The 451,171-nt window shown below is 64.8% G+C and carries 439 protein-coding genes, 10 tRNA genes and 3 pseudogenes (2 of these 452 running past the window's edge); 207 read left to right on the top strand and 245 right to left on the bottom strand.

Annotated elements, in window-relative coordinates; all coding sequences use genetic code 11:
• From nuoL to msrB, 14 genes are all read left to right on the top strand, one after another.
• Positions 1 to 1,397 carry the 3' portion of an NADH-quinone oxidoreductase subunit L gene (gene nuoL / locus GGR13_RS07420; RefSeq protein ID WP_183212844.1) on the top strand. The gene continues 703 nt to the left of window position 1, outside the view, so the window shows 1,397 of its 2,100 coding nt (coding positions 704-2,100); its start codon lies off the left edge, out of view; the stop codon is at positions 1,395 to 1,397.
• Between the two features lie 2 nt (positions 1,398 to 1,399).
• On the top strand, positions 1,400 to 2,884 hold the full coding sequence (locus GGR13_RS07415) for an NADH-quinone oxidoreductase subunit M (protein ID WP_183212843.1): 1,485 nt from the start codon (positions 1,400 to 1,402) through the stop codon (positions 2,882 to 2,884).
• A 7-nt stretch (positions 2,885 to 2,891) separates the two neighbouring features.
• Positions 2,892 to 4,337: an NADH-quinone oxidoreductase subunit NuoN gene (nuoN, locus tag GGR13_RS07410; protein WP_183212842.1), complete on the top strand. Its 1,446-nt coding sequence runs from the start codon at positions 2,892 to 2,894 to the stop codon at positions 4,335 to 4,337.
• A gap of 3 nt (positions 4,338 to 4,340) precedes the next feature.
• Positions 4,341 to 5,090, top strand: coding sequence for a biotin--[acetyl-CoA-carboxylase] ligase (locus GGR13_RS07405; protein ID WP_183212841.1), 750 nt, complete (start codon positions 4,341 to 4,343; stop codon positions 5,088 to 5,090).
• Complete coding sequence (locus GGR13_RS07400; protein ID WP_183212840.1) at positions 5,087 to 5,869, top strand: type III pantothenate kinase; 783 nt, start codon at positions 5,087 to 5,089, stop codon at positions 5,867 to 5,869. Before GGR13_RS07405 ends, GGR13_RS07400 begins: the two co-directional genes overlap by 4 nt.
• Entirely contained in the window at positions 5,866 to 7,542 is a 1,677-nt protein-coding gene (locus GGR13_RS07395) for a ribonuclease J (RefSeq protein ID WP_183212839.1), read from the top strand. Before GGR13_RS07400 ends, GGR13_RS07395 begins: the two co-directional genes overlap by 4 nt.
• Positions 7,543 to 7,566: 24 nt before the next feature.
• A complete protein-coding gene (locus tag GGR13_RS07390) occupies positions 7,567 to 8,487 on the top strand; it encodes a hypothetical protein (RefSeq protein ID WP_343060309.1) in 921 nt (306 codons plus the stop codon).
• Positions 8,488 to 8,493: 6 nt separating this feature from the next.
• Positions 8,494 to 8,916, top strand: coding sequence for a methylmalonyl-CoA epimerase (gene mce / locus GGR13_RS07385; RefSeq protein ID WP_183212837.1), 423 nt, complete (start codon positions 8,494 to 8,496; stop codon positions 8,914 to 8,916).
• Positions 8,916 to 9,167 (top strand): DUF1467 family protein, encoded by a 252-nt coding sequence (locus tag GGR13_RS07380; protein WP_183212836.1) that lies wholly within the window; start codon positions 8,916 to 8,918, stop codon positions 9,165 to 9,167. Before mce ends, GGR13_RS07380 begins: the two co-directional genes overlap by 1 nt.
• Before the next feature lie 64 nt (positions 9,168 to 9,231).
• Positions 9,232 to 10,545: a proline--tRNA ligase gene (gene proS, locus GGR13_RS07375; protein ID WP_183212835.1), complete on the top strand. Its 1,314-nt coding sequence runs from the start codon at positions 9,232 to 9,234 to the stop codon at positions 10,543 to 10,545.
• Positions 10,542 to 11,831, top strand: coding sequence for a lipoprotein-releasing ABC transporter permease subunit (locus GGR13_RS07370; protein WP_183212834.1), 1,290 nt, complete (start codon positions 10,542 to 10,544; stop codon positions 11,829 to 11,831). The genes proS and GGR13_RS07370 overlap by 4 nt, the downstream gene beginning before the upstream one ends.
• The gene (locus tag GGR13_RS07365; protein ID WP_183212833.1) at positions 11,824 to 12,540 is read left to right on the top strand and encodes an ABC transporter ATP-binding protein; all 717 of its coding nucleotides are present in this window, start codon (positions 11,824 to 11,826) and stop codon (positions 12,538 to 12,540) included. Before GGR13_RS07370 ends, GGR13_RS07365 begins: the two co-directional genes overlap by 8 nt.
• Positions 12,541 to 12,573: 33 nt before the next feature.
• Positions 12,574 to 13,512, top strand: coding sequence for an N-acetyl-gamma-glutamyl-phosphate reductase (gene argC / locus GGR13_RS07360; RefSeq protein ID WP_183212832.1), 939 nt, complete (start codon positions 12,574 to 12,576; stop codon positions 13,510 to 13,512).
• 46 nt (positions 13,513 to 13,558) lie between these two features.
• The gene (gene msrB / locus GGR13_RS07355) at positions 13,559 to 14,056 is read left to right on the top strand and encodes a peptide-methionine (R)-S-oxide reductase MsrB (protein ID WP_183212831.1); all 498 of its coding nucleotides are present in this window, start codon (positions 13,559 to 13,561) and stop codon (positions 14,054 to 14,056) included.
• Here the strand turns inward: msrB and GGR13_RS07350 are convergent.
• Both GGR13_RS07350 and phaC read right to left on the bottom strand, forming a co-directional pair.
• Positions 14,043 to 14,426, bottom strand: coding sequence for a hypothetical protein (locus GGR13_RS07350; protein WP_183212830.1), 384 nt, complete (start codon positions 14,424 to 14,426; stop codon positions 14,043 to 14,045). The genes msrB and GGR13_RS07350 overlap by 14 nt on opposite strands.
• Entirely contained in the window at positions 14,423 to 16,420 is a 1,998-nt protein-coding gene (gene phaC, locus GGR13_RS07345; protein ID WP_183212829.1) for a class I poly(R)-hydroxyalkanoic acid synthase, read from the bottom strand. The genes GGR13_RS07350 and phaC overlap by 4 nt, the downstream gene beginning before the upstream one ends.
• Before the next feature lie 89 nt (positions 16,421 to 16,509).
• On the opposite strand from phaC, the gene GGR13_RS07340 reads away from it, so the two are divergent.
• The 9 genes from GGR13_RS07340 (at position 16,510) to GGR13_RS07300 (ending at position 22,041) form a co-directional block, all read left to right on the top strand.
• The gene (locus GGR13_RS07340) at positions 16,510 to 16,944 is read left to right on the top strand and encodes a hypothetical protein (RefSeq protein WP_183212828.1); all 435 of its coding nucleotides are present in this window, start codon (positions 16,510 to 16,512) and stop codon (positions 16,942 to 16,944) included.
• Positions 16,945 to 17,012: 68 nt separating this feature from the next.
• Positions 17,013 to 17,969 (top strand): class II fructose-bisphosphatase, encoded by a 957-nt coding sequence (gene glpX / locus GGR13_RS07335; RefSeq protein ID WP_183212827.1) that lies wholly within the window; start codon positions 17,013 to 17,015, stop codon positions 17,967 to 17,969.
• A gap of 13 nt (positions 17,970 to 17,982) precedes the next feature.
• On the top strand, positions 17,983 to 19,788 hold the full coding sequence (gene recJ, locus GGR13_RS07330; RefSeq protein WP_183212826.1) for a single-stranded-DNA-specific exonuclease RecJ: 1,806 nt from the start codon (positions 17,983 to 17,985) through the stop codon (positions 19,786 to 19,788).
• A gap of 60 nt (positions 19,789 to 19,848) precedes the next feature.
• Positions 19,849 to 19,923 (top strand) — tRNA-Glu (locus tag GGR13_RS07325).
• Between the two features lie 254 nt (positions 19,924 to 20,177).
• Positions 20,178 to 20,753, top strand: coding sequence for a cold shock domain-containing protein (locus GGR13_RS07320; protein WP_183212825.1), 576 nt, complete (start codon positions 20,178 to 20,180; stop codon positions 20,751 to 20,753).
• Positions 20,754 to 20,783: 30 nt separating this feature from the next.
• Entirely contained in the window at positions 20,784 to 21,290 is a 507-nt protein-coding gene (locus GGR13_RS07315) for a DUF192 domain-containing protein (RefSeq protein ID WP_183212824.1), read from the top strand.
• Positions 21,291 to 21,338: 48 nt separating this feature from the next.
• A tRNA-Pro gene (locus GGR13_RS07310) sits at positions 21,339 to 21,415 on the top strand.
• Between the two features lie 114 nt (positions 21,416 to 21,529).
• Positions 21,530 to 21,835: an ETC complex I subunit gene (locus tag GGR13_RS07305; protein WP_183212823.1), complete on the top strand. Its 306-nt coding sequence runs from the start codon at positions 21,530 to 21,532 to the stop codon at positions 21,833 to 21,835.
• A 129-nt stretch (positions 21,836 to 21,964) separates the two neighbouring features.
• A tRNA-Arg gene (locus GGR13_RS07300) sits at positions 21,965 to 22,041 on the top strand.
• Here the strand turns inward: GGR13_RS07300 and metC are convergent.
• Complete coding sequence (gene metC / locus GGR13_RS07295) at positions 22,000 to 23,193, bottom strand: cystathionine beta-lyase (RefSeq protein WP_183213131.1); 1,194 nt, start codon at positions 23,191 to 23,193, stop codon at positions 22,000 to 22,002. The genes GGR13_RS07300 and metC overlap by 42 nt on opposite strands.
• A 77-nt stretch (positions 23,194 to 23,270) precedes the next feature.
• On the opposite strand from metC, the gene GGR13_RS07290 reads away from it, so the two are divergent.
• From GGR13_RS07290 to GGR13_RS07280, 3 genes are all read left to right on the top strand, one after another.
• On the top strand, positions 23,271 to 24,377 hold the full coding sequence (locus GGR13_RS07290) for an amino acid ABC transporter substrate-binding protein (RefSeq protein ID WP_183212822.1): 1,107 nt from the start codon (positions 23,271 to 23,273) through the stop codon (positions 24,375 to 24,377).
• 42 nt (positions 24,378 to 24,419) lie between these two features.
• Positions 24,420 to 25,745: a dicarboxylate/amino acid:cation symporter gene (locus tag GGR13_RS07285; RefSeq protein WP_183212821.1), complete on the top strand. Its 1,326-nt coding sequence runs from the start codon at positions 24,420 to 24,422 to the stop codon at positions 25,743 to 25,745.
• 71 nt (positions 25,746 to 25,816) lie between these two features.
• The gene (locus GGR13_RS07280) at positions 25,817 to 26,317 is read left to right on the top strand and encodes a CC0125/CC1285 family lipoprotein (protein ID WP_183212820.1); all 501 of its coding nucleotides are present in this window, start codon (positions 25,817 to 25,819) and stop codon (positions 26,315 to 26,317) included.
• An 8-nt stretch (positions 26,318 to 26,325) separates the two neighbouring features.
• Here the strand turns inward: GGR13_RS07280 and GGR13_RS07275 are convergent, their stop codons facing one another.
• The gene (locus GGR13_RS07275; RefSeq protein ID WP_183212819.1) at positions 26,326 to 26,766 is read right to left on the bottom strand and encodes a DUF2214 family protein; all 441 of its coding nucleotides are present in this window, start codon (positions 26,764 to 26,766) and stop codon (positions 26,326 to 26,328) included.
• A 49-nt stretch (positions 26,767 to 26,815) separates the two neighbouring features.
• On the opposite strand from GGR13_RS07275, the gene crcB reads away from it, so the two are divergent.
• Genes crcB through GGR13_RS07255 form a run of 4 tightly spaced genes read left to right on the top strand, consistent with a single transcriptional unit; the run spans position 26,816 to position 29,704 of the window.
• A complete protein-coding gene (gene crcB / locus GGR13_RS07270; protein WP_183212818.1) occupies positions 26,816 to 27,211 on the top strand; it encodes a fluoride efflux transporter CrcB in 396 nt (131 codons plus the stop codon).
• The gene (locus GGR13_RS07265) at positions 27,208 to 28,236 is read left to right on the top strand and encodes an RluA family pseudouridine synthase (protein ID WP_183212817.1); all 1,029 of its coding nucleotides are present in this window, start codon (positions 27,208 to 27,210) and stop codon (positions 28,234 to 28,236) included. The genes crcB and GGR13_RS07265 overlap by 4 nt, the downstream gene beginning before the upstream one ends.
• Positions 28,233 to 28,916: an HAD-IA family hydrolase gene (locus GGR13_RS07260; RefSeq protein ID WP_183212816.1), complete on the top strand. Its 684-nt coding sequence runs from the start codon at positions 28,233 to 28,235 to the stop codon at positions 28,914 to 28,916. The genes GGR13_RS07265 and GGR13_RS07260 overlap by 4 nt, the downstream gene beginning before the upstream one ends.
• Entirely contained in the window at positions 28,913 to 29,704 is a 792-nt protein-coding gene (locus GGR13_RS07255) for an ATP12 family chaperone protein (protein ID WP_183212815.1), read from the top strand. Before GGR13_RS07260 ends, GGR13_RS07255 begins: the two co-directional genes overlap by 4 nt.
• On the opposite strand, the gene GGR13_RS07250 is transcribed toward GGR13_RS07255, so the two are convergent.
• Positions 29,705 to 31,489 carry an acyl-CoA dehydrogenase gene (locus tag GGR13_RS07250; RefSeq protein ID WP_183212814.1) on the bottom strand — a complete coding sequence of 595 codons (1,785 nt, stop codon included), beginning with the start codon at positions 31,487 to 31,489 and terminating at the stop codon, positions 29,705 to 29,707.
• Positions 31,490 to 31,627: 138 nt separating this feature from the next.
• Here GGR13_RS07250 and GGR13_RS07245 point away from each other — a divergent pair, with 138 nt between their 5' ends.
• Genes GGR13_RS07245 through GGR13_RS07235 form a run of 3 tightly spaced genes read left to right on the top strand, consistent with a single transcriptional unit; the run spans position 31,628 to position 33,673 of the window.
• Positions 31,628 to 32,185: a cytochrome b gene (locus tag GGR13_RS07245; RefSeq protein WP_183212813.1), complete on the top strand. Its 558-nt coding sequence runs from the start codon at positions 31,628 to 31,630 to the stop codon at positions 32,183 to 32,185.
• A 1-nt stretch (position 32,186) separates the two neighbouring features.
• Complete coding sequence (locus GGR13_RS07240; RefSeq protein WP_183212812.1) at positions 32,187 to 32,759, top strand: YceI family protein; 573 nt, start codon at positions 32,187 to 32,189, stop codon at positions 32,757 to 32,759.
• Entirely contained in the window at positions 32,756 to 33,673 is a 918-nt protein-coding gene (locus GGR13_RS07235) for an L-threonylcarbamoyladenylate synthase (protein ID WP_183212811.1), read from the top strand. Before GGR13_RS07240 ends, GGR13_RS07235 begins: the two co-directional genes overlap by 4 nt.
• Before the next feature lie 13 nt (positions 33,674 to 33,686).
• Here GGR13_RS07235 and GGR13_RS07230 read toward each other — a convergent pair whose 3' ends face one another.
• The 5 genes from GGR13_RS07230 to GGR13_RS07210 form a co-directional block, all read right to left on the bottom strand.
• Entirely contained in the window at positions 33,687 to 34,787 is a 1,101-nt protein-coding gene (locus GGR13_RS07230; protein WP_183212810.1) for a patatin-like phospholipase family protein, read from the bottom strand.
• Between the two features lie 18 nt (positions 34,788 to 34,805).
• A complete protein-coding gene (locus GGR13_RS07225) occupies positions 34,806 to 35,651 on the bottom strand; it encodes a 3-hydroxybutyrate dehydrogenase (protein ID WP_246347733.1) in 846 nt (281 codons plus the stop codon).
• A gap of 80 nt (positions 35,652 to 35,731) precedes the next feature.
• Positions 35,732 to 36,496, bottom strand: coding sequence for a peroxide stress protein YaaA (yaaA, locus tag GGR13_RS07220; RefSeq protein WP_183212809.1), 765 nt, complete (start codon positions 36,494 to 36,496; stop codon positions 35,732 to 35,734).
• Between the two features lie 78 nt (positions 36,497 to 36,574).
• Positions 36,575 to 37,060 (bottom strand): YybH family protein, encoded by a 486-nt coding sequence (locus tag GGR13_RS07215; protein WP_183212808.1) that lies wholly within the window; start codon positions 37,058 to 37,060, stop codon positions 36,575 to 36,577.
• Positions 37,057 to 38,463, bottom strand: a complete 1,407-nt coding sequence (locus tag GGR13_RS07210) for an FAD-linked oxidase C-terminal domain-containing protein (RefSeq protein WP_183212807.1) — start codon at positions 38,461 to 38,463, stop codon at positions 37,057 to 37,059. The genes GGR13_RS07215 and GGR13_RS07210 overlap by 4 nt, the downstream gene beginning before the upstream one ends.
• Positions 38,464 to 38,649: 186 nt before the next feature.
• Here GGR13_RS07210 and GGR13_RS07205 point away from each other — a divergent pair, with 186 nt between their 5' ends.
• From GGR13_RS07205 to GGR13_RS07195, 3 genes are all read left to right on the top strand, one after another.
• Positions 38,650 to 39,081: an NUDIX domain-containing protein gene (locus GGR13_RS07205; RefSeq protein WP_183212806.1), complete on the top strand. Its 432-nt coding sequence runs from the start codon at positions 38,650 to 38,652 to the stop codon at positions 39,079 to 39,081.
• 76 nt (positions 39,082 to 39,157) lie between these two features.
• A complete protein-coding gene (locus tag GGR13_RS07200; RefSeq protein ID WP_183212805.1) occupies positions 39,158 to 40,153 on the top strand; it encodes an SPFH domain-containing protein in 996 nt (331 codons plus the stop codon).
• Between the two features lie 4 nt (positions 40,154 to 40,157).
• On the top strand, positions 40,158 to 40,613 hold the full coding sequence (locus GGR13_RS07195) for an NfeD family protein (RefSeq protein ID WP_183212804.1): 456 nt from the start codon (positions 40,158 to 40,160) through the stop codon (positions 40,611 to 40,613).
• Here GGR13_RS07195 and rnhA read toward each other — a convergent pair.
• Complete coding sequence (rnhA, locus tag GGR13_RS07190; RefSeq protein WP_183212803.1) at positions 40,610 to 41,053, bottom strand: ribonuclease HI; 444 nt, start codon at positions 41,051 to 41,053, stop codon at positions 40,610 to 40,612. The genes GGR13_RS07195 and rnhA overlap by 4 nt on opposite strands.
• A 205-nt stretch (positions 41,054 to 41,258) precedes the next feature.
• On the opposite strand from rnhA, the gene GGR13_RS16610 reads away from it, so the two are divergent.
• Genes GGR13_RS16610 through tatC form a run of 3 tightly spaced genes read left to right on the top strand, consistent with a single transcriptional unit; the run spans position 41,259 to position 42,945 of the window.
• Positions 41,259 to 41,477 (top strand): twin-arginine translocase TatA/TatE family subunit, encoded by a 219-nt coding sequence (locus tag GGR13_RS16610; protein WP_183212802.1) that lies wholly within the window; start codon positions 41,259 to 41,261, stop codon positions 41,475 to 41,477.
• Between the two features lie 26 nt (positions 41,478 to 41,503).
• Positions 41,504 to 42,055, top strand: coding sequence for a Sec-independent protein translocase protein TatB (gene tatB / locus GGR13_RS07180; RefSeq protein ID WP_183212801.1), 552 nt, complete (start codon positions 41,504 to 41,506; stop codon positions 42,053 to 42,055).
• Positions 42,052 to 42,945, top strand: a complete 894-nt coding sequence (tatC, locus tag GGR13_RS07175) for a twin-arginine translocase subunit TatC (RefSeq protein WP_183212800.1) — start codon at positions 42,052 to 42,054, stop codon at positions 42,943 to 42,945. The genes tatB and tatC overlap by 4 nt, the downstream gene beginning before the upstream one ends.
• Before the next feature lie 283 nt (positions 42,946 to 43,228).
• On the opposite strand, the gene glnA is transcribed toward tatC, so the two are convergent.
• Together glnA and GGR13_RS07165 are read right to left on the bottom strand one after the other, a co-directional pair.
• Positions 43,229 to 44,638 (bottom strand): type I glutamate--ammonia ligase, encoded by a 1,410-nt coding sequence (glnA, locus tag GGR13_RS07170; RefSeq protein ID WP_183212799.1) that lies wholly within the window; start codon positions 44,636 to 44,638, stop codon positions 43,229 to 43,231.
• Between the two features lie 54 nt (positions 44,639 to 44,692).
• Positions 44,693 to 45,031 (bottom strand): P-II family nitrogen regulator, encoded by a 339-nt coding sequence (locus tag GGR13_RS07165; RefSeq protein WP_183212798.1) that lies wholly within the window; start codon positions 45,029 to 45,031, stop codon positions 44,693 to 44,695.
• 116 nt (positions 45,032 to 45,147) lie between these two features.
• On the opposite strand from GGR13_RS07165, the gene GGR13_RS07160 reads away from it, so the two are divergent.
• Together GGR13_RS07160 and GGR13_RS07155 are read left to right on the top strand one after the other, a co-directional pair.
• On the top strand, positions 45,148 to 45,972 hold the full coding sequence (locus GGR13_RS07160; RefSeq protein ID WP_183212797.1) for an NAD(P)H-hydrate dehydratase: 825 nt from the start codon (positions 45,148 to 45,150) through the stop codon (positions 45,970 to 45,972).
• Between the two features lie 54 nt (positions 45,973 to 46,026).
• Positions 46,027 to 46,111 (top strand) — tRNA-Leu (locus GGR13_RS07155).
• Positions 46,112 to 46,208: 97 nt separating this feature from the next.
• Here the strand turns inward: GGR13_RS07155 and GGR13_RS07150 are convergent.
• Positions 46,209 to 47,873: an amino acid permease gene (locus GGR13_RS07150; RefSeq protein WP_183212796.1), complete on the bottom strand. Its 1,665-nt coding sequence runs from the start codon at positions 47,871 to 47,873 to the stop codon at positions 46,209 to 46,211.
• A gap of 167 nt (positions 47,874 to 48,040) precedes the next feature.
• Here GGR13_RS07150 and hrpB point away from each other — a divergent pair, with 167 nt between their 5' ends.
• Complete coding sequence (gene hrpB, locus GGR13_RS07145; protein ID WP_183212795.1) at positions 48,041 to 50,482, top strand: ATP-dependent helicase HrpB; 2,442 nt, start codon at positions 48,041 to 48,043, stop codon at positions 50,480 to 50,482.
• 5 nt (positions 50,483 to 50,487) lie between these two features.
• Here hrpB and GGR13_RS07140 read toward each other — a convergent pair whose 3' ends face one another.
• Genes GGR13_RS07140 through GGR13_RS07125 form a run of 4 tightly spaced genes read right to left on the bottom strand, consistent with a single transcriptional unit; the run spans position 50,488 to position 54,107 of the window.
• A complete protein-coding gene (locus tag GGR13_RS07140) occupies positions 50,488 to 50,886 on the bottom strand; it encodes a host attachment family protein (protein ID WP_183212794.1) in 399 nt (132 codons plus the stop codon).
• A 56-nt stretch (positions 50,887 to 50,942) separates the two neighbouring features.
• A complete protein-coding gene (locus GGR13_RS07135) occupies positions 50,943 to 51,767 on the bottom strand; it encodes a TrmH family RNA methyltransferase (protein ID WP_183212793.1) in 825 nt (274 codons plus the stop codon).
• The gene (locus GGR13_RS07130; protein ID WP_183212792.1) at positions 51,764 to 52,669 is read right to left on the bottom strand and encodes a class I SAM-dependent methyltransferase; all 906 of its coding nucleotides are present in this window, start codon (positions 52,667 to 52,669) and stop codon (positions 51,764 to 51,766) included. Before GGR13_RS07130 ends, GGR13_RS07135 begins: the two co-directional genes overlap by 4 nt.
• 16 nt (positions 52,670 to 52,685) lie before the next feature.
• Positions 52,686 to 54,107 (bottom strand): glycosyltransferase family 2 protein, encoded by a 1,422-nt coding sequence (locus tag GGR13_RS07125; protein WP_246347732.1) that lies wholly within the window; start codon positions 54,105 to 54,107, stop codon positions 52,686 to 52,688.
• A 124-nt stretch (positions 54,108 to 54,231) separates the two neighbouring features.
• Here GGR13_RS07125 and GGR13_RS07120 point away from each other — a divergent pair, with 124 nt between their 5' ends.
• From GGR13_RS07120 to GGR13_RS07105, 4 genes are read left to right on the top strand one after another with little or no spacing between them, the layout of a single operon-like run.
• The gene (locus GGR13_RS07120) at positions 54,232 to 54,876 is read left to right on the top strand and encodes a TetR/AcrR family transcriptional regulator (protein ID WP_183212791.1); all 645 of its coding nucleotides are present in this window, start codon (positions 54,232 to 54,234) and stop codon (positions 54,874 to 54,876) included.
• 56 nt (positions 54,877 to 54,932) lie between these two features.
• A complete protein-coding gene (locus GGR13_RS07115; protein ID WP_246347731.1) occupies positions 54,933 to 55,673 on the top strand; it encodes an ABC transporter substrate-binding protein in 741 nt (246 codons plus the stop codon).
• An 8-nt stretch (positions 55,674 to 55,681) separates the two neighbouring features.
• Positions 55,682 to 56,668 (top strand): FecCD family ABC transporter permease, encoded by a 987-nt coding sequence (locus GGR13_RS07110; protein ID WP_183212789.1) that lies wholly within the window; start codon positions 55,682 to 55,684, stop codon positions 56,666 to 56,668.
• Positions 56,656 to 57,423, top strand: coding sequence for an ABC transporter ATP-binding protein (locus GGR13_RS07105; protein WP_343060308.1), 768 nt, complete (start codon positions 56,656 to 56,658; stop codon positions 57,421 to 57,423). The genes GGR13_RS07110 and GGR13_RS07105 overlap by 13 nt, the downstream gene beginning before the upstream one ends.
• On the opposite strand, the gene GGR13_RS07100 is transcribed toward GGR13_RS07105, so the two are convergent.
• A complete protein-coding gene (locus tag GGR13_RS07100; RefSeq protein WP_246347730.1) occupies positions 57,414 to 59,444 on the bottom strand; it encodes a lytic transglycosylase domain-containing protein in 2,031 nt (676 codons plus the stop codon). The genes GGR13_RS07105 and GGR13_RS07100 overlap by 10 nt on opposite strands.
• 112 nt (positions 59,445 to 59,556) lie before the next feature.
• On the opposite strand from GGR13_RS07100, the gene dapA reads away from it, so the two are divergent.
• On the top strand, positions 59,557 to 60,441 hold the full coding sequence (gene dapA / locus GGR13_RS07095) for a 4-hydroxy-tetrahydrodipicolinate synthase (protein WP_183212787.1): 885 nt from the start codon (positions 59,557 to 59,559) through the stop codon (positions 60,439 to 60,441).
• Positions 60,441 to 60,926 carry an SsrA-binding protein SmpB gene (gene smpB, locus GGR13_RS07090; protein ID WP_183212786.1) on the top strand — a complete coding sequence of 162 codons (486 nt, stop codon included), beginning with the start codon at positions 60,441 to 60,443 and terminating at the stop codon, positions 60,924 to 60,926. Before dapA ends, smpB begins: the two co-directional genes overlap by 1 nt.
• Positions 60,927 to 60,930: 4 nt before the next feature.
• On the opposite strand, the gene GGR13_RS07085 is transcribed toward smpB, so the two are convergent.
• The 6 genes from GGR13_RS07085 to GGR13_RS07060 form a co-directional block, all read right to left on the bottom strand.
• Positions 60,931 to 61,875 carry a hypothetical protein gene (locus tag GGR13_RS07085; RefSeq protein WP_183212785.1) on the bottom strand — a complete coding sequence of 315 codons (945 nt, stop codon included), beginning with the start codon at positions 61,873 to 61,875 and terminating at the stop codon, positions 60,931 to 60,933.
• A 28-nt stretch (positions 61,876 to 61,903) separates the two neighbouring features.
• Complete coding sequence (locus GGR13_RS07080) at positions 61,904 to 62,824, bottom strand: hypothetical protein (RefSeq protein WP_183212784.1); 921 nt, start codon at positions 62,822 to 62,824, stop codon at positions 61,904 to 61,906.
• A gap of 32 nt (positions 62,825 to 62,856) precedes the next feature.
• Positions 62,857 to 63,798, bottom strand: coding sequence for a hypothetical protein (locus tag GGR13_RS07075; protein WP_183212783.1), 942 nt, complete (start codon positions 63,796 to 63,798; stop codon positions 62,857 to 62,859).
• Positions 63,799 to 63,830: 32 nt separating this feature from the next.
• Positions 63,831 to 64,766, bottom strand: a complete 936-nt coding sequence (locus GGR13_RS07070) for a hypothetical protein (protein WP_183212782.1) — start codon at positions 64,764 to 64,766, stop codon at positions 63,831 to 63,833.
• 96 nt (positions 64,767 to 64,862) lie between these two features.
• On the bottom strand, positions 64,863 to 65,504 hold the full coding sequence (locus GGR13_RS07065) for a uracil-DNA glycosylase (RefSeq protein WP_183212781.1): 642 nt from the start codon (positions 65,502 to 65,504) through the stop codon (positions 64,863 to 64,865).
• Positions 65,501 to 66,079 carry a LabA-like NYN domain-containing protein gene (locus GGR13_RS07060; RefSeq protein WP_183212780.1) on the bottom strand — a complete coding sequence of 193 codons (579 nt, stop codon included), beginning with the start codon at positions 66,077 to 66,079 and terminating at the stop codon, positions 65,501 to 65,503. Before GGR13_RS07060 ends, GGR13_RS07065 begins: the two co-directional genes overlap by 4 nt.
• Between GGR13_RS07060 and folK the strand changes: the two genes are divergently transcribed.
• The 10 genes from folK to GGR13_RS07010 all read left to right on the top strand — a co-directional run bounded on the left by folK (position 66,078) and on the right by GGR13_RS07010 (position 75,062).
• Positions 66,078 to 66,650, top strand: a complete 573-nt coding sequence (folK, locus tag GGR13_RS07055; RefSeq protein ID WP_183212779.1) for a 2-amino-4-hydroxy-6-hydroxymethyldihydropteridine diphosphokinase — start codon at positions 66,078 to 66,080, stop codon at positions 66,648 to 66,650. The two genes, GGR13_RS07060 and folK, sit on opposite strands and share 2 nt — an antisense overlap.
• A gap of 86 nt (positions 66,651 to 66,736) precedes the next feature.
• Positions 66,737 to 67,096 (top strand): DNA-directed RNA polymerase subunit omega, encoded by a 360-nt coding sequence (gene rpoZ, locus GGR13_RS16925; RefSeq protein WP_183212778.1) that lies wholly within the window; start codon positions 66,737 to 66,739, stop codon positions 67,094 to 67,096.
• Positions 67,097 to 67,176: 80 nt separating this feature from the next.
• A complete protein-coding gene (locus GGR13_RS07045; protein ID WP_183212777.1) occupies positions 67,177 to 69,381 on the top strand; it encodes a RelA/SpoT family protein in 2,205 nt (734 codons plus the stop codon).
• Between the two features lie 59 nt (positions 69,382 to 69,440).
• Positions 69,441 to 70,025, top strand: coding sequence for an orotate phosphoribosyltransferase (gene pyrE / locus GGR13_RS07040; protein WP_183212776.1), 585 nt, complete (start codon positions 69,441 to 69,443; stop codon positions 70,023 to 70,025).
• Positions 70,026 to 70,034: 9 nt separating this feature from the next.
• Entirely contained in the window at positions 70,035 to 70,802 is a 768-nt protein-coding gene (locus GGR13_RS07035; protein WP_183212775.1) for a pyridoxine 5'-phosphate synthase, read from the top strand.
• The gene (gene acpS, locus GGR13_RS07030) at positions 70,799 to 71,200 is read left to right on the top strand and encodes a holo-ACP synthase (RefSeq protein WP_183212774.1); all 402 of its coding nucleotides are present in this window, start codon (positions 70,799 to 70,801) and stop codon (positions 71,198 to 71,200) included. Before GGR13_RS07035 ends, acpS begins: the two co-directional genes overlap by 4 nt.
• Before the next feature lie 59 nt (positions 71,201 to 71,259).
• Positions 71,260 to 72,129 (top strand): signal peptidase I, encoded by an 870-nt coding sequence (gene lepB / locus GGR13_RS07025; protein WP_183212773.1) that lies wholly within the window; start codon positions 71,260 to 71,262, stop codon positions 72,127 to 72,129.
• Positions 72,129 to 72,842 carry a ribonuclease III gene (gene rnc / locus GGR13_RS07020; protein ID WP_183212772.1) on the top strand — a complete coding sequence of 238 codons (714 nt, stop codon included), beginning with the start codon at positions 72,129 to 72,131 and terminating at the stop codon, positions 72,840 to 72,842. Before lepB (GGR13_RS07025) ends, rnc begins: the two co-directional genes overlap by 1 nt.
• A complete protein-coding gene (era, locus tag GGR13_RS07015) occupies positions 72,839 to 73,816 on the top strand; it encodes a GTPase Era (protein ID WP_221230454.1) in 978 nt (325 codons plus the stop codon). The genes rnc and era overlap by 4 nt, the downstream gene beginning before the upstream one ends.
• A 106-nt stretch (positions 73,817 to 73,922) precedes the next feature.
• On the top strand, positions 73,923 to 75,062 hold the full coding sequence (locus GGR13_RS07010) for a serine hydrolase domain-containing protein (RefSeq protein WP_246347729.1): 1,140 nt from the start codon (positions 73,923 to 73,925) through the stop codon (positions 75,060 to 75,062).
• Here the strand turns inward: GGR13_RS07010 and dprA are convergent, their stop codons facing one another.
• The 3 genes from dprA to GGR13_RS06995 are packed head-to-tail and all read right to left on the bottom strand — an operon-like array spanning position 75,063 to position 77,375.
• Positions 75,063 to 76,148 carry a DNA-processing protein DprA gene (gene dprA / locus GGR13_RS07005; RefSeq protein ID WP_183212770.1) on the bottom strand — a complete coding sequence of 362 codons (1,086 nt, stop codon included), beginning with the start codon at positions 76,146 to 76,148 and terminating at the stop codon, positions 75,063 to 75,065.
• A complete protein-coding gene (gene plsY, locus GGR13_RS07000) occupies positions 76,145 to 76,783 on the bottom strand; it encodes a glycerol-3-phosphate 1-O-acyltransferase PlsY (RefSeq protein ID WP_183212769.1) in 639 nt (212 codons plus the stop codon). The genes dprA and plsY overlap by 4 nt, the downstream gene beginning before the upstream one ends.
• A 28-nt stretch (positions 76,784 to 76,811) precedes the next feature.
• Positions 76,812 to 77,375, bottom strand: coding sequence for a hypothetical protein (locus GGR13_RS06995; protein WP_183212768.1), 564 nt, complete (start codon positions 77,373 to 77,375; stop codon positions 76,812 to 76,814).
• A 143-nt stretch (positions 77,376 to 77,518) separates the two neighbouring features.
• Here GGR13_RS06995 and GGR13_RS06990 point away from each other — a divergent pair, with 143 nt between their 5' ends.
• Positions 77,519 to 77,887 carry a hypothetical protein gene (locus GGR13_RS06990; protein ID WP_183212767.1) on the top strand — a complete coding sequence of 123 codons (369 nt, stop codon included), beginning with the start codon at positions 77,519 to 77,521 and terminating at the stop codon, positions 77,885 to 77,887.
• Positions 77,888 to 77,912: 25 nt separating this feature from the next.
• Here GGR13_RS06990 and GGR13_RS06985 read toward each other — a convergent pair whose 3' ends face one another.
• Entirely contained in the window at positions 77,913 to 78,776 is an 864-nt protein-coding gene (locus GGR13_RS06985; RefSeq protein WP_183212766.1) for a GDSL-type esterase/lipase family protein, read from the bottom strand.
• 127 nt (positions 78,777 to 78,903) lie between these two features.
• Between GGR13_RS06985 and GGR13_RS06980 the strand changes: the two genes are divergently transcribed.
• The 14 genes from GGR13_RS06980 (at position 78,904) to GGR13_RS06915 (ending at position 92,526) form a co-directional block, all read left to right on the top strand.
• Positions 78,904 to 79,827, top strand: a complete 924-nt coding sequence (locus tag GGR13_RS06980; protein ID WP_183212765.1) for a glycerophosphodiester phosphodiesterase family protein — start codon at positions 78,904 to 78,906, stop codon at positions 79,825 to 79,827.
• Positions 79,828 to 79,931: 104 nt separating this feature from the next.
• Positions 79,932 to 80,249 (top strand): FtsB family cell division protein, encoded by a 318-nt coding sequence (locus GGR13_RS06975; RefSeq protein ID WP_183213126.1) that lies wholly within the window; start codon positions 79,932 to 79,934, stop codon positions 80,247 to 80,249.
• 127 nt (positions 80,250 to 80,376) lie between these two features.
• Entirely contained in the window at positions 80,377 to 81,405 is a 1,029-nt protein-coding gene (gene pdhA / locus GGR13_RS06970; protein ID WP_183212764.1) for a pyruvate dehydrogenase (acetyl-transferring) E1 component subunit alpha, read from the top strand.
• Positions 81,402 to 82,799, top strand: a complete 1,398-nt coding sequence (locus tag GGR13_RS06965; protein ID WP_183212763.1) for a pyruvate dehydrogenase complex E1 component subunit beta — start codon at positions 81,402 to 81,404, stop codon at positions 82,797 to 82,799. The genes pdhA and GGR13_RS06965 overlap by 4 nt, the downstream gene beginning before the upstream one ends.
• Complete coding sequence (locus GGR13_RS06960) at positions 82,796 to 83,113, top strand: DUF5076 domain-containing protein (RefSeq protein WP_183212762.1); 318 nt, start codon at positions 82,796 to 82,798, stop codon at positions 83,111 to 83,113. Before GGR13_RS06965 ends, GGR13_RS06960 begins: the two co-directional genes overlap by 4 nt.
• Positions 83,110 to 84,426: a pyruvate dehydrogenase complex dihydrolipoamide acetyltransferase gene (locus GGR13_RS06955; RefSeq protein WP_183213125.1), complete on the top strand. Its 1,317-nt coding sequence runs from the start codon at positions 83,110 to 83,112 to the stop codon at positions 84,424 to 84,426. Before GGR13_RS06960 ends, GGR13_RS06955 begins: the two co-directional genes overlap by 4 nt.
• A gap of 10 nt (positions 84,427 to 84,436) precedes the next feature.
• Positions 84,437 to 84,916 carry a glutathione peroxidase gene (locus GGR13_RS06950; RefSeq protein ID WP_183212761.1) on the top strand — a complete coding sequence of 160 codons (480 nt, stop codon included), beginning with the start codon at positions 84,437 to 84,439 and terminating at the stop codon, positions 84,914 to 84,916.
• Between the two features lies 1 nt (position 84,917).
• Entirely contained in the window at positions 84,918 to 86,339 is a 1,422-nt protein-coding gene (lpdA, locus tag GGR13_RS06945) for a dihydrolipoyl dehydrogenase (protein WP_183212760.1), read from the top strand.
• A 149-nt stretch (positions 86,340 to 86,488) separates the two neighbouring features.
• Positions 86,489 to 87,133, top strand: coding sequence for a DUF4129 domain-containing protein (locus GGR13_RS06940; RefSeq protein WP_221230452.1), 645 nt, complete (start codon positions 86,489 to 86,491; stop codon positions 87,131 to 87,133).
• On the top strand, positions 87,130 to 88,350 hold the full coding sequence (locus GGR13_RS06935) for a DUF4350 domain-containing protein (protein ID WP_183212759.1): 1,221 nt from the start codon (positions 87,130 to 87,132) through the stop codon (positions 88,348 to 88,350). The genes GGR13_RS06940 and GGR13_RS06935 overlap by 4 nt, the downstream gene beginning before the upstream one ends.
• Positions 88,337 to 89,293, top strand: coding sequence for an AAA family ATPase (locus GGR13_RS06930; RefSeq protein WP_183212758.1), 957 nt, complete (start codon positions 88,337 to 88,339; stop codon positions 89,291 to 89,293). The genes GGR13_RS06935 and GGR13_RS06930 overlap by 14 nt, the downstream gene beginning before the upstream one ends.
• Positions 89,290 to 90,603, top strand: a complete 1,314-nt coding sequence (locus GGR13_RS06925; RefSeq protein WP_183212757.1) for a DUF58 domain-containing protein — start codon at positions 89,290 to 89,292, stop codon at positions 90,601 to 90,603. Before GGR13_RS06930 ends, GGR13_RS06925 begins: the two co-directional genes overlap by 4 nt.
• A gap of 5 nt (positions 90,604 to 90,608) precedes the next feature.
• Positions 90,609 to 91,610 carry a stage II sporulation protein M gene (locus GGR13_RS06920; RefSeq protein ID WP_221230533.1) on the top strand — a complete coding sequence of 334 codons (1,002 nt, stop codon included), beginning with the start codon at positions 90,609 to 90,611 and terminating at the stop codon, positions 91,608 to 91,610.
• Positions 91,603 to 92,526, top strand: coding sequence for an RDD family protein (locus GGR13_RS06915; protein WP_183212755.1), 924 nt, complete (start codon positions 91,603 to 91,605; stop codon positions 92,524 to 92,526). Before GGR13_RS06920 ends, GGR13_RS06915 begins: the two co-directional genes overlap by 8 nt.
• Before the next feature lie 13 nt (positions 92,527 to 92,539).
• Here the strand turns inward: GGR13_RS06915 and GGR13_RS06910 are convergent, their stop codons facing one another.
• A complete protein-coding gene (locus GGR13_RS06910; RefSeq protein ID WP_183212754.1) occupies positions 92,540 to 93,307 on the bottom strand; it encodes a DUF7847 domain-containing protein in 768 nt (255 codons plus the stop codon).
• 104 nt (positions 93,308 to 93,411) lie between these two features.
• Positions 93,412 to 93,501 (bottom strand) — tRNA-Ser (locus GGR13_RS06905).
• A gap of 112 nt (positions 93,502 to 93,613) precedes the next feature.
• Between GGR13_RS06905 and GGR13_RS06900 the strand changes: the two genes are divergently transcribed.
• From GGR13_RS06900 to GGR13_RS06875, 6 genes are read left to right on the top strand one after another with little or no spacing between them, the layout of a single operon-like run.
• Positions 93,614 to 94,384: a septal ring lytic transglycosylase RlpA family protein gene (locus tag GGR13_RS06900; protein ID WP_343060306.1), complete on the top strand. Its 771-nt coding sequence runs from the start codon at positions 93,614 to 93,616 to the stop codon at positions 94,382 to 94,384.
• A gap of 49 nt (positions 94,385 to 94,433) precedes the next feature.
• Positions 94,434 to 95,057, top strand: a complete 624-nt coding sequence (gene tmk, locus GGR13_RS06895) for a dTMP kinase (protein WP_183212752.1) — start codon at positions 94,434 to 94,436, stop codon at positions 95,055 to 95,057.
• Positions 95,054 to 96,037, top strand: a complete 984-nt coding sequence (locus GGR13_RS06890; protein ID WP_183212751.1) for a DNA polymerase III subunit delta' — start codon at positions 95,054 to 95,056, stop codon at positions 96,035 to 96,037. The genes tmk and GGR13_RS06890 overlap by 4 nt, the downstream gene beginning before the upstream one ends.
• Entirely contained in the window at positions 96,034 to 96,822 is a 789-nt protein-coding gene (locus GGR13_RS06885) for a TatD family hydrolase (protein WP_183212750.1), read from the top strand. The genes GGR13_RS06890 and GGR13_RS06885 overlap by 4 nt, the downstream gene beginning before the upstream one ends.
• Positions 96,822 to 97,622 carry an MBL fold metallo-hydrolase gene (locus GGR13_RS06880; RefSeq protein WP_183212749.1) on the top strand — a complete coding sequence of 267 codons (801 nt, stop codon included), beginning with the start codon at positions 96,822 to 96,824 and terminating at the stop codon, positions 97,620 to 97,622. Before GGR13_RS06885 ends, GGR13_RS06880 begins: the two co-directional genes overlap by 1 nt.
• 48 nt (positions 97,623 to 97,670) lie before the next feature.
• Positions 97,671 to 98,393, top strand: coding sequence for a flavodoxin family protein (locus tag GGR13_RS06875; protein WP_183212748.1), 723 nt, complete (start codon positions 97,671 to 97,673; stop codon positions 98,391 to 98,393).
• Positions 98,394 to 98,490: 97 nt separating this feature from the next.
• Here the strand turns inward: GGR13_RS06875 and GGR13_RS06870 are convergent, their stop codons facing one another.
• Positions 98,491 to 100,023: an acyl-CoA carboxylase subunit beta gene (locus tag GGR13_RS06870; protein ID WP_183212747.1), complete on the bottom strand. Its 1,533-nt coding sequence runs from the start codon at positions 100,021 to 100,023 to the stop codon at positions 98,491 to 98,493.
• Positions 100,024 to 100,087: 64 nt separating this feature from the next.
• On the bottom strand, positions 100,088 to 100,897 hold the full coding sequence (locus GGR13_RS06865) for a S1 family peptidase (RefSeq protein ID WP_183212746.1): 810 nt from the start codon (positions 100,895 to 100,897) through the stop codon (positions 100,088 to 100,090).
• 86 nt (positions 100,898 to 100,983) lie between these two features.
• Here GGR13_RS06865 and GGR13_RS06860 point away from each other — a divergent pair, with 86 nt between their 5' ends.
• Entirely contained in the window at positions 100,984 to 103,161 is a 2,178-nt protein-coding gene (locus GGR13_RS06860) for a S9 family peptidase (RefSeq protein WP_183212745.1), read from the top strand.
• 17 nt (positions 103,162 to 103,178) lie between these two features.
• Here the strand turns inward: GGR13_RS06860 and GGR13_RS06855 are convergent, their stop codons facing one another.
• Together GGR13_RS06855 and GGR13_RS06850 are read right to left on the bottom strand one after the other, a co-directional pair.
• Positions 103,179 to 103,601 carry a response regulator gene (locus GGR13_RS06855; RefSeq protein WP_183212744.1) on the bottom strand — a complete coding sequence of 141 codons (423 nt, stop codon included), beginning with the start codon at positions 103,599 to 103,601 and terminating at the stop codon, positions 103,179 to 103,181.
• A gap of 228 nt (positions 103,602 to 103,829) precedes the next feature.
• Positions 103,830 to 103,903 (bottom strand) — tRNA-Gln (locus GGR13_RS06850).
• 154 nt (positions 103,904 to 104,057) lie between these two features.
• Between GGR13_RS06850 and GGR13_RS06845 the strand changes: the two genes are divergently transcribed.
• Positions 104,058 to 104,134: transfer RNA gene (locus GGR13_RS06845), tRNA-Pro, on the top strand.
• 33 nt (positions 104,135 to 104,167) lie between these two features.
• Here the strand turns inward: GGR13_RS06845 and ilvC are convergent.
• The gene (gene ilvC / locus GGR13_RS06840) at positions 104,168 to 105,184 is read right to left on the bottom strand and encodes a ketol-acid reductoisomerase (RefSeq protein WP_183212743.1); all 1,017 of its coding nucleotides are present in this window, start codon (positions 105,182 to 105,184) and stop codon (positions 104,168 to 104,170) included.
• Here ilvC and GGR13_RS06835 point away from each other — a divergent pair.
• The 5 genes from GGR13_RS06835 (at position 105,183) to GGR13_RS06815 (ending at position 107,830) form a co-directional block, all read left to right on the top strand.
• Positions 105,183 to 105,725 carry a DUF924 family protein gene (locus tag GGR13_RS06835; RefSeq protein WP_183212742.1) on the top strand — a complete coding sequence of 181 codons (543 nt, stop codon included), beginning with the start codon at positions 105,183 to 105,185 and terminating at the stop codon, positions 105,723 to 105,725. The genes ilvC and GGR13_RS06835 overlap by 2 nt on opposite strands.
• Positions 105,726 to 105,792: 67 nt before the next feature.
• Positions 105,793 to 106,650 carry a thymidylate synthase gene (locus GGR13_RS06830; protein WP_183212741.1) on the top strand — a complete coding sequence of 286 codons (858 nt, stop codon included), beginning with the start codon at positions 105,793 to 105,795 and terminating at the stop codon, positions 106,648 to 106,650.
• Positions 106,650 to 106,955 (top strand): nucleoside triphosphate pyrophosphohydrolase family protein, encoded by a 306-nt coding sequence (locus GGR13_RS06825; RefSeq protein WP_246347728.1) that lies wholly within the window; start codon positions 106,650 to 106,652, stop codon positions 106,953 to 106,955. The genes GGR13_RS06830 and GGR13_RS06825 overlap by 1 nt, the downstream gene beginning before the upstream one ends.
• The gene (locus tag GGR13_RS06820; RefSeq protein WP_183212740.1) at positions 106,952 to 107,482 is read left to right on the top strand and encodes a dihydrofolate reductase; all 531 of its coding nucleotides are present in this window, start codon (positions 106,952 to 106,954) and stop codon (positions 107,480 to 107,482) included. The genes GGR13_RS06825 and GGR13_RS06820 overlap by 4 nt, the downstream gene beginning before the upstream one ends.
• A gap of 27 nt (positions 107,483 to 107,509) precedes the next feature.
• Positions 107,510 to 107,830 carry a YbjQ family protein gene (locus tag GGR13_RS06815; protein ID WP_183212739.1) on the top strand — a complete coding sequence of 107 codons (321 nt, stop codon included), beginning with the start codon at positions 107,510 to 107,512 and terminating at the stop codon, positions 107,828 to 107,830.
• Here the strand turns inward: GGR13_RS06815 and GGR13_RS06810 are convergent.
• The 3 genes from GGR13_RS06810 to GGR13_RS06800 all read right to left on the bottom strand — a co-directional run bounded on the left by GGR13_RS06810 (position 107,811) and on the right by GGR13_RS06800 (position 110,921).
• Complete coding sequence (locus tag GGR13_RS06810; RefSeq protein ID WP_183212738.1) at positions 107,811 to 108,575, bottom strand: sterol desaturase family protein; 765 nt, start codon at positions 108,573 to 108,575, stop codon at positions 107,811 to 107,813. The genes GGR13_RS06815 and GGR13_RS06810 overlap by 20 nt on opposite strands.
• Before the next feature lie 45 nt (positions 108,576 to 108,620).
• Complete coding sequence (locus tag GGR13_RS06805) at positions 108,621 to 109,718, bottom strand: NADH:flavin oxidoreductase (protein ID WP_183212737.1); 1,098 nt, start codon at positions 109,716 to 109,718, stop codon at positions 108,621 to 108,623.
• Between the two features lie 135 nt (positions 109,719 to 109,853).
• Positions 109,854 to 110,921 carry an Mrp/NBP35 family ATP-binding protein gene (locus GGR13_RS06800; RefSeq protein WP_183212736.1) on the bottom strand — a complete coding sequence of 356 codons (1,068 nt, stop codon included), beginning with the start codon at positions 110,919 to 110,921 and terminating at the stop codon, positions 109,854 to 109,856.
• A 76-nt stretch (positions 110,922 to 110,997) separates the two neighbouring features.
• Here GGR13_RS06800 and miaA point away from each other — a divergent pair, with 76 nt between their 5' ends.
• Positions 110,998 to 111,876, top strand: coding sequence for a tRNA (adenosine(37)-N6)-dimethylallyltransferase MiaA (miaA, locus tag GGR13_RS06795; protein ID WP_246347727.1), 879 nt, complete (start codon positions 110,998 to 111,000; stop codon positions 111,874 to 111,876).
• On the opposite strand, the gene GGR13_RS06790 is transcribed toward miaA, so the two are convergent.
• Positions 111,868 to 112,065, bottom strand: coding sequence for a peptidoglycan-binding protein (locus tag GGR13_RS06790; protein WP_183212734.1), 198 nt, complete (start codon positions 112,063 to 112,065; stop codon positions 111,868 to 111,870). The two genes, miaA and GGR13_RS06790, sit on opposite strands and share 9 nt — an antisense overlap.
• A 91-nt stretch (positions 112,066 to 112,156) precedes the next feature.
• On the opposite strand from GGR13_RS06790, the gene GGR13_RS06785 reads away from it, so the two are divergent.
• The 4 genes from GGR13_RS06785 (at position 112,157) to lexA (ending at position 115,369) form a co-directional block, all read left to right on the top strand.
• Positions 112,157 to 112,747: an anthranilate synthase component II gene (locus GGR13_RS06785; RefSeq protein ID WP_183212733.1), complete on the top strand. Its 591-nt coding sequence runs from the start codon at positions 112,157 to 112,159 to the stop codon at positions 112,745 to 112,747.
• A gap of 3 nt (positions 112,748 to 112,750) precedes the next feature.
• Positions 112,751 to 113,800: an anthranilate phosphoribosyltransferase gene (trpD, locus tag GGR13_RS06780; RefSeq protein WP_183212732.1), complete on the top strand. Its 1,050-nt coding sequence runs from the start codon at positions 112,751 to 112,753 to the stop codon at positions 113,798 to 113,800.
• Complete coding sequence (gene trpC, locus GGR13_RS06775; RefSeq protein WP_183212731.1) at positions 113,797 to 114,585, top strand: indole-3-glycerol phosphate synthase TrpC; 789 nt, start codon at positions 113,797 to 113,799, stop codon at positions 114,583 to 114,585. The genes trpD and trpC overlap by 4 nt, the downstream gene beginning before the upstream one ends.
• An 88-nt stretch (positions 114,586 to 114,673) precedes the next feature.
• Positions 114,674 to 115,369, top strand: a complete 696-nt coding sequence (lexA, locus tag GGR13_RS06770) for a transcriptional repressor LexA (protein ID WP_183212730.1) — start codon at positions 114,674 to 114,676, stop codon at positions 115,367 to 115,369.
• Here the strand turns inward: lexA and GGR13_RS06765 are convergent.
• Positions 115,363 to 117,531, bottom strand: coding sequence for a ComEC/Rec2 family competence protein (locus GGR13_RS06765; RefSeq protein WP_183212729.1), 2,169 nt, complete (start codon positions 117,529 to 117,531; stop codon positions 115,363 to 115,365). The genes lexA and GGR13_RS06765 overlap by 7 nt on opposite strands.
• Here GGR13_RS06765 and gltX point away from each other — a divergent pair.
• The 3 genes from gltX to lepB (GGR13_RS06750) all read left to right on the top strand — a co-directional run bounded on the left by gltX (position 117,530) and on the right by lepB (GGR13_RS06750) (position 121,203).
• Complete coding sequence (gene gltX, locus GGR13_RS06760) at positions 117,530 to 118,951, top strand: glutamate--tRNA ligase (protein WP_183212728.1); 1,422 nt, start codon at positions 117,530 to 117,532, stop codon at positions 118,949 to 118,951. The genes GGR13_RS06765 and gltX overlap by 2 nt on opposite strands.
• A 54-nt stretch (positions 118,952 to 119,005) precedes the next feature.
• Positions 119,006 to 120,307: a citrate synthase gene (gltA, locus tag GGR13_RS06755; protein ID WP_183212727.1), complete on the top strand. Its 1,302-nt coding sequence runs from the start codon at positions 119,006 to 119,008 to the stop codon at positions 120,305 to 120,307.
• A gap of 125 nt (positions 120,308 to 120,432) precedes the next feature.
• The gene (lepB, locus tag GGR13_RS06750) at positions 120,433 to 121,203 is read left to right on the top strand and encodes a signal peptidase I (protein ID WP_183212726.1); all 771 of its coding nucleotides are present in this window, start codon (positions 120,433 to 120,435) and stop codon (positions 121,201 to 121,203) included.
• Here lepB (GGR13_RS06750) and GGR13_RS06745 read toward each other — a convergent pair.
• Complete coding sequence (locus GGR13_RS06745; RefSeq protein WP_183212725.1) at positions 121,200 to 121,532, bottom strand: EF-hand domain-containing protein; 333 nt, start codon at positions 121,530 to 121,532, stop codon at positions 121,200 to 121,202. The genes lepB (GGR13_RS06750) and GGR13_RS06745 overlap by 4 nt on opposite strands.
• A 176-nt stretch (positions 121,533 to 121,708) precedes the next feature.
• On the opposite strand from GGR13_RS06745, the gene GGR13_RS06740 reads away from it, so the two are divergent.
• On the top strand, positions 121,709 to 124,195 hold the full coding sequence (locus GGR13_RS06740) for a DUF305 domain-containing protein (RefSeq protein WP_221230450.1): 2,487 nt from the start codon (positions 121,709 to 121,711) through the stop codon (positions 124,193 to 124,195).
• A 63-nt stretch (positions 124,196 to 124,258) separates the two neighbouring features.
• Here the strand turns inward: GGR13_RS06740 and lpxB are convergent, their stop codons facing one another.
• The 17 genes from lpxB to dnaE all read right to left on the bottom strand — a co-directional run bounded on the left by lpxB (position 124,259) and on the right by dnaE (position 144,510).
• On the bottom strand, positions 124,259 to 125,428 hold the full coding sequence (gene lpxB, locus GGR13_RS06735) for a lipid-A-disaccharide synthase (RefSeq protein ID WP_183212724.1): 1,170 nt from the start codon (positions 125,426 to 125,428) through the stop codon (positions 124,259 to 124,261).
• Positions 125,425 to 126,273 carry a UDP-2,3-diacylglucosamine diphosphatase gene (lpxI, locus tag GGR13_RS06730; protein WP_183213121.1) on the bottom strand — a complete coding sequence of 283 codons (849 nt, stop codon included), beginning with the start codon at positions 126,271 to 126,273 and terminating at the stop codon, positions 125,425 to 125,427. The genes lpxB and lpxI overlap by 4 nt, the downstream gene beginning before the upstream one ends.
• Positions 126,270 to 127,052, bottom strand: coding sequence for an acyl-ACP--UDP-N-acetylglucosamine O-acyltransferase (gene lpxA / locus GGR13_RS06725; protein WP_183212723.1), 783 nt, complete (start codon positions 127,050 to 127,052; stop codon positions 126,270 to 126,272). Before lpxA ends, lpxI begins: the two co-directional genes overlap by 4 nt.
• Positions 127,049 to 127,525, bottom strand: coding sequence for a 3-hydroxyacyl-ACP dehydratase FabZ (gene fabZ, locus GGR13_RS06720; RefSeq protein ID WP_343060305.1), 477 nt, complete (start codon positions 127,523 to 127,525; stop codon positions 127,049 to 127,051). Before fabZ ends, lpxA begins: the two co-directional genes overlap by 4 nt.
• Positions 127,518 to 128,531, bottom strand: coding sequence for a UDP-3-O-(3-hydroxymyristoyl)glucosamine N-acyltransferase (gene lpxD / locus GGR13_RS06715; RefSeq protein WP_183212722.1), 1,014 nt, complete (start codon positions 128,529 to 128,531; stop codon positions 127,518 to 127,520). Before lpxD ends, fabZ begins: the two co-directional genes overlap by 8 nt.
• Positions 128,532 to 128,555: 24 nt before the next feature.
• Entirely contained in the window at positions 128,556 to 129,146 is a 591-nt protein-coding gene (locus tag GGR13_RS06710; protein ID WP_183212721.1) for an OmpH/Skp family outer membrane protein, read from the bottom strand.
• 39 nt (positions 129,147 to 129,185) lie between these two features.
• Complete coding sequence (gene bamA / locus GGR13_RS06705) at positions 129,186 to 131,606, bottom strand: outer membrane protein assembly factor BamA (RefSeq protein ID WP_246347726.1); 2,421 nt, start codon at positions 131,604 to 131,606, stop codon at positions 129,186 to 129,188.
• A 29-nt stretch (positions 131,607 to 131,635) separates the two neighbouring features.
• Positions 131,636 to 132,847, bottom strand: coding sequence for a M50 family metallopeptidase (locus tag GGR13_RS06700; RefSeq protein WP_183212720.1), 1,212 nt, complete (start codon positions 132,845 to 132,847; stop codon positions 131,636 to 131,638).
• Positions 132,848 to 132,892: 45 nt separating this feature from the next.
• A complete protein-coding gene (dxr, locus tag GGR13_RS06695) occupies positions 132,893 to 134,089 on the bottom strand; it encodes a 1-deoxy-D-xylulose-5-phosphate reductoisomerase (protein ID WP_183212719.1) in 1,197 nt (398 codons plus the stop codon).
• The gene (locus GGR13_RS06690) at positions 134,086 to 134,904 is read right to left on the bottom strand and encodes a phosphatidate cytidylyltransferase (protein WP_183212718.1); all 819 of its coding nucleotides are present in this window, start codon (positions 134,902 to 134,904) and stop codon (positions 134,086 to 134,088) included. Before GGR13_RS06690 ends, dxr begins: the two co-directional genes overlap by 4 nt.
• Entirely contained in the window at positions 134,904 to 135,668 is a 765-nt protein-coding gene (uppS, locus tag GGR13_RS06685; RefSeq protein WP_183212717.1) for a polyprenyl diphosphate synthase, read from the bottom strand. Before uppS ends, GGR13_RS06690 begins: the two co-directional genes overlap by 1 nt.
• Positions 135,669 to 135,692: 24 nt before the next feature.
• Positions 135,693 to 136,250: a ribosome recycling factor gene (gene frr / locus GGR13_RS06680; RefSeq protein ID WP_183212716.1), complete on the bottom strand. Its 558-nt coding sequence runs from the start codon at positions 136,248 to 136,250 to the stop codon at positions 135,693 to 135,695.
• A 27-nt stretch (positions 136,251 to 136,277) separates the two neighbouring features.
• Positions 136,278 to 137,042 (bottom strand): UMP kinase, encoded by a 765-nt coding sequence (gene pyrH, locus GGR13_RS06675; protein WP_183212715.1) that lies wholly within the window; start codon positions 137,040 to 137,042, stop codon positions 136,278 to 136,280.
• A 104-nt stretch (positions 137,043 to 137,146) separates the two neighbouring features.
• Positions 137,147 to 138,766: a M20/M25/M40 family metallo-hydrolase gene (locus tag GGR13_RS06670; protein WP_183212714.1), complete on the bottom strand. Its 1,620-nt coding sequence runs from the start codon at positions 138,764 to 138,766 to the stop codon at positions 137,147 to 137,149.
• A gap of 134 nt (positions 138,767 to 138,900) precedes the next feature.
• Positions 138,901 to 139,842: a translation elongation factor Ts gene (gene tsf, locus GGR13_RS06665; RefSeq protein WP_183212713.1), complete on the bottom strand. Its 942-nt coding sequence runs from the start codon at positions 139,840 to 139,842 to the stop codon at positions 138,901 to 138,903.
• A gap of 139 nt (positions 139,843 to 139,981) precedes the next feature.
• On the bottom strand, positions 139,982 to 140,857 hold the full coding sequence (rpsB, locus tag GGR13_RS06660) for a 30S ribosomal protein S2 (RefSeq protein ID WP_183212712.1): 876 nt from the start codon (positions 140,855 to 140,857) through the stop codon (positions 139,982 to 139,984).
• A 185-nt stretch (positions 140,858 to 141,042) separates the two neighbouring features.
• The gene (gene dnaE, locus GGR13_RS06655) at positions 141,043 to 144,510 is read right to left on the bottom strand and encodes a DNA polymerase III subunit alpha (RefSeq protein WP_183213118.1); all 3,468 of its coding nucleotides are present in this window, start codon (positions 144,508 to 144,510) and stop codon (positions 141,043 to 141,045) included.
• 262 nt (positions 144,511 to 144,772) lie between these two features.
• Between dnaE and GGR13_RS16605 the strand changes: the two genes are divergently transcribed.
• Positions 144,773 to 144,889, top strand: a complete 117-nt coding sequence (locus GGR13_RS16605) for a hypothetical protein (RefSeq protein WP_246347725.1) — start codon at positions 144,773 to 144,775, stop codon at positions 144,887 to 144,889.
• Between the two features lie 94 nt (positions 144,890 to 144,983).
• Here the strand turns inward: GGR13_RS16605 and rpsI are convergent, their stop codons facing one another.
• The 9 genes from rpsI to GGR13_RS06610 form a co-directional block, all read right to left on the bottom strand.
• Positions 144,984 to 145,481, bottom strand: a complete 498-nt coding sequence (gene rpsI, locus GGR13_RS06650) for a 30S ribosomal protein S9 (protein ID WP_425486074.1) — start codon at positions 145,479 to 145,481, stop codon at positions 144,984 to 144,986.
• A 2-nt stretch (positions 145,482 to 145,483) separates the two neighbouring features.
• Complete coding sequence (gene rplM / locus GGR13_RS06645) at positions 145,484 to 145,960, bottom strand: 50S ribosomal protein L13 (protein ID WP_183212711.1); 477 nt, start codon at positions 145,958 to 145,960, stop codon at positions 145,484 to 145,486.
• A 175-nt stretch (positions 145,961 to 146,135) separates the two neighbouring features.
• Complete coding sequence (locus GGR13_RS06640; protein ID WP_183212710.1) at positions 146,136 to 147,128, bottom strand: M48 family metallopeptidase; 993 nt, start codon at positions 147,126 to 147,128, stop codon at positions 146,136 to 146,138.
• 9 nt (positions 147,129 to 147,137) lie between these two features.
• A complete protein-coding gene (locus GGR13_RS06635) occupies positions 147,138 to 147,701 on the bottom strand; it encodes a LemA family protein (protein WP_183212709.1) in 564 nt (187 codons plus the stop codon).
• Between the two features lie 71 nt (positions 147,702 to 147,772).
• Positions 147,773 to 149,974, bottom strand: coding sequence for a DNA topoisomerase IV subunit A (gene parC, locus GGR13_RS06630; protein ID WP_183212708.1), 2,202 nt, complete (start codon positions 149,972 to 149,974; stop codon positions 147,773 to 147,775).
• Positions 149,975 to 150,041: 67 nt separating this feature from the next.
• Positions 150,042 to 151,148, bottom strand: coding sequence for an alkaline phosphatase D family protein (locus GGR13_RS06625; protein WP_183212707.1), 1,107 nt, complete (start codon positions 151,146 to 151,148; stop codon positions 150,042 to 150,044).
• A 77-nt stretch (positions 151,149 to 151,225) separates the two neighbouring features.
• Complete coding sequence (locus tag GGR13_RS06620) at positions 151,226 to 153,526, bottom strand: TonB-dependent receptor (protein ID WP_246347724.1); 2,301 nt, start codon at positions 153,524 to 153,526, stop codon at positions 151,226 to 151,228.
• Positions 153,527 to 153,733: 207 nt separating this feature from the next.
• The gene (gene recO, locus GGR13_RS06615; RefSeq protein WP_183212705.1) at positions 153,734 to 154,465 is read right to left on the bottom strand and encodes a DNA repair protein RecO; all 732 of its coding nucleotides are present in this window, start codon (positions 154,463 to 154,465) and stop codon (positions 153,734 to 153,736) included.
• Positions 154,465 to 154,989 (bottom strand): nuclear transport factor 2 family protein, encoded by a 525-nt coding sequence (locus GGR13_RS06610; RefSeq protein ID WP_183212704.1) that lies wholly within the window; start codon positions 154,987 to 154,989, stop codon positions 154,465 to 154,467. The genes recO and GGR13_RS06610 overlap by 1 nt, the downstream gene beginning before the upstream one ends.
• Positions 154,990 to 155,162: 173 nt before the next feature.
• On the opposite strand from GGR13_RS06610, the gene topA reads away from it, so the two are divergent.
• Both topA and GGR13_RS06600 read left to right on the top strand, forming a co-directional pair.
• Positions 155,163 to 157,802 (top strand): type I DNA topoisomerase, encoded by a 2,640-nt coding sequence (gene topA, locus GGR13_RS06605; protein ID WP_183212703.1) that lies wholly within the window; start codon positions 155,163 to 155,165, stop codon positions 157,800 to 157,802.
• A 71-nt stretch (positions 157,803 to 157,873) separates the two neighbouring features.
• Positions 157,874 to 157,949: transfer RNA gene (locus GGR13_RS06600), tRNA-Thr, on the top strand.
• Positions 157,950 to 158,325: 376 nt separating this feature from the next.
• Here GGR13_RS06600 and GGR13_RS06595 read toward each other — a convergent pair.
• From GGR13_RS06595 to GGR13_RS06540, 12 genes are all read right to left on the bottom strand, one after another.
• Complete coding sequence (locus GGR13_RS06595) at positions 158,326 to 158,820, bottom strand: helix-turn-helix transcriptional regulator (RefSeq protein WP_183212702.1); 495 nt, start codon at positions 158,818 to 158,820, stop codon at positions 158,326 to 158,328.
• A gap of 168 nt (positions 158,821 to 158,988) precedes the next feature.
• A complete protein-coding gene (locus GGR13_RS06590) occupies positions 158,989 to 159,270 on the bottom strand; it encodes a hypothetical protein (protein WP_183212701.1) in 282 nt (93 codons plus the stop codon).
• Complete coding sequence (locus tag GGR13_RS06585) at positions 159,267 to 159,881, bottom strand: lytic transglycosylase domain-containing protein (protein WP_183212700.1); 615 nt, start codon at positions 159,879 to 159,881, stop codon at positions 159,267 to 159,269. The genes GGR13_RS06590 and GGR13_RS06585 overlap by 4 nt, the downstream gene beginning before the upstream one ends.
• Positions 159,875 to 160,396 (bottom strand): S26 family signal peptidase, encoded by a 522-nt coding sequence (locus tag GGR13_RS06580; RefSeq protein WP_183212699.1) that lies wholly within the window; start codon positions 160,394 to 160,396, stop codon positions 159,875 to 159,877. The genes GGR13_RS06585 and GGR13_RS06580 overlap by 7 nt, the downstream gene beginning before the upstream one ends.
• The gene (locus GGR13_RS06575) at positions 160,393 to 161,520 is read right to left on the bottom strand and encodes a TraB/TrbI/VirB10 family type IV secretion system protein (RefSeq protein WP_183212698.1); all 1,128 of its coding nucleotides are present in this window, start codon (positions 161,518 to 161,520) and stop codon (positions 160,393 to 160,395) included. The genes GGR13_RS06580 and GGR13_RS06575 overlap by 4 nt, the downstream gene beginning before the upstream one ends.
• Entirely contained in the window at positions 161,517 to 162,521 is a 1,005-nt protein-coding gene (gene trbG, locus GGR13_RS06570; protein WP_183212697.1) for a P-type conjugative transfer protein TrbG, read from the bottom strand. The genes GGR13_RS06575 and trbG overlap by 4 nt, the downstream gene beginning before the upstream one ends.
• Positions 162,500 to 163,183 (bottom strand): conjugal transfer protein TrbF, encoded by a 684-nt coding sequence (gene trbF, locus GGR13_RS06565; protein WP_183212696.1) that lies wholly within the window; start codon positions 163,181 to 163,183, stop codon positions 162,500 to 162,502. The genes trbG and trbF overlap by 22 nt, the downstream gene beginning before the upstream one ends.
• A 1-nt stretch (position 163,184) precedes the next feature.
• A complete protein-coding gene (gene trbL / locus GGR13_RS06560) occupies positions 163,185 to 164,585 on the bottom strand; it encodes a P-type conjugative transfer protein TrbL (protein ID WP_183212695.1) in 1,401 nt (466 codons plus the stop codon).
• An 11-nt stretch (positions 164,586 to 164,596) separates the two neighbouring features.
• Positions 164,597 to 165,271, bottom strand: coding sequence for a TrbJ/VirB5 family protein (locus GGR13_RS06555; protein WP_343060304.1), 675 nt, complete (start codon positions 165,269 to 165,271; stop codon positions 164,597 to 164,599).
• A gap of 16 nt (positions 165,272 to 165,287) precedes the next feature.
• The gene (trbE, locus tag GGR13_RS06550) at positions 165,288 to 167,711 is read right to left on the bottom strand and encodes a conjugal transfer protein TrbE (protein WP_183212693.1); all 2,424 of its coding nucleotides are present in this window, start codon (positions 167,709 to 167,711) and stop codon (positions 165,288 to 165,290) included.
• A 6-nt stretch (positions 167,712 to 167,717) separates the two neighbouring features.
• Positions 167,718 to 167,996 (bottom strand): VirB3 family type IV secretion system protein, encoded by a 279-nt coding sequence (locus GGR13_RS06545; protein ID WP_183212692.1) that lies wholly within the window; start codon positions 167,994 to 167,996, stop codon positions 167,718 to 167,720.
• Positions 167,996 to 168,313 (bottom strand): TrbC/VirB2 family type IV secretion system protein, encoded by a 318-nt coding sequence (locus tag GGR13_RS06540; RefSeq protein WP_183212691.1) that lies wholly within the window; start codon positions 168,311 to 168,313, stop codon positions 167,996 to 167,998. The genes GGR13_RS06545 and GGR13_RS06540 overlap by 1 nt, the downstream gene beginning before the upstream one ends.
• A 556-nt stretch (positions 168,314 to 168,869) precedes the next feature.
• Here GGR13_RS06540 and GGR13_RS06535 point away from each other — a divergent pair.
• A complete protein-coding gene (locus tag GGR13_RS06535; protein WP_221230448.1) occupies positions 168,870 to 169,211 on the top strand; it encodes a helix-turn-helix domain-containing protein in 342 nt (113 codons plus the stop codon).
• Positions 169,212 to 169,215: 4 nt separating this feature from the next.
• Positions 169,216 to 170,484 (top strand): type II toxin-antitoxin system HipA family toxin, encoded by a 1,269-nt coding sequence (locus tag GGR13_RS06530; RefSeq protein WP_183212690.1) that lies wholly within the window; start codon positions 169,216 to 169,218, stop codon positions 170,482 to 170,484.
• 27 nt (positions 170,485 to 170,511) lie between these two features.
• Here the strand turns inward: GGR13_RS06530 and GGR13_RS06525 are convergent, their stop codons facing one another.
• Complete coding sequence (locus GGR13_RS06525; protein ID WP_183212689.1) at positions 170,512 to 170,763, bottom strand: hypothetical protein; 252 nt, start codon at positions 170,761 to 170,763, stop codon at positions 170,512 to 170,514.
• Positions 170,764 to 170,789: 26 nt separating this feature from the next.
• Here GGR13_RS06525 and GGR13_RS06520 point away from each other — a divergent pair, with 26 nt between their 5' ends.
• On the top strand, positions 170,790 to 171,044 hold the full coding sequence (locus tag GGR13_RS06520; RefSeq protein ID WP_183212688.1) for a DUF7662 domain-containing protein: 255 nt from the start codon (positions 170,790 to 170,792) through the stop codon (positions 171,042 to 171,044).
• Entirely contained in the window at positions 171,041 to 171,463 is a 423-nt protein-coding gene (locus GGR13_RS06515; RefSeq protein WP_183212687.1) for a hypothetical protein, read from the top strand. Before GGR13_RS06520 ends, GGR13_RS06515 begins: the two co-directional genes overlap by 4 nt.
• 208 nt (positions 171,464 to 171,671) lie before the next feature.
• On the opposite strand, the gene trbB is transcribed toward GGR13_RS06515, so the two are convergent.
• Genes trbB through GGR13_RS06495 form a run of 4 tightly spaced genes read right to left on the bottom strand, consistent with a single transcriptional unit; the run spans position 171,672 to position 175,568 of the window.
• Positions 171,672 to 172,646, bottom strand: a complete 975-nt coding sequence (gene trbB / locus GGR13_RS06510; protein ID WP_246347723.1) for a P-type conjugative transfer ATPase TrbB — start codon at positions 172,644 to 172,646, stop codon at positions 171,672 to 171,674.
• On the bottom strand, positions 172,630 to 173,079 hold the full coding sequence (locus GGR13_RS06505) for a hypothetical protein (protein ID WP_183212686.1): 450 nt from the start codon (positions 173,077 to 173,079) through the stop codon (positions 172,630 to 172,632). The genes trbB and GGR13_RS06505 overlap by 17 nt, the downstream gene beginning before the upstream one ends.
• Positions 173,072 to 174,946 (bottom strand): type IV secretory system conjugative DNA transfer family protein, encoded by a 1,875-nt coding sequence (locus GGR13_RS06500; protein WP_246347722.1) that lies wholly within the window; start codon positions 174,944 to 174,946, stop codon positions 173,072 to 173,074. Before GGR13_RS06500 ends, GGR13_RS06505 begins: the two co-directional genes overlap by 8 nt.
• Before the next feature lies 1 nt (position 174,947).
• Entirely contained in the window at positions 174,948 to 175,568 is a 621-nt protein-coding gene (locus GGR13_RS06495) for a GntR family transcriptional regulator (protein WP_183212685.1), read from the bottom strand.
• 230 nt (positions 175,569 to 175,798) lie between these two features.
• Between GGR13_RS06495 and GGR13_RS06490 the strand changes: the two genes are divergently transcribed.
• The 3 genes from GGR13_RS06490 (at position 175,799) to GGR13_RS06480 (ending at position 178,969) form a co-directional block, all read left to right on the top strand.
• A complete protein-coding gene (locus tag GGR13_RS06490; RefSeq protein WP_183212684.1) occupies positions 175,799 to 176,281 on the top strand; it encodes a helix-turn-helix domain-containing protein in 483 nt (160 codons plus the stop codon).
• Between the two features lie 256 nt (positions 176,282 to 176,537).
• Positions 176,538 to 177,200 carry a lasso peptide biosynthesis B2 protein gene (locus GGR13_RS06485; protein ID WP_183212683.1) on the top strand — a complete coding sequence of 221 codons (663 nt, stop codon included), beginning with the start codon at positions 176,538 to 176,540 and terminating at the stop codon, positions 177,198 to 177,200.
• The gene (locus GGR13_RS06480) at positions 177,200 to 178,969 is read left to right on the top strand and encodes an asparagine synthase-related protein (protein ID WP_183212682.1); all 1,770 of its coding nucleotides are present in this window, start codon (positions 177,200 to 177,202) and stop codon (positions 178,967 to 178,969) included. Before GGR13_RS06485 ends, GGR13_RS06480 begins: the two co-directional genes overlap by 1 nt.
• On the opposite strand, the gene GGR13_RS06475 is transcribed toward GGR13_RS06480, so the two are convergent.
• Genes GGR13_RS06475 through GGR13_RS06460 form a run of 4 tightly spaced genes read right to left on the bottom strand, consistent with a single transcriptional unit; the run spans position 178,884 to position 185,892 of the window.
• Complete coding sequence (locus GGR13_RS06475; protein ID WP_221230447.1) at positions 178,884 to 181,388, bottom strand: alpha/beta hydrolase family protein; 2,505 nt, start codon at positions 181,386 to 181,388, stop codon at positions 178,884 to 178,886. The genes GGR13_RS06480 and GGR13_RS06475 overlap by 86 nt on opposite strands.
• Positions 181,389 to 181,397: 9 nt before the next feature.
• Positions 181,398 to 184,334 carry a TonB-dependent receptor gene (locus GGR13_RS06470; RefSeq protein WP_183212680.1) on the bottom strand — a complete coding sequence of 979 codons (2,937 nt, stop codon included), beginning with the start codon at positions 184,332 to 184,334 and terminating at the stop codon, positions 181,398 to 181,400.
• Between the two features lie 46 nt (positions 184,335 to 184,380).
• Positions 184,381 to 185,388, bottom strand: a complete 1,008-nt coding sequence (locus GGR13_RS06465) for a FecR family protein (RefSeq protein ID WP_221230446.1) — start codon at positions 185,386 to 185,388, stop codon at positions 184,381 to 184,383.
• 12 nt (positions 185,389 to 185,400) lie between these two features.
• Entirely contained in the window at positions 185,401 to 185,892 is a 492-nt protein-coding gene (locus tag GGR13_RS06460; RefSeq protein ID WP_183212679.1) for an RNA polymerase sigma factor, read from the bottom strand.
• A gap of 100 nt (positions 185,893 to 185,992) precedes the next feature.
• Here GGR13_RS06460 and GGR13_RS06455 point away from each other — a divergent pair, with 100 nt between their 5' ends.
• The 3 genes and pseudogenes from GGR13_RS06455 to GGR13_RS16920 form a co-directional block, all read left to right on the top strand.
• Positions 185,993 to 186,226 (top strand): helix-turn-helix domain-containing protein, encoded by a 234-nt coding sequence (locus GGR13_RS06455; protein ID WP_183212678.1) that lies wholly within the window; start codon positions 185,993 to 185,995, stop codon positions 186,224 to 186,226.
• Positions 186,227 to 186,319: 93 nt separating this feature from the next.
• Entirely contained in the window at positions 186,320 to 186,523 is a 204-nt protein-coding gene (locus tag GGR13_RS06450; protein WP_183212677.1) for a helix-turn-helix domain-containing protein, read from the top strand.
• A 145-nt stretch (positions 186,524 to 186,668) separates the two neighbouring features.
• Positions 186,669 to 186,962: pseudogene (locus GGR13_RS16920) on the top strand (hypothetical protein); the annotation flags it as partial.
• On the opposite strand, the gene GGR13_RS06445 reads toward GGR13_RS16920, so the two are convergent.
• A complete protein-coding gene (locus GGR13_RS06445; protein WP_183212676.1) occupies positions 186,858 to 187,661 on the bottom strand; it encodes a hypothetical protein in 804 nt (267 codons plus the stop codon). The pseudogene GGR13_RS16920 and the gene GGR13_RS06445 sit on opposite strands and share 105 nt — an antisense overlap.
• Positions 187,662 to 187,749: 88 nt before the next feature.
• Here GGR13_RS06445 and GGR13_RS06440 point away from each other — a divergent pair, with 88 nt between their 5' ends.
• Together GGR13_RS06440 and GGR13_RS06435 are read left to right on the top strand one after the other, a co-directional pair.
• Positions 187,750 to 188,895, top strand: coding sequence for a DNA cytosine methyltransferase (locus GGR13_RS06440; protein ID WP_183212675.1), 1,146 nt, complete (start codon positions 187,750 to 187,752; stop codon positions 188,893 to 188,895).
• 4 nt (positions 188,896 to 188,899) lie between these two features.
• On the top strand, positions 188,900 to 189,889 hold the full coding sequence (locus GGR13_RS06435) for a DUF4928 family protein (protein WP_183212674.1): 990 nt from the start codon (positions 188,900 to 188,902) through the stop codon (positions 189,887 to 189,889).
• Between the two features lie 251 nt (positions 189,890 to 190,140).
• Here GGR13_RS06435 and GGR13_RS06430 read toward each other — a convergent pair whose 3' ends face one another.
• The 18 genes from GGR13_RS06430 to radC form a co-directional block, all read right to left on the bottom strand.
• Positions 190,141 to 193,284 (bottom strand): UvrD-helicase domain-containing protein, encoded by a 3,144-nt coding sequence (locus GGR13_RS06430; RefSeq protein ID WP_183212673.1) that lies wholly within the window; start codon positions 193,282 to 193,284, stop codon positions 190,141 to 190,143.
• On the bottom strand, positions 193,284 to 195,950 hold the full coding sequence (locus tag GGR13_RS06425) for a PD-(D/E)XK nuclease family protein (protein WP_183212672.1): 2,667 nt from the start codon (positions 195,948 to 195,950) through the stop codon (positions 193,284 to 193,286). Before GGR13_RS06425 ends, GGR13_RS06430 begins: the two co-directional genes overlap by 1 nt.
• 86 nt (positions 195,951 to 196,036) lie before the next feature.
• Complete coding sequence (locus GGR13_RS06420) at positions 196,037 to 197,389, bottom strand: ThiF family adenylyltransferase (protein WP_183212671.1); 1,353 nt, start codon at positions 197,387 to 197,389, stop codon at positions 196,037 to 196,039.
• Complete coding sequence (locus GGR13_RS06415; RefSeq protein ID WP_183212670.1) at positions 197,389 to 197,742, bottom strand: hypothetical protein; 354 nt, start codon at positions 197,740 to 197,742, stop codon at positions 197,389 to 197,391. The genes GGR13_RS06420 and GGR13_RS06415 overlap by 1 nt, the downstream gene beginning before the upstream one ends.
• A gap of 88 nt (positions 197,743 to 197,830) precedes the next feature.
• Complete coding sequence (locus GGR13_RS06410; protein WP_183212669.1) at positions 197,831 to 198,547, bottom strand: multiubiquitin domain-containing protein; 717 nt, start codon at positions 198,545 to 198,547, stop codon at positions 197,831 to 197,833.
• An 85-nt stretch (positions 198,548 to 198,632) separates the two neighbouring features.
• Positions 198,633 to 202,022 (bottom strand): ATP-dependent helicase, encoded by a 3,390-nt coding sequence (locus GGR13_RS06405; protein WP_183212668.1) that lies wholly within the window; start codon positions 202,020 to 202,022, stop codon positions 198,633 to 198,635.
• The gene (locus GGR13_RS06400) at positions 202,023 to 202,595 is read right to left on the bottom strand and encodes a hypothetical protein (protein WP_183212667.1); all 573 of its coding nucleotides are present in this window, start codon (positions 202,593 to 202,595) and stop codon (positions 202,023 to 202,025) included.
• On the bottom strand, positions 202,592 to 203,392 hold the full coding sequence (locus tag GGR13_RS06395; protein ID WP_221230444.1) for a hypothetical protein: 801 nt from the start codon (positions 203,390 to 203,392) through the stop codon (positions 202,592 to 202,594). Before GGR13_RS06395 ends, GGR13_RS06400 begins: the two co-directional genes overlap by 4 nt.
• Positions 203,393 to 203,607: 215 nt before the next feature.
• Positions 203,608 to 204,864: a DUF3363 domain-containing protein gene (locus GGR13_RS06390; RefSeq protein WP_246347720.1), complete on the bottom strand. Its 1,257-nt coding sequence runs from the start codon at positions 204,862 to 204,864 to the stop codon at positions 203,608 to 203,610.
• 314 nt (positions 204,865 to 205,178) lie between these two features.
• Complete coding sequence (locus GGR13_RS06385; protein ID WP_183212665.1) at positions 205,179 to 206,114, bottom strand: DUF2493 domain-containing protein; 936 nt, start codon at positions 206,112 to 206,114, stop codon at positions 205,179 to 205,181.
• A gap of 524 nt (positions 206,115 to 206,638) precedes the next feature.
• Complete coding sequence (locus GGR13_RS06380; RefSeq protein ID WP_183212664.1) at positions 206,639 to 206,851, bottom strand: hypothetical protein; 213 nt, start codon at positions 206,849 to 206,851, stop codon at positions 206,639 to 206,641.
• Entirely contained in the window at positions 206,851 to 207,327 is a 477-nt protein-coding gene (locus GGR13_RS06375; protein ID WP_183212663.1) for a GcrA family cell cycle regulator, read from the bottom strand. The genes GGR13_RS06380 and GGR13_RS06375 overlap by 1 nt, the downstream gene beginning before the upstream one ends.
• Positions 207,328 to 207,466: 139 nt before the next feature.
• A complete protein-coding gene (locus tag GGR13_RS06370) occupies positions 207,467 to 207,895 on the bottom strand; it encodes a single-stranded DNA-binding protein (RefSeq protein ID WP_183212662.1) in 429 nt (142 codons plus the stop codon).
• Positions 207,896 to 207,931: 36 nt separating this feature from the next.
• Positions 207,932 to 208,297, bottom strand: coding sequence for a single-stranded DNA-binding protein (locus GGR13_RS06365; protein ID WP_183212661.1), 366 nt, complete (start codon positions 208,295 to 208,297; stop codon positions 207,932 to 207,934).
• Between the two features lie 119 nt (positions 208,298 to 208,416).
• Positions 208,417 to 212,679, bottom strand: a complete 4,263-nt coding sequence (locus GGR13_RS06360) for a strawberry notch-like NTP hydrolase domain-containing protein (RefSeq protein WP_183212660.1) — start codon at positions 212,677 to 212,679, stop codon at positions 208,417 to 208,419.
• A gap of 164 nt (positions 212,680 to 212,843) precedes the next feature.
• Positions 212,844 to 214,919 carry a ParB/RepB/Spo0J family partition protein gene (locus GGR13_RS06355; RefSeq protein WP_183212659.1) on the bottom strand — a complete coding sequence of 692 codons (2,076 nt, stop codon included), beginning with the start codon at positions 214,917 to 214,919 and terminating at the stop codon, positions 212,844 to 212,846.
• A 49-nt stretch (positions 214,920 to 214,968) separates the two neighbouring features.
• Complete coding sequence (locus GGR13_RS06350; RefSeq protein ID WP_183212658.1) at positions 214,969 to 215,889, bottom strand: toprim domain-containing protein; 921 nt, start codon at positions 215,887 to 215,889, stop codon at positions 214,969 to 214,971.
• Positions 215,886 to 216,584, bottom strand: a complete 699-nt coding sequence (gene radC, locus GGR13_RS06345) for a RadC family protein (protein WP_183212657.1) — start codon at positions 216,582 to 216,584, stop codon at positions 215,886 to 215,888. Before radC ends, GGR13_RS06350 begins: the two co-directional genes overlap by 4 nt.
• A 145-nt stretch (positions 216,585 to 216,729) precedes the next feature.
• Between radC and GGR13_RS06340 the strand changes: the two genes are divergently transcribed.
• The 7 genes from GGR13_RS06340 (at position 216,730) to GGR13_RS06310 (ending at position 220,184) form a co-directional block, all read left to right on the top strand.
• Positions 216,730 to 217,062 (top strand): hypothetical protein, encoded by a 333-nt coding sequence (locus GGR13_RS06340; RefSeq protein WP_183212656.1) that lies wholly within the window; start codon positions 216,730 to 216,732, stop codon positions 217,060 to 217,062.
• A gap of 47 nt (positions 217,063 to 217,109) precedes the next feature.
• On the top strand, positions 217,110 to 217,259 hold the full coding sequence (locus GGR13_RS06335) for a hypothetical protein (RefSeq protein WP_183212655.1): 150 nt from the start codon (positions 217,110 to 217,112) through the stop codon (positions 217,257 to 217,259).
• Between the two features lie 250 nt (positions 217,260 to 217,509).
• Positions 217,510 to 217,872, top strand: a complete 363-nt coding sequence (gene copC, locus GGR13_RS06330) for a copper homeostasis periplasmic binding protein CopC (RefSeq protein ID WP_183212654.1) — start codon at positions 217,510 to 217,512, stop codon at positions 217,870 to 217,872.
• Between the two features lie 6 nt (positions 217,873 to 217,878).
• Positions 217,879 to 218,814: a copper homeostasis membrane protein CopD gene (gene copD / locus GGR13_RS06325; RefSeq protein WP_183212653.1), complete on the top strand. Its 936-nt coding sequence runs from the start codon at positions 217,879 to 217,881 to the stop codon at positions 218,812 to 218,814.
• A gap of 79 nt (positions 218,815 to 218,893) precedes the next feature.
• Positions 218,894 to 219,175, top strand: coding sequence for a hypothetical protein (locus GGR13_RS06320; RefSeq protein ID WP_183212652.1), 282 nt, complete (start codon positions 218,894 to 218,896; stop codon positions 219,173 to 219,175).
• A gap of 20 nt (positions 219,176 to 219,195) precedes the next feature.
• Entirely contained in the window at positions 219,196 to 219,612 is a 417-nt protein-coding gene (locus GGR13_RS06315) for a Spy/CpxP family protein refolding chaperone (RefSeq protein ID WP_343060303.1), read from the top strand.
• Positions 219,613 to 219,620: 8 nt separating this feature from the next.
• Entirely contained in the window at positions 219,621 to 220,184 is a 564-nt protein-coding gene (locus tag GGR13_RS06310; RefSeq protein ID WP_183212650.1) for an RNA polymerase sigma factor, read from the top strand.
• 169 nt (positions 220,185 to 220,353) lie between these two features.
• Here GGR13_RS06310 and GGR13_RS16740 read toward each other — a convergent pair whose 3' ends face one another.
• From GGR13_RS16740 to GGR13_RS06290, 4 genes are all read right to left on the bottom strand, one after another.
• Positions 220,354 to 220,914 (bottom strand): copper resistance CopC family protein, encoded by a 561-nt coding sequence (locus GGR13_RS16740; protein WP_183212649.1) that lies wholly within the window; start codon positions 220,912 to 220,914, stop codon positions 220,354 to 220,356.
• Between the two features lie 50 nt (positions 220,915 to 220,964).
• Positions 220,965 to 222,326 (bottom strand): multicopper oxidase family protein, encoded by a 1,362-nt coding sequence (locus GGR13_RS06300; protein ID WP_221230443.1) that lies wholly within the window; start codon positions 222,324 to 222,326, stop codon positions 220,965 to 220,967.
• Positions 222,323 to 223,816 carry a TolC family protein gene (locus tag GGR13_RS06295; protein ID WP_183212648.1) on the bottom strand — a complete coding sequence of 498 codons (1,494 nt, stop codon included), beginning with the start codon at positions 223,814 to 223,816 and terminating at the stop codon, positions 222,323 to 222,325. Before GGR13_RS06295 ends, GGR13_RS06300 begins: the two co-directional genes overlap by 4 nt.
• Positions 223,817 to 223,989: 173 nt before the next feature.
• Entirely contained in the window at positions 223,990 to 226,356 is a 2,367-nt protein-coding gene (locus GGR13_RS06290; RefSeq protein ID WP_183212647.1) for a heavy metal translocating P-type ATPase, read from the bottom strand.
• A gap of 101 nt (positions 226,357 to 226,457) precedes the next feature.
• On the opposite strand from GGR13_RS06290, the gene GGR13_RS06285 reads away from it, so the two are divergent.
• From GGR13_RS06285 to GGR13_RS06275, 3 genes are all read left to right on the top strand, one after another.
• On the top strand, positions 226,458 to 226,733 hold the full coding sequence (locus GGR13_RS06285; protein WP_183212646.1) for a metal-sensitive transcriptional regulator: 276 nt from the start codon (positions 226,458 to 226,460) through the stop codon (positions 226,731 to 226,733).
• A 63-nt stretch (positions 226,734 to 226,796) separates the two neighbouring features.
• Positions 226,797 to 227,225, top strand: a complete 429-nt coding sequence (locus GGR13_RS06280; protein WP_183212645.1) for a DUF305 domain-containing protein — start codon at positions 226,797 to 226,799, stop codon at positions 227,223 to 227,225.
• Positions 227,226 to 227,311: 86 nt separating this feature from the next.
• Positions 227,312 to 228,439, top strand: coding sequence for an acyltransferase family protein (locus GGR13_RS06275; RefSeq protein ID WP_183212644.1), 1,128 nt, complete (start codon positions 227,312 to 227,314; stop codon positions 228,437 to 228,439).
• A gap of 205 nt (positions 228,440 to 228,644) precedes the next feature.
• Here GGR13_RS06275 and GGR13_RS06270 read toward each other — a convergent pair whose 3' ends face one another.
• The 3 genes and pseudogenes from GGR13_RS06270 to GGR13_RS16960 form a co-directional block, all read right to left on the bottom strand.
• Positions 228,645 to 228,881: a hypothetical protein gene (locus GGR13_RS06270; RefSeq protein ID WP_183212643.1), complete on the bottom strand. Its 237-nt coding sequence runs from the start codon at positions 228,879 to 228,881 to the stop codon at positions 228,645 to 228,647.
• 27 nt (positions 228,882 to 228,908) lie between these two features.
• Positions 228,909 to 229,400, bottom strand: coding sequence for a YybH family protein (locus GGR13_RS06265; RefSeq protein ID WP_183212642.1), 492 nt, complete (start codon positions 229,398 to 229,400; stop codon positions 228,909 to 228,911).
• 79 nt (positions 229,401 to 229,479) lie between these two features.
• Positions 229,480 to 229,791, bottom strand: a pseudogene (locus GGR13_RS16960) (four-helix bundle copper-binding protein); the annotation flags it as partial.
• A 284-nt stretch (positions 229,792 to 230,075) separates the two neighbouring features.
• Between GGR13_RS16960 and GGR13_RS06260 the strand changes: the two are divergent.
• Positions 230,076 to 230,663 carry an SRPBCC family protein gene (locus tag GGR13_RS06260; protein WP_183212641.1) on the top strand — a complete coding sequence of 196 codons (588 nt, stop codon included), beginning with the start codon at positions 230,076 to 230,078 and terminating at the stop codon, positions 230,661 to 230,663.
• Between the two features lie 190 nt (positions 230,664 to 230,853).
• The gene (locus GGR13_RS06255; protein ID WP_246347719.1) at positions 230,854 to 231,408 is read left to right on the top strand and encodes an SRPBCC family protein; all 555 of its coding nucleotides are present in this window, start codon (positions 230,854 to 230,856) and stop codon (positions 231,406 to 231,408) included.
• A 220-nt stretch (positions 231,409 to 231,628) separates the two neighbouring features.
• Here the strand turns inward: GGR13_RS06255 and GGR13_RS06250 are convergent, their stop codons facing one another.
• From GGR13_RS06250 to GGR13_RS06200, 11 genes are all read right to left on the bottom strand, one after another.
• Positions 231,629 to 232,048, bottom strand: coding sequence for a hypothetical protein (locus GGR13_RS06250; RefSeq protein WP_183212639.1), 420 nt, complete (start codon positions 232,046 to 232,048; stop codon positions 231,629 to 231,631).
• Between the two features lie 101 nt (positions 232,049 to 232,149).
• A complete protein-coding gene (locus tag GGR13_RS06245) occupies positions 232,150 to 232,812 on the bottom strand; it encodes a thioredoxin domain-containing protein (RefSeq protein WP_183212638.1) in 663 nt (220 codons plus the stop codon).
• Positions 232,813 to 232,816: 4 nt separating this feature from the next.
• The gene (locus tag GGR13_RS06240) at positions 232,817 to 233,455 is read right to left on the bottom strand and encodes a DsbA family protein (protein WP_183212637.1); all 639 of its coding nucleotides are present in this window, start codon (positions 233,453 to 233,455) and stop codon (positions 232,817 to 232,819) included.
• A 73-nt stretch (positions 233,456 to 233,528) separates the two neighbouring features.
• Positions 233,529 to 234,866 (bottom strand): M23 family metallopeptidase, encoded by a 1,338-nt coding sequence (locus tag GGR13_RS06235; protein ID WP_183212636.1) that lies wholly within the window; start codon positions 234,864 to 234,866, stop codon positions 233,529 to 233,531.
• A gap of 79 nt (positions 234,867 to 234,945) precedes the next feature.
• A complete protein-coding gene (locus tag GGR13_RS06230; protein WP_183212635.1) occupies positions 234,946 to 235,854 on the bottom strand; it encodes a cation diffusion facilitator family transporter in 909 nt (302 codons plus the stop codon).
• Positions 235,854 to 236,819, bottom strand: a complete 966-nt coding sequence (locus tag GGR13_RS06225) for a cation diffusion facilitator family transporter (RefSeq protein ID WP_246347718.1) — start codon at positions 236,817 to 236,819, stop codon at positions 235,854 to 235,856. The genes GGR13_RS06230 and GGR13_RS06225 overlap by 1 nt, the downstream gene beginning before the upstream one ends.
• A gap of 32 nt (positions 236,820 to 236,851) precedes the next feature.
• The gene (locus GGR13_RS06220) at positions 236,852 to 237,202 is read right to left on the bottom strand and encodes a DUF190 domain-containing protein (RefSeq protein WP_183212633.1); all 351 of its coding nucleotides are present in this window, start codon (positions 237,200 to 237,202) and stop codon (positions 236,852 to 236,854) included.
• 90 nt (positions 237,203 to 237,292) lie between these two features.
• Positions 237,293 to 240,514 (bottom strand): efflux RND transporter permease subunit, encoded by a 3,222-nt coding sequence (locus GGR13_RS06215; protein ID WP_183212632.1) that lies wholly within the window; start codon positions 240,512 to 240,514, stop codon positions 237,293 to 237,295.
• Positions 240,515 to 240,526: 12 nt separating this feature from the next.
• On the bottom strand, positions 240,527 to 241,747 hold the full coding sequence (locus GGR13_RS06210; RefSeq protein ID WP_183212631.1) for an efflux RND transporter periplasmic adaptor subunit: 1,221 nt from the start codon (positions 241,745 to 241,747) through the stop codon (positions 240,527 to 240,529).
• The gene (locus GGR13_RS06205) at positions 241,744 to 242,997 is read right to left on the bottom strand and encodes a TolC family protein (RefSeq protein ID WP_183212630.1); all 1,254 of its coding nucleotides are present in this window, start codon (positions 242,995 to 242,997) and stop codon (positions 241,744 to 241,746) included. The genes GGR13_RS06210 and GGR13_RS06205 overlap by 4 nt, the downstream gene beginning before the upstream one ends.
• Before the next feature lie 580 nt (positions 242,998 to 243,577).
• Positions 243,578 to 245,743 (bottom strand): heavy metal translocating P-type ATPase, encoded by a 2,166-nt coding sequence (locus GGR13_RS06200; protein WP_183212629.1) that lies wholly within the window; start codon positions 245,741 to 245,743, stop codon positions 243,578 to 243,580.
• Positions 245,744 to 245,810: 67 nt separating this feature from the next.
• Between GGR13_RS06200 and GGR13_RS06195 the strand changes: the two genes are divergently transcribed.
• Positions 245,811 to 246,230, top strand: coding sequence for a MerR family transcriptional regulator (locus GGR13_RS06195; protein WP_183212628.1), 420 nt, complete (start codon positions 245,811 to 245,813; stop codon positions 246,228 to 246,230).
• A gap of 34 nt (positions 246,231 to 246,264) precedes the next feature.
• Here GGR13_RS06195 and GGR13_RS06190 read toward each other — a convergent pair whose 3' ends face one another.
• The 7 genes from GGR13_RS06190 to GGR13_RS06160 form a co-directional block, all read right to left on the bottom strand.
• The gene (locus tag GGR13_RS06190) at positions 246,265 to 247,593 is read right to left on the bottom strand and encodes an MFS transporter (protein WP_183212627.1); all 1,329 of its coding nucleotides are present in this window, start codon (positions 247,591 to 247,593) and stop codon (positions 246,265 to 246,267) included.
• An 84-nt stretch (positions 247,594 to 247,677) separates the two neighbouring features.
• The gene (locus GGR13_RS06185; protein ID WP_183212626.1) at positions 247,678 to 248,355 is read right to left on the bottom strand and encodes a transmembrane anchor protein; all 678 of its coding nucleotides are present in this window, start codon (positions 248,353 to 248,355) and stop codon (positions 247,678 to 247,680) included.
• Positions 248,356 to 248,369: 14 nt separating this feature from the next.
• On the bottom strand, positions 248,370 to 249,101 hold the full coding sequence (locus GGR13_RS06180) for a HupE/UreJ family protein (protein ID WP_183212625.1): 732 nt from the start codon (positions 249,099 to 249,101) through the stop codon (positions 248,370 to 248,372).
• 50 nt (positions 249,102 to 249,151) lie between these two features.
• Positions 249,152 to 252,340, bottom strand: a complete 3,189-nt coding sequence (locus tag GGR13_RS06175) for an efflux RND transporter permease subunit (RefSeq protein ID WP_183212624.1) — start codon at positions 252,338 to 252,340, stop codon at positions 249,152 to 249,154.
• Between the two features lie 14 nt (positions 252,341 to 252,354).
• A complete protein-coding gene (locus tag GGR13_RS06170) occupies positions 252,355 to 253,620 on the bottom strand; it encodes an efflux RND transporter periplasmic adaptor subunit (RefSeq protein ID WP_183212623.1) in 1,266 nt (421 codons plus the stop codon).
• A complete protein-coding gene (locus GGR13_RS06165) occupies positions 253,617 to 254,933 on the bottom strand; it encodes a TolC family protein (protein ID WP_246347717.1) in 1,317 nt (438 codons plus the stop codon). The genes GGR13_RS06170 and GGR13_RS06165 overlap by 4 nt, the downstream gene beginning before the upstream one ends.
• A gap of 51 nt (positions 254,934 to 254,984) precedes the next feature.
• On the bottom strand, positions 254,985 to 255,356 hold the full coding sequence (locus GGR13_RS06160; protein WP_183212622.1) for a hypothetical protein: 372 nt from the start codon (positions 255,354 to 255,356) through the stop codon (positions 254,985 to 254,987).
• A gap of 186 nt (positions 255,357 to 255,542) precedes the next feature.
• On the opposite strand from GGR13_RS06160, the gene GGR13_RS06155 reads away from it, so the two are divergent.
• Both GGR13_RS06155 and GGR13_RS06150 read left to right on the top strand, forming a co-directional pair.
• A complete protein-coding gene (locus tag GGR13_RS06155) occupies positions 255,543 to 256,037 on the top strand; it encodes a DUF411 domain-containing protein (RefSeq protein WP_221230442.1) in 495 nt (164 codons plus the stop codon).
• Positions 256,037 to 256,378 carry a YnfA family protein gene (locus GGR13_RS06150; RefSeq protein ID WP_183213108.1) on the top strand — a complete coding sequence of 114 codons (342 nt, stop codon included), beginning with the start codon at positions 256,037 to 256,039 and terminating at the stop codon, positions 256,376 to 256,378. The genes GGR13_RS06155 and GGR13_RS06150 overlap by 1 nt, the downstream gene beginning before the upstream one ends.
• A gap of 1,878 nt (positions 256,379 to 258,256) precedes the next feature.
• Here the strand turns inward: GGR13_RS06150 and GGR13_RS06145 are convergent.
• On the bottom strand, positions 258,257 to 259,684 hold the full coding sequence (locus GGR13_RS06145; protein WP_183212621.1) for a tyrosine-type recombinase/integrase: 1,428 nt from the start codon (positions 259,682 to 259,684) through the stop codon (positions 258,257 to 258,259).
• Positions 259,685 to 259,966: 282 nt separating this feature from the next.
• On the opposite strand from GGR13_RS06145, the gene GGR13_RS06140 reads away from it, so the two are divergent.
• On the top strand, positions 259,967 to 260,602 hold the full coding sequence (locus GGR13_RS06140) for a TetR/AcrR family transcriptional regulator (protein ID WP_183212620.1): 636 nt from the start codon (positions 259,967 to 259,969) through the stop codon (positions 260,600 to 260,602).
• On the opposite strand, the gene GGR13_RS06135 is transcribed toward GGR13_RS06140, so the two are convergent.
• The 7 genes from GGR13_RS06135 to GGR13_RS06105 form a co-directional block, all read right to left on the bottom strand.
• Entirely contained in the window at positions 260,599 to 261,357 is a 759-nt protein-coding gene (locus GGR13_RS06135) for a prepilin peptidase (RefSeq protein WP_183212619.1), read from the bottom strand. The genes GGR13_RS06140 and GGR13_RS06135 overlap by 4 nt on opposite strands.
• Before the next feature lie 9 nt (positions 261,358 to 261,366).
• Complete coding sequence (gene feoB, locus GGR13_RS06130; protein ID WP_183212618.1) at positions 261,367 to 263,256, bottom strand: ferrous iron transporter B; 1,890 nt, start codon at positions 263,254 to 263,256, stop codon at positions 261,367 to 261,369.
• Positions 263,256 to 263,537, bottom strand: a complete 282-nt coding sequence (locus tag GGR13_RS06125) for a FeoA family protein (protein WP_183212617.1) — start codon at positions 263,535 to 263,537, stop codon at positions 263,256 to 263,258. The genes feoB and GGR13_RS06125 overlap by 1 nt, the downstream gene beginning before the upstream one ends.
• A gap of 59 nt (positions 263,538 to 263,596) precedes the next feature.
• Complete coding sequence (locus GGR13_RS06120) at positions 263,597 to 266,818, bottom strand: efflux RND transporter permease subunit (protein ID WP_221230516.1); 3,222 nt, start codon at positions 266,816 to 266,818, stop codon at positions 263,597 to 263,599.
• Positions 266,818 to 267,960 (bottom strand): efflux RND transporter periplasmic adaptor subunit, encoded by a 1,143-nt coding sequence (locus GGR13_RS06115; RefSeq protein ID WP_183212615.1) that lies wholly within the window; start codon positions 267,958 to 267,960, stop codon positions 266,818 to 266,820. Before GGR13_RS06115 ends, GGR13_RS06120 begins: the two co-directional genes overlap by 1 nt.
• A 129-nt stretch (positions 267,961 to 268,089) precedes the next feature.
• Entirely contained in the window at positions 268,090 to 268,857 is a 768-nt protein-coding gene (locus GGR13_RS06110; RefSeq protein WP_246347716.1) for a hypothetical protein, read from the bottom strand.
• 2 nt (positions 268,858 to 268,859) lie between these two features.
• Complete coding sequence (locus tag GGR13_RS06105) at positions 268,860 to 269,624, bottom strand: class II aldolase/adducin family protein (RefSeq protein WP_183212614.1); 765 nt, start codon at positions 269,622 to 269,624, stop codon at positions 268,860 to 268,862.
• A gap of 145 nt (positions 269,625 to 269,769) precedes the next feature.
• Here GGR13_RS06105 and GGR13_RS06100 point away from each other — a divergent pair, with 145 nt between their 5' ends.
• From GGR13_RS06100 to GGR13_RS06090, 3 genes are all read left to right on the top strand, one after another.
• On the top strand, positions 269,770 to 270,897 hold the full coding sequence (locus GGR13_RS06100; protein ID WP_183212613.1) for a DUF2336 domain-containing protein: 1,128 nt from the start codon (positions 269,770 to 269,772) through the stop codon (positions 270,895 to 270,897).
• 46 nt (positions 270,898 to 270,943) lie between these two features.
• Positions 270,944 to 271,717: an NAD kinase gene (locus GGR13_RS06095; protein WP_183212612.1), complete on the top strand. Its 774-nt coding sequence runs from the start codon at positions 270,944 to 270,946 to the stop codon at positions 271,715 to 271,717.
• An 84-nt stretch (positions 271,718 to 271,801) separates the two neighbouring features.
• Positions 271,802 to 272,281: an Hpt domain-containing protein gene (locus GGR13_RS06090; protein ID WP_183212611.1), complete on the top strand. Its 480-nt coding sequence runs from the start codon at positions 271,802 to 271,804 to the stop codon at positions 272,279 to 272,281.
• Between the two features lie 38 nt (positions 272,282 to 272,319).
• Here GGR13_RS06090 and GGR13_RS06085 read toward each other — a convergent pair whose 3' ends face one another.
• The 6 genes from GGR13_RS06085 to GGR13_RS06060 form a co-directional block, all read right to left on the bottom strand.
• Positions 272,320 to 274,230, bottom strand: coding sequence for an acetyl/propionyl/methylcrotonyl-CoA carboxylase subunit alpha (locus tag GGR13_RS06085; RefSeq protein ID WP_183212610.1), 1,911 nt, complete (start codon positions 274,228 to 274,230; stop codon positions 272,320 to 272,322).
• An 80-nt stretch (positions 274,231 to 274,310) separates the two neighbouring features.
• On the bottom strand, positions 274,311 to 275,207 hold the full coding sequence (locus tag GGR13_RS06080) for an enoyl-CoA hydratase-related protein (protein WP_183212609.1): 897 nt from the start codon (positions 275,205 to 275,207) through the stop codon (positions 274,311 to 274,313).
• A 19-nt stretch (positions 275,208 to 275,226) separates the two neighbouring features.
• Complete coding sequence (locus tag GGR13_RS06075; RefSeq protein ID WP_183212608.1) at positions 275,227 to 276,585, bottom strand: MATE family efflux transporter; 1,359 nt, start codon at positions 276,583 to 276,585, stop codon at positions 275,227 to 275,229.
• A gap of 59 nt (positions 276,586 to 276,644) precedes the next feature.
• On the bottom strand, positions 276,645 to 277,043 hold the full coding sequence (locus GGR13_RS06070) for a DUF1489 family protein (RefSeq protein ID WP_183212607.1): 399 nt from the start codon (positions 277,041 to 277,043) through the stop codon (positions 276,645 to 276,647).
• A 54-nt stretch (positions 277,044 to 277,097) separates the two neighbouring features.
• Positions 277,098 to 277,577, bottom strand: coding sequence for a hypothetical protein (locus tag GGR13_RS06065; protein ID WP_183212606.1), 480 nt, complete (start codon positions 277,575 to 277,577; stop codon positions 277,098 to 277,100).
• A gap of 53 nt (positions 277,578 to 277,630) precedes the next feature.
• On the bottom strand, positions 277,631 to 278,500 hold the full coding sequence (locus tag GGR13_RS06060) for a 50S ribosomal protein L11 methyltransferase (RefSeq protein WP_183212605.1): 870 nt from the start codon (positions 278,498 to 278,500) through the stop codon (positions 277,631 to 277,633).
• Between the two features lie 87 nt (positions 278,501 to 278,587).
• Here GGR13_RS06060 and GGR13_RS06055 point away from each other — a divergent pair, with 87 nt between their 5' ends.
• Positions 278,588 to 279,280, top strand: a complete 693-nt coding sequence (locus GGR13_RS06055; RefSeq protein ID WP_183212604.1) for a hypothetical protein — start codon at positions 278,588 to 278,590, stop codon at positions 279,278 to 279,280.
• 78 nt (positions 279,281 to 279,358) lie between these two features.
• Here GGR13_RS06055 and GGR13_RS06050 read toward each other — a convergent pair whose 3' ends face one another.
• Entirely contained in the window at positions 279,359 to 279,571 is a 213-nt protein-coding gene (locus GGR13_RS06050) for a DUF3126 family protein (RefSeq protein ID WP_183212603.1), read from the bottom strand.
• A 128-nt stretch (positions 279,572 to 279,699) separates the two neighbouring features.
• Here GGR13_RS06050 and GGR13_RS06045 point away from each other — a divergent pair, with 128 nt between their 5' ends.
• Entirely contained in the window at positions 279,700 to 280,569 is an 870-nt protein-coding gene (locus tag GGR13_RS06045) for a TIGR01459 family HAD-type hydrolase (protein WP_183212602.1), read from the top strand.
• A 43-nt stretch (positions 280,570 to 280,612) separates the two neighbouring features.
• Positions 280,613 to 282,466, top strand: coding sequence for a DNA mismatch repair endonuclease MutL (gene mutL / locus GGR13_RS06040; RefSeq protein WP_183212601.1), 1,854 nt, complete (start codon positions 280,613 to 280,615; stop codon positions 282,464 to 282,466).
• Between the two features lie 30 nt (positions 282,467 to 282,496).
• On the opposite strand, the gene GGR13_RS06035 is transcribed toward mutL, so the two are convergent.
• The 3 genes from GGR13_RS06035 to rsmD are packed head-to-tail and all read right to left on the bottom strand — an operon-like array spanning position 282,497 to position 284,748.
• Complete coding sequence (locus tag GGR13_RS06035) at positions 282,497 to 283,519, bottom strand: Kelch repeat-containing protein (RefSeq protein WP_183212600.1); 1,023 nt, start codon at positions 283,517 to 283,519, stop codon at positions 282,497 to 282,499.
• Positions 283,520 to 283,526: 7 nt separating this feature from the next.
• Positions 283,527 to 284,141 carry an SOUL family heme-binding protein gene (locus GGR13_RS06030; RefSeq protein WP_221230440.1) on the bottom strand — a complete coding sequence of 205 codons (615 nt, stop codon included), beginning with the start codon at positions 284,139 to 284,141 and terminating at the stop codon, positions 283,527 to 283,529.
• Between the two features lie 40 nt (positions 284,142 to 284,181).
• Positions 284,182 to 284,748, bottom strand: a complete 567-nt coding sequence (rsmD, locus tag GGR13_RS06025; RefSeq protein WP_183212599.1) for a 16S rRNA (guanine(966)-N(2))-methyltransferase RsmD — start codon at positions 284,746 to 284,748, stop codon at positions 284,182 to 284,184.
• 48 nt (positions 284,749 to 284,796) lie between these two features.
• Here rsmD and GGR13_RS06020 point away from each other — a divergent pair, with 48 nt between their 5' ends.
• A complete protein-coding gene (locus GGR13_RS06020; protein ID WP_183212598.1) occupies positions 284,797 to 285,771 on the top strand; it encodes a CPBP family intramembrane glutamic endopeptidase in 975 nt (324 codons plus the stop codon).
• A 68-nt stretch (positions 285,772 to 285,839) separates the two neighbouring features.
• Here the strand turns inward: GGR13_RS06020 and GGR13_RS06015 are convergent, their stop codons facing one another.
• The gene (locus GGR13_RS06015; protein ID WP_183212597.1) at positions 285,840 to 287,342 is read right to left on the bottom strand and encodes a pseudouridine synthase; all 1,503 of its coding nucleotides are present in this window, start codon (positions 287,340 to 287,342) and stop codon (positions 285,840 to 285,842) included.
• 12 nt (positions 287,343 to 287,354) lie between these two features.
• On the opposite strand from GGR13_RS06015, the gene tadA reads away from it, so the two are divergent.
• Positions 287,355 to 287,831 (top strand): tRNA adenosine(34) deaminase TadA, encoded by a 477-nt coding sequence (tadA, locus tag GGR13_RS06010; protein ID WP_183212596.1) that lies wholly within the window; start codon positions 287,355 to 287,357, stop codon positions 287,829 to 287,831.
• On the opposite strand, the gene GGR13_RS06005 is transcribed toward tadA, so the two are convergent.
• On the bottom strand, positions 287,793 to 288,089 hold the full coding sequence (locus GGR13_RS06005; protein WP_183212595.1) for a hypothetical protein: 297 nt from the start codon (positions 288,087 to 288,089) through the stop codon (positions 287,793 to 287,795). The two genes, tadA and GGR13_RS06005, sit on opposite strands and share 39 nt — an antisense overlap.
• A gap of 169 nt (positions 288,090 to 288,258) precedes the next feature.
• Between GGR13_RS06005 and GGR13_RS06000 the strand changes: the two genes are divergently transcribed.
• From GGR13_RS06000 to mazG, 3 genes are all read left to right on the top strand, one after another.
• Positions 288,259 to 288,672, top strand: a complete 414-nt coding sequence (locus GGR13_RS06000; RefSeq protein WP_183212594.1) for an MliC family protein — start codon at positions 288,259 to 288,261, stop codon at positions 288,670 to 288,672.
• 756 nt (positions 288,673 to 289,428) lie between these two features.
• Positions 289,429 to 290,799, top strand: coding sequence for an MFS transporter (locus GGR13_RS05995; protein ID WP_183212593.1), 1,371 nt, complete (start codon positions 289,429 to 289,431; stop codon positions 290,797 to 290,799).
• A complete protein-coding gene (mazG, locus tag GGR13_RS05990) occupies positions 290,796 to 291,581 on the top strand; it encodes a nucleoside triphosphate pyrophosphohydrolase (protein ID WP_183212592.1) in 786 nt (261 codons plus the stop codon). The genes GGR13_RS05995 and mazG overlap by 4 nt, the downstream gene beginning before the upstream one ends.
• Positions 291,582 to 291,586: 5 nt before the next feature.
• Here the strand turns inward: mazG and GGR13_RS05985 are convergent, their stop codons facing one another.
• From GGR13_RS05985 to dusB, 9 genes are all read right to left on the bottom strand, one after another.
• A complete protein-coding gene (locus GGR13_RS05985) occupies positions 291,587 to 292,501 on the bottom strand; it encodes a hypothetical protein (RefSeq protein WP_183212591.1) in 915 nt (304 codons plus the stop codon).
• Positions 292,498 to 293,421, bottom strand: a complete 924-nt coding sequence (locus GGR13_RS05980; protein ID WP_183212590.1) for a glycosyltransferase family 2 protein — start codon at positions 293,419 to 293,421, stop codon at positions 292,498 to 292,500. Before GGR13_RS05980 ends, GGR13_RS05985 begins: the two co-directional genes overlap by 4 nt.
• Before the next feature lie 3 nt (positions 293,422 to 293,424).
• Positions 293,425 to 294,582: a GNAT family N-acetyltransferase gene (locus GGR13_RS05975; protein WP_183212589.1), complete on the bottom strand. Its 1,158-nt coding sequence runs from the start codon at positions 294,580 to 294,582 to the stop codon at positions 293,425 to 293,427.
• 115 nt (positions 294,583 to 294,697) lie between these two features.
• Entirely contained in the window at positions 294,698 to 296,002 is a 1,305-nt protein-coding gene (hflX, locus tag GGR13_RS05970; RefSeq protein WP_183212588.1) for a GTPase HflX, read from the bottom strand.
• An 84-nt stretch (positions 296,003 to 296,086) separates the two neighbouring features.
• Complete coding sequence (hfq, locus tag GGR13_RS05965) at positions 296,087 to 296,332, bottom strand: RNA chaperone Hfq (protein ID WP_013269198.1); 246 nt, start codon at positions 296,330 to 296,332, stop codon at positions 296,087 to 296,089.
• 117 nt (positions 296,333 to 296,449) lie between these two features.
• Positions 296,450 to 297,313 carry a D-amino-acid transaminase gene (locus tag GGR13_RS05960; RefSeq protein WP_183212587.1) on the bottom strand — a complete coding sequence of 288 codons (864 nt, stop codon included), beginning with the start codon at positions 297,311 to 297,313 and terminating at the stop codon, positions 296,450 to 296,452.
• Positions 297,313 to 298,722, bottom strand: coding sequence for a nitrogen assimilation response regulator NtrX (gene ntrX, locus GGR13_RS05955; protein WP_183212586.1), 1,410 nt, complete (start codon positions 298,720 to 298,722; stop codon positions 297,313 to 297,315). Before ntrX ends, GGR13_RS05960 begins: the two co-directional genes overlap by 1 nt.
• A gap of 9 nt (positions 298,723 to 298,731) precedes the next feature.
• Entirely contained in the window at positions 298,732 to 300,912 is a 2,181-nt protein-coding gene (locus tag GGR13_RS05950; RefSeq protein ID WP_246347715.1) for a sensor histidine kinase NtrY-like, read from the bottom strand.
• Between the two features lie 74 nt (positions 300,913 to 300,986).
• Complete coding sequence (gene dusB / locus GGR13_RS05945) at positions 300,987 to 302,057, bottom strand: tRNA dihydrouridine synthase DusB (RefSeq protein WP_246347714.1); 1,071 nt, start codon at positions 302,055 to 302,057, stop codon at positions 300,987 to 300,989.
• A gap of 63 nt (positions 302,058 to 302,120) precedes the next feature.
• On the opposite strand from dusB, the gene GGR13_RS05940 reads away from it, so the two are divergent.
• The gene (locus tag GGR13_RS05940; protein ID WP_183212584.1) at positions 302,121 to 303,257 is read left to right on the top strand and encodes a bifunctional 2-C-methyl-D-erythritol 4-phosphate cytidylyltransferase/2-C-methyl-D-erythritol 2,4-cyclodiphosphate synthase; all 1,137 of its coding nucleotides are present in this window, start codon (positions 302,121 to 302,123) and stop codon (positions 303,255 to 303,257) included.
• 9 nt (positions 303,258 to 303,266) lie between these two features.
• Here GGR13_RS05940 and GGR13_RS05935 read toward each other — a convergent pair whose 3' ends face one another.
• Entirely contained in the window at positions 303,267 to 305,558 is a 2,292-nt protein-coding gene (locus GGR13_RS05935) for a fused MFS/spermidine synthase (protein WP_183212583.1), read from the bottom strand.
• Between the two features lie 97 nt (positions 305,559 to 305,655).
• Between GGR13_RS05935 and GGR13_RS05930 the strand changes: the two genes are divergently transcribed.
• Positions 305,656 to 306,150, top strand: a complete 495-nt coding sequence (locus GGR13_RS05930; protein ID WP_183213103.1) for a CinA family protein — start codon at positions 305,656 to 305,658, stop codon at positions 306,148 to 306,150.
• Positions 306,147 to 306,383 (top strand): sulfurtransferase TusA family protein, encoded by a 237-nt coding sequence (locus GGR13_RS05925; protein WP_183212582.1) that lies wholly within the window; start codon positions 306,147 to 306,149, stop codon positions 306,381 to 306,383. The genes GGR13_RS05930 and GGR13_RS05925 overlap by 4 nt, the downstream gene beginning before the upstream one ends.
• Here the strand turns inward: GGR13_RS05925 and GGR13_RS05920 are convergent.
• Positions 306,349 to 307,236: a YihY/virulence factor BrkB family protein gene (locus GGR13_RS05920; protein WP_343060302.1), complete on the bottom strand. Its 888-nt coding sequence runs from the start codon at positions 307,234 to 307,236 to the stop codon at positions 306,349 to 306,351. The genes GGR13_RS05925 and GGR13_RS05920 overlap by 35 nt on opposite strands.
• 301 nt (positions 307,237 to 307,537) lie before the next feature.
• Between GGR13_RS05920 and GGR13_RS05915 the strand changes: the two genes are divergently transcribed.
• Complete coding sequence (locus GGR13_RS05915; RefSeq protein WP_183212581.1) at positions 307,538 to 308,860, top strand: diguanylate cyclase domain-containing protein; 1,323 nt, start codon at positions 307,538 to 307,540, stop codon at positions 308,858 to 308,860.
• Positions 308,861 to 308,953: 93 nt separating this feature from the next.
• On the opposite strand, the gene mfd is transcribed toward GGR13_RS05915, so the two are convergent.
• Both mfd and GGR13_RS05905 read right to left on the bottom strand, forming a co-directional pair.
• Complete coding sequence (gene mfd / locus GGR13_RS05910; protein WP_183212580.1) at positions 308,954 to 312,409, bottom strand: transcription-repair coupling factor; 3,456 nt, start codon at positions 312,407 to 312,409, stop codon at positions 308,954 to 308,956.
• On the bottom strand, positions 312,409 to 312,723 hold the full coding sequence (locus GGR13_RS05905; RefSeq protein WP_183212579.1) for a succinate dehydrogenase assembly factor 2: 315 nt from the start codon (positions 312,721 to 312,723) through the stop codon (positions 312,409 to 312,411). The genes mfd and GGR13_RS05905 overlap by 1 nt, the downstream gene beginning before the upstream one ends.
• A gap of 84 nt (positions 312,724 to 312,807) precedes the next feature.
• Between GGR13_RS05905 and recG the strand changes: the two genes are divergently transcribed.
• Positions 312,808 to 314,904 (top strand): ATP-dependent DNA helicase RecG, encoded by a 2,097-nt coding sequence (recG, locus tag GGR13_RS05900; RefSeq protein WP_183212578.1) that lies wholly within the window; start codon positions 312,808 to 312,810, stop codon positions 314,902 to 314,904.
• Here recG and GGR13_RS05895 read toward each other — a convergent pair.
• The 4 genes from GGR13_RS05895 to kdsA are packed head-to-tail and all read right to left on the bottom strand — an operon-like array spanning position 314,901 to position 319,364.
• Positions 314,901 to 316,004 (bottom strand): DUF3089 domain-containing protein, encoded by a 1,104-nt coding sequence (locus GGR13_RS05895; RefSeq protein WP_183212577.1) that lies wholly within the window; start codon positions 316,002 to 316,004, stop codon positions 314,901 to 314,903. The two genes, recG and GGR13_RS05895, sit on opposite strands and share 4 nt — an antisense overlap.
• Before the next feature lie 16 nt (positions 316,005 to 316,020).
• Positions 316,021 to 317,010 (bottom strand): ADP-glyceromanno-heptose 6-epimerase, encoded by a 990-nt coding sequence (gene rfaD / locus GGR13_RS05890; RefSeq protein WP_183213102.1) that lies wholly within the window; start codon positions 317,008 to 317,010, stop codon positions 316,021 to 316,023.
• An 8-nt stretch (positions 317,011 to 317,018) separates the two neighbouring features.
• Positions 317,019 to 318,482: a D-glycero-beta-D-manno-heptose 1-phosphate adenylyltransferase gene (gene rfaE2, locus GGR13_RS05885; protein WP_183212576.1), complete on the bottom strand. Its 1,464-nt coding sequence runs from the start codon at positions 318,480 to 318,482 to the stop codon at positions 317,019 to 317,021.
• A gap of 18 nt (positions 318,483 to 318,500) precedes the next feature.
• On the bottom strand, positions 318,501 to 319,364 hold the full coding sequence (kdsA, locus tag GGR13_RS05880; protein WP_183212575.1) for a 3-deoxy-8-phosphooctulonate synthase: 864 nt from the start codon (positions 319,362 to 319,364) through the stop codon (positions 318,501 to 318,503).
• A gap of 115 nt (positions 319,365 to 319,479) precedes the next feature.
• On the opposite strand from kdsA, the gene GGR13_RS05875 reads away from it, so the two are divergent.
• Positions 319,480 to 320,952 (top strand): cryptochrome/photolyase family protein, encoded by a 1,473-nt coding sequence (locus tag GGR13_RS05875; protein ID WP_343060301.1) that lies wholly within the window; start codon positions 319,480 to 319,482, stop codon positions 320,950 to 320,952.
• A 33-nt stretch (positions 320,953 to 320,985) separates the two neighbouring features.
• Complete coding sequence (locus GGR13_RS05870) at positions 320,986 to 322,206, top strand: class I SAM-dependent methyltransferase (protein ID WP_183212573.1); 1,221 nt, start codon at positions 320,986 to 320,988, stop codon at positions 322,204 to 322,206.
• Between the two features lie 43 nt (positions 322,207 to 322,249).
• Here the strand turns inward: GGR13_RS05870 and cysS are convergent, their stop codons facing one another.
• Positions 322,250 to 323,659, bottom strand: a complete 1,410-nt coding sequence (gene cysS / locus GGR13_RS05865; protein WP_183212572.1) for a cysteine--tRNA ligase — start codon at positions 323,657 to 323,659, stop codon at positions 322,250 to 322,252.
• A 158-nt stretch (positions 323,660 to 323,817) separates the two neighbouring features.
• Between cysS and folE the strand changes: the two genes are divergently transcribed.
• The 11 genes from folE to GGR13_RS05810 all read left to right on the top strand — a co-directional run bounded on the left by folE (position 323,818) and on the right by GGR13_RS05810 (position 333,107).
• A complete protein-coding gene (gene folE / locus GGR13_RS05860) occupies positions 323,818 to 324,423 on the top strand; it encodes a GTP cyclohydrolase I FolE (protein ID WP_183212571.1) in 606 nt (201 codons plus the stop codon).
• Between the two features lie 114 nt (positions 324,424 to 324,537).
• On the top strand, positions 324,538 to 324,975 hold the full coding sequence (locus tag GGR13_RS05855; protein WP_183212570.1) for a biopolymer transporter ExbD: 438 nt from the start codon (positions 324,538 to 324,540) through the stop codon (positions 324,973 to 324,975).
• Between the two features lie 127 nt (positions 324,976 to 325,102).
• Entirely contained in the window at positions 325,103 to 325,948 is an 846-nt protein-coding gene (locus tag GGR13_RS05850; RefSeq protein WP_183212569.1) for an aldo/keto reductase, read from the top strand.
• Between the two features lie 102 nt (positions 325,949 to 326,050).
• Complete coding sequence (locus tag GGR13_RS05845) at positions 326,051 to 327,580, top strand: UbiD family decarboxylase (RefSeq protein ID WP_183212568.1); 1,530 nt, start codon at positions 326,051 to 326,053, stop codon at positions 327,578 to 327,580.
• Between the two features lie 106 nt (positions 327,581 to 327,686).
• Positions 327,687 to 328,022 carry a hypothetical protein gene (locus GGR13_RS05840; RefSeq protein ID WP_183212567.1) on the top strand — a complete coding sequence of 112 codons (336 nt, stop codon included), beginning with the start codon at positions 327,687 to 327,689 and terminating at the stop codon, positions 328,020 to 328,022.
• A gap of 177 nt (positions 328,023 to 328,199) precedes the next feature.
• Complete coding sequence (locus tag GGR13_RS05835) at positions 328,200 to 330,020, top strand: M14 family metallopeptidase (protein WP_183212566.1); 1,821 nt, start codon at positions 328,200 to 328,202, stop codon at positions 330,018 to 330,020.
• 2 nt (positions 330,021 to 330,022) lie between these two features.
• Complete coding sequence (locus GGR13_RS05830) at positions 330,023 to 330,421, top strand: MAPEG family protein (protein WP_183212565.1); 399 nt, start codon at positions 330,023 to 330,025, stop codon at positions 330,419 to 330,421.
• A gap of 40 nt (positions 330,422 to 330,461) precedes the next feature.
• Positions 330,462 to 331,814: a TldD/PmbA family protein gene (locus GGR13_RS05825; RefSeq protein WP_183212564.1), complete on the top strand. Its 1,353-nt coding sequence runs from the start codon at positions 330,462 to 330,464 to the stop codon at positions 331,812 to 331,814.
• The gene (locus tag GGR13_RS05820; RefSeq protein WP_183212563.1) at positions 331,811 to 332,605 is read left to right on the top strand and encodes a 3'(2'),5'-bisphosphate nucleotidase CysQ; all 795 of its coding nucleotides are present in this window, start codon (positions 331,811 to 331,813) and stop codon (positions 332,603 to 332,605) included. Before GGR13_RS05825 ends, GGR13_RS05820 begins: the two co-directional genes overlap by 4 nt.
• A gap of 30 nt (positions 332,606 to 332,635) precedes the next feature.
• Positions 332,636 to 332,884, top strand: coding sequence for a DUF4170 domain-containing protein (locus tag GGR13_RS05815; RefSeq protein WP_183212562.1), 249 nt, complete (start codon positions 332,636 to 332,638; stop codon positions 332,882 to 332,884).
• Complete coding sequence (locus tag GGR13_RS05810; protein WP_183212561.1) at positions 332,868 to 333,107, top strand: hypothetical protein; 240 nt, start codon at positions 332,868 to 332,870, stop codon at positions 333,105 to 333,107. The genes GGR13_RS05815 and GGR13_RS05810 overlap by 17 nt, the downstream gene beginning before the upstream one ends.
• A 3-nt stretch (positions 333,108 to 333,110) precedes the next feature.
• Here GGR13_RS05810 and GGR13_RS05805 read toward each other — a convergent pair whose 3' ends face one another.
• Complete coding sequence (locus GGR13_RS05805) at positions 333,111 to 333,776, bottom strand: fused DSP-PTPase phosphatase/NAD kinase-like protein (protein WP_183212560.1); 666 nt, start codon at positions 333,774 to 333,776, stop codon at positions 333,111 to 333,113.
• A gap of 76 nt (positions 333,777 to 333,852) precedes the next feature.
• Here GGR13_RS05805 and GGR13_RS05800 point away from each other — a divergent pair, with 76 nt between their 5' ends.
• Genes GGR13_RS05800 through lpxK form a run of 4 tightly spaced genes read left to right on the top strand, consistent with a single transcriptional unit; the run spans position 333,853 to position 338,681 of the window.
• Positions 333,853 to 335,685 (top strand): ABC transporter ATP-binding protein, encoded by a 1,833-nt coding sequence (locus GGR13_RS05800; RefSeq protein ID WP_183212559.1) that lies wholly within the window; start codon positions 333,853 to 333,855, stop codon positions 335,683 to 335,685.
• 1 nt (position 335,686) lies between these two features.
• Complete coding sequence (locus GGR13_RS05795; protein ID WP_183212558.1) at positions 335,687 to 336,373, top strand: lysophospholipid acyltransferase family protein; 687 nt, start codon at positions 335,687 to 335,689, stop codon at positions 336,371 to 336,373.
• Complete coding sequence (locus GGR13_RS05790) at positions 336,373 to 337,668, top strand: 3-deoxy-D-manno-octulosonic acid transferase (protein ID WP_183212557.1); 1,296 nt, start codon at positions 336,373 to 336,375, stop codon at positions 337,666 to 337,668. The genes GGR13_RS05795 and GGR13_RS05790 overlap by 1 nt, the downstream gene beginning before the upstream one ends.
• Positions 337,665 to 338,681, top strand: coding sequence for a tetraacyldisaccharide 4'-kinase (gene lpxK / locus GGR13_RS05785; protein ID WP_183212556.1), 1,017 nt, complete (start codon positions 337,665 to 337,667; stop codon positions 338,679 to 338,681). Before GGR13_RS05790 ends, lpxK begins: the two co-directional genes overlap by 4 nt.
• Before the next feature lie 2 nt (positions 338,682 to 338,683).
• Here the strand turns inward: lpxK and GGR13_RS05780 are convergent, their stop codons facing one another.
• The 3 genes from GGR13_RS05780 to rplJ all read right to left on the bottom strand — a co-directional run bounded on the left by GGR13_RS05780 (position 338,684) and on the right by rplJ (position 340,468).
• A complete protein-coding gene (locus tag GGR13_RS05780) occupies positions 338,684 to 339,361 on the bottom strand; it encodes a type 1 glutamine amidotransferase domain-containing protein (protein WP_183212555.1) in 678 nt (225 codons plus the stop codon).
• A 151-nt stretch (positions 339,362 to 339,512) separates the two neighbouring features.
• Positions 339,513 to 339,896, bottom strand: coding sequence for a 50S ribosomal protein L7/L12 (gene rplL, locus GGR13_RS05775; protein WP_183212554.1), 384 nt, complete (start codon positions 339,894 to 339,896; stop codon positions 339,513 to 339,515).
• Between the two features lie 56 nt (positions 339,897 to 339,952).
• Positions 339,953 to 340,468, bottom strand: coding sequence for a 50S ribosomal protein L10 (gene rplJ / locus GGR13_RS05770; RefSeq protein WP_183212553.1), 516 nt, complete (start codon positions 340,466 to 340,468; stop codon positions 339,953 to 339,955).
• A gap of 477 nt (positions 340,469 to 340,945) precedes the next feature.
• Between rplJ and GGR13_RS05765 the strand changes: the two genes are divergently transcribed.
• Entirely contained in the window at positions 340,946 to 342,112 is a 1,167-nt protein-coding gene (locus GGR13_RS05765) for an aspartyl/asparaginyl beta-hydroxylase domain-containing protein (protein ID WP_246347713.1), read from the top strand.
• A gap of 63 nt (positions 342,113 to 342,175) precedes the next feature.
• Here the strand turns inward: GGR13_RS05765 and rplA are convergent, their stop codons facing one another.
• From rplA to GGR13_RS16735, 7 genes are all read right to left on the bottom strand, one after another.
• A complete protein-coding gene (gene rplA, locus GGR13_RS05760) occupies positions 342,176 to 342,865 on the bottom strand; it encodes a 50S ribosomal protein L1 (RefSeq protein ID WP_183212552.1) in 690 nt (229 codons plus the stop codon).
• Between the two features lie 3 nt (positions 342,866 to 342,868).
• Complete coding sequence (rplK, locus tag GGR13_RS05755; protein ID WP_183212551.1) at positions 342,869 to 343,300, bottom strand: 50S ribosomal protein L11; 432 nt, start codon at positions 343,298 to 343,300, stop codon at positions 342,869 to 342,871.
• A gap of 177 nt (positions 343,301 to 343,477) precedes the next feature.
• The gene (nusG, locus tag GGR13_RS05750; protein WP_183212550.1) at positions 343,478 to 344,059 is read right to left on the bottom strand and encodes a transcription termination/antitermination protein NusG; all 582 of its coding nucleotides are present in this window, start codon (positions 344,057 to 344,059) and stop codon (positions 343,478 to 343,480) included.
• A gap of 13 nt (positions 344,060 to 344,072) precedes the next feature.
• Positions 344,073 to 344,372 (bottom strand): preprotein translocase subunit SecE, encoded by a 300-nt coding sequence (secE, locus tag GGR13_RS05745; protein ID WP_183212549.1) that lies wholly within the window; start codon positions 344,370 to 344,372, stop codon positions 344,073 to 344,075.
• A gap of 67 nt (positions 344,373 to 344,439) precedes the next feature.
• Positions 344,440 to 344,515: transfer RNA gene (locus GGR13_RS05740), tRNA-Trp, on the bottom strand.
• 114 nt (positions 344,516 to 344,629) lie between these two features.
• Positions 344,630 to 345,964, bottom strand: a complete 1,335-nt coding sequence (locus GGR13_RS05735) for a hemolysin family protein (protein WP_183212548.1) — start codon at positions 345,962 to 345,964, stop codon at positions 344,630 to 344,632.
• 94 nt (positions 345,965 to 346,058) lie between these two features.
• A complete protein-coding gene (locus GGR13_RS16735) occupies positions 346,059 to 346,181 on the bottom strand; it encodes a hypothetical protein (RefSeq protein WP_281380552.1) in 123 nt (40 codons plus the stop codon).
• A gap of 197 nt (positions 346,182 to 346,378) precedes the next feature.
• Here GGR13_RS16735 and GGR13_RS05730 point away from each other — a divergent pair, with 197 nt between their 5' ends.
• Positions 346,379 to 347,362: a ferritin-like domain-containing protein gene (locus GGR13_RS05730; protein ID WP_183212547.1), complete on the top strand. Its 984-nt coding sequence runs from the start codon at positions 346,379 to 346,381 to the stop codon at positions 347,360 to 347,362.
• Between the two features lie 58 nt (positions 347,363 to 347,420).
• On the opposite strand, the gene GGR13_RS05725 is transcribed toward GGR13_RS05730, so the two are convergent.
• On the bottom strand, positions 347,421 to 348,740 hold the full coding sequence (locus tag GGR13_RS05725) for a metal-dependent hydrolase family protein (RefSeq protein ID WP_183212546.1): 1,320 nt from the start codon (positions 348,738 to 348,740) through the stop codon (positions 347,421 to 347,423).
• A gap of 321 nt (positions 348,741 to 349,061) precedes the next feature.
• Here GGR13_RS05725 and GGR13_RS05720 point away from each other — a divergent pair, with 321 nt between their 5' ends.
• Together GGR13_RS05720 and GGR13_RS05715 are read left to right on the top strand one after the other, a co-directional pair.
• Positions 349,062 to 349,553 (top strand): murein L,D-transpeptidase catalytic domain-containing protein, encoded by a 492-nt coding sequence (locus tag GGR13_RS05720; RefSeq protein ID WP_246347712.1) that lies wholly within the window; start codon positions 349,062 to 349,064, stop codon positions 349,551 to 349,553.
• A gap of 46 nt (positions 349,554 to 349,599) precedes the next feature.
• Positions 349,600 to 350,529 (top strand): 2-hydroxyacid dehydrogenase, encoded by a 930-nt coding sequence (locus GGR13_RS05715; protein WP_183212544.1) that lies wholly within the window; start codon positions 349,600 to 349,602, stop codon positions 350,527 to 350,529.
• Here the strand turns inward: GGR13_RS05715 and GGR13_RS05710 are convergent.
• Positions 350,526 to 351,041 (bottom strand): EF-hand domain-containing protein, encoded by a 516-nt coding sequence (locus GGR13_RS05710; RefSeq protein ID WP_183212543.1) that lies wholly within the window; start codon positions 351,039 to 351,041, stop codon positions 350,526 to 350,528. The two genes, GGR13_RS05715 and GGR13_RS05710, sit on opposite strands and share 4 nt — an antisense overlap.
• 130 nt (positions 351,042 to 351,171) lie before the next feature.
• Between GGR13_RS05710 and GGR13_RS05705 the strand changes: the two genes are divergently transcribed.
• From GGR13_RS05705 to metH, 4 genes are read left to right on the top strand one after another with little or no spacing between them, the layout of a single operon-like run.
• Positions 351,172 to 352,134: an ArsR/SmtB family transcription factor gene (locus GGR13_RS05705; RefSeq protein ID WP_183212542.1), complete on the top strand. Its 963-nt coding sequence runs from the start codon at positions 351,172 to 351,174 to the stop codon at positions 352,132 to 352,134.
• Positions 352,131 to 353,123, top strand: a complete 993-nt coding sequence (gene metF, locus GGR13_RS05700; RefSeq protein WP_183212541.1) for a methylenetetrahydrofolate reductase [NAD(P)H] — start codon at positions 352,131 to 352,133, stop codon at positions 353,121 to 353,123. Before GGR13_RS05705 ends, metF begins: the two co-directional genes overlap by 4 nt.
• Entirely contained in the window at positions 353,120 to 354,187 is a 1,068-nt protein-coding gene (locus GGR13_RS05695; RefSeq protein WP_183212540.1) for a homocysteine S-methyltransferase family protein, read from the top strand. The genes metF and GGR13_RS05695 overlap by 4 nt, the downstream gene beginning before the upstream one ends.
• Before the next feature lie 13 nt (positions 354,188 to 354,200).
• Positions 354,201 to 356,879: a methionine synthase gene (gene metH, locus GGR13_RS05690; RefSeq protein WP_183212539.1), complete on the top strand. Its 2,679-nt coding sequence runs from the start codon at positions 354,201 to 354,203 to the stop codon at positions 356,877 to 356,879.
• 4 nt (positions 356,880 to 356,883) lie between these two features.
• Here the strand turns inward: metH and GGR13_RS05685 are convergent, their stop codons facing one another.
• A complete protein-coding gene (locus tag GGR13_RS05685) occupies positions 356,884 to 357,444 on the bottom strand; it encodes a hypothetical protein (RefSeq protein ID WP_183212538.1) in 561 nt (186 codons plus the stop codon).
• Between the two features lie 152 nt (positions 357,445 to 357,596).
• Complete coding sequence (locus tag GGR13_RS05680; RefSeq protein ID WP_246347711.1) at positions 357,597 to 360,575, bottom strand: TonB-dependent receptor domain-containing protein; 2,979 nt, start codon at positions 360,573 to 360,575, stop codon at positions 357,597 to 357,599.
• Positions 360,576 to 360,900: 325 nt separating this feature from the next.
• On the opposite strand from GGR13_RS05680, the gene GGR13_RS05675 reads away from it, so the two are divergent.
• From GGR13_RS05675 to GGR13_RS05665, 3 genes are all read left to right on the top strand, one after another.
• Positions 360,901 to 361,404: a hypothetical protein gene (locus GGR13_RS05675; RefSeq protein ID WP_183212537.1), complete on the top strand. Its 504-nt coding sequence runs from the start codon at positions 360,901 to 360,903 to the stop codon at positions 361,402 to 361,404.
• A gap of 2 nt (positions 361,405 to 361,406) precedes the next feature.
• Positions 361,407 to 361,811, top strand: coding sequence for a protein tyrosine phosphatase family protein (locus tag GGR13_RS05670; RefSeq protein WP_183212536.1), 405 nt, complete (start codon positions 361,407 to 361,409; stop codon positions 361,809 to 361,811).
• A gap of 232 nt (positions 361,812 to 362,043) precedes the next feature.
• Positions 362,044 to 362,934 carry an MBL fold metallo-hydrolase gene (locus GGR13_RS05665; protein WP_183212535.1) on the top strand — a complete coding sequence of 297 codons (891 nt, stop codon included), beginning with the start codon at positions 362,044 to 362,046 and terminating at the stop codon, positions 362,932 to 362,934.
• On the opposite strand, the gene GGR13_RS05660 is transcribed toward GGR13_RS05665, so the two are convergent.
• Together GGR13_RS05660 and GGR13_RS05655 are read right to left on the bottom strand one after the other, a co-directional pair.
• Positions 362,919 to 363,497 (bottom strand): hypothetical protein, encoded by a 579-nt coding sequence (locus GGR13_RS05660; RefSeq protein WP_183212534.1) that lies wholly within the window; start codon positions 363,495 to 363,497, stop codon positions 362,919 to 362,921. The genes GGR13_RS05665 and GGR13_RS05660 overlap by 16 nt on opposite strands.
• Before the next feature lie 84 nt (positions 363,498 to 363,581).
• On the bottom strand, positions 363,582 to 365,228 hold the full coding sequence (locus GGR13_RS05655) for a long-chain-fatty-acid--CoA ligase (RefSeq protein WP_183212533.1): 1,647 nt from the start codon (positions 365,226 to 365,228) through the stop codon (positions 363,582 to 363,584).
• 181 nt (positions 365,229 to 365,409) lie between these two features.
• Between GGR13_RS05655 and udk the strand changes: the two genes are divergently transcribed.
• On the top strand, positions 365,410 to 366,057 hold the full coding sequence (gene udk, locus GGR13_RS05650; protein WP_183212532.1) for a uridine kinase: 648 nt from the start codon (positions 365,410 to 365,412) through the stop codon (positions 366,055 to 366,057).
• A 90-nt stretch (positions 366,058 to 366,147) separates the two neighbouring features.
• On the top strand, positions 366,148 to 366,771 hold the full coding sequence (locus GGR13_RS05645) for a TetR/AcrR family transcriptional regulator (protein WP_183212531.1): 624 nt from the start codon (positions 366,148 to 366,150) through the stop codon (positions 366,769 to 366,771).
• Here the strand turns inward: GGR13_RS05645 and pdxH are convergent.
• The gene (gene pdxH, locus GGR13_RS05640; RefSeq protein WP_183212530.1) at positions 366,762 to 367,436 is read right to left on the bottom strand and encodes a pyridoxamine 5'-phosphate oxidase; all 675 of its coding nucleotides are present in this window, start codon (positions 367,434 to 367,436) and stop codon (positions 366,762 to 366,764) included. The two genes, GGR13_RS05645 and pdxH, sit on opposite strands and share 10 nt — an antisense overlap.
• Before the next feature lie 121 nt (positions 367,437 to 367,557).
• Between pdxH and GGR13_RS05635 the strand changes: the two genes are divergently transcribed.
• From GGR13_RS05635 to GGR13_RS05615, 5 genes are all read left to right on the top strand, one after another.
• A complete protein-coding gene (locus GGR13_RS05635) occupies positions 367,558 to 368,289 on the top strand; it encodes a DnaJ C-terminal domain-containing protein (RefSeq protein WP_183212529.1) in 732 nt (243 codons plus the stop codon).
• Between the two features lie 9 nt (positions 368,290 to 368,298).
• Positions 368,299 to 369,384, top strand: a complete 1,086-nt coding sequence (aroC, locus tag GGR13_RS05630; protein WP_183212528.1) for a chorismate synthase — start codon at positions 368,299 to 368,301, stop codon at positions 369,382 to 369,384.
• Positions 369,385 to 369,469: 85 nt separating this feature from the next.
• The gene (locus GGR13_RS05625) at positions 369,470 to 370,165 is read left to right on the top strand and encodes a pirin family protein (RefSeq protein WP_183212527.1); all 696 of its coding nucleotides are present in this window, start codon (positions 369,470 to 369,472) and stop codon (positions 370,163 to 370,165) included.
• 20 nt (positions 370,166 to 370,185) lie between these two features.
• Positions 370,186 to 370,392, top strand: a complete 207-nt coding sequence (locus tag GGR13_RS05620; protein WP_183212526.1) for a hypothetical protein — start codon at positions 370,186 to 370,188, stop codon at positions 370,390 to 370,392.
• 77 nt (positions 370,393 to 370,469) lie between these two features.
• On the top strand, positions 370,470 to 370,742 hold the full coding sequence (locus GGR13_RS05615; RefSeq protein WP_183212525.1) for a hypothetical protein: 273 nt from the start codon (positions 370,470 to 370,472) through the stop codon (positions 370,740 to 370,742).
• A gap of 2 nt (positions 370,743 to 370,744) precedes the next feature.
• Here GGR13_RS05615 and GGR13_RS05610 read toward each other — a convergent pair whose 3' ends face one another.
• From GGR13_RS05610 to queC, 3 genes are read right to left on the bottom strand one after another with little or no spacing between them, the layout of a single operon-like run.
• A complete protein-coding gene (locus tag GGR13_RS05610) occupies positions 370,745 to 371,110 on the bottom strand; it encodes a 6-pyruvoyl trahydropterin synthase family protein (RefSeq protein WP_183212524.1) in 366 nt (121 codons plus the stop codon).
• Between the two features lies 1 nt (position 371,111).
• Complete coding sequence (gene queE / locus GGR13_RS05605) at positions 371,112 to 371,747, bottom strand: 7-carboxy-7-deazaguanine synthase (RefSeq protein ID WP_183212523.1); 636 nt, start codon at positions 371,745 to 371,747, stop codon at positions 371,112 to 371,114.
• Positions 371,744 to 372,460, bottom strand: a complete 717-nt coding sequence (gene queC, locus GGR13_RS05600) for a 7-cyano-7-deazaguanine synthase QueC (RefSeq protein WP_183213099.1) — start codon at positions 372,458 to 372,460, stop codon at positions 371,744 to 371,746. The genes queE and queC overlap by 4 nt, the downstream gene beginning before the upstream one ends.
• A gap of 203 nt (positions 372,461 to 372,663) precedes the next feature.
• Between queC and GGR13_RS05595 the strand changes: the two genes are divergently transcribed.
• Positions 372,664 to 374,280, top strand: coding sequence for a response regulator (locus GGR13_RS05595; RefSeq protein ID WP_183212522.1), 1,617 nt, complete (start codon positions 372,664 to 372,666; stop codon positions 374,278 to 374,280).
• A gap of 5 nt (positions 374,281 to 374,285) precedes the next feature.
• On the opposite strand, the gene GGR13_RS05590 is transcribed toward GGR13_RS05595, so the two are convergent.
• Positions 374,286 to 375,317: a ligase-associated DNA damage response exonuclease gene (locus GGR13_RS05590; protein WP_183212521.1), complete on the bottom strand. Its 1,032-nt coding sequence runs from the start codon at positions 375,315 to 375,317 to the stop codon at positions 374,286 to 374,288.
• A gap of 137 nt (positions 375,318 to 375,454) precedes the next feature.
• On the opposite strand from GGR13_RS05590, the gene GGR13_RS05585 reads away from it, so the two are divergent.
• The 5 genes from GGR13_RS05585 (at position 375,455) to GGR13_RS05565 (ending at position 378,175) form a co-directional block, all read left to right on the top strand.
• Positions 375,455 to 375,913, top strand: coding sequence for a PaaI family thioesterase (locus tag GGR13_RS05585; RefSeq protein WP_183212520.1), 459 nt, complete (start codon positions 375,455 to 375,457; stop codon positions 375,911 to 375,913).
• On the top strand, positions 375,910 to 376,302 hold the full coding sequence (locus GGR13_RS05580; protein WP_183212519.1) for a PaaI family thioesterase: 393 nt from the start codon (positions 375,910 to 375,912) through the stop codon (positions 376,300 to 376,302). Before GGR13_RS05585 ends, GGR13_RS05580 begins: the two co-directional genes overlap by 4 nt.
• A 318-nt stretch (positions 376,303 to 376,620) precedes the next feature.
• Positions 376,621 to 376,959, top strand: a complete 339-nt coding sequence (locus tag GGR13_RS05575) for a hypothetical protein (protein WP_183212518.1) — start codon at positions 376,621 to 376,623, stop codon at positions 376,957 to 376,959.
• 87 nt (positions 376,960 to 377,046) lie between these two features.
• A complete protein-coding gene (locus GGR13_RS05570; RefSeq protein ID WP_183212517.1) occupies positions 377,047 to 377,475 on the top strand; it encodes a hypothetical protein in 429 nt (142 codons plus the stop codon).
• A gap of 64 nt (positions 377,476 to 377,539) precedes the next feature.
• Complete coding sequence (locus tag GGR13_RS05565; protein WP_183212516.1) at positions 377,540 to 378,175, top strand: S24 family peptidase; 636 nt, start codon at positions 377,540 to 377,542, stop codon at positions 378,173 to 378,175.
• A 71-nt stretch (positions 378,176 to 378,246) separates the two neighbouring features.
• On the opposite strand, the gene GGR13_RS05560 is transcribed toward GGR13_RS05565, so the two are convergent.
• Together GGR13_RS05560 and GGR13_RS05555 are read right to left on the bottom strand one after the other, a co-directional pair.
• Positions 378,247 to 378,717, bottom strand: a complete 471-nt coding sequence (locus GGR13_RS05560; RefSeq protein ID WP_183212515.1) for an SH3 domain-containing protein — start codon at positions 378,715 to 378,717, stop codon at positions 378,247 to 378,249.
• 125 nt (positions 378,718 to 378,842) lie between these two features.
• Positions 378,843 to 380,513 (bottom strand): lysine--tRNA ligase, encoded by a 1,671-nt coding sequence (locus GGR13_RS05555; protein WP_183212514.1) that lies wholly within the window; start codon positions 380,511 to 380,513, stop codon positions 378,843 to 378,845.
• Positions 380,514 to 380,604: 91 nt separating this feature from the next.
• Here GGR13_RS05555 and queA point away from each other — a divergent pair, with 91 nt between their 5' ends.
• A complete protein-coding gene (queA, locus tag GGR13_RS05550) occupies positions 380,605 to 381,663 on the top strand; it encodes a tRNA preQ1(34) S-adenosylmethionine ribosyltransferase-isomerase QueA (protein ID WP_183212513.1) in 1,059 nt (352 codons plus the stop codon).
• Positions 381,664 to 381,736: 73 nt separating this feature from the next.
• Positions 381,737 to 383,149, top strand: coding sequence for an alkaline phosphatase PhoX (locus tag GGR13_RS05545; protein WP_183212512.1), 1,413 nt, complete (start codon positions 381,737 to 381,739; stop codon positions 383,147 to 383,149).
• Here GGR13_RS05545 and GGR13_RS05540 read toward each other — a convergent pair.
• Complete coding sequence (locus GGR13_RS05540) at positions 383,118 to 384,185, bottom strand: COX15/CtaA family protein (RefSeq protein WP_183212511.1); 1,068 nt, start codon at positions 384,183 to 384,185, stop codon at positions 383,118 to 383,120. The two genes, GGR13_RS05545 and GGR13_RS05540, sit on opposite strands and share 32 nt — an antisense overlap.
• Before the next feature lie 146 nt (positions 384,186 to 384,331).
• Here GGR13_RS05540 and GGR13_RS05535 point away from each other — a divergent pair, with 146 nt between their 5' ends.
• Together GGR13_RS05535 and GGR13_RS05530 are read left to right on the top strand one after the other, a co-directional pair.
• Positions 384,332 to 384,583 (top strand): transglycosylase, encoded by a 252-nt coding sequence (locus tag GGR13_RS05535; RefSeq protein WP_183212510.1) that lies wholly within the window; start codon positions 384,332 to 384,334, stop codon positions 384,581 to 384,583.
• The gene (locus GGR13_RS05530) at positions 384,583 to 384,786 is read left to right on the top strand and encodes a DUF2842 domain-containing protein (protein WP_183212509.1); all 204 of its coding nucleotides are present in this window, start codon (positions 384,583 to 384,585) and stop codon (positions 384,784 to 384,786) included. The genes GGR13_RS05535 and GGR13_RS05530 overlap by 1 nt, the downstream gene beginning before the upstream one ends.
• Before the next feature lie 24 nt (positions 384,787 to 384,810).
• Here the strand turns inward: GGR13_RS05530 and ppc are convergent, their stop codons facing one another.
• The 5 genes from ppc to GGR13_RS05505 all read right to left on the bottom strand — a co-directional run bounded on the left by ppc (position 384,811) and on the right by GGR13_RS05505 (position 390,650).
• Entirely contained in the window at positions 384,811 to 387,507 is a 2,697-nt protein-coding gene (gene ppc, locus GGR13_RS05525) for a phosphoenolpyruvate carboxylase (protein ID WP_183212508.1), read from the bottom strand.
• A gap of 95 nt (positions 387,508 to 387,602) precedes the next feature.
• On the bottom strand, positions 387,603 to 388,901 hold the full coding sequence (locus GGR13_RS05520; RefSeq protein WP_183212507.1) for an anthranilate synthase component I family protein: 1,299 nt from the start codon (positions 388,899 to 388,901) through the stop codon (positions 387,603 to 387,605).
• Positions 388,898 to 389,680: a tyrosine-protein phosphatase gene (locus GGR13_RS05515; protein ID WP_183212506.1), complete on the bottom strand. Its 783-nt coding sequence runs from the start codon at positions 389,678 to 389,680 to the stop codon at positions 388,898 to 388,900. The genes GGR13_RS05520 and GGR13_RS05515 overlap by 4 nt, the downstream gene beginning before the upstream one ends.
• A 41-nt stretch (positions 389,681 to 389,721) precedes the next feature.
• Positions 389,722 to 390,024, bottom strand: coding sequence for a transcriptional regulator (locus GGR13_RS05510; protein WP_183212505.1), 303 nt, complete (start codon positions 390,022 to 390,024; stop codon positions 389,722 to 389,724).
• A 2-nt stretch (positions 390,025 to 390,026) separates the two neighbouring features.
• On the bottom strand, positions 390,027 to 390,650 hold the full coding sequence (locus GGR13_RS05505) for a hypothetical protein (RefSeq protein WP_183212504.1): 624 nt from the start codon (positions 390,648 to 390,650) through the stop codon (positions 390,027 to 390,029).
• Between the two features lie 82 nt (positions 390,651 to 390,732).
• Here GGR13_RS05505 and GGR13_RS05500 point away from each other — a divergent pair, with 82 nt between their 5' ends.
• Both GGR13_RS05500 and GGR13_RS05495 read left to right on the top strand, forming a co-directional pair.
• A complete protein-coding gene (locus GGR13_RS05500; RefSeq protein ID WP_183212503.1) occupies positions 390,733 to 391,068 on the top strand; it encodes a DMT family transporter in 336 nt (111 codons plus the stop codon).
• A 28-nt stretch (positions 391,069 to 391,096) separates the two neighbouring features.
• Positions 391,097 to 391,861 carry a class I SAM-dependent methyltransferase gene (locus tag GGR13_RS05495; RefSeq protein WP_183212502.1) on the top strand — a complete coding sequence of 255 codons (765 nt, stop codon included), beginning with the start codon at positions 391,097 to 391,099 and terminating at the stop codon, positions 391,859 to 391,861.
• Positions 391,862 to 391,870: 9 nt separating this feature from the next.
• Here the strand turns inward: GGR13_RS05495 and GGR13_RS05490 are convergent, their stop codons facing one another.
• The 8 genes from GGR13_RS05490 to GGR13_RS05455 all read right to left on the bottom strand — a co-directional run bounded on the left by GGR13_RS05490 (position 391,871) and on the right by GGR13_RS05455 (position 396,848).
• Complete coding sequence (locus GGR13_RS05490; protein WP_183212501.1) at positions 391,871 to 392,314, bottom strand: hypothetical protein; 444 nt, start codon at positions 392,312 to 392,314, stop codon at positions 391,871 to 391,873.
• 351 nt (positions 392,315 to 392,665) lie between these two features.
• Positions 392,666 to 392,742, bottom strand: a tRNA-Pro gene (locus tag GGR13_RS05485).
• A gap of 51 nt (positions 392,743 to 392,793) precedes the next feature.
• Positions 392,794 to 393,216 (bottom strand): MerR family transcriptional regulator, encoded by a 423-nt coding sequence (locus GGR13_RS05480; protein ID WP_183212500.1) that lies wholly within the window; start codon positions 393,214 to 393,216, stop codon positions 392,794 to 392,796.
• Positions 393,217 to 393,221: 5 nt separating this feature from the next.
• Entirely contained in the window at positions 393,222 to 393,530 is a 309-nt protein-coding gene (locus tag GGR13_RS05475) for an integration host factor subunit alpha (protein ID WP_183212499.1), read from the bottom strand.
• A gap of 133 nt (positions 393,531 to 393,663) precedes the next feature.
• Entirely contained in the window at positions 393,664 to 394,641 is a 978-nt protein-coding gene (locus tag GGR13_RS05470) for a beta-ketoacyl-ACP synthase 3 (protein ID WP_183212498.1), read from the bottom strand.
• Entirely contained in the window at positions 394,638 to 395,705 is a 1,068-nt protein-coding gene (gene plsX, locus GGR13_RS05465) for a phosphate acyltransferase PlsX (RefSeq protein WP_281380547.1), read from the bottom strand. The genes GGR13_RS05470 and plsX overlap by 4 nt, the downstream gene beginning before the upstream one ends.
• A 97-nt stretch (positions 395,706 to 395,802) precedes the next feature.
• Positions 395,803 to 396,324 carry a YceD family protein gene (locus GGR13_RS05460; protein WP_183212497.1) on the bottom strand — a complete coding sequence of 174 codons (522 nt, stop codon included), beginning with the start codon at positions 396,322 to 396,324 and terminating at the stop codon, positions 395,803 to 395,805.
• Positions 396,321 to 396,848, bottom strand: coding sequence for a ubiquinol-cytochrome C chaperone family protein (locus tag GGR13_RS05455; RefSeq protein ID WP_183212496.1), 528 nt, complete (start codon positions 396,846 to 396,848; stop codon positions 396,321 to 396,323). The genes GGR13_RS05460 and GGR13_RS05455 overlap by 4 nt, the downstream gene beginning before the upstream one ends.
• Positions 396,849 to 396,937: 89 nt before the next feature.
• On the opposite strand from GGR13_RS05455, the gene bamE reads away from it, so the two are divergent.
• On the top strand, positions 396,938 to 397,414 hold the full coding sequence (gene bamE, locus GGR13_RS05450; RefSeq protein WP_183212495.1) for an outer membrane protein assembly factor BamE domain-containing protein: 477 nt from the start codon (positions 396,938 to 396,940) through the stop codon (positions 397,412 to 397,414).
• 76 nt (positions 397,415 to 397,490) lie between these two features.
• On the opposite strand, the gene GGR13_RS05445 is transcribed toward bamE, so the two are convergent.
• The 14 genes from GGR13_RS05445 to GGR13_RS05380 form a co-directional block, all read right to left on the bottom strand.
• Positions 397,491 to 399,638: a sodium-translocating pyrophosphatase gene (locus tag GGR13_RS05445; protein WP_183212494.1), complete on the bottom strand. Its 2,148-nt coding sequence runs from the start codon at positions 399,636 to 399,638 to the stop codon at positions 397,491 to 397,493.
• Between the two features lie 178 nt (positions 399,639 to 399,816).
• Entirely contained in the window at positions 399,817 to 400,248 is a 432-nt protein-coding gene (locus tag GGR13_RS05440; protein ID WP_183212493.1) for a hypothetical protein, read from the bottom strand.
• Positions 400,249 to 400,289: 41 nt separating this feature from the next.
• Positions 400,290 to 401,279, bottom strand: coding sequence for a thiamine-phosphate kinase (gene thiL / locus GGR13_RS05435; RefSeq protein WP_183212492.1), 990 nt, complete (start codon positions 401,277 to 401,279; stop codon positions 400,290 to 400,292).
• 5 nt (positions 401,280 to 401,284) lie between these two features.
• Entirely contained in the window at positions 401,285 to 401,815 is a 531-nt protein-coding gene (nusB, locus tag GGR13_RS05430) for a transcription antitermination factor NusB (RefSeq protein WP_183212491.1), read from the bottom strand.
• Positions 401,812 to 402,273: a 6,7-dimethyl-8-ribityllumazine synthase gene (gene ribH / locus GGR13_RS05425; RefSeq protein ID WP_183213097.1), complete on the bottom strand. Its 462-nt coding sequence runs from the start codon at positions 402,271 to 402,273 to the stop codon at positions 401,812 to 401,814. Before ribH ends, nusB begins: the two co-directional genes overlap by 4 nt.
• Entirely contained in the window at positions 402,270 to 403,406 is a 1,137-nt protein-coding gene (gene ribB, locus GGR13_RS05420) for a 3,4-dihydroxy-2-butanone-4-phosphate synthase (protein WP_183212490.1), read from the bottom strand. The genes ribH and ribB overlap by 4 nt, the downstream gene beginning before the upstream one ends.
• Positions 403,403 to 403,993, bottom strand: coding sequence for a riboflavin synthase (locus tag GGR13_RS05415; protein WP_183212489.1), 591 nt, complete (start codon positions 403,991 to 403,993; stop codon positions 403,403 to 403,405). Before GGR13_RS05415 ends, ribB begins: the two co-directional genes overlap by 4 nt.
• Before the next feature lie 3 nt (positions 403,994 to 403,996).
• Complete coding sequence (locus GGR13_RS05410; RefSeq protein WP_183212488.1) at positions 403,997 to 404,623, bottom strand: RibD family protein; 627 nt, start codon at positions 404,621 to 404,623, stop codon at positions 403,997 to 403,999.
• Positions 404,623 to 405,090 carry a transcriptional regulator NrdR gene (nrdR, locus tag GGR13_RS05405; protein WP_183212487.1) on the bottom strand — a complete coding sequence of 156 codons (468 nt, stop codon included), beginning with the start codon at positions 405,088 to 405,090 and terminating at the stop codon, positions 404,623 to 404,625. Before nrdR ends, GGR13_RS05410 begins: the two co-directional genes overlap by 1 nt.
• 4 nt (positions 405,091 to 405,094) lie before the next feature.
• Positions 405,095 to 406,366 (bottom strand): serine hydroxymethyltransferase, encoded by a 1,272-nt coding sequence (gene glyA, locus GGR13_RS05400; RefSeq protein ID WP_425486082.1) that lies wholly within the window; start codon positions 406,364 to 406,366, stop codon positions 405,095 to 405,097.
• A 158-nt stretch (positions 406,367 to 406,524) separates the two neighbouring features.
• Positions 406,525 to 406,704, bottom strand: a complete 180-nt coding sequence (locus GGR13_RS05395; protein WP_183212485.1) for a DUF6898 family protein — start codon at positions 406,702 to 406,704, stop codon at positions 406,525 to 406,527.
• A gap of 101 nt (positions 406,705 to 406,805) precedes the next feature.
• Positions 406,806 to 408,032 (bottom strand): 5-aminolevulinate synthase, encoded by a 1,227-nt coding sequence (gene hemA / locus GGR13_RS05390; protein ID WP_183212484.1) that lies wholly within the window; start codon positions 408,030 to 408,032, stop codon positions 406,806 to 406,808.
• A 298-nt stretch (positions 408,033 to 408,330) separates the two neighbouring features.
• Positions 408,331 to 409,230 carry a 3-hydroxyisobutyrate dehydrogenase gene (mmsB, locus tag GGR13_RS05385; RefSeq protein WP_183212483.1) on the bottom strand — a complete coding sequence of 300 codons (900 nt, stop codon included), beginning with the start codon at positions 409,228 to 409,230 and terminating at the stop codon, positions 408,331 to 408,333.
• 70 nt (positions 409,231 to 409,300) lie between these two features.
• Entirely contained in the window at positions 409,301 to 409,882 is a 582-nt protein-coding gene (locus GGR13_RS05380; protein WP_246347709.1) for a methyltransferase domain-containing protein, read from the bottom strand.
• Between the two features lie 311 nt (positions 409,883 to 410,193).
• On the opposite strand from GGR13_RS05380, the gene GGR13_RS05375 reads away from it, so the two are divergent.
• Positions 410,194 to 410,502: an EthD family reductase gene (locus GGR13_RS05375; RefSeq protein WP_183212481.1), complete on the top strand. Its 309-nt coding sequence runs from the start codon at positions 410,194 to 410,196 to the stop codon at positions 410,500 to 410,502.
• A gap of 13 nt (positions 410,503 to 410,515) precedes the next feature.
• On the opposite strand, the gene GGR13_RS05370 is transcribed toward GGR13_RS05375, so the two are convergent.
• Genes GGR13_RS05370 through GGR13_RS05360 form a run of 3 tightly spaced genes read right to left on the bottom strand, consistent with a single transcriptional unit; the run spans position 410,516 to position 414,286 of the window.
• A complete protein-coding gene (locus GGR13_RS05370; protein WP_183212480.1) occupies positions 410,516 to 411,559 on the bottom strand; it encodes an enoyl-CoA hydratase/isomerase family protein in 1,044 nt (347 codons plus the stop codon).
• A 39-nt stretch (positions 411,560 to 411,598) separates the two neighbouring features.
• Positions 411,599 to 413,122 carry a tryptophan halogenase family protein gene (locus GGR13_RS05365; protein ID WP_183212479.1) on the bottom strand — a complete coding sequence of 508 codons (1,524 nt, stop codon included), beginning with the start codon at positions 413,120 to 413,122 and terminating at the stop codon, positions 411,599 to 411,601.
• 24 nt (positions 413,123 to 413,146) lie between these two features.
• Positions 413,147 to 414,286 carry an acyl-CoA dehydrogenase family protein gene (locus tag GGR13_RS05360; RefSeq protein WP_183212478.1) on the bottom strand — a complete coding sequence of 380 codons (1,140 nt, stop codon included), beginning with the start codon at positions 414,284 to 414,286 and terminating at the stop codon, positions 413,147 to 413,149.
• A 106-nt stretch (positions 414,287 to 414,392) separates the two neighbouring features.
• Between GGR13_RS05360 and hemB the strand changes: the two genes are divergently transcribed.
• A complete protein-coding gene (gene hemB / locus GGR13_RS05355) occupies positions 414,393 to 415,397 on the top strand; it encodes a porphobilinogen synthase (protein ID WP_183212477.1) in 1,005 nt (334 codons plus the stop codon).
• 104 nt (positions 415,398 to 415,501) lie between these two features.
• Positions 415,502 to 415,702 (top strand): annotated as a pseudogene (locus tag GGR13_RS16585) (alkylphosphonate utilization protein); the annotation flags it as partial.
• A gap of 4 nt (positions 415,703 to 415,706) precedes the next feature.
• Here GGR13_RS16585 and GGR13_RS05345 read toward each other — a convergent pair.
• Both GGR13_RS05345 and GGR13_RS05340 read right to left on the bottom strand, forming a co-directional pair.
• Positions 415,707 to 416,786 (bottom strand): alpha/beta fold hydrolase, encoded by a 1,080-nt coding sequence (locus GGR13_RS05345; protein ID WP_343060300.1) that lies wholly within the window; start codon positions 416,784 to 416,786, stop codon positions 415,707 to 415,709.
• A complete protein-coding gene (locus GGR13_RS05340; protein ID WP_183212475.1) occupies positions 416,783 to 417,280 on the bottom strand; it encodes a flavin reductase in 498 nt (165 codons plus the stop codon). The genes GGR13_RS05345 and GGR13_RS05340 overlap by 4 nt, the downstream gene beginning before the upstream one ends.
• Before the next feature lie 131 nt (positions 417,281 to 417,411).
• Between GGR13_RS05340 and GGR13_RS05335 the strand changes: the two genes are divergently transcribed.
• The 5 genes from GGR13_RS05335 (at position 417,412) to GGR13_RS05315 (ending at position 422,982) form a co-directional block, all read left to right on the top strand.
• Complete coding sequence (locus GGR13_RS05335; RefSeq protein ID WP_183212474.1) at positions 417,412 to 418,314, top strand: flagellar motor protein MotB; 903 nt, start codon at positions 417,412 to 417,414, stop codon at positions 418,312 to 418,314.
• Between the two features lie 120 nt (positions 418,315 to 418,434).
• The gene (locus GGR13_RS05330; protein ID WP_183212473.1) at positions 418,435 to 419,172 is read left to right on the top strand and encodes an arginyltransferase; all 738 of its coding nucleotides are present in this window, start codon (positions 418,435 to 418,437) and stop codon (positions 419,170 to 419,172) included.
• Between the two features lie 195 nt (positions 419,173 to 419,367).
• The gene (locus tag GGR13_RS05325) at positions 419,368 to 420,972 is read left to right on the top strand and encodes a DEAD/DEAH box helicase (protein ID WP_183212472.1); all 1,605 of its coding nucleotides are present in this window, start codon (positions 419,368 to 419,370) and stop codon (positions 420,970 to 420,972) included.
• 110 nt (positions 420,973 to 421,082) lie between these two features.
• A complete protein-coding gene (locus GGR13_RS05320) occupies positions 421,083 to 422,138 on the top strand; it encodes a GGDEF domain-containing protein (RefSeq protein ID WP_183212471.1) in 1,056 nt (351 codons plus the stop codon).
• Positions 422,139 to 422,202: 64 nt separating this feature from the next.
• Positions 422,203 to 422,982, top strand: coding sequence for a lysophospholipid acyltransferase family protein (locus tag GGR13_RS05315; protein WP_183212470.1), 780 nt, complete (start codon positions 422,203 to 422,205; stop codon positions 422,980 to 422,982).
• On the opposite strand, the gene GGR13_RS05310 is transcribed toward GGR13_RS05315, so the two are convergent.
• The 11 genes from GGR13_RS05310 to GGR13_RS05260 form a co-directional block, all read right to left on the bottom strand.
• Positions 422,979 to 423,782 (bottom strand): MetQ/NlpA family ABC transporter substrate-binding protein, encoded by an 804-nt coding sequence (locus GGR13_RS05310; protein WP_183212469.1) that lies wholly within the window; start codon positions 423,780 to 423,782, stop codon positions 422,979 to 422,981. The genes GGR13_RS05315 and GGR13_RS05310 overlap by 4 nt on opposite strands.
• A gap of 17 nt (positions 423,783 to 423,799) precedes the next feature.
• On the bottom strand, positions 423,800 to 424,462 hold the full coding sequence (locus GGR13_RS05305) for a methionine ABC transporter permease (RefSeq protein WP_183212468.1): 663 nt from the start codon (positions 424,460 to 424,462) through the stop codon (positions 423,800 to 423,802).
• Positions 424,462 to 425,457: a methionine ABC transporter ATP-binding protein gene (locus GGR13_RS05300; RefSeq protein WP_183212467.1), complete on the bottom strand. Its 996-nt coding sequence runs from the start codon at positions 425,455 to 425,457 to the stop codon at positions 424,462 to 424,464. Before GGR13_RS05300 ends, GGR13_RS05305 begins: the two co-directional genes overlap by 1 nt.
• Positions 425,458 to 425,877 carry a HesB/IscA family protein gene (locus tag GGR13_RS05295; RefSeq protein ID WP_183212466.1) on the bottom strand — a complete coding sequence of 140 codons (420 nt, stop codon included), beginning with the start codon at positions 425,875 to 425,877 and terminating at the stop codon, positions 425,458 to 425,460. It lies immediately after the preceding gene.
• A gap of 9 nt (positions 425,878 to 425,886) precedes the next feature.
• Positions 425,887 to 426,273: an SUF system Fe-S cluster assembly protein gene (locus tag GGR13_RS05290; RefSeq protein ID WP_183213095.1), complete on the bottom strand. Its 387-nt coding sequence runs from the start codon at positions 426,271 to 426,273 to the stop codon at positions 425,887 to 425,889.
• Positions 426,274 to 426,278: 5 nt separating this feature from the next.
• Positions 426,279 to 427,517 (bottom strand): aminotransferase class V-fold PLP-dependent enzyme, encoded by a 1,239-nt coding sequence (locus GGR13_RS05285; RefSeq protein ID WP_183212465.1) that lies wholly within the window; start codon positions 427,515 to 427,517, stop codon positions 426,279 to 426,281.
• A complete protein-coding gene (gene sufD, locus GGR13_RS05280) occupies positions 427,496 to 428,509 on the bottom strand; it encodes a Fe-S cluster assembly protein SufD (protein ID WP_183212464.1) in 1,014 nt (337 codons plus the stop codon). Before sufD ends, GGR13_RS05285 begins: the two co-directional genes overlap by 22 nt.
• Before the next feature lie 163 nt (positions 428,510 to 428,672).
• On the bottom strand, positions 428,673 to 429,422 hold the full coding sequence (gene sufC / locus GGR13_RS05275) for a Fe-S cluster assembly ATPase SufC (protein ID WP_183212463.1): 750 nt from the start codon (positions 429,420 to 429,422) through the stop codon (positions 428,673 to 428,675).
• Between the two features lie 13 nt (positions 429,423 to 429,435).
• Positions 429,436 to 430,902 (bottom strand): Fe-S cluster assembly protein SufB, encoded by a 1,467-nt coding sequence (gene sufB, locus GGR13_RS05270; RefSeq protein WP_183212462.1) that lies wholly within the window; start codon positions 430,900 to 430,902, stop codon positions 429,436 to 429,438.
• Between the two features lies 1 nt (position 430,903).
• Entirely contained in the window at positions 430,904 to 432,043 is a 1,140-nt protein-coding gene (locus GGR13_RS05265) for a cysteine desulfurase family protein (RefSeq protein WP_183212461.1), read from the bottom strand.
• Entirely contained in the window at positions 432,040 to 432,540 is a 501-nt protein-coding gene (locus tag GGR13_RS05260; protein WP_183212460.1) for an Rrf2 family transcriptional regulator, read from the bottom strand. The genes GGR13_RS05265 and GGR13_RS05260 overlap by 4 nt, the downstream gene beginning before the upstream one ends.
• Before the next feature lie 156 nt (positions 432,541 to 432,696).
• Here GGR13_RS05260 and GGR13_RS05255 point away from each other — a divergent pair, with 156 nt between their 5' ends.
• Entirely contained in the window at positions 432,697 to 433,347 is a 651-nt protein-coding gene (locus GGR13_RS05255; RefSeq protein ID WP_183212459.1) for an alpha/beta hydrolase, read from the top strand.
• A 51-nt stretch (positions 433,348 to 433,398) separates the two neighbouring features.
• Here GGR13_RS05255 and GGR13_RS05250 read toward each other — a convergent pair whose 3' ends face one another.
• Positions 433,399 to 434,601, bottom strand: coding sequence for an exo-beta-N-acetylmuramidase NamZ family protein (locus tag GGR13_RS05250; RefSeq protein WP_183212458.1), 1,203 nt, complete (start codon positions 434,599 to 434,601; stop codon positions 433,399 to 433,401).
• Positions 434,598 to 435,104 carry a DOMON-like domain-containing protein gene (locus tag GGR13_RS05245; RefSeq protein ID WP_221230437.1) on the bottom strand — a complete coding sequence of 169 codons (507 nt, stop codon included), beginning with the start codon at positions 435,102 to 435,104 and terminating at the stop codon, positions 434,598 to 434,600. The genes GGR13_RS05250 and GGR13_RS05245 overlap by 4 nt, the downstream gene beginning before the upstream one ends.
• 92 nt (positions 435,105 to 435,196) lie before the next feature.
• Here GGR13_RS05245 and tyrS point away from each other — a divergent pair, with 92 nt between their 5' ends.
• The 3 genes from tyrS to GGR13_RS05230 all read left to right on the top strand — a co-directional run bounded on the left by tyrS (position 435,197) and on the right by GGR13_RS05230 (position 437,754).
• Entirely contained in the window at positions 435,197 to 436,450 is a 1,254-nt protein-coding gene (gene tyrS / locus GGR13_RS05240) for a tyrosine--tRNA ligase (protein WP_183212456.1), read from the top strand.
• Between the two features lie 143 nt (positions 436,451 to 436,593).
• Complete coding sequence (locus GGR13_RS05235; RefSeq protein ID WP_183212455.1) at positions 436,594 to 437,061, top strand: peroxiredoxin; 468 nt, start codon at positions 436,594 to 436,596, stop codon at positions 437,059 to 437,061.
• A 120-nt stretch (positions 437,062 to 437,181) separates the two neighbouring features.
• Positions 437,182 to 437,754 (top strand): bactofilin family protein, encoded by a 573-nt coding sequence (locus GGR13_RS05230; RefSeq protein ID WP_183212454.1) that lies wholly within the window; start codon positions 437,182 to 437,184, stop codon positions 437,752 to 437,754.
• A gap of 54 nt (positions 437,755 to 437,808) precedes the next feature.
• Here the strand turns inward: GGR13_RS05230 and prfB are convergent.
• From prfB to GGR13_RS05215, 3 genes are all read right to left on the bottom strand, one after another.
• A protein-coding gene (prfB, locus tag GGR13_RS05225; protein WP_183212453.1) for a peptide chain release factor 2 occupies positions 437,809 to 438,931 on the bottom strand; the annotation gives its coding sequence in 2 pieces (ribosomal slippage) (positions 437,809 to 438,861 and positions 438,863 to 438,931; 1,122 coding nt in all).
• A gap of 62 nt (positions 438,932 to 438,993) precedes the next feature.
• On the bottom strand, positions 438,994 to 441,396 hold the full coding sequence (locus tag GGR13_RS05220; protein WP_183213094.1) for a penicillin-binding protein 1A: 2,403 nt from the start codon (positions 441,394 to 441,396) through the stop codon (positions 438,994 to 438,996).
• 140 nt (positions 441,397 to 441,536) lie between these two features.
• Positions 441,537 to 442,751, bottom strand: a complete 1,215-nt coding sequence (locus tag GGR13_RS05215; RefSeq protein ID WP_246347750.1) for an N-acetylmuramoyl-L-alanine amidase family protein — start codon at positions 442,749 to 442,751, stop codon at positions 441,537 to 441,539.
• A 473-nt stretch (positions 442,752 to 443,224) separates the two neighbouring features.
• Here GGR13_RS05215 and GGR13_RS05210 point away from each other — a divergent pair, with 473 nt between their 5' ends.
• The 3 genes from GGR13_RS05210 (at position 443,225) to GGR13_RS05200 (ending at position 448,253) form a co-directional block, all read left to right on the top strand.
• Positions 443,225 to 445,918: a ribonuclease E/G gene (locus tag GGR13_RS05210; protein ID WP_183212452.1), complete on the top strand. Its 2,694-nt coding sequence runs from the start codon at positions 443,225 to 443,227 to the stop codon at positions 445,916 to 445,918.
• Positions 445,919 to 446,035: 117 nt separating this feature from the next.
• On the top strand, positions 446,036 to 447,448 hold the full coding sequence (locus GGR13_RS05205) for a M48 family metalloprotease (protein ID WP_425486072.1): 1,413 nt from the start codon (positions 446,036 to 446,038) through the stop codon (positions 447,446 to 447,448).
• A gap of 22 nt (positions 447,449 to 447,470) precedes the next feature.
• Entirely contained in the window at positions 447,471 to 448,253 is a 783-nt protein-coding gene (locus tag GGR13_RS05200) for a DsbA family protein (protein WP_183212451.1), read from the top strand.
• Between the two features lie 29 nt (positions 448,254 to 448,282).
• Here GGR13_RS05200 and GGR13_RS05195 read toward each other — a convergent pair whose 3' ends face one another.
• Positions 448,283 to 450,130: a phosphoenolpyruvate carboxykinase (GTP) gene (locus GGR13_RS05195; protein WP_343060299.1), complete on the bottom strand. Its 1,848-nt coding sequence runs from the start codon at positions 450,128 to 450,130 to the stop codon at positions 448,283 to 448,285.
• A 225-nt stretch (positions 450,131 to 450,355) separates the two neighbouring features.
• On the opposite strand from GGR13_RS05195, the gene GGR13_RS05190 reads away from it, so the two are divergent.
• Both GGR13_RS05190 and GGR13_RS05185 read left to right on the top strand, forming a co-directional pair.
• Entirely contained in the window at positions 450,356 to 450,982 is a 627-nt protein-coding gene (locus GGR13_RS05190; RefSeq protein WP_183213090.1) for a DUF938 domain-containing protein, read from the top strand.
• Between the two features lie 14 nt (positions 450,983 to 450,996).
• A protein-coding gene (locus GGR13_RS05185; RefSeq protein ID WP_343060298.1) for a GlcG/HbpS family heme-binding protein crosses the window boundary here: on the top strand, positions 450,997 to 451,171 show its 5' portion. The gene runs 335 nt beyond the window's last position; the window shows 175 of its 510 coding nt (coding positions 1-175); it begins with the start codon at positions 450,997 to 450,999; the stop codon falls past the right edge of the window.

The raw sequence follows: 451,171 nt of genomic DNA, 5'->3' as shown, positions 1-451,171 counted from the left end.
GTGCCATGGGCAAGTCGGCACAGTTCTTCCTGCACACCTGGCTGCCCGACGCCATGGAGGGCCCGACGCCGGTGTCGGCCCTGATCCATGCCGCCACCATGGTGACGGCGGGCGTCTACATGGTCTGCCTGCTGAGCCCGATCTATGAATACGCGCCGACGGCCTCGCTCCTGATCGCGATCACGGGCGGGATCACGGCCCTGTTCGCAGCCACGGTCGGTCTGGCACAGAACGACATCAAGCGGGTCATCGCCTATTCGACCTGTTCGCAGCTTGGCTACATGTTCTTCGCGGCGGGTGTCGGGGCCTATCAGGCCGCCATGTTCCACCTGTTCACCCACGCCTTCTTCAAGGCCCTGCTGTTCCTCGGTGCCGGTTCGGTGATCCACGGCATGCATCACGAGCAGGACATGCGGAAGATGGGCGGGCTTTGGAAGCTGCTGCCGGTCACCTATGCCGTGATGATGATCGGGACGATCGCCATCACCGGCCTCGGCATCCCCGGACACGAGTTCAAATTCGGGTTTGCGGGCTTCTACTCCAAGGACTCCATCCTCGAGAGCGCCTTTGCCTCGGCCAACTACAGCCCGGCGGGCCTGTTCGTTTTCTTCATCGGCCTGTTTGCAGCCGGTCTGACGGCCTACTATTCGTGGCGTCTGATCTTCATGACCTTCCACAACAAGCCGGCCTGGAAGGACGCCGAGCACGCGGCGCATGACGACCATGCCAGCGCCGCGCAGCTGGAAACCCACTCCGAGCCCCTCGCTGACGATCATGCGCATGCCCATGATGATCATGGCCACGGCGACCACGGTCATCATGGCCCGCTGAAGCCACACGAGAGCCCGTGGGTGATGCTGGTCCCGCTGCTGCTGCTGTCGGTCGGCGCGGTGGCGTCCGGCTTTGCCTTCTACGAATACTTTGTCGGTCATCACGAACACGACTTCTGGCGTGGCGCTATCTTCACCGCGGCCGACAACCATGTCCTGCATGACAGTCACGAGGTCCCGACTTGGGTGCTTTGGGCCCCGCTGGTGGTGTCCGGCATCGGGACCCTGGCCGCGATCTGGCTCTATGTGCTGAAAGAAGGCCTGGCGCGTCGCCTGGCTGACCGGAAGGGGCCGCTCTGGACGTTCCTGTACAATAAATGGTTCTTCGACGAGCTGTACGACCTGTTCTTCGTCAAGGGGGCCCGGGTTCTGGGTGACTTCTTCTGGAAGATCTGCGACGTGCGTATCATCGACGGCCTCGGCCCGAACGGGGCTGCCTGGGCGGCGCTGAAATCAGCCGGGCGTCTGGCACGTGTCCAGTCCGGCTATGTCTATCACTATGCGTTCGTGATGCTGATCGGCGTGGCCGTTCTGCTGGCGTTCGCCCTTAACGCCTGGGGAGCGTGACCATGCCCCATATCCTGACGATCGTGACGTTTCTGCCCCTCCTGGGGGCTGCCGTGATCTTCGGTGCGCGCCTGCTGGCGAAGTCCGATGAGGCGTCTGCCGGCACCGCCCGCTGGGTCGCAATGCTCACGACGCTGGCGACGCTGGCGGTTTCTGTCCTGCTGGTGATACAGTTCGATCCAGCCAATCCGACCTATCAGTTCGTCGAGAATTTCGCCTGGTTCGCCGGGGCGGGCTACCACATGGGCGTAGACGGGATCTCGATCCTGTTCGTGCTGCTGACGGCCTTCCTGATGCCGATCTGCATCCTGGCCAGCTGGAAGTCGATCGAAACGCGCGTCGTCGAGTACATGATCGCCTTCCTGGTGCTGGAGACGCTGGTGATCGGCGTGTTCTGCGCGCTGGATCTGTTCCTGTTCTACATCTTCTTCGAAGGCACGCTGGTGCCGATGTTCCTGATCATCGGGATCTGGGGCGGGGCCAACCGGATCTACGCCTCGTACAAATTCTTCCTCTACACCCTTCTGGGGTCGGTCCTGATGCTGCTGGCCATGCTCTGGATGGCCAATGAGGCCGGCACAACCAGCATTCCGGCACTCAAGGAGTATGCCTTCTCGGCCCAGGCCCAGCCGCTGCTGTGGCTGGCCTTCTTTGCCTCCTTCGCGGTCAAGATGCCGATGTGGCCGGTCCATACCTGGCTGCCCGACGCTCACGTCCAGGCGCCAACGGCGGGCTCGGTCATTCTGGCCGGCATCCTGCTGAAGCTCGGCGGTTACGGCTTCATCCTTTTCAACGTGCCGATGTTCCCGCTGGCGTCGCAACAGTTCGCACCGCTGGTGTTCGCCCTGTCCGTGATCGCGATTGTCTATACGTCGCTGGTCGCCTTCCGTCAGACGGACATCAAGAAGCTGATCGCCTATTCGTCGGTGGCCCACATGGGCTTCGTGACCATGGGGATCTTCAGCGGCAACGCGTTGGGCATTCAGGGTGCCGTCTTCCAGATGCTGAGCCACGGCCTGATCTCGGGCGCGCTCTTCCTCTGTGTCGGCGTGGTCTATGACCGGATGCACACACGCGAAATCGCGGCCTATGGCGGACTGACCAGCCGGATGCCCTGGTATGCGGCGATCTTCCTGATGTTCACCATGGCCAATGTCGGCCTGCCGGGGACATCGGGCTTCATCGGCGAGATCCTGACGATGACGGCCGTATACGAGGCCTCGACCTGGGCGGCGCTGGTCGCGGCCTCGGGCGTGATCTTCTCGGCCGTCTATGCGCTGACGCTGTACCGGAACGTCATGTTCGGCGAGATCACCAACCCGGCCCTGCTGACGATCACCGACATCGACAAGCGCGAGCTCGCGATCTTTGTGCCCTTGATCGTCGGGACGATCTGGCTGGGCGTCCAGCCCGGCCTGGTGCTCGACTATACCGCCGCATCCGTCGATGCGGTCGTGACCACCTATCGCGCCGCGATCGGCGGGTGAGACCCTGATGCCTGATCTATCCCTTGCTCTTCCCCTCGCGGCCTCCGAACTGACCCTGACGATCGGGGCGCTGGTGCTGCTGGTGCTCGGCGCCTTCCTCGGCGAAAAGTCGGCGCGTCTCGTTTCGATCCTGTCCGTCGCCCTGCTGGTGGCCGGTGCTGCGGTTGCCGCGACAGGTCCGCTGGGCGTCGCCTTCGACGGTGCCTTCGTGGCCGATCCGCTGGCTGTCTATGGCAAGGTCGCCATCTATCTGCTGAGCGCCGTGGCCGTGATCCTCGGCGGCGGCTGGATCCAGCGCAACCGGATCGCCAAATTCGAATATCCCATCCTGATCGTTCTGGCCGCTGTCGGGATGAGCATGATGGCGTCGTCGGGCGACCTGATCTCGATGTATGTCGGGATCGAGCTGCACTCGCTGGCCCTGTACGTGCTGGCCGCCTATCACCGCGACGACCTCAAGGCGTCGGAGGCCGGGCTGAAGTATTTCGTGCTGGGTGCCCTGTCGTCGGGTCTGCTGCTCTACGGAGCCAGCCTCGTCTATGGCTTCACAGGCTCGATGCGGTTCGAGGATATCGCCGCAGTTGCTGCTGATGGTGAAGCCAATGTCGGACTGATCTTCGGACTGGTGTTCCTGATTTGCGGTCTGGCGTTCAAGGTCTCGGCGGCACCGTTCCACATGTGGACCCCCGACGTCTACGAGGGTGCACCGACGCCTGTCGTCGCCCTGTTCGCTACCGCACCCAAGATGGCGGCAATGGTCCTGATCGGGCGCGTCCTTTCAGAGGGCTTTGGCGGGATCCATGACCAGTGGTCTCAGGTACTGATCCTCATCTGCCTGATTTCCTTCGCGGTCGGAGCCATCGGCGGCATCGCCCAGAAGGATGTGCAGCGACTGCTGGCCTATTCCTCGATTGCCAATATCGGCTACGCGCTGCTGGGCATTGCGGCCGGGACGGAGCAGGGCCTCCAGGCCATGCTGATGTTCATGACCCTGTATGTCATCGACCAGATCGGTTTCTTTGCCATCCTGCTGTCGCTGTCGAAGTCCGGCCGTCCGATCCGCAGGATCGCCGATCTGGCCGGTTTGAAGACGGACCGCCCGCTGACAGCGGTGGCGATCACCATCCTGTCGCTCTCGGTCCTGGGCATGCCGCCTTTTTCGGGCTTTTGGGGCAAGTATTATGTCTTCGGAGCGGCCGCCGAAGCCGGCTACTGGCAGGTCGCAGCCGTCGGTCTGGTCGCCTCGGTCGTGGCCGCATTCTATTATCTTCGGATCATCAAGCTGATGTGGTTCGATGCGCCGCTGGATGCGGTGAAGACGGACAAGGCCCCGGTCGAATCCCAGTGGATCGGCTGGGCCAGCGCTGCCTTTGCCTTCCCGCTGGTGATCGTCGGCCTGACCTGGCTCGAGCCCCTGACAAAGATCGCGGCCTCCGGCTTCGGAGCCGGTTAGGCGGTGAGCGCCGCCGCCACAGTTCTGCTTGATCAGACGGATTCCACCAATGCCGAGGCACGGCGTCGCGCTGACGCCGGAGAGACCGGACCAGTGTGGATCGTGGCGCGGCGTCAGACCTCGGGGCGCGGGCGCCGTGGTCGGGAATGGCTCAGCGAGACGGGCAATCTGGCGGCAACCCTCCTGATGACGACGGCAAAGGCCCCGGCTGAGGCAGCCCAGGTCACCTTTATTGCGGCTCTGGCGGTCGCCGATCTGCTCGATGCCTTCGTTGTCCGGGACAGCGTCACGATCAAATGGCCCAATGATGTGCTCATCAAGGGTGCCAAGGCGGCGGGCATCCTGGTGGAGTCGGGAACCCATCCGTCCGGGCGGCTCTGGCTGGCGGTCGGCATCGGGGTCAATCTCGCCCACGCGCCCGACGACACCGAGCGGCCCGCGACATCGGTGGCGGCGCATCTTCGACCCGACATCGCCTATGCCCCGCCGGTCGAGGCGGGTGCCGCGGTCCTTGCAGACGCTTTTGCCGTCTGGATGGGGCGTTGGGAAACGCTCGGCTTCCAGCCCGTGCTTGATGCCTGGGCAGCCCGGACCCCAGGTCTCGACCAGCCGTGCGTGGCACGCCTTGGTCATGAGACGGTGTCAGGCGTTGCGGATGGCGTGGCGCCTGACGGGTCGCTGCGGATGCGCTTGGCAGACGGGTCGCTGCGGCTGATTTCTGCGGGCGACGTCTTTTTCAACGAGGCCGCGTGATGCTGCTGGCGATCGAACAGGGAAACACCAATACGCTGTTTGCCGTGCATGACGGCGAAACCTGGATTGCCCAGTGGCGGACCGCGACCGAAAGCAACCGGACCGGGGACGAATACGCCGTCTGGCTGAACCAGTTGCTGGAAATGCGCGGCCTGTCGATGCAGCGGCTGGATGGCTGCATCATTTCCAGCGTGGTGCCGCAGTCGATCTTCAATCTGCGAAACCTCGCCCGTCGGTACCTGAACGTCGAGCCTCTGGTGATCGGCGAAAATGCGCTGCTTGGCATTGATGTCCGCATCACCAAGCCGACCGAGGCGGGGGCTGACCGGCTGGTCAACGCCATCGGTGCGCACCTGACCTATCCGGGCGATCTGCTCTTGATTGACAGCGGAACGGCCACCACCTTTGACATCGTCGCGGCCGACGGGGCATTCGAGGGTGGGCTGATCGCGCCCGGGATCAACCTCAGCCTTCAGGCGCTTCATGAGGCCGCCGCAAAATTGCCCCGGATCGCCATCCAGAAGCCGGATCGGGTGATCGGCAAGGACACGGTCGCTGCCATGCAATCCGGGGTCTTCTGGGGCTACATCGCCCTGATCGAGGGGCTGGTGGATCGCATCAAGACGGAATGGGGACGCCCCATGACCGTCATCGGAACCGGCGGCGTCGCCTCGCTGTTTGAAGGCGCAACGAATTCTATCGACCGGTTTGATCCGGACCTGACCATCCGCGGCCTGCTGGAAATCTGGCACCGCAATTCTGATTTGAAAGACACATGAAACCAAACGCCAGCGACGAGCTCGTCTTCCTGCCCCTGGGCGGGTCGGGCGAGGTCGGCATGAACCTCAATGCCTACGGCTATGGGCCGGAAGCCAACCGACAGTGGATGATTGTCGATGTCGGCGTCACCTTTGGCGACCAGTCGACTCCCGGCGTGGACATCATTGTCCCCGACCCGTCCTTCCTTGAAGGCGAGACGATCAAGGGCATCGTCCTGACCCATGCGCACGAGGACCATATCGGTGCGCTGGCCTGGCTGTGGAGCCGGATCAAGGCCCCGCTCTATGCGACGCCGTTCACGGCTTTCCTGATCCGCGAAAAGCTGCGCGATGCGGGCATCCTCAAGGACGTCAAGATCATCGAGGTGCCGATGGGCGGCCACATCGATCTGGGACCGTTCCAGGTCGACATGATCACCATGACCCACTCGATCGCCGAGCCGAATGGTCTGAAGATCACCACTCCACTGGGGACCGTGTTTCATACCGGCGACTGGAAGCTGGACCCCAATCCCGTCATCGGCAAGCCGACCGACATCGCCGCGATCCAGAAGATGGGCGACGACGGCCTTCTGGCCATGGTCTGCGACTCCACCAATGTGTTCGTTGAGGGCGAGGCAGGGTCTGAACTCGAGGCCCAGGAGGGGCTCATCCAGTTGATCGGCTCGCTCAAGACCGGTCGGATCGCCGTCGGCTGTTTCGCGTCGAACGTGGCGCGGATGGTCAGCGTCATGAAGGCGGCCGAAAAGGCCGGTCGTCGCGTCGCGCTGGCGGGCCGCTCCATGCACCGTATCACGGCTGCCGCGAAACACGTCGGGCTGTTCGGCGACTCCAAGCGCATCCTGTCGGAAGACGAGGCGCGCGGCTGGCCGGCCAACGAAATCCTGTATCTCTGCACCGGAAGCCAGGGCGAGGACCGCGCGGCGCTTTCGCGTGTGTCTCATGGCACCCATCCCTTCATCAAGCTGGGTCTCGGCGACCACTGCCTGTTCTCGTCGCGGGTCATCCCGGGCAACGAGATGGCCATCGCCGAACTGCAGGACCGGCTGGCTGACCGCGGTGTCCGGCTCTACACAGAAAAGGACCATCCTGGCATCCATGTGTCGGGGCATCCCTGCCGCGACGAGATGCGCCAGATGTATGCCTGGGCCCGGCCCCGGATCGCGATCCCGACCCACGGCATGCGCCGCCACCTGATGGAACATGCGGCGCTCGCTCGCGAGCTGGGCGTGCCGGAGACCGTAACGCCCCGGAACGGCGACATGGTCCGCCTGGCCCCCGGGCCGGCGACCATCGTCGATGAGGTCCCGAATGGCCGACTGTACGTCGACGGTGGCATGGTGGTGACCGAACAGGGCGAGGCCCTGCGCGAGCGGCGGCACGCCTCGACCAATGGTGTGCTGGTCGTCAGCTTTGCCATGGACAAGCGCGGCTCGATCGTTTCGGACATCGACGTGCGCGCCATCGGCCTGCCCGGTGACGAGGTCACGCCTCTGGGCGAGGCGCTCGATGATCTGGCTGAACGGGTCGAGCAGGCCGTCGGCAGTCTCAAGGGCGGGGCCAAGGACGATGACATGGTCGTCGAACAGGCGGTCGGGCGCGTGCTGAAGAAGGCCGCGCAGCAGATCTGGGATCGCCGGCCGATCGTCGAAACGGTCATTCTCCGGCTCTGAGTCATGGGGCGAGCAGGGGATCGGGTGAAGGCGACCGGGGATCAGGTCCTCGATCGCGTCCGCCATGCCCGTCACCCGCTTCACGGGGTCGCCAAGTGGACCCTGATCGGGTTTCAGGCGCTCAGCGGCGTGTTCGCGCTTTTCTGCCTGATCAATCTCGGTTTGAGCCTGTCGACGTTCCGGGGCGAAAATCCCGCCGCCCGAACCGCGCATGAGCTGGGGGTGCTCTGGTTCAGCACGCCAAATGGTCAGACGACATCGGATCGGGCGTTTGAGGTCATCCATGGGGGCAGGCTGGGAACCGAGCCCGGTGCTGCCGCCATCCGCGCCCATTTCGAGGCCGCAAGCGAGGGAGGCACCTTCCTGCTGGATCAGGTCATGGTCGACCGGATGGAAGCAGTTAATGGCCGCATCGACGGACGCGTCCTGCCATCCGGCATCTATGTCGGGGCGCACGCGCTGGGGCCCGACAGTCCGCCCATGGTGTGGGTCACCAAATGGCTGGCCCATTACATGCTGTTCCCCCGCCATGCCTACATCCTGGTGGTGCCGGAGACGGGGCCTGCCCTGGTGTTCTCAGCCAGTCAGAACGGGAAATTTCCTGGCGAAACCGAGGCGCTCGACCGGCTGACGGCGCGGATCACGCCTTATGACGATCGTGCCTATGACTTTCCCAGCTCTGGCGAAGCCCTGCACGAGATGACGATCGTCAGTCGGGACCCGTCGGTCGTGGCACGGGCCCCGCAGGCGCTGGATGCGGCGCGCGAAAGGCTGGAGGCCCTGGAGCAGACTTATGGCCTGCTGGCCCCCAACTCCAACACGGTCGTGGGATGTATTCTGCAAGATGCCGGCCTCGTCGAGCCTGAGGTGCGACGATCCATCCTGCTGGCATTCCGGGCTCCTGGGCTGGGTGCCGCTTGCCCCGGTGCGTTGCAGGGGTCATAGCGAGCCATGATCGGAAGATTGAACCACGTCGGCATCGCGACCCCTTCGATCGAGGACAGTGTCCGCGTCTATCGCGACATGCTGGGTGCGACGGCGATCGGCGAGCCGTTCGACCTGCCTGAGCAGGGCGTCCGCGTCTGCTTCGTCGATGTGCCCAATACCCAGATCGAGCTCATCGAGCCGCTTGGTGAAACGTCGACCCTTCACGGATTCTTCGAGAAAAACCCGCGTGGTGGCCAGCATCACCTGTGTTTCGAGGTCCCCGACATTCTTGTGGCGAGGGATGAGATGATCGCCAAAGGTGCCAGGATCCTCGGCAGCGGAGCGCCGCGCATCGGGGCCCACGGAACACCGATCCTGTTCCTGCATCCGCGCGAGATGGGCGCCCTGTTGATCGAACTGATGGAAACTCCAAAGGAAGCCCACTGATGCCAATCGGTCCGATCACCATGTTCGCCGTTTACATCGTCTGCTGGTGGACGGTCCTGTTTGCCGTGCTGCCGATCGGCATGTCGGAAGAGGCCCAGGAGCGTCCGACGGATGGAGCCCAGTGGGGTGCGCCGAAAAACCCCCGTCTGAAGCAGAAATTCCTGACCACGACTTGGGTCTCGGCTCTGCTGTGGGCATTTGTCATGATCCTGCTGTGGACCGGGTGGCTGCCGCTGCCGAACGTGGGCTGACGCCTAGCTTTTGCCCTCATGACCCGGCTAAAGCTCAGGTCGCCCTGACAAACCGGATTCTGCCATGCGCCTGTCGCGCTATTTCCTGCCTACCCTGAAAGAAGCGCCCTCGGACGCCCAGATCGTGTCGCATCAGCTGATGCTGCGCGCGGGCCTGATCAAACAGGAGGCGGCGGGGATTTATGCCTGGCTGCCGCTCGGCCTGCGCGTGCTGAACCGCATCGAACAGATCGTGCGCGAGGAACAGGAGCGGGCAGGGGCGGTCGAACTGCTGATGCCGACCCTGCAGCTGGCGGACCTGTGGCGCGAAAGCGGCCGCTACGATGCCTATGGCCCGGAGATGCTGCGGATTACCGACCGCCACGAGCGCGAGCTACTGTACGGCCCCACGAACGAGGAGATGGTCACCGACATCTTCCGCAGCTTCGTCAAGAGCTACAAGGCGCTGCCGCTGAACCTGTTTCACATCCAGTGGAAGTTCCGCGACGAGCGCCGGCCACGGTTCGGGGTCATGCGCGGTCGCGAATTCCTGATGAAGGACGCCTATTCCTTCGACATCGACGAGGCCTCGGCGCGCAAGGCCTATAACCGGATGTTCGTGGCCTATCTGAACACCTTTGCCCGGCTGGGTCTCAAGGCTGTGCCCATGCGCGCCGATACCGGCCCGATCGGCGGCGACCTGAGCCACGAGTTCATCGTCCTTGCCGAGACAGGCGAGAGCCAGGTGTTCTGCGACAAGGCCCTGGTCGAGATGCCCGCACCGGGCCCCGGTGTGGACTGGGATGATCTGCAGGCCATCGTTGACGAGCGGATCGGCAAGTATGCCGCCACCGAAGAGATGCATGATGAGGCCCTCTTCGAAAGCCAGACGGCCGAGGCGGATCGCCTGACCGCGCGTGGGATCGAGGTGGGCCATATCTTCTATTTCGGGACGAAATACTCGGCACCGATGAAGGCGAAAGTCGCGGGGCCGGATGGCAAGGACACCGATGTCCACATGGGCAGCTATGGGGTCGGGGTATCGCGCTTGCTGGGTGCCATTATCGAGGCCAGCCATGATCAGGCCGGCATTATCTGGCCCGACGCCGTGGCCCCGTTCGACGTCGTCGTGATCAACCTGCGCGTCAACGACGAGGCGGTCTGCGTGGCCTGCGAGGAGGCTGTCGCGAAACTCGAGGCGGCCGGGCGATCGGTGCTCTACGACGACACGGACGAACGTCCGGGTGGGAAGTTCGCGACAGCCGATCTGATCGGCATTCCCTGGCAGCTGACGATCGGGCCCAAGGGTCTGGCGGATGGCGTAGTCGAACTGAAACGTAGAGCCACCGGCGAGAAGCTGACCCTGCCGCTGGATCAGGCACTGGAGACGCTGGCTTGACGACCACGACCGGAAAGCCGGCGGGCGCCTTCTCCAGCTGGGAAATTGGCCTGGCGCTCCGCTACCTCCGCGCCAAGCGCAAGGAAGGCGGGGTCGCCCTGATCGCCATCATCAGCTTCGTCGGCATCATGCTGGCCGTTGCCGTGCTGATCAGCGTGATGAGCATCATGGCCGGGTTCCGGTCCGAGCTGCTCGGCCGGATGCTGTCGTTCAATGGCCATATGTACGTGGCCGGACCGGTCCTGACTTCGCCGGACCGGGACGCCATGCTCGAGCGGCTGCGCACCGTGCCGGGTGTCCAGAGCGTCAGCGCCATTACCGAGAACCAGGCGATCTTCCGGGCCAACGGCATTACGACGGGAGGCTTCGTCCGGGGTCTCAAGCCGGAGGATCTGGACGGCATGCAGTATGTCGCCTCCAGCCTGTCGCCCGAGGCTCGCGCGAGTTTCGGCCAGGGTGCCTATGGCGGCGACAATATCCTCATCGGTCAGTCTCTTGCAGACGATCTGGGGCTCCGGATCGGAGATCCGATCACGCTTTATTCTCCAACAGGCGCGGACAGCGCGTTCGGAAACCTCGGTGGATTGCAGAAGACCTACAGGGTCGGGGGCACTTACTCGTCCGGTACGGCGGACTACGATCGCGCCTTCATCTTCATGCCCCTCGAGCAGGCCCAACTGTTCTTCGGGAAGGAAGGTCTCTGGGACGTCGTCGAGATGAAGGTCGCCGAGCCTGACAATGTGGTCCGCTATCTGAACCCTGTGCGCGAGGCAGCGGGGCCCGGGGCCATCGTCAGTGACTGGCGCGAGCGCCTCGCGGCCTTCTATGGCGCGCTGAAGGTCGAACGTGTGGCCATGAGCATCATCCTCGGGCTCGTCGTCGCCATCGCGGCGATGAACATCATCTCCGGCATCGTCATGCTGGTGAAGAACAAGGGGCGGGACATCGCCATCCTGAGGACGATCGGAGCCAGCCCGTCGTCGATCCTGCGAGTCTTCTTCATGGCCGGGGCCACGATCGGGGTCGCCGGTACGTTTGCGGGGCTGACGCTTGGACTGCTCTTCTGCTGGAACATCGGTGCGATCCAGGGGGCTGTCGAGGCCATCACCGGGGTCCAGGTCTTCAATGCCGACGTCTACATGCTGGACGCAATCCCGGCGCTTGTGGATCCGCTCGACGTCTTCTGGGTGGCCGTCTGGTCGCTGGTCATGAGCTGCGTGGCGAGCCTGCCGCCATCCTGGTCGGCCTCGCGGATCGATCCGGTCGAGGCTCTGCGTTATGAGTAGTCTTTCATCTTCCGCCCCCGTGCTGTCCGTCAGAGGCGTCACCCGAACATACAAGACCGGCCGCGGGGATCTGACGGTCCTGAAGGGTGTCGATCTGGACATCATGCCGGGCGAACTGGTCGGGCTGATCGGGCCATCGGGATCAGGCAAGTCGTCTCTGCTGCATGCCGCAGGTCTGCTGGAGCGACCCACCAGTGGGCGGATCCTGATCGACGGGGAGGATGTCGGGGCGCTCGACGAGCGCGCCCGCACGCGGATCCGCCTGTCGCGGATCGGCTTCGTCTACCAGTTCCACCATCTGCTTCCCGAGTTCGATGCGCGGGACAATGTTGCCCTGCCGCTTCGGATCGCAGGCCGGTCGCAGCCTGATGCGCGGCGGCTGGCCGAGGCTGCCCTTGGATCGCTGGGCCTGGCCGAGCGCGTGCTGCACCAGCCTCCGCAGATGTCGGGCGGCGAGCAGCAGCGCGTGGCCCTGGCGCGCGCCCTCGCCAACAGCCCGCGGTTGCTCCTGGCCGACGAGCCGACCGGCAACCTTGACCCGGCCACCAGCCATACGGTGTTCGAAGCCCTGCAGAAGCTGGTCAAGGAGACCGGCGTCGCGGCCCTGATCGCCACCCACAACATGGAACTGGCAGGGCATATGGATCGGGTCTTTGCCCTCAAGGATGGGCACCTCGAGGAGCGCCCGGCCGAGAGCCAGGCTTACTGAAGCCATCGCCAGCTTCAGGCGTCAGGAGTCTTCATGACCCATACGATCTTCATCGACGGCGAGGCCGGCACCACCGGACTTGAGATCCGCCAGCGGCTGGATGGGCGCGGCGATCTGCAGTTCATTTCGCTTGGCGACGAGCGACGCAAGGATGCGGCTGCGCGGCGTGACGCAATGAATGCTGCCGATGCCGTGATCCTGTGCCTGCCTGACGCCGCGGCCATTGAAGCCGTGGCGATGATCGACAACCCGAAGACCCGGGTGATCGATGCCTCGACCGCGTTCCGGACAGCAGAGGGGTGGACATATGGCTTTGCGGAGATGGATCACGGTCAGCGTGCTGCGATCGGGAGGGCGACCCGCGTGTCGAATCCGGGTTGCTATCCAACGGGCTTCATCGGCCTGATGCGGCCTTTGATCATGGCAGGCCTGGTGCCCGCAGACTGGCCCGTCAGCGTCAATGCCGTCTCCGGCTATTCCGGCGGGGGCAAGGCCATGATCGCGGAGTTCGAGGCGTCGGACCGACCGCAGCCATTCCGGGCTTATGGTCTTTCCCTGATGCACAAACATGTTCCCGAGATGACCCGGCATGCGGGGCTGAGCCGGGACGTGCTGTTCGCGCCTGCCGTTGGAAACTACCGGCAAGGCATGCTGGTCGAGGTTTCTCTCCACCTGGCGGCCCTGCCGGGCATGCCGACCCTGGAGGTTGTCCATTCTGTATTGTCCGATGCCTATGCTGGCAGCCGCTTTGTCGAGGTGGTCTCGCTGGAAGCAACGGAAGCGATGACGGGCCTCGATCCGGAAGGGCTGAACGGCACCAACCGGATGCGGCTGCATGTGTTCGGAGATCGAAGGGGCGGTCAGGCGCGGCTGGTGGCCCTGCTGGATAACCTTGGCAAGGGTGCATCCGGCGCAGCGGTCCAGAATCTGAACATCATGCTCGGTCTCGACGAGGGCACCGCGCTCACCTGATCGAAAGGCTTGAAACCCGCAGCGGATAACCGACGTATAGGGAACCATGACCCAGCCCCTATCACGCCGCCATCTCATGCTGACCGCCGGAGCCTTCGCCGCTGCTGGCTGTACCTCAGGGTCCGCCGACGCTTCGGTCGCGCAATATGCGTCGTCGCCGTTCCGCCGTCTGACCGAGGCCCAGTGGCGCGAGCGACTGCCTGCAGCCAGTTTCAATGTGCTGCGCCGGGAGGCCACGGAGCGCCCCTTTACCAGCCCGCTGGATGGCGAGAAACGGACCGGTGTGTTCCATTGCCGCGGCTGTGATCTGCCGCTGTTCCAGTCGGCCTGGAAATTCGACAGTCGGACGGGCTGGCCCAGTTTCTACCGCGCCATCGACGGCAGCGTGGGTACCAAGACCGACCTTCTGATCGGGTTTCCACGCACCGAATACCATTGCGCACGCTGCCTGGGGCATCAGGGACACATTTTCGACGATGGCCCGCGTCCGACGGGAAAGCGTTACTGCAACAACGGCGTTGCGCTGACCTTCAAGGCCGCTTGAGCGCCTTCATCGCCGAGTCCACCGTGAAGCCGAACATGATCGAGGCGATCACGACCAGCAGCCCGTAGTCGAAACCCCGGATCAGGAACGGCACGGCAGCCATCAGCATCACGATGCCTGGAAAGCTGCTGGCCCAAAGCACGGACATCGGCACCTCCGCGCTGATCATGGGCGGTCGGTCCGTTCGCATCTTCATGAGCCGGGACAAGGGCTTGTTCAACGCAACGAACATGATGGTGTAGAGACCGGCGAGAAACGGATAGCGCCATTCCGGCCCCGGTTCGCCAAAGACTGTCGCCGTGAGGGTCAGCAGCAGCAGCGGCATGCCGGTCGCAATGGCGAGCAGCAGGTTCGGTTCAATACGGATCAAGACTTCACTTTCACATAGGAGCCGGGTGCCGGTTCTATGGGTGAAAGGGGGCCAGAGTTGGGATTGCGCGCTGCGACCCATTTGCCGGACTGGCCATGAAGCCATTCAGCCCAGTGCGGCCACCAGCTGCCGGGATGTTCCTTGGCCCCGGCCTGCCATTCGCCGAGCGTGGCAGGCAGGGCGTCATTGATCCAGTGCTGGTACTTGTTCGCGGCTGGCGGATTGACGACACCAGCGATATGGCCGGAACCTGCGAGCGTCAGGGTCACGTCGGCGTTGGAAAAGGCCTTGGCCGAGCGGTAGACCGAGTTCATCGGCGCAATATGGTCCTCGCGGCTGGCCTGGAAATAGAGCGGGATCCTGACCTTTGACAGATCGACCTTCAGGCCGCCGATCTCGAACTCACCTTTGGACAGCAGGTTCTGGCCGTACATGCTGCGCAGATAGTTCATGTGAAGTGCCTTGGGCATGCGGGTCTGGTCGGCGTTCCAGAACAGCAGATCGAACGCGGCAGGCGACTTGCCCATCAGATAGTTCGAGACAAAGAACGACCAGATCAGGTCGTTGGCGCGCAGCGCGTTGAAGGTCTCGGCCATGGCGGCACCAGGCAGCACGCCCCCGGCCGCGTCCATCTGTTCCTCGATCTGGGCCAGCCAGTGCTCGTCGGTGAACAGCAGCAGATCTCCGGCCTCGGCGAAATCATGCTGGGCCGCAAAGAAGGTCGTCGATGCGACACGCTTGTCGCCCTTTGCCGCCATATGGGCGAGGGCGGCCCCCATCAATGTCCCGCCGATACAGTAGCCGACCGTATTCACCCGGTCCGTGCCGGCCTGTTCCATGGCCTTTTCGGTGGCGCGATAGATGCCCTTCTCCAGATAGTCGTCGAAGCCGAACGCGGCCTTGTCCCTGTCGGGATTGACCCAGGAGCAGACGAACACCGTGAACCCCTGAGCCGACAGCCAGCGTATCATGGAGTTTTCGGGCTGGAGGTCCAGGATGTAGAATTTGTTGATCCACGGTGGGAAGATCAGCAGCGGGATCTGGCGCTGCTTGTCGGTCGCGGCATCGAACTGGATGAGTTCGAAGAGTTCATCACGCCAGACCACCTGGCCCGGAGCCGTGGCGACATTTTCGCCGACGACAAATTTCCCGTAATCCGCCTGGCTGATCTTCAGCTTGCCCATCCCGCGCTCGAGGTCGGCGGCAAAATTCTGCATGCCCTTGACCAGGGACTCGCCATTGCTGTCGGCCATGGCCTTCAGGGCAGCCGGGTTGGACGCGAGGAAGTTGGAGGGAGAAAAGGCATCTGTCAGGAGCTTGGTGAAGAACTCGGCCCGGCGTTTGACCATGGGATCGACGTCCTCGACCGACGAGACGAGCCCGTTCATCCAGTCCGAAGTCACCAGATAGGATTGGCGCATGACGTCGAACATCGGGTTCTCGGACCAGGCGGGGTCCTTGAATCGCTTGTCCTTGGAGGGCTGGGGCGGTTCCTCGCCCGCAACCCGGCGCGTGGTCGATGCCCACAGGTCCATATAGCGATTGAACAGGTCGGCCTGGGCCGCGAACAGTTTGTCGGGACGGGACGCCAGGCTGGTCATGACCGAGTTCATCGCCGGCCCGACATTGAACGGATCCGGTGACAGGGCTGCCGGTCGATCGGCCTGCGACAGAGCGGCCTCGGCAATCGCCGACTGGGCCGTCATGGCCGCCCGCGCGAGGTTCAGAGACAGGGTCTCCAGCATCTGCCTTTGCTCTTCGCCAGGGATGGCAAAGGCGGATGGAGCCTGAGTTGCCGGTTCGGCCTTTGCAAACGGTTCGGCGACAGCCCGGGTGGGGTCCGCAGCATTGTCCGTCACCGCTTCGACTTGGGCGGACGTCTTCCTGACGCGAACAGGACGAGGCGGTTTGGGCGAGGTCGGGCGCCCTGATTTTCGGGGTGTCCGTGCCTCGGGCGCTTCGGTCGTCGGGGCCGCTGTCGGGCGTTTGGCCATGGGATGTCCTGTCGCGCGTTTCTGTGGGGTCGGGGCGAGGCTCGGTCGTCCCTTCCGCTTGAGCGGATCATGGCATATGACCGCCCGTGATGAACGTGCCGCTGTCGAAAAAGATGTGTCTTTGTGCGCTCGCGGCGGCGGGGCTGTCGGGATGCGCCGGAGCGTTCGAAGCAGACACCGATCCAGCGTCCCCGGTGGGCCCGCGCGTGCAGGCCCTGGTCGATGAAAACCGGGCCTATCCGAGGTGGGAGGATTTCCCGGCCGCACCGACCGGACTGCCGTCGGCCGTCGAGGTGGCACAGTCGGTGAACACCTTGCGTGTGACCGGTGGCGCCCTGAATGGCGAGGTGGGGCGGCTGGAATGGACCCTTCGGGACCCGGCCGCCTTCGAACGCGAAATGGCTGCCCGCGTTGCCGCCTCCCGACCAGCGCCAGCCACCTTGCAGACCCAGGCCGAGATTGAGGCTTTTGCTCAACGGTTGAGAGACCGGGCCCGTGCGCCGGCACGCATCACGCCGCAATAAACGTCACAAGGATCAGGCATCGCCCGGACGAGAGAATCCGGGGATCATGCCTGAAGGAGAAGACGCCCATGGCCGATACGGCCCCCTATGCCTCGACGCTGGCCGCCGATGCCGCTCATGTGACGGAACTGGCAGCCATCGCGTCCTGGGAACAGATCGGGCGTGGAGACGAACAGGCTGCGGACCAGTTGGCAGTCGATGCCATGCGTACTGCCCTCAATCGTCTGGCCATCGACGGCCGGATCGTCATCGGTGAGGGCGAGCGCGACGAGGCCCCGATGCTTTATATTGGCGAGCGGGTCGGCACCGGCCACGGCCCCGTCATCGACATTGCGCTTGATCCTCTCGAAGGCACGACCCTGACGGCCAAGGCCATGGCCAATGCCCTGACGGTGCTGGCCATGTCACCGGGTGGCGGCCTGCTGCATGCCCCCGATACCTATATGGACAAGATTGCGATCGGCCCGGGCTATGCACCGGGTCTGGTCGATCTGGACATGAGCCCGCAGGAAAACGTTCTCGCGCTCGCTGCGGCCAAGGGGGTAAAGCCCGCTGACATCACTGTCTGCATCATGGATCGACCGCGTCACGCGGCTCTTATCGTCGCGCTGCGCGAGGTCAACGCGCGCATCATGATGATCAGCGATGGTGATGTGGCTGGTGTCATTCACACGGCAGAGCCCGAAACCGGCATCGATCTTTATCTTGGGTCCGGCGGGGCGCCCGAAGGTGTGCTGGCTGCCGCAGCGCTCAAATGCGTCGGTGGGCATTTTCAGGGACGGTTGCTGTTCAGGACCGATGATGAGCGTCGTCGGGCTGAACGGACGGGCGTCACTGACTTTGACCGCAAGTACGATCTTCACGAGCTTGTATCGAAGGACGCTGTTTTTGCTGCGACCGGGGTGACGAAGGGGGCGTTGCTGGATGGAGTCAGGATCAGCAATGGCTTCGTCACGACCCATACCCTGGTGATGGATTCGAGTGACCGGTCGGTGCGGCGTATCCGCACAACGCGGCCGGTTTGAGGGTGGCGAGTTGATGGCAGACGGCGGGGCGACCCCTGCATTTCTGGGCGTTTCCCGCTCGCTTTCCGGTCGTGCATGGCGGCAAAGGCCGGCTGATGCAGCCACGATCCGCGCTCACATGCAAAGTGAGGGGCTGGAGGAACCGCTGGCACGGGCTCTGGCAGCGCGGGGCGTTGCTGCGGATCAGGCCGCGGATTTCCTCAGACCAACCTTGAAGGCCCTCTTTCCTGATCCATCCAGCTTCATGGACATGGACGCCGCAGCGAAAGCGATCGTGGACGCCATTGTCGCTGACCAAAGCATCCATGTTTTTGCGGACTATGACGTCGACGGGGCATCCAGCGCCGCGCTGCTGGTGCGCTGGTTTCGCGCTGTGGGAGCGGACCTGCCGATCTACGTGCCGGACCGATTGACGGAAGGGTACGGGCCAAGCGCGAAAGCGTTTGAAACCCTGAAGGCTCGAGGGGCGCACCTTGTCGTGACGGTCGATTGCGGTGCGGCTGCCAATGAGGCCATTGCCCACGGCTGCGCGATCGGACTGAAGATCGTGGTCATCGATCATCACATGATGCGCGAGCAACCCCCGCAATGCCTTGCCGTCGTCAATCCGAATCGGCCTGGCGACACCTCCGGTCAGGGCAATCTGGCAGCGGCGGGCGTTGTGTTTGTGTTGCTGGCTGCCCTGAACCGCGAGGCAAGAGGGCGGGGCCTGTTCACCGTCCGTCCGCAACCGGATATCCGCCAATGGCTGGACCTCGCGGCCATGGGAGCGATCTGCGACGTCACCGGGCTGACAGGGTTCAACCGGGCGCTGACCGGGCTTGGCCTGAAGGTGATGTCCGACTGGGGAAACCCCGGTTTGCGGGCCTTGCTGGCTGCGGCAGGCGCTGAACCGGGACCTGCAAAGTCGAACCATGCCGGTTTCATTCTTGGGCCCCGGATCAACGCCGGCGGCCGCATTGGCAAGTCGGATCTGGGTGCCCGACTGCTGTCGACCGACGACCCACGCGAAGCGGAGCAAATCGCACTGGAACTGGACGCCCTCAACATCGCAAGACGCGAGGTGGAGCGTGACGTGACAGAACAGGCAATCCGAAGGGTCGAGGCCACAGGCGCGCACATGGACGGTTCCGCCGTTGTGGTCGTGGCCGGCGAGGACTGGCACCCCGGTGTGGTCGGGATTGCCGCAGGGCGGATGAGAGAACGGTGGCGCAAGCCGGTCATCGTGATCGGCATTGATGCGATCAACGGGATCGGGAAGGGATCGGGACGGTCGCAGCCCGGCATGAACCTGGGGCGTGCGGTCCAGGCTGCCTGGGAGGCTGGCGTGCTTCTGGCGGGTGGTGGCCATGCCATGGCGGCCGGCCTGACCGTCCGCGCAGACATGATCGATACCTTGCGGACATTCCTGAATGACCGAATGGCCGAAGAACAGGCAGATGCTGTCCTGCTGGACTGGGTCGAGGTCGATGCCCTCATTGAGCCCGGCGGGGCGACGCGAGGCCTGTTCGAGGACTTCGAGCAGCTTGCCCCCTTCGGACCCGCCAACCCGGAGCCATTGTTCGCCCTGCACGGGGTCCAGGCGCGTGAACCGGTGCAGATGAACGGCGGCCATGTCCGGTGTCGGCTCGTCGGGGCGGACGGTGCGTCGGTAAAGGCGATCATGTGGCGATGCGCCGACCTTCCCGCAGGCCAGGCTCTGTTGATGGGGCAGGGCGGACTCAGTGTCGTCGGACGTCTGAAGGCGGACGACTGGAACGGTCGAAAAGGCGCTCAGTTCGAGATCGAGGACGTCGCCGATCCCCGTATGACAAATTGAATGAAAAAGGACGCTTGCGCCCTCAGGAATCGCCCGCTATATCGCCCGCTCTCGCGCAGCGGTCCCTTCGTCTATCGGTTAGGACGTCAGGTTTTCAACCTGAAAAGAGGGGTTCGACTCCCCTAGGGACTGCCACGCGGAGACCTTTTTCCGATAGTTCGATATGCGTTGACGGGGTCGGGTTTAGAGCCCGCCCGGATCGACCATGCCGCTGCCTTGCGCCCCATGGATCACGGGTACCCGACCCGGATCGCTTTAACGCAACATTTTCCAGAGTCCGTCGCCGATATCTTAAGCGTGTGCGGAAATATGTGTTTTCGCTTTTCAGGCGTTCATAGAACCGTGTTAAGCTTTTGTCGTTCGCGTGAGTGTGGACGGGGGAAGCGACTGTGTCAGAATACGAGCGGCCGGAAGGGCCAGAAGCCGTACGGATCGTCGGCAAGGTGAAATGGTTCGATCCTGGCAAGGGGTACGGCTTCGTTGTGCCTGAGAACCCTGCCCTGACGGATCAGAAGGATATTCTTCTTCATGTCTCCAGCCTTCGCGAAAGCGGACACGAGACAGCGGGGGAAGGGGCTTCCATTGTTTTCGATTGCGTTCGTCGATTGAAAGGATGGCAGGTCGCGGAGATCCACGAACTTGGCGAAACGGCCCCAGTGCGCGTGAATCCCGTCGACCGTTCCGCCTACGACAATCTGCGGAATGACCCGCGGTCGCTAGCCAGCGGTCGCCCGGTCGAAGCCGCGAGCAGCGAGCCGCTGGAACCTGCGATCGTCAAATGGTTCAATCGGACAAAGGGATATGGTTTCGTCGTCAGGGCGACCGATCCTGGCGATATCTTTGTTCATATCGAGACGCTGCGACGCTATGGTCTTGAAGACCTGTTGCCGGGCGATCCGGTGCAGGTCCGCTTTGCTCAGGGACCCAAGGGTCTGGTCGTGGCGGAAATCAAACCGGGCGGCTGACCAAGGCGCCCCCCAGTCTAGGGCGTGAACATGCGTGTCCACCGAAGCTTTCTGGTCCTGGCAATCGGTGCCTTGCTGTCGGCAGGAACCCTTGGCCTTTCAGCCTGCGCTCAGCCCGGCGCTGCCGGAGCCGATACCCCCGTCGATTCGGCCGGCCGCCCGCTTGAACCTCTGACCGTGGTCACGGCCACGGGCAGTCACGATTTCATGGTCGAAATCGCGGACGATGATGCCGAACGTCAGCGTGGCCTCATGTTCCGTCCGCCCCTCGCCGACGACCGGGGCATGCTGTTCCAGTTTCCGGCATCAGGAGAGCAGGCCTTCTGGATGAAGAACACGCCGAGCTCACTCGACATCATCTACATTGCTCCGGACGGGCGGATTGTCTCGATCGCAAAATACACGACGCCCCAGTCCGAGACGACCTATCCGTCGCGAGGCGCGGCCAACGGCGTCCTCGAACTGAATGCCGGGCGGGCCGATGCGATCGGCGCAAAGCCGGGTGATGTGGTAAAACACAGCTTCTTTAAGCCGTAACGCAATCAGCCATTGCGGCAGGCCGGCGCGCGTGGCACATCCCGCCGCCGGAGTGTAGCGCAGCCTGGTAGCGCATCTGGTTTGGGACCAGAGGGTCGGAGGTTCGAATCCTCTCACTCCGACCATCCATCCTGAGTGGGGTTTGGTGCTTGGTTGGCGCGGGGCTGTCGGGCCGAAAGCGGTTTGCGACTGCGGGCCCACCCTTTACTGACCCGCTCATTCGCCGATCGAGAATGTTCATGCTGGCTCGCATCTATCGACCCGCCAAGACAGCCATGCAGTCAGGCAAGGGCAAATCCCGCGACTGGCGGCTGGATTTCGAACCGGCCTCGGCGCGCTCGATCGATCCGCTGATGGGCTGGACCAGCTCCAGCGACATGGACGGCCAGGTACGGCTTACGTTCGAGACCCGGGAAGATGCCGTTGCCTATGCCGAGCGTCACGGGATTGCCTTCCGGCTTCATGAGCCCCAAGAGCCACCTGTGATCATCAAAGCCTATGCGGACAATTTCGCCACCGCGCGCAGGCAGCCCTGGACCCACTGACACCGGTTCGTCTTCAATCCATTCGACGGGTTGGCATTTCACCAACGTATCCAACATCACGCATCGCCGTCGATTTCGGTTGCGGCGCGCGTTCTTCACGCTAGTTGAGCCGGATCGAACGGCTTGTCGGCACCCATAGCTCAACCGGATAGAGCACCCGCCTTCTAAGCGGGATGTTGCAGGTTCGAGTCCTGCTGGGTGCGCCACGCCGTCAGTCCCACCTCGAGATCGGCGATCAGGTCGGCCGGGTCCTCCAGACCGACGTGAATTCGAATCAGTTCGCCTTCGAGGTCAGGCTTTTGTTTGCGCCAGTCCATCTGGCCGGTCTCGTGGGTAATGAGACTTTCGAAGCCGCCCCACGAATAGCCCAGTCCGAAGAGGCTGAGGGCGTCTAGGAAGGCTTGAGCGTCCTGTGTGTTTCCACCCCGCATCACGACCCCCATCAGCGCTGATGCGCCGGTGAAGTCCCGTTTCCAGAGCGCGTGGCCCACAGAGCCGGTCAGCGGAGGATAAAGGACGCGGGAGACCTCTGGTCGAGCCTGCAGCCAGGCCGCGACCAGAAGGGCCGATCGAGCCTGTTCGGCCATTCGCAGTGTCATGGTCCTCAGACCTCTCAGGGCGAGTGACGCATCGTCCGGCGAGACATGCCAGCCCATGTCCTCGATCGCATCGGCGACGGCGCGGCGGATTGCGGGCGCATCCACGGCCATGGACCCCATCAGGAGATCCGAATGGCCAGAAACGTATTTGGTCACGGCCTGGGCACTGACGTCGACGCCATGGGCGAGGGGCCGGAAGGCCAGACCGGCACCCCAGGTATTGTCCATGACCGTCAGCACGCTGCGGGCACGGGCCGCCGTGGCGAGCGCCGGGACATCCAGCATCTCGAACGTCAGGGAGGCGGGAGATTCGATCAGGATGAGCTTCGTCCGGTCCGTGATCATCTCTGCCACCTGACGGGCATCAGCACCGGCCGGATGAAAGCGGGTCGTGACGCCGCGTGCCGCCATGTGGCGGGTCAGAAACCGGCGGCTGGGGCCGTACAGGGCGTCGGTCGTGAGGACCTCGTCGCCCGGGCGGGTCAGGGCCAGAATCGGCACGGTGATCGCCGCGAGACCCGACGGAACCAGAAAGACATCGGCCGCGCGTTCCAGGTCGGCGAGCGCGTGCCGCAGGGCGTGGGCCGTGCCTGTGCCCTCAAGCCCGTAGACGGGGCCCAGCGTCTCGTCCCGCATGCTTGCGGTCTTATCGCTGAGCATGGTCGAGGCCCGCTCGACCGGCGGATTGACCGGGCGCCGTCCGCGACCCCTTTGCGTTGCAGAGGCGATCAGGCGGGTGCGGTCCGAAAGGGGGTTCATCAACGTCTCTCGCGGGTTGCAGATCGCTTCCCAAAGGCCTCTAAAGCGAGGCGGGGCGCAAGCATGGCGTAGGCGGGATGATGGGTGCCAAGGCGATAATCGGCGTGACCCTGGGGCTGGCGCTCGGCCTCGCGGGCTGCGGCAGAGGCGAGAAGACCGACCGCGAACCTGGAGCGGACGTGCCGATCGTGACAAAGGCCCGTGTCGAGGGCGAACCGGTCCCGAGCCCGACGCTGGATGCCGTGAAGGCTCGAGGTCGGTTGAATTGCGGTGTTCACGAAGGCCTCGTGGGTTTTGCCTACATCGACAATCGCGGGGCGTGGCGGGGTTTCGATGCAGACTTCTGTCGCGGGATGGCGGCGGCGATCTTCGGGAATCCGGATGCCGTTCGATTCGTCCCGTTGACGGCCAGGAACCGGTTCGAGGCCCTGGCTGCCGGTCAGGTCGATGTCGTCTGGCGCAACTCCTCATGGACCATGGAGCGGGACACCGCGGGCGACCTGTCGTTCGCGGGCATCAACTACTATGACGGCCAGGGTTTCATGGTGCGCCGGTCGCTGACGTTGAACAGCGCGACCGAGCTGAACGGGGCGCGGGTCTGCGTGCAGGCGGGATCGACCAGTGCATTGAACGTCGGTGACTTCTTCCGGGCGCGCGGGATCGCCTATCAGCCGGTCACGACGGCCGACGAGGCGGCGGCGCGTCAGGCCTATGCCGATGAGGACTGTGATGCCTTCACGGCGGACATCTCGGCGCTTGCGGCCGCCCGAACGACCCTGGCCAATCCCGAACAGCATGCGATCCTGCCGGATGTGATTTCCAAGGAAGCCCTCGGCCCCGTTGTGCGCCGGGGCGACGAGCAGTGGACGTCCGTCGTTCGCTGGACGCTGAACGCACTGATCCTGGCCGAGGAACTGGGCGTGACCCAGGCCAATGTCGAGCAGCAGACCGAAGACGCCACCGATCCCCGCATCCGTCGCCTTCTGGGCGTCGAGGGCGAGTTGGGAGAGCGGCTGGGGCTGTCGAAGACGTGGGCAGGGGATGCCGTGGCCGGCGTCGGGAATTATGGCGAGATCTTTGAACGAAATCTGGGCACGCAATCGGCGCTCGACCTGGCGCGTGGCTTGAATGCACAATGGAACTCCAGGCCGGGCGGCTTGATCTATGCCCTGCCGCTTCGCTGATCGATATGCAGACCCGGCGCCGTTGCGCCTTTCGGGGGACGAATGACGAAAACGAAAAAAGGCGGGCTGCCGCTTCACTGGCTTATGCTGATCGGCTTTGTCGTCGGCCTGGCGGGCGGGCTGGCCGTCAATATGCTGGTCGGTCCCGAGACCCCTTGGGTGGTCTGGGTGACGTCGAACATCACCGGACCGGCGGGACAAATCTTCCTGCGCCTGCTGTTCATGCTCGTGATTCCGCTGCTTTTCTCGGCCCTCGTGGTCGGGGTCGCCGAAATGGGCGACCTGAAGTCGCTGGGCCGGGCAGGGATCAAGACCCTGCTGCTGACCATCGTCGTATCGAGCATTGCCGTCGTGATCGGCCTGGTCATGGTCAATCTGTTCCGGCCCGGGGACGGGGTCGACCCGGCACTGGCGCAGCAACTGCTGGCGCAGGGTGCCGAGGGTGCCGGCAATATCGTAGAGAATGCGCCCGAGAGCGTGCAACTGGGTCAGTTCTTCCTTGATCTGATCCCGTCGAACGTCTTCACCGCCGCAGCGGATAACCAGATCCTGCCGGTCATGGTTTTCGCGCTGATGTTCGGCATCGGCCTGGTGATGGCCAAGAGCCCGAATACTGACAAGCTGCAGACCGTGATCGAGGGAATCCTCGAGGTCACGATGACGCTGATCAATCTGGTCATCAAACTGGCCCCCTATGCCATCGCCTGTCTGATGTTCAATCTGGCGGCCCTGTTTGGATGGGATCTGCTGGTGCGGCTGGCGGCCTACGTCGGGGTCGCGGTCGGGGCGATGGCGATCCACATGTTCATCGTCTATCCCGCCGTGGTCTGGTTCGGGGCCGGGATGTCGCCGGTCAAATTCTTCCGCGGTATCCGCGAGCCCATGGTGGTTGCCTTCTCGACCGCATCGTCCAACGCAACCCTGCCCGTAGCGCTGAGGGCTGCCGACGAGCAACTGGGCCTGCCGAGGAAGATCGCCCGCTTTGTTCTGACCGTCGGGGCGACGGCCAACCAGAACGGGACCGCCCTGTTCGAAGGCGTGACGGTGCTGTTCCTCGCCCAGTTCTTCGGCATCGACCTGACGATCACCCAGCAACTGGTGGTGATGCTGGTCTGTATCCTCGGCGGTATCGGGACGGCCGGTGTCCCGGCAGGGTCCCTGCCGGTCGTGGCGATGATCCTGGTCATGGTTGGCGTGCCTGCAGAGGGAATCGGCCTGATCCTCGGTGTCGACCGCTTCCTCGACATGTGCCGGACCACGCTGAATGTGACCGGTGACCTGGTCCTGGCGACCGTGGTCTCGCGCGGGGAGGTCGAGGATCCGGTCGTGGAGGATGATCCGCGCCCGACCGTCGCCGCGGTGGCCTAGCGGTCCGGAGGGGCGGCGCTGGAACGTCTTGCGCGCACTGACGCTGTGAGGTGAACATCCGGAGTGATCTCATGCGCCGTCCAGCTCTTCTGCTGCTTGCAGCCTCTGCCCTTGCCCTGTCGGCCTGTGCCAGCCTGGCCCCCTATGGTCCCGCCGTTTCGCCATCGTCACAGGGCTATGTCGAACAGAGGATCGAGAGCGACCGGTTCCGCATCACCTATCGCGGCGTCGGGGCACCGGGGCCGGTGGCGGATCTGGCGTTGCTTCGAGCGGCCGAGCTGACGACGGAAACCGGCAATGACTGGTTCGAGGTCACCCAGCGCTACATTGATGGTCGCCCGGACAGCGCCGGCGGGTTCCGGCCTTCACTGGGCGTCAGCGCGGGGTCAAGCCGATACGGCGGCCGCTATGGCGGGTTTTCATCGTCGGGCGTCGGCGTTGGCGTGGGTCTGAATTTCAGCGGACCCTCCGCGACCTCAACCGTGCTCGAAGTGCGCCTGGGCCGTGGCCAGCAGCCCGACAGGCCAGACGTCTATGACGCCCGCGAGGTTCAGGCCGCGTTGCGACGCTGACCCCAAGGTCAGCCCGTCCAGCGCGCCATGGCGGCCGCGAAGGCGGCCAGAGGTAGAAGCAAGAGAACCTCGATGCGAACCAGTCCGGCGATCCGCCTGACCTCCGCCGCTGGTGGCTGAAACGCGGGGTCCGCCTTTGCGGCCCTTGCCCATCGGATGAAGGCGATTGTCGGGGCGATGGACAGCAGGCCGATCACGGAAAAGGTGGCGATCTTGGCCCAGAAGAACGGGTTGGTCTGATAGAACGTCCAGCCTTTTTCGCCCCAGACAACCCTGGCAACTCCAACGAGGAATACCAGCACGGCAACGCCGCCATACCCCGCGTCGAGGCCAGTCAGGCGCCTGACGGGGATATCGCTACCCCTCAGATAGGCCAGTTCCATGGCCAGCATGATGACCAGGCCAAAGGCCAGAACATGATGGATGACCGCAAGCCCGGTGTAATGCATCGGCCAGCCTCCTTCGCTTTGCCATGGTTCAGGTTATAAGCCCCCCATCATGACACGATTTCTGTTGGTTGCCTTGGGTGGGGCGCTGGGTTCGATGGCGCGCTATGGTGTGGGCATCGCTGCGACGCGGGCCCTGCCCGGCACGACCCTGCCTTGGGGGACGCTGGCGGTGAATATCATTGGCGGTCTGCTGATGGGGCTGCTGACGGGTTGGCTGGCATTGCGCGGCGGGGGAGGCCAGGACAGCCTGCGCCTGTTCGCGGCCGTCGGCCTTCTGGGCGGGTTTACGACCTTTTCGGCCTTTTCGCTGGAGACGGTGCTGATGCTGGAGCGTCGGCAGTTCGGGCTGGCCGGCCTTTATGTGGGTCTGTCTGTGGCTGCTGCTGTGGCCGCCCTTTTTGCCGGTCTGTTGATCGCCCGTCGCACGTTCGGAGTCGCCCCATGATTAGAGACACGACCGGCACCCCGGATATCGGCACCCGTGAAGCGCAGATCGTCTATGTGGCCGAGGCCGAGGACGGTATCCGGCTGGATCGCTGGTTCCGGCGGCGCTGGCCGCATCTGTCGAACATCCAGGTGCAGAAGATGGCCCGCGGCGGCCAGATCCGCGTGGATGGTGCCCGGATCAAGCCCGAGGGGCGCCTGACCGCCGGGGCTGCGGTGCGCGTGCCGCCGATCCCCGAGCCGATCGTGCGGGCTCCCGGCGAACATATGGCGCTGACGCCAGCCGACATCGCCTTTGCCCGGTCGATGGTGATCTATGAAGACGATCTGGTCATTGCCCTGAACAAGCCGCACGGGCTGGCGGTGCAGGGCGGAACCAAGACGACCCGTCACGTGGACCGGCTGCTGTCAGCCTGGGGGGAGGGGATGGATCGTCCCCGTCTGGTGCACCGCCTGGACCGCGACACATCGGGGGTGCTGCTTCTCGGCAAGGGGCCGGAGGCGGCCAAGCGACTGGCAGGCGCGTTCGCACGGCGGCAAGCGAAGAAGACCTACTGGGCCATCGTCATGGGTCTGCCCAAGCCGGCGGCCGGCCAGATCGACATGCACCTGAAGAAATCCGGCATCAATGATTACGAGATCATGCGACCGGCGGATCCCAAGGAAAACGGGGCCGAGCCAGCCGAAACCGCCTTTGCTGTGATCAGTCATGCCGCACAGCGGGCCGCCTGGGTGGCTCTCCGGCCCTTCACAGGGCGGACGCATCAGTTAAGAGCGCACATGAAGGCCATCGGTCATCCCATTCTGGGAGATCCAAAATATGGTGACGAGAAATCCAACAGCCTGACGGGGCCGTTGAAGCTGCAACTGCACGCACGCCGCATCGAACTGGATCATCCGGGCGGTGGGACCCTGACGGTCGAGGCCCCGATCAGCGCCGAGATGAGGGCCGGGTTCGAGCATTTCGGTTTCGATGAGTCAGAATGCGTCGGCGACCCGTTCGAAGGCGTGAAGCGCCAGCGATGATCCGTCCGCTTGCCGTTTTCGATATCGACGGGACGCTCGTCGACAGTCGGGAATCCATCCTTCGGGCCGCAACCGAGGCGGCGCGGGACCTCGGTCTGCCCGAGCCCGAATACGATCGCGTGCGCCAGATCGTCGGGCTGTCGCTGCCGCACGCTCTGGCCGTCCTGGAACCGGACCTCGGTCCGTCCGAGCTGGAGCGCTTTACCGACGCGTTCCGCGCCAGCTTCGGGCGGATGTTCGATGCCGGTCATGAGGAGCCCCTGTATCCCGGAGCCATGGACACGCTGCGGCGGCTGCACCGCGATGGCTGGCGGCTGGCGCTTGCGACCGGCCAGAACCGGCGCGGCGTGGCCCGCAATCTGGCCCGCGAGGGCTGGGGCGAGCTGTTCATCTCCAGCCATTGTGCCGAGGACGGTCCGGGCAAACCGCATCCGTCAATGTTGATCGAAGCCATGAAGGCCTGTGACAGCCAACCCGAAGCGACTGTGATGATCGGCGACACCGCCCACGACATCACCATGGCCCTCAATGCGGGTGTTCATCCGCAGGGCGTGGCGTGGGGATTCCACACGCCGGAAGAACAGCGGGCAGCCGGGGCGCTGCATGTGGCCATCGACTTCCTCGATCTGGACGCGGCCCTCGACCGCTTTGCCCACCGTCAGACCCCGGTACCCGCATGAGCCATATCCCGCCGCTGGATCCCAACGTCGCGGCCCGCAAGGGCTTTCGCGAGTCCGAGGAGCGGCTGAAGCGGTTCTGGACGGACGTCACGGTGGCTCCGCGGGCCATGGTAGACGGGCAGGCAGGCTTTGTCGTCCTGCTGGACGGTCGAGCCCCCAAGACGCCTGCCCATGCCCCGCTGATCCTGCCAACCGAGGCAGCTGCCGGCCTGGCTGCCGAGGAATGGGCCGCGCAGGGCGAGTTCATCGAGCCGGGCACCATGCCGGCCACCCGGCTTGCAGCGACGGCCATCGATCGCGTCAGTCAGGCGCGCGAGGCCGTGGCCGAGGAGATTGCGGCCTACGCCGGGTCCGACCTGCTCTGCTATCTGGCCGAGCACCCGACCGGTCTGGTCACCGAACAGGCCAGTCAGTGGGGCCCCTGGCGGGACTGGGCCGCAGCCGAACTGGGGGTCACGCTAGTGGCGACACAGGGGATCATCCACCAGCCGCAGGACGCGGCGACGATCGGACAGGTCCGGGCTCAAGCCCTGTCGCTGGACGACTTCGCCCTGACCGGTCTGGCCACGGCCGTGCCCCTGCTCGGCAGTGCGGTGCTGGGGCTGGCCCTGCAGCGAGGCGCGATTTCCGGGACGGCCGCCTTCGAGCTCAGTCGACTGGACGAGGCCTATCAGGAGCGACAGTGGGGTGTCGACGCGGAAGCCGCACAGCGGACCGCCGCCCGCCGCGCAGAGGCCGAACTGCTGGACCGCTGGTTCCGTGCGCTGGAGGCCGGCGGCCCGGCCTGATCAGGCGCCGAGGGCTTCGCGGCTCATCCGTTGCAGCAGGTCCCCGCCCTGGCCGATGGCCGCCAGACGGCTGGACGCATGGCCCAGAATGTTGGCGGCATAGACTTCGTACAGAGCGATCTTGCCCTCCAGCCAGGCTGGATCACCGTCACGGGCGTCGAGCCTTGCCTTGGCCGCCAGCGCGCCTTTCGCCAGCATCCAGCCGCCAATGACGTCGCCCATCAGGGTCAGGTAGGGAGCGGCCGCGGCCAGAACGTCGGAACCTCGAGCAGGGTCCGCCTTGGCGTCCAGCAGCCAGAGGGTGGCGTCTTCGACCGCGGTGATGGCTGTGGCGAAGCGCTCGACGGGCTTGCCGGCGTAAAGCCGCGCCACTTCGACAAGCGTCGCCTTCATTTCTGCGATGACAGCCCTCGCGGATGCCCCGCCGTCCTGCGAAAGCTTGCGTCCGACGAGGTCCATGGCCTGGATGCCATTGGTGCCCTCGTAGATCGGGGCGATACGAGCGTCCCGGTAGTACTGGGCGGCTCCCGTCTCTTCGACAAATCCCATGCCGCCATGGATCTGGACACCCTGCGAGGCGACGTCGACGCCCATGTCGGTGGACCAGGCCTTGGCGATGGGGGTGAAAAGGTCCTCACGCCCTTTCCAGAACCGACGCTCATCGTCGGTCCCGGCGTGCCGGGCCATGTCAGCAGCCACGCCCGTCGACAGGCAGATGGCGCGGGCGGCCTCGATCCTGGCCTTCATCACCGACAGGGTGCGGCGGACATCCGGGTGATCAAAGATCGGGGCATTGGCCTCGCCGGTCCAGATCGAACGTCCCTGCCGCCGGTCCAGCGCATAGGCCAGCGCATGCTGATAGGCCATTTCGGCGATGCCGACGCCCTCGACGCCTACGCCGACCCTCGCCGCATTCATCATCGTGAACATGTGGGCCAGGCCTTCGTTTGGACGACCGACCAGTTCGGCGGTAGCCCCCTCATACTGCATCACGCACGTCGGTGAGGCGTGGATGCCCAGCTTGTGCTCGATCCCGACAGGGCGGAAACCGTTCCGGTCTCCGAGGGTGCCGTCAACATTGACAAGGTATTTGTTGGCGAGGAACAGGCTGATGCCCTTTGGACCAGCCGGTGCGTCCGGCAGGCGGGCCAGCACGAGATGGACAATGTTGTCGGTGGCGTCGTGGTCACCCCAGGTGATGTAGATCTTCTGGCCGGTCAGGCTGTAGGTGCCATCGCCGTTCGGGGTCGCCGTGCTGGTCAGGGCCCCGAGATCGGAACCGGCCTGGGGTTCGGTGAGGCACATCGCACCCGTCCACTCGCCACTGACCATGCGGGGCAGGTAGGCAGTCTTCTGATGCTCGGTGCCGTGTTCCTCGATCGCTTCGATGGCTGCGAGTGACAGCATGGGGCACAGGCCAAACGCCATGTTTGCGGCATGGACCGTTTCGAACGCCGCCAGCTCGAGTGCCTTGGGCAGGCCCTGACCTCCTGCGTGAACGGGGGCTGCCAGGCCGGTCCAGCCTCCTTCGGCAAATTGTCGGTAGGCGTCGGCAAAGCCGGGGGCCGCCGTGACCGCTCCGTTGGCGTATTGGGCACCGGCCAGATCGCCGGGCCGGTTCAGGGGGGCCAGAACGCCTTCGGAAAACTGGCCCGCAGCCTCGAGTACGGCAGCAAGGACATCGCCGTCATAGTCGGGGAAGGCCCCGGTCGCGGTGACCTGGTCGATGCCTGCAACGGCGGTCAGGGAGAAGGCGAGGTCTCGGACGGGGGCGCGGTACGGCATCGGGGCGTTTCCTGTCGGGTCTGGCATCGGGCGTTGTCCCGTCTTCTTGACGCCTTGCCGCGACGGCACGCAAGTCGATGTTGGAGGCTGGTCAAGACTGGTCCACACTGTCCCTCAAACGGCAGGGGAGAGTGCAGCATGGCTGCCAAGCGGGATCGATATTCAGCAGGATCTATGATCCTTCACTGGGGCATAGCCCTTCTGGTCCTCGCGCAGGTGCTGCTGGTGACAGCTGCAGAAGCCAATGAAGGCCCGGTTGGCCGCGAGTATATCGGACTGCACAAGGCCGTCGGGCTGACGATCCTGATCCTCACCCTTGTCCGCATCGGCTGGAGGTTGTCGCATCCTGTCGCCCCCCTGCCACTGGCCACGCCCGCCTGGCAGATCTGGATCGCGCGGATCACCCATGTGCTGTTTTACGTGGTGCTGATCGGTATGCCGCTGGGCGGCTGGGCGGCGTCTTCGGCTGCAGGGCGGGACATCAGCTGGTTCGGCCTGTTCAACTGGCCGCTGCTTCCGCTCCCGCTGGATCGCGCGCTCGCAGGGCAGTTCATGGACATGCATGAACTTGCTGCCAAGCTACTGTATGTGTTGATTGCCCTGCATGTTCTGGGTGGGCTGAAACATGCGTTCACCCGTGGCGACAACACGCTGCATCGCATGGTTCCTTTCCTGCCGCGCAAGTCGGTGAGCTGAAATGATTCGGGCCGCAGTCACAGGCGTTCTGGCTGTCCTGATCGGCCTGTGGGTTCACGGCGTCGCGCTTGCCGAAGCTGTACGATGGAACGTCGACCTGGCGCGCTCGGCCATCCGGCTCGAGGTCGACGCCCTCGGCATGACCCAGACGGGTCGTTTCGAGGACTGGAGCGGCAACATTGTCTTCGATCCGGCCCGGCCTGAGGCGGCCCGTGTCAACCTGGCGATCCAGGCGGCGTCCCTGCAGATGGGGGACTCGCTCGTCACGGCCCAAGCCAGGAGCGAGGGCTTCCTGCACGTGTCCGACTTTCCCCGGATCGACGTCGCCCTGATCGGTTTGGAACGCGTGGCCCAGGATCGCTATCAGGCGCGTGCCGATGTGACGTGCAAGGGGCGCACAGAGCGCGTGACTTTTCCCGTGGTCGTCCGCGTCTCAGGCAACGAGGTGCGTATCGAGGGTACGGCCAATCTGGATCGAGAGGCCTTCGGTATAGGAACGGAAAGCCTGAGGGGTCTGATCATCGCGCGCGTCATCAAGGTCGATGTCGACATCACGGCCCGGACGCGGACGTGAACGATACCGTCGAGGCGTGCGTCGAGGCGTTAAAGGCTGGACGACTGGCGATCCTGCCAACCGAAACCGTGTACGGTCTCGCTGCCGACGCCGCGCGGCCCGAGGCTGTCGCAGCGATCTTTGAAGCCAAGGGAAGACCCCGCTTCAACCCCTTGATTGCGCATGTGGCAGACCCAGAACAGGCGGCCGCCATTGGTGAGCTTGACGGTGCGGCTCTCAAGCTCTGCGAGGCGTTCTGGCCAGGTCCCTTGACCATCGTGGCACCGGTACGGGCCGGAGATCGGGTCTGTGATCTTGCGCGAGCAGGCCTGAATAGCGTGGCTCTGAGGATGCCGGGACATCCAGAAGCGCGGGCGGTGATCGCAGCATTCGGCGGCCCGGTTGTGGCTCCGTCTGCCAATCGGTCCGGAAGGCCCAGTCCCACCACATTTTCCGACGCTGTCGCCGAGACCGGGACTTTTGCCGCCGCTGCCCTCGATGGCGGACCCTGCGGTGTAGGGGTCGAGAGCACCGTCGTTTCGATCGTCGATGGCGGCGTCAGTCTGCTGCGGCCGGGCGCGGTGACACGAAGCGAGATCGAGGCGCTGGTCGGGCCCCTGAGCGACAAGGGTCAGGGACACCGGTCGCCGGGCCGCCTCACAAGCCACTATGCGCCTGACGCACCCTTGCGCATTGAAGCAGTAAGCACGGCACCCGGTGAGATCCTGTTGGGCTTCGGTCCGGGCGTGGGCGATCCGCGATGGAGCCTGAGCCCGACGGGGGATCTTCGCGAGGCTGCGGCAAGGCTGTTCCGACTGTTCAGGGAAGCGGATCGCGAAAGCCCTTCGGGCATCGCCGTGTCGCCGATCCCGCTGGAGGGGCTTGGCGAAGCGATCAATGACCGGTTGAGACGCGCAGCCGGGTTTGTCGGGTAAACACAAGAAGAGCCTAGCCAAACCTCTCCTGAAGGTCGACGCTGGAGCTTTCTCCGACGTGTTCGAAACAGCTCCCCAGCCAGTCATCCGCAGCGGCTCGCCCGCGGGCCTTCAGATCGTTCAGGAAAGTCCATTCGGTATTGAATTTTGACCCGAGTGACAGGTCTCCAAGCCATCCGTCCGCCTCGATGCCGTGCAAGAGGACGTGGCGGTAGCGACCCCGGGCGGCCTCGTCGAGATGGCCCTGCTCGATAAGCTTCTGCACGAAAGCGACCGCGCGGAGTTCAGCGACAAGCGGCGCATTGAAAACGACCTCGTTCAGTCGGTCCATGATGTCACCCGCACCCTTTGGCGTATCGGCACGCTCGAAGGCATTCAGGGTAATCAGCAGGACATCATCGGGCGTATCCTCGTAGAACAGCGGCCAGAGCGGCGGATTGGCCAGATATCCGCCATCCCAGTAGGGCTCGCCCTCGATCTCGACGGCCTGGAACAGGTGCGGCAGGCAGGCCGAAGCCAGCAGGACCTGGTCCGTTATCTCTGGCGACGTGAAGACCCGCGATCTTGCGTGGCGGACGGCAGTCGCCGCGATGAAAAGCTTGATCTCCGAGCTGCGGACCGCCTCGAAATCAATCGCAGCATCCAGCACTCTTTTGAGAGGATTGTGGTTGAATGGATTGAATTCATACGGGCTCATGGACATTGCGAGCGTTTCGGACGCACGCCACATCGGCGTATCCTTCAGCCATTGTGGCGTCAGGGCCGAACTCCAGATCGAACTGTCACCAAAAGGGTTCTTGCCGCCGGACTGATTGGTTTCCCGCCAGAGCCTGTCCAGGGCTGCCCGGGCACCCGCTGCACCGCCGCTGGCGAGACCGGAAACCAGCGCAGCGGCGTTCATGGCACCGGCCGAAGACGCCGTTACGGCTCTGATGTCGAGACTGTCGGCCTCGAGAAGGCGGTCCAGCACCCCCCACTGGAAGGCTCCATGAGCGCCGCCCCCCTGCAAGGCAAGGCAGATGGGGCGACGCCCGCCCTTCGTTGATGGGCGTGTTTTTCTTTTAAAATCTGGGGTCTGGGGCTCGACCTTTGCCTTTCTTCTGAAAAGCGCCATGCGGGTCTTCCGATGTGGCTATTGAGCGGTCCAGCCGCCATCGATCGAGAAACTGGCCCCGTTCGCGGATGCGCCCAGATCCGACACCAGATACAGGAACATTCCAGCCAGCTGGTCCGTGGTGACGAACTCTTTCGTCGGTTGCGCCTCAAGCATCACATCGGTGATGACCTTTTCCCGTGAAATGCCACGGGTGCGCGCCTGATCAGCAATCTGTGCCTGGACCAGGGGCGTGTCCACGAAGCCAGGGCAGATGGCGTTACAGGTGATCCCGTCGCGGGCCACTTCAAGCGCCACCGTCTTGGTGAAGCCGATGACCCCGTGCTTGGCCGCGACATAGGCTGACTTGAATGGGCTGGCGACCAGTCCGTGGGCTGAGGCGATGTTGACGATCCTGCCGCGGCCCTGGGCCTTCATGATCGGGATGGCAGCGCGCGTTGCGTAAAACGTCGAGGACAGGTTGATTGCGATGATCTGTTCCCACTTGTCGGTCGGGAATTTCTCGACCGCTTCGACGTGCTGGATCCCCGCATTGTTGACCAGAATGTCAAGGCGACCCAACTGGTGCCTGGCATAGGCGACCATGTCGGCGATTTCGTCGCCCTTGAGCATGTTGGCCGCGTGATACCGTACGCGCACCCCGCAGGAGGCTTCCATCTCGGCCCGGGTCCGCTCGATCTCTGACGGATCGCCAAGGCCGTTCAGAACCACATCTCCCCCGCGTGAGGCGACCGCCCTGGCCAGGGCCAGACCGATTCCGGACGTCGAGCCGGAGATAACGGCAACCTGCCCCTTCAGATCGTCTGGGGCACGAAACACCGGGCGTTCAGTCTCGGACGTATCTTTCCTCGGCCACTGGAACATGGAGTCACTTTCGCGTCTGTCGAAATCGGTAAGAGTCTATCGCTTCGCGGATGCGATGGCGACAGGGGCAATCAAGTCTTTCATGACCTGATGAATATCCAGTCGGTATCCGTCGAGGCTGTCTTGTCGAACTGGTAGCCGTCGCGGTCGAACGCCTTGAGGTCCGCGGCTGTTTCGATCCGTTCGTCGATTGCAAACCGGGTCATCGATCCGCGCGCCTTTTTGGCGAAGAAGGAGATGATGCGGCTCTCGCCGTCCTTTTGTTCGCGGAAGTGCGGCGTGATGACGTTCAATTTCAGCGCCTTGGCATCGATAGCTCCGAAATACTCCTGGCTTGCCAGATTGATTAGCGAGGAATCCGCGTGACCTTGGGCGTCGGCATTCAGGCATTTCGAAATGCGGTCGCCCCAGAAATCGTAGAGGCTGCCGCCCCGGCGGGTCTTGAGACGGGTGCCCATTTCCAGCCGATACGGCTGGATCCGATCCAGCGGCCGCAAGAGGCCATAGAAACCTGACAGGATGCGGACGTGGTTTTGTGCAAAGGTCAGGGCCTTGGCGTCCAGGTCGCGCGCTTTTAGACCTTCATAGACATCACCGGCGAAGGCAAACGCGGCCTGCACACCGCCGTCGACATCCTCGGGATCGAAGGCCTTGAAGCGGGCCTGGTTGAGCTCGGCGAGCTTGTCGGAAATGGACATAAGGCGGCGCAGATCCGCACGTGTCTGGCGTTTCGTGGTCGTAGCCAGCGATGCCGTATCCTCGACGAAGCGACGGGCGCTCGCCGGAAGGGCGGGGTCGGCTTCGGTAAAATCCAGTCGCTTGGCCGGGGACAGCACGATCAGCAAGGGCGGCTCCTCATCAACGCCCTGCCTGATAGGCTGCTTCGATGACGAATTGAACCGGAGGATTGGTCGCGCCCAGTTTCAGGGACGGAGAACCTCATAGGCCGAGACGTGGTTGAGGGCGATGACCCACCGGCCGTCGAGCTTGCGAAACAGGCGGGTGTTGATGCCTTCCATAGGGCGTTCGGGGCGATCCAGCGTATATCCACCTACCAACTGGGCGGCGTCGGGGGCCAGGAACTCGACCGTCATGTCATGGAAGGTCAAGGTGCCCCGGGTCTCGGGGACAGGGCCATAGTTTCTGATGTAGTCGTCGAGCGCGCCTTGCCAGCCGTCCTTGATCCGCCCGCCCGAGACAAAGACGACGTCCGGATTTCGAAAGCCCTGCATGTAGCCGCGGTAGTCGCCCCGATTCCACGATGCCTGCATCGCCGAGATCACAGCAAGGATCGCCGCGCGCTCCCCGGCTTCGTCAAACGGGGCGACGGCGGCCGTCTGGGCTGATGCCGGGGCCGCGCCGAACAGCGCGGCAGCGGTCAGCAGGCTTACCAGGACTCGTCTGATCAAAAGAGCACCGCCGGGTTCATGATCCGACGGGGGTCGATGGCCTTGCGGATCGCGCGCATGGTCTGGATCTCGATCGGCGACTTGTACCGCATGGCCTCCTCGGTCTTCAGCCGGCCCAAGCCGTGCTCAGCGCTGATCGAGCCGTCGTAGCGATCGACGATATCGTGGACGACCCGAGATCCTGCTTCCCAACGACCGAGGAACGCCTTCAGGTCCGCGCCGGGTGGGCACAGGATGTCATAATGCATGTTGCCATCGCCAACGTGTCCGAAGGCGGACACACGGGCCCCGGGCTCGAACTGCTGGACGGCAGTGGTCGCCTCGTCGAGGAAGTCGGCAATCTGTGACACGGGTACCGAGACATCATGCTTCCACCCGCCACCTTCCGGTCGCTGGGCGGCCGACTGTTCCTCGCGGACCTTCCAGAAGGCCCGGGCCTGGGTCTCGTTCTGCGCGATGGCTGCGTCGATGATCAGCCCCTCTTCGAAGGCCGCGGACAGGATACGTTCCATGCCGGCCTCGGCCGCACCCGGCTCCCCCGACGTCAGTTCGATCAACACGTACCAGGGGGGCGTCGAGTCCAGTAATTCCCGCGTGTCCGGGATGTGTTTCAACGCAAATTCGACCCCGATCCGTTTCATCAGCTCGAACGCCTCGACCCCGCCGCCTGTCTCCGCCTTGGCCCTGGCCAGCAGGGTGATGGCGGCATGTGGAGTTTCCAGACCGACGACCGCCGTGGCCCGAGACCGCATGATCGGGAACAGCTTGAGCGTTGCGGCTGTCACGACTCCCAAAGTGCCCTCGGCGCCGATCAGGAGCTGCTTCAGGTCATAGCCCGTATTGTCCTTGCGGAGACGCTTCAGCCCATTGAAAATCTGGCCGTCAGGCATCACGGCCTCGATGCCGAGGACCAGTTCGCGCATCATGCCATAGCGCAGGACGGCCGTGCCGCCGGCGTTGGTGGAGATGACGCCGCCGATTGTGGCCGAGCCCTCGGCCGCTAGGCTCAGGGGAAAGAATCGCCCGGCCGCAGTCGCAGCCTGCTGGGCCTCGAGCAAAGTGACGCCAGCTTCGACCGTCATGGCGTCGTCGAGAGGTGTGACGTCCCGTACCGCGCGCATCTTGCGCAGCGAAAGCAGGACCTCGCCAAAGGGAACTTGGCCGCCGACGAGACCCGTATTGCCGCCCTGAGGCAAGATCGCGACGCCATGGCTGGCGCAGATCGTTACGGCGCGTGCCACTTCGGCCGTCGAGCGGGGCGTCAGCATGAGCGGCGTCTCGCCGGTCCAGCGATTGCGCCACTCCGTCAGCCACGGGGCAATCTCTGCCGAATCCCGGGTCCAGGAACCTGCTGGCAGAGCGGCCTCGAGCTCGGCAATTGCCGCTGGGGAAGGGGGGGTCACCGGAGCGTCTCCAAACTGCAGGTCTTCATGCCGGATTGACCCGAAAACTCATGCGGTCAACGTTTTTCAGCTGCGCCACGACGTCCTTCGTTAGGGTGATGGCAGCAGGCCTGGGCTGAAACCGGGCCGTCGAGAGAGTTATGGACGCCATACGATGACGATAGCACCAGTCGAGTCCCGGTCACAGTGAGCTGGTCCAACCCCGTTCCAGCCGTCGGTATTGTCTGTCTCAAGGGCCACGACGTCTTGCTCGTCCGACGGGGAACGGCCCCGCGGCAGGGTGAGTGGAGCCTGCCCGGGGGACGGATCGAACCTGGCGAGAGGGCCGTCGATGCCGCCTTGCGCGAACTCCGTGAGGAAACGTCAGTACAGGCCGAAGTGATCGGGCTGGTCGATGTCGTGGATGGGTTGTTCGCGGAGATGGACAGGCACTACGTCCTGATCGACTACGTCGCGATCTGGACCAGCGGTGTCCCCGCGGCGGGCGACGACGCGGCAGAGGCCGAGTTCTTTGGCCTCGAGCTTGCCATGCAGATGGTGGGCTGGAGCGAGACGCGCAGGGTCATTCAGAAGGCAGCCGAGATGCGTGACAACCGGCAATCATTACGCCGATGTTAGACTTGCGCGGCCGGTTTCGATGGAAGTGACGGGGAGGCGGGTCTAGTCTGGATTTCCACAGGGCAGGGAACAGGACATGGGTTATTTCGCACTCGCGCTGGTCGTATTGGCCATCGTGATCGTCTTCAGCATCGTGAAGATCGTGCCGCAGGGGCGCGAGTTCACGATCGAGCGTTTTGGCAAATATACCCGGACACTCTCGCCAGGGATCAGCCTGCTGACGCCCTTCGTCGAGCGGATCGGCCGGCGGATGAACATGATGGAGCAGGTCCTCGACGTGCCCCAGCAGGAAGTCATCACCAAGGACAATGCCATGGTGAAGGTCGACGCCATCGTCTTCATCCAGGTCATGAGCGCCTCTGCCGCCGCCTATCGGGTCGAGAACCTGCCATATGCGATTACCCAGCTTTGCTCGACCAACCTGCGAACCGTCGTGGGATCGATGGACCTCGATGAAGTCCTGTTCCAGCGTGACAACATTAACTCGCGTCTGCTGACCGTGATCGATGCGGCGACCGAGCCCTGGGGCGTCAAGGTCAACCGGATCGAGATCAAGGACCTGACGCCGCCGGTGGACATTACCAACGCCATGGCTCGGCAGATGAAGGCCGAGCGTGAGCGACGCGCCGTGATTACCGAGGCCGAGGGCGAGAAGCAGGCGGCCATTGCCCGCGCCGAGGGGGCCAAACAGGCTGCCATCCTGCAGGCGGAGGGCCGCAAGGAAGCGGCATTCCGCGACGCCGAGGCGCGCGAGCGCGAAGCCGAGGCCGAGGCCAAGGCGACGGCCATGGTGTCGGAAGCCATCGCACGCGGTGACGTCAACGCCATCAACTACTTCGTCGCGCAGAAGTATGTAGAGGCCTTCGCTGAGCTGGCCCGGAATCCAACGGCCAAGACCGTCATTGTACCGGCCGAAATGAGTGGACTGGTCGGGACCATCGCGGGCCTTGGCGAACTGGTTGGTCTGGCACGCGACCAGCAGGTCGAGCGCCGCGACGCCCGGCCGCCGGTTGTGGCAAGACCGGTCGATCCGCCGCGCGCACCGCGCAACGCTGTCCCTCCAACGGAGTAGACCGATGCAGACCGTGCTCGACCTCTACACCAACCAGCCGTTCTGGATGTGGCTGGCGCTGGGTGTCATCCTGCTGGCCATCGAGGCCGCGCTCTCGACCGAATGGCTGCTCTGGCCAGCCGTTTCCGCAGGCGCGGTAGCAGCGCTCACGGCGGTGGGGTTGCGGATGGGCCTTCCTGTCGAGATCGCGATCTTCGCGGTCCTTACCATCGTTTCCAGCGTGGCCTCGCGTCGGCTGGTCAAACGGGTGAATCCCAGCGAGCCGGACATCAACGACCGGGACAGCCGCCTGGTCGGACAGCCGGCGAAGGTTGTCGAGGCGTTTGTGAACGGACACGGCCGCGTCTTCATCTCCGGCTCCGAATGGCCGGCCGAGGCCCTCGGTGACATGCCCGGCGTCGGCGAATGGGTCCGGGTCCAGGCGACCACGGGGTCCGGACTGATCGTTCAGCCCCTCTAGCGTGCTGCCCGCATCTTCTCGATGCCCTGGTTGGCCAGGACGTCAGCCCGTTCGTTGAGTTCGTGGCCGGCGTGGCCCTTGACCCAGTGCCATTTCACCTCGTGCCGTGCACGCGCGGCGTCCAGCCGTTTCCAGAGGTCGTCATTCTTGACCGGCTTCTTGTCGGCGGTCTTCCAGCCGCGGGCCTTCCAGCCGTGGATCCAGCTGGTGATGCCGTCCATCACATATTTGCTGTCGGTGTGGAGATCGATCGTGCAGGGCCGGGTCAGGGCCTCCAGCGCCATGATGGTCGCTGTCAGCTCCATACGGTTGTTGGTGGTCAGGGCCTCGCCTCCGCACAACTCCTTGGTCTTTCCACCGGCCTGGAGAATAGCCCCCCAACCTCCGGGGCCGGGGTTGCCCTTGCAGGCACCGTCGGTGTGAATGATGACAGGGGACACGGGCACGGCTCGGCTCAGGCGGACAGGGCTGACGGCCATACCTTGGCCGAGGGGCCGAGGCCATGGCTCACTGTAAATCTGTCATCCTCACGCCGTCATGACTTCACAGGCCTGACACCGCATTCCCTTGGCGGGTGGCATCCACTGGCCTATATGCCGCGTAACAGGTTCGCGGGCCCGTGGGTCCGGCACAGGAGATTGTACCGTGGGCGCTATCAGTATCTGGCATTGGGTGATCGTCGGCGTGATCGTGCTGCTGTTGTTCGGCGGGCGCGGCAAGCTTTCGGGCATCATGGGAGATGCCGCAAAGGGCATCAAGGCCTTCAAGGAAGGCCTGAAAGACGACGACAAGAAGGACGGCCCGAACGACGGCATCAGCTCCCTCCCGCGGACCGAAGCGGAAAAAGAAGAGCTGAAGCGCTAGGTCCGGCTGTCAGGAGAGCCTGAAGCATGGGCGGCCTCGGCCCCGGGATCGGGGGCCTCGAATATCTTGTGATCGCAGCCGTGGCCCTCATCGTTGTGGGGCCCGAGCGGCTGCCTGGTCTGTTGCGCCAGCTTGGCAAGATGATCGGCAAGGCGCGACGGATGGCCGACGAATTCCGTAGCAGTTTTGACGAAATGGCGCGGCAGTCCGAGCTCGACGAGCTGAGGAAGGAAGTCGAGGCCTTGCGGACCAACCAGAGCATGGTTCGGCTGGGCGACGAGGCTGATGCTGCATTCAAGGATATCAGTACCGAGCTGCACAAGCCGGTGGATCATGACGCGCCCCGGGCCGTCATGGCACCCGAGCCTGAGCCCGCCGCAGCCATTGCGTCCGTTGACGAGTGGCCAGACGCCCAGCCCGTGATGATGCCGACTGAACCGGCCCCAGACCCTGCCCCGCAGGCGAAACCGAAAACGGTTCGGAAGGCATCTTCGAAGTCGGCGACAGCGGGAGCGGCCACCTTGAAAACCGTACCTGCGCGCGCACGTGCGCCGCGCAAATCGAAGCTTGACCTATGACCGCCCGCGACGAGGCCGAGATCGAGGCGTCGCGTGCGCCCTTGATGGACCATCTGATCGAGCTGCGTGGGCGGCTGATCGTCTGTGTGATCGCCTTTATCCTCTGCTTCTTCGTCTGCTTCTTCTTTGCGGCCCAGATCCAGATCTTCCTGATCAAGCCGTTCCAGGCGGCCGCTGCCCTGCATGCCGTGGCACAGGCTGAAGGCGGCCATAGCGGGGGCAACCCGTTCGAACTGATCGCCATCACCTCGGGGCTGCGCCCGTTTCCAGCGGGCAGCCAGTCGGCTGTCGCCCTGATCGCTACGGCACCGCTTGAGCAGCTTTTCACCAAGATGAAGATCGCCGGTTTCGGGGCCATCGTTCTGGCCTTCCCGGTGCTGGCCTGGCAGCTGTACCGTTTCGTTGCGCCCGGCCTGTATCGCAACGAAAAGGGGGCCTTCCTGCCCTTCCTGTTTGCCGCGCCGTTCCTGTTCATGCTCGGCGGGGCGCTGGTCTATTTCGTGATGCTGCCGTTCGTCATGTGGTTCTCGCTGAGCCAGCAGATTTCGGCCGACGGGATTTCCGTCGAGCTGATGACCAAGATCTCGGAATATCTGAGTCTGGTGACCTCGCTGATGCTGGCGTTCGGCCTGTGCTTCCAGCTGCCGATCGTGACGACGCTTCTTGGGATCGCGGGTCTGATTTCGTCGAAGATGATGTCCGAGGGCCGTCGCTACGCCATCGTCGCCATTGTAGTGGTCGCGGCCGTCGTCACCCCGCCGGATCCTTTGAGCCAGATCATGCTCGCCGTGCCTCTGGTGCTGCTCTACGAGGTCTCGATCTGGTGCGTCCGGCTGATCGAGCTGCGCAAGAAGAAGGCGGACGACATCGAGGGACTTGCTGGAGCCTAGGCGAATTGCTGGCATCGCCGATTGCCCTTGGCGAGCACATGGCACCCGTCTTCAAAGCTCGGGACACCGCTGTCTCCGCCGCGCGAACCGCGCGCCGTTCCTCCAGGAGAATGAAAAACACCGGCTGAAGGATTTGCGATCGGCACCACGGGGAAGATCCAGTTGCCGTTCCTCAGTCGCCCGCGAGCATGCGCAGCCTGCTCGGTAAGGACCATCGGCTCACGCATGGAAAAGCCCCGGACGGCGGACCGTCCGGGGCTTCTGCCTTCCGACCAGCTGCCGATCAGCAGCTGTAGTACATGTCGAACTCGACGGGGTGGGGGTGAAGCTGAAGGCGCATGACCTCCTGCATCTTCAGCTCGATATAGCTGTCGATGAAGTCGTCATCCATGACGCCACCCTTCTTGAGGAAGGCCCGGTCCTTGTCGAGGTTCTCGAGGGCTTCCTTCAGCGAACCACAGACCTCGGGGATCGAGTGGCGTTCTTCGGGGGGCAGATCGTACAGATTCTTGTCGGCGGGTGCGCCCGGATCGATCCGGTTCTCGATCCCGTCCAGACCCGCCATCAGCAACGCCACGAAGGTCAGATAGGGGTTACCCATCGGGTCCGGGAAGCGGGCTTCCAGGCGCTTGGCCTTGGGTGACGAGGTGTGCGGGATGCGGATCGAGGCCGAACGGTTACGGGCCGAATAGGCCAGCTTCACCGGAGCTTCATAGCCGGGCACCAGCCGCTTGTAGGAGTTGGTGGTCGAGTTGGCGAAGGCGTTGATGGCCTTTGCGTGCTTGATGATGCCGCCGATGTACCAGAGGCACTCCTGGCTGAGACCGGCATATTTGTCGCCCGCGAACTGGGGCTTGCCGTCCTTCCAGATCGACATGTGGACGTGCATGCCCGAGCCGTTGTCGCCAAACATTGGCTTGGCCATGAAGGTTGCGGTCTTGCCATAGGCGGCCGCGACATTGTGGATGATGTATTTGTAGAGCTGCAGACGGTCGGCCATCGTCAGCAGGTCGCTGAACTTCAGACCCAGTTCGTGCTGAGCCGGAGCGACCTCGTGGTGGTGCTTCTCGGGCTGAAGGCCCATGTCGCGCATCACGGCCAGCATTTCGCCGCGCAGGTCCTGGCCACTATCGACCGGGTTCACGGGGAAGTAGCCACCCTTGGGCCCGGGGCGATGGCCCATGTTGCCTTCGGAATACTCGGCACCGGTATTGGCTGGCAGTTCGATGGAATCGTAGCTGTAACCCGTGTCGTGCGGTGCCGTTTTCCAGCGGACGTCGTCGAAGATGAAGAACTCGGCCTCGGGACCGAAATAGACGGCATCGCCGATGCCGGCCGAGGCGACATAGGCGAGGGCCTTCTTGGCCATCGAACGGCTGTCGCGGTTGTATGGCTCCATCGTGTCCGGGTTCAGCACGTCGCAGAACAGGAACATCGTCGTCTGCTGGTAGAAGGGGTCGATGTAGGCCGTGGTCAGGTCGGGCATCAGGAGCATGTCGCTCTCGTTGATGGCTTTCCAGCCGGCGATCGACGAGCCGTCGAACATCGTGCCTTCTGTCAGGAACTCTTCGTCCACCAGGTCGATGTCGAAGGTGACATGTTGCAGCTTGCCCTTGGTGTCGGTGAACCGGACGTCCACATACTGGACTTCCTTGTCCTTGATCTCTTTGAGGATCTTGGCCGCCGTGCTCATTCTGATGGTCCTTTTGGTTTCTTCTGGGGAGGAAGCGTTACTGGGAAAGCGGTATCAGACCGCCTGGGCGCCGGTCTCGCCGGTCCTGATGCGGATCACATCCTCGACGGTGGAGACGAAGATCTTGCCGTCGCCGATCTTGCCGGTCCGGGCGGCCGTCTGGATGGCCTCGACCACAGCCGGGGCGAGATCATCCGGAACCACGACCTCAAGTTTGATCTTTGGCAGGAAGTCGATGACGTATTCGGCCCCACGGTAGAGTTCCGAGTGACCTTTCTGGCGACCGTATCCCTTGGCCTCCAGCACGGTCATGCCCTGGACCCCGATGTCCTGGAGCGCCTCTTTGACGTCGTCCAGCTTGAACGGCTTGATGACGGCTTCGATTTTCTTCATGGCGACCCCAGGAGCGTGGCCGACGGCCTGACACACGGGAACCAAAGGGACATCGCATCGCAGCATAAGGCAAGGCCCGATTTACAATTTCGTGCCTTGAGCGGACAGATCACCCCATGAAGCCGTCCAACCATCCCGATCTCTGGCGCGACGCCCTGCCATGGCCGGGCCCAGACACCCACAAGCACCATCGCGGACGGCTGGGTGTGGTATCCGGAGGTGCGCTGAGGACGGGCGCAGCGCGGCTGGCGGCGCGGGCTGGTCTGCGGATCGGGGCAGGCCTTGTGCGTATCCTCTGCCCGCGGGATGCGGCGCTCATCGTGGCGGCTTCGGTCGAGGCGATCATGGTCGACGAATTCAGCTCTCCCGAGGCCCTTTTCCAGCTGGCGGGAGCGCTTGATGCCGTCGTGATCGGTCCCGCAGCGGGTCTGACGGAGGCGACGGCCCTGAACCTCGCAGCGCTTGGACGGACGGGAGCGGCCTTGATCGTGGATGCCGACGCCCTGACCCTTTTCAAGGACCGACCGAAGGACTTGTTCGGCTGTCTGGATCGCGACGACGTCCTGACGCCTCACGAGGGAGAGTTCGAGCGCCTGTTTCCTGATCTGCCGGTTTACGGACGGGAGGTGGCGGCCTCGAAAGCGTCAGAGCGGGCAGGAGCGGTGATTGTCCTGAAAGGCCGCGAGACGGTGATTGCTGCACCGGACGGGCGGAAGGTGGTCAATGGCAATGGCACGCCCTTGCTGGCGACAGCCGGTAGCGGCGACGTTCTGGCGGGCATGATCGGAGGCCTGGTGGCCCAGCGGATGGACAGTTTCGATGCCGCCTGTGCAGCGGTCTGGATGCATGCCGATGCTGCCTCCCGGTTTGGACCCGGACTGATTGCTGAAGATCTGAGCGAACAGTTGCCGTCCGTCCTGAGAGGCCTGGCACCCGCCTGAACAGGAGGAGTTGCGGCGCGGGAGTGAAAGCCTTACACGCCGACGCCTACCGATGCGGATGTGGCGGAACTGGTAGACGCACCAGATTTAGGTTCTGGCATCGCAAGGTGTGGAGGTTCGAGTCCTCTCATCCGCACCAGTCTTTTGCTGAAGCCTGAGGCTTCGGCAGAGTGTGAACCGACAAAAAAGGCCCGGGATCGCTCCCGGGCCTTTCTTGTCGAGGTCTGATCCTTCGATCAGTCCTTCTGGTTGTCCACGCCGGAGCCCAGGGCCTGGGCAGGCGACGACATCGTGCTTTCCTCGGTGATGTCGATCCCTTGCGCCAGCTTCGAGTGGGCAAAGCCGTAAGCGATATAGATGATGGCACCTACGACCGCATAAATGCCCAGGATCGTCAGCGGCAGGGGATTGCCGTTCATCGCATGCTCGATCATGGGCCAGAAGTTGAATCCGGCCAGTGACAGACAGGCGAAGATACCGAGGCCCGCCGTGATGACGCCGCCCGGGACCTTGAAGGGCCGCTCCATCTCGGGATGCCGGATGCGAAGGAAGATCACGCTCAGGCAGACGATCGAGAAGGCCACTGCCGTTCCCAGCGAAACGAGGTCGCCGAGGATGGAGATGGGCAGGAAGGAGGCCGCGATCGCGATCAGCACGCCCAGCAGGATCGTGCCGATCCAGGGCGTGCGGAACTTGGGATGGATCACGGCGAAGGCGCGGGGCAGAAGGCCGTCACGGGCCATGGTGTAGAAGATGCGCGTCTGGCCATAGCAGAGCACCAGCATGACCGAAGTCAGGCCCGTGATGGCACCGATCTTGATCAGGAAGCTGATCAGGTTCAGTTGCCCACCTTCGGCGGTCGCCAGGGGAACATTCGCCCATTCGAGTCCCATGCGGTCAATGGCGACGGCGACCGGCGCCGGGCTGGCGAGTTCGAGATATGGCACCACGCCGGTCATCACGGCGGCGACGGCCATGTAGATCAGGGTGCAGACGAAAAGTGCGCCCAGAATGCCGACGGGGACGTCCTTGGACGGGTTCTTGACCTCGGCAGCAGCGGTCGAGACAGCCTCGAAGCCCACATAGGCGAAGAAGATGATCGACGCGCCACGGAGGATCCCGGTTGCGCCATACTCACCGAAATTCCCCGACGTGTTTTCCGGGATGAAGGGCACCCAGTTCGCCGGGTTGATGTAACCGACGCCGACGGCGATGAAGGTCAACAGGACGACGATCTTGATCAGCACGATGACGTTGTTGATCTTGGCGGATTCGCTGACGCCGAGAACCAGCAGCCCGCACACGGCGGCGATGCCGATCGCAGCGACCAGGTTGAACGTACCGGTCAGCGGGAAGGTGCTCCCGGCCTCAGACACGACGGCCTGCACAAGCGGTGTGGCCCATGACGGACCTTCGCCGCCTGCGTACTGGATCATGGGGAACAGGCTTTCGGACAAGCCGAAGTCCTTGAGGATCGAGACGACATAGCCTGACCAGCCTACCGCCACGGTCGAGGCGGCAACGCCGTATTCCAGCACCAGCAGCCAGCCCATGATCCAGGCGAACACTTCGCCGAGGGTTCCATAGGCATAGGTGTAGGCCGATCCGGAGACGGGCATGGTCGAAGCGAGTTCGGCGTAGCAGAGGCCCGCAAGGCCGCAGGCGATGCCGGCGACGACAAACGACAGCATGATGGCGGGGCCGGCATTAGCCGCAGCCACCTGACCCGTCAGCACGAAGATGCCGGCACCGATGATGGCCCCGATGCCGAGGCTCATCAGATTGATGGGACCCAGGGACCGTTTCAGCTCGCTCTTGGCGGCCTCGTTCTGGATCTGAGCAACTGATTTCTTGAGGAAGAGCTGGTTCTTGCCAGCCCCTACGCCTTTTTTAGCCGACAAAGTCGTGCCCCTTGATACGGCGAACCCTCCCCGGGTCGCCTTCCTGCGCGGACGCTAGCGATGGATGCTGCGGCGCGCAACGCGGTTTCCGATCGGTGAACGTCGGGCGACGCTTTCGTGAACGCGTTTTTGGTTCCTGTGGCTTCGATTCACGCTAGGTCGGCTTTGTGACCCTGCCCATTCACGCGATTATCGACAGCCTCAAGGCGGCCATTGCCGGCAACCCGGCGGTCGTGCTCGCAGCCCCGCCCGGTGCCGGCAAGACCACCGTCGTGCCGCTGGCCCTGCTGGATCAGCCCTGGCTGGGCAATCAGAAAGTTCTGGTTCTTGAACCCCGCAGGCTGGCCGCTCGGGCGGCAGCAGAGCGAATGGCGCATATGCTCGGCGAGACTGCAGGCGATACAGTGGGCTACCGCACGCGGCTGCAGAGCCGGATCGGCCCTCGCACCCGGATCGAGGTGGTTACCGAAGGGGTGTTCACCCGGATGATCCTGGAGGATCCCGGTCTCGACGGGATCGGGGCCGTTCTTTTCGATGAGTTCCATGAGCGCAGTCTGGACGCTGATCTGGGACTGGCCCTGGCCCGAGAGAGCCAGTCACTGCTGCGCGAGGACCTCAGGCTGATCGTCATGTCGGCAACGCTCGACATCGCCGGGGTGTCACACCTGTTGGCGCGGCCCGACGGAAGTCCAGCACCCGTGATCGAAGCGGAAGGGCGGATTTTTCCCGTCGAGACCCTGTACGTCGGACGCAATCCGGTCGAACGGCTGGAAGACGCGATGACCCGCGCCTGCCTGACAGCGCTGGCGGACCAGCCCGGATCGATCCTCGCCTTTCTGCCGGGGCAGGCTGAAATCCACCGCACCGCCCAGCGACTGAAGGAGCGGCTTCGCGATCCCATGGTCGATGTCGCTCCCCTGTTTGGCGCCCTGGACAAGGCGGAGCAGGATCGCGCGCTGCACCCGGCCTCTCCGGGACGGCGCAAGATCGTACTCGCCACTTCGGTGGCTGAGACCAGCCTGACCATCGAGGGGGTGCGCGTCGTGATCGATGGCGGCCTGTCGCGCGTGCCCCGGTTCGAGCCGTCCAGCGGCCTGACCCGGCTGGCGACCGTCCGGGTCAGCCGGTCTTCGGCCGAGCAGAGGCGCGGACGGGCAGGGCGCACCGAACCGGGGGTCTGCTACCGACTGTGGGACGAGGAAACGACCCGGGGGTTGGTGCCGCATCAGCGGCCTGAAATTCTTGAGGCTGATCTGACCGCGTTTGCCCTGGACCTCGCCCGCTGGGGCGCCCGATCGACGGACGGGCTGGCGCTGCTCGATCCCCCGCCCGCCGGAGCCCTGAAGGAGGCACGAGCGGTCCTGACCCGGTTGGAGGCGCTTGATGCACGGGGTGGCCTGACGACGCATGGTCGCCGCCTGACGAAAATCCCTCTGCCGCCGCGTCTGGCGCACTTGGTGGCTTTCGCGTCGGATGGGGGCGATGCGACTTTAGGAGGCCGGATCGCCGCCGTCCTGAGCGAACCCGGTCTTGGCGGGAACGAGACCGATCTTCGCGACCGGCTCGGGGGCTTTGACCGCGATCGCAGCCCTCGTGCCGTCGACGTTCGAAAACTGGCGGACCGCTGGGCCCGGACGGCTGGAGCCGGGAAGGGGGGAACGGTCGATCCGGGTCTTCTGATCGCACAAGCCTTTCCCGAGCGGGTCGCGAAGGCTCGTGGCAAGCCAGGAGAGGTCCTGCTGGCCTCGGGGCGGGGCGCATTCATCGATCCCAGCGACGGACTTTCGGCCGAGCCCTGGCTGGCCGTCGCCGATCTGGGGGGTGGCGATGCCCGCGACCGGATACGTCTGGCTGCGCCGGTCGACCCCTTGGCACTGGCGGAACGACTGACTGTCGAGGAGCGGCTGTCGCGCGAGCCTTCCGGACGGATGGTGATGCGTCGTATCCGTCGCCTCGGAGCCATCGTATTTGATGAACGGATCACGGCCACGCCGGATCGCGCGGTCCTGACGACTGCCTTGAGGGCAGAGGTCGACGCCCTGGGCATCGATGCCGTCCGGTGGGGCGAACGCTCCGCCGGCCTGCGGGCCCGGCTGGCCTTTCTGCGTGAACGGGACGCCTTCTGGCCGGATGTAAGCGACTCCGGCCTGTTCGAGAGCCGCGAGCTTTGGCTTTGGCCGCTTTTGGGGGAAGTGCAGTCGCTGGACGATATCAGCGACGCAGCGTTGGAACAGGGATTGCGTGCGCTGGTCGACTGGGATCGGCAGCGGGCACTGGACGAACTGGCTCCGGCCCGGCTTGTGACGCCCCTGGGAAGTTCCGCCATCGACTATGCGGCCGAGGGGGGGCCACGGGTCGACATCCGGGTGCAGGAGTTGTTCGGGGTCAGAGTTCACCCCACCGTTATGAATGGACGTGTTCCGCTGACGTTGGCCCTGCTGTCTCCAGCGCGTCGCCCGATCCAGATGACCAAGGATCTGCCAGGCTTCTGGTCGGGCTCATGGAAGGAGGTCCGGTCCGAGATGCGCGGACGATATCCCCGGCACCCGTGGCCCGAAAGTCCGGCGGAGGCTGAGGCCACCAACCGGGTCAAGCCACGGGGAACCTGAGGCGATCAGGCCTTCTGGATGGCCGTGGCGATGTCGTCCGTCGAGTGCCCGGTCAGGTCCTTGGCGATTTCGCCGACCAGTTTGCTTTCGGTCTGTTTGTGCCAGCCCTTGCGGAGTTGTCCCAGGGTCTTGGGCGCAGCGATGACCAGCAGGTTGTCGACCTTGCCGTTCAGAACGCGGGCGTTGATCGCGTCGGCCACACCGACCGCGAAACCGTCTTCCGCCTGGGTATCGTTGTCGGGGTTGGCACCGCTGGAGTGACGACCGGCAGCTCCGGAAGCCCGTTCCTCGATGGCACCGACGGGCATCGCCTTCAGCTTGATGTCGGCGTGGCCGATGTTTTCGAACAGCTGAAGTTTTTCGCCGTCGACGATGGCCACCAGCGTGCCTGTCGGAATGATCATGAAATGTCTCCTGTTACTGAGACATCCCAACGGGTGGGGAGGCGCGGGGTTGCTCCCTAACTGTCGGCCAGGGCGTCGGTGACCGCATAGACCATGATGCCTGTCGCGACCGCCAGGTTCAGGCTGTCGGCACGTCCACGCATCGGGATCTTGACGTTGACGTCACAGGCGCTGGCAAGGCTGTCAGTCAGTCCCGCCTGCTCATTGCCCATCAGGATCAGGGTCGGGGCGGAAAGAGGCGCGTCGCGGTAGCCATGGGTGGCATCCAGCCGGGTGCCGATGACGCTGCCGCTCCATTTCGCGCGCCAGGTCAGGAAGGCCTCGGGTGTCGCGCGCGCGATGGCGACTGCGAATACCGAGCCCATCGTTGCCCGGACGGCCTCGACCGAGAACGGATCGACACAGTCACCGATGAGGATCACCCCGCCGCAGCCCGCAGCATCGGCAGTTCGAATGATCGTTCCGAGATTGCCGGGATCCCGCACCTGCTCAAGGGCAACCCAGCAGGGGGCAGAGGCCGGATCGATGTCGTCCAGACGGGTGAAGGCCTGTTCGAACACCGCGAGGACAGTCTGGGGATTCTCGCGACGGCTGATCTTTTCGAGGATCGGGTGGGTGACGGTGACGACATCTCCGCCTGTGCGCCGGGTCTCGGCAATGGCCCGGTCCAGAAGGGGGTGGGCACGCGCCTCCATCCCCACCAGCAGGGTCGTCGGCGTCCGTCCCTGATCGAGGGCCTCGCCAATGAATTTCAGGCCTTCGGCGAGGAACAGTCCGGTCGCTTCGCGCTCCTTGCGCATATGCAGGGCGCGGACGGCCTTGACCGTCTCGTTCGTGAGCGAAGTGATCAGCCGGCCCTGATCGGGCGGATAGGCGCTCATGCCGACCACCGCGCAAAGAAGCTGAGACCGATGGCCCGGCCCTCGGGACCATCCTCAGAAAGCGCCAATTCGCCCCAGTCAATGCGTCCGCCGCGGTCGCCGACGGCCTCGCGCATCAGGTGGGCGAGCGAGATGCCCGAGATCCGGGCAGCATAAGCATTCAGCAAAAGGAAGTCGGCATCGTCGGCCAGAAGCGCCGCACAGTCCTTCAGAAGGCCCGGCATATCCTCGAAAAGTCGCCAGACCTCGCCATCGGGGCCGCGTCCGTATTTCGGAGGATCCAGGATGATGCCCTGATACTTCGAACCCCGGCGGACCTCGCGAGCGACATATTTGCGGGCGTCCTCGACGATCCAGCGGATCGGGGCATCGGTCATGCCGGAATGGCCGGCGTTCTCGCGTGCCCAGGCGACCGACTTCTTGGAGGCATCGACATGGGTGACTTCCGCGCCCGCTGCGGCACTGGCCAGCGATGCGACACCCGTATAGCCGAACAGGTTCAGCACGCGGGGGGCTGAGGCGCGGGTCGAGGCGATTCGGCGGATCGTACGATCCAGCCACTGCCAGTTGGCTGCCTGCTCCGGGAAGAAGGCGAGGTGACGGAACGGGGTGAACCGGCCCGTAAAGCGGGCCTCACCCCAGGCCAGCGGAAAGGTCTCGATCGGTTTTCCGGCAAACCGCCAGCGTCCGGCCTCATCCTCATCGTCGGGATCAAACACGGCGTCAGCACGAGCGAAGGCATCCGGGTCGCGCGGCGACCACCAGCACTGGGGCTCGGGGCGTACCACGGTGTAGGGACCATAGCGCTCAAGCTTGCGGCCCCCGCCGCTGTCCAGCAGGGCGTAGTCCGGCCAGGCGGTCGTCAGCAGGGTTTCGGGCGTCGGCGACAGGACAGGAGGCATGGCGCTGATTAGGCGGTCAGACGACCTGTCGTCCAGCGTGCACGCAATGGACATCAAACGTTACGGGATCGGGCCGGTGCGGGGTCTTGTCCCAGGTGAAGGGCTCGACCACGAGCCGCCATACCGCATGGGCAAAGGCCAGGGACATCAGGGACCAGTAGATCGGGCTCATGATCATGTCATTGGCGCTGTAGGGCACGCCAGCGCGGCGCGCACCGATCTGTCCGCTCAGCCAGGCGGCTGCCGTGCCGAGGATCATGACGCTGACGGCGAAGGCGGGCGGTATCGGTGGCAGTCCGGCCAGCAGAGAGATCATGACCGTGGCCAACAGCCAACTGACTGCGAGGGCGTGAAGACCTGCAGATGCCAGTGTACCGCCAATGGTCACGGTCAGGGCAACCAGTCCGGCGAACCCCAGGCCGCTCAGGGTTCGCGTATGGACGCCCCAGGTCTGCATGAAACCCTTGAGCCATCGTGTCCTCTGGGGCAGCCAGTCTTTGAGGGCGTTCGGCGGGACCTCATGGGTCGGCCGGGTCATGATGCCGAGGTGCCAGCCCTGACGCCACAGTCGAAAGCCCAGATCGGCATCCTCGGTGACATTGAAGGGGTCCCACCCGCCGGCCGCCCGCAGGACGTCGATACGGAAGTGATTGCTGGTCCCACCCAGCGGGAAAGGCATTCCAAGTCTCGCAAGTCCGGGGAGGGTGACCTCGAAGAGCGACGCATATTCGACGGCAAACTGACGGTGGAGAAAGGCGGAATCCCGCGAGGTTTCGTGGGGAGCGCTGATCCTGAGCGGGGCCTGGAGACAGGCCAGACGGCTATCCGGGCTGTCCGAGAAACGTGCTGCGGCCTCCCGCAATTGGCCCGGATCGGGATGATCCTCGGCGTCATAGACAGTCAGCAGGTCTCCGGTCGACAGCCGCAGATCATGGTTGAGTGCGCGAGGCTTGGTCATTGGATCGCCGGGAGGAACGATGACGACCTCCAGCCAGTCCGGTCGAGGCGCGCTTTCAGCCGCCGTGAGCGTCGGTGTATCGTGCGCCTCTATCAGCAGCATTCCTTGAAGACGGTCCTGGGGATAGTCGATTGCAGCCAGACGCCGGATCAGTTGCGGGACGATGTCAGCCTCGTCATGGAGGGCCGCGAGGATGGTGTAGACGGGTAACGGGTGGCTGTCCTCGACAGGCGCGTCGGAGCGCTGGCGACTCACGATGACCAGTACGATCCTGAATGCGGCCAGGATCAGGAAGCCGATCTGGGTGGCCACCATGACAAGCGACAGGGTGACATCCCTCTGCCACCAAAGACTTGCGCCAAAAGATCCCAAGACCACGAGGACGACCAGCCTTTGAAGGAATGACAGCGAGCGCATTCGCGCGCTGAACCGAAGCGGCAGTTCCGTCGCCAATCTCTCGGTATACGGGTGCTCGACCATAACCGCGCGTTTAGATAACAACGTTACGCGTGGCAAGTGATTGGCGTGGCCGCGGGATTGGCGCTATTCCTGCAAAACCTGCGGCGCATGCCTCCTGATCAGGTCTATCCGTGGAGTTTGCGATTTGTCGGCCGCTTCCCTCGACAGTGCCGTTCCCCAACCCCGGTCAGCCCGAAAGCCGAAGGGAGAGGGACACTCGCGACGGGCGGAAATCCTCGTCGCTGCCGAACGCATCTTCGTTGAACATGGCTATGAGGGCGCCACGATCCGCAAGATCGCTGACGAAGTGGGCCTGTCCTCGACCGCCCTTTACATTCACTTCGCCGACAAGGGCGCGATCCTTCAGGAAATCTGCCGGACCGCGTTCGAGACCCTGATCGCCGCGAACCGGGCTATCCTGGAGGCGACCGACGCACCAGAGGAACGTCTTCGACGGATGCTGGCAGCCTATGTCGCGTTCGGCTTTGCCAATCCCAACGCCTACCGCCTGAGCTATCTGACGCGCCCGCTGGAAGCGCGTGACGGTGCCGAGAATGCCGCCCAGCAACTGGGTGCCGAGCTTTTTGGCTCCTTTGCCGACGTGGTAGACCAGCTAGACAGCGCCGGCCGGCTGAGAGTGGACGCCAAGGTCGCGGCCCAGGTCTTCTGGGCCGGTGTCCATGGCATCGTGTCCCTGATCATCACCAAGCCCTATTTTCCCTGGGCCGACCACGATGCACTGTTCAGGACCATGTCGGATGCCCTGTTCGAAGGCCTGCTGACGTCGTGAGTCCGATGGCCTTTGCATGCTCGGTGGCGGGACTGATCGGGCTCGCCTCCGGGGCAATGGCGGAACCACTGCGGGTCCTGTCGCTGGATCAGTGCGCAGACCAGTATGTTCTGGCGCTCGTTCCCGAGGCCACGCTTGCGCTTTCACCACGCGCTGACGACGCGGACTCCCGGATGCGGATTGCGGCGAGAGACCATCGGCAGGTTCGTCCCACGCTCGAGGCTGCCATCGGCTTTCGGCCCGATGTCGTTGTTCGCTACTGGGGCGGTGACCAGCGGCTGCTGGATCATCTGGAGCGGCGGGGGCAGCGCGTCGTCACGCTGTCGGACGCCAGCGACTTCGACGCCATCCGCGCCAATATCCGCGTCGTGGCCCGCGCGCTTGCCGTTTCGGGTCGCGGGGAGGCGTTGATCAGCAGGATGGATCAGCGACTTCTCGCCGCGCGTTCGGTCAGCGGCTCCCGGGGGGCTGCCCTGTATCTGACAGCCGGCGGGTTCACGGCGGGCGCAGGCACGCTGATGGACGGCATGCTGCAGGCGGCGGGATTTGAAAACGCGACGGAACGGCCTGGTTTCGGTCCGGTCAGCGTCGAGCGGATCGCCTTGACACCACCCGCGCGTTTCGTGCTGGGCTTTTTCGATCAGGTCCGCGCCGACTGGCGGGGACCAGGACGGCACCCGGTCGTGCGCAGGGCGGCGAGCGGGCGAACGGTGACGCGCCTTCCGGCCTCCGTACTGACCTGTCCCGCCTGGTTTGCTGCCGATGGCGTAGCGATGATCGCGGCGCGTCGCCCGTGAGCCAGCCCATGCGCGAGCGCAGTTTGAACGTGGGTCTCGGTCTGGCCATCTTGGCGGCCCTTGCCGTTGCCGTGCTGTTTGGTGAATCCGAACTGGCATGGAGCCAGTACGCCGAAGCGGTAGGGGACCTTTCGTCCGGACCCGCTGAAGTCCTCTGGCAGGTCCGTGCGCCGCGGGCCGTGTGCGCCCTTGTTGTGGGCGCGGCGCTGGGCCTGGCAGGAGCGGTGTTGCAGGGGCTGCTTCGCAATCCGCTGGCCGACCCTGGCGTACTGGGCGTGTCCGCGACGGCCGCGCTGGGGGCAGCGCTGGCCATCGTCCTTGGTCTAGCAGTGTTTCCGGGTGCAGTGGAGATTGCGGCACTGGCAGGTGCGGCGGTGGCCGGCGTTTTGCTGGTGGCTGCGGCGACACGCCTTCGCACGCCCGAGGCCCTGATCCTGTTCGGCGTGGCCCTGTCCAGTTTCGCGGGCGCTCTGACAGCGCTCATCTTCAATCTTTCGCCTTCGCCGATTGCGTCGGCGGAGGTCATGTCCTGGTTGCTGGGGTCGGTGCAGAATCGCAGCTGGTTCGATGTTGCCTGGGTCGCGCCCCCGGTCCTGGCCGCCGGGGTGCTGGCCGCCATGGCGGCGCCGGGCCTCCGGATGCTGGCCCTGGGCGAAGAGACGGCAGCCACCTCAGGGCTGGCCATGGGCCGCCTAAAAATGATGGCGCTGCTTGCCGCCGCCATCGCGGCCGGCGCCGCTGTCGCGGTGGCAGGGGTGATCGGCTTTGTCGGACTGGCAGCGCCCCATCTGGTCCGCCGAGCGGTCAGGGGCGATCCGCGTCGCCTGCTCTTGCCGTCCGCACTGGTCGGCGGTCTGGTTCTGGTGGTGGCAGACCTGCTGGCCCGGATCACACCGACGGATCAGGAACTCAAGCTGGGTGTGTTCACGGCCCTGATCGGGGCCCCGCTGTTTGCCCTGATCGCCTGGCGAGCGGCGCGGGAGTGGCGGCTGTGAGCGCGCTGGAGCTTCGGGGAGCCGTTGTGCGGCTTGACGGGCGGATCGTGCTCGATCGCGTCGACCTGGGCGTCGCTCCCGGTGAAATCGTCGCTCTGGTCGGTCCCAATGGTGCCGGGAAGTCCAGCGTGATCCGGGCGCTGCTCGGATTGATCTCTCTGGAAGCAGGTGAGGCGCGGCTTGGAGACCAGCCGGTTTCACGCCTGTCGTCGCGAGCGCGGGCCGAACGCGCCGCCTATCTGCCACAGGAGAGAAGGATCGCCTGGAACATGGCAGCCGTCGATATCGCGGCGCTTGGGGCCCCGTTCCTGTCAGGCGCAGATGCCACTCGGCGCGCGCGGGAGGCCTTGGCCCTGGTTGGAGCCACCTCGCTTGCCGATCGAGGGGTGGCGGACATGTCCGGAGGCGAGCGGGCCCGTGTGCTGCTGGCGCGGGCCCTGGTCTGCGAGGCTCCCGCACTGCTGGCCGACGAGCCGATTGCCGGGCTGGATCCGGACGCCCAGCTCCTCGTGCTGGACCTGTTGCAGCAGCGGGCGCGATCAGGTCAGGCGGTGCTGGTCAGCCTGCATGACCTGACGCTGGCCGCTCGCCATGCTGACCGCGTCCTCGTGATCGACCGGGGCAGGATTGTTGCTGACGCGCTCCCGACCAAGGCGCTGTCAGCCGAACGACTGCGAGAGACGTTTGGCATTCGCGGCCGATGGATCGACGCGCCGTCCGGCCCTCTTCTGGACCTCGACCGGCGTCAGGGCTGATAGGCGCGGGGTCCGGGCGGCGTGCCGCGCGCGATGTCCTGTTGGGTCGTCAGAGGGGCTGATCCACCATTCAGACGCGCCTTGTAGACGGCCATGTTTTCCATCACCCGCATCATATAGTTCCGGGTCTCGGTGAAGGGTGCACACTCGATGAAGTCGACCGGATCGACCTGAGCGCCGCGCGGGTCCCCGCAGCGGGCCGTCCACTGGGGCGGGCGCGCCGGGCCGGCATTGTATCCCACCGTCGCCAGCAGCATCGATCCGCCAAAATTATTGGTCAGCTCCTGCAGGTGATAGCTCCCCAGCTGCATGTTGTAGTCAGGATCCCACAGACGATCCTGGGAATAGGGCAGGCCCATGCGTCTGGCGACGCCAGAGGCGGTGCCGGTCAGGAATTGCATCATGCCGCGTGCATCGGCGCTGGAGCGGGCCCGCGGATCAAAGCTGGATTCCTGGCGCGTAATGGCCAGCGTGAACTCCAGCGGTGCCGCTCCGGCAACACGGGTGGGGATGCGGATGGGGTACATCCGTTCCGGCATCAGAACGCCACGCTGGCTTGACGCGCGGCCGACCATCATCGCTCCGAAAGTGTCGCCATAGCCGTTCATCAGGTCCATCAGCAGGGCCAGATCGGATGGGTTCGGTACGGTGTCATCCAGATGATAGGCGAACACGCGCAGCAGGGACTGCTCGCCCGTCTCGCCGAGAATCCGCGTTGCGCGAACGACCTCATTGCTTTCGAACGCAGCGACGTCGGCCGTCGTCGGAGCCGGGTCGCTGGGCAGGGTGAGGGTCGTCTGACCGGCTTTCTGGGCCGCCAGCTGTCCGTAGAAGGTCTGGATGTGCTGGGCACCCTGCTGGTACCATCCCCGGGCACCGGAGACGTCGCCCTGGGCTTCGGCAGCCCGACCGAGCCAGTAGAGGGCGCGCCCCTGGGTGATCGGCGTCGAGGAAGACTGGCGAAGCGTCTCGAAATGTCGTGCGGCCCGACCGGGATCATTCTGCTTGGTCAAGGCAACCCAGCCGGCGAAAAACTCGGCATCGACCTTGCGATCGCCGCCCGGGAAGCCGTGGCCCGCCATCGCGTCATAGGCCGCCGCCCAGTTGCGCTGCTCCAGGGCCTCGAGGAAATAGTTGCGACGTTCGGTCCAGAGGGCCGATTGGCCTTCGGCATGGGAGGGTGCTGCGGGAAGGTAGCGCAGCAGCGAGAAGCCCTCGGACTCACGGTTCGCGGCCCGAAGAATTCGGACGCGCTCGAAGGCGACATTGGGGTCGATGGCCTGATCCGGTGACAGGGACGCAATGGTCGCATCGGCGTTGTAGGCGCTGCGAAGCGCCAGTGCGGCATTGGCCGTCGCCCGACGATCGGACGGCACGAGGGCGGCCATGGCACGGGTTGCCGGGCCGTGCGGCCCGAGCAGAAGCATGTTCATGCGTGCGGCGTGATCATCCGGACCCAGCCATCCGCCCCAGCGTGCGAGGATCCGGGTCTGGGTCGCGTCGTCGAACGAACGGGTCCGCCACCAGTCGCGAATCAGGGTCTGGGCCTCGGACGACCGCCCCCCGCGCTCCATCGCCTCGGCGAGGACGATCGCCCCCTGGATCGTCGTGGGCTGGCTGCTTCCGAAGAACGCAAAGGCGGCATCCGGGCCGGCTCCGGCACGGTCCAGCGCAATCTCGCCCGCTTCGCGCCGCGATTCGGCCCGTGGCCAGCCGCTCAGCATTTGCTGGTCCTCGGCCAGTTCGGAATAGGACAACTGTTCAGCCGAGGTATCGACGAGCGCCCATTCCACCAGCTTGCGGGCTGTCGGGTCGCCGATCTGGCGCAAGGTGTTCTGGGTGCCGATGACATCGCGAGCCCGGGCCTGGGCCAGGCCCTGACGGAAAAGGGCCGTGTCCTGATCGTTCAGCACCCGCGGCTGAAACGCGGCGCTGGTCGCATACGGTGCGGGCTGGCTGTTCAGATTCTCTTGCTGAATCGGGGCCAGAACCGCCAGGGCGGCCAGAGTTGCAGTCAGCATTCGGCGTGAAATCCTCATTCAATCCGGTTGCGACGACGTCGTCGGCAACCTACCCTTCAAGACCTGCAACGGGCGCGCATCGCCCCTTCCCACCCAAGGTCTCTTGTTTCCCATGTCCGCCCCCTTGTTCAAGGGCGTGATCACCGCCCTGATCACACCTCTTCGTGACGGAAACGTGGACGAAGCCGCCTTCGAAGTTCTGCTCGAGCGCCAGATCGCCGCTGGCGTCCATGGCGTTGTCCCTGTCGGCACGACCGGCGAGAGCGCGACCCTGCATTTCGACGAACACAAGGCTCTGGTCACGCTTTGCGTCAAGCTGGCACGAGGCCGCGTGCGTGTGATCGCGGGGGCGGGGGCTCCGGCCACGAACGAGGCGATCGATCTGGTGCAGCATGCCAAGACGGTGGGTGCCGATGGGGCCCTCGTCGTTGCACCCTTCTACAACAAGCCCTCGCAGGCCGGGATGGTCGCCCATTTCGAGGCGATCGCCGAGGCCGTGCAGTTGCCGGTCGTCCTCTACAATGTGCCGGGCCGTACGGGTGTGGACATGGCAAACGAGACGGTCGCGACTCTGGCCTCCCATCCGAATATCGTCGGGATCAAGGATGCCACCGCCGACATGGCGCGGGTGGCATGGATGCGCGCCCACATCCGGTCGGATTTCGCCCTGATCTCCGGCGATGACGCCAGCTTCCTCGGCTATATGGCGCAGGGGGGACACGGGGTGATTTCGGTGGCATCCAATGTCGCGCCGGAGCCGATGGTGGCCCTGTATGACGCCTTCATGGCCAGTGATCTGGCCAGTGCGCGGTCCTGGCAGGATCGGTTGATTGATCTGGAGCGCGCACTGTTCCTCGACAGTTCGCCTTCGCCTGCCAAATATGCGCTCGCGCGTCTGGGGTTGTGCACTGAAGATGTGCGGCTGCCGCTCGTGACGACCCGCGATGACGTGAAACCCGCCATCGACGCCGCTCTTTCGTCCGCGGGCGTCCTCTGATGCCTCCACCCAAGGAAAAGGCCCCGCTGACGACATCCAAGGTCATCGCCGAGAACCGCCGGGCGAAATTCGACTACTTCCTCGAGGACAACGTCGAAGCCGGGATCATGCTGCTGGGGACCGAGATCAAGGCCCTGCGGATGGGCCGAGCCAATATCGCCGAGAGTTATGCAGCGGTCGAAGGCCGCGAGATCGTCCTGATCAATGCCGATATCCCGCCCTACGCCCAGGCCAACCGCTTCAACCACGAGCCGCGGCGGCCGAGGAAACTGCTCCTGCACCGAAAGCAGATCGATCGGCTCATCGGGGCGGTGCAGAGGGACGGCCAGACGATCATCCCGATCCGGCTGTATCTGAACGATGCCGGCAAGGCCAAGCTCGAGATCGCGCTCGCCAAGGGTAAGAAGCTTCATGACAAGCGCGAAGCCACGGCTGACCGCGACTGGGCCCGGGACAAGGCCCGGCTGATGAGGGACAAGGGCTAGGCCTCTATTCAGTCGGCTCCGTCGCTGTGAGGCGGTGATGCGCCCGCACGATCGAATCGACGACTTCGGTTCTTTGGCTGGTCCGGTTCAATCGTCGCCGCTGTGTGTCATAGAGCCCGACCAAATAGGCGCGATCCCAGTTCGTCAGACCGGGCGTCTGGCCCGGATCCTCGAACACGTTCAGGATCGTCGCATATCCGGACGTGTCGGCGTCAGCATCGATCTGGGCCAGGGAGACCATGGCGACATAGTCGGCCAGCTGGTCCAGCGAGATGCCCTGAACCTTGTCGACATCGACGATGACGAAGGATCGCTTGGCGTCATCCACATAGGAAGTCGTCAGCCGTGATGCCGCACGGACGTTCACGATCGGGGCATAATGCATGACCGAAAACGGGCCGGTGCCATCAGCGTTCATGGCTCCGGGCAGTCGTACGGAGGCCTTTCCGGTATCATCGTCGGTCTTGATGCTGACCGTCCACCAGCGGACCGGCCGGTCGGTCGTGCGGAAGCGATCGAGCGCGGCCGTGCCCTGATCCATCCCCGAGCCGCCGACCAGAAACAAGCGCGGCCTCTGGGCCACGAACTGCGGTGTGAACCGGTTGGCATCCACGGTCGCGATCACCAGAATATTGGGCGAGCAGCCGGGTGCCCCGGGCGTGAGGCCCACGTCCTCAACGATGGTGGAGATGCGATCCACCATCTGCTGGGCCATGTCGGGCTGCAGGTTGGCGACGCCTACGCAGACACCGTCCCTCCATCGCGCCAGCCCACGGTGTCTGACCGGGTCCGCGACCTCACCCACGAACCGCGAGGCAATGTCTTCCAACTGACGACCTTCGACGACGATGTCCCCAAGGTCGACTGCGGGGCCCGCCAGAGCCGGATCAGCCACCGGCTGTTGGGACACAGCCTGAAACAAGGCGAGGGAAAGAACAGTGCCGATCATGGTCTAGCCTTCCTTTGGGACGAGGGTGTCAGTCGTTTGTGGCAGCGTCCGTTTCGGTCGTGAGCTGCTGGTGCACGCGAACGATCGAATCAACCACTTCAGTCCGCTGGGCGCCGAAATTCTTGCGACGGCGGATGGTGTCATAGAGCCCTTGCAGATAGGCGCGGTCCCAATTGGTGAGGGTGCGGGTCTGTGCCGGATCATCGAACACGTTCAGGATCGTGGCATACCCGGACGTATCCGCCTCCGGATCTACCTGGGCGAGGGCCACGAAGGCGATGTAGTCCGCCAACTGCTCCAGCGAGACATCCTTGGTCTTGTCGACGTCAACGATGATGAAGGACCGCTTGGTGTCGTCCACGATCTGGGTCGTGATACGCGAGGGCTGAACGCCATTTCTGGGGGCCTCTTCGCCCGGCAGACGAACGGCGATCAGGCCAGTCTCGTCATTGACGGGGACGCTGACATTCCACCAGCGAACAGGCTGGTCGTTCTCGATGAAGGCCTTGAAGGCTCCAGCTCCGCGGTCCATCCCGCTGCCACCAACCCGGAAGAGACGTGGCCGAGCCTCGACGAACTGTCGGGTAAAGGTCGATGCATCGATCGTGGCCACGATCAGCACATGTGGTTCGCAGCCCGGCTCGCCCGGTCGAAGCCCGACGTCCCGCGCCACGGTGGACACGCGGTCGGTGATATACTGCGCCATGTCGGGCTGGAGGTTGGCAACGCCGACACAGAGGCCGTCGCGCCACCGCGCCATGCCGCGATTGCGGGCCGGAGCAGCCACTTCGCGGACAAAGGTCTGGGTGAGGTCCTCGAGCGGACGGCCTTCGACGACGATGTCCTCAAGGTCCACCGCTGGCGGTTGCGGAACTGACGGGTCCTGAACGGACATGATGTCCTGGCCCGTTGTCAGCATCATCAGGGAGGCGAGAGCGGCGGTCAGCATGGTCTTGTCTCCGGGTCAGTGACGAGGCGAGGTCAATCGTTGGTGGTGTCTGCGTCTCTGGCCGCCGTCAGGGCGCGATGGGCGCGGACGATGGAATCGACGACTTCGGTCCGCTGGGCGCTGAAATTCTCGCGCGTGCGGACCGTCTCATACAGACCGCGTAGATAGGCTTTGTCCCAGTCCGTCAGGGTGCGAGTCTGCTGCGGATCCTCAAAGACGTTCAGGATGGTGGCAAAGCCCGAAGTATCCGCATCCGGATCGACCTGTGCCAGCGACACGAAGGCGACGTAGTCGGCAAGCTGTTCCAGGGAGATGGACTGAATCTGGTCGACGTCCACGATGATGTAGGCGCGCTGGGTATCGTCCACGACCTGCGTCGTCAGCCGCGAGGCAGCCCCCAGCCGGACAATCGGCGCAACCAGATCGCCCGCAGCGTCGGCATCGGCAGCCAGACGCACGGCGCGTCGTCCGGTATTCTCATCGACAGGGATGCTGATGTTCCACCAGCGCACCGGACGGTCCACAGTGATGAAATCGTTCAATGCGCCCGATCCCAGGTCCATCCCCGAACCTCCGACCCGGAAGATCCGGGGACGCTGGGCGACGAACTGCCTTGTGAACTCGGTCGAGTCGACTGTGGCGATGACGACCACATTCAGGTTGCAGTCGGGCAGACCGGGCCGAAGTCCAAGGTCGGCCGCCACCGTTGAAACGCGATCGATGATGAACTGGGCCGTGTCGCGCTTGAGATTGATGGCCCCGATGCAGACGCCGTCCCGCCAGCGTGCCAGGCCGCGATTTTGGGACGGGGCTGCGACTTCCGCGACGAATTCCCGGGTCAGGTCCTCGATACGTCGTCCATCAACGATGATGTCGCCCAGATCGACGACCGGCTCCGCAGGAGCCTGAACCGGAGGCACAGTCTCCTGCGGAGCCGATGCGATCATCAATGAGGCGAGGGCAGCGACGAACATCGACTCGGTTCCTGGATGGGTATGTGGGCCGCTTACTCGGGGGTTGCGTTGTCTGAAGCTGCTGTGAGTTCGCGGTGTGCGCGCACGATGGAATCGATGACCTCGGTCCGCTGCGCACCAAAGTTCTGGCGGGTGCGGATCGTGTCATACAGGCCCTTCAGATAGGCCTTGTCCCAGTCGGTCAGGGTCCGGGTCTGCTGAGGGTCATCGAAGACGTTCAGGATGCTGGCGAAGCCGGACGTGTCCGCATCCGGATCGACCTGGGCCAGGGACACAAAGGCGATATAGTCGGCGAGCTGTTCCAGGGAAACGTCCTGAATCCGGTCGATGTCCACGATCACGAAGGCGCGTTGGGTGTCGTCCACGACCTGTGTGGTCAGGCGCGAGGCGGCACCCCGCCGGATGATGGGTGCTGTCGGATTGCCTTCAGCATCGGTATCGCCCGGAAACCTGACGGCGCGGCGACCGGTGTCGCTGTCGATCGGGAGGCTGATGTTCCACCAGCGCACGGGCCGGTCGACCGTAATGAATTTGTTCAGAGCTCCGGACCCGAGGTCCATTCCGGATCCGCCGACGCGGAAAATCCGCGGCCGTTGAGACACGAACTGTGCCGTGAAGGTTGAGGCATCCACCGTGGCAACGACCAGAACGCTGGGCATACAGCCGGGCGCTCCGGGCTTGAGCCCGACATCCTCGGCCACGGTCGAGACCCGGTCCGCGATATACTGGGCCATGTCGGGCTTGAGGTTGACGACACCGATGCAGACTCCATCGCGCCAGCGCGCCAGACCCCTGTTCTGTGCGGGGGCGGCGACCTGACCGACGAACTCCCGGGTCAGGTCCTCGACGCGACGTCCGTCGACGACGATGTCGCCCAGGTCGACGACCGGATCCGCAGGGTCCTGGGCCGAGCCGGACGACTGAGGCGCAGAGACCATCAGCAACGAAGCAAGTGCGGCAACAAGCATGGCGGACCCTACAAGCGAACAAGATGATAAGGGCGAAGGCTATCACGACCCGGGAATGCCAGCAACCAGCGGTAGTCCAGCGTGCTGGCATGTGGGTCAGTCACCGATCATCGTCCTGGCACGGGTGAAAATTGCCTCGAACATTTCCGGCGTCAGGCGTCCGGTGTTCGTGTTCAGTCGGGAGCAGTGGTAGCTGTTGATCAGACGATATCCGGCAGCGTCCCCCTCGATGCCGTGGCCTGGCGGAATAGCTGTTCCCGGCAGGCCGAGGGTCTTCAGGACGCTACGGCGAGAGACGTCTCCAAGCGTGACGATTACTTTCAATCGAGGCAGGGAATCGAGGCGGGCCTTGAGAAAAGGTCGGCAAGTTGCCTCCTCTAGAGGGAGGGGCTTGTTGAGTGGGGGCGCGCAGCGGACGGCATTGGTGATCATGCAGTCGATCAGCCGCAGACCGTCATCGGGCCTAGCGTCATAGGTTCCGACAGCGAACCCGGTTCTGATCAGGGTGTCGTAGAGGATCCACCCGGCGCCATCGCCGGTGAAAGGCCGACCGGTGCGATTGGCTCCGGTTCGGCCGGGTGCCAGGCCGACGACCAGCAGGCGCGCGTCAGGATCGCCGAACGACGGTGCGGGACCATTCCACCAGTCAGGGTTCTGGCGGGCATTTTCCCGTCGATACTCGACCAGTCTCGGGCAGAGCGGGCAGTCGCGGGGCGGCTCGGCCGGATGCGGTCTCATTCTTCGTCCTTGTCAAAGGTACGAACCGAGGTTGCAGGGGCGGGTGAGCGGGGACGAGTCCATTCACCGATCCGGTCCGAGAGATCGATGTAGTCATCAGCCTGACGTCGAAGTTCGTCGGCGATCATGGGCGGCTGGCTCTTCATGGTCGACACGACCGTGACGCGCACACCACGCGCCTGAACCGCCTGGACCAGTCGCCGAAAGTCACCGTCGCCGGAGAACAGGACCATGTGATCCAGATGCGGGGCCATCTCGATCATGTCGACGGCGATCTCGATGTCCATATTGCCCTTGGTGCGGGTGTGGCCCTGGGCATCGGTGAACCGTTTGACCGGCTTGGTCACCACGGAGAAGCCGTTGTATCCAAGCCAGTCCACCAGGGGGCGGATGGGCGAGAATTCTTCGCCCTCGATCACCGCCGTGTAATAGTAGGCTCGAACCAGAACGGCACGTTCACGGAACGATGTCACCAGCTTGCGGAAGTCGAGGTCGACGTTCAGCGATCGGGCTGCGGAATAGAGATTGGCTCCGTCAATGAACAGGGCAGTGCGGTCGGTCGGATAAAGTGTCATGGACAATAAACTTTCTGAATCAGGCGGGTCTGCTCTGGAGGACTTCGACGTCAATATCGACGGCGTGCCTGATCCAGATGCCGCAGTGATCGTCGCCCTTGGCTGCAATGACAAGGGGGTGTGGGCTTCGGCACGCCAGGCGCTGGAAGCGGCGCTCGCCCGCTTTCGGCCTGAAGGGATCGACGTTGTTGCGCGCTCATCCTGGTGGTCGTCGCAGGCTTGGCCCGACCCCAGCGATCCGCCCTTCCTCAATGGTGTCGCAATCGTGCGGACTGCACTTGACCCTCATGCGCTGATGTCGGCGCTGGGCCGGATCGAGGAGGCTTTCGGGCGCGTCCGCACGGTCCAGAACGCGCCCCGGACGCTGGACCTCGATCTGGTTGCCTATGGTCGCAAGCAGGGGGATTGCGCAGGCCTGATCCTCCCGCATCCCCGGGCGGCGGAGCGCAGGTTCGTCATGGGCCCGCTGGCCGAGATCGCGCCGGCCTGGGTCCATCCCGTGTCGGGATTGTCTTCGGCGGCGCTGGCCGAACACGCATCTGTCGGACGGGATGCCGTGCGCATATCCTGAGCGCCGCAAAACTGCCCTTGTGGCGTTGCACAAATCAGCACTTATCTGTATCAGGCGCGGTTCTCCCGCCGACCCGAAGGATCATCATGGCTCGCGTCACCGTCGAAGACTGCATCCAAAAGGTACCGAACCGGTTCGGTCTGGTTCTGCTGGCCGGCAACCGTGCCCGTGCGATCGCCAATGGCGCCGCACTGACGCTGGATCGCGACAACGACAAGAACCCGGTCGTTGCCCTGCGCGAGATCGCTGAAGACACGGTCGTCCCTGCCGATCTGCTGGAAACCGTCGTCGTCGGGTTGCAGCGCGTCGACGAGCGCACCGAAGCCGAGGACGAGGCCGAGATCGTGGGTCTGCTGGCCGAGCCCCAGCACATGAACATGGCCGAGCAGGAACTGATCCGGGCTCTGCAGAGCGACCGCGACGGCGGGCAGGAGGAGCGGTACTGACGGCGCAACCCGCCAGCGGTATCACCATCCTTCCGGCGCGGTCCGGTCCGACCCCGCCGCCGACCACCCTTGCACTCGATATGGCTTTGCCGTCCCCGGCCGAAGCCCCGGGAGTCACGAAGCGCATTCCTGTGCTTCGTCAGTTTGAGTTGATCGAGGCCGTCAAGGCCTATGACCCGACCGCCGACGAGGCCCTTCTGAACCGGGCCTATGTCTATGCGATGAAGATGCATGGCTCGCAGTTGCGTGCCTCGGGCGACCCCTATTTCGCCCACCCGATCCAGGTTGCCGGGATCCTGACCGACTACAAGCTGGATACGGCGACCATCGTTACCGCCCTGCTGCATGATGTCGTCGAGGATACGTCGGCGACCCGCGACGATATCGCCGCCATGTTCGGAGAAGAGGTCGCTAGCCTGGTTGAAGGCGTGACCAAGCTGTCGCGGCTCGAGCTTCAGGCCGAGCACACGCGCCAGGCCGAGAACCTGCGCAAATTCATTCTCGCCATCTCCCGCGACGTGCGTGTGCTGCTGGTCAAGCTGGCGGACCGTCTGCACAACATGCGGACGCTGAAGTACGTCAAGCCGGAGAAGCGCGAGCGGATCAGCCGCGAGACGCTTGAAGTCTACGCCCCGCTGGGACGCTCGATCGGCATTCATTCGATCGCGTCCGAACTGGAAGAACTGGCGTTCGAACACCTGAACCCGACGGCGAGAACGGCCATCGAGCGTCGCCTTGAGGCTTTGAAGCTGGAACACGGGCGGGCGACCGACGGTGTTGCCCGTGAAATTGAGCAGGCGCTGAGCGAAGCCGGCATCCCGGCGCGTGTCTATGGCCGGCAGAAGACGCCGTATTCCATCTGGAGGAAACTGCAGAGAAAGTCGGTCGGCTTCTCGTCGTTGTCTGACATCTACGGTTTCCGGGTGCTCGTCGAGTTCGAGGACGACTGCTACCGCGCACTCGGGGTCATCCATCGCGCATGGCCCATGGTGCCGGAGCGGTTCAAGGACTTCATCTCGACGCCCAAGTCGAACAACTACCGATCGCTTCACACCACGGTCGTCGGGCCGGGTGGACTGCGAATCGAGATGCAGATCCGGACCGAGGCCATGGACCGGGTGGCCGAGGACGGTGTCGCCGCGCACTGGGCCTACAAGAACAAGTCCTATGGGTTCGACCAGGCGGCGATGGAAGCCGAGGGCGGTCGTGACCCGCTGCAGAACCTGCGTCACCTCGTCCAGGTCATCGAGCATGGCGAAGGTGGCGAGGACTGGGTCGAGCACGCCAAGCTCGAGATGTACCTGGATCAGGTCTTCGTCTTCACGCCAAAGGGAACTCTGATCACGTTGCCGCGCGGCGGGATGGCGCTGGACTTCGCCTATGCCGTCCACACCGAAGTCGGTGACACCGCTGTAGGGGTCAAGGTCAACGGCGAGCTCAAGCCGATGCGGACCCAGCTCCAGAACGGCGACGTGGTCGAGATCGTCCGAGGGTCCAAGCGCGAGGCTCCGGCAGACTGGCGAAGCTTGACCGTCACTGGCCGGGCCCGCTCGGCGATTCGCCGGCACATCCGCAGTTCCGAGCGCGACGAGTTCCAGAAACTGGGCAAGGCGACGCTGGAGCAGACCCTGTCCCGGGCTGGCAAGGCCCTGAGCGAAGTGACGCTGAAGGCGACGCTCGAGACGCTTGCCATTGCGACCGAGGACGATCTGTTCGACGCCATCGGTCGCGGGCGTCTGCCGGCAAACCGCGTCGCCGAGACCCTGTTTCCGGGCTTGAAGGGCACATTGGCCGCCCAGCCGGACCGGAAGCGGATCGGCGACGCGCAGGCCCGCCTGTTCGTGCGTGGCGGCGGGCTGACGCCGGGCGTGAGCATCCACTTCGGTGCCTGCTGTTCTCCCGTTCCCGGCGACCGGATCGTGGGGATTCTCGAGCCGGACACAGGGCTGACCGTCCATGTCATCGACTGCCAGAAGCTGGCCGATTTCGCGGACGACGACAGCGTCTGGAACGACCTGCAGTGGACACCACAGGCCGAGCAGGGGGTGGCCGTCGCTCGCTTCCGGGCGACCATCAAGAACGCACCCGGCATGCTGGGTCAGGTCGCGACCGTGATCGGCGAGGCAGGAGGAAACATCCTGAACCTCAAGATGGCCCTCAGACAGTCGGACTTCTTCGATCTCGATATCGATGTCGAGGTCACGGACGCCAAGCATGCAACCACGATCATGGCTGCGCTGCGGGCGAACCCCTCGGTGGATACGGTAGAGCGCGCCCGAGGCTAGACCGCGACATCTCGCGCGGACGGCTTGCCCGATGGCAACATACGGCATAGGTCGCGGTCATGACTTCAGAAGACGTTCTCAACGAGTTTCGTGGTGCCGGTGCCCTTCGCGAAGGGCATTTCGTCCTGTCGTCGGGACTACACAGTCCTGTGTTTCTCCAGAAGAACCTCGTGTTCATGGACGCGCAGCGCTGCGAGCGGCTGTGCAAGGCGCTGGCGGTCAAGATCGTTGCGGCTGTGGGGCCGGTGGATGTCGCGGTTTCACCCGCGGTTGGCGGGATTATCCCTGGCTACGAGACCGCGCGCCATCTGGCTGTGCCCTCCATGTATGTTGAGCGCGAAGGCGGGGCCTTCAAGCTACGCCGCGGTTTCCATGTCGAGCCGGGCCAGAAGGTGGTGATGGTGGAGGACATTGTCACCACGGGCCTGAGCTCGCGCGAATGTATCGCTGCGATCCGTGAAGCCGGGGGCGACGTCGTTGCTGCAGCCTGTATCGTGGACCGGTCTGGTGGGCGGGCTGATGTGGGCGTGCCCCTGATCGCACTCGCGACCCTGGATGTCCCGGCGTACCCGGCCGACGCCCTGCCGCCAGAGTTGGCAGCCTTGCCGGTCGAAGATCCCGGCAGCCGTCGACTGTCGAAGTAGGAGACGACCATGGGCGAGCGTATCCGGCTTGGCGTCAACATTGATCACGTCGCTACCATACGGAATGCACGGGGTGCCGCCTATCCCGACCCGACCCGGGCAGCGATGGAGGCGCTGGCCGCCGGGGCGGACGGAATCACAGCGCATCTGCGCGAAGACCGCCGGCACATTGCTGACTCGGATATCGAAACGCTCGCCGAGGCCCTGCGGGTGCAAGAACGCCCGCTGAACCTGGAAATGGCCGTCACCTCCGAAATGCTCGAGATCGCCCTGCGGCATTGTCCGCCTGCCGTCTGTCTGGTGCCGGAGCGCCGCGAGGAACGGACGACCGAGGGCGGGCTTGACGTCGTGGGGGGGCATAATTGGATTACGCCCTTTGTCAGCAAATTGACCGAAGCCGGGTCGCGGGTCTCGCTGTTCGTCGGGGCTGATCCGGCACAGGTGGAGGCCGCATTCCGGGCAGGTGCAGCCGTGGTCGAACTGCACACAGGTGCGTTTTGCGACGCGGTGCGCGACGGCGATGACGCCATGGCAGCTTCGGAGCTGGAGCGTCTCAAGGCGGCCGCAACCCAAGCTGCAGCGCTGGGCCTCGAGGTGCACGCAGGGCACGGTATCGATTACGAGACCGTGATGCCGGTCGCGGCGATTCCCGAGGTCATGGAACTGAATATCGGTCATTTCCTGATCGGAGAGGCGATCTTCGTGGGTCTGGGAGCTGCAATCGGGCGAATGCGGACCCTGATGGACGCGGCACGCGATATCGAGCCTGCCGCATGATCATCGGCGTCGGGGCGGATCTGACCGACATTCGTCGTATCCAGGCGTCGCTCGACCGGTTCGGAGACCGCTTCAAACAGCGGTGCTTCACCGAACTGGAACGCACGCGCTCCGACCGCAAACCCGACGCTGCCTGGAGCTATGCCAAGCGCTTCGCGGCCAAGGAAGCCTGTGCCAAGGCGCTTGGGACAGGAATGCGGCGCGACGTCTACTGGCGAGATATGGGAGTCGTGAACCTGAAGAGTGGTCAACCGACTCTGGCCCTTACCGGGCATGCCGCTGAACATCTCGCGCGGCTGATGCCAGTGGGCCATGAGCCCCGTATTCACCTGACGTTGAGCGATGAACACCCCTATGCCCTGGCGTTCGTGGTGATCGAAGCCTTGCCGATGGCGTAATCTGGCTTTACCCGTCCCCGGACGATGCCGCGCGGGGCGGTGGACAGGCTTATCCCACGATGAACGACCAGGACGGCTCGCGCGACGGCACCAGGACGACCGGTGACGGCACGGTGACCAGCGAAACCACGCCACCCGTCTGGGCTGGCAAGGATACGAAGAAGATCAAGGCCAGCGAAGTGGCCCGATCAGCGGGTAACGAGACGATCGAGATCATCAAGACGGTTGTTTTTGCGCTGTTGATCGCCTTCGTGCTGCGCGTCTTGCTGTTCCAGCCCTTCACCATTCCGTCGGCATCGATGGAGCCGAACCTGTACGAGGGCGACTACATCGTCGTGACCAAATGGTCCTACGGCTATTCGAAATATTCGAGCGGACTGCCGGTCAATCTTCCGCTGGGCGAGGGGCGCATTCTCGGCCGTGCGCCGAACCGCGGTGATATCGTGGTGTTCAAACTGCCTCGCGATGACAAGACCGACTACATCAAGCGCGTCATTGGCCTGCCAGGCGACCGCATCCAGATGATCCAGAACCAGCTGCACATCAACGGATTGCCCGTAACGGACGTTCGGATCAGCGAGGCCGAGGTCAACGACATGTTTGGCCCCCGTCCGGTGACCCAGATCCGTGAGACACTGCCCAACGGCAAATCCTTCATGATCCAGGACTTCGGTCCCGGCGGCGAACTGGACGACACACCGGTCTACGAAGTGCCGCTCGGCCACTATTTCATGATGGGTGACAACCGCGATAACTCGATCGACAGCCGCGTTGCCGAAGGCTCGGGGGTTGGCCTGGTCCCAGAGGAGAACCTGATCGGCAAGGCCCAGATCATCATGTTCTCGTGGGAGCCGGGCGCTTCGCTGTTCAACCCGGTCAGCTGGTTCGCCAACATCCGTCCCAGCCGCTTCTTCAACCTGCTCGACTGATGAGCAATATCCGGTCAGAGGCGGTGGCCGAACTGGTCCGCCGGCTCGGGCACGATTTCGCTGATCCGCGATTGCTGGACCGCGCTCTGACCCACTCCAGTGTGGGCGAGGGGGGAACGCCTCCCAGCGGCAAGATCGCGCGCCACAACCAGCGGCTCGAGTTTCTTGGAGACCGGGTTCTTGGCCTGCTGGTCGCCGACCGGTTGCACCGTGATTTCCCTGAGGCCGATGAGGGCCAGCTGTCCTCGCGGCTGCATTCGCTGGTCGATCGCACCGCCTGCGGGCGCGTCGGCGAGGCGCTCGGGATCGGCGCGGCCGTCCGGCTTTCGCCCGGCGAAACCAAGAGCGGAGGGCGCCAGAAGGAAGGCGTCATTGCCGACGCGACCGAGGCTGTTCTGGCCGCCGTGTTTCTGGACGGCGGCCTCGAAGCTGCGCGCGCGGTGTTCGAGAAGGCCTGGGCTGACGAACTGGCCAAGCCGCCGGAGCGCTCCCTCACCAATCCCAAGTCTGCCCTGCAGGAATGGGCCCAGAGTTTCGGGCGGCCGCTGCCGACCTATCGTATCGTAGCCCAGACGGGTTCCGATCACGCCCCGACCTTCACGGTCGAGGTGGCGGTGCAGAATATCGAACCCTTGACCGCCCAGGGACGTTCGCGTCAGGACGCGGAAAAATCGGCCGCTGTGGCCATGCTCAAACGTGAAGGCGTCATTTGACCGATCCGACCCCCGAGACCCCGGAAATCCAGGACAGCGGGCCGCATCGCGCGGGCTTTGCCGCCATCATCGGTGCGCCCAACGCCGGCAAGTCGACGCTGGTCAACCGGCTGACTGGCTCCAAGGTCTCGATCGTGACCCAGAAGGTCCAGACGACCCGCTTTCCGGTCCGCGGCATCGCCATTGCCGGCAGTGCCCAGATCGTGCTGGTCGACACCCCCGGCATCTTTACGCCGCGGCGCCGGCTGGACCGGGCCATGGTGGCGTCCGCCTGGGGCGGTGCCCAGGATGCCGATGTCGTCGTGCACCTGGTCGACGCCGCCTCGCATATCGCATCGGACGGCAAGGAGGGCACGCCAGCTGACCGGAAGTCCGCAGAGGACACCGAGACGATCATCGCCAATCTGAAGGCGACCGGGGTGCAGGTGATCCTGGCGCTGAATAAGATCGACGGCATGCGCCGAGATACGCTGCTGGCCCTGTCGCACAGCCTGTTCGAGACCGGGGTCTATTCCGAAATCTACATGATTTCGGCCGCAACCGGTGACGGCGTGGATGACCTCAAGTCGCGGTTGGCATTGTCGATGCCGGAGGGTCACTGGCTCTATCCCGAAGACCAGAGCGCCGATGTCCCGATCCGGGTGCTGGCGGCCGAGATTACGCGCGAAAAGCTGTATCTGAGGGTCCACGAGGAGTTGCCGTATTCGGCGGCGGTCGAGACCACAGCATTCGACGAAAAGGCGGACGGCTCGGCCCGTATTGAACAGACCATCTATGTCGAGCGCGAGAGCCAGAGGCCCATCATTCTCGGCAAGGGCGGGCAGACCCTGAAATGGATCGGACAGAAGTCGCGTGAGGAACTGATCGAGTTGCTGGATCGACCCGTTCACCTGTTTGTGACCGTCAAGGTCGATCCGAAGTGGCAGGATAGTCGTGCCCTTTATGCCCAGTTCGGGCTGGATTTCGACGTCTAGATTATTGTTCCAGGTTCCTAGAAATGCCGGGGGTCACCCGCGGCTGATCATCGCTTGTTTGACGGTTTGCGTACTCGGTCTCTCTGCCTGGGGCGGGTACCGTCTGATGGGCCAGAGGGTTTCCGTCGTCGATCGGGCCGAAGCCGCGGCGGCCGTTGCCCGCCCTCCGGTCGTCGTGGTCGAGGCTCTGCCCCAGTTGGCCGCTCGCCTGAGACGCGAAGGGGATGCCGGCCACTTCATGGGCGCGGTGCTGGTCGCCAAGGGCGACAAGGTTCTGTTCCGCGAAGCCTATGGTCTCGCCAACCATGAAACCGGCCAACCCCTTGCTCTGGACGCCCGGTTCCGGCTCGCTTCGATCAGCAAGCAGTTCACGGCAGCGGCGGTCCTCAAGCTTCAGGATGAGGGCAAGCTGCATGTCGATGATGCGGTCTGCAAATGGATCCAGCCATGCCCGGAAGCCTGGGCACCGCTGAAGCTGGGGCATCTGATGTCCCACACGTCCGGGATTCCGGACATCATGGCCCAGGCACAATGGGGCCTGATCCGCGTAACGCCGCGAACGAAACAGGAGTTGACCAACGCCTCGGCAAGCTATGGCCTGTCATTCCCGCCGGGAAGCAAGATTCGCTATAACAATGCGGGCTTCAACCTGCTGACGCAGGTTGTCGAAAAGGCCAGTGGAAAGCCGTTCGAGACGTATCTGCAGGATGCCTTCTTCACTCCGCTAGGAATGACGAATACGGGTTCGGATGCAGATGGCCAGGCCGGTGACCTCGTCATGGGCTATGCCAATTTTCCGGGCGGGCTGACCGCTCAGCCGGATGCCAATGTCAGCGTCGTTGTCGGAGCCGGGGCGCTGTACTCCACCCTGGATGACCTGCTCATCTGGAACAGGGCGCTCCATAACGGGAGGGTGCTCAGTGACGCCAGCTATGCCCGGATGATCACTGACCACAGTCCGCCCGACCAGCCCGATGAGCAGGGGCGTCCGCACAGAAGCTGGGGCTACGGCGTATTCGTCAACAGTCTGGGGGATCGGGTCCAGCCTGCATTTTCCGAGCGGCAGATCTACCATACGGGCAGCTGGGCCGGGTTCCGGAATATCGTGACCCATGAGCCGGTTTCCGACACGACTGTCGTGGTCCTCGGAAACAACTATCACCAGCGCGAGCAGGTTTTTCTGATTTCTCAGCAGGCCATGGCCGAGGCCTTGGGGCATCCTTTCCCGCAGGCCGGACTCGAGTAGTCAGGTCGAGGCGAGACCGCCGGGCAACAGGGATGCCCGGCCCGCCAGGCTGAGTTCCAGCAGGGCAGCGGCAACATCCGCTACGGGTCGATTGAGGGCGCGGGCCAGTTCGTCGCGGGGCGTGGGCGTCGGCGAGAGCAGTTCTGCGACCTGCTCGAGCAATGCATCGTCGATGTCGTCAGGGAAGGCTGTGAACGGCGATCCGCCGGGAGTTTCATCGAGACGCCGCAGGGTCTCGAAAGCACGCTGGACGTCTTCCAGGCCTTCGCACAAGATCGCGCCTTGGCGGAGAAGCTCGTTCGGGCCTCGCGAGCGCGGGTCCAGCGGTGAGCCCGGTACGGCGAACACGTCTCGGCCCTGTTCCGCCGCCAGGCGAGCCGTGATCAATGAGCCCGAGCGGATTTCAGCCTCGACCACGATCACGCCGCGCGAAAGGCCAGAGATGATGCGATTTCGGCGGGGAAAGTCCCGAGCCTGGGCTCGCGCGCCCATCGGACTTTCGGACACTACGCAGCCGCGCTCGGCGATCTGGGCATAGATTGCGGCATTATCGGGTGGATAGATGTCGTCGACGCCACCGCCGAGAACAGCCACGGTTCCAGTGTCTAGCGAACCGGCATGGGCGGCCGCATCAATGCCACGGGCCAGCCCGGAAACCACAACGAAGCCGGCCTGACCCAAGGACTGGGCCAAGCCTCTGGCAATGCGCTGACCGCCCGCCGAAGCAATGCGGGCGCCGACGATGGCGACCGTCTCGCGGCTCAGCAGGGTGACATCACCCAAGGTCCAGAGAACTGGCGGGGGTGGATCGACTGCGGCGAGTCGCGCCGGATAGGCCGGGTCGCCGAGCACAACCAAGGCCGCACCTTTGTCGACTCCTGCCGCGATCTCGTCCTCGATACGGCTTGCGTCTGGCAGGACATAGGGAGCGCCGCCGCCATGCCGGACGAGATCGGGGAGGGCTTCAAGCGCGCGGATCGCACTCCCGTAGCGCGCCAGAAGCTGGCTGAAGGATACCGGCCCGACCCGATCGGCGCGCGATAGCCGAAGCCGGGCGAACCGTTCGGGCTCGGGCAGGGGGCTCACGCCTTCTTCGCTCCGATGCGCGGTTCCAGGCCCTTGAGCAGCCGGGCGATGTTCTCGTGGTGGCGGATCCAGATCAGGATCGCTGTGAAGACGGAGAGCGCCAAAACGGGCGTCGAAACGGGCAGGCCGAGGCCGGGCAGGGGCAACACGGCGTAGAACGGCACCAGCAGGGCCGCAACAAGCGCCGCCAGTGACGAATACCGGAGTCCGAAAGCGACGATCAGCCATGTCGCCGCCGCCAGAAGGCCAAGGGGCCACCAGGCGGCCAACATCAGGCCGAAAAAGGTCGCCACCCCCTTGCCGCCCTTGAACCGAAGCCAGACCGGGAACAGGTGGCCGAGAAAGGCGGCTCCGCCGGCAATCGCAGGGGCCAGATCTCCGCCGATCAGCCAGCGTGCCAGCAGGAGCGCTGCCGCGCCCTTGCCTGCGTCCAGCAGCAGGGTGGCCAGGGCCAGGTCCTTGCGGCCCGTCCTGAGCACATTGGTCGCTCCGATGTTGCCAGAGCCAATCTGGCGCACATCGCCGGCTCCGGCAGCGCGCGTGAGAATGACACCAAACGGAATGGAGCCCAGCAGATATCCGGCGAGCGCGATCAGCGCGAGCGTCAGCAACGCCGGTGCAACCAGATCCTGCAAGGCGACTCTCTCCCTCTCGAAGATGATTTCAGATCAGATAGACGACGATGTAGCGAGCGACCAGCGCAAGCATGGCCAGCCGCGCGAGCTTTGGCCCACGCACGGCCATCGCTGCGGCCATCAACACCACCAGCACCGCCGTCAACCCGAGAGCCAGGGGGTTCTGGAGGCGTGCCACCAGGGCGGGTTCGCTCAGGTAGAAGGCCAGTTGGCATACCAGAAGTCCCAGCATCACGCCGATCACGACACGCCGCACGCGGAAGAAATGGTCGTCGAAACTGACATCGCTGGCCACCGAGCGCGGGAAGACGAGGGCCGCCGCAAGAAAATACGCCCCTGCAAAGAAGGTGACGGCCATCAGGGTTTCGCTGGAAACCGTGATCACGTCGCGGCTGGTCCAGGCCGCCTGCCAGAAGGACAATAGATCGAGGAGAACAAATGCACCGAGCAGCGGCGTCAGCCAGCCAATCCTGATCGCGGTCCCCAGCCTCAACCGAGCCTCAATGGCGCGGGCCAGGCCCGAAAGGACTTCAGCCAGTGAAAGGCCCAGCAACAGCCCGAAAAGGGCAAAGGTGAATTCGAAGTCTGACATTCTTTTGAGTGGGCCCCTGCAGCCCCCGACGATGCGACGACAGAGGGCTGGCGGCAAGGACGGGTTCTGGCATCTGGCAAAGCGTATCTTGATCCAGACCCTCAAGCGCGCAAGAAAACGGATCCAGCAAAAAGGCGTTCGACATGGGTTTCAGATCAACAATGACAGCCGTGGCGATCGCCGGGCTGATGGCGTCCCCGGCTTTTGCCCAGTCGGCGGAATATGAGGCGGCTCTGCGCAAGATGATCAGCCAGACGGCTGCGGGGACATGTCCGGCGGATGTGATGGGGCCGGACCTGCTGGCGGCCTGCCAGCAACAGTTGCCTCAGATGTCAGCGGGACTCGCCAGTCTTGGAGCCATCGAATCCGCCCAGTTCGTTCGGGCGGAGGATCGTCCCGAGGGACGGGTCGAGATCTACGCTGTCAAATTTGCCAGCGGCATGACCCTGAACTGGGGCATCGGCGGACTGAGTGATGGCAAATTCAATCTCGCCTTTGCCGGAGGGGACTGACGGCGATCGTCTGCAAGCCGCCTCGTCATCGACGTATCACGGTCAGGAATGGTAGCAGCCGATCGCGCCAGGCGCGGTAGCCTGCCTCGTTCGGATGGACCCCATCCATGAACAGGGTGCGGTCCTGAAATCCGTCCGCGCCGATGAAGACGTCGTGGATGTCGAGAAATCTAACGTTCCCGGCCATGGACGGGTCAGTCGAATAGGCTGAGAGCGCCCGGTTGACCGGTTCGACCAGGCTCGTGTTTCTCGCCGGCTCGTTCGTCGGCAAAAGGGACTGCAGAACGATGATCGCATCAGGCTTGCGCTCCTGAACAGCGGCAACAACGGCCCGGATACCGGCAAGCACACTGTCTACGGCCGGTGTCTCGGCATCCCAGCTGTTGTTGATCCCGATGAGGAGAATGATCACGTCAGGATCGAGGTCGGTCCGGTCCAGCTGTCCCAGTCCGCCTTCGGATCGCGGCCGGATCCGGTGCAGGACATGTTCGGTGCGATCACCGGAGATGCCGAGATTGAACCCCAGGGTCTCGGGCCGGTCACCCGAAAAACTCTCTGTCCAGATGGCTCGTCCACCCAATGCACCCGGAAACCAGGGATTCTCGCCCATGGTCCAGAAATCCGTGATCGAGTCGCCGAGGAAGACCAGTTTGACGGGCTCGAGGCTGTCCGGAGCCTCAAGTCGCGCCTCAATCTCCGCCAGCCGTTTCTGCCAGTATTCGATCCGCGGTGTCGGCCGCGTGGAGTTGAAGCCATCGGCGGTTCGGGAAGCCACTTCCCCGGTCACGAGGGTCTGTGCCCCGGCCGGCCCGCCCTGAAGCCAGAGTGCGGCTGACAGAGCGACGCAGAGCCTCCCCAGCCCTACGAAACCCCTTTGTTTTTCTGCCATGTCCGTTCCCCGTCGACATCAAAGCGTAACGCTCATGATCCACCTTCAGCAACATACGGCTCTTCGAAACAGGACTTCCTGTTTCACGGCTCTGGCGGCCACCAAGGGTTTCGGCCAAAAGACCGGGATGTCCCGTCCTGTCCTGATCGTCTCTCATCTCACGCTTGCCCTTGTCACGGCGGCCTGCGCCGCCGCACCGGTGAGCTCTGTGACATCCCAGCCTGCCTTGGCGGGTTATTTCGACTGCGTGCGGGAGACCGGGGTAGCGATCTCGGCGCACCGTGCGCAGTCGGCGGATGATCAGGCCGAGAACTCGGTGGGCGCGATCGAGGCCACGGGCCGTGCGATCCCGGGTGCCATCGTGGAGATCGACGCGGCCCTGACGCGGGACGGCCAGCTGGTTCTGATGCATGACGACACCCTCGATCGCACCACGACGGGGACGGGCCGGGTCGCCGATCTGACGTTTGACGAGGTCCGTCGGGCACGCCTGACTGCGACGGATGGGACGGTCCTGCAGGCGCCGCCGCCGACGCTCGGAGAAGCGCTGGACGCTGCGGGCCGGGTGGGGGCCATCGCCAGCATCGACCTGAAGCCCGCCGACGAAGCCGCTACACTGGTTCTCGCACGCAAGGTTGTCGATGCCGTACGTCAGGCCGAAGCGGCCGACAGGGTCATCCTGATCACCTACAGTGCCGAAGCCGCGCGAGCGGTCGCTGCAATGGCTCCGGAGATGATGATTTCGGCCGGGCTCAATGACCTTGCGGGTCTGGAGGGGCTGAACCCGCCGCAGATCCTGGCCTGGACCGGGACACGTGCGCCACGTCCGGCGCTTTGGCAGGCTCTGGAAACGGGCGGCGTCGAGGCGCAGTTCGGCACCCTTGGTGCACCTGGACGCCGGCTGGATGACATCTATGCCGCCGATGGCGATGTTTCGGAGTATCGAGACCTTGTGCGTGACGGGGTTGCGGTCATCGCAACCGACACGCCCATGGCGGTGATGGGCGTGCTGGAAGTCGAGGTCCGGGCCGCGGCGCGCTGTACACGCTGATTCCATGAAAGATTACCGGCCAAGCTACGGTTTGTTAGGTATTTTTCGTCAGACTAAATCAACCGTGTTAACGCTCAGAAGGAGCGTCTCCTGTGCCTGAGACGATGAAGCCGTATTTGCCGACGATCGGTCTGTTCCTGTTGATTGTGTACCTTGGCGTGCAGGCCCTTACCGGGCAGCGAGGCCTTTTGAGCGGGAATCAACGCGATGCCATGCTTGAGCTTCGGGAGCATGAGTTGGCGGTCCTTGCCGAACAGCGCCATGATCTGGAGTTGCGCGTGCGTTATCTGCGGTCCGGGCACCTGTCTCGCGACATGCTCGAGGAGCGCGCAAGGGTCGTTCTCGGCTTCTCCGACCCGCGCGACTATGTGATCCGCACCACAACAGCGACGGTGCCGCAGGCGAGCGTCGCCGCCTCCTGACATCTTGTTACAGTCCCGGCGGCGTGCTTTGCCTTTCGGGAAGGAAGGCTGCTAAAGCCGCTTTCCGTAACGATAAGAAGCCTCGCCGCGCCTGTTTCGGCGTGGAGGCTCAGCCGGGAGATGCCGGATGGCGAGAGCCGCCCAGAAGACCACACCGTCCAAGGCCAGCGCGACCCCGGTCACGCCGACAGCCAGCAAGGACGAACTCCTCAAATACTATCGCGAGATGGTGCTTATCCGTCGCTTCGAGGAAAGGGCCGGACAGCTTTACGGCATGGGTCTGATCGGCGGCTTCTGTCACCTCTATATCGGTCAGGAAGCCGTGGCCGTCGGGGTGCAGGCCAGCCAGCGCAAGGGCGACCGGGTCATCACCGGCTATCGGGACCACGGCCACATGCTGGCCGCCGGAATGGACCCGAACGAGGTCATGGCCGAACTGACCGGACGGTCCGGTGGATCGTCTCGCGGCAAAGGCGGTTCAATGCACATGTTCGACGTCCCGACCGGCTTCTTTGGCGGCCACGGGATCGTCGGGGCGCAGGTGTCGCTGGGCACTGGCCTGGCCTTCGCTTCGAAATACCGTGACGACCAGTCGGTGGCCTTCATCTATTTCGGTGACGGCGCGGCGAACCAGGGGCAGGTCTACGAGAGCTTCAACATGGCTCAGTTGTGGAAGCTGCCGGCCATCTACATCATCGAGAACAACCAGTACGCCATGGGAACGAGCATCGAGCGCTCGTCCTCGACGACCGAACTGTCGCAGCGCGGAGCCAGCTTCGGCATCCCCGGCGAAAAGGTCGACGGCATGGATGTGCTGGCGGTCAAGGACGCTGTCGAGCGGGCCGTGGCCCGGGCCCGCGCTGGCGAGGGTCCCTTCATCCTGGAAGTGAAGACCTATCGCTATCGTGGTCACTCGATGAGCGACCCTGCCAAATACCGGACCAAGGAAGAGGTCGATGAGGTCAAGAAGACCCGCGACCCGATCGACCACATCAAGGCCCTGCTGGCCGAGGCCAAGGCGACGGACGACGAGATCAAGGCCATCGACGCCGACATCAAGGCTATCGTGGCGGAAGCCGTGCAGTTCGCTCAGGAAAGCCCCGAGCCGGATCCGTCCGAACTCTATACCGACGTCTATGTGGAGACCGCAGCGTGACCGACATCCTGATGCCGGCGCTCTCGCCCACGATGGAAGAGGGTACGCTGACGAAATGGCACATCAAGGCGGGTGATACGGTCAAGGCCGGTGACGTGATCGCCGAGATCGAGACCGACAAGGCGACAATGGAAGTCGAGGCCGTCGACGAGGGCGAGATCGCCGAGATCCTCGTGGCCGAAGGCTCCGAGAACGTGAAGGTCAACACCCCGATCGCACGGATGGCTGGTGAGGATGGGGCTGCGGCCGGTGGTACATCGAAGCCCGAAGAAGAGGCTGGATCTGTGGCAGCGCCTGTTGCCAAGCATGATGCCCCAGAAGCGAAATCAGGGGATCCGGAACAGGCTCCCGCTCAGAGTGGCACGCCGATTCCGCGGGTCGAACTGCACGACCCCGAAATCCCTGCCGACGCAAAAATGGTCAAGACGACCATCCGCGACGCTCTGCGCGACGCCATGGCCGAAGAAATGCGGCGTGACGACTCCGTCTTCCTGATCGGCGAGGAGGTCGCCCAGTACCAGGGGGCCTACAAGGTCAGCCGCGAACTGCTGCAGGAGTTCGGGGCCAAGCGTGTCGTCGATACACCCATCACGGAGCATGGATTTGCCGGCCTCGGCGTCGGGGCGGCCATGGCCGGGCTCAAGCCGATCGTCGAATTCATGACCTGGAACTTTGGCATGCAGGCCATCGACCACGTCATCAACTCGGCCGCCAAGACCCTGTACATGTCCGGCGGTCAGATCCGGGCACCGATCGTGTTCCGTGGGCCCAATGGCGCGGCCAGCCGCGTGGGTGCCCAGCACAGCCAGGACTATTCGGCATGGTACGCCAATGTGCCGGGCCTGAAGGTGGTGGCGCCGTATGACGCAGCTGATGCCAAGGGCCTGCTGAAGGCTGCCATTCGCGATCCGAACCCTGTCGTCTTCCTCGAGCACGAGATGATGTACGGAATTGAGTTCGATGTGCCGGAGGTCGAGGACTGGCTTGTTCCGATCGGCAAGGCCAAGGTCAGGCGCGAAGGCACCGACGTCACCATCACGGCCCATAGCCGTATGGTCGGCTTTGCCCTGCAGGCCGCAGAACAGCTCGAGGCCGAAGGCATTTCCTGCGAGGTCGTCGACCTGCGCACCCTGCGTCCGCTGGACCACGACACCATCGTCGAGAGCGTCAAGAAGACCAGCCGTCTGGTTTCGGCCGAAGAAGGCTGGGGCCCGATGGGCGTTGGGGCCGAGGTCGTTGCGCGGGTCATCGAGCATGCGTTCGACTATCTGGATGCGCCACCGCTGCGCGTGCACCAGGAAGACGTGCCGTTGCCTTATGCCGCCAATCTGGAAATCCTGTCCCTGCCGGGTGTCGACAAGATTGTTGCCGCAGTCCGCAAGGTGATGGCGTGAGCGAACGGCCCGAGTTTCAGCTCACGACGCCCGACAGCGTTGCTGCCGACGCCGACGCGATCGAGATCATCCGGATCTGGTGGTCAAAGGGCGAGCCGGTCATGTCGGTCAAGCCGGCCTTCGACGATCCGTTGAAGTTCGGAGAGCTGTTGGCGATCGCCGCGCGGCACATGGCGCATGGCTATGCGGTGCGCCACGGCCATGACGAGACCCAGGCCTATAACCGGATTCTTCAGGGGATCTCCGAGGTCATCAAGGCCGACAATGTCCGTACCGTCGCCGAACCCCTGACCCCGACACGAGGGAACGCCTGATGACCGACATCCTGATGCCCGCCCTGTCGCCGACGATGGAAGAGGGCGTTCTGGCCAAATGGCACATCAAGGTCGGGGATACGGTTTCGGCCGGTGACGTCATCGCCGAAATCGAGACCGACAAGGCGACCATGGAGGTGGAGGCCGTTGATGAAGGCGAGGTGCTGGAGATTCTGGTTTCCGAGGGCACCGAGGGCGTCAAGGTGAATACCGTCATCGCCAAACTGGCCGGTGAAGATGGCGCAAAGGCCCCTGCAGCGAAGCCCGTGGCCGAGGCTGCTGCGCCTGAGCGCAAATCGGCACCCGCCGGCCACGAGACTGTCGAAGCCGTAGCATCACCCGAGGGGGTGAAGCCGGCGCTTGACGTTCTGCGACCGGCAAACAACGCTCCGACCGGCAAGCGGGTGTTCTCTTCGCCTCTGGCCCGCCGTCTGGCCGAACAGGGCGGCCTGGACATCACGACCATCAAGGGCACTGGCCCGCATGGCCGGATCGTCAAGCGCGACATCGAGGCGGCGGCCAAGGGTGGAGCGAGACCGGCATCGGCTTCGGCAGCCCCACAGACAACGGCATCGGCCGAGCCTCGCAAGGTTCAGTCACTGGCCCAGATGGGCATTCCGGACGGAAGCTATGACCTGATCCCGCTGGACGGCATGCGCAAGGCCATCGCGCGCCGTCTGACGGACAGCTTCCGCGACGTGCCGCATTTCCCGCTGACCATCGATTGCGAGATCGATGCTCTGATGGCGGCGCGCGCGCGCGTCAACGCCATGCTTGAGCCGCGCGGTATCAAGGTTTCGGTCAATGATTTCGTGATCAAGGCGGTGGCGCTGGCTCTGAAGGCTGTGCCGGAGGCCAACGCCTCCTACAGCCCTGAAGGCATCGCGATGCACCACCACGCGGACATCGCCATGGCCGTGGCCATCGATGGCGGCCTGATCACGCCGATCATCCGCAAGGCCGAGACCAAGTCGCTGGCCGAGATCGCGACCGAGTCCAAGGACCTGGCCAAACGGGCCCGCGAGCGCAAGCTCAAGCCCGAGGAGTTCCAGGGCGGCACCTTCAGTGTCTCCAACCTCGGCATGTTCGGGATCAAGTCCTTCGCCTCGATCATCAATGAGCCGCAGGGTGCGATCATGAGCGTGGGCGCGGGCGAGCAGCGGCCTGTGGTCAGGAATGGCCAGCTGGCTGTGGCGACGGTCATGACGGTCACCCTGACCTGCGATCATCGGGTCGTTGATGGGGCCGCAGGAGCCAAATTCCTGCAGGCCTTCAAACCTCTGATCGAAGATCCCGTGACCATGCTGGCCTGAGGGCAGGGCGATGACCTCGGTTTATGACTTCTCCGCTATCGGCATCGACGGCACCGAGATCCCGCTGGACCGGTTTCGGGGTCAGTCCCTGCTGATCGTCAACACCGCATCGAAATGTGGTTTCACGGGCCAGTATGAGGGTCTGGAGGCCCTGCACCGTGACATGGCCGATCGGCCGTTCGAGGTTCTGGGGTTTCCCTGCAACCAGTTCGGCAATCAGGAAGCTGGCAAGGCCGCAGAGATCGCGGCTTTCTGCTCGACCACTTTCGACGTGACCTTTCCCTTGTTCGACAAGATCGAGGTCAACGGGCCCGACCGTCATCCGCTCTACGCCTGGCTGACGGAGCAGAAGCGCGGTTTCCTCGGCTCGAAAGCCATCAAGTGGAATTTCACAAAATTCCTGACCGACCGGAAGGGGCAGGTGGTCGCGCGATACTCGCCCCAGACCGAACCCAGGGCCATTCTGGCCGATATCGAAAAGCTGATCTGACATGGCCGCTACTCCTCAGACGTCCGATTTCGACCTGATCATCATCGGCTCGGGACCTGGCGGTTATGTTGCTGCGATCCGGGCGGCGCAGCTGGGCCAGAAGGTTGCGGTCGTCGAGCGCGAGAACCTGGGCGGCATCTGCCTGAACTGGGGCTGTATCCCGACCAAGGCGCTGCTGAAGTCGGGCGAGAAGTTCGAAAGCCTGAGCCACCTCAAGGATTATGGCCTTTCGGCTGAATCTGTCAGTTTCGACTTTGACGCCATCATTGCCCGGTCGCGCGGCGTGGCCAAACAGCTGAACACCGGCGTTGGCTTTCTGATGAAGAAGAACAAGATCGAGGTCATCGAAGGATCGGCAAGGCTCGAAAAGGGCAGGGATGCACCCACAGTCGTGATCGAGCTCAAGGCGGGTGGATCGCGCACGGTGGAAGCCAAGGCCGTCATCCTGGCTGTCGGTGCCCGCGCCAAGGCCATCCCGCAGATCGGGCTCGAGGCCGATGGCGACCGGATCTGGGCCTATCGCGAGGCCATGGCTCCGAAGTCGATGCCCAAATCCATCGTGGTCATCGGGTCCGGAGCGATCGGGATCGAATTCGGCAGCTTCTACAGAGCGCTGGGTGCCGAGGTGACCGTGGTGGAAGCGGTCGACCGGATCATGCCCGTCGAGGACGAGGAGGTCTCCAAGGCCGCCCGCAAATCGTTCGAACGACGGGGGATGAAGTTCCGCACGGGCTGCAAGGTGACAAAGGTGTCCAAGGGTGGGGCCGGTGTTCAGGTTGCGATCGAGACCGGTGGCAAGGCGGAAACGCTGGAGGCCGAGGTCTGCATTTCAGCCGTCGGGATTACGGCCAATACCGACGGGATCGGGCTGGAGGCTCTGGGCGTGAACATGGACCGCGGCCACATCACGATCGACGGTCACTGCCAGACCAATGTGAAAGGGCTGTTCGCGATCGGAGACTGCGCAGGCGCCCCCTGGCTGGCTCACAAGGCATCGCACGAGGGTATCCACGCCGCCGAGTTCATCGCAGGCTTCAAGACACCGCACGTCGTCTCGCCCATTGCCGGTTGCACCTATGCCCAGCCTCAGGTCGCCTCGGTTGGGATCACCGAGCAGGGCGCGCGCGAGGCCGGTCGCGAGGTGAAGATCGGCCGCTTCCCCTTCAAGGTGAACGGCAAGGCGATCGCGTCCGGCGATACGGACGGCTTCGTTAAGACCATCTTCGATGCCAAGACCGGAGCCCTTATCGGTGCGCACATGATCGGTGCCGAAGTCACCGAGATGATCCAGGGCTATGTCACGGCGATCACCATGGAGGCGACCGAGGAGGACCTTCACGGCATGGTCTATCCGCACCCCACGATGTCGGAGGCGATGCACGAGGCCGCGCTGGATGCCTACGGGCGCGTGATCCACATCTGACGTCTGCGGCTTAACGGTCTGCGGGTCTCCGTCCATCTGGAAGATTTGCCCGGTCTGACGGAGACCGATGCTGGACGCCGCGTGTGGAATGGGCGACACATGACTCTAGGTTTTCGATTGTCCCGCTGAATATCTGAGGCGACTTCCGCTTGGCTGCACCGGCACGATCGATAACCGCGCCAGGGCCGCAGGACGAAGCCCTTGCTGCTGCCCATGCCAGACTCCTGCGGGACGACAGCTTCCAGTTCGATCGGGTCGGATTCGAACTGCCCGAGGTTCCCGGCTGGTTGCGCTGGATCGGCGAGGCGTTTCAGGCGCTGGCTCCCGTTATGCAGTGGTTGTTCTGGGGTGCTCTCGCCGGGCTGATGGCCTTGCTGCTGTTCTTTATCGGGCGGGAAATCCTGAATCTGCGCAGACCACCGCCTCGGCCAGTGGCGCATGTTCTGGGCGACGAGCCTGACTGGCGACCGGACCGCGATGCCGCGCGCGATCTGCTGGCCGCAGCGGATCGTCTGGCAGCAGAGGGTCGGTATGGAGAAGCTGCCCACCTGATCCTTCTGCGCAGTGTCGAGGATATCCAGAGCCGGCGGCCAAAGGCCCTGCGCGTATCCCTGACGACCCGCGAGATCGCCCGTCTTGACGCCTTGCCAAGAGAAGCGAGGCCGGCGTTTCGCAAGATCGGTGAGCTGGTGGAACGCAGTCTGTTCGGAGGCGCTGCCATCGGTCCGGACGCGTTCGCCGATTGTCGTCGTGCTTATGAAGATTTCGCCCTTCCAAACGGCTGGTCTGCATGAAGGTCGCTGCAGGACAGGGGGCCTTTTCACCCCTGACGGTGATCAGCCTGGTCGTCATCGGGGTGCTGTCGCTCGCCGGACTGGGCGTCCTCTCGGCCTATGCGCCGGAGTTGAAATCCGGAAACGACGGCGGGTCACATGGTCTGTCGAAGTCGTCCGTTGGATTCGGCGGGATTGTCCGGTTGCTGCAGATGACGGGTGTGCCGGTTGTGCTAAGCCGCGGCGCGCTCGGCACAGGTTCAGAGGGCAGCCTGCTCATCCTCACGCCCGCACTGACGACCCCGCCTGACCAGATCGCGGATCGCCAGCACCGGGGCCCCACCCTGATCGTCCTGCCGAAATGGACTGCTGTCGCAGAGCAGGGCAAGCCGGGGTGGGTCAGCACAGTCGGCGCCATCGCGCCGTCCCGTGCTCTCGCCGTGCTGCCCGACTCGATACGTCCGGGGACCCGGATTGCCCAGAAGGCTGGCGTGACGGGCCCGCTGTTCACACGACCGGCCGGCGACGTCCTGGGACCACGCCTGGCGCTGGAGAACCTGCAGACGATCTCGGGTCGAGAATGGATTCCCGTGGTGATCGATGACCGGGGCGCTGCGGTCGTCGCCTTGCGGCGAGGCACGCAGACGTATGTGCTGTCGGATCCGGATCTGCTGAACACCCAGGGTCTGAAACGGGTCGAAGGGGCGCAGGTGGCGGTCGAAATCCTGGATATCGTTCGGGCGGATGGCGAGGCCGTCGTGTTCGATCTGACCCTGAACGGCTTCCAGCGAACCCGCAGCCTGTTGCGACTGATGCTGGAGCCCCCGCTGCTGGGTGTGACGCTGGTGATCGCTGCCCTGTTCGTCGTGGCAGGGCTGCAGGCGGGAGCGCGCTTCGGGCCGGCTCGAGAGAAGAGGCGGGCGGTTGCGCTCGGCAAACAGGCTCTGGCGGAGAATACGGCCGGGCTCGTGCGTCTGGCGCAAAGGGAACACCGAATGGCGTCGCCCTATGCCGTTCTGGTTCGCGCGGCGGTGGCCCGGGCCATCGGCGCGCCTCGCCACCTGAGCGAGGCGGAACTGGATGCCTTTCTCGATCGCGTCGGAACCCAGACGGGGACCGGGGCACGCTTTTCGACCCTTGCCACCCGCGCAGCCGAGGCCCGGACTGCAGGAGATCTGATGGCCGTGGCGCGCGACCTTCACCGCTGGAAACTGGAGATGACCCATGGACATCAATGAGGTGAGGGCGATTGCCTCCCGCATTCGGACAGAGATTGCCAAGGCGGTCGTCGGTCAGGACGACGCGGTCGACCTGCTGCTGACAGCGCTGTTCGCCGGCGGCCACGTGCTGCTGGAAGGACCGCCCGGAACCGCCAAGACCCTGCTGGCCCAGGCCTTCGCGCGGACGGTGGGCCTGGACTACGGGCGGATCCAGTTCACGCCAGACCTGATGCCGGGTGACATCATCGGGTCCAACCTGTTCAACTTCCAGACATCCAGCTTCACCCTGACGCGCGGCCCCATCTTCTCCGAGCTTCTGCTGGCCGACGAAATCAACCGCACGCCGCCCAAGACCCAGGCGGCCCTGCTTGAAGCCATGCAGGAGCGGCGCGTGACCATCGACGGCCAGTCTCATGCCCTGTCGAGCCGCTTCACCGTCATCGCGACCCAGAATCCTATCGAGCAGCAAGGGACCTATCCCTTGCCCGAGGCGCAGCTGGACCGGTTCCTGTTCAAACACGTCATCGGCTACCCCAGCCCGAGCCAGGAAAGGGACATCGTGGCGGCGCATGGCGCGCGGACCGGGCAGATGGACCCCGTCGCCCTGGGCGTCGAGACCGTGGTTGATCGCGCCAGCATAGACGCTGCCGTGGACGTTGTGGCGGATGTACGCCTGACCGATGAGGTCATCGACTATATCGTGTCCCTGATCCGGGCGACGCGGGATTCGGCGGATACCGATACCGGGGCTTCGCCGAGGGCCGGGGCCATGCTGGCGGTCGCCGCACGGGCGCGGGCCGCTCTCGATGGGCGGGACTATGTCATTCCGGATGATGTGAAGGGGCTGGCCACGCCGGTGCTGCGGCACCGTCTCATCCTGTCGCCGGCAGCCGAGATCGAGGGCCGAAAGGTCGATCAGGTCCTGTCGGCCCTCGTCGATCAGGTGGCGGCTCCCCGGTGATCTACCCGACCCGACGCGCCGTCCTGATCGTCGCCGCGGGCGCGCCAGTGGCGCTGGCGTTCGGCCTGATGGGCGCGGCAGGCTGGCTCGCCGGACCGGTGTGGGTCGCGGGCGTGGTTCTGCTCGCAATTACGGATGCGCTGGTTTCGGCGTCTCGGACCCACCTGACCCTCGACCCACCTGTCCCGCCCCGGGCGGCCGTGGCGCGCGCTGGTCAGGCTGATGTCCTGGCAAGATTTGGCAAGGGTTGGGTGCCGGCGCGTGCGGAGGCGGCCATGGCAGCCGATGTGCGGTTGGGTCTCCAGGCTTCGGTCGCGCGGTCCCTCGTCAAGGACCACAAGGCAGGCTTTTCCTTTCCGTTCACGCCCGAACGGCGCGGTGAGGCAAAGCTGAAATCGCTCTGGGTTCGGTGGCAGGGTCCGTTCGGTCTCGTCTGGAAGCAGAAGACCTTTGCTCTCGATGTCGCGGCTCCCGTTCTGGTCGATCTTCAGAGTGTCCGCGATGAAGCCGTTCGTCTTTTTGCGCGCAACGCGCTCTTCGGGGCCAAGACGCAGATTGAGTTGGGGGAGGGTTCGGAGTTTCAGGCCCTGCGGGATTTCCAGCCCGGGATGGACCGTCGTGCCATCGACTGGAAGCAGTCTGCCCGGCACGCCGTCCTGCTGGCCAAGGAGTTCCGGACCGAGCGCAACCACCATATCATCATGGCCCTGGATTGCGGGCGGGCCATGTGTGAGCCGGTCGGCGGTGCCCCCAGGATCGACCGGGCGATCAACGGGGCGTTGCTGTTGTCCTACGCCTGTCTTCGGTCCGGCGATCGGGTGGGCATGTTCGCCTTCGACAGCCGCCCGCGCATCTCGACCGGTGCCGCGTCCGGGCTCGACTCGTTTCGATTGCTGCAGCGTGTGGCCGGCCAGATCGACTATTCCACCGAGGAGACAAACTATACCCTGGGTCTGGCCACCTTGTCCGGAGCCCTGCAACGCCGTTCACTGGTGGTGGTCTTTACCGATTTCACGGATTCGACGTCGGCAGAGTTGATGGTCGAGTCGCTCGGCCGACTCTTGCGGCGTCATCTCGTGCTTTTCGTGGTCCTCCGCGACGAGGAGCTGGAGGGGCTGATCGATGCCGATCCGCTGGAGCCAGACGACATCGCCAGGGCTGTGGTTGCAGCCATGCTGCTGAAGGAACGGGACACTGTCGTGGCCCGGCTGCGCCGGATGGGCGTTCATGTGGTCGAGACCAGGGCCGCCCATGTCGGTCCGGCCGTGATCAATGCCTATCTGGACCTGAAACGGAGGGACCTGCTGTGAGCGTCATGCAGGGCGACGGTCGTCTCAAGAGCCAGAGGTTCCGACAGGCCCGCGAGGGCGACTGGAAGCGGCTGGAACGGTTGATGGACAAGGCCGAGAAGGGATCGGCACGACGGCTCTCTGATGAGGAAATCCTCGCGATCCCCGTTCTCTACCGCTCAACCCTGTCAGCCCTGTCGGTGGCACGGGAGACGTCATTGGACCGTGCACTGATCGGCTATCTGGAGACTCTTTGCGCGCGGGCCTATTTCTTCGTCTACGGCTCTCGTTCGACCCTGATGGGCAAGCTCGGCGCGTTCTTTCGCCGGGACTGGCCGATGGCGGTTCGGGCCCTCTGGAGGGAAACCTTCGCCTCCGGGCTGTTGATGCTGGGCGGGGCCATCGCGGCTGCCGTCCTGGTCGGGCAGGAACCGGACTGGTTCTATGCGTTCGTGCCCGCCGAGATGGCCAGCGGGCGGGATCCGGCCGCGTCGACCGAGACGCTGCGGGCCACACTGGCGGGCGAGGACACGAGCGCGGGCCTGTCGGCCTTTGCCACCTTCCTGTTCACTCACAATGCACGGATCGCGATCCTCGCCTTCGCCCTCGGGTTTGCCCTGTGCATCCCGACGGGACTGCTCGTGCTCTATAATGGCGCGACGCTGGGGGCCTTCGTGACCCTGTTTGCCAGCAGAGGTCTGGGCGTCGAAGTCGGAGGCTGGCTGCTGATTCATGGCGTTACCGAGCTGTTTGCAGTCATCCTCGCGGGCGCTGGAGGCCTGCGGATCGGCTGGGCCATAGCCTTTCCCGGGGACCGCGACCGGCTGGATGCCGCGGCCGACGCCGGGCGTACGGCTGCAACCGTCATTGCAGGCGTGGTGGTCATGCTGTTCGTGGCCGGTCTGCTGGAAGGGTTCGGCCGTCAGCTGATCGAGAGCACCCCAATCCGGTATGCCGTGGCCGGCACCAGCGCCCTGATCTGGGGCCTGTACTTCTATGGGCCGAGGAGACGCCCGGCTCATGTCTGACGCGACCGTTGCATCTTCTGCACGTAAGGGTGCGCGAACGCCGCCCCGCAAGCCGCCACAGACGCGCGAGCGGGCCTTCGTGACCCCTGAAGGCGTCGATCTGAGACTCGAGATCGGCGATGCCGGCCAGCGTGCTGCGGCCTTCATGCTGGACGCCGCGATCATCATTGGCGTGCTGGTGGCGCTGACTGTGGCGGCCGTGTTTGCGGGCATCGGCAGTTTCATCGCCGGAGCGACCAGTGGCGAAATGATCGTCGTGATCTGGCTGCTCGGCTTTTTCCTGCTGCGGAACTTCTACTTCACCGGCTTTGAGCTGACGGCAAGGGCCGCCACGCCCGGCAAACGGGCGATGGGCCTGCGCGTGGCTGCGCGTGATGGCGGGCGTCTACGTGCTGAATCGGTCGTTGCTCGCAATGCGATGCGCGAGCTCGAGGTGTTTCTGCCTTTCGGCCTGATTGTCAGCCGTGCGGATCAGGGGGGCGTCGACAGCTGGATGTACCTGCTGGCCGTTGTCTGGGCGGGCATCTTCGTCTTCTTTCCCCTGTTCAATCGCGATCGGCTGCGGGCCGGAGACCTGATCGGCGGGACATGGGTGGTGCGGACGCCGAAGCAGAAGCTCGTTCGCGACATGGCGGATGAGGGCACGGTGCGCCTCGAGCGCTTTCAGTTCTCGACGGCCCAGCTGGACACCTATGGAGCCCGGGAACTGCACGTCCTTGAGGATGTGCTGCGGGGCCGCAACCGCGAGACCATGAAGGCCGTCGCCGAGCGGATCGTGCGCAAGATCGACTGGGTCCGCGACGGCGACCACGACGATTTTGATTTCCTGAGTGCCTACTATGCCGGCCTGCGAGGCCGCCTCGAGGGCCGATTGCTCATGGGACAGCGCCGGGCCGATAAACACGATCGCGGCTGAACCGTGGAATCCTTCAGTCGAAGAGTTCGGCCAGCTCGTCGGTGCCGACGCCTTCCTTGGCGGTTCGAAGTTCGTAGTAGAGGGCCGCAATGCCCGCTGAACCAATGATGGCCTGAACCACAGCGATCAGAGGTGTGAAGATCAGGGTGACGACAGGATTGGCGGACCCGTCCATCGCACCGCCCGTCGCAACACTGACGCCGGTCACTGTGCCGCTGATGGCCGTTGCCACGACCATGTAGATCACGAACAGACCGAAAATCGGCCAGCGAAACCCCTTGGTCAGCGCGCGGCTGCGACCGAAGCTTTCGAGTATGGACCTTTTCTCCATGACCAGCACAGGGCCCGCGACGCAGAGCATGACGGCAACGATGATGCCCGGGATGATCAGAAGAACCATCCCGAGCATGGTCGCAAGAAACACCAAGAGGCCAAGCCCGAGCAAGGGCAGCATCTTGCCGATCGCGATGCCAAGCGCCGTCCGCAGGGTGACGGTACGATTGTTCAGCGCGTTCACGGTGACATGCACGATCGCGGCCTGCAGCAGATAGGCCCCCAAGAGCGACAGAAACCAACCTGTCGCCAGAATCAGCCAGCCCTGCCTGCTTGTGGGAAACGGCATGCCCCCTTGGCCGATCACGGTGATGACTGATGGGATGCCAGTCAGAATGACGGCCGCAAGCAGGAAGGTGACTATGTTCCTGCCGATGACGGTGAAGGTCCGCTCCATCACACGTCCGAGATCGAACCGCCCCGTCCCGCTGGTCTCGATCGCTGTCATGCCTTCATCCTGCTGCTCGAGCACCATTGAAGCGTGTGCATACGAGCGTGGCAATCTCCAGCGTGTGACATTCGCGGCGATGGCTTGGACATATCGATGTCTGATGGCGGAAGCGGTGGGATTCGAACCCACGGACGGCTTTCACCGTCGCTGGTTTTCAAGACCAGTGCCTTAAACCACTCGGCCACACTTCCCATTCGAGGGTCGGGCGGGTGCATAGCAGGTGTTTCCCGGATTAACCAAAACGGAAATTTCCGTCTGCATGATCCGGCCATGCGAGCCGCGCGAACATGGATCACGAGAGGGTTGCGTCCCCTGCTGGTCGGCGGATTGCTTGCCGCCCTGGCAGCGTGCGGCAGCGTGGGGCGAGACGCGCCGCGGCTCCCGGTCGTGACGGACCCGGCCCCGATCGTGACCGGAACCATGCGACCCTATCAGGTTCGCGGCCGCTGGTACCGGCCGTTCGACGACCCTGACTACGAGGAAGTCGGACTGGCCTCATGGTACGGGGCCCAGTTCAATGGACGGCCAACGGCATCGGGCGAGCGATTCGACATGAATGCCCTGACGGCGGCGCACAAGACGCTGCCATTGCCCGGACTGGTCGAGGTCACCAATCTGGCGAACGGACGCAGCGTCGTGTTGCGTGTCAATGATCGCGGGCCCTTCGTCGACAACCGGATCATTGACCTGTCACGGGGGGCCGCCGAGGCCCTCGACATGATGGCGCAGGGCGTGGGCGAGGTCAGGGTGCGCTATCTGGGTCGGGCTCCCAGAAACGGCGGTGGCCAGAGACTGCAGATGGCCGCGGCAACCGGACGGCCGCGTCAAGTCGCGCCGGTCGAGGTCGCACGGGACTACTGGATTCAGGCCGGGTCCTATGCCGATCCCCTCGCGGCCAGACTGAGCGCGGAGGCTCTGGGCGACACGGCGGTTGTCCGCTCGGCGGACGTCGAAGGTCGGCGGCTCTACAGGGTCATGGTCGGGCCATGGCCGGATACCCATTCGGCCGAGCGCGGCCGGCAGGACGTCGTGGCCCGCGGGTTTGCCGACGCCCAACTGATTTCCGGACGATAAATCCGACGCACGGGCTTGCCCTGAGCGCGCGGGTCGCCATTGTGCGCCCGTGACACGCGGACGGTTCATCACATTCGAGGGCGGCGAGGGGGCCGGCAAATCGACCCAGGTCAGGCGACTGGTCGAGGACCTGCGGGCAAGCGGCATCGATGTCGTCCAGACCCGCGAGCCGGGCGGATCAACGGGGGCGGAGGCGATCCGGGCGCTGGTGGTTTCGGGCGAGGCAGATCGCTGGTCCGCGCGAACCGAGGCCCTCCTGATGTTTGCCTCCCGGTCCGACCATCTGGAAAAGACCATCAGACCAGCGCTGCAGGCCGGGTCCTGGGTCGTCTGCGACCGGTTCGCCGACTCGAGCCGGGCCTATCAGGGCGCAGGCGGCGGGGCAGAGCCGGCGTTCATCGAGGCGCTGGAGCGCGCCGTCGTGGGTGCGGACCAGCCGGACCTGACACTGATTCTCGACCTGCCGGTCGCGGTCGGCCTTGAGCGAGCGCTCGGACGCGGCCAAACCGACACCCGGTTCGAATCCAAGGGGCTGGCCTTTCACCAGAGACTGCGTGACGGCTTTGGCGAGATCGCTCGGCGGTTTCCGGAGCGCTGCCGAATGATCGATGCCACAGGCTCGCCGGACGACGTCTACAGTCGTGTCAGGGCCGTCGTGGACCCGATCCTGTGAGCGAGGACCCCCGCGACCGGTTTGACCTGCGCCCTTCGCCGGAAGCCGAAGCCGCCTTTGTCGATGCGCTGGAGCGCGGCAGGCTCCATCATGCCTGGCTGCTGTGCGGTCCGGAGGGGGTCGGGAAGGCCACCTTTGCCTATCGTGCAGCCCGCCGCCTGCTGGGCGCTGCCGCCGACCCGTCGCGGGGTGTTCTCGGCGCACGACCGGACGATGCCGTAAGCCGGCTGGTGTCGGCCCAGGCCCATCCGGACCTCCTGGTGCTGGAACGGCTCGTCGAGAACGGCAAGACGAAGAAGGCCATCTCGGTGGACCAGGCCCGCGACCTGCCAGATTTCTTCGCCAAAAGTCCGTCGCAGGCAAGGTATCGTGTCGCCATTATCGACACGGCAGACGACCTGAATGTGAACGCTGCCAACGCCTTGCTCAAGATCCTTGAGGAGCCGCCTGAGCGCGGTGTCGTGTTCCTGATCACCCATGCCCCCGGTCGGCTGCTGGCCACGATCCGGTCGCGATGCCGCAGACTTGCATTTCCGGTCTGGAGTGAGCGTGATCTTGCTGAAATGCTGGTGGACCGGGCCGGGGTCACTTTCGATGATGCCGAAGCGATCGCCGCCATGGCGGGGGGCTCACCGGGTCAGGCCATGGCGTTGTCTTCCGGGGCAACCCTGGAGGCCGACCGACTGGCCCGGGCCTGGGTTACTGCGGATGTCATCGATCGTGCCGAGCAGTTGTCCATTGCGGACGGATTCCGGGGAGCCGAAGGCCAGGCGCGGTTCGAGACCTTGATGGACCGGCTCAGCGCCGCCGTTCAGGCCCGCGCGAGGGTCATGCCAGCCGAGCAGGGGGCTCGCTGGGCCGAACTCTGGGGGAGGCTAGCCGATCTGCCGGACCGGACGGCTGGGCTGAATCTGGATCGCGGCGACGTTCTGGCCGGCGCGCTTGCCGATCTGGCCAGAACCAAGGCCATGAGCGCATGATCATCGACAGCCACGTCAATCTGCACGCCCCGCAGTTCGATGAAGACCGCGATGCCGTCATCGACCGTGCACGATCTGCAGGGGTCAAGCTGATGGTCGAGATTTCCGACAAGCTGTCGACCTTCGAGGCCACCCATGCGCTTGCCATGGCCCACCCCGACATCTGGTGTACGGTCGGGGCGCATCCTCATGAGGCCAAGGATCATCTGACCCTGACGGCTGCGGATCTGATCGGCCTGTCCCAAAGGCCCCGGGTGGTTGGGATCGGCGAATGCGGCCTCGACTTTCATTACGATCTCAGCCCTCGCGACGAACAGATCGCCGTCTTTCGGACCCACGTCGCCGCTTCTCGGGAGACTGGCCTGCCACTCGTGGTCCATACGCGCGAGGCGGACGATGTCATGGGTCAGATCCTCGCTGAAGAGCAGGCGAGGGGGCCGTTCCGGTTCCTGATGCACTGCTACACCAGTGGTGCCGAATTGGCTGAAAAAGCAGCGGAAATGGGTGCCTGGTTTTCGGTTTCGGGTATTGCCAGCTTCAAGGCTGCGCATGATGTACGCGAGGTCGTTCGATCCATGCCGCCCGACCGGATCATTGTCGAGACTGACTGTCCCTATCTGGCCCCGGTGCCGCACCGTGGGCGCCGAAATGAGCCGGCCTTCATCGGACATGTGCTGCAGACCCTCGCCGACGTGCGGGGCTGGTCGCTTGCAGACACCGAAGTGCGTACGACCGATGCCTTCTTCAATCTGTTTGATCGCATTCCGCGGCCAGAGCTCACGTGATGGATGAGCTTAAGGTCACAATCCTGGGCTCTGGCTCATCGGGTGGCGTGCCGCGCGGGGATGGAGACTGGGGCGACTGCAATCCTGCCCAGCCGAAGAACCGGCGGACCCGGTGTTCCTTGCTGGCCGAGCGGATCGGGTCTGACGGGCGGACAACGGTTGTGGTCGATACGTCGCCTGACCTTCGCGAACAGATGCTGGCCAGCCGCGTGAAGGCCGTGGATGCCGTCGTTTACACCCATGATCACGCCGACCAGGCACACGGGATTGATGACCTTCGGGTCTTTGCCATGCGGAAGCGCCAGAGAATCCCTGCATGGATGGATGCCGCAACGCATGACGCCTTGACCGGCCGCTTCCGCTACATCTTCGAGACGGTGCAGGGCTATCCGGCAATCCTCGAGGCAAGGCGCATGCCGCCGGATGGCACAGAGTGGACACTGAATGGTGCCGGTGGAGACATCCCGGTCGTGACTTTCGATCAGGCCCATGGTCCGATCCGTGCCGTGGGCTACCGGTTCGGGCCGGTCAGCTATTCGCCTGACGTGTCGGTTCTGGACGATGCAGCGCTCGAGGCCGTCAGGGGATGTCGCCTCTGGATTGTCGATGCCCTGCGCTGGATCCCGCATCCCACCCACGCCCATCTTGACCGGACCCTGGACTGGATCGCTGGGGCCGGGGTCGAGCGGGCGGTGCTGACCAACCTGCATATTGATCTCGACTATGACGTGCTGAGCGCGCTCATGCCCAAGGGGGTCGAGGTCGGATACGATGGCTGGACGACAACACTGGCGATCTGAACAAACCCTCGCCCAGGGCGTTGGCTTCCTCGACCCAAGGAGCCCTGTATGTCCAAGCCGCCCGCCACCTATGACGACCTCTCGGCCATTTTCATCAACTGTAGCCTGAAACGCACCCAGGATGACGAGGCCAGTCATACCCAACGCCTGATGGACATGGCGGACGCGATCATGACCGCTCAGGGCGTCAAGACGTCGACGTTTCGCGCGGCCGATCTGGATATCCCGCCCGGCGTTTATCCGGACATGACCGAGCATGGGTGGGACAGTGATGGCTGGCCTGAGGTGCAGAAGGCTGTGATGAATGCAGATATCCTGGTTATCGGCACGCCGATCTGGCTGGGCGACAAGTCATCGGTCTGCACAAGGGTCATTGAGCGTCTGTACGGCTTTTCCGGGGAACTCAACGCCGCCGGACAGTACAGCTATTACGGCCGTGTTGGTGGCTGCCTGATCACTGGCAATGAAGACGGGATAAAACATGTCGCGATGAACCTGTTGTATTCTCTGCAGCACCTCGGGTTCGTGATCCCGCCACAGGCCGACGCGGGCTGGGTCGGCGAAGCCGGCCCGGGCCCTTCGTATGGCGACGACGGCAAGGTCGGATTGGACAATGATTTCACCCGACGGAACACGACCTTCATGGCCTGGAACCTGATGCACATGGCGCGGATGCTGAAGGATGCGGGCGGCGTTCCGGCCTATGGCAATCAGAAAACCGCCTGGGACAAGGGGGAGCGGTTCGACCATCCCAATCCCGAGTATCGCTGAATCTGCGAACCATTATTTCGCATAATATATCTTAGGCGATGAACTGATATCAGGGCGGGACGGGTGAAAAGCCCCCGCCCGCAACGTATGCCCCCGCTCAGAGCGGTATGTTGTCGTGCTTCTTCCAGGGATTGCTCTGTTGCTTGTTCTTCAGCGTCCGTAGAGCCCGGATCAGGCGACGGCGCGTTCCGTGCGGCATGATCACGTCGTCGATATAACCACGGCTGGCCGCCACGAACGGATTGGCAAAGCGTTCCTTGTACTCGGCTTCACGCGCCGCCAGAGCTTCCGGATCGCCGGCCTCCTTGCGGAAGATGATCTCGACAGCGCCCTTGGCACCCATGACGGCAATCTCGGCGCTGGGCCAGGCGTAGTTGACGTCGCCGCGCAGGTGTTTCGAGCTCATCACGTCGTAGGCTCCCCCATAGGCCTTGCGCGTGATCACAGTGAGCTTGGGCACGGTCGCCTCGGCATAGGCGAACAGCAGTTTCGCTCCGTGCTTGATCAGGCCGCCATACTCTTGGCGCGTGCCCGGCATGAAGCCCGGAACATCGACGAAGGTCACGATCGGAATGTCGAAGGCGTCGCAGAAGCGCACGAAACGCGCGGCCTTTCGGCTGCTGTCGATATCCAGCACCCCGGCCAGGACCTGGGGTTGGTTGGCGACGATGCCAACGGACTGGCCATCCAGGCGGCCGAAGCCGCAAACGATGTTCCGCGCAAAATCGGCGCCGATTTCGAAGAACTCCGCCTCGTCGACAACCTTCAGGATCAATTCCTTGATGTCATAAGGCTGGTTGGGATTGGCCGGCACGAGCGTGTCGAGGCTGGCCTCGTCACGGTCGGGGTCGTCATAGCTGTCGCGCAGCGGTGGCTTCTCGCGGTTCGACAGTGGCAGGAAACCGATCAGGCGCCGGACTTCGGACAGGGCCTCAAGGTCGTTCTCGAAGGCTCCATCGGCGACGCCGGACTTGCCAGCGTGCACCCGGGCCCCGCCGAGGTCTTCATGGCTGACGACCTCATTGGTCACCGTCTTCACCACATCGGGCCCGGTGACATACATGTAGGATGTATCCTTCACCATGAAGATGAAGTCGGTGATTGCCGGCGAATAGACATCGCCGCCCGCACACGGCCCCATGATGACGCTGATCTGGGGGATCACGCCGCTGGCCAGGGTGTTCTGCAGGAAGATGTCGGCGTACCCCGCGAGGCTTTCGACCCCCTCCTGAATCCGGGCTCCGCCCGCATCGAACAGGCCAATGATCGGGGCTCCATTGGTCAGGGCCATGGTCTGGAGCTTGACGATCTTGGCTGCATGGGCGCCGGAAAGACTGCCGCCGAAGACTGTGAAATCCTTGGAGAAGACATAGACAAGACGACCGCCGATCGTCCCCCTGCCCGTCACCACGCCGTCGCCCGGGATCCGCTGGCTGTCCATGCCGAAGTCGTACGAGCGGTGCTCGACGAACATGTCGGTTTCCTCGAAGGACCCCTCATCCAGGAGGACCTCGACCCGCTCGCGGGCGGTCAGCTTGCCCTTGGCGTGCTGGGACGCGATGCGGGCTTCGCCTCCCCCGGCCTTGGCAGCCAGACGACGGGCTTCGAGCTGTTCAAGGATGTGATGCATACGGGACTCCCTAGACGGACGGCTTAGGCAGGGACGGGCGAGGAGGCAAGCGATGTCCCTGCCATCACGGACCGGATCGCTCGGTATCCAGAAGCGTTATGGCCTCCCGGATGAACTGGGCGTGCGTGACGATGCCGATGTCGAGTTGCTCGTCCTTTACCTTCACTTCCTGGGTCAACAGGCCTGCGATGAAGGGGTGCGTCGGCTCGGCCGTGCCCGGCCGCCGGCGTGCCGTGGGCGTCCAGAAGACGGGGCCGCCCGAATTGCCGGGAAAAACAGTGAAATCCAGCAGAAAGGTCGGGAACGCGGCGACGGGTGCAAGGGGATAGGATGCGACCCTCCCGACACGCAGGATCGGGAAACCCGCACGGTTGGCTGAAAGCCCGCGGGGAAACCCCAGGGACAGGAGCTCGTCTCCAGGCCCCACCTGCAAGGCCTCGAAGCTGTCGCGTTCCGCCAGCCATCCCAGGGGAATGGCTGCTCGGGCGAATGCTTCAGGTGCCACAATCTCCATCACTGCAATGTCGCGGCCCTCGATCTGGTACCAGAGCGGTGCGTTTTCACGGTCGCGGATGCGCAAAGGCTGCGGATCGAATTTCCAATCCCCATCCGCCAGAGCCGTGCGCCATCCGATGCGCGCCTCCACTGCAGGCATGCGATCGAACACATGGGCAGCTGTCACTAGGACAATCCGTGGGGATCCGTCGGATCTCGGAGCCTGAATCAGAAAGCCTGTGCCAACGGTTCGGGTGCCATCGCCCTGAGCCTGATCCAACTGGACGGTAGCATTGATCAGACCAACCGTCAGGTCCCAGACGGGGGCTGCAACGGGTTCAGGTGCGGGCATCGGAGGCGGGATTTGCGGCGCGATCATTCTGCATCCTACCTTGGCGTTTGTTCATTTGACGATGCCCCCTGCCCTCGCACAAGGTCGCCGCGTCCATACATAAGGGTGCCGCCATGAACCGCCGCGAACTGATTGTCTCCACAGCTGCGACGGCGTTCGCTGCGTCCACAACCCCTGCACTCGCTCGTCCCGCCGGAGCCCCGATGTCCAACCGCCCAGTCCCGCCTGTTGCTGCAAAAATTCCAGTGTCGATCGAGCAACTGGGGCGCACCCGGACAGATGACTATCAGTGGATGAAGGATGACAATTGGCAGGCTGTCCTGCGCGATCCAACCCTGATCAAGGCCGATGTGAAGGCGCATCTGACAGCCGAGAATGCTTATCGCGAAGCCATGCTGGCCTCGACCCTGCCGCTGCAGGAAGCGATGTTCGAGGAGATGAAGGGACGTATCAAGCAGGATGATTCGTCCGTCCCCTCGCCCGACGGTCCGTGGGAATATTACACCCGCTTCAACACGGGCGATCAGCATCCGCGGTTCTGTCGCCGTCCGCGCGGCCAGTCGGCTGGGGAAGAGATCCTGCTGGATGCCAATGCCCTCGCGGCGGGCAAGGCCTATTCCGAGGTCAGCGCTGCCGAGCACAGCCCTGACCATAGCCTGTTCGCCTATGCAGAAGACGCTCAGGGGTCAGAGGTGCATCAGATCTACGTCAGGGATCTTGCCACCGGCGAGCTTCTTCCGGACCCGATTGGCTCGGCCGGCGGAAACTTTACGTTCTCACCCGACAGTCAGTGGATCTTCTGGACGAACCGTGACGACAATGGCCGCCCGGACAAGATCTTCCGGCGGCCTGCGCGGGGCGGAGAGACAACTCTCGTCTATCATGAGCAGGACGAGGGCATGTTCATCGGCGTCGGTCGTACGTCGGATGACGCGTTCATCCTGATCTCCATCGGCAACCAGGAAACGTCAGAAGCGCGGTTCATACCGGGCGCATCGCCGACAGCCGAACCGGCCCTTATCGAGCCGCGTCAGACTGCGCGGCTCTACGATGCCGACCATTGGGCTGACCGGTGGGTCATCCGTACCAACGCCGACGACAGCGTTGATTTCAAGGTGGTGGAGGCCCCGACCGCCAACCCTGGCAAGGCGGGCTGGAACGATCTGATTCCTCACGCGCCAGGTCGTTACATCGAGGGCGTCGCCCTTGTACGAGGGTTCCTGGCGCGCCAGGAGCGGGCCGACGCCAACACGCGGATCATCATCCGCGATCGTGTCGGAGACGAGCATGAGATCGCCGTCGATGAGCCAGCCTATGCGCTGTCGCTGGGTGGAGCGTCAGAGTTCGATACGTCCGTCATGCGCTATGGCTACAACTCTCCTTCAACCCCGACATCGACCTACGACTATGATTTGAGAACCCGTGAGCGGACCCTGCGAAAGGTGCAGGAAATTCCATCCGGTCACGATCCTGCGAACTACGTTGTCGAACGCCTCAGCGCACCGGCCCCGGACGGCGAGCTGGTTCCCGTCACAGTGCTGCGCCGCAAGACGACATCGGTCGATGGTTCCGCCCCTCTGCTGCTCTATGGCTACGGATCCTACGGCATCCCCATGGCCGCATCCTTCTCGACAGGCCGGCTGTCGCTCGTCGATCGCGGCTGGATTTACGCCATTGCCCATATCAGGGGGGGATCCGACAAGGGGTGGGGCTGGTTCCTCGATGGAAGGAAATTCAAGAAGAAGAACACCTTCACCGACTTTACCGCAGCAGCAGATCATCTGATTGCGCGCAACTATGCCAAGGCTGGAAACATTGTGGCCCAGGGTGGATCGGCGGGCGGTCTCCTGATGGGTGCCGTCACCAATATGCGGCCCGAACTGTGGGCAGGGGTGATCGGCCAGGTGCCGTTCGTTGATGTGATCAACACCATGTCGGACACCTCCCTGCCCCTCACACCGCCGGAATGGCCGGAGTGGGGCAACCCGATCGAGGATGCTGAGGCCTACGACTACATGATCAGCTACAGCCCCTACGATCAGGTTGCGCCTATGGACTATCCCGCGATCCTGGCCACCGGGGGACTATCGGACCCGCGCGTGACCTACTGGGAACCGCAGAAGTGGGTCGCCAAGCTGCGCCCCGCCACGACATCAGGCAAGCCGGTGCTGCTGAAGATCAACATGGAAGCCGGCCATGGCGGAGCGTCGGGCCGGTTCGATTATCTGAAGGAGGTCGCACACGACTATGCGTTTGCGATCTGGGCGATTGAAAAGGGCTGGGAGCGTTAGGCTTCCTGTTCCTGGCCTCAGATGTCCGCCCGGCCCAGCGTCGCCAGCCAGGGCGCGGGCCGAAGTCGGCGGGGAACTTCCCCAACCCGGCCCGTCGATCGAAACCGGGCGGCGAACGCGACGGCATCCTGAATGGTCTGTTCGTCGAAAGGCTTGGAGACAGCGCCGAGTGCACCTGCATAGCCGTCTGGAATCTGCTCCGGGTTTGCTGTCAGGAAGATGACGGCAATCCCGCTGTCCTGGACCAGTCTGGCTGCGAGATCAGGCCCTGTGAGACCATCAAGCAGATTCACATCCACAAGGGCCAGTTCCGGTGCTTCGCGTTCTGCAATTGCAAAGGCGCTGGCCTGGTCCATGGCACAGCCAACCACCCTGTACCCGGCATCGCCGAGCACCATTTCCAGCTCCATCGCAAGAATGGCCTGGTCTTCGACAATCATGACCCGAAAGTCGCTCAGTGCTGCCAAATCCGCCACCAGCCCATAATCCGACTCACCGTGACCACGTTAAGTCAGCTACCGGACACTTCCTAACGCAGCAGGCCGCGCTTGGTTCGCGGAATCGCGGAAATGGCTGTTTTTATGAATGAACGGCGTTCGGGAAACCATTTCGGCTGCCTGTAGTCGGTCGGACTGCGCCGGCGCGCCGATGTCGCGTTAAAGGCGGGATGGCTGGGGAACTAGGACTCGAACCTAGAATGACGGTACCAAAAACCGGAGTGTTACCATTACACCATTCCCCAGCAGGTCCGGCGTTCCCGACGGCCTGGGCCGCTGGGAGGCGGTCGAATACGCCAAGGTCGCGGGGGATGCAACACCACATTTCCGAGGAGTGACACGCCCATATTGGCGGCTTGCGGTCGCATCGGCCCATCGCTATAAGCCCGCTCCTCAAGTCGGAGTGTGGCTCAGCCTGGTAGAGCACTGCGTTCGGGACGCAGGGGTCGGAGGTTCGAATCCTCTCACTCCGACCATTTTTCCGGTGGCCTGTCCCGAAGGGGCTCCGATCAATCCTTCGCCGATGCTGCGATGTCGCCCAGACGGCGGCCAACCGACTCGATCAACCGTTGATCAAGAGCCTTGCGGTTCGCAAGCAGTTCGGGCGACCCCTTGTCATAGTCGGCCATCAATCTTTTGACGAACGACCCGTCCCGCACGTCCGAAAGAACGGTGTCCATGGCTTCGCGTGACGGGGTGCCCAACACGCGTGGGCCGGTGAGATAGGCTCCGTATTCGGCGGTGTTGGATATCCGTGCAAAGGCACCCGCCGGCCCCAGGCTGTGCATCAGATCCGTCACCAGCTTCAGTTCATAAAAGCATTCGAACCACGCCACCTCGGGTGGGTAGCCTGCCTCGACCAGTTTCATGAAGGCGGCATCGACCAGCTCCACTGTCCCGCCGCACAGAACGACCTGTTCGCCAAACAGATCGCTCTCGCATTCGTCCCGAAACGTCGTCTCGAGGATACCCTTGCGCCCGCAGCCAAGAGCCGCTGCATAGGATAGGCCGAGGGCATGGGCAGAGCCCGAGGCGTTCTGGTGCACGCCAAACAGACAGAAAACGCCCTCCCCCGCCTCATAGAGATCGCGGATTCTCGGACCGATTCCCTTGGGCGAGGCCAGAATGACGTCGAGGTCTGCTCGAGGCGTGACGAGCCCGAATCGTACCGATAGCCCATGGGCAAAGACCAGTGCGGAACCGGTCCGAATGGTGGGCTCGATCTCGTCACGCCAGAGGTCACGGTGCGCCTCGTCCGACACCATGATCGCAACCACGTCGGCATCAGCGGTCGCCTCTCCTGCGGTTTTCACCGCAAAGCCGTCGGCCTCGGCCCGTGCGCGAGTCGGAGATCCGGGCTTCAGGCCTACGACGATTTCCGCCACGCCTGAATCGCGAAGATTGAGCGCGTGGGTCCGTCCCTGGCTGCCATAGCCGATTACTGCGACCCGCTTGGCCTGGATAATCGACAGATCGCAGTTGCGGTCATGGAAAACGGGGAGCGGCGTGTCTAGGGTCCTGGTCATGCCTGGTCTCATAACGCCATCCACGCTCGTCGGCTTCTGGAAAGACGCCGGACCCGCGCGCTGGTACAAGAAGGATCCCCAGTTCGACTGGCTCTTTCGCGAAGAAGGCAGGGCCGCGCATTTTGCCGCAGCCCGTCGGCAACTGGACGACTGGATGAGCACCGCCGAAGGTGCGCTGGCCCTCATGATCGTTCTGGACCAGTACCCTCGTAACAGCTTCCGTGGCACGGCCCATCAGTTCGCAACCGATCCCCTGGCCCTGATGTTCGCAAAGGACGCCATTGCGCGCGGCTATCCGGCCGCGTTCGAGCCTGACCTCCGCCAGTTCCTTTTCATGCCGCTGATGCACTCCGAGGCCATGGTCGATCAGGATGCCCTTTTGCCGCTTGTCGCAGATATGCCGGACACGCTGAAATTCGCCCATGTGCACCGCGATGTCATCGTGCGGTTCGGCCGGTTCCCGCACAGAAATGCCTGTCTGGGCCGTGTCACGACCGGGGAGGAACAGGCCTTTCTCGATAACGGCGGTTTCTGGGGCTGACCCGGATTCTGTGGGCAATCGAATCAGCGAGATGTGAAGCGAGGCGAATCAACGGCACAGTGTCGGCATGAACGCCATTGAAGACCTTGTCGGGATCCGGGCCACAGCAGAACCGGTCAGCCCCAACCATCCGGAATGGCCGTATCTGAACCTGCTGCGTGATATCCTTGAGACCGGCACCCGGCGCGATGACCGTACGGGAACCGGGACTCTGGGTGTTTTCGGGCGGCAGATGCGGTTTGACCTCGCTCGGGGTTTTCCGCTGCTGACGACCAAGAAGCTTCATCTGCGATCGATCATCGTGGAACTGCTGTGGTTCCTGCGTGGCGAGACGAACATCGCCTGGCTCAAGGAGAACGGCTGCTCGATCTGGGACGAATGGGCCGACGATACTGGCGAGCTGGGCCCCGTTTACGGCAAGCAGTGGCGGTCCTGGGCTGCGCCCGACGGCGAAAGCATCGACCAGATTTCTCGCCTGATCGAGGGATTGAAGACCGACCCGAACAGTCGCCGGCATATTGTTTCCGCCTGGAACCCGGCGGACATCGAGGACATGGCCCTGCCGCCCTGTCACTGCCTGTTCCAGTTTTTTGTCGCGGACGGAAGGCTGAGCTGCCAGCTCTATCAGCGATCGGCGGACGTCTTCCTCGGCGTTCCGTTCAACATCGCCTCCTATGCCCTGCTGACGATGATGATGGCGCAGGTCGTCGGGCTCAAGCCGGGCGAGTTCGTGCACACGCTTGGGGACGCCCACCTCTATGTGAACCATGTCGAGCAGGCGCAACTGCAGTTGTCGCGCCAGCCGCGTGACCTGCCGACGATGACCCTCGCTGCCCGCCGGGACCTGTTTGCCTTCGAACCGGGGGATTTTGTTCTGACGGATTACGATCCCCACCCGCATATCAAGGCGGCGGTCGCCGTCTGATGGCGCTGGATCTTCTGGTGCTTCAGGCCGATGTCCTGCGCATCTCCGACATCTATGCTGCCGAACATGCAATCGACCGGGACCGCGACTGGGCCCTGTTGAAACTTCAGGAGGAACTGGGCGAGCTGACGGCCGAGCATCTACGGCTGTCCGGACGGGCGCGGGGGCTGCCGGACACGATGGCCCAGGCCGATGAGGCGGCGGATGTGCTGGGGATGCTGTTGATCTATTGTGACCGGGCCGGGATCGACCTGGAGGCCGCCATGCGTCGCAAATGGCTGAAATGGCTGGAGCCAACTGCATGACTGTTCCCCACATCGCGCTTGTCGTCGCCAGGGCCCGCAACGGCGTGATCGGGCGCGATGGCGACCTGCCCTGGAAGCTGCGGAGCGATCTGCAGCGGTTCAAGGCGATCACTGTAGGCAAGCCCTGTCTGATGGGGCGTTCAACCTGGGAGAGCCTGCCCCTGCGACCCCTGCCCGGCCGGCTCAACCTCGTCCTGTCCCGAGACCTGTCCTACGAGGAAGCGGGCAAGGCAAAGGGGGCTGTGGTCTGCGCCAATCTGGCTGATGCGATCGACATCGCCCGTGAGACAGCCGAGGAGGACGGGATCGAGGAGATCTGCATCATCGGCGGCACCGCCCTGTTCGAGGCGACCCTGGGCCGTGCCAAACGGCTGTACATCACCGAAGTCGAAGCCGAACCGGATGGCGATGCCGTGTTTCCGGCCTTCGACGAAGCGGACTGGATCGAGGTGTCGCGCGAGGCCCATGCTGCCGGCGACAGGGATGACCACGATTTCGTCTTCCGCATCCTCGAGCGGCGCGTTTAAGCTGTACCCTCACGACAGGAGAGCTCCATGCTGATCGTCACCACGAACGATATTCCCGGCCACAGGGTCATCCAGACGGTTGGCCTCGCGCGCGGCATCACCGTCCGATCGCGCAATCTCGTTGCGGATGCGATCGGGGGTATTCAGTCGATGCTGGGCGGCAGGGTAGAGGCCTATGTAAAGCTGGCCGAGGCGTCGCGAGCCGAAGCTCTTGAGCATCTGGTCCAGCAGGCCCGTGAAATGGGGGCAAACGCGGTTGTTGCCATGCGATATGAGTCGAACGAGATCATGGAAGGCGTGACCGAGGTACTGGCCTATGGGACCGCCGTCATCGTCGAGCCGGCCTAGCCTGCCCGCCTGTTGTAGCGGGCGCATCCGGCATGGCATCCGTACCGAAAATCCGGTCCCAGAACCGGAAATAGAGCCCGAAATTCGTCTTCATGTGGGTGTGATGGCGGCTGTGGTGGGTGGCAGTGATCAATTGCGCCCCTGCCCCTGACCTTATCCAGCGATCGGGCCACATCTCCCAGCCGCAGTGGTTCATCACGGCTGTCGCAGTCATGACCGTGAGCAGAACCGCCAGCATCCAGATGTTGAGCGGAACCAGAAACGTCAGCAGAGGCAGAAGCCAGGCCGTCACCAGAGCTTCGGCGGGATCGAAGGCAAAGCTGGCGAAGGGGCTCGGGTCGCGCGCCCGGTGATGCCCGGCATGGGCCCACGCGAAGATGCTGCGGTGATGCAGAAGCCTGTGCGTCCAGTAGTAGTGGGCGTCCTGGACGATCAGCAGCAGCAGGAAACTGACGGGCAGCCACCACAGCGGATAGGCCATGGGGTCCAGATACATCTGCGTACCGCCGGCTTTCCAGGCCTCGAGGGCGATGGCTGTAGGGAAGGCATAGATCGGGGTCGACAGAAGCGAAAACCGGATCTCGTGGCGCATCATCCTCGCGGTCGGGCGCTCTCGATTGAGCTGGTGCCCGATACCCTGCGCTCGACCCCACTGCAGCCACCAGACGAAGCCGGCCACCAGCAGGTAGCGTGCCCCGATGATCAGGCTGAGCCAGACGGTCGTGATGAGGACGGCAATGATCATGCCCGCAGAGGCATCGACTGCGCCGTCCTGAACGTCAAGCGGGGCCTAGTGAAGCACCGCCATGTCCTCACGCTTGAAGTCGTTCAGTTCGTCGGTCCGGCCATCACGGATCTTCTCGACCCAGTGCGGGTCCGCCAGAAGCGCGCGACCGACCGCGACGAGATCGAACTCGTCCTTCTCCAGACGCTCCAGAAGGCCGTCGAGCGAGGCCGGCTTCGACCCTTCGCCGGCAAAGGCCGCCATGAACTCGCCGTCCAGCCCGACCGAGCCCACGGTAATGGTGGGCTTGCCCGTGAGCTTCTTGGCCCAGCCCGCAAAATTCAGGTCGGAGCCTTCGAATTCCGGCTCCCAGAAACGCCGCTGGGAGCAATGGAACACGTCAACGCCAGCCTCGGACATCGGAGCCAGCCACTCGGTCATCTGCTCGGGTGTCTCGGCGATGCGGGCGGCGTAGTCCTGCTGCTTCCACTGCGACAGGCGTATGATCAGGGCGGTATCCTCGCCAACGCCCTCGCGGACGGCCTTGATGACCTCGACAGCGAACCGGTTGCGGTCCGCGATGGCGGGGCCGCCCCATTTGTCACCGCGCTGGTTGACCCCATCCCAGAAGAATTGGTCGATCAGATAGCCGTGGGCTCCATGGATCTCCACCGCATCGAACCCGAGGTCCCGGGCAGCCCTGGCCGAACGACCGAAGGCGTGGATCGTGTCGGCAATGTCTTCCTCGGTCATGGGCTCGTACTTCGGCTTCTCGGGCGCAACGAGACCTGACGGGCTGTCCACCTTGCCCAGTGGCTCCCAGTCCCGTCCCTGCCCGCGAGCCGAACCGACGTGCCAGATCTGCGGGGCGATCAGGCCACCCGCTGCATGGACGTCCTCGACGACCTTTTTCCATTCCGGCAGGGCCTCGCCATGAAAGACCGGCACCTTGGCATCGTTGCGGGCGGCGGGCCGTTCGACGACGGTTCCCTCGGTGATGATCAAGCCGACACCACCCTCGGCCCGACGACGATAGTAGGCCGCGACGTCAGACGTCGGGATGCCGCCAGGCGAGAAGGACCGGGTCATCGGGGCCATGACGATCCGGTTTGGCATTTTCAGCGACTTGACCTGAAAGGGCTGGAAAAGGGCGTCGAGGCTCATGGAAGGGTCCTTGCAGGAGGTTGAGATACTGGAACCGAGTAGGTGGCAATCATCGTTGCGTTTGAAAACCCTTGGCTCCGTCTTTTTGTTGCGCCGACCCTTCGGCCGGACCGGGCGAGACGCAGCAGCCTTGAATCAGAGTTTCAGGGCTTCACTGACGCGCGCCGCGACGGCTGCAAAACACCGGGCCACGACTCCCTCTGGTACAGCGAGTGTCGTCGGACGCCCTGCGTCTCCACCTTCTCGGAGGCTGGCGTCCAGAGGCAGCTCACCGAGGAAGGCAACCCCAAGCCGCTCGGCCTCCGCCCTTGCGCCGCCCCGGCCGAAGATGTCGCCGCTCATGTTCTCGATCAGCCCAAGGGTCGGCACCCCGACCTTTTCGAACAGGGTGTGCGCACGGCGCGCATCGGCCAGCGCGACCTCCTGTGGGGTCGAGACGATGACGACACCATCCAGGGGCGTCTTCTGGATCAGCGTGAGTTGCACGTCGCCTGTGCCTGGAGGCAGGTCGACCACGAGCACGTCCAGCGGCGCCTCTGAGGTCCCCCAGCGCGTCTGGGTCAGCATCTGGGTGATGGCCTGCGACGCCATTGGCCCTCGCCAGACCATGGCGTCGGTTGCCTGCGTCAGCAACCCGACCGACATGGCCTTCAGACCATGAGCCTCATGCGGGACCATCGCCCCATCCTCATAGCCAGGCTTGCCCGACAGGCCCAACATGGTCGGGAGTGAAGGCCCGTAGACGTCGGCGTCGAGAATGCCAACGCTCAGGCCGCGGGCCGAAAGGGCGCAGGCCAGGTTCACGGCGACCGTGGACTTCCCCACGCCCCCCTTGCCGCTGGCGATGGCGAGGACACGCCGGACATGGGCTGGCCGGTCGGTCGGAACTGGAGCCTTGGGGCGTCCCTGCTCGACGGCAGCCGGCGAAAGGCTGGCCCCTCTTCTGGCCGGTGCCGGCACCGCCTCGGCACTGAGGACCACGGATACGCGGGTCATCCCCGGCATCGCCTTCAGGGCCGCCTCGGCAGCATCACGGACCGGTGCGTAAAGCGCCGTATCTCCGGGGGCGACCTCGATCACGAAGCCGGCACGGTCACTGGTCACGGTCAGTCCCTTCGCAAGGCCTGAAGCGACAATGCCCTGCCCGGTCCGTGGATCGGAAATGGCATCAAGCACAGCAATAACGGCGTCGCGATCGATCAAGACTTGGCTCCCGGAGCCCCTTGCAGGGCTGACGTCCGCCTTCTATCGCCCAAGGGGTCCCGTCGCGAGTGTCGATTTGTCATCCCTTCCCCCCATCACCCTGATCGCCGGACCGACAGCGTCGGGCAAGTCGAGGCTGGCGCTCGAGACGGCGGCAAGGACCGGGGCAGTGATCATCAATGCCGACAGCCAGCAGCTTTACGCCGATCTGCGGATCCTCAGTGCGCGCCCGACGGCTGCTGACGAACAGCTTGTGCCACATGCGCTTTACGGGGTCGCAGACGCAGCCGAGGCCTGGTCGGTGGGACGCTGGACCCGTACTGTCACGCCGCTGCTGGATCAACTGAGGGCAGACGGTCGGGCCGCCCTGATTGTTGGGGGAACCGGGCTTTACTTCACGGCCCTTACCCGCGGTCTTGCGGAAATCCCGGACGTTCCGATCGAAGCCCGCGATGCCGCCATGGCGCTCTATGATCTCGAGGGCGAGGCGAGCTTCCGCCGCCAACTCATCGAACGGGATCCCGTCGCCGCAGCCTCGATCGAGGTGGGTGATCGCCAGCGGCTGACCCGCGCATGGGCTGTCGCCGAGTCGACCGGACGTTCACTGTCCGAGTGGCAGGCAACGACCACGCCCGTTCTGGCCCCCGGGACCTATGAGCGGCTGCTTGTCGAGCCGGACCGCACTGCGCTGTACGAAAATTGCGATCAACGGGTCCGGGTCATGATCGAAAGCGGTGCGCTGGATGAGGTAAGTGCCCTGGTTGCCCGCCAGCTGGACCCTGCCCTCCCCGCGATGAAGGCGGTCGGCGTCAGGGAGCTCTCAGCGTGTCTCAGAGGTGAAAGTTCTCTGGAAACGGCTTCCGCTGCAACGCAGCAGACCACCCGCAACTACGCCAAGCGGCAGCTGACCTGGTTCAGGAACCAGACGGCCGACTGGCCAAGAGTCTTAGGCTGAAGGCCAGAGCGGCGCAGCCGGCTCGCTGATTTCCACCGTCGGCCCCATGATGACCACGCCGGCCATCATGACGGCAGCCAGGGCCGCGAGTAGAGCCGCGCCGAGCGCCGGGGCTGCGCTCGCCGGCATGGCCACAGGGTCGTCCAGCAGACGTCGTGCCCGGTCTATTGTTTTCTTCGCGTCGTTCATCGTGCGACGGATTGAGCCTGACGATCGTTAACGCCGGGTTTCCGTACATGGCCGGCTTGGCGGAGCGGCGGTCACACTCTAGAAGCGCCAGATGATCCTCGTCGTCGATAACTACGACAGCTTTACCTACAACCTCGTCCACTACCTGGCGGAGCTGGGCGCGGAGACTGTCGTGGTGCGAAACGATGACCTGACGGCTGAAGAGGCATGGGCCCTGAAACCGCAAGCCGTACTGCTGTCGCCAGGGCCCTGCGCACCCGACCAGGCGGGCATCTGCCTGCCACTGATCGACAGCGCGCCGATGGACATGCCCATTCTCGGGGTGTGCCTCGGGCATCAGGCCATCGGTCAGGCCTTTGGCGGGGATGTCGTGCGCGCCATGACACTGATGCATGGCAAGACCTCGCCGATCGAACATGAAGGTCTCAGTCTGTTCAAGGGCTTGCCGTCGCCCTTTACGGCGACGCGTTATCACAGCCTTGCCGTGGATCGCGCCACCTTGCCAGAGGTGCTCGAGATTACGTCCTGGACGGCGGATGGTCAGATCATGGGGCTGCAGCACCGGACACGACCCATCCATGGCGTGCAGTTTCACCCCGAGTCGATCGCGACCGAACACGGTCATGCGATGCTGGCCAATTTCCTCGATCTGGCGGGCGTCAAGCGTCTGGCCGTGGTCTAAGTCGTGTCGACAGGCTTCGCCGAGACGGGTTTCAAGCCCCTGCTGGCCAGGCTGGTCGATGGCCAGCGCCTGAATGCCGAGGAAGCCGGCGACTTCTTCGCCGCCTGCCTGAGGGGTGAGCCCACCCCGGCGCAGGTGTCGGCGGCCGTGACGGCCCTGCGAATGCGCGGCGAGACGGTGGAAGAGATCACGGCCTTCGCAAACGCCATGCGCGCTGCTGCCCTGCCCTTTCCCCACGATCACGACGTCATAGACACCTGTGGTACTGGCGGGGACGGCCAGCACACCTGGAACATTTCGACGGCTGCAGCCCTGGTGCTAGCGGGGGCCGGCCTGAAGGTGGCCAAACATGGGAACAGGGCGCTCAGTTCGCGGTCCGGGTCATCGGATGTCCTGTCAGCGCTCGGGGTCAACCTGTTGGCTTCTGTCGACCAGCAGCGGCTCGCACTTGAGCAGGCCGGGGTCTGTTTTCTGTTCGCCCCGGCCTTCCACGGGGCGATGCGACACGTTGGGCCAATCCGAGCCGAAATTGGATTTCGCACGGTTTTCAATCTTTTGGGGCCACTTTGTAATCCGGCGCTTGCGAAACGCCAGGTGATGGGCGTCTATGATCCCGCCCTTCTGGAGCCTCTGGCCGAAGTGCTGGGCAGGCTGGGAGCAACGCGTGCCTGGACCGTTCACGGTCAGGGACTGGACGAGTTGACGACGACCGGTCCAACCGAGGTCGCGGAATGGCGGGACGGGTCGGTCCGGCGGTTTCAGGTCACGCCAGCCGATGCTGGCCTGCCCGTGGCTGATATCGCCAGTCTGCGAGGTGGTGATGCAGAGACGAATGCCGAGGCCCTTCGGGCTCTTCTGGCTGGAGCGACAGTGCCATATCGAGACATCGTCCTGCTGAATGCGTCTGCGGCCCTCGTCGTCGCGGACGTTGCTAGCGATCTGAAGTCAGGCGTCGCACTTGCCGCACGATCGATCGATGACGGCAAGGCAGCGGCCGCGCTCGAAGCCCTCGCCCGGATAACGTCCATGCCCCTGCCCGAGAGCGACACATGAGCGACATCCTCGACCGGATCGCGGCCTACAAGCGGATCGATGTGGCTGGACGCAAGGCTGCGGCTCCCCAGGACATGCTCGAGCGACGCGCTGCCGAAGCCGACGCGCCGCGTGGGTTCAGGGCGGCGCTGGACAGATCCGCAAGATCGGGGCGACCGGCCCTCATTGCCGAGATCAAGAAGGCCAGTCCGTCCAAAGGCCTGATCCGGAAAGCCTTCAATCCACCTGAACTGGCGAAGGCCTATCAGGAGGGCGGCGCGTCGTGTCTTTCGGTCCTGACGGACGAACCCAGCTTCCAGGGAAATGACAGTTACCTTATTGCGGCCCGTGCCGCCGTCAGCCTGCCCTGCCTGCGCAAGGACTTCATCGTCGACCCATGGCAAGTCGCCGAAAGCCGGGCCCTGGGGGCCGACTGCATTCTGATTATCCTGGCCATGATCGACGACGGTCTGTCAGCCGAGGTCCTGTCGGAAGCGCGACGGCTCGGCATGGATGCCTTGATCGAGACGCATGACGAGACAGAAATGGCTCGCGCGGTCGCCCTGGGTGGCGATCTTATCGGGATCAACAATCGGTCTCTGCGGACGTTCGAGGTTGATCTCTCGGCGACGGACCGCCTCTCTGTCATGAGCCCGCCCGGAGCCCTGCTTGTGTCCGAAAGTGGAATTTTCACACCCTCGGATGTGGAACGGGTCGCTGCCGGAGGGGCCCGCGCGATCCTGGTTGGCGAAAGCCTGATGCGTCAGCACGATGTCGCGCTGGCAACCCGGGCGCTGCTGGCCTGACCGACCTCCGTTCCCGTTAAGTTGACATTTACCCGGAACACTTACAGAACATCGGCAACGGTTCACGCCTTGTTCTGGACGATTCGCCATGTTGACGCGCAAACAGCACGAACTTCTGATGTTCATCCATGAGCGCATCAAGGAGACTGGGGTGTCTCCGTCGTTCGACGAGATGAAGGAAGCGCTCGACCTCGCCTCCAAATCCGGCATCCACCGACTGATAACGGCACTGGAAGAACGCGGCTTCATCCGTCGTCTGGCACATCGCGCCCGTGCGCTGGAAGTCGTCAAGATGCCGGATCAGGCCACCACATCGGCCCCGCGCGGAGGGCGCTCCCCGTTCAAGCCAGGCCTGATCGAGGGCGGTGGACGTGCCGTGCCCGTCGAGGTCGCGAACGACATCCGGGAATTGCCCCTTCTGGGCAAGATCGCAGCGGGTACGCCCATTGCCGCCATCCAGCACGAGCAGGGCCGTTATCCGGTGCCGGAATCCATGTTGGGCTCTGGCGAGCATTACATGCTCGAGATCGAGGGCGATTCCATGATCGAGGCCGGCATCCTCAACGGCGACTTCGTCGTCATCAAACGGGTCGACAATGCATCGTCAGGCGAAATCGTGGTCGCGCTTGTGGAGGGCGAGGAAGCCACGCTGAAGCGCCTGCGTCGCAAGGGAGCCTCGATCGCGCTGGAACCGGCCAACCGCAACTACGAAACCCGGATCTTCGGGCCCGACCAGGTTGAGGTTCAGGGCAAACTTGTCGGTCTCATCCGTCGATATCACTGAACTTTTTTGGCGGATCCGTGGCCGGTGACGGTCCAAGGTCGATTGCCCCGATCATCCGATGTCCAATGAGCCACCCAGCCGGCGTCAGTCTTCCATAGCTCTACCGCCCCACCGGTCGCATAGTCTGCTCCGTCAAGTACGAGGCGCTGCTGGCAGGCAGCAGGCAGGCTTCGAACCGGAGCGCGCAGGCTGACGATCTTTGCACCCGAACAGAGGTCGGAGAGCTGATCCTGTGTCGGGGGGCGAATGCCCCACCAGAGCGCAACAGACCCGTTTTCCCCATCGGGCACACAGGAAAATCGATCGCAGGTCCAGCCTTCGTCCGGTCGGGGGACTGGCTGGAGGCCACGCCGCCTCGACCAGACGTCCGATGCAAAGGTCCGGACACCCGGGCGCAGAATGATCGCGTCCTGACCCTGGACATAGGCCGCATTGGTGCCGCCATCGCTGATCCAGACATCCGGGGCAGGCATTCTGGGCCAGATCAGGACCGCTGCGGCGAACGGCAGCCCCAGCCAGCGACCCTGCCCCTTCCAGAGGCAGATGAACAGGATGCCCAGAAAGGCGATCGGCAAGGCCACATCAGGAGCGCTTGGGATAGTCTGAACGGCTCCCGGCAGATCGGCGACCCAACTGCCGATAGCCAGCATCGCTTCGACCGCCGTGCCCGCAACCCACAGGAACGGACCGCCCAGCCCGACAGGTTCGAGCGCGGCCCCGAGGGCCAGCATGGGCATCATGACAAAGTCCGCGAGCGGTGATGTCGCCATGTTCGCAACCAGGCCGTAGACGGCGACACGATTGAAATGCTGCATGGCAAATGGTCCTGTCGCCAGTCCGGCTACCAGACTGGCGGTCATTGCCGTTGCGCCCCAGGAGATGAGCCGCTGTACGACAAGTACTGGCCAAGGCACGGAAATTTCCTGCGTTCGCCTTGGCCACACTTCGACGAGCGCGACGAGGGCCGCTGTTGCGGCGAAGGACATCTGGAAGCCCGGCGTGACGATGGCTTCGGGCTGCAGCAGCAGCACGGCAAAGGCCGCAACCCCGAGGGCGTGCATGGTCAGGGCCTGACGATCAAGCAAGATAGCGGCAAACGCGATCGAGGCCGTGATCGCGGCCCTTTCTGCTGGCGGCGGTGAGCCCGACAGGATGAGATAGGTCCCGACCGCGACCAGGCCGGCAACGGCCGCCAGCTTCTTTCCGGACACCCGCAACGCTAGCCAGGGCCATCCTGCGACCAACAGACGTACGCCAAAAAAGGTGAACCCGCCGACGATGGCCATGTGAAGCCCCGAGATCGACAGGATGTGCGCGAGACCGGAATCGCGCATGTCTTCGAGCGTCTCCTTCCCGATCCAGGCTTCGTGGCCCGTAACCATGGCGGCTGCCACGCCACCTGTGCGCTCTCCGAGTCGCGCCACGATCTGCTGCGCCAGAGCATACCGGATGGCATTGATCCTCATCTCGAGCCGCAATCGCCAGGGCGGCGGCGGCAGGGCCGTGGGCAGGGTGTCAGACAGGGCAAAGGCAACGCCGCCAAGGCCCTGGAAGTAGGCGCCCCGTGCGAAATCATAGGCCCCCGGACTGGCAGGCGGGGGCGGCGGATTGATGATGGCGAACAATCGAACCGGCGCCCCCGGCGGGGGCGGCTCGCCCCGGACGGTGGTCCGGAGCCTGAGCGGTGTATCCTTGGGAGAGAGGCCCTGGATGTGAACGGGCGCAATCACCACCCTGGCACCATTGGCTCCGGGACTGTCCACATCGATGACCCAGGCCATCACTGTCGCGGGCTCGGACAGTGCCGGTGCCACAGGGCCAGCGACCCTGTCTGCCCGCACCTTGCTTGTGGTGACGCCGAGAGACAGGCAGGCCAGCAGCATCATGGGCAGAGTCACGACCCGGCGTTGTCCAGACGCGCGCGCAGCCAGCCACAGCCCGCAAGCCAACACCGTGACCATGAGCAGCGGCCACAGCGATGGCTCGGTTTTCAGTGCGAAGTACAGGCCGCAGCCGCCACCGAAAGCAACCGGTGCCCACAATCGCCATCGCAATCCCTGAGCCAGAATTTCGGCGCGTAAGGTGGTCCTGAACCACGTCCATACGCTGGGCTTTGGCGTGCCGAAGGGTATAAGGGCCGCCCCTTCGGACGTACCCTTCATGACCTCTCCAGATCCCCAGTCCCCTGTTGTCACCCGCTTTGCCCCTTCGCCAACCGGGTCGCTGCACATCGGCGGCGCGAGAACGGCGTTATTCAACTATCTTTACGCGAAAGGCCGCGGAGGCAAGTTTCTTATCCGTGTGGAGGACACGGACCGCGAGCGGTCGACGGATAACGCCGTCAAGGCGATCTTTGACGGGCTGAGCTGGCTGGGCCTGACAGCGGATGAGGAGCCTGTGTTCCAGTTCGCGCGCGCCGATCGTCACCGCGAGGTTGTCCAGACACTGCTGGCGACGGGTCACGCCTATCGGGATTATACGTCAGCGGAGGAAACAGGCCGACTTCGCGACGAGGCGAAAGCCGCGCGCACGGCCTTTGAGTCGCCATGGCGTGATCGCGCCCCAGCCGAGGGTGACCCGGCGCTGCCGCATGTCGTTCGATTCCGTCGCCCCCTGCCTGCAACGGTCGTTGTCGAGGATCAGGTTCAGGGGTCTGTCAGTTGGTCGACCAGCGACCTGGACGATCTGGTCCTGCTGCGCTCGGACGGCGCGCCGACATACAATCTTGCCGTCGTTGTAGATGACCATGACATGGGGGTGACCCACGTGATCCGCGGCGACGATCACTTGAACAACGCGGCGCGTCAGTCCCTGATCTACGATGCGCTCGACTGGCCCCGGCCCGTGTTCGCCCACATTCCCCTGATCCATGGTCCGGACGGTGCCAAGCTGTCAAAACGGCATGGGGCCCAAGCGGTCCATGAGTATGCCGAGATGGGCTATCTCCCCGAAGCAATGCGCAATTACCTGGCACGACTCGGGTGGTCCCATGGCGATCACGAACTGTTCAACGATGCCGAGGCCGCCGAGTGGTTCGACCTTGCCGGCGTCGGCAAGGCTCCTGCACGTCTGGACTTCGACAAACTGGCCCACGTCAACGCTCACTGGATCCGCCTCGCGGATGAGGGGCATCTGGCACGGCTGGCGCTCGACGCCCATGTGGCCCGCAATGGCGGGGCCAGCGAGGGCGATGAGGATCGTCTCCGGCGAGCCCTTCCCTTCGTCAAGGATCGAGCCAAGACAACGATCGAACTGGCTGATCAGACGGCCTTTGTCATCAAGCGACGTCCGCTCGAACTTGACGAAAAGGCCAGGGCAATGCTGGCTGGAGAAACTGCAGAACGCATCGCAAGGGTGCGCGATCGCCTCGCCTCGTCTGCCGACTGGGACGTGATCGCGCTCGAAGCCGAGCTCAAGGCTTTTGCAGAGGTCGAGGGCGTCGGTTTCGGCAAGATCGGACCGCCGATGCGCGCGGCCCTTTCAGGCGGGAGTCCTTCTCCGGACATCGCAAGAATTCTGGCGGCTTTGGGGCGCGACGAAAGTCTGGGGCGCTTGGATGATGCGCTGCAACAGACTAAGTGAACCCATCAGCTGGCGCGGTCGCGTCGGGCTTCACGCAGGGACCAAGGGCAAAGCATGACCGACACTAACAATTCCGCCGGAACGGCGACCCTGACCTATGGCGACAAGTCCGTGGAGATGCCGGTGCTGTCCGGCTCGACCGGTCCGGACGTCATCGACATCCGCAAGCTCTACGCCGCGACCGATGCCTTCACCTATGACCCGGGGTTCACGTCGACGGCCGCCTGCGAAAGCGCCATCACCTTCATCGACGGCGACAAGGGGACCCTGCTGCACCGCGGCTACCCCATCGGACAATTGGCGGCACAGTCGAACTTCGTCGAAGTCTGCCACCTGCTGCTTCACGGCGAGCTGCCGACGGCCGAACAATACGAAAAGTTCGAGCGCAGCATCACCATGCACACGATGCTGCATGCCCAGTTCGATCGCTTCTTCGAAGGCTTCCGCCGTGACGCGCACCCGATGGCCATCATGGTCGGTACGGTAGGAGCCCTGTCGGCGTTCTATCACGACAGTCTGGACATTCATGATGCCCGGCAGCGCGAGATTTCGGCCATCCGTCTGATCGCTAAAATGCCGACGATCGCGGCGCGCGCCTACAAATACCACATCGGTCAGCCCTTCGTTTCGCCGCGCAACGATCTGAACTACGCCGAGAATTTCCTGCGCATGTGCTTCGCAGTGCCGGCCGAGGACTATGTCGTCAATCCGGTGATGGCCAAGGCCATGGACAGGATTTTCACCCTGCATGCCGACCATGAACAGAATGCGTCGACCTCGACCGTTCGGCTGGCCGGATCGTCAGGGGCCAACCCCTTCGCCTGTATCGCTGCCGGCATCGCGTGTCTGTGGGGGCCTTCGCATGGCGGGGCCAACGAGGAGGCGCTGACGATGCTCAAGGAAATCGGCACGCCGGACAAGATTCCGGAATTCATCGAAGGCGTGAAGGCCAAGAAATACAAGCTGATGGGCTTCGGTCATCGGGTCTACAAAAACTATGACCCGCGCGCGACCGTGATGAAGGAGAGCGCTGACGAGGTGCTGGCTGCTGTCGGGGATCCGAATGATCCCCTGTTCCAGGTCGCTAAGGAACTGGAGCGCATCGCCCTGAACGACGAGTATTTCATCGAGCGCAAACTCTTCCCGAACGTGGACTTCTATTCGGGCATCACCCTGTCGGCGATGGGATTCCCGACCTCGATGTTCACCGTCCTGTTCTCTCTGGCGCGCACCGTTGGCTGGATTGCGCAGTGGCAGGAAATGATCGGCGATCCGACCCAGAAGATCGGCCGCCCCCGCCAGCTCTACACTGGTCCGACCGAGCGGGATTATGTCCCGATCCAGAACCGCGGCTAAACGCATTCAGGCGGACAGGAACGCCGGGACATCCGTCCCGGCGTTTTCTTGTCCGGACACTCTGTCGGCGTGTCCGGACACGGTTTTCGTTGAGGTCAGCGCGCGCCGAGTGGTGGACTGGCCCCATGACCCAGACCCAGCCATTCCCTCGCAAAGCCTCCACGCCGGCACAGCCGTCCACCCTGGTCCCCTGGTTCCGTGACGTCGGCATTGCCGTCTGTGGCGCGCTCGCGTTCCAGACTGCGGTCTTGCAGCCCTTCACCATCCCCTCGGCCTCGATGGAGCCCGGACTTGTTGTCGGGGACTATATCGTCGTGTCCAAATTTGCGTATGGCTGGAGCCAGGCATCCCTCCCCTTTGATCCGCCCCTCGCCGCGAGGCGGCTGCTGGGTCGTCTGCCTGCCCGGGGTGACGTGGTCGTGTTCCGCCGTCCGAGCCGTCCGCGGGAGATCTGGATCAAGCGCGCCATTGCCCTGCCCGGCGACCGTGTCGAGATCAGGCAGGGCGAGGTGATCGTCAATGCGCGTCCCCTGCCACAGACCTTGTTGGGGCCCGGAATCGACGTCGACATGCCCCTGCGGCCCGTCCAGCGGGTAGCCGAGCAGCAACCGGGCGGCCGCCGCTATGTCATCTTCGAGCAGGGGCCGGATCAGCCGGGGGACGACCGGGCTCCGATCGTTGTGCCCGATGGGTTCGTCTTCGTCATGGGTGACCATCGCGACAATTCGCTCGACAGTCGCTGGCCCGGCAATGTCGGCGTCGGCCTGCTTCCTCTCGAAAACATCGTCGGTCGCGCCGACATCGTGGTCGCATCCTGGCACCCGGGAGCAGCCATCTACAAACCCTGGACCTGGTTTGACCTGAGATCCGGGCGTTTCCTGAAGCGTATTCGCTAGCGCGCCTCGAACTCCGCAGGCGTCAGAAACCCGTCATTGTTGACATCCAGCCGCTCAAAGGCCGCCCGCTGCGGCAAGGCCTGAGCGATGGACGGCGCGGCCACGGCACCGATCAGGACACCCGTCCCGGCGACGGCCAGGGCTTGTAACCAGCGCCCCCATCTGCGGGCTGGCTCACGGTGGCTTTGGCCATGGGTTTCAATAACGCCGCGCAGGACGTCGCTGGCTGTGACACCTTGGGCCCGGCATCTGGCCATGAACGCCACCTTGGACGCGTGCGGCAGCCGGATTTCCAGCGTTTCGCTCTTTTTCGGGGATCGAACTGTCATTGGGCGTCCACCGTCATGTGTTCAGTCGCCGACACCGTAATGCACAGGGGGCAGCGGCTCCAGAGGCAATGGACTGAACCCACGCCGCCCTTGGGGATCGGCTGAAGGGGCCGCTTATGCAGTCGCGTTTCTGCATGCTACCGGTGTGGCTGAGCAATTCCGAGGGAGTGAAGCCGTTGCAGACCGTTCGTCCGACCATTCGTGGAATTCTGGGGAGTTCCGTCGCAGCCGGGGTCCTGTTGTTCGCCACGGGATCCGTGGCCCAGCAGGCGCCGATCATTCAGCCGGGAGCCCCTGGACAGGCGTCGCGGGCGCTTGAAGGCGCAGACGCCGCGCGCATTGCCGACAATCGCTATTCTGCGGACGACGTGAAATTCATGCAGGACATGATCCTGCACCATGCCCAGGCCGTCGAAATGGCAAAGCTGGTCAGCGACCGAACCAATACCCAGGCGGTTATCGACATCGCGGGCCGGATCAATGCCTCGCAAGCTGACGAGATCACCTTCATGCGCGGCTGGCTGACCGAGCGCGGGGAGACGGCGCCTGATCCCGCGCAGGGCCATGCCATGGCGGGGATGGATCATGGCTCCCATGGTGCCGGGCACGCGTCCATGGATCACAGTTCGCATGCGAGCATGCCGGGCATGGCGACCCCGGCCCAGATGTCGGCCATGGCAGCAGCCAGCGGTCCAGAGTTCGACCGCCAGTTCCTCGAGCGCATGATCGCGCACCACGAGGGCGCCGTCGAAATGGTCAGCACGCTGTTTGGCCGTTCTGGCTCGGCCTATGATCCCGTCCTGTTCAGGTTCGCCAATGACGTCACAAACGAACAACAGGCCGAAATCAACCGCATGTCGGCTCTGCTCCGAGAGCGCGCCGAAGATCCCCGCAGCACACTGAAGGGCGACTTCCGCGACGCCCAGCAGGCTGCCAGCAACATGACCCTGGTGGCCAGCCTTCCGAAGCCCACGGGCTTCTTCGACCCCCAAAATCCAGCCGGCCTGCCGCCCCCCATTCCGTCCGCGTCCGATGACGCCGACACACAGTCTGACAGGACCACCCGGCCGGAATCCGCTGCCCAGTATGGCCGTCGCTCTCCGTTCCTGAGCTTTGCCAACACGGACATGGCGTTCAAGGGTGATCTTCTGGCAGTCGGAAACTACCATGGTTTCAACCTCTACCGGCTCGGTCTGGGTGATGTACCGCAACTGATCAGCTCGGTTGTCTGTCCGGGTGGCCAGGGCGATGTCTCGATCGTCGGCGACCTGCTCCTGATGTCGGTCGAGTCGAACAGCGGCCGGGTCGACTGCGGTCGTCAGGGCGTCGGTTCGGACCCGACACCGGAGCGCTTCCGGGGTCTGCGGATCTTCGACATCAGCAATGCCGCCCAGCCTGTCCAGGTCGGCCAGGTCCAGACCTGCCGGGGGTCCCACACCCACACCGTCGTCTCGGCCGATCCACGGACTCTCGTGGTCTACAACTCCGGCACGGCCAACGTCCGCGACGAGAAGGAACTGGCCGGCTGTGTGGTCGGTGCACCCGGCGATGCCCGCACGGCCCTGTTCCGCATCGATGTCATAGAGATCCCGGTCGCGAATCCATCCCAGGCCCGGATCGTCGACAGTCCATCGGTGTTTGCCGATACCGAGACGGGCCGGATCGCCGGGCTCTGGGCGGGCGGTGACCATGGGGAAGGCACCCAGACCACCAGCCGCACAGACCAGTGCCATGACATCACCCTGTTCCCGTCCAGGAACATCGCGGGCGGAGCCTGTTCCGGAAACGGTATCCTGTTCGACACCTCCGATCCCCGCGCGCCCCGGCGCCTCGATGCCGTCACGGACGAAGGGTTTGCCTACTGGCACTCGGCCACGTTCAACAATGACGGGACCAAGGTCATCTTCACCGACGAATGGGGTGGCGGCGGGCGTCCGCGTTGCCGGGTTCAGGACCCCAAGACCTGGGGTGCCAATGCTGTCTACGATATCGTCGGTAACCAGCTGGAATTCCGCAGCTACTACAAACTGCCGGCCCCTCAAGGCGACAAGGAGAACTGCGTCGCCCACAATGGCTCGATCATTCCGGTTCCGGGACGCGACCTGTTCGTCCAGGCCTGGTACCAGGGCGGCATCTCGATCAGCGACTTCACCGACTCGTCGAATGTTCGCGAGATCGCCTATTTCGACCGCGGTCCGGTCAACGAGCAACACGGCACCATGGGCGGCTTCTGGTCGGTCTACTGGTACGATGGCCTGATCTACGGCACGGAAATCGCCCGCGGTCTGGATGTTCTGGCCCTGACGCCGAGCGAGCATCTGACCGAGAACGAGATCGCCGCGGCCCGCATGGCCGATGAAGGTGGCACGGTGAACCCGCAGCAGCAGTTCCCGGTCAAATGGCCGGCGCACCCGGTCGTGGCCAAGGCCTATCTGGACCAGCTTGCGCGCACGGATTCGATGCCGGTCGAGATGCGGACGCAGATCACGGCCGTCCTGGATCGGGCGACAGCACTCGTCGACGGGGGAATGCAGGATGCTGCAATGGCCCGCAGCCTGCGCGATCTCGCTGCACAGGTTCAGCCTTCAGGCTCCGACCAGACCGCCAGGCGAATGACAGGGCTGAAGGAAACGCTGACCGGAATCGCTGCCCGCCTAAGCTAAGCTGCCATCCCGGCAAACTGACAAGGGGGGCGCAGCGCATAGGCTGTGCCCCCTTTTTCTGTTTTAGTGCGGGACCATCTGCCTTCTTGCGATTCGCAGAACAGTTTCCGCTGCGATTTCAGACGGATCGCGACCTTCGCGTCCCATCCGGTCAAGGGCCGCAGTCTGACGTTCAGTCTGGTCGCTCCGGGCTGCTGGGTCGTCCAGCAGGCGACCGACCTCTGCCACGAACCGTTCAGGTTTGGCATCGCCCTGGATGAGTTCGCGGGCGATTTCCGCGTCGGCCGCATGGTTGAACAGAGTGGCATACTTGCCGGTGAAGAACGGCTTCATGATCGCATAGCTGACAGGACCGAACCGGTAGCCGATGACCATCGGGGCTCCGGCCAGGGCCAGTTCGGTCGAGACCGTCCCGCTGGTGGCGAGAGCCACGGTTGCGGCCTTCATGGCCGAGAGCTTGTCGACCTCCTCGACGAGATGCGCGCGGAAGGGCCATGCCGCGACCCTTGCCTTGACGTCATCGGCCACGGTTCCGGCGACAACGACCGCAACAGCCAGATCAGGACGTTCAGCCTTCAGCGCGATGGCCGCCTGTTCGTAAACCGGCGTCATCAGGCGGATCTCACTCGGTCGGCTCCCAGGCAGGATCAGCAGCAGGGGCTGATCCATGGTCAGGTTGCGATGGGCCCGAAACCGCTGCGGATCCGCGGCGCTCATGTCGATATGCAGGGCCTGGGAGCCGACGACGGTCGTCGGCAGCCCTTCACGCTCGAACCATGGAGCATCAAAGCTGTAAAGCGCAAGAAGATGGTCCACAGATTGGGCAAGGGCCCTGGCTCGCCCGGGCCGCGAGGCCCAGACCTGGGGTCCGACATATTTGATCAGCTTCACGTCCGGCAAAACCTCCCGGATGGCCTGGGCGACCCGGATCGTGAACCCCCAGCTGTCGATCAGAACGACCGCGTTGGGCCGTTCCCGAACCGCCATGGCCACGGTATCGGCGACCCGCACACGCACCCTGCCATAGGCCCGAAGACCCTCCAGCCATCCGAGGATGGACAGTTCGGCAATGTCGAACGGGCTGATGATCCCCTGCTCTGCCATGCGCGGGCCACCGATGCCGACAAAGGTGACCTCTGGGTCCTGAAGCTTGAGAGCGGCTGCCAGCCCGGCTCCCAGCGCGTCGCCGGACGCCTCGGCCGCCACGAGCATGATCTTGACCGGGGCCGTCACGACGGATCTTCGCCCCAGACGAACAGACCCAGTCGGTCGGCAGCCGCGATGATTCCTTCGCGGTCAATCAGGATCAGGTGGCCGGCCAGCCCCCCGACGCCCGCGAGGCCTGCCGCAGCCGCCAGTTCGATCGTGCGTGTGCCGATCACGGGCATGTCCACCCTTAGGTCCTGGATCGGCTTGGGGGCCTTGCCCAGCGTGCCCTTGCGGGCAGATCCCGATCCCCTGAGATCGGCGGGCAGTCCGGCGACGCGGGCCAGCATCGCGTCCGTCCCCTCCTGAGCCTCTACGGCCAGAACCAGTCCGTCACAGACCACGGCACCCTGCCCGATATCGAGTTCTCCCGCTTTTTCCGCGACGTGGAGAGCTTTTCTGAGATCAGACAACTGGTCGGTCGTGGGACTGATGCCGCCCAATGCCCCGAGCGGCAGGGTATGGCCGCCCAGGATGTCGTCGGCTCCCTCGACGGCATATCCCTCGTTCTCGAACACCGACAGAATCTTGCGAAGGAGGGCATCATCCCCCCGGGTCGCGGCAGCGATGATCCCGGGCAGCACAGACGCGCCCTTCAAATCAGGCTTCAACGTCTTGAAATCCGGACGATTGACCGTCCCGGCCAGACAAATGGCGGTACAGCCTTCCCGTTTGAGGGCCTTCAGGATGCCTCCGATCTCGGCCATGCCAAAGGTCTCGCCCGGCCAGCGTTCCAGTTGAGTGTCGCTGAAACCAGCCAGCCGGATGACATACAGCCCCCGCCCCTCCGCCTCGCAGCGCCGCGCGATGGCCTGCGGGAGTTCGCCGCCGCCCGCGATCAGGCCCAGCCGCCCTGCCACGGGTGCCGTCATGCGCCTGGCAGGCACAGGGGACGTTTGGAGTCCGCGCGGATGAACCCGACGATCTCCTGAATCTCGGGAAGATCGGCAAACGTGGCCTCGACCCGGTCCAGCCGCTCTACGAAGACGTCCCGCCCCTCGAAAAGGTCCCGGTACGCCGCCAGCAACCGGCGGATCGCATCCTTGCCATAGCCCTTGCGCTTCAACCCGATCAGGTTGAGCCCGTGAAGTTGCGCATGATTTCCCCAGGCAGAGCCATAGGGGATGACGTCACGGGTCACAGCCGCCAGTCCCCCGACGATGGCCCCCTGCCCGACCCGTCCGTTCTGATGCACGGCGCAGAGCCCCCCAAGGAACACCCGGTCCCCGATCCGCGCATGTCCGCCCAGTGTGGCCTGATTGGCCATGACGACCGTGTCGCCCACGACCGCGTCATGACCGACGTGGGCCCCGGTCATGAACAGCCCGTGCGACCCGACACGCGTCACGCCGGTTCCCTGGGGAGTTCCACGGTTGAAGGTGCAGTGCTCGCGAATGCTGTTGTCCGTGCCGATCTCCAGCCGTACAGGCTCGCCGCGATAGCCATTGTGCTGGGGATCACCACCCATAACGGCGAACGGATGGATCACCGTTCGCGCGCCGACCGTGGTGTCCTGCTGGATCACGACATGGCTGACCAGATGCACACCCTCTGCTAAGGCGACGCCGGGACCGACCGTGCACCACGGGCCGACGACGACATCGGCCGCGAGGTCAGCAGAGGGGTCGACAATTGCGCTGGGATGGATCACGGCGTGACCGGATCAGCGACGGTCGCCACCATGGCTGCAAAATCGGCTTCGGCAGCCAGTTTGCCGTCGATGTAGGTCTCGCCCCGGAATTTGAAGATGTCGCCCCGCTGCCGGGTGACCTTGACCTGCAGCCGAAGCTGGTCGCCGGGCCGGGCGGGCTTGCGGAAGCGGACGCCATCAATGGACATGAACAGGATGACCTTGCCCTCGACGGCGACGTCCAGCGTCTTGGACATCAGCAAGGCCCCGGTCTGGGCCATCGACTCGACGATCAGGACGCCCGGCATGACCGGATCGATCGGGAAATGGCCCTGAAAGAAGGGCTCGTTGTGACTGACGTTCTTGATGCCGGTGATCGAAACGCCCGCGACGAAATCCTCGGCGCGATCCACCAGCAGGAACGGGTAGCGATGAGGCAGTCGCCGCATGACCTCGGCATAGTCGATTCGGATAGTGTCGGTTTGTTCAGTCACGCCCTTCGCCCTTCTTGCGGGTTACCTGTCTGGCAAGCCAGACCGTCTCGCGCAAGAACTGACGGATCGGTTTGGCCGGATAACCGGACCAGGTCTCGCCAGCCGGAATATCGGCCAGGACGCCGGCACCGGCAGCCACACGGGCCCCCTCGCCGATCGAGATGTGGTCCCCGATGCCGGCCTTGCCGCCAAACATCACATTGTCGCCGACCCTGACCGAACCGGAAATCCCGGTGTGCGCCGCGATCAGCGCATTGCGACCGATCACGCAGTTGTGGCCGATCTGGACCAGGTTATCGATCTTAGAGTTTTCGCCAACGACCGTGTCATCAAACGCCCCGCGATCGATGCAGGTGTTGGCACCGATCGTCACGCCGTCCTGCAGGATGACGCGCCCCAGTTGCGGCACGTCGACCGGGCCAGTGCTTGAGCCTGCGGCACCAAACCCGGCTTCGCCGATGCGGGCTCCGGACAGGATGGTGACGCGGTCGCCAATCAGCGCAAAGCCGAGGGTGACCTGGCTGCCGATCTGGCAGTTGCGCCCGATCTGGACGCCCGGTCCGATGACGGTATTGGCTCCGACATGGGTGCCACGCCCGATCCGGGCTCCCTTGCCGAGCACCACACCCGGCGCGAGGCTGACGCTCTCGTCCTCGCAGACCTCGGATACGGACGCGGCGTGATCGAGCAGGATGGGTCTGTGGAGCGCAAGAGCGGCTCTGGACCATGCGGCCTGTGGCTCGCGCGAGGTGATCACAGCCGCTGACGACGGCGCGAGCTCGACAGCGGATTCCGGAAGGATAACGCACCCCGCAGAAGTCGAGGCCATGGCCTCGACGAATTTGCGGTCACCCAGAAAGGCCACGGTCTGATCATCAGCGGTTGCCAGGGGAGCAACCCCCGTAACGACAGCGTCACCGCCGCGCACGAGTGTGCCGCCGATCCGCTCGGCAAGGTCGGAGACCTTGATCGCGTCCAGCGTCAGAAAGAAGCGGGCGTCCGGCATGGTCCCTCGCGCCCGCTCGGGGTCTTATTGTGCGGGCTGCTGGACCGGCACAGGCAGACGGTTGAAGCTGAGCGACGGCAGGGCCGTGTTCAGGCGCTCGATCACCGCGTCCGTCACATCCATGGCCGGGTTCAGAATGAAGACGCTTTCGCGGTCGATCAGAATCCCGCAGCCACGCTCCTGATAGACGGTCACAAGCAGGGGCTCGACGGCAGCCGAGATCAGGCGACGCTGTTCCGACAGGGTGTAGCGAAGCTCGTTCTCGCGCGTCTGCTCAAGCAGCTGGGCTTCCTGAACACGGGTCTGCAGCGCCTGGCGATCAGCGTCAGTCACCGTTGGGCCACCGGCCTGGATGCGCTGGTACTCATTGGTGATCGACGTGCCGTAGGGGGCGAGTTCACCCTGAACTTCCGTCGCCAGTTGCTCCATGCGCGCCTGGACCGAAGCGCCAACAGTCGACTGGGCCAGCAGGCGCTGGTTGAAATAGACGCAGACGCCCGGGATTGCAGGTCCCTGATTGACGGGTCCAGCTGTCTGGGCCGTCGCCGCCGACGGCAGGGCGGTCGTGGCGAGAAGCGAGGTAAGCGCGAGAGCGCCGATGGCGAGGATTTTCATGACGTACCTTGTGGAGACGTGTGGCCCTTGGGACCGGGCTTAGAATTGGGTCGAGGTGGAGAAGCGGAAGGTTTCGGACTGGTCGTAGTCTTCCTTGGACAGGATCTGACTGAAGTCAAAGCGGATCGGTCCCATCGGTGAGCGCCAGTGCACACTGAGGCCGGCCGAGGCCCGCAGGGACAGGTCGTCGACGATCTGGGTATCGACCACCCCACCCGAGGTCAGGGTGTAGCGGTCATCCAGCAGGCCTGTGGTGCCAACGTCGGCAAACAGCGAGGTGCGAATGCCATACTGTTCGGGAAGGCCGTTCGGCAGGGTCAGCTCTGCACTGCCGACTGCGTAGAAATTGCCGCCGAGAGAGTCATTGGTGCGCAGGTCGCGCGGTCCAAGGCCCGCGGTCTCGAAGCCGCGGAATGTGTTGCCACCCCGGAAGAAGCGGTCGTTGATCCGGACCGCATCACCGTTCCAGCCCGTGACATAGCCCAGCGAGCCCTGCAGGCTGACGATCCAGTTCGGCGTGATGCCGTAATACCAGGCACCGTCGACCTCGGTCTTCAGATAGTTTACGTCGCCGCCGATGCCCGCCAGGTCCTGACGCAGCGCACCACTCCAGCCGCGCGTGGCGCGGATCGGGTCATTTCGGCGATCGATCTGCAGCGTGTAGCCGACCGAGGAGTTCAACGAAGCCCCGACCTGCTCACACAGGGCGCGCGAGCCCGCGCCGCCCGCATCGCAATATCCGAACGGGACGATGATCTCGTCGTCCTTCACGAAGTAACGCGTGCTGAACCGGGTATAGCCGTTCAGCGGATAGGACAGGCGCAGCCCGGCCCCGGTCGAACGATAGTCGAACGAAGACTCGTCCTGGAAGTCGTAGCGCGAGTGGAACATGTCGAAGCCGGCGCCGACGTCACGGCCCAGGAATTTCGGCTCGGTAAAGCGGAAATCGATCTGCTGGCGCAAGGAGCCCCATTCGACCCGGGCGGTCAGGTTCTGGCCGCGACCCCGGAAGTTCCGCTCGGAAATCCCGAGGTTGACCACGAAACTGTCGACCGAGCTGAAGCCTGCACCGACAGAGAGTTCGCCGGTGGGCTGCTCTTCGACCGTAACATTGACGACCGAACGGTCCGGGGCAGATCCCGGCGTTTCCTCGATCGTCACTTCCTTGAAAAAGCCCAGCCTACGCAGGTTGTTGCGTGACGCCTCGACAAGCGTCCGGTTGAACGCGTCACCTTCCGTGAGCAGAAGCTCGCGGCGGATCACAGGGTCGATCGTGCGGGTGTTGCCAACCACATTCATCCGCTCGACATAGACCCGCTGGCCTTCGCTGACGTTGAAGGTCACGTCGACGGTGTTGGTCTCGCGGTTTGCCGTATAGGTCGGATTGATCTCGACGAAGGCATAGCCGGCCGAACCGGCTGCAAACGTCAGGGCGTCGACCGAGGACTCGATCTTGTCGCTCTCGTACAGGTCTCCGGTCTGGATCGGCAGCAGCAGGGCGAGGAAATCGCCGTTCAGCCGCGCGTTTTCGGTCACAACCTTGACCTCGCCGAAGTTGAATTTCGCGCCTTCATCGACGGTCAGGGTCATGGCGAAGGCGCTGTCGTCCGGGGCCAGCTCCGCTACGGCCGAAACGATCCGGAAGTCGTAATAGCCGCGGTTGGTATAGAATTTCCGCAGCTGCTCGCGATCGTAGTCCAGGCGGTTGGGGTCGTAGTTATCGTTGGTATTGAACAGGCGGAACCAGCGGGTCTGCTTCGTCACCATCACTTCGCGCAGGTCGCTGTCGCTGAACTCCTGATTGCCCAGGAAGGTGATGGTCCGCAGACCCGTCTCTGGGCCTTCGTCGATCTCGAAGATCACGTCGACGCGGTTCTGCTCGAGCTGCACCAGTTTGGGAGTGACCGTTGCCGAAATCCGTCCGCCCAGACGATAGAGCTCGATGATCGAACCCACATCCTCCTGGACCCGGGCGCGGGTGTAGATGCCGCGCGGCGCGACCGTGACCTCTTCAGTGAGCTTGTCCTCGCTGATCGCGCCGTTGCCCTCGAACACCACCTGGTTGATGATCGGGTTCTCGACGATGGTAACGATCAGATCGCCGTTGGCCTGCAGACCGATCTGGATGTTCGCGAACAACTGGGTGCGCGTCAGGGTGCGGATCGCCACATCCAGCAGCACCGGATCCAGCGTGTCGCCCGGCTGGATCGGCAGATACGACAGAACGGTCGTGGCATCGATCCGCTGGTTGCCCTGCACCAGGATACGATTGACGACGCCGCCCTCCTGGGCCGGAGCGGCCCGGGGCGCTTCCTGTAGCGGGGCTGTCGTGATGGCTGGCGCGCTCTGAGCCATCGCCGTGGAGCCCAGACCGGCCGCGAACACTAGCGCCAGGGCGCTGCTTCCAGCGCGAACGCAACCGCGCGAAAGGGATTGGGCGGCGGAAATGGACGTCATCATGCGGGAAACCATCGGGGGCTGGCGTCGGCTCACGAAACGAGCCCGCCGAGGAATTGGAACAGGTTCAACTTCTGCAGGTCGTTCCAGGTGGCGAACAACATCAAACCCGCCAGCAAAGCAAGACCAACCCGGTAACCCGCTTCCTGAACACCAGCCGCCACGGGTTTCTTCGCCACAGCCTCATAGGCGTAGAAAACCAGATGGCCACCGTCCAGAACCGGGATGGGCATCAGGTTGATGAAGCCGATTCCGATCGAAAGTATGGCAGCAAAGCTCGTCAGGGTCAGAAGCAGATTGATCGCGATCGCGCCCGGGTCAGGATTGGCATCGACCGCGGCATTGGTCAGGGCCCCCGAGGCCTTGGCGATGCCAAGAGGGCCACTGAGCTGATCGCCGCTTTCTCGCCCGGTGAAGATGCGCCCCAGATAGGTCAGGGTGGTGCCCAGGATGTTTCCGGTCTCCCGAACCCCCTGCCCGACCGCCTCGATCGGATTGTAACGAACCTGACGACGCTCAGCGGACGTCGAGCCCAGGGCCAGGCCGATCCGCCCGACCGTGACCCGCCCTGCGATAGGATCGTTTTCCACGCGGCGTTCCGGCGTGGCCACGACCTCGACTTCCCGTCCGTCGCGCTCGACCGTGAACGCGATGGCGTCTCCGCTGGACAGGGACACCTTACGGGTCACCTCGCCGGCATCCTCGATGATCCGTCCGTCGATCTTGGTGATCAGATCCCCCGACCGGAAGCCTGCGAGAGCAGCCGGAGACCCAGCGGTGACTTCGGCGACGCGCGCCGGACGGAGCTCCACGCCGACGACCGAAAACAGCAGGGTGAAAATCAGGATCGAAAGGATAAAGTTGGCTGCGGGTCCGGCCGCGACAATCAGCATCCGCTGCCAAACGGGCTTGAAATGGAAATAGTCCCGCTCGGCACCGACACCATGTGTCGCGATGATCTCGCTCTTCAGCACGTCCAGACCGCGCTTGTCGGGAACGCTGGAGGCATCCAGATCGCCCGAGAATTTCACATAGCCGCCCAGAGGGATCCAGCCGATGCGCCATTCGATCCCGTGGCGGTCGGTCCGGCTGGGTCCGCTGCCGAAGCCGATGGCGAAACGGTCAACCTTGACGCCAAACGCCCGGGCCACAAGGAAATGGCCCATTTCGTGGATCGTCACAATGACGGTCAGTACGAGGAGAAAGGGAACCACATAGGTCAGGATCTGGAGGACGGCGTTCATCGATGTGATTTGTCCCGGGTCGCGTAAAGCAGATGCTGGCTCATATCACGCTGCCAACGCGCGTTCTGCAACGACAAGACGCGCGATGATGCGGGCTTCAGCGTCGATCTCGAGCGCTGCATCACAGCCGTCTGCTGCATTGGAAATCATGCCGGTCTTCTCCGCCCGCTCCAGCGTTTCGGCGACGACTGCGGCAATATTGAGAAAGCCCAGCTTGTGATCGAGGAAGGCATAGGCCGCAACCTCATTGGCGGCATTGAAGACGGTCGGAGCCGTACCCCCGGCCATAAGGGCCTGGCGCGCCAGTTTCAGGGCCGGAAAGCGAACCTCGTCCGGAGCTTCGAAGGTCAACTGCCCGAGGGCCGCCAGGTCAAGCTTCGGGGCTGGCCAGCTCAGCCGGTCAGGCCAGGCCAAGGCACAGGCGATGGGCGTCTTCATGTCGGGCGGCCCCATCTGGGCCAGGGTCGAGCCATCGACGAACTCCACCAGGCTGTGGATGATCGACTGGGGGTGGACCACCACGTCGATCCGTTCGGCACCCATGTTGAACAGATAGGCGGCCTCGATGGTCTCCAGCCCCTTGTTGGCCATGGTGGCGCTATCAACCGAGATCTTGGCCCCCATACTCCAGTTCGGATGGGCAACAGCCTGTTTGGGCGACATTTTCGCCATCTCGGCCAGGGAAGTCTGACGAAAGGGCCCTCCCGAAGCGGTCAGCACCAGGCGCGAGACCTGCTCCGGATTTCCGGCTGGAAAGACCTGGAAGATGGCCGAGTGTTCCGAATCGACCGGGATCAGTTGGCTGCCAGCCGCCCTTACCCGGGCAAGCAGGCCGGGGCCGCAACAGACGAGACTTTCCTTGTTGGCGAGCGCGAGGGTTGCCCCCGTCCCGGCCGCCGCCCAGGTCGATCGCAGGCCCGCCGCGCCCACGATCGAGGCCATCACGATGTCCGCAGGCCGGGTCGCGGCCTCCACGATGGCCTGGTCACCCGCCGCCACCTCAGTTGCCGATCCCGCCAGTGCAGCTCTCAGATCCTCAAGGCGAGCCGGATCGGCGGTCACGACGAGAGCGGGCTTCCAGCGGCGCGCCTGTTCGGCGAGCAGGGCGATGTTGTCGCCACACGTCAGGACCTCGACCGTGAATGCCGCAGACCCTGCCGCCTCCGCGTGATCCATGAGATCGAGGGTCGAAACCCCGACCGAGCCGGTCGAGCCCAGCACGCTGACACGACGGCGGATCACCCGGCACGCTCCATGATATTCACCAGCACCCGACCCGTCGCCACCACAACGATGGCAAACATCAGGCCGTCCACCCTGTCCAGCAGGCCCCCGTGACCGGGGATGATGGTCCCGCTGTCCTTCACCCCGAAACGACGCTTCAAGGCCGATTCCCAGAGGTCGCCAGCCATGGTCGCCAACGCCGCGGCAAGCCCGAGCCCCCCGCCCCAGAATACGTTCAGTCGGCCCATGTCCAGCCAGCCTGCCATGGCAGCCCCCGCTACCATCCCGGCCACCAGCCCCCCAAGGAAGCCCGACCAGGTCTTGTTGGGCGAAAAACGCGGCCAGAGCTTGGGGCCACCCACGGTGCTGCCGACCAGATAGGCCAGGATATCCGACGACCAGGCGACGACGAATACCAGCGCGGTCCAGGTCAGGCCGACAGCGGAGTCGACGTCTCTCAGCCATATCAGCAGGGCAATTGGCCAACCCAGGTAAAGCACCCCATAAGCTGCATCGACCCCGTCATCGCGTCGCAGCTTGGCCATCATCCCGGCTAGTCCAGCCCCGACGACGAGCATGATCAGGCTCAGCGCCGTATGGCCCAGATGCATCAGGATCGCTGAGACAAAGAGCGCAGCCGTGACCGCAGTCGTGACCGTGCGCCAGTTGCGGGGCGCACTCATCGTCGCCCACTCCATCGCCAGGAGGACGGTGCCGATCAGGACCAGCGCAAGGAACCACAGACCGCCAGCCCAGGTCGCCAGCAATGCGGCGGGAGCCAGCACAACGGCCGATGCAGCTCTCAGCCCGATATCGCCAACCCTGACCGCCATCAGCCCGTCGCGAGTGCCGGCTGTACCTCGACACCGCCGAAGCGCCGGTCACGATGACGATACACGGCAACTGCGTCACCCAGCGCCTTGGGTCCATAATCCGGCCACAGGACGTCCTGGAACACCAGTTCGGCATAGGCTGCTTCCCAAAGCAGGAAGTTGGACAGGCGCTGCTCGCCGGAAGTCCTGACGATAAGATCGAGCGGCGGCGATCCCGCCGTGGATAGGCCCGATTCGAACATCGCCTCATCGAGCGGACCGCTGGCCTCTCCTGCGAGCACGCGGTCCACGTGCCTCTGGGCAGCATCGACCAGATCCGCGCGGCCGCCATAGTTGAAGGCGACCTGAAGCACGAAACGGTTATTGTGCGCCGTCGTGCGTTCAGCCCGCTCGACGATCTCTGCAATGTCCTTCGGCAGGCCGCAGCGACGCCCTAAAACCTTCACCCGCACGCCCTCACGCGCGAGGCGGTTCAGGTCGCTGGCCACATAGGACCTGACCAGACCCATCAGGTCGGACACTTCCTCCACCGGACGACGCCAGTTTTCGGTCGAAAAACCGAAAACCGTCAGACATTCGATGCCCAGCGACGGCGCTGCCTGAACCGTGCGCTTCAGGGCCTGGACACCTTCGCGATGTCCCATGGCTCTAGGCAGGCCCCGGGCTTCCGCCCACCGTCCGTTGCCGTCCATGATCAAAGCGACGTGCCGGGGTGATCCCGGCAGGGCGACAAGCTTATGGGTCCCTGGGTCTTGGGCTGTCATTTTATGTCCGATAAGGTCCGGGGCTCAGACCTGCATGATTTCGACTTCCTTGGTCTTGAACGACTCGTCCATCCGCTTGATCGCGGCGTCCGTATCCTTCTGGACTTCGGCCTCCATCTTCTTCTGTTCGTCCTGGCTGATCTCGCCCGCCTTCTCGGCCTTCTTCAGGTCGTCGTTGGCATCGCGGCGCACATTGCGGACGGCAATCTTCTGCTGCTCAGTGTATTTCCCGGCCAGCTTGACCAGATCCTTGCGGCGTTCCTCGGTCAGGGGTGGCACGGGGATCCGCAATGTCTGCCCGTCTGTGATCGGGTTCAGACCCAAGCCCGCTGACCGGATTGCCTTTTCCACTGGCCCGACCATGGACTTGTCCCAGACGCTGACCGAGATCATGCGAGGCTCTGGCACGCTGATGGCCGCGACAGAATGCAGTGGCGAGGTCGAACCGTAGGCCTCGACCTGGACGGGATCCAGCAGTCCGGCATTGGCACGCCCGGTCCGCAGCCCGCTGAACTCTTCCTTCAGCGCGCTGACCGCCTTTTCCATGCGTTCGCGATAGGTCTTCAATTCTGGTTTGGCCATGGTCGTCTCCGTACTCTTCTTGTCGTCTTACGCTTCAGGCGTGTTGGTGATCACCGTATAGACGCCTTCGCCCTTCAGAACTCTCAACAACGAGCCTTCTTCCCGGATCGAGAAGACCACAATCGGAATGCCGGTGTCTCGCATCATGCTGATTGCGGAGGCATCCATGACCCGCAGGTCCTTCGACAGAACTTCCTGATAGGTCAGTGTCTTGTAGCGGGTCGCACTGGCGTCCTTCTTGGGGTCAGCGGTATAGACCCCATCGACACTGGTGCCTTTCAGGAGGGCGTCACAGCCCATTTCGGCAGCGCGCAGAGCCGCACCCGAATCGGTCGTGAAGAAGGGGGCCCCCACGCCCGCCGCGAAGATCACGACACGGCCCTTTTCGAGGTGGCGCATGGCGCGACGGCGGATATAGGGCTCGGCGATCGCCGCCATGGGAATGGCGCTCTGGACCCGGGTCGCCACGCCGATCTTCTCGAGTGCGCTCTGCATGGCCAGCGCATTCATGATGGTTGCCAGCATGCCCATGTAGTCGGCACTGGCCCGGTCCATGTCGCCTGCTGCCTTGGACAGGCCGCGAAAGATGTTACCGCCGCCGATTACCAGACAGATCTCGACACCCTCGCGCGCGACCTTGGCCACGGCCTCAGCGACCAGGCCAACCGTCTTCATGTCGATGCCATAGGCCTGATCGCCCATCAGCACCTCGCCCGATACCTTCAGCAGCACGCGATTGTAACGGAATCCGTGGGCAGGCTTTGGACCGTCGTGGTCGCGGGTATCAGGCATGGGAAATCGGTCCGTGTCGGGATTCGGCGGTGTCTTATAGACGAAGGGCGCGTCAGGCTTCAAAGCCCAACGCGCCCCATGCCAATTTAAACCCGGGAACGCGCTCAGTTAGCGCCCTGGAAAGCGAACGGATCGCTCGGTGTCGGCCGGGTCGGCAGCGGCATTCGCGGCAAAGGCTCGTCGCTGTTGGCGGCGCTCAGAAGCAGGCTGGCCAGCACGACCGCCGCCTGACGCAAGTCCTCGGGCTTGAGGTGGTCATAGCTGTCCAGCGAGCTGTGGTGCAGGCGGCTGCTGTAATCGAGGGGGTCCTGGATGAACTGGAAGCCTGGCACCCCCACGGTCTGCATATAGACATGGTCGGTACCGCCGGACGGCCGAAGCGAGACGGTTGTCGCCCCCATGCTGGCAAAGGGGGCCAACCACGCCTCCAGCACCGGGACCGCGGCGACATTGCCCTCGGCGTTGATACCCCGGATGCGGCCCGAGCCGTTGTCCAGGTTGAAATAGGCGACCAGGTCGGAGTAGCCCTCGCGCGGCTGGATCGGCCAGCGGGCCCGCCAGGTCCTGCCGTTGGGCAGATTGGCCAGTTCCGGATCGCTCAACGGGGCCCGCGTTGCCAGGTGACGGTCCACATAGGCCAGTGATCCATACAACCCCTGCTCCTCGCCGTTCCAAAGGGCGAAACGGATGGTGCGCTTGGGCCGAACGCCCAGCGTCTTCAGGATGCGTGCAGCTTCCATTACGACGGCCGTTCCGGCAGCGTTGTCGACGGCCCCGTCCGCAGCCACCCAGCTGTCGAAATGCGCGCCCGCCATGACATATTCACCCGACCGGTCCGAGCCCGGGATATCGGCAAGGACGTTGTAGGCGTTGGTGTCCTCGTCATGAAACTGGACCTCGCTCATGATCTCGATCGTCGGAGGCGTTTCCCCCAGCGTCAGCCGGGCGAGACGGCGATAGTCCTCAGCCGCAATTTCCATGCCCGGCAGTTTGGGGGTTCGGCCAACGAGGTGCGTGTATCCTGCGCCATGGACCAGTCCGCCGTCTCGGTAGGACATCCGGACCCAGCCCAGGGCCCCTTCCTCCAGCAGGAAGGCATCCAGTCGCAAGGGGAAGTCGTCGCGTGCGCTGGTCTGGACCGACCGTTCGGCCGCGGCCGGATTGTTGTTTGGCTGAACATATCCCGAGCGTTCAGCGAGCTCAGCATCCGTCCAGCGGCGGAACGCCGGCTCGGTCGGATCGGTGGCCGCTGTCGGTGCCGAGATCATGACGATCTTGCCCGCCAGCTTGCCCCGCCATTTGGCCAGGTCCCCGGCATTGGCCATGGGAGCCAGGATGACTTCGCCGGAGACGTTGCCATCGGTGCCAGGGGTCCAGGCCACCGGAATGGCTCTCAGGTCCAGCGCCCGTGGCGAGGTCATCCGTGCGCTGGACCGCGCCATCGACCAGCCGCGTCCGAAGTCAAAGCCTTCGGTCCGGACATTCGACAGACCCCAATTGCGGAACTGCTCCTGGGTCCAGCGCTCCGTTTCGCGCATGGCGGGCGAGTTCGTCATCCGGCCGCCGATCCGGTCTGTCAGGTGAGCCGCGGTCTGCATGACCTCGGAGTGGTTCAGGCCCTGGTCAATGATGCCATTGATGGCGACCCGGTCGACCGACTGGGCAGCCACTGGACCGGTGGCGAGGATGGCAATGGCGGAAACGGCAGCAAGCAGGCGCTTCATGAACAGACCCCGTGAATCAACAGATCGGCATCTGAGTGCAGATCAGGCGTAACGCCAAGTCCCGGAAAAGAAAAAGGGCCGACGATCGAGGATCGCCGGCCCTTCCTGTGATTGTGCCTGAAACCGGCCGAGGCCTAGTTGGGCGCCATCATCGAGGCGACTTCAGCCGCGAAATCCGGTCCTTCGACCTTCTCCACGCCTTCGCCGAGGGCCAGACGGACGAAGCCCGCCAGATGGAGCCCGGGTGCGCCCAGTTCCTTGCCCGTTTCGGCGACCAGTTGTTCGATGGTCACGTCCGGGTTCATGACGAACGGCTGCTTGGTCAGCACGACGTCCTTCTGGAATTTGTTGATCTGGCCTTCCACGATCTTGGCGATCATGTTCTCGGGCTTGCCCTCTTCCTTGGCCTTTTCGGTCAGGACCTGACGTTCCTTCTCGACGGCTGCGGGGTCCAGGTCATCGGTGTTCAGCGAAAGCGGGGCGGTCGCTGCGACGTGCATGGCGATCTTGCGGCCCAGTTCGCGCAGGGCGACCTTGTCGCCACCGCCGTGCAGGGCCACCAGCACGCCGATACGGCCCAGGCCCGGCGACACGGCATTGTGGACGTAAGACGCCACGACGCCTTCATCGACCGACAGGCGGGCGGCGCGACGCAGCTGCATGTTCTCGCCGATGGTGGCGATCATGCTGGTGACCTCGTCCTGAACCGTCTTGCCGGCTTCCAGTTCTGCACCGTGCAGGGCTTCTACCGAGTCGTGCTCGAGGCCGTGCTGGGCGAAGGCCTTGGCGGCGTTCTGGAACAGTTCGTTGCGGGCAACGAAGTCGGTTTCCGAGTTGAACTCGATGGCGGCACCAATCTCGCCAGCGCCGACTTCCTTCGAAGCCACGGCAACCAGGCCTTCTGCAGCGACGCGGTCGGCCTTCTTGGCGGCCTTGGACAGGCCCTTGGCGCGCAGCCAGTCGATGGCGGCACCGATGTCGCCGTCGGTTTCCTGCAGTGCCTTCTTGCAGTCCATCATGCCGACGCCGGATTTGGCGCGCAGTTCCATCACGAGGGCGGCGGTGATCTCGGCCATTTTCAGTCTCCTGGGTATTCGAATGCGGATAGGCCGGGTGTTACCCCGGCCTCATGTCAGTTTGACGGTGAGCCATGCCCACCCGGTCCGGTCCGTCGCTCCGGGGTGCGACCAGCACCCCGAAGCGACGATCACGGGGTCAGGCCGGAACGTCTTCGGCCTTGGTTTCCTCGGCCGGGGCTTCTTCACCCGAGGCTGCGATCATTTCTTCGGCGACAGCTTCCGTACCGGCCGGAGCCACGTCAGCGGCGACCGGAGCGGAGGCCTCGGCCAGCATGGGCTCGACAGGGTTTTCCGACGCACCCAGATCGATGCCCGAATGGGCAGCACCGGCGGCCAGACCGTCGAGGACGGCATCGGCAATCAGGTCGCAATAGGTCTGAATGGCGCGCGCGGCGTCATCATTGCCCGGGATCGGATAGGTGATGCCGTCAGGATCGGAATTGGTGTCGAGGATGGCGATGATCGGGATGTTCAGCTTGCGGGCCTCGAGGATCGCGATCGCTTCCTTGTTGGTGTCGATCACGAACATGATGTCGGGGATCGAGCCCATGTCCCGGATGCCGCCCAGCGACAGTTCCAGCTTTTCCTTCTCGCGCGCCAGATTGACGAGCTCCTTCTTGACGCGGCCTTCGCCGCCGCTCTCAAGAATGCCTTCCAGCTCGCGCAGGCGGGCGATCGAGCCCGACACGGTGCGCCAGTTGGTCAGCGTGCCGCCCAGCCAGCGGTTGTTCATGTAATATTGTGCGCAACGCTTTGCGGCCTCGGCGACCGGCTCGGCGGCCTGGCGCTTGGTGCCGACGAACAGGACCCGGCCACCCTTGGCAGCCACGTCGCGCACGGCGACCAGAGCCTGGTGGAACAGGGGCATCGACTGCGACAGGTCGATGATGTGGATGTTGGAGCGCGAACCGAAGATGTAGCGTTCCATCTTCGGGTTCCAGCGGTGCGTCTGGTGACCAAAGTGTGCGCCTGCTTCGAGCAGGGTACGCATAGAGAATTCTGGCAGTGCCATCGTTGGAAGTCCTTTTTCCGATTATTCCGCCGCAGACGGTGAAAGGACCAACTGGCCCCTCGGAACGGTGCGCCCGGGATGTCTCCCCGAAACGCGCCACGCCTGCGTGTGAAGTGGGCGGGGCTTTAGGCGCGTTGCGTCGAGAAAGCAAGCCTTTGCGGACGCAGGGGTCTTCGGTTGAGGCCTCAGGCGTCCTCGAGCATCAGCACGCCGGGTGCCGACTTCAGCGCGCCGCGCAGGGCACCGTCCAGACGGTAACGACCCGGCAGCTTCATTTCGATCTCGCGTCGTCCATCGAGTGACGCGATCAGGGACACCTCCCCGCCCTTACCCTTGGCGACAGCACGATCCAGCCGAGCCTTCAATGCGGCCGTATCGGTGCCGCGCGCCGAGACATGGACCCGAAGACCGACGCTGGACTCATCGATCAGGGTCTCGAGGCGCGAACAGTCATCGCCGAAGAAGCGCACCTCGCCGTCCGAGGCCTTGGCCCGAACCCGAACCATCAGCGCCGAGCCGACCTCCAGCAGTTCGCGGCATTTCCTGAGCTGCTCCGGCGGGAAGAGGCATTCGAACTCGCCCGTCGGGTCCGAAAAGGTGACGAAGGCGAATTTCTCGCCGTTCTTGGCACTCGCCCGTTCCTGGCGCCGGCGAACGACCCCGGCCATCAGGAAGGCGTCATGGCCCTGTTCCGCGCGCTGCACGGCCTCGGCGACGAAGGTCACGCGCTTGCGCCGCAGCGCGGCCTCCATGTCCTCGAGTGGATGGCCTGACAGATAGAAGCCGACCGCCGAGAGTTCCTGATCCAGACGCTCCGGGCCGACCCAGGGCTCGACGGGTTTGAGGCGCGGACGCGCAGCCCCGGCCTGATCGCCGCCGAACAGTGACACCTGTGACGAGGCCCGTTCGGCGGCCACGCTCTGGCAATAGGCCATCAGGGTGTCGGCCTGTTCGAACAGCTGGCGCCGGTTCGGATGAATGCTGTCGAAGGCTCCGGACTTGGCGAGGCCCTCCAGCGCCCGCTTGTTGACGCTGCGTGGATCGACCCGTTCCAGGAAGTCGAAGATATCGACGAACCGGCCACCGGTCTCGCGCACCTCTACGACGTGGCGCATGGCCTCCAATCCGACGTTCCGGATCGCGCCCAGCGCATAGAGAACGGCACCCTGCCCTTCCGACCAGGCCACGTCGAAATCGGCCGAGGACAGGTTCACGTCGGGACTGCGCACCGGCACGTCGAATTTGCGCGCATCCTGATAGAAGACCGCCAGCTTGTCGGTGTTGGACAGGTCCAGCGACATCGAGGCGGCGAAGAACTCGACCGGGTGGTTCGCCTTCAGCCATCCGGTTTGATAGCTGATCATGGCATAGGCAGCGGCGTGGGACTTGTTGAACCCGTAGCCCGCAAACTTGGCCACCAGTTCGAAGATGCTGTCCGACTGGGTCTCCGGGACCGACTTCTCGGACGCGCCCTTGACGAAGCGCGCCTTCTGGAAGTCCATCTCCTCCTTCTTCTTCTTGCCCATCGCCCGACGCAGCAGGTCGGCCTCGCCGAGGCTGTATCCCGCCAGGATCTGGGCGATCTTCATCACCTGCTCCTGGTAGATGATGACGCCATAGGTCTCGGTCAGCACCTCCTTCAGCGAGGGGTGAAGATAGTCAACCTCGGCCCGGCCGAATTTCCGGTCGATATAGGTGTCGATCATCTCCATCGGGCCCGGCCGATACAGCGAGATCAGGGCGGTAATCTCCTCGATCGAACCGCAGCGCATCTTGCGAAGCGTGTCGCGCATGCCCTGGGATTCCAGCTGGAACACACCCACCGTCTGGCCCGACGCCATCAGTTCATAGGTCCGGCCATCGTCCAGCGGCAGCAGGTTGAAATCACAGGCGGCACCGCGCCGCTTCAGATAGCCGGACGCCCGGTCCAGCACGGTCAGGGTCTTCAGGCCCAGGAAATCGAACTTCACCAGCCCGGCCGGCTCGACCCATTTCATGTTGAACTGGGTCGCCGGAATGTCCGAACGCGGGTCCTGATACAGTGGGGTCAACTCGACCAGCGGCCTGTCCCCGATGACGATGCCGGCGGCATGGGTCGAGGCATTGCGATACAGCCCCTCCAGCTCGAGTGCCGTAGCCAGCAGGGTCTTCACGGCCGCGTCCGAATCGCGGGCTTCCCTCAGCCGGGGCTCGATCTCGATGGCCTGGGCCAGGGTCACCGGATTGGCAGGGTTCGCCGGTACCATCTTGGCCAGCCGGTCCACCTGCCCCAGGGGCATCTGCAGCACCCGTCCCACATCGCGCAGCACGGCCCGCGCCTGAAGCGTGCCGAAGGTGATGATCTGGGCGACCCGATCGCGGCCATAACGTTGCTGGACGTATTCGATGACCTCTTCCCGGCGTTCCTGGCAGAAATCGATATCGAAGTCGGGCATGGACACCCGCTCGGGGTTCAGGAAACGCTCGAACAACAGGCCAAACCGAAGCGGATCCAGATCCGTGATGGTCAGGGCCCAGGCCACCAGAGACCCTGCACCCGACCCCCGGCCCGGTCCGACGGGAATGCCGTGGCTCTTGGCCCATTTGATGAAGTCGGCCACGATCAGGAAATAGCCGGGGAAACCCATCTGCTGGATGATCCCGACCTCCCACTCCAGACGGGTCCAGTATTCGGCTTCGGGCGCCGACGGCGTGACGGTTCGCAGCCGCATCTTCAGGCCCTCCCGGGCCTGATGCATCAGTTCATCCGGTTCTGTCCGCCCGTCCCCGGCATCGAAGCGCGGCAGGATCGGCGGATGGGTCTTCACCAGAAAGGCACAGCGCCGCGCGATGTCGATGGTGTTGTCACAGGCCTCAGGCAGGTCGGCGAACAGGGCCCGCATGTCGGCCGCGGACTTGAAGCCATGCTGGTCCGTGATCCGGCGCCGATCCTCCTGCCCGATAAAGGCTCCGTCGGCGATGCAAAGCAGGGCGTCATGCGCCTTGGCCTGTTTCTGCTCGGCATAGTGGACATCGTTGGTCGCCACGATCGGCACATCATGGTCATAGGCCCATTCGACCAGCCCGCGCTCCGCCTGACCTTCGCTGGCCAGTCCATGCCGCTGGAGCTCGACGTAGAACCGGTCACCAAAGGCCCCGGCCATGAGGGCCAGCGTAGCTTTTGCCTCGGCCTCCTTGCCCTGTCCGAACAGGGGATCCACAGGTCCATCGGGTCCACCGGACAACAGGATCAGGCCTGCAGATCGCGCAACGACCTGGTTCCAGGCGACGTTCGGCTCCTCGTCACCGGCATCCAGATATGCGGAAGACGACAGGGCACAGAGATTGCGCCATCCCGTCTCGTCCTGGGCGATCAGGACGACGGTCGGGGTCTTGGCCCAGCGCTGCGCAGCCTTGCCACCAATGCCGGTGACCGGGAGGGCGCAGGCGATGATCGGCTGGACCCCAGCCGCCTTTGCCGCTTCCGAAAACTCGAGCGCCCCGAACAGATTGACCCGGTCAGTGACCGCAACGGCAGGCATACCGGCATCGGCGGCGAGCTTGCCCACTTTCCCGGCCTTGATCGCACCTTCCAGCAGTGAATAGGCCGAGCGCACACGCAGATGCACGAAGCCTTGCGATACGGCGGATGACTGTGTGTCGATGATGGCCATGTCCTCAGGGTCAGGCCGGTGCCGACTCACGTCGCCAGCATCGCCGCCTGCCAGACCATCCAGACAAAGCCGCCGCATGATGCAAGCGACAGAGTCTCCCGAACCAACCTTGACATCGTCTTATCCCCAGATTGCGTGTTCCTGTAATGTTCTATGTTGCGGATTTGTTCTCGTCAATAGGGCGAGCACCGTCGGCCAAATCGGGGTATTCCGGTCGAAACGCTGCTTCGCCATTCCGGCGCTCGGCGTCAGGAGAGCCGCCATGGCCAAGGGTCAAGTCAAGAGCAACAAGGAAATCCGCAAGCCCAAGGCCGAAAAGCCAAAGCCGGCTGTCTCGGTTGGGACGTCACCCTTCACCCAGGTGCCTGGCAAGAAATAGGCTCCTGCCGCCTGCACGCGCGGTTTGGCACGCGAGAAAAAAGGCGCTCCGGGTTTCCCCGAAGCGCCTTTTCCCTGGCCGAAGCCGAAGCGGTTTAGCGCTTCGAGAACTGGAAGGACTTGCGAGCCTTGGCCCGGCCGTACTTCTTGCGCTCGACGACGCGGCTGTCGCGGGTCAGGAAGCCGTGCGGCTTCAGGACCGGACGCAGCGCCGGCTCATAGTGGGTCAGGGCGTGCGACAGGCCGTGGCGGATGGCGCCGGCCTGGCCGGACAGGCCCGAGCCCTCGACGGTGCAGTTGACGTCGAACTGCGTCAGGCGGTCGGTGACCTCCAGAGGCTGGGCGATCATCATGCGCAGGACGGCACGAGCGAAATACTGCTCCTGGTCCTTGCCGTTGATCGTGAACTTGCCGGAGCCGGGCTTGATCCACACGCGAGCGATGGCGTTCTTGCGCTTGCCGGTCGAATAGGCGCGGCCCTGGGCGTCCAGCTTCTGGACGTAGACGGGGGCGTCTTCACCGGCACCGCCGGTGCCCATGCCCTTGAGGGCGTCGAAGCCGGTTGCGGCGGTGTCTTGGGTAACGTCAGTCATGCTCACAGGCTCCGGGTGTTCTTGGCCGACATCGACTTGAAGTCGATGGTCTCGGGCTTCTGAGCTTCGTGGGTGTGGTTCGGTCCGGAGAACAGACGCAGATGGGTCATCTGGGCGCGGGCCAGCGGGCTTTCCTTGGGCAGCATGCGCTCGACGGCCTTCTCGAGCACGCGCTCGGGGAAGCGGCCGTTCAGCACCTTCTGCGGCGTGGTCGACTTGATGCCGCCCGGGTGACCGGTGTGGCGATAGTAGATCTTGTCGGTCAGCTTCTTGCCGGTGAACACGACCTTGTCGGCGTTGACGACGACGACATGGTCACCGGAATCGACGTGGGGCGTGTAGGTCGGCAGGTGCTTGCCGCGCAGGCGCATGGCAATGAACGTCGCAAGACGACCGACCACGACGCCTTCGGCGTCGATGACGATCCATTTCTTGTCGACGTCGGCCGGCTTGAGCGCGGCCGTCGTGTTCTTCAGCATTGAGGGTATCCCGATAGACGAACGGTGGGCCCGTCCCGGCGATGCCGAAACGAACGGAAGGCGCGCTGATAGAGGAACCATCCACAGAGGTCAATGCAGGTGAAATGCGTGAATGCAGGCTAATCTACTGGTTTAGGACGTTATTTCGGATACGGTATTAAAATACCACGCTGTTTCAGCGCGTAAAGGGCACCGATGAGGCTGGCTGTCCCATGTCCCGGCCGCCTGCGAACTCGACAAGGGCCGCGATCCGGGACTCGATCGAGGGGTGGGTCGAGAAGATCGCGTCGATCCCTCCCCCGTCCGGCTGGTTGTCCAGGAACATGCCCTGGACCTCGTCCGGGGCCTTCAGTCGCGACTGACCGGAAACCTTCCTAAGCGCCGAGATCATGGCATCGGGATTCTTGGTCAGTTCGACAGAACCAGCGTCGGCCACATACTCCCGGGTCCGGGACAGCATCATCCGGATCACCAGGGCGAGCGCGAACCCGACCCCGGCGATGACGAAGCCGATCAGGATCAGCGGCCCGGCGTTCTTGTTCTTCGATCCCCCGCGCACCCTGAACATGCCGCGAAAGATCAACTCGGCCACCACAGTGATGATCCCGGCAAAGATCGCCGCTATGACCATGGTCCGCACATCCTTGTTGATGATGTGCGTCAGCTCATGCGCCAGCACGGCTTCCAGCTCGTCGCGGTCCAGTGTGGCCAGCAGGCCTTGCGTCACGGTCACGCTGTAACGCCCGGCGTGCAGTCCCGACGCATAGGCATTCAGAGCCGGACTATCGATCACCCTGAGTGCCGGCATGGTCATCCCCCGCGAGATCGCGAGGTTTTCCAGCAAGTTGTAGAGCTCTGGTTCGTCACTGCGGTCGACCCGACGTGCGCCGGTCATCGCGTCGATCATGACCTGGTTGCCAAGGTAGGCGATGGCGAACCAGATGCCTGCCGCAATCAGGGCCAACGGCACAGTCTGCCACAGCATGGAGGCCGACAGCACCAGATCACCCCCCAGGTCGCCGCCCGCACCGGGGATCACGCCCATCCCCATCAGGATGAGCTGGGCCCCATACAGCAACAGCACAAGCAGCACCGGAAACCCAGCCAGCAGCAGGATCGTCCGGGTGTTGTTAGCCCAGATGTGGGTCTGCAGTCCGACAGCGCCCATGGCAGGGCCCTAGAATTTCACCGTCGGGGGGGCGGAGTTCAGCGCGGCACGCTCGGTCGAGTCGACCTCAAAGAACGGCTTTTCACTGCCGAAGCCGATGAGACCGGCAAACAGCACCGTGGGGAACTGAGCGCGGACCGCATTGAACTCGGACACGGCATTGTTGAAGAAGCGGCGAGCCGCGGCCAGCTTGTTCTCGATGTCCGACAGCTCGCGCTGCAGTTCGAGGAAATTGGAGTTTGCCTTCAGGTCCGGATAGGCCTCGGCCACGGCGAACAGCTTGCCCAGAGCCCCTGTGAGCATGTTCTCGGCGGCGACCTTGTCACCCACCGAGGTTGCCCCGGCAGCGGCGGCACGGGCCTGGGTCACGGCCTCCAGCGTGCCCTTCTCGTGACCGGCATAGCCCTTCACCGTCTCGACCAGATTGGGGATGAGGTCCTGACGCTGCTTCAGCTGAACATCGATATCGGCAAAGGCCTGATCTGCCCGCTGATCCAGCGCGACCAGCTTGTTGTAAGCGAAAACGGCTCCAAGGAGACACAATGCGATGGCGATAACGATAATGGCGGTCATGGTTCCCTCCTGCCCTCGCAGCCGTTATTGCGTGAATGCCTGGGGGCGAACAGTGAAATCGCCGTCATCTCTCAGCGAAACTTTCTCAAACCCCGCGGCCCCATCCGACCGGCACCGGCACGCTTGCCCAGCCAGTCCTTCCAGTCAGGCCAGTTGCGGCGCCGACCGCCGCCGTCGACCCATTCCGGACCGTGGGCCCCGTCGAAGACGGCGATATCGGTCAGTCCGCCCTGTTTGAAGGCCTGCAGCTTCACGCCCTTGCCACGACCCATCTCTGGCAGTTCTTCGGCCTTGAAGATCAGGGTTTTCAGGTTCTCACCGATGGTGACGATGTGGTCCCCGTTGACCCGCATCAGAGCCAGAAGATCTCCGTTCAGGACCTGCTTCCCGCCGCGTTTCTGGGCCAGCATGTCATCCTCGGGTGCGATGAAGCCGTAGCCAGCCCTGGATGCCACAAGCAGTCTTGCTCCCGGCTGGTGGGCCAGGAGCGCAATGATCTCGGCCTTGTCGTCCAGTTCGATCATCAGGCGCAACGGCTCGCCATGCCCCCGACCGGACGCCAGCTTGTCGGCTCCGATCGTGAAGACGCGCCCGTCCGACGCCGCGACCAGCAACTTGTCGGTCGTATAGGCCGGCACAAGCCAGCCCGGGCCGTCGCCCTCCTTGAACTTCAGTTCCGACGGATCCTCGACCTTGCCTCTCGCAGCGCGGATCCAGCCGCGCTCGGACAGGATGACCGTGATGGCCTCCCTGGGGATGAACGCCTCGACCGGCGCAAAGGCCGAACTGTCGACCGCCTCGGCAATCGTCGTCCGGCGCGGCGAGACCATGACCTTGCGCACTGCGGTCAGTTCCTGGCCGATCTTCTTCCACTGCTTTGCGGGCGACGACGTCAGCGCCTGCAGTGCGGCCAGTTCCTCCATGAGCGCCCTAAACTCGGTCTCGATGGTCATTTCCTCGATCCGCGCCAGCTGCCGCAGTCGGGTATCGAGGATGAAGTCGGCCTGGACTTCGGACAGTCCGAAGCGGGCGATCAGAACGGCCTTGGGCTGTTCTTCCTCGCGGACGATGCGAATGACCTCGTCCAGATTGAGGAAGACGATCCGGAGGCCTTCCAGCAGGTGCAGCCGCTTCTCGACCCGCTCGATCCGCCATTGCGAACGCCGGTTCAGCACCTCGCGCCGGTGATCCAGGAAGGCCTGCAGACAGGCCTTCAGCCCCATCACCCGCGGCGTCCCCGTCGCATCGAGTACATTCATGTTGATCGGGAAGCGCACTTCCAGATCGGACAGCCGGAACAGGCTCTCCATCAGGACCTCGGCCTCGACCGTCCGCGACTTCGGCTCGATGACCAGCCGGATATCCTCGGCGGACTCATCGCGCACATCGGCCAGCAGGGGAGCCTTCTTCTGCTCGATCAGATCCGCCAGCGCCTTGACCAGATTGTTCTTCTGGATCTGGTACGGCATCTCGGTGACGACGATCACATAGGTACCCCGCCCGGTGTCCTCGACCTCCCAGCGCGCGCGCAGCCGCACGCCACCCCGGCCGGTCTCGTAGGCATCCAGGATCGCTGCATGCCCCTCGACGGCAACACCGCCCGTCGGGAAGTCCGGCCCCGGAACAATCTCGGCCAGTTCGGCTGTCGTTGCGTCGGGCCGCTCCAGCAGCAGATGACAGGCATCGATCAGTTCGCCGACATTGTGCGGCGGGATGGATGTGGCCATGCCCACGGCAATGCCGGACGAGCCGTTGGCCAGCAGGTTCGGGAACCCGGCCGGCAGGACGATCGGCTCCTCGTCCTGATCGTCATAGGTCGGGCGGAAATCAACCGTGGCCTGGTCGATCCCGTCCATCAGCAGGACCGACGCTGCCGTCAGCTTGCACTCGGTGTAGCGCATGGCCGCAGCGTTATCGCCGTCGATGTTGCCGAAATTGCCCTGCCCGTCGACCAGCGGATATCGCTGGGCGAAATCCTGCGCCAGACGTACCAGGGCGTCATAGATCGAGGCGTCCCCGTGCGGGTGATAGCCGCCCATGACCTCGCCCACGACCTTGGCGCATTTCCGCGCCGCGGCCTGGGGGTTCAGCCGCATCTGGTGCATGGCGTAGAGAATGCGACGGTGCACCGGCTTGAAGCCGTCGCGCACATCCGGCAGCGCCCGGTTGGTGATCGTCGACAGCGCATAGGCCAGATACCGCCGCGACAGGGCAGTCTCCAGAGGCTCGTCGATGATGCGCCCGCCTTCGGGCGGAGGGGTATGAACAGTCATGGACCTGCGAATCGGCTGGTTTGCCGCCCAAGTCTAGGCCTTGCGCTCCGTCTTTGCGCCGCCGGATTTACACTACCAGATCTCCGATCCTAATTGGCTGCTCGAGCCTGACCACCCCGTTCACATCCCGGACCTGCGCCAGCACGGTGGGGCTCGTTCCCTCCCAATCAATGGTCAGCAGGCCGAAATTCTGGTCCCGAAAGACCGACCCGACTCTCAAGGCGTTGGGCGGTGTCACAGGCCAGACCTCGGTCAGCCCGGACGAGGTGATGTCCCAAAGCGGATACGGGGTGTTCACATCGAGACGCGAAATCTCGCCATAGTGGGTATCCCCGGAAAGACAGATCAGGCCATTGGCCCTCTTGTCCCGGATGGCCGCGATGAGGCGCTGGTGATCGTGGGCGAAGTTGATCCAGCCCTCCCAGCCGGCAAAGTCCGCCAGCACCTGCAGGCTCGACGCCAGGATCCTTACGTCGGCCTGAACGCCCAGTTGCGCCTCCAGCCAGCGCCATTGGGTTTCGCCAAGCTGGGTTGCGCCGATTTCCGGATTTCGGGCGTAAGGCCCGGGCGTGGGCTCACCGGATTCCGCGCGTTTCTCTATCCAGGCATCATAATCCTGATCTCCGAGCTCGAGGGACATCAGCGGCGTCCGGTTCCAGCGCAGGTCGGGCAGAATAACCTGGACCTGCCGCCCGGCCGGACCGAACACATGGGCCGTGTAGATGCCATCCCGGGTCCGGCGGGGGCTGTCTGCGGGTTCGCCGAAGAAGTCTAGGAACAGTCGGCGCGACTCCTCCTTCATGGGGTAGTCGGCCCCGGCGTCGTTCTCGCCGTAGTCATGGTCATCCCAGATCGCCAGGATCGGCACCGTGGCCTTCAGGCGCTGGAACCCGGGCTGGGCGGCAAGCTCGGCGTATTTGCGACGCATGACCGCCGGGTCCCGGGTATCCAGGTAGACGTTGTCGCCGAGGAAGATGAACAGGTCCGGCTGCGTGGCCAGTACGGCGTCCCAGATCGGCTGCGGCTTGTCGCTCTTGGCACAGGATCCGAACGCGATCCGGGTCAGGGTTCGCCCGGCCTCGGGATGAGCGTCGGGCTCGGCCCGGACCGCGCCCGCGATCAGACCGGCACCGACAGTTCCGGCCATCAGGCCGCGTCTCGAAAGTCCGTTCATTCACCTGGCTCCGGTCCGGAAAGGGAACGGGGCGCACCGTAAGGTACGCCCCGCCCCGGGGCAAAAAGCGTCTTTGCCTAGAAACGACGACGCAGGGTCACGAACGCCTGACGCGGCGCACCCGGCAGGAAGGTCTGACGACCGGCCGTGTTCTGGAAGCCGCCCGATCCCACAGTCGAGATGTGGTCTTCATCCAGCAGGTTTGTGACGTTGACCTGGATCTCGGTACCGTCCGCCCAGGTCCTCGTGTCAACGAAACGGTAGCCGCCGGTCAGCTCGACCAGCGTATAGCCGTCCACGCTCTCGTCATTCAGATAGCTCGAGAAGCGCTCGCTCGTGTAGGCAGCAGCCACGGTGCCGAACAGGGCACCATTGTCATAGGCCAGTTCGGCGCGGAACAAGGTGTCGGGCGTATTGACCACGGTCTTGCCACCCGTTGCCGCGACCAGGGCCCCGGCGCCGTCCCGCACGTCGTCCTCATAGGTCGAGTCATTGTAGCTGAACGATCCGAAGGCCGACCAGTCGTCGGCAATGGTCCAGACCGCCGCCGCCTCGAAGCCCCGGCTCTTCACGGAGCCGACGTTCTGGATGCCGGAACCAAGGCCCAGAATCGGAGCCCCGAGGGAGACCCCGAGCAGACGGTTCTCGAACTCGACGTCATACACCGCCACCGAACCTTGCAGCTGGTCGAAGCGGAAACGCCAGCCGGCCTCGATCGTCTTCGAGCTCTCCGGTTCGATCGTCGCCCTCAACGCCGCGAAGCCGGCGGCTGAGGCGGAGAAGGGGCCGCCGGTGTTCGAGGATTCGAAGGCGCGGATGTTCTCGGAGTAGGAGGCGAAGAGCTGGTGATCCGCGTTCAGCTCATAGGTCGCGCCGATCTGGGGCAGGAAATTGTCTTCCGCCTTGATGGTCCCGGTCTTGTTCGGACCCGTTACGGTGCTTGCGCTGTTCTCAACCGACAGCGACTTGAAGCCGCCAAAGACCGTCAGGGCTTCGGTGACGCTCCAGCTGTCCTGCACATAGAACAGACGCGTTTCAGTATCGAAGTCGTATTCCCACTGCGTGAGGAACGGGTTCTCCAGGAAATCCAGCGAGCTTCGCGTGTTGGCTGCGCGCGCCAGGCCATAGAACCGCCGCGCCTGGTTGAAGTCGTTCTGTTCGAACCAGAATCCGGCTTCGAGAGCGTGTGCACCGAGATCCAGATTGACCGATCCAAATGCACCCTTGCGGTCGATTTCGTATTCCGTCGTGCGGACCGAGATCGGGCTCGGTGCCGTGATCGCAGTGCCATTCTGATCCGGCGCACCGACCGGTGTGGCCACATAGGGGGTCCACCACAGGCCCTGACCCTCGTTCTTGTGGCCGTAGCCCGTCAGTGAGAACGACAGGGCATCGGTGACCGGATAGTTCAGGGTCAGCGCACCGATCGTGTCGTCGCGCAGCCCCGAGGCGTCGAAATAGGCGTCGTCCACGGTCCCGATGCCCGCAGGATACACCCGGCCCGACGCAGCATTGGTGACGGCCGCGCCGGTGTCACCGCGGTTGTTGGCGACGTCGGCAATCCGGACAGCCAGGGCGTAGTCCCCGGAGATGTTGTCGAAATCCCGGCCGAGACGCGCGATCTGCTCGAGCGACAGATCCTGATAGTCGTTTTCGCGGCGTTCGGAGTGGTTGATGAAGCCGGTGATTTCGCCCCGACCGATCGGCTGCAGCAGGCTGGCGTTGAACTGCTTCTGGTTCTGCTCGCCGACGCCTTTCCACTTGTCCATGCTGTGGTCAGCATAGGAAAGGGCCAGCGCTGTGCTGGCCGGGCCAAAGGCACCCGTGTCCAGACGGACGTACCCGCGCAGGGTGTCCTCGTTTCCGATTGTTCCGGCGACGTCCAGGCCGAAGCCTTCCGAAGGGCGACGGCTGACGAACTGGACGGTGCCGCCCAGATTGCTGCTCGACGCGGTGCTCAACGCACCGGATCCCTGCGCCACATCGACCCGGCCGACGTTCTCAGAGATGATGGCGCGCGAGATGTGCAGCCCATTGTGGTTGCCGTAGCTCATGTCACCCAGCGGCACGCCGTCCAGCGTAAAACCCAGCTGGTTCTGGTTGAAGCTGCGCAGCACGATCCGGGCCGACCATTCGTAGTTGCCGAAGGCATCCGCCGACTGGAAACTGACGCCGGGAAGACGCTCGATCGCCTTGAGCGGGCTGGTGCCGGGTGCCTCGATTGCAATGGCCGCCTGAGTGATTGAGGCCTGCTGGCGGGTCTGGCCAGTGCCGAACACGATCACATCGTCGACGGTGGTCACCGGCCCATCGGCCTCGGGGGCGACGACGGCCTGAGCCTGGGCCAGGACCGGGCTCGCGATCGCGAGCGACAGCATGGAAACGCCTGCAAGCAGGTGACGTGGATCATGATAGCCCCCAACGGATCTAGGCTCGCACCAGTGCAAGCTGGCCGTCCCTAGGAGCGCCTCACGACGGAGGGACGACGGGTCCATGGCATCGCCATGACAAACCACTGTTCGTCGATGATTGGTTCCCGGCGTTGCCGAATGGCTACGCTTGGTCCGTGAACGGTCTGAAATTGCTCAGATTCGTCCGGTTTCGCGCAGGCGATCGATCATCCAGACCCTTGCTTCCGGGAGGGGCCGGTTCTGGGGGTGGAAGACGAACTGTTCGAGAAAATGCCCCGTCAGGTCCAGTCCTGCGCCGACGTCGCCCTCGCTCAGTCCCGCCTGTGCACCCAGCATGAAGGGCGGCAGTTTCAGCATCTTTTCGGCATAGGGTGCACCCGCCTCGCGCGACACCGCCCTCCCGGTGCGGGGACTGACATACACCAGGTCATCCATCGAACCGGTCGCCGCACAGCGTGAAAGATCAAGGCCGAACCCCAGGTCATCCAGAAGTCCGGCCTCGAACCGCACGAAGATGGCGGGCCAGACCTCCGGGATGGCAAATGCCGCCATCATGGCTTCGAACGCCAGGAAGGCCCCCGGGTGCGGCTCGCGCTCCGGCAAGGCCCCCTGAGCGACGGCCGCTGCGGCCGCCAGACCGGTCAGGGCCATGGCGTCGTCGAACAGGGCGGACGGCCCCTCCCCCATCGCCTCGAGGCGGGCCGAACCCAGATGATCGGAACTGCGCGCGCGATAGTCGACGATCACCCGCGCGCCGACCTGCAGGAACGGCTTCATCTTGCGCGATGCCCCGCCGGCAACATAGGCCCCGCGTCGCCCGTGGGTCTCCGTCAGAAGATCGACCACGACCCCCGTATCACCATGCGCCCGCGCCGAAAGAACGAACGCCTCTTCGTGAAAGTCCATCAGCGATCCGAAGACGGTGCCGCCGGGGACGCTGCCGCCTCGTGCTCCCGGATCAGGGCGGTCACCGGCCGGGCAAGGTCGTTGGGGATCGCATAGCTGAGGACATATTGTTCGATCTTCCAGCCAGTCTCCGTACGGACCAGCACCCCTGACCCGCGCACCGATCCATAGGATGCGTTATCCAGAATCTCGTCGAACGCGGCCACGCAATGGCAGGCCACAGGCGCAAAGGTGATGACGCGGTCACGCGGCAGATAGGTCCATCCCTGCCCCTTCGCGAAATAGGGTTCGGCATAGGCCCGAAATCCGCCAAGGCTCCAGCGCTCGGTCGCATCGGTGCCGATGAACCGGGCGTCCGGCGTGAACAGGGAAAAGTAGAGAGGGCCGTCGGCTCGCGAAGCGGCCTCGTGCAATTGGTCGATGACGGTCCCGACTTCGACAGCTGCAGGATCGGGAGCCTCGGGGCCTGGCGCGGATGCAGTCTCCTGCAGGGCCAGGGCCAGAAGCAGCGCTGTGAACGGCATGGGCGGGCTCCATCGATACGGGACTCGACCCTAGCGGTTCCTGATCCGTTCCGGAACCGTCGTCTGCACCAGGACCGTCAGCCCCCCCGTGATTGTCGCGGGTTCAGCCCCCCGATTGACTTAAGGCGCGGCCCCCACCACGCTCTGCGCCCCTCCCCACAGACTGCGCATCCATGAACCTCGTCATCGTCGAGAGCCCGGCCAAGGCCAAGACCATCAACAAATACCTCGGCTCCGACTTCGAGGTTCTGGCCTCCTACGGACATATCCGCGACCTGCCTTCGAAGGACGGATCGGTGAAACCCGATGAGGATTTTGCCATGGAGTGGGAGATCGACGCCCGCGCCTCCACCCGGATGTCCGAGATTGCCGCTGCCGCCAAACGCGCCGACCGCGTCATCCTGGCGACCGACCCGGACCGCGAGGGCGAAGCCATTTCCTGGCACGTTCTGGAAGTCCTGACGAAAAAGAAGGCGCTCAAGGACACCCATGTCGAGCGTGTGACTTTCAACGCCATCACCAAATCGGCCGTGCTCGAGGCCATGGCCGCACCCCGCCAGCTGGATATGGAACTGGTCGAGGCCTATCTGGCCCGCCGAGCGCTGGACTATCTGGTGGGCTTCACCCTGTCGCCAGTCCTGTGGCGCAAGCTGCCTGGCGCGCGATCCGCCGGCCGGGTCCAGTCCGTCGCGCTTCGCATCGTCGTCGATCGCGAGCTGGAGATCGAACGCTTCCGGCCCCAGGAGTACTGGTCCGTCGAGGCCGATCTGGTCGCGGACAGTCCGCCCTTCACTACGCGCCTGGTCAAACATGCCGGCAAGCGCATCCAGCGTCTCGATATCCCGAACGAGGCCATGGCCTTCGCCGCTCGCGATGCGATCCAGAGCGGCGACTTCACCATCCGCTCGATCGAAAAGAAGCCGGTCCGGCGCAGCCCTGCACCGCCCTTCACCACCTCGACTCTGCAGCAGGAAGCCTCGCGCAAGCTTGGTTTCGATGCCCAGCGCACCATGCGTGCGGCACAGAAACTGTACGAAGGCGTCGACGAGACGGGGGGCCTGATCACCTATATGCGGACCGACGGCGTCCAGACGACGCCCGAAGGTATCGCCCAGGCCCGCGAGGTCATCGCCGACCGGTTCGGACCTGCCTTCGTCCCCTCCGAGGCCCGCTATTACAAGACCAAGGCCAAGAATGCCCAGGAAGCGCACGAGGCCATCCGCCCGACCAACATCGCCCGCCATCCGGACAGCCTGCGGCTCGAATCCGATCTGCAGCGGCTCTACGAACTGATCTGGAAGCGCATGGTCGCCTCCCAGATGGAGTCGGCCCGGATGGACCGGACGACCGTCGAGATCGAGACGCCGGATGGCCAGACCGGCCTGCGCGCGACCGGTCAGGTCGTGACCTTCGATGGTTTCCTCGCCGTCTACGAAGAAGGCCGCGACGAGCGGCAGAAGGGCACCGAGGGCGAGGACGACGACGATTCCACCCGCCTGCCCGCCCTGAAGGAAGGGGCGAAGGCCAAGGTCGAGGCCGTGCGCGCCGACCAGCATTTCACCGAGCCTCCGCCCCGCTTCTCCGAGGCGACCCTCGTCAAGAAGCTCGAGGAACTCGGCATCGGTCGTCCGTCGACCTATGCCTCGATCCTGACGACACTGCGCGACCGCGAATATGTCCGCATGGACAAGAACCGGTTCATCCCCGAGGACAACGGACGCCTTGTCACCGCCTTCCTCGAGCAGTTCTTCCGGCAGTGGGTCGAATATGACTTTACCGCCGGTCTGGAAAACCAGCTCGACGAGGTCTCTGCAGGACAGATGGACTGGAAGGCCCTGCTGCGGGACTTCTGGGGCCAGTTGAAGCCGGCCACGGCCGCCATGCTGGAGCGCCAGGGCGTCATCGACGAACTGGACGAAGCCATCGGGCCCTTCCTGTTCCCGCCCAAGGAAGATGGGACGGACGCCCGGCTCTGCCCAGCGTGCGGGAACGGCCGTCTGCACCTGAAGGCCAGCTTCAAGATGCGGTCATCCTTCATCGGCTGCTCCAACTATCCGGAGTGCCGCTACACCCGCGGTTTCGGTTCCGGCGCCAGCGAGGCCGAGACCGGCACCGATCGCGAACTGGGCCTCGATCCCGAAACCGGCCAGCCCGTCCATCTGAAGATCGGGCGCTTCGGACCCTATGTCGAAACGACTCCGCCCGAGGCCGAAAAACCGAAACGCTCTTCCCTGCCCAAGGGCTGGTCGCCGGCTTCCCTGACGCTGGAGAGCGCCTTGCGGCTGCTGGCCCTGCCGCGCGAGGTCGGGATGCATCCGGAGGACGGCAAGCCGATCACGGCGGGCCTCGGTCGCTATGGGCCGTTCGTCCTGCACGCCGGGACCTATGCCAATGTCGCCGACATCGACGAGGTGTTCGAAGTCGGGCTGAACCGCGCGGTCGTCCTTCTTGCCGAGAAACGGGCGGGCAAGTTTGCAGGCCGGGGTCAGGCCACGGCCCCGCTCAAGGATCTCGGAGCCCACCCGGAGACCGGCGATCCGGTCCAGGTCATGGCCGGTCGTTTCGGTCCCTATGTGAAATCCGGCAAGATCAACGCCACCCTGCCCAAGGGCACGACGCCCGAGGATCTGACCATGGAGCAGGCCTTGCCGCTGCTGGCAGCCAAGGCCGGAGCGGCTCCGAAGAAGAAGGTCGCGGCAAAGAAGGCACCAGCCAAGAAGGCCGCTCCGGCCAAGGCGGCCGCGAAGCCGGCCGCAAAGCCCGCCGCCGCGAAGAAGAAGGCTGCGCCGAAAAAGGCCAAGGCTGCTGGATGATCCTCAAACGCTGATCGGTGGAGGTGGCGCTTGCTCCTCCGCCGATCTGTCGTCATAAGCCTCCGCCGGAGGCCGGCTTAGCTCAGTTGGTAGAGCGCCAGTTTTGTAAACTGGATGTCGCGGGTTCGATTCCTGCAGCCGGCACCACAATTTCAACGACTTAGGTGTGCAAAATTTTGCACAAGTCGCTTTGGGGTCACACCGGGGGCACAAAGCGACGTCAAATCAGGACTTTTCGCAGCGGTTCATTTGGCTCGGTTCTGAGGTATCGCCTCAGAGGCCAGTGCCACTCCGATAGGGGCTTGCTGGAGGCGACAGCCAGCCAAGGCACCGTTGCAGGTTGGTCCACGCCGGTTCAGCGCTTTCCATGCCTGTGCGATCAACGACGGAGATCGTCAGACCTGTCGCAGCCGAACCTGTTCTGCGCAGCCGGGCGCGACGGATGGAGGGAGCCCATCAGGCCGGTTTGGGTCGTTTCAGATCATCCGTCACTGATCATGGCCGGTGCCGTCCGGCAACGGTCTCAAAAATCAAAGCCCATCTGGCCTGGAGCCACGCGCGCGGCCCGACCTCGGCGCTTAGGCGCGACGACGGGCGTCGTGTCCTCATCTGCGCCGCCCCGGGTCTCGGTCGGGCACACCTGGCATTCACGACCCGACGGTTCCCGGCTATCCAACACCCGAGGTGCCGGGTGTGGCTGAGGCGGGGGTGATGCTGCAGGTCGGGACGGTTCGACGACAGGCTGGACGAACTTCGGTCGTCGACCGCGGGCCGTCTCCGCCAGGCGGGCCAGTCGGCGCGACATCTTCCAGGCCGTCACCTCGCTTTCCCACCACCCTACTCGCCCCGGCGACAGCTGCACCCGCGCCGGAAACCCGCCCGTCTGTTCCATGCGCCAAGCGGTTGTCCGACTGACCCCCGTATGATGCCTGACCTCCGGCCAGAGCAGGAGACGATCGTCGGTCTCGCGCCAATCGACCGAGGGCACGTCGCGATGATCCTCGCTCAGTGTGTGCATGCCGACATCTCCCGGACGCGCTCATGGAACGCTTCGGCCAGGCACGCCGCGTCGTTCGCAGCATCGACCGGATCGCGGCCTTCCCAGTCCCAAAGAACCCTCCGGAGGGCGAAACTGGTCGCTGGATCCGCGAGCAACCCTTGAATGGTCGCCGCAGGGGCGGGGCGGTCACCGTCCATGGCGGCGCGCCTTCTTGGGGGGTGCCGAGGTGCGCAGCTCGGTGATCTGGGTGTCGGCCCAGGCCTCGAGCACATCCTCGGGATAGAAGGGCCTGCCACGAATGTGCCGACAGGGTGGACCGTCTCCCCCCGTCGAGAACAGCCGGGCCAGGGTGGCCGGTTTCATGCGGATGCCCCGCCTCTCGAGACAGGCCGAGGCCTCAGCCCGCGTGAGCCAGGCTGCAGGCGCGGCCTGTCCGTCCGAGGGTTCCGCCGACACCTCCAGTGTCATGGCTGAGCTCCGGCCGTGCCGCAGTCCCGGACACTGCGCACTCCGCGCCCGGCGGTCAGGGCGAGATAGCAGTCCACCACCCGGACGACGTAAGTCCTGGTCTCTTCGATGTCCGGGATCCGGCCCAGCCGCGCGACCCGGCCCGGCCCGGCGTTGTAGGCCGCAAGCGCCAGCCGCACGTCGCCGAACCGGTTCAGTTGCCGCGCCAGATAGTCGGCCCCGCCCGCCAGGTTCTGCGCGACGTCGAACCGGTCGGTCACGCCGAGCTCACCGGCGGTGGCGGGCATGAGCTGTGTCAGACCGCCGGCCCCGACGGGCGACCGCGCATCGGGGCGATAACCGCTCTCGACCACCACCAGAGCGTGGAGGAGCTTGGGGTCGACGCCGTGCCGCGCCGCCGCGAACGCGATGGCCTCCCCATAGGGCTGCCGCAGCGGCGCGACCACTGCACCGGCCAAGGCGGTCTCATCTTGCCCCTGCCCCGCCGCGATATCGGCAGGACGGCCGAACATGTCCCCTCCGGCGCGCGACCAGTCCAAGGACTGCCCTGTCGCGATTGAAGGGACCGCGAGCATCGCGGCCATGACGACCCCGGTCCATCGCCTCACCATGACAGGCCCTCTCGATAGACACCCAGAATGGCCTTTCGCGAAACTGGCCCGAAATAGCGGCTGTCCAGACTGGTCTCGGTGTCGCCCAGCAGAAACACTTCATCGGGACCGAGCCGGCGGCACCCGGTCCAGACCGGCAGGTGCCGACCTTGCCGGTCTCGTGCCCGCACAGGATGGCGGCCCGACGGTGTCACCAGTGTCGTGCCCTCGGCGCAGACGCTCTGACCACCGACGGCCACCACCCGCTTGATCAGAAGCACGTCGGTCGGGAGCCCCAGGGATCGCAGGTACGGCTGAACGCGGGCCGGCTGGGCGAGCGCCACGATACTCCCGGAGGACGTGTCATGGCCGAAGGCACGCCAGTAGATGCCCTTCGGCAGACTGGGACTCTCGTTTACCAGCAAAGGCGCGGGCGTTGTGCGGACCGCCGTTGCGGCCCCCAGGGCGATCGCGATCGGCAGCAGCACGAGCGCCGCCCAGCCGCGTCGCGTGAAGATGTTCCTGAGACGTTTCATGAGCGGTACGGCTCCAGCACAAGATCGCGGGTGATCAGCACCCGCACCGACGCGCCCGGCCGCAGCCGGATCGAGGGACGGACCTCCAGTTCGCGATCGACCAGCCGCCCGCCCACGCGCGATCCTTCGATGGCGGCGGCGTCGCCGGCGTCTCCGACAAAGCCGCCCGGACGCCCGTCGTCATCGTCGCGCGCGATCTGGCCCAGGGTCGTGATGGCGCCGGCGAACAGGGTGCCCACCAACAGCGGGAACAGACGCCGATCGACCTCGCCGCGCACGCCGATCGCACCCTGGGCATCCACGCCGGGCTCGCCGCTGAGGACCAGGCTCTTGCCGTTGGGCAGGATCAGCCGGTCCCAGGTGAGAAACGCCCTTCTGTCCCCATAGGCGCTGTCGCCGTCATGCCGGCCGATCAGCCGGGTCCCCTGCGGCAGCAGCAGATGCCGTCCGCTCACGCTGTCGAACACGTTCTGGGTCACGGTCGCCACGACCGGTCCTGACCGGGCTGTGTCAATGCCGGTCAGGAGAGCCGCCGGGAGCACGGCGCCGGCCTTCAGCTCGAACGGAGACAGGGGCGCGACCAGGCCGTTGGGATTGTAGACGCCGCCGGTGTCCGGGCTTGTCGGCGCCGCGCTCGCGACGTCAGGCCCGTCCCGGCGATCGCTTTCGAAGAACAGGGTCGATCGCGCGGCGAGCTCTCCCGGGGCCGGACCTGTCCGGCGCGGCTCCGAGACGGGCCGATAGGCCGGTGGCGACGCATAGTCCCCGGTCACCGTCGGAACCGGTTCGACCGGTGCCGGCTCCGCGCCCAAGATTCGGGGCTCCGGCAGACGATCGTAGCTGGCCGGCTGATCGGTGACGGCTTCTGACGGCCGCACGACGCCCCGCGCCGGATCGTCCCGGCCTTCGGCGGCGCGCTGGCGGGCCTGGTCGCGGAGGTCGGGCTGGATCACGAAGGCCCAGGCCAGTGAGCCCGACACGAGGAGCGCGCCGGTGATCACCAGGCCCTGGACGACCGACTTGCGCAGCCGGACGACGGGCGGGCGGGCGGCGCGCATCGACAGGCCAGGCGCCGGCGCTTTGGCCAAGGGCGCGTCAGGCCCGGTCTCCGGATCGGTGGTCATGGCCGATCTCCCGTGAGCCGCTCAAGCCGTACGATGCGCGGTCGGCGGTCGCCCGATCGCAGCTCGGCCTGATCGAACAGCCGATCGACCACGAACAGACCGCCCTGCTGGCGATAGTTGACCAGCTGGGACCCGCCGTCCGCCGCGATGACGAACAGCGTCGGCGCCTCATCGGTCCAGACATCCGGCGGGAAGGTGATGAAGGTCCTCACGCCATCGTTGAACACCGCCGTCGGTGTCCACCGCGGTGCGCGACCCTGCGGCCGGATGCGGTAGCGCGCGTCCAGCGCGCCCTGCGGCATCACCAACCCCGTTTCGGTCGCGGGATCCACGACATCGGCGATCTGATCGGCCAGATCGACCGGGGTGTCCCACGCGATCGCGGCGTTGAAGGCCTCAGCCGATCCGCTCTTCAGATCCAGCCAGTAGACCCGATGGCTGGTGGTCAGCACCAGGTTGGTCTCAAGGCCCCGCTCGAGGGGCTTGAGCAGGATGTGGGTCCTCGCGTTGGCCCCGGTCCCCGAGGTGGTGTCGCCGATCTGCCAGCGGACCGTATCCCCGGCGGCCTTGGAGACCACCGTCTCGCCAGGCCCCAGGGTCAGGGTGGTGACCCTCAGCGGGGCCGTCCACACTTCATAGACACGGCCCGGTGCCCAGGCGAACACCTGGACGCCGCCCACGAATTGATCGGACCGAGATGCCGCCCGGGCCTCGCCATTGGCCGCAGCGATGGCCGCCCGGCCGGTGCGGGCTGGCCGTGGCGCAGCCACGGGATCCGCAAGCTTCGGCGCAGCGCCTTGCTCGACTTCGACCAGCGCGACATAGGGCTTGGCGGTGGCCGTAAGCGGCGGGAGCTCGGACAGTTGCGCCGTGGCGAGGACAAGCGTGTCCTCCATCAGCTCGGCGACCGGGGCCGGCGTGCCGACATGCGCGCTCAGACTCGAACACCCCGCGACCAGACAGGCGGCGGCTGTGAGGGTCAGGTTGCGTCGGGTGTCCATGAGATGTCCTCGATCTTCAGTCCCAGGGGGTTCTTCATGAGTTCGGCTTCCGTCCGGGGCGGCTCGACCCCGGTCGTGATGAGGGCACGCCAGCGTTCGGTCCCGGCCGACTGGCCGTTCACGAACCGGGTCTCGCGCCACTGAAGGTCGTAGGTGTCTCCGGTCCGGGGCACGACATTCAGCACCTCGATTGTGATGGCTTCCCGCCCCGCATCGGCGAAGGGGTCATGGGTCTGGGCCCAGGCGTTCAGGAAGGCGGCGGCCTTGGGCGTCATCAGGTCATAGGCGCGCAGCCAGTTCTGACGGATCACGACCGGATCGATGCTCTTGCCCCGCACGTCGCGGATCCAGCCGGCGAGGGCGTGACCGATCTGGGCCTCGCTGGGCTCGTAGCGGCCTCCGATGGCGGTGATCCTCTGGGTCTGTCCCCAGTCCGACACCTCGACCACGAACGGTTTGACCACGGCCCGGTCGGCCTGCACCCACCAGCCCGCGCCCAGGAAGGCGGCCAAAGCCAAGTTGGCCACCGCCATGCGACGCCAGTTCCGGGCATGGGCGAGGGACAGGCCCATGCGGTCGTCCCAGACCTGCCCCGCGCGCTGATAGGGCGTCGAGTCCGGTGCCGAGGCGAGCGCCCGCTTGGGTCGAAAGAAGGGATGCATCTCAGGTGTCCTCGGCTTTCAGGTTGGGGGACAGGCTGCCGCTGGTCTCACCGGCGGGCAGGAGCCCCCGTCCGGCATTGGCGACGAAGAAGGCCTGCAGCGCCGCCGACCGGCCCTGCGGCGACCGCGCCACGGCGCTCGAACCGTCGGCCGCGCGATGAAAATTGGACCGCGCGGCTTTGGCCTCGGCAGCGATCACTCCGGGCGACCGCGCCGAACGTTCACCGCTCGCCGACGCCCCGCCCGTCGAAGCCACGGTGCCGGACCCGAGGGTCGGCTCCGGCGTCCAGGCGACCGCAGCCTCACCGACGCCCTCAGCCCCGGAGGGCGATTGCCGGGCCCCCGCGCCTGACATCGGCCCACGTGGACCCATTGGCGCGGGATTGTCGTTCGAGGGGCGAGGGGGTGCGTTCGGCCCCGGACTTGACGGAGGCGACGGGGATCGTCCCGATCCCGCCCCGGCTGCTGCCCGGGCGGGACCGGCCACTCGCGCCGCGCCGCCCGAGGCCATCGCTCCGGCTCCGGCGATCCCGGCGCCCGCCAGGGCCCCTGCTCCACCGACCGCCAACGCCCCGGTCAAAAGGGCGCCCGCACCCAGCGAAGGGCCACCCGTCACCAAGGCCGAGGCCAGGTTCGGGATAAACAGCGCCAGCATGGCCAGGAGAATGGCCGCCACCAGGATGGTCAGGGCCTCGTAGATGTCGGGGTTGGCCGACGGCTGAAGCTGGTCGAACACAGTCCGCGCGCCCGAGACGACGATGGCCAGGGCCAGGACCTTCAGCCCCGACGACACGACGTAGCCGAGCGGCCGTTCGGCGAGGAAGGCGGTCTTGTTCCAGATGCCGAACGGCAGGAGCACGAAGCCGCCCAGCGTCACGATCTTGAACTCGATCAAGGAGACGATGATCTGCAGCGCCAGGATGGCGAAGGCCAGCATGATGCCGATCATGGCCAGGCCGAGGATCAGGGCGTCGGTGAGGTTTCCGGCGATGTCGAGCGGATTGTCGACCGGGGCCGGCGTCTCGCCCAACGCCTTCACGATTTCCCAGCCCTGGGCCAGGATCGCTCCGGGATTCAGGAACTCGGACGGCGACAGCGCTCCCCCGCCCGCCGTCAGCCCCAACTCCAGAAAGCCGAAGTAGATGGTCTCCGACAGCGCCTGCCAGTCGTTGATCAGCCAGGCGAAGGCCCCGATCAGCAGCACCTTGCCGAAGCCCGAAGCCAGGACCTCGCGATTGGGCGACAGAACCCACTGCAGGCCGGTCAGGGCGACGACCAGGACGATCATCAGCCCTAAGATGCCGGTTACCGAGGCCTGCAGGGCGTCGAAGCCCGCCGACACGGTGTTGGAAAAGACCACCATCAGATCATTGGGCGTGTCGACGCCGACCGGTGCTGACATGACCGGCCTCCTCAGTCCCGCGCGCGCGACAAGGGAGAGAAGCCCGGCGCGGCGGGTGCCGAAACCGACCGGCTCCACATCCGGCGGCGGGCTTCCGTCCCAGCCGATCGCTCGGCGGATTCCCGCGCGGTCGCCTCAGCCAGCAGCCGCGACTGGGCCAGCATGATGGTTCTGAGCGCCGCCAGGTCCTCGGCCAGTACGGCCAGCATCTGGTTGGACGACTGCACCGCCGCCGTCTGGCCCTGGGCGATCTCGCTGGCGCTCAGCGCGCCGGTCAGTCTCTGGTCCCTGCCCCGACCCAGCCTCTCGAGTTCCGCCGCCGTGCGCGCGAGGTCCTCGGCCGTGCGGCGCGCGACCGCCGTCCGGGCCTCGCCCTGCTCGAGCAGACGCAGGGCGTCTGCGCCCGACAGGTCGTCCGGATAGAGGGTCTCGAACTGTCGCTCCAGCCCCTCGACGGAGGTCGCGACCCCCCGCGCGGTCCGGGCCAGCTCGGCCATGTCGCGCAGGGACTGGCTGTTCCTGGTCAGGTGACTGTAGGGCGAGGCGGCCAGCGTGCGCGCCTCATTGGCCAAGCTTTCGAGCTGACGCGCCGTCTGAAGCGCGTTCTCGATGTGATTGCGCGGATCGAACACGACCTGCTGGGCCATGGCCGTGGCCGGGGCCCAGGTCGCGAGCAAAGCGCCCACGGCCAGGATGACACGCCTATTCGGCCGCGATCGGGCCGGCGAAGGCGTCGAAGACGGACTCCACATTCTGCACTCCCTTGGTTCTGAGGAAATCGCGCGCGAACCCGGTCTCGCCGGACCGCGCCAGGACGGTGTCGATCAGGGTCTGGTCCTCGGGAGACCCGGACCCGCAAAGGGCAAGCGCTACGCCCGTCAGCCGCAGGTCGAACAGGCGTCGTCCCCGGGGCTGGCGCCAGTAGTAGGATCGCTTGGGGGTGGCGAAGGCGATCAGCTCCAGCTGACGCCGGTTCAGCCCGAAAGCCCGGTAGAGGTCCGCCGAGGCGGGTTCGAGCACGCGCGGATTGGGCAGGAACACCTGGGTCGGGCAGCTCTCGATCAGGCTCGAGGCGATCGAGGAGGCCGCGACGTCGTCCAGGCTCTGGGTGGCGAACACCACGCAGACCCGCTTCTTGCGCAGGGTCTTGAGCCACTCCCGGATCCGGGCGGCGAAGGCGGTCTCGCCCAGGAACAGCCAGGCCTCGTCCAGCACCAGCAGGGTCGGTCGACCGTCGAAGCTGCGCTCCAGCTGGTGGAAGAGGGCCGAAAGCACGGGGGCCACCGCCGATGGCGTCGCCATCAGGCTCTCCAGCTCGAAGGTGTCGAACCGGCTCAATCCGAAGGCGTCGCCCGCCCCGTCCAGCAGGGCCCCGTGCGGACCCTTGAGGGTCAGCGGCTCCAGCGCTGCCGCGACCGCCCGGTCCTGAACCAGGGCGCAGAATACCGTCAGGGTCCTCTGGCCGATCGGGGCATCCCCTAGGGCTGCAAGCGCCGCCCAGATCTCCTCCCGGACGCGGGGCACGGGATCGAGCCCAGCCAGTCTGACGGTCTCGCCGATCCATTCCGCGGCCCAAGCCCGCTCGCCATCCTCGTCGATGCGGGCCAGCGGCTGCATCGCGAACGGCTGGCCGGGCTCCAGCGCCCGCCAGCGCCCGCCGGCCGCAAGGGTTGCGGCGCGCGCAGACCGGCCCTTGTCGAAAAAGACCACCCGCGCGTCCGGGTAGCGGAACCACTGCAGGGCCAGGAAGGACAGGAGCGCGCTCTTGCCGGAACCGGTCGGCCCGACCACCATCGCATGTCCGACATCGCCGACATGCAGCACCAGACGGAACGGCGTCGATCCCGTGGTCCGCGCCGTTGCCAGCGGCGGTCCGTCCAGGCAGGCGTCCTCGGCCGGTCCCGCCCAGACCGCCGAGACCGGCAGCAGGTCGGCCAGATTCAGGGTCGAGACCAGGGGACGGCGGACATCCGCATAGGGCTCGCCCGGCAGGGACCCCAGCCAGGCCTCGACCGCATTGAGATCCTCGATCCGCGCCACCAGCCCCTGGGCGTTCAGCGCCGCCTCGATGACCCGGGCCTTGGACAGCGCCCCCGCCTCGCTCGTGTCCAGCACTGTGACCGTCAGGGTCAGATAGCCGAAGGCGCAGGACTCGGCTCCGAGGGCTTCAAGGGCTCCGTCGCATTCCTCGGTCTTGGCCGAGGCGTCGGTGTCGAGAAGCGGCACCTCTTCCTTGGTGATGGCTTCGCGAAGCAGCACGCCGACGCCCTTCCTCTTGGCGAACCAGCGCTTCCTCAGCTTGACGATCTCGCGCTCGGCCTCGGTCTTGTCCAGGCCGATCCAGCGCGCCGTCCAGCGATAGGGAAACGGCAGGCTGCCCAAGGCATCGAGCAAGCCCGGCCGGGTGACGCTCGGCAGCCCCCTCACCGACACCACCTTGAGCCACTGGTCTCCGAGCCGGGGCGCCATGCCACCCGTCAGCGCCGCGTCCGCCAGCCAGGCGTCGAGAAACACGGGCGTGTCCGGCGGTTCGATCCGAAAGGGCCTCGGCGACACGGTGTCGTGCAGCCAGGTGAGGAGCTCGGCGTCGCCCAGCCGGTCGATCTCCGGCAGGGCGTCGGCCAGCAGATCGGTGACCACACCGGTCTCGCGCCGGAAGGCCTCCAGCGACAGACGCCAGTCCTGTCCCCCCTTGGCCAGACCATCGAACAGCCAGCGTTCCAGCGTCCGCGTCTCGTCGGCTGGCGGCAGCCAGGTCAGGGCGAGCCGGAAGTCTGTCTCGAAGGCCGGGTCGGCACTGTCGAACCGATCCCTGCGTTCGGCATCCAGCAGCCAGGCCGCATCAAGGTCGAACACGCTCTCCGGATAGGGTTCGGCGGACCGCCTGCGCGCCTCCACATGCAGGCACCAGCCAGTGCCCAGCCGCTTGAGGGCATTGTTGAGCCGGGCCCGCACCGCCATCAGTTCGTCCTCGGTCGAGGACTCCAGGTCGGGTCCCCGGAACCGCAGGGCGGTGGTGAACGACCCGTCCTTGTTCAGCACCACGCCGGGGGCCACCAGAGCGGCCCATGGCAGATGGTCGGCCAGGGCGGCGGGCCGGCGGCGATGCTCCTCAAGAAACCGCATGGCCCGTCACCCGTCCAGATGCCCGGGCAGCGCCAGATGGCGTCGCAGGACATCGAAGAAGCGGCGATCGGCGCGCGCCGCCGCCAAGCCGATCGCATGGGCGACCGCCCACCACAGCAGGCCCAGCCACCAGATGCGGAGTGCCAGCCCCAGCACCATGGCCACCGTTCCCATCAGAATGGCGTAGTCGCGCGGCATGCCCGCCATCAGCACGGGCTCGGCCAGGGCCTGGGCGACGGGCAGATCCCAGCCATCGGGACGACGATCCAAGACGGTCTGGGCCATCAGCCGATCTCCACCCCTCCGGCGAAGCCGAAGAAGTCCAGGAAGAAGGTCGAGGCCGCAAAGGCGATCGAGAGGCCGAACATGATGCCGAGACCGCGTCGCATGGACGACCCGTTCTCGCTCATGGCGATGCCGGCCCCGAAGATGACGACAGCCACCACGGCGGCCGCCTGAACGACGGGTCCGGTGATGGACTGGACCACCTGTTGAAGGGGGCCTTCCCACGGCATGCCCGAGCCTCCGGCCAGGGCCGGTCCGGCCAGAAAAAGGCCACAGGTAATCGCTGCGCCGCACAGGCGGCGTTGAAGTCTGCGCATGGTCCGCTCCCTTGGCGTTCAGCGCTTTCCAGAGCGCCGCGACTCATTGCAAGCAAATCCATCCACAGCCTGTCAATCCTATTTATTAACAATATTTCAGTAACTTACATGCGACTTCTGAGAGACTTTTCAGCAAGTCGATGAAGGGTCGCGTCGACTTGCCCGGTCCGATGTCGTCGCGACGCTTCCACGACTTGGACCGACTTGCGTAGACTCCGCGCGACCGTTGACCCTGGCCGGGATCGCTACATTCAGCGGCGGGGCGATCGCGACCCCGGCCCTGGAACCAAGGCAGGGCTCCATCGCTCGCGATCTCTGAAAGACCGGGGTTGCCAAAGGGGATAAATCCGTATGGGCCGGGCTCGCGAACATCGAAAGTCTTCGTTCCGCTCGAACGACAAGCCGCATTCGCCTCGACCCGATCCACAGTCCTCCGCCCGGCGGGTCGACCCTTCGCCCTTGATCGGGTGAATGCACCTCACGGTAATCCATCGATGTCATGATCTACATATAGACCGAAGTCTTGAAATGCGGTCGATATGTGATACAGACACGCATGCCCCGCGCCTCTGCTGCAAAGACCGCCCTGCCCGACCCGAGCCGACAGGCTCTGGTCAAGCTCGGACGCGATCTGGTGACGGCCCGTACGCGCCGCCGGATTCCCCAGCAGCTGATGGCCGACCGTATGCTCATCTCGCGCGGGACGCTGCGCCGCCTCGAAGCCGGCGACCCGACCGTGGGCCTGGGGGTGCTCGCCAGCGCCCTGTTCATTCTCGGCCTGACCGGCCGGCTCGGGGATCTTGTCGCTGCGGATCTGGACCGGGTGGGCATCAGCGAGGAGGTTTCGCGCCTTCCGCGTCACGCCCATGCGCCCGCAGATCCGGACCTGGACTTCTAGCGCCATGGCCCGCGTCTCGACCATCGTCTTCGTCCATCTCGACGGCCAGCCCGTGCCCGCCGGACGTCTCGTCATGGTCGACGAGCCCCGCAACGCCTACGCCACCTTCGCTTATGGACGACGCTATCTGGAGCGCGCCGATCGCGTGCCGATCGATCCGGTCCAGTTGCCCCTTCCGGAGCCCGGCCGGGACGTTGAGTTCCGCACCCAGGAGGATTTCACGGTCTTCAACGGCGTCCGCGACGCCGCCCCGGACGGCTGGGGCCAGTACCTCATGTACAAGGCCATGGGCGATCGTCTCCCGACCGACGCTGACCTCATCCTCGCCTCGGGTGAACACCGCGTCGGCGCCCTGGCCTTCGGCCCGACGCCCGCCGCCCCCCAACGGCTGACGCCCTGGGGCGAGGGCGATGCGCCCGGTGAAGAGTTCAGCCTGGACGTCCTGGCCGAGGCCGTGGAGCGGGTTCAGAGCGTCGACCAGCTCGACCCCGACCTGCGCACCCTTCTCAGCGCCGGCTCATCCCTGGGCGGTGCGCGACCCAAGGCCGCAACGGAGATCGACGGCCAGGCCTGGATCGCCAAATTTCCATCTCGCAACGACACCTATCCGGAATGCCGGATCGAACTCGCGACCATGCGGCTGGCCGCCGAGTGCGGCCTCGACGTTCCGTCGCTGGACTTCCGGTCCGTTCTTGGTCGCGACATCTATCTCATCCGGCGCTTCGACCGCCGACGGGACGGCAATGCCGTCTACCGCACCCCCTTCGCCTCTGGCCTGACCCTCCTGGGGGCGCATCAGGGCGACACAGGCCGGCACGGCTACGCCGATATCGCCGAGGCGCTTCGCCGCCATGGCGGCGATCCTCGCCGCGACCTGCGAGAGCTGTGGCGCCGGATGCTGTTCAACATCCTCGTCACAAATGACGACGACCATCTGCGCAACCACGGTTTCCTGCTGGGCCAGGACGGGTGGCGCCTGTCGCCCCTCTACGATGTCGTGCCCAAGCCGCAGGTGGGACGGGACCGGACGCTCGTGCTCCGGGTCGGGCCCGAAGGGCGAGCGGCCACGGTCTCCAACGCCCTGGCTGGAGCCGCTGTCTTTCATCTGACGGCAGAGGAGGCCGAGGCCGAGGCCGAGGCAATGGCCGGCATGGTCCGGCGGCGATGGGATACCCTCTACGCCGAGGCGGGGGTCAGTCTCGCGGATCGTGGACGGTTCGCGACATGCTTTCGTCAGGCCGACCCGACGCTCGACCCGGAACCCGCGGCCTGAGATCGGCTTTTGCGGCGTGTTGCCGCCTCAATCCGCGCCACACTCCGGATAGACGTGATCGAGAAGGCCGTCCTGAGAGACGAGCCGGGCTTGCGCGGCGTCCGGCCGGGCTTCGAGATGACGACGACAGCCGTCGCGGATCGTTTCGATCGGTCCCGGCAAGACGAACGAGTCGACCATATCACCCGCAGCGTTGATCAAAACGATTCCCCACATACAACTCAGTTCGACCGGCAGGAGAGCCTCGTCAAGGCGGGGGACGCTTGGCGGGTTGGCCATCCGGCCGGTCCGGGCAATGATGGCTTATGGCAAAATACGATCCCCTGTGCCATTACCTGGCGCGCCAGAAGAGCGGCACCGTCAGTCTGACCTTCACCGAGATCGAACGGTTGATCGGGGGCATGCTTCCCAAAAGCGCCTTGCGGGACGACTGGTGGGCCGATCTCGCCGAGCCTGATCCGAAACACGTCCAAAAGCGCGCCTGGCGCGCCGCAGGCTACACGGCTGTTCGGGTTCCTGGCCAAGACCGGGCGCGTTTCGACAGGGTGTCCACGCGATGACGGACGCCGTCACAGCCAAGGATCGACGAGACGCGGAGCGGCTCGCTCTGTCCCTGGTCGAAATCTGCGTGCGCAACACCCAGCTCGAGACCCTGCATGCCGGTACCTCACCGCGTTCGAAGTGTGGGGATTTCAGCGATGTGACGGTCGTCACGCCCTATGGAGACATCGCCTGGACCGACCTCAGCCGGATTTCGGATGAGGAGATGAAGGCCCTGATGATCGAGGTCGTGGATCGGGTCTTCACCTTTGTGAGTTTTCCCGAGGTGATGGCGGGTCTGCGGACCTCGACGGGACGCTGGGACCGACCTCGCCTGGATGAGAATCTGATGAAGACCGTTCGGCGCCGACAGGCCGGCAGCGAGACCGGAGAGCCGGGCGCAGATCCCGATCGAGCGGATATGCCCAGGTCGATCTGACCGGATTGATGGCCGGGTCCTCCAGGATTTTCAGGGCCTTCGGCTGCTCTTACCTTGGAGGCAGTCTATATATTCAACCGCGCTCTGAACAATGTCTGCCCCAGTGACAGGATCCGAACCTTCGACTCCAAGGGCGTGAGGCCTTCGGGCGAACATTCAGGGCCGTCCGTTGCCCGCTTGCGTCCAGCGCGCCTTGGCGGAAGACGTTTCATGCCAGTGATCGGACCTGATAGTGGCCATCGACAAAGCCCTCGACCGCAATCACCGCATCCACACGACGTCCTTGGGGGGTTCGCCGGATATGAACGACCCTGTCCACGGCCTCGCCGATGGTCCGTTGCGGCACCTGACTGGACACCTCGGCGATCAGGTCTTCCACCCGTCGCAAGGCCTCGCCGGCAGAGTTGGCGTGCACCGTCGACAATCCTCCCGGGTGACCCGTGTTCCAGCTCTTCAGGGTCTCCAGCGCGGCTGCCCCGTCCCTCATCTCCCCGATGACGATCCGGTCGGGCCGCATGCGCAACGCGTCGCGGACCAGGTCCACCACGCCGATCACAACGGGCTGCCGACGGGTCAGCACCGCGACAACATCCCAGGCGGAACACTGCAGCTCCGGTGTGTCCTCCACCAGGAACACACGATCCTCCGCGAAAGCCGGTTCGGCCAGCACGGCATTGGCCAGGGTCGTCTTGCCCGATCCCGTCCCTCCTGAGATCAGGATGTTCTTCCGGTCTGACACAGCGCTGCGCAGCGCCGCCGCCTGATCCCCGGTCATCACGCCATCCCGCACATAGTCGTCCAGCCCCCAAATCACGGCCGGGCGCTTCCGGATCGAGAAGGTCGGCCCCGCCGAGACCGGCGGCAGCAGGCCCTGGAACCGCTCGCCCGTCCCAGGCAGCACCCCGGCCAGACGCGGATCTTCCCGAGTCACCGTCTCCCCGACATAGTCCGCGATCAGCCGTATGACCCGCTCCCGCGCCTCGACCGACAGCGTGCGCCCGGTGTCGCGCCGCCCCTCCCCGATCCGGTCCAGCACCACCCGTCCGTCGGGATTGGCGAGGATCTCGACGACCGCCGGTTCAACAAGCGCCGCCAACACGGTCTCGCCCAGGGCATGACGCAGGGCCTCCAGCTTGCGCTCGGCGACGATGGGGTGGGGCGTCATCTCAGTGCGCTGCGCCATTGGTGGGGCCGTCCGCCGGTCCCGTAGACACCGGCTCCCGGGCATGGCGTCCGGCGACGATCCGGGCAGCGGTCGCATCCAGCAGGCGTTCGATCCTGCGATCCACGGCGGCCTGCACGGTCGGATCTTCATCGATGACCGCATCGGGCAGACGGAGGAAAAAGGCCCGCGCCACCTCGACCAGCAGTTCCTGCACGATCTGCATGTCGCGCGCCGTGGATCGCATGTGATCGCGCAAGGCGTGCTCCAGACGCAGCAGCCGGTCCTCCGGATCCGCATGAGGGCTCTTCTGCAATCCCCGCGCTATGGCCCGGCCGGCCGCCTGGCTCAGCGGCATCCGCCCGCTTCGGGCCTCGCGATTAAGCCCCGTGACGATCTTGGGATCGTTCAGATAGACCTGAACGCGGCACGTCTGAGCAGCCTTCCTAGTCATGTCCCAGTCCCTGCAGTTGATCCAGCGCCGCCTGCTGGGCGGCCATCTCCTCGGCCACCCGGCCGAAGATGTCGGCGGCGCGAGCGGCCCGTTTCTTGTCGTCCATGGCCGCGATCACCTCCTTGAACAGGGGCAGGCCGGCCTCCGCGTCCTGCCCCAGGCTCCTCCGACCCGCCCAGGGATGGGGCGACCGTCCCGGGGTGTCGACGCGCAACGCCTGATCGGGTGCCAGCGACCGCGCACGCTCCCGGAAGGGCCGCCGCTGGTCATAGAGGAGTTTTTTGGTCCGCAAGGGCCGGAAGCCGGCCACGAAGACCAGCTGCTCGTCGTCTGGCAGGGCGCGGATCTCGCCGGGTTCTAGCAACGGCCTTTCGACCTCCGAGCGCGACACCGATGTGCGGCCCGCGCCCAGGCCCGCCGGCCCGCTCCGGCTTGTCCGCGTCTCCGTCACCGACCCGGTCAGTCTCGACACCTTGTCCTGGGTCAGCGGATCGAGCGCCGAGAAGGCTGTATAGACCGCGCAGTTGTCGAGGATGGTGTTGTTGACGCCATAGGTCTCCACGATGTCGTTCAGGCTCTGGGCCACGAACATCACCTTGACGCCGAAGCCGCTGAGCAGCCGCAGCGACTTCTCGAAGAAGCTGACCCGTCCCAGAAGCGGGAACTCGTCCATCACCATCAGCAGCCGATGCCGCTTCGGGCGGTCTGCCGCGTCGCGGTCCTCATGCACGGTCAGGGCCTGGGCTGAGGCGTAGAACAGCAGCCGCACGAGCGGTCGCAGCGCCGCCGCGTCGGCGGGCGCGACCTGGACATAGAGCGACACCGGCGCCTCGGCGCACATCAGGTCGCCCAGCGCGAAGTCGCACGCCGACAGCGCCCGCTCGACATCCTCGCCAGCCAGCCATTTGAGATAGGACCGCGCCGTGCCCTGGACCGAGGTCCGGAACCGGTCGTGCATGGCCGCATAACCCTTCACCGCCGTCCGGATGAAGGGATGGGTCTCCGGCTCGCCGTCCGCCCCCGTCCGGTGCAGCGCCCTGGCCATGACGTCAGCGGCCTCATCGAGATCGGCAAGCAGCTCCCGGACCCGGAGCAGCGTCTTGTCCGCGTCCTCGGCCGTGTAGAGCACATGCAGGATCACCGCCTCCAGAATCTCCGAGGCCGCCTTGTCCCAGATCGCCTCGTCGTCCCGCGCCCCGCCCGGATCGGACAGGATGGCGACCAGCCTCTGCACCTGGGCCAGTTCTCCGGGGCCGGGCAGAATTTCTGCCAGCGGGTTCCACCGCGCCGATGCCGGGTCTCTCGGGTCGAAGAACAGGCTGTGCGAGAACGCCGACCGCCACCCGGCCGTCATTCGCCACAGCTCCTTTTTGGGGTCGTGCACCAGCACGCTGGAGCTCCAGGACAGCAGTGTGGGCACGACATGCCCCCTTCCCTTCCCCGATCGCGTTCCCCCGGTCACCAGGGTTGGCCGAAGATCGGCCGTCGCGAGCAACCGACCGCCCATCACACCGAGGACGGCACCGCTCTTGGTGGTCAGGCCCGCGCGGCGCGCGTCCGCCTGGCTGCCCCAACCCCGCAGCCGAGGCCTGCCCCCGGCCTGTCCGACCAGGCTGGCCAGACCCAGGCCTCCTGTCGCGCCCAGCAGGATGAGCGACGTGCTGCGCGCCAGGGCCTCTGCGGCCTCGGTCTCGAACCTGCCGCGCCATTCCAGGATGGCCCAGGGCGGATAGAGCGAGAGCCCATCGATCGGGCGCCAGGCCGGACCGAGCACAGGCGCGGCCAGATACGTCCAGGCGAAGGTCTGGGTCGCGGCCTGAAGACCGGCGAGCAGTCCAAGGCTCATCAGCAGCAGACGGAGCATCATCTCAGTCCGACCTCAGATCCAGGCCGAGGCGCCCAGCCTCGGTCTCGAGGACCAGCGCGCCTGCCGCGTCGATCCTCCGCCAATGATAGGTCCGGAGACACTCAAGGATGCGCTGGGGGTCGCCGTGGTCCAGGGCCGCGACGAGCGAGGTCGCCTCCTCGTCGATATCCCCGAAGACGCGGCGTTCCGGCTCCAGCAGGACATGAAGCTGGCATCCCACCCGTTGGAAGGCTTCGGCCAGAACCGGATTGCCCGCCATCCGGACCAGCTGGTCCATCCGTGCGCGGGCGTCCGGCGCGCCGGTCGTTTCGGCGACTGGAGGGACGCGGATGATTGTCGTCAGTGCCAATCCGATCTCTAGGCAGTGCAGCCGAAAGGCGAAGCGATCGCGGATCAGCGCGACGTCAAGCCGAGGGGCCAGATAGCCGCCCGACGGGGATCGCTCGATCAGGCCCTCACCGTAGAGGTAGGCCAGGGCCTCTCGCACCGGTGTCGTCGACAGGCGAAGGCGACGGGCTTCCTCTGCGATGACGATCGGCGATCCCGGCGCGAACATCCCGCTGCGCGCATAGGTGCGCAGGGTCATGAGCGCCATGTGAAAGGGATCCCGCCGTCGGGTCACGGTCGTCTCCAGTCAAGCCAGGCCTGACTATCGACGCCGAATCCCTGACGTCCAGCCACCGGACCGCCGCCAGGGCCTTACCCGCCACAAATGGTCGGATGCCCCGCTGATTTTCGGCGGACCGTCCGCCACTTTGTGGCGGTGCATGGTCGCTTACGCTCAGAAATCGCAACTCATCGTTGATCGAAACTTCGTCAGCACCCAACATAAGACTCGGAAAGGTCGCGTGGATGAGTGGTGCCCCTGCAAATGCTCCGCGCGATGGCGCGCTCCTGTCCGAGGCGCTCCGACAGGTACGCAGGCATCGCGGCCTGACCGCTGCGGAAACCGCCTCCAGGATGCATATCGCCAAGCGGACCTACGAACGGTTCGAGGCCGGACGGACACGGCTGAACATGGATCATATCGCCCGGTTCGCTCGGGCCACGAACTGCGATCCCAACGCCATCCTGATGGCCGTCGTGATCGGCGCGCCGGACTTTGCCCGCCGCTGCTGCGACAACCGGATGGCGACAATCCTGACGATCGCCCTTCAGAAGTTCGACGCCCGCGTCGGCGACCGGGTCTCCGATCTCCACATCCATGCCCTGATCTCGGCGGTCACGGACATGTTCGACGGCCTGGAGGCCACGCTCGCGCGCGACGAGGCCGCCGCCTGGCTGAAGGCGGGCACCGAGGACCTGACCGCCAAACGTCCCAAGCCGGGACGCTGATCAAATATACTCCAGATATAGTTTTGAAGTCCGCAAACCTCGGCGCTCACTAGGTTGGCCACATCCGTGGCAATCAACCAAGGAGACGACCATGACCACCCCAACCCTCCGCATCGTCGCCATCGGCAGCGCCCGGGCCCTGACCCAGGCCGAGCTCGACGGCCTGTTCGCCGAGATCGGCATCTACGTCAGCCGCACGCCGATGTGAAAGTTTGGGCGGTTCATCGATACCGGTGGATCGCCCAGATTTCAGTCGATGCCCCAAGCCCTGCTAGACGCGTTGTTTCTGCACCCAGACGTTCATCTGGCGTGGTGCGACGACGACATCGTCATTCTCAATGTCCAGGCCGACGAATACGCCTGCGTGGTCGATGGCGGTAAGATGATCCGCCCAGGCCACTCGCCTGGGACGGTGCGGGTCAGTGATGTCCTGTTTGCGGAGGAGATGCTGAAAGCGGGACTGCTCTGTCCCCACGCCACGAACGGCCGTCGTTCCGTCCCCAAGATGCCGCCAGAGCGCGCGCTGGAAGCGTCCCGGTCGCCGCGCCGCAGAGACCTGTTCGGCGCTGCAGCGACCGGGTTCCGATCGAAGAGACAGTTTGTCCGAAGCTCGATGGCGGACCTCGTTTCAATCCCGAACCTCCTGACCGCCCAGCGCGGCTGCGCTCCTCTCGACAGGGCAGGCGAAATGCTGGCGGCATTTCAGGCCGTTCAACCCTGGCTGCCCGACACCGGCGAATGCCTCCAGCGGGCATTCATGTTGCGCAGCTACCTGCATGCATCGGACATCACCACAGACTGGGTTTTTGGCGTCAGAACCTGGCCGTTTCTCGCCCACTGCTGGATCCAGATCGACGACAGGGTCGTCGGGGACACCGTCGAACGTGTCAGCGGGTTCACTCCGATCCTGGTCGTTTGATGGGCGACTATCTGGTCACGGCGCATGACCCCGGGAACGAGGCCGGCACCGTTCAGTCTGCGGCGCTCCGCCGGCATGCTGAGGCAAACGGCATGACGATCCGTGAGCTCAACCCAAACTGCTGGCTGGGGCGATGGGGCGCGCGCCCCGTGAAGCTCACCACTGTCGGACCCTGGTCTCTGATCGGCGACGTCCTGGATCGCCGAAAACCGAACCTCGATGACCCGCCGATTTTCTCTCCTTGGAGCTATGAGAAGAAGCTGTTCGCTCGGGTCTGGGGCCGGTTCGTGGGCCTGTCGTTTGGACCACGAGGCGCGCTGACCGCGGTCTTGAGAGACCCGTCTGGCAGCCTCGAGTGCCTGACGTGGAACACGGGGGCTCTGACCCTGGTCTCGTCTCATGTTCCACCCTGGCTGGTCACCGCCTTACGACCGGACTGGCGGATTGACTTCGAGCGGGTCTCCGCCGCACTGCATGATCCGCTGCTCACTTCCGGTATGCCGCTCCTGACAGGCCTGACGTCAGTCTTGCCGGGATCGCTGCAGCCCCTCCCCTCAGGTGAACCCGTCGTCCTCTGGCGTCCGGACTGGATCGCTGCCCGAAGGAACGCCGCGTCGCTTCCAGAAGATGCGGCTGCCGCGATGTTGTGCTCCGCCGTGGAGGAAGCCGTCGAAGGCTTCTTGGGACTGAGCGATAATCCAGCGGTCGAGATTTCCGGGGGCCTGGATTCCAGTCTCGTCGCGGCTTCCGCCCGATCGGAATCGCGAGAACAGGTCCGGTGTTGGATGAACGCCTACGGTCCCGACAGGTCCGCCGATGAACGGCACTACGTCGCCGATCTCGCGGAGCATCTGTCGATCACGCCGGACTATATCGCGCGCGCGACGGGGGTTGTGACCCCCGCCCTCCTGCAGTCGATGCCACACGGCATTCGTCCCGCCCTGGCAGGCCTCGACGGACTGCACGACGCGGACTGGGCATCGCGGTTCAGGCGCGCCGGCGTTGAGGCGGTTCTGACCGGCAAGGGCGGGGACTCGCTGTTCATCCAGCCCGCCAACACACTGGTCTACCAGGACGTCTGGCATTCTCTTGGTTGGAGAGCACTGGGATCGCCGGCCTTGCCTCGACTGTCCCGATGGACCGAGCGGTCGGTCTGGTCGTTGGTCTCAGAGGCCATTCGCCGCCCTCCTCCAACCCGAAATCAGAATGCGCTCCTGCGGCCCCTGCCATCCGGTGACCGGGCGCAGCATCCCTGGATGACAGACATCGATCATCTCGCTCCCGGGAAGGTTTATCAGATCGCCGGGCTGGTCAACGCCCTCCAGTTCCACGGCAGATCACTGCAAAGCGAGGCGGTGGACGTGCTTCATCCTCTGCTGGCCATGCCGGTCGTGGAGCTCTGCCTCTCCTTGTCGACCCCGGCCCTGACATGCGGTCGGCGAGACCGGGGCCTCGCTCGGCTCGCCTTCACCGACCGCCTGCCGAAATCGATCCTCGATCGGCGGTCCAAGGGCGAGATGACGGCCTTCTACGGGCATATGATCGCCGGCGGTCTCGATGTGCTGCGGCCATGGCTGCTGGACGGCAGGCTTGCCGAGGAGGGCCTGATCGACCGGGACAGGGCGTCGGTTCTGCTCACGCCGGAGAGCCTCATCTGGAGGGGCGGCTACGTCGAGATCATGCTCACCGCCGCGTTTGAGGGTTGGGTTCGCCACTGGGAAGCGATCCTGTCGCCATCGGAAGCCGAGTTTCGGCCAGAATCCCGTTGAGCCAGTCAAACATCTGACCGTAGACGTCTCGAATGTTGGCCGGGCTGGAGAACAGGTGGCCCTCGCCCCAGTAGACGATATAGCGGGCGCTTCGTCCCTGGCGATGGAGGGCGGAGAGCATCCGCTCCGACTGCGTCATCGACACATAGTCTCTGTCGGCGGTGATCAGGAGCACGGGGGCCCGGATCTTGTCCGCCGCCAGGTAGGGGCTCGCGCTCGCATAGCCCAGGACATCGCTCCACGGCGGCCCGCCCATGGCAGCCTGTCCGTTTTCCACGCCCCCGATCTTCTGATTGAGGGTGAACCACTCGCCCGGCCAGATCCGGCTGTGAGACAGGAACTCTCCCCAGTTGCTCGACAGGTCTGTCGGGGCGGCCCACGCGATGTAGCCGCGATAGCGTTCGGAACGGGCCGCGACGGTCAGCGCGACGTAGCCACCGAAACTGTGCCCGACCAGCACGATCCGGTCTTTCGGCAGCTCAGTGTGCGCGGCCAGCGCGGCATCGACGGCCATGTCGAGCCCGGCTTCAAAGTCCGCTGCCATGGTCAGGCGTTCACTCTCCGTTTCGTTGGGGAAGGATGGCGAGAGGACCGCAAAGCCTCCAGTCGTCAGCATCTGCGGTCGGGGTCCTCGCTGAAGCGATGTGGCATCGACATACCGTCCATCATCACTCCCACCAGGGTAGGCCAGAACGAGAAGACCTTTGACCTGCGAAGCCGTCCTGTCTGCCGGCAAATAGAGCCAGCTCGTGGCTGGGCGTCCGAGGCGGTCTAGGTGCGGTACCGGCAAGGGACGCGGCACCGCGATGGTCTCGAACTGGGGGTTCGCCCTGGCCAGGATCTTCACGCCTCCTTGCCCTGTGACGCTCAGGGTTTCGACGCCGTCATCCAGGCACGCGGTTGCGATCCGGCTTTCGGATGCCGCCCTCACGAGGGCCAGGCCCGGGCAGTCCGATACCGACGTCTGGGCCGTCTGCCCTCCCCTCACGTCCCGCACCGACAGCGACGCGCCGTTCGCGGAGGCCACCCAGTCCCGTCGCGGTGGATCGTTGACCCGCAGTCGGAGCGGCTGCATCTGGCTCGAGGTCTGCGCACCCGCAATCCGTTCGTCCGCCGGTGAAAGCCGAGTGGCGGCGCCAAAAGCGTTGAGATGCCATAGCGCGCCATCGGCGAAGGCCAGCGCCCCGGTCTTCGTCACTGCGGCCAGGCTGGTCGGCGGCTGCACAAAATCTTTCGTCAGGGCCCGGGGACCCGTCGCGTCAACAAGCCACCAGTCGAACCGATCGGAAGACGCTCGGCGCCCATAGAGGACGGGTCTGTCCCCCAGCCACCCCGCCCTCACGGCCTGGAACTCGTCGATGACGAGACCGGGGGCCAGAGGCCGTAGCCCCGCGAGATTCGGCCTGTCCGTCTCGCCATCGAGATCGACCGTCAGCAGTCCCCCATCCGACCAGTTCGATCCATCGCGACGGGCCCAGATCAGAACGGCTCGGGAAGCGGCTGACCAGCTCAGGAGATGCGGGGCCACGTCCAGGTCCGGGTCGATCGAAACGGTCCGGCCCGTCTTGGCGTGAAAGAGCGCCAGCCGGCTGCGGTGCAGCACCGGACTCTGGACGACAGGCTGCGCTGGATCCAGCGCGACTGGACCTGTCGATGTCAGGACCGCGACCCACACACCGTCCGGCGATGTCGCGAAGTCCCTGATCGCGCCGGTCGCCAGGGTCCGGACGTCCGCTGTCACGGCATGGATCACGACCGTCCGCAACGTCGGCGTCGGTTCGTTCGTCCTGAGCTCGCCGCCCACCGTGTCGACAATCAATCGCGAGGGCCGATCGCCGGCCGTCGTCAGCGCCCAGCGCGCCCGCATCTCCTCACTGCCCGTTCCGTCAAACCTTAGCAGCCAGGGCAGGTCTCCGGACTCTCGGACAGTCAGCGCCAGGCGATCGTCGTCGAGCCAGGCAGCGGTCGATCCGGTGACGGCAAGGTCGGCGGCCAGGTCGGTCCACCGGACCGATCGATCGGCCATCGACACGATGCCCGCTTCCAGCCGTGTGTCCGTGAGACGGTAGACCAGCAGACGCTTGCCCGTCGGCGACCATGCGCCGAAGAGCAGGCCAACCCCTTCCTCGTTGGGGAGAAGACGGACCGGTTCGGCGTCGCCCTCAAGGTCCGACATCCACAGGTCGGTGATCGCCCAGGCCGTCCGGTGGCCTCGATCGTATCGAGGCGCAGTACCGTATGGCCCCCGGCGCTCGTGGATCGCCCACCGACCGTCCGGCGAGAAGGCCACCGCGCCAAGCGATTCCATGTCCAAGACATCGTCGATCGACAACGGTCGGGATTGCGTGAACGCTGCCGTGCTGGACAGGAGCCAGGCAGCAAGCATCGTCACCGCCAGGCGGCTCATCAGACCGGGCATCGGACCGGCTCACCAGCGTCTGGTCAGTTGCAGCGCCACTATCCGGCCCAGCAGATTGGCCTGGGCGGCATCGAACCCCAGACCGATCGGTGCGTCGTAAAAGGGCGGATCGGCATCGAACAGGTTCTGCACACTGAGAGACACCTGGACGCCGTCTAACGCCGGATTCTGGGGCGACCATGCGACCTGCATGTCCACGGTGTTCCAGGGCTTGATTTCCCGGCCGACGTTGTCGTCGTAGGCCCCGACATGGTTCCAGTGCAGGCTTGCTCTGGCGTCTCCATAGGACCAGGTCGCGCCCGCTCGGGATCTCAGTCGTGTGGGATTTCCGATCAGCCCCAGACGTTGCCGGTCCGATGCGGTCGGTGTGAAGCGCGTCTTGAAATCCAGAAGATAGGACGCGTTGGCGTCGAAAAAGACGGCATGTCGCCCGAACGTCAGCGGGTAGGCGACGCTGAGGTCGATGCCCTGAACAAACACGGACGCTGCGTTAACCCAGCGGGCATCCAGGATCGCGCCGTAGGATGTCGCGGGAAACAGATCGCGGAACCCGAACGTCGGATCGTTGAGGTAGCTCTGGATGAGAGCAAGGTCCTGAGCATTGTTGCCGGGATCAACCAGATCCACGAATGGCGCGAGCGCGGGATCGACAAGCGCGCCCGTCAGGTTCTCATTGACCGGCTGGGCGATCCGATCACTGAACTGCGTATTGAAGTAGCTGCCGCTGAACCGCGGACCGCCTCGGGGCGCATATTCGAAGCCCGCCGTCCAGGTCTCTGCCGTTTCGGGCTTCAGGTCGGGGTTTCCGCCGTATCGGTAGAGGACGAGCACCGACGCGCCGTTCGCCTTGGGAACGAAGGTCGGAGCGGCTGCCGACAGATCGAACAGCTGAGGCAGGGCGGCGGCTCGGAACGAGGTTCCGAACGATCCTCGCACGAACCAGTCCGAGGCCGGTGACCAGATGATGCCCAGCTTTGGGTTCGAGGTGGTGCCGAAGTCGTCGTACTCCTCGACCCGCGCGGCCACCGACAGGTCGAGGGACTGCAGCCCTGGTCTCGCATTGGCAGGGCCGACCAGCGGAACACGGGCTTCCGCAAACACGGCGGCGATCGTCCGGTCGCGCTTCGGGACGACCGTCTCGACAGGCGCGAGTGAGGACGCGAAGGTCTCAAGGCGGCTGCCGAGGCTTTCGCGCCGAACCTGCGCCCCCAAGGCGATCTGCACGTCGCCGCCAGGCAGGGAAAACGCTGGTCCCTCCAAAAGGAGATTGACCGATTCAGCCCGGCTGCGGTCGTCGGCGCTGGAATAGCCGCTCCCGATGAAGTCCAGAACGTTTTGAGTGTTGGCCCGCCCGTCTCCGAACGGATTGAAGTAGCCGTCGCGAACGGCGGAATAGGTCGTGGCAGGGTTGTCGGCGGTATTGCCCAGCGCCTCGTTGAGGAACAGCGAGTTGACCCGATTGCCGGTGCGGGTCCTTCCACGCTCTTCGGCGAACGCCAGATAGCCCTCCAAAGACCAGTCCGGCCCCAAGGCAATCGAGCCCCCTGCCGTCAGTCCGAGACTGCGCGAACTGCCTTCGCGTCGCGTGACCCCGAGATCATTGATGAACGAGTAGCCCAGAAGATGGGCGGATGCCCCCGTCGGGGACACGAAAAAGGGGTTCGCCCTGGTCACCTGAAAGATTGTGGCGGTGGTGCCCGTATCGAGCCCGTACTCACGGCGGCTGAACCGCAGATCCGCCGACAGCTCCACCCGATCCGAGAGGTCCTGACGTACTCGCCCGTAGACGCTGTGGCGTTCGGTTTCGGGGATCAGATCGACCCCTTGCAGCTGGTTGGACAGGCTTCTTTCCCCTGCCGCGAAATCACTGGGAGACTGGGCCGTTCCGCTGGCGTTCGGACGGATGGCGAACTGGGAGACATAGGCGCCGGACGGCCGGTCGAGGGCGACGATGTTTCCTGGCGAGGCGAACACGGCCCGGCGATCCGTCCCTCCGAACGGTCGAAGGTCACCGTCGGCGGTGTAGGGGCGATCCGCCGAGTTCAGGGCGTTGGCCGTCTGATATTCGTAAGAGAGCAGACCGGTGCCGCTCGACCAGTCGCGACCGACGAGGTGCGACACGAGAAAGGTCTCCGCTCCACCTTGGGCAGCGGAAATCCGGGCCCGCGTTTCCTGGCCGTCGAACGAACGGCGCATGATCACGTTCACCACGCCGGCGACGGCGTCCGCTCCGTAAAGTGCCGAAGCTCCGTCCAAGAGAATGTCCACGCGCTCAACGGCCGCCGAGGGCAATGCCGACACATCCGCGAACTCGCCACGGAACCCGGTGCCCGCCAGTCGTCTCCCGTTGACCAGAACCAGGGTGGCGTCCGGGCCGAGGCCACGCAGATTGACGCCAGTCGCGAGGGCGCTGTTCGATCCCGCCCGATCGGTCAGGGTCAGGGACGCGGCGGGATTGGCCGAACCGGCGTAGTTCTGGGGAAGTGTCGCGAGAACCTCCGCGACGCTACCAAGACCTCGGGCGTCCAGCGCATCGCGATTGAGGGTCTGGACAGGCGAGGTCAGCTGTCCAGCTGCCGTCAACAAGGTGCCGGTGACCACGATCTCGTCGACTGTCGTCTCCGCTTCCACGATGGTGTTCGAAGATCGGAGGAAGATGACGCCGGGCCGGGTTTCCGACCAGGCCAGGTTTGATCCCGCGAGAAGCGCGTCGAGCGCCTGGGACGGCGTGTAGCGTCCTCGCAGCCCCGATGACTGCAGGCCCCGGACCAGCTCGCCCGAATAAAACAGTTGCTGATCCGATTGCGTCGCGAACTGGTTCAAGGCGTCCCGGAGCGACCCCGGCGGAATGTTATAGGTCCGCTGCTCCTGCGCGCAGGCGCTCGAGCTGATGGCGATGACGCAGGCAGCAGATGCAATTCCGGACAGCAGACTCAGACGACGCATTCGTAATCCCTCCTCAACGCCCCCGTGGCGTCAAGTAAGAGACAGTTCAGACCCCGGCTGACCCTTGAGCCGTTCTGGATTTATTTTCGTCGGACGACAGAAGCACCGACCCGTCCGCCTGCGCCGTGGCCCTCAGACCGAACACCGCCGAGGCCGTCGAGACGAACGCCTCGCGGTCTCCGGTCCTGAACACCCCGTTCACCGGCTCGCCGTCCCAGGTGCCCGGCTCCAGGATCACCTTGTCTGTCAGATAGCGGTTAACTTCCGACACCGCTTCGGCCATCGGCGTGTCCCGGAACACGATCCGTCCGTCCGTCCAGCCCGTCACGCTCTCGACGTCCGCGGCGCGCGCATGGACACCTGAAGGCGTGACCTCCACAGACTGCCCCGCAGCCAGCCGCCGGGTCGCCCTACCCTGCCCTTCGGTCGCTACCTCGATGACGCCAGAAACCAGGGTCACGCCAACCGAGCCAGCATCCCGCCGCACGTCAAACACAGTGCCCAGGGCCCGGACCTCGGTCAGGCCTGCCTCGACGACGAACGGTCGACGTATATCACGCGCGACGGTGAACATTGCCTGCCCCTGCTCCAGGTCGACAAAGCGAGCCCCGCGTCCGTAACGCACCCTAACACGCGACGCGGTATCGAGCCGCACCGACGACCCGTCGGCCAGCTGAACCAGACGCTGCTCACCGATATCGGTCTGATAGACGTTCCGTGTCTCGAACCAGGACCAGCCGCTGAAGGCCAGCGCACTGCTTGCTGCTAAGGCGGTCAGTCCCCAAGCCACCTTTGGCAGCGCGGACGACCGCTTCGATGATCGGCGGGACAACGCCTCGTGAATGGCTTGATCAGCCACCGGATCACCAGCCAGCTTGCCAACAGATGTCCAGGCGGTCTCCACCCGTCGATAGGCGTCGGCGTTCGCCGGATCCGAACGCCAGGTGAAGAACGCCTCGAGGGTTTCGGTGCTCACGGAGGTACCACCGAGCCGGCTGTGCCAGCGCGCCGCCTCCGTTTCCGCCGTACCAACCCGAACCTTTGGGTTGTTCATGGTGCGCCTCATCTAGCGCCGAAGCTGGGCGGCACAGTGGGCCAAGGCCTTGGTCATGCGCCCCTCGACGGTTTTGGGACTGATCCCCAACTGCTCTGCGATCTGTGCATTCGACAGACCGACGATCCTAGATAGCACAAAGACATCACGGAGCGGCACTGGCAACCCAAGTAGGAGCTGTTGTGCCAACACCTCTGTCAGCTGCGAGGCCTGCTCGTGCCGTTCGACAAGGGCCTGCATTGCATACTTCTGTCGAACGCCGCGCTTCAGGCCCATGTTTCGCGCGACGTTCGACGCGATCGTTAAAAGCCATGCCTTCGGGTGATCTATGTCTTCCAGCAGTGGATGCGGCACCATCCGTAGCCACGTCTCTTGGGACACTTCGTCAGCCTCGTCGGCACCGTATCGCTTAGCCAAGCGATTCTTCAGCCACTCCGAATGACGAACATAAAGCTCCGTCGCCGTCTGGTGCTTGATCACTGGATGAGAATTGTGAACGGCCATCTTCCACACCGACCCGGGCAAATCGGGTGTTATGGTGAGCAACATATTGCTAGCTGTATAGCACCTTTTCTCGTTGGCCCGTTTAGCCGACCCATCGGGAATGGATTGGAAGGCTCAACTAGGGACCAATGTATTGCGCTTTAGGACGCAGCAAGGCTTGTCTCAGCAGACCCTAGCAGGCAACGCCGAGCTTTCGCTTCGGTACCTTGCTGGAGTGGAGAGAGGCGAAGAGAATCCGAGCTTGGAAACCATTGTCGCTATTGCAGATGCCATGAGTATCGAACCTGCCGATCTCTTCGCAATAACCTGCGGCGACGGCATTGAAACCACCTGATCAATTTGGACTTCAAGGCCGCCTTTCTGAGGCAACATATTGCTAGCCCTATAGCACCTTTTCTACTCAGCGGGTTCCAACGATCCATGGCATATGGATTGGAAGGCGCATGTCGGCAGGAACATACTGAAGTTCCGGAATGTCCAGGGTTGGTCGCAGCAGACTCTGGCCAACGAAGCTAATTTGTCGATTCGATTTGTGGCAGGCGTTGAGCGCGGGGAAGAAAACCCGAGCTTGGAAACCTTGATTGCCATAGCCGACGCGCTTCAGGTGAAGCCTGCGCAGCTTTTGGACTAGTTGCTTGTGGCTTCGCTGAGCGGAACGCGAGGCACAGCTAATTGCAGGCAGCCGTTCTCGGGAGTCGCGAACGCGCCAACAGCGGAAATTGGCTCGACGCCAAAGAGCAGACGTCCACTAAGACTCGAGCGGCAGGTCCTTCGAGGAGCGTGAGGTGATGACCACCACCTATCTGGCGCTCACCAAAGGATCGGCCGCCACGGATGACACGCATCGCCAGATCATTCTCACGGCGCTCTTCCGCAACTCCTCGGACGGCATAGTCAAGGACGACAGCGGGTTTGACCCCTCTCTCGCCGCGATCCTGGCGTGCGGGGATGGGCGGCCGTACGCCCTAGCGATCGTTCTCCGACAGGGTCTCCAGCGCGAGGCGGGCGAACACGGAAAAGGGTTCCAACCGCTCGGCGTGCAGAACAAGGATCCCCTCTTCGTTGCTTAGGGACAGGCCGGACCCGGCCAGCCAGTCGCCAAGGTGACGGGGTGCCAGATTCTGCAGATAGAAGCGCACCAACGGATGCGGTCTGGAATGATGGGCTCCGAGGACGCCGCCGTTGCAACTCAGAAACGGATGCGCTCCGGAGGCGATCAGGGCCACCGTCGCGGCGGCGACGCCCACGTCCAGATGCCAGAGGGCTTCAACATCGTCCTGAACCTCCCGATTGGCGAGGAACGCTCGTTCGGCGGCACCGGAATCCGGCGCGCCCCGGAACTGACCCAGGAGTTGATCTTCTCGTGAGATGCAATCGGCAAGATCGGTCACGCTCAGGAAACTGAGATCAAGGTATTCCTGATTGCCGGCGAGGAAGCCCTCGTCTTCCGCGGCTTCGATTTCAGCGACCGACAAAACGGCCAGACCTGTCAGATCCAGCGCCTGCCCCGCTGCAGCGCCGTGAGTCCCCATTTGTTGATCGTCGTCAGCCATGCCGACCATGCGTCCTCCTAGTTGAGAGCCTAGGGCGTCCACAGGAGTCGAGTAAGAAGAACAAAAAAGGAACTGGACCTTGGCTGACCGCGGCGCCAAAGTGGCGCCATGAGCGAATCTCCATCCGCGCCCGCCACCTTCGACCGCCTCAATCTGCGCCTGCCGGGCGAGGTGTTCACTGCCATTGATGCGGCCCGGCTGGCCCGACCGGGCCATGTGTCGCGTAACACTTGGCTAACCGAAGCGGTGCAAGAAAAACTTGCACGCGATGGTTGGACCGTGAGCGAGGCCGTGGAGCGTCGACATGGGTAGCTTCTACGAGTTCTTCGCCGGCGGGGGCATGGCCCGGGCCGGACTGGGCGAGGACTGGACCTGTCTGTTCGCCAACGATTTCGACCCTAAGAAGGGCGACGCCTATCGCGCCAACTGGGGCGACGCCGGCGAGTTGCAGGTCGAGGACATTCGCAAGCTGAACGCCGCGCACCTTCCGGGATCGCCCGACCTCGTCTGGGGCAGCTTTCCCTGCCAGGATCTTTCGCTGGCCGGCGTGGGCGCGGGCCTGGCGGGCGAACGCTCTGGCGCCTTCTATCCGTTCTGGGATGTCGTCCGCGGACTCGCCGCCGACAGCCGCTCCCCAAAGCTCGTCGCGGTGGAGAACGTCTGCGGCTCTTTGACCTCCCATGGCGGCGAAGACTTCAAGGCGATCTGCAAGACCTTCTCCGAGGCCGGGTACCGATACGGCGCTCTCGTGATCAACGCGGATCTGTTCGTTCCGCAGTCGCGCCCTCGCCTCTTCGTCATCGGCGTTCGGAACGATATGGAGCTGCCTTGCGGGCTGACGTCGCCTCGGCCCTCCGAACCGTTCCACACCAAGGCTCTGCTGCGCGCGGTCGATAGCCTGCCGCCCAAAGTCCGGGCAAACATGGTGTGGTGGAATCTGGCGGCCCCGGAAGCCCGCAAGGACGTGTTCGCGGATCTGATCGAAGAGACCCCCGACAGTGTGGATTGGCACACCCCCGCGGAGACCAACAAACTTCTCGCCATGATGTCCAAGGTCAACAAGGCCAAGGTCGATGAGGCCAAGAAGGCCGGTCGCCGGATCGTCGGCGGCGTCTACCGCCGCACCCGCTTCGACGAAAAGGGCGTGAAGGTGCAGCGCGCCGAGGTGCGGTTCGATGACGTCGCGGGGTGCTTGCGCACCCCGGCCGGCGGCTCCAGCCGCCAGACCATTCTGGTGATCGATGGCCCAAAGGTTCGGTCGCGTCTGATCTCCGCACGGGAGACGGCGCGGCTCATGGGGCTGAAGGACGATTACGTCCTGCCGCATCGCTACAACGACGCCTACCACCTGACCGGTGACGGCGTCGCGGCCCCGGTCGTTGCTCATCTGCGGCGCGAGATTTTCGAGCCGGTGCTGGCGGGACCGGTTCCCTACGAACAGGCCGCCTGACGGCATGGCGTCCGAAGAGCCCGGGGCAAGTCCGACAGACGCCCCGCAGTCTCAGGACGGTCTCACGGGCCGCCTCGCGGCCTTCGCTGATGAGCACGCCATCCGCTCCAAGGGCGCCCTGGGCCTGCCCTTGGTTGTGACCGACCACGCGCGGACCATGGGCCTTCCCCTGGATCCGGCACGCCTCCGCACGGAGAAGGAGGGACAGGTTCTCGGGCTCGGCAAAGGCAAGGTCCAGCAGGTGCTCGCCCGCCACGGCATCGACCGGGTGCTCGCCGAAGAAGGCGGCCGAACCAGCCGCGGCTCCATGGGCAAGATGACCGCCTACGTCGCCCTGCTCAATGAGCTTTATGCCGAAGGCGACAGCGCGCTCGACCTGGACCAGGTCGAGGCGTTCTGGATTTCCAGGGTCCAGCTCTTCTTCGCGGGCAAACCGCTGGTCATGCGACTCGATCCGCAAGCCAGCTTGCGCACCGCCTTCCGCAATCTGTTCGAGCAGGCCGGAGTCCGTCAGCGCGAAACGCCCGGCACCATGGTCGTCGGCACAGTGCTCCAACATCTGGTCGGCGCGAAACTCGAAGGGGCCTACGGGCAGGTGGAGCATCACTCGGTCTCCACCAAGGATGAGGGTCAGTCACGTCCTGGCGATTTCTCAATCGGGGATCTGGCGATCCACGTCTCGACCGCCCCAGGCGAAGCCCTAATCCGCAAATGCCAAACCAACCTGTCCGGCGGGCAGCGACCTGTCATCCTCACACTGGGGCGGGGCGTCACCTTGGCGACCGGCCTGGCCGAGAATGCCGGCATCGCCGATCGCATAGACGTGTTCGACTCCCACCAGTGGCTCGCCGCCAGCGCGCTCGACCACGGCGGCGACAGTCCGCAGGCCCGCGCTTACGAGATCGGTCAGTTGCTCGAGATCTACAATCGGATCGTCGAGACGACCGAAACCGATCCGTCACTCAAGATTATCCTCGCGACGGGTCGGGTCTAATCTCATACGGCTGCTTTTTGCGCTAGGAGCGGACATTGGCTCGGCGTTGGGAAGTGGACTTCCACAGCAAGTATTCTGCCGCACACCCCGGAAAAAGTGTGGCCAGCTTCAACGGCGGCCCTCCCGACCTACATCAACCAATTAGCTCATCCAGGTCGTTCGGGACCACTGACGTCGATCCGGCCTCGCCGACATTTCATAGTCTGTCTGGGGCAGGTGCTGAAGAGCGCCGACCAACGATCCGTCCGAGATCAGCCTCGCTCAACGCGCAGCAGGGCCCCTACGACGGGCATGTGAATCCACAGATCGTCACATGCCGCGCCAGTGGCGGTCGCGATGGCTTCACCGTAGAGACCGACCTGTGGCGCATAACCGAGAGCGCGATCGTCCCAGGTGTTGAAGGCACCAGGGAAACTCTTGTGGTCGAGAATGGAGGCGCCAATGGCGTGTCGGACCAGAAGGTCGATCCGCCCCTGGACGATCTGGTCCCCGACTCGCGCCCGAACCGGGCTTTCGCGCAGTATCTCGCCGCCGGGCCATCGGTTGGCAAGCCACGTCTGGAGACGGGTCGAGGCCTCGATCGCGTCTGCGGCGGAAAGAGCCGGAACGTTCCAACGACCGAGAATGGCATCCGCATCGGCGAGGCGTTTGTCACGGTCCCTGACCGGATCGTCGTAGGCGAGGATGGCGTGCAGGGCCTCGCCCAAGGCGGCCATGTCGGTCACTCCGTCGATCCCGAGCCTCGGCCCAAGGACGATCCGCTCGGTCACCCGCCAGCCTTCACCGGTCGCGCCGCTTGGCTTCACAAAGAGGGCTGAGGCCGGCGGGCCGGCAGCCGCCCGCACCGTGACATGAGGCGCCTGCGGGTAGCGGGCGCTCGAACCGTCGTCGGCCGCAAGAACGCGAACGTCGGCAACGAAGGTCTCGTCGCCCACCCCGATGAGGTTGTCGTCAACGGCGGGCGGCGTGAGATGGGGACTCGCGTCAACCTCGTCCAGGACTTTAAACCAGGATGGACTTTTTGGCGGCGCGGCAAAAATCAGATAATCTCGCGCCCGAGTGACGCCGACGTAGAGCAGGCGGGTGTCCTCCTGCACGGCCCTGCGCCAAGCCGCCTGCCCAAACGCCGAGTTGGCAGCCGCGACCTCGAGCGCGCTGCCGCCGCCGGCCAGGTCGTAGGGCCAGGGCCAGAAGCGGATCCAGCGGTTAGCCAGCGGGTCTCGCCAGTCCATCTCGCCATCGACCTCAGCTGAAGGTTCGAACAGGCGGGCCTTCGGCTCCCAACCGAGGCCGACAAGCAACGTCATCGGCCACTCCAGGCCCTTAGCGCCATGATAAGTCATCACCTGGATGGCGTCCGCGGCCAAGCTCGGCGGGCGCTTCGGATCTGCGCCGTCGAGAGCCAGAATGAGGCCGGGAAGCGTGGCCGGGGCGCCCGACGAGGCGCACTCCGCTTCATAGGTCCGGGCGAACCCGCGCAGCGCTTCCAAGTCGTCAAAGCGGATCGCAGTGTCGCCCCAGCGCTCGATGCGAGCCATCACCTCAGGCTGGGCCACGACGGCGTCTACCAGCTCGGCGGGTGTCAAGCTAAGCGTTTCCGTCCTGACGGCGGCTAGAGCCGCAGCCACAGGCACGAGCGCGGACAAAGCTCCCTCGGGGTCTGCATCCGCGGCAGCCGCCAACCAAGCGTCTGACGCAGGGTCATCCGAGAAAAACCGGGCTAGCTCGGCTAAGGCAAGGCGATCCGAGGCGTCCGCAATCCACCGGCAGCCTGCCAGGACCAACTCGACATGTGGGGTCCGGGCCAGTCCGCTGCGCTCCACCGCCACCGGCAGGCCGGCTTGGCTCAGGGCTCGAGCGTAGCGCGCCACGTCGGTGTTGGTGCGGCAGAGGATCGCGATGTCGCCAATCGCGAGAGGACGGTGTTCGCCTGATCGGTCCTCGACCAACCACTCGGCGCCGTTCTCCAAGCTTGCGACGATCTGCGCCGCGAGCGCCTTGGCCTGCTCGTCCACCTTGCCAGTCAAGGTCCACCAGCCCAGCGCGGTCCGATCGAAGCCGGTTTCGGACCGGTTCGTGCCGGCGAACGCGTGGCTGGCGGCAGGCAGCCCCATGCGCTCGAACGATGGGGTAAACAGGGCGTTCGAAAGCTCCACGATGCCCGTACGGCTGCGCCAGGATGTCGCCAGCACGTCGGTCGAATCTCCTCCGGCCGCTGCACCAGCGAAGGCGGCCTGCGTCAGGTCTGTATCGGCGCCTCGGAAACCATAGATGGCTTGCTTGGGATCACCGACCCAGGTGCTCTCCTCGACCAGACCCGCCAGCGCCGTAAACACGGCCAACTGGAGGGGGCTGGAGTCTTGAAACTCGTCGACATATACCCGGCTGATCCGCTCCCTCAGTCGCCCAGCCATCGTCGGGTCGCGCAAAACCTCGAGTGCGAGCGCCTCCTGATCGGTGAAGTCCAGCAGGCCGCGCTGAGCCTTCCACTCTTGGTAGGCTGCCAGCGCTTCGGCCGCGCATTCAAAAGTGGAGTGGATGAAGGCCTTCGTCTCCTCGCGCAGGCGCGGGTGCTCGGCGTGCCGTCCTGCCGCAGCGCTCAGGGCGGTTATGGCCGCCGCGAAGGCGGGTCCGTCCTTCGTCGGGGCGCACTCCGCCTTGGACAGTCTGGCCCAGGCCGGCCAGGACAGGGTCTCTCCACGGCTTGCGCGCTGGTGGGCTGCCCGGATGACGTCCATGGGCTTTTTGGCCTTCACGCTGAGTTCGGCGGGCCGCGCGGCCATCGTCGCGGCGAGAGCATCCTTTAAGACCGCGTCGAGAGCCGCGCCGTCCGGTGCGGCCAAAGGCTGTAGCGACCGGTAGGCCTCTATCGACCGGTTGGCGGAGGATCGCACACCGTCGGCGTCCAGGCCGTTGGAACGAGCGAGATCTACGATCCGGCGCACGGTCCGACGCCAGTCCGGCCCCTCTCCGCCCGTGGGCGGACGCGGATCGTTGTAACCGAAACGTTCCGCCAGCTCGTTCAAGACAGGCGCATGGGCGGCGATGGCACGGTCCGCAGCCATCGAGAAAATGAGAGATTCGTTCTCCGCGCCGATTACGGCGGTGGACGGTGACCGCCCGAGATCCAAGGCGAACTCCGAGACGATCTGGCCGCAGACGGCGTTGACCGTCCCGAAGCGGGCTCCCAGCAGGCGGGCGGCGGCCTCGGTCTGGCCGTCTCCGAAGAGCCGCGCCCGGGCGCGCTCGACCAGTTCGTCGGCGGCCTTGATTGTGAAGGTGGTGGCGACGATTTCCTCGGGCGGCCGCGTGGCGACCTCGGCGGCGATGTCGCCGACGATCCGGGTGGTCTTCCCCGCGCCGGCGGAGGCGGTCACGGCTGTCAGCTTGGTCATCAATGGGCCTCGACGTTGATGCGGCACAGGCCGGTGAGGTCGCAATAGCGACAGGGGGCTTCCGGGACCTTGAAGCCGAGGTCGGTCGGCCGACCCACTGCGGAGTCCGGCAGACCGGCGGCGACGAGGACGCCTTCGCTGGCGAGCGCCGTCCAGGCCGCCCAGTCCTGGACGACGACCCGCAGAGTATCGCCGTCCGAGCGCGCCGCATCGACCGGATCCCCGGTCAGGAAGGAACCTGTTCCGGCGACCACGCGCCTTTGGCGCAGCAGAAAATAGCCGCCAGGCGCAACGGCGCCGTCGGCCCGGGCCAAGGCGTGATAGACTGCGAGTTGCACCGCCGCGCCGTCGGCGACCAAGGACACGTAGCGGCGCTCGGACCGGGTCCACTTCAGGTCGAGCACCGCGACCTCGGCGCCGCTGCGGACCATCAAGTCGATGCGACCGGTGAGCGGTAAGTTGCCGAAGCACCCCTCACGCGAAAGCTCCGCGCCGACGACTTCGAGTCCGCGCTCATGAAGCAGGCGGACGAGCGCCTCCATCGCAGCGGGCACCTGCTCGCGGGCGGCCGCAAGTTCGCCTGCGTGTTCGGGCTGGGCCAGCGGGGCGGCCATAGCGGGCAAGAGTTCGTCGAACAGCGTCGAAGCAGATACGCGCACGCCGCTGAGGGGCGGGGGCGGACCGGGCGGCAGAAGCCGACGTGCGATCTCGTGGGCGAGAGTGCCGAACAACTGGCTGGCATCTGGCAGTTCGGCATGGCGTCCTCGCCGCAGACCGAGAACGTCTTGGGCAAACCAGCCCATCTGACAGTTCAACAGCCGATCCAGGGAGGTGGCGCTCTCCACGCGACTGTCGAGGGTTGGCGACAGGTCGGCGGCAACCGTCCACTGGGGCACGCCCTGTGGGGGCTCGAGCGTATCGACGGGTGCGCGGGAAAGGCGCCGTCGCGCCAAATCAATCACAGGCTCGGCTAGCAGCCGCTCGCCCTGAAATAGCACGCCGTCCGCTGCGCCGTGGAGAATCGGGCGAAGCTGGTGCGCAAGCGGATGGGCGGTCGTCTGCTCGCCTCCGGCCAGCGCCGGCCGCACAAACAGCATCTGCTCGGCGGCGTTCATCAACACGCCCACATAGCCGGCTCCGATCCGCGCCGACACGTCGGCCGGGCTTTCCAGCGTCACACCAGCCGCAGCGAGCGTCTCGCGTTCCGCCCGGTCCCATCGCTCGGGCGCGACCTTATCGCCGGGGCCGGCAAAGCCCCACCAGATCACCCGTGTCGCCGAACCCCAGAGGGCTCCGGGGGTACGAACCGCACGCAGCGCGCCGGACTCGGCGACGTGCGCGGGGTTGGAGACGCCGTCGGTCAGGATCTGCCCGATCATGCGTTCCAGCAGAAGGGCTGGGATTTCCTCAAGTTCAAGTCGGGTGGCGGCGTCGACCACGGCTCCCGCAGCCGAGGCGACGCCCAGCAGTAGCGGGTCCTGCCCGCCCGCATCGGTCCGGATGGCCCAGGCGGCGACGCGGCCCGCGACCTCGCGGACGGCCTCGATCGGCATGCCGACAGTCCGGTCGTGAAGCCCGACCTCCGTCCAAGACCGCCACTGGACCAGCGTCCGGTCTGTCTTGCCCCGGGGATCTTCGTGGCCCTCGTTCAACTCGAGTAGCCTGGCCTCCAGGCCCGTCCAGGTCTCGAGCCAAACGGCGCCGCCGATGCCAGGCTGCTCGGCGAGAGTCCTGGCGAGACGGCGGGCGGCCCATCGGGCGATCGGCGGACGCGGCAGCATCATCAGGTCGAGCAGGGCGCGAGCGTTGAACGGCCGCCAAGCTGACGCAAAAGCCAGAGGCAGGACCTGCAGGGCGCCCCGCCAGGGCGAGGCGGCGGAGAGGCCGAGCGCCGGGAGGCCGCGGGCCTTGAGGGCTCGGTCCAGCAAAGCGGTGTCGCCGTCGGGCGCGAGGATCACAGCGTCCGCTGGCCCCGCCGCCAGCCAGTCCGCCACGGTCTCGGCAGCCATGAGCGCGGTATCGGACTCAATCACGACGAGCGAGCCGTCGCCGGCCAGAGGCTCCCGCGGGCCACCGCCCAAGGCATTCTGTACACGGCGAAGATCTGAACCGGCCGCGGCAAGCGTAGGGAGGGGGCAGGCGCCGATCTCCACGCCAACCGCTTCGAGTGCGTTTACTAGTCGCGCGAGGATCGGAGGCAGCAAGAGGCGTGGTTCGACCAGGGTGATCGATACGATGCGGAGACCGGGCCGGGTGGCGAGATTGCGGGCGGCGAGCGCGGCCCGATCGGACAGGCCCGGAGGCAAGGGCAATCCCGCTTGGTCGGCGTCGGCCAGATCATCCACCCGGGGCGTACCGATCCGCTGTCCGGACCAACCGCCGGCCACCAGAGCGTCGCGCCAGTCCAGCAGGGTTCCCGCCGTGGACCAGGCGTCCTTCTCGAACGATCGGTCCCAGAACTTTCCGGGACCGGCGACGCGCAACTTGGTCAGCCAGGAGGCGACACGGACGGGGCGGGAAACCGTCGGACCTCCAAGGCCCAGCTGAGCCTCGATCAGGCCGACAAGACCGTGCGGTCCGACGACTCCGTCGTCGAGATCCCCTGTGATCGCTGCTGTTTCCGGCCAGGTACGACCGTCAGCGCCAAGCCCGAAGACCAGTTTCATTTGTCGCTCCCCGTTCTCGCGAACCTACTGCGTTCAATGTGAAATCGCCACCGGTGCGTGTATCCCCATGGGACGTGCCGGTCATTTCACCCATGACGGCCAACACTGCCGTGCGTCGTCGACTTCAGACCAGGACCTGAAGACAAGGCCGTGAGAGGTTCGGTTGGCACTCCGCAATTCAGAACGTCGCAGCCAACAGGGCAATCGGCGTGCGCCGATAACCCCATATTGGCATAACTCCAGCCCTCGGGCCGCAACGGGCTGAACCATGTCTGGTCGCCGACCAGAATACGGTCTTCCTGCCGGAACAAGAGCCGCACGGCGAGGAGCAGGCCTGCCCAAAACGATACGAAGGCCACTGTCGGGATCGGGCCGTCCGTGTCGCCCGCCACCGGATGAAGACAGCCCACGCAAGGCGTCGTCGCGTCGTGCGACGAGATCTGGACAGCGAATCCGGCCGTAGCACCGACCCCTAGCCAGTCAGGTCGCTGGCGCTGGGCCGCCCAGCGCGAGGGGATGTCGTCCACACCCAGCAGCACGACGGCGCCTAGGAACTGACTCTCGCGGTAGCGCTCGACCACCGGTTGGATTTCAAGGCTGTGGCCATATCGCGCCAAGTCTTCGACCTTCGCCCGGCCGACACCGGAGCGAAGCAGTAGAGCGTTGCGGTTGAGATTGCTGAGAGCGGACTCGTCATTATCGATGACCCGACAGCGACCGAGAATGCCGGGCGTCCGGAGGAGGGCGAACAGGGCCGCGTTGGCTATGGCACCGCCACTGATCAGATCAAAGACGCCGACATCGGGCGCCGGGCGCGCGGCGGCAGGCGTCAGATCGATCACGGCCTCCGTCGCCGCGGCGAACATGCGATCATAGGCCTGGCGGCTCCGCGCGAACGGTGCCAGACCGCGCATAACGACCTTGAACGCCTCGCTCGCAGCCAAGGCGCCGGCCGCCATGGCTCCGAACGGTTGGGCGGCGGCGGTCCAGTCCCGGGGCGAGTCCGCCGAAAGGCTGGCGGACCAGTCCGACGCACCGATGTAGAGGACATCGGTCCCCGCCGAGGCCTGACCCTTGCCGAAGACCACGGCGAAATGCACGGGCTCCGCCGGAGAGCCGATCTCGATCGTTCGATCGGGAAGAAGATCGGCGCCGGCGCGGCGCAGGGCGTCGTGAAGGCGGGTCTGCGCCAGCGGTGGCTGAGGCTCCGTCATCGATGCGTCCGGGCAATCGATCCAGACCCGGTGGCCGGAACGGGCCATCAGCAGGGCGGCAGTGATGACCGCTGTCCGTCCCGAGGCGGTCTCGACGACGCTGGAATCCGCTGAGATGACCACGGTCAGCCCGGCCAGCGCATCGACCAGCATCGGTTCCGCGACATCCTCCCGAAGTTCGGTGCGTATCAGCAGAGTGGTGCGGTTGAGTGCTTCGGCCAGCATCAGACAATCTCCAGGACATCGGCGATCCGAACCTCATGGAAACGGCCATCTGGCTCGATCCGGGCAAGGAAGGCATCGGTGAAATCCGCTGGCCCCATGGCGAAGCGGGGGATGACCAGGCTGAGGAAGCCCGGTGTATGGATCAGGGGGAAGGCGTCGTCCGTCGTCGAGTGGTAGGCGGCGCCCGGGTGGGTGTGGACTTGGACCCTGACTCCGCAACCCGTGTCGGCCAGGTTCAGCCAGAAAGCGGTCAGCCAATCATGGTCGACCTGGAAGCCGACAGCGCTGGCGGTGTGCTTGGGATGCCGGACCTCGCTGACGTCCGAGGGGTGGGCCCAAGGGCCCACCCACAAGGACTGGCATTCCCGGCGTCCGCCTCCGCAGGACCGGAGGTGATCGAACGTTTGCCCAATGACCGCCGAGGGAACCTGGAGCTTCATCTCAGCCCCCCTGAACGACGCGGGGGCGCAGGATCAGGCGCGAGCCTTCGGAGAGACCCGCTTGGGCGACCGTCTGGCCCAGCGAGAGCTCGGCACCGCCCTCGTTGAACAGGACCGGACCGCCGGTCGGATTGCCGAAGGCAGCCAAGGCCCGGTCCAAGACCGTCTGCAGCGACTCCTCCGGGCGGACCCGCTGCGGCGACGGAGCACCGTTGTACAAGACCACAATCCCGAAGCCCGGCTTGACACGGGGAGCCAAGAAGAAGCGCTCGATTCCCGGCTCGTCGAGGTTGACGACATCGCCCGGGCGGATGCGGCGGTTCTCGGCGCCGCGGGCCTGCAGGAAGAGGTCGGTCTCCTCGGGGTCTGCCTCAGCCAACCCGTAAAGGATGCGGCCGCTGATGACCGGCTTGCCCCAGCGCATGTCGCTGGACTCGATCGCCAGCTTGTAGTCCCGGTCGGTCTGGAAGCCGATGAAGCGCTCCTCGCCGCGCGGGCGAATGTCGATCGTCTCATCCAGGCGGATGTCTTCGAACTCGCCATCCGACAGGATCACGAAGAGGCTGTAGGCCTCAGCCGTGCGCCCGACGCCGGTGTTGAGGATCTGGCGGCCGGTGGGAACCGGATCCGACAGGGTGAGGGGGCGGAAGTTCAGGTCGCCGTCGGCGAACTGGATGATATGGGCGCCGGCGGGCCGGCTCTCGTTCGGGGAGGTCACTGGTCTCAAACTCCATGGCCGAAGGCGAAGTGCCGGGCTCTGGAGTTCAAACCGCCGCTATTTTGGGGAACCGGTAATTCCGCCGTCAGATTTTTAGCGACCCCGGCGGAATCGGTCCGCAGACAAAGAAGGCAGGGCAATTCGGACAGGTGAACGCCGACTCCTTGGTGGGGAACCGTCCGTCCAGGATCTCGGCCACAAAACCGTTGATCGCGTCCCGGCGCTTCCCAGCGTCTTTGGGGGCCAAGGGCGCGACCTGTTCGATCCGGCCGTCCCCAAGATAAACGACCTCCATCGCCGCCCCGGGCGAAACGGCGTCGATCACCAGCGGGAAGACGGCTTCTGTCTTCGCAGCCGCACTCGTTTTGGAGAAGTGGCCCGTCCGGACCCGGCGATAGATCGGGCCGTCCGTACTTTCGAGGACCTCGTCTGGCCGAATGTAGACGTCAGCGCGGTCGAGCGCCGCCACGAGGCGGTCGCCCGGGTCACCTGGCCGCCCCTTTCGACTCTCGATGAACGCGCCGACCAAGCCTGCGGCGACTTGGCGATAGTCGGCGCCGTACTCGTCTTCGGACAGGCTGCTGTCCCGCCAGGCGGCCTCGAGAAGCGCCTCGGCTTGGCCCGGGCCATCGTCTCGGATGAGCCCGGCAAGCACGTCCCGCACGATGTCGTGCATAGTAACGAAGGACGGTCTCGCTCCGCTGCTTCCGCCGATCGCCAGCAGGACGCTATAGAGAAACCGTCGTGGGCATTTCTCGTAAAGACCGAGCTCGTGCAGGGCGAACGTGGGCCGTTCGACGGTATTGACGGTGACCGGCTGATCCTCGGGACGCTGGTCCGGTAGGACCGCCTCTGGAAGAATCTGCTCGGGCGTTCGGGTGGCCCGGCCGACGAAGGCCGACACGCCGCGATCGGAAGCCTTCCGGCTCGCCGACGCTTTGGTCTTGCGCGCCGAATAGATGAGCAGTCGGTCCCGCGCTCGGGAGAGCGCCACGTAGAATAGACACTCCTGCTCATCGTCGTGCGCGGTCTCAAGCAGAGCCCTGACCGGCGCGTTCACGCGCCCGATCAGACCATCCGGAGGCGAGCAGAGCTTTGGGATGAAGGTGCGAGGCAAGGCGTTGTGGTTCAGGCCCGGCAGATGAACGACGGGGAACTCCAGCCCTTTGCTTCCATGCATAGTCATCAGCCGGACCGCGTCGATGCCTTGAGCCGCGGCCGGCAACTGGCGCAGGTCGCGATCGTCCGCGAGAGAAACCAGGCGCCGGATGCGATCAAACAGTCGGCGCACGGGACCGTTCGGCCCGCCGCCGGGTTGGACGCGGACGAAGTTCATAAACTGCCAGATGGCGACGCCCCGGGCCTCAATCCCCGGTTCTCCCGAGGTCGCGATGTGGGCGACAAGGCGGGATCGGTCGAGCAGGATGGTCGCCAGGATCGTCCACGGGTGATCCCCAGCGGTGAAGCCCGCGAGCGCCGCACGGAGACGATCCAAGGCTACGTGGCCGTCCGCAGAGACCCCGGCAGTCGCGGGCCCCCAATCCATCGGGGCCCGGTTCATGGTCCGTAGCGCCCTCGTGACCAACTGGACGTCCGACAGCGAGAGCCCTTCCGACAAGGGCGTCGCGCGGACCAAGCCCATCGCCCGCGGATCCGTCAGGAGGCTGAGCCAGGAGAGCAGGTCCTGGACCTCGGGACGCTCGAAGAGGCTGCCGAGATAGAGCACCGGGATGCCTCGGCGCTCCAGTTCCGAACCCAACCGGGCCAGACGGTCGTTTCCGGAGCACAGGATGGATTGATCCCGAAAGGCAAAGCCCGCTTCTATGTGCTCGCGAATGGCGTCGGCGAGGGCCGCCGCCTCGCCGTCGTTGTCCAGAAATCGACGATGCTCGACGGCATGGCCTGATGGACCGCGGTTGGCGCGTAGCTGGGTCGGACGGTTGGCGCCGGCGGACATATCGGTCGCAAATGCCGAGAAAGCCTCGACGATTTCCTCGCTCGACCGGTAGTTCACGTCGAGGGGAAGGCGTGTTCCCCCTCCAAAGTCTTCAGTCCCGAAGCGATCGACGTTGAACGGCGAGGCACCGCGGAAGCGGTAGATCGATTGTCGTACGTCGCCCACCACCCATAGGTTCTGACCCGTTGGGCTAAGCCGCTTCAGCAACTCCACGCTGGCGTGGTTCACGTCCTGATACTCATCGACAAGGATGTGGCGGTACCGGGTCCGAAGTTCCGCCTCGATCGCGGGATTCTCGCGCAACAGATCGACGGGCTGAGTGATCAGGTCGCCGAAATCGATCGCACGCCTATCGCGTTTGATTTGCTGATAACGCTCGTACACTCGGGCGACCTCAGCGGCCTTCTCCGAAGCCGTCCGCCGTTCCGCATCGTCTCCGGCGGAAGCTCCCATCGCCTCAGCCAAAGCCAGATACTCAGCCGGATCGACGAGTTCGTCCTGAGCCCGGGAAATGGCGGCCAGGATGTCGGACAATTTGGATGCCGGGTTCCGGATATCCTTGTAGTGCCGAAGGTCTAGCCGGGTCGATTCAGGCTCCAGCAGCTCAATAGCCTCGACGCGATCCATCAGTCGGGGCTCTCTGTCGAAACCCAGGGTCTCGAAGTGCCTTTGGACGAGATCTCGCCCAAAGGCGTGGAAAGTGCCGATCCACATGGCCGCTGCCGCGGCGGGGTTTCGCGCCGCGATCCGGTCGGACAGCTCGCCAGCGGCCTTGTTCGAAAAGGTCAGGACTAGAAAGCTCCGCGGATCCACGCCTTCGTCCAGAAGGTCCGCGATCCGCTTGACTAAAGTCTGTGTCTTGCCGGTTCCGGGACCGGCCTCGACGAGCGCGGGTCCGCCCCTGTGTCCGGCGGCGGCGGTCTGAGACGGGTCTGGCTGGACTGGCGGCCGCTTGAGGACATCCGGCTCCGGGCAGATCGGCGGAAGAAGCAGGGCATCCAGAAGTTGCTGGGCCACCAGCGCGAACGGCGTCCCGAGCTTTTCTGCGATCCTGGTGGCCGTCCAGCCCTCGTCGACGTGCAGTCTGCGCGCGACCGGCCGGGGGAGAATGAGTTCCCGCGCAAACAGGTCCATCTGGATTTCGCGACGCTGCCGGCGGCTATAGTCGACGACGCGTTCTTCACCGACCGGCGCTTGTTCGGCGGGTCTGAGTGGGTCGATCTCACAGGCGCTGACAGGTTCTCCGTCGCCGAGAAGCGCGTGGCCGAGTTCGTGGGCGACATAAACCGCCTTCTCGAAGGCGGACCCGACCTGGGTGTGGACGATGCATCGGGCGTCCGGATCGAGTCGCGCCAAGGCGCCGTCCAGCATGGAGTCGGGCACCGGATAGACCGTGAAACCATGGGCGCCGGCCTGGGCCACGACGAACGCGTAGGGCGTCCAGCAATCATCGCCGCGCTTGACGCCATCCTCGTGAACACTCGCCGCTTTCTGCCGGGCGAGCTCTATGGCGTCCATCTAGTCGGACCCGTCGAGCAGGCGGCGCTGCTCGTCCTCGGAGAGGCCGAGGTCACGAAGGAAGGCGGCGTAGTCGAGCTTTTCGTCAGCAACCTGGGGCGCTTTGATCGACTTGTATGCGGCCCCCTTCGCCAAGCCGCCCGGTTGCTGGAGGTAGTCCTCGATCGCTCCCCGGGTCGTCTCCAAGCAGGTCGCAATTGTGTTCAGCAGCTTCGACGGTAAGGTTTCCAGTTCAAAGCGGCGATCGCGCAGATTCATAAAGATCGGCATGGGCGCGCCAACTTTGCTCTGCATCTTGCCAAGCACAGCGGCGGTCCAGTCCGCGATCGTCACGGCCTTCTTGGCGGACGCCTGAATGGTAGCCCACCCCTTGGCGATGAGCTCATCTTCATCCGGCGCTGGCGGAGCACTTTGGCTGACCTCGCTGAAGGCGATCTCGTGCGCGAGGTCGAGCAAAGCTTCTGCGTGCTTTGGGTGGCGTTCCAGATAAACGGCCAGCGTCCGACTGTCGGTCGAGACTTCGAGCAGGAAGGCGTCGATGACTTCCTCCTCCGTTAAATCGGAGCGAGTCATGTCAACGCCCCGAGGCCCAGTTTATCCTGGATCATCTGAATGGCTCGGTCTCTCCGGGTCCGCGCGGTTTTCGGCGTGCAGCCGACAAGCCTACTGATCGACGCCGCATCAGCATCGCTCGCCTCGATCGGAATGTTGTTCATCGTCATGGTTGCTACTCTGCGATATTTGTCAGGCAGAGTGTCAATCACCGCCAGAACGCTTTTCCGGTAATCTGATACGTCAGTTTTGGTCGTATCTCCCGCGTCCGCCAGTCGCGCCGCCGCGGCTTCGACCTCCGGCGAGGCCATCGGGCCGTTCTCAAGCGGGTTCAGCACCTCCTCGCGATCCAAGTGACGAAATACAGCCTTGCGCGCGGAGAGCCTGTCCTTGGCCGCAGCCAGTCCAAACTTTACCTCATAGATGTCGAGCCGATCATCACCATGGGTCCGGTCCGTCAGAACTTTCTCCACAAAACGCTCAGAGGCGTGCTGGCGAACACCATCAAGAGCGCCATCTGTGTGCGTCACTCCCCCGACCTGGCGATCAGCCGGCCTGAAGAACGCCAAGTATCGTCTCATGACGAGGTCGTAGAGAATGCGAAACCGCCCGTCGTGGTTGGAACGAGCTTCTTCGCGAAGGAAGTAGACAAGTGTCTCTGGGCGAACGGTCAAACCGGATGGCGACGTCGGCGCGAGCTTTTCCATTCGCTCTTCGATACCGAGCGAAAGCAGCCCCAAGATTTCGGTCTCGACCTCCTGGGGGCGATAGTACGGCTTTCCCGCCGTCGTGCGTGTAAGCGGTCGGATCAGAATCACTCCCTCCAGAAGCGAGACAGTATCATCTCCCCGGACAAACTAAAGGTTGCGCAACAGAGGTTGCGGCGCGGCTGCAGAAGGAAAGGGCGTCGTACCTCCCGAGCTAGCAGGTGCGAGAAATCGGGCCCGGAACTCACCTGCACCAAAGCGGACCTTCCCAAGGTCAGAGAAGAGTCTCTTTGAGACGTCCAATACCCGTTCTCCAACGCGCAAACCTACCTGGACAGTTCGCTTCCTCGTGCTGTGTCGATCGCTGCCAAGCCACCCCCTAATGGCACCAGGCTCAGCGTCTTTCCCACCGCTAGTCCGTTCGTACCCACTCGCGTCCTGGCATAATGCTCGACCCCTTCGGCATCCCGGACGACCACAAACGGCACCGCAGCCGCCTCATCGTGAAACCCCGTCTTCACGACCACTCCCCGCACGACATCCTTGGCGAACACCCGAACCTCCTTCGCCCCCTCCAGCCGACGCTGGTTCAGAGCCCGGATGATATGGCGCCTCGCCTGAAGGGTCCGAAGCCTGGTCTCCATCTCTCCATCGAGCCGATACCGATGCCCCGTTCGTGTCGCGAGACCCAGCCGCTCCAGATGACGCAGCCGACCGCGCGTCAGGGCCGCCCAGGCATCGGTCGATCCCACCCCGTCGTCGACCATCCCCTCCCCGTCCGCCGCGCCCAGCAGCCGCCTGTCGAACCCGGTGAACCGATCCGCCTCCGTCTCCTTCCATATCCGGCGCTCGGCTTCGACCCGCGACAGGTCGCCCAGCCGCTCCTGCGCCACCTCCTGGGCCCGCCCGCGAAACCCGTAGCCGATGTAGTCGCGCGGGATGACCAGGTCCCTCCCGTCCCCCCGCCGGCCCCGCACCAGCACATGGGCGTGCGGCTGGTCGGTGTCATAGTGGCAGGTCCCAATCCATTTCAGATCCGGCTCTCCGAGGTCGGCTGAGACCCGTCCCATGACGTCGCGAACATACCCCTTCAGATCCGCGATCCGGTCGCCGTGCTCCGGCGAGATGATGAACCGGAAATGATGCCGGTCCTCACCCCAGCCGTCCGTCTCGATCGCCGCCGCAACCCCGTCGACCTCACGATCGAAAAACTCGGGCCGCGCCCCTTCCACGCCCGCACCGGCCCGCCCGAGATAGGCCACATGTTTGGCCAGAGTCGCCGCCCGTTCGAGGCCCTTGCCCATGTGGCGCGACACCAGTGCCTTGACGATCACCCGCTGCCGAACGTCCAGACGGAAGGGTCGTCCCGAACGGCGCTGAGCCGCCCTGAGCACGCCTGAACGGTCGCCGAGCGCGAACAGCCGCGAGCTCGCCAGGCGCTGGAACATGCACGTCCGAACAGCGACCTTGTCGGTCTTGAGCGACAAGGGAAGCCTCACAGAGATCGTGGATGGATTCTGGCTGGTCTCGGCCGAAACCCGGGACTGGATCGCCTCTCGAAGCAGCATGTCTGACGCCTTCATCGCTCTCGCCGCCAGGATCGCCTCGACAACTCAATCCAAGTCGTCGCCTCGCTCCCGACCGGCCGCTAACCCACTGACAGGATACGGGAACCGGAGACGCCAGAAACCCTCTTTTATCTTGCCCTCCAGCCCTTTTCGTGGATTTCCAGACATGCCCGCCAAACCCGCGCGCATCCGATCAATGGTCATCAACACGGGCCCGATCGAGCCAGCCGCCCCCGATCCCAGTGGACCGAAACGGCTGGTGCCTCCGGCCAACAAACAAAAACCCGCCCGGCCGAAGCCGAGCGGGTCGTCGATGTCAGTCTCAATGTTCAGGCGGCCTTCGCCCTGATGGGCACATGCCGCAGTCCGGATTCGATCGCCTTCTGACCGAAGCTGGCGGCGGGTCCGAACGGTCGCTGATCCTCCGACCTCGCCCGGTCCACCGAATGCACCAGGGTCAGGCAGCAGGCGGGCTCGAGCGCGATCAGCTCGTCGTTCGCCCTGAAAGGAGCGGCCTTGCCGTGAGTGTCGAAGTCCGCCCGGGCGAGGATCAGCTTCACCCCCTTCTGCCCGGCCCATTTGATCGCCAGCTTCTCGGAGCCCTTCGCCCCGGTCGTCGCAAGCGCCATGTCCGGCCACTGCTCCAGGGCCCAATTCAGGGCGTCGAAGATACGTCCTGCATCGCCTTGCGTGTCCGCTGTCGGAGCCCCCCGGAAGGCGACGATCGGACCGTTCGGATCGGCTTCTCCGTCCCGCTGTTTCCGGATCGCCCGGATCGCTTGTTTCGCTTCCAGCTGTGCGGCGGTCAGATGCGTGCCGCGCCGCGATCCCCGCCAAGCGGTCCAGACCTCGCCGGTCGCGACCGTCCAGGTTTGCGCTGCCGCGTCCCGGATGAGCTCGGTCGCCTGGGTCGCCACGTCTCCGGACCGGGCCCTGGCCGTGGCCTCCTGAAGCTCGGTGTCCGCTGCCTCCGACCCATCGAAGTCCCGGTCGAGCGAGCGCATCGTATCCCTCGCCCGGTCCGCATCCCGTTCGATCCGGGTTGCGATCGAGTGGAAGGCACCGATCAGCCCCTCCCCCAGGATGGTCTGGTAATCCTCCAGGGCGGTGTCCGCGATCACGTCCAGCAGCTCGGTCATGAGGGCGCGCCCCAGCTGAATCAGGGCGTCCTCGGTCGGGTGCGGACGCGGGTCGCCGAGCGACGCGGCCAGGTCGTCGAAGGCGGAGTCGGATTTGGCGGAGAAGGGGGATGAGAAGGTTTGCATCGGGTCATTCCATGTTCTGAAACGTCGAAGCGCCCCATGCGCAACGACCCCGGTTTTGGCCACGGCGGGGTCCCCGGAAGTCACCGGAGCGGAGGGCCGCTTGCCCGACGTGGAGGGGAACGGCGCAGCCGTTGACGTCCGGGGTGCCGTGACAAAATCGGAGGGCGTTGTGTGGGGGCAAGTCCTCGCTCCCCTTCGGAGCGAGGACACCGTTCGGCGCCGTCGCGCCGAGACCAACAGCGGGGCATCGATTTTCGGTTCGACCGTCGGCGGCCGCGCCGCCGACGCCACACCGGCGCCTGAACGGCCAGACTTCGTCTTCAAGCTGACCGATCGCCCTGCGTACCTGGCCGAGGCACCACCGCATTTCGGTCGGCTGATCAGCCTCCGTTCTCCTGCTCTGATGAAGAGCCTCCCGACACGCGCGCAGCGCCACAAAAGAAAAACGGCGATCCAATCTGGATCGCCGTGGTTCGCGCATTTCTCAGGCAGCCCATCGACGGGCGTCCGCTTCCGAGATTCGATCAAAGTCCAAGGTCGTCCGGCCAGCTGTGCCGATAAGCCGGTGCCCATTCCGCGGCACCACCCTGCCAACCGCGCTGCCAGTCCGCTCGATCATGGTCCTCAAAGCGAGGCGGGCAGGTCTCGAAGGCGAGACCGACGTGATGGGCCGCCCGACCCTGAGCATAGATCGCTGTCAGGGCCCTGAGGCCCTGGTTCGTGCGGGGATCTGTCATCACGCCAGCCCCGCGAGCGCCATCAGTGCCTGCGGTCCACCCGGCGGCGGTCGGTATCCGATTCCAGCATGGGCGCCGCAGAAGGCGCCTCGCTCAACCCGGCGTCCGCAGAGCCTGAAGTCGTGATCCTCCGGCTCGCCATAGGGCCAACGGCACTCCAGGCGTCGAACCGACAGGATCGTGGTGAGCCCCTCAGCGGGAACGTCGAACCCAGGGTGTTCGACGGGTGCGGGACATGGCGGTTCCGCCGTCGGCTTCGGGGCGGATCGCGTCGATCTCTTTGAGACCGGGGTCTTGATGACCGGCGTGGCACCATGTCCACCGGCCGACAGGCCGAGGCGATGGACCTTCCCGAGCACCGCGTTTCGGCTGATCCCCGAGCCAAGGTCCAGAGAGATGGCCTCAGCCGTCCGGCCCTCGCGCCACAGGGTTTTCAATCGGTCGATCCTGTCGTCTGTCCAGGGTGAGGCGGTCATAGGTCTGTCTCCGGCTGATCGAGCCTGGTCGGCTCGCCCCGATCCGCCCTCCCTCCGCCTTCGCGCCCGGACCACACGCAGACACGGCCCGGCGCGCAAGCGCCGGGCCGTGTCTGGCCTGCCTGGCCGATCTCGATGATCAGAACGGGATGTCGTCGTTCAGATCGTAGCCGCTGGCGGGCTCCCGGACCTGCCGGTCCACAGGCCCATCACCGGCTTCGTCTTCGGTCGTCCGTTCGCGGCGGTTCTTCAGCCGGATGTCGGCCACCACGACCCGCAGGTCGTAGTGCTCGACCCCGTTCTTGCCGGTCCAGCTGTCATTCTCGACATGGCCCTGAATCACGACGCGACCACCTTTCCGGGCGAAGGCCTCGATGTATTTCTCGGTCGTGGCCTCGCTGAAGCAGATGCAGTTGAAGCCGGTGGTGCGCTCGCCGGGGGTGCCGTCGGCGCGGCGGAAGCGGGTGGTCTCCAGAACGCGAAAGCTCGCGCGCTTCTTGCCCGTGGCCTGCGCGGACAGGATGGAGGGGTCGGCGGCCAGATAGCCTTCCAGGACGAGGGTCTGCATGGTCGGTCTCCTTGTGATGAGATGAGGTTGAAGAGGTCAGGCTGCGGCGCGGTCGGACGCGTCCTGGGTCGGGGTCACCGCGTCGCGATCTTCGGCCCAATCCAGGACGGTCAGCCGGTTGATCACCAGCTCCTTGGCGGTCCGTTCGGTGCCGTCGCGGGCGGTATAGGCGGTGTCGATGAAGGCCCCGACGACCACGGCCTCGCAGCCCTGGGCCAGCCCGCGCGCGACGACCTTCTCGTTGAGGCCCTTGGACCAGCTCACGCAGTTGACGCCGACGAGCCGGTCCTTGCCGGTTCCATCCACGCCGCGTTTCTCGATCAGCCGGAACACCGCCTTGGCGAAGTCCTCGCTGATCTGGGGGTCGGCCGCCAGCCGGCCGGTGAACACCATGGTCTGCATGTCCGTCTCCTGTGGATCCGAAGCGCCGGAGAGCCGATCTCCCCGTTCCGCTTCACCCGGAACCTCCCTTCCTCCCGACCTCCTTCGACCGGACGGGGATTTAGCCCCGCCCGGCCCGTTCAGGCCGCCGCGCCGTCGAGGACGGTCTGGACGGGATGGCGACGGAGCACGGCCTCCATGATCTCCGGGCGATCGACCGGCACGAACACACGCGGCGCCCAGGCGATGATCTCGACGAAGCAGCCGAGCGCGACCAGGGCGTCGCGGTCAGTCCGTCCGCCGACCACCTCGATCCGCCAGCGGTCCATGACCCGCGCCCGCTTCAGCCACAGGCCGCCGTCCAGCGAGAGCTGGACATTCCGGTCCAGCAGGGTGGCGACGGTCTTGGCCCCGTCCCCCCAGCCCGCACCGATGTCGGTCAGGCCGAGGGCCGTCTTCAGCGTCCGGACCTGGGTCTCGTCCAGTACGCGTCCGAGCCAGCGGCGACCATCCGGCGCGCGCACCCGCCGAACCGAACAGCCGCGCGCGGGCAGCTTGCCCCAGATCGGCAGCAGCAGCCCGGTCGCGAGCGACAGGTCGCGCGCACGCCACGGGTCGGTCTCGGCGACCTCCGCATCCCAGACCGCGCGCCAGTCGGCCGGCTCGGCCGGCTTCCAGGCGGATTCGACGAAGGCCTTCTCGGGCATCGTCTGTCGCGCGTCGGGCCGGACGAGCCGCACGGCGGCGACGAGCCGGTCTTCGTCCGTCGCCGTGGTCAGGCCCAGTTCGGCGATGGCGGCGCGACCGGACTTCTCGTTGACGACCAGGGAATGCGCGACAGTCTGACTCCAGGCCAGGGCATCATCCGAGGTCAGGAGCTCGCGACGGACCTTGAGCCTGAAGGTCACCAGCGCCGTTTCGGCACCGGTCGAGACATCGGTCCGGATCGTCTCCTGGTCCAGCACCTCCAGCTCTTCGGCCTCGATGTCCTCCAGGCCCCGGTCCAGGTCCCCGGACGCGGCGGCCCGTTCGAGGATGCCCGACAGGATGCGGTCGAAGTCCTCGAACAGCGCGTTCTGATCGGCGATCCGCAGCGCCAGCAGACGGTTCAGGAAGGTATGGATCGGCGGGAGGTCGTCGGACGGTTTCATCCCGCCGTCGGCATCGAGCAGCTTCAGGCCGGTCCTGGCCATGAAGGTCTCAAGGGTCATGGACGCCAGCTCGCCGAACATCAGCGCTCCGTAAAAGACCAGCAGGGCCCGGCGCGCCCAGGGACTTTCCAGATTGTCCTCGGCCCGGAACAGGCCGGCCCCGGCCGTGCGGCGCTCGCCGCGCGTCAGCGCGCCCAGCGAATCCAGCCGACGCGCGATGGTCGAGGTGAACCGCTTCTCGCCCTGGATGTCGGTGGTCAGGGGACGGAACAGCGGTGCGGAGGCTTGATGTGTGCGGTGGCTTCGTCCCAGACCCTGAATGGCCGCATCAGCCCGCCACCCCGGCTCCACGAGGTAGTGGACCCGGCGTTGCCTGTTCACCGCGGACAGGTCGGCATGATAGCTCCGGCCCGTCCCGCCCGCATCCGAGAAGATAAGGATCCGCTTGCGTCCTGCCATGAAGGCGTCGGTCTCGGCGCGGGCGGCGGACGCGCCGCGCCGCTCGACCACGCGGCGTCCGTCCCGCGCCACCACACGGCGCGACCGGCCCGTGATCTCGGCCACGGCATCGGTCCCAAAGGCGTCCAGCAGGGCGTCGAGCACGCCCGGGACGGCCGGAAGACAGGCCATCCGCTCGATCAGGGCTTCGCGACGGACCAAGGCGTCCTGGCTGACCACGGGCCGGCCGTCGTCCATGACCGGCACCATCGTCACCTCCCCGTCCTCGCCCTCGATCGCCTCCATGAGATGGACGGGAAACGCCTCGCGCAGATAGTCGAGGACATATTCGCGCGGGGTCAGGTCGATCGACAGATTGTTCCACTCCTCCGGCGGGATGGAGGCCAGACGCCGCTCCATCACCGCCTCATTGGTCGAGACGATCTGGACCACCGAGGATCGCTCATGGGCAAGATCGTCCCGGATCGCGGCGATCAGGCTGGGGGCCTTCAGGCCCGCCAGCAAATGACCGAAGAACCGCAGCTTGGCCCCCTCGAAGGCGGACTGCACGGCCCCCGCCGCCTGCGGGCTCCTTGGCTTGCCCGCGTCGTCGCTGATCCCGACCGCCTTGAGCGCCTCGGCGAGATTGCCGTGGATCAGCTGGAACGCATCGGCCCAGGCGTCCCAGATTCCGATGTCGTCTTCCGCGAGCGGGTGGACCAGCGGCTCGTACTCCACGCCCTCGAACGACAGGCTGCGGGCCACATAGAGACCGAGCGCCTTGAGCTCGCGCGCGACCAGCTCCATGGCCGCGACGCCCCCCTTGTCCATGGCGTCGAGGAAGTCGGCGCGGGACATGAAGGGCGCGTCCGGTCCACCCCAGAGCCCCAGCCGGGATGCGTAGGCGAGGTTCTCCGCCGTCGTCGCCCCGGTCGCGGAGACATAGAGCACTCGCGCGTTCGGCAGCCGGTTCTGGAGCGCCAGTCCCGCCATGCCCTGGAGCGACGCCTTCTTCGTGCCGCGCGCGCCCTTGCCGCCGCCCGCCGCATTGGCCATTGCATGGGCCTCGTCGAAGGCGATCACGCCGTCGAAGTCCTCCCCCAGCCATGCGACGATCTGGTCGAGCCGGGACGGCCGCCCTCCCCGCGCGGGTTGGCGCAGGGTGGCGTAGGTCGTGAACAGAATGCCCCGGTCGAGGCGGATGGCGTCGGCCTGCTTCCAGCGGCTCAGGGGCACGATGTCGTGGGCACCACCGCCGATCGCCGCCCAGTCGCGTCGCGCGTCTTCCAAGAGCGCGTCGTTGCGCGACAGCCAGACGGCCCGCACTCGGCCCTGGGCCATGTTGTCGGCGATGATGGCCGCGATCTGGCGACCCTTGCCGCAGCCCGTGCCGTCGCCAAGGAAGAACCCCCGACGCAGCCGCACGGCCTCCGCCCGATCCTCGGGCACGAGGACCAGCTGGTGTGGAGCCTGATCCGGCAACCAGGCTCCCGGTAGAAGCGCGCCGTGCGCCTCCCCGGCGTAGATGACCGTCTCGGTCTGGGCATCGGAGATCCGTCCTTCAGCGCGAAGGGGCGCGGGCAGGACCGGACGGTAGGTCGGTGCCGGCGGCGGGACGGACGCCATGGGTCCGGACTCCACCAGGGGCGACGGATGGGGGCGTGGCTCTGCCAGATCGATCCGCGCCAGGGCGTGGGCCTGATATAGACCGACGTCTCGGCCCTCCCCGGTCCAGGCGCGGGTCCCGTAATCCAGTGCCGTCGCCCCGGCGAGGAAAGCCAGTCGGCCAGACGGCAGGGCGAGGCCGCGCGCGCGGGGCGCGAGCCAGGCCCCGGCCTCCAGCGCCAGCCGAACGCGCGGTCGCGCCGTCGGCCTTGGCGCGATGCCCGAAAGGATCAGGGCCGCCGCCGCCAGATCGTCCGGCTGTTGGATGCTTCCATCCCAGGCCTTTGCCCGTCCCCGGTCCACCACCAGGAGTCCGGTCTCCACCGACGTGCCGTGCCGGGCGAAGGCCCGAGACGGAAAGGCCATCGCGGCAACGATCGCGCCCTGCGCCTCGAGGGCTGTTCTCAGCCCGGTATCGGTCAGCGCCGTCAGGGGCACCACCGCCGCCATCCGCCCGCCGTCGGCCAGCGCCTTCAGACCGGCGATCAGATGGGTCCGTAAGTCTGAAAAGGGAGGATTGCAGACCACGACGTCGAACCGGCCCGCTTCGGCCAGCACATCCGCGAGGTGCCGCCCATCATGACGCGTCCGGGTCGCGGTTGGGAACAGGACGTCAAGCAGGGTCGCCCGGCCCGGCGCGATCTCGTTCAGGGTCAGAAGCGCCCCGCATGCCTCAGCGACCACCGCCATCAGCCCGGTCCCGGCCGAGGGCTCCAGGACGATGTCGCCGGGCCGCACCTGGGCGGCGAGGACCGCGAGCGCGGCCAGTTCCGGCGGCGTCGAGAACTGGTCCAGCGCCACCTGTTCCTCGCTGCGCCGGCTGTGGGTCAGGCCGAGCGCGGAGACCCCGGCCAGCAGCGCCGCGATCTCGGCCGGCGCATCCTCCAGTCTTCCGACCTGGGCCGACAGCCGGCGAATCTGCAGCACGGTTGCCGCCTCGATGGCATCATAGGCGTCGCGCCAGGACCAGGCCCCGTCGACATCCGACGCGCCGAAGGCCGTTATCATCACCTCCGCGACCAGACGGCGGTCCAGCGGCCGCGAGCGCGCCAACGGAATCGCCAGGGCGCGGGCGGCCGCGAGGCGGTTGGCGGGCGCGTCCGACGCCACGGGTTCGGCGAATAGGGACAGGCTGCGGATCGAGGTCATGGCGAGGGCTCCGGCCGCCTGCAGCGGAGGGCACCTCCCTCACGGTCCTTCAGGCTCGCCCTCGTTCGCCCTTCCTCCGCCTCCCAGGGGTGGCCGTGCCACGACAGAACGCCGCCCCGGCGACAGCCGAGGCGGCGTTCACACGCAACGCGATCGAAGATCGATCAGGCGGCGGCGGTCTCCAGCACCGCCTCCCCCGCAGGCGTGACGACGAAGGCTCCGGACCCGTCGCCCAGGTCGTCGTCCCGACCGTCGACCGGGAGGCCAGACCCGCCGGTGCCGGTCGCGACGGTCTCGTCCTCAGCGCTCGGATCCAGACCAGGCTCGTCGGTTCCAAGCGCCCACGACAGGCAGGAGGGCGCCCAGGCATGCGAGGCGGCCTGTTCGGCGACCCAATCGACCAGTTCGTCCTTCTTCAGCGAGCCGGCCCGGTCGTCCTCGACCTGCATCTCGACCAGCATACCCAGGAGCAGAGGCTTGGAATGAGGGCGCAGGAAGCGGACGTCGGGGGTCCAGTAGTGGGCGATGTCAGCCCCCACGAGATCGGCGACCTCCGCGGCCTCGGCCCTGGCGCGCTTGCGGATCAGGTCCGTTCGCGCCTCCCGCCCATCCAAACTGATCGCGGTCAGTTCGGCCAGGAAGGCCATCTTGTCGCCGTGCGGCAACAGGCACACCCAGGCGAGGACGGTCTGGCCGGAGGCCTGCCAGGCGGCGCGGCGCGCATCGAGCCGCTCGCGCACGACCCCGTCGAGCGTCTCGATCGCAGGGTCGGTCCGCGATCCGAACGCCGTGGCCGTGACGGTCGAAATCGAGTCGGATCGGGCGGCATTCACCCCCGCCACCAGCACCGAAAACAGGCGCGCGATCAGAACGGCGAGCGCCGCCCCGGGATCGTCCGCCAGGGCCCGGATCAGACCGCGCGTGGCGACATCGGTCCGGACGGCATGCAGGGCGTGGGTGACGCCATCGGTCTCGGGCACCGGCGCCTCGACGCGCGGAGCCTCATAATGGGACGATCGGACCGTCGGGGTCACCGCGTCCCCCTCGAAGGCGTCCGCGTCCGGATCGACTGCCGGCTCCGGTTCCGCCGGCGCGTAGCACCGCAGATCGATGCCGCAGGATGCGGCCGGCCAGACGATCACCGCCGTCACCGCGCGTCCTCCGACACCGGCCTGGTCGAGGGCGATCTTGGCCCGGATCAGGCCGACCAGAAGGTCGTCCGTCTGGTCAGTGGTGATGTCGGTGTCACGCGCCGCATCGACGGCTTCCAGATAGCGGTCCCGGGCCTCGCGCCAGGCGGCCAGTTCCTTCTCATCGAGCCCGTCGCTGCGATAACCAAGCGGCTCCAGGTCCACGGGCATCTCCGGCTCGGCCCCGGCGGTGACGTGGACATCGATCCCCTCCGCCTCGAACGTCATCGCGATGGCGCGGACGCGCGCAAGCCAGAGCGCCGACAGGGTGTCAGGATCCAGCAGCACCGCCGGCAGTTCATCGAACAGGTCGGTCTCGATGCGACCGCCCGCGGCCGCATACTGGTCGGGAGACACCAGGGCGCACCGCCGGTCGCGGATCGTGACCGTGCCCGCGCCGAGACGCTCGGTGATCCGCCACTCCTGGAAGCCGTATCCGGCCAGGGCGGCCTCGGCGAGTTCGATCTGTTCCTTGCGATTCGTGAGCCGCGTCAGGGACCGTGCCTGTTTGAGGGTCAGCCGCCCCGTCTTGAGGGCCTCCATCGCGACCGGGGGCAGTCCGGACAGGGCAGCCAGACGGCGGATCTCAATTTCCGCATAGCCGAGCGCGCGAGCGATCGTCTCGATGGTCAGCCTGGCTTTCAGCATCCGGCCGATGGCGATGATGATGTCGGCGACATGGACGGGAACAGCGGTGTTGGTCAGCAGGACGGAAGCGACCTGACGCGCCGGATCGGTCTCGACATAGACCTGGACCGGATGATCGCCGTCGATGTCGCCGGCCTCAAGCAACAGACCGAGGGCCAGGAGACGGCGACGACCGTTCAGTGCCATGAAGGCCTGTTCCTTTCGGCCGCGTCCCGGTCGGACCGTCAACCGCTCCAGCTGGCCAGCGGCGCGCAGCGTCTCGGCCAGCAGCGGGATGTCATCGTCCGGCGGTGCGTTGAAGCGCAGGTTCTCGCGCGCGATCCCAAGGTCGCGCAGGGCCACGGTGCGTTCGTCGCGCGTGACGACGACCGCAGGGGTGGTGACGGGAACGAGGTCGGTCATGGAAGATCTCCCGCCGGGCGTTCGGGCCAATCCCGGCACCCAGGCACCCTCAGCGCCCTGCCTCCTCCCTCCGGACCCGTGCCGCCGCCTCGCCCGCCTCCGCCCAGTCCGAGACCTGACCGCCGGGCTGCTCGATCCGAGCAAGGAGGCCACTTGTGATCAGCCTGTCCCGCAGGCACAGCGCGGCCTGGGACCCGACCGCACCGTTATCCGCCGCGATCAGGACAGATCTTACATTCTCGGGGGGTGTCCACCTGGCCAAGTTGGCGGCCGAACGCAGGGCCCAGCCCGGCAGGCCGAACCGAACCATCGCAGCCAGGGTCGTCACCACGCCTTCGGCCACAAGCATGTCCGGCGCGCTCGCGGCAAGCCGGACGGCGGCTCCAACCGGAACGCAGCCGACGGTCTTGCGCGACAGGTGAAGACCCGCCGCACGGCGGCCGTTCGGATCCAGATAGGTGAGTTCCACACCCGTCAGCCGGTCCTCAGCGTCGCTGATCCGGGCCATCAGGGCCGGGCGGACGTGCCGACCGGGCCGGTAGACGGAGACGGGGGCACGGGGATGTTGGCGCAGGTTCGAGGCGTCGGCGGAGGTCGGGATCGCACGCGACACCAGGTGGCGGCGGGCGATCCCACAGGCCTCCAGCGAACATCCGCCATCCCAGAGCTGCCTGGCGGTCTCCAGCCGCATCCGCCGGTCCGGCCTCGTCACTCCGGCCCCACCCTGCCCTTCGCCCTGGCCGCCGCCTGTCAGGCACCCGGCCGAATCGATGAAACCCGCCGCAGTCAGGACGTCCCTGGCACAGCGCCAGTCGGCGCCGCCGAAGCCGTGAACGATCACCCGACCGTCTGTCAGAAGCAGGGAAATCGACCGGTCGGCGGCGCTGTGGCCCGGCGCGGGGACATTGGCGCGATACCCGCCAGCATAGAGGTCGCCACCCAGCGCCTTGACGATCCGGTGCAGGGTCATGACATCAGCCCGAGCGATCGCAGACTGGCCGTGCCGGCCCGGCCGACGATCAGATGATCATGCACCGGGAGATCGAAGACCCGCGCCGCCGCCACGACCTTCTTCGTCATCTCGATGTCGGCGCGCGACGGTGACGGGTCGCCGGAGGGGTGGTTGTGGATCAGGATGATCGCAGAGGCGGACAGCTCAAGCGCCCGCCGGACGACTTCGCGTGGATAAACAGGCGCATGGTCGACTGAGCCGTCCGCGACCAGCTCGTCGCGGACCAGACGGTTGCGCCGATCCAGATAGAGGGCGCGGAACTGTTCTCTCGGCAGATGCGCCAGGGCCGTCACCGCATAGGCCCGCAGAGCCTCCCACGAGGACAGGACCGGCCGACCGCTGGCCGCGTGCCGCGCCAGGCGGGTCGCGAGTTGCCGCAGAAGCTTGAGTTCCATGATGACGGCAGGCCCCGCCCCCTGGACGCGCGCCGGTTCCGGCACATCCGCCGCAGCGATGGCGCCCAGGCTCCCGAACCGATCCATCAGGTCCGATGCAAGCGTTCGCACGGGGATGACGCCGGGCACGCGGTCCAGCACAAGGCACAGCAGTTCCAGATCTGCGAGCGACTCCAGACCCGACAGCGTCGGCTCCACCGTGCGCGGACGCGTGGGACTGGAGGACGGACAGGACGAAATGTCGGTGAGCGGTCGCATGGCGGTCTCCGGGGCCCGCTCCCCAGCGGAACGGCTGCCCCGATCGCCCTTCCTTTTCGCTCCTTTTCATGCAGGCGGCACTGCTCGCCGCCGGGCATCGCCAACGTGATTTGTAACCGACGACGACGTGTGACGTAGTGAAGGCATGACACCGCTCCGTCGCGCCCTGTCCGGTCTGTCCGCTGCTCTTATCGCGGTTCTCGGCGTGATGTTCCTGTCGACTGCGGTGATGGCCTGCGACGGCCGACCGTCGCTCAACTCTCCCGCCGCCATGGACATGTCGAGCGATCCAGGCACATGCCCTGACGCGCCGGACGTCGACTGTCAGAAGGGCTGTCGGGTCTTCTGTCACGGTCTGGTCGCCGCCCCGCCTGAGCCGTCCCGACCGACGTCGTTCATCCCGTTTCGTTACTGGACGATCGCCACTGAGCGCGAAAGCTTCCGCCACGACGCCGAAGATCCGCCCCCCCGAGGCTGAGCCCGGATCACAAGCTGAAATCTCTTCAAACTCAAGGAACAACCGATATGAAACGCACTCTTACATTCGCAGGTCTGGTCCTGCTCGCCTCCGGCTCAGCCGCCCTGGCGGCGGCGCCCGATACCATTGCCCAGGCCGCCTCATCCTGCTGCGGCATGATCGCCGCCTGCTGCGAGATGCTCGCCGCCTGCTGCTAAGGCCGACCGGGGTGCCCGACCGTAAGGTCGGGCACCTTGCCGTCCCTTGAAGCGGGGGGATCGCGCGTGATGCCGCGGTCCTTTCTAAGGATCGGCGAAATCGAATGATCGGCGCACGATAGCGGGGTCTGCGGCGTTAAGCGCGCACCCGCGGAAATCCAGAGAACACAGAAGTCGATTGGTCATGAGGGATCGGGCGCTGAGGTCCGTATAACCCTATGAGCCCTTCTGGTTATTCGGAGTTTCCATCATGTCTTCCCGCAAGTTCCTGTCCCTGATCGGTGCGGCCGGCGCCCTCCTGATGGTCGCGACCCAGGCCGACGCGCACGCCCGTGTCGTCGCCTCAACCCCGGCGGCCAGCGCCACCGTCGCCTCCACCCGAGCGATCACCGTGACCTTCAGCGACCGGGTCGCCCCTGCCTTTTCCGGCCTGGACGTCGTCAATGCCGCCGGGACGATGGTCGCCGTGACATCAACCGTGTCGGACGACGGCAAGACCATCGCTGGGCGCACCGCGCGCGCCCTGGCGGCCGGTGCCTATACGGTGAACTGGCGCGCGGCATCGACCGACGGCCACCGCATGACCGGGAATTTCACCTTCACCGTCCGCTGATATCCCGTGCTCGATCTTCTGGTCATCGGGCTGCGGCTCGCCCAGTACTGCGGAGCCGTGATCTTGCTGGGGACGCCGCTTTTCCTGCTTTACGGCCTGCGCGCCCCAGATGCCTTGGCGCAGACCTGGCCAAGGCGCTTGCTAGTGGCTGCCTGTGCGGTCACGGCGCTGGCGTCCGCCGCTGGTCTGGTCGCCCAGACAGCGGTCATGGCAGGCTCGCTCGCTGAAGGCCTGAAACCGGCGTCGCTGGGCTTCATGATCACGGGCACGACCCTGGGGCCGGCCTTTCTTCTGCGGGCCGGGGTCGCGCTGGCGGCGCTGGCCGTCGTGCTGATGGCACGGCCGTCCCGACGTCAATGGATGGTTCTTGTCGTGGCCGGTCTCGTGGTGAGCGCCAGCTTCGCGTGGACGGGCCATGGCGCGGCGACAGAAGGTCCCGGCCACTATCCTCATCTCATGGGCGCGATCCTGCACAGCTGGGCCGCCGCACTCTGGCTTGGAGCCCTCGCTGCACTTCTGACCATGGCCGCGCGCCACCCGCCGGGCGATCCCCTGTCCGATCGGGTTCTGCACAAAGCCCTGCACGGATTTTCCGGCGTCGGCACACTCGCCGTGGCGGTCCTCATCCTCAGCGGCCTTGTGAACAGCTGGTTCATGGTCGGAATCGACCAGATCGGCGGGCTCGTGACGACGCCCTATGGATGGCTGCTGATCGCCAAGCTGGGCCTCTTCGGCATGATGCTGGCGCTCGCGGCCTCGAACCGCTTTTATCTCACGCCCGACATGGCTGTTGCCCTCGAGGATCCGGAGGACCTGCGCGTCGCCGTCTCCCGGCTCAAGCACAGTCTCGCAGTCGAGACGGTCGTCGCCCTGGCCTTGTTGGCGGTCGTGGCCGTGATGGGTACCCTTGCGCCGGTCTCGGCGATGGACATGGGACTGTAGGTTGGATCTTGCGGCCCGCGCCCGAGGGACCGGGCCGCGCGCTGCGTAGTGGATATATGGGCTGTGTGGAGAGTGATGAATGACACGTGATCTCGATGATCTCTTGGCGCGCATGGCTGCCCTGCCAATCGACCAGTCGCTCGACACGCTCGATGCGGACGTCTGGGCGCGCGTCGACGCCCTGCGGACCGAGCGCATGATGACCCGGTTGCGGACGGGTGCCGTCGCCGTGGCGCTTGTGATGGGACTGACGGCAGGCGGGGTCGGCGTCGTGACGGCACACAGGCCACCCGCCGAACTGTCGATCTTCACGGTCGAAGCGGGCCTGTCCCCGTTGCTCAGGATGGATGTCCGCTCGTGAGGAACGGCTGGCGCGCGATCGTGCTGACCGCGGTTCTGGCGGCGGTCGCCAGCGCGGCGGGCACCTGGATCGGGGCCAGCTGGGTCATGAGCCGCAGCGAGCCTGCGTCCTTGCACGACATCGTGCATGACGAACTGGAGCTCTCGGCAGAACAGCACGCCCGGATCGAGGTCATCGAGGCCCGGTTCGCCGCTATCCGGCCGGGGCTGGAAGCCGAGGTGCGCGCCGCCAACCAGGAGCTGGCGCGGGCCATCGAGCAGAGCGACGGCGATGGACCTCAGGTGCAGGCCGCCGTCGATCATTTCCATGTCGCCATGGGCGCGCTGCAAAAGCAGACGATTGCCCATGTGTTCGAGATGCGATCGGTGCTGACACCCGCCCAGGCCGCCGTCTTCAACGACCGGATCGTCGAAGCGCTCTCGCCGACCGAGCCCTGAGGGGCCGCATGGACAGCGGGGACCTGCCGGCTCGAGCCGCGGCCGGCGACCGCGCGGCGTTCAGTGACCTGATGCGCGAGACCCGTTCCGCGCTGTTCCGGTTCGTCCGGCGCTATGTGCGCGACGAACAGGACGCACTCGATCTCTTGCAGGAGACCTATGCCGCGGCCTGGCTCGCCATCCGGGGATATGATCCCGCACGGCCGTTCGAGGCGTGGCTCCGGACCGTCGCGCTGAACAAGTGCCGCGACTGGTCCCGGCGCCGGTTCGTGCGGCGGATCATCCGTGGCGCGACGGACCTGTCGTCGCCGCAGGCCCTGGCGGTTCCCGACGCGGCGATGGCCCCCGACGAGCAGATCGATGCCGCGCAGAGCCTGGCGCGTCTGAACTTCGAACTCAGCCGTCTGCCCCCGCATCTCAAGGAACCGCTGCTCCTGACCGCGATCGAGGGACGTAGCCAGTCCGAGGCTGCGGCTATCTTGAAGATCTCCGTCAAGGCTGTGGAGACGCGGATCGCCCGGGGCCGTAAAACGCTGGCGCTTCGATTGAGGGTCGCTTCTGACGATGGGTGATCGAGAAGCCCGTGAAGGCGATGTTCGGCATCATTTGGCTCACATAGCTGTAGGCACCCTCCAAAGGGCGCCTAGGCCATTGAGTCCTGCATCACCGGGCCGACAATCCCAGCGGACGCCTCGACTTCAATCCCGTTTGAAGTCGAGGCGTTGATCCAGACCGCGCCGATCAGTGGACCATGAAGCCGAACGTGCCTGTCATGGTGTGGTCAGTTCCAGCCGCCGTCCAGGCCACCGTATAGGTCCCGGCGGGAAGGGTCGGTACCGGCGATGTCACGCTTTCGACAGCGGTGTCGGACAGCGTCGCCGACAGCGGAATGCGCTGGCCTGCCGCATTGGTCAGACTGACCGACTGAACGATCATGGCGTGCGGCAGCGTCATGGAAATCTCGGTCGGCGAGGCGTTCAGCATCGCGCCGGCGGAAGGCGTGGAGGCCCGCAGCGCGGTTCCGGTCGGGGCAGCCACGGACATCGAACCGGACCCCTCCGCCTGGGACATTGCCGACATCTCGTGTCCGGCATGGGGATCGGCGGCGGGCGCGGCCTGCGGTGCTGCAGCCGGCATGGTGTGACCCGCGTGCGGATCCACAGCTGGCGCGCTCTGCGGTGCTGCAGCGGGCATGACGTGGCCGGCATGGGCATCGGCGGCAGGGGCGGTCTGGGCGTTTGCGGCCCCGGCGGCGAGAGCAGCGAACAGGCCCGCGGCAGCGAAGGTGGTGATCTTGATCATTGTCGTCTCCTTGAGAAGTCTGTCCCGGACATCCGGATAGGTGCGAGGGGTCAGGTGCCCCGTCGGGGTGGCGAGCCGAAGTCTGGATCGCTGCTCACCTGGCGGGCCACGGTGCCCGGCGGATGAGCGTACCAGCCCGGATCGGCGTAATCGCCCGGGCCAACGTCGTCGCGGGTTTTGACCACGGTGAACATGCCGCCCATCTCGATGTTCCCGAACGGACCCTTGCCGGTCATCATGGCCATGGTGTTGGCCGGTCCCTGGTGACCCGCATCGGTGTGTTCCTGATGTTCGGCCATCCCTTGACGACCCATCGGCAGATAGCCCGGAAGCATCTGTCGGACCCGCGCTCCGACGCCGTCCTGATCGACGCCGGTGGGATTGGGTACCTCATGGCCCATGGCGTTCATGGTGTGGTGGGCCATGTGGCAGTGCAGGGCCCAGTCGCCGGGCACGGCATCGAACTCGATGTCGCGCATCTGGCCGACGCTGACGGTCTCGGTCACCTCGCGGCGCCACTGGCTCTGCGGCCAGCGCCCGCCGTCCGAGCCGGTGACCAGGAACTCGACCCCATGCAGATGCACTGGGTGGTTCCACATCGACAGATTGCCGACACGAATACGGACCCGGTCTCCGGTGCGTGTCACCAGCGGCTCGATCGCCGGAAAGACCTTGGAGTTGAAGGTCCAGAGATCGAAATTTACCATCACCGCCGGGTCGGGCCGCCAGGTCCCCGGATGCAGCGCCCAGTTATGCAGGAGGAAGGCGAAGTCGCGGTCGATGGATTCCTTCTGGCGCGGATGGATGATGAACAGCCCCATCATGCCATAGGCCATCTGGGTCATCTCGTCGGCGTGCGGATGATACATATGGGTGCCGTGCTGGCGCAGGGTGAACTCATAGACATAGGTCTCGCCCGGTTGGATCGTTGGCTGTGTCAGCCCCCCGACACCATCCATGCCGTTGGGCAGGATCAGGCCGTGCCAGTGGACGGACGTGTGCTCGCCCAGCCGGTTCGTCACGAAGATGCGGACGCGATCGCCCTCGACCGCCTCGATGGTCGGTCCCGGCGTCGAACCATTGTAGCCCCAGCAGGTGGCGACCGTGCCGGGTCCGAACTCGTGCTGAACCTCCTCGGCCACCAGATGGAACTCCTTGACGCCGTCGTTCATCCGCCACGGTAGGGTCCAGCCGTTGAGCGTCCGGACGGGCGTGTAGCGGGGATCACGCGGCACGGCGGGAGCGGGTCCGGTCGCGATCGGGCGGCCGGGGGCACCGCGGGGCGGAGGGGCCGTTTGGCCCATCGTGCTCATGTCATGATCCTGCGCCGCGGCGCGGCTGACCGGACCGGCGACCGAGGCGACGGTCGCCACGCCCGTTGCCAGCATGATGTCTCTGCGGCTGAGGCTCATGCCCGGCCTCCATTGTGCTGGCTGTGATCGACGGTCGGCGTCGAGGCCGGTGCGGTCGCCGGAGCTATGCCGCCCTGTCCACCATGCTGGGAATGATCCACCGTCGACGCGCCGATCGGCGTTGCAGAGGAGGTGGGGGTTGCCAGAATGTCGGACACGCTGTCGGTCTGCTCCGAGACCTCCCGTTCACTGGGCAACCGCGCACCGACCAGCCGCATCAGCGCGATGCGCGCCAGCCAATAGTCCCGCACGGATTCCAGATAGCTTTGGTAGGCGTCGTATTCCTGGGTCTTGGCCTGGATGACGTCGAAGACACCGATGAGCATGAAGTTCTGCTCTTCCTGGCTGCGCACCGTCACGATCTCGCGCTGGGGCACAAGGGCGTCGCGATGGATCCGGACAATATCGCTCAGGACCCGGACACGTTCGGCTGCGAGGTCGATGCCGTTTCCCGACAGAAGCTCGATCCTCGCCAGACGCGCGCGCGCCAGTCGTAGCTGGGCGTCGGCTCGCGCCACCCGCGCCTGCCCCTGATTGAAGATGGGTAGCTCCAGGTCCAGCGTCGGCCCGCTGATCCTCGACCCATCGATCTCCTCCTCGCGCTCGAAGCCGATGGACGTATCGCCGAGCAGGCGGAAGTTGCGCGTCACGCCGGCCGCGCTGGCGGTGATCTCAGCCTCCTGGCGCGCGGCTAGAAGTTCGAGACTGGAGGTTTCAGCCATGCGGCGCAGTTCGGTCGGGTCGTCTTCTGCGGCCACGGGGAGAGGCAGGACCGTGCCCGCGCTCCAGTCGGTGTCCGTACCCCTCAGCCCGATCAGGGTGTTGAGGTCCAGTCGCGCCATCCGCGCCTCTACGGCCGCCCGGGCCGCGTCGATCCGCGCTGAGCTGGCGGCGGCCAACTCGCGATTGAGCTGGAGCTCCGTGATGTTGCCAGCGTCAAAATAGCGTTGCGACAGATCCGCCGAAACGCCGAGCGCCTCGGCCACCGCTGCCCGCATGTCAGCCACCTGCTGGGCTCCGACATAGGTGTACCAGGCGGCTTCGACATCAAGACTGACGTCCAGCACAGCGGCGGCGATCTGATAGCGGGCCCTCTGGTTCTCGAGGCGCGCCAGCCGAACCCGCGATGGAAGGACGAGCAGATCGATCAGGGGCGCTGACAGGCCATAGGTCAGCTGTTCGCCGCCTCCATCCTCGAGCGACAGGCGCGAGGCGCCGATGCGCGGATTGGCGATCTGGATTGCCTCCAGGACATCGGCACGGGCCAGCCCCAGCTCTGCGTATTGTTCCTGGAGCTGCGGACTGCGAACCATGGCCATCCGCACGGCGAGATCGGCGCTCATCGGCTGGCCCAGCCATCGCTGGACCGTCGCCTCGTCCTCGGGTGCGGCGTTCGCTTCCCAGCCCAGCTTCGGGGCCCCGCGATCGGCCAGCAGCCGGTTAATCTCGATCGTGTCCTGGGTCGGATCGACGGTCGCGCACCCAGACACTGTCGCCAGCAGGGCCAGCGCGAGGCTAGGCCGCAGCCAAGGTAATGAGCGGCTAGGTTGATGCAGGGTCGTGGGTATCGAAATGCTCGGCATAGATCTTTTTTCAGTTGGGTCTATTCTTGGTATACGCAGCATGAGCCGAAGCCCCTCTTTCGGAGCGCTGCGACCGCCTGTCACAACTTGATCGCCCTGAGCCGCAGCGCATTGGCGATCACGCTGACCGAGGACAGCGCCATCGCCAGAGCCGCCAGCGCCGGCGACAGCAACCAGCCGAACACTGGATAGAGCAGCCCCGCCGCGACGGGGATGCCTAGCGCGTTGTAGCCGAAGGCGAACAGCAGATTCTGGCGGATGTTGCGCATCACCGCCTTCGACAGGTGGCGCGCGCGCACGATCCCCTGCAGGTCGCCGCCCAGCAGGGTGACGCCCGCGCTCTCGATCGCTACGTCCGAGCCCGCGCCCATCGCCACGCCCACGTCGGCGGCGGCGAGCGCGGGCGCGTCATTGACCCCGTCCCCCGCCATGGCGACGACACGGCCCTCGGCGCGCAGCCGTTCGACCACGGAGGCCTTGTCCTGGGGCAGGACCTCGGCCTGGACCTCGTCGATCCCCAGCCTACGGGCGACGGCCTCGGCGGTGGTCCGGTTGTCGCCAGTCATCATCACCAGACGCAAACCGGCCGCCTTCAAGGCCGTGATCGCATCGGCCGTGGTCGCCTTGATGGGATCGGCGATGCCGAGGACGCCTGCGGCCTGCCCGTCCACGGCAGCGAAGATCGCGGTGGCCCCGTCGCCCCTGAGCGCCTCTGCTTCGGCTTCAAGCACCGAGACATCCACACCGAGCTCAGTCAGGAAACGCGTATTGCCCAGGGCGACCTGCTTGCCATCGACTACGCCTGAAACACCGCGACCGACCGGACTGTCGAACTCGGTGGCTTCAGACAGGCTCAACTTTCGGTCGTTGGCGCCCGACACAATAGCGTCCGCTAGAGGATGTTCGCTGCCCCGCTCCAGGCTGGCGGCCAGACGCAGCAGCTCGGCCTCGTCGTATCCGGGGGCGGTTCGGATGGCCGTGACCGAGGGCCGTCCTTCGGTCAGGGTCCCCGTCTTGTCCAGTACCAGGGTGTCGACCCTCTCGAACCGTTCCAGCGCCTCGGCATTGCGGATCAGGACGCCGGCCTGGGCCCCGCGACCGACCCCGACCATGATGGAGATCGGCGTCGCCAAACCAAGCGCGCAGGGACAGGCGATGATCAGCACCGACACCGCCGCGACCAGGGCATAGGACAGGCGCGGCTCCGGGCCGACCAGCCCCCAGACCAGCGCCGCCACCACAGCGATGGCGATCACCGCCGGCACGAACCAGCCCGACACGGTGTCGGCCAGGCGCTGGATCGGCGCGCGGCTGCGCTGTGCCTGGGCCACCATCTGGACGATCCGGGACAGCAGGGTGTCGGCTCCGACCTTGTCGGCCCGCATGACGAAGGAGCCGGTCCGGTTCAGCGAACCGCCGACCACTGCGCTACCGGCTTGTTTGGTCACGGGCATGGATTCGCCGGTCACCATGGACTCGTCGATCGATACGCGGCCGTCCAGGATCTCGCCGTCCACCGGCACCTGTTCGCCCGGCCGAACGCGCAGTCGGTCCCCAGCGACGACGAGGTCGAGCGTGACGTCCTCATCGGTCCCGTCATCCCGCACGCGGCGGGCGGTCTTGGGAGTCAGGTCCAGCAGAGCACGGATGGCGCCGGAGGTCTGTTCGCGTGCCCGCAACTCCAGGATCTGCCCGAGCAGCACCAGACCGGTGATGACCGCTGCCGCCTCGAAATAGACCGGCGCGCTGCCGTCCATGCGCAGGAAGGCCGGCGGAAACAGGCTGGGTGCCAGCACCGCTACGATGCTGTAGGCCCAGGCCACGCCGACGCCCATGGCGATCAGGGTGAACATGTTGAGCTTGCGGGTCCGCAAGGACGTCCAGCCTCGCTGGAAGAAGGGCGCCCCGGCCCACAGCACCACGGGAGTCGCCAGAGCGAACTGGATCCAGTTAGACGTCTGGCCCGGGATCCGCATCATCAGGCCCGTCAAATGCCCGCCCATCTCGAGCGCGAACACCGGCAGGGTCAGCGCCAGACCGACCCAGAAGCGACGGGTGAAGTCGATCAGCTCATGATTGACGGGAGCCTCAGCCGTCACGGTTTCAGGTTCGAGAGCCATGCCGCAGATCGGGCACGACCCCGGCCCCTCCTGGCGCACTTCGGGGTGCATCGGGCAGGTGTAAATGGCGCCAGGGATCACGGGCGCGGGTTCGGGCCTTTCGCCAAGATATTTGTCCGGCTCGGCGACGAACTTCGTTCGGCACCCAGCCGAGCAGAAGAAATGCTCGATGTTCTCGTGCGTGGCCTTGTGGGCCGTGGTGGACGGGTCGACGGTCATGCCGCAGACCGGATCGATCGCCTTGGCACCCGGCTTGTCATGGGGAACGTGAGAACAGCCGGCGTGCTTTCCATGAGTTGGGGGATGGGGGGCGTGAGGATCGGACATGGCCGCGTCTCCTGGATCGGGATGCCTGTCGCATATACCCCATTGGGGTATAGCGCAAGATACCGTCATGGGGTATAACCGCTCCGAACGGGAGGCGATCCATGCAAGTCGAAACAAAGCCCAAGGTCATCAATCGCCTGAACCGCATCGAGGGCCAGGTGCGCGGCATCGTCCGCATGGTCGAGGATGACCGCTACTGCGTCGACGTCCTCACCCAGCTCCAGGCGGTGCGTGCCGCGCTGAACCGGGTGGAGAGCGAGGTGCTCAAGGACCACCTCGACCACTGCGTCATGGGGGCCATGACCGGCGACGACATGGCGGACCGGAAGGCCAAGGCGAGCGAGCTGATCGAACTGTTGGGTCGCGCCACCCGATAGCTGCGCCAGGGAACAAAGGCCGATCCCGGTCGCTAAGGGGTCAGATTTCCAAGGATCCAGATTATGAAGCGCCTGACCCTCATCGTCGCCGCCTGCCTCATCGCGGCCGCTTGCTCGCCCCAGGCCGAACCCGCCGCCGATGAGGCCGCGAACGCCATGCCCGCGGGCGACGGGATGATGGCGGATGGCAAGATGGGCCATATGGACAAGATGGGTATGATGGCCCCCGCCGAGGGCGATAGCGAAGCCACGCGCGGCTACAAGGCCTCGATGATGACCATGATGCAGGACATGCCGGCCTACAGCGGCAACGCCGACGTCGATTTCATGAGGCAGATGCGCGGCCACCACCAGGCAGCGATCGCCATGGCGCGGGTCGAAATCGCTCAGGGCCAGAACGCCGAGGCCAAGGCCCTGGCGCAGGAGATCATCACCGCCCAGGAACGCGAGATCGGCGTGATCGACGCCTGGCTGGCCGCGAACCCCGGCTGATCCGCCGACCCGACGAGGGATAACCGCGCCCGCCGCGTAAACCACATTGGGGAGGACAATAGCCGCCTCCTCGGTTGGGACAGCGCATGACGTCGATATCGTCGGTGAGCGAGGACTATCCCTCGGACCTGAGAGCCCTGACCAGTCTGCGCGCCTTCCTGGCACTCGGTGTCGTCCTGTTTCACTACCAGCTGCAGTGGGATCCGGCGTTCGGTTTCAGCCCGATCATCGAGCGCAGCCGCTTGGCGGTCGACGCCTTCTTCCTCCTCTCCGGCTTCATTCTCGCCCATGTGTACGGCCCCGCCTTCGCGGCTGGTACCTTCAGCTACAGACGATTCATCGTCGCGCGCCTCGCGCGCCTCTATCCGCTTCATCTCGCGGTTCTGGGCGGGGTTACCATAATGGTTCTTTGTGCCGCAGCAGCCGGAGTCCGCTATGACCCTTCGACCTATACGATCGAAGGGTTCATCAAGACCTTATTCCTCGTCCAGGCCTGGTTCCCGACCGACGTCGGCTACAACTGGAGCGGCCCGTCCTGGTCCCTGTCTGCGGAGTGGTTCGCCTATCTGCTCTTCCCCGCCTATGCGCTGCTGGCGATGAAGATGCGCGCGAGGCCTGGGCTCCTCATCGCCCTCGGCGTGATCGGTTATGTCGCGATCGACGCCGTCTACGGCGTAATGGCCGGACAGGTCCTGCCCCGGGCGGAAGACAATATGGGCGTTCTCCGGATCGCCCCGGCCTTTCTGATCGGCATGGCCCTGAATGGCCTCGGTCGCGGGACCGCATGGCGTCCGTCCGTCGCGATCGCCGCCTGTGTCGCCTCGACGGTCCTGCTGCTGGCGGGCATGCAGCTGTCGCTCGACGACAGGATCATCGTCGCCCTGACCGCGCCGGTCGTGTTCTGCTGGTCCATGCTGGCCAAGACCGAGAGCGAGGGCCTCCTGGCCTCATCGCCCCTTGTCTTCGCCGGCGAAGTCTCCTTCGCGCTCTATCTGGCGCACATGCCCATTCTGGTCGCCTACAAGGGTGTCGCCGCCGAGATGCGCGGAGTCGACAGCGGCTTCACCATGACACCGGCAGAGCTTGCCGGTCTTTTCGTCGTGACGATTCTTGTCTCGGTCGCTCTGCACCTGTTCATCGAGCGGCCCGGCCGGATCGCGATCCGAAAACGGTTTGATCGCCGCCCCCCAAGCCTTCTCACCACCCCGGATTGAGGCACGCCAGGGTGTCGGTCAGATTGAGGCGGACCAGCAGCGTCATCCGCCAGAGTGCATCTACCCCCTGAAGACGGCGACAGAGGCATGGCCCCAAGGGCCGACGTTGCCTGGCGTCTATCGTCACGCGCGCTCAGGCCCGGACAGCCACCGAACCACCCTGAGGTCGGGATTGGAAAGACCGATCCCGGCTTCCAGACACAGATCATGCACACAGCAGCGCACCGCAGATGGAGTGTCCCGGAAATCGGACCCCGATCGTCCGTCCAGAAGGCGAGGAAGACCTCGCGCGGAGCCTGGCCAGAACGCGTTCGCCGCCCCAAGGCATCACCGCATGGTTGGGGGCGATGGTGCCGAGCGCATTGGTCGGCACGAATGGACGGATCAGCAGCCCCAGATACAGGTTCAGGCGTCTCAGCCAGCGATCGGATCGCTGGTTCATCGACAGGGCCAAAACGGGTACCGCTGGTCAGGCGGCCGGCGCGGCGCGCGAAGACCAATGAATATGTTTGATTCGCCAGCCGTCCGATCCCCGCGCGAGGACCATGGTCTCCACCGTCAGGCGGCTGGTCGCGCTGTTTCCTGCTTGGCCCGTGGTGGTTCCCTCGGTCAGGATCCAGGCGGTGTTCCCGGCGGCTGAACCGGACCGGCGCGTCACGGTCGACACCGAAGCCGCGGCATAGGCCGCGTCGGCCCCCAGATGGTGCGAGGCATATTCGTCGCGCGACCGCTCGGCCGCGCCCTCCTCCAACACCATCACATCCTCCGCCATCAACGCCAGGGCGGCGTCGGTGTCGCCCGCGTCCAGCGCAGCATGGAAGGCGTCGACAACACCCGCAGCCGCCTGGGCCTCCGGCATTATACTGACCAATGGATCAGGCGCGGCCTGACCGAACGCGCCGACCGGCACCAACGACCACAGGAGCGCGACGGCTGCGACAGCCAGGAGAGGACGGGACATGGCAGGACTCCAGTTCGGTGCGGAGCGAGCCTAGCCGTAACCACGCGGCGATGTCAGCCCCGGCTCGCCGCAGATCCGATCATGGCCGCGACGGCGTGATCGTCTCGGCCGCCTCGCGGCAGGCCTGCTCACACCGGCGGCAGTGCTCCGCGCAGATCCGGCAGTGCTCGTGCATTCCGGCGTGCGTTTCGCACTCGGCGGCGCAGGCTGCGCAGGCCTCGGAGCACACCTTCAGCATCCATTTGATTACCGCCTCGTTGCTGCCGGTCCTTCGCCCTGCGACCGCAGCAGTGGCCGCGCAGACATCGGCGCAATCCAGATTGAGCCGGATGCACGGGGTGAGGTCGTCGACCCTGGCCTCGCCCAGACAGGCGTCGGCGCAGGTTCGACAGGTGGCCGCACAGCCTCAGGCTTCCTCGATCGCCCGGATAAGCAGGTCGTTGGTGTTCCCCTGAACATGGGGATGGCCTCCGATCATCGCAGCGATGGGCATCGTCCTGTCCTTCCGATATGACGATGCGGGATGAACCGGTCGTCCCCCGCGAGGTTCCGGGCCGTCATCCCCTCGTGTCCGTCGCCCATCCTGGCATCGCGCGTCAGCGACGGCCCTGCCGTCGGGGTGGACGCGGGAAGACCGGAATTCCAACCTGATCTTCACGACCCGGATGGTGCCCCTTGCTGTCCGTCCCGTTCGACAGTCCCGCATGCCTGCCGCTCGCTGCGTCAGGCTGGATCATCTCCGAGGCCAGAGCCATCATGAAGCTGTTCACGAGCGACATCGTCATCGATGCGCCGCCGGAAAAGGTCTGGGACATCCTGGCCGACATTCCGGCCTATCCCGAATGGAACCGGGCCACCCGGATCGAACCGGACCGCAAGAAGCCGGACGAGATCACCTATGGTCTGACGGCCGTGCGGCCCAACGGCCAGGAACTGTCGTGGCGCCTCACCGGTCGGCTGCTCGAGCGCCGCAAGCCGGACCGGATCACCTGGCGGCTGGGCCTGCGAGGGTTCGTTTTCCTGAACATGTCCTATGCCCTGACGCCGCGCGGGACCCGGACCCATGTCCTGTTCTCGGCCGAGGTCAGCGGTCTGGTCCCGAAGATCTTTCCGAACCATTTCCCCAACCTCCTGCCCGACCCGATGTTCGGAACGATGCGCGACCTGAAGCGCCGTGCCGAAGGAGAAAAGCGCCAGGTCCCACCCCCGACCCCGTCACGCAAACGGCCCCGTCACGGCGGCCCCCCGCCGCATCGGCGATGAGTGATGACCGCGGACGTGTCGTGGCGGGCGCGCGGCGCGCCGGTCCGTCGGTGGCGAAGGTGGCGACGATCAGCCATGCTCGGGGATCAGTGGCCTGACGCAGCGCCTGCCGATAGCCTTCAGGCAAAAGGAGTGAATCGACAGCGTTCCTTGCTTGGCTTTTGGTGTGACAAGCCGGGATGATGCTAGGATGCAAGGTGTTGCGTCCTCGACGGGCGCGCGAACCCTTGAGAAGGCAGCCAGCTTGCGAAGCGTAATCAGCGCCATCGAGATCGACGCTCCGGTTGAAACGATCTGGCGTGTCCTGGACGATATCCCATCCTACCCGCAATGGAACCGATCCACCCGGCTGACGATGGACGCCAAGGATCCGGCGGCCGTGCTTTACGGTCTCACGGCGGTGACACGCAGCGGCCGGGAACAGCGGTGGCAACTCCTCGGTCGCATCAAGACACGCCGCGCGCCCGAAGAACTGTCCTGGCGGGTTGGTGTTCCGGGGTTTCTCAGCCTCTACAGTCGGTTCGCAATCTCTCCGACGGGAGCGGGGTCGCGCGTTTGCTTCACGACCGAAATTCGGGGGTTCATTCCGCTTCTGTTCGTCCGGCATTTTCCGCGCCTGTTGCAGGCCCCGATGGACGAAACGCTCGACGCGCTGAAACGCCGATGCCAGACCGCTCCGGCGCGGAAAAAGCCAGTCGCCTTGGTGAAGAAACCACGGCACGGGGGACCGCCACGACGCAGGTGACCCGTTGTCGATCGCCGCATCATGAATCCGGCAGCCTGGTCTCAATGGGCGCAAGCGAGTTCCGGACACGGTAACGTTCCAGAACTCCGACGCAGAGGCTGATTCACGCCATCGGCAGACCCGCAAAGCGGGTTCTCGACAAGCGATCAGCCTTCAAGACAGCGCCTTCGCCCGGTCACAGCGAAAAGAGGGCTCGTCACGCCCTCCTGCGCGGTGCTCACTACCATCGGCGATCATGGCGACGCTCGTGCCGACGGTCTTCGCGGCGATGCTGGCGTTCGTCCCGCCGGTGCGCCCGCCTGTCCTGACGGTAATCACCCCGATCGTAATAGCCACCGCTGTTGCCGTAGCCATAGCCTCTCGAGCGGTCGTAATAGCCGCCGTTCCCGTAGGACCCATTGTTGGAATAGTATCCGCCCTGGTTGCCATAATATCTGGGTTGGCCGCCATAGGAGTGGTTGCGGTTCGAACTCGATGCGATCGCCGCGCCGGCGAGAGCGCCGACCGCTGCCCCGATCACGACGTTGCTGCCGTTGTCGTGACGGTCGCGACCGTAGTGGGCGCTCTGGGCGGCGACAGGCGTCGCGGCCAACATCGTCATCGCCAGGCCGCTCAGGACGAGTGATTTCAAGATCCTCATGATCCTGGTCTCCTTGGTTCAATTCTCCGGGCGAAATGCCCAGGTCTAAGAGCAAAGGGCGCTCTCTGGCCTGAACGGGACGAACCCCCGACGTTCATCCCCTATTCATCCCCAACCGCAGGCGTCCGGCTCGTCGTCGTCGAGACGAGCGCCGTGTCGATCGCCGTGGACAAGGTGTCCAGCGCGCTGTCCTCGATCAGCTTTCCATTCACCAGGAACATGGGCGTGCCCCTGATGCCGCCGACGATCGCTGCCTCGACGCCGGTGCTCAGCGCGTCCTGCGTCGCCCGGTCGTTCATGCAAGCCAGAAGGTCCGATGTCGGACGCCCGGCCTTGCCCGCAGCCGCTTGCATCCAGGTGTTCGGATCGCCTTCCGCGTGCAAGGCGGCCTGCCCTTCCATAAGGGTCTTGGCCACCAAGAAAGAGTTCACAGGCGCGGCGCAACGCGCCAGGGCGGCGGCCGGCAGAGAAAGGGTCTGGGGCGATGTCGGCAGATCGCGGAACACCAGCCTGGCCTGACCCGTGTCGATGAACCGGGTCGTGAACGCCGGCAGCACGATCTGGTGCCAGGCCGCGCAATGGGGGCAGACGAACGAGGCGTATTCGATCACCGTGACCGGCGCATCGGCACGTCCAAGCACGCGGTCGGCTTCCGTCACGACGCTCAGCGCAGCGCGAGGCGCTTCGATCGGGGACTGGGCCGAGGCGGTGGTCCCGAGCATTGACATCAGCGCGAAAACGACCCCGATCTGGCGAACGATCATGGACTCAGCCCCTCAACTGGGGATCGATGACGGCGGACAGTCCGGCCAGGGACGTGTCCTCCACCTTTTTGCCGTTGATGATGAAGGTGGGCGTTCCGGTGACGCCGGCGTCCACGGCTTCACGGATGCGCTGTTCCATCGCCGAGATCGCCTGAGGATCGCTGACACAGGCTTGGAACTGGGCATCGCTCAGACCCGCGTCTGCGGCGATCCTGACGAGGCTGTCGCGCGGCGGCGTGCCCGTCGCCCACTCCGCCTGGCTGCGCATGACCTGATCGACGACCTCGAAATACTTGTCGTCGCCCGCGCATCGCGCGATCAGGAACCCCGCGACCGCGATATCCTGGGGCGCGGTCGGGAACTCGCGCAGGACGTAGCGAACTTGATCGGTGTCCACATATTTGGCCTTGAACGCCGGCCACACGGTTTCCTGCCATTCGGCGCAGTGGCCGCAGGTCACCGACGCATATTCCACCACCGTGACCGCAGCGCCCTCGGCCGCGCCGAGCGCCATGTCGCCCGTCGCGCTGGTTGCCTTTGGCGCCCCGCCACACGCCGACAGCGAGACCAGGACGGCGGCGGCCGACAGGCCGAGCGCCAGGCGACGGTTCAGGGTGGACGGACCATGGGTCTGGACGGTCATCGAGGTCTCCTATCGGGGTTGAGATCAGGGTCGCGCGATCCCGCGGCGGGCTGGCATGAGGCGGCGATCGCCCTCATATGCGACCCCTGCGGGCGTCTTGCAGCAGGCTTCGACTGCCGCCCGCCGCGACGATCCGGTCGATCCGCGCCTTCTCGGCGCGAAAGGCCGACAGATCGATTTCCTTCAGGCCGGGCGGGGGCACGACGCGCGCTTCGGACGGATCGACGCGGCGGCCCCGGTTCCAGATCTCGTAGTGAAGATGGGGTCCGGTCGATGCCCCCGTCGAGCCGACATAGGCGACGACCTGGCCCTGGCGTACGCGTTGGCCGGCGCGCAGCCCGGACGCGAACCGCGAGAGATGGGCGTAGCCCGACTCAAGGCCGTCCGCGTGGCGGATTCGCACCCAGTTGCCGTATCCGCCCCATGTCCGGGCCTCGACGACGACGCCGTCGGCGGGTGCCTTGACGGGCGTGCCCATCCCCGCTGCGAAGTCCGTCCCCTGGTGCATCTTCGCCTGCCCGGAGATCGGATGGCGTCGAGGGCCGAACGGCGACGTGGTGCGGGCACGGACGAGAGGGCTCTCGAACCCCCCGGTGCCCAAAGGCCGGCCCGCGGCGTCGAAGTATTCGATCGCACGCGCGGACGCGGGTTTGAATCCGTAGACGACCCGGCCTTTCACGGAGGCATAAAGCAGGTCGCCCGTTTCGATCGTTCGCCCGGCCTCGGTCACTGTGCGGTCGAACGCCACCACGAAATCGTCGCCCGTCTCGGGGTCGCGATCGGCTCCGAAGGAGGCCTGCGTCAGGGCTGACATCGCCCGCACGATCGGCTTGTCGACCCCGGCGACGCTCAACGAGGTGGGCAGCGACGCCTCGATTTCGCCGGTGGCCACCCGTGTCTCTCGCACCAGCGTCTCCTCGAGCGCGCGCAGACGCAGGGCACCGGCGAAGTCCCGGGTCACGGTCAACTGGGTCGTCGGCCCCGTCCGAAGGGTGAGGCCGATGACGTGGGCGTCTCCACGCGGGACCCGATGCGCCGAGATCGCGGCTTCGAACCGCTCGCCTGGGCGAAGGTCGCTCAGTCGAAAGGCGCGACCGACGGTCGCGGCCAGGGTTCGAGCTTCGGCGGCTCCCACCCCGGTCCGCTGAACGGCCTGTTCGAAGGTCTCGCCGCGTCGGAGTTCGACCGGCACCGCCGTGGGTGCCGTCAAGCCCATGGGTGCCGCAGCGGCGGCGAAGGCCCGCGTCTCGAGGACGGCCACCTGAGCCGACGTCAGCGTCGGCGGGTCATCCGCCGTCGGCGTCGCAGGAACGCGGCCGGTCACGAACGCGGCCGACATCGCGGCCGCCGCCGTCATCAGCATGACAGGCGCGAACCGGGTCGGGCGTATGCGAGGATCGAATAGGGTCATGTCGTCCTGAGGTCTGTCGACGCCGATCGGCGTCCGATCGAGCGGTCGGGGTCTTGAATGGACGGCGATGTCGCCGCGGCTAGGCATGGATACCTGGACCATGGCCCGCATTGGTCCGACCGTCGGGCGCGCCGGGTTCCAGCTGGACGGTCGCGTGCTGGATGGCATGGTCGGTCGCCAACGCCGCCAGGACGGCCAGCCTGACCGTCTCGGACGTCTGACCCTCGACAATCACGATATGGACGGACGCGTTCACATCGTCGCTGCTGACGCCCCACAGATGAAGGTCGTGCACCTCCGCCACCCCGGGAACCGACGCGATCGTCGCCCGCACGGCCTGGAGGGACAATCCCATCGGCACACCCTCAAGCAGGATGTGGGTTGTGTTCTTCAGCAGCAGCCAGGTTCGGGGCAGAACCCACAAACCGATGCCGATGGCGACCACCGGGTCGATCCATGTCCAACCGGTCAGCATGATCAGCAGCGCGCCTCCGATCACGCCGACGGAACCGAGCATGTCGGCCCAGACCTCCAGATAGGCCCCTTTGACATTCAGGCTCGCGTCCGCTCCGGACGCCAGCAACCGCATCGACACGAGGTTCACGACCAGGCCCAGCGAGGCCACGATCAGCATTCCGGTCGAACCCACGGGTTCGGGGTCGAACAGCCGCAGGACGCCTTCATAGAGGATGTAGCCGGCCACCAGGAACAGCAGCACGGCGTTGAAGGTGGCCGCCAGGATCTCGAAGCGACGATAGCCAAAGGTGCGCAGATCATCGGCGGGGCGTTGGCCGATCTTGATCGCCGCCAGGGCGATGGCCAGTGCCACCACGTCCGTCAACATGTGTGCCGCGTCCGACAACAGCGCCAGGCTCTGGAAGACAATGGCACCGACGACCTCCGCGACCAGGAAGGTCGAGGTCAGGGCGAGCGCCCAGACCATCCGACGGCTGCTGGCGCCCGCGCCGTGAGCATGATCCTTGCTCATCAGGAATGTCCCTCTGTGTGGTGATGATCCTGTCCATGGCCGGAACCGTGTTCGTGCGCGTGGCCGTGCCGGGTGTCGCCGCCCTGGCCCGAATGGGCGGTGATCGCACCCGGATCGCTACCGACGCCGATTTTCAGGCAAGGCTCCAGCGTGGCGTGATCGATCGAGAAGTCGGTCTTCAGCACTGCGCGCACTGCCGTCTTCACGGCCTGGAAGGAGTCGAGGGAATCCCCCTCGGGGACGATGTGCGCTTCCAGTGAGCGATTATGTTCATCCAGGCTCCAGACGTGGAGGTGATGCAGGCTGTGGACGCCCGGCACCGCCTGAACGGCGGCGACGATCCGGTCGAACTCCAGGTCATCAGGCATGGCTCCCATCAGGAGGCGGATGGTTTTCGGCAGCAGCGAGAACCCCTGCCACAGCACATAGGCCGAGATCACCAGGGTGATGATCAGGTCGGCGACGTAGAGGTCGTAGAAGATGATCAACAGACCCGCCGCGATCACGCCCACCGAGGCCATGGCGTCCGAGACATTGTGGAGGAAGGCGGCCTTGATGTTGAGGCTGTTCTTTGACTGGGCATAGACCAGCACGGCGGTGACGATGTCGATGACCAGCGCGATGCCGGCGACCCAGATCACGATCCAGCCGTCGATCGGCTGAGGATCGAGGAAGCGATTCACCGCTTCATAGATCAGATACAGGCCAACGATGATCAGGGTGGTCAGATTGATCAGGGCGGCGACGACCTCGGCCCTGCCGTAGCCGAAGGTCATCAGTTTGTCGGCGGGCCGTCGCCCGATCTTGCGGGCGAACAGGGCCAGGGCCAGGGACGCCGCATCGTTGAGATTGTGCAATGCGTCGGCAATGAGCGACAGCGAACCCGAGACGACGCCACCGACGATCTGGGCGAGCGTCAGAAGCACATTGACGGCGACGGCCGCGGCGAGCCGTCCGTCGTTCATGGAGTCTGTTCCGTGGTCGTGTCCCTGACCCATCAGATCGCTCCGCCCGGGCGTTGTGCGTCTGCCGGCCAACGCAGCACCTCGACCGTCTCAAGGGTAATCGGACCCAGATGCTCGAGGTCCGACAGGCTCTCCGCGAATGCGCGAAGCTTCTTTTCCTCGTCGATAACCTCGATGACGACGGACTGAACGTCGTCAAGAACGGGTCGGCGTCGGCGTTGAGGCGTGTGACCGAAGCCGACGATCGCCTCGATGACAGTTCCGCCGACGACGCCCATGGCGCGGGCGCGCGTCGCGATCACCTCATGGACCTTGTGATCCCCTTCGTAGGCGCTGTCGTCGGCGTAAATTCGGAGTCGCTTGATGTCGGTTGGCGTGGTCATCGTCTGCTCCTGACGGCGCTTGCAATGCTGGCTGCGTCTCTGGGAAACCCCGGAACGGCATCTCTGCCGCTCCGGGGCTTTCTGTTGCGGTTAGTCGTCCATGCCCTCCGCCGCCCGGTGCTTGACGGCCTTCGCGGCGAAAGTCGGCAGCACCAGGAGCGTGAGGATGGTTGCGGTGATCAGTCCGCCGATGACCACTGTGGCGAGTGGCTTCTGGACCTCAGCCCCGGCCCCGTGCGCGAGCGCCATGGGGATGAAGCCGACGATGGCCACCAGCGCCGTCGTCAGCACCGCCCGCAACCGGCTATAGGCACCCTCAAGCGCGGCGACATCGGGCGCCAGTCCCTCCTGTAGCCGTTCACGAATGGCTTGCATGAGCACCAATCCGTTCAAGGTCGCGACGCCGGAGACGGCGATGAAGCCGACCGCCGCCGACACCGAGAACGGCATGCCGCGAAGCAAGAGCGCCAATGCTCCCCCCACAAGAGCCAGGGGGACGCAGGCGAACACCAATCCCGCCTCCGCGAACGAGCCCAACGCCATGAACAGCAGGATGCCGATCAGCACGAAGACGACCGGGATCACCAGGCCCAGGCGCTGCTCAGCCCGTTGGAGGTTCTCGAACTGGCCGCCCCAGTCTAGGCGGTAGCCGACCGGCAGGGCGATCTGTGCCACCTCCGCCTGGGCCTCGGTGACGAAGCCGCCCAGATCGCGACCGCGTACATTGGCCTGAACCACCATCCGCCGACTGCCGTTCTCGCGACTGATCTGGTTCGGCCCTTCGGCTGTTTCGATCCGGGCCACCGAAGACAGCGGCACCACGACGCCGGACGCCGAGACGATCGGGAGCGCCGCCAACGTGGCGGGATCGTTTCTCGCGTCGTCGGGCAGACGCACGACGACGTCGAACCGGCGGTCGCCCTCGAAGATGCGACCGGCCTCGGCACCCCCGACGGCGGCCGAGACCGCTTCGCTGACGTCGGCGGCGGACAGGCCGTAATTCGCCGCTGCGAAGCGATCGACGCTGATGGTCAGCGTGGGCAGGCCGGAGGCCTGCTCCACCCGGACGTCGGCCGATCCCGGCGTCGCACGAAGCCGGGCCGCCACCAGTTCGGCCGTCGCCTCCAGGGTCGCGAAATCATCGCCGTACACCATCACCGCCAGGTCGGTCCGCACCCCCGAGATCAACTCGTTGAAGCGCAGCTCGATCGGCTGGCTGAACTCAAAATTATTGCCGATCTGCTGGCTGGCGACTTCCTCAATCCGGACGATGAGGTCTTCTTTCGAGAGGTCCGGGTTTGGCCACTCATCGCGATCCTTCAGAATGATCACGGCGTCCGAGATGTTCGGTGGCATCGGGTCCACCGCCGCCTCGGCAGTACCCGTCCGTGAGAAGACGGTCTCGACCTCGGGCTGGGCCTTGATGGCGCGCTCCAGGGCCATCTGCATCGCCAGGGACTGCTCCAGCGAGGCCGAGGGCACGCGCAGCGCCTGCATGGCGATGTCGCCCTCATCCAGGGTCGGAATGAACTCCCGCCCCAGCGACATGAAGGACACCACCCCGATGCCGAGTGTCACGACGGCAGCGATCAGCACGGTCGTCGGGCGCCTGACCGCTGAGGCGATGGCGGGCTCGATGCCGCGACGCGCGAACCGCAGGATGCGGGTCTCGTGCTCGACGGCCTTTCCGTCCGGCCCAAGGTGCACGGTCTTGGGATCACGCACGAGCAACGCCGTCATAGCGGGCACGAAGGTGAAGGAGAAGATGAAGGCGCCGACCAGGGCCAGCATGACGGTCGCGCCCATGGGCACGAACGTCTTGCCCTCAACGCCTTCCAGCATCAGCAGGGGCGTGAAGACCAGCAGGATGATCAACTGGCCGAAGGCAGCCGGTTTCACCATCTGCCTGGCGGCCTGCATCGCCACGCCCAGACGTTCATGGCGCGTCAGCCTGCGTCCAAGCTCACCCCGCCTCTGGGTGAGCATCAGCAGGGTGTTCTCGATCACGACGACCGCGCCATCGACCATCAGGCCGAAGTCGAGCGCGCCCAGGCTCATCAGGTTACCGCTGATGCCGAACCGGTTCATGCCAATGACGGCGAACAGAAACGACAAGGGGATCATCAGGGCGGTGACGCTCGCCGCGCGTAAATTGCCGAGCAGCAGGAACAGCACGACAATGACAAGCAGAGCGCCCTCGGTCAGGTTTCGCGCCACCGTGCCGATGGTGGAATTGACCAGCTCGCTTCGGTTCAGAACAGGTGTTGCGACCACGCTCGGAGGCAGGGAGGCGGCCACCTCTTCCAGTCGCTCGGCCGCAGCCTGGGCCACAGTACGGCTGTTCTCGCCCGCCAGCATCAGGGCCGTGCCGAGGACGGCCTCATGCCCGTCGCGGCTGGCACCGCCCAGACGCGGGGCCTGACCGATCTCGACCACTGCGACATCAGCAACGCGAACGACCAGACCGCCGCGATTGACGACCGGGGCTTGGGCCAAGTCCTCGATCGTGGTCGCCAAGGCATCCGTCCGGACGACCAAGGCTTCGCCCGCGCGCTGAACATAGCCGGCGCCGGCCTGGGTGTTGGCGCGGTCGAGCGCCTGGACCAGATCGTCCATGCCCAAGCCATATCGCGTCAGGGCGGCGGCGTCAGGACGGACGGCGTATTCCTTCACATAGCCGCCGTTGACATCAACGCCGGCCAGGCCGGGGGCCGTGCGCATCTGCGGGGCGATGATCCAGTCCTGCACCGTGCGCAGATAGGTGGCGCGCTGCTCGGGGGTGGTCAGTCTTTCGCCCTCGGGGGTCAGATAGGACCCGTCCACCTGGAAGCCGGGTTGGCCCGTCGCGACTGTGGTGTCGGCGGTGAAGGGCAGATAGTCGACCGTCCACATCAGCACCTCGCCCAGGCCCGTCGTAATCGCGGACAGGCTGGGCTCGACGTCTTCCGGCAAGTTTTCGGACGCTTGCGCCAGCCGTTCCGAGACCTGCTGCCGGGCGAAATAGATGTCCGTCTGGTCCGTGAAGATGACAGTGATCTGGCTGAAACCGTTGCGGGACAGAGAGCGGGTGCTCTGCAGTCCCGGAATGCCGGCCATGGCCGTTTCCAGCGGGTATGTGACCTGCCTTTCGATCTGTTCGGGCGCCAGGGCCGGCGCGACGGTGGTGATCTGAACCTGTCGGTTCGTGATGTCAGGAACGGCGTCGATCGGCAGCTTGGTCAGTTCGAACAGGCCAAAAGCGGCGACGATCGCCACGGCCAGGACAACAAACCAGCGGAAGCGAACGGACGCCTCAATGAGGGCTTTAAACATGATCCATCGCTCCTAGTGGCCGTGCTCGGCTTCGCCCTTGGCGAGCTCCGCCTTAAGGAGGAAGGCATTGGCCCCCGCGATGCGCTCGGAACCGGTCAGGCCCCGCACGATTTCCGTCCGCCCCCCGGCCTGCCGACCGACCAGCACCGGCATGGCACGGAAGCCGCTTTCCGTGCGCACGAAGACAACGCTCGCGCCTTCGACGGTCTGGACCGCTTCCGAGGGCACGGTGACGCCTCCAACCGACTCGCCCGTGACCACGGTTCCCGTGATGGCTGAACCTGCAGGTGGGAGGGTGCCACTCGTCGGGCGGGCGCGGATCACGGTTGCGCCGCCCTCGGCACCGCCGCCGCCAGCGGCGACGCCCGTCACAACGCCTGTGACGTCGCCGGACGGGGTTTGAACCTGGATCGTGCTGCCGGCCCGGACCTGCGCGGCCAGGGCTGGAGCGGCATTGAAGACCATCTCGACGCGGGCGGGATTGGTCACCTCGGCGATGACGCCGCCTTGTGCCGCGAAGCCTCCGGGGCCAACCTGGACGCTCGTGACGACGCCGGAGATCGGGCTGGTAACGCTCAGCCGACCCGAGGCATTGGGCGAACCTACCGCTGCGGACCGGGCGCGAGCCGCGCGAACGACGGCATCGGCACTAAGCGATTGCGCGCGAGACGTCTCCACATCCTGCCGGGCGACGACGCCCTGTTCTTCGAGATTGCGATCGCGCTCATAGGCGCGACGGGCCGCATCCGCCGAGGCGGCGGCTGAATCAGCGTCAGCACGGAAGGTGGCGGCCTCACCACTCACCAGGGTCGCGAGGGGCTGGCCCGCGCGGACCGACTGACCGGGGGCCACCAAGACGCGTTCTACGCGACCACCCACAGAAGCAGCCACGGCAGCGCGAGCGTCCACCATGGGTTCAACGCGACCGGAGAGGCGCGTCTCGCCGCCCCCACCGCCGCTCGCGGAAACCAGGGTGATGCCGACGGCTTGGATCTGAGCCGCCGTCAGCTGGACGACGCCTTCTTCCCCTTCTTCGCCGCCTTCCTCCTCGGCGTGCTCCTCTTCGCCTTCGACATGACCCGCCTCGCCCTCGGCATGAACTTCCTCAGTCGCGGCCTCTGTGGCGCCGGCCACAGGCCGGTTCATAAGGACATAGGCTGTGCCGCCGAGGAGGACGATCGCAGCGACCCCGCCCAACAGCCAATATTGATTGATCTCAAACTTGCGTTTCATTGAACGGCTCCAAAGGGGGCGCGGCCATCGAGGCGCGCCAAATCGATTTCAGCCCGCACGCGGGCCAGACGGGAATCCAGGGCGGCGTTCTGGGCCGCGATCAGGGCGGCGCGTGAGCTCCGCAGCTCCAGTTGCGAGATACGCCCCGCCTCCGCGCCGATGCGCGACAGGCGATAGGCTTCCTCGGCGGACTCCACTCCGCTGTCGGTTGCCGAGACACGACTGGCGGCGGATGCTAGGCGGGCCCTGGCAGCGACGCGATCCGCCTCGGCCTCCTGTCGCGCGCCCTGCAGCCGTGCATCGGCCGCGCGGAAGTCGGCCTGGGCCGCCTCCACGTTGCCTCGGTTCCGGTCGAACAGCGGCAGGGGCACGCTCAGACCGAACGTGATTGCGGTTGCATCCTCCGCCTCAAACCGGCGCACGCCCACCGAGGCGTTGACGTCAGGTCTAGCGCGAATGCGCTCCACCGTGATCCGGCGATCGGCCGCTTCGCGTTCCGCCTCAGCGACCAGGACCGCAGGGGCGGGGCGCGTGTCGGAAACGGCCAGGGCTGGGGCACGATCGAGCAGGCTCTGCTCGATCGAGGTCACCGGCCGCACCAGCATGGCAAAGCCAGTAAGCCGAGCAAAGGCTGCATCGCGTTCTGCCTGGGCTTCATCCAGACGCGCGCGCGCCGCCGCCGCTTCGGTTTGCCCTTGGATGCCGCGCAAGAGAGGCTCGCGGCCTTCCTCAACGAGCGCGAGGGATGCGCGAGTATCGGCCAGCGTCAGGGTCAGGGCTTCGGACGCCAGCCTAAAGCGCCGATCGGCCGCCTCGGCCTCGGCATAATAGAGAGCCAGACGACCGGCGGCATCAGCTGCGACGAGAACGGCCCGTCGAGAGGCGGTATCGGCCTCCGCGCGCGCGACGTTCACGCGAGCCCCGCGACGTCCCCAGAGTTCGAGGTCGGTGGACAGCGACAGTGTGGTCTCAGCGTTCGAATATCCGTCGAACGGGCCGCTGCCAAACGCGTTCTCTGCCTCCAGTCCGAGGAGAGGATTGGGACGGACGCGGGCCTGTCTAACGCGCGCCTCAGCGGCGTCGAGCAGGGCTCCGGCTTCGGTGATCAATGGCGTCTCCGCCAGACGTGCGACCAGCGCGTCATAAGCCGGAGCCGGGTCGGCCCAGGCGGGACCGCTTAACGCGGCCGCGAAGGCGGCAACGGCGCAGCCAGCCGCGAATCGCGGCGGCCGACGGAATGAGGAAGGCATTGTGGGTATCCCATGAGGTTTGACGAGAAGACGCGCGATCGCGCGAAGTCAGGTCAGACCCTGGGAGGGCGCTCCGGGCCTGCGGGCACGCGGGACGACAGGAGATCATCGCCCACTGTTGCGCGCGAACGCCCTGCAAGCGACGTCGAGGCGTCAAAATCAGGTGTGCCGCCAAAGGGCGTACCGGCGTGATGGCAATGGCCATGGCTGCAGACGCCATGCGGTGATCCGATATCCTCGCCTTCGCCCGTATCGCCATCCATAACCGCTGACGCGTGCGACGGTTCAAGTTCTGCAGAACAAGCGAAGGCATCGACCGCTGGCACGAAGAAGAGCACAGCGACAAACAGAGCGATGAGCACTGCCGCTATCCGATTCCTGGTCAAACTTGAACCCATGCCGCCCTGTAGCACACTGACCTTAACGATCAATGGCGGTAAAGTCGCGGGCTTCGTGCGGCCCTCGGCTATGCGCGGAATATGTGCACCGTCGAGCCGATCGCCAGACCTGGAGCACGGTGACGGCTTCGGCGACTGCGGAACCGCGGACGAAGTTTCTCGGAGGTGTTTCGACATATGGATCATCCCTTTCGGGGCGTCCAACCCAGCAGGCGCATGGCATTGGCGGTGACGAGAACGGTCGCGCCGGTATCCGCCAGAATGGCGGGCCACAGGCCGGTGACGCCCGCGATGGTCGTCACCAGGAACACGGCCTTGAGACCCAGAGCGATCGCTATGTTCTGATGAATATTGCGCATGACCGCCCGGGACAGGGTGATCATGTCGGGAATGTCCTGAACGCGGCCGTGAAGGACGGCGGCGTCCGCGGTCTCGAGCGCCACGTCCGTCCCTCCGCCCATTGCGATGCCGACATCGGCCTGGGCGAGCGCGGGCGCGTCATTGATGCCGTCGCCGATCTTGGCGACGACGAAGCCCTCGGCCTGCAGGCCCTTGACGATGCGCAGCTTGTCCTCGGGCAGGAGTTCCGCGCGCGCCTCGATGTCGAGACTGGCGGCGACCGCCTCGGCCGTTCGCCGATTGTCGCCCGTCAGCATGACCGTCCGAATGCCGCGCGACTTCAGGGCGGACAGGCCTGACACGGCGTCGGGTCTGGCTTCGTCCCGCATGGCGATGAAGCCCACGGTTTCGCCTCCCGCCACGACGACCGACACGCTCTTGCCCTCGTCGTTCAGGACGGCGATCGCTGCGTCCTGCGCCTCTGATCGGGGCGCCCGCCCGATCGCCGCCTGGGGCGAACCCAGAAAGATCCGCTCGCCGGAGACAAGGCCCTCGACGCCCTCGCCGGCGATGGCCCTGGTGTCCGTGGCGGCCGGCGCGTGAACGCCGTCGGTCCGGGCGCGTGACAGGATGGCCAGAGCAAGCGGGTGGCTGGAGCCGGCCTCGAGAGCGGCGGCCAGGACCAGGAGCGCGGCCTCGTCACGCGTTCCCGCGACGATGTCCGTGACGACGGGTTTGCCGGCGGTCAGGGTCCCGGTCTTGTCGAAGGCGATGGCCGTGATTTTTCCAAGCGTCTCAAGCACCGCTCCGCCCTTCATCAAGAGCCCACGCCGGGCACCGGACGAAAGGCCTGCGGCGATGGCAGCCGGGGTGGAGATCACCAGGGCGCAGGGACAGCCGATCAGGAGGACAGCCAGGCCCTTGTAGATCCAGCCGCTCCAGTCGCCGCCGAACATCAAGGGGGGTACGACGGCGACCAGGGCAGCGACCCCGAGGACGGCGGGGGTGTAGATCCTTGAAAACCGCTCGATGAAGCGTTCGGTCGGGGATTTGGATTCCTGGGCTTCCTCCACCAGTCGAACGACGCGCGCGATGGTGTTGTCGGCGGCAGCGGCCGTCACCCGGACCCGCAGGACGCTGTCTCCGTTGATGGTGCCGGCGAAGACCGGATCGCCCGTCGTCTTGCGCTTGGGCACGCTCTCTCCGGTGACCGGGGCCTCGTCGATCTCGCCCGAGCCTTCGACGATCTCCCCGTCGGCCGGAAGCCGGTCTCCGGGGCGCACCAGGATGATCGCGGCGATGGCCAGCGTTTCGGCGGGAACCTCCCTTGTCTCTCCATCCCCTTCGAGAAGAGCGGTCTTGGGCACGAGGGTAGCCAGCCCCTGGATACTCTTGCGCGCGCGACCGGCAGCGACGCCTTCCAGCATCTCGCCCACCAGGAACAACAGAACGACGGCGGCGGCCTCCTGTTCGGCACCGATGAAGACCGCGCCAACCGCAGCGATCGTCATCAGCATCTCGATGCTGAAAGGGCTGCCGTAGCGCGCCGCCGAGATCGCGCGTCTCGCGATCGGTATCAGACCGACGGCCAGGGCGATCAGAAAGCCATAGCGTTCGGTCGCCGGGAAGGCAGCCCCCAGGCCATAGGCGGCGAGGAGCGCCAATCCGCACACGGCCGTCAGCCAGGCCTTCTTCTTCCACCACCACGGCTGGCCGTCGTCGCCGGGCTCGGCATGCGATGGCGCGTGACGCTCATTGCTCGGGGTGTCGTGAATCACGCTCGCGGGCACCGCTGGCGCGCCGTCGTAGCCGAGGTCGCGCAACTGTTTCAGGACGAGGTCATCGCTCAGGCCGCCGCTGTGACACACCTTCAGCAGGCCGGACTGGACGCCGATCGTGACGTCGTCGACACCCGCCAATCTGCGCAGGGCTGTGTCGATCTTTCGGCCACAGCTCGGGCAATCCATGCCACTGACCCGATACCGGCTCTCGATCGTTTTTCCTGACATCGCCTGCTCCTTGTCCTGAAGACCCGCCGACGCTACTTCCTCTAGCGACTAGAGGAGCAAGAGAAAAATGAGCCAGGGCGTCACGATCGGCGCGGCCTCGAGGGCCTGTGGGATCAAGGTCCCGACGATCCGCTACTATGAACAGATCGCGCTGCTGCCCTCCCCGCTGCGCACCGACGGTAATCGTCGGCTTTATGAACAAAGCGACTTGAAGCGGCTTCGCTTCATCCGTCATGCCCGCGAATTGGGGTTCGAGATCGAGCCTATCCGCGAGCTACTGGCGTTGGCTGACGAACCGGGCGGACCCTGTGAGACCGCCGACATCATCGCCCGCTCTCACCTTGCCGCCATCGATCACAGAATTGCCCGGCTGACCGCCCTGCGGGCGGAGGTGGCCCGGATGGCGGAGTGTCCGCACGGCTCGGCCAGGGAGTGCAGGGTCATCGAGGTGCTCGGCGATCACGCCGAATGCCTGGCCGAGCACTGAGATCGGTTCTGAAGCGTTGCCGCTCCCCCCTTCCTCAGGGTCGGCCTCGTGGCCAGCGGTCATGTCGCTCATCAATCACGAAGGGATGAGCGTGAGCGGCCTTCCCACCCCCAGCCGCTCCGTCGGCCAGATGCGGATCGTCCGCGGCCAGCTCGGGATGGCTGTGCGCCACGGTCTCAGGGTCCCGCGCCGGCCAGATCAACAGACCGAGCACTGCGCCCGTCGCGCACAGCGCCGCCAGAACCAGAAAGGCCGCAGCAGGATCGGCCTCGGCGCTGACCAGCCCCGCGACCGGATAGGCGATCAGCCAGCAGGCGTGGGACAGGGCGAACTGGGCGGCGAACAGGGGCGGACGGTCCTGGGCCGTCGATGACCGCCGCAGCGCCCGCCCCGCCGGGGTAATGGTCAATGAATACCCAAAGCCCATGATCACCCACAGACCGATCAGGACTGGATAGCTGACGGCGACCCAGGCTCCCGCCAGGAGGACCGATGTCATCACACCAGCCCCCAGCACCATGGCCGTACGATCCGACACCCGGCTGAGCAGGCGCGGCAGGACGACGGCCGCCGTCATCGACCCACCGCCGAAGGCCGCAAGTGCCCAGGCGGTCGCCTGTTGCGACAGGCCGAACTGCGACTGGACGAGGACGACAGTGTTGACGAACACCATGGCCCCACCCGCCGCCGTGGCCAGGCTGATGGCCAGGAGACCGCGCAGACGCGGCGTGAGCGCGAACAGCCGCAAGCCTCCGGTCAGCCGCTGGATGAAGGGTTTGGGCTGGAGTCTGCTCGGTACCGGCAGGCTGGCCCCGACCACGAACAGGGCCGAGACGACAAAGCCCAGGGCCGTGCCGACGAACAGGTTGTTGTAGCTGATGAAGGCCAGCAGCAGCGCCGCCAACACCGGGCTGGCCACGCTCTCCAGATCGGCGGCCAGCCGCGAGAGCGACAGGGCCTTGGTGTATTCCGCCTCGTCGGGCAGCAGGTCCGGGATCATCGCCTGGAGGGCCGGGGTGAAGGCGGCGGACGCGACATAGAGCACGGTCATCAGCCCATAGACCTGCCACGGCTCGCTGACGAACGGCAGGCTGACGGCGACGCCCGCCCGCACGACATCCAGCGAGACCAAAAGGGTCTTCCTGGGCAGCCGCGCCGACAGGGCGCTGGCGAACGGGGCCACGCCGATATAGGCCACCATCTTGATCGCCAGCGCCGCCCCCAGCACCTGGCCCGCGTTTGCTCCGGCCAGGTCGAAGGCCAGCAGACCCAGGGCGACCGTGGCCAGGCCGGTTCCGAGCAGGGCGGCGATCTGAGCCGTGAACAGATTGCGGTAACCAGCGTGGCGAAGCGGCGAAAACATCTGCATCTCTCCTGAGGGTCGCCGCGTCGGCCGAACCTGCCCCGTCGTCGGTTCCGATCGGACCGACGACGGGACAGGGATCGGTCAGACGACCCGCTTGACCTCGCTGTAGGCCCCTTCGGTGATCAGGGTGATGGTCACCGGGGCGCCCGTGCGGTTGCGCCAGAACCAGCCGTGACTGCCGGTGAAGACCGCCGTCAACGTGTCCTCGACCCGCTGCTCCGAGCCCTTGGCATAGCCGTGGTAGGACGTTCCCGGCCGGTCGGCATGGGTGTCGTAGTTGACCCGGCCGCCGCTGCTGGACCAGCTGTAGCGGACCGTGGCCCCCTCCTTCATCACCAGCTTGATCTCGGCACCCTGATCGGGCTCCAGGGTCAGGACCGTCCGGTCGGACCGCATTCCGGCCTGGGCCGCGGGAACAGCAGGAGCCGAGCCGGGGGCGGCCACAGCCGGGGCGGTGGCGCTCGTCGGTAGGGTGATCGGGGTCGACTCCAGCGCGGGCGTCGGGCCGGCAGCCGAGGTTGCCGCACCCGCTTCCGCCGCGTCCTCCGCCTCCGCCTCGGCAGCGAGCTGAACCTTGATCCGGCCCATCTCGGTCAGGCCGAACACCGATCCCACGCGGGTCGGATCGATTCCGTATTCGGCGGGCAGGACGATCGTGACCAGGAGGCCGGCGGCGATCGCGGCGGCGATGCCGGTGGACTTCAGGAGCTTGCCCGTCGAGGGCAGGTCGGAGGCGGTGGGCTTGTTGGCGTTGTACATGGGTCAGTCTCCGATCAGAGAACGAAATAGCCGACGAGCTGATAGCCCGTCAGAACGAAACCGAGGGTCATCAGGACGACGTTGGCGACGTAGGCATGCTTCCAGAAGCTGCCGGTCTTCCGCCAGAACCCCATGGCGATCAGGATGGCCCCGAGCGCCAGGAGCTGGCCCATCTCGACACCGATGTTGAAGGCCACCAGGTTCACGAACAGGCCGTCGGGGGCCATGTTGAAATCCTGCAGCTTGGTGGCCAGGCCGAAGCCGTGGAACAGGCCGAACACCAGGGTCGCGACCTTGGTGTTCGGCTGGACCCCGAACCATCGCTGGAAGGCTCCGAGATTGTCCAAGGCCTTGTAGACCACTGACAGGCCGATGATGGCGTCCACCAAATAGCTGGAGACGCTGATGTCCATCAGCACGCCCAGCAGCAGCGTGGTCGAATGGCCGATGGCGAACATCGTCACATAGATCGAGATGTCCTTCATCCGGTAGAGGAAGAAGATCACCCCGAACAGGAACAGCAGATGGTCGTAGCCGGTGACCATATGCTTGGCCCCCAGATAGACGAACGGCCAGAACACGATGCCGGACGTCTCCTGGATATAGCCCTTGTCGCCGTCCGCGACACCGTGGGCCAAGGCCTGTGCCGTGACGCCGTCGATCAGGAAGAACAGGAGAACGGCGAACAGCGCCGTCGCGGGAGATTTGAGCCACGACCAGGGGTCGGGACGGTAAGCCACTGTCATGGGCACCTTTCCAGGGGTTGGGTCTGCAGGACGGAATGAGCGGGACCGGGTCATCGGCCCCCCCGCCTGGGTCGGAACGGAAGATGATCAAGCCAGGCCGGACGCGGTCGGTCGCTGGACCGATCGCGGCCATGCACCAGGCTGTAGAGCGCGGGCAGGACCAAGAGGGTCAGGATCGTCGAGGAGATGATCCCGCCGATCACGACCGTGGCCAAAGGCCGCTGCACCTCGGCTCCCGCTCCGACGTTGAGCGCCATCGGCACGAAGCCCAAGCTGGCGACCAGGGCGGTCATCAGGACTGGACGCAGACGGGTCAGGGCGCCCTCGCGGATGGCCTCGGCGACGGGCTTGCCCTCTTCGATCAGGCCGCGGATGAAGCTGACCATGACCACGCCGTTCAGCACCGCCACGCCGGACAGGGCGATGAAGCCCACCCCTGCCGAGATCGATAGCGGAAGATCCCGCATCATCAGGGCGGCCACCCCCCCGGTCAGCGCCAGGGGCACGCCGGAGAAGACGATGGCCGAATCCCGCCACGACCGGAACAGGGCGAACAACAGGCCGAAGATCAGCAGCAGCACCGCCGGCACAACGACCTGAAGCCGCTTGGCCGCCGAGATCAGCTGTTCGAACGTGCCGCCATAGGTGACCCAGTATCCGGCGGGCACCTCGACCTCGGCCTCGATGCGCTGCTGCACCTCGCCGATGAACGACCCCAGGTCGCGGTCGCGGACGTTGGAGGTGACCACGATCCGCCGCTTGCCGTCCTCGCGACTGATCTGGTTGGGACCGACCGTAAGGGCGATGGTGGCGACCTCGGCCAGGGGCACGAACTGACGCGGCTGTCCTTCGTTCGCCGGCAGGGGCACCTGCAGGCGACCGATCGCGTCGGTGTTGGACCGGATATCCTCGGGCAGGCGGACGACGACATCGAACCGCCGGTCCCCCTCGAAGATCTGGCCCGCCGTCGTCCCGCCCATCGAGGTCGAGATGACCGACTGGACGTCGTTCACGCTCAATCCCAGCCGGGCCATGGCCGTCCGATCCGGCGTGATCTGCAGCACGGGCAGACCCGTGACCTGTTCGGTCTGGGGATCGGCCGAGCCTTCGACGCTCGCCACGATGGTCTCGATCTCGGCGCCGAGCCTCAGCAGCTCATCCAGGTCGTCGCCGAAGATCTTGATGGCGACATCGGCGCGCACGCCCGAGAGCAGTTCGTTGAACCGCATCTGGATCGGCTGGGTGAACTCGTATTTGCTGCCGGGAATCGCGTTCACGGCGGCTTCCATCTCGGCGACCAACTGGCCGCGCGGCTTTCTGGGTTCGGGCCAGTCCGACCGGTCCTTCAGCATGATGAAGGTGTCGGCGACCGAGGGCGGCACCGGATCGGTGGCGACCTCGGCGGTGCCGATCTTGGCGACGACGCGTTCGACTTCAGGGAACTCAGCGATCCGGGCTTCCAGGGCGGTCTGCATCTGGATGGCCTGGGTCAGGCTGGTGCCGGGGATTCGCAGGGCGTGCATGGCGATGTCGCCCTCATCCAGGTTCGGGATGAACTCCGACCCCATCCGCGACGCGCCGAATCCCGCCAGCGCCACGAGGAACACCGCGATCCCGACTATGGCGACGCGGGTTTTCAGGGCGAAGTCGAGCGCGGGTTGATAGCCGACCCGCGCCCAGCGCATCAGGAAGCTGTCCTTTTCCTCGACCTTGCCGGTAACGAACATGGCCACCGCCGCCGGCACGAACGTCAGCGACAGGACCAACGCCGCCGTCAGGGCGATGACCACGGTGATCGCCATCGGATGGAAGGTCTTTCCCTCCACCCCTGTCAGGGCGAAGATCGGCACATAGACCAGTGTGATGATCATCACCCCGAACAGCGATGGCCGGATCACTTCGCCCGACGCCGTGGCCGCCAGATCGAAGCGTTCGTCTCGGGTCAGCACGCGCCCCAGCCGGTGCTGCGCCTCACCGAACCGGCGCAGGCAGTTCTCGACGATGATGACGGCTCCGTCGACGATCAGGCCGAAGTCGAGCGCGCCCAGGCTCATCAGATTGCCCGATGTGCCGGTCCGCACCATGCCGGTGATGGTCATCAGCATGGTGATTGGAATGACGGCCGCCGTGATCAAGGCCGCGCGGATATTGCCGAGCAGCAGGAACAGCACGACAATGACCAGCAGCGCCCCTTCCAGCAGGTTCTTCTCGACCGTATGGATGGCGCGTTCGACCAGGTCCGTCCGATCATAGACCGGCGAGGCGGTCACGCCGTTGGGCAGGGCGCGCGCGGCTTCCTCCAGGCTCACGGCTGCCGCCTGGGCGACGACGCGGCTGTTCTCGCCGGCCAGCATCAGCACGGTGGCCAGAACGGTCTCCTTGCCGTCCTCGGTCGCCGCGCCGGTCCGCAATTCCTCGCCCATGCCGACATCGGCGACATCAGCGATGCGGATCGGCACGCCGCCGCGCGTGGCGATGACGACATTGCCCAGGTCCTCGGTGGTCGAGGCCTGGCCCGGCACGCGGATCAGATACTGTTCGCCATAGCGTTCGACATAGCCGGCGCCGACATTGGCGTTGTTGTTGCCAAGGGCGTCGACCACCTCGGCCATGGTCACGCCATAGGCGGCGAGCCGGTCGGGGTTCGGGGTGACGTGATACTGTCGCTCATAGCCCCCGATGGTGTTGACTTCGGTGACGCCCTTGGTGTTGCGCAGCTGGGGTCGGATCACCCAGTCCTGGAGCGTGCGCAAGTCTTCGGTCGTATAGGGCTGGCCGTCCGGGCGTCGGGCACCGGGCTCGGCCTCGATCGTGTACATGAAGATTTCGCCCAGGCCCGTGGCGATCGGGCCCATCTCCGGGGAAATCCCAGGCGGCAACTGGCCCAACGCACCTTGCAGGCGCTCATTGACCAGCTGGCGCGCGAAATAGATGTCGGTCCCGTCCTCGAAGATGACGGTGACCTGGCTCAGCCCGTAGCGTGAGACCGATCGGGTGTACTGCAGGCCCGGCACCCCCGCCACCGCCGTCTCAACGGGGAAGGTGATGCGCTGTTCAGCCTCCAGCGGCGAGTAGCCGGGGGCCTCGGTGTTGATCTGGATCTGGACGTTGGTGATGTCCGGGGTGGCGTCGATCGGCAGGCGCTGGAAACTCCAGACACCGACCGCGCAGGCCAGCAGGACCAGCGCCATAACCCCCCAGCGGAAGCGGATCGACAGCGCGATGATGCGTTCAAGCATGGTGTGCGCGCCCCCTAGTGGTCATGGCTCGCGCCGGACTTGTCGATGTCCGCGCGAATGAGGAAGGCGCCGTCGACGACGTATTCGGTGCCGGGTTCGAGCCCGCCCAGCACCTCGGTCCATTCGTCGGTGCGGCGACCCAGGTCGAGCATCCGCACCTCATAGGTGTTGCCGACCTTGGCGTAGACGACCTGGAAGTCCCGGAACGGCATGATGGCCTTGGTCTGGACGGCCAGGGGCACTTCGCCCTGCCCGACCTGGACCATGCCCTTGACCCCCAGTCCGGGCCGCCACACACCACCCATATAGTCGAGGTCGACGTGAGCGATCAGGGTCTGGCTGGTCGGATCCGCTCCAGGCAGGATCGCCTCGATCACCCCGTTGAAGCGATGGTCACCCGCCAGGCTGGTCACCTCCACCCGCTGGCCGGTGCGCACGCGCTCGGCGTCGCGGGGATAGAGGAAGTATTCGGCGTGAAGCCGCGTTGGATCGCCGATGACCAGCATGGGTTCGCCGTTGCCGGTGATCGCGCCGGGGTTGGCGTTCTTCTCCATGATCACGCCGGAGATCGGCGCGGTGACCGAATAGGTCTGCAGGCTTTCGCTGGACTCGACGCGGGCCAGCACCTGGCCGCGCGAGACCCGCTGGCCCAGTTCGGCGTTCATCGACATGATCCGGCCGGGATAGCGGGCATGGACCTCGCTCTGGCCCTCCGGCGTGATCTCGACGCGACCGCTCAGCGGCAGGCTCTCGCCCAGCACTGCGCCCCCGGCGCGCTGGGTGGTGACACCGCCGGCCTGGGCGGCGGCGGGCGTGATGATCGTGCGACCCTCGTAGGACGGATAGGTCCAGCTTGACCGCTTGCCCGCATGGGTGGCCGCCACGGCGACATCGAACGAATGCGGCTCCGCGACGACGGTCGGGCTGGTCAGATAGTCCTCGGCCGCTGTGAAGGTGAACCGGTCCACCGAAGGCCCCAGACGGGTCAGGGCGATGGACGCCTGGACCTGGCGCGGATCGACCGGCTTGTCGCTCAGATAGGGGTACAGGCGATAGAGCGGCTCGGGCCCTTCCTCGAAGATCGTCACCTCGAGGGCAAAGTCGCCGTCGCGCAACATCCGCCCGTTATGGGGGCCGCGCTCGTAGTCGGCGGCGGCCGCCGCGGCGGCTTCCGGGGTCTGTTTTTCAGCGGAGCCGCCCTCCCCGCAACCGGCGACCGCCAGCGCGAGGGTGCTCAGGGACACGGCGACCAGTCGCCGCGAGACAGTGAAACCGTTCATCGGGTCATCTCCGGGGCGGGGATCAGGTCGCCATGCGCGCCGGTCAGCCGGTCGAGGCGGGCGCGATCGATGTGGAATTGTTTGAGCACCGCGACCCGCCGCTCGCGGGTTTGAAGCAGGGCGGTCTGTGCCGAGATGACGTCATTGTAGGTGAAGCCGCCTCGGTTGAAGCCCGACCGGACCAGCGTCACGGCCCGCTCCGCCTGGGGCAAGGTCTCCTCTTCGATCCGCCGCGCCTCGCTGGCCCGCGCCGACAGCTGGACCTGCAGCCGCGCGATCTCGCGCTCGCGCTCGATGCGAGCGGCAGCCAGGTCGCCCTCGGCCGCCAGACCTTCGGCGCGGGCCCGGTCAATGGCCCCCGCGTTGCGGTCATAACGGCCCAGCGGGATCGACCCGCCGACCACCAGACCGAGGTCCTGTCCCTCCCAGAAATGTCGTACGCCGACGCTGACGGTCGCGTCCTGGGTTCGTCGGGCCTGCTCGACCGCGACCTGAGCCACGGCGATGTCGCGCTGCGCCAGGAAGATATCGAGATCGGCCACGGCTACGCCGTCCACGACGATCCGGGCCGCGCTGGTGTCCTCAAACGCCGCTTCGCCCAGGCTGAACTCGGCGGTCCCGTCCCAGAATTTCGCCAGGGTGATCTTGGCGACCCGGGCCGCGATCTCGGCCTGGTCGAAGTCGATCTGGGCCTGGGCGAGCTCGGCCTCGGCCCGTGCTCCCGCGAACAGCGGATCGCGCGCCATGTCGACGCGACGCTGGACCTCCGTCTGAAACTGCTCGGCCAGGCCGAGACGCTCGCGCGCGATCGCGACCTCGGCCTCGGTGGCCAGGGCCTCGGCCCAGGCGCGCTGGACCTGTTCGAGCCGGTCCAGCCGACGCACCCGCGCCGTCGCCGCGACCAGGGCCGCTTCGCTCCGGGCGAGGGACACGCGGGCCGGGCGGTCGCCGCCGCGCTCGATCCGCTGCTCATAGCTGAGCGTGGTCTCGGTCCGGCCGAGGATGTCGCCGCCACCGAGCGTGGGCAGGTTCTCGATCTGGAGCCCCAGGGTCGGATTCGGCCGCACGTCGGCCTGGCGCACCGAGGCTTGGGCAGCCTGCGCACGCGCATTGGCCGCGGCCAGCGTCGGGTCCGTTCCCGAAGCGCGGGACAGGGCGTCGCGCAACGACAGGGTCGGCGCGAAAGCCTGAGCCGTCGCGTCCTGGGCCACGGCGCGGGTCGGCGGCAGGGCTGCCGCCAGGGCGAGCGCGAGGACCGACACGGTCGTCCAACGCGCCCACGATCCGGCCATGCCGGATGTTGGGGTCTGCAAGGGGTCTCTCCAGAAACGGAATGGCGCGCGCGGCCGGTCGGCCGCGTCGGATCAAAGGATCGCGCGTGTCCGTTTCGGAGGGTATTCGGGCCCGTCGAGCCCGACGTCTTCCAAGGGTTGACTTTGGCCGAAGCTGTGCTTGGCCAAGCCGACCAGGGTCGGCTGTCCCGCGGCGCTCAGGGCGGGCGAGGTCGAAGGCTTCTCCACGCCGCTGTGGTGGTGTCCGGTCGGCTGCCCGTCCTGTTCCTGGTCAGGCGCTTCCGGCGCGGTTTCGGCCGGTGCGACATGGGTGTGGGCGTGACCATGGTCGTCGTTCGCCACCATGGAGACCGGTGGCCACCCCGACGAATGCCCGACCTCGTGCTGAGCCTGTGCGGACGCGTGCACGCTCAGTGCCGCCACAAGGGCGATACACAGCGACACGCAGAATGTCCGAATCGATGGCGGCAAAAGAACTCCTGCGATCCGACTATCTCGCCCCGGTGCGAATTTCAACGAGGCAGCAGTCTTTGAGGCCCATGCTGCGACCTCCTCGCGTCCTTTTAGGCCCGGACGGGATCGACGGCAGGGATCGCCGGCGTGCTAGATTGTGCTGATGGAGCTTTTGACATGATCTCTCTGCCTGACGCCCCTCTCGTACCGTGCCGTCGATCCATGATCCTGGCCCTGCCGGGTATGGCCTTGGCGACGTCGGTTCTGGCCACACCGGCTTTCGCGGCTCAGGCGACTATGGCCATCACCGTCTACAAGACCCCCTGGTGCGGATGCTGCGGGGCCTGGGTCGAGCATATGACGGGGGCCGGATGGACGGCGACGGTGCGCGAGCTCGAAGACCTGGCTCCCGTTCGCCGCCGATATGGCGTGCCCGACGCCCTGGCGTCCTGCCATACGGGAGTGGTCGGCTCCTATGCGGTCGAGGGGCATGTGCCGGCCGAGGACGTGGCGCGGCTCGTCCGCGAACGCCCCGACGCCTTCGGCCTGACGGTGCCCGGCATGCCGCTCGGGTCCCCGGGCATGCCCGCTCCGGCCGGTCGCGCCCAGGCCTTCCAGACCTTGCTGATTCTGAAGGACGGCACCACCCGGGTGTTCGCCCAGCACGGATGATGCCCTCCGCGATCTCGCCGACGACGCTGGCGGTCTATTTCGGCGCGGCGTTCGCCGAGATCGCCGGCTGCTACGCTTTCTGGGCATGGCTGCGTCTGGGCAAGTCGGTCGCATGGGTCGCGCCAGGCGTGGTGTGCTTGGCGATCTTCGCCTGGCTGCTGACCCGGGTGGAGGTTGAGGCCGCCGGACGGGCCTATGCCGCCTATGGCGGTGTTTACATCCTGTCGGCCCTGGTCTGGCTGTGGCTGGTCGAAGGCAGCCGCCCCGACCGTTGGGACCTCGGCGGTGCCATGCTGTGCCTGATCGGCGCGGGCGTCATTCTGTTTGTGCCGCGCTCCTGACCTGAAGCTTCGCATAGCAATGTCGGCTGCGGGACGAAGACGGCGATGACGGTGCCGGTCAGCCGCCGCCTGAAGCGAAGAAGTCAGACATTCGGCCAGGCCGTGCTGCAGCAGGAGCGTCCGCTTCTCGGCTGCTCGGCGAAGACCGAACGCGACCCCTTAGCGGACCTCAGACGATCTGCTCAGCGTCACGGGCAGTGCGCGCCCTTGCTGGAACCTCGATCCTCCCGGAGCGCTCGGATTACATGAGACGGTCAACCCCCATTGCGTTCCTTGTCCTCGCGGCGTGTTCGCAGGACCCTGTGGACGGAGGTACCAGAGTTGGGGAGCCCGCCGCGGTCATCGAAGCTCCACAGAGCGTGCCGCCTGCGACCGCAAAGGCAGATACGCCGGGCTCCGTCGTCGCAGAACAGCCAAAATTGGCGGTCGAAAGCGAAGGGTTGAGCTGGTTCCTACCGCCTAATGGGTCTGCGCGACCACTGTCATTCGGCGAACCCGAAGTAGACGTCCTGGCCTCGCTCGAACGCGTCAGGGGACCGGCTGGCAAGGGCGTGAACCAGGACTGTGGCGCGGGACCGGTCCAGTACGCAAACTGGGCGGATGGGCTGAGCTTGGTTTTCCAAAACGGTGAGTTCGCTGGTTGGGGGTTAGATCAACGCGCCGCCGGTGCCATTGCGACCGCGAACGGGGTCGGACCGGGCACTACGCGAAGGGAACTGGCTGCTTCATTTGGCTCGGTGACGTTCCAGGATACCAGTCTCGGCGTAGAGTTTGCGGCGGGAGACATATTCGGACTTCTGGATGGAACAGGTCCTGAGGCAAAGATCACACACATGTGGGCGGGGGTGAGCTGCGTCGCTCGGTAACTCCGAACTGTCCGCTGACCACCCCTAAGTACCGTTGCCTTAAGCATGACACACCGCTTCGCAGCGGCAAGACTGGCAATGCCGGAAGTCGATGGGGTTTCGCGATCCAATATGGGCCTGGATTCGACGTTTGGCCGTACACCTCACGGACAGCGTACATACTCCGTCAGTTGGCGCCGTCCCTCTTCCTCATCATCGTGGACAACGAGATATCCACTCGCCTGCAGAGTGAAGTCCTTCCGTGCACGCGTTGGCTTATCGGCATAGGTCGTGTCGAAAGTCGCGTCGATCGTGGTCTCAGTTCGACTGTGTACTTCAATGATCCGTCCTCCAGCTTCGAAAAGCGAATAACCATCGGCATTGATCGACAGAACTTTGCCGAAATTTTGATTTGATTGGGACGTTTGATTGCAGTCTTCTGTCAATGGAGCACGAGCAAGATCATTCTGCCGTCATTGGCCGCGAACAGCCTCCGGCATGGACCGAATTAAGATAGATCGCTCGCTCGTAGCTGAAGGCGGCGGGTCGCCAACTCGACCAGACCCGGCATCGGGTTCGGCGGATGCTGATATTGCTGTAGGCAACTCGGGCGGACCGGACGGGCTTTTCTCCGCATCGCCAGTCTGGGAACACCCGCCAAGCAAAACGACAAATACCGAGAAGCTGAGCAGCACTCGCATAAAGCTTACCTCACAAAGCACCGCTGAGAAACGAGCGGATGGGCAATTCGATGCTGACGAGTAATGGTGGCTCACAAGGACTAGGCCGAGCGCTCCACGAAGTCGCGCGGCTCGCGCTCAGGACGGGCTGAAATGTGTGGTCGGCTAGGTCCGCTTCCTATCCACCTCGGACGCCTAGCATGTCCGCTGTGTCGAGAGCCTATATCTACCGCAGCTGCCGCCCGATAGCGGACGTGCCCAAAATCTCAAATCGATCAAATTGTGACTTAAGCCAACTGACCGTCACCTCAATTCTGAAACGCCCTGACCGACAAGGCGCGCTTTCTAAGCGCTCAAACGCTAGGTGGTTGCCAGAACTTCAGCTCTGAGAGGGACGAATCTGGACGGCCATCCGTCGTATTGTCGTTGTCCGCTCGCGCAAAGGCTTCCGAGTACAGCGGCCTTGGGCCAGGTCTTCCATCCGGAAGTTCTGTGTCACCGACTATGCGGAGCAGAACCTTGGTCCAGATCTCCAAGGCGCGGCGTTTCTCTGCGACGTAGTCGTTCACGTCGTAGTGGGTCATGGAGACCATCGCGCCACCTCCTGCGTCGATGTGGCCGAGGACTTTGGACCGGATAAAGGGAGACACCCCGCACCGTTCGCTGGTCAAGTTCGTGCTGACAGTCCGTCGCATGTCGTGCAGGGTCGCTTGGCCCAACCCCAAGGCATTCCGCGTTCTCTGAAGCGCCAGCGACAGGCTCATGGATCGAATCGCGCGGTCTTCATGCCGGTTGGTGGGAAAGACATATCGGGGTGCTTGGTCTTGACCCTCGCTGGCCAGGGCAATCGCCTTCCGGATCAAGGCGACGGCGGCGTCTGAAAGGGGCACAATATGCGCACGACCGCCCTTCATGCGTTCGGAGCGAATCCGCCAGACCCGCGCCTCGAAGTCCAATTCCTCGACTTCCATACCCGCGATTTCGGTGCGTCGCTGGCCGAGAAGGAGGACCAGCTTGATCGCGATGCACATGGCTTCGCCGACGTTGGCATAGCCGCCTCCGGGGGCCCGCAGCGCCGCTGGATCGCTGAGGCCGACCCAGAGCGATCGTAGCTCGACATCTTTCCAGATCGTCTCGCGCGGCCTTTCCTCGGCGAAGCGCGAGAAACCAGTCGCAGGGTTAACCTGTACGAGGTCTTCCGAAATGGCATAGTTGAAAATCTGTCTGATGACCGCGTGGGTGCGGTTTACGGTCGTTCGCGCACCCTTAGCGTACTGCGCACGCAGTAGAGCCTTCACCTCCTGCCGGGTGATCGTCGCGAACGGAAGCCGGCCAAGCTGTGGCAGGATGGTCTTGTCCAGCACGCGCCGTTCCTCCCGCATGACGGACGCTCTCTTGGTTTTGCCTTTCGGTCTCCACTCGCCGGACGCGCAGACTTGCTCATAGAGGTCGGCTAGCTGAGCGAATGTCGAGACGCCGTGAGCCGGAGCCGCGCGTTCCTGGCGCTTCTCGGTGGCTGGATCGGAGCCGTGGGCGATCCTGAGGAGATGCTCGGCAGCCAGCGCGCGGGCGTCACGCAAGCTGAGGGTGGAGGTTTTGCCCAAGGTCAGCCGCATCTGGCGTTGGTCGCGCGTGCGATAACGAAGTACCCAAGTCTTCGATGTCGCGCCATTCAGACGCAGGGACAGGCCCGGGGTACGACCATCGGAAATTTCAAACCGTTGGCCAGGTAAAGCTTTGGCTGAAGCAACGCTTCTGTCAGTCAAGTGTCCGTGCGTCATTGCGGACTCCGAAAAGAGGGTCACACCCGGGACACGCCGCGACGAAAATCCGGGGAAAGACATGGATCACTATGAATACATGAAAGTCAATCACCACCTTGGATTTGAACTGTTTGAACAGTCCTGAAATGTCATGAAAACAGTATTCAAAGCCGTTTGTAAACTGGATGTCGCGGGTTCGATTCCTGCAGCCGGCACCATCTTTTCTTCCCGCAATCGAACGTTTCCAAGAGAGGCCACAGCCGCTAGCCTGACGGCCCACGTCAGCCCGTCGGCCTCCCCATGCCTGCACACGCCTCGACCAACAAGCTCGGCCACCGCATCGGCACGCGGGGCGATCGCACGCGCAAGACCATCCTCGCAGCCTCACGCCGCTTGCTGGACCGCAAGCACCTGGGCGAAATCCGCGTTGCAGACGTGGCACTGGAGGCCGAGCTTTCGCCGTCCAATTTCTACACCTATTTCAAGACGGTGGAGGAAACCATTCTGGCGCTCTGTGAGGCGTCGGCCGTGGATTTCCAGCCCCTTTCCCGGCACCTCGACGGGGACTGGTCGGCTGAACATGCGTTCATTGCGGCCCGGGCCTATGTCGTCGATGTTCTTGCCTTCTGGGGTGAGCATGGGCCGGTGCTGCGCGTCGAGCACATGCTGGCCGACAAGGGCGAGCCGGGCTTTGCCGAGGCCCGGATCAAGCGCCTGCGCCGCGTTCATCTCGCGTTCGAGCGCAGGATCGCGACCGCTCATGCCACCGGCTATCACGTCAAGGGCCTGGACCCACGCCTGACCTCCTACGAGGTCGCCAATCTGGTCGAGTCGGTCGCAGCCGGCTTCGACCTGATGAGACGGGGCGATACGCCTGCAGAGGCCATCATCGATACCACGGCCCATATCGTCGTGAAGCTCGTGACAGGCCGCTAGCCGACCCCCAGCGGCCCGTACAGCCATGTCAGCCAGATGCCGACGCAAAGGAAGCTCCCGAACGGCAGTCGATCGGTCCCGCTGACCCTGCCACGCGTGATCAGGAACGTCAGCACCAGACTGAACCCGACCGCACAGGCCCAGAGCAGCACGCTGGGCAGGCCCATCCAGCCCACCCAGGCCCCGGCACCCGCGAACAGGAAGGGATCACCCCCGCCCAGTCCATCACGTTTGCGCACCCGCTTGTAGAGCCAGGCCATGCCCCACAGGAGGGTGAACCCGACGAGAAGGCCAGTCAGCGAATCCAGCGGCCATTCCCGGCTGATCAGAGCGGCTGCGCCCAGCCCTGTCGCCATCAGGGGCCAGGTCAGGATGTCCGGCAGCCAGAAATTCTCGGCATCAACGATGGCGATCAGCAAAAGCTGCCACCCCAGCACTGCACTGGCCCCGATCATCACCCCGTCCGCGCCGGACAGCGCGGCCCAGACCCCGATCCCGCCGGCTGCCAGTTCAATGAGAATGTAGCGCGGCGATACCGGTGACCTGCACCATCCGCAGCGACCCCGTTGAACCAGCCAGCTGAACACCGGCACCAGATGCCAGGGCGCAAGCGGTCGCTCGCAGGACATGCAGCGCGACCGGCCCATCATGATGTCCTCGTCCCGCGGCAATCGCACGGTGACGGCGGCCACGAAACTGCCGATGATCAGACCCAGCAGGCCCATCAGAACGGCAATCACGACAGGATCGGGCATTCTCCGGCCTTAGCCCCCGACGTTGCCACCGCCAAGGGCCAGCGCCACGCGATAGGTCACGAAGGCCCCGAGATAGGCCAGACCGAACATGTAGACGATCATGATCGTCATCCATTTCCACGAGTTGGTTTCGCGCTTCACGACAGCCAGTGTCGGCACGCACTGGGGCGCGAAGACATACCAGGCGAGGAAGGCCAGACCCGTCGCAAGGGACCATTGAGCCGACAGCACCGCGGCCAGGCCTGACATGGCTGTCTCGGCATCCGACACCGCATAGACGGTCCCAAGCGCTGCGACGGCCACTTCGCGCGCAGCCATGCCGGGCACCAGAGCGATGACCATCTGCCAGTTGAAGCCGATGGGCGCGAAGATCGGCTCGAGTGCCCGTCCGATCATGCCAGCCAGACTGTATTCGATGGGCTGCCCGGTTGCGCCGGCCGGCGGATACGGGAAGGTCGATGCCAGCCAGACCAGGATCATCAGCGGCAGGATGATCTTGCCTGCACGCATCAGAAAGATCTTCGCCCGCAGCCAGAGATTGATCAGAACGGACTTGGCGTCAGGCAGCTTGTATGCCGGCAACTCCATCATGAAGGGCTCGACCTGGCCGCGCCAGAAGACGCGGCGGATCACGAAAGACACCGTCAATGCACTCACGATGCCGGCTGCATACAGCCCGAACATCACCAGCCCCTGCAGACTGGCGAAACCCCAGACGGTCTCGTTCGGAATGAAGGCCGCGATGATCAGGGTATAGACCGGGATCCGCGCGGAGCAGGTCATCAGCGGGGCAACCATGATGGTCGTCAGACGGTCCTGGCGGCTGTCGATCGTCCGTGCAGCCATGATCCCAGGGATGGCGCAGGCGAAACTGGACAGCAGCGGGATGAAGGCCCGTCCGTGCAGTCCGGCCCCGCCCATGATCCGGTCCATCAGGAACGCTGCGCGGGCCATGTAGCCGAAATCTTCCAGCAGGATGATGAAGGCGAACAGGATCACGATCTGCGGCAGGAAGATGATCACGCTGCCGACGCCTGCGATCATGCCGTCGACGATCAGACTTTCGAGCAGTCCATCGGGCATGAAGCCTGCCACCACGCCACCAAACAGGGCAAATCCCGCATCGATGCCGTCCATGGCCGGCGCAGCCCAGGCAAAGACGGCCTGGAACATGACGAACAGCAGCCCGAGCAGGATCAGCAGACCGGCGACCGGGTGCAGCAGCAGGGTATCGATCTTGCCGGTCAGCGTATCGGGCCGCTCGGGCGGGCGCACGCAGGTCCGCATGATCCGCTCGGCATCCCTGTGCGCAGCGCGGATTTCGTTGGCGTCTGGCTCATGCCAGGCCCCCTCGCCTTGTGGCAGGACCGTCCCGGCCAGCGCGACCGTCTCGACCTCCGCCAGCAGGTCGGCGATGCCCCGCTTCCGGGTGGCCACGGTCGTGACGATGGGGACCCCCAACGCGCCCCGCAAACGGTCCAGATCGATCCTCAGCCCCTGTCGCTGGGCGATGTCGTACATGTTGAGCGCCAGAACCATCGGTCGTCCGACGGCCTTGAGTTCGAGCACGAGCCGTAACACCAGCCGCAGGTTGGTGGCGTCGGCGACGCAGACCACGACATCCGGCGGTGATTCGCCGGCCAGTCTGCCCAGCACCGCATCGCGGGTCACAGCCTCATCCGGGCTGCGGGCCCTGAGCGAATAGGTGCCCGGCAGGTCCAGGACCGACAGGGTTCGTCCCGACGCCGAGCGAACCAGCCCCTCCTTGCGCTCGACCGTGACGCCCGCGTAGTTGGCCACCTTCTGGTGCGCCCCGGTCAGGGCATTGAACAGGGCCGTCTTGCCACTGTTGGGATTGCCAACCAGAGCGAGCCGGGCCGGCCGAACGGCAATGTCCATTACTCGGCAGCTTCCGCGAACGGCCCATTCAGTTGAATGGTCAGATTGGCGGCTTCGCGGCGGCGCAAGGCGACGGTCATGTCATCGACCCGAAGCGCAATCGGGTCCCTGCGTACAATGCCCTGGTGGATCAGATGCACCTGGGCACCCTCAACGAAGCCCAGTTCGAGCAGGCGCCGCTCCAGTTCGGAATCGTGCTCGCCCATGCGACCTCCACCCACGTGGGTGATGACGCCGCGATCTCCGACCCGGGCCTCGCTCAGCTGGATGACGTTGGACATCGATGCTCACCTTCTTGCTGAAAGTGATTATCAGGCGCGATGGGGTCGCGTCCAGTCTGTTACTCCGCCGCAGCCAGACCCCGGTCGTTCGCGGTGACTTCCTGGGCCTCCCACTCCTCGATCTTGCGGGTCGTGTACTCCGGTGACCGTGTGAAGCGCGCCAGAGCCCCATAGATCACCGGCACCACGAACAGGGTCAGCGTGGTTGCAAAGATCGCCCCCATGAAGATCACGACCCCGATGGTCTGCCGGCTGCCCGCTCCTGCACCCTGCCAGAGCGCCAGCGGCAGGGCCCCGAACGAGGTGGCGATCGAGGTCATGATGATGGGCCGAAGACGCAGGGCCGAACTTTCGATGATGGCCTCGCGGATCGATCGACCCTGGTCGCGCAGCTGGTTGGCGAATTCCACGATCAGGATGCCGTTCTTGGCCGCGATGCCGATCAGGATGATCAGCCCGATCTGGCTGTAGATATTCAGGCTGGACCCGGCCATCAGAAGGCCGAACAGTCCGCCTGCTGCGGCCAGAGGAACAGTGAGCATGATCACGGCCGGGGTAATCCAGCTCTCGAACTGCGCAGCGAGCGCCAGGAAGACGAGAAGCAGGGCAAAGCCGAAGGCAATCCCGACGGCATTGCCGGCTTCCTGCTGATCACGGGCTGCACCGCCGTACTGCACGGCGACCACGCCCTGCGGCTGCTGGGCCACCAGATCGTCGAAGAAGGTGACGGCATCGGCAATCGTCGTTCCGGGGTTCAGATCGGCGCTGATGCTGATGGCACGCTGACGATCCAGACGCCGGCGATCGGGCGTATCGCCCGCAACCGTTGTCTCGACGACCGACGAGAGTGGCACAAGGGCCCCGCTGCCGGCCCCGACGTACAGCGTCTCCAGATCATTCACATTGGTCCGGTTGGCCCGCTCGGTCTGCAGGATCACGTCGTATTCCTGTCCACCGCGCAGATAGGTGGTGGCGCGCCGCGACCCGAACATGGTCTCCAGCGTCCGACCGATCTCCTGCGACGAGACACCCAGCGCTGCCGCCTTCTGCGGGTCGACGTCGACCAGCACACGGGGGGAGTTGGGTTCATAGTTCAGTCGCGGCCGCGACAGGCCCGGGTTCTGCAGGGCCGCCGCAAGTACGGGCTGAAGCCATTGATAGATCTCCGGGTATTCGGAACCTGTCACGATCATCTCGATCGAGTTGGAGTTGCCGCCACCCCGCTGGAAAGCTCCGGGCGTGGAGGCGTTGACCTGGGCGTCCGTCTGTCCGCGCAGCTTTCCATTGAGCTCCTGGGCGATCTCGTCTGCTGTCCGGTCACGTTCGGACCAGTCGGCAAGGTTCAGCACGGCGTTGCCGCCGTTGAATCCGCTACCGCCGAATCCGGGGGCCGAGATCAGGAAGTTGGCCGCCTCCCCGCTTTCCCGGTACTCGGCCAGAATGGGCTCGAGCCCCAGCATGATGTCGCGGGTATAATCGAAACCAGCACCCTCGGGGCCCTGCACGCGCACCTGCACGCGCCCGCGGTCCTCGCCGGGGACCAGCTCGTTCGGCAGGGTCAGGAACATCGCGGCCGCCCCGCCCGCCACGCCCAGAACGACGAGCGAAACTGCGATCACTGCCGCTCGTTTGCCGACAAGGGCACCCAGGGAATTCTCGTAGGAGTTTTTGAGCCTGTCCATGGCTCCGTCGACCTTGCGCGCCATCCAGGTGCCGCCTTCGGCCGGCCGCAGGATCTTGGACGCCATCATCGGCGTGAGCGTCAGGGCCAGGAAAGCCGAGAAGGCAATGGCTGCGGCAATCGCCGCCGCCAGCTCGACGAACAGCCGCCCGACATACCCCGGCAGGAACAGAAGCGGCGCAAACACCGCAAGCAGGACGAGCGTGGTAGCGATAACCGCGAAATACACCTGTCGTGTCCCGCGCTCGGCGGCGACCAGGGGCGGCTCGCCGTGATCCAGACGGCGCTGGATATTCTCGACGACGACAATGGCGTCATCGACAACAAGCCCGATCGCCAGCACGAGTGCCAGCAGGGTCAGCAGGTTGAGCGAAAAACCGAGCGGGGCCAGCACGATGAAGGTGGCCAGCAGGCAGATGGGAGCCACGATTGACGGAATGATCGCCGCACGCAGACTGCCCAGGAAAACGTAATTCACGAAGGCCACGAGCGCCATCGAGATACCGATGGTGATCCAGACCTCGTCGATGGCGTGGGACGTGAAGACCGAATTGTCCGACCCGATTTCCAGCTGGGTACCTGGCGGAAGGCTGGGCCGTACCCGCTCCATCAGGGCCTCGACGCCCTTGGAGATCTCCAGATCGTTGGCTTGCGACTGGCGAGTGACTGCCAGGCCGATCTGGTCAAGGCCGTTGCCGCGGAACAGACGACGATCCTCTTCCGGGGCCTCGACCACGCGAGCCACATCGCCGAGGCGTGTGACGTAGTTCGCGACGGGCTGAAGCGCGCCAGTCGCCGTTGCCCCCGTGCTGCTCGGCGCGAGCGCGGCTCCGCTTCCCGATGCAACCGAGGCCGATCCGGATGTTCCGATCGGCAGGTTGGCGAAGTCTTCGGCTCTGGCGTAGTTACGCGCGACCCTGACCGTGTAGTCCTTGGCAGTCGCTTCCAGCGACCCCGCCGGCAGTTCGACGTTCTGGGTTGAAAGGGCCGTTTCGACGTCCGAGACCGTCAGCCCTCGAGAACCCAAAGCATCTGCGTCCAGCCAGATGCGCATCGCATACCGCTGCTCGCCGTAGATATTGACCGTCGCCACGCCCGGCACGGTGGCGATCTGGTCCACCAGATACCGGTCGGCGTAGTCGGTGAGTTCCAGCCGGTTCATCGTTTCCGACCGGAAGAACAGGATCATGATCGGCTGCGAATCCGCATCGGCCTTGGCGATCTGAGGAGGATCGGCCTGGTCAGGCAACGACCCCTGGGCCCGCGAGACCCGGTCGCGCACGTCATTGGCCGCGACGTCGATGTCGCGGTCCAGCGCAAACTCCACCGTCACATTCGAACGCCCGTCCCGGCTGGTCGAGTTGATCCGCTCGACCCCCTGAATGCCAGCCAGCTGCTGCTCGATCGGCTCGGTGATCCGGCTCTCGATGACCTCCGCCGATGCCCCGGCATAGCTGGTCGAGACCGACACGGTCGGGGGATCGACATCGGGCAGTTCGCGGACCGGCGTAAAGAAGAAGGCCGCCAGTCCCACCACGCAGAGCACGATCGCCGCAACAGCCGCAAAGACCGGACGGCGAACGGAAAGGTCGGAAATCATCATCGCGCGGTACTCCGCGCTGCAGGCGCCGCAGGCGCCGCAGCGGCCGGCGCTGCGCCGACCTGGGCCACGGTCACCGGAGAGTTGGGCTGGATCCGATTGAGGCCAGAGCCCACGACCCGCTCGCCAGCACGCAGGCCGGATACGATCTCGACAAAGCCATTTTCGACCGCGCCGGTCTCGACCTCGACCCGTTGCGCGGTGGAACCTTCCGTGCCGCCCGCGATGCGATAGACGAACGCACCGTCGCCTTCATACTGGACAGCAGCCTCCGGAACGGCAGGCGTCTGGCGCAGGCCTTGTTGCACCGAGACCCGGACCAGCATTCCGGGGCGGATCCGATAGCCGGGGTTGGGGAATTCGGCGCGCGCTGTCACGGCGCGGGTCGTTTCATTGATTCGCGTGTCGATCAGGGCGATTCGGCCCTGGAACGGCTCCTCACCATAGGCATCTGCGGTTGCGGTGATCGGGAGCCCCGTGCGCAGGACATTGATGTACCGCTCCGGCACCGGGAAATCGACGCGGATGGTGTCGATGTCGTCCAGCGTCGTGATGACGGCACCAGGATTGATAAGGGTTCCGGCAGTCACGCTCGACAGACCCAGCACGCCGCTGAAGGGCGCGCGGATCGACCGATCGCCCTGCCGCGCTTCTGCCGCCTGAAGGGTCGCGCGGGCGACCGCAAGTTCAGCCTGATACTGTTCGATCAGCGCTTTGGGCGCGAAGCCTCGCTCACCCAGTTCGGCGTAACGATCATACTGCGTCTGGGCCAGCCCGACCTGTGCCCGGGCCTGAATGATCGCGGCCTCTTCCTCGCGCGCCTGCAGTTGCACGAGCGGTGTCCCGGCTGCAACGCGCTGGCCGTCGGTGAACAGGACGCGGGTAATCAGTTCGCTGGTGTTGGACGTGATGTTGACCGACCGCTCACCTCGAGCGACGCCAAGAACTTCGATCTGGTCGCTGAAGTCACGCGTCGTGACCAGAGCCTCGGATACCTGCTGTGAACGCCCTCCGCCCGGGCCACCGCGACCGCCACCCGCACCCCCCTCATCCTGAGCGAATGCGACGCGCATCACCGCTGCCAGGACCATGAGGCCCAGCAAGACGCCGGCAGCAATGAGGAAGAAATGTCTCTTGATCACGCGGCAGGCTCTCCGGATACGACGGTTGAGCGACGGCTTGGCCTCAAGCCGAACTCGACGCAACTAAAGGCATTGTAACGTCTGCGGTTCCGGTTTCCGTCGCGGGAATCCTTCGCCGATATCTGCTCTTCAGAAACGCCGCCATAGAGCGACAACCGGTCCGATGGCCACCGGTGTCTGTCGCCCCGCGACGGATTGCCGCCAGCCACCCTGCAAACTCCATGAGCCAAGGTGACGGACGACGGAGGTTTCGACCAGCAGCCATCTTGCATTGTCGCCATCCGCGATGCCGCCATACGCCTGTCCGAGCAAGAGCCAGTCGTCTCCGTAGTGGGCGCCAAAAGTGAGTTCACCGCGCGACTCGTCCGCAAGACCGTCCCGCATGCGTCGCGCGACCTGGATGTCAATGAAAGACCGATCAGGCCCCCATTTCCCAGCCCTCGCAAACGAATGCCCTACAGAACTGCGAACTTCCCAGTCACTCTGGCCGACACCCGGTGCCGCATACCCGGCGTTTCGACCGTCGCCTCCATCGGCATAACCGCCGTAGACCGAAACCGCTGTCCGATCGGTACGCCAGACCTGGAGCGTGGCACCGATCTCGATGGGGCCGCGGCCGTTATAGGTGAATGCGCCGTCCTTGCCTTCCTGCCAGTCGCCCTTGACCTGCAGCGTCACCCGATCCGTCAGTCCATATTCCGCAAACAGGCCCACGGACCGGTCAATCCTCACGCCCGGCAGATCGAACCTTTGGCCGCGTTCGTCAAAGCCTTGGCTGGCCTCCATAGGCTCATATTTGACGATGACCTGAGAACGCCCGGCGTCCAGGGTCCACGGCCCCGCCTCGGCTGAACTCGCCGTCATGACGATAAAGCCAAGGACGGCGACGACGCGCATGGTCAGGAATCGTAGCCAGGCAGCTTGCGATCCAGCATCCTGAGAGCGCCTGGCCAGGCCAGACTTGCGATGAAGCCAATTCCCTTGCCCTGCTCGCGCGTCTCGGCCTGGGCTTCATCCGGCGCGATCAAAACGTGCTCACGCCCGCCCGACAGGGCCGCGACCTGCTGGGCACAGGCGCGTTCGAGGAAGAACATCGCAACCCACGCTGCCGCCGCGGTCTGTCCCACCGCCAGAGTGCCGTGGTTCCGAAGCAGCATCAGCGGCTTGTCCCCGAGGTCAGCGACCAGGCGCTCGCGTTCATCGTGGTTCAGCGCCAGACCCTCATAGCCGTGGTAGGCGACCTGATGCTGTAGAAGACAGGCGTTCTGCCCGATCGGCAGCAGGCCCTCCTTCTGGGCAGCCACCCCGACTCCGGCTGTGGTGTGCAGGTGGATCACGAAATGGGCATCCTCGCGCGCCGCATGCACCGCAGAATGGATGGTGAAACCCGCTGGATTGATGAAGCTCTGGGTTTCCTGAACGACGTTACCGTCGAGGTCGACCTTCACCAGGCAGGACGCAGTCATCTCCTCGAAGTAAAACCCGTATGGGTTGATCAGGAAATGATGTTCGGGGCCTTGCACCCGGGCCGAGATGTGGGTGAAGATCATGTCATCCCACCCATGCAGGGCCACCAGCCGGTAGAGGGCGGCAAGCTCCACACGGACCCGCCATTCGTCCTCGGACACCCGCGATTTCAGCAATCCTGATGCACCATCTGCCATCGCGTTCCCCCGTTCACTCGCATTGAAAGTCTTCACCAGCGTCGCGCCGCCGTAACCGGAGGTCAAGCTGAACGCCGGTCTGGCACGTTTACCGACTTTTCACGTCGAACGCCCATACTGCAACATTATTCGCGCGGAGATTGCCGTGACATCTGCCTTGCCACTGCAGACATTCCGTCCGAGCCCCCCTGCTTCTGCAGTCTCGGCCACGGATCTTGTGGCGCTCGCGCGCAGCAAGGCGACCGACGATCGGGAGCGTCTGTTGTACGGCATCGCCGCCATGTGCGATTCCTTGCCGCCCGGCCAGGAAGCCTCGCCCATCCTGACCGAAGTCTTCATGACCCTGGCCCGGCAGGCCGAACGCGACATTCGCAAATCCCTGTCTGAAAGCCTGGCGACAGCGACGTGGGCCCCGGTCGCCCTGGTCCATATGCTCGCGCTTGACGAGATCGAGATTGCCCGTCCCCTGATTGCCAACAGTCCGCTTCTGAAGGACGCGGACCTGATCCGGATCCTGATCGAAGCGACGATCGAGCACCAGATCGAGGTGGCGCGGCGCCCTACGCTCAGCAGCACGGTCTCCGATGCCATCATCGACCGTGGCGAACCAGCGACCCTGACCGCCCTCGCTTCAAATCGCACCGCGGACATCAGCGAGGACGGGCTGCACCGGCTGGTGGACCATGCCCGCCGGATCGCCGCCCTGCGTGCGCCCCTGACCCGCCACCCGCGCCTCAACGACGCCTTGGCCAGTGAACTCTACGCCTGGGTCGGGCAGGCGCTTCGCCAGGCGATCTCCGAACGGTTCCGTGTGGACGAGGCGTTCATGCAGAGGGCCGTCAATGAAGCCACGGCTGCCGCACACCCCGCCGGCACAACTGCGGCCAGCGTGGTGGATGACGGCTATTCGGAGCGGGAAAAGATGGAACGCCGTCTGATCGACAAGCTCCAGGGCGCGGGGCAGTTGCGGCCCGGTTTTTTGGTGAGGGCGATCCGCGAGAAAAAACTGAGTCTGTTCGAGAACGGGATGGCTGCGCTCATCGGCGTTCCCGTGACGACCATCCGCACAGCGGTCGCCGCAGCCAATCCGGACTCCCTGTTCCTCGCATGCACCGCGGCAGGGATCGACCGTGCCGTGTTTCCGGCTGTGCTCGAGGAGATCCGAAAGCTGACGGGCGGGTCGCCAGGCCACACAGCCGAAGCGCGATGGTCCATGCTCACCATCAACGCGGCTTCGGCGGCCAAGGAGTTCAAGGCCACCGTCTCGGCCTGATCCTGAACCGTTTGACTTCCCGACCGTCCTCCGCTTGCCTGACGCGGTGAGCCAGTCATCCCCCGCCCTTGCCTTTGCCGCCAGTGACCGACCGGAGGCCCAGGCTGCCCTGGATCGGCTGGTGCGGCAGTATGGCTCCGTAGCGCCCGCCGATGCCGACGTGATCGTCGCCCTCGGCGGCGACGGCTTCATGCTTGAAACGCTCCACAACAATCTCGAGCGCGGCACGCCCGTCTATGGAATGAACCGCGGGTCTGTGGGCTTCCTGATGAACGAGTACGAGGAAGACGGCCTGCTGGCCCGCATCGCTGATGCAGGACGCGCCATCATCCATCCGCTGGAAATGGACGCCTGGACTGAAGACGGCAACAAGCTCAGCGGTCTGGCCATCAACGAGGTCTCGCTGCTTCGCCAGACCCGGCAGAGTGCCAAGCTTCGCATCCTGATCGACGATCGTGTCCGACTCGATGAGTTGATCTGCGATGGATGCATGGTCGCTACACCTGCGGGATCGACAGCGTACAATCTCTCAGCGCACGGCCCGATCATCCCGCTGGACGCGCGGGTCCTTGCCCTGACCCCGATCAGTGCCTTTCGCCCGCGTCGCTGGCGGGGCGCCCTGCTCTCGCATGAAGCCAGCGTGTGTTTCGAGGTTCTCGAGGCGGACAAGCGTCCCGTTTCGGCGGTGGCGGACAGTCTTGAAGTCCGCAGCGTCTGCCGGGTCGAAGTCCGGGAACGCCGTGACATAGCCCTCACGATGCTGTTCGATTCCGGACGATCGTTCGAGGAACGGGTCCTGTCGGAGCAGTTTACCGGCTGACGGATCCACACGGTTTAGGCTCGGTAAGGATACGCCTTCTTAACGGGCTTAGGTGATTATGGTGCGTTGCTTCAGGAGCCCGTTGTGAACGATCCAGCCCAGGTGATTCGGCCGCCCAATACGCTGCGCATGAAGGTGGGCGGCGGTTTCGGCGGCATCAATGCCGATGCGATTGCCAAGGCCGAAGAGGCTCTCCGGGGCATGTCGGCCCAGTTCGGCCAATGGCTTCAGGACGAGATCACCAAGCTCGAAGCCGCACAGGCTGCGATACGCGCCGAGGGGCTGAACACTGTGACCGCCGAAGCCCTCTACTTCCGCGCCCACGACCTGAAAGGGCTCGGGTCGACCTATCAGTATCCATTGGTCACACGCCTGGCAGGGTCCCTGTGCAAGCTTCTCGATGATCCTGCCCGCCGCGCGCAGGTGCCGGTTCGTTTGCTCGACGCCCACGTCGATGCCATTCGAGCCGTCGTCCGGGACCAGATCCAGACCGACGAACACCCCACCGGCCGGGTTCTGGCGGAAGCGCTCGAGGCCGAAGTGGCAGCGTACAGGTCCGCCTGAGCCCATCGTCCCCGGCTCGCTGGCCTTTGGCGCTGCCGCTAGGCCTCGTCCGGCAGGACCATGGCCAGTATCGCGTCGGCAGACACCTGATCGCCGACTGCCACGCTGAGTTCGGAGACCTTGCCGTCAAACGGCGCGACGAGCGCGTGCTCCATCTTCATGGCCTCCAGCACCACGATGGGCTGACCCTTGGTCACGACATCCCCCGGGCAAGCGGGTGTCGCCACGATCTTGCCCGGCATCGGCGCTCGGAGGGATCCGTCGGAGGCCGATCCGGCGGTCAGCGCGTCCATCCGGCTTGAAACGACGAACGTGTCGCCTCCCTCGAAATAGACCGTCGAATGAGAGTCCAGCGCAGGATGATCGCTCCGGCCGTCGGCGCTGAGCGAACCGTCGATTTGCAAGATTGCCCTTTCGCCATTCGCATAGACGATCTGGTCAAGGCGCGGCTCAGCATTGGCTCTGAAGCCACCCGGACTGGCGAACGGATCCCACGCCGCATAACGGTCCGAACCAGCGACCGAGCCGCGACTAGCCAAGCGAATCCGCAGCGCGGCATCCTGCAGTAAGGCCTGGGACGCGACCGGCTTTGAAATCAGGGTCGATTCCTCGGCTCCGATGAAGCCGGTATCGACGTCTCCAGCAAAGAATCGTGGATGCGTCAGGCACCGCCCGAGGAAACCCGCATTGGTCCTGACCGGCCAGACCTCGACCCCGCCTGTAGCCCGCGCAAGCGCTGTTGCCGCGGCCTCGCGCGTGTCGGCATGGACGATGAGCTTGGCGATCATCGGATCGTAGAACTGGCTGACCTCGCCGCCCTGTTCCACGCCGGTGTCGATCCGGACCCCTTCCGGCAGCCGGAAATGTTCCAGCCTGCCGATACTGGGCATGAAGCCATTGGCTGGGTCTTCGGCGTAAAGCCGTGCCTCCATGGCCCATCCGATCAGGGGAATATCCGCCTGCTTCAGCGGCACCGGCTCGCCCGCCGCGGCACGGAACTGCCATTCGACCAGATCGACGCCGGTGATGGCTTCGGTCACCGGGTGTTCGACCTGCAGCCGGGTGTTCATCTCCATGAACCAGGTCCGGTCGGCGCGCAGGCCCTCGGTCCCGTCGGCAATGAACTCGATCGTGCCGGCCCCGACGTAGTTTACGGCCTTGGCAGCCTTCACGGCGGCCTCGGTGACTGCGGCCCGGGTTGCGGCATCCATGCCAGGGGCCGGAGCCTCCTCGATCACCTTCTGATGACGCCGTTGCAGCGAACAGTCGCGCTCGTAAAGGTGGACCACATTCCCATGGCTGTCGCCGAACACCTGCACCTCGATATGCCGCGGCGACAGGATGTATTTCTCGATCAGGACCCGGTCGTCGCCAAAGCTGGACGCCGCCTCGCGCTGGCAGGACGCGAGGGCATCGGCAAAGGCCGCCGGATCGTCTACGCGACGCATGCCCTTGCCGCCGCCGCCGGCCACGGCCTTGATCAGTACCGGATAGCCCGTCGCTGCGGCTTCGGCAGACAGGCGCTCGACCGACTGGTCCTCGCCCATATAGCCCGGCGTAACCGGCACCCCGGCCTCGACCATCAATTTCTTGGCGGCATCCTTGAGGCCCATGGCGCGGATCGCCGCTGGTGGCGCGCCGATCCAGACCAGCCCAGCCGCCATTACAGCCTCGGCAAACTCGGCATTCTCCGACAGGAAACCATAGCCGGGATGGATGGCCTCGGCCCCGCTGGCCCTGGCGGCCTCCAGCACCTTCGCCTGATCCAGATAGCTTTCGCGCGCCGGCGCAGGGCCGATCAGCACCGCCTCATCGGCCAGCCGGACATGCAGCGCGCCGGCATCCGCCTCGGAGTAGACGGCAATGGTCCGGATACCCATCCGCCTGGCGGTCCGGAACACACGGCAAGCGATTTCGCCACGGTTGGCGACGAGGACGGATTTGAACATGGGTACCGTTTAGAGGCCGATCACCCATGGGTCGAGAGGCCAGACATCTGTCCCGGATCGCCCCCGGGACATATTCCTGATCACTCGGCCCAGCGTGGCTTGCGCTTGTCGAGGAAGGCCCGGACGCCTTCCTGGCCCTCTTCGCTCACCCGGGCCCGGGCGATCCGCTTGGCCGTTTCCTCCAGCAGACCGCTGTCGATCTTCTGGCCTGCCACGTCGCGGACCAGCCGCTTGGCCTCGCCCATGGCACCGGGCGCATTCAGGGTCAGGCTGTCGGTCAGCATCGAGATGAACTCGTCGACCATACCCTCGGGCAGGACCATGTCGATCAATCCGGCATGAGCGGCATAGTCGGCGTCGAAGGTGTTCGCCGTCAGGAACAGCTGCCGCGCCTTGCGAGCCCCGACGGCCTCGATGACGTAGGGGGCGATGGTCGCCGGGATCAGGCCCAGCTTGACCTCGGAGAAGGCGAACCGCGACCCCTCAACCGCCACGGCCATGTCGCAGGCAGCGACGATGCCCGCCCCGCCACCCATGGCGGCACCTTCAACGACGGCAATCGTCAGGGCCGGAATGTCGTGCAGCGCCTTCAGCATCCGGGCCAGGCCCATGGCGTCGTCGCGGTTGTCCGATTCGGTCCAGCCCGCCGCATCGGCCATCCACTGCAGGTCGGCGCCCGCGCTGAAGGTCCCGCCGGCCCCCCGGATGAAGACGGCTCGGACGTTATCAGCCCCGTGCAGCGTTTCGAACGCTTCGTGCAACGCTGCGATCGTTGCGGCATCGAACGCGTTCTTCTTGGCCGGACGGTTGATGGTGATGAAGACCGTCCCGTCTACCGTCGAATCGATCTGGACCAGATCGTCGTTCGCGTCCGGTGCCGGATCGGCCAGCAGCGGGTGGGCAATGGCATTGATCTGGGCGGCCTCGGCATCGGTGATGTCGAAGGCGTTGATCTCGGCTTCGGTCGGATCGGTCATGATTGGTCTCCTTGAGCGACTATAACGCAGCCGGGGGCATCGGGCTCAGTCTTCGTGAAATCCGCACGAAACGGCCGGTCAGAAGGGTCGACGACACCAGACTGGCGACGATCACCGCCCAGACCAGACCATTGACGCCGATTTCGTGCGCGAGGAACCAGCCGAGCGGCATCATGATCGCGCCATAGGCAACGAAATGCATGATCGTCGGCCACCAGACGTCCCCGGCCGCCCGGTTGGCCTGGGCTGCCACGACCTGGATGCCGTCGGCGACGAAAAACAGGGTCGCCAGAACGAGCGCCGGAGCCGCAATGGCCAGCAGGGCCGGGTCCCGGTTGTAGGCCGCCACCATGAGGCCGGCGCTGGGCCAGACGGCAACGGCAATGGCCAGCGTCAGCGCGGTCACGACCGCGATTCCGACCAGACCCGCGCGCATCACCCCGCGACCATCGCGGCCACCATAGGCCCCGCCGACCAGCACTGCCGTCGCCGACGACATCCCCATCGGAACCATGAAGATGATGGCCGAGATGTTGAGGACCACGGCCCAGGCCGCGGTTTCGGCCGTGCCCAGCTGCCCCGCGATCAGGGTCATCAGGGCAAAGGCCCCGACCTCGATGAAATAGGAGGCCCCGGCGCCGGCACCGATCTTGACCTGTTCGCCAGACGCGACGCGGTCCGGTCTTGGCCGGTTGAACACACCCAGCGCCCGCGCCTCCGGCAGCCGCAGGATGAAGAAAATCAGGAACGCCGCCAGAGCCAGCCGGGCCCCGAATGTCGCCCAGGCCGAGGCCTCGGCCCCTGCCACGCCGACACCGAAGAGGTCGGGGACCAGCAGCAGGTTCAGGCCTAGATTGATCCCGTTCGCCACCCACATGGCGATCATCCCCGGCTTGGGACGCCCAAGGGCCTCAAGAAAGAACTGGGCCGACACACTGACCAGATAGAAGGGCATGGACAGGGCGAAGACGATCAGCGCGGGACCGGACCCCTCGCCCAGCCCGGCCTCCAGACCCATGTTGCGCAGCGCCCAGGGACCGAAGGCGATCAGCGCCACCATCGAGACCACCCCGATCTGCAGCGAATAGACGACACCCCGCCGCAGCACGGCCCCGGCCTCCTGCCGACGCCCTTCGCCGATCAGGCGCGCCGTCATGACCTGGACGCCGAGCAGCAGGCCGACCGCCGTCGTCACGATCACGGACGTCGGGGCCCAGGCCAGCGAATGATACGCCAGTTCCCGACTGGAGAAATTGCCCACGACAATCGCATCGGTCAGACCCATGGTCATGATCCCGATGCGCGCCAGAATGACTGGCCAGGCCAGCGTCAGCAGGTCGCGCGTCGTCGTCCGGGTCTGGGTACTGAACAGGGCCATGGGACGCGGCACAGGCCACGCCCTCGCCCCGGGGTCAATGGCCGAAATCGATCCGCCGCCTACCAGGCACCGGCATCGCGCAGAGCTCTCGCCAGATCGTCCGGCAACTCGCCGGCTTCGATGGACGAAAGATCCGGTGGTGCATCCTTGGGCTCAAGATAGCGCCAGCCCTGAAACGGTCGCCGTGCCTGCGGTGCCGTCCGGACAACATCCGGCGACAGGGTGATATGGCACATCGAAGTCTTGCCCTCGCCGTGCGTGGTGATGTCCAGCACGGGCATGCGGCAGGTTACCGACCCCTTCATGACCCAGTAGATCGAGCCGCCATCCTCGATTTCGGCTGCCCGCTTGGGGGTCATGCGGGTATGAACCGTCAGCCAGTCACCTTTGCTGGTGCGTCGCTCCAGGGTCTCGACCTTGGCGACGCCGACGCAGAGTTTGATCAGGTGAAGAGGCATCGACGGCCTCTAGCACCTCCCTCCCCGGTCAGGGGAGGGCCAATCCTGCCGCAGTCAGGGCTGCGGCGATGTCGAGGTGATCGTGGCAGAGCCCGTCGCAGCCGGAGCCGCGGGTGCCGGAGCCTCGATGATTACAGGACGCGCCGCCTCGGCCTGGGCCGTGCGGGCTTCGCTGATGGCGCGCGCGGCTTCAGCCTGTGCCCGGGCCGCATCTGCCCGCGCAAATTCAACGCTCTGCTGGGCACCGGCGATCTGTCCCTGGATCACGGCCTGATCGGCATTGGCATTCGCCTGCGCCACTTCGGCCTGCGCCCGCGCCAGCTCCATTTCAACGTCGTCGTCATTGCCGCCCGAGGCCAGGACCCAGAACAGTGCGATCAGCACGACGGCGGACAGGATACCGGCCACCCACCAGCCGGTGTTGGACTCAGGCCGGACGACCACGGTTTCGATGGTCTCGGTATAGACCGGCTGAGAGGGCGGGATGCGATTGATATCGACGTTCGGATCGAGGTTGGGGTCGTACTGGCTCACTGGAAATCCCTCCACTAGGGCCCTGCAACGGCTCCGCTTCGTCGCGGTTCCGGTCAGCCCATGCGTCTGAGGACCAGGGCGCTCCACGCATCCCGGTGGATCCGTCGCTCCAGATGGAATCCGCGCGACAGATAAGCCGCGGTCACGCGCCGCTCCTGGGTCCGCAACAGCCCGGACAGAATGGCTACGCCGCCCAGCCGCAATGCCTCCTTGATGTCCTGTGACAGCGCGACCAGCGGCGGGGCGAGAATGTTGGCGAATACCAGGTCATAGGGCCCCTCGCCCCTGACCCGCTGGTCATTGAGGCCCGAGGCATAGACAAACCGGGCATCGGCCCGGTTGAGTTTTGCGTTCTCGTTCGCGATCCGAACCGAGGGTTTGTCGATGTCTGTCCCGAGAGCAACCCGCGACCCTGTCCGCGCAGCCGCGATGGCCAGCACCCCGGTGCCACAGCCGACATCGAGCACGCGCTCGAACCGCTCGCGTTTCAGCAGTTCGTCAAACGCGACCAGACAGCCGACTGTGGTGCCATGGTGACCCGTGCCAAAGGCCGCTCCGGCGTCGATCTTGAGGTTGACGGCATTGGAGGGGACGCGACCCTGATCATGGGCACCATAGACAAAGAAGCGACCGGCCCGGACCGGCGGCAGGCCTGACAGCGACATGGCCAACCAGTCCGCATCGGCCAGCACCTCGACCTTGACCGTTACCCCGGGATGTTCGGCCAGACGCGCCTGCAGCGCTTCGGCCTCCTCGTCGGATGTCGGGAAGGCATCGATCCGCCACAGGCCCCGATCCTCGTCCTCTTCCAGGATCGAATAGGTGGCACCTTCCAGCAGGATATCGCGGTCGATGGCCTCCGCAGCGGCCTCGGCGTCGGCGCGTGGCCCGCGGGCAATGATCTGAAGGGCAGTATGTGACATTTCTCAAAGACCGTTATCATGGCGAATCGAAACAGTCCCGGGCGCGGATCACCCTCGCCCCGGCGCAACCGAGGGGTCGGGGAATACATGGCCAAGCCACCGTCTGAAACCAAAACGCCGGCGAAGACCGCCGCCGTCGCAGCTTCCAAGCCGAAACCGGCAGCAAAGTCGAGCGCAGCGAAGCCTGCGGTCGCGAAAGTCACCGCGCCGAAGGCCGCCGCACCGGCAGTCAAGGCTGCGGCTGCCAAGCCGGCGACCGCAAAGGCTGCACCCAAGGCCGCGGCACCGGCACCTGCCACCAAAACACCGGTTGCCAAGGCTGCCGTTGCGAAGACAGCGGCACCAAAGGCAGCGGCAGCAAAGGCACCGGTGGCGAAGGCGGCCGCAGTCAAGCCAGCAGCAACGCCTGCACCGGCCAAGCCCGCTGCAGCCAAGCCGGCTGCCGCAAAGTCCACGGCTCCCAAGGCGGCGGCGGCAAAAGCGGCGGCTCCTGCCAAACCGGCGATAAAGGCCGTGGCCAAGGCTCCCGCCGCCAAACCTGCCGTAAAGGCTGCACCGGCGGCCAAGGCCGCTGCCAAGCCCAAGGCGACCGCCAAGCCTTCTGCCGCTGTCGCAACGTCGGCGCCCGCAGCTACGCCCGCTCCGGCACCGGCGCCCGCTGCGGCCCCGGTCGAAGCGCCAAAACCGGCGGCAGCGACGGCAGCGACGGCAGCAGCCCCGGCGGCTCCGGCGGCTCCTGCCAAACCCAAGGGCTTCTTCGCACGGCTGTTCGGCCTCTGACGAAGGGCCATGGGCACATGAAAAACGCCGGGCGGTGCGAACCGTCCGGCGTTTTTTCTTTCAGTCTGGCGCGGTCGCTCAGGCGGGGGAGAGATCCTCGGCGAGGATCGCCATCTCGAACATGAAGCTGCCGTCCTCGTCCTCGTCGTCGAACACGACGCCGATGAACTCGTCACCGACATAGACCTCGGCCGAGTCGGTGACCTTGGGACGGGGCTTCACGACGATGCCGCCGGTGTTGAAGGTCCGTTTGAGATGCGCCTCGATACGCTTCATGTCGTTGTCGTTCATGGCGGGCCTCTTGGTCTCGATGTGAAGGCGCGGACCCTAGGGGACCGGCATCGGCCTGAAAAGACCGGAACCGGGAAAAGACCATGTGGCAACTTTGCCCCGGAGCCGTGACCGGCTAATCGGTGGCCATGTCTCTCCCCCTTGCCCTTCCCCGTCTGTCCGCCGTCGCATCCGACTATGACATCCTGCTCTGTGACGTCTGGGGTGTGATCCATAACGGCCGCGAGAGCTGGCCTGCGGCCTGTGACGCCCTGATCCGGTTCAACCGTGACCACGGTCATGTCGTCCTGATCTCCAACTCCCCGCGCCCCGCCGCTGATGTGGTGGCACAGCTCGATAGCCTGGGGGTCCCGCGCGAGAGCTGGAGGGCCTTCGTGACATCCGGCGACGCGACCCGCGCCGAACTCACCACCCGCGCACCCGGCCCAGCCTGGGTTATTGGTCCCGATCGCGACCGCACCCTGTACGAGGGCCTCGATCTTGAGTTTGCCGATGGTGCTGAAGACGCCGCCTTCATCACCGTCACCGGGCTGTATGACGACGAGACCGAGACACCCGAAGACTACCGCGCGCAGCTTCTGCCAGCGGCCGCTCGAGATCTCGAGATGATCTGCGCGAACCCCGACCACATCGTCCAGCGCGGGGACCGCATCATCTACTGCGGCGGGGCCATCGCTGACCTGTATGCGGCCCTCGGCGGACGCGTGACCATGGCCGGAAAGCCCTTCGACCCGATCTACGATCTGTCGCTGCGGGAGGCCGAGCGCCTTCTGGGGCGTCCGGTCGACCGCGCGCGCGCCCTGTGCATCGGCGACGGCGTCATCACGGATGTCCTGGGTGCCGAAAAACAGCAGCTGGATTGCCTGTTTATCGCCCAGGGCATCCACGGCGATGCCGCGCGGGGACCTGACGGCCATATCGATCCGGCCGGAGCAGCGTCCCTTCTGGAGGCCGAGTCCACGCACGCCCGCTACGCCGCCCTCGACCTGGCCTGGTAGCGTCCTCGCGTCGCGCGGGTCGAACCGCTATCCTGGCGACTCAATGCCCATCCGCCGCCTTCCGCCCGAGACCGTCAACCGCATCGCCGCCGGCGAGGTAGTCGAACGCCCGGCCAGTGCCATCAAGGAACTGGTCGAGAACGCGCTCGACGCCGGCGCGACAAGGATCGAGGTCCAGGCCGATGGCGGGGGCCTGTCGCGCATCCTGATCGCCGACGACGGTCATGGAATGGCTCCTGACCAGCTGGCCCTCGCGATCGAGCGGCATGCCACCTCAAAGCTCGAGCCGGACGATGCGGGCGATGTCGACCTATTGCGGATCCACACACTCGGCTTCCGCGGCGAGGCCCTGCCCTCGATCGGTTCTGTCGCCCGCCTGACCATCACCAGCCGGTCGCGCGACCACGCCGAGGCGCACCAGATTACCGTCGAGGGCGGCGACACCCGCGCGGTCGCCCCCGCCGCCTTCCCCGGCCCGCACGGAGCCCGGGTCGAGGTCCGCGACCTGTTCTATGCGACCCCTGCCCGCCTGAAATTCATGAAGTCCGAGCGCTCGGAGGCCATGGCCATCTCCGAAGAGATCAAGCGACAGGCCATGGCGCACGAAACCGTCGCCTTCACCCTTGATCTCGATGGCCGCACGACGCTTCGCCTGCCCGCCGAACACCCCGGCGATCAGGGACGGCTGAAACGCCTCGCCGCCCTGCTGGGTCGCGATTTCGAGGCCAATGCCCTGCTGATCGATCAGGAGCGCGAGGGTCTGCGCCTGTCCGGCTATGCGGGCCTGCCCACCTATTCGCGCGGCAATGCAGGGCATCAGTACCTGTTCGTCAACGGCCGCCCGGTCCGCGACCGGCTGCTGCAGGGGGCCCTGCGCGGGGCCTATGCCGACTTCCTCGCCCGGGACCGCCATCCGGCGGCCGTTCTGTTCCTCGAGGTCGATCCGCTCTACGTCGACGTCAACGTCCACCCCGCCAAGGCCGAGGTCCGGTTCCGCGACCCGGCCCTGGTGCGCGGCCTGATCGTCGGGGCTCTGCGGCATGCCCTCGCCGGTGCCGGCCACCGTGCTTCGACCACGGTCGCGGATAATGTCCTCGCCGGGTTCACGGCCCATACCGGGGCCGGTGGTTACCGTCCATCGACGCCCTCCGCCCAAGGGTTCTCCGGCTGGACGGGCTGGCAGAACCCGATCCCCTCGACGACGACAGGACTTATCCCCGGCCTGAACGAACAGTCCGCCCGCGTCGAGACGGCCACGACCGAGCCCTCGGCCTGGGCCGTGCGTGATGGGGCGGGGCAGGCCTCGGACTTCATCGACCACCCCCTCGGAGCCGCCCGGGCCCAGGTGCACGGCACCTATATTGTCGCCCAGACCCGCGACGGCATCGTCGTCGTCGACCAGCACGCCGCCCATGAACGGCTGGTCTATGAGCGGATGAAGACCCAGATGGCCGCGGGCTCGGTTACGCGTCAGGCCCTGCTGACCCCCGAAGTGGTCGAACTGGACCCCGCCGAGGCCGACCGTGTCATCGCCCGCGCCGACGAACTGGCGCAACTCGGCCTGATCGTCGAGCCATTCGGCGGCGGGGCGGTGCTGGTGCGCGAGACCCCGGCCCTGCTCGGCGACACCGACGTCCAGGGGCTGGTGCGTGACATCGCCGACGACCTGTCCGAACACGGCGCGGCCCTGGCCCTGAGCGAACGCCTCGGCGAGGTCTGCGGCACCATGGCCTGCCACGGCTCGGTCCGCGCCGGTCGCGTCCTGTCCGCCCCGGAAATGAATGCCCTGCTGCGCCAGATGGAGGCCACGCCCCATTCCGGCCAGTGCAACCACGGCCGCCCCACCTATGTGGAGCTCAAGCTCCACGATCTCGAGAAACTGTTCGGGCGACGCTGACCGGGCCTGCTGGTCGGCTGACCCGAGCTATCACAGGCTCAGGGCCTCGACGATACCCGTCGTCTGTCCGCTGGACACCAGCGAACTGCCACCAATGGCATAAGCGACGCCGTTCACGGCCGCTGCCGCCAAACCATGCCGGGGGCTCTTCATGTCCGGGCCCCGGCTCCAGCCGTCAGAAGCCGGATCATAGATCCAGGTCTCCGCGAACACCCCGCCACCGCCCGGGGCGAACCACTCGCCCCCGAACGTTACCAGCTTGCCACCCGTTGCCACCATGGCCAGTCCGCCCCCGACCTGTTGGCCAGCTGCGCCCGAGAACGGGATCGGGGCCAGGGTCTCCCAGCGATCCTCGACCGGATCATAGCGATCCAGCCGCCCGGTGCCTCCGCCGGCGACCGTTCGCCCGCCCGCGATCCAGAGCCGTCCGTCCAGAACCGCCCCCGCCGCGCTGTTGCGGGCCATCGGAGCAGGTCTCAGCGTCTCCCACCGCCCGTCCGTCAGAACCTGATGGGTTGCGACATCCGCCTGATCGTTCCAGTTTCCGTTGGACCCGGCGTTCGGCGAGCGTCCCGTCACGAGATGGATCCGCCCCCTGGCCTCCAGCCCGACCGCCTCAGCCTGTGGCACCGGCAGAGGCGGCCCGGCGACCCAGCCCCCCTCCTCCAGGACCCGGACCTCGGTCGCGTTCGTCCATTGCCCTGTCGGTCCCTCGCCATAGCCGCCGATGGAAAACAAGCGGCCACCCGCGTCGGCCACGACCATCGGATGGTGCCGTGCCTCCGGCAGCGGCGGCCCCTCGGCCCAGAGATCGGTCACGGGATCATAGAAACCGACCCGGGCCTCGACGCCGCGCTCCCGCTGGCCTGGGATACCGATCAGCCCGCCGACCACGACGATCTTCCCGCCCGAAACCGCGCAGTAGATCTCCTGCGCCACCCACGGCATGGCAGCCCGCGCCTGCCAGCCGCCCGTCTGCCGCGCGGACACAGGCACCGGAATCGCGGCGGCCAGGGTAAAAGCCAGCAACTGGCGGCGATCGAAATCGGTCATGACACCCTCAACCCGCGATCGGGACCATGATCTCGTTCCGCCGCATGAACCACGGGGTCCAGGGCGCGTCATATTGGGCGAGGCTGGTCGGGCCGGTCCGTCTCAGGCCCCGGGCCTGCAGCTGAACGTCCAGCTCCCGCGTGTGGCGCTCCGCCGAGCGGGCATTTGCAATGCCGGAAAAGCGCATCACCGCCATCCGCTGGCCCGGCTCGTCGCGCAGGGTGATCCGGCGGTCATCGGGTCGGGGCAGTGTGCCCAGGGTATATTCCGACGGCATTGTGAAACGCACGATCCAGTCCGATCCGGCCGACCTCTGCGTCACCGGTGCCGTCATGGCGATTCGCTCGCTGGCCTGACGCTGGGCCACCGGTGCGGTCATGGCGATCGATCGCTGGGCCGTATTGCCCCCGAAGATATAGCCCGCGAGGATCCGGAAGCCCTGGTTCGAGGCCTGGCCCTGATTGCCCGACACCGTGACCTCGGCCACGACCGTCGGGGCATAGTCCCGTACCTCGAAATCCCCGTCCTTCAGGACAAGCGTGAACTTCGGCTCTTCTGTCGCCATGGCCGGGCTCCCGATGGACAGCAGGATCAGCAACAGAACCAGGAATCTTCGCATCATGGGGGGCTCCTGTGGCGGGCGGCTGAACGCGCCGTCGACCCTAGCCGGTCATCCGCAGGAACAACACCCGCGCTGCGCCATAGTCGCGCGCATCAAGCCGCTCATAGCCCGGCGTCTCGATCTCGGGTTCGTCCGATCCCCGCTCCAGCACCACGAGAGCCTCCGGAGCGAGCCAGTTGCCCTCCAGCAGCGTCTTCAGCGCCAACTCTCCCATGCCCTTGCCATAGGGCGGATCGAGAAAAGCCAGGCCAAAGGCTTCTCCGTCCGAGCCGGGCCGGGGGCCCAGATCGGTCGCACTGCGCCGGTGCACCCGCGTCGCCCCCATGATGCCAAAGGCATCGGCATTTTCGCGGATCGCCCCCCGAGCCGCCTCATCGGTCTCGACGAACAGGGCAAAGGCCGCGCCCCGGCTCATCGCCTCAAAGCCCAGCGCCCCGGATCCGGCAAACAGGTCCATGACGCGCATCCCCGCCAGCGGCTCGCCCCAGGCGGCATGTTCCAGCACATTGAAGATCGCCTGCCGCGCCCTGTCCGACGTCGGCCGCGTGCCCTGACCTTCGGGGGCCACAAGGGCCCGGCCCCTAAGATGTCCCGCGACGATTCTCATGTCTGAAATCTCTGGACGGCCTTCCCTGACTGATGCAACGTTCGCGCCATGGTTACCTTCCTTAAACCCTCGGTCGTGCGTTCTTTGCAGGCCGCGGAGCAATCGCCGATGCTTGAGTGGTTGGTAGCACCGCGCCCCTGGATCAGGCTATTCGGCTTTCTGGCCCTCGCGAGTTTTTTGGCGTTCGCGAGCACCGTTGTCGTGGTTCTGTTTGGATTCCTGATCCCGGGCTTTGGCGATCGCTTCGAGTCGCCGCTCGTGCAGCCTGAAACGCCACTTCGCCTCGTTGAGGAGAGTTACAGTGTGCTCAGTTTCGCCATGGGTGCAGGAGCAATCACATTCGGGATCCTCGCTGCAGCTGTCCTGATCTGGCGTCGACCTTTCCGTGATTTCCTCTGGCCCGATCGGAGCCTGGACTTTCGGCATTTCCTGACAGGCTTTGCGGTCATGACTGCGCTCGCCGCCGTCATCACTCCCATCTATCTGATCATGGGAAGCGAATGGAATCCGCCCGTTCTCGACACCTACTACGTCGCCGAAACGCGTCTCATCTACGGCTTGGCCATGGTACCTCTTCTCTTCATTGGCGCTGCCGCTGAAGAAGTCATTTTTCGTGGAGTTCTGCTCCGTCTGACCGGACTGATTCTGCGCCAGCCGCTTCTGGTTTGCCTGCTGAACGGGCTGCTTTTTTCGGCCATCCATCTGGATCCCGATCCCGTTGCTATCGTTGCGCGGACACTGTCTGGGATGGTCTGGACCTGGGCGGCGCTTCGTCTCGGTGGACTGGAATTCGCGATCGGTGCCCATTTCGCGAACAATCTTTTTCTATCGCTTTTCTGGTCTCCGTTCTCCGAGGGGGTCCAGTCGACCCAGTCAAGCTGGACCGAGTTGGTCCCGGAGATATTCACGACATTGATCGTCCTGATCACCATCGAATGGCTGGCACGGCGGCGGCATGACGATGCCAACCCGCTGGAGAAGCGGTCAGGTCATCCGAACCTCCCGACGGAGAAACCTGCATAGACCTTGGTAAGGGCATGCTGACGGGCTCGAACTCACGCCTTGCGGTCAAACCTGCTGGCGAGTGCGGACTAACGGGCCCCTCTCGTCCCACCCTTGCCGCCGCTGCCAGGGCGAGCGCCGCCGGGCTTGGCAAAACCGCCACCTGCCGGCCGCGCCGTGCCACCGGCCCTGGGCTTGAAGTCCCGCTTCGGCTTGTCGCCATCGCGTGCAGAATCCTTGGCCCAGCTTTCGGACTTGGGACCGATCACCTTATCGGCATAGTCGCGCGGCTTGCGGTCCGGGCGGGCGTCCCCGCCGCCGGCCTCGGGACGGGCGCGCGGCTTGAAGGTCCGTTTGGGGTGTTCCGAGCGCGGAGCCGCCTTGGCCCAGCCGCTCTTCTTGGCCGGACGCCCGTTCCGCTCGGTAGCTTCGGCGGACGCCGTCTCGGCGGCGCGGACCCGGCTGGGCTTGCGCGAGGGATCGGACAGGGCCGACCCCGACGTTCCCTTCAGAATTGGAGCGCTGGTTCGGCGGCCGGGAATGGGCGCGGGCGTCTCGACGCTGTTGCCGGTCGGCAGGTTCTCGGGGCGGATATGCTGGGCCAGCAGTTCGCGGATCACGCGCGGACCGACTTCCTCGACCGAGCCCAGCGGCAGGGTCCCCAGCTGGAACGGCCCATAGGCGAGGCGGATCAGCCGGTTGACCGTCAGGCCGACCGATTCCAGCACCTTGCGGACTTCGCGGTTCTTGCCCTCGGTGATCGAGACGCTGATCCACAGATTGGCCGACTGGACGCCGTCTTCGTCGACCTTGGCCTTGTCGATCGTCGCCTCGACCGGGCCATAGCGGACCCCGTCCACCGTCACGCCGTCCTTCAGCGTATCCAGCTGCGCCTGGGTGATCCGGCCCCGCGCCCGCGCCCGGTACTGGCGCACCAGGGCCGTATCCGGCAGTTCCAGCGCCCGCGACAGCTCGCCGTCATTGGTCAGCAGCAGCAGGCCTTCGGTATTGATGTCGAGGCGCCCCACGGAGATGGTGCGCGGAAGCCCCGTTGGCAGGGCGTCGAAGATCGTCGGCCGCCCGGCCGGGTCATTGTTCGAGGTCAGCAGGCCGACCGGCTTGTTGTAGCGCCACAGTCGCGTCGACTGGGCCGACCCGATAGCCTTGCCATCGACCGTGATCTTGTCGTCCCGAGTCACCAGGGTGGCAGGCGTCTCGAGGATGCGGCCATTGACCGCCACCTTGCCCAAGCCGATCAGCCGCTCGACCTCGCGGCGCGAGGCGATCCCGGCGCGCGCCATGGCCTTGGCGATCCGTTCGCTGCGTAGCGGAGCCGCCTCGGCGACGGCCTCCTTGCCGCGCATCCCCGACTTAGCCCCGCCCTTGCCATCCTTGGCCTTGCCGCCATCCTTCGCCTTGAAATCCTTCGCAGGCCTCGCGGGCGGGCGGGCGCCCTTGTCGGCGGCATAGGCGCGACCGCCCCCGCTGTTGCCGCGCGCACCCCCGCCGCCGGGGCGGTCACCGGGTTTTCGCGGGCGCTCGGCTTGACTGGAGCGAGGCTTCTTGTCGTTGTCGTCGTTATGGCGATCCATGATGAGCGGTTCATGCGCATGGCGATGGCCTTGGCGCAAGCGGCAGCGGACGCGGGCGAGGTTCCCGTGGGGGCCGTGATCGTCGACGAAACGACCGGCGAAGTCGTCGGACGGGGCATGAACGGCCCCGTGGCGGCCCACGATCCGACGGCTCATGCCGAGATCGTCGCCCTGCGCGATGCCGGCCGCGCCCTGTCCAACTACCGTCTGACGGGCCTGACGCTGTATGTGACGCTCGAGCCCTGCGCCATGTGCGCCGGGGCCATCAGCCATGCCCGTATCGGCCGCGTCGTCTGGGCCGCCGATGATCCCAAGGGCGGCGCGGTGATCCACGGGCCGCGGTTTTTTGAACAGCCAACTTGTCACTGGAAGCCCGATCTGGCCAAGGGACCGTGTGGCGAGGAGTCGGGGGAGGCCTTGAGGGCGTTCTTCAGATCGAGACGACAGCCATCAATCGCTGTCAAAATCCATGATGTCGGCATGGGTTAAAAGGTTTTGCCCGTCTTCACCCATGAAGACCCAGTCATGATACCGGAAGTACAGAATGACCTTCACCATTTCGATGGCCCGTGTCAGCGCATCGAAAGGCGACGTGGCATAGCCGGCTCTCTTGTATCCAAAGGGTTCTATCCGGAAATTAGACTTCCAGCATTTCATAACGTCATCGATGATGGGATCATCAATCAACACATAGCCGGGACGGCTGACGTCGTCCCTCCAGGCTGTGAAAGTAATTTCGGCCGCCACCTAGCACATCCATCACATTGCCCGCCGGTCGCGTTGAGCTTCAGAAACGGGACACCGATCACTCTAACGTGTAATACGGCCAGTCGACGACCTTGAATAGACCGGCTGGTCTGCCTTTGAATGGCGCCCTGTCTGGAACACCGTCCCGCCAGACACGTTCTCCGCATCGATGACCCGTACAGCCGCGCTTGCCACCCTCTCCCTTGCTGCCCTGATCACGGCCTGCAGCGAGCCTCAACCGGCGAAGGCGCCGACCAGTGGTGAATCCGTGCGTCAGCGGGCGGTCGAGGCCCAGACGGCGCGACGCCTGACCGGGGCCGAACGGCAGCAGCGGTCGCAGGACCGGATCATCCGCACCGTCTACCTGTGCAACAACGGCGAACGGCTTTCGGTCGATTTCGACAATGCCCGGTCCATGGCCACGATCCGCAACTCCTCGGGGGAAGCTTTCGACCTGTTCCAGGAAGATGTGCCCACCGGCCTCTGGTATCGGTCCAGTGGTTATGAGCTGCGCGGCGAAGGCATCCAGGCGCGCTGGTCTGCCGACGGCCGCGAACCGACAGACTGCCGCGCCATCGACTGAGCTGGGAATCAATTCCGGTCATCCCGGCCCCATGAATCTCCGTCCCAACCCACTCCGCGCATCCCGGCGAAAGCCGGGACCCAGTCCTTTGGGCTAAAGGATGCGAGCGGTGAGGCAGGACCCGCAATCCCGCGCACCTGCCTCGTGAAAGCTCTGGGTCCCGGCTTTCGCCGGGATGAGCGGATGTGATTTCTTCACAATCCCGCTTCCCTAACCCCGGTCATTTCCTGCCCACACGACCATTCCTGTCGTCCGTACGGACCGACTTCCGCGCCCGGACCTGAAACCCGCCTAGGCTCCTCCCATCCCGTCGGTGGGAGGGGCGTCGGATCCAGCGCCTCGACGACGGCGGGCTGTGGTTGAGCGATGAAGCCCAGGGGAAGGATACCGCGGGGGTCCCTGGGGGCGGCGATGGATGCCGTCTCCCTGCTCGCCGCGCGCCTCGGAAGCGGACCGCTGGCGGCTGTGTCTCGTCAAGTCCACCCCGAGCCGGGCCTCGCAAGGGTCCCGGCGGATGATCTGGCAAGGTCCGAGGAGGGCCGCCAGCCGGAGGGCGTGTGGAAAACGGCTGCGTGGGGCGTCGCTCTGATCGAAACGGTAAACCCTATACTCTCCGGGTCAGGCCCGGCGTCCCGCTCCCTTCCCGACCCCTCGCGCGATCACCCGGGCGGGTGTTTCGCCATGCCTGCAATCTTGCCCCGCGCCTCGCAGGGTCTGAGATGCTATCGAACGACCGACTCATTTGTGGATCGCGCGATGACCGAAAACACACCGCCCGCCCGGCGCAGCAATGCCGTCCTTGCCTCCTTCTCCGGTCCCTGCTTGCCGCTGGCGGCCTTCGGCGTCGCCCTGCCGGTGACCCTGCCGGAATTCTACGCCACCCATGTCGGCCTCTCGATCGGCATGGTCGGAGCCATGTTCATGGCGGTACGCCTGATCGACATCCTGTTCGATCCGCTGGTCGGCTGGGGCATGGACCAGACCAAGACCCGTTTCGGGCGCTACCGGCCCTGGATGGCGGTCTCGACCCCGATCCTGATGCTGGCCGCCCTGATGATCTTCGTGATGGTCCGGCCCGGGGCCGGTCCGGGCTACCTGTTCCTGTGGCTGCTGGTCCTCTACATCGGCTTCTCGATCGGGACCCTGTCCCAGCTCGGCTGGGCCTCGGTCCTGGCGCCGCAATATGACCAGCGCAGCCGCGTCTATGCCTGGTGGCAGGCGTTCAACATCATCGGCGTGATCGCCATCCTGATCCTGCCCACGGCCGTGATCCAGCTGGGCATCGGCGACTATATCGCCGGCGTCCACATCATGGGCTGGGCCATCATCATTGCCCTGCCCCTGACCATCGGCCTGGCCATGCTGGCCGTGCCCGAGCCCATGAATGCCGGGGCGGCCCCGCACGGGGGCGCGCGGGCCTATCTGGACCTGCTGAAGCGTCCGACCGTCGTCAAGCTGCTGACGGCGGACCTGCTGCTGGGCATCGCCCCCGGCATCACCGGGGCCCTGCTGTTCTTCTTCTTCGGCCAGGTGAAGGGCTATGACCGGACCGAGGCCTCGATCTTCATGCTGCTGTATTTCATCGGCGGGCTGGTCGGCTCCCCGATCTGGGCCTGGCTGGCCGGCAAGGTCGGCAAGGACAAGGCCCTGGCCATCGCCAGCCTGATCTTCGCCGCCCTGTATTTCGGGGCCACCCTCCTGCCCGGGGGCAATTTCGCCCTGACCGCAGGGGCCATGTTCATCGCCGGCCTGCCCTATGCCGCGGGCCTGTTCCTCCTGCGCGCCATGATGGCCGATGCCGGCGACGAGGTGCGGCTGGAAACGGGCGTGGACCGGACCGGGCTGATGTTCTCCATCCTGTCGGCCACGACCAAGATCGGTCATGTCGTGGCCCTGATCCCCTATCTGATCCTGCAGGTCGTCGGCTTCGAGGCCGTCGCCCCGGCCGGCGGCAACAGTCCGACGTCCCTTCTGGTGCTCCAGGTGCTGTTCATCGCCATCCCGGCCCTGCTGATCGCCGCCGCCGCCTGGGTGCTGAAGGGATATCCCCTGACCCCGGACCGCCACGCCGACATCCGCCGCCAGCTCGATGCCCGCGAGGCCACCATGCCCCAGGGGGCCACATGACCCCCATCGACCATCTGCTCGGCATCATGGCCACCCTGCGAAACCCCGACGGCGGCTGCCCCTGGGACATCGAGCAGACCTTCGCCACCATCGCCCCCTATACGATCGAGGAGGCCTATGAGGTCGCTGATGCCATCGAACGCGGCGATTTCGACGAGCTGAAGTCCGAGCTGGGAGACCTGCTGTTCCAGGTCGTTTTCCATGCCCGCATGGCCGAGGAACAGGGCCTGTTCGCCTTCGACGACGTGGCCCGCGCCATGTCGGACAAGCTGATCCGGCGCCATCCCCATGTCTTTGCGGACGAAGATCCCCAGATCACCGGCCCGGCCCAGAAGCAGCGCTGGGAGGACATCAAGGCCGCCGAACGTCAGGCCAAGGCCCAGACCGGCGTGCTCGACGACGTCCCCGTCGGCCTCCCGGCGCTGGCCCGCGCCGCCAAGCTGACGAAACGCGCCGCCCGAGTCGGCTTCGACTGGCCCTCGACCGACGAGGTCTTCGAAAAGCTGCACGAGGAAGTCGCCGAACTGCGCGCCGAAATCGCCGCCGGCGACCTTGACAAGGCCCGCGAGGAGATGGGCGACCTGCTATTCGTCGTCGCCAACCTGGCCCGGAAGCTGGGCGTGGAACCCGAGGATGCCCTGCGCGGCACCAATGCCAAATTCGTCCGGCGGTTCGAATTCATCGAGGCGGAACTGGCCAGGAACGGACGGACACCGGCGCAGAGCGACCTGGCCGAGATGGACGGTCTATGGAATGCGGCGAAGACCGCAGAACGTGCCTGACCCGGCTATGCCGCCAGATCCACCGGCACCCCCGGCCGTGCCGGATCCAGGGTGAAGGTCGTCGGCAGCGACTTGTCGAAGGTCTTTGACATGCCTGAAACCTTGACCGCCCGAGCCAGGGCGATCTTGGCCAGCGCCCCCGGATGCGGCACCGCCTGCACCGACGGCCGGGCCCCGGCCTTGCGCAGCACGGCATTGGCATACAGCACATTGGCCCGCATCAAGGCCGCCGGGGTCATGAACTCCATGCTCAGCGAAACATTCAGCATCGGCCCATTCTCGATCCGGTGCGGCGCATTCTGGGCCCAGGTGACCATCTTGCCGGGAGTCAGGTCGAACACCTCGGCCACGCCGTCAAAGGCCGGCTGGAACGCCATCTGTTCGGCGGTCTCGCGCAGGACGATCTTTTCCAGCTGCTCGGGGCCGACATGTGGCGCTGCCACCGGATAGACCCAGACCCGCTTCTGGCCCCGCACCTGCCACAGCGACACCAGCGGCACGTCCAGATGATAGAAGACCTGGGCATTGGCCGAGGAGATCAGCACCCCAAGATCGCGCTTGAAGGTCCGGACGCCGGTCCGTTCGGTCTTCTCGGAAAAGACTTCGGCCTCCAGCGCGGCATAGTCCTCGAGATAGTCGTTGGCGTGACGCAAGTTCAACCAGATCCGGCCTTCCTTCGCCGCGTTCAGCAGCTGTCTGCCCGACAGGTCGCCCGCCGAGCCTCGCCGCCAGCTCTGCCAGTCCACGGGGTCATGCCCCATGGTGAAGACGCCCAGCTTGTCGCGCGGATAGCGGTCCAGCAGCGACTCCAGTCCGGCATCGTCGAACATCGGCCGCTCGTGCAGCCCGTGCTCGAACGCCAGATTGGCCCGTGTAAAGGCACGCGCCTTTTCCGGCGTCCAGTCGGTAATCACACTCATGTCGTCTGTCCGTAGAACGAAAGCTTGAAGGGACCGAACCAGAGGGTCTTGCCCAGCCCGCGCGCGGCCCGGTCCAGTCGCTGCGCGCGGTCCGGCGCTCCGGTGATCCAGGCCAGGGCCGCAACGGCACCAAAGACCAGCGACTGGCCCACACCGATCGCCATCCATTTCACGACACCCAGCCGGTCCGGAGGCACCGATGAGGCGCAATGTTCGGTCGGACCCTGACCATAGGCAAAGGCCCGCAACAGCGTGTACCTCAGGGTCAGCCGCGACGGGGCCGGGTCCTCATGGACCCAGGCGTCCGGTGCCCATGCGAACCGGGCCCCGGCTGCCTGCATATGGCCAAACAGCAGGTCGTCCTCCCCGCCGATATGGTTGCGCTCCAGGGCAAAGGGCGCGACCGGGTCCGGCAGGGCAGCACGCCGCACCAGACTGTTGCCGCATCCGAAATAGCCTGCCATCGGGCCCTCGGCCTCGGGCCCGACGCGCGAGAAGAAACGGGCGAGATAGGCGCGGTGCCGGGCCGTTTCAGGAACGCGCGCCCTGACCGGGCCGAATACGACGTCGGCTGTGTGCCTGGCCTGAGTTGCCAGCAGCGCGGCCAGCCAGCCGCCAGGCGCTTCCTCGTCGTCGTCCAGAAACGCGATCAGCGAACCGCGTGCCGCGGCCATCCCGGCATTGCGGGCATGGGCGACGCCCGGGCGCGTCTCGTGCACATAGACGATCGGGATATCGGTTCCGTCCCTCAGGCGCTCGACGACCGGCTGGGCTGACGGCAAGGCATCGTTGTCGACGATGACCAGCTCGATCTCCGAGCGCTCGACTCCGACCTGCGCCAGGGCGGACTGCGCCGCGAGCGCAAGCGGACCAGGGCGGCGCTGGGTCGGAATGATGATCGAGATACGGATCCCGGCCATGGCTCAGGCCTTTGCGTCTGCGGATGCCAGCCGCTTCTGGATCGACCAGGCAGCCTCGAGCAGGCCCCGCGCCCGACCGCTGGCCGAAGGATCCACCGCAGCGATGTGATCGAGACGCTTGCGGATGCGACTCACTGCACTCACCCGGTCCAGACCGCCCAGCGACCAGACACTCTCCTTGACGCGCGGCAAGGTGCCTATCGCGCCGCTCACAACGGTCAGCCCGACGCCGACTTCGCGCTCGGTCGAGGCGAACGGCTTCTTGTAGTGATCGTGCCCTGGACCCAGGTCATAGACCCGGATCCCGAGCGCCGGCATCGACCGGATGGCCTGGTCGAGAAAGGCCTGCCCCGGCGAAAGCGCTGCCAGTTCAGGATTGGTCGAAGCGATCCACGGATGGAACACGCCCGCCGCCATCACACCGAAATGTCCCCCGACGAGCACATCTCCGGCATAGAGCGTCAGCAACAGCCCGGTCATCCGTCCGTCTGTGGTGTCGAACAGCGACTGCATCATCCGGCGTGTCCAGTCGGGCTTCAACACATCCTGTACGCCCGTCCGGGTAAACTGCTCGGACTTCCATCCCATGATCTGATCAAAGGTCGCCTGCGACCGGTCCGGACCCATTCGCAACGCACCGGACTCAGCCAGGCGATTCTGCAGCCGACGATAATTCTTGAACTTTTTCGGGCTGGCAGCGCGCACCGTCTCGAGAAAGGCTTCGGGTGTGCCGGACAGTTCAATGGCATAGGTATGCTGCCCTTCGGCCGTTCCTGCGAAAAGACCGTGCGGATCGATCAGGCCGTTATGACGAAAGGCCTTGAGCCCGGCCATACGAACGGCCTCCGGACCGCTGACGCCAAGATCAGCCGCGCAAAGCAGGGCATGATAGTCGGAGAAAGGCGATCCGATGGGCCGGCCGAAACCGCCCGGACGACGATGATGGGCGAGAAATCCGACGGCGCGGTCGCCACGTCGATAGACTGCGACACGGACGTCATCACGGGCTCGAGAGACGGCAAAGGCGAAATCTGCGCTCAACAGAGGGCTTTCGAATGCCGGATGAGAGGCCTGGATCGCCTGCCATTGCTCGACGTCGCTGTCGGACAGATCTTCCGTCGCGAGAATGTCGACCCGGAGTCGTCCCAAATCGAGCGTCATTTCATACCCACCGTCTACCCGGACAGCCTCATAGCAAAAGGTCTGCCACAGCCTGAGCTACGGTTAGACGGTGCCAATGTAGGCACCGAGTCTTGATAAACCGTGAGAAACGGCTTCAGGACGTGCTGAACTGGCGCTCGAACCGCCCCAGAGCCTGGGGGGCCAGCCGGACCACGAGATGGGTTCGCCCCTCTTCATCGGCCTCGCGCGATGTCACGCGTCCATGCTCGTAAAGCCAGGCCAGCGCCTCGCCTTGTGACGGGTCCAGCGTCAGTGTCATTTCGGGATCGTCGTCGATCAGGCCGGTGATGGCATGGCGCAGGCCTTCGATCCCCTCGCCTGTCCAGGCCGAGACGGCGACCGCCCTGCCCTCGCTCGCCAGTCGATCGGCCTGGCCCAGCACCGCCTCGCGCACGTCCTCGGCCAGAAGGTCGGTCTTGTTCCAGACTTCCAGGATCCGGCGCGTCTTGCCCTCAGGAATTTCGATCTGCTTCAGCACGGCCTCGACGTCCGTGGCCTGGGCATCACTGTCGGCCGAGGCGATGTCGCGCACGTGCAGGATCAGATCCGCCTCACCCACCTCTTCCAGCGTCGCCCGGAAGCTCTCGACCAATTCGTGCGGCAGGTCCGAGATGAAACCGACCGTATCGGCCACAATGGCGGGCCGACCCTGGGGCAGCCGGATCGTCCGCTGCGTCGTATCGAGGGTGGCGAAAAGCAGGTCCTTGGCGAGGACTTCCGAGCCCGTCAGCCGGTTGAACAGGGTGGACTTGCCGGCATTGGTATAGCCGACGAGCGCAATCGTCGGGAAAGGCACCTTTTGGCGCTGCTTGCGATGCAGGCCTCGCGTGCGTCGGACGTCGTCGAGCTCGACCTTCAGCCTGACGATCCGGTCCGCAATCATCCGCCGGTCGAGCTCGATCTGGGTCTCGCCCGGCCCACCCATCGTGCCCGACCCGCCGCGCTGCCGCTCCAGGTGGGTCCAGGTCCGGACCAGTCGGGACTTCTCGTAGTCCAGTCGTGCCAGCTCGACCTGCAGCCGGCCTTCCTTGGTCCGTGCACGGCGTCCGAAGATCTCGAGAATCAGCCCGGTCCGGTCGATGACCTTGCAGTCCCAGGCCTTTTCCAGATTCCGCTGCTGAACCGGGCTCAGATCATCGTCGATGACCACAGCCTCGGCCTCGGCCGCTGTCACGAGGGCACCGAGTTCCTCGACCTTGCCTGTGCCGAACAGGGTGGCCGGTGTGACCTTGCGGATGCGCACGATCTCTTCGGCGCGGACATCCAGGTCGAGGGCGCGTGCCAGTCCTACAGCCTCCTCGAGCCGCTCCATGGCGGCGCGGCTGCTTTCGCTCCGTCCGTCCGGATGAATGACGATCGCCCGGATCAGGGGGACGGCGTGGTCGATCAATGTGGCCAAGGGTGACTTTCGTTACAGCGGGACCGGCCAACGACCGGGTTCATCGATATGGGAAACGATCGCTGCTCCGGATAGTCCCCGGCTTCAGTCCTCGTCGGCCTCGGGCTCGTACAGCTGGACCGGCGCGGACGGCATGATTGTCGAGATCGCATGCTTGTAGACGAGCTGCGACTGGCCATCCCGGCGCAGCAGCACGCAGAAATTATCGAACCAGGTCACGATGCCCTGCAATTTCACGCCGTTGACCAGGAATATGGTCAGCGGGGTCTTGGTCTTGCGGACGGAGTTGAGGAAGGTGTCCTGAAGGTTCTGACGCTTGTCTTGCGACATGGCAGGTTTGTCCTGTTCTTGCTTGTTGCGCCGCGTCGGGGAGAGCGCGGGTCCGGATCGAACGCCCGGCACATCACCATAGCCACCGCTTTCGCACTGCGGCAACCATCAGATGCCCTAAACCGCGTCTCGCTTGGCGCGGTCAAGATACAAGGTCCGAAGTTTCGTCGTAATGGGCCCCGGTTTGCCGTCGCCGATCTTCACACCGTCGATCGAAATCGTCGGCATGACGAAGGCTCCCGCTGCGGTAAAGAAGGCCTCGCGTGCCTCCTTGGCGTCGTCGACGCTGAAGGGACGCTCGTCGAGTTCGATGTTTTCCGACGCGATCAGGTCCATGATGGCCGTCCGCGTGATCCCCTTCAGGATGTTGGCCTGGGTGTCACGGGTGCGCAGCCGCCCGTGCTTGTCGACGATCCAGGCATTGGTCGACGATCCTTCGGTCACCAGGCCCATTTCGTCGACCATCCATGCCTCATAGGCACCGCGTTCGCGAGCCGCCTGTTTGGCCAGCACATTCGCCAACAAACCGACGGTCTTGATGTCGCAACGCCCCCAGCGGATGTCCGGCTGGGTGACCACGGCGACGCCCTTGGCCGCCTGGGCCTCGGACCGCGTCGTGCTCACCGAACGGGAGGTCACGATGACACTGGGCGGGGTGTCCGGTGACGGGAACGGGTGATCCCGCCGTGCCGTGCCTCGCGTGACCTGCAGATAGACGATGCCGTTCTTCACCCGGTTCCGGCGGATGGTTTCCTTGAGCACCCGCGTCAGGGACTCGACACTCATGGGGATGTCGATGCGCAACTCGTTCAGGCTGCGGTGCAGCCGGGTCATATGACCGTCGAAGTCGGCCATCCGCCCGTTAAAGACGGACCAGACCTCATAAACTCCGTCCGCGAACTGGAACCCGCGATCCTCGACGTGGATCGAGGCTTCGCCGTGCGGCTGGTAGGTCCCGTTGACATAGGCGACGCGCGACATCAGTCCAGACTTCCTTCTTCGTCGTCCCCGCCCCGTGACGGCGACACACCCAGCGACTTCAGCTTCCGGTGCAGGGCAGAGCGTTCCATACCGATGAAGGCGGCGGTACGCGATATATTGCCGCCGAAGCGCATGATCTGCGCTGCCAGATACTCCCGCTCGAACACCTCTCGCGCTTCGCGAAGCGGCAGGGCGATGGTCCGCTCGGACCCCATGCCGCCGCCATTGCCGGTTGCCGCGACTTCCTGAGGCAGCATTTCGGCACTGATGGGGTCATTGAGGTCACCGGTCGCAAGGATCAGCAACCGCTCCACATTGTTGCGCAATTGCCGGACGTTACCTGGCCAGGGATGGACCTGAAGAACCGCGATCGCATCGTCGCCCAGCCGACGCCGGGGCAGCCCCTGCGACGTGCTGAGGGTATCGATGAAATAGTCAACCAGTTCGGCGATATCCTCGCGCCGCTCCGACAGAGGTGGCACGCGGATTGGAACGACATTCAGGCGGTGGAACAGGTCCTCGCGGAACCGACCCTCGGTGATCTCGGTCTTCAGGTCCCGCGACGTGGACGTGACGACCCGAACATCGACCTGCACGTCCTGCTCGCCTCCAACCCGACGGAACCGCTGCTCGACCAGGACTCTCAGGATCCGGCTCTGGCTCTCGCGCGGCATGTCGCCAACATCGTCCAGGAACAGGGTACCGTTGTGTGCCCGCTCGAACACGCCGATCTTGCGCGGACGTCCGTCTGCCCCCTCTTCCCCGAACAGTTCGACATCCAGGCGCTCCGGCGTCATGCCCGCTGCTGAAATGGCTACGAACTCCCCGCGCCCCCGCGGACTGGCCTCGTGGATCTGGCGCGCCACCAGTTCCTTGCCTGAACCGGACGGCCCGGAAATCAGGACACGGCTGTTGGCCGGAGCGACCTTTGCAATAGTTGAGCGCAGCGCCGTTGCGGCCGCAGATCGCCCGATCAATCCGGTCGGGACAGAGGCCTGGGTCCGCAAACGGCGGTTCTCCCGCCTGAGAGAGGCCGCTTCCAGCGCTCGCTCGATGACGACTACCAGCCGGTCCGACTTGAAGGGCTTCTCGATGAAGTCATACGCCCCGCGTTTCAATGCGCTGACGGCCGTCTCGATATTGCCGTGACCTGAGATCATGACGACCGGCAGATCGGCATCCAGCGCCTTGACGATGTCGAGCAGTTCCAGCCCGTCCATACCGCCGCCCTGCATCCAGATGTCCAGCACCAGCAGGGTCGGCTTGCGTGCCCGGATGGCCGCCAGGGCTTCCTCGGCATTGGCGGCGACCCGAACGCCATGGCCCTCGTCCTCCAGCAAGCCTGACACCAGCTCGCGGATGTCAGCCTCGTCGTCGACGATCAGGATATCGGCACCGGTCGAACGCATGAAGCCTCGCTATTCCGCCGGGACCACGCCGGGCGCGCGAACGTCCGTGATGGTCCTGGCAACAGGGTTGAGAGGGAAGATCAGGCAGACGCGCGCGCCATTCAGCGTGCCGGAGTCAGCCAGTTTGAGTTCACCCGCGTGGTCCTCGCAGATGCGTTTGACGATCGCCAGACCGAGGCCCGTGCCCTTTTCCCGTGTCGTGACATAGGGCTCGGTCAGCCGGTCGCGATCCCGCGTCGGCAGCCCTTTGCCGTCGTCATCGATCACAAAGGTCGCGACGGCATTCTCGATTTCCAGCCTCGCGATGATCGCGACGTCCTCGGGCTCGGCAGGTGTGCCCAGACGCCGGGCGGCCACGGCCTCGCCGGCATTCTTCAGGATGTTGGCCAGGGCCTGACCCACCATGCGTCCGTCGCATTTCATCGTCGCCGCAGGCAGTGGCTCGATCAGATCGACAAGCAGCTCCGGCATGGCCACCCGTTGAGCGAAAACGGCCTCGCGCAGCAGTTCCGCCGGGTCCTCTGCCGCAAATCGCGGGGCGGGCATTCGGGCAAAGGACGAGAACTCATCCACCATCCGGCCAATGTCGCCAACCTGACGAATGATGGTGTCAGTGCAGCGATCGAAGACCTCGACGTCCTCACCGATGCGGGCCCGGTACTTCCGCTTCAGCCGTTCTGCCGACAGCTGGATCGGCGTCAGCGGATTCTTGATCTCGTGCGCGATCCGCCGCGCCACGTCGCGCCACGCTGCATTGCGCTGTGCCGTCACCAGCCGGGTGATGTCGTCGAAGGTCAGGACCATTTCGCCGCCCTGCCCGCCCTCGATCCGGACGCGGAGCCGACGCGTCTCGCCCTCTCGGCTGACGTCGATATCTTCCTCGATATGGGCCTCCAGCCGGCCGACCAGTTCGCTCAGTTCGGGTGCGACCTCGGCCAGACCTCGCCCCAGCACGTCCGCCTCTGCGATCGACAGCAATTGCAGGGCGCTGTCATTGATGGCCGATATGCGCCCGCGTCGGTCGAGGCCTATCACGCCGGCGCTCACGCCCGACAGGACGGTTTCGATGAAGCGGCTGCGGGCCTGCGCTTCGTCACTGGCGGTCTTCAGAGCCGCCTGCTGGGCCTGCAGATCCCCGGTCATCCGGTTGAAGGCGTTGGACAGGACGGCGATCTCGCCCGGGTCCCGGTTGGCATCGACACGTGCTGTCAGATCGCCCGAGGCGACCTGATCCGCCGCCTTGACCAGTCGGCCGATCGGGCCCGAGATTGCACTCGCCGCCGACATGCCCAGCCAGACGGCACCGACCAGGACCAGCAGCGCCGTCTCAAGATAGCTCAGCGCAAAGGCCGTCTGGATCCGGGTCCGGCTCTCCTCGGCCTCTCGATAGGCCTGGATGGATTCGTCGCTGGCGCGCATTTGTGCGACCAGCCCCTCGGCCAGGGGGCGGACCACGTAGAGATAGGCATCGCCATATTCCGGCAGGGGGAAGATAACCCTCAGCATGTCCGGGTTTTCGGTGACTTCGGCCGGGACCTTGCTCCCCTCGGCCGCTTCCTCAAGCGCAGCGCGCGGCGGACTCAGATAGGGCGGTGCGTCGGCGGTCTCGCCTTGCGCCAGGACCTGACCCTCCGCGTTCAGGATGTAGATCGCCGGATAGCCAAAGAAGCCGGCAATCTGCTCGAGCGCGCTCGCGAACTGAATGCGGTTATCGAACAGACCGCGGATCCCGCCGAGTTCGACGACAATCGTCTCCATGTCGCCCTGCATCGAGCCGCCGACGTCAGCGACATAGGCCCGCCCGATGTCGGCACCATTCTCGACGGCCTCCTGAACATTCTGGCTGAACCACTGGTCCACACCCCGGTTGACCAGAACGCCAAAGACCAGCGCGATGAGGATGGCTGGCACGACGGCCACGGCCGAGAATAGCGTCACGAACCGGAGGTGAAGCCTAGCCCCGGCATCCTCCCGACGATCCCGGGCCAGCCGCATGACACGCAGCCCGACGACCGCAGCCAGTCCCGCGATCAGCGCCAGATTGGCGACCAGCACATAGAGCACGGCCTGCCCCGCAACCGCTCGTGCCGATCCATTGCTGCCAGCCCCTGGGGCCACGGCCACGAGCCAGATCGCTGCTGCCGTGATGAGGATTGCCAGCACATAGGCCGCGCCAAACAGGGCACGCATTCGTCCGCTCGCCGGCTGACCCGCAAGAGCCGTCGCTGGCGCCGTCCCTTGCGATCGTGGGCCGACTGTGTCCGTCATGTCGCAGCAGTCTCGGCCAACTGTGACCCGATTTCAACACCGGAGTCACCTGGATGCGCCACCTGGCCCAGCCACAGTTCGGTCAGGGCTTGCTCGACGGCGTCCGGATCGTCGACCCGGCACAGGCGAGCTTTGTCTATTCGCCGTTGGTCCGGATCGGCCGGCCAGGGAGCCTGCTCGACGTACCAGCCTAGATGTTTGCGGAACATCTTCAGTCCCACCGGCATGCCGTAAAAGGCCACCGACGCCCGCATATGGTCGATCACGATCCCCAGCCGCTCGACCGGTCCGGGCTCTGCTAGGGTCGTGCCGTCCCGCAGCGCCTGTTCCAGATGAGCTGCAAGCCATGGCCGACCATAGACCCCGCGTCCCAGCATCAGGCCATCCGCCCCCGACTGTGCCAGCGCCGTCTGCGCGTCCTCGACCGTCAGGATGTCTCCGTTGACCACAACCGGAATGCCGACGGCGTCCTTGACCTCGCCCACCGCACGCCAGTCAGCGACCCCGGTGTAGAACTGTTGCCGCGTCCGGCCATGGACGGTCACGGCCTTGATCCCCAGCGCCTCAGCCTGTTTCGCCAAAGCAGCGGCATTGCGGCTGTTGTCGTCCCAGCCAAGCCGCATCTTGACCGTCACCGGCCGCGACGTTGCTGCCACCGCCGCGGCCATGAGCCGGCAGGCCAAATCGGGTGTTCGCATCAGGGCCGATCCCGCGGCCGACCCAGTCACTTCCTTGGCAGGGCAGCCGAAATTGAGGTCCACAATGTCTGCGCCCGCCGCCTCGGCCATCTTCGCGCCCAGCGCCATAGCTGCCGGGTCGCGCCCGACGAGCTGGATCACCGTCAGCGGCAGGCCCGCGCCCACCGCTGCGCGTCGCACGACATCCGGTCGGGCGCGGGCAAGCTCCGCCGCCGCGACCATCTCTGTGGCCACATAGGTTGCACCGAGGCGTGAGGCGACCTGCCGGAATGGCAGGTCGGTAATCCCCGTCATGGGGGCCATCAGCACGCGTCCGGCAATCCAGACATCGCCGATCTGAAGACCGGTTTTCGGGGCACCATGCATCATCGGGCTCTACCGCCGTCGTCCATGCCCTCTCGTCAAGCCAGAACAGGGCGCTTAGAAGGCAGCATGGATTTCGCAAGCATCGTCGTTGCCGCCGGAACCGGCTCCCGTGCCGGTGGTGGCAAACAGTGGCGCACCCTGGGCGGCAAGCCCGTCCTGCGATGGTCAGTGGAGGCACTGGCACTTGCGGGCTCACAGGAAATCATTGTCGTGATCCCCGCTGGAACGGACCAGGAAGCGGCAGAGGCCTTGTCCGGCCTCTCCGGCTGGCGCGCTGTTCCCGGCGGTGCCGAACGGGCCGATTCGGTTCGTGCCGGCCTATCGGCGTTGACGGGGGGGCTGAACCGGCCGGTCCTGATCCATGATGCGGCTCGCCCCTTTCTCACGCGCCCGGTGATCGAGCGTCTTCTGGCGGCACTCGCAACGGCTGACGGTGCCATCCCCGCCTTGCCGGTCGCGGACACATTGAAGCGCGCGACCCATGGCACGATAAGGGGCACCGTTGACCGGGGCGACCTGTTCCGGGCCCAGACCCCCCAGGCCTTCCGTGCGGACCGATTGCTCGCGGCTTACGCTGCGTGGCCAACGGGCCAGGCCCCGACCGACGACGCCGCCGTGGTCGAGGCGGACGGGGGAACCGTCGTCATCGTTGAAGGCGACGCCCGTCTCATGAAGCTGACCTTTCCAGAGGATTTTGCCATGGCCGAGGCCAGTCTCCCGCGCCAGACCCGCGTCGGCTCCGGCTTCGACGCCCACCGCTGGGGCCCCGGGGGTGCCGTCTGGCTGTGTGGCGTCGAAATCCCGCATGATCAGACCCTGATCGGCCACTCCGATGCCGATGCCGGCCTCCATGCTCTGACGGACGCCATCCTCGGAGCGCTCGGCGACGGTGACATCGGCGACCATTTCCCGCCGACCGACCCAAAATGGAAAGGGGCGGCGTCGGATCTGTTCCTGATCCATGCCGTGGAGCGGGTGGCAGCGCGTGGAGGTCGGATCGTCAATGTTGACGTGACTCTGATCTGCGAACGCCCGCGCGTGAAGCCGCATCGCCAGGCCATGCGGGAACGGCTTGCGGCCATCCTGGCCCTTCCGCTCGATGCCGTCAGCGTCAAGGCCACCACGACCGAGGCCATGGGCTTCACCGGTCGCGGAGAGGGGCTGGCGGCCCAGGCCATCGCCACGATCGATCTGCCTGCCTGAACCAAGGGTCTAGCGGGTGACTTGCCGCCAGAGCGATCCGAACAGGTTCACATAGTCATCAGTCCAGGGCCGCACACTTTCAGGATCGACCTTGCGCCAGCGGGGATCAGCCTGGAACGCCGCCAGGCCCGCCTCGCTGTTGGCAATGACAAGCGCTTCAGTGGAGGCTTCGGCCATGTCCGCCAGTTGGTCGTTCTCCTGATAGATCTGGTGCAGGTCCGGTTTCCCGAGAGCCCGCGCTGCCGCCACGGCGGGTCGAGTGATGTCCAGATTGCGATTGGACAGATGCAGGACCACGACACCGTCCGGCTTGAGCAGATTCAGATATCCCTCGATGGCCTCGACGGTCAGCAGGTGCGTCGGCACCGCATCGGACGAGAAGGCATCGATCAGCAGCAGGTCATAGGAGCCGGGTTGCTCGGCTGCCATCGTCAACCGCGCATCGCCCAGCACGGTCCGGACCGGGCCGTCGGCACATCCATTGATGAAGGTGAAGAGCGACGGGTCACGCGCCACGCGGTCGACCAGCGGGTCGATCTCGAAAAAGGTCATGGTGTCCTGCTGGCGCTTGTAAGCCGCCATGGCGCCGGATCCGAGACCGACCACGCCGATATTGGCCCCACCCGGCAACTGCGAGCGCACAGTCTCGGCTGCCTGACCGATCGGTGTCGCGGGGGCATAGTAGAGGGTCGGGGTACAGGCATAGACGGGGTTGGTCGGCTGCGACCCGTGCAGGGTTGTGCCGTGCATCAGCACATGGACGGGCCCGCCCAGCAATGGATCGCTGGTCACACCGACGCGCAACACACCAAAGAAGCTGCGATCAGACCAGGCGGCATCGTATCCTTTGGCGATATAGTGGCCGGAGAGGATTACGGCACCGACGACGCCAGCGAACATCCAGCGCCGATCCCGCACGAGATAACCCAGGATGGATGCGCCCCCGAGAATGAGCATCGCCACCTGCTCCATACGCAGCGGGAACAGCCGGTTGAACTTCCATGCCAGGTCCCAGTCGGCCTTGAAGACGGCGGACATCAGCGGCGGGGTGGCACACAGGATCAGCGCTCCGACAAAGGTCAGAACTTCCCAGACCTGGATGTCTCTGTCTGAACGCAAACGCAGCAGACAGACGAGCACGAGCACGAGGGGGTATTCCCAGACGGCATCAAAGATCACCGGTGCGAGCAAGGCGGTGAACGCGCCACCGACGACGCCGCCGAGCGACATCAGCAGATAGAATTCTGTCAGTCGATCAGGTGCCGGACGCAACCGGGCCAGAAGCTGATGGCACATCAGGGCCGAGAAGAAGAAGCCCGCCAGGTTCAGGAAGAACAGCAGGGTCCAGTCGCCGGTCCGGAACGCCACCATGGTGATGGTCGCCGCGATCAAAGCCGCCTGGATCGGCAGGGTGACCGCGAGGGGGATGGCCGGCCGCGTCTGGAAAGCTATGACGAAGGTCAGCAGATAGAGCGCAAGCGGCATCACCCAGAGAAATGGAGCCGAGGCGACGTCGGTCGACAGATGCGAAGTCACGCCCAGCATCAGACTGGACGGAGCAGCGGCGAGCAGAACCAGCAGCCCCTTGCGGATCCAGGGAATGGGCTCGCTTCGGGCCAGGGCTGCAGGCTCCGACGTCGTCTCGACGCGACGTCGCCAGACCAGGGCGGCCAGAAGGATGACCAGCGCCACGAATACCCCGTAGCCGGCGCTCCAGCCCACCCTCTGGCCAGAAAGCGACATCAGGGGTTCGATGAGGAGCGGGTACGCCAGGAGGGCAAGGAAACTGCCCAGATTCGATGCCGCATAGAGCACGTAGGGATTCTCGCCGTCCGCGTGACCGGCCCGAACGCGCGCGTACCAGGCCTGAAGCAGCGGGGCGGTCGCAGACAGCACGGCGAACGGTGCTCCGACCGACAGGGCAAGGGTCGCGAGGAGCCATCCGATCGGGGCGTTGGGATCGGGATCGCCGAACAGCCCGCTGATCGTCAACGGCAGGAAGAACGCTGCTGCCAGCAAGAGCCCCAGATGGACGGCGACCTGGATACGGATCGATCCGATCCGCTGCAGACCGTGGGCATAGGCATAGCCGGCCAGCAGAGCGGTCTGGAAAAAGACCATCGCAGTGTTCCAGACCGAAGGACTTCCGCCCAGCATCGGCAGGACCAGCTTCGTGACCATCGGCTGAACGACGAAAACCAGCGCTGCCGAGGTGAAGATGGCCAGGGCAAACAGGACCGGGGTGACGGCATCCGGCGCCGGCCGCGTTTGCGCACCCGTATCGAAAGCGGTTTCGGTCATGGATGTCCTGTGACAGTGGCTGGCCGGTCGACAGACCGGCGTTGACCGGTCACCCTAGCCTGAGTCTTGTCTGCCCCGGAAAGCCCTTACAGTGTCGCTGTTTCCCGAAGACATCCACAATCAGGCCGAAATTGTTGTCGCTCTGGCGACGGCGCGCGGGGTCATGCTGGCAACGGCTGAAAGCTGTACCGGTGGTCTCGTCGCTGCGGCCCTGACGGATATTCCGGGATCATCCGCCGTGCTGGACCGGGGCTTTGTGACCTATAGCAACGACGCCAAGTCGGGCATGATTGACGTTCCCGCCCACCTCATTGCTGAGCATGGAGCCGTGTCCGAACCGGTCGCCCGCGCCATGGCGCTGGGTGCTGTCGCGCGATCCGCCGCCAGCGTCTCGGTCTCCATCACGGGCATCGCCGGCCCTGGCGGAGGTACGCCGGACAAGCCGGTAGGCCTTGTCCACTTCGCAGCAGTGGGGCCTGCGGGTACGATCCACGTCGAGCAAAGGTTCGGCGACATCGGCCGCGAGGAAATCCGACTGGCCTCTGTCCGGACGGCGCTGAACTTGCTCGGCGATCAACTGGCGCAGCCATGACCGTCATCGTCGATGCGCGCGGTCACCGGTGCCCCGTGCCAAGCCTCAAGCTCCAGAAGGCGATGCAAGGACAGCCACCGGGTACGATCCTGACTCTGATGGCCACCGATCCGATGGCGCGCATCGATGTCCCCTATCTGATGAACCAACAGGGTGGCACGGTGCTGGCCATCGAAGAGATCGAAGGCATCCTTCACATTACCGTCGCGACGCCCGTCGTTCAGCGAGACTGACGACCGAGGCCGTTGTTGTGGCAGCCGGTGTATCGTTGTCCAGTGTCGGTGCTCCCCGCGACCGGGCCAGGATTTCCATCTCGGTCGCGAATGCGCCTCCGTAGAAGACGGCATTCACGTTCCAGGACAACCAGATCAGCAGGATCACGACGGCCCCGACAGAGCCGTACGTCGCGCCAACCTGGGCGATCTGCTCGACATAGATGGCGCAAAGCCATGACGATACCAGCGACATCACGGTTGCGACAACACCCCCGGCCAGGGACGGTCCCCAGGCAACGCGATCACGATGGGACATCGCATAACGATAAAGCAGCGTCAGCCCGAGCCCCAGCCCAAGCGGTGGCAAGAGCCCGTCCAGATAGCCAATCGAGATGCCCAGTCCCGTGCCGTCCGCATGCGCCATCAGGCGTCCTGTCACCACGGCTCCGGACACGAGCGTGAACAGGCCAAAGGCGAACAGGGCCACAAACACGGCCAGCAGGTTGAACTTTACAAAGCCGTGCGGCTCGGTCTCGTCATGAATCAAGTTCAGCCCGGCCAGGAGGGCCTTGAACCCCCGGTGCGCCGCATAGGCACCGACCACCAGTGCGAAGGCGCTCTGGGCGGACACGGTCTTGACGGAAGCGCCGGCCAGGCGTTCGATTTCCCCGGTGAAGATGGCTCGCGCGGCCTGCGGCATGGCGTCGGCCAGGGCCGCGGCCTGTTCGCTGACCTGCCCGATGCTGAGCACCGCCTTGTAGAAGCCGATCAGGATGGCGATCGCCGGAAACACGGCAAGCAGGGCAAAAAACGATACCCCGCCCGTATAGAGCATCACATCGCGGCCCCAGCTGCGTGAGAATGCCTTCACCGCCAGTCGACCAAAAACGGCAGGCGTGCCGACCATCGGTGAGAGGCGAGCCAGGAGCCCTCGCGTCGAAGCTTTTGTTGGTTCTCGCAACCCAATACCCGCGGCAGCCCAAACCACTACTCTAACGAATTTACGACGCCGTGGAAGGGAGCTGCGCGGCGCGGTCTCTTCCTGGGTCCGGACATTTCTGGCCGTGCATCACGTCATACCGTTGCGCCCCTCCCCACCGGGTCGCTATGGTCACGCTACGTCCTGTTTGGACCCGCGGAGCCGGCGCACCGCACGGATGGGGACACCGGCCTTGAGTTTCGAGCCACGCATTTTGATCGTCGCCCAGACGGACGACTGGGTCGGCCCACTGTCACAGGGGCTGGATGGCTTTGGATGGCCGACGGTAACGGCAAGGACGCTCGACGCTGCCGTCGCCGCTCTGGATGACTTCGTGCTGGAAGCGGCAATCATCGACGCAAGCCACCCGGACCACGCCCAGATGGCCCAATACCTCAGCGAGGCGGCCAGACCCCGGCGTCTGCCGATCATCGCGGTTGGCCGACCTGCGCGACCCGATATTCCAGGTGTCGACATGGCCCTTGGCGAGCCGCCCCATCCCGCCCAGGCGGCGCTCCGGATCGAGCAACTGGTCCGTGCCGCGATCACCGAGGAAGAATTCGGACTGCGCCAGCGGACCTTCGCACAACATGGCACCCAACTGGTCGCCGATGTGGCAGCGTCGGGACCTATGCGCGTGCTCGTCGCCGGGGCGGCCGATCATCGGTTCATCGCCCTGTCCAACGCCCTGACCGAGGTCGGGGCCGAGGTCGTGGCGGCGCCGACTCCCTACACGGCGTTCGACTACCTGCACGAAAGCGCTTTCGACGCCGCCGTTCTGTGGGGCGCACCGGACCATGCCCCAGCGCTTTCCATCGCCTCGGGAATGAAGCGGAATACCCGCCTCTATCACATTCCCCTCGTTCTCTATCTACGGACACCGGGCGAGATCGATCTGGCAGAACTGTATACCCGGGGTTTTGCTGACGTCGCGGCCTCGAACACGCCAGAGCCAGAGACCGCGCAGCGCGTTCTGGCCCTCGCGACAACGCACCGACGCCATCTGTCGATCCGCAAGGCGTTGGAGGCGGCTCGGGGCTCAGGGCTCATGGATCCGACGACCGGTCTGTTTACGCGCGACCTCTTCGCCGAACATCTTCGCAGCGTTGCCGAATCGGCGCGCGCCCGGCGCCGCCCGCTGTCGGTCTGCGTGCTGCGTGTTTCCGAAAGCGAAAACCTTGCTCACGCGCGGGTCGGGGGTTGGCTCGATCGCGCGATGCCGCAGATCGGGGCCATGGTCTCTCGACTGGTCCGGGTCGAGGATACGGCGGCCCGTCTGGCCCCCGAGGTCTTTGCCCTGGCCTTGCCGGCCACGCCCGGGCCCGCCGCAAGGCTGGCGGCCGAGCGGATTGCCGCCGTGATTGGCTGTACCGCCTTCGACGCTGGCCCCGACCGATCGCCCTTCGTGGTCGAATTCGATATCGGTTCAGCCGAGGTCAATCCGGGCGAAAGCGTCGCCACCGTCCTGGAACGTGCGTCCCAGAACCTCGCAGAACGCCGCAAGATCATCGCCTGAACGCCGTCTGGTGTAGTTGGCGCTGTCGGCGTTGCTAGAAATCCGGAGCCCGCGTGCTTCGAACCGCCAAAGCCGAAATCGAGGAGGCCGGGATCAGGCCCCGGCTACCCTGGCAAGATCGGTCGTGATTCGCTCTGCGACCTTCAGGCGATCTTCCGGTGTCGGCCAGTCACCCTTGACGACGATCTTCTGATCCGGCCGGATTTTCCATGAGGCATGGTTCTTCTGGATCAGCCCGACCAGTCCCATCGGATTGGGGAAGGTGTTGTCCCGCAAGGTCAGCACGCAGCCCTTTGGCCCGATGTCGATCCGTTCGATACAGGCTGTCTTGCAGCTGGCCTTGATGCCCACGATCCGCAGAAGCTGTTTCGCTTCATCGGGTAGCGGACCAAACCGGTCGATCAACTCGGCCGCCAGGGCTTCGCGTTCTTCAGTGCGGGTTGCATCCGACAGGCGGCGATAAAGACTGAGCCTGACATTGAGGTCAGGGACATAATCCTCGGGAATCAGGACCGCGGCCCCGACGTTGATCGCCGGGGACCAGCCACGGTCGACGACGGCCCCACCCTCTCCGGCTTGCCTCAGGCTCGCGACAGCGTCTTCCAGCATCTGCTGATACAGCTCGACCCCGACTTCCCGAATGTGGCCAGACTGCTCGTCACCCAGCAGGTTGCCGCCACCGCGTTGATCCAGATCGTGGCTGGCCAGCTGGAAGCCGGCACCGAGGTTGTCCAGGGACTGGAGGACCTGCAATCGCCGCTCGGCCGAAAGGGAAAGAGGCTTCTTGGGATCGGTCGTCAGATAGGCAAAGGCTCTGGCCTTCGACCGCCCAATCCGGCCCCGGATCTGGTGCAGTTGCGCCAGACCGAACATGTCGGCCCTGTGCACGATCAAGGTATTGGCGGTCGGAATATCGATGCCGCTTTCAACGATCGTGGTCGACACCAGCACATCATAGGACCCGTCGTAGAAGGCGCTCATCACGTCTTCCAGCTGGGTCGGGCTCATCTGGCCGTGGCCGACGACGAACTTGATCTCGGGCACCTGTTCGCGCAGGAATTTCTCGATGTCCGGAAGCTCGTTCAGGCGCGGCGCGATATAGAAGGCCTGCCCGCCACGATATTTCTCGCGCAGCAGGGCCTCGCGCACCAGCACCGGATCCCAGGGCGTGACATAGGTGCGTACGGCGAGACGATCCACGGGCGGCGTCGCGATAATGGACATCTCACGGATGCCCGACAGCGCCATCTGAAGCGTCCGCGGGATCGGCGTTGCCGTCATGGTCAGCAGGTGCACATCCGCCCGGAGAGACTTTAGCTTCTCCTTGTGCTTGACCCCGAAATGCTGCTCTTCATCAACAATAACAAGACCCAGATCGCGGAACCCAACCTGATCTGACAGGACGGCATGGGTGCCGACCACAATCTCGAACGATCCATCCTTGAGCCCGGCCCGGGTCTCGTTGGCATCTTTTGTCGTCACCATGCGCGACAGGTGCCGGACTTTCACCGGCCAGCCGGCAAACCGCTCGGAGAAGGTCTTGAAATGCTGTCGCGCCAGGAGCGTTGTCGGACAGACGATCGCGACCTGCTGCCCGGTCATGGCGACCACGAAGGCGGCCCTCAGCGCGACCTCGGTCTTGCCAAACCCGACATCACCGCAGATCAGGCGATCCATCGGCGTGCCTTTGCCAAGGTCCTCCAAGACGTCGCCAATGGCGTTCAGCTGGTCGTCTGTTTCCTCGTAGGGGAACCGTGCGCAGAACTCGTCGAACAGCCCTTGTGGCGGGGTGATCGCGTCCGACGTCCGCAGGGCCCGCTTGGCCGCCAGCGCAATCAGACCTTCGGCCATCTCGCGCAGCCGCATCTTGGCCTTGGCCTTGCGCCCCTGCCAGGCCGCCCCGCCAAGACGGTCCAGCTGGACACCGTCGGCATCCGTTCCGTAACGGGTCAGAAGGTCAATGTTCTCAACCGGCAAATAGAGTTTGCTATCACCGGCATAAAGAAGCTCAAGACAGTCGTGCGGAGCCTCCTGGATCTCCAGCGTCTTCAGCCCCTCATAGCGGCCGATGCCGTGATCGAGGTGGACGACCAGATCGCCCGTCGTCAGGGCTGACGCCTCGGCAAGGAAGTTCGACGCCCGGCGCTTTCGACGCGGACGCGCCAGCCGGTCGCCCAGCATGTCGGTCTCTGAAATGACGGCCAGGTCACCGGTCTCGAAACCATGCTCGACCGGCAGGATGCCGCGCAACATCAGCCCCGGTGGTGCCGACTGGACATCGGCCCAGTCACGCACGGCGACCACGTGATCGAGTCCGTGGTCCGACAGCATGGCCGCGAGCCTCTCCGACGAGCCTTCGGACCAGGAGGCAAACAGCACGCGTTTGCCGGAGGCCTTCAGAGCCTCGGCGTGTTTGGCGACGGCCTCGAACAGATTGACGCTGTCCTGGCCCCGCTCGGCCGCAAATCCACGCCCCAGACGCCCGCCTGCATCCTCTCCGCTCGTGTGAAACGGAGACAGCCTGCGCACGGACCGACCGGCCAGGGCGCTGTTCCAATCGGCATCCGGGAGGTACAGCATCGTCGGCGGGAGGGCCCGGTTCGACGCTCCCCCTTTTGCTCGCGAAGCCTCGTGCCTCGCCTCATAGGCGTCCGCGGCCAGGGTCCAGCGCTCCGCGCGTGCCGCCTCGACCTGGTTGTCAAGAAAGATGGCGGCATCGTCTGGCAGATAGTCGAACAGCGTCTCCAGCCGTGGGTATAGCAGCGGCAGGAAATGCTCCATGCCCTGCCGCCGCGCGCCCTCGCTGACAGCGACATACAGGGGATCCTCCCCCCCGGCCCCGAAGCGCGCCAGATACCCGGTGCGGAATCGCGATATGGTGTCGTCGTCCAGCAGGGCCTCGGACACCGGAGACAGCGAAACCCGGGTCCGCTGACCCGTCGAGCGCTGGGTCTCAGGATCGAAGGTCCGGATCGATTCCAGTTCCGATCCGAACATGTCCAGCCGGACGGGCTCGTCGAAGCCGGGCGGGAAGACATCGATGACGCCGCCTCGAACCGCATACTCGCCGCGCTCGTTCACGGTCGACGCCCGCATATAGCCATTGACCGTGAAGTACCGCTCCAGCGCCGCCGTATCGAGATCACGTCCGACGACAGTCTCGAACCCGGCAGCTGTGGTGACTTCTCTGGGCGGTGTCCGCTGCATGGCGGCGGCCACAGTGGATATCAACAACAGCGGGGTCCGATTCGACGGGTCTCGTTTTGCCAGCTGCGTCAGCGCAGCCATACGTTCCGCCGAAACCGACGATGTCGGGCTAAGGCGGTCATAAGGCAGGCAATCCCACGCCGGGAATTCTATGATATCAATATCTTTAGCGAAAAACCGAAACGCCTGAAGAAACTCACCAGCACGCGCATAGTCACGCGCCACGAACATGGCCATCCCGCCGCGCGCCCTCAGCCGGTCGGCGATCGTGAGGGCATCAAGCCCTTCGGGTGCCCCCCCCAGGTCCGCATCCGTCCGTCGATCGAGCACAGCCCCATCCATTAGCCGGCACCCTGCTGCACAGCCATGGCGACGTGGTCGCGCATGAAGGCCTGGACCTTGTCCATAAGTGGCCCGGCATGCGCCTCCGGTACCGGCTTGTCGCCGATGATCCAGGCGTAGATGTCGTAGTCGTCCTCGTTCAGAAGAGCCTCGAACGTGTCGAGTTCAGCCTCGGTCAGGCCGGGCCCGACCTGTTCGATGAATGGCCCCAGGACAAGGTCGGCTTCGCGGAACCCTCGACGCCATGCGCGGAAGGTGATCCGACCCAGTTTTTCGTTCGTAGTCCCGTCGGGACGCGCGTTTGTGTCGGCCACAAGAATCCTTGCCCGGTCTGTCAGTTATGATGCCGGATGAGATAGCGTTCCAACGCCGCCTCCGCCAGCTATGCTGGGGTCGTCATGAGGCCGCAGATTCTTTTTTCGCTGTTCGCAGAGGTCTCCAGCCTTAAGGGCGTGGGGGCCAAGGTAACGCCGCTCGTCCAGAAGCTGGCTGGTCCGCTTGTCCGCGATCTGCTGTTTCTGACGCCCAACGGCATGATCACGCGCCGACGCACGACGGCTGTCGACGCGATCGAAGGCGAAGTCGGCGTGTTCGACGTGATCATCGACCGCATGTTCGTCCCGGCCAAGATCGGTGCTCCCCTGAAGGTCCGCGCCAGCGACGAGACAGGGTTCGTCCACCTGATCTGGTTCGGCGGTAGCCCCCAGCACATCGACCGCCAGCTTCCCCGCGGTGAACGGCGGCTGGTGTCGGGCAAGGTCGAACGCTTCAACAACGAAGTCCAGATTGTCCATCCAGACTGGATCGTCCCTTTGGACAAGGCCGATGATATCCCGGCGGTCGAGCCCATCTATCCTGCGACCGCAGGCCTCACCTCACGGCAGGTGCGGAAGCTGGCCATCCAGGCCCTCGCGCTGGCCCCTGTTCTGCCGGAGTGGCAAGACACGGCATGGATCGCGGCACGCAAATGGCCCGCTTGGCAGGCAGCGGTGAGGGTGGTTCACGAACCCGAGGGGCTGACAGACCTGGAGCCAGACGCAGCGGCGCGACAGCGTCTCGCCTTCGACGAACTGCTGGCCCATCAGCTCGCCCTCGCCCGTCGCCGCCGAGCCCGTCAGATCACCCCCGCACCGCGGATTGTCCCGGGTGCCTCTTCCGATCGCCTGCTGGCGACCCTGCCTTTCACCCTGACCCGGGCCCAGGCCAAGGCCCTCGCGGACATCCGTCACGATCTGGCGTCCGGCGAGCAGATGGGCCGTCTGCTTCAGGGCGATGTCGGGTCGGGAAAGACTGCAGTGGCCGCGCTCGCCATGGCCGATGCCGCCTCGTGCGGCTTCCAGGCTGCCCTGATGGCACCCACGGAAATTCTTGCGCGCCAGCACTATCAACGTCTTGCCCCGATGTTTGCAGAGGCGGGCCTGAAGGCGATCCTGCTAACGGGTCGCGATACCGCCGCAGAGCGCCGCGACCGTCTGGCCGCTCTCGCCGATGGATCGGCTGGTATCGCCATAGGGACCCACGCCCTGTTTCAGGACGCCGTGCGATTCGACAAATTGGCCCTGGTTATCATTGACGAGCAGCACCGCTTCGGCGTCAACGAACGCCAGCGCCTGCAGGCCAAAGGCGATCCCAGAATCGGAGGTGTGCACCTGTTGACCATGTCGGCGACACCTATCCCGCGCACGCTTGAATTGACCCAGTACGGCGAGCTGGAGGTCAGCCGGTTGATGGAGAAGCCTCCCGGCCGAACGCCCGTTGCCACTGCGGTGCTGCCCCTCGTCCGGATCGGCGAAGTCGCCCAGCGCCTGAAGGCTGCGATCGAAAGCGGGGCTCAGGCCTACTGGATTTGTCCGCTGGTGGCAGAAAGCGAAGCCATTGATCTGGCGGCCGCCGAGGATCGGGCGCGTGACCTGTCCCGCATTCTGAACCTTGAGGTTGGCCTCGCCCACGGTCAGATGCCAGGGGCCCAGCGCGAGTCCGTCATGGCAGACTTCGCCGACGGCCGGATACCGCTTCTCGTGGCAACGACCGTGGTCGAGGTCGGGGTCGACGTCCCCAATGCTTCGATCATGGTCATAGAGCACGCGGATCGCTTTGGTCTCGCCCAGCTCCATCAGCTGAGAGGGCGCGTGGGTCGAGGGGCCAAGGCCAGCGCCTGTATCCTCCTGTACGGCAGCAGCAATGGCGAGAACGGACTGGGAGATACAGCCCGGGAGCGGCTGGAAACCCTGCGGCGGACCGAGGACGGCTTCGAGATCGCCGAAGAAGACTTCCGCCTGCGCGGCGGCGGAGATCCCTTGGGTCTCAGGCAGAGCGGTTTTCCGGCCTATCGCTTCGCGGATCCGATCCGGCATCGCAGCCTGATGCTGGCGGCCGCAGATGACGCCCGCATGATCCTGGACCGCGATCCCGATCTGACCTCGCCACGCGGAGAGGCCATTCGCATCCTCGAGGCCCTGTTCGACTGGAAGGCCGACCGAACCGCCGCGGACTAGTTTCGGGCCCGGGACAGCCAGACCGACAGACGCGCCTGAATATCAGCCTCAAGATCTGCATAGAACAGGTTGTAGGGTCTAGCCTTTCGACGATCGGCCCAGTTTCCAACCTCCCGGAAGGACTCTGTTTTCGGCTCTGTGTGACGCAATAGGCCACCCCGGCACTGCGTCTCGACCAGTCTGTCCATAAAAGCCGGCCGGACACCCCACTCCAGCGCCGTGGCATTCGTTGCGCCAAGATGCCTGCGGGCGGGCACAATCTCTTCGCCCACGCTGCCGGTCACAGGGTTCACGCACAAGGCCGCGCGGCCTGCCAGATCCACCAGCCGCCCTCGGTCATCCCAGACCAGCGCACGACGCAACCGCCGCGCCGCCGCTCCCTCGTTGCCGACACCGACCTGGGACCAGCCCACGACACACCCGACCTCGGTGCGCGCGCGGCAGGCGGGTGTTTCAGGCCGCAACCGGTCGGCAGCCACGATCGCGTCGATCAGATAGACGGCAACCAGGCGCTGGCGGAGGGCGGCGTCCGGCGCGACTCGCTCGCGCAACAGTCGGTCCAGCAATTCCGCCCCCTGCTCCACGCCAACCAGAACGACAGGCTGTCCAGGATGCCGCGCGATCCAGGTTTCGAAGGCCTTTCGGACGTCATCGTAGGCGAACGCCCGCGCGTCCCTCGCGTCGTCCCGAAGAGTCAGCCGTGTGTAAAGGCTGGCCTGGCGATAGCGCGGCACACTGATGACCCCGGCGCGCTCGAAGGGTGCCGCGTAGTTCGGGAGCACGACCCGATCGAGATAGGCGTCAGCCTTGGGATCGCGGACCGGACCGTTCCAGCCCGAGCCTCCATCGAAGGTCGTCGAATGGACGAAGAAGACTGCGGCATTGCCGGCCTGTGGTCCCCGGGCGTCCCACAGGGCCCAGGCATCGGCCTGGCTATAGTCCGGTGCGGGTGGTGGATCGTAGGTCTGGAAAGGGATCTGAGGGTCCAGCCCTGCCCTCAGGATGTCGCCCCGCCAAACGGCCACTGCGGAGGCGACGAGCAGCAGCAGGGACAGAAGGGTCCAGCCCGCGACCTGTCGAAAGGTCAGCCTGCGCTTCATGACAGCATGGACCGCGTCACCGATACGGATCTCCGGTCATCAGGAAACCCTGGACATAGCGCCTGACCCCCTCTTCAAGCGGCGTCGACTGACCCGGCCAGCCCGCAGCCCGGATCCGGTCCATTCTGGCCTCGGTGAAGTACTGATACCGGTCGCGAATGGCCTCGGGCATGTCGACATAGGCTATGGACGCGGTCTTGCCCGCTGCCGCAAAGGTCGCCTTCGCCAGATCGTCGAACGACCGGGCCTGGCCTGACCCGGCATTGAACACGCCGGATACCCCGGGTGTCTCGAGCAACCAGACAACGATCTCGACAATGTCGTCGACGAAAACGAAATCCCGCAGTTGTCCGCCGTCGGCATAGTCCGGGTGATGCGAGCGGAACAGGCTGACCGTCTCGCCGGCCGCGACCTTGGGCCAGATCTGGGCCACGACCGACTTCATCGAGCCCTTGTGACCCTCGTTCGGCCCGTAGACGTTGAAGAATTTGAGCCCGGCCCACTGGCTCGGCGACTGTCCGCGATCCGACTGCCGGATGGCATACTGGTCAAACAGAAGTTTCGAATAACCATAGGCATTCAGGGGCCGAAGCTGTGACATGGCTTCAGGCGCTTCGTTGTCCTCGAACCCCTGATCCCCGTCGCCGTAAGTCGCTGCCGAAGATGCATAGATCAGTCGTGCGTCGCGGATCGAACACCAGTCCCACAGGTCGCGCGACAGGGTGAAATTGGTCCTCAGGATCAGGTCGGCATCGGTTTCCGTGGTCGAGGATATGGCCCCCATATGAACCACGGCCTCAATGACATCGGCGTGCCGCTCAAGCTGCTCGAACAGCGCCTCAGGGGCCCAGAAGTCAGCGATCGGATGTTTGGCGACATTCTTCCATTTGGCCAAATCGGCGGTTTCCAGCCGGTCGCACACGACGATGTCATGGTGGTCGTCGGCGGTCAGGCGCGCCACGATGTTGGATCCGATGAAACCCGCACCGCCGGTCACCACGATCATCTTGCGGCTCACGCAGCACCCCCGGTCATCTTCTCGATTGTCTTCGTCGTCGAGTGGCCGTCGCTGAACGCTGCCAGCCGGACTTCGCCGCCCCAGCTTTCGACCAGGTCGCCACCGACCACGCCCTCGCGGGTATAATCAGCGCCCTTGATCAAGACATCGGGCCGCAGCCGCTCGATCAGGGCCAGCGGCGTCGGATCGTCGAAGCTCGTCACCCTGTCGACGCTGGCCAGCCCGCCGATCACGACCGCCCGGCTATCCAGATCGTTGACCGGGCGGCCCTCACCCTTCAACCGGGTGACCGAGGCATCGGTGTTCAGGGCCACCACAAGGCGATCACACCAGCTCCGCGCCTGGGCCAGATAGGCGACATGGCCGCGGTGCAGGATGTCGAAACAGCCATTGGTGAACCCGATCTTCAATCCCAGGGCCCGCCAGGCCTCGACCTCGGCCGCGAGCTCATCCAGCGGCGTGACCTTGGCATGCGCAAGCGAGGCATGCTGGCTCATCTCGGCCTCGATCAGTTCGCCCGGGGTCACGACCGCCGTGCCGCTCTTTCCGACCACGACCCCTGAGGCCAGGATCGCGAGTTGCACGGCCTGCTCGAGCGAGGCCCCGACACCAAGCGCCAGCCCGAGCGCAGCCAGGCCCGTATCGCCCGCGCCGGAGACATCAAAGACCTCCCTCGCCCGGCCGGGAAAATGCACCACACGGCCGTCCTCGCGCCGGATCAAGCTCATCCCTTTGCCAGCCCGGGTGACGACGATGGCTCGGGTCGTCGTGGCCGCCAGCAGTTTCGCGAGAGCAACCTCGATCTCGGCGTCTGTCTCGACGGGCAGACCTGTGGCCCCGGCTAGTTCCGATGCGTTCGGCTTGATAACATCGACCGCTCCGTAGCGCGCGAAATCCCGGCCCTTCGGATCGACAACCACGGGGGCACCGCTGGTCCTTGCCGCCCAGAGCGCTGTACGGATCAACCGGTCGGTGACGACACCCTTGTCGTAGTCAGACAACAGAATGACGGAAGCGTCTGAAAACACGTCATCGCGATCAAACGCACCAACCGTCAGCGTTTCATCGTCGAGGCGAAGAAGTTGCTGGCCGCCCGACACGAAGCGCGTCTTGACGATCGTGCTGGCCCCGTCAGGCCGGGCGATGAAATCGGAAATCTGATGTTCTTCCGCGACAAGCGCCGCCAGCTCGGTTCCGGCTGTATCATCGCCCGTGACAGCGCCGAGACGCGCCAGCCCGCCGAGTGCGGCCACGTTCCTCGCCACATTGCCGACACCGCCGGGCATGGATACGATTCGCCGGGATTTCAGCACGGGGATCGGGGCCTCGGGCGAAATCCGGCTGACCTCGCCATAGACATAGCGATCCAGCATCACGTCGCCGACACAGGCGACGCTCAGCCCCCGCGCACGGTCCAGCAGGGATTGAAGCGTACCGAGGTCCAGTGCGTGTTCAGCCATGCGCCCGGACTATCGGATTCAGGCCGCTTTCGCCATCCGCGCCTTCGAGAGGTCGTCATAGTCGATCAGTTCGGCAGCCAGAGCCTCGAACTCTCTCAGCGGCACCATGTTGGGCCCATCCGAAGGGGCGTTGTCGGGGTCCTGGTGGGTTTCCATGAACACCGCGTCGACGCCCACGGCGACAGCGGCCCGCGCCAGGACAGGCACGAACTCGCGTTGTCCGCCCGAGGACGTCCCCTGCCCCCCTGGTTGCTGGACAGAATGGGTCGCATCGAACACGACCGGACAACCGATGTCGCGCAGCACTGGCAGTGACCGCATGTCCGACACCAGGGTGTTGTAGCCGAAGCTGGCGCCCCGCTCGCAGGCCATGACGTTGGGATTGCCGGCACCGGTGATCTTGGCGATCACATTCTTCATGTCCCACGGAGCCAGGAACTGGCCCTTCTTGACGTTGATGGCCTTGCCCGTCGCTGCCGCCGCCAGCAGCAGATCGGTCTGCCGACACAGGAAGGCCGGAATCTGGAGGACATCCACAGCCTCTGCCACACCCGCGCACTGCGCCTCGGAATGCACGTCTGTCAGGGTTGGCAGGCCGGTGACCTCGCGAATCTCGGCGAAGATCGGCAGGGCATCTTTAAGGCCGATGCCCCGGGCGGCGGTCGCACTGGTCCGGTTCGCCTTGTCGAAACTGGTCTTGTAGATAATGCCGAGGTTCAGCCGCTCGCCGATTTCCTTCAGCGCATGGGCCATCTCCAGCGCGTGTTGGCGGCTTTCCATCTGGCAGGGACCCGCAATGAAGACGATGCGTGCACCACCGCCGATGACGATCGGCCGGGTGAGGCCTTGCGAGAGGGTGATGACGGCGTTGGGCTGGCTCACGGATGAAACCTTCGTGTGACGTTGGGGCTTGTGGCGACGCAGTGATGTCGCCGCTATGGGGCGTGCAGATGGCGCTGTGCGCCTTTCGCTGCAAGCTATCATGGAGATCGCACGCGTGACCACCACGGCCACCAACGAGCGCACGCCGGTCATTCTCTGGCTTCGCCGCGACCTGCGCCTGCAGGATAATCCCGCCCTGAACCATGCTGCGGAGACCGGCCGGCCCGTGATCCCGGTGTATATCCTCGATGAGGCTGGCGAGGGCCGTCCGCGGGGTGCCGCCTCGCTCTGGTGGCTGGACAAATCCCTGCGGGCCCTCGCGGAGAGCTTCGCCGAGCGCGGCGCAAGCCTGATTCTGAGGCGTGGCGATTCGGAAGCGGTCCTGCGCACCCTGATCACACAGACAGGGGCGACAGCGGTCTTCCTGAACCGGCTGTTCGAGCCCGAGGCCTGGGCCCGTGATGCCGACATTGCCCATGGACTGAAAGCCGAGGGCATCGAGGTCAAGGGATACAATGGCTCGCTGCTGACGCGCCCGGGCTCGGTCCTGAATGGCTCAGGCGGCCCATATAAGGTTTTCACGCCCTTCCACCGGTTCCTGCTGGCGACGGCAGTGCAGCCTGCCCACACGACCGGCCCCCGCGACCTGTCCGGAGCGCCGGATGTGGCGAGCGAAACGATCGACGACTGGGGTCTGCATCCACAACACCCAGACTGGTCCAGGCGCTTTGACTGGACCCCTGGAGAAACTGGGGCGACCGCCGAGCTCGGTCGCTTTGTCACCCACGGCCTCGCGAACTACGGAAAGGGCCGCGACATGCCCGGCGTCCCGGCGACCAGTCGTCTGTCTCCGTATCTGCACTGGGGAGAGATCAGCCCTTGGCGCGCCATCGCAGCCGCACGAAAGACAGCAGCCGACGGTAAGGTCCCCGGTGCCGAAGCGGACAAGTTCGTTGCCGAGATCGGCTGGCGAGAGTTCTCGGCGCACCTGCTGCATCACTTTCCCACGCTGCCGACCCACGCCTTCCGGCCGGAGTTTGACGCATTTCCCTGGCGCGACGACGATGTGGCGTTCGCGGCCTGGACGCGTGGACAGACCGGCTATCCGGTCGTTGACGCGGGGATGCGCCAGCTCTGGGCGACCGGCTGGATGCACAATCGCGTCCGGATGATCGTTGCCTCATTTCTCATCAAGCACCTGCTGATCGACTGGCGGCGCGGCGAGGCATGGTTCTGGGACACGCTGGTCGATGCCGACCTGGCGTCGAATGTACAGAATTGGCAATGGGTCGCTGGATCCGGAGCCGACGCCTCACCGTACTTCAGAATCTTCAATCCGATCACCCAGGGCGAGAAGTTCGATGCTGACGGCACATACGTCCGGAAATGGGTTCCCGAACTCCGGAAGGTACCGGATCGATGGCTCCACGCGCCGTGGACCGCAGCACCCGAGACTCTCAGGGAGGCCGGCGTGCAGCTTGGCACCCACTATCCCCACCCAATCGTCGACCACACCGAAGCTCGCAACCGCGCTCTTGAGGCCCTCAAGACCGTGTCAGGACGCCGCGCGGATGCGAGCGGGGATTGACGCTCATCAACCCGACCTAGCAAGAGTGCCAGCATGACTGTTCTCACCGATCAGGGCGCGGCGCGTCTGGACGCCACTCCACGCGTCTTCGCCATGCTGATTCGCCTTCTGTCCGCCAACTGGACTTATGGCCGGCTGACCTTGATCCTGCCGAATGGCGAGACACACCGGCTGGAAGGCGAGACCCCCGGGCCGAGCGCGACGATGAACATCGTCGACTATCGGTTCGCCCGGCGTGTCCTCGCGAACGGCGATATCGGCTATGCCGAAGGCTATATGGCCGGGGAATGGGACAGTCCCCATCTGGCGGTGCTGCTGGAAGTCCTGGCGTCGAACTATGACCACATCCGGCGTCTGTTCGACGGCAACGTCATCATGCTTGCGGTGAACTGGATCAGTCACAAGCTGAACCGCAACAGCCGGGCGGGTTCGAAAAAGAACATCGAGGCCCACTACGATCTGGGCAACAGCTTCTACGAGACCTGGCTGGACGGCACGATGACATATTCATCGGCGCGGTTCGTGGACAGTCATGACACCCTGGAGTCGGCCCAGACACGGAAATATGCGACGCTGGCGCAGGCCATGGACCTGAAGCCCGGCATGAAGGTGCTGGAAATCGGGTGTGGCTGGGGCGGCTTTGCCGAATACGCCGCGCGTGAGATCGGTGCTGATGTGACGGCAATCACCATCTCGCAGGAACAGCACGACTATGCCCAGGCCCGCCTGTTCAATGCTGGCCTGTCGTCTCGCGCCCGCGTCCAGATGATGGACTATCGCGACGTGACAGGCAGCTACGACCGCGTGGCATCCATCGAGATGTTCGAGGCAGTGGGCAAGGAATACTGGCCTGCCTATTTCGACACCATCCGGAATGTCCTGGTCCCCGGGGGGCGTGCAGGACTGCAGATCATCACGATTCAGGACGAGCTGTTCGAGGAGTACAATGCCCGGACGGACTTCATCCAGAAATATGTCTTTCCCGGGGGTATGCTCCCGTCGGAAGCCCGGCTGCAGCCCGTCGTGGAGCGGGCCGGTCTGACCTGGGACCATGTGGAACGGTTCGGCATCGACTATGCCGATACCCTGCAGCGTTGGGATCAGCGATTCCAGGCGGCCTGGGACGACATTCGCCAGATGGGGGGCTTCGACGAGCGGTTCCGCCGTCTGTGGCGCTTCTACCTTGGCTATTGCGAAGCCGGATTCCGCTCACGCCGGACCGACGTGATCCATCTCGCTCTGACAAAGACCTGATCGCCGTCTCGCGCTCCTGACCCGCCCGCGAAGAGCAGCAAAACTAGTCCGCCAGCCGCCAGGTCGCTCCGGTCGGGCCATCCATCACGACGACCTTGAGCGCCGTAAGGCGATCGCGGATCCGGTCGGCCTCGGCCCAGTTCTTGGCCGCCCTTGCCTCGACCCGTTCCGCCAGCAAGGCCTCGACCTCGGTTTTTAGAACATCGTCTGCGCCCCCTTCGAACCAGGCGTCCGGGCTTGATTGCAGCACGCCGAGAATGGCTGCGGACGCCAGCAACTCTGCCTTGGCTATGCCCACGGAGTTGAGATCACCCGCCGTCATCGCGCGTTCGATCTCGCTGGACAGGGCGAACAGCTTGGACATGGCTCCGGGCGTATTCAGATCATCGGAGATCGCCTGCAGAAATTCGGGTGACGGCATATCCCCGAGCGGCTCTACGTCACCTGCCCGACGCAAGGCTCCGTACAGACGATCCAGGTTCTTACGCGACTGGTCCAGCAGCGACTGGTTCCAGTCCAAGGGCTGTCGATAGTGCGCGCTCAGCAAGGCCCAGCGAACGACCTCGCCTGGCATGTGCTGGACCAGATCATGCAGCAGCAGGACATTGCCGATCGACTTTGACATCTTCTCGGCATCCACGGTCAGGAAGCCATTGTGCATCCAGTAGCGCGCATAGGCATCGTGAGCCGCGTCAGTCCGAGCATGGCCGTGCGCACAGACCCCCTGTGCGATCTCGTTCTCATGATGCGGGAAGACCAGATCGATGCCACCACCATGGATGTCTATGGGCAGCCCGAGGGTCTCCTCGATCATCGCCGAGCACTCGATATGCCAGCCAGGCCGTCCTGCGCCCCAGGGGCTCGGCCAGGCCGGTTCCCCGTCCTTCGACGGCTTCCACAGCACGAAATCGTGGGCATTCTTCTTGTAGGGCGCGACCTCGACCCGCGCGCCTGCGATCATGTCGTCCAGATTGCGCCCGGACAGCGCGCCATAAGAGGGATAGGACGAGACATCAAAGACGACATGCCCCTCCGCCACATAAGCGCAGCCCTGTTGGATGATCTGGGCGATCTGTCGGACGATAGCGCCCATATGGTCCGTCACATGCGGCGACAGATCGGGCGGGGAGACATTCAGTGCCGCCATGTCGGCAAGATAGGCAGCCTCGTAGCGGGCGGTGACGGCCCCGATCGTGACGCCCTCTCTCGCAGCCTTCGCATTGATCTTGTCGTCAACGTCGGTGACGTTGCGGGCATAGAGCACGCTGTCCGAACCGAACTGACGCCTCAGCAGACGAACGAGGACGTCAAACACGACGGGTGGGCGCGCGTTGCCGATGTGCGCATGGTCATAAACCGTGGGACCACAGACATATAGTGTCACGCGTTGCGGGTCCCGCGGCTCGAATGCGCGCTTCTCGCGATGCAGCGTGTCGTAAAGAAAAAGCGTCATTGTGAAGCGGAGCAGTTGGTTTTCTTGCAGGATGATGCCGCTGTCCCATATAGCCGTGGGCTCGTTGGCGATAGCCAGCGGCTAAACATAAGGGAGAGCGACGCGCGTCATTTCCGGGACCTTCGTTCCGGCGCCACTGGTCGCTTCAGATGATTTCCATGGATGCTCTGGTTACCCGACCCACGCTCGTCGAGACCCTGCGCCCGTCGCGCGAGGAAGCCCTCAAGGCTGTGCGAACCCTGCTGGCCTGGGCGGGTGACAACCCCGACCGTGAAGGCCTCAAGGATACGCCCAAGCGCGTCGTCGACGCCTACGGCGAATGGTTCGAAGGCTACGAGGCCGACGTGGCCAAGGAACTGTCTCGGACTTTCGAGGACGTCCAGGGCTATGACGACATGGTCCTGCTGCGGGACATCGAGGTCGAGAGCCATTGCGAGCACCACATGGCCCCGTTCCTCGGCAAGGCCTATGTCGCGTACCTTCCAACGGAGAAGGTCGTTGGCATTTCCAAGATCGCCCGCGTCGTGGAAATCTTTTCCAAGCGGCTGCAGACGCAGGAAGTCCTGACCAACCAGATCGCCTACGCCCTGGAGGAACATCTGAACCCGGCCGGCGTCGCGATCCTGATCGATGCGGAACATCAGTGCATGACGACCCGCGGTGTGCATCACCGCCATGTCTCCACGATCACCACCCGGTTCACCGGTGCGTTCAAGTCGGACCCAGCTCTGATGGAGCGCTTCATCAAGCTTGCTAAGGGCTGATCGCAACGTTTCGTCCAACTCATGCTTTACAAGCGTGGGCTTGCCCGCCAAGAGACAGATCGAACCTTTCGATAGCCTGCGGTCAGCGGGCGTGATCACAGAGAGACGCGCGACATGGGTGCTAAACTTTCCGGTCCCGGTGGCCAGGGTGGCAAGACGATCCAGCAGAACAGCGACATCAACGTGACGCCGTTCGTGGACATCATGCTGGTGCTGCTGATCATCTTCATGGTTGCCGCGCCACTTGCGACCGTTTCGATCCGCCTCGACCTGCCGCCGGCGACTCCGCCCGATCCTACGGTCGAGGTTGAGGAACCCGTCTACATCACCATCCAGGAAACGGGACAGCTGTTCATCGCAGAGACCGAAACGACGCTTGATCGTCTTCCGGCCGATGTTTGTGCCGCGCTCGGTGGCGGAGCTTGCCGCGAAGAGCGCGTCTTCGTCCGCGCCCAGCCGGAAGTTCAATACAACCAGTTCATGGAAGTCATGAATTCGATGCAGGAAAACGGCTTCTTCAAAGTCGGCCTGCTGAACGAAGACATCGAATAGAGCCCGCGCCGTTCGATAAGGGAACAGGGCCGCGACCTTCGGGACGCGGCCTTTTTCTTTGCCCCGTTGAAACCGCGACCGGGCTTGCCTGTTATTGGGCTCTTCCGCACGTTCAGGACTCATGCCGATGACCAACCCGCTCTCGCTCGCTGTCGACACCTTCCAGATTCCACTGCTTGGATTCGGCACCTGGCAACTCGAGCCCGCCGATGCCCGGCGGATGGTGAAAGAGGCCCTGCGCATCGGCTATCGCCACATCGACACAGCCTGGATTTACAAGAACGAATCGGCTGTCGGTGACGGCATTCGCGATGCGATTGCGGAAGGCCTTGTCGCTCGCGACGAGATCTGGCTCACCACCAAGATTTGGGTCGAACATTTCCACGATGGCGACCTGCAGACGCAGGCGAAAGAATCAATGGAGGCGCTGGGCTTCACCCCTGACCTCCTGCTCCTGCATTGGCCGAAGAAGAATCCGCCGTTTGCCGAGACGCTGGGCGCACTGAACGATGCCCTGGCCCAAGGTTTCACCCGAGCCATCGGTCTCTCCAACTTTCCATCGACCCAGTTCCGGGAAGCGCAGGCTCTTTCGGCAGCGAAACTGATCACGAACCAGGTCGAATACCACCCCTATCTTTCGAACAACGCGCTGATCGCGACGGCCAGGGAACTCGGTTCCTCGATCACCGCCTGGTCACCACTGGCGCAGGGCAAGATCGCCGACGATGCGACCCTGAATGACATAGCGCGGGCGCACGGCAAGACCCCCGGCCAGGTCACGCTGAGATGGATCATTCAGCAGGGCGTGATCGCCATCCCGCGCACGGCCAAGGAAAGCCGTGCGGCCGAGAATTTCGACATCTTCGATTTCGACCTGTCGCCAGAGGAAATGCAACAGATCCATAGTCTGGCAAAGCCTGATGGCCGGCTTGGCGACTGGCTCGATGCAGACTTCACCTGGGATCGCGACTAGGCCGCTGTGATCGTGGCGATCGACCGCACGTCGCAACGGCAAGCCCGGCGTGACACGACGGCACCCACCGCCTAATCGTCACGCTCTAGACTGGAGCGTTCGATGGCCTACCGATCCCTGCGCGAATTCCTGACGAAACTTGAAGCTGACGGGGAACTGGTACGGGTCTCGGAGCCGGTGTCCACCGTGCTCGAGATGACGGAAATCCAGACCCGTCTGCTGCGAAACGGAGGTCCTGCCGTCCTGTTCGAGCAACCCGTCATGCCGGACGGATCCATCAGCCCCATCCCCGCGCTGGCCAATCTGTTCGGAACGGTAAAGCGCGTGGCCATGGGCGTCACGCTGGACAACAAGGCGCGGACCACGGGGGCTGACCTGCGCGAGGTTGGCGAACTCCTGGCCTTCCTCCGAAATCCTACCCCGCCCCGGGGTCTGCGCGATGCCTTTGACATGCTGCCGCTGGCCAAGACGGTCATGGGTATGCGGCCGAAGATCGTGAAGAAGGCACCCGTACAGGACGTCGTCCTCAGGGGCGACCAGATCGACCTGACCCGTTTGCCGGTTCAGACCTGCTGGCCCGGAGAACCTGCGCCCCTGATTACATGGGGCCTCGTGGTCACCAGGGGGCCGGGCGAGGATCGCGAGGACGACTTCAACCTCGGCATCTACCGGATGCAGGTCCTCGGCAAGGATCGCGCGATCATGCGCTGGCTCGCCCATCGTGGGGGCGCCCAGCATTATGCCCGGCACAAGAAGGCGGGGAAGCGCGAGCCCCTGCCCTGCGCTGTGGTGCTAGGCGCTGATCCGGGCACGATCCTGGCCGCTGTCACCCCTGTTCCTGACACCCTCAGCGAATACCAGTTCGCCGGACTGATGCGAGGTGCCAAGGCCGAGCTTGTGGCCTGCAAGACGGTGCCGCTGATGGTGCCGGCCGAAGCCGAGATCGTTCTGGAAGGACACGTCCTGCTGGACGAACACGCCCCGGAGGGTCCTTACGGAGACCATACGGGCTACTATAACTCGGTCGAGACCTTCCCGGTGTTCCAGGTCACCGCCATCACCATGCGGCGGGACCCGATCTATCTGACGACCTTTACCGGCCGTCCGCCGGATGAGCCTTCCGTGCTGGGCGAGGCCTTGAACGAGGTCTTCATCCCCCTGCTGCGCGCACAGTTCCCGGAGATCATGGATTTCTGGCTGCCACCGGAGGGCTGCAGCTACCGGATCGCGGTGGTGTCGATGAAGAAGGCCTATCCCGGTCACGCCAAACGGGTGATGCTGGGCGTCTGGAGCTATCTGCGACAGTTCATGTACACGAAATGGGTCATCGTGGTGGACCACGACATCGACGCCCGTGACTGGAAACAGGTGATGTGGGCCATGGCGACGAAGATGGATCCAGCCCGCGACATCACCCTGATCGAGAACACACCAATCGACTATCTGGACTTCGCAAGTCCTGAAAGCGGACTCGGGTCAAAGATCGGCCTCGACGCAACAGACAAGCTTCCACCAGAGACGCACCGAGAGTGGGGCGAGGAAATCCGGATGGACCCCGATGTCGTGGAGAGGGTCAGCACGATGTGGTCCCGGTTAGGATTGCCCGGCGACGGCACGCCGATCTGGAAGTGACCACGCGCACGCAGGTGACACCGCAACGCACAAAAAACGCTTTCCTCGTGACGAAAATGTAATCTAGGGTCTCGGTTCGGACACGTTGAAGTCGGGAAATGAACTCGTGAAGAAAGCCCTCATTGTCTGCGCCGCAGCCCTGTTAGCGATGCCGATCGTCGCTGTTGCTTCCACCGCAGACGCCCAGGTCCTGGCGGGGCGAAATGCAGCTCGGGCCGATCGTGCCCCGCGCGTGACCCGTGAAGAGCGCCTTTCCAATATCCGCTACGAGGCCGAGGAGCGGCTTGCCGAGATCGAGGAACGGATCGCCGAGATCGAGGCGGCCGTGCAGGCTGCAGGCGTGACCACACCGGCGCAGGCCCGCCAACTGGAACAGTTGGTTGGGCGCAAGGCACGCGAAGAGCGGGAGATCGCTCGACTGACCGCTGCGCTCGAGCCCTGATCTGTCGCCAATGCACCCGGCGCGCGGGCAGAACCGGAGCGCAAGCTTCCGGCCTTTCGCCTGCCCGAAGGGATGCCTGTCCATCCTGACGGATTGACCTTTCGGTCACCACGAAGTGTCACCGCGTGTTTGGACCATGGCTTGCGGCCCGCTGCCATTTGGCGGAGGAAGAGGCCCATGCGCCACATCTGTCTTTTCGCCGTCCTCGCGGCCCTTTCAGCGACAACCGCAATGTCCCAGTCCGTCCCGACGACCGCTCCCTGGGACCTGCCGTTCCTGCCACCCGCTCCGGAATGGAATGGAGCCAGCCGCAACTTGCTGGCAGCATCAGATGATCCTTGGATCACAGCCTTCGAACAGGACCCGGATCACAACGCCAGCCCGACCTATGCTGAAACTCGGGCGTGGTTCGACCGTCTGGATGCCGCATCCGATCTTATCCGGATCGAGTCGTTCGGAACCTCGCCGGAGGGCCGGGCGATTTATGCCGTGATCGCAACGAAGGACGGCTCCTCGCTCGATCCATCCAAGCCGGTGCTGCTGGCCCAGGCAGGTATCCACCCCGGCGAGATCGACGGGAAGGATGCGGGGATGATGCTGCTTCGCGATATCGCGTTCGGCGGCAAGGGCGATCTGCTCGATCGTGCCAACCTGATCCTGATTCCGATCCTGTCGGTCGACGGCCATGAGCGGGCGTCGGCCTACAGCCGTCCAAACCAGAGGGGTCCCCGAGTCCAGGGGTGGCGCCATACAGCAACCAACCAGAACCTGAACCGCGATTTCATGAAGCTGGACCAGCCCGAAATGCGTGCAGTGATCGGGCTGATCCGCAAATACGACCCGGCCCTCTATGTCGACATCCACGTCACGGACGGCATGGATTACCAGTACGACGTCACCTACGGGTACAATGGCGAGGACGGCATCTATTCACGGTCTCCCGCCAGTGCAGCCTGGCTTGACACAGCGTTCAAGCCATCGATCAACGCGGCGCTTGAAGCCCAGGGTCATATCCCGGGCCCTCTGGTTTTCGGCGTGGGCGATGATCCCAAGGCTGGACTGTCCGACGGTGGGCTCGGCGAACGGTTCTCGAATGGCTGGGGTTCGGCTGCGCACGTACCGACGATCCTCGTCGAAAACCACAGCCTCAAGCCCTACGAGCAACGGGTCCTGGGCACCTATGTGCTGCTCGAGGCCGCCATGCGTGCTCTGGCCCGTGACGGCGAAAGCCTGGCGACCGCCATCGCCGCCGACAAGGCTCTTCGGCCAACCGAAATCCCGGCCAATTTCGAGGCGGATCCCACGCCTGCCGGGACCCGCGCCTTCAAGGGCGTCACCTACGAAATGTACGACAGCCCGGCATCAGGTCGGCAGGAGATCCGCTGGCTTGGACGGGCCGACCCGGAGATCTGGTCCCTGCCCTTCTATGGTTCGCGCCCGACGCTGACACTCAAGCGGCCCGTTGCCTATTGGGTGCCAGGCTACAGGACCGACCTGATCGAGCGACTGCGCCTTCAAGGCCTGCAGATGGAGACTGTCTCGACCCCGCGGACCGTCTCTGTCGAAATGCTTCGTCTCAATGACCCGAAGATCGCCGCTCGCACCAATGAGGCGCACGTACAGATCGCGGTCACCGACGTCACGCCGGAAACTGTGCACTGGAACTGGCCCGTCGGCTCGGTGCGTATTCCTACCGATCAGCCCATGGGCGATCTGGCCGTCCTGCTCCTCGAACCTCAATCGTCGGAAAGCTTCTTTGCCTGGGGTATGTTCCCGGAAGTGCTCAACCGGGTTGAGTACATCGAGAGCTATGCCATTGCGCCACTGGCGGAGCGGATGCTGGCTGCCGATCCCGCGTTGAAGTCTGCGTTTGAGGCGAAACTGGCCGCCGAACCTGACTTTGCCGCCAACGGCGATGCGCGACTTGCATGGTTCTATGAAAGAACGCCGTTCTACGATAGCCGCTATAGGCTATATCCGGTGGGGCGGGAGAACTGAGCATGACGATGGTTGCGATCCATGCGGCGAGCCTCTGGAGTGGCCTGCTTGTCCTGCTGCTCATTACCTTGTCCGGACTGACCGTCCGTCGCCGTCGCCGTCATCTTGTCGCCTTCGGCGATGGGGGCAACGACGAGCTGACCTCGGCGAGCCGCGCCTTCGGAAATGCAACTGAATATGTTCCGGCAGGCCTGATTGCCCTCGTGCTTCTGGCGCTCACGGGCGCTCCTCCAGCCATGATTCATGCCATCGGCGGAACGCTGTTGGCCGGTCGTCTGATTCATGCGGTCGGACTGATCTTTCAAAAGGGACCATCCCTGGGTCGCGTGGCGGGCATGATCCTGACCTATCTAGCACTTCTGGTCGCGGCCCTGTCCCTGATTGCCTACGGCGTCCTCTGAGAGACGTTGCGGCCCGGCATCGCGTCCGCCATATCGGGTCATGCCTGAAACGCCCTCGCCGACTTCCCCCGACATCCTGCACGATCTGATTGACGCCGCCCTGCGAGCCGGCGCCGACGCGGCCGAGGCCGTGACATCCGAGCAGCGATCCCTGTCCGTTGGCGTCCGCAATGGGACGCTTGAAGACGTCGAGCGTGAGGAATCTCGCGATCTGGGGCTACGGGTGTTTGTCGGGCAGCGTCAGGCTTCGGTTTCGGCATCCGACCTGTCGCCAGCCACGCGTGCGCGGCTTGTCGAGCGCGTGGTCGCCATGGCCCGGCTGGCCCCGGAAGATCCCTACGCTCGCCTGGCCGATGTTGATCGCCTTGCACGCCGCCCGCACTCTGATCTGGCCCTCTTCGACGCCTCAGAGCGCAGCGCAGCCGAGCTTGAGGCCACCGCCGCCGAGGCCGAAGCCGCCGCACTGGCCATTGAAGGCGTGGCCCGGTCGGAAGGAGGCCATGCCTCGACGTCGGCCACAACCTGGCGGCTCGTCACCTCCCACGGCTTTGACGGGACCTATTCAGGAAGTGGCTTCTCGCTTGGCGTCGGCGTGATCGCAGAGAAGGACGGAGCCATGGAGCGCGGCAGCGACGGCCGTACGACACGCTGGCTTTCGGACCTGCCCGATGCCGCTTCCATCGGCACCGAGGCGGGGCGACGCGCCGTTGCCCGAACGGGGCCCCGCAAGATCGCCTCGACCACGGCACCCGTGATCTTCGAGAACCGCGTCGCGACCCAGATCCTTTCTCCATTGCTCGGAGCCATTTCCGGCACGTCGATCGCGCGCGGGACATCATTCCTGATGGACCGATTGAACACTGCGGTTCTCCCAGCAGGCATGAGCCTGATCGACGATCCGCTGCGGCTGCGCGGGCTTGGCTCCACGCCATTCGATGACGAGGGCGTTGAGGTCGAGCGCCGCGAAATCGTGGCAGACGGCGTCCTGCAGACATGGCTGCTGAATACCGCATCGGCATCACAGCTGGGGCTGACATCGACAGGGCATGCCTCAAGAGGATTGGCAGGCCCATCCGGAGTTTCGACCCACAATCTGCACCTGACACCGGGAGACCGTTCGAACGCAGACATGATGTCCGATGCCGGCACCGGTTTGATGATCACTTCGATGTTTGGGCCGTCTTTGAACGCCAATACCGGCGACTGGTCCGCCGGCGTTTCAGGCTTCTGGTTCGAGGGGGGCGAGTTGGCCTATCCTGTCAGCGAGGTGACGGTCGCGGGCAATCTGAAGGATCTTTGGGCCCGCATGGTCGCCGGTTCAGATCTCGATTTCCGCGGTAGCTTCAACAGTCCCTCGTTGCTGTTCGACGCCGTCGCCATCGCCGGGAAATGAGCGGATACGACGACGATCTGGCGCTGATCCGCGATGCGGTGATGGTGGCCGGGACGATGGCCCTGGCTGAGCGCGAACAGGGGCTGAAGGTCTGGTCCAAGTCCGGTGGATCGCCGGTCACCTCGGCCGATATGGCGATCGATGCATTCCTCAAGTCGACCCTTTCCGAGGCACGCCCCGAATACGGCTGGCTGTCGGAGGAGACGCCGGATACTGCGGATCGCCTGTCGCGCCGAAGGCTGTTCATCGTGGATCCGATCGATGGCACCGTCGCCTATATGAAGGGCAAACCGTGGTGGTGCATCCCGATCGCCGTCATCGAGGACGGCCGGCCGGTCGCCGCCGTCATCCATGCCCCGGCACTGAACGAGACCTATGAGGCCACGCTGGGCGGTGGAGCCTTAATGAACGGCCGGGCGATTTCGGCCTCCGATACAGACAGTCTCGACGATGCGTCTCTCCTGGCCGATGCACGGATGATCGAGGGGCCGCAATGGCTCGAGCCATGGCCAGCTATGCGGTTCGAGAAACGCAATGCCATCGCCTATCGCATGGCGCTGGTTGCTGCCGGCGCATTCGATGCGGCCATCGCGTTGTCGCCGAAATGGGACTGGGACATCGCGGCCGGGGCCCTGATCGCCGACGAGGCCGGGGCCAGGGTCACGGACCATCACGGTCGGCCCTGGCATTTCAACCGTCCGGACCCACGCCAGGCCAGCCTCGTCTGTGCGGCTCCGGCACTTCACCCGTTGATCGTGAGGCGGACAGCGCCTATCCCGCTGGGCGCATAGCCCTGCCCCAACGTCGCTGAAAAGTCGTCCATGTCCCAACATACTGAAGTCGAAGCCCAGCAACTGCTTCACATCGTGATCGGTGGCGAACTGCGCCACCTCGATGCGCCGGTGTTTCGCGACCTTTCAAAGGTCGAATTCGTCGGAGCCTTTGGCAGCTATGCCGAGGCCCGCCAGGCCTGGAAGGCCCGGGCCCAGGCCACGGTCGACAACGCTCACATGCGGTTCTTCATCCTGCACGCCCACCGGATGATCGACCCGCGTGGCGATTCACACTGAGGCAGCCATGACCCTGTTCGGTACGACCCTCGACGGCCAGCAGATTGCCGGTCTTGTCGGCCTCTTGGCCGTTCTGGCCTTCTGGCTGTTTGCCTACCGTGGCGAACGCAGTGCCATCCAGAACTTCCGGGCCTGGGAAGCCGCGCGCAAGTCGAGGAAAGACGCCGAGGACGGGGTCAAGCCGGAGGGCACGTCCGGCCCCGGTACGGGTCCCTGGGGCTGAGGCCTATTCCCGCCGGAGCAGCTTCTCCGTCAGCAGGGTGCCCCACCACTGCGCCTTGAACTCAGCGCGGATGGCCTTGGGGTCGTAGGCCTCGCTGTCGATCCAGTCGATGAAGCTCACGCCTGTCGGTTCAACCTCGTTGAGGTATTTCTCCAGCGTATAGTCGAGGACCCCGGTCAGCCCCTCGCGGCTGTGGAGATAGGTCTTCGAAAGCTGGCCGATGGCTTGAGACATCGGCTCGCCAAGATGGAAATGCCGGTAGAAGACCGCCATCATGCCTGCGCGGTCCGCGCCGGACTTGCAGTGGATCAGCACCGGATATTCGATCGTCTGAAACAGGGCCCGCGCGCGATGCACGCGGTCCTTCTGAGGTGCATCGCGGCTGTCCAGGGGCGCATCGATCAGCGTCAGCCCGAGACGCGCGCAAGCGTCCTTCTCCAGCGCATAATAGGCTTCGTCCCTGACCCCGCGCAGATTGATGACGGTGCGGATCCCCTGTGTTTTCCAGTATGCGAGCTGCCGGGGAGACGGCTGGTTTGTCCGGACCAGATCCGGCCCGAGCCAGTGGGCGTTCATGAACCAGCGCCTCAGAAAGGCATGATCCTTCCAGACATAGTCCCAGCGCGCCTTGAAACGGCCGCGGGGGGTGGTGAGGTCGTAGCGTGACATGGATCGCAGATAGCCGCTCATCTTCCTCAGCGCCACGGCGCTTGACTTGTGGCTGTTCCCGTCCGACCTCCGACCCATGACGAACCCGCCGCTTGCAACCAAGGACACTGACCGATCGCGTCCGCTGCTGGGCCGGATCTGGCAGGACTACCTGTTTCAGCACAGGGGGGCTCTGATCCTGTCGATCCTGTGCGCAGCCGTCGTCGGCCTCATGTCGGCCACGGCCCTGCAACTGCTGCAGCCGGCTATCGACGGCCTGTTTCTGGACAAGCCGGTGAAGGTCTGGGGTGTCATCACAATTCAGCCGGAAAGGGCCCTGTTCACGATCCCCTCCCTGATCGTGGGCATTGCCGTGATCTGGACGATCGCTGCCCTCGGGCAGGCGGCACTCGTGAACCGGCTGGGCCACAGCATTGTAGGTGACATCCAGGTCCGCCTGTTCGGTGCCATGATCCGAGCCGATCTGGCGCGACTGCGCAGCCAGCATTCCGGCGGATTCGTCTCTTCCGTTCTGTTCGACGCCAATCTGGTGCGCGAGGCCTTCACAAACGGCATCGTCAACTACACCCAGCACGGCCTGACCCTGATCGCCGTCCTCGCCTACATGGCCTCGATCGACTGGCAGCTCACGCTGATCGTCCTGCTGGGTGCACCGCTGGTCAGTCTGATCATCCGTCGCTTTGGCAAGCGCACGAGAAAGGCCACCACAGGCGCGATGAAGGAGACGGAGAACCTGTCGACGGCCCTGATGGAAAATCTCGACGGCGTTCGCCTGATCAAGATCGAGAACCGGGAAGCAGCGGAGGAGTCACGCGTGGCCGAGGTCGTCGCCCGCCGCCAGCGTCATGTCATCAAATCAGCCGATGCGCGCGCGTTCGCCGGACCCTTCTCCAACCTTGTGGCCATGATCATCGTCGCAGCGGTCATGGGCTATGCAGGTTGGCGCGCCCAGTCTGATGACATGACGGTCGGCGCGTTTGCCGCCTACATTGCGCTGCTGATGGCCGCTGGACAGAGCCTGCGGCAGGTCACCAACCTGCAGACGGTGCTGGCGGAAGGACTGACCGCTGCAAACCGCCTGTTCGCCGCCCTCGATATCTCGCCGGAGATTCGTCAGGCCGATACCCCGAAACCACTACCGCCGGGTCCGGTCACGATCAGTTTCGATCGGGTTTCATTCGCCTATTCCCAGGCAGCACCGACCTTGGCTGACATCAGCCTGACTGTGGCACCCGGCGAAACGGTTGCTCTGGTCGGACCCTCGGGTGGCGGCAAGTCGACCATCCTGTCCCTGCTCCCGCGGTTCTATGACGTCACGGGCGGAGCCATCACCCTCAACGGAACCGATCTCCGGGAGCTGAGCCTGACCGAGGTTCGAGACCGGATTGCCCTGGTCACACAGGAACCGTTCCTGTTCGACGATACCCTCGCAGCCAACATCGCCTATGGCCGCCGGGGGGCCACGGAGGCCCAGATTGCCGACGCTGCGCACGCCGCCGCCGCGCACGAGTTCATCATGGCCCTGCCGGAAGGCTATGCCACCCGGGCGGGGGAAGGCGGAATGCGCCTGTCGGGAGGACAGCGCCAGAGGATCGCCATCGCGCGGGCATTTCTGAAGGACGCTCCGATCCTGCTTCTCGATGAAGCCACCTCTGCACTCGATACAGAGAGCGAAGCTCTGGTGCAGGCCGCGCTCGAACGGCTGATGCAGGGCCGAGCGACGCTGATGATCGCGCACCGCCTGTCGACGGTCATGAATGCGGATCGCATCCACGTCATTGAATCGGGCCGTGTGGTCGAGACCGGCAGCCACGCGTCCCTGATCGCGCGCGGCGGCCTCTACAGCCGTCTGGCGCAGCAACAGTCTCTGGACGGGGTGCCCGAGCCGACTGTCGAAACCGTCGCCTGACATGAGGCCGCTCCGAAACCCGGTCATACAGGCGTGTCTCGCCCATATTCTCGCGGGATGGATGACGTTCTGCTTCGCCACGATCCGATGGACCTTTGAAGGTCGCCCGCTCGTCGAACAGGTCTGGCGGGACGGCGGCGGCGTCCTCTGCGCCTTCTGGCATTCACGGATCGCCCTCAGTCCGGCCTCTTGGCCGCTGGACAGGGCCCAGCCAGTGAAGGCTCTGGTGTCGCTGTCTCCGGACGGACAGTTCATTGCCCGTGCCGTGGGGTTGCTGGGCATCCCGTCGGTACGAGGGTCTTCTGCGAACAAGGACAAGTCGGGTCAGGCCAAGGGCGGTGCACAGGCCCTGCGCGACGGCCTGAAGCAGTTGAAGGTCGGTGCGCTGGCGGTCACCCCGGATGGCCCCCGCGGGCCGGCGCGCCAGATGGCCGAGGGGTTGCCATTGCTGGCGAAGATTTCTGGTGCGCCCGTCGTCTTCATCGGCCTGAGCTGCAAGCCGTCCATCCGCCTTAACAGCTGGGACCGGGCCCTCCTGCCGCTTCCCTTCGGCAAGGGTGCGATCGTCTATGATCTGGACCGGTTTCCGCCCAATGGCGACATACCGTCGGTCGTTGCGGAATGGACGGATCGCCTGACCGCTGCCGAAGCCCGCGCCGACGCCATCACGGGGGCTCCACGCCTGTGATGAGCCCAGCCCTCGTCGCCTATCGCCTGTTGACGAAGCTTCTCGAGCCGCTGGCTCCCCGCCTGCTCGACGCCCGCGTCAAACAGGGAAAGGAAGACCATGCCCGTGTCGATGAACGGCTGGGCATTGCGGGCAGCCCCCGTCCCGCTGGCGATCTTGTCTGGCTGCATGGTGTCAGCGTTGGCGAAACCCTGTCGTTGCTGCCAGTCGTGGAACGCTTTCAGAAGCTCAGGCCCGACCTGACCCTTCTTGTGACGTCGGGCACGCGCACCTCGGCCGAACTTCTTGGCCGCCGGTTGCCACAGGGCGTCATTCACCAGTTTGCGCCGGTCGACGGTCCCGTCGCCGTGTCACGGTTTCTCGATCACTGGCAACCCGGCCTTGGCGTCTTCGTCGAAAGCGAACTCTGGCCAAACCTGATCACGGCAGCCAGGACGCGCGGCGTCAGGCTCGCCCTCGTCAGCGCCAGGATCACCGAGAAGACAGCCGATGGCTGGCGAAAGGTGCCGGGCATGGCCCGGCAGATCCTGTCCGCCTTTGACCGCGTCATGCCCCAGGACGAGGCCTCTGCTGCACGGCTCGAGGCGCTCGGCGCCCGGATCGACGGGTTGGTGAACCTGAAACTGTCCGGCGGGCCCCTGCCCCACGACACAGCCGCCTTCAGCCATCTCTCGGCGGCCATAGGCGACAGGCCCGTCGTGGTCGCCGCCAGTACCCACCCGGGCGAGGAACTGGCCATCGTCCACGCCCTTGATGGTCTGGCGGACCGCATCTGCCTGATTCTGGTCCCGCGCCATCCCGAGAGAGGAACAGAGATCGCAACCGCCCTGACGCGTGAGGGCTATCGGTTCGTCCTGCGGTCCCGGGGCGGCAAGCTTGGTGCGGATACGGACCTCTATGTGGCCGATACCCTTGGTGAGCTGGGCCTGTTCCTGCGTCTGGCCGATGTGGTCGTCATGGGCGGGAGCTTTGGTTCCAGTCTCGCGCTTGCACCGGTGGGCGGGCATAATCCGCTGGAGCCCGCGCGGCTTGGCAAGCCGATGATCGCAGGGCCCGATGCTGCAAACTGGGCAACCGTCACGGCCGATCTGCGCACGGCGGGCGGTCTGTCGGTCGTCGAGCACCCGGCCGATCTGACAGTGATCATTTCTGCCCTGCTTGCCGATCCAGCGACAGCCCGCGCCATGGGTGAGCGCGCCAGGCGGGCAGCAGCGGATGCCGGAGCCGGCCTCGAGCGCCTGTGGGATGGGCTCCAGGCCCTGCTTCCGCCGGATCGCGGATCGGCACGCCCATGAAGCTGTCCACGCCCCGCTGGTGGTACGAGCGCAACCCGAAACATGCGCGCATCACCCGAATGCTGCTCAAGCCCGCATCATGGCTCTGGGCCACAGCCACCGCCTGCCGCATTGCCTGCGCTCGACCTGTCGACGTTGGCATTCCGGTAATTTCTGTCGGCAATCTCACCGTCGGTGGATCCGGCAAGACCCCGGTCGCCCGCGAAATCCTCCGCCTGCTACGCACGCAAGACATCAACGCCCAGGCCCTGTCTCGCGGGTACGGCGGACGCCTGGAAGGGCCGGTTCAGGTCAACTCTGCCAGCCACTCAGCCGCGGATGTCGGCGATGAACCGCTGATGCTGGCGGCGGACGCGCCGGTCTGGATCGCGCGTGATCGTGTTGCCGGCGCGCGCGCTGCAATCCTCGCCGGGGCTGGGGCGCTGGTCCTGGACGATGCCCACCAGAATATGGCGCTGCGAAAGACACTGAGCCTCATCGTCGTCGATGGCGAAACCCGAGCCGAAGAATGGCCCTTCGGCGATGGATCGGTCTTTCCGGCCGGCCCCATGCGCGAGCCGTTACGGGCGGGTCTTGAGCGTGCCGATGCGGTCGTGGTGCTGCTGCCGGCCGATCATCCAGCCCCTGAGTCCGATCTGATCGCCCTGTTCCGCGAGCTGCCCGTGTTCATCGCCCGACTGATGCCCGTAGGGCCACCGCCGCAGGGCCCTCAGGTCGGGTTTGCCGGGATCGCCAAACCATGGAAGGTCGAGCGCGCACTTGTCGCCGCCGGGTGCGACCTGAAGGATTTCGCGCCCTTTCCAGACCACGCCAACTACCGTGAGGAGGACCTGGTCTTCCTTCGCGATCGTGCGGCGCTGTTTGATGCTGGTCTGGTCACGACTGAGAAAGACTGGGTGCGCCTGCCCCCCGCATGGCGCACCCGCGTCACTTCATGGCCGGTCGTGGCCCGCTTTGATGATGAAGCCGGCTTTGTGGCCTGTCTCATCCGCGCCGCCCAAAATCCGGCCTGACCTCACCCCAGCAGGGCCAGAAGGGCCTTGGCCGCTTCTTCAGACGATTGAGGGTTCTGGCCCGTCACGAGCTTGCCGTCAGTGACCACATGGGACGACCAGTCTGCGCCCTTTGAGTAGTCGCCGCCGTTGGCCTTGAGCATGTCCTCGACAAGGAACGGGACGATGTCCGTCAAGCCGACGGCCTCCTCTTCGGAGTTGGTGAAGCCCGCGACCTTGCGGCCCTTGACCAGGAATGCGCCGTCCGCGGCCTTTACATGCCGAAGCACGCCCGGAGCATGACACACGGCACCGATCGGCTTGTTGCTGCTGGCAAAGGCTTCGATCAGTTTGATCGAGGTCTGGTCTTCGGCGAGATCCCACAGGGGTCCGTGACCGCCGGGATAGAAGACGGCATCGAAATCATCGGCCTTGACGCTGTCCAGTCGGACGGTTTCGGCAAGCGCCTTTTGAGCGGCATCATCGTCCTTGAACCGGCGGGTGGCATCCGTCTGGGCGTCAGGCTCGTCGCTCTTGGGATCCAGGGGTGGCTGGCCTCCCTTTGGTGACGCCAGAACAACATCGGCGCCAGCATCCTTGAGGACATAATACGGCGCAGCGAACTCCTCGAGCCAGAAACCGGTCTTCTTGCCGGTGTCGCCAAGTTGGTCGTGCGAGGTCAGAACCATCAGAATATTCATGGGGCCGTCTTTCGTTGGGGGAAAGCTCCAGATGGGGTCCCTCCGGTGTCATCGCCACCCACGCATACGAAAACGGGCCCGATGGTTTCCCACCGGACCCGCTTCGACAGCCGCTGCCCCCTGACCGGAGGCAGCGGAAACAGGATCGAACTTACTTGATTTCGATCTTGGCGCCGGCTTCTTCCAGCTTCTTCTTGATTTCGTCGGCGGTCTGCTTGGAGACGTTCTCGACGACGTTGGTCGGAGCAGCTTCGACCAGGTCCTTGGCTTCTTTCAGACCCAGGTCCGAACGCACGCCACGGACTTCCTTGATCACGTTGATCTTCTTGTCGCCGCCGTCGACCAGGACAACGGTGAACTCGGTTTGCTCTTCAGCAGCTTCGGCAGGGGCAGCAGCGCCACCGGCAGGCATCGCCATGGCGACGGGAGCAGCAGCAGAGACGCCCCACTTTTCTTCAAGCAGCTTGGACAGTTCGGCAGCTTCGAGGACGGTCAGCTTGGACAGGTCTTCGACGATCTTGGACAGGTCGGTCATTTCGGATTTTCCTTCGGAAGATGAGGTTTAGAGATTTGCGAAGATGGAAGGGTCGCTTACGCGGCGTCCTTGGTGGCATAGGCGCTGAACACGCGGGCCAGTTGGGAAGCCGGAGCCTGAACAACACCGGCAACCTTGGTCGCAGGTGCATTGAGCAGGCCAAGCAGCGAAGCGCGGATCTGATCCAGCGAAGGCAGTTTCGACAGCGTCGAGATGCCCGCAGCGTCCAGAACCTTGTCACCCATGAAGCCACCCTGGACGACGAACTTGTCGTTGCCCTTGGCGAATTCTGCGGTGACCTTGGCGGCAGTCACGGCGTCCGGTGCATAGGCGATGCCCACCGGACCCTTGAACAGGGCGTGGTGCGCCGAGCCTTCGGATACGTCGAGCGCCTTGAGCGCCAGGCGGTTCTTGACCACCTTGAATGCGCCGCCTTCCTTGCGGAGGCGTCCACGCAGGTCTTCCATGTCCGCAACGGTCAGGCCCAGGTTATGGGCCACGACCACGGCACCGGCGTCTGCGAACACGCCCTTGAGCGTCTCGATCGACTCGGCTTTTTGTGCGCGGTCCATTGCGGTCTCCAGTCTAGAGTTCGCCGCCGGGCTTATTCCCGAAGACGATATGGTCGGATCAGCGCACGTTTCCGCGCGACGACCAGACCGGTAGCGATGTCCGAAGGATGCGTCCGACGTGGGTCCGTCCCGGATCGCGGGACCGACGGCTGCCTTTGCGTCCCCATCTCCCCACGGTACCAGAGGGCTCTCTGGCGCTTACGGCTCGGGTGACCCCCGTGCCCCACGGTTCTCGGACAGGACCGTCGGGACCGGGGTCACGACGGGAAGGGGCGCTCTATACACGCTGCTGCCGCGAACTCAAGGCCGATCTTGCCGCTAAGTCCAACTCCCTGAGCATCTGCGACGCCCGTTTCCCAACGGCCACAGGACACAATAATATCCAGAGTACCGTTCGATGACCAATGCTTCCCGTTGACCTGTGTGCGCTGACGGCAGAGACAGAACGCGAGTCTCCTAAGGCGAGGGACGCGCACTATGGACCCCATGACCGATCAGGCGGACTATCTCCGGCGCGCAGGTGAGGCCTTGGCCCGCAAGGACACGGCCACCGCGATTGGACTGCTCGATCGCGCCGATGCCATCGCACCAAGCCATGGCGGTACTCTCAACCGTGCGCTCGCTCTTCGGCTGAACGGGGACTTCCGCGGCGCTCTCGTACAGATCGATCGGGCGCTTGCAATGCAGCCCTATGATTTCGTGGCCCTGCTGTCGAAGGCATCCCTGCTGGAAAAGGTAGGACAGGCGCGAGCGGCCGTGCCCGTCTATCGCAACGCGCTGAAAATCGCACCGCCAAGGGAACGCTGCCCGCCAGGTCTGATCGCTCAGATCGACTACGCCACCGATCTTGTCCGCCGTGACGCCGAGGCCCTGAGGGAGCACATGCGCCGCGCAGTTGTTGAGTTGCGAGACACGGTCGATGCCGTAACGCTGGACCGGTTCGATGAGGGCCTGGACATCTATGCCGGGCTGAAGGTCGCGCCAAGGCAGGAACCGATCCTTCTGAACTACCCTCGCCTGCCCGCCATTCCCTTCTATGACCGGGCACTCTTCCCCTGGCTGGGCGAGCTCGAGGCTGCCACGCCATTGATCCAGGACGAACTGGCCACGCTGTTGGACACGGCCTTCGACGAGTTTGCCCCCTATATCGCCTATCCGCCCGAGGCTCCGGTCAATCAGTGGGGCGAGTTGAACCACTCCCGCAAATGGACCTCGCTGTTCCTCTGGAAGGATGGCCAACGCCAGTCTGACGTCTGTGCCCGCTGTCCGGGCACCACGGCCCTGCTGGAGAGCCTGCCCATGGCCCGGCAGGAGTCCTTTGCTCCGACGGCAGTGTTCTCGGCGCTGGAGCCCCATACTCACATCCCGCCCCACACAGGCTCGGCCAATGTGCGCCTGCTCTGCCATCTGCCCCTCATCCTGCCGGGCCCCGCGCGCTTCCGGGTCGGCAACACAACCCGTGACTGGGAGATCGGCCAGGCCTGGGTGTTCGACGACACGATCGAGCACGAAGCCTGGAACGACGCCGATGCCCTTCGTGTGATCCTGATCTTCGACGTCTGGAACCCGTTCCTCGCCGAAGGTGAAAAGGCCCTGATCACGGCGATGATGCAGGCCCAGCGTCAGTACATGATGCTGCCCTGAAGCCATGAAAAAGGGCGGTGGCCTTGCGACCACCGCCCCGTTTCATTTGCGATCAAACGACCCTCAGGCCGTCAGCGACGCCGGATCGACCTTCACGCCCGGGCCCATCGTGGACGACAGGGTGATGCGCTTGACGTAGGTCCCCTTGGCACCGGCCGGCTTGGCCTTCTGCAGGGCGTCGACGTAAGCCTTGACGTTCGCTTCGAGGGCTTCCTGGGTGAAGGAGGCCTTGCCGATACCTCCGTGAGCAATACCGGCCTTCTCGACGCGAAACTCGACGGCACCGCCCTTGGCGTCCTTGACGGCCTGGGCGACGTTCGGGGTCACGGTTCCGACCTTGGGGTTGGGCATCATGCCGCGCGGGCCGAGCACCTTACCCAGACGACCAACGAGGGCCATCATGTCCGGCGAGGCGATGACGCGATCGAAGTCCATGAAGCCGCCATTGATCCGCTCGTACAGATCTTCGGCACCCACGACGTCGGCGCCGGCCGCAAGGGCTTCGGCGGCCTTGGCGTCCTTGGCGAAGACGGCGACGCGAACGTCACGGCCTGTGCCCGACGGCAGGTTGACCACGCCGCGGACCTGCTGGTCAGCGTGACGGGGATCGACACCAAGGTTGACGGCGATCTCGATCGACTCATCGAACTTGGCCGATGCGTTGTCCTTGACCATCTTCACGGCGTCGGAGCAGGCCAGCAGGGCGACGTTGTCGTGCGTGCGGGCCTGGATGCGCTTTGTTGACTTGGCCATGGCTTACTTCTCCACCACGTTCAGGCCCATCGCGCGGGCCGAGCCTTCGATGATCTTGGCCGCAGCCTCGATGTCGTTGGCGTTCAGATCCTTCATCTTCTTCTCGGCGATCTCGCGCAGCTGCGTGCGGGTAACCTTGCCGACCGTCTCGCGGCCCGTGAGCTTGGCGCCGGATGTGATGCCGACGGCCTGCTTCAGATAGTGGGTCGCGGGCGGGGTCTTGGTGACGAAGGTAAAGCTTTTGTCCTGGTAGACCGTGATCACGGTCGGCAGGGGCGTGCCTTTGACTTCCTTCTCGGTACGCGCGTTGAACTCCTTGACGAAGCCCATGATGTTGACGCCGCGCTGTCCGAGTGCCGGCCCGATCGGGGGCGAAGGCGTTGCGGAACCGGCTGGCACCTGCAGCTTGATATAGCCGAGGATCTTCTTGGCCATTGGTCTCTCCTGATGAAGGTCCGGGGTTCAGTCCGGGCCGGTGAGCCGTGGTGCGGCATGGCTGCCTCCCACGGATTTGTCCCACAGCCGGAGCTATGGGAGGCGCGCGTGTAGCAGAGGGGGGAACGCGAAGCAACGCATCCCCTCGCCGACGTGAGATGGGAAGATAGCGGGCCTTTAGCCCGCGTTCTTTTCGACCTGATTGTATTCGAGGTCGACGGGCGTGGGACGGCCAAAGATCGATACGGCGACGCGCAGGCGGGCCGCGCCTTCGTCCACGCTCTCGACCTGGCCTTCGAAGCTGGCAAACGGTCCGTCGATGACCTTGACGGTTTCGCCGATGTCGAAGCGGATCGTGGGCTTGGGACGCTCGACGCCTTCCTGCACCGCACCGATGATGTTCTGGACTTCGCGCTCCGACACGGGCAGCGGCTTGGTGCCGCCTGCAGCGCCAAGGAAGCCCGTGACCTTGGGCGTGTTCTTGACCAGGTGATACGCGTCGTCAGTCAGTTCCATCTTCACCAGCACATAGCCAGGGAAGAACTTGCGCTCGGAATTCACCTTGCGGCCACGACGGATCTCGACGACGTCCTCGGTCGGAACCAGGATTTCGGAGAAACAGTCGGACAGGCCCTGCTGTTTGGCCTGATCGGTCAAGTGCTGGGCCACCTTCTTTTCGAAGTTGGAATAGGCGTGGACGATGTACCACTTGTGCCGCGGGTTGGTGGCGGGCTTGGTGTCGAGTGCGACGTCGGTCATGGGGGAGCCCTCCTCAGGAGCCGAACGAGATGATCTGGCGGAACGCGAAGCCAAGGCCCGTGTCCACGATCCAGAAGAAAATGGCGGCTAGAACAACCATGATGAACACCATCACCGACGTGATCCAGGTTTCCTTGCGCGAAGGCCATACGATCTTGCGACCCTCGGCCTGGACCTGGCTGACAAACTGGCCAGGCGAGGTGCGTTTCTTGGGCGCAGGCGCATCGACGGTGACCGTCTGACCGGCTGCCGCGCTCTGGACCTTGGCCCCCATCGAGGGGCGACGTCCGCCGGGTGTCTTGGCCTTGGCCATCAGGGTCTCTTCATCGTCTTGGTCCTGTCGCCCCAGATGGGGACTTCCACACGGATACGACAGGGGATGGCAGGAGTTGGGGGATTCGAACCCACGACCCCCGGTTTTGGAGACCGGTGCTCTACCAGCTGAGCTAAACTCCTAGGGTCCCGTACGGACGACCTACATCTCGGGTTACCCCTCGACGCACGCCATTCGCCAGAGCGGGGCGTATGCCTGACTGGCTTGGCGTTTTCAAGCGCAAACCGGACGAAGCCTCAGTCGTCGAAATGCTCGGCGACGGCGCGAGCCTCGTCTTCACGCTTCACGATCTGACGGAAGATCAGCTTGTCGATGCGGCGATCGTCCATATCGATGATCTCGACCTCGAACCGACCGAGCTGAAGAATTTCGCCCTCATCGGGCACGCGCGACAGTTGGTGGAGCACCAGTCCTGCGATGGTGTGGAAACCTTCGGCTTCCCCGAAATCTTCACCAAGGATGTCGGCAAGCTCATCCAGATCCGTCTGGCCATCGACCGCCCAGGATCCGTCCTCACGCTGCCGCACCATCTGCTCGGCGTCGTCGTGCCCCTCGTCAAAGTCTCCGGCGATCATTTCCAGCAGGTCGGTCGCCGTCACGACGCCCTCGAAGGCTCCGAACTCGTCGACCAGAAAGGCCATGTGGACCTTGGAAGACTTCAGGATCTCCAGCGCCTTGAGCACCGAGGTCGACTGGGGAATGAAGGCCGGAAGCTGAATATGCTTCTCGATATTGAACTCGCCATTGTCCAGCAGGCTGTCCAGCAGGTCCTTCTTGTGGACCACGCCAAGCGGATTATCGACGTCGCTTTCACGGGCCACAACGATCCGGGAATAGGGACAGGTTCTCACCTCTTCGCGCAGGACAGCATCGGAATCATCGAGTGCGACCCAGAAAACCTGGTGGCGCGGTGTCATGGCGACCCGAATCGGGCGGTCGCCCAGACGCAGGATTTCCTCGATCATCGTCTGCTCTTCAGGTTCGATCAGGCCCGCCGAGGTACCCTCGGCGATCATGGTTTCGACCTCCTCCTGGGTCACGTCAGAACCATCCCGGTCCTTCACGCCCATCAGTTTCAGGATCGCGGAGGTGGACGAGGTGAGCAGAAGAACGAACGGATAAAGGACGATGGCAACGGTCGAAATAGGCGCCGCCATCTTGGAGGCGATGCTTTCGGGGAAGATCAGGGCGAGCCGCTTTGGGACCAGCTCGCCGACGATAAGCGAAACATAGGTGATGCAGATAACGACAAGCGCCGTCGAGAACACCTCGGTGTAGGCCGCCACCGCCGGAAATGACGCTTCGAGAATCAGATTGAGCTCGCCGGCGATCGTGGCCTGACCATACGCACCCGCAAGAATGCCGATCGACGTGATCCCCACCTGAACGGCAGACAGAAAATGAGTCGGGTTTTCTGCCAGCTTGAGTGCGGCGCGTGCTCCCTTGTCTCCGCGCTCGGCCCGGCTCTGGAGCTTGGACTTTCGGGACGAAACGACCGCCAGCTCAGTCATGGCGAACACGCCGTTAAGCACTACGAGGAGCACAACGACGACAGTGGCGATCAGTAACATCGAGGGGGTTTTGAAACCGGCGCGGCGCGACAGTCGGCATCCGCAGGGACTCTCTTAGTCGAGGTCCGCCCTTTTCGCCATGATTTCCTTGCTGTCACCCCAGCCGAACGGCTTCGATCGAGACATGGGCCGCAGTCTGAACCCTGTCGATGGTCGCGCAGGCGGACATCCCGATCAGCGTGCCGACAAAAATTCCGATGTGCAGGGCGCGTCGCATGCTTAACAGGTCCTTAATCTTCGTTAACGGACCTAGCTTTCAAAAACGCTTGGATGGCAAGAGATCTCGCCTGTCAGGCGTAAGTGCAGGGCAGCATTCCGGTCGGGCCGCAAAGGCGGCGGCAAGTTTTTTTATGGCCAAGCTGAGGCCAAAGCATCCTCGATACGTAGCTTTGGTTCCACTGGAGGAACAAAGCCGTGTCCAAGACCGATCTGATTCTGAATGCGCTCGACGCACGTGTTAAACGTCGCGATGATCGTCGAAATTTCTTCAAGCTCAGCGGCGGATTTGCTGTAGGGGCCGCCGGCGGTGCTGTCCTCAGCGCGTGCGGCAGTTCGGCCGGAAATGCCATCGCACAAAACCCGCCACCCAGTAACGAAGCTGCCGACTTCGCCGTTCTGAACTTTGCGCTGAACCTGGAATATCTTGAGGCGCAGTTCTATTCCTTTGCCGCATTCGGCACAGGCCTCGCTGGAACCGACCTTACAGGTGTGGGGACGCAAGGAGCGGTGACTGGCGGGCGTCAGGTTGCATTCGTCGATCCGGTCGTCCGGCAATACGCCAACGAGATCGCTCAGGATGAAATCGTCCACGTCAAATTCCTGCGCCAGGTGCTTGGAAGCAACGCCGTTGCCCAGCCAGCCATCGATGTCGGGGTCGGGCCGAATTCGGCCTTCTCGAACGCGGCTCGCGCGGCAGGGCTGATTGGCGCAGGGGCCACCTTTGACCCCTACGCCTCAGACGAGAACTTCCTGCTTGGTGCCTATATCTTCGAGGACGTCGGCGTCACGGCCTATAAGGGGGCATCACCGCTCCTGAACAACAAGACCTATCTGGAAGCCGCGGCCGGCATTCTGGCAGCAGAAGCGTATCACGCCGGTCTCGTTCGTACGGTTCTCTATGCCAAGGGCGTTGCAACCCCGGCGCTTCGCACAGGCGCGGACGCCATCTCCAACGCGCGCGACAGCCTCGATGGCTCGACGGATCTGGATCAGGGCATCAGCCCGACCGGAGCCGGCAACACCGCAGCTTCGAATATCGTACCGCTCGACGCCAACGGCATTGCCTACAGCCGGACGACCCAGCAAGTCCTGAACATCGTCTATCTGACGGCTGCAGCCAGCGCGACCAGCGGTGGGTTCTTCCCCGCCGGGCTGAACGGATCGATTCGCAGCACCTGATCCCCGGAACTGCGATCGATTGGGCCCGCCCTCCAGCCAGCGGGCGGGCCTTTTTGATTCAGCGGTCGTCGCGATGAACGACGCCGGCCCTCATCACGAACCGCATCCGCTCCAGTTCGCTCACGTCCGCCAATGGATCACCGCGCACAGCCACCAGATCGGCTGGCATGCCCGGAGCAATCCGGCCCGCCTCGTTCGCAAGTTGAAGGTGGGCCGCTGCGTCCACTGTCGCCGCTTGAATCGCTTCAAGCGGTGTGAGGCCCGCACGAACGAGGAGCGTGAACTCCTGGGCATTGTCACCATGCGCAGACACTCCGGAGTCCGTTCCGAACGCGATCCGCACACGGCCCTGATGAGCACGACGGGCCATGTCCAACATCTTGGGTCCCGCCTCCAGGGCCTTGGCAGTCTGGGCGGGCGTGAAGAAATTGTCCGGGCCTGACGCGACCCGCGCCACGAAATCACCCGCAAGCAGGGTCGGCACGAGATAGACGCCCTCGCGTCGGAAAAGCTGGATCGATTCGTCGTCGAGATAGGTCCCGTGCTCGATCGAATCGCCACCAGCCTTCAGGAAGGCATTGATACCGTCGGCACCATGGGCATGAGCTGTGACCTGCCGCCCCATCCGATGAGCCACTTCGACGATCGACGCCAGTTCGTCCTCGGTAAACTGCTGGCTTAGCCCGGCCGCCGTATTCGAAAGGACGCCCCCCGTCGCCGTGATCTTGATGATGTCCGCTCCGGCGCGCACCTGCAGCCGGACCGCACGACGACAGTCCTCGGCACCCGAACAGACGCTTTCCGGCGATAGCAGGTGCATGACGTCTTCGCGGAAGCCATTGATGTCCCCGTGCCCGCCATGGACCGACACCGCCGAACCCGAGGCAATGATCCGGGGCCCGGGCACATCTCCGCGTCGAACCGCGTCTCGCAGGGCAAAGATCGCTTCGTTGCTGGCTCCGAGGTCTGCAACCGTGGTGAAGCCGGCCATCAATGTCCTGCGAGCGTATCGGGCTCCGACCATCGCCTGCTCGGCATTGGACTGGGTAACTTCCTCAAGCCGTCCGTTCGGATTCTGCTGGCTGGTCAGGTGGACATGGCTGTCGATCAGGCCCGGCAGCACAAAACCGTCCCTCAGATCGATGACCCGTCCTTCGCCAACGAAGCCATCTCGGATCTCGACCACCCGAGTGCCTTCGATCACGATAGTTTTATCGCGCAGTACAGTCCCGGTTTCCGGATCGGCCAGAAGTCGCCCCACTTGCACGAACGTGGGTTGGACCGGGGCTGGCCCTGTCGCTGTGGTCTGGCCTGATTGCGCCAGCGCCGGCGCGGCGCAGACCACAATCGCGGCCACAATCATCGAAAGTCTCGTCATGTTCAGTCCCCTTGTCCTGCCGCTCACCATAACGACCCCGGGCCGATCGCCAAGGCTCGGGTTGATTGGGTCACCGGCTTGGTGAACAACCCGAATTCGGTTGGTCATGGGCAAGGGCGTTGCATGCAGCTTTCACGGCGCGGTTTGATCTTCGGTGGCACAGCTATTTTGGGCGGTTGCGCAACAGCGGACATCGCGCCAGTCGCGGAGGCCCTTCAGGCTCCAGCAGCGATGACTGTTCTGGCCCCGGTCGGTACCCGAGTCGCAGCGCAGATATCACCAAGGCCGCTCGATCCGTCGGGGGTTGTTCGAAGCGATCTGATGCAGCGCGCGATGGCGGCGCTGGACATTCATCACCGCCGAATCCCGCTTCGCGACCGGATGTATCTCGTCGACTTCCAGAAATACTCGGGCGAACCCCGACTTTATGAGGTCGACCTGTTGCAGGGCGAAGTCGTCGCGTTCCGCACGACGCACGGCCGGGGCTCGGATCCAACGCATTCCGGTTTCGCCCGCGATTTCTCAAACACTCCGGACAGCTTCATGTCCTCGCTTGGAGCCTACGCCACGGCCGGACCGGGCTGGGGAACCCTGCAGGGGCCGAATGTGCTGCTAGACGGACTGGAATACTCCAATGATCGGGCGCGGGAACGGGCGATCATTGTCCACGGCGCCGACTATGCCGATCCGGACTTTCTGGCGCGCGAAGGCAAGCTCGGCCGGTCGTACGGCTGTTTCTCACTCGCCCATGCCGATCTGCCGACCTTGCGGGAGCGGATGGGTGAAGGCCGGCTGCTGTTCGCAACAGCCTGATTGAAAGGCGACTGGTCAGCAGCCTGATCTGACGTGACAATGGGGCATGTCCGATCGCCCCGCCGTCCTGATCATGCAGCGTCACCTTGGTCCGGTGACCGCCTTCCTCGAAAGCTTCTGCAGCGTCTATCGCCTGTGGGAAGGTCCGCCGATCGAAGCGCAAGCCGATGTGCGCGCGGTCGTGGTGGCGGGCGAGTTCCCGCTGGACAAGGACCTGATCGGGCGCCTGCCAAACCTGAGGCATATCGCCTGTTTCACCGCTGGCTATGACGGCATCGATGTCGACTGGTGCCATGCGAGGGGCCTGACCGTTACCCATGCGCCGGGCGTGAACCATGAAGATGTCGCTGACCATGCCATCGGCCTCATCCTCGCGGCGCGGCGGCGGATCGTCGATGGCGACCAGAAGGTGAAGGACGGCACATGGCTTCTCGACGACCGGCTGATGACCCGGTCACTGAAAGGCCAGAAACTGGGTATCGTCGGGCTGGGCGACATAGGACAGGCGGTCGCCCGCCGCGCTGAACCCATGCGGATGACGATCGCCTGGTGGGGACCTCGCGTGAAGGACAGCCCCTGGCCCCGGGCACCCAGTCTGCTGGCGCTCGCACGGGAGAGCGACATCCTGATGGTGGCCTGCCGGGCAGACGACACCAACCGCGGCCTGATCTCTGCCGAGGTCATCGAGGCGCTTGGTCCGGATGGGCTTCTTGTCAACGTTGCCCGCGGCCAACTCGTTGACGAAGACGCATTGATCACAGCCCTGAAAGACGGACGCCTGGGTCAGGCAGCACTGGACGTCTTTCTGGACGAGCCGACCGATCCGGCACGCTGGGCCGACGTGCCGAACGCCGTGCTGACCCCGCATACGGGCGGTGCGACGTCAGAGGCGGTTCAGGGCATGCTCATGCTGCTGGTCCAGAATCTCCAGGCGGTTCTCAATGGTGCACCTGCGGCAACGCCTGTCAGGTCCTAATCTCCGGATGGGTCACCCATCGGCGGCATTTGATCGCCAGACGGCGGTGAACCGAATCCGCCCCCAGGGCGGCCTGGAAACGACGGCCGTTCGTCTGAGGAAACGAGACCGTCTCCATTCCTGTCCTGTTCGCGAAACCGCGCAGTCGCAGAGACGCGCATTTCCTCGCGGGTGATCCGGCGGTCGCCGTCGGAATCAGCGGAAGCAAACATCTGGCCCATCGGTCCGGCACCGCGACCGCCGCCCTGCCCCGGCCCACCGGGCCCTTGTCCGCCCTGGCCCGGTCTGCCCTGTCCCTGAGCGCGCTGGCCCATCGCTGCGATCTCGGGTTCGGTGATGGCACCGTCCCGGTCTGCGTCGAGACGGTCAAACATGCGGTCCGATCGCTGAAGCGAGACCTCCAGAGTTTCCGGCGGGATCATGCTGCCTCTGACCTGCGCGGCTGCGGCACCGACGCCAACACCCAGAAGTCCAAGCCCGATCAGGGCGCTGGGGATGATCTTGTGTTCCATGGCGAACTCCGAAGCCGTTGTTCATCCAACGCGTCAGGCTGGATGATCCGTCGCCCGGATTGCAGGAACACGAAGGAACAACACAGCTTTACCCTTGCCAAATCATATAAGGATATCGTTATATGATTTTATGGCCCTGACAGCAGACCAGACAGTGGACGCCTTGCGTGCCGCCGGAGAGCCGACACGGCTGCGGGTGCTGGCCCTCCTGTCAGCCGAGGAATTGTCGGTGATGGAATTGTCCCGCGTCCTCGACCAGAGCCAGCCGCGAGTGTCCCGCCATCTTAAGCTGATGACCGACGCCGGGCTGATCGAGCGTTTCCCTGACGGCGCGCGTGTCTTCTATCGCATCAGTGCAGATCCGCAGACCCATCGACTGGTCGACATGATTCTGGACCTTCTGGATGATGCGGAGGGTCTCGCCGACCATGAACGTCTCGAGCAGGTGCGGACCGAGCGCGCCGCTGCTGCTGCGGCCTATTTCGAGAAGGTTGCACCGCAGTGGGACCGGATCCGGTCCTTGTATGTGGCCGAAACGGCCGTGGAAGCGGCTATCGAAACCGCTGCAGGACCGGGTCCGTTTCAGCGGGTTGTCGACCTGGGAACAGGCTCGGGGCGGATGCTGACACTCCTCGGGAAACGAGCATTGATGTCAATCGGGCTCGACCTCAGCCACAACATGCTGAATATCGCCCGGACCAATGTGACCCGCGCCGGACTGGACAGGGTCGAGTTGCGGCATGGCGACATCTTCGCCACGCGGTTGCCGGCTCAAAGCGCCGATCTGGTACTGGTCCATCAGGTTCTGCACTATCTGGTCGATCCCCAGGCCGCCGTTCTGGAAGCCGCGCGTCTGGTAGGACCAGCCGGACGTCTGCTGATCATCGACTTCGCGCCCCACGAACTGGAAAGTCTCCGCGAAGAGCACCAGCATCGCCGCCTCGGTTTCTCCGATGAAGAGATCGCACGGTGGCTTGCCGATGCCGGCCTCGCACCCGAGCAGCCGGTGGCTCTGCCACCTGACACGGACGGCCTTACCGTAACCATCTGGCCCGCGACCCGCCCGACCCTGTTAGAGAGACAAGCCGCATGACGGCCGAAATCGTTTACTCCGCTGCCCCGGCGCAGGGCCCCGGCCCCGCTGCGACCCTGGCCGAGGCTCGCGCGCTGCTTCTCTCTCCGCTGGGACCGGTCGCGCGGGCGGGCGAAAACGCAAACCCCGTTCAGGTGTCGTTCGAGTTCTTCCCGCCGAAGACCGATGAAGCCGAGGCCAATCTGTGGAAGGCCGTTCGCCGCCTGGAGCCGCTGAACCCGGCCTTCGTTTCGGTGACCTATGGTGCGGGCGGCTCGACGCGCGAGCGCACGCACCGAACGGTCCAGCGGATGCTCGCCGAGACGACCCTGAAGCCTGCCGCTCACCTGACCTGCGTCGAAGCCAGTCGTGACGAGGTCGATCAGGTCATTGCGGACTACAAGTCCATCGGCGTGGATCACATCGTGGCCCTGCGCGGGGATCCCCCTGGCGGCGCAGGTATCGGTGGGGCTTATCGGCCGCGCGAAGACGGTTACGCCAATGCCACCGAACTCGCACAGGCGATCCAGCGCATCGGCGGATTCCAGACGACGGTCGGGGTCTATCCGGAGAAGCATCCGGAAAGTCCGTCGATCGAGCATGACATCGATGTCCTGAAGGCCAAGGTCGACGCGGGGGCGACGCGTGCCCTCAGCCAGTTCTTCTTCGACATCGACGCCTTCCTGCGGTTCCGCGACCGCATCCAGGCCGCCGGGGTGACCATCCCGCTGATTCCCGGGATCATGCCGGTGTCGAACTTTGGCGGGCTGCAGCGGATGAGCGCAGCCTGCGGAGCCTCGGTCCCCGCTTGGCTGGCCTCGCATTTCGACGGGCTGGACGACGACCCGGAGACCCGCAAGCTGCTTGCCGCCTCGGTTGCCGCCGAAACCTGCGCCCGGCTGCAGGAAGAAGGCTTTTCCGATTTCCACTTCTACACCCTGAACCGTGCGGACCTCGTCTATGCGATCTGTCGCGTGCTGGGCGTTCGCGAACAGAAAGTGGCTGCATGACCCGCGCCGATCGCATTGCCGCACTCCATGCTGCAGCAAAGGAACGGATCCTCGTTCTGGACGGATCGTGGGGGGTCATGATCCAGCGGCGCGAGTTGTCCGAAGATGATTTCCGCGGCGAACGGTTCGCCGACCACATCGGGCAGATGAAGGGCAACAACGACATCCTGTGCATCACCCGCCCGGATGTCATCGCGGACCTGCACGACCAGTATTTCGCCGCGGGTGCCGACATCTCGGAGACGAATACCTTCTCGGCCACGACGATCGCCCAGGACGACTATCACCTCGATGAGCAGTCGGTGTGGGACATCAATCTGGAAGGCGCAAAGCTGGCAAGGGCCTCGGCCGACCGCTGGACGGCGAAGGAGCCGCACAAGCCGCGCTTCGCCGCCGGATCGATCGGCCCGCTGAACAAGATGCTATCGATGTCGTCGGACGTGAACGACCCCGGCGCGCGGCTGGTGACCTTCGATCAGGTCTACGAGGCCTATCGCCACCAGGTGCGGGCCCTGAACGAGGGCGGGGTCGATCTGTATCTGATCGAGACCATCACCGACACGCTGAACTGCAAGGCCTGTATCAAGGCCATCAAGGACCTTGAGGACGAGGGCATGGACGCCCTGCCAATCTGGATTTCCGGGACCATCACCGACCGGTCCGGCCGGACCCTGTCAGGCCAGACCGCCGAGGCCTTCTGGAACAGCGTGCGTCACGCCAAGCCCTTCGCAGTCGGGTTCAACTGCGCCCTGGGTGCCGATCTGATGCGGCCGTTCATTGCCGAACTGAGCCGCGTCGCCGATACGCTGGTGGCCGCATACCCCAATGCCGGCCTGCCCAATGCCATGGGCCAGTACGATGAGGAACCACACCAGACCGCCCACTTCATCGAGGAATGGGCCGCGTCCGGGCTGGTCAACATTGTTGGCGGCTGCTGTGGCACGACGCCCGATCACATCCGGCATACAGCAGACGCCGTATCAAAACTGCCGACACGAGACATTCCGGAACGACCGGTCGCGATGCGGCTGTCAGGACTGGAACCGTTCGAGATGGTGGCATGAACGGAACACAGTCATGAGACCCACCTTCATCAACGTCGGCGAGCGGACCAACGTCACCGGCTCGGCCAAGTTCAAGAAGCTGATCGTCGAGGGCGATTACACGGCGGCCTTGACCGTCGCCCGGCAGCAGGTCGAGGCCGGGGCCCAGATCATCGACATCAACATGGACGAGGGCCTGCTCGACTCGAAATCGGCCATGGTCACCTTCTTGAACCTGATCGCGGCCGAGCCGGACATCGCCCGGGTGCCGGTGATGATCGACTCCTCGAAATGGGAGGTGATCGAGGCGGGCCTGAAATGCGTCCAGGGCAAGCCGATCGTGAACTCAATCTCGATGAAGGAGGGCGAGGAAGCGTTCCGGAAGCAGGCTGTCGCCTGCCTGCGTTACGGCGCTGCCGTCGTGGTCATGGCCTTTGACGAGGTCGGGCAGGCAGATACCGCCGCGCGCAAGATCGAGATCTGCACGCGCGCCTATCGCATTCTGGTGGACGAGGTCGGCTTCCCGCCCGAGGACATCATCTTCGATCCCAACATCTTCGCCGTGGCGACGGGGATCGAGGAGCACGACAACTATGCGGTCGACTTCATCGAGGCGACGCGCGAGATCAAGCGCACCCTGCCCTACGCCCGGATCTCAGGGGGCGTGTCCAACGTCTCGTTCAGCTTCCGCGGCAATGAGCCGGTGCGCCGGGCGATCCACAGTGTGTTCCTGTATCACGCCATCCAGGCGGGCATGGACATGGGCATCGTCAATGCGGGCGACCTGCCCGTCTACGACGACATCGATGCAACCCTGCGCGAGGCGGTCGAGGATGTGATCCTGAACCGGCCTCAGCGGACCAATGTCTCGAACACCGAGCGGCTCGTGGACATCGCCCCCAACTACAAGGGCGACAAGGGGGTCGCACGCGTCGTGGACCTGAAATGGCGCGACCAGCCGGTTGGCAAGCGGATCGAACACGCGCTCGTCAATGGCATCACCGAGTTCATCGACGCCGACACCGAGGAGGCGCGGCTTCAGGCCGAGCGTCCGCTGCACGTCATCGAGGGACCATTGATGGACGGGATGAACGTCGTCGGCGACCTGTTCGGCGCGGGCAAGATGTTCCTGCCACAAGTCGTCAAATCGGCGCGGGTGATGAAGCAGGCCGTGGCCTGGCTCGAGCCCTTCATGGAGGCCGAAAAGGCCGGCAAGCCCCGTGAACAGGTCGGCCGGATCCTGATGGCGACCGTCAAGGGCGACGTCCACGACATCGGAAAGAACATCGTTGGCGTCGTCCTGCAGTGCAACAACTACGAGGTCATCGACCTCGGTGTCATGGTGCCTGCGGACCGCATCCTTGATGCCGCCGTGGAGCACAACGTCGATATCATCGGCCTGTCGGGCCTGATCACGCCCAGCCTTGACGAAATGGTCTTTGTTGCACGCGAGATGGAACGGCGCGGGTTCGATATCCCCTTGCTGATCGGCGGAGCAACGACCAGCCGGACCCATACGGCGGTCAAGATCGAGCCCGGCTATCGCAAGGGATCCACCACCTATGTCGTCGACGCGTCACGGGCCGTCGGCGTGGTCTCCGGTCTCCTTTCAAAGACCGAACGGGCCCGAAACGAGGCGGTGACGCGCGATGAGTACATCCGGATTCGCGAACAGTATGCCCGGGGCCAGGAGGTCAAGGCGCGCGCGACCCTGAGCGAGGCCCGGGCCAACGCCTTCAGACCCGACCCGGCCGATCGTTTGCCGGGGGCGCCCTCCTTCATCGGCGTGAAGGCCTTCGACAGCTGGGACCTGGCTGATCTTGCCGACCATATCGACTGGACGCCCTTTTTCGCGAGCTGGGAATTGATCGGGCGCTACCCCCAGATTCTGGACGACGAGATCGTTGGCGAGGCGGCTACAGACCTGTTCGCCGATGCCCAGGTCATGCTGAAGCGGATCATCGACGAAAAATGGTTCACCGCGCGGGGTGTGGTTGGTTTCTGGCCGGCCCAGGCCGAGGGCGATGACATCGTCGTCTTTGAAGACGAAACTCGCGCCGCAGAGATCGCGCGTTTTCATACCCTTCGCCAGCAGATCAAGAAGGCGAACGGCAAGCCAAACCTGGCCCTCTCCGACTTCGTTGCGCCTCGCGAAGGATCATCACCGGGCGACTATATCGGAGCCTTCGCGGTCACCACGGGCCATGGCGAGTTGGAAGCGTCCAGACGGTTCAAGGACGCTGGGGATGACTATTCCGCCATCATGTCATCAGCGCTCGCTGACCGCCTGGCCGAAGCCTTTGCCGAAGCCCTTCACAAAAAGGTCCGTACCGAGTTGTGGGGCTATGCTCAGGACGAGGACACCACAACGGATGACCTGATCGCCGAACAATACCAGGGCATTCGCCCTGCCCCCGGCTATCCGGCACAGCCCGATCATACGGAAAAGGCGACGCTGTTCAGGATCCTGAGCGCAGAAGACAATGCAGGCATGGCCCTGACGGAATCCTTCGCCATGACCCCGCCCGCTTCGGTGTCAGGTCTGTATTTCGGCCATCCCGGCAGCCATTATTTCGGCGTCGGCAAGATCGACCGCGACCAGGTCGAGGACTATGCGGCGCGCAAGGGATGGGATGTCGAGACCTGCGAACGCTGGTTGTCGCCTATTCTCAACTACGATCCTGGCATGGCCGCACGCGACGCAGCGGCTTGATCACCTAAGGGCGGTCAACGCCCTCAGTGCGCAGTCCGACTTCGGTCAGGGTGGCTGGTGGCGTGGTGATGTTCTCGCGGATACGACGTGCCGCATGTTCGCACCGGCCCGGAAGGCCGAAGAACAGACCGAACGCCCGGCTACGGGTCGCTTCGTCAGCCTGACCGAGCAACGGAGTCCATCGCCCCGTTGCGTCGGCCGCCGCCTCCCTCGCCGCTGCCCTGCTGGCAGTGGATTGGCGAGCGGTCGCCGCCGACAGGGCCGATCGGAAGTCCGAGGCCTCCAGACGGCCCAGTCGCATGATCTCGAGGTCCTCTGGCGCACGATCGCTCAAGGTTTCGCCCAGCGCCACATGCCCGCTGACCAGGGCATCGCACCAGGCCACCAGTGGGTAGTCTTCGGTCGGTGCCCCGCGCGGGAGCGGATTGGAATAGGCCAGCGCTTCTCGCAACCTGACCTCAGATGCCGTCTCACCCCCTGCAGCGGGCCCTGCCGTGACCACGGGTCCGTCCTGCGGAACCGACTGGATCGAAAGAAAGGCGGCGAAGGCGAGCGTGCTGAGCATGAGATTTCCGGAGTCGTTTGAACGATGCTGGCGGTGGGCCTCCGCTCGCAAACGCTTGAAGACGGCCGATGGTTTTTCTGCGGCACAAAAAGAAAGGGCGGCGAACCGATTGGTCTGCCGCCCTCCTGCTCGACCCGATGGATCAGGCGTTTTTAGAAGTTCGCCGTAACGCTGAAGAAGGCGTAGCGGCCCAGCGCATCATAGAGTTGCGGATAGGTATTACCGTTGCCGCCGGTACCCGCGCTCGTCGAAAGCGGCGGATCGCGGTCGAGGATGTTGTTGATCCCGACGCGGGCGCTGAGGGTATCCGTGACCTGCCAGCTTGCGGCGAGGTCGAGGTAGTACTGAGCGTCCAGCTTGCTGTCGAGACGACCCGCAACACCACCCGTCAAGCTCGAACCGAACTCGACTTCAGAGTAGTAGCGCCACGTACCGGACACATCCACATCCCATGGCGTAGACCAGGTTGCACGTGCACGGTGACGATACTCGGGGTTCGGAATGCCGCACTGGGCGGAACCGTAGTAGCCCGTGCAGTCGTAGACCGAGCTGGCCGTTTGCGTACCGGTGTCGGACTCGAGGGAGTCCAGAATGGTCGCCACGTAGGCGAGGCCGACCGACCCAAACGAGCCGAGACCGAGGTCTTCCAGATCGATGTTGTAGTTGGCATTGATGTCAACGCCGCTGGTCTTGAGACCACCAATGTTGATGTTCAGGTTTTCGACAAAGGCCGTGTCCCCGATCCATAGCGAACCGTTGTTGGGGTTACGATTGATGCGATCGCAGGCGGCAGCATCGTTGTCGTTGTAGCAGAGGTCCAGCGTATTGGCTGCACCAACGGTCGAAATCAGTCCGTCAACCTGGATGTCGAAGTAGTCGACCGACATGTTGAAACGCGGCAGGAACGATGGCGTGAACACCACACCGAAGGTGAACGTGTCGGACTCTTCCGGTTCAACATTCGGGTTACCACCCGTCAACTGGTTGTACTGACCCGCCGGGCTGTCGAGTGTTGCGCTGCCATACTGGGTCGCCGTCACGCCTGTCAGGGCGCATTCAGCTGCCGTAGCCGTCCGCGACGGACCGCAAGGGTCGAAGTCGATGTCGAACAGGCCGAGACCCTGGGCTGCGAACAGTTCGATGACGTTCGGAGCCCGGACAGCGCGCGAGTAGCTGGCGCGGAGGCGGACGTCCTCGATCGGCGCATAGTCTGCACCGAACTTGTACGTGTCCGTCGTCAGGTTCTTGTATTCCGACCGGCGATAGGCAGCGTCGACCGAGGCCGAATAGGCCCAGGCCTGCTCGTCAGCCAGCGGAACCTGGACTTCGCCGAAGATGTCGACGACGTCCACGGCACCCTTCAGACCAATGCGGGGACCGCCCTGACCGGCACCGTCGCCTGTCGAGAAGCTGGTGTCCGTCACCGACTCAAGGGCATCGCGACGGTATTCGGTACCGAATGCGACCTTGATGCCGTTGGTCGTGAATGGCGACTGAATGCCATAGACCCCCAGATCGCCGGTAACAGCAGCGGTCACAACCTGCTGGGTCGTGTCGCCGGTCTGCACCAGCGGGATCTGCAGGTAGTCAAGCGCTGCCTGGGTGACACCGCCCGAGCTGAACACGTTGTAGGGAACGCAGCCGGCGTCAACGCCGGTGGTCACCGAGCGGCAGGTCGGCACGCCGTTGACATTGATGACGTCAAGGGCGCGAGCCAGTCGCGTGATCGAGAAGTCGTTCAGATAGGTTTCCGACAGCCGGACGCGAGAGAACTGGGCGGCAACGTCGTAGTTCCACCCTTCCGTGATCGCACCACGCACGCCAACGACGGCACGGTATGATTCGTAGTTCAGCGAGTCCTGACGTCCGCCGCCTTCAACGTTACGACGACCGATGTAGAGCGGAACGGTTCCGCCCGAAGCGATCAGGGCGGGCGTACAGCTAATCGCGGTACGTTGTTGCGCCGAAAGCAACGGGTTGTCGCAGTTGATCGTGGAGTTGTTGAAGAAGCTTCCCGACGGGGCGATCTGGGCGACCGACTCATAATCAGAGAACATCAGCTGCGCGAACGCTTCGGCATTGTCGTTGATCTGATAACGGCCGAACGCACCGAGCGTATAACGCTCGTCAGGACGCTGATAGTAGTTGATCGGGCCAAAGTTGTAGGCGTTGTTGGCGGCGCTATATGGAACGAACGTTCCGTTCGGCCCAACCGTGAAGGCAAAGCTGGGGCCGCCCACGCCAAAGTTCGTGAACTGCCCCGGGAAAGAGGTGCCGGAACCGCCGCAGGTGTAGGTGGTGGGGGCAGCAGCTGAAGGTGCTCCCAGCGAGCACGCCGAATAGTCACGGTCGCGCTGCAGGATCGGGTTGTTGTTCCGATAGCCAGCATAGGCAAGGATATTGCCTTTACCGTCCGGCGAAGAAATACCCATGGTCAGGGTGACTTCGCGGCTTTCGCCATCCGAAACATCGTCTTCCGGCAGGGCAAAGTTGGCGGGGTTTGTCTGGCCACGGCGCGCAATCTCGTTGCGCAGGTTGCCCGGGCCGTCATAGTCGTTGTTGTGCTGATAGAAGCCGTACTGGGCGTCGATCTGGATGCCCTCGAAGTCCTTCTTCATGATGAAGTTGACAACGCCGGCAACAGCGTCCGAACCGTAAACGGCCGAAGCGCCGCCGGTCAGAACCTCGACACGCTCGACCAGCTGGCCGGGGATCTGGTTCAGGTCGGCTGCGGTATCGGTCGGCGAGCCATAGCCCATGCGGCGACCGTCGATCAGCACCAGGGTGCGGTCCGAACCGAGGTTACGCAGCGAGACCGTGGCCGTTCCCGACGCACCGTTGGAGACCGTGGAGTTCTGCGCGGCAAAGGCCTGCGGCAGCTGATTGACCAGGTCCTCGACGCGGGTCACGCCCTGGACGTCGATGTCCTCGGCGGTGACCTGGGTGATCGGGCTGTTGGTGACCAGGTTGGCCTGCGGAATGCGCGAACCGGTCACGACGATGTCGTCGACCGTGGCTTCGGGCTCCTGCGGCGCAGTCTGGGCCATTGCCGGGGCTGCGAACGCGAGCAGCGCGGCGCCACCGATAATGGTCGAGGCCAGCAGCCGTTGACGGTTGATGTGAGTTCTCAAGATGACTCTCCTGATGTCGGATTCCTGCCCTTCCAGGTCAGGATTCCGAGGATTTGTTGTTGGTCTTCCCCCGCGACAAACACACAAGCGTCGCAGTCCGTCTCTCTTCTAGTCACCTTGCGAAGCGGAATGCCATCTCAATTACATGGCTGTAACGATGTGGCCTCGGGACTGTCGCAATCAGGTCACGATTGGTTCGCCCTTGAAAGCCCACTGGCGCGCGGCGATGCCAGCATGGCAAGGTGCGGTGGGGCACTGCGATGCCCGATCAGAACGAAACACGGCCATGATCCACTTACGACAGATGTGTTCGCTTCCCGCAGGCATGCTGCTTCTCGTCATCTGCTGCGGCACCGCACAGGCGCAGCAGCCGGTCGCGCAGGCGCGCCCGGAACTGCTGACCCGTCTGATCGACTGCCGCTCCATTGCGGACGGCGGCCAAAGGCTGGCCTGTTACGACGCGGCAGCGTCCGCCTTTGATTCGGCGGAGAAACAAGGCGATGTCGTCGTCATTGATCGCGAACAGGTCGGCGTGGCCCGGCGCCAGTTGTTCGGCTTCCAGCTTCCATCCATGCCGGATCTTCTGCAACGCGGCGCACAGCCGGATACGCTCGATTCGATCGAAACCACCCTCACGCGTGCCGGTCAGTACGGCGAAGGCAAATGGACGTTCACCCTGGCCGATGGCAGCACCTGGCGTCAGATCGACAGTGAGCCGGTCCGCTTCCGCAACCGCGCCGGACTGCCCGTTCGCGTGCGCCGTGCGGCGTTGGGCAGCTTCCTCCTGACCATCGACGGCAGTCGTGCAGTCCGCGTACGCAGGCAATAGCCATGGAACGTCTTCGAAGCATTGCTCCCGGAATCTATGTGGCAGGCCAGATCGATGCCGAGGACATCAAGGCCGCTGCAGCGCTTGGCCTGACGCGCATCATCAACAATCGACCGGATGGCGAGGACCCAGGCCAGCCAGAATCACAGGCTGTCGAAAGGGCCGTCCGCGATGCCGGCATGGACTACGTTCATATCCCGATCATGGGCATGCCAGCCAGCGATCAGGTCAAGGCTGTGGGTCAGCAACTCGCAGACGGCAAACCGACGCTGTTGTACTGTCGCTCGGGGATGCGCTCGACGGCCGCATGGGCCCTAGCGACCTCGGCGGGAGGCACACACTCGCCAGAGGCTATTCGAGCGTCCGCTGCCGAGGCCGGCTACGACCTCAGCAGGCTGCCCCTTTGACCTGAACTCAGCGGACGATCGCCACGCGCGATGCATAGGGGACGGGCTCAGGTGTGCAGGAGGCCGCCAGAATCTGTGTCGCCATAAGCAAGAGCACTGCCGCAGCAATAGGCTGGAGCCGTTTTGATACACCAAAGGCAATGGACTGGACCAAGACACGCTCTCCGCGGACGATTTACCTCTTGTTAAGGCAAGGACCGGGCCGAGACGTCTGCTCCGGAATGGACCAAAGATGATCCCCTTTGTGCGTGACTTTGATTTTGCGTATGGCCGGCGCGATCAGGTGTCGCCCCTGATCCAGCGCGTTGTGGCCAACAACCCCGGCCCCTTCACCTTCACGGGTACGGCCACCTTCATCGTCGGACAGGATCATGCCGGAGCCGGCGTTGCGGTCATTGATCCGGGCCCCCTGGATGAGGCCCATCTGACGGCCATCCTGTCAGCTGTCGACAGCCGAACCGTCAGCCATATCCTTGTCACTCACACTCACCGGGATCACGCATCGCTTGCCCACCCTCTTGCCGATGCGGTCGGTGCGCCGATCCTTGCCGCGAAGCCACCCGCACAGCCCGTGCATGCGTCCGGACCGCTGGATGAGGCCGAAGACGATCGCTTCCAGCCTGACGTGATCCTGTCGGGTGGTGAGACGATTGAAGGCGACGGCTGGACAATGAAGGCCCTGTTCACGCCAGGTCATTCCTTAAGCCATATGGCGTTCGCCCTGATGGATGAGGATGCCCTGTTCTGCGGTGATCACGTGATGGGCTGGTCGACAACCGTCGTCGCACCTCCGGACGGCAACATGACCGACTATCTGGCCAGCCTGGATACCGTCATCGCGCTGGACTATCGGACGCTATGGCCGACCCACGGGCCGCCCATCATTGCCCCCGCGCCATTTCTGGCGGCCTACCGGGCACACCGCCTTGCCCGGGAGACACAGATTCTGGAACGCGTGATGGCGGGCGATGAAGAGGTCGCGACGATCGTGCCTGTTCTCTATGCCTCCGTCGATCCTCGACTGTGGCCGGCCGCGAGCCTGTCCGTCCGCGCTCATCTCGACAAGCTTGTGCGCGAGGGCCGGGTTCGGGTCACGTCGGACGATCGCTACAGAGCGGGCTGAAGGGACTTTGCAAGCGCGAGAGCCTGACGACAGACGGCCCCTCCATCGTTTCGGTCGCCGGCGGCGGCAAGCCTCAAGTCCGTGCGCCCCGGGCGGATCCTGACGACGGCATCATAACGGCGCCCGAACCAGAACCCCTGTCGTGTCCCCGCCACCTCGAACAGGCCAGCCTCCGTGATCGCGAACCCTTGCTCCTGGAGCGCCCAGGCCGCGGCCTCAGGCAGCAACTGGGTTTCAACAGCAGCAAGCCCGTTGCAGGTCGCCGGCACGCCAGCCTGTAATCTCATTCCGGGCGGATCGATTGCATTGGTCGAGACATCGAGCGGGCCGGATTGGGCCATTTGCAGTGTCTGGTAACGGAACACGCCAAGAGAGAGACAGGAAACGATGAGTGCCGGCACGGCATATTTCGCTCCACGTCGCCAATGCCGTCTCGTGATCCAGAGCGCGATCACGACTGCTGCGGGCGCAGCAAACGCCACAGACTGCGCCACGCGCAGGGTGAACACCTCGACGGCCATATCGACTGGCAGAAAGCCGATCCGGGCGGCAAAAGCCGACATTATGACGACGACAGGCGCCGCACATGACACAGCCAGGGCGGCAACCGCGGCGTTGCGCGCCTTGTCTGCGCCGTCCGCCACCGTTCAGGCCCGCTCGGTCAAAGCCGCCGCGGGAAGGACGTAATCCTTGAGGTTCTGACGGACGAGCTTCTTGTCGATCTTTCCCGTCGCGCCCAGCGGAATGTCGTCCACGAAGACCACGTCATCGGGCATCCACCATTTCGCGATCTTGCCAACAAGGAAATCGAGGTGTTCCTGCTTGTCCTGATCCTGATCGGGCTTCAGCTTGACGACCAACACCGGTCGCTCGTCCCATTTGGGATGCGCGGCACCGATGACAGCCGCCAGCGCGACCTTGGGATGGCCCATCGCGATGTTCTCGATCTCGATCGAACTGATCCACTCGCCCCCGGACTTGATGACGTCCTTGGCGCGATCGGTGATCTGCATGAACCCCATGTCATCGATCGTTGAGACGTCGCCGGTATCGAAGAAGCCCTCGTTGTCGAGGATTTCGCCACCTTCGCCCTTGAAATAGGCTCCGGCAACGGTCGGTCCCTTGACCATCAGCCGGCCATAGGTCGAGCCGTCGTGAACGACGGGCTGACCCGCATAGTTCTTGAGCTTGATCTCGACGCCCAACGGCGGGACTCCCTGCTTCAGTCGCCACTTCATCTGCTCGTCGTAAGGCATCGCTTTCAGCTCGGGCGTCATGTTTGCGACGGTGCCGACAGGCGAGGTCTCGGTCATGCCCCATGCATGGATGACCTCGACGTCGAACTCGTCGTTGAACCCGCGGATCAGGGCTTCCGGCACGGCCGAGCCGCCGATGAGGACCTTTTTCAGGGTCGACAGCTTCAGGTGATGGGTCCGCATATGGTCAAACAGCAGTTGCCAGACTGTCGGAACCGCTGCCGAGAACGTCACGCCCTCGGTTTCCAGCAGCTCATAAATGGCCGCACCATCCATGCGCGCACCCGGCATGACCAACTTGACCCCCGCTGCCGGCCCCGTGAAGGCGAGGCCCCAGGCGTTGGCATGGAACATGGGCACAACCGGCAGGATCACATCATTCGGCGTTGCCGCCATTACCGTGGCCTGCATCGTGATCAGCGTGTGCAGGAAGTTGGACCGGTGCGAGTACAGCACACCCTTGGGATTGCCGGTCGTGCCAGACGTATAGCACAGCCCACAGGCGGTCTGTTCCGGGAAGTCACCCCAGACCACGTCTTCGGACGCCTGCTCGAGCAGCGTCTCGAAACACTCCAGGCCTGGCAACGTCACGTCCGGCATGTGATCGATGTCGGTCAGGACGACGACCCGCTCGACCCCCGGGCAGTGCGGCAGGATCGCCTGCAGCAGTGGCACGAACGTCAGGTCGACGAAGATGACCCGGTCACCGGCGTGATTGATGATGTAGACGAGTTGCTCGGGGAAAAGCCGCGGATTCAATGTGTGGCAGACGGCACCGATCCCCATGATGCCATACCATGCCTCGATGTGGCGGCCCGTATTCCATGCGAGTGTCGCGATACGGTCTCCGGTGTTCACACCCCAGCTTTTCAGGACGTTGGAAACCCGCTTTGCTCGGCGATGGATCTCGCCATAGTTGGTTCGTACGATGGGTCCCTCGACCGATCGCGTCACGACTTCACGCGTGGGATGCCATTGGCTGGCGTGGTCGATGATCTTGTCGACCGTCAGCGGCCAGTCCTGCATCAGTCCGTGCATATCGCGTTCCCTGAAATTCTTGCGCCGACATTGGGAGCAGCGCTTGGACGGCAAACTATCGGCGACGGCCGTCCCGTGCAACGTGACGCCGGGTAAGGCTTACACGCTTTCCGTCCACGAACTGCGCCGGAAGGCCCGGGACGGCTGTTCGAGAGCAGCGGCGAGCGATACAAGCCGGCCAATGACCGTTCTCATCGCAATCACGGGGGGCTCTGGCTCCGGAAAAAGCACGCTTGCAGAAGCGTTGCTGGCTGCCCTCCCCCGGGATGTCGCGGTCCTGATGCGCGAGGACAGCTATTACAGGGATGCGGCGTCCCTCCCCGGCTTCGATGCCGCCACCTTCGACTTCGACGATGTCAGCGCCCGTGATCATGATCTCATGATGGCCGATCTGATGCGCCTCAAAGCGGGAAAGCCCGTCACAGCGCCCGTCTACTCTTTCATCCACCATGGTCGTGAACCCGAAGGAGAAGCCATCCCGGCTGCAGAAGTCGTTATTGTCGAGGGCACGCACGTCCTGTGCACCCCGGCCATGACGACCCTTTTCGACATTCGGGTCTTCGTGGACACACCTGCCGACATCCGCTTCATCCGACGGCTGCTGAGAGACCAGACCGAGCGGGGACGGACGGCCGATTCAGTAGTGGCACAGTATCTGGCAACCGTCCGCCCGGGTCATGTTCGGCTTACCGAGCCTTCGCGAACGCATGCAGACTTCATCATTGCCGACACGACGGCTGCAGTTCGGCTGGAAGATCCCCAGGCTGTCGTGCGTCTCGCCGCACCTGTCCTCGCTCACCCCTTGCTCGCTCGATTCTTGACGCACTGAGCCTTTTGATGGCCCGCGACTTGCAGAACAGGGCCGAAACGCACATGCGTGTTCAGAACAACGATATCCACGACCCTACTGCATCACGGAATGAACGACACCTTGTTTGATGCCGACCCCCGTCGGGCTGCAATCCTGCGTCAGGCCCGGCGCCACTTCATGACCAGAGGCTATGCCGCGACCCGGATCGAACCGATCGCGCGCGAGGCCGCCGTTTCAACTGCGACCCTCTACACCTACTTCCAGTCCAAGGACGATCTTTTCGCTGCCGTGATCGTCTCCGCGTCCGATGCCTTTGCCGCAGAGATGGCGAAGGTCACTCATGGAGCCGAAGGTCCCGCGCGTGTGCAGATACTGCAGTTTGCACTGGCCTATGCAAACTTCATGGGCGACCCCTTCGTACGGTCCGTCTTCCGACTTGTCATGGCTGAGCGCCCGCGTTTCAAGGATGTCGCGGAAGGCTTTTTCGAAAAGGGTCGGTCGGATTTCGGAGCTCCCCTCATCGCCTGCCTGTCACGGCTTTGCGACGCAGGTGAGTTGCAAATCAGCAAACGCTCCTGGGCTGCGGGACAACTGATGGGAATGATCGAACACCCACTGTTCTTTGTCCCGCTCGTGACCGGCGATGACGTTCACGTCGCTCGTCCGGCAGACCTGATAGCCGAAGATGCCGTGGATACCTTCCTCGCCCGCTATGGATCACATCAGGGATAAAGCCGCGTCGTAGCCCAGGTCGCACCGTGCCGCTGGAAGCGGAGACGGTCATGCAGTCGGAACGGCCGATCGCGCCAGAACTCGATCACGCTTGGCACGACCCGCCATCCGGTCCAGTTTTCAGGTCGTGGCACGTCCTGGCCCGCAAACCTCGCCCCCTGCTCCGCCACCGCGACTTCCAGAGCTTCCCGCGATTCGAGGGGTTGCGACTGTTCCGAAGCCCATGCTCCTATTCGGCTTTCGCGAACTCGGCTGGCAAAATAGACGTCCGCTTCATCAGCGGTCACAGGTTCGATCGTTCCCCGAATGCGCACCTGGCGGCGCAGCGATTTCCAGTGGAACAGCAGCGCCGCCGCCGGATGTCCGGCCAGTTGCTGCCCCTTGGCACTCCGCGCATTGGAATAGAAGGTGAAACCTCGCAGATCGACGTCTTTCAGCAGCACCATCCGGCTGTCGGGCATGCCGTCTTCGCCGATGGTAGAGAGACCCATCGCATTGGAATCGTTGATTTCATGCGCTCGCGCATCAGCGAGCCATTCGATGAAGAGTCCAAACGGATCCTCACGCTGGAAAATCGTGTCATCGCCGTTGGCTGCGAGAGCAGCAGCATAGTCACGATCATACTCCTCGCGCGTTGGACTTGGGGGGATTGCAGCGTAGGTCATGGCGTTCTGATAGCGCCTCCCACATCTTTTGCGCAGCCCCCGGCCAGCTCGACAACGTCGCAGGGTTACCAGTGTCGCACGGTTAACTGCATGTTGACTCTGTCTGAGCCTCTATCGTCCCATGACCGCCCGTCTCCAGTCCGAGATCGTCTCGATCTACGAAGCCCGCGCTCTTCTCGGGCTGACGGGTGCTGTTGACGGGCCCGTCCTGACGGAAACCTTCCGAAAGGCGATCAAGGCCGCTCGGCCTGATCTGCCAGGTGGGGACGAAACGCGGTTCCGCCGCACCATTGCAGCATGGCGACTTCTCCAGGCCCAGGCTGCGAAACCCCTTCCCCTCGCGGCACCCCCGAGCCGCCAGACCCCTCTGCCGGTCATCGGCATTACGCCGACACAAGCCCTGCAGGGCGGCAAGACGACCGTTCGCGTCAATGGTCGCACCCTGCGCGTCAAACTTTCTCCCGGCCTTCGGACCGGTGATGAAATCCGCCTCAAAGGTGCAGGGCCGGAAGGACGGAACCTGCGCTTGCCAGTCCTGATCCGGGCGACAGATGGTGTTACGGTGCTTGGCAACGACATCCACATGACCTGGCCAACAGCGGCACGGCTGATCGACGATGGCGGACGCGTTGAAATCGAGACCCACGCTGGCCCCCGATCCGCATGGATAACCCCGGGCCTGACGGGAACGATCTGTCTGCGGCTGCGGGACCTGGGTCTGCCGGCCCGTGGCTCGCGCGCCGCCGGGCATCTTTTCGTGACCCTGATCCGCAGCGCCGACACGCCCTCTGCGGCCGAAGATCTGCTGTCGCGGTTCACGCGGGTCTGGACGCCGGAGCGTCTGGCAGCCTAAGCCGCCATCATGTCCCACAACACGTTCGGTCATCTGTTTCGCGTCACGACCTGGGGCGAAAGCCATGGCCCAGCGATCGGCTGCGTTGTCGATGGCTGTCCGCCGATGATTCCACTGACTGAAGCTGACCTTCAGCCCTGGCTTGATCGCAGAAAGCCGGGCGGCAGCCGGTTCGTAACCCAACGCAACGAGAGTGACACAGCCCGCATCCTGTCCGGCGTGTTCGATGACGGGGCGGGTCCTGTCACAACGGGCACGCCGATCGCCATCGAGATTCAGAACGAGGATGCCCGTTCGAAGGACTACGGCGAGATCGCACGTGCCTACCGGCCAGGGCATGCGGACCTGACCTACCAGGAAAAGTATGGCGTCCGGGACCACAGGGGCGGCGGCCGGTCTTCCGCTCGGGAAACGGCGAGCCGGGTCGCGGCAGGCGCTGTTGCGCGTCGCGTTCTGGGGCCGGACATCACGATCCGTGCCGGCGTCGTCCAGTTGGGTGCGCACCGGTTGGGGACCGATGAGGTGGACTTCGATGCCACCTACGAAAACCCCCTGTTCGCTGCATCATCGACCGTCATTCCGGCTTGGGAAGCCTATCTGGACAGTGTCCGGAAAGCCGGCTCGTCGATCGGAGCCGTCGTTGCCCTCGAAATCACCGGAGTCCCTGCCGGCTGGGGCAGCCCTTTGTACGGCAAACTCGATGCCGAACTCGCGGCGGCCCTGATGTCGATCAATGCCGTCAAGGGCGTCGAGATTGGTGCTGGCTTTGCCTCCGCCGAGCTGTCCGGCGAAGACAATGCCGACGAAATGCGGATGGGGCCCGACGGTGAGATCATCTTCGGGTCAAATCATGCAGGCGGCATCCTTGGCGGCATTTCGACCGGCCAGCCGATAACGACCCGCCTTGCATTCAAGCCGACCTCGTCAATTCTCACGCCGCGCCGGACCGTGACACGGGACGGGCTCGACACAGACCTTCGCACCAAGGGAAGGCATGATCCCTGCGTCGCTCTCCGCGGTGTGCCGGTGGTTGAAGCCATGGCAGCTTGCGTCCTGGTTGACGCAATGTTGCGTCACAGGGCCCAGATCGGCTGATACCCCTTCCGCCACCAACACTGTTACCTATATGGAAGTCCGAACCGGCGCACCGTGCGCTCGGCCTGTATCGGGAGATCGCATCATGATCGACGTCAGACCTTTTGCCAGCCTCGGCGGCGCAGACCATGGCTGGCTGAAAGCCCGCCACCATTTCTCGTTCGCAAATTACTATGACCCGGCCCGCATGAACTGGGGCCGCCTGCGGGTCTGGAATGATGACGAGATTGCTGCAAAATCGGGCTTTCCGCCCCACCCCCATGCCGACATGGAAATCATCACCTATGTCCGCACCGGTGCCATCACGCACGAAGACTCAATGGGCAACAAGGGTCGCACCACGGCGGGCGACGTCCAGATCATGAGCGCAGGCACAGGCGTGCGCCATTCCGAGTTCAACCTTGAGGACGAGACCACGACCATCTTCCAGATCTGGATCGAGGCCGATCAGCGGGGGGCTAAACCCGCATGGGGTGCCAGAACCTTCCCCAAGAGCGACCGCAGCGGCCAGTTCAATGTCCTTGCTTCGGGCGACACCACCGACGAGGCCCTGACCATCAATGCGGACGCCAAGGTCCTGGCTGCAACGCTGAACGCCGGCGAGACCATCACCTATCGCCTCGCGCAGGGCCGCCGAGCCTACCTTGTGCCTGCTGCAGGCACCGTGGACGTGAATGGCATTGCCTTGAATGCCCGCGACGGGGCAGCCATCGCAGACGAAGCCGAAATCACCATCACGGCGCGCGATGACGCAGAACTGGTCATGGTCGACAGCCTCTAGACTCGATGAGGGATCGGGGAATGCTGCCCCCATGGATTGCATTTCCCGATCTCGGCCGAACGTCCATCGCCTGGCGCAGGGGCGACGGTGCCGATTATCTCGACGATTTCCACCGTATGCTGGACGCCCTGTCGCCTGTTGAGCGCGACGCTTACGAAGCCGCGCATCCGGAGCAGGATGAATGGTATGGCTTCTATGCTTATTTTCGCGAGCGGCCCTGGTCATGACCAACAGGGTAGAGCCAGCCAGTCAGGCTCTGTTCACCCTTTCATGGGTAACGCAGGACGTCGAGGGGAAGCAGACCATGATCAGATCAATGCGCCGCGCCGGATCCATCGCAACCGTCCTTGCCGTAACCCTGATGCTGCAGGGCTGCGTGGTGGGGGCTGTCGTCGGGACGGCAGGTGCGGTCGTTGGCGGTACGGCCAGGGCGGCCGGAGCCGTGGTCGGGGCGAGTGTTGATGCTGTAACGACTTCCGATGCTGAGACCCGGGCCCGCGCCGAGAGGCAGCAACGCGAATATGAGCGCGAACAACGCCGCTGCGAACAACGTCAGCGGCAGGGCAAACGCTGCTGACGCTAGAGCGTTAACGTGCATTTCTCGTGGATGGTCGGCCTTGCCACCGTGACCCGACAAAGCCCGGGCCATTCGGGCTGAAGCCTGTTCACGAACCATAGACACAGATGCTCCAGCGTCGGCAGTTCGAGGCCGGAATGGTCGTTCAGCAGGCCGTGATCCAGCGTCTCTGCTGCCGCTTTCAGGGCCCGGTCCAGCGCCCCGAGGTCAGCGACCCACCCATGGCCATCCAGCGTCACTCCGCGCACCGTGGCTTCCACCTGAAAAGAGTGCCCGTGCATACGTCGATAAGGACTGCCGTCCGGCTCATTGGGGAAATGGTGGGCCGCATCGAAGGTGGCCGCCTTGGTGATCTCGAACTGGTTCATACTAACGCACGCCAATGTATTTATGGGTCTGAACACTGAGCCGCCATTGCGGATGCTTCAGGCAGTACTCGAGGGCCGCAGCCGTATTTTCAGCCTGGGACGGCCCGTCCATGGGCTGAAGCCAGAACCGCTCGAAATCGAGTCCTTCGAACCGGGCCGGCATGGCCAGAACCTGAGGAAAGACAAGCTTCAGTTCGGCACCGGATGTCTGGACGACCGGCGCATCCGCTTTGGGACTGACGCAGATCCAGTCAACCCCTGCAGGGACTGCGAGCGTTCCGTTGGTCTCGACTGCGATGTCGAACTGGCGTGCGTGCAGGGCAGCGATGAGCGGGGCGTCAAGTTGCAGCAGCGGTTCTCCCCCTGTGCAGACCACCAGTCGGGGATCCCCGTCCCGTCCTCGCCAGAGCGCGGCCACATGATCAGCCAGTCCGTCGGCCGTATCGAATTTCCCACCACCGTCCCCGTTGGTGCCGACAAAGTCGGTGTCGCAGAACGAACAGACAGCCGAAGACCGATCCTGCTCTCGCCCGCTCCAAAGGTTGCAACCCGCAAAACGCAGGAAGACGGCCGGGCGTCCCGCCTGCCCGCCTTCACCCTGTATGGTCAGAAAGACCTCCTTGGCGGAATAGGTCATGCGGCGGCCCATTCGGCGTGGCCAGCCGACCTCAGTTCGCACGCGGGGCAGGCCCCACAGCCATGTCCCCATGAGTGCAGGGTACCACGCTCGCCAAGATAGCAGGTGTGGCTCTCCTCAACGATCAGCTTGACCAGCCCTGCCCCGCCAAGCTGCTCAGCCAGCGACCAGGTTTCTGCCTTCGTCAGCCACATCAGCGGCGTTTCAATGGGCACAGGCTTGTCCAGCCCGAGGCCGAGCGCGGCCTGCATCGCATCAATGGTGTCGCGCCGGCAGTCGGGGTATCCCGAGAAGTCGGTCTCGCACATGCCGCCGACAAGCACGTCGAGCCCCCTGCGATCCGCCAATGCCGCCGCAACAGCGAGGAAAACGATATTTCTTCCGGGCACGAAGGTCGAAGGCAGCCCGCGGGCATCAATCTCGATGGCCCGATCCGTGGTCATTGCCGTTTCACCGATCGCGCCGAAACCGGTCAGGTCGATCACATGATCCGGCCCCAATCGGTCAGCGGACAACGGCAGCACATCGCCCATGCCAGCCCTGACTTTCAGACGAGCCATGAGTTCGACCGCATGACGCTGACCGTAGTCGAAGCCGACGGTCTCGACGCGCTCATAGCGTTCGAGGGCCCACGCCAGGCAGGTTGCACTGTCCTGCCCGCCAGAAAAAAGGACGAGCGCGCTGGCTGCGGATGAGAGTTGTGAAGGGCTCATGACAAATCTGCGGTCGGCCAACCGGGCCGCGCGCATTGGGTGTCGCTTTCGAAAACTTGTGCTTTGGCGACACGCCATACACCAGCTGTCGTCCAGGTGCAAAAGTGAGAGCAAAACTTAAGGTTTTAACATACGGTCGAGCTTAACCCTTCCGCAAAAGGTTGTGCGTAGTTCTTGCTTAATAGCACGGAGCATCGGCCGGCATGCCGACCATCGAGACCCTGACAGAGCGCGCCGATCCGGTGTCGCCAAAGGCTCCGGCCAGCGCTGTATTCGCGCGATTTCAGGCTGATCCAGATACACTCGTCATCCCTGTGGTCGAGGATGGCCGCCCGGTCGGGCTGATTGAGCGGAATGCGTTTCTACTAAAGATTGCAGGGCCATTTGGTCACGCGCTGTATGCCAGTCGCCCTGTCGCCAACATCATGGATCCCGAGCCCGCGGTCGTCGAGGCGGGCATAAGCATCGACTCCTTCTGCGACATCCTGCTGAAAAGCGGGCCCGGGGCGTTGATGCGCGGCTTCATCGTTACTCGCGCGGGCCGCTATCAGGGAGTTGGAACCGCGATCTCCCTGCTAAAGGCCGTGAACGACCAGCAGCGCAGCCAGAACCGTGAACTGGCGGAGCAGGCCCGGGCACTGAGCGATTCCAGAACCCAGACCCTGGCCGCTGCCAGAGCCAAGAGCCAGTTCCTTTCGATCATGAGCCATGAGCTTCGGACGCCGATGAATGGCGTCCTGGCGGTTGCCGAGCTCCTTCGCCGGCAGCCCCTCAACGAGACCTCACAGGCGCATATCCAGACCATCGTCGACTCCTCCGAGACCCTCATTCGCATTCTGCAGGATGCGCTGGATCTGTCGCGTGCCGAGGCAGGCGAACTGGAGCTGAGTCTCGCCCCAACACCGCTGCGGGCACTGATGGACGACATCGAGTCGCTCTGGGCACCCAGGGCATCTCAGGACGGCATCATCCTTCTTGTCGGCTATGATGGCGATACGGACCTTGTCGGCGATATCGACTCGACCCGTCTGAAGCAGGTCTTCAACAATCTGATCGGAAATGCCCTTAAGTTTGCCCGGGACGGGATGGTCGAGGCCCGGTTGAAGGCCTGGGTCGAAGCCGGCGAAATCCGGATGGAAGCCCGTGTCCGCGATAATGGGCCCGGCATCGATCCCCAGCATGTCGACGAGATTTTCGAGCCCTTTGTCCATGGCGCCGGACCGGACGGTGCGGGGCTCGGTCTTTCGATCTGTCGGCAGATGGTCGACCGCATGGGCGGACGGATCTGGGCGGAGAACAACACGGGTCGCGGCGCGACCTTTGCCTTCGATATCCGCTGCACTCTTTGCAGCGCCCCGAGCGAAAGCCGGGTCGATCTAACGCTGCTGGCAGACGTGGAACTGCAGTCCAGTCCCCACATCCTGATCGTCGACGACAACGCGACCAACCGCGTCGTGGCGCAGGCCCTCTGCGAAATGTTCGGCTGTACGTCAGAAACGGCGGAGGACGGCGTTGAGGCGGTGCAGGCCGCTCAGGATCGCCCGTTCGACCTGATCCTGATGGATATCAAGATGCCGCGCATGGACGGAATGCAGGCGACACAGGCGATCCGCGCTCTGGACGGGCCCGCCTCCCGTATTCCGATCGTCGCGCTGACGGCCAATGCCGATCCTGACGATGCTCGGCACTACAGATCCCTGGGGATGGCCGCAGTGGTCGAAAAGCCGATCAAGCCAGAGCGTTTGCGCATGGCCATAAACTTTGCCCTGACTGCGGAGGCGCAGGACGCAAGCGCAGGGACCGGCAGCCGCGCGGCCTGACCGGATCAGTCCGGCCTGTCTGGCGGAGCCTCCTCGTCTTCTTCGTCATACCCGACCAGTCGCAATGCCCTTGCCTTCATGCCGTTGATCTCGGCCCATCTCAGCAGCCCCTCTTCGCGGCCGTGGGTGATCCAGATTTCCTCCGGTCGCAGATCGTTGAAGGTGTCGGTCAGTTCGCCCCAGTCGGCATGGTCCGAAATCACTAGGGGCAACTCCACACCCCGTTGCCGGGCTCGGGCCTTGACCAGCATCCAGCCGGAGGCAAACGCGGTTACGGGATCGGCAAAGCGCCGCGCCCATCGATCCTGTATCGCGGATGGCGGACCGATCGCGACTTCGCCGCCCAGGGCGTCCTTTTTAAGCCCCGTGGCCGGAAGGATCGGTCCGAGATCGATGCCTTCGCGCTCGTAAAGCCGGTTCAACCTCTCCAGCGCACCATGAACATAGATCGGTCTTTCCCATCCCGCCTCGCGCAGCAGGCGGATCACCCGCTGGGCCTTGCCGAGCGCATAGGCCCCAACGAGGTGAGCCCGGTCAGGAAACTGGCCAAGAGATTGCACGAGGCGTCCGATTTCCTCGGCATCCGGCGGGTGGGTGAAGACGGGAAGCCCGAACGTCGCCTCGGAAATGAACACGTGGCACGGAACGGGCTCAAATTGTGCGCATGTTGGATCGCGTCGCCGCTTGTAGTCCCCCGACACGACCATGGTCAGACCCTGATGCCGGATGATAGCCTGGGCTGACCCCAGCACATGCCCGGCCGGTGCCATACCGATCTCGACCCCGCTGTGTGTCGTCCAGTCGCCGTAATCGAGAGCCTGACGAAGGTCCGTGAAGCCCTCGCCATAGCGTTCCGCCATGATCGCCAGGGTCTGGGATGTGGCAAGAACGGCCCCGTGGCCCGATCGGGCGTGGTCAGAATGGCCGTGGGTCACAACGGCCCTGGCCACAGGCCTGACCGGATCGATGTAGAAATCTCCGGGCGGACAATACAGCCCTGCGGGGGTCGGCCTCAGCAGGTCTTCGGGACGGATCATGCAAGGACTATGGCGGATGAAGGCATTCCCACACAACGCGCTCGACGCCCGACAGTGGCAAAGTCATAAACGCGCAGATTCGGCGCGCTGAACGCGTGCCGGGGCAAAGCCCAGCAGGCCAATCGCCGGAACCCGAGATGTCCGACACCTTCCTCGACCAGATCATGCCCCAGTTGGCCAGTGGCGCCGCGCACACCCACGCACTGGGTTTTGTCTATGAGGGCTATGAAGGTGACCGTGTCCGCATCCGCGTTCCCTGGAGGGAAGATCTGGTGGGCGACCCTGATACCGGGGTCCTGTCTGGTGGACTCGTGACCACAGCCCTTGATCATGTCGGAGGCCTCGCCATCTGGCTGGCGCTCGGCACGTTCCGTCCCATAGCCACGCTTGACCTGCGTGTGGACTACATGCGCGCCAGTGTCCGTGGACTGGACCTGGTGACCGAAGCGCGGTGTTATCGCCTGACGCGAACTGTCGGCTTCGTGCGGGCCTGGGCTTTCGAGGAACGTATCGACGATCCGATCGCTGCCGCCCAGAGCGTGTACATGATCACGGACGAAGCAGCGCGTGCTCCCAATCTGGAGGCGAGATCATGAGCGAGGCCATGCTGGACCGCCTTCCCTATGCACGCTTCCTCGGCCTGCGCACCGTGATGCAGGATGACGCCCTGACCGTAATCATGCCCTTTGCTGATCGTCTGATCGGCAATCCGATGCTCCCCGCGCTGCACGGAGGATCGACCGCTGCCCTCCTTGAGATGACAGCGATCGCTCAGGTTGCGCTCAGCTATCCACGGCTTAGATTGCCTCGGCCCATCAATGTGACCGTCGCCTATCTGCGGTCTGGTCGCCCCGTCGATGTGCACGCCCGCGCCACCATTTCGCGTGCCGGACGCCGTGTGGCTCATGTCATGGCGGAGGCCTGGCAGGACGAGCCGGGCCAGCCGATCGCCAGCCTGACTGCACATTTCCTGCTGGCAGACTGACCCACCCCGTCTTCGGCATCGCCTGAATGAGTCGTCGGTTCTCTCGCGAGGAGACAAGTGTAGAATCGGCCCGTCTGCTGGTCGGACGCAGCCGTCCGCCTGGCAGGCGCCGCACAGCAACGATCAGGGTCCATCTTTTTCCAGTGCCGGCCACGCCGACCGGGTGCCTGACCATATCATCCTCGATGAATCGGCGATCTCCGCCTCGGGCTTGGCGGGGCAACGTTGATCGCTGTCGGGTATGGTAAAGAAATTCCTACCCAAGGTTATCCATTTGTGTTAAGCCTATCTTCATCATTCAACTGAGGAGGGCTTTTCGTGGATAGGACTGAAACCATCGCCAGCGTCGCTGGTGACCTGCTGGCAACTGAAATCGCAGTCGATGCCGCAATCGCTCGCGCGACCACACTGGTCCAAGCCATGATTGGTGCGCGCTCGGCGCTCAGCCTCTCGCCAGTGGCGGGGGCGGGCTCGCAGACAAAGGCCATGGAAGCGATCGCGGCCCTTGCCGTTGCTCGTGAAGCCATGGTGGCCTGCCACACTGAACTCAACAAGGATCACCGTCGCCTCGGCTACGGCACCTACGCTATCGGGCCGCTGAACAAGCCGGACAATCCCGATGAGCCAATGTATCCGAAACTTCAGATCGCTTCCTGAATTCGAAGCAATGTTTGTTTAGGTCGTTTCGACTTATTCGGAGTCACGGTATAGTAGCCCTCATGTCCAATGACATGAGGGCTCTTTGTGTTTGATACGCTACCCGCACAGATCGGAGCCGCCTTTGTCGTAATCGTCTGCGGCTTTGCATTCCTGAAGGGCGACGAACCTGAGCGCATTTGGGCCGGGACATACATTCTGGGGTGGTTCGCGTCCCTGCTTGTCCAGGACAATGTCGAGTCCTTTACTACGCGGATGATTTTCTTTGGCATCGATGTCATCATGTTGGTTGTGCTGGTGGGCCTCGTTTGGAAGGCGCGCCGGACCTGGCCTACTTGGGCAGCAGCCTGCCAACTGATTGTCGTGATGAGCCACCTGGTTGCATTTACGGATCTGCAATCAACACGCGCAGCAGTAATCACAGTGATTAGCCTGGCCGGATACGGCGTCTTGATTGCCCTTGCCGTCGGGACGTTCTGGGCGTGGCAGGAACGTGTGGCGGCCGGGATCGAATAGGCATAAAGTCCTAGGACACACAGTCTCCGGTGTAGTCCGCTCCTGACAGCCCAACGCGACAGTCTTGCCCCTCTCCCATGCAAACCTCTGGATAGCTGTCGACAGTCTGGCGCGACGAGAGGGTCTGTCCGCGTCTGGCCTGGCGATACGGGCGGGTCTCGACCCCACAGCCTTCAACCCGTCAAAGCGCATCGGCCCGGGAAATCCGCCTCGTCCTCGCTGGCCCTCGACCGAGAGCCTGACAAGGATCCTTCGGGTCACTCAAACCTCTCTGGGAGAGTTTGCTGCGCTCGCTGGCGACGCGGCGGACGTTCGCCAGACTGTTCCGGTCATTGGCATGGCCCAGGCTGGTACGGAGGGCTATTTCGATGAAGCGGGACTGCCGACCGGAGACGGGTGGGAAGCGGCCGATCTGCTGCCCAGGCGCGAAAGCCTGTTCGGCTTGCGGATAAGCGGGGACTCCATGACGCCTCTCTACCGCGAGGGTGACTGCGTGATTGTCGATCGCGACGCACACAATGTTCGCAAGGGTGACAGGGTGGTTGTCCAGACCCGCACGGGGGAAACAATAGCAAAGGAAATCGGCCGCCTGACGTCCCAGGCGTTGACGCTGGTCTCGATCAATCCCGCCTACGAACCGCGCATCCTGGCACGGCGAGACATCGCATGGATGTCGCGCATTCTCTGGGTCAGCCAGTAAGACAGCTCAGCGCCCGCGACGAAAAAGGCCGCCCCGATCGGAGCGGCCTTTCACGTTCGGCCTTTTAAGACCTAGTTGGCGGTCACATAGTTGGCGTTCACCCAGCCACCACCGGCGATCTGGACCCACTCGCCCTGCGATCCGATCGCGCTGAAAGGCTGACCGGCCTGCAGGGTGCCACGAACGCCGTAGTTCGTGCCGGGACCCGAGCGGATGCGCAGGTTCGAGGTGGCACGGTAGGCACCGCCAGCCGAGACAGCAGCCCGTCCACGCTGCTGGTTGCAACCGATGTACGACCCTGCTGCAGCGCCTGCGCCGGCACCGGCCACGGCACCAAGGGCACGCTCATTGGACGCCAGCTGGCTACCGGCCAGACCGCCCACAACGGCACCGATCAGGGCACCGGCGCGCTGACGGCCACCGGGCGCGTCGCAGTTGGTGATCCCATTGGCCTGCTGGGCAGAAGCAGCCATGGGAACAGCGGTCACGAGAGCCGCGAGGGCGGCTGCAGTGGCGAATGTGGTCTTGATCATCTTGGACATGGGTCTCTCCTGTCATCGCGCTTGCGTCGATGACCGTACAATGCACCGGCCACCATGAAGGCTCCCCGAGCTTCACAGTTATTTTCGGTTCATGTTGGCCGGATGTCGAGACCAGCCGACTTCGTTCAACCGGCCAGCTCGCCCCGTGCTCCCGCTTCGATCAGAGCGACGGTCTGGCCCAGACCATAGATTGCCGCGAACGATCCGAAGCGCGGGCCCTGGGAAGCTCCAAGCAGGACTTCATAAAGAGCGGCAAACCAGCCGCGCAGCGGCTCGAAACCATGCGCCTTGCCGACGGCATAGACCTCGCCCTGGATCAGCTCGCCGTCCGTCGTGCCCTCGGGAAGGGCCCTCAACCGCTCGGCGAGATCCAGCAGAGCCGTCTTTTCCCGTTCGTCCGGCAAGCGGTAGGACTTCGTAGGCTTCACGAAATCCTCGTAATAGTTCAGCGCCCGCTCCATCAGCTGGTCAAGAAGCGGCTCGGACTCCGGCGTCGCCTCCGGCAGGTATCTGGCAAAATAGGCCCATAGCTGAGCCTTGTTCGATGCATTGGCGACACCGACGAGGTTCAGGAGCAGGGCAAACGAGACCGGCGACGTATGGGTCGGCGGGCTGCCGGCGTGGATCGACCACACGGCATTATCAATCTGCTTTGATGGATCCTGAGTCTTGTAGGCTTCGATTGCCGCCAGATAGTCATCGATCGCGCGGGGAATGACATTGAAATGCAGGCTTTTGGCCGATTTCGGAGACTGGAACATGTACCAGCTCAGGCTCTCGGGCGTGCCATATCGCAACCACTGCTCCATCGTCAGGCCATTGCCCTTTGACTTCGAGATCTTGCGCCCCTCGACGTCGAGGAAGAGTTCATAGTTGAAACCTTCAGGCGGCGTGCCGCCCAAGGCACGGCAGACCTTGGACGACTCCCGCACGCTTTCGATCAGGTCCTTCCCGGACATCTCGTAATCGACATCCAGCGCGGTCCAGCGCATGGCCCAGTCCGGTTTCCATTGCAGCTTCACATGCCCGCCTGTCACCGGCACCGTCGTCGTCCCGGCGGACGGATCTTCGAAGGTGATTGTCCCCGCCAGGACATCGCGGCTGAGAGTCGGTACCTGCAGGACATGGCCGGTGGCGGGGCTGACCGGCAGGAAGGGCGAATAGGTCTCGCGCCGCTCTGGCCCCAGGGTCGGCAGCATGATGGCCTGAACCGCGTCGAACCTCTCCAGCAGCGTCAGCAGGGTCTGATCGAACCGCCCGGAGCGGTATTGTTCCGTCGAGGACAGGAACTCGTATTCGAAGCCGAAGCCGTCCAGGAACGTCCGGAGCCGGGCATTGTTGTGCGCACCGAAACTCTCGTGTGTCCCGAACGGATCCCGCACTACTGTCAACGGCTTGTGCAGGTCCTCAGTCAGCATTTCCGGATTGGGAATCCCCTCCGGCACTTTTCGCAGACCATCCATGTCGTCCGAAAAGGCGATCAAGCGCGTAGGCCAGTGGTCGCCGGTCAGGGCCCGGAACGCATTGCGCACCATGGTTGTGCGCGCCACCTCGCCGAACGTCCCCATATGAGGCAGGCCGGAAGGGCCATATCCGGTTTCGAGGATTACCGGACGGCGCAAGGCCTCGAACGTGGCGAGAGCCTCATCGGTCCTGCCTGCCGCGATCATGGCCGCCGCCCTCGCGCGATCGGCCTCGGCCAGCCGCTTCTTGAGCACGTGGGCCAGCAGATTGCGGGCCTGTTCAAACGGCCAGGACTTGGCTTCGGCGGCGAGGGTTTCGAGGTTCTTCAACATGGGACGGGGTTTGGCCGCTGGGCCTGCCAGCGTCAACTTTTAGCTCGTGTCGCTTGACCCCAGGGCGGCTCCATGTCCCTACCCCCGCTCTATGAAGACCGCCGATTTTGACTTTTACCTGCCCGAGGATCGCATCGCCCTGCGCCCCGCCGATCCCCGCGACTCGGCTCGGCTTCTGGTGGTCCGTCACGGCACGCTGGGTGACCATAGTATTCGCGATCTGGTCGAGTTTCTGAAGCCAGGGGATGCTTTGGTGTTCAACGACACCCGGGTGATCCCGGCTCGCCTCTCCGGCGTTCGCCATCGCACCGGCCCGGAGGGTGAAATCCTGAGCGTGGATGTTGAAGCGACATTGCATCATCGTGATGGACCAGACGTCTGGTCGGCCTTCATGAAACCGGGCAAGCGGCTGAAGGTCGGCGACCGAGTCCATTTCCATAGCCTGTCGGCCACAGTGACGGCAAAGAGCGAAGACGGCCTCGTCACACTGGGGTTCGATCTGTCGGACCATGCGCTGGACGATGCCATTCGCGCGGTCGGCGTCATGCCCCTGCCGCCCTATATAGCGGCCAAACGTCCGGAGGATGATCGCGACCTGAGCGACTATCAGACCGTCTTTGCGACGCATGATGGATCAGTCGCGGCACCAACGGCTGGTCTCCACTTCACGCCCACCCTGCTCGAGAACCTTGCAGCGAAAGGTGTCTCGACCCACGCCGTGACCCTTCATGTGGGCGCTGGCACGTTCCTGCCGGTCAAGGCTGAAGACACGGCAGATCATCGCATGCATTCGGAGTGGGGCGTGGTCTCGCCCGAGGTGGCAGCGGCCCTGAACGCCGTCCACGCGGCCGGCGGCCGAATCGTCTGCGTCGGCACCACCTCGCTGCGGCTGCTGGAGTCGGCCACGACAGAAGACGGAGTCATCAAGCCCTTCCATGGCGACACGGCCATCTTCATCACGCCCGGCTATCGCTTCCGTGCCGTCGACGTCCTGATGACCAATTTCCACCTGCCGAAGTCGACGCTGTTCATGCTGGTCAGCGCCTTTGCTGGCCAACAGGTCATGCGCGAGGCCTATGCCCACGCCGTCGCGGACGGATACCGCTTCTATTCCTACGGAGACGGCTCCCTGCTCTTCCGCGCAGACTAAGACGTCACAGAACGATGATGACCACCCTGCGGATGCAGAGCATAAGCTGTGCCGCAATCCCGGAGCCCCCGACATGCGTTTCGACCGTCGCAGCCTGTTCACGACCGGTGCCGCCGCCTTTGCTTTTGGAGGGCTGGCTCGGCACGTTCACGCCCAAGCCGCCTCCCAGGAAGAGACCTATATCAATCAGGTTGAGGGTTATGGCCCGTTGAAGCCGGACCCCAATGGGGTTCTCGACCTCCCCGAGGGCTTCTCCTACAGGGTCATCTCCCAGAGCGGCGAAACGATGGACGACGGCCTTCTGGTCCCCGGCCAACCGGACGGCATGGGGTGTTTCCCGCTCGAGGGCTCCCTTGTCGCCCTCGTTCGCAACCACGAACTTCGTGGCCGTCGGGCCGAGCACCGCAACTGGGGCCCGGGCGGCTACAATCAGCAGCGGATTGCGGAACTCGACGCGTCGCGCGCCTATGACACCTACAAGGACGGACGTCCCCTGCCCGGCGGCACCACGACCCTCGTTTACGACATGGCGACCGGCAAGACCGTCCGCCAGCATCTCAGCCTGGCTGGAACCTCGACCAACTGTTGTGGCGGCCAGACACCCTGGGGCTCATGGCTGACGTGTGAGGAAACAGTCGAGGCACCGGGCAATGCCGATGTCATGAAGGAACACGGGTATGTCTTCGAGGTCCCGGCCGCAGCGACCGGCCTGGTCGACCCCGTTCCGCTCAAGGCCATGGGCCGGTTCGACCACGAGGCCGTCTGCATCGATCCCAGGACCGGCATCGTCTATCTGACCGAAGATGAAGGCGACGGCCTGTTTTACCGCTTTATCCCAGATACGCCTGGAAAGCTGGTTGACGGTGGCCGGTTGCAGGCCATGGCGCTGAAGGATGCGCCAGGCTCCGACACATCCAACCACCACACGCGCATCTGGTCGCCTGGCGACTCGCGGGCTGTCACATGGATTGACCTTGATGACGTGGAAAGTCCAAACGCCGATCTTCGCAAACGGGGTCACGCCGCCGGCGCGGCACTGGTCGCGCGGGGCGAAGGCATATTCTGGGGCAAGGACGAACTGTACCTGACGGCGACCTCGGGTGGGCCAATCGAGAAAGGCCAGATCCTGCGCTACGTGCCCTCCCCTGCCGAGGGCACTCCAGATGAAGCGGCTGATCCCGGACGTATCCAGCTATTCGTCGAAAGCACGGACGTGCGAGCGCTGAATATGGGCGACAATCTGATCGTCGCGCCCTGGGGGCACCTGATTGTCTGCGAGGACAACTACTCGACCGAAACCCGCAACCATCTCAAGGGCGTGAGTCCGGAAGGCAAGCTCTACACGATCGGGCGCAATGTCTTCGCGGGCAACAGCGAGTTTGCCGGCGCAGTGTTCTCGCCGGACGGATCGACCCTGTTCGTCAACATCATGTTCCCGGGCATCACCTTCGCGATCACAGGGCCCTGGAACGCGGTCCGGACGTAAACAGCCGCGGCTGCGACCGGCGGACCAGCCACAGATTGGCCGTCGCAATCCCCAGGACCAGCGCTGCGCCGGCCTGGTGCAGTCCGCCCATCCAGATCGGTACGGTGTGCATCAGAGTGACAATGCCCATGGCGGCCTGAAGGACGATGGCGCCAGCGACCACAAATGCCATGGCCCCCAGCCCCTCGGCCAGTTTCCAGCGCCAGGCCTGAACGGCATAGGCAATCGCCCCGATGAACAGAGCGTAGCCCCAGACCCGGTGATTGAACTGCACGAGCGCCTTGTCGTGCAGAAAGGCTATGGCACCGACGCCCCACTCGACCGGGGGCAGGACCTGTCCTCCCATCAGCGGCCAGTCCGTATAGATGAAGCCCGCCTTGGCTCCAGCCACCAGTCCGCCCAGCAGGCACTGGATAAAGACAGCCGCAAGCAGAACGGTCGCGCCGCGACTCCACGCGACGGGTGAGCGCGAGTGCTCCTGACCGGACCACGCCTCAAGCCCGGTCCAGATCAATGACGCAAAGATGAGAAAGGCGAGGCCAAGATGCACCGTCAGCCGCTCCGGAGCGACGTCGACCCGTTCGGATAGGCCCGACGACACCATCCACCATCCGATCAACCCTTGCAGCCCACCCAGGGCCAGCAGGATGGCACATCGCCCGATCAGGCGTCGCGGGATCATCCTCAAGGCAAGGAAGGCAAAGAACGGGAGGGCGAAAGCCACGCCGATCAACCGCCCGAACAGCCGATGCGCCCATTCCCAGAAGAAGATGAACTGAAAATCGCTCATCGACATTCCGGCGTTCACCAGTTCGTATTGCGGGATCTGCTTGTACTTCTCGAAGGCAACCAGCCAGTCCGCGTCGTTCAGGGGCGGTAACGCCCCCATGATCGGCTTCCATTCGGTGATGGACAGGCCGGAGCCTGTCAGGCGGGTGATCCCGCCAATGACGACCATGCAGAACACCATCGCCGCGACAGTAAACAGCCAGATTGCGACAGGTCGGCTCTGGTCCAGGGGTCCGAAACGGTTCATTCGACGCCAGTCTTTGAGACGGATACAGTGCCGCCTCGAAAATCGGTGCGACGCAACGGGGACGGTATGCTCCGGCTGCGAGGCCAGATCGAGTCACAAGTCCCGGACGCGGCGTCGCAGCCGTCGTTTCAGCAAAGAGGCCAAGCTTGGAATACGCCGACATCGCCATTGCCGTTCTGGGTGTGCTCGGCCTCGCCTCGATATGGGACTTGCTCAGCGGGCGGCGGGGCTATGGCGGTGCCGTGCTGGTCGCCGGCGTCGGGGCGGCCTGCGGTGCCTTTCTGGTCATCCGGGTCTTCGGGATTTCCACCCTGGGAGACTGGCTATGGGTCGCATGGGCAATGGTGGCGAGCGCCTTTACACTGCTTGCCTATACCCTTTTCCGGAGCAAACGCTGATGCATGTCCGCGCCAAACGGGCCGTTGCCGCCTTCGGGATGCTGGCCTTCCTGGCCTTCTATATCTGGGCTGTCATTGCGATCGGAGAGCGGCTGCCCGATCACCCTCTCGTTCATCTGGCGTTCTACGGTCTGTCCGGGATCGCATGGGGCCTGCCGCTTTTCCCTCTGATGTCGTGGGCCGAACGGGAGCCAAAGCGCTAGGCAGAATGCCTGACCCAAGGCGCGTCATCCGCTGTTTCTGAGACCTGCAGCGACGCCGTTAATGGCCAGAAGGATTCCTTCGCGGACACGCGGATCGCTGTCGCCAGCCCGCCGACGACGGATCAGTTCGATCTGGACGTGGTTCAGCGGCTCGACATACGGCATCCGCAACCGGATAAGCCGGTCCAGTTCCGGTTGTCCCCCCAGCAGTTCTGTCTGGCCGGTGATGGTCAGCACTGCCTCCCGGGTGCGGTCCCATTCGGCCTGGATTTCCCCGTAGATCGTCGCGCCCAGATTGGCGTCGGGCACCAGTCGGGCATACCGCCGGGCGATCTTCATGTCCGACTTGGCCATGATCATTTCCATGTTCTGGATCGCGGTCCGGAAGAATGGCCACTCCTTCGCCATGGCCTGCAGTTCGCCCATGTCCGCCGCCCTGATCGCCGACCCGAACCCGAACCAGCCGGGCAGCATCACCCGGCTCTGCGACCAGCTGAAGACCCAGGGGATCGCTCGCAGGTCCTCAATGGCCGTGGACGCCGTCCGCGAGGCCGGTCTCGACCCGATCTTCAGCTCCGCGATCTCGGCAATCGGTGTCGCGGCGCGGAAATAGTCGACGAAGCCCGGCGTCTCATAGACCAGGGCCCGGTAGGCCCTCATCGAGGCCTGCGACAAGGCTGATGCCGTCGCCCCATGCCGGGCCGTCATCGCCTCGTCCGGTGGCGGGGCCAGAGAAGCTAGCAGCGTCCCCGCCGTCAGGGCGTCGAGGTTCCTGCGCGCCACGTCGGGCTCGCCATATTTGTTGGCGATGACCTCGCCCTGCTCGGTGATGCGGATGCGACCTGCGACCGTCCCGGTCGGCTGCGACAGGACGCCGGCAAAACTTGAGCCCCCGCCCCGCCCGACCGCGCCACCGCGCCCATGGAACAGCTGAAGGCGGACCCCCACTGCATTCGTGACGCTGAGCAGGGCTCGAGAGGCTTCATGCAGCTCCCAGGTCGATGTCAGGTAGGAGCCGTCCTTGTTGGAGTCGGAATAGCCGATCATCACTTCCTGAACGCCCCGCGCCCGAGCGACGGCAAGAGCGGACGGCTCTGCCAGCAACCGCTCCAGCGTCGGCCGGGCCGCACGCAGGTCATCGATGGTCTCAAAGAGCGGAGCCGCCTGGATCGGACACAGCTCAGGCGCATCCGGCCGATAAAGACCAACCTCCTTGAGCAGGAGATAGACCTCCAACAGATCGGAGGCGGCATCTGTCTTGGAGACGATGTGGGTACGGACAGCCTGGGGCCCGTATCGTGCCAGACCAGCCGCAGCGGCGTGCAGAATGGCCCGCTCCTTGAGGGTTTCAGCCTCGTAATCCGCATACGGATTGAATAGCAGCCGACTCGATACGAGCTCGGTCGACAGAAGGGCGACGCGCGCCTCCTCGTCCAGCGTCAGATAGGCCGGCTCGACCCCTGCCACGGCCAGGAGATCTGCGACCACGCGCTCATGGACGTCCGCATTCTGGCGAAGGTCGAGTGTGGCCATGTGGAAACCGAAGACATCGACGGTGGCGATCAGCGCCGACAGGCTGTCATCTGCAAAGATTTCGCCATGACTGGCGATCAGACTGGCCTGCAGCAGGGCCAGATCGGCCCGAAACGCGTGCGGGCCCTCGTACGGCGGCGCGTCAAACGGGGCTGGCCGTGGTGCAGGCGTCCCTGTGAGGACAAGATGGGTGGCCGACAGCCGCGCATAGATCTGGCTCAGAGCGCGGCGATACGGCTCATCAAGCCGGTGCGGAGACAGGTCACCGGAAATCGCGGCCAGCGCCTCCAGCTCCGGGGTGATATCCGCGAGCGAGGCCGACAGGCTGAGTTCGGCTCCAAGAGCATTCACAGCATTCAGGTAGTGCTTCAGCACTGCACGAGCAGGCGTCGCCAGCGCCGCTTCCAGCGCAGCGGCATCGACATTGGGATTTCCGTCCCGGTCGCCGCCGACCCAGGCACCGACACGGATGAACGGAGGCAGCTCGGGCGCGTCCAGCCGCCGTCGCCAATCGGCAAGCTGCTCCGGAACGACCTTCAGGAAGACCCGCTCAAGGAACGACACCACAGTTTCGATCTCGTCCTGGACCACCAGACCGGTGATCCGGACCAGCCGCGTGGTCCACAGAATGACAGTCTGGCGTCGCAGCGCACGGGTCAGCACGTCGGGGGCACACGCGAGATCGTCCCGATCACAGGCGTCCAGAAGGTCCGATACGGCCGTAATCCGGTCCAGCACGCTTTTCCGGCGTACCTCGGACGGGTGGGCGGTCAGCACGGGCGAGATCAGGGCCTGGGAAAGAAGGGTCCGAGCGTCCTCAACGGTTCGGCCTGCCTGTTTCAAGCGCAACAACGCACCCTCGGCTGTATCGGCCCGGGCCCCTTCGGCTGTCTGAGCCCGTGCCCTGCGCTTCCCGGCCCGGTCCTCGGCCACATTGGCCAACAGGGAGAAGACCGCAAAACCGTGAGCCAGACCGACCGCCTGATCGAGCGAAAGGTCCGTCAACAAGGCCTCTAGCTTTGATGCTCCGTGCGACTGCGGGTCCCTGTGGTAGGCGACAGAGGCCTGACGCACCGCCTCGATCCGGTCGTACAGGTCCTGCCCGCCCTCCTCGCGGATGACCTCACCCAGAAGGCCGCCCAGCAGGCGGACCTCTTCGCGCAATCGGTCGTCGGCAGCTGGGGACATCGGGTCTCTTTCAGCGGGGAGGCTGGGTCAGCGACCACAGTGATGCAGGATCGCACCCGACGCGACCCTTGAAGCCTTATTTGATCAGGCCACGGTCACGTGCCCACAAGCGCCTCGCGCAGGGCCCGGATCTTGACCTCGGTCTCTGCCAGCTCGAGGAGAGGATCACTGTCCGCGACGATGCCTGCGCCGGCAAGCGTGCGCCAGGACCAGTGTGCGCCGGCCCGCTCGAAGCTCGCCGTGCGGATCAGGACCGATGCCGTAAGCCCACCCGCATCGTCCAGCAGGAACAGCGAACCGCACCAGGGTCCTCTCGGGGCTTCATGCTGGGCAATGACCCGCATGGCCTGATGCTTGGGGGCGCCAGTGATGGACCCCGGCGGAAAGGTTGCCGCGAGCAGTTCGGCGGGAGTCGTTTCGGGCCGTGGTGTTCCGCTGACGGTCGAGACCAGATGGTGCACTGTCGGATGAGTCTCGACGGCAAACAGAGCATCGACCGTGACGGACCCGGGCAAGCACACCCTGGCCAGGTCATTCCGCATCAGGTCAACGATCATCAGGTTCTCGGCCTGATCCTTGGCGCTGGCAACGAGGTCATCGATCAAGGCGCGATCGCGCTGGGGGTCGGGGTCCCGTCCACGGGTGCCCTTGATCGGCCGGGTTTCAATCCGGTTCAGGGCCCGGTCCCAAGACAGGAAGAGTTCCGGCGAGTTTGACACAATCGCTCGGTCGCCGATCTGCCAGAAGGCCGCATAGGGCGCGCCTCTTGTCCTGGCGAGCCGCAGGAAGACATCGAAGGGATCGCCTAGAGGCCTCAGCGTACCGGTCCAGGCGCGTGCAATATTGGCCTGAAACAGCTCGCCCGCGCCGATCCGCGCCACGACGTCGGCAACCGCGTCGCAATAGGTCTGGTCCGAAGTCTCGGCGACAAAGGCTTCGGAAGGTGCCACTGGCGTGCCAGCCTCTTCTGCCATTCGCAGCCACTGCAGGGCCCGGTCACATTCGACACGGGCAGACTCCGCATCGCTGCCCAATCCGATCGCAACGACCTGCTGCCGATCATGATCGAAACGCAGCAGCGCGGCATAGCGCGCCAGCATCAGATCGGGCCAGACTGGCTCGCGAGCCCCCGTCGCCGCCCGCGCACCGGAATCGTAACTGGCCAGTCCGACCACGTGGTGGTGCATTTCGGAGTCCTTCAGGGCGTTGAAGGCACCGTCATCGGTCTCAATGACCTGAATTCGGTCAGGACCGGCCCCAATCCACGACTGGCGACCTTTCTGCTCTCCGTCCGACAACAGACACACCAGCCCGGGATGCGCCCTCAGACCGCAGGCAACCGCCCGGGGCTCGACCCACGCATGGACCGTCTCGACCTGGATCGGGCTACTCAAGTCGTCAGCCGTTCGATGATCCGTGAACGGAGAAATTCGTCCACGCCAATCACCTGATCCAGATAAACATCGATCGATCCATAGCGCAGGTTGATGGCCGCAAAGGCGGCTTCCAGATAGGCCGGCTCCACGCCCATGAAGGCCACGACTGCGTCTTCGGAGGGCTTGCGCCCGCTCATCGCCTCGATCTGCTTCGCAAAGGACGGAGCCATTTGCTCGAGATCGACGGCGGCATTGGTCAGGAGATAATCGGCCATCATGTCCTCCTGACCGACGCCAAGCAGATGATGGGTCAGTGCGACCAGCAGCCCTGTCCTGTCCTTGCCCGCCGCGCAGTGCACCACGATCGCGCCATCACTGGTCGCCAAGATCTCGAAATAGCGGCGGAACAGGTCATGATAGGTAGGCGCGAAGGGCATCCGGCCATAGGTGTCCATCATGAACCGCCGCCCCGAATCCGGTGTCAGGTCAGAGGTCTTCAGAAACGTAATGTGCGGGGCCTCGCCCTGGGCATCCAGATCGTTCTCGATCACGAGGCCGGAGAACCCCTCAGGTCTCAGGGACGGCTGACGCTGGCGCTCGACGGGTCGACGCAGATCCACGACCGCTCCAATGCCATAACCGGCCAGCCGACCCAGATCGGCCTCGGTCATCCGTGCATGATGCGCCGAGCGATAAAGTCTCCCTGACCGGACCTGACGCCCGTCGAGGGTCGGATATCCGCCGAAGTCCCGGAAATTGTCGATGGCGTCGAACGGATGCAGGCGGACTGTGGTCATCGCCTTCCATAGCCCAGGCCCGAACCGGCATCACCTGCGATTCAGTGTCTCGCAACCAGACCGGCCATGGCATCCAGATAAGCGACAAACGCCGTCCGCCCCGTTTCGGTCATCCTCGCACGGGTCTGCGGCTTGCGCCCGACGAAGGATTTCTCCACGGCGACAAACCCGGCCTCCTCGAGCTTTCTGAGGTGGACCGAAAGATTGCCGTCCGTCGTCTGTAGACGGGCTTTGATCTCGTTGAAGTTTGCGGCCTCGGCACCGGCCAGGAAGGCCATGATGCCCAACCGGATGCGCCCGTGAATCACGTCGTCGATCTGATCGATGTTGAATCCGTCCGACACGGTCACACGCTCGCCGCCGGTTCCTGACGGGTCAGGACGATGCCGGGGATCAAGGCGACGAGTAGGAGCATGATCGTGAACACCAGATAGATTGCCGGATCACCGATGAACAGGCCGAGCGCCGCCGCCCCCGCAAAGGACATCAGGGCGATGGCCTTCATCCAGCTGCGGCCTGTCATTTCACCCGCAACGAACCAGGCCGAACCGTAGGCAGCAAAGACCAGACTGGGCATCGCCCACATCATCGCCCAGTCCCCGGTCTTGAAGCCGATCCCGGTGAAGGCCAGCCAGACGGCAAAAATGCCGAAGCCCACGGCCGTCCAGGAGGCACCGATCGCCTTGTTGACCAGTGTGTTGGCGCCCGGCTTCCGGTCCTGACGTCGGATCAGCACGGCCAGCGACAGGCCGAACACAACCGCGGCACCGACCCAGAGCCAGAGCGCGGCCCAGGGAGAGACGTCAAACTGGCCGGTCGCGAGAGCCCACTGCCCCAGATTGGCGACACCGAAAATCACGGCGGCGGCGATCAGGAATGGACCGTTCAGGGGCGCGGTATTGCGACCCTGCTCGGCCAGATCGCGGATGAAGGCTATGTCTGCGGCAGTGGTCACGGGGTCTTGCGTCATGTCTGTCTCCCTCTGCGATGACGTTTGCCAGATCATACTTTGAATGTCAAAGTGCTTTCTCATCTGAAACTGGAGAGCGTCCATGAACGTGTGGATTGTACTGACGGCCTGCATTGCCCTCGAAATCGTTGCGACCAGCCTCCTCAAGGCCTCCGAGGGCTTTTCGCGCCCTTGGCTGGGGATGGCGTCCATGGTCTGTTACTCTGGCTGCTTCTGGCTGCTGTCAGCCGTCCTGACCCGGTTGCCGGTCGGGGTGGCCTATGCCGTCTGGTCCGGAGTCGGCATCGTGGGGATCACCCTCGTCGGGGTCTTCCTGTTTCGGCAGTCCCTGACCCTGATGCAGATGGGCTTCATCGCCCTCATCCTGATCGGAGCCGTCGGCCTGCAGCTATCGACGCGGACCGCTGACATGGCATGACAGAAGGCCAATGCCTGGAGCTTGATGGATGCGCCTGACCTATCACCGGATCGCCTATGAGGCGCTGAACGTCTGCAACGCTGTCAGCATCGACACGGTCCTTGAAGCCGTCCGCAAGACGGGCCTGGGCCCCATGCGGGCGCTCGATATCGGCTGCGGCAACGGCGAGGTGACGATCCGGCTGGCCGAGGGACCGGGCCTCGAAGTCACCGCCGTCGAATACGATCCTGCCATGGCCGACCTCGCACGCACCCGATGCGAAGCCTCGCCTGCTGGAGGGCGGATCACGGTGATCGAGGGTCCGTCCGGGGCCGTTCTAGCGCAGAATGATCCCTGGGACCTGATCATTGCCCTTGGCACAACCGACCCGGTCGGGGATGGCACCCGCGAGCCTGCGGCCATGATGTCCGGTCTTCGCCACCATCTACGACCCGGCGGCTGGCTCCTGTGGGGTGATCTGGTCTGGCTCACCGAGCCCTCCCCGCCCCTGCGCCAGATCATCGAGCTCAGCGGAACCTACACCGACCACGCGGGCTGGCAGGCTGCCGCGACCCGGGCCGGACTTCAGGTCTTCTCGGCCCATCTATCGTCGCAAGACGACTGGAACACCTATGGTCAGACGATGGACACCGCCGTCCGCCGCTGGCTGATCGCCAATCCCGACCATCCGGACGCCGCCGGCATCCGGCAGCGCGCCGACCAGATCTCGATGATGATGGATTTCGGCCGCGGAACCCTCGGCTTTGGTCTCTATCTGCTGAGACGGAATGATGGCTCTGGCCGGCTGGATTGAGGCCGGAGATCAGGTCGAACGTCCCGAAGGCGGCGGCAGCTCCGGGAGTGTCGTGCCGGACAGACAGGCCCGCTCGACCTGAACCATCTGCAGCAGGCTCAGGAATGCCTGGGCTCTCCAGTCGGCCATGAAGCGAACCACGATTGCCGTGGCCAGGCCGCCGATGGTGCCGCCAACGAAAGGCAGCAGATCGGCATTCGTCATCGCCGCCTTTACGGATGTCGGCGACAGAGATACCCAGATGGCACCCACCGTCAGCGGCACCGTGATATAGGCCAGGACGACGCTCCGGAAGAAATGCTCCTGACGCTTCCCGTTGATTTCAGCCAGTCGAACGACCGCAGCCAGCTCGACATCGGACACCGTCGCAAGCCGCGCCACGACGGCCTGACTGGACCCCATGGAACGGAGTCCGACGATGAGGTCGAACCAGAAATAGGAGTTCTCCCGCACCCGCGCTGGGCTCGGCAAAAGCCACCAGAGGGCGGATCGCCAGAGGGGAAATCTGGCAGTCAAATCTCGCCAGAGTAGCCAGACCGGATCCTTCGCCAGAGGGTCTGGCGGCCGCATTCGCAAGCGCTCCCAAACGCCTATTCGGCGCTGCTGTTGCGGCGGCCCGGACGACAAGCCGGGCGCAACTTCGTCCTTTGGCGCCTGCCGTTGATCCATGGCCCCCGCCTGTTTGCCGCGGGAAGCTTGGCCGAGCGCAGGTCCGCGATCAAGCCCGCCGGTCTGGCCGGGCTCCAAAGACAAAAGGGCCGCCCGAAAGCGACCCCTTAAACCAACCGATTTTCTTTAGGAAAATGGTCGGAGCGACAGGATTCGAACCTGCGACCCCTTGACCCCCAGTCAAGTGCGCTACCAGGCTGCGCCACGCTCCGAGAGGCGCTCCTATAAACGGGGTTGAGCCGGGCGCAAACCCTAAATGCCGCTCAGCCGGCCAGAACCACGTCCAGGCGCGCCTTGGCACCCTCGATCCGCGCCAGAACATCGCGCAACCCGGCCATTTCAACCGTGTCAGGCGTTGTGTCACCGGGCTCGGGGTGCTGCTCGACCAGGTCGGCGTCCATACTGAAGGTCGCATCGGCACCGCCATAGGCCGCGATCCGAACCAGCCCCTGTTCCTTGTGCAGACGCTGGACACCCTTGATCGTCAAGCCTTCGTCATGCAGCAGGCGGCGGATAGCCTTCAGTATGATTACGTCCTGCGGCCGATAGAAACGACGGCCGCCAGCGCGCTTGACGGGGGTGACGAACGGGAATTTGGTCTCCCAGAAGCGCAGCACATGCTGGGGCGCACCGACTTCCGTGGCGGCTTCCGAGATGGTGCGAAAGGCGTTGGCGCTCTTGGCCACGCGATTCAGTCCTCGTTGCCTGCGCCGTGGACCTTGGACTTCATGATCTGGGAGGCGCGGAAGCTGATGACGCGACGTGGATGGATCGCAGCTGGTTCGCCCGTCTTGGGATTGCGACCCATGCGGGCACGCTTCTCGCGGACCTGGAACACACCGAAACCGGAAAGCTTGACCGTCTCGCCCCGTTCCAGCGACTCCACGATCAGATCAAGCGTGCGCTCAACCATGGACGAGCATTCCTGTCGCGACAGGCCGACTTCGTCATGCACGGCCTCGCAAAGGTCCGCACGGGTCAAGGTCTGCTGTTCACCCATCGTCATTGCTCCCGTCCAGCCTGACCCTTTGACATGAACCCGCACGGCGGATCCCTCATGCTCGATCAAACCTCAACCCCAAGACCATCATAAGGCGGGAAATCAGCTCAAAGTCAAAGCCCGTCGATGGTTACTAGAGTCGAAAGGCGCAGGCACCCCAGGTCAGCCCGCCCCCCATGGCCTCCAGCAGAACCAGGTCGCCTTTCTGGATGCGTCCGTCGCGGATGGCTGTATCGAGCGCCAGGGGGATCGAGGCGGCCGAGGTGTTGGCGTGATCCGCCACGGTCGTGATCACCTTGTTCTCGTCGAGGCCCAGCCGATCGCCGACCCCCTTGATGATGCGCTGGTTCGCCTGATGGGGCACGAACCAGTCCACTTCGGGAACCGTGATACCGGACGCGGCGCAGGCAGCGGTGATCGCCTCGGCGATGTTCACCACGGCATGGCGGAACACCTGGTTTCCGAGCATCCGCAAGTGACCGACGGTACCCGAGGTGGACGGCCCGCCATCGACGTAGAGCAGGTCGGTCTTGGTCCCGTCCGCACGCAACGCAAAGCCGAGGATCCCCTGATCCGCAGACGTCCCCTGCCCCTCGCGCGGCTCGACGACCACGGCACCGGCTCCGTCGCCGAACAGCACGCAGGTTGTTCGGTCAGACCAGTCCATCAGACGGGTCATTTCCTCTGCACCGATCACGAGAGCGCATCTGGCCTGACCGCGCGCAACGAACCCGTCGGCGATACTCAGTGCATAGACGAACCCCGAACACACGGCCTGGACATCGAAGGCGATGCAGACGGGCGCGCCAAGCTTGCGCTGGACGATGGCGGCCGTGGCCGGAAAGGTCATGTCCGGCGTCGTTGTCGCGACAATGATCATGTCGACGTCTGCCGCGGTCCTGCCGGCATCAGCCAGTGCCCGACGCGCGGCCTCGGTGGCCAGATCGCTGGTGGGCTGGTCTTCCCTTGCGCGATGGCGCTGACGGATGCCGGTCCGCTCGACGATCCACTGGTCCGTTGTATCAACGAATTTCGCGAGGTCGTCGTTGGTCACGACCTGCTCGGGCAGGTAGGATCCCACCCCGGTAACGGCACTACGCACGACGCTCACGAAACAGTCTCCTCGGCCGTCGATGGCACGGCTTCCAGCACCGCCCCCAGCCGCTCCAGATTGGCCCCCACCTTGGTCAAATAGTCACTGCGCGCCAGATCCACAGCAATGCGGATCGCATTTCCAAAACCCTTGGCATCGGCCCCGCCGTGGCTCTTGACCACAATGCCGTTGAGACCCAGCAGCGGCCCTCCATTGATGGCGCTGGGATCGATCCTCTGTCGCATGGTCTTCAGGGCCGGCAGGGCGATCAGGGCCCCGACCTTGGCCTGAATCCCGCTGGTCAGCGCTTCCTTCAGCAGCGCCGAGATGAATCGCGCCACACCTTCAGCCGTCTTCAGGGCGATGTTGCCGGTGAACCCGTCCGTGACCACGACATCCACCGTGCCCTTGGCGATGTCATCGCCCTCGACGAAGCCATGGTAGTTCAGGTTCAGGTCGTTCTGTCTAAGGATGCGGTGCGCCTCGCGGACCTCCTCGTGACCCTTGATGTCTTCCGAGCCGACATTCAGGATCCCGATGCTCGGCTGGGCGACGCCATGCACAGCGGCATGGAAGGCCTCGCCCATGATGGCGAATTCGACCAGTTGAGCCGCGTCGCTCTCGATATTGGCACCCACGTCCAGAACGGCCGTGACGCCGCGCAGGGTCGGCCAGCTGGCGACGATCGCCGGACGCTCCAGCCCAGGGGCCGACATCCTCAGGATCAGCTTTGAAATGGCCATGAGGGCCCCGGTGTTTCCTGCAGAGACGACGGCACCGGCCTCGCCCGTCTTCGCCGCCTCGATGGCGTTCCACAGGCTCGAGCCCTTGCCCCGGCGCATGGCCTGGGCCGGCTTTTCATCGGACGCGATCTTCTTGTCCGTGTGCCGGATCTGGCAGACTCCATCAGGAATCCTCAGCCGGATCAGCTCCGCCTGGATGGCAGCCTCGTCCCCGTGGAGCAGGAAGGTGACCGCCTCGCCTCCGTGACGGGTCCGATAGTCCTTGATTCCACCGACAACGACCGGGGGGCCATGGTCGCCACCCATGGCGTCCAGAGAAATGAGCGTCTGGGTTGGCAAGGGAAGGACGTCTCCGTGACGCCGTGGGACGCGGCGCGCATCTGCTTGAGCTGAGGATAGCGTGGCGATGCGGCGATGCAACGCGCCAGACGCAGCGTCAACCTTTGTCGGCGGTATCCGTTTCCCGAAAGGCCTTCAGGACCGCAAAAGGCGAGATGTCGGCGGGCTCGGCGGGCTGCACAAACTCGGCACCGGGCTTGCGAGGAAAGGGGTCCAGCGTCAGAGCGAGCTGTTCCACGGCGTACTGGCCCAGATCGATTCGGCCGTCCTCGATGATGTCCGGCGAATCATCGTCGAGAGTGATTTCCACCTCTTCGCCGGCGACCGGTTCGGCGGCCTCGACCAGATCCAGGCTGAACACCTGATCGATGGACACAGGCAAGGGCTCAAGCGTCAGGCCGCAGGTCTGTACGGCTTCGGCCACGACCCGCCCGCTCAGGGTCCAGCCCACGCGGGCGGGCTTGATGGTCAAGGTCGCCGTGAAGGCGTCAAGTGAGGCGAGATCCAGCGACCGCGCAATCTTTGCCCGACTTCCGGCATCTGGCTCGAGGGTGCGATCAAGGGCCGTCCCAATCTCGTTGACCCGGACGACTTCGCTCAAGGGCAGGACCGAACTCATGAGGGGATCTTTATCCAGCGAATGGTGCGAATCAAATCCGCGAAGGGCTGAGTTGCCAAGGCCGAGCGCGTGTCCATGATATAGGTTGCCAGGGCCAGCCCGCCATCAGGGGCTTCGCCTTCATAGACATTACGAACCAGTGCCTCCCTGAGGCCCTCATGATCGGCCGCACGGATCGTAGGCTCGTAGGCCGTCATGCGCCCGTACATGGACTCGCCCAGCTTGCGCATTTTCTTGGCCATGGAGGTGTCTCCAACGCCCAACTCCCGAAGCGTATTGTCCAGTGCCGATACAAAGACATCGAACAGACGCTGAGCGATCTCGGCCCCCTCATCGCCCTCGTCGCGCAGCCGCATGATCACCAGCAGCACATGGACGATATAGAGTTCGAACCGCGCGTCGATCCGGTCCGAAACCCCCAGGCTCGTATAAAAGACCGGCGAGCGCGCCTGTTCCACCGCCTCGGCATACAGGTGCTCACCGAGATCGCGACTGGGTTTTGCCCCGAACAGTTGTCTTAGCATGATCATACGGCCCCTTTTCCGCCGCGCCGTTGAACTAGAGGCCATGTCCGGTTAGGTCAAAGACCTTGTTGACGTCGCAGGCTTCGCTCATGCCCCGTATATCCCCGCTGATCGCCGCTGCCGCGCTCGCCATTGCCGCAGGGGCGTGCGCGCCGACCATCGGCATCAATGGCTTTCAGTCTGTGGACGTGAAACCGGCCGACATCGTGGCCGGCACGGACACCCGGACGACTGTTCTCGCGCGTCTCGGAACGCCATCGGCGACCTCCACCTTCGAAGACAACATCTGGTACTACATCGGCCAGACAACCGAGAAATATACCTACAACAATGCCCAGGTGTCTCAGCGCAGCGTCACGGCCATCACCTTCGACGAGGCTGGAGACAAGGTGACCGAGGTCAAGACCCTGGGCCTTGAGGACGGGCAGCAGGTGGCGATGAACAGTCGCGAAACGCCTACGCGCGGCCGCCAGCTGACCATCATCGAACAGCTGCTCGGCAACGTCGCTCGCGGCCAGCTACCCCGGACCGAGGAAGACGTCCCCGGCCAGCGCCGTCCGGACTGATCCCCCCCGTCATTCTCACAAAAAACGCCCCGGAGATCGCTCTCCGGGGCGTTTCTGTATGGGCGAGGTGTGATCGCTAGACGATCTTCCCGCTTGCCAGCACCGCCAGCAGCAACAGGGCCACGATGTTCGTGATCTTGATCATTGGGTTCACCGCCGGTCCCGACGTATCCTTGTAGGGATCGCCCACGGTATCGCCGGTGACGGCAGCCTTGTGCGCCTCCGAACCCTTGCCGTGGACGACGCCGTTCTTGTCGGTGAAGCCCTCCTCGATGACCTTCTTGGCATTGTCCCAGGCTCCGCCGCCCGAAGTCATGGAGATCGCAACGAACAGGCCGGTCACGATGACCCCCATCAGCATGGCTCCCAGAGATGCAAAGGCATTGGCCTTGTCCGCCAGGAACAGGATGGCCACGAACAGAACGATCGGCGACAGCACGGGCAGCAGCGACGGGACAATCATTTCCCGGATCGCCGCCTTGGTCAGGATGTCGACCGCGCGGCCGTACTCGGGCTTGACCTCATAGGTCATGATGCCCGGGTTCTCGCGGAACTGGCGACGGACTTCCTCGACCACAGCCTCGGCCGCGCGACCCACTGCCATCATCGACATGCCGCCAAACAGGAAGGGCAGCAGCCCCCCGAACAGCAGGCCGACCACGACATAAGGATTCGTCAGATCGAAGGTGACCGCGCCCATGCCCGCAAAGAAAGGATACTCCGCCGGGTTGGCCGCGAAATACTGCAGGTCGGATGTGTAGGCCGCAAACAGAACCAGCGCGCCGAGGCCCGCCGAACCGATCGCATAGCCCTTGGTTACGGCCTTGGTCGTGTTGCCCACGGCATCGAGGGCGTCGGTCGAATGACGGACCTCGGGTGGCAGGCCGGCCATCTCGGCAATCCCGCCGGCATTGTCGGTCACGGGACCAAAGGCATCCAGCGCCACGATCATACCCGCCACGCCCAGCATGGTCGTGGTGGCAATGGCGATGCCGAACAGGCCGGCCAGCTGGAAGGAGACGACAATGCCGACGATGATCGTCAGGGCCGGCAGGGCCGTGGCTTCCAGCGAAACCGCCAGACCCTGGATCACATTGGTGCCGTGACCGGACACCGAGGCGTTCGCGACGGACTGAACCGGACGAAAGTTCGAACCGGTATAGTATTCGGTCACGACCACGATGGCTGCCGTGACCGCCAGGCCGACGACCCCGGACCAGAACAGGGCCATGGGCGTGAAGCTTGTACCGTCCGACGTTGTCATGATGTCCGGCGAGATCGAGGTGATCACCCACCAGACCGCGCCGATCGACAATACGCCGGTCACGATCAGCCCCTGATACAGGGCCCCCATGATGTTGTTGGACTTGCCCAGACGAACGAAGAACGACCCGATGATCGAGGTCACGATGCAGATGCCGCAGATCGCCAGCGGCAGGACCATCATCGTGTCCACATAGGGCTGGTCGCGGAAGAAGATCGCGGCCAGCACCATGGTCGCGACCGTCGTCACGGCATAGGTCTCGAACAGGTCGGCGGCCATGCCGGCACAGTCGCCGACGTTGTCGCCCACATTGTCGGCGATCGTCGCCGCATTGCGGGGGTCATCCTCCGGGATGCCCGCCTCGACCTTGCCGACCATGTCGCCGCCGACATCCGCACCCTTGGTGAAGATGCCGCCGCCGAGACGGGCAAAGATCGAGATCAGCGAAGCTCCGAAGCCGAGGGCGACCAGACCGTCGATGACTTCGCGGCTGGTTGATTCCAGCCCCATGTGCATCGTCAGGACGATGTAATAGCCCGACACGCCCAGCAGGGCGCCCCCGGCCACGAACATGCCGGTGATCGCCCCGGAGCGGAAAGCGAGGTCCAGCCCCTTGCCGAGACTCTGGGAGGCAGCGTGCGCGGTCCGGACGTTGGCCCGGACCGAGATCAGCATCCCGGCATAACCGGCTGCCCCGGACAGTACAGCGCCGACCACAAAGCCGATCGCGGCATAGACCCCGATCAGCAGCCAGGCCGCGATCAGGATCACGATCCCGACCATGCCGATCGTCATGTACTGGCGTTTCAGATAGGCCGATGCCCCTTCCTGGATGGCGGCGGCGATTTCTCGCATCTTGTCGTTACCGGTGCCGGCCTTCATCAGAACGGCAGTCTGGATCAGCCCATAAAGGACGCCCAGAGCACCGGCCGCGAAGACCAGTGTGAGTATGTATGTCATTGGCGTTTCCGTGCCCTTGTCGATAGGCGCGCGGACCCTTGGCGCGGCGGGCCTTTAGGCCTCTGTCCGCCTTCCGGTCCCCCCGTGCGCAACGGCCGCGTCAGTGCGGCCAGCGGGAATTGCGGCGGAACCGTGCCAAATGCGTCGTCTCGACGCAACTCCTCAAATATTGGCGGAATCAGACCGGAGTTACGCCGGTCCGTCGTCTCGGCGTCTGGATGAGAACCTCGGCCCGAGCGACCTTGCCGGCCCCGGCAATTCCGGGGGCCATGCGCATGACACTGGCACAGACGGCGGCAGCATTTACGACCGTCCAGTCAGTCGCAACGACGAACGGGGTCCGGTGAGCGGCCTTGACCAGCGCATCGCGGAAGAACGGCTCCTTGGCCCGCATCTGTTCCGGTGTGGCCCCTCCACCCAGCGTCAGGCGCAGAGTGACGAAGACGTAGTTCCGGATACGGCCGCCAGCGATGATCGGAAGGCCCAGCCCCGCAATGTTCAGGGCAGCGGCCTCGGTGGACCCACCCTTTTTCTCGCTCGCGAGCGCGGGCGAGGCGGCGGTGCCTGCGGCAATGACGGTTCCGGCGGTGAGCAGCGTTCTGCGGTTCATCCCGTGACCCTAACCGTGATCGATTAGGATTCCGTTTCCAGTCAGCGATGCGTCCAGCCGCCCTGGTTCAGTTCAAGCACTCGACCGCCATAACGCGCAGCCATGCCCTGCCCTGCCGTCACCTTTCCCATCCGCGTGATACGGAGGTGGTGCCGGTCCGCCTCGCGCCGCAGGGCGGTCTCGGCCTCCGGACGGCACGTCAGGGCGATCTCGTAGTCGTCGCCTCCGGTCGCAAGCATGGACAGCGCCGCTTCGGCATCGACACGATCGTCGAACCAGGCCTGGGCTGCGATCGACAGAGGCGTGGGCTCCAGATCGATCTCGATCCTGACCCCGCTGGCCCTGGCCACATGGGCGAGGTCAGCGATCAACCCGTCTGACACGTCGACAGACGCCGTCGCCAGATCCCCGACCGCCGGCGCAAAGGCCACACGTGGCATCGGGGTCCTGTAATGGCGAACCAGCGCTGCCATACGCTCTGGGGCCAGTGACAAGCGGGCCTGGGCGGCCATGAGGCCGAGCACGCCATCCCCGATCGTCCCGGTCACAAAGACCAGATCACCCGGCCTCGCCCCGGCTCTTCCGACCGTCCGACCCTTGGCCGCCCATCCCAGCATTGTGACGGAAAAGGATGCGGGCCCGGGCGTCACCACGGTATCGCCTCCGAGCAGATGAATCCCGAATTCCGCCTGGTCCTTCGCCAGCCCTGCGACAAAGGCCTCTCGCTCCGGCCATCCGCAGCGACCTGACCAGTGGCACGCGAGCAGATATCCAAACGGCTCTGCCCCCTTGGCCGCCAGGTCCGACAGGTTCACCCGCAGAAGCTTCTGCGCCACCGTATCCAGTGGGTCGGTGGCAAGGAAATGGACGCTCTCGACGATCGCATCCTTGGTCAGCACCAGATCGAAACCGGGTCGGCTGGGCAGGACGGCAACGTCGTCACGCAGTCCTCGCCCCCACTCTGGGTGCGCGAGGGGGGCCAGAAGTTTCGCGATGGTCTCGAACTCGTCGGCGACGTCGACGGACGGCATGACGCCTAGGCCTTCGGCCGCACGTCGCGTGCCACGCCGTCCAGCGCGGCATTGACGAACTTCGCCTCGGCCTCGTCGAAGAAGGCCTTGGCCAGTTCGACATATTCGTCGATCACGATCTCGCGCGGCACTTCCGGCTTGTGAGACAACTCCCAGGCTCCGCTGCGCAGCAGGGCCCGCAACGTTGCATCCAGCCGCTCCAGCCGCCAGTTCGATGCGAGCCGGACCTTGATCGTGTCATCGATCCGGCGCTGGTTGTCGATCACGCCGCGCACGATGTCGGCGAACCAGGCCTCGTCGGCCTCGGCCAGGGGCTCGCCTTCGATATCGCTATCAAAGCGGTGGTTGGCGAACTCGCGGATCACAGTCTCGACGCCCTCCCCTGCCAGTTCCATCTGGTACAGGGCCTGAACTGCGGCCAGCCGCGCGACGGTACGCGCGCGCCGCTGGCGCGAGGTCAACTGGGGCTCGGCCCGCGCTTTTTCGGCTTCGGCCAACTGGGCCAGGACGGCCTGGATGCTGTTCGGTTCACTCATGCGCCGAGGCCTACGCGCAATCGCTTCTTCAAGGCAATCAGGTCCATGCAGGCGCGCGCCGCGCCGCCCCCCTTGTCGCCCTCAGAACGGCGCGCGCGGGCCCAGGCCTGATCCTCGTCCTCGACGGTCAGGATGCCGTTGCCGATGATCAGACCCTTGATTCCCAGGGACATGATTCCTGCAGCCGATTGATCCGACACGATCTCGAAATGGTAGGTCTCGCCGCGGATCACGCAGCCCAAAGCGACATAGCCGTCATACCGCGGAGCGGTCGGATAGCGGCCGGCCTCTTCGGCGAGCGCGATGGTCGGCGGAATTTCCAGTGCGCCGGGCACGGTCACCACGTCAAAGGCCACACCCTGCGCACGCAGGGCATCCTTGGCCCCGTCCAGCAAGGCATCCGCCAGTTCATCATAGAAACGCGCCTCGACGACCAGGACGCGGGTGGGATCTTTCAGGATTGGTCTTCTCCATCCATGTCGCGCCAGCCGACGATGCGCAGGCCATACCCTTCGAGCGCTGTCGGCGATGGCCTTGTCGAACTCATGACGATCATGTCCCGCACACCGAGATCGAGCAGAATCTGGGCTCCGACGCCATAGGCCTTGATCGAACGATCCACGGCCGCAGGCTTGTCTGGCCCGGCCAGACGCTCGGCCAACCCCTGCAGGGCGGGGTCACGAAGGAAGACCACAACGCCGGGCTCATGGCTGTCGGTAATCGCCTTCAGGGCCCGGGGAATATAGCTCTGCCGATCCTCGACATGACCCAGCAGGTCGGCAGCGAAATCCACCTGGTGCATCCGCACGACCGTGGGCGTGTTCGGGTCGATCTTGCCGTGCACGAGGGCGACATGCTCGGCTCCCTCGATCGTGTTCCGATACAGCATCAGGCGGAAGGGGCCGCCGTGGACGCTGTCGAACGGCGTATCCATGACCCGCTCGACGAAGCGCTCGGTGCGGCGGCGATAGGCGATCAGATCGGCGATCGTGCCGATCTTCAGCCCATGCAACTGGGCGAAGGCCACCAGATCCGGCATCCGGGCCATGGTGCCGTCATCGTTCATGATCTCGCAGATCACACCTGCCGGCGTCAGGCCCGCCATCCGGCTGATGTCTACCGCGGCTTCGGTGTGGCCGGTCCGAACGAGGACCCCGCCATCGCGTGCCACCAGGGGAAAGACGTGACCGGGCGAGACAAGATCATCGGCCCCCCGAGACGGGTCCGCGGCCACCTGAACCGTGCGCGCACGATCGGCAGCACTGATCCCCGTCGTGACGCCCTCAGCTGCCTCGATCGAGACGGTGAAGGCCGTCGCCATGCTCTCGCGGTTTTCGACAGCCATCGGCGGCAGGCGCAGCTGCCGGGCGCGATCGGCCGTGATGGCCAGACAAATCAGCCCTCGCGCATGGCGCGCCATGAAATTGATCTGGTCGGGCGTCGCGAACTGCGCCGGGATGATGACATCGCCTTCGTTCTCTCGATCCTCGGCGTCGACCAGAATGTAAGGCCGGCCGTTGCGGGCATCCTCCAGGATGTCCTCGATCGGACTGATGGGGCTGTCGCTGTTGCTGGTGGCGAGGTGGATCATGCCGTCTCCTGCCATCTCGCGAGATATCTGGCCAGCATGTCGATCTCGAGATTGACGGCATCACCAACCGCCAGTGCCCCGAGTGTGGTGGCTTCCCAGGTGTGGGGGATGATGTTCAGCCCGAAACGCTGACCCTCGACCGTGTTCACCGTCAGCGAAACGCCATCGACCGTGATCGAGCCCTTGGCAGCGATGAACCGATGCAGCGGCAGGGGAGCCTCGATCGTTAGCCTGTGCGATCCGCCCTCCGGCGTGATCTCGACGACGGTTCCCAGCCCGTCGACATGGCCGGACACGATATGCCCGCCCAGCTCATCCCCGACCTTTGTGGCCCGCTCAAGGTTGACCGGCGTGCCCCGGGTCCAGCCGCCCAGGGTCGTCTTGTCGAGCGTCTCGCCCGACACCTCGACCGCAAACCAGCCGTCAGATTTCTCGACGACCGTCAGGCAGCAGCCCGAATGGCTGATCGACGCACCGAGGTCGATCCCGGACACGTCCCAGGCCGTCTCGATCTCGTAGCGCCGGTCGCGCTCGGTCTGGGCGACAGACCGGACGCGCCCGATGTCGGTGATGATTCCGGTAAACAACAGTCAGACCCTCTCGTAACGTTCCCACAGGTCGTCACCCAAGGGCTCCGCTGCAAGACGTCGATAGCGCGGCGCATGCGCCAGGCGTGCGAGACTCAGTGCCGCAACGCCGGGCCGGCCGTCGCCGCCGAGAAGGATCGGAGCCCGGAACCATTCGATGGCGTCGACGACTCCTGCCGCAACGAAGCACGCAGCCACCCGGCCGCCACCTTCGATCATCAGCGACGACACACCGCGGCTGACAAGTGTGTCCAGGACGGCCTGAAGGGCCGGACGATTGTTGCTGTCCCCGGTCACGCGGAGCACCTCGGCCTCCCCGACCGGAATCACCGACCGCGTGGTCAGGATCAATGTGCCGGGCTTCGACAGCCGCGCGAACGGCGGCGTTCTCAGTTTGCTGTCAAGAACGATCCGCAACGGATCCCTGCCCTGTTCACCGTCAGGCAGCCGAACCGTCAGTCTGGGATCGTCGGCCAGAACCGTTTCGACCCCGACCAGAACAGCATCATGCTCGGCCCGGAGCCGATGCCCCTGCAGTCGCGCCTCGGGTCCGGTGATCCACTGGCTCTCACCCGTCGAGGTGCCAATGCGCCCGTCCAGGGACGTCGCAATCTTCAGGGTGATCCGCATCAGGCCTTGCCTGGCTCGTCGAAGCCTTCGTCGCCGAGGAATTTGGCGAAATCGCCCGTCGCCCGGAAGTCCTTGTAGACCGACGCATAGCGGACATAGGCGACCTCATCGACGCCCTTCAGCGCCTTCATGATGAAATCGCCGACCGTGCTGGACGGGATCTCCGTTTCGCCGAGACTTTCGAGCTGGCGCACGATCCGGCTGACCATCTGCTCGACCTGTTCGGCCTGAACCGGACGCTTGCGCAGGGCGATGCCCAGCGACCGCTCCAGCTTGTCGCGATCGAAGGGTGTCCGTCGCCCGTTTCGCTTCAGAATCACCAGTTCACGGAGCTGGACCCGCTCGAACGTCGTGAAACGCCCGCTGCAACCGGGACATGACCGTCGGCGACGGATGGCCGAGCCGTCATCCGACGGTCGGCTGTCCTTCACCTGGGTGTCCTGATGGCCGCAGAACGGGCATTTCATCGGATCAGCCGTAGATCGGGAAGCGCGCGGTCAGGGCCCGCACTTCGCCCGCGACCCGGGCCTGTTCGGCGGGGTCGGCATGGTCGCCGCCGTTCATGCTGGTCACGACATCGGCGATCCAGTGGCCGATCTGTTCGAACTCGGCGGTGCCAAAGCCCCGCGTGGTGCCTGCCGCCGTCCCCAGACGGACTCCCGAGGTCACCGTGAAGGGTGCCGTGTCGAACGGAACGCCATTCTTGTTGCAGGTCATCAGGGCGTGCTCCAGCGCAGCCTCCGTCGCCTTGCCGGTCACGCCCTTGGGCCGCAGGTCGACCAGCATGAGGTGGCTGTCAGTTCCGCCCGAAACGATGGCAAGGCCGCGCTCGACGAGAACCGCCGCCATGGCCTGGGCATTCTTGACGACCTGCCGAGCATAGAGTTTGAACTCGGGCTTCAGGGCCTCGCCGAAGGCCACGGCCTTGGCCGCAATGACATGCTCCAGCGGTCCGCCCTGCAGACCCGGGAAGACGGCCGAGTTGAACTTCTTGCCCAGTTCCGGGTCGTTGGACAGGATGATCCCGCCCCGCGGTCCGCGCAGTGTCTTGTGCGTGGTGCTGGTCACGACATGGGCGTGGGGCACCGGGTCCGGATAGGCTCCGCCCGCGATCAGGCCGGAATAGTGCGCCATGTCTACCATCAGATAGGCACCGACGCTGTCGGCAATCTCGCGGAACCGCTTGAAGTCGATGTGGCGGCTGTAGGCGCTACCGCCCGCGATGATCAGTTTGGGCTTCTCGCGCTCGGCCATCTCAGCCACGTGGTCGTAGTCGATCAGATGATCGCTCTCGCGCACAGAATAGGTCACAGGACGGAACCATTTGCCCGACTGGTTGGCAGGCGACCCGTGCGTCAGGTGCCCGCCCGCCGCCAGATCCATGCCCAGGAAGGTGTCACCGGGCGTCAGCAGAGCCAGGAAGACGGCCTGGTTGGCCTGGGCCCCCGAGTGCGGCTGGACGTTGGCATAGGCCGCGCCGTAGAGTTGCTTGACCCGGTCCCGCGCCAGATCCTCGGTCACATCGACGAACTCGCAGCCACCGTAATAGCGCTTCCCGGGATAGCCCTCGGCATATTTGTTCGTCAGGACACTGCCCTGAGCCTCGAGCACCGCCCGCGAGACAATGTTTTCGGACGCGATCAGCTCGATCTGCTCCTTCTGGCGCGCAAGCTCGCCCTGGATACCGCCGAACACGTCCGGATCGGCCTCGGCCAGTCCGCGCGAGAAATAGGCGTCATGCACGAAATGAGCGGTCACGGGCGATGTCCTGAAGGGCGCTAGGGGGTGATGGGCCTATCTATGCCCCCGTGGCCCTGACCACAACATCTTGTGCTCTTTGGTACCAGCGTCTGGGAAAGGTGGATCGTCGCGCTTCGGACGAACGACAGACGAACCTTTGCTCAGGAGACGTTCAACAGTCGCTTCAGCTTGGCAACGGCCAGACGCTCAACCGCCTTCGGTTCCATCGCAGGCCCTACTGCGGTGGCTTCGGTACCCGACGCGACATGTACGGCTGTAACCTTCAGGTAGGTGCCGTTTCGCACACTCTCAATGATGACCTCGCCTAGAGGGTCAGTCACGAGCAAAGCACCCGTCTCGTCCGCATGGATCACCCCGGGCAGAAGGTGTGGGCAGTCCGGTCATGCCCACGTCATAGCGCGATATCCGTCTCGCGGCGAGATCAGGCCGCGCGGGGCATCCGGGCGACATTGCAGTGGGTCCATAGCCGGTCCATGGCGGTCACCAGCGCGTCCATCATGCCGTCATCGTGGTTGGGCGATGGCGTGAAGCGCAGTCGCTCGGTCCCCTTGGGCACGGTCGGATAGTTGATCGGCTGGACATAGATGCCGTGATCTTCCAGCAGCATGTCCGAGATCATCTTGGCGTGAACAGGGTCGCCGACGAACACCGGAACGATATGGCTCTCGGACGGCATGACCGGGATGCCGGCTGCGGCAAACCGCTGCTTCAGCGTCTCGGCCCGCTCCTGATGGGCCGCACGAAGTTCGGGATGCGCCTTTAGGTGACGCACGGAGGCCAGGGCACCTGCGGTCAGTGCGGGTGGCAACGAGGTCGTGAAGATGAACCCGGCGGCCCAGCTGCGCACAGCATCGACGATCACGGCGTCGGCAGCGATGTATCCGCCCATGACCCCGATCGCCTTGCCCAGGGTGCATTCAATGATGTCGATGCCGTCCAGCACCCCGTCGCGCTCGGCCACGCCCGCGCCGGTCTCGCCGTACAGGCCGACCGCATGGACTTCGTCCAGATAGGTCATAGCCCCATACTTCTTGGCCAGAGCGATCGTGCCCTTCAGGTCGGCAATGTCGCCGTCCATTGAATAGACGCTCTCGAAGGCGATCAGTTTGGGCGAATCAGCCGGTGCTGCCGCCAGAAGCGTTTCGAGGTGCTGCAGGTCGTTGTGCAGGAACACATGCCGCTCGCACCCGCCATTGCGGATTCCTGCGATCATCGAGGCGTGGTTCAGGCTGTCGGAAAAGATGATCAGGCCCGGCATGATCCGCTGCAGCGCCGTCAGGGTCGCCTCATTGGCCACATAGCCCGAGGTCATGAGCAGGGCGGCCTCCTTGCGGTGCCAGCTGGCCAGCTCGGCCTCCAGGTCGACCGCCGAACGCGTCGTTCCCGAGATGTTGCGCGTCCCGCCAGCCCCGGCGCCGGATTCGTCCACCGCCGACTTCATGGCCTCGAGCACCGACGGATGCTGGCCCATCCCGAGGTAGTCGTTCGAGCACCAGACCACCACGTCCTGCTCTGACCCGTCCTCGCGACGACGCGTCGCCAGCGGAAACCGGCCCTGGACCCGCTTGAGGTCAGCGAACACCCGATAGCGGCCCTCGGTCCGGACCTGCTCCACGGCGGTTTGAAAGGCGGCCTTATAGTCGAACAAGACTTTGGTTCTTTCGCTTATACTGCGTGACGCGGTGTCTGCGCCCACAAAGGCCCAAAGTCCACACGGACGGAAGGGTAAAAAGGTCGCAAGACCTTAATTGATATCGGCTCTCATTATCCTCCCCGCGCATGGCGCGGGGAGGTGGCTCGGCGCGCAGCGACGAGACGGAGGGGCTGCTTGACCCGAACTCGATTGGATTCTTGAGCCCGTACACAGCACGAAGCGGCCTCAGCCCCTCCACCGCTTCGCGGTCCCCCTCCCATCCGCAAGCGTGGATGGGGAGGAAACGCCGGGCTTACAGTTCGTCCAGCTTGCCGCGCAGCATCTGCAGGATGCCCGAAAAATCCTTGCCGCCATGGCCCATGCCGTCGAACAGCTGGAACAGGGCCTCGGACTGGGCCCCCAGCGGAGTCGAAGCCCCGGACTTTGCGGCCGCGTCCTGGGCCAGTTTCAGGTCCTTGAGCATCATTGCCGTCGCGAACCCGCCCTCGTAGTTGCGGTTCGACGGCGCGGTCGGGACGGGCCCCGGCCACGGATAGTAGGTCGTCACGCTCCAGCTCTGGCCTGACGACTTGGCGGCGATGTCGAAGAATTTGACCGGGTCCAGCCCCAGCTTCTCGGCCAGGGCAATCGCCTCGCACGTCCCCAGCATGGTGATGCCGAGGATCATGTTGTTGCAGATCTTGGCCGCCTGCCCGGCCCCGTGATCCCCGGCCCGGAAGGTCGCACGGCTCATCGGCTCCAGCGCTGATTCGATGCGGGCGAAATCGGGCTCGTCACACCCGACCATGAAGGCGAGGGTCCCGGCGTCTGCCGCCATGGTTCCGCCGGACACCGGCGCATCGGCAAAGGCATAGCCGCCCTCTCTGGCCAGCCCCGCCACCTTGCGGGCCGTGTCCACGTCGATCGTCGAACAGTCCAGCAAAAGGGCAGAGGACGGAGCCACGCCAATGATCTGTTCGGAATAGACCTTCAGGACATGCGGTCCGGCCGGCAGCATGGTGATGACGACCTCGGCATCGCGAACCGCAGCCGCCACCGAGTCAACGGCCACGCAGCCCGCCAAAACGGCGCGCTCGAGTGCTGCAGTACTGAGATCGAAGGCCGCGACGGCATGCCCGGCCTTCGCCTGGTTCGCGGCCATGCCGCCGCCCATGTTCCCCAGCCCGATGAAGGCGATTTTCGTGGCGGCCATGACAGTGTTTCCTCGGTACCGGTTTTCCGACCGGGTTAGCCGCTCGCCGCCGTGGCCGCCAGACCCCGCATCAGCCAGGCTTGCGGAACCGGTAAACGAACTGGTCGGTTCGGCCGCGGATGACTGGCTCGAAGACGTTGATCGTGCGGTCGTCCGCAGCATTGGCCACCGCCGTGCTTTCGCCATCGAAGACGAAGCCTGCGCGCACCACTTCGGCCTTCAGAAACGCACCTTCGATGCGGTGAAGGGTGCCCACCTCGGTATTGGTCGTCCCGGCCCGGCCCGCATGATCGATGACGACGAAGATCCCGCCCGGCTTCAGTGCGGCAAACACGGCCGCATTCATCCGCGCGACGTCCACGCCGAAGGCCGGGATGTGGAAGTCGTGATATTCCTGGCTCATGAAGACGACGTCGAGGGGCTCGTCAAACGTCATGGCATCGAGGCTGCCATTGACCCTAACTACGTTCGGATAGGCGGCGACGAGGGCGTCTGCAGGGCCATTCTCGCGCGCCATGGTCCGGTTCGGCACGAAGGCATAGACTTTGCCGGTCTCTCCGACGCTTCGTGCAAACAGGCGGGTAAAGTATCCTGCCCCTGGGCGAATGTCAGCGACCCTGTCGCCCGCTCCTATTTCGGCAAAGGCCAACATCTCCAGAGGCTTCCGCAATGCATCTCGAGCAACCTCCTCGGTTGGACGGAGTGGATCGCTGATGGCGGTTGCATAGTCCGAAGGGCGAACATTCGTCCCGCCATCTACGGCACCCATGCAACCGGAGAGCAAAAGCACGCAGGCGGCGACGGCAAACAATGGGGATCTGGACATGGAAAACTCCGTGACGAAGGTCTGACAGCTACGCTCCGATCCGTTGCCCGATGCAAGTCGCCTTGACGGCAAGCCTCTCGACAAAGCCCGGCCATCGTGTCGCAACTGGGTTCCGAACTCAGGACCGGAGACGACCGATGGCTTCGCTGCTCGTATTGTACAGGACCCCGACCGACCCGGCTGCTTTCGACGCTCATTACCGATCGCATCACATCCCCCTCGCGCAGGCCCTGCCTGGATTGCGCGGCTTCGAGATCAGCCAGGGACCAGTCGCCACCCCGGCCGGGCCATCCGGGGTTTACATGATCGCGACCCTGAGGTTCGACGACATGGCCGCAATCCAGGCTGCGTTCGCGAGCCCAGAAGGTCAGGCTGCGGCGGCTGATGTCGCGTCCTTCGCAACCGGCGGTGCCGAGATGATGATGTTCGACGATCGACCTGCGTGACCCGTCAGGCGGGTCACTCGAATGTCAGTTCACCGTCAGCAAGAGGCGCAAAAAGCGCCTCGACCGTCTGTTCCGATACCGCGTCCAGCGTTGCCGGTGACCATTTCGGCGCATTGTCCTTGTCGACCACGACCGCGCGCACGCCTTCCTGAAAGTCGTTGGTGGCGATGATCCGGCCTCCCAGCCGATATTCCATTGCCATGTTTTCAGCGAAGGTCTCCAGCGTCGCCCCGGTGCGGATCTGTTTCAGCGTCACCTTCAGCGACTGTGGCGACTTGGTCTTCAGCACGGCCAGCTGGGCCAGAGCCCATTCGGATCCGTCCGCCTCCAGAGCGTCGAAAATTTCCTCCACCCGATCGAAGCAGAACAGCCGGTCGATCGCGTCCAGATGGGCCTCGACCGGAGCCTCGCCCGGATCGCCTTCAAGCCCGTCGGCGATATCCGCTGGATAGGCCGGGTCACTGGCCAGGATCAGCCGAAAGGCCTCCAGCGCATCGCTGTCCATGTAATGGCTGTGGATGCCCAGAAAGACCGTATCTGCTGCCTTCAGCCGAGCGCCGGTCAGGGCGATCCATGTCCCCGTGAACCCCGGCAGGCGGGGCAGGAACCAGCCGCCCCCGACATCCGGAAACAGGCCGATCCCGGTTTCCGGCATCGCATAGGTCGTGCGCTCGGTGGCAATGGAGACATCGGCGGGCTCGGAGATACCGACGCCCCCGCCCATCACGATCCCGTCAACGATCGCCGTCACGGGCTTGGGATAGTCGAACAACAGATGGTTCAGACGGTACTCGGTCGCGAAGAAAGCCCGGGCCTCGGCTCCGTCTCCCGCTCCGCTTTCCGCAATCATCCGGATGTCACCACCGGCACAGAAGCCACGTTCGCCTGCGTGGTCGATCAATACACTGGCCACGGCCGGATCATCGCGCCAGGCCAGTAAGGCATGGGTCATGGCCTCGCACATCCCCAAATTCAGCGCATGCAGCGCCTTGGGACGATTGAGCGTGATATGGCCGATGCGGCCATCGATGCGGGTCAGGACGTCGGGTTCTGTCATGCCGGTGACCTAGCCGCGCCGTGCGCCTGCGTCCACGCCTCAGGCCGCGGCCGCCACCTCTCCCGCCCACATCCCGCCGCGCTTCAGGAAGTCCTCGTGGCTTGGCAGGGCATCAGCCGCCGCCCCCCAGGTCCGCTTGACCTGCTCGAAGCCATCGGCGACGCGCTCGATGTTCTGGTAGTCGTAGAGCGGATTGTGGGCCGCTGGCACGATCCCCTGGCCATACATGACCGCCAGCCAGGAGCCCTGGCTGAAATATTCGTCGGCCCCGACCTGGAACAGCAGGCCCCGATCCCGGAACATCTCGACCCGCTCGGCAAGGCTGTCGGGGATCGGCATGTCGCGGACGTGCCGCCAGAACGGCGTGTCGTCCCGGTCGGTCGCGTGATAATGCAGAATGACGAAATCCCGGATCAGCTCGATTTCGCGGCCGAGGCGGCGGTTGTAGCCCGCAATGTTTACGGGGCTGAATTCCGTATCCGGCCAGTGCTGCAGCAGGCGGATCAGACCGACCTGTACCAGATGGATGCTGGTCGATTCGAGCGGTTCGATGAAGCCCGACGAAAGGCCCAGCGACACGACATTCTTGTCCCACAGCTTCTTGCGTCGGCCCGTCACGAATTTCAGCGGCCTTGGCTCTGCCAGCGCCTCGCCGTCCAGATTGGCCAGCAGGGTTTCCCGCGCCGCATCGTCGTCGATGTAGTCGCTGCAATAGACGTAGCCATTGCCCGTCCGGTGCTGCAGCGCGATCCGCCACTGCCAGCCTGCATCCCGCGCCGTTGATGTCGTATAGGGCGTGACCGGCCCGACCTTGGCACAGGGTACCGCCAGCGCCCGGTTCATCGGCAGCCATTCGGACCAGTCCTCGTATCCGGCCTTCAGCGCCCCTTCGATCAGCAGCCCCCGGAAGCCCGTGCAGTCGATGAACAGGTCTGCCTTCAGCGTCCGGCCGTCCTTGAGCACCACATGATCGACGAAGCCATCTTCGGGCTTCAGGACCACATCTACGATCTCGCCCTCGACCCGGGTCACGCCCCGGCCCTCGCAGACTCGCCGCAGGTATTTGCCGTAGAGAACCGCGTCGAAATGATAGGCCGTGTGCAATCCGCTGTAGGGCGATCGCGCATCCCCGGACCGGGCCCCGGCCTTGCCGCGTCGCGCAGCATGGGCACAGATGGAATAAGCCTCGAGACTGCCGGCCCTCCCCTGTTCCCTCAGGGTGAAATAAGACTGCGGGAAGTCGCCGATGGTCGGCCCCGGACCATAGGTCCCGAACGGATGAAAATAGGCGCTGTCGGCCTTGCCCCAGCCGTTGAACTCGATCCCCAGCTTGATGGTGGCCTGGGTCTCGCGCATGAACTCGGCCTCATCAAGGTCGATCAGCGCATTGAAATCCTTGATGGTCGGCACTGTGGCCTCGCCGACTCCGACGATGCCGATGTCTGCGCTCTCGACCAGCGTCACGGTCGCGTTCGGTCCCACAGAGCGCTGGATCGCTGCCGCAGCCATCCAGCCTGCGGTGCCGCCGCCGACGATCAGGATCGATTTGATCGGTTCTGCCATGGTGCCTGCCCCTGCCCCGTTTCCTTACTGTCGCATCATTTCACGCGCGGTGATCACGCGCATGATCTCGTTGGTGCCTTCCAGGATGCGGTGCACCCGAAGGTCGCGCACGATCCGTTCCAGCGGATAATCCTTCAGATAGCCATAGCCGCCATGCAGTTGCAGCGCTTCGTCGGCGATCTCGAAACAGGCGTCCGTAGCCATCCGCTTGGCCATGGCGCACCACTTGGTCTTCTCCGGATGGTTGGTGTCGATGGCCCAGGCCCCGCGCAGGACCATCAGCCGTGCCGCTTCCAGCGCCGTCGCCATGTCAGCCAGCTTGAACTGGGTGTTCTGGAATTCGGCCAGCGCCTTGCCGAACTGTTTGCGCGTCGCGACATAGGCTTGGGCGGTCTCGAGCGCGAGCCGGGCCCCACCGATCGAACAGGCGGCGATGTTCAGACGCCCGCCGTCCAGCCCCATCATCGCATAGCGGAACCCGTCGCCCTCCTTGCCCAGCAGATTGGCGGCCGGCACGCGGCAGTCGTCGAACTGGACGATGGCGGTGGGCTGGGAGTTCCAGCCCATCTTCTTCTCCTGCGCCCCGAAGCTCAGCCCTGGCATGCCTTTCTCGACGACGAAGGCAGAGATCCCCTTCGGTCCCGGCTCACCGGTGCGCGCCATAACCACATAGAGATCCGACGTCCCGGCTCCGGAGATGAAGGCCTTGGAGCCGTTCAGCACCCAGTGATCGCCATCCCGCGTCGCCGAGGTCCGCATCGCTGCCGCATCCGATCCCGAACCGGGCTCGGTCAGGCAATAGGAAGCGATCAGGTCCATTGACGACAATGACGGCCCGTAGCGACGCCGCAGGTCATCCGACCCGAATTTGTCGATCATCCACGTCGCCATGTTGTGGATCGAGATGAAGGCCGCCGTCGAGACGTCCCCGCGCGAAAGTTCCTCGAAGATGATGGCCGCCTCGACCCGCCCCAGGGCCATGCCGCCGTGCTCTTCACCGGCATAGATGGCCGCGAACCCGGTCTCGGCCGCGCGCCGCATGACATCGACGGGAAAGTGTTTTGTCTCGTCCCATTCCGCCGAATGCGGGGCCAGTTCGGCCTCGGCAAAGGCCCGCGCGGCATCCTGGATCGCGCGCTGGTCGTCGGTAAGGGCAAAGTCCATCAAGCATTTCCTCGTCGTTTTGACCGCTTTACCCGCATCCCCCGCCGAACGGGAGAGGGCATGAGCGCACCTTCTCCGAACGGTCGAAGGGGGCTACACCACCGCCATGACCCTGCCCTTCCCGCCTGCGCCCTATCCGCTCGCCCGTCCGCGCCGTCTGCGCTCCAGCCCCTGGGTGCGACGTCTGGTCGCCGAGACCACCCTCACGCCCGCGGATCTGATCTGGCCGCTGATCGTCCATGACGGCACCGAGGATCGCATCCCGGTCCCGTCGATGCCGGGCGTGGACCGTCTGTCGCCAAAGGCGGCTGCCGAGGCGGCGAAGGAGGCCCTCGCGCTCGGCATTCCGATGATCGCGCTGTTTCCGCACGTCGATGCCTCCATCAAGGACGCGATCGGCACTGGGGCCACGGACCCGGACGGCCTGATCCCCGACTGTATCAAGGCCGTGAAGGACGCCTGCCCGGACATCGGCGTCATGACCGACGTGGCGCTGGATTGCTACACCGATCACGGTCACGACGGCGTGCTGGAAGGCAACCGGATTGCCAATGACGCCTCGCTGGAGCGGCTGGCCGAACAGGCCTTCATCCAGGCCCATGCGGGGGCTGACGTTGTCGCCCCCTCGGACATGATGGACGGCCGCGTGCAGGCCATCCGCGAGGCGCTGGAGGCCAATGGTTTCCACGATACCCTGATCCTGTCCTACGCCGCCAAATATGCCTCGGCCTTTTACGGCCCGTACCGGGATGCGGTCGGATCCGCGAAACAGCTGACCGGCGACAAGAAGACCTATCAGATGGACTACGCCAACGCTGACGAGGCCCTGAAGGAGGTCGCCATGGACATCGCGGAGGGGGCGGACATGGTCATGGTCAAGCCGGGCATGCCCTATCTCGACATCGTCCGGGCGGTGTCTGAGACCTTCCGGGTCCCGACCTTCGCCTATCAAGTCAGCGGCGAGTACGCGATGATGCAGGCCTCTGTCGCCAGAGGCTGGCTGGACGAGGACCGCGCCATTCTCGAGACCCTGCACGGGTTCAAGCGGGCGGGCTGCGCGGGCGTACTCAGCTATTTCGCGCCCAAGGCCGCACGGCTGCTCGGCGCATGACCGCCGGCAGCGAAGGAGACTATGTCTACGACGAGGCCTCCGGCGAGTGGCTCAGCCCCGCTGAAGCGGGCGAGAAGGCCGCCAGCACCGCTGTCAGCGTCGTCGATTCGGTCGGCAATGCGCTGGCCGATGGCGACAGTGTCACCCTCATCAAGGATCTCACGGTCAAGGGCGCGGGTCAGACCCTGAAACGCGGGACGGTCATCAAATCGATCCGGCTCACGGGCGACGAGCAGGAAATCGACTGCCGCCATCCCTCGATCAAGGGACTGGTCCTGCGCGCGGAGTTCGTCCGCAAGGTCTGAGGCCCTAGCGCTCGGTCCGGGCCAGCAGGGCGACCAGATCATCCTTCCAGAACCGGGCCCAGGTGTGGGTGCCATGCCCCTTGCCCTCCGCCGCATTGGGCACCAGCCGGTAGGTGACATTCGCCATGCGGGGCAGGAACTGTTCCGGTAGTCCCAGTTCGGGCGGGTTGATGAAATCGTCCGCCGAGTTGATCCAGACCGTCGGGGCCGTCATCCGGTCCAGCCTCGCCGAGGGATCATAGTCCCAGGAAGCGTTCACCTGATACCAGAGGTCATTGGCATCCAGCGCCGGAACGCGACGCTCCATCTGGGTCGCCAGATAGCCATCGACCGCCTCGGGCGTCGCCAGATCGACCTGCATGGCCATCGGCGCCGACCCGGCCAGCAGCAGCAGGTTCACCGCAGTCCGCAGTCCGCCGACCGGCTGTTCGACATAGTTGCCGCCGTTCCAGGCCGGATCCGACCGGATCGCGTCCTTCAGCATCGTCCGCCACAGCCGGTTGCGCCCCACGATCTGCGTCGGCTGGCAGGCCATGGGCATCAGGGAGTCGGCAGCGTCCGGATGGGTCGTGCCCCAGACGAAGATGTGCATGCAGCCCATCGACGTACCGAGGATCAGGCGCAGCCGGTCGACCTTGAGCCCTTCGACCAGCATCCGCCGCTGCGCCTCGACCATGTCGGCATAGCCATATTCCGGGAACGCCGCCCTCAGTCCGTTGCTGGGTTTGGACGAGGCTCCGTGGCCCAGGTTGTCCGGCATGATGATATAATACTTGGCCGTATCCAGCGGCTGGCCCGGCCCGAACAGCTCCCCGGCGAATTGCGGCGAAAGGAACTGCGCCCCGGTGCCGCTGGTTCCATGCAGCAGCAGGACGGCGTTGGTCACACGGCCCGCCGCGTCGGTCACCGGCTGACCGAGCGCGCGGTAGTGCATCTTCAGGTCGGGGATCGTCTCGCCCCGCGATGTCTGGAAAGCCCCAAGGTCTACAGTTCCCTCGACAGGGCTGTAGGTCTGCGCCAAGGCCGTGCCGGTCATGCCGGCCCACGCAAGCGCAGCGACCAAAAGCCGGCTCAAAGGCTTCACGTCAGCGACTCCGCCACCCCGTATTTGCCGCGATAATAGGTGAGCGCCGCCCCGGTACGGTGTTCGAAGCCCATCACCTCGCCGACGATCACCAGATGGTCACCCATGGTGGTCCGGCTGTACGCCCGGCAATCCAGCCGCACGAGGGCGTTCCTCAGCCGCGGAGGTTCAGGCACGTCGGACTCGAACTCTTCGTCCGTCAAGCGACAGGCTCCCCAGGCAAACCGGTCCGACATGTCCCGGTCCTCGACCGGCAACACATGGATCGCATACCGCTCGGCCTCGGCAAAAGCCTGATACCGGTCGGACCGATCGTCGAGGCACCAGAGGACCAGAGGCGGCTTCAGGGAAACCGAGGTGAAGGAATTGACGGTGATCCCATACGCCCCGCCGGGTGTCTTGGCCGTCACCACGCAGACCCCGGTCGCAAACCCGCCCAGGGCCCGCCGGTAATCGGCAACGTCGAACAATTCAGGATCAATGATTTCTGGCACGGTGCACGACTAGGCGAGCCCTTTCGCCCCGGCAAGGTCGATCAAGACGCAGTTTCACCGATTTGCAAACCGGTTCTTAACGCCCGCGCCTCAGTTTGTGGGTAACGAACAGCGTTAAGAGACTCACGCCCATGTCGGTCAGCGACCGCCCGATCGTCATCAAGAAGGTCAAGAAGGTGGTCGGCGGCGGTCACCACGGCGGCGCCTGGAAGGTCGCCTACGCTGACTTCGTGACGGCGATGATGGCCTTCTTCCTGCTGATGTGGCTGATCAACACGACCGATCCCGAACAGAAGAAGGGCATCGCCGAGTATTTCGCGCCCGCCAGCGTTTCGGCAACGACCTCTGGCTCGGGCGGCATTCTGGGCGGCACCTCACTGGGTGAGGATGGCTCAAAGAGCTCTGGCTCGATGTCGGTCATGGAACAGATGGCACCCGAAGCGCCTGCCGATGCTCCGCCGGAAACGGGACAGAGCGCCAATCTCGCCGCAGCCAGTGAAGCTGAACTCCGCGAGGAAATCGCCGCGCGCGAAGCGGCCGAGTTCGCCTCCGCTGCCGAATCCCTTCGGCAGGCCATGCAGCAGATGCCCGAACTGGCCGAACTGTCGAAACAGCTCATCGTGGATCAGACGCCAGAAGGCTTGCGGATCCAGCTGGTCGATCAGGAGGGGCGGTCGATGTTCGAACAGAACTCTGCGCGGCCGAATGCCCGGGCCCAGGTGCTGCTTCGCGCCATTTCTACCGTCATCAACCAGTTGCCGAACCGGATATCGATCTCCGGCCACACCAGCGCCGTGGCGGGGTCAGGGCGCGCGTCCGTCGCCAGCGACTGGCCGCTGTCATCCCAGAGAGCCGACGCGTCGCGCCAGATCCTGCAGCGGTCCGGTGTCGACCCCGATCGGGTCTACTCCGTTGCGGGCAAGGCCGGATCGGATCCGCTCTATCCCGATGATCCATCCCTTGCCGGAAACCGCAGGATCGCCATCGTCCTGCTTCGTGAGGCTCCGGTGCTGCCCATGGACACCAGTCTGTGACGACATATCAGCACGGATCATCATCCTTGCTCTTGCGGCCTGGCAGCGAATGGAGCCAAATCTCTACATGAGGTCCGAGCTCCGCCGATCGTCAGCCAACATCTGCCCGGGTGAACGAGGATGACCCAGCATCTTCCGCTCCGGCAGCTCCGTTTCTTCATGACGGCGATCGCGCCCTGCCCCTATCTGCCGGGCATGACCGAGCGGAAGGTCTTTGCTAATCTGCCCTTCTCCGATGGGGCCCACGTCAATGATGAACTGACCCACGCCGGATTTCGACGCAGCCAGAACATCGCCTACCGCCCGGCCTGCGAGGGCTGTGACGCCTGTGTGTCGATGCGTCTGCCGGTGCCGGAGTTCGTCTTCTCCCGCTCCCAGCGTCGCGTCCTGGCCCGCAATGCCGATCTGTCGCGCGATCTGGTCGAGGCTGAAGCCACAACCGAACAGTTCGACCTGCTCAAGCGCTATCTGATCGCGCGCCACCCCGGCGGCGGCATGACCGACATGAGCTGGGCCGACTATGTGGCCATGGTCGAGGACACGTCGGTTCGAACCCATCTCATCGAGTATCGCCTGCCATCGACGGACAGCGGTCCGGGTGACCTGGTGGCCGTGACCCTGACCGATCTCCTCAGCGACGGCCTGTCGATGGTCTACAGCTATTTCGATCCGACGATCGTCCAGCGGTCCCTTGGTGTCTTTGCGATCCTCGACCATGTGCGCCAGGCCGCCACTGTGGGACTGCCCTTTGTTTACCTGGGCTATTGGGTCCAGGGCTCTCGCAAGATGGACTACAAGGCAAGTTTCCGTCCAATGGATGTTCTCCGCCCCATGGGATGGACCCGGCTGGCAACCTGACGGGAAGGCCCAATACTTGACTATCCGGCAGGGTCATCTATACCCAGCCCACGTTCGGGACAGGTCTGGCGATTTCGCGCCGCCCGCTCGCCCACCGAGGGGCGGTTCCGCGCATTCCCTGTCACCCCAACGCCGGGATGACCCCTTGTCCCCCGCCGTTCCTCGGATGGAACGGCCCCTTTGTCCCAAGGACACATGACCGAATTCTCCACCCTGGGCCTTTCGCCCACGACCCTTCAGGCGGTCGCCGAAACCGGCTACACGACGGCCACCCCCATCCAGGCCCAGGCCATTCCCGTTGCACTGGCCGGACGTGACGTCCTCGGCATCGCCCAGACAGGCACCGGCAAGACGGCCGCGTTCACCCTGCCCCTCGTGGACAGACTGTCCAAGGGCCGCGCCCGCGCCCGCATGCCCCGCGCCCTTGTGCTGGCTCCGACGCGGGAACTGGCCGACCAGGTCGCTGAAAGCTTTGCCAAATACGCAAAGGGAACCAAGCTCACGTGGGTTCTGCTGATCGGCGGCGTGTCGATGGGCGACCAGGTCGCGGCCCTCAACAAGGGCGTCGATGTGCTGATTGCCACCCCGGGAAGACTGCTGGACCTGTTCGAACGCGGCAAGATGCTGCTGACCGGCGTCGAGCTGATGGTCGTCGACGAGGCCGACCGGATGCTGGACATGGGGTTCATCCCCGACATCGAACGCATCTTCAAACTGACCCCACCCAAGCGGCAGACGCTCTTTTTCTCGGCAACCATGCCCCCCGAGATCACTCGCCTGACGACCCAGTTCCTGAAGGATCCGACCCGGATCGAGGCCTCGCGTCCGGCCATGACGGCCGAGACCATCACCCAGTATCTGGTCCGCATTCCGTCCACCGATCCCAAGATGAAGCGAGCTGCCCTTCGCCAGCTGGTCGGGCGCGAAGACGTCAGGAACGGCATCGTCTTCTGTAACCGGAAGTCCGAAGTCGATGTCGTCGCCAAATCGCTGAAACAGCATGGCTTCGACGCGGCCCCGATCCACGGCGATCTGGACCAGAGCCTGCGGACAAAGACCTTGGCTGCCTTCCGCTCCGGCGATCTCAAGCTGCTGGTGGCATCCGATGTGGCCGCGCGCGGTCTCGACATCCCCGACGTCAGCCACGTCTTCAACTACGATGTTTCGCACCACGCCGATGACTATGTGCACCGCATCGGACGCACGGGTCGCGCCGGCAAGCTGGGCCAGACCTTCATGATCGTGACGCCCGGCGACGACAAGGCGCTCGATAAGGTCCTGAAACTCATCAAGATGGACCCGCAGGAGCTCAAGCTCGACCTGACCGGAGACATGAGTGGTCGGGCGGCTCCGGCCCGCGCCGACACCTCGGCAGCGGACTCATCGGAACCAACGACGCGGCCGAGGGGTCGTTCGCGCAAAGCGCCACCCGTCGCGGTCAACGAGCCTGGCCAAACAGTGGCCTCGACCCGTGACGATGCGCCAGCCGTCGAAACCGGCCCGGTGCGGACGGACGGCCCCGAAAAGGCTCCGCGGTCTCGCGCCCGCAAGACAACCAGAGCCGTGGTCACGCCTGAGCGCGAGCAGCAGGACGTCGCGACGACCGAAACACAGCCAACAGCACCTCCGGTGGCCCCTGCGGGTCCAGTTGAGCGCCCCAGAGCAGAGCCACAACTGCGTCAGGCGGATCGTCGTCCGGGCGGTCGCGACGACCGCGATGCGTCTCCGGCACGCGAAGGCGTCGGGTTCGGATCCGACATCCCTGCGTTTCTGAGGCGCGCACCAACAATCCAGCGTTGATTTTGCTTGGATTAATGCCTTTCCAGGGCCACGCTTAACCCTGTGTTACGGAACCGTACGTAGGTTACCGTTTGTACAGCGGTAAAGTATGCGCGGGTCAGGAACAGCTCATGACGACACAGGTCGAAACTGCTCTTCGGGGCCCGGAAGCCTTCGCTATGGCCCGCAAGGCCCTGATCGACATGGAAGCTGCCGGAGTCTGGCCGACGCCGCTCAATTTCGAACTCTGGCTGCACTATATCGGCGACCCGGAGGGCCCCCTGGGCAAGGAAATGAGCCGATTGCTCGCCAGTTCCGACCCCTTCACGGAGGGCACTTCGGAAATGCTGGCGGCGGAGTATCTGCCGCGCGGGCGCCTTTCGGACGAGATCCGCGACGTGGGTGCCGTGCTGAACCGTGAACTGTCCAGCATGTCGGACGCCATTGCGCATGCCAAGAAATCGCAGGCCGCCTATGGAGTGACCCTGGCTGACGCTTCGGCCAGCATCGAGAAAGTGGCCCAGCCCGAGGACTTGCGCGAGGTCGTGAGTGGACTGAGCGATGCAACCACACGGATCCAAAAGGAAAACTCAGCGCTCGAGAGCCGCCTCGATGCATCGACCAAGGAGGTTGCCCGACTGCGCGAGCACCTGGAACAGGTCCGGCGCGATGCGATGACCGATGCCTTGACGAACCTGGCCAACCGCAAGGCGTTCGACGAGGAACTCCTGCGCGCATGTGAGGTCGCAGACGCAAACAAGTCCACGGTGTGCCTGGCTGTTCTCGACATCGATCACTTCAAGCGGTTCAACGACACCTGGGGCCATCAGACCGGTGATCAGGTCCTGCGCTATGTGGCCAGTGTCATCGGGCGCGTCGCCAAGAGTCCGCGCGTGGCCGCACGCTATGGCGGTGAAGAGTTCGCGATCATTTTCGCCAACGAAAGTACAGCCATGGTTGAGGTGGCCCTGAACCGGATCCGCCAGGAAATCGGCGCCCGTTCCCTGCGCCGTCGCTCGACCAACGACGACCTGGGTGCCGTGACGATTTCGGCAGGCCTCGCGCAGAGGCATCCTGGCGAGAGTGGTTCCTCGCTGCTCGACCGTGCTGACGGCGCGCTTTATGTGTCAAAGCGAAATGGCCGTAACCTTGTGACCAACGCCGAGAACGTCGCCGAAGCGGCCTAGCAAATCGCACCCGCTTGCGGTGCAGACCTTTGCAGGTCGCCGTTCTACCCATAGTCTGGTTTTCATGCGCAGCCTTGCCTTTGCGGTCGCCTATTGGGCACTTTCCATCGGCTACGGCCTGACAGCAGCCTTTGCAGCCCTGATCCCCGGCCGAGACGCCACGACCTGGGTCATTCGTCGCTATGTCGCCCGCATGGTTCAGGCCATGCGGTTGCTGGCAGGGATCCGGATCGAGGTCCGCGGCAAGGCGCGCCTGCCGCAAGGTGCCTTCATCATCGCTTCAAAACACCAGAGCTGGGGCGATGGCTTCGCGACCTATGACCAGTTCGACGATCTGGCCTTCGTCACCGGCGACCATCTCGAGAAATTTCCACTGCTTGGAACAGTCCTGCGCAAGCTGGGGGCCATTGTCGTCAACAACTGCGGTGGCCGTGAAGCGCGGGACTCGCTGAAGCAAAGCGGCGCTGCCGCCCACGCCGAAGGCCGCAGGATCCTGATCTACCCCGAGGGCAATCTGGCGAAGGTCGGCGAGAAATTCCGCTACCGGTCCGGCGTCTGGCATATGTATCGCGACTTCGACATGCCGGTCGTGCCCCTGGCCTCGAACCTTGGCTTGTTCTGGCCGCAGGAGGCGTATCGCAAATACCCCGGTGTCGCGACGCTGGAGTTCCTCGACCCCATCCCTACGGGCCTCGGCAAGGAAGAGTTCCTTGCCCGCCTGGAAGCGGTGGTCGAGGACCGGACCGCCGAACTCATTGCCGAGGCTCGCGGCGGCCCGGTCGTTGCCAACGTCCGCGTCCTGGCCCCCGATGAAGTCAGGAAGCTGGCTGCGGCAGCCCCCTAGGTCGCCGGAACGACCGCTCCGTCATACTTGCCGGCAATGAAGTCCTTGACCGCCTGAGACCGCAGCGCGGTCGCCAGTGCCTGCACGCGGGGATCGGACTGGTTGTCGGTCCGCGACACCAGATAGTTCACATAGGGGCTGTCGCCGCCCTCGAGCGCCAGGGCATCGGTCCGGGGCTTGAGGCCTGCATCGAGCGCATAGTTGGTGTTGATCACCGCAAGGTCGACCTGGTCCAGCACGCGCGGCAGGGTGGCGGCCTCGATCTCGCGGAACCGGACCGCCTTGGGGTTACCAGTCACGTCACGCACGGTCTGCAGCGGGTTCTGCCCGTCCCGCAGCGTGATCAGACCGGCCGTCTGCAGCAGCAGCAACGACCGCCCGGTGTTCGAGGCGTCATTCGGCAGGGCAACGTCGGCGCCGTTCGGCAGCTCGGCGAGGGTCTTGAACTTGCGCGAATAGGCCCCGAGCGGCTCAACATGGACCCCGGCCACCGTCACCAGCGTGGCGCTGCGGGCCGCATTGAACTCGTCCAGATAGGGCTTGGTCTGGAAATAATTCACATCCAGCCCGCCCTCGACCAGCTGTGTATTGGGCTGGACATAGTCGTTGAACACCCGGATCTCGATCGGCGTCCCCGCCGCTTCCAAGGTGGGCTTCAGGAACTCCAGGATCTCGGCATGCGGCACGGCCGTGGCCCCCACGACCAGTGGCCCCGTGCCATCGGAAGCCTTTTCAGCCCCCTGCCCGCAGGCAGCGAGCGTCAGGGCGGCGGCGGCGAGAAGCAGGGTACGACGAAGCATCAGGATCACTCGAAAATCTAGCGGTGAGAGACCCTAGCGACCAATCGGTCACCGATCATCTGAAGAATCTGCACCAGCACCAGCAGCAAAACTACGGTCACCACCATCACATCGGTCTGGAACCGCTGATAGCCGAACCGGATCGCCAGATCGCCCAGTCCCCCGGCCCCCACGACACCGGCCATGGCCGTGTAGCTGACCAGGGCAATGGCCGTGACGGTAGCCCCGGCGATGATCCCCGGCATGGCTTCGGGCAACAGGGCCCGGGTCACGATCTGGAAGGTCGAGCCGCCCATGGCCTGGGTCGCCTCGACCACGCCCTTGTCCACTTCTCGCAGCGCCGTCTCGACCAGCCGCGCATAGAAGGGGGCCGCGCCAACCACGAGGGGCGGAATGGCTCCGGCCACGCCCAGCGAGGTCCCGACCAGCACCACCGTGACCGGCAGCATGACGATCAGCAGGATGATGAAGGGCACGGACCGCAGGATATTGACCACCAGCGACAATACCCCATTCAGCACCGGATTGGCCGCCAGCCGCCCCTTGCCCGACAGATACAGCAATACACCCAGCGGAATCCCGAACACGACCGTCAGAGCCATCGACCCGAACAGCATGAACAGCGTGTCCCGCGTTGCACGGGCGATCTCGGGCCAGTCGACGTTGGCGAACAGATCCATCAGACCGCCTCCACCATGACGCCATGAGCCGTCAGCTGAGCAATGGCCGCATCGGCCTCGCCGCTGGTGAAGGCCACGACCATCTGGCCATAGGGCTCGCCCCGGATGCGGCTGATGCGGCCCGACAGGATCGAATAGTCCACGCCCGTCGCACGGGCCACGCGGCTGAGCTCGGGCTCATAGGTCGCGGCTCCCCGGAAGGTGAGCCGGGCCAGTCGACCGCCGGCCGGTACAGCCGATGCATCATGTGTCTCGCCGCCCTCGCCCTCGGCCAGCATGGCCCGGGTCACCGGCGATTGCGGATGCAGGAACACGTCGGCCGTGGCCCCCTCCTCCACGACCCGGCCGTCTTTCAGCACCGCCACCCGGTCACAGACCCGACGAACCACCTCCATCTGGTGGGTGATCAGGACGATGGTCAGGCCCAGATCCCGGTTCAGCCCGTCCAGCAGGCTCAGGATCTCGTCCGTCGTCTCCGGATCCAGAGCACTGGTTGCCTCATCGCACAGGAGGACCTCGGGACCGCAGGCCAGGGCCCGGGCGATGCCTACGCGCTGCTTCTGTCCACCCGAGAGCTGCGCCGGAAACTTGTTCGCATGCTCGGACAGACCCAGCTGATCCAGAAGCTCGGCCGTTCGGCGCGCGATCTCGGCATCCGGCCGTCCCTCCAGCCGCAAGGGAAAGGCGACGTTCTGGGCGATCGTCCTGGCATTCAGCAGGTTGAAATGCTGGAAGATCATGCCGATCCGGCGACGCGCCGCGCGAAGGTCCGCGGGCTTCAGCGCCGTGATTTCCCGATCCCCGACGAAGACCTTGCCGGCATCCGGTGTCTCCAGCCGGTTGATCGTGCGGATCAGGGTCGACTTCCCCGCCCCGGAACGTCCGACCACGCCGAACACCTGTCCCTTCGCCACCGTCAGGCTGACGGCGTCCAGCGCCACGCGCTCGCCCGCCGCGCTGCGGTAGCGCTTCGTCACCTCCTCGAGCCGGATCATTCAGTCGATCTCGAGCGCTTTCGCGGGGATGATGGTGACGCTCTCGCCACAGCCACAGGCGTCGGTCTGGTTCGGGTTCCGGAACACGAATTTGGAGGCCAGTTTCGTGGTCTCGTAGTCGATCTCGGATCCGATCAGGAACAGAATGGCCTTGGGGTCGATCAGGATGGTCACGCCCTTGTCCTCGACCACCTCGTCCAGTGCGCCGATCTCTTCGGCATAGGCGAAGGTGTATTCCTGGCCCGCACAGCCGCCGTTCTTCACCCCGACCCGCAGGGCAACATAGGCCTGCTCGGCATTGGCCATGATCTCGCGCACCCGCTCGGCGGCGGCGTCCGTCAGGGTCACGGCCTTGGGACGCGGACGACGCGGCCGGCTTCCAGCCACACCAGAGGATATCGATGTCTCGAACTCGGTCATCGCTTCACCTCAGAACATGTTCAGGGCCAGTTTGGCCTCGTCGCTCATCTTGGACGGATCCCATGGCGGCTCGAACACAAGATTGGCGCGCGCCGACTTGATGCCCGGCACGGTCATCACCGCGTCCTCTATCCAGCCCGGCATCTCGCCCGCCACCGGACAGCCCGGCGCCGTCAGGGTCATATCGATCAGCACATCCTTGTCGTCCGACAGATCCACCTTGTAGATCAGGCCCAGTTCATAAACATCGACCGGGATCTCAGGGTCGAACACGGTCTTCAGCGCCTTGATCAGGGCCTCGGTCAACTGGTCCAGTTCGGCCTGCGACAGGGCGGCCGTCTGCGGCTCCGCCCAGGTCTCGGCAAAGGTCTCGCTCGTGCTGATCGTTTCGTCCATCTGGCTCACACAAAGAACTCCCGCGCCTTGATCAGGGCATCCACAAAGGCGTCTGCGTCTTCAACAGTATTATATAGGGCGAAGCTGGCCCGCGCGCTCGACGTGATGCCGAACCGGCGCGACAGGGGCTCGGCGCAGTGGACTCCGGCCCGGACGGCGACGCCGTATCGGTCCAGAATCTGGGCCACGTCATGGGCATGGGTATTCTCGACCGTGAAGGTCAGGATCGCCCCCTTGCCCGGAGCCTCGCCGATGATGCGCAGCCAGTCCCGGTCGGCCAGACGCCCGACGACATGGTCGTAAAGGGCCATCTCGTGCGCCGCGACGGCGTCACGATCGAAACCCATGAACCATTCGAGCGCAGCCCCCAGCCCGATCGCTTCGAGGATCGGCGGGGTCCCGGCTTCGAACCGGTGCGGGATACCGGAATAGGTTACAGCGTCTTCGGTCACCGTGGCGATCATCTCGCCGCCACCCTGATAGGGCGGCAGGGCCTCCAGCGCGGCCCGCTTGCCATACATCCCGCCGATCCCGGTCGGGCCATAAAGCTTGTGGCCGGTGAAGATGTAGAAGTCACAGTCGAGCGCCTGGACGTCCGGGCGGCAGTGCACCGCCCCCTGACAGCCATCGACCAGCACCAGTGCCCCGGCGGCATGGGCGAGATCGGCGATGGCCCGAATGTCGTTCACCGTGCCCAGCACATTCGACATATGGGTCACAGCCACCAGCCGCGTGCGCGGCCCGATCAGCATAGCCAGCGCTTCCATGTCCAGCGAGCCATCGTCCCGCACAGGGGCCCATTTCAACACGACGCCGAGGCGCTCGCGCAGCATGTGCCATGGCACGATATTGGCGTGGTGCTCCATCTGGCTGACGATGATCTGGTCGCCCGCCTGGAGCGACTGTCCCAGACCGGAAGCCACCAGATTGAAGGCCTCGGTACCGCCCTTGGTCCAGACGATCTGGTCAGGCGTCTCGGCGTTCAGGAAACGGGCAACGGTCTCGCGCGCAGCCTCGAAGGCGTCGGTCGTCTCATTGGCCAGGGTATGCAGCCCGCGATGGACGTTGGCATAGCTGCCCTCCATCGCATGCGTCAGGGCGTCGATCACAGCCCGCGGCTTCTGCGCCGAGGCCGCAGAGTCGAGATAGATCAGAGGCTTGCCGTTCACCGTCCGCGACAGGATCGGAAACTGGGCCCGGGCGGCATAGGGGTCGAAGCGATTCAGAGCCGAGCCGTCAGCCATGACCGCACCTCCTCTCTCGCGCCCTCGTGGGCGATGCGGTCGACGACCTCGATCAGGAAGGCCTGGGTCAGCAGGGCCCGGGCCTCATCGGCGGGCAGGCCGCGCTGCTCCATGTAGAACAACGCGTCCTCGTCCAGATTGCCGACCGTGTTTCCATGAGCGCACTGCACATCGTCGGCATAGATTTCCAGCTCGGGCTTCGCATCGACCTCGGCCCGCTCGCCCAGGATCAGGGCATGATGCCCCATCCGGGCGTCGGTGCCGTCGGCGCCGCGCTCGACCACGATCTTGCCCTGGAAGACGCCGCGTGCGGTGTCACGCACCACGCCCTTGGTCAGCTGCGAGGTCGCACCGTTCAGCCCGCCGTGACGGACGACGCTGGTCAGGTCGGTGTGGCGCTCACCGGACAGGGCATACAGGCCATCCAGCGTGATCTCGGTCCCCTCGCCGCCGTGCACCAGATGCGTCTCCTGACGCTGCAGCCTCGCGCCGCTGGTGATCGTCGTCTGGCGATAGATTGCGCCCGGGGCCGTCTTCACCTGGGTAACCGCCACCGAAATGGCATCGGCTGGCTCGTCCACCAGCACGACCCGCGTCACCTCGGCTCCGGCCGGGATGTCCAGTTCGATCCGGTAGTTGGCGACATAGGCCGCGCCCTGTCCCTCGTGGCTCTCCAGCAGGGTCAGGCGCGCACCGGGCCGGACCGCGATCCGCACCGCCGCCGAATGCCCCGTACCCGTCGCTTCCGAAACAAACCGCAGCCTCAGGGTCTGTTCACCCGACGCGACAAAGGCATCCGCCCCGACTGCCCGGCCATTGGCAAAGGCCAGTTCCTCGCCGCCCAGCCCGGCAAACGGCCCGCCCGGCGCAATCTCTACAACCGGTGACGGCGGTGGCGTCTCGCGCAGCACCTTGCGCAGGTCGGTGTATTTCCAGGCCTCGACCCGCCGCGTGGGAAACGTCGAGGGGTCCCGCAGATCAACTGCGGTCACGCCCTTCTCCCCTTGCGGGAGAAGGTGGCAGCCGAGGGCTGACGGATGAGGGGTCGCAGGAACCCGTCCGATTGGCTGGAAGAGCCCTCACTGGAGACGAGGGCGTAACCCCTCATGCGACCCGCTGCGCGGGCCACCTTCTCCCGCAAGGGGAGAAGGGCGATCAAGCCGCCACCGGCAGGTATTTGTCATACCCTTCCGCCTCCAGCTGGTGCGCCAGTTCGGGACCGCCCGAGGCCACGATCCGGCCGGCGGCCAGCACATGCACCCGGTCGGGTTTGATATAGTCCAGCAGCCGCTGATAGTGGGTGATCACCAGCATGGCCCGGTCGGGGGAACGCAGGGCGTTGACCCCCTCTGACACGATCCGCAGGGCGTCGATGTCCAGACCGGAATCCGTCTCGTCGAGGATCAGCAGCGACGGCTCTAGCAGGGCCATCTGCAGGATTTCCATCCGCTTCTTCTCACCGCCGGAGAAGCCTACATTCAGCGGCCGCTTCAGCATCTCGAAGTCCATCTTCAGCGCCGCCGATGCCGCCTTGACCGCCTTCAGGAAAGCCGGGGCCGAGACCTCCTCTTCGCCCCGCGCCCGCTTCTGGGCGTTCAGCGCCGTGCGCACGAAGGTCAGGGCCGGAACACCGGGGATCTCGATCGGATACTGGAACGAAAGGAACACACCCTTGGCGGCTCGCGCTGCGGGGTCGAGCTCAAGCAGGTCCTCGCCCGCCCACTGGACCGAGCCTTCGGTCGCCTCATAGCCGGGGCGTCCGGACAGGGCGTAGCCCAGCGTCGACTTGCCGGCCCCGTTCGGCCCCATGATGGCATGCACCTCGCCCGCGGGGACGTCGAGCGTAAGGCCCTTGAGGATCGGCTTGTCGCCGACGGAGACGTGGAGATTTTCAATCTTGAGCATTGTGTTTCTTTGATTACCCGACCGAGCCTTCAAGGCTGATCGCCACCAGCTTCTGCGCCTCGACGGCGAACTCCATCGGCAGCTTCTGCATCACGTCGCGGACGAAACCGTTGACCAGCAGGGCCACGGCCTCTTCCTGCGACAGCCCGCGCTGCTGGGCATAGAACAACTGGTCGTCCGACAGGCGGGTGGTCGTCGCCTCGTGCTCCAGCTGGGCCGAGCCGTTACGCGCCTCGATATAGGGCACGGTGTGCGAGCCACAGTCGCCGCCGATCAGCAGGCTGTCGCACTGGGTGAAATTCCGCACCCCCGTCGCCTTGGGATGCACCGAAACCAGCCCGCGATAGGTCGAGTCGGACTTTCCGGCCGAGACCGCCTTGGCGATGATCCGCGACTTCGAATTCTTGCCCAGATGGATCATCTTGGTGCCGGTATCGGCCTGCTGATGCCCATTGGTGATAGCGATCGAATAGAATTCGCCCGAGCTGTCCTCGCCCTTCAGGACGCAGGACGGATATTTCCAGGTCACGGCCGAACCGGTCTCGACCTGGGTCCAGCTGACCTTGGATCGGTCCCCGCGGCAGTCGGCGCGCTTGGTCACGAAATTATAGATGCCGCCCTTGCCCTCGGCATCGCCGGGGTACCAGTTCTGGACCGTCGAGTATTTGATCTCGGCATCGTCCAGCACGACCAGCTCGACTACCGCCGCATGCAGCTGGTTCTCGTCGCGCATCGGGGCCGTGCAGCCCTCCAGATAGGAGCAGTAGCTGCCCTTGTCGGCGATGATCAGGGTGCGTTCGAACTGACCCGTCTGGCTGGCATTGATCCGGAAATAGGTCGACAGCTCCATCGGGCAGCGCACGCCCGGCGGGATGTAGACGAAAGACCCGTCCGAAAAGACCGCGCTGTTCAGGGCGGCAAAATAGTTGTCCGAGACCGGTACGACCGACCCCAGATACTGCCGCACCAGGTCGGGATATTCCCGCAGAGCCTCGGAAATGGGCATGAAGATCACGCCGACCTTGGCCAGCTCGGCCTTGAAGGTGGTCACCACGCTGACGCTGTCGAACACGGCGTCCACCGCATAGCGGGCCGCGCCCTCGACGCCCGCCAGGACCTCCTGCTCCTTCAGCGGGATGCCCAGCTTCTTGTAGATTTCCAGGATTTCCGGATCGACCTCGTCCAGCGACCTGGGTCCGTCCTTCTGCTTGGGTGCGGCGTAGTAGAACAGGCTCTGGTAATCGACGGGCGTGTATTTCACCGACGCCCAGGTCGGCTCTTCCATGGCCAGCCAGCGCTCATAGGCCGCCAGACGCCATTCCAGCATCCACTCGGGCTCGCCCTTCTTCTCGGAGATGAAGCGCACGATGTCGGCGTTCAGGCCGCGCGGCGCGTACTCCGTCTCGATGTCGCTGATGAAGCCGTGCTCGTACTTTTCCAGCGCGGCGACGGCGTCGATGGTTTCCTGGACGGCAGCCATATCAGGCGGTTTCCTTCATGCGCGCAGCAATCCGCGCGCGGTGCTTGTCATATGCGGCGACCCAGGCCTCGGCGAACCGTGACCAATCGTCCGCGACGGTGGCCCAGCCGCCCGACACACGGACCCCGCCGGTGGCCAGGTCCAGCCGGCCCATGCCGACGATGGTGCGCGATGGCTTGGTCTTGCCCGACGAACAGGCGCTGCCGGCCGAGACCATGATGCCAGCCAGGTCCAGGGTGATCAGTTGCTGCGGGCTATCCCAATCGCGCACGGCCATGAACAGGGTGTTGGGCAGCCGCGGTGCCGCCTGACCGATGATGGTGGCTCCGGCCGCAGCCACAACGGCTTCCGCAGCATCGCGCCAGGCCTGATGGGCCGCTACGGTCGGCAGGTCGCGCATCGCGCACTGCGCCGCGACGCCGAAACCGGTGATCCCGGGCACGTTTTCGGTCCCGGCCCGCAGCCCGCGCTCCTGTCCGGCCCCCAGCACGATGGCCCTGGCCGAAAGCCCTTCGCGCATGACCAGCGCACCCACACCCTGGGGCCCGCCCAGCTTGTGGCCTGACAGCGTCAGGCTGTCGGCATCCAGCGCGCGCATGTCGACGGCAATCTTTCCGGCCGACTGGATGGCATCGACATGCAGCCAGCCCTTGGCCGCCCGCACCAGCCGCGCGGCCTCGCGGATCGGCTGGATGACGCCGCTCTCGTTATTGGCGTGATGGATCGCCACGACCGCCCGGCCCGGCAGGCGCAGCAGGTCTTCCAGTTTCGACAGCACGACCACGCCATCGGCATCGACCGGCAACACCTTGACCGGCTTGCCCGAGGCCATGGCCGCCTCGGCGACGCAGGGATGTTCGGTCGCACAGACGATCAGCCGCTCGCAGCCATCGGCCAGGGCACTGGCGATCGCCTGGGCATTGGACTCTGTACCGCCCGACGAGAAGATGATCGAGGTTGGATCGGCACCGACCAGGTCAGCGACATGGCCCCGCGCCGTCTCGACCCGCGCCCGTGCCCGTCGTCCCGCCGCATGCACGGCCGAGGGATTGCCGTTGTCGGCCAGGGCCTGGGCCATCGCCGCCTGAACCTCGGGCCGCACAAGAGCCGATGCGTTGTAGTCCAGATAGACGGGGCTCATTCCGCCGCCTCCATGGCCGCGTCCTGCGAGGCAGGTCCGGCCTGACGTTGCCGGGCCGACGTGCGGTTCATCACCACGTCCTCCAGCGACACGCCTGCAAGATAGCGATGGATCTCGTCGCCCAGATCTTCCCACAGATTGTGGGTGATGCAGCGCTCTCCGGCCAGCATGCAGCCCTTGGCCGAGCCATGGGCCTCGCAGCGTGTCGCCCGGATCGGCTCGTCGACCGCCAGCACGATATCGGCCACGACCGTCTGGTCCGCCCCCCGTGCCAGACGATAGCCACCGCCCGGCCCGCGCACGCTCTGCACCAACCCATGTTTACGAAGGCGCGCGAACAGCTGTTCCAGATAACTGAGGGAGATTTCCTGACGCTGGGCGATCTCGGCCAGGGACACGGCCCGTGCGGTCGACGTGCCGACGCCACCATCCCGGCCGTTCTTGGCAAGATCGGCCATCGCCATCACGGCGTATCGTCCCTTGGTCGACAGTCGCACCGACGTCCCTCAAAATTAACACGCATTCCGGGGCTGTTGTGCTAAGACCCGCGCCTTCTGACAGGCGGCTTGCGTGGACAGGACTTAGAAAGTCCTACCCCGGCGGTCAAGTATTACGCCGCCTCAAACGACGAATGAACGGATTATTCGAGCCCTATGCCTGAAGTCATCCTGCCCGGCGCCTCCGGTCGCATCGAAGGTCGCTATTCCCCCGGAAAGCGTGCCAATGCCCCGATCGCCCTGATCCTGCACCCGCACCCCAAGGCGGGCGGGCATATGAACAACCCGATCGCGGTCACACTGTACCAGCTATTCGTGAAGCGCGGCTTCGCGACCCTGCGCTACAACTCGCGTGGCGTCGGCAAGTCGCAGGGCGAGTTTGATTCCGGCATCGGCGAACTGGCTGACGCGGCGACAGCCCTGGACTGGCTCCAGTCCAACAACCCCGCCGCCAGCCAGACCTGGGTCGCCGGCTATCAGTTCGGCGCCTATATCGGCATGCAGCTGCTGATGCGTCGCCCCGAGACCGACGGCTTCATCTCGGTCTCGCCGCCCTCGAACATGTACGACTTCAGCTTCCTGGCCCCCTGCCCGGCCTCGGGCCTGTTCCTGCACGGAACCGCCGACACCATCGTGCCGCCCGTCGAGGTCGAGCGCGTGGTCAACAAGCTGCGCACCCAGAAGGGCATCGTCATCGACTACGAACTGGAAGAAGGCGCGAGCCATTTCTGGCAGGACCACGTCGACGCCGTCGACCGCCGCGTCGGCCTGTACCTCGACAAGCGCTTGGAAGAAAAACCGGCCTGATCCGGAGCCCGGGCCGGGACGTTCGCAAGGACGTCCCGGCGTCCGCCAAATTCAGTACAGCAGGAACGGCCGCCGCGCCTCGAGCCACGCCGTCTCGTCCGGCACGGCCAGGGCGTCCAGATCAGCCGGCTGCGCCCCTGCGTCATCGACCCATTCCCGCAGGCCCGGCCCGCCGTTGATCACATCGATGGCCAGTTTCCCGAACGCATATTCGTACGGAAAGTCCCGCCACAGGTCATAGTCGGGATACAGGGCCCGGATCGCCTTGAACGCTAGCGCCTGGACCCGCCATGGCCTGAAAACGATGTGATCATAGTGCGGGTGTTCGACATGGATCTGCACCCCGCTGCACAGCGCTCCGACGTGTTTGTGGAAGGTCGGCTGGAACCACATGTCCCTCAGTACACAGCCGTCCAGCCACTGCGGGGCCAGGGCCTGCATCTGCGGAATCACCGCCCGGGCATCAATATCGGGCGCTCCGAACAGCTCCAGCGGCCGCGTGGTGCCGCGCCCCTCCGACAGGGTCGTGCCCTCCAGCATGACCGTCCCCGGATAGGCCCGCGCCATCGACAGGTTCGGGGCATTCGGACTGGGGTTGATCCAGGCCCGCTGCCCCAGCGGCCAGCCGAACCCAGGCCCGGCCTCGGGGTCATAGCCCTGCATCTCTATGACGCGGTAATCCACCGCCAGCCCGAAATGATCGATGAACCAGCGGCCCATCTCGCCGAGCGTCATCCCGTGCCGCATCGGCATCGGCCCGGCCCCGACGAAACTCTCCCAGCCCGGCAGCAGGGTGGTGCCCTCGACGGGCCGCCCGGCGGGGTTGGGTCGGTCCAGCACCCAGACGTCCTTGCCGTGCTCCGTCGCCGCTTCCAGCACATAGAGCAGGGTCGTCACGAAGGTGTAGATCCGGCAGCCCAGGTCCTGCAGGTCGATCAGGATCACGTCGAACGTCTGCATCGAAGCCGCCGTCGGCCGGCGTACCTCGCCGTACAGGCTGAAGACCGGGATGCCGTGGACGGGGTCGACCTCGTCCGGGCTCTCCATCATATTGTCCTGCAGGTCGCCCTTCATCCCGTGCTGGGGTCCGAACAGGGCGGTCAGCTGGACATCGCCGCAGGCCGCCAGGGCATCGACCGAATGGGTCAGGTCCTTCGTGACCGAGGCTGGATGCGCCAGCAGCGCAACCCGCCGCCCCTTCAGCGCCGCGCGTAGATCAGGCTCGGCCAGCAGACGATCAATGCCGAAATTCATGCGGGCTCCGGGGATGACAGGGTCACGGCAAAGGATTCAGTGTGATGAAAATCGGGCCGTTCGGACGGATGCGCCAGCGCCCAGTAGGTTTTCGCGCCGCCCTCCGCCTCGATCACGGCCGACAGTCCGAGACGGTGTGCCATGGCCGGCAATTCGATCGTGGCCTCCAGCGCGACCTGATTCTCCGCCCCGTCCAACCCGGCGACGATGGCCGTCTGGTCTGCGGGCCGCATGCCCTGCCGGTAGCCATCGAACGCATAGCTGGCCCACGCGCCGGAGGGCGACAGGTTGAACTCGACATAGCCGTCCGGCGTCTCGACGAAGGCTTCGAAACAGGTGGTTGCCCACAGATTATCCGTGCGCACAGGCTCCGCCCCCTCGGGCCAGAGCAGATGGTCCACCTCGCCCTCGACGGCATACCTCAGCCAGAGGCTGGACTCGCGAGGCTCGAAATGGACGGTCACGGCGCGGGCCGGCCCCGCTCCATCCGCCGGATGCCGCACCAGCGTTACGGTTTGAAATCTGTCGCCGGTTCGCGCTTCCATGACGTCGTGCTACACGCCCCCTCCTCCCCAAGCCAAGACCCGATGATCCGATGACCGAGCCCGCCTTCAAGTCAGACTTCCTCAAGACCCTGCAAGCGCGCGGCTACATCCATCAGATCACCCATCCCGTCGAACTGGATGCGGCCGCAACAGCAGGCATCGTCACCGGGTACATCGGCTTTGATGCCACAGCGCCCAGCCTGCACGTCGGCAGCCTGATCCAGATCATGATGCTGCGCCGGCTGCAGCAGGCGGGTCACCGGCCAGTCGTGATCATGGGCGGTGGAACAACCAAGGTCGGTGACCCGACCGGCAAGGATGCCTCACGCCCGCACCTGACCGATGAGACGATCAATTCCAACATCGCCTCGATCCGCACCGTCTTCGAGAAATTCCTGACGTTTGGCGACGGTCCAACCGATGCCTTGCTGATCGACAATGACGCCTGGCTGTCGACCTATGGCTACATCCAGTTCCTGCGGGACTTCGGCACCCATTTCACCGTGAACCGGATGCTGGCCTTCGACTCCGTCAAGCTGCGGCTGGAACGCGAACAGCCGATGACCTTCCTCGAGTTCAACTACATGCTGATGCAGTCGGTGGACTTCCTCGAGCTGAACCGCCGCCACAACGTCACCCTGCAGATGGGCGGGTCGGACCAATGGGGCAATATTGTTTCCGGCGTCGATCTGGTCCGCCGTGTGGACCAGAAGGCAGCCTTCGGCCTGACGACACCGCTGCTGACCACGGCGTCCGGCGGCAAGATGGGCAAGACCGCCCAGGGCGCGGTCTGGCTGAACGCTGAGCAGCTCAGCCCGTTCGACTACTGGCAGTTCTGGCGCAATGCCGAGGACGGCGACGTTGGCAAATTCATGCGCCTGTTTACCGACCTGCCGCTGGACCAGATCGCCGGATACGAAGCCCTCGAGGGAGCGGGCATCAACGACGCCAAGAAGGCGCTCGCCGACGCCGCCACGACCCTGCTCCACGGCGCCGAGGCCGCCGCACAGGCGCGTCAGAAGTCAGAGGCGCAGTTCGACCGTGGCGAGGCCCAGCCTCTCGAGATGATCGACCATGTCTGGGACGATGCCGCCCAAGCCCTTTCGGCCGCCGCCCTCGTCAAGGCCGCGGGCATCTCGTCCTTCAAGGATGCCAACAAGTCGATCGCCAACGGAGAGATCCGCATCAATGGCCAGAAGGTCACCGGTTCGGAACTCTATGTGCGCGGCGACATCGACCCTGCCCACGGTGCCTTCCTCGTCCAGAAGGGCAAGAAGACGTCGAAACTCGTGAGACCGATCTGATCCCGATCCGCTCATCCCCGCGAAAGCGGGGACCCAGTGCTTTGGGCGATCAATGGTGGCGATAGGTCGCGTTGCCGGTCCAGGACCACGTCGCGAAACAATTGGGTCCCCGCTTTCGCGGGGATTAGCGGAGAAAGAACAGAATGACCGAGATCGTTGAAGGCACCAGGGCCCCCGCATTCGAGATGCCGGCCGACAACGGCACGACCGTTTCGCTTGAATCCCTGAAGGGACAGCCTGCCGTCCTGTACTTCTATCCCAAGGCCGACACGCCCGGCTGCACCAATGAGGCAAAGGATTTCACGGATCTCGCCGATGATTACGCAGGCTTAAGCACGATTGTCGTCGGGGTCTCCAAGGACCCGGTGAAGAAGCTCGACAAGTTCAAGGCCAAGTATGACCTGAAGGTCCGGCTGGCCTCCGACGAGACCAGCGGTGTCACCGAGGCTTTCGGCTTCTGGGTCGAGAAGTCCATGTATGGAAAGACCTATATGGGAATCGAGCGCGCTACGGTCCTGATCGACGGCGACGGCATTGTTCGCCGCGTCTGGCGCAAGGTCTCGGTCAAGGGCCATGCGGCAGAGGTTCTCGAGGCCGTGCGCAGCCTCTGATCGACGAGCGACGGTCGCAACCAAGCCTTGCCATGCATCATCGCCTGCCGATAACTGTCGGCCGGGTGGCTTAGATGCGCGGGGTCAGGCCTGCGCGGCCGACAACAGGTGGAGACCATCATGTTCAACAAGACCAAGCCAGAGACCGGCTCTTCCAGCGGCCTGGGCATCCCCAACCCGCCAGAACCGACCCCCTATCGGCCATCGGAGACGGCCCGGCCAGCCGAGCCGCCACGTCCCGCGGCGCCGGCCACGGCCGGCACGGCAGGAGCGGCACGGTCCACCAATCTGTCGACCCTGTCGGCAGGCGTGAACTACGAAGGCAACATATCGGGCAGCGGCGAGCTTCAGGTCGACGGAAAGCTCAAGGGCGACATCCGCGTGGCCCGCGTCGTGATCGGCGAGAATGGCTCGGTCGAGGGCAATGTGGCCGCCGATGTCGTCGAGATCCGCGGCCGGGTTTCTGGCACGGTAGCCGGAAAATCGGTCAAGCTGTTCGCGACCTCACGTGTCGAGGGCGACGTGACCCAGGAGCAGCTGTCGGTCGAACAGGGTGCGTGGTTCCAGGGCCGCTGTATCCAGGCCAAGCGCGAGGCCCCCGCAACCGCCGCCCCATCGCCTGCCCAGGCCGCCCCTGACCGCTACCAGCCAGAAAAGCCCGTCGCCCCTGCGCTCCCCAGTGCCAAGGTCTGAGCTAAACCCTTTTTCGCTCACTCAGGCAGTCGCCTGAGTGAGCGGGCCCGAGCATCAGGCGACAGACGATCCGCGCGTTTCACCCACACGCTGGGCCAGCGCTGCACCCATGAACTGATCCAGATCACCATCGAGCACCCCTTGGGTATCCGAGGTCTCGACCTCCGTTCGCAGATCCTTGACCATCTGATATGGCTGCAACACGTAGGACCGGATCTGGTGCCCCCAGCCGATATCGGTTTTGGCGTCAGCCAGGGCTTGTGCGGCAGCCTCACGGGTTTGAAGCTCCAGTTCGTAAAGCCTTGCCCGCAGCATCTTCCAGGCCTGTTCACGGTTCTGGTGCTGGGAGCGTCCGGCCTGACAGGCCACGACCGTATTCGTTGGAACGTGCGTCAGCCTCACCGCAGAGTCCGTCTTGTTGATGTGCTGCCCACCTGCTCCCGAGGCCCGATAGGTGTCGGTGCGCACGTCGGACGGATTGATGTCGATCACGATTGCATCGTCCACGACCGGTGAAACCCCGATCGAGGCGAAGGAGGTGTGCCGCTTGGCCGCCGCATCATAGGGGCTGATGCGCACCAGCCGGTGCACGCCGGATTCCGACTTCAGCCAGCCATAGGCATTGGGGCCGCTGATCAGGATGGTAGCCGACTTGATCCCGGCCTGTTCGCCCTGTTCCTCGGCCTCGATCTCGACCTCATAACCATGCGCCTTGGCCCAGCGCGTATACATACGCAACAGCATCCCGGCCCAGTCATTGGACTCAGTTCCACCCGCTCCTGAGTTCACTTCGAGATAGGCATCGTTGCCGTCGGCCTCGCCGGACAGCAGGGCTTCGAGCTCGGCCCGGGCTGCGCGCTCCTTGATGGCACGAAGCGCCTCGCGCGCCTCTTCCAGCGTCGCCTCGTCGCCTTCCTCCTCTGCCATTTCGGAGAGCATGACGCCGTCTTCGAGTTCGGCCTCCATGGCCTTCACCGTGTCGATCTGGGCCTGCAGCCGCGACCGGTCGCGGCTCACGATCTGGGCCGCATCGGGGTCGTTCCAAAGCGTCGGGTCCTCGACCCGCGCGTTCAGCTCATCGAGCTTTCGAAGGGCGACATCCCAGTCAAAGACGCCTCCTGAGCAGAGCGACGCTCTGCTCGATGTCGGCCTTCATGGCCTCGACATCCGGTCTCATCGCAATCTCCGTGCGAAATTCTTCGCGGCCCGTAAGCCGCAGGGGAGCGGTTCACTAGGCCGTTAGTACAGCCCGCTCAAGTCCTCAGCCGGTTCCTTGTCGGCAGGCGGCGGCGGGGCGGCCTGCGGTGGTGCCGAAGGCGTTGTTGTGACACCCGCAGCAGCCTCCTGTTCGCGACGAACGACGTCGTTGTAGTTCTGCGGGCCCGACGGAGCGGACGGCGCGCGCGGAGTCTCCTCCTCCTCGCGCTGACGCTCGGTACCGGGACGGAACGCCTCCTCTACGCCTCGCACGGTGCGGAAGACCGCATTCCTGGGCCTGACGAACGGTCGCGCAGGACGCGATTTCAGCGCCACTTGCATGAATTCGGTGAACACCGGTACGGGCCCGGTCGCGCCGGTCTCGCCGGACCCGAGCGGCCGGTTGTCATCAAAGCCGATGAAGACGCCGACGACGATGTCGGTCGTATAGCCAACGAACCAGGCCGACCTGTACTCGTTGGTCGTTCCGGTTTTGCCGGCGACCCATCGGCCCAGACCCCGTGCACTCGCCGCCGTCCCGCGCTGCACGACGCCTTCCAGCATCGAGCTGATCTGATAGGCCGTGATCGGGTCGATGACCTGTTCGCCACGTGGGTCCAGACGCGGCGATTCCTGGCCGCTGAAGCCCCGGGCACAAGCCCGGCAGTTGCGAGGATCCGCCCGATAGATGGTCTCCCCGTCGCGGTCCTGCACGTATTCGATCAGATAGGGATCGACCCGTCGCCCACCATTGGCAAAGGCCGCATAGGCCGCCGTCAGGTGATACGGCGTCACCTCCCCGGCTCCGAGGGACACCGAAAGGTTCGGCGTCAGATTGTCGGCCACGCCCATCTTCTTGGACAGCTCGACCACATTTGTCATGCCCACGGCCTGGGCCAGACGGACCGTCATGACATTGCGTGACAGCTCCAGGCCACGACGCAGGGTCTGCGGGCCGTAATACTCGCGGCTGTAGTTCTCGGGCGTCCAGCGGCCACCATTGGCCCCGCCCGCAAAGCTGATCGGCGCATCCAGCACGATCGACGCCGGGGTGAAATCCCCCTCTAGCGCCGCAGCATAGACAAAGGGTTTGAAGGCCGAGCCCGGCTGGCGCTGGGCCTGGGTCGCGCGGTTGAAGCTGGACAGGGCATAGGAATAGCCGCCGACCATCGCCAGGACACGACCCGACTGCGGTTCGATCGCGACCAGGGCTCCGTTCACCCGCGGGACCTGTTTCAGCAGGAACTGGTTGCCGCGTGGCTCGACGAAGATCAGGTCGCCACGCTTGAGCTGGCGATTGGCATTGGCCCAGGCAGCATCCTCGACCACCAGACTGCCGGTCCTGCCCTCGCGGGCCGTGACGATGCGCACATTGTTGCCGGCCACGCTGTCGACGGCCGCAGCCTCCCAAGCACGTCGCTCTGGCGGACGCGTCTGTTTTAGGGCGTCCGCCTGCCAGCCGGCCGCAAAGTCCGTCGTGCCCCAACCCCCGCGCCAGCCGTGACGACGGTCGTAGTTCTCGAGCCCTTTCATCAGCGCATCACGGGCCGCGGTCTGAAGCGTCGGATCGAGTGTGGTGCGCATGTAGAAGCCGCCCGCATTCAGCTGATCGCCAAAGTCCGGGTTTGCCCGTGCCTGACGCCGGGCCTCCTCAACGAAGAAATCCGCATCCTGATACTGGGCCCGGCGGGGCGCGTCCTGGGTCACAAGCGGCCGCGCGCGGGCGGCGATCAGCTCGGCACTGGTGATGAACCGGCTCTGCTCCATCTCGCCCAGCACCCAGTCGCGACGCTGTTTCGCGCGCTCGGGATAGCGTTTGGGATGATAGTTGTTCGGCCCCTTGGGCAGGGCCGCGAGGAATGCCGCCTCGTCGGGACGCAGCTGCTCGAGCGACTTGCCGAAATAGTTGTAGGCCGCCGAAGCCACGCCGAACGATCGGTAACCGAGGAAAATCTCGTTCAGATACAGTTCGAGGATCTGTTCCTTCGACAGGGTCGCCTCAAGCCTTGAGGACAGGATCGCCTCCTTCAGCTTGCGGCTGAGGGTCGATTCATTGGTCAGCAGGACGTTCTTGGCCACCTGCTGGGTGATGGTGGATCCACCCTCCAGACGCCGTCCCGACACGACGTTGAACACATTGCGGAACATGGCACGGCCCAGCCCGGACACGTCGATGCCGCCATGGTTGAAGAAATTGCGGTCTTCGGAGGCCAGAAAGGCCTGGATCACCGGCTCCGGGATCTGTTCATAGGTGACGTAAATCCGGCGTTCGTCGGAGAACTCGCCGATCAGAGTACCGTCTCCGGCATAGACCCGCGTCGCGGTCGGCGGGCGATAGTCGGCCAGGTCCGTGGCATCGGGGAGGTCGTGAAACAGCCAGGCCGCATAGACAGCCACCACCAGCCCGGCCAGGGCAATCGCGCCCAGCAGACCAATTCCGGCCATCACGAACCAGCGTTCGGCAATCTTCACCCGGCACTCCACGAGACGACGTCGAGGCAGGGTGTAACGCGCGCCGTTGATCGCGCCTAGAGCCTGTTCGACGGACGCGTGGTCAGCGGAATATTTTGCAACGCGTCAAAGCCTCAGCCAGGCCCGCCCATCGAGGCCATCACGACGGGGGCACCCGGCTCGCGGAAATACCGGTCGATCCCCTGCGCGACAGCCTGCATCAGGCGGCGGCGGCGACGTTCGTCGGCCAGGGCGCGCTCGTCGTCAGGATTGGTGATGAAACCCATTTCCAGCAGGACTGCAGGCACATCGGGAGCCAGCAGGACAGCCAGGCCTGCATCGCGATGGCTGCGACGCAGCAACGGATGATCCATGGCCTCGATATGGGTCAGCAGGACCCGTGCAAACTGGGCCGAGCGGTTCTGGGTGGCGCGCTGGGTCATGTCCAGCAGGATGCGGTCCACCGACGGGTCGCGCCCGGGCAGATGCAGGTCACGGTGCCAGTTCGTGGACCGGGTGACCTCGCGGACAGCCCGGTTCGCCCCCTGCTCCGACAGCGTGTAGACGCTGGCTCCCCGCGTTGCCGGGTCGGCGCCGGCGTCGGCGTGCAGGGAGATGAACAGATCCGCCTCGGCGTCGCGCGCGATGCGCACCCGCCGGTTCAGGTCGACATAAACGTCGCTCTCGCGCGTCAGCCTTACCCGATAGCGGTTGGTCCGCTCGAGCTCTCGTTTCAGCTGCTGCGCTGCCGCCAGAGTGATGGCGCTTTCGTTGTTCTGGGCTCCGCGGGCCCCCGGATCACGTCCGCCATGCCCGGCGTCGATGACGATGAGGGGTCTTTCGGCACGGCGGGTCTCTGCGCGCGGGGCCATCGGCCGGGCTGCGACGGGTGCCGTACCCGTGGCCTTCAGATCCACGACATACCGATAGTGTGCCACTCCATCGCCCGGCGGCAGCAAGAAGCGACGCTCGATGTTGGCATTACGGGCCAGGTCGAACCGGACACGCGAAGCCGTTCCGACCGGAATGACCTGATACCCACGGACCAGACCCGATCCGTTGCCGTCCAGCCCGCGCCCCGGCGCAACACCCGTCAGGGTCAGCACGACCTTGCCGTCCGCACCCGTCTCGATCACCTGTCCACGCGCCGAACGGTCCAGGTCGACCACGATACGCGTGCGCTCGGCATCCCCGCCGAAGCGAACGCCCAGGACCTCGCCGACTGCCCCCGCGGCCAGCCCGCGCCCGCCGAGCAGCAGAACGGTAAACACGACGACGAGCGCGAGCGCCGTCATCGACCACTCACGGACGCCCCAGCGGGACAGTTCGAAACGCGACACACCGTACATTCTGACGGACACCCACCTTTATTGGTTGGCATCATCATCAACGAACGTGATTGGGATTGGGTTAAGCCGCGACAGAATTTGGCATTAACCTGAGCCATACCCTGTAGGGCCCTTTCATTTTCGCGGCGGCGTGACTATGCTTTGAATGTCACGGACCTGCGCAGCTCCCGATCTGATCGGCTCCAGCGCATTCTGGTCATTGGCACTGAGTTTCACGCATCCGAGGGTCGATCCGTTCTGAACGGGCGATTCGAAGAACCGGGCCCATCCACGCCGCCTGCCCTTGTCTGGCGCGTCGGGTCCAGGACAGACCTAACCCATGGGCTCCATCGCCTGCGCTCCCGAACGGCCTGACATGGCCATTGCCGCGATCCGCGGCGGGATGACGCCTGCGCCTGCCCTTCATCCCGTTCGGCGAGCCGCCCCGACCCCACATGCTGGGTCCGGCAGAGCGCGCCAGAGAGAAGTAATCCATGTCAAAGACCATGCTGATCGATGCAGCGCACGCCGAGGAAACGCGTGTCGCCATCGTGGACGGACGCCAGGTTGAGGAGTTCGACTTCGAGTCGAAGACCAAACGCCAACTCCGCGGCAACATCTACCTCGCCAAGGTCACCCGTGTAGAACCCAGCCTGCAGGCCGCCTTCGTCGAGTATGGCGGCAATCGCCACGGCTTCCTCGCCTTCAACGAAATCCACCCCGACTACTACCAGATCCCCGCTGCGGATCGCGACGCCATCATGGCCGAGGCGAACTCGGCCGAGGACGATCAGGACGAGTCCGCCATTCGCGATTCGGATGACGGCGAGTCCGAGGGCGGTCTGGCGGAGGAGGAACGCCTCAAGCGTCGCCTGATGCGGCGCTACAAGATCCAGGACGTCATCAAGCGCCGCCAGATCCTTCTGGTCCAGGTCGTCAAGGACGAGCGTGGCGGCAAGGGTGCGGCCCTGACCACTTGGCTCTCCCTCGCCGGTCGCTACTGCGTGCTGATGCCCAATACCGGCAAGGGTGGCGGCATCTCCCGCAAGATCACCCAGGCCACGGACCGCAAGCGCCTCAAGGCCGCCGCCGCCGCCCTGGACGTCCCGCGCGGCATGGGCCTGATCATCCGGACCGCCGGAGCCAAGCGCACCAAGGCCGAGATCAGCCGCGACTACGAATATCTGCTGCGTCTGTGGGAAACCATTCGCGAAACCACCCTGGCCAGCCACGCGCCCTCCCTGATCTACGAGGAAGAGAACCTCGTCCGTCGTGCCGTCCGCGACATGTTCGACAAGGATTTCGACGGCATCCAGGTCGAGGGGATCGAGGGCTTCAAGGAGGCGCGCGACTTCATGCGCGTCCTGATGCCCTCCCAGGCCAAGAAGGTGCATCTCTATCAGGGATCGAAGCCGCTGTTTGCCGCCAACGGCATCGAGGAACTGCTGACGCAGATCCACCAGCCGGTCGTCCCTCTCAAGTCCGGCGGCTATCTGGTGATCAACCAGACCGAGGCCCTGGTGGCCATCGACGTCAACTCGGGCAAGGCGACCAAGGAGCGCAATGTCGAGGCCACGGCCTTCAAGACCAACTCCGAAGCTGCCGTCGAGGCTGCGCGTCAGCTTCGTCTGCGCGACCTCGCCGGTCTGGTGGTCATCGACTTCATCGACATGGACGAGTCCAAGAATAACCGGACCGTCGAGAAGATCCTCAAGGATGCCCTGAGCCATGATCGGGCCCGCATCCAGATGGGCAAGATTTCCGGCTTCGGCCTGATGGAAATCAGCCGTCAGCGGCGCCGTCTCGGCGTGCTGGAAGGCGCCACCGAAGTCTGCCCGCACTGCCAGGGTGCCGGTCGCATCCGCTCGGCGGAATCGGCCTCGCTGATGACCCTGCGCGCCGTCGATATCGAGGCGGGCAAGAACGGCGCGGGCTGCATCGTCCTGCGCGTGTCGAGCGTGGTGGCGCTCTACATCCTCAACCACAAGCGTGACTATCTGGAGCGGATGCTCAGGCAGCGCGGGCTTGCGGTGATCGTCCAGATCGATGACCGCCTGGCCCAGAACGAACACGCCATCGAGCGCACCGAGACCAACGAGGACTTCGTACCCGCCGAACCGGCGATCAGCCTGCCCGACCTCCACGACGACTTCGACGACAGCGCCTATGCCGATGACGACGATGACGACGAAATCATCGAGGACGACGACGAGGACGAAGCCTTCCTCGACCGCGACGATCGTGATCGCGAGGACGCTGACGACGACCAGCCTCGCGACCGTGCCGAGCGTCATGACGGCGACGGTGGCGGACGCGGCCGCAAGCGCCGCCGCCGTGGTGGACGTCGCGACGAAGAGGCACCCTTGCGTGCTCCGGACGCCGCCGACACGACGGTGGCCCCGTCGTCGGAAGACGACGACGATTCCGAAGCCGGCCGCCGCCGCCGTCGTGGTCGCCGTGGCGGTCGCCGTGTCCGCGAGGATGGCAGCGAGGGTTCCGGCGCATTCTTCTGGGTTCGCGGTCGCACGCCGTCGCTCGATGATCCCTACGTCTGGTTCGACCCGATCAACCCGGTACCACGTGCCGAACGTGGACCCGCGACCGCCATGGAGGCAACCTCATCAGAGCCTCGCGAGGCCGAGGAATGGGTGGGCGAGCGTCCCGATGGTGAGACAGCCGGTGATCGTGAAGGCGGCCGCTCGCGGCGTCGCCGTCGCGGTCGCGGCCGTGGCGAACGGGCCCAGCCGCATGATCTGAAGGTCGAGGCCCGGGCAACCAACGAAGGCATGCCGACTGACGGCTCGCCCGACACTCCGATGGCTGTGATGGCCACGGCGGACGTTGATGCGGCTCCGGTCATCGCCGCCGAGCCCCAGCGCCGTCGTGTCCGCCGCAAGCCTGCCTCGGCTTCGGCCGCGGTGGAGACGGATCTGGACACGGCGATCGAGCCCAACGAGGCCGAGCCTGCTGCTGTTGCGGTCGAACTGGACGTGACACCGGCGGAAGCGGCGGAAGAAGCGGCAGCCGAAGTCGAGCTCCCGACAGACGCCGAGCCCGTTCCGGCCGTTCTGGCCGAGGTCGTTCCGGCACCGAAGCCTGAAGCCGACCTGTCCGCGATTATTGCCAGCGACCCGGCGCAGATCGCCGCTCCGCCGGAAAAACCCAAGCGGGGCTGGTGGCGCCGCTGAAAGGCCGTGATTAAATCGTCGCTAGGGTGATGCCTGCCGCACCGGATGCCGTCCGGTGCGGTTGGGCTCCCTCCCTGCTTTTATTCCGGCCGGGGGGCGTTCGTTGAGGAGAGTGCCTTGATCCGCCTTCCCCGCCCGGCCCGCTCGCTGTTCGTCACTGCTGCATCCGCCGTCCTCCTGATGGCCAGCGCAGCTCCGGCTTCGGCCCAGAGCGCCATCCGCGACACCGAGATCGAGGACATTATCCGGGAATGGTCTGACCCGGTCTTCGTGGCCATGGGCCTGAATCCTGCGGACGTTGAGGTCCTGCTGATCAACGACGCCTCACTGAACGCCTTCGCCACGCGCGGACGCATCATGGGGCTTAATACCGGCCTGATCCTGCAGACCGACAATCCCAACCAGTTGCTGGGCGTGATCGCGCACGAGGCCGGCCATATCAAGAACCGCCACACCCTGCGCGACGGGGCTTCCGAGGCGGGCAAACAGCCCTTCTTCATGACGATGGCGCTTGGCGCGTTGGCTGTTCTGGCAGGCGAACCGGGAGCCGGAGCCGCCCTGCTTGGGTCCAGCCAGTATTTTGGAACGCTCGGGGCCCTGCGCTACCTCCAGAGCCAGGAGGGCGAAGCCGACATCACCGGAGCGCGCGCGCTCGACCGTGCAGGCGAATCTGGCAAGGGCCTGGTCGATTTCTTCGAGAATTTCCGCTCCCAGGAGGTTTTCTCCGAGGCCCGCCGCTTTCCCTATTTCCGCAGCCACCCGTTGTCCGGCCAGAGGATCGAGGCCCTGCGCCGGCCGGTGGAGGCGATGCCGAACTATGGCCATCGTGACAGCCCTGAGCGCATGGCGCAGCACGCGCTGATCCGGGCCAAGATTTCATCGTTCCTGAACCACCCGAACCAGACCCTTCGGGCCTATCCGGAATCCGACCTCTCGCTGCCGGCCCGCTATGCGCGCGCCATCGCCTGGTATCGCGACGGCCAGACGGACAAGGCCCTGACCGCCGTCGAAGCCCTGTCGGCGGAAGATCTCGACAATCCCTATTACTGGGAGCTGAAGGGGCAGATCCTGTTCGAGGAAGGCCGACCGGCCGAGGCCATTGCGGCCCATCAGCGGTCTGTCGAGCTCGACCCGGATGCGCCCCTGCTGCGCGTCAACCTTGCCCATGCCCTGATCGAGACCAATGACCCGGCCAATCTCGACCGTGCGGTCGAGGAACTGAAGCGCGCAGTCGCCTGGGAGGATGACAACACCCTGGCCTGGCGTCTGCTCGGTCAGGCCTATGCCAGTCAGGGAAAGGAGGGCGAGGCCCGTCTCGCCTCGGCCGAATACTATTTCGCCCTGGGCAGCGAGGAACAGGCGACCCAGTTTGCCCTCCGGGCCCGCGAGATGCTGAACCCGGACTCGATCGAATGGCGTCGCGCGGTCGACATTGTTCTGGCATCCGGTGCCACGAGTCAGGATATCGACGACCTGGATCGCCGCCAGCAACGCAATCGCCCGTCGGTCCTCGCACCCGCCACACGCTGACCTGCACGAGCCCTGCCAAAGCATGACCGAAGACGCACCCGTGACGCCAACGGCACCCCGCCGCACCTTGCCCCGCTGGCTGACCGCCGGACGGCTGGCGCTTGGCGTGTCGGGTGTGGCGCTGGGCCTTGCCGCGGCACCCCATTTGACCGGCCGTGACTTCGGCGGGCAGGTCCGCGACTACCTGCTGACCAACCCCCAGGTCCTGGACGAAGTCATGGCTGCCCGCCAGGCGGCCGAAGACGGAGCCCGGGTCGAGCAGGTCAATATCGCGATCGCCAGCAATCCTGCCCTGCTTGAACACGACCCGCGGGACCCGTCGATAGGGCCGATAGAGGCCAAAGTCGTCGTGCATGAATTCTTCGATTACCGCTGCCCCGGCTGCAAGGCGGTGTCCCAGGACTTCATGCAGATTGTCCTTGCCAACCCCGACGTGCGCTTCGTCTTCAAGGAATGGCCAATTCTGGACCGCGGCGATGACTCCACCTCACAGTATGCCGCTCGCGCGGCCCTGGCGGCGCAGGCACAGGGTCGCTACCTGCCGGTCCACCAGGCCCTGATGGCGGAACCCAGCCTGTCGCGCGAAAGCATCGACCGCATCCTTGCAGACAATGGGGTCACCTTGGGCCAGGCCGCAGCAGCGATCGCCTCGCCTGCCACGACGCGCCACATCGCCGACATCCACACGGCCGCCGCCGGCCTGCAACTCACCGGTACACCGACCTTCATCATCAACGGCAAGGCCACCGCCAGCATTGCGCCGGCTGAGGTGGCCGCTGCGATTACGTCAGCAAAGGGCGGCTGAAGCCGGTCGCTTGCGAAGCCCGGTTTGGGCTATTCGGCCGCGATGGCGGTTGCCAGAACGGCATCCAGACGATGGGTCAGGGCCACGTGCTGAGACCACAGCGCCTTCGGCAGCCGATCTCCGAATGTCTCGTAGAAGGCGGGGATCATGCCCGCTTCCTCGGTCCAGACCTCGGCATCGACATCCAGAAGCGTCGCCAGCGCCGTCTCCGACAGTCCGAGTCCATCCAGATCCAGCGATTGACGTGTTGGGACCCGTCCGACCGGCGTATCGACCGCCTCGGCCTCGCCCTCCAGGCGCTCGGAGATCCACTTCAGGACCCTGACGTTCTCGCCGAACCCTGGCCAGACGAAGGATCCATCCTGATCCTTGCGGAACCAGTTAACGAAGAAGATGCGCGGCAGCTTCGCCGCATCCGCCTTTGCTCCCAGCGTCAGCCAGTGGGCGAAATAATCACCCATGTTGTAGCCGCAGAACGGCAGCATGGCGAAAGGATCGCGCCGGATTTCGCCCACGGCATTCTCGGCCGCAGCCGTACCCTCCGAGGCCACGGTCGAGCCCATGAACACCCCGTGCTCCCAGTCGAACGCTTCCGTCACCAGCGGCACGGCCGAGGCCCTGCGGCCGCCGAATAGGATGGCATCGATCGGCACGCCACGCGGGTCTTCCCATTCGGGCGCAATGGTCGGGCACTGATGCGCCGGCGCCGCGAACCGGGCATTGGGATGGGCAGCGGGCTCGCCCGACGTTGGATCGTGCGGCTGACCCTTCCAGTTCGTCAGCCCTTCCGGAACGGGCTTGGAGAGGCCTTCCCACCAGACGTCACCGTCGGCCGTCAGGGCCGTATTGGTGAACACCGTGTCCCGCGCCAGGGTCGAAATGGCGTTCTGGTTCGTGTTGCGGCTGGTGCCGGGGGCCACGCCAAAGAAGCCCGCCTCCGGATTGACCGCATACAGCCGTCCGTCCTCGCCGAACCGCATCCAGGCGATGTCGTCCCCGACTGTTTCGGCCTTCCAGCCCGGAAGGGTCGGCTGGAGCATGGCCAGATTGGTCTTGCCGCAGGCGCTGGGGAAGGCTGCCGCGATGTATTTGGCGCGCCCCTTCGGATCCGTCAGCTTCAGGATGAGCATGTGCTCGGCCAACCAGCCCTCGTCGCGCGCCATGACCGAGGCGATGCGAAGGGCGTAGCATTTCTTGCCCAGCAGGGCGTTGCCGCCATAACCCGAACCATAGGACCAGATTTCGCGGGTCTCGGGGAAGTGGACGATCCATTTCTGCTCGTTGCAGGGCCAGGGCACATCGGCCTGACCCTCGGCCAGCGGAGCGCCTAGCGTGTGCACGGCCGGGACGAAGGTGCCGTCTTCGCCCAGCGCCTCGAGGGCCCCTGCCCCCATCCGCGTCATGATCCCCATCGAGACGGCGACGTAGCCGCTGTCCGTGATCTCGACGCCCAGGGCCGACAGCTCCGACCCCAGCGGCCCCATCGAAAACGGGACCACATACATCGTCCGGCCAGCCATGCAGCCGTCGAACAGCCCATCCAGGCGATCACGCATCTCGATCGGATCGGCCCAGTTGTTGGTCGGTCCGGCGTCGGCCGCGTCGTCCGAGCAGATGAAGGTCCGGCTCTCGACACGCGCCACATCCTTGGGATCCGAGGCCGCATGATAGCTGCCCGGCCGCTTGACCGGATCTAGCTGGGTCAGGGTCCCCCGCGCCACCAGATCGGCAATGAGGGTTTCCTTCTCCTCGGCCGAGCCGTCGCACCAGTGCACGCGGGCCGGTTTGGTCAGGGCGGCAATCTGCTCGACCCAGGCCACGAGGCGGGCGTGTCGGGTCGGCGCCGGATGCAATCCGGGCAGGCTGGATGAGGTCACGGGTCGTCTCCTGAACCTGTCGGCCCGGCGATCTGGCGTCGTCGTGGCCGTAATTGTTTCATGCGCTCACGCACTGTTACGGGCGAAATGCCACCTCTGCCGACGCGACGTCAACCGGCGCAAGATTTAACCCCCGGCGCGGCGACTTCGGGTCCTTCAGCGCACAGGGTTCGGGAAAGTCGTCGCCAGTCTGGGCCAGTCTCGCTAGAAGGACGCGTGCAGACCATGGACCCGACCCATGCCGCCCCGACGGGTGGCCTCGTTTCACCGGCCGCCGCGCGCAATGCCGACGCCATTCTCGCGATTCTGCAGGCCCACCTGCCGCAGTACGGACGTGTGCTTGAGATCGCCTCCGGGTCCGGGCAGCATGCCGTCGCCTTTGCCCGCGGCCTGCCGGACGCCACCTGGATCCCGTCCGATCCCAGCGCCGAGGCCCGCGACAGCATCATGGCCTGGCGTCATGACGCCAGCCTGTCAAACCTCGCCGAACCCCTCGCCCTCGACGCCATGGACGCTTCCACATGGCCCACAGAGACGGTTCAGTCTGTCGTCTGCATCAACATGATCCACATCAGCCCCTGGAGCGCGACCGAAGGTCTGATGGCCCTGGCCGGACGTGTTCTGACCCGTCCGGGAGGCCTGATGTTCCTGTACGGTCCCTATCTGGAGGCCGATCAGCCGCTGGCTCCGTCCAACGCCGCCTTCGATGCGGACCTGAAGGCCCGCAATCCCGCCTGGGGCCTTCGGGATCGGGACGCGATCGCCGCCGAAGCCCTGAAGCACGGCCTGCACCTGACACTGCGCAAGGCCATGCCGGCCAACAACATCGCCCTGTTGTTCCGTCGCACCTGACCCCGGAGATGATTGTGAAAGCCTTGCCCGCCCTCGTCGCTGTCTGTTTCGGCTTTGCGGTCACGCCTGCCCTGGCCCAGACTCCTCCGGTCCAGGCCGCACCAGCGCCAGCCCCTGTTGCAGCGCCACCCTACGGGCTGCCGATCGGTCTGGCCGATGCGCAAGCCCTGATCGACCGGGCCATGGCCG

The organism is Brevundimonas variabilis (assembly GCF_014199945.1).
GTDB classification, from domain to species: Bacteria; Pseudomonadota; Alphaproteobacteria; order Caulobacterales; family Caulobacteraceae; genus Brevundimonas; species Brevundimonas variabilis.
Note: the sequence above shows the minus strand (reverse complement) of the source record. Positions and strands in the feature narration are given on the sequence as shown.

What these genes read in the sequence shown, in the direction of transcription:
- GGR13_RS07415 (WP_183212843.1), top strand. Translation starts at nt 1,400, where the DNA reads ATGCCCCATATCCTGACGATCGTGACGTTTCTGCCCCTCCTGGGGGCT.
- nuoN (WP_183212842.1), top strand. Translation starts at nt 2,892, where the DNA reads ATGCCTGATCTATCCCTTGCTCTTCCCCTCGCGGCCTCCGAACTGACC.
- GGR13_RS07395 (WP_183212839.1), top strand. Translation starts at nt 5,866, where the DNA reads ATGAAACCAAACGCCAGCGACGAGCTCGTCTTCCTGCCCCTGGGCGGG.
- mce (WP_183212837.1), top strand. Translation starts at nt 8,494, where the DNA reads ATGATCGGAAGATTGAACCACGTCGGCATCGCGACCCCTTCGATCGAG.
- GGR13_RS07380 (WP_183212836.1), top strand. Translation starts at nt 8,916, where the DNA reads ATGCCAATCGGTCCGATCACCATGTTCGCCGTTTACATCGTCTGCTGG.
- proS (WP_183212835.1), top strand. Translation starts at nt 9,232, where the DNA reads ATGCGCCTGTCGCGCTATTTCCTGCCTACCCTGAAAGAAGCGCCCTCG.
- GGR13_RS07365 (WP_183212833.1), top strand. Translation starts at nt 11,824, where the DNA reads ATGAGTAGTCTTTCATCTTCCGCCCCCGTGCTGTCCGTCAGAGGCGTC.
- argC (WP_183212832.1), top strand. Translation starts at nt 12,574, where the DNA reads ATGACCCATACGATCTTCATCGACGGCGAGGCCGGCACCACCGGACTT.
- msrB (WP_183212831.1), top strand. Translation starts at nt 13,559, where the DNA reads ATGACCCAGCCCCTATCACGCCGCCATCTCATGCTGACCGCCGGAGCC.
- phaC (WP_183212829.1), bottom strand. Translation starts at nt 16,420, where the DNA reads ATGGCCAAACGCCCGACAGCGGCCCCGACGACCGAAGCGCCCGAGGCA.
- GGR13_RS07340 (WP_183212828.1), top strand. Translation starts at nt 16,510, where the DNA reads ATGAACGTGCCGCTGTCGAAAAAGATGTGTCTTTGTGCGCTCGCGGCG.
- glpX (WP_183212827.1), top strand. Translation starts at nt 17,013, where the DNA reads ATGGCCGATACGGCCCCCTATGCCTCGACGCTGGCCGCCGATGCCGCT.
- recJ (WP_183212826.1), top strand. Translation starts at nt 17,983, where the DNA reads ATGGCAGACGGCGGGGCGACCCCTGCATTTCTGGGCGTTTCCCGCTCG.
- GGR13_RS07315 (WP_183212824.1), top strand. Translation starts at nt 20,784, where the DNA reads ATGCGTGTCCACCGAAGCTTTCTGGTCCTGGCAATCGGTGCCTTGCTG.
- GGR13_RS07305 (WP_183212823.1), top strand. Translation starts at nt 21,530, where the DNA reads ATGCTGGCTCGCATCTATCGACCCGCCAAGACAGCCATGCAGTCAGGC.
- metC (WP_183213131.1), bottom strand. Translation starts at nt 23,193, where the DNA reads ATGAACCCCCTTTCGGACCGCACCCGCCTGATCGCCTCTGCAACGCAA.
- GGR13_RS07290 (WP_183212822.1), top strand. Translation starts at nt 23,271, where the DNA reads ATGATGGGTGCCAAGGCGATAATCGGCGTGACCCTGGGGCTGGCGCTC.
- GGR13_RS07285 (WP_183212821.1), top strand. Translation starts at nt 24,420, where the DNA reads ATGACGAAAACGAAAAAAGGCGGGCTGCCGCTTCACTGGCTTATGCTG.
- GGR13_RS07280 (WP_183212820.1), top strand. Translation starts at nt 25,817, where the DNA reads ATGCGCCGTCCAGCTCTTCTGCTGCTTGCAGCCTCTGCCCTTGCCCTG.
- GGR13_RS07275 (WP_183212819.1), bottom strand. Translation starts at nt 26,766, where the DNA reads ATGCATTACACCGGGCTTGCGGTCATCCATCATGTTCTGGCCTTTGGC.
- crcB (WP_183212818.1), top strand. Translation starts at nt 26,816, where the DNA reads ATGACACGATTTCTGTTGGTTGCCTTGGGTGGGGCGCTGGGTTCGATG.
- GGR13_RS07265 (WP_183212817.1), top strand. Translation starts at nt 27,208, where the DNA reads ATGATTAGAGACACGACCGGCACCCCGGATATCGGCACCCGTGAAGCG.
- GGR13_RS07260 (WP_183212816.1), top strand. Translation starts at nt 28,233, where the DNA reads ATGATCCGTCCGCTTGCCGTTTTCGATATCGACGGGACGCTCGTCGAC.
- GGR13_RS07255 (WP_183212815.1), top strand. Translation starts at nt 28,913, where the DNA reads ATGAGCCATATCCCGCCGCTGGATCCCAACGTCGCGGCCCGCAAGGGC.
- GGR13_RS07250 (WP_183212814.1), bottom strand. Translation starts at nt 31,489, where the DNA reads ATGCCGTACCGCGCCCCCGTCCGAGACCTCGCCTTCTCCCTGACCGCC.
- GGR13_RS07245 (WP_183212813.1), top strand. Translation starts at nt 31,628, where the DNA reads ATGGCTGCCAAGCGGGATCGATATTCAGCAGGATCTATGATCCTTCAC.
- GGR13_RS07240 (WP_183212812.1), top strand. Translation starts at nt 32,187, where the DNA reads ATGATTCGGGCCGCAGTCACAGGCGTTCTGGCTGTCCTGATCGGCCTG.
- GGR13_RS07230 (WP_183212810.1), bottom strand. Translation starts at nt 34,787, where the DNA reads ATGGCGCTTTTCAGAAGAAAGGCAAAGGTCGAGCCCCAGACCCCAGAT.
- GGR13_RS07225 (WP_246347733.1), bottom strand. Translation starts at nt 35,651, where the DNA reads ATGTTCCAGTGGCCGAGGAAAGATACGTCCGAGACTGAACGCCCGGTG.
- GGR13_RS07200 (WP_183212805.1), top strand. Translation starts at nt 39,158, where the DNA reads ATGGGTTATTTCGCACTCGCGCTGGTCGTATTGGCCATCGTGATCGTC.
- GGR13_RS07195 (WP_183212804.1), top strand. Translation starts at nt 40,158, where the DNA reads ATGCAGACCGTGCTCGACCTCTACACCAACCAGCCGTTCTGGATGTGG.
- tatB (WP_183212801.1), top strand. Translation starts at nt 41,504, where the DNA reads ATGGGCGGCCTCGGCCCCGGGATCGGGGGCCTCGAATATCTTGTGATC.
- tatC (WP_183212800.1), top strand. Translation starts at nt 42,052, where the DNA reads ATGACCGCCCGCGACGAGGCCGAGATCGAGGCGTCGCGTGCGCCCTTG.
- glnA (WP_183212799.1), bottom strand. Translation starts at nt 44,638, where the DNA reads ATGAGCACGGCGGCCAAGATCCTCAAAGAGATCAAGGACAAGGAAGTC.
- GGR13_RS07165 (WP_183212798.1), bottom strand. Translation starts at nt 45,031, where the DNA reads ATGAAGAAAATCGAAGCCGTCATCAAGCCGTTCAAGCTGGACGACGTC.
- GGR13_RS07160 (WP_183212797.1), top strand. Translation starts at nt 45,148, where the DNA reads ATGAAGCCGTCCAACCATCCCGATCTCTGGCGCGACGCCCTGCCATGG.
- GGR13_RS07140 (WP_183212794.1), bottom strand. Translation starts at nt 50,886, where the DNA reads ATGATCATTCCGACAGGCACGCTGGTGGCCATCGTCGACGGCGAAAAA.
- GGR13_RS07135 (WP_183212793.1), bottom strand. Translation starts at nt 51,767, where the DNA reads ATGAGCGCCTATCCGCCCGATCAGGGCCGGCTGATCACTTCGCTCACG.
- GGR13_RS07130 (WP_183212792.1), bottom strand. Translation starts at nt 52,669, where the DNA reads ATGCCTCCTGTCCTGTCGCCGACGCCCGAAACCCTGCTGACGACCGCC.
- GGR13_RS07125 (WP_246347732.1), bottom strand. Translation starts at nt 54,107, where the DNA reads ATGGTCGAGCACCCGTATACCGAGAGATTGGCGACGGAACTGCCGCTT.
- GGR13_RS07115 (WP_246347731.1), top strand. Translation starts at nt 54,933, where the DNA reads ATGGCGGAACCACTGCGGGTCCTGTCGCTGGATCAGTGCGCAGACCAG.
- GGR13_RS07110 (WP_183212789.1), top strand. Translation starts at nt 55,682, where the DNA reads ATGCGCGAGCGCAGTTTGAACGTGGGTCTCGGTCTGGCCATCTTGGCG.
- GGR13_RS07100 (WP_246347730.1), bottom strand. Translation starts at nt 59,444, where the DNA reads ATGCTGACTGCAACTCTGGCCGCCCTGGCGGTTCTGGCCCCGATTCAG.
- dapA (WP_183212787.1), top strand. Translation starts at nt 59,557, where the DNA reads ATGTCCGCCCCCTTGTTCAAGGGCGTGATCACCGCCCTGATCACACCT.
- smpB (WP_183212786.1), top strand. Translation starts at nt 60,441, where the DNA reads ATGCCTCCACCCAAGGAAAAGGCCCCGCTGACGACATCCAAGGTCATC.
- GGR13_RS07085 (WP_183212785.1), bottom strand. Translation starts at nt 61,875, where the DNA reads ATGATCGGCACTGTTCTTTCCCTCGCCTTGTTTCAGGCTGTGTCCCAA.
- GGR13_RS07080 (WP_183212784.1), bottom strand. Translation starts at nt 62,824, where the DNA reads ATGCTGACCGCCGCTCTCGCCTCCCTGATGATGCTGACAACGGGCCAG.
- GGR13_RS07075 (WP_183212783.1), bottom strand. Translation starts at nt 63,798, where the DNA reads ATGTTCGTCGCTGCCCTCGCCTCATTGATGATCGCATCGGCTCCGCAG.
- GGR13_RS07070 (WP_183212782.1), bottom strand. Translation starts at nt 64,766, where the DNA reads ATGCTTGTTGCCGCACTTGCTTCGTTGCTGATGGTCTCTGCGCCTCAG.
- GGR13_RS07065 (WP_183212781.1), bottom strand. Translation starts at nt 65,504, where the DNA reads ATGAGACCGCATCCGGCCGAGCCGCCCCGCGACTGCCCGCTCTGCCCG.
- folK (WP_183212779.1), top strand. Translation starts at nt 66,078, where the DNA reads ATGGACAATAAACTTTCTGAATCAGGCGGGTCTGCTCTGGAGGACTTC.
- GGR13_RS07060 (WP_183212780.1), bottom strand. Translation starts at nt 66,079, where the DNA reads ATGACACTTTATCCGACCGACCGCACTGCCCTGTTCATTGACGGAGCC.
- rpoZ (WP_183212778.1), top strand. Translation starts at nt 66,737, where the DNA reads ATGGCTCGCGTCACCGTCGAAGACTGCATCCAAAAGGTACCGAACCGG.
- GGR13_RS07045 (WP_183212777.1), top strand. Translation starts at nt 67,177, where the DNA reads ATGGCTTTGCCGTCCCCGGCCGAAGCCCCGGGAGTCACGAAGCGCATT.
- pyrE (WP_183212776.1), top strand. Translation starts at nt 69,441, where the DNA reads ATGACTTCAGAAGACGTTCTCAACGAGTTTCGTGGTGCCGGTGCCCTT.
- GGR13_RS07035 (WP_183212775.1), top strand. Translation starts at nt 70,035, where the DNA reads ATGGGCGAGCGTATCCGGCTTGGCGTCAACATTGATCACGTCGCTACC.
- acpS (WP_183212774.1), top strand. Translation starts at nt 70,799, where the DNA reads ATGATCATCGGCGTCGGGGCGGATCTGACCGACATTCGTCGTATCCAG.
- lepB (WP_183212773.1), top strand. Translation starts at nt 71,260, where the DNA reads ATGAACGACCAGGACGGCTCGCGCGACGGCACCAGGACGACCGGTGAC.
- rnc (WP_183212772.1), top strand. Translation starts at nt 72,129, where the DNA reads ATGAGCAATATCCGGTCAGAGGCGGTGGCCGAACTGGTCCGCCGGCTC.
- GGR13_RS07010 (WP_246347729.1), top strand. Translation starts at nt 73,923, where the DNA reads ATGGGCCAGAGGGTTTCCGTCGTCGATCGGGCCGAAGCCGCGGCGGCC.
- GGR13_RS06995 (WP_183212768.1), bottom strand. Translation starts at nt 77,375, where the DNA reads ATGTCAGACTTCGAATTCACCTTTGCCCTTTTCGGGCTGTTGCTGGGC.
- GGR13_RS06990 (WP_183212767.1), top strand. Translation starts at nt 77,519, where the DNA reads ATGGGTTTCAGATCAACAATGACAGCCGTGGCGATCGCCGGGCTGATG.
- GGR13_RS06985 (WP_183212766.1), bottom strand. Translation starts at nt 78,776, where the DNA reads ATGGCAGAAAAACAAAGGGGTTTCGTAGGGCTGGGGAGGCTCTGCGTC.
- GGR13_RS06980 (WP_183212765.1), top strand. Translation starts at nt 78,904, where the DNA reads ATGTCCCGTCCTGTCCTGATCGTCTCTCATCTCACGCTTGCCCTTGTC.
- GGR13_RS06975 (WP_183213126.1), top strand. Translation starts at nt 79,932, where the DNA reads ATGAAGCCGTATTTGCCGACGATCGGTCTGTTCCTGTTGATTGTGTAC.
- pdhA (WP_183212764.1), top strand. Translation starts at nt 80,377, where the DNA reads ATGGCGAGAGCCGCCCAGAAGACCACACCGTCCAAGGCCAGCGCGACC.
- GGR13_RS06950 (WP_183212761.1), top strand. Translation starts at nt 84,437, where the DNA reads ATGACCTCGGTTTATGACTTCTCCGCTATCGGCATCGACGGCACCGAG.
- lpdA (WP_183212760.1), top strand. Translation starts at nt 84,918, where the DNA reads ATGGCCGCTACTCCTCAGACGTCCGATTTCGACCTGATCATCATCGGC.
- GGR13_RS06935 (WP_183212759.1), top strand. Translation starts at nt 87,130, where the DNA reads ATGAAGGTCGCTGCAGGACAGGGGGCCTTTTCACCCCTGACGGTGATC.
- GGR13_RS06930 (WP_183212758.1), top strand. Translation starts at nt 88,337, where the DNA reads ATGGACATCAATGAGGTGAGGGCGATTGCCTCCCGCATTCGGACAGAG.
- GGR13_RS06920 (WP_221230533.1), top strand. Translation starts at nt 90,609, where the DNA reads ATGCAGGGCGACGGTCGTCTCAAGAGCCAGAGGTTCCGACAGGCCCGC.
- GGR13_RS06915 (WP_183212755.1), top strand. Translation starts at nt 91,603, where the DNA reads ATGTCTGACGCGACCGTTGCATCTTCTGCACGTAAGGGTGCGCGAACG.
- GGR13_RS06910 (WP_183212754.1), bottom strand. Translation starts at nt 93,307, where the DNA reads ATGACAGCGATCGAGACCAGCGGGACGGGGCGGTTCGATCTCGGACGT.
- GGR13_RS06885 (WP_183212750.1), top strand. Translation starts at nt 96,034, where the DNA reads ATGATCATCGACAGCCACGTCAATCTGCACGCCCCGCAGTTCGATGAA.
- GGR13_RS06880 (WP_183212749.1), top strand. Translation starts at nt 96,822, where the DNA reads ATGGATGAGCTTAAGGTCACAATCCTGGGCTCTGGCTCATCGGGTGGC.
- GGR13_RS06875 (WP_183212748.1), top strand. Translation starts at nt 97,671, where the DNA reads ATGTCCAAGCCGCCCGCCACCTATGACGACCTCTCGGCCATTTTCATC.
- GGR13_RS06870 (WP_183212747.1), bottom strand. Translation starts at nt 100,023, where the DNA reads ATGCATCACATCCTTGAACAGCTCGAAGCCCGTCGTCTGGCTGCCAAG.
- GGR13_RS06865 (WP_183212746.1), bottom strand. Translation starts at nt 100,897, where the DNA reads ATGATCGCGCCGCAAATCCCGCCTCCGATGCCCGCACCTGAACCCGTT.
- GGR13_RS06860 (WP_183212745.1), top strand. Translation starts at nt 100,984, where the DNA reads ATGAACCGCCGCGAACTGATTGTCTCCACAGCTGCGACGGCGTTCGCT.
- GGR13_RS06855 (WP_183212744.1), bottom strand. Translation starts at nt 103,601, where the DNA reads ATGATTGTCGAAGACCAGGCCATTCTTGCGATGGAGCTGGAAATGGTG.
- GGR13_RS06835 (WP_183212742.1), top strand. Translation starts at nt 105,183, where the DNA reads ATGCCTGGTCTCATAACGCCATCCACGCTCGTCGGCTTCTGGAAAGAC.
- ilvC (WP_183212743.1), bottom strand. Translation starts at nt 105,184, where the DNA reads ATGACCAGGACCCTAGACACGCCGCTCCCCGTTTTCCATGACCGCAAC.
- GGR13_RS06830 (WP_183212741.1), top strand. Translation starts at nt 105,793, where the DNA reads ATGAACGCCATTGAAGACCTTGTCGGGATCCGGGCCACAGCAGAACCG.
- GGR13_RS06825 (WP_246347728.1), top strand. Translation starts at nt 106,650, where the DNA reads ATGGCGCTGGATCTTCTGGTGCTTCAGGCCGATGTCCTGCGCATCTCC.
- GGR13_RS06820 (WP_183212740.1), top strand. Translation starts at nt 106,952, where the DNA reads ATGACTGTTCCCCACATCGCGCTTGTCGTCGCCAGGGCCCGCAACGGC.
- GGR13_RS06815 (WP_183212739.1), top strand. Translation starts at nt 107,510, where the DNA reads ATGCTGATCGTCACCACGAACGATATTCCCGGCCACAGGGTCATCCAG.
- GGR13_RS06810 (WP_183212738.1), bottom strand. Translation starts at nt 108,575, where the DNA reads ATGATCATTGCCGTCCTCATCACGACCGTCTGGCTCAGCCTGATCATC.
- GGR13_RS06805 (WP_183212737.1), bottom strand. Translation starts at nt 109,718, where the DNA reads ATGAGCCTCGACGCCCTTTTCCAGCCCTTTCAGGTCAAGTCGCTGAAA.
- GGR13_RS06790 (WP_183212734.1), bottom strand. Translation starts at nt 112,065, where the DNA reads ATGAACGACGCGAAGAAAACAATAGACCGGGCACGACGTCTGCTGGAC.
- GGR13_RS06785 (WP_183212733.1), top strand. Translation starts at nt 112,157, where the DNA reads ATGATCCTCGTCGTCGATAACTACGACAGCTTTACCTACAACCTCGTC.
- trpC (WP_183212731.1), top strand. Translation starts at nt 113,797, where the DNA reads ATGAGCGACATCCTCGACCGGATCGCGGCCTACAAGCGGATCGATGTG.
- lexA (WP_183212730.1), top strand. Translation starts at nt 114,674, where the DNA reads ATGTTGACGCGCAAACAGCACGAACTTCTGATGTTCATCCATGAGCGC.
- gltX (WP_183212728.1), top strand. Translation starts at nt 117,530, where the DNA reads ATGACCTCTCCAGATCCCCAGTCCCCTGTTGTCACCCGCTTTGCCCCT.
- GGR13_RS06765 (WP_183212729.1), bottom strand. Translation starts at nt 117,531, where the DNA reads ATGAAGGGTACGTCCGAAGGGGCGGCCCTTATACCCTTCGGCACGCCA.
- gltA (WP_183212727.1), top strand. Translation starts at nt 119,006, where the DNA reads ATGACCGACACTAACAATTCCGCCGGAACGGCGACCCTGACCTATGGC.
- lepB (WP_183212726.1), top strand. Translation starts at nt 120,433, where the DNA reads ATGACCCAGACCCAGCCATTCCCTCGCAAAGCCTCCACGCCGGCACAG.
- GGR13_RS06745 (WP_183212725.1), bottom strand. Translation starts at nt 121,532, where the DNA reads ATGACAGTTCGATCCCCGAAAAAGAGCGAAACGCTGGAAATCCGGCTG.
- lpxI (WP_183213121.1), bottom strand. Translation starts at nt 126,273, where the DNA reads ATGACGGCACCCGTGGCAGGGCGGCTGGGCCTGATCGCGGGCGGCGGC.
- lpxD (WP_183212722.1), bottom strand. Translation starts at nt 128,531, where the DNA reads ATGCCGGACGCCCGCTTCTTTCTGACGCTGGACGCGATCAAGGTCTCC.
- GGR13_RS06710 (WP_183212721.1), bottom strand. Translation starts at nt 129,146, where the DNA reads ATGAAAATCCTCGCCATCGGCGCTCTCGCGCTTACCTCGCTTCTCGCC.
- bamA (WP_246347726.1), bottom strand. Translation starts at nt 131,606, where the DNA reads ATGATGACGTCCATTTCCGCCGCCCAATCCCTTTCGCGCGGTTGCGTT.
- GGR13_RS06700 (WP_183212720.1), bottom strand. Translation starts at nt 132,847, where the DNA reads ATGAACGCCGTCCTCCAGATCCTGACCTATGTGGTTCCCTTTCTCCTC.
- GGR13_RS06690 (WP_183212718.1), bottom strand. Translation starts at nt 134,904, where the DNA reads ATGGCGGTCAGGGTTGGCGATATCGGGCTGAGAGCTGCATCGGCCGTT.
- uppS (WP_183212717.1), bottom strand. Translation starts at nt 135,668, where the DNA reads ATGACAGCCCAAGACCCAGGGACCCATAAGCTTGTCGCCCTGCCGGGA.
- frr (WP_183212716.1), bottom strand. Translation starts at nt 136,250, where the DNA reads ATGGCCAAACCAGAATTGAAGACCTATCGCGAACGCATGGAAAAGGCG.
- pyrH (WP_183212715.1), bottom strand. Translation starts at nt 137,042, where the DNA reads ATGCCTGATACCCGCGACCACGACGGTCCAAAGCCTGCCCACGGATTC.
- GGR13_RS06670 (WP_183212714.1), bottom strand. Translation starts at nt 138,766, where the DNA reads ATGAAGCGCCTGCTTGCTGCCGTTTCCGCCATTGCCATCCTCGCCACC.
- tsf (WP_183212713.1), bottom strand. Translation starts at nt 139,842, where the DNA reads ATGGCCGAGATCACCGCCGCCCTCGTGATGGAACTGCGCGCCAAATCC.
- rpsB (WP_183212712.1), bottom strand. Translation starts at nt 140,857, where the DNA reads ATGGCACTGCCAGAATTCTCTATGCGTACCCTGCTCGAAGCAGGCGCA.
- dnaE (WP_183213118.1), bottom strand. Translation starts at nt 144,510, where the DNA reads ATGGCCATCATCGACACACAGTCATCCGCCGTATCGCAAGGCTTCGTG.
- GGR13_RS16605 (WP_246347725.1), top strand. Translation starts at nt 144,773, where the DNA reads ATGGCCAAGGGTCAAGTCAAGAGCAACAAGGAAATCCGCAAGCCCAAG.
- rpsI (WP_425486074.1), bottom strand. Translation starts at nt 145,481, where the DNA reads ATGACTGACGTTACCCAAGACACCGCCGCAACCGGCTTCGACGCCCTC.
- rplM (WP_183212711.1), bottom strand. Translation starts at nt 145,960, where the DNA reads ATGCTGAAGAACACGACGGCCGCGCTCAAGCCGGCCGACGTCGACAAG.
- GGR13_RS06640 (WP_183212710.1), bottom strand. Translation starts at nt 147,128, where the DNA reads ATGGGCGCTGTCGGACTGCAGACCCACATCTGGGCTAACAACACCCGG.
- GGR13_RS06635 (WP_183212709.1), bottom strand. Translation starts at nt 147,701, where the DNA reads ATGACCGCCATTATCGTTATCGCCATCGCATTGTGTCTCCTTGGAGCC.
- parC (WP_183212708.1), bottom strand. Translation starts at nt 149,974, where the DNA reads ATGACTGTTCATACCCCTCCGCCCGAAGGCGGGCGCATCATCGACGAG.
- GGR13_RS06625 (WP_183212707.1), bottom strand. Translation starts at nt 151,148, where the DNA reads ATGAACGGACTTTCGAGACGCGGCCTGATGGCCGGAACTGTCGGTGCC.
- GGR13_RS06620 (WP_246347724.1), bottom strand. Translation starts at nt 153,526, where the DNA reads ATGCTGTCGCTCGCGATCGCGAGCCCGGTCCTGGCCCAGGCTCAGGCC.
- recO (WP_183212705.1), bottom strand. Translation starts at nt 154,465, where the DNA reads ATGGACTTTCACGAAGAGGCGTTCGTTCTTTCGGCGCGGGCGCATGGT.
- GGR13_RS06610 (WP_183212704.1), bottom strand. Translation starts at nt 154,989, where the DNA reads ATGCCGTTCACAGCGCTGCTTCTGGCCCTGGCCCTGCAGGAGACTGCA.
- topA (WP_183212703.1), top strand. Translation starts at nt 155,163, where the DNA reads ATGAACCTCGTCATCGTCGAGAGCCCGGCCAAGGCCAAGACCATCAAC.
- GGR13_RS06595 (WP_183212702.1), bottom strand. Translation starts at nt 158,820, where the DNA reads ATGCACACACTGAGCGAGGATCATCGCGACGTGCCCTCGGTCGATTGG.
- GGR13_RS06590 (WP_183212701.1), bottom strand. Translation starts at nt 159,270, where the DNA reads ATGACACTGGAGGTGTCGGCGGAACCCTCGGACGGACAGGCCGCGCCT.
- GGR13_RS06585 (WP_183212700.1), bottom strand. Translation starts at nt 159,881, where the DNA reads ATGGTGAGGCGATGGACCGGGGTCGTCATGGCCGCGATGCTCGCGGTC.
- GGR13_RS06580 (WP_183212699.1), bottom strand. Translation starts at nt 160,396, where the DNA reads ATGAAACGTCTCAGGAACATCTTCACGCGACGCGGCTGGGCGGCGCTC.
- GGR13_RS06575 (WP_183212698.1), bottom strand. Translation starts at nt 161,520, where the DNA reads ATGACCACCGATCCGGAGACCGGGCCTGACGCGCCCTTGGCCAAAGCG.
- trbG (WP_183212697.1), bottom strand. Translation starts at nt 162,521, where the DNA reads ATGGACACCCGACGCAACCTGACCCTCACAGCCGCCGCCTGTCTGGTC.
- trbF (WP_183212696.1), bottom strand. Translation starts at nt 163,183, where the DNA reads ATGCATCCCTTCTTTCGACCCAAGCGGGCGCTCGCCTCGGCACCGGAC.
- trbL (WP_183212695.1), bottom strand. Translation starts at nt 164,585, where the DNA reads ATGTCAGCACCGGTCGGCGTCGACACGCCCAATGATCTGATGGTGGTC.
- trbE (WP_183212693.1), bottom strand. Translation starts at nt 167,711, where the DNA reads ATGCGGTTTCTTGAGGAGCATCGCCGCCGGCCCGCCGCCCTGGCCGAC.
- GGR13_RS06545 (WP_183212692.1), bottom strand. Translation starts at nt 167,996, where the DNA reads ATGGCCCAGACCGTCTTGGATCGTCGTCCCGATGGCTGGGATCTGCCC.
- GGR13_RS06540 (WP_183212691.1), bottom strand. Translation starts at nt 168,313, where the DNA reads ATGCGCAGACTTCAACGCCGCCTGTGCGGCGCAGCGATTACCTGTGGC.
- GGR13_RS06535 (WP_221230448.1), top strand. Translation starts at nt 168,870, where the DNA reads ATGCCCCGCGCCTCTGCTGCAAAGACCGCCCTGCCCGACCCGAGCCGA.
- GGR13_RS06530 (WP_183212690.1), top strand. Translation starts at nt 169,216, where the DNA reads ATGGCCCGCGTCTCGACCATCGTCTTCGTCCATCTCGACGGCCAGCCC.
- GGR13_RS06525 (WP_183212689.1), bottom strand. Translation starts at nt 170,763, where the DNA reads ATGGCCAACCCGCCAAGCGTCCCCCGCCTTGACGAGGCTCTCCTGCCG.
- GGR13_RS06520 (WP_183212688.1), top strand. Translation starts at nt 170,790, where the DNA reads ATGGCAAAATACGATCCCCTGTGCCATTACCTGGCGCGCCAGAAGAGC.
- GGR13_RS06515 (WP_183212687.1), top strand. Translation starts at nt 171,041, where the DNA reads ATGACGGACGCCGTCACAGCCAAGGATCGACGAGACGCGGAGCGGCTC.
- trbB (WP_246347723.1), bottom strand. Translation starts at nt 172,646, where the DNA reads ATGGCGCAGCGCACTGAGATGACGCCCCACCCCATCGTCGCCGAGCGC.
- GGR13_RS06505 (WP_183212686.1), bottom strand. Translation starts at nt 173,079, where the DNA reads ATGACTAGGAAGGCTGCTCAGACGTGCCGCGTTCAGGTCTATCTGAAC.
- GGR13_RS06500 (WP_246347722.1), bottom strand. Translation starts at nt 174,946, where the DNA reads ATGATGCTCCGTCTGCTGCTGATGAGCCTTGGACTGCTCGCCGGTCTT.
- GGR13_RS06490 (WP_183212684.1), top strand. Translation starts at nt 175,799, where the DNA reads ATGAGTGGTGCCCCTGCAAATGCTCCGCGCGATGGCGCGCTCCTGTCC.
- GGR13_RS06485 (WP_183212683.1), top strand. Translation starts at nt 176,538, where the DNA reads ATGCCCCAAGCCCTGCTAGACGCGTTGTTTCTGCACCCAGACGTTCAT.
- GGR13_RS06480 (WP_183212682.1), top strand. Translation starts at nt 177,200, where the DNA reads ATGGGCGACTATCTGGTCACGGCGCATGACCCCGGGAACGAGGCCGGC.
- GGR13_RS06475 (WP_221230447.1), bottom strand. Translation starts at nt 181,388, where the DNA reads ATGCCCGGTCTGATGAGCCGCCTGGCGGTGACGATGCTTGCTGCCTGG.
- GGR13_RS06470 (WP_183212680.1), bottom strand. Translation starts at nt 184,334, where the DNA reads ATGCGTCGTCTGAGTCTGCTGTCCGGAATTGCATCTGCTGCCTGCGTC.
- GGR13_RS06465 (WP_221230446.1), bottom strand. Translation starts at nt 185,388, where the DNA reads ATGAACAACCCAAAGGTTCGGGTTGGTACGGCGGAAACGGAGGCGGCG.
- GGR13_RS06460 (WP_183212679.1), bottom strand. Translation starts at nt 185,892, where the DNA reads ATGGCCGTTCACAATTCTCATCCAGTGATCAAGCACCAGACGGCGACG.
- GGR13_RS06455 (WP_183212678.1), top strand. Translation starts at nt 185,993, where the DNA reads ATGGATTGGAAGGCTCAACTAGGGACCAATGTATTGCGCTTTAGGACG.
- GGR13_RS06450 (WP_183212677.1), top strand. Translation starts at nt 186,320, where the DNA reads ATGGATTGGAAGGCGCATGTCGGCAGGAACATACTGAAGTTCCGGAAT.
- GGR13_RS06445 (WP_183212676.1), bottom strand. Translation starts at nt 187,661, where the DNA reads ATGGCCCGGTCGGGCCAGCCGGGCCGCATCAATGGCAGTGAACACCTC.
- GGR13_RS06440 (WP_183212675.1), top strand. Translation starts at nt 187,750, where the DNA reads ATGGGTAGCTTCTACGAGTTCTTCGCCGGCGGGGGCATGGCCCGGGCC.
- GGR13_RS06435 (WP_183212674.1), top strand. Translation starts at nt 188,900, where the DNA reads ATGGCGTCCGAAGAGCCCGGGGCAAGTCCGACAGACGCCCCGCAGTCT.
- GGR13_RS06430 (WP_183212673.1), bottom strand. Translation starts at nt 193,284, where the DNA reads ATGACCAAGCTGACAGCCGTGACCGCCTCCGCCGGCGCGGGGAAGACC.
- GGR13_RS06425 (WP_183212672.1), bottom strand. Translation starts at nt 195,950, where the DNA reads ATGAAACTGGTCTTCGGGCTTGGCGCTGACGGTCGTACCTGGCCGGAA.
- GGR13_RS06420 (WP_183212671.1), bottom strand. Translation starts at nt 197,389, where the DNA reads ATGCTGGCCGAAGCACTCAACCGCACCACTCTGCTGATACGCACCGAA.
- GGR13_RS06405 (WP_183212668.1), bottom strand. Translation starts at nt 202,022, where the DNA reads ATGGACGCCATAGAGCTCGCCCGGCAGAAAGCGGCGAGTGTTCACGAG.
- GGR13_RS06400 (WP_183212667.1), bottom strand. Translation starts at nt 202,595, where the DNA reads ATGACTCGCTCCGATTTAACGGAGGAGGAAGTCATCGACGCCTTCCTG.
- GGR13_RS06390 (WP_246347720.1), bottom strand. Translation starts at nt 204,864, where the DNA reads ATGAAGGCGTCAGACATGCTGCTTCGAGAGGCGATCCAGTCCCGGGTT.
- GGR13_RS06385 (WP_183212665.1), bottom strand. Translation starts at nt 206,114, where the DNA reads ATGCAAACCTTCTCATCCCCCTTCTCCGCCAAATCCGACTCCGCCTTC.
- GGR13_RS06380 (WP_183212664.1), bottom strand. Translation starts at nt 206,851, where the DNA reads ATGACAGATCCCCGCACGAACCAGGGCCTCAGGGCCCTGACAGCGATC.
- GGR13_RS06375 (WP_183212663.1), bottom strand. Translation starts at nt 207,327, where the DNA reads ATGACCGCCTCACCCTGGACAGACGACAGGATCGACCGATTGAAAACC.
- GGR13_RS06370 (WP_183212662.1), bottom strand. Translation starts at nt 207,895, where the DNA reads ATGCAGACCCTCGTCCTGGAAGGCTATCTGGCCGCCGACCCCTCCATC.
- GGR13_RS06365 (WP_183212661.1), bottom strand. Translation starts at nt 208,297, where the DNA reads ATGCAGACCATGGTGTTCACCGGCCGGCTGGCGGCCGACCCCCAGATC.
- GGR13_RS06360 (WP_183212660.1), bottom strand. Translation starts at nt 212,679, where the DNA reads ATGACCTCGATCCGCAGCCTGTCCCTATTCGCCGAACCCGTGGCGTCG.
- GGR13_RS06355 (WP_183212659.1), bottom strand. Translation starts at nt 214,919, where the DNA reads ATGACCGACCTCGTTCCCGTCACCACCCCTGCGGTCGTCGTCACGCGC.
- GGR13_RS06350 (WP_183212658.1), bottom strand. Translation starts at nt 215,889, where the DNA reads ATGACCCTGCACCGGATCGTCAAGGCGCTGGGTGGCGACCTCTATGCT.
- radC (WP_183212657.1), bottom strand. Translation starts at nt 216,584, where the DNA reads ATGCGACCGCTCACCGACATTTCGTCCTGTCCGTCCTCCAGTCCCACG.
- GGR13_RS06340 (WP_183212656.1), top strand. Translation starts at nt 216,730, where the DNA reads ATGACACCGCTCCGTCGCGCCCTGTCCGGTCTGTCCGCTGCTCTTATC.
- GGR13_RS06335 (WP_183212655.1), top strand. Translation starts at nt 217,110, where the DNA reads ATGAAACGCACTCTTACATTCGCAGGTCTGGTCCTGCTCGCCTCCGGC.
- copC (WP_183212654.1), top strand. Translation starts at nt 217,510, where the DNA reads ATGTCTTCCCGCAAGTTCCTGTCCCTGATCGGTGCGGCCGGCGCCCTC.
- GGR13_RS06320 (WP_183212652.1), top strand. Translation starts at nt 218,894, where the DNA reads ATGACACGTGATCTCGATGATCTCTTGGCGCGCATGGCTGCCCTGCCA.
- GGR13_RS06310 (WP_183212650.1), top strand. Translation starts at nt 219,621, where the DNA reads ATGGACAGCGGGGACCTGCCGGCTCGAGCCGCGGCCGGCGACCGCGCG.
- GGR13_RS16740 (WP_183212649.1), bottom strand. Translation starts at nt 220,914, where the DNA reads ATGATCAAGATCACCACCTTCGCTGCCGCGGGCCTGTTCGCTGCTCTC.
- GGR13_RS06300 (WP_221230443.1), bottom strand. Translation starts at nt 222,326, where the DNA reads ATGAGCCTCAGCCGCAGAGACATCATGCTGGCAACGGGCGTGGCGACC.
- GGR13_RS06290 (WP_183212647.1), bottom strand. Translation starts at nt 226,356, where the DNA reads ATGTCCGATCCTCACGCCCCCCATCCCCCAACTCATGGAAAGCACGCC.
- GGR13_RS06285 (WP_183212646.1), top strand. Translation starts at nt 226,458, where the DNA reads ATGCAAGTCGAAACAAAGCCCAAGGTCATCAATCGCCTGAACCGCATC.
- GGR13_RS06280 (WP_183212645.1), top strand. Translation starts at nt 226,797, where the DNA reads ATGAAGCGCCTGACCCTCATCGTCGCCGCCTGCCTCATCGCGGCCGCT.
- GGR13_RS06275 (WP_183212644.1), top strand. Translation starts at nt 227,312, where the DNA reads ATGACGTCGATATCGTCGGTGAGCGAGGACTATCCCTCGGACCTGAGA.
- GGR13_RS06270 (WP_183212643.1), bottom strand. Translation starts at nt 228,881, where the DNA reads ATGAACCAGCGATCCGATCGCTGGCTGAGACGCCTGAACCTGTATCTG.
- GGR13_RS06265 (WP_183212642.1), bottom strand. Translation starts at nt 229,400, where the DNA reads ATGTCCCGTCCTCTCCTGGCTGTCGCAGCCGTCGCGCTCCTGTGGTCG.
- GGR13_RS06255 (WP_246347719.1), top strand. Translation starts at nt 230,854, where the DNA reads ATGCAAGGTGTTGCGTCCTCGACGGGCGCGCGAACCCTTGAGAAGGCA.
- GGR13_RS06250 (WP_183212639.1), bottom strand. Translation starts at nt 232,048, where the DNA reads ATGAGGATCTTGAAATCACTCGTCCTGAGCGGCCTGGCGATGACGATG.
- GGR13_RS06245 (WP_183212638.1), bottom strand. Translation starts at nt 232,812, where the DNA reads ATGATCGTTCGCCAGATCGGGGTCGTTTTCGCGCTGATGTCAATGCTC.
- GGR13_RS06240 (WP_183212637.1), bottom strand. Translation starts at nt 233,455, where the DNA reads ATGACCGTCCAGACCCATGGTCCGTCCACCCTGAACCGTCGCCTGGCG.
- GGR13_RS06235 (WP_183212636.1), bottom strand. Translation starts at nt 234,866, where the DNA reads ATGACCCTATTCGATCCTCGCATACGCCCGACCCGGTTCGCGCCTGTC.
- GGR13_RS06230 (WP_183212635.1), bottom strand. Translation starts at nt 235,854, where the DNA reads ATGAGCAAGGATCATGCTCACGGCGCGGGCGCCAGCAGCCGTCGGATG.
- GGR13_RS06225 (WP_246347718.1), bottom strand. Translation starts at nt 236,819, where the DNA reads ATGAACGACGGACGGCTCGCCGCGGCCGTCGCCGTCAATGTGCTTCTG.
- GGR13_RS06220 (WP_183212633.1), bottom strand. Translation starts at nt 237,202, where the DNA reads ATGACCACGCCAACCGACATCAAGCGACTCCGAATTTACGCCGACGAC.
- GGR13_RS06215 (WP_183212632.1), bottom strand. Translation starts at nt 240,514, where the DNA reads ATGTTTAAAGCCCTCATTGAGGCGTCCGTTCGCTTCCGCTGGTTTGTT.
- GGR13_RS06210 (WP_183212631.1), bottom strand. Translation starts at nt 241,747, where the DNA reads ATGAAACGCAAGTTTGAGATCAATCAATATTGGCTGTTGGGCGGGGTC.
- GGR13_RS06205 (WP_183212630.1), bottom strand. Translation starts at nt 242,997, where the DNA reads ATGCCTTCCTCATTCCGTCGGCCGCCGCGATTCGCGGCTGGCTGCGCC.
- GGR13_RS06200 (WP_183212629.1), bottom strand. Translation starts at nt 245,743, where the DNA reads ATGTCAGGAAAAACGATCGAGAGCCGGTATCGGGTCAGTGGCATGGAT.
- GGR13_RS06195 (WP_183212628.1), top strand. Translation starts at nt 245,811, where the DNA reads ATGAGCCAGGGCGTCACGATCGGCGCGGCCTCGAGGGCCTGTGGGATC.
- GGR13_RS06190 (WP_183212627.1), bottom strand. Translation starts at nt 247,593, where the DNA reads ATGTTTTCGCCGCTTCGCCACGCTGGTTACCGCAATCTGTTCACGGCT.
- GGR13_RS06185 (WP_183212626.1), bottom strand. Translation starts at nt 248,355, where the DNA reads ATGTACAACGCCAACAAGCCCACCGCCTCCGACCTGCCCTCGACGGGC.
- GGR13_RS06180 (WP_183212625.1), bottom strand. Translation starts at nt 249,101, where the DNA reads ATGACAGTGGCTTACCGTCCCGACCCCTGGTCGTGGCTCAAATCTCCC.
- GGR13_RS06175 (WP_183212624.1), bottom strand. Translation starts at nt 252,340, where the DNA reads ATGCTTGAACGCATCATCGCGCTGTCGATCCGCTTCCGCTGGGGGGTT.
- GGR13_RS06170 (WP_183212623.1), bottom strand. Translation starts at nt 253,620, where the DNA reads ATGAACGGTTTCACTGTCTCGCGGCGACTGGTCGCCGTGTCCCTGAGC.
- GGR13_RS06155 (WP_221230442.1), top strand. Translation starts at nt 255,543, where the DNA reads ATGATCTCTCTGCCTGACGCCCCTCTCGTACCGTGCCGTCGATCCATG.
- GGR13_RS06150 (WP_183213108.1), top strand. Translation starts at nt 256,037, where the DNA reads ATGCCCTCCGCGATCTCGCCGACGACGCTGGCGGTCTATTTCGGCGCG.
- GGR13_RS06145 (WP_183212621.1), bottom strand. Translation starts at nt 259,684, where the DNA reads ATGACGCACGGACACTTGACTGACAGAAGCGTTGCTTCAGCCAAAGCT.
- GGR13_RS06140 (WP_183212620.1), top strand. Translation starts at nt 259,967, where the DNA reads ATGCCTGCACACGCCTCGACCAACAAGCTCGGCCACCGCATCGGCACG.
- GGR13_RS06135 (WP_183212619.1), bottom strand. Translation starts at nt 261,357, where the DNA reads ATGCCCGATCCTGTCGTGATTGCCGTTCTGATGGGCCTGCTGGGTCTG.
- feoB (WP_183212618.1), bottom strand. Translation starts at nt 263,256, where the DNA reads ATGGACATTGCCGTTCGGCCGGCCCGGCTCGCTCTGGTTGGCAATCCC.
- GGR13_RS06125 (WP_183212617.1), bottom strand. Translation starts at nt 263,537, where the DNA reads ATGTCCAACGTCATCCAGCTGAGCGAGGCCCGGGTCGGAGATCGCGGC.
- GGR13_RS06120 (WP_221230516.1), bottom strand. Translation starts at nt 266,818, where the DNA reads ATGATTTCCGACCTTTCCGTTCGCCGTCCGGTCTTTGCGGCTGTTGCG.
- GGR13_RS06110 (WP_246347716.1), bottom strand. Translation starts at nt 268,857, where the DNA reads ATGCGCGTCGTCGCCGTCCTTGGCTTTATCGTCATGACGGCGAGTTCA.
- GGR13_RS06105 (WP_183212614.1), bottom strand. Translation starts at nt 269,624, where the DNA reads ATGGCAGATGGTGCATCAGGATTGCTGAAATCGCGGGTGTCCGAGGAC.
- GGR13_RS06085 (WP_183212610.1), bottom strand. Translation starts at nt 274,230, where the DNA reads ATGTTCAAATCCGTCCTCGTCGCCAACCGTGGCGAAATCGCTTGCCGT.
- GGR13_RS06080 (WP_183212609.1), bottom strand. Translation starts at nt 275,207, where the DNA reads ATGACCGATCCGACCGAAGCCGAGATCAACGCCTTCGACATCACCGAT.
- GGR13_RS06075 (WP_183212608.1), bottom strand. Translation starts at nt 276,585, where the DNA reads ATGGCCCTGTTCAGTACCCAGACCCGGACGACGACGCGCGACCTGCTG.
- GGR13_RS06070 (WP_183212607.1), bottom strand. Translation starts at nt 277,043, where the DNA reads ATGCCTCTTCACCTGATCAAACTCTGCGTCGGCGTCGCCAAGGTCGAG.
- GGR13_RS06060 (WP_183212605.1), bottom strand. Translation starts at nt 278,500, where the DNA reads ATGTCACATACTGCCCTTCAGATCATTGCCCGCGGGCCACGCGCCGAC.
- GGR13_RS06055 (WP_183212604.1), top strand. Translation starts at nt 278,588, where the DNA reads ATGGCCAAGCCACCGTCTGAAACCAAAACGCCGGCGAAGACCGCCGCC.
- GGR13_RS06050 (WP_183212603.1), bottom strand. Translation starts at nt 279,571, where the DNA reads ATGAACGACAACGACATGAAGCGTATCGAGGCGCATCTCAAACGGACC.
- GGR13_RS06045 (WP_183212602.1), top strand. Translation starts at nt 279,700, where the DNA reads ATGTCTCTCCCCCTTGCCCTTCCCCGTCTGTCCGCCGTCGCATCCGAC.
- mutL (WP_183212601.1), top strand. Translation starts at nt 280,613, where the DNA reads ATGCCCATCCGCCGCCTTCCGCCCGAGACCGTCAACCGCATCGCCGCC.
- GGR13_RS06035 (WP_183212600.1), bottom strand. Translation starts at nt 283,519, where the DNA reads ATGACCGATTTCGATCGCCGCCAGTTGCTGGCTTTTACCCTGGCCGCC.
- GGR13_RS06030 (WP_221230440.1), bottom strand. Translation starts at nt 284,141, where the DNA reads ATGATGCGAAGATTCCTGGTTCTGTTGCTGATCCTGCTGTCCATCGGG.
- rsmD (WP_183212599.1), bottom strand. Translation starts at nt 284,748, where the DNA reads ATGAGAATCGTCGCGGGACATCTTAGGGGCCGGGCCCTTGTGGCCCCC.
- GGR13_RS06020 (WP_183212598.1), top strand. Translation starts at nt 284,797, where the DNA reads ATGGTTACCTTCCTTAAACCCTCGGTCGTGCGTTCTTTGCAGGCCGCG.
- GGR13_RS06015 (WP_183212597.1), bottom strand. Translation starts at nt 287,342, where the DNA reads ATGGATCGCCATAACGACGACAACGACAAGAAGCCTCGCTCCAGTCAA.
- tadA (WP_183212596.1), top strand. Translation starts at nt 287,355, where the DNA reads ATGCGCATGGCGATGGCCTTGGCGCAAGCGGCAGCGGACGCGGGCGAG.
- GGR13_RS06000 (WP_183212594.1), top strand. Translation starts at nt 288,259, where the DNA reads ATGACCCGTACAGCCGCGCTTGCCACCCTCTCCCTTGCTGCCCTGATC.
- GGR13_RS05995 (WP_183212593.1), top strand. Translation starts at nt 289,429, where the DNA reads ATGACCGAAAACACACCGCCCGCCCGGCGCAGCAATGCCGTCCTTGCC.
- mazG (WP_183212592.1), top strand. Translation starts at nt 290,796, where the DNA reads ATGACCCCCATCGACCATCTGCTCGGCATCATGGCCACCCTGCGAAAC.
- GGR13_RS05985 (WP_183212591.1), bottom strand. Translation starts at nt 292,501, where the DNA reads ATGAGTGTGATTACCGACTGGACGCCGGAAAAGGCGCGTGCCTTTACA.
- GGR13_RS05980 (WP_183212590.1), bottom strand. Translation starts at nt 293,421, where the DNA reads ATGGCCGGGATCCGTATCTCGATCATCATTCCGACCCAGCGCCGCCCT.
- GGR13_RS05975 (WP_183212589.1), bottom strand. Translation starts at nt 294,582, where the DNA reads ATGACGCTCGATTTGGGACGACTCCGGGTCGACATTCTCGCGACGGAA.
- hfq (WP_013269198.1), bottom strand. Translation starts at nt 296,332, where the DNA reads ATGTCGCAAGACAAGCGTCAGAACCTTCAGGACACCTTCCTCAACTCC.
- GGR13_RS05960 (WP_183212587.1), bottom strand. Translation starts at nt 297,313, where the DNA reads ATGTCGCGCGTCGCCTATGTCAACGGGACCTACCAGCCGCACGGCGAA.
- ntrX (WP_183212586.1), bottom strand. Translation starts at nt 298,722, where the DNA reads ATGCGTTCGACCGGTGCCGATATCCTGATCGTCGACGACGAGGCTGAC.
- GGR13_RS05950 (WP_246347715.1), bottom strand. Translation starts at nt 300,912, where the DNA reads ATGCGTGCCCTGTTTGGCGCGGCCTATGTGCTGGCAATCCTCATCACG.
- dusB (WP_246347714.1), bottom strand. Translation starts at nt 302,057, where the DNA reads ATGATGCATGGTGCCCCGAAAACCGGTCTTCAGATCGGCGATGTCTGG.
- GGR13_RS05940 (WP_183212584.1), top strand. Translation starts at nt 302,121, where the DNA reads ATGGATTTCGCAAGCATCGTCGTTGCCGCCGGAACCGGCTCCCGTGCC.
- GGR13_RS05935 (WP_183212583.1), bottom strand. Translation starts at nt 305,558, where the DNA reads ATGACCGAAACCGCTTTCGATACGGGTGCGCAAACGCGGCCGGCGCCG.
- GGR13_RS05925 (WP_183212582.1), top strand. Translation starts at nt 306,147, where the DNA reads ATGACCGTCATCGTCGATGCGCGCGGTCACCGGTGCCCCGTGCCAAGC.
- mfd (WP_183212580.1), bottom strand. Translation starts at nt 312,409, where the DNA reads ATGGATGGGGCTGTGCTCGATCGACGGACGGATGCGGACCTGGGGGGG.
- recG (WP_183212578.1), top strand. Translation starts at nt 312,808, where the DNA reads ATGAGGCCGCAGATTCTTTTTTCGCTGTTCGCAGAGGTCTCCAGCCTT.
- GGR13_RS05895 (WP_183212577.1), bottom strand. Translation starts at nt 316,004, where the DNA reads ATGAAGCGCAGGCTGACCTTTCGACAGGTCGCGGGCTGGACCCTTCTG.
- rfaD (WP_183213102.1), bottom strand. Translation starts at nt 317,010, where the DNA reads ATGATCGTGGTGACCGGCGGTGCGGGTTTCATCGGATCCAACATCGTG.
- rfaE2 (WP_183212576.1), bottom strand. Translation starts at nt 318,482, where the DNA reads ATGGCTGAACACGCACTGGACCTCGGTACGCTTCAATCCCTGCTGGAC.
- GGR13_RS05870 (WP_183212573.1), top strand. Translation starts at nt 320,986, where the DNA reads ATGACTGTTCTCACCGATCAGGGCGCGGCGCGTCTGGACGCCACTCCA.
- cysS (WP_183212572.1), bottom strand. Translation starts at nt 323,659, where the DNA reads ATGACGCTTTTTCTTTACGACACGCTGCATCGCGAGAAGCGCGCATTC.
- folE (WP_183212571.1), top strand. Translation starts at nt 323,818, where the DNA reads ATGGATGCTCTGGTTACCCGACCCACGCTCGTCGAGACCCTGCGCCCG.
- GGR13_RS05855 (WP_183212570.1), top strand. Translation starts at nt 324,538, where the DNA reads ATGGGTGCTAAACTTTCCGGTCCCGGTGGCCAGGGTGGCAAGACGATC.
- GGR13_RS05850 (WP_183212569.1), top strand. Translation starts at nt 325,103, where the DNA reads ATGACCAACCCGCTCTCGCTCGCTGTCGACACCTTCCAGATTCCACTG.
- GGR13_RS05845 (WP_183212568.1), top strand. Translation starts at nt 326,051, where the DNA reads ATGGCCTACCGATCCCTGCGCGAATTCCTGACGAAACTTGAAGCTGAC.
- GGR13_RS05835 (WP_183212566.1), top strand. Translation starts at nt 328,200, where the DNA reads ATGCGCCACATCTGTCTTTTCGCCGTCCTCGCGGCCCTTTCAGCGACA.
- GGR13_RS05830 (WP_183212565.1), top strand. Translation starts at nt 330,023, where the DNA reads ATGACGATGGTTGCGATCCATGCGGCGAGCCTCTGGAGTGGCCTGCTT.
- GGR13_RS05825 (WP_183212564.1), top strand. Translation starts at nt 330,462, where the DNA reads ATGCCTGAAACGCCCTCGCCGACTTCCCCCGACATCCTGCACGATCTG.
- GGR13_RS05820 (WP_183212563.1), top strand. Translation starts at nt 331,811, where the DNA reads ATGAGCGGATACGACGACGATCTGGCGCTGATCCGCGATGCGGTGATG.
- GGR13_RS05815 (WP_183212562.1), top strand. Translation starts at nt 332,636, where the DNA reads ATGTCCCAACATACTGAAGTCGAAGCCCAGCAACTGCTTCACATCGTG.
- GGR13_RS05805 (WP_183212560.1), bottom strand. Translation starts at nt 333,776, where the DNA reads ATGTCACGCTACGACCTCACCACCCCCCGCGGCCGTTTCAAGGCGCGC.
- GGR13_RS05800 (WP_183212559.1), top strand. Translation starts at nt 333,853, where the DNA reads ATGACGAACCCGCCGCTTGCAACCAAGGACACTGACCGATCGCGTCCG.
- GGR13_RS05795 (WP_183212558.1), top strand. Translation starts at nt 335,687, where the DNA reads ATGAGGCCGCTCCGAAACCCGGTCATACAGGCGTGTCTCGCCCATATT.
- GGR13_RS05790 (WP_183212557.1), top strand. Translation starts at nt 336,373, where the DNA reads ATGAGCCCAGCCCTCGTCGCCTATCGCCTGTTGACGAAGCTTCTCGAG.
- lpxK (WP_183212556.1), top strand. Translation starts at nt 337,665, where the DNA reads ATGAAGCTGTCCACGCCCCGCTGGTGGTACGAGCGCAACCCGAAACAT.
- GGR13_RS05780 (WP_183212555.1), bottom strand. Translation starts at nt 339,361, where the DNA reads ATGAATATTCTGATGGTTCTGACCTCGCACGACCAACTTGGCGACACC.
- rplL (WP_183212554.1), bottom strand. Translation starts at nt 339,896, where the DNA reads ATGACCGACCTGTCCAAGATCGTCGAAGACCTGTCCAAGCTGACCGTC.
- rplJ (WP_183212553.1), bottom strand. Translation starts at nt 340,468, where the DNA reads ATGGACCGCGCACAAAAAGCCGAGTCGATCGAGACGCTCAAGGGCGTG.
- GGR13_RS05765 (WP_246347713.1), top strand. Translation starts at nt 340,946, where the DNA reads ATGGACCCCATGACCGATCAGGCGGACTATCTCCGGCGCGCAGGTGAG.
- rplA (WP_183212552.1), bottom strand. Translation starts at nt 342,865, where the DNA reads ATGGCCAAGTCAACAAAGCGCATCCAGGCCCGCACGCACGACAACGTC.
- rplK (WP_183212551.1), bottom strand. Translation starts at nt 343,300, where the DNA reads ATGGCCAAGAAGATCCTCGGCTATATCAAGCTGCAGGTGCCAGCCGGT.
- nusG (WP_183212550.1), bottom strand. Translation starts at nt 344,059, where the DNA reads ATGACCGACGTCGCACTCGACACCAAGCCCGCCACCAACCCGCGGCAC.
- secE (WP_183212549.1), bottom strand. Translation starts at nt 344,372, where the DNA reads ATGGCCAAGGCCAAGACACCCGGCGGACGTCGCCCCTCGATGGGGGCC.
- GGR13_RS05735 (WP_183212548.1), bottom strand. Translation starts at nt 345,964, where the DNA reads ATGTTACTGATCGCCACTGTCGTCGTTGTGCTCCTCGTAGTGCTTAAC.
- GGR13_RS16735 (WP_281380552.1), bottom strand. Translation starts at nt 346,181, where the DNA reads ATGCGACGCGCCCTGCACATCGGAATTTTTGTCGGCACGCTGATCGGG.
- GGR13_RS05725 (WP_183212546.1), bottom strand. Translation starts at nt 348,740, where the DNA reads ATGACGAGACTTTCGATGATTGTGGCCGCGATTGTGGTCTGCGCCGCG.
- GGR13_RS05720 (WP_246347712.1), top strand. Translation starts at nt 349,062, where the DNA reads ATGCAGCGCGCGATGGCGGCGCTGGACATTCATCACCGCCGAATCCCG.
- GGR13_RS05715 (WP_183212544.1), top strand. Translation starts at nt 349,600, where the DNA reads ATGTCCGATCGCCCCGCCGTCCTGATCATGCAGCGTCACCTTGGTCCG.
- GGR13_RS05710 (WP_183212543.1), bottom strand. Translation starts at nt 351,041, where the DNA reads ATGGAACACAAGATCATCCCCAGCGCCCTGATCGGGCTTGGACTTCTG.
- GGR13_RS05705 (WP_183212542.1), top strand. Translation starts at nt 351,172, where the DNA reads ATGGCCCTGACAGCAGACCAGACAGTGGACGCCTTGCGTGCCGCCGGA.
- metF (WP_183212541.1), top strand. Translation starts at nt 352,131, where the DNA reads ATGACGGCCGAAATCGTTTACTCCGCTGCCCCGGCGCAGGGCCCCGGC.
- GGR13_RS05695 (WP_183212540.1), top strand. Translation starts at nt 353,120, where the DNA reads ATGACCCGCGCCGATCGCATTGCCGCACTCCATGCTGCAGCAAAGGAA.
- metH (WP_183212539.1), top strand. Translation starts at nt 354,201, where the DNA reads ATGAGACCCACCTTCATCAACGTCGGCGAGCGGACCAACGTCACCGGC.
- GGR13_RS05685 (WP_183212538.1), bottom strand. Translation starts at nt 357,444, where the DNA reads ATGCTCAGCACGCTCGCCTTCGCCGCCTTTCTTTCGATCCAGTCGGTT.
- GGR13_RS05675 (WP_183212537.1), top strand. Translation starts at nt 360,901, where the DNA reads ATGCTGCTTCTCGTCATCTGCTGCGGCACCGCACAGGCGCAGCAGCCG.
- GGR13_RS05670 (WP_183212536.1), top strand. Translation starts at nt 361,407, where the DNA reads ATGGAACGTCTTCGAAGCATTGCTCCCGGAATCTATGTGGCAGGCCAG.
- GGR13_RS05665 (WP_183212535.1), top strand. Translation starts at nt 362,044, where the DNA reads ATGATCCCCTTTGTGCGTGACTTTGATTTTGCGTATGGCCGGCGCGAT.
- GGR13_RS05660 (WP_183212534.1), bottom strand. Translation starts at nt 363,497, where the DNA reads ATGTCGGCTTTTGCCGCCCGGATCGGCTTTCTGCCAGTCGATATGGCC.
- GGR13_RS05655 (WP_183212533.1), bottom strand. Translation starts at nt 365,228, where the DNA reads ATGCACGGACTGATGCAGGACTGGCCGCTGACGGTCGACAAGATCATC.
- udk (WP_183212532.1), top strand. Translation starts at nt 365,410, where the DNA reads ATGACCGTTCTCATCGCAATCACGGGGGGCTCTGGCTCCGGAAAAAGC.
- GGR13_RS05645 (WP_183212531.1), top strand. Translation starts at nt 366,148, where the DNA reads ATGAACGACACCTTGTTTGATGCCGACCCCCGTCGGGCTGCAATCCTG.
- pdxH (WP_183212530.1), bottom strand. Translation starts at nt 367,436, where the DNA reads ATGACCTACGCTGCAATCCCCCCAAGTCCAACGCGCGAGGAGTATGAT.
- GGR13_RS05635 (WP_183212529.1), top strand. Translation starts at nt 367,558, where the DNA reads ATGACCGCCCGTCTCCAGTCCGAGATCGTCTCGATCTACGAAGCCCGC.
- aroC (WP_183212528.1), top strand. Translation starts at nt 368,299, where the DNA reads ATGTCCCACAACACGTTCGGTCATCTGTTTCGCGTCACGACCTGGGGC.
- GGR13_RS05625 (WP_183212527.1), top strand. Translation starts at nt 369,470, where the DNA reads ATGATCGACGTCAGACCTTTTGCCAGCCTCGGCGGCGCAGACCATGGC.
- GGR13_RS05620 (WP_183212526.1), top strand. Translation starts at nt 370,186, where the DNA reads ATGCTGCCCCCATGGATTGCATTTCCCGATCTCGGCCGAACGTCCATC.
- GGR13_RS05615 (WP_183212525.1), top strand. Translation starts at nt 370,470, where the DNA reads ATGATCAGATCAATGCGCCGCGCCGGATCCATCGCAACCGTCCTTGCC.
- GGR13_RS05610 (WP_183212524.1), bottom strand. Translation starts at nt 371,110, where the DNA reads ATGAACCAGTTCGAGATCACCAAGGCGGCCACCTTCGATGCGGCCCAC.
- queE (WP_183212523.1), bottom strand. Translation starts at nt 371,747, where the DNA reads ATGACCTATTCCGCCAAGGAGGTCTTTCTGACCATACAGGGTGAAGGC.
- queC (WP_183213099.1), bottom strand. Translation starts at nt 372,460, where the DNA reads ATGAGCCCTTCACAACTCTCATCCGCAGCCAGCGCGCTCGTCCTTTTT.
- GGR13_RS05595 (WP_183212522.1), top strand. Translation starts at nt 372,664, where the DNA reads ATGCCGACCATCGAGACCCTGACAGAGCGCGCCGATCCGGTGTCGCCA.
- GGR13_RS05590 (WP_183212521.1), bottom strand. Translation starts at nt 375,317, where the DNA reads ATGATCCGTCCCGAAGACCTGCTGAGGCCGACCCCCGCAGGGCTGTAT.
- GGR13_RS05585 (WP_183212520.1), top strand. Translation starts at nt 375,455, where the DNA reads ATGTCCGACACCTTCCTCGACCAGATCATGCCCCAGTTGGCCAGTGGC.
- GGR13_RS05580 (WP_183212519.1), top strand. Translation starts at nt 375,910, where the DNA reads ATGAGCGAGGCCATGCTGGACCGCCTTCCCTATGCACGCTTCCTCGGC.
- GGR13_RS05560 (WP_183212515.1), bottom strand. Translation starts at nt 378,717, where the DNA reads ATGTCCAAGATGATCAAGACCACATTCGCCACTGCAGCCGCCCTCGCG.
- GGR13_RS05555 (WP_183212514.1), bottom strand. Translation starts at nt 380,513, where the DNA reads ATGTTGAAGAACCTCGAAACCCTCGCCGCCGAAGCCAAGTCCTGGCCG.
- queA (WP_183212513.1), top strand. Translation starts at nt 380,605, where the DNA reads ATGAAGACCGCCGATTTTGACTTTTACCTGCCCGAGGATCGCATCGCC.
- GGR13_RS05545 (WP_183212512.1), top strand. Translation starts at nt 381,737, where the DNA reads ATGCGTTTCGACCGTCGCAGCCTGTTCACGACCGGTGCCGCCGCCTTT.
- GGR13_RS05540 (WP_183212511.1), bottom strand. Translation starts at nt 384,185, where the DNA reads ATGAACCGTTTCGGACCCCTGGACCAGAGCCGACCTGTCGCAATCTGG.
- GGR13_RS05530 (WP_183212509.1), top strand. Translation starts at nt 384,583, where the DNA reads ATGCATGTCCGCGCCAAACGGGCCGTTGCCGCCTTCGGGATGCTGGCC.
- ppc (WP_183212508.1), bottom strand. Translation starts at nt 387,507, where the DNA reads ATGTCCCCAGCTGCCGACGACCGATTGCGCGAAGAGGTCCGCCTGCTG.
- GGR13_RS05515 (WP_183212506.1), bottom strand. Translation starts at nt 389,680, where the DNA reads ATGACCACAGTCCGCCTGCATCCGTTCGACGCCATCGACAATTTCCGG.
- GGR13_RS05505 (WP_183212504.1), bottom strand. Translation starts at nt 390,650, where the DNA reads ATGACGCAAGACCCCGTGACCACTGCCGCAGACATAGCCTTCATCCGC.
- GGR13_RS05500 (WP_183212503.1), top strand. Translation starts at nt 390,733, where the DNA reads ATGAACGTGTGGATTGTACTGACGGCCTGCATTGCCCTCGAAATCGTT.
- GGR13_RS05495 (WP_183212502.1), top strand. Translation starts at nt 391,097, where the DNA reads ATGCGCCTGACCTATCACCGGATCGCCTATGAGGCGCTGAACGTCTGC.
- GGR13_RS05475 (WP_183212499.1), bottom strand. Translation starts at nt 393,530, where the DNA reads ATGGGTGAACAGCAGACCTTGACCCGTGCGGACCTTTGCGAGGCCGTG.
- GGR13_RS05460 (WP_183212497.1), bottom strand. Translation starts at nt 396,324, where the DNA reads ATGAGTTCGGTCCTGCCCTTGAGCGAAGTCGTCCGGGTCAACGAGATT.
- GGR13_RS05455 (WP_183212496.1), bottom strand. Translation starts at nt 396,848, where the DNA reads ATGCTAAGACAACTGTTCGGGGCAAAACCCAGTCGCGATCTCGGTGAG.
- bamE (WP_183212495.1), top strand. Translation starts at nt 396,938, where the DNA reads ATGCCCCGTATATCCCCGCTGATCGCCGCTGCCGCGCTCGCCATTGCC.
- GGR13_RS05445 (WP_183212494.1), bottom strand. Translation starts at nt 399,638, where the DNA reads ATGACATACATACTCACACTGGTCTTCGCGGCCGGTGCTCTGGGCGTC.
- GGR13_RS05440 (WP_183212493.1), bottom strand. Translation starts at nt 400,248, where the DNA reads ATGAACCGCAGAACGCTGCTCACCGCCGGAACCGTCATTGCCGCAGGC.
- thiL (WP_183212492.1), bottom strand. Translation starts at nt 401,279, where the DNA reads ATGCCGTCCGTCGACGTCGCCGACGAGTTCGAGACCATCGCGAAACTT.
- nusB (WP_183212491.1), bottom strand. Translation starts at nt 401,815, where the DNA reads ATGAGTGAACCGAACAGCATCCAGGCCGTCCTGGCCCAGTTGGCCGAA.
- ribB (WP_183212490.1), bottom strand. Translation starts at nt 403,406, where the DNA reads ATGATCCACCTCGCCACCAGCAACAGCGACAGCCCCATCAGTCCGATC.
- GGR13_RS05410 (WP_183212488.1), bottom strand. Translation starts at nt 404,623, where the DNA reads ATGCGGATCACCCTGAAGATTGCGACGTCCCTGGACGGGCGCATTGGC.
- nrdR (WP_183212487.1), bottom strand. Translation starts at nt 405,090, where the DNA reads ATGAAATGCCCGTTCTGCGGCCATCAGGACACCCAGGTGAAGGACAGC.
- mmsB (WP_183212483.1), bottom strand. Translation starts at nt 409,230, where the DNA reads ATGGCCGCCACGAAAATCGCCTTCATCGGGCTGGGGAACATGGGCGGC.
- GGR13_RS05380 (WP_246347709.1), bottom strand. Translation starts at nt 409,882, where the DNA reads ATGTTGGCCTTTGCCGAAATAGGAGCGGGCGACAGGGTCGCTGACATT.
- GGR13_RS05375 (WP_183212481.1), top strand. Translation starts at nt 410,194, where the DNA reads ATGGCTTCGCTGCTCGTATTGTACAGGACCCCGACCGACCCGGCTGCT.
- GGR13_RS05370 (WP_183212480.1), bottom strand. Translation starts at nt 411,559, where the DNA reads ATGACAGAACCCGACGTCCTGACCCGCATCGATGGCCGCATCGGCCAT.
- GGR13_RS05365 (WP_183212479.1), bottom strand. Translation starts at nt 413,122, where the DNA reads ATGGCAGAACCGATCAAATCGATCCTGATCGTCGGCGGCGGCACCGCA.
- GGR13_RS05360 (WP_183212478.1), bottom strand. Translation starts at nt 414,286, where the DNA reads ATGGACTTTGCCCTTACCGACGACCAGCGCGCGATCCAGGATGCCGCG.
- hemB (WP_183212477.1), top strand. Translation starts at nt 414,393, where the DNA reads ATGACCCTGCCCTTCCCGCCTGCGCCCTATCCGCTCGCCCGTCCGCGC.
- GGR13_RS05335 (WP_183212474.1), top strand. Translation starts at nt 417,412, where the DNA reads ATGTCGGTCAGCGACCGCCCGATCGTCATCAAGAAGGTCAAGAAGGTG.
- GGR13_RS05330 (WP_183212473.1), top strand. Translation starts at nt 418,435, where the DNA reads ATGACCCAGCATCTTCCGCTCCGGCAGCTCCGTTTCTTCATGACGGCG.
- GGR13_RS05325 (WP_183212472.1), top strand. Translation starts at nt 419,368, where the DNA reads ATGACCGAATTCTCCACCCTGGGCCTTTCGCCCACGACCCTTCAGGCG.
- GGR13_RS05320 (WP_183212471.1), top strand. Translation starts at nt 421,083, where the DNA reads ATGACGACACAGGTCGAAACTGCTCTTCGGGGCCCGGAAGCCTTCGCT.
- GGR13_RS05315 (WP_183212470.1), top strand. Translation starts at nt 422,203, where the DNA reads ATGCGCAGCCTTGCCTTTGCGGTCGCCTATTGGGCACTTTCCATCGGC.
- GGR13_RS05310 (WP_183212469.1), bottom strand. Translation starts at nt 423,782, where the DNA reads ATGCTTCGTCGTACCCTGCTTCTCGCCGCCGCCGCCCTGACGCTCGCT.
- GGR13_RS05305 (WP_183212468.1), bottom strand. Translation starts at nt 424,462, where the DNA reads ATGGATCTGTTCGCCAACGTCGACTGGCCCGAGATCGCCCGTGCAACG.
- GGR13_RS05300 (WP_183212467.1), bottom strand. Translation starts at nt 425,457, where the DNA reads ATGATCCGGCTCGAGGAGGTGACGAAGCGCTACCGCAGCGCGGCGGGC.
- GGR13_RS05295 (WP_183212466.1), bottom strand. Translation starts at nt 425,877, where the DNA reads ATGACCGAGTTCGAGACATCGATATCCTCTGGTGTGGCTGGAAGCCGG.
- GGR13_RS05290 (WP_183213095.1), bottom strand. Translation starts at nt 426,273, where the DNA reads ATGGACGAAACGATCAGCACGAGCGAGACCTTTGCCGAGACCTGGGCG.
- GGR13_RS05285 (WP_183212465.1), bottom strand. Translation starts at nt 427,517, where the DNA reads ATGGCTGACGGCTCGGCTCTGAATCGCTTCGACCCCTATGCCGCCCGG.
- sufC (WP_183212463.1), bottom strand. Translation starts at nt 429,422, where the DNA reads ATGCTCAAGATTGAAAATCTCCACGTCTCCGTCGGCGACAAGCCGATC.
- sufB (WP_183212462.1), bottom strand. Translation starts at nt 430,902, where the DNA reads ATGGCTGCCGTCCAGGAAACCATCGACGCCGTCGCCGCGCTGGAAAAG.
- GGR13_RS05265 (WP_183212461.1), bottom strand. Translation starts at nt 432,043, where the DNA reads ATGAGCCCCGTCTATCTGGACTACAACGCATCGGCTCTTGTGCGGCCC.
- GGR13_RS05255 (WP_183212459.1), top strand. Translation starts at nt 432,697, where the DNA reads ATGCCTGAAGTCATCCTGCCCGGCGCCTCCGGTCGCATCGAAGGTCGC.
- GGR13_RS05250 (WP_183212458.1), bottom strand. Translation starts at nt 434,601, where the DNA reads ATGAATTTCGGCATTGATCGTCTGCTGGCCGAGCCTGATCTACGCGCG.
- tyrS (WP_183212456.1), top strand. Translation starts at nt 435,197, where the DNA reads ATGACCGAGCCCGCCTTCAAGTCAGACTTCCTCAAGACCCTGCAAGCG.
- GGR13_RS05235 (WP_183212455.1), top strand. Translation starts at nt 436,594, where the DNA reads ATGACCGAGATCGTTGAAGGCACCAGGGCCCCCGCATTCGAGATGCCG.
- GGR13_RS05230 (WP_183212454.1), top strand. Translation starts at nt 437,182, where the DNA reads ATGTTCAACAAGACCAAGCCAGAGACCGGCTCTTCCAGCGGCCTGGGC.
- GGR13_RS05220 (WP_183213094.1), bottom strand. Translation starts at nt 441,396, where the DNA reads ATGGCCGGAATTGGTCTGCTGGGCGCGATTGCCCTGGCCGGGCTGGTG.
- GGR13_RS05215 (WP_246347750.1), bottom strand. Translation starts at nt 442,751, where the DNA reads ATGTACGGTGTGTCGCGTTTCGAACTGTCCCGCTGGGGCGTCCGTGAG.
- GGR13_RS05210 (WP_183212452.1), top strand. Translation starts at nt 443,225, where the DNA reads ATGTCAAAGACCATGCTGATCGATGCAGCGCACGCCGAGGAAACGCGT.
- GGR13_RS05200 (WP_183212451.1), top strand. Translation starts at nt 447,471, where the DNA reads ATGACCGAAGACGCACCCGTGACGCCAACGGCACCCCGCCGCACCTTG.
- GGR13_RS05190 (WP_183213090.1), top strand. Translation starts at nt 450,356, where the DNA reads ATGGACCCGACCCATGCCGCCCCGACGGGTGGCCTCGTTTCACCGGCC.